The sequence below is a fragment of the Parabacteroides provencensis genome, from assembly GCF_900232875.1.
GTDB classification, from domain to species: Bacteria; Bacteroidota; Bacteroidia; order Bacteroidales; family Tannerellaceae; genus Parabacteroides; species Parabacteroides chinchillae.
Window position 1 is genome coordinate 403,700 of sequence record NZ_LT960489.1, and the last position, 348,801, is coordinate 752,500.

At 39.4% G+C, this 348,801-nt stretch carries 257 protein-coding genes, 4 tRNA genes, 4 pseudogenes and 2 riboswitches (1 of these 267 running past the window's edge); of the genes and pseudogenes, 106 read left to right on the plus strand and 159 right to left on the minus strand.

Annotated elements, in window-relative coordinates:
• Nucleotides 1–99: 99 nt before the first annotated feature.
• The 3 genes from CTY47_RS17345 to CTY47_RS08695 all read left to right on the plus strand — a co-directional run bounded on the left by CTY47_RS17345 (nt 100) and on the right by CTY47_RS08695 (nt 2,229).
• Complete coding sequence (locus tag CTY47_RS17345; RefSeq protein WP_233202132.1) at nt 100–423, plus strand: DNA-binding protein; 324 nt, start codon at nt 100–102, stop codon at nt 421–423.
• A gap of 228 nt (nt 424–651) precedes the next feature.
• The gene (locus CTY47_RS08690) at nt 652–1,281 is read left to right on the plus strand and encodes a BfmA/BtgA family mobilization protein (protein ID WP_099464377.1); all 630 of its coding nucleotides are present in this window, start codon (nt 652–654) and stop codon (nt 1,279–1,281) included.
• A 3-nt stretch (nt 1,282–1,284) separates the two neighbouring features.
• Entirely contained in the window at nt 1,285–2,229 is a 945-nt protein-coding gene (locus CTY47_RS08695) for a DUF5712 family protein (protein WP_099464378.1), read from the plus strand.
• A gap of 155 nt (nt 2,230–2,384) precedes the next feature.
• Here CTY47_RS08695 and avs2 read toward each other — a convergent pair whose 3' ends face one another.
• Entirely contained in the window at nt 2,385–6,497 is a 4,113-nt protein-coding gene (gene avs2 / locus CTY47_RS08700) for an AVAST type 2 anti-phage system protein Avs2 (RefSeq protein WP_199163413.1), read from the minus strand.
• A gap of 145 nt (nt 6,498–6,642) precedes the next feature.
• Nucleotides 6,643–7,965: an ATP-binding protein gene (locus CTY47_RS08705; protein WP_099464379.1), complete on the minus strand. Its 1,323-nt coding sequence runs from the start codon at nt 7,963–7,965 to the stop codon at nt 6,643–6,645.
• A gap of 1,090 nt (nt 7,966–9,055) precedes the next feature.
• Here CTY47_RS08705 and CTY47_RS08710 point away from each other — a divergent pair.
• The 4 genes from CTY47_RS08710 to CTY47_RS08725 all read left to right on the plus strand — a co-directional run bounded on the left by CTY47_RS08710 (nt 9,056) and on the right by CTY47_RS08725 (nt 15,884).
• Nucleotides 9,056–10,432 carry an AlbA family DNA-binding domain-containing protein gene (locus tag CTY47_RS08710; protein WP_099464380.1) on the plus strand — a complete coding sequence of 459 codons (1,377 nt, stop codon included), beginning with the start codon at nt 9,056–9,058 and terminating at the stop codon, nt 10,430–10,432.
• A 55-nt stretch (nt 10,433–10,487) separates the two neighbouring features.
• A complete protein-coding gene (locus CTY47_RS08715; protein ID WP_099464381.1) occupies nt 10,488–11,969 on the plus strand; it encodes a DNA/RNA helicase domain-containing protein in 1,482 nt (493 codons plus the stop codon).
• Between the two features lie 467 nt (nt 11,970–12,436).
• On the plus strand, nt 12,437–14,920 hold the full coding sequence (locus tag CTY47_RS08720) for a TonB-dependent receptor (RefSeq protein WP_158228516.1): 2,484 nt from the start codon (nt 12,437–12,439) through the stop codon (nt 14,918–14,920).
• A gap of 103 nt (nt 14,921–15,023) precedes the next feature.
• A complete protein-coding gene (locus CTY47_RS08725) occupies nt 15,024–15,884 on the plus strand; it encodes an AraC family transcriptional regulator (protein WP_099464383.1) in 861 nt (286 codons plus the stop codon).
• A 314-nt stretch (nt 15,885–16,198) separates the two neighbouring features.
• On the opposite strand, the gene CTY47_RS17590 is transcribed toward CTY47_RS08725, so the two are convergent.
• The 6 genes and pseudogenes from CTY47_RS17590 to CTY47_RS08755 form a co-directional block, all read right to left on the minus strand.
• Nucleotides 16,199–18,877 (minus strand): DUF6383 domain-containing protein, encoded by a 2,679-nt coding sequence (locus tag CTY47_RS17590; RefSeq protein WP_099464384.1) that lies wholly within the window; start codon nt 18,875–18,877, stop codon nt 16,199–16,201.
• Between the two features lie 763 nt (nt 18,878–19,640).
• A complete protein-coding gene (locus CTY47_RS17595; protein WP_143813361.1) occupies nt 19,641–22,769 on the minus strand; it encodes a DUF6383 domain-containing protein in 3,129 nt (1,042 codons plus the stop codon).
• 562 nt (nt 22,770–23,331) lie between these two features.
• Nucleotides 23,332–25,689: a DUF3987 domain-containing protein gene (locus CTY47_RS08740; RefSeq protein ID WP_158228517.1), complete on the minus strand. Its 2,358-nt coding sequence runs from the start codon at nt 25,687–25,689 to the stop codon at nt 23,332–23,334.
• A gap of 260 nt (nt 25,690–25,949) precedes the next feature.
• Nucleotides 25,950–26,034 (minus strand): annotated as a pseudogene (locus CTY47_RS17670) (Rpn family recombination-promoting nuclease/putative transposase); the annotation flags it as partial.
• Between the two features lie 141 nt (nt 26,035–26,175).
• Entirely contained in the window at nt 26,176–27,021 is an 846-nt protein-coding gene (locus tag CTY47_RS08750; RefSeq protein WP_099464858.1) for an Rpn family recombination-promoting nuclease/putative transposase, read from the minus strand.
• 130 nt (nt 27,022–27,151) lie between these two features.
• Entirely contained in the window at nt 27,152–27,382 is a 231-nt protein-coding gene (locus CTY47_RS08755) for a DUF4248 domain-containing protein (RefSeq protein ID WP_099464859.1), read from the minus strand.
• A 296-nt stretch (nt 27,383–27,678) separates the two neighbouring features.
• On the opposite strand from CTY47_RS08755, the gene CTY47_RS08760 reads away from it, so the two are divergent.
• Entirely contained in the window at nt 27,679–28,110 is a 432-nt protein-coding gene (locus CTY47_RS08760) for an HU family DNA-binding protein (protein ID WP_099464387.1), read from the plus strand.
• Complete coding sequence (locus tag CTY47_RS08765; RefSeq protein WP_099464388.1) at nt 28,110–28,583, plus strand: glucosaminidase domain-containing protein; 474 nt, start codon at nt 28,110–28,112, stop codon at nt 28,581–28,583. The genes CTY47_RS08760 and CTY47_RS08765 overlap by 1 nt, the downstream gene beginning before the upstream one ends.
• Before the next feature lie 198 nt (nt 28,584–28,781).
• On the opposite strand, the gene secDF is transcribed toward CTY47_RS08765, so the two are convergent.
• Complete coding sequence (secDF, locus tag CTY47_RS08770; protein ID WP_099464389.1) at nt 28,782–31,778, minus strand: protein translocase subunit SecDF; 2,997 nt, start codon at nt 31,776–31,778, stop codon at nt 28,782–28,784.
• A 173-nt stretch (nt 31,779–31,951) separates the two neighbouring features.
• Here secDF and CTY47_RS08775 point away from each other — a divergent pair, with 173 nt between their 5' ends.
• Both CTY47_RS08775 and CTY47_RS08780 read left to right on the plus strand, forming a co-directional pair.
• Entirely contained in the window at nt 31,952–32,989 is a 1,038-nt protein-coding gene (locus tag CTY47_RS08775; RefSeq protein ID WP_099464390.1) for a DUF4468 domain-containing protein, read from the plus strand.
• 10 nt (nt 32,990–32,999) lie between these two features.
• Complete coding sequence (locus tag CTY47_RS08780; protein WP_099464860.1) at nt 33,000–33,548, plus strand: DUF4468 domain-containing protein; 549 nt, start codon at nt 33,000–33,002, stop codon at nt 33,546–33,548.
• A gap of 18 nt (nt 33,549–33,566) precedes the next feature.
• Here the strand turns inward: CTY47_RS08780 and CTY47_RS08785 are convergent, their stop codons facing one another.
• Genes CTY47_RS08785 through CTY47_RS08795 form a run of 3 tightly spaced genes read right to left on the minus strand, consistent with a single transcriptional unit; the run spans nt 33,567 to nt 36,260 of the window.
• Complete coding sequence (locus CTY47_RS08785) at nt 33,567–34,670, minus strand: endonuclease/exonuclease/phosphatase family protein (protein ID WP_099464861.1); 1,104 nt, start codon at nt 34,668–34,670, stop codon at nt 33,567–33,569.
• Nucleotides 34,671–34,678: 8 nt separating this feature from the next.
• Nucleotides 34,679–35,557: a rhomboid family intramembrane serine protease gene (locus tag CTY47_RS08790; protein WP_099464391.1), complete on the minus strand. Its 879-nt coding sequence runs from the start codon at nt 35,555–35,557 to the stop codon at nt 34,679–34,681.
• Nucleotides 35,538–36,260, minus strand: coding sequence for a rhomboid family intramembrane serine protease (locus CTY47_RS08795; RefSeq protein ID WP_099464392.1), 723 nt, complete (start codon nt 36,258–36,260; stop codon nt 35,538–35,540). Before CTY47_RS08795 ends, CTY47_RS08790 begins: the two co-directional genes overlap by 20 nt.
• Before the next feature lie 188 nt (nt 36,261–36,448).
• On the opposite strand from CTY47_RS08795, the gene CTY47_RS08800 reads away from it, so the two are divergent.
• From CTY47_RS08800 to CTY47_RS08810, 3 genes and pseudogenes are all read left to right on the plus strand, one after another.
• Nucleotides 36,449–36,721, plus strand: a complete 273-nt coding sequence (locus tag CTY47_RS08800; protein WP_099464393.1) for an HU family DNA-binding protein — start codon at nt 36,449–36,451, stop codon at nt 36,719–36,721.
• A gap of 110 nt (nt 36,722–36,831) precedes the next feature.
• Complete coding sequence (gene argS, locus CTY47_RS08805) at nt 36,832–38,814, plus strand: arginine--tRNA ligase (RefSeq protein ID WP_099464394.1); 1,983 nt, start codon at nt 36,832–36,834, stop codon at nt 38,812–38,814.
• Nucleotides 38,815–38,890: 76 nt separating this feature from the next.
• Nucleotides 38,891–39,157: pseudogene (locus tag CTY47_RS08810) on the plus strand (VIT1/CCC1 transporter family protein); the annotation flags it as partial.
• Between the two features lie 169 nt (nt 39,158–39,326).
• Here CTY47_RS08810 and topA read toward each other — a convergent pair.
• Complete coding sequence (gene topA / locus CTY47_RS08815) at nt 39,327–41,675, minus strand: type I DNA topoisomerase (protein ID WP_099464395.1); 2,349 nt, start codon at nt 41,673–41,675, stop codon at nt 39,327–39,329.
• A gap of 118 nt (nt 41,676–41,793) precedes the next feature.
• Between topA and CTY47_RS08820 the strand changes: the two genes are divergently transcribed.
• Nucleotides 41,794–42,057, plus strand: a complete 264-nt coding sequence (locus CTY47_RS08820; RefSeq protein ID WP_099464396.1) for a tetratricopeptide repeat protein — start codon at nt 41,794–41,796, stop codon at nt 42,055–42,057.
• A gap of 108 nt (nt 42,058–42,165) precedes the next feature.
• Here CTY47_RS08820 and CTY47_RS08825 read toward each other — a convergent pair whose 3' ends face one another.
• The 10 genes from CTY47_RS08825 to CTY47_RS08870 all read right to left on the minus strand — a co-directional run bounded on the left by CTY47_RS08825 (nt 42,166) and on the right by CTY47_RS08870 (nt 54,283).
• Nucleotides 42,166–43,332: a PP2C family protein-serine/threonine phosphatase gene (locus CTY47_RS08825; RefSeq protein WP_099464397.1), complete on the minus strand. Its 1,167-nt coding sequence runs from the start codon at nt 43,330–43,332 to the stop codon at nt 42,166–42,168.
• A gap of 8 nt (nt 43,333–43,340) precedes the next feature.
• The gene (locus CTY47_RS08830; protein ID WP_099464398.1) at nt 43,341–44,195 is read right to left on the minus strand and encodes a sensor histidine kinase; all 855 of its coding nucleotides are present in this window, start codon (nt 44,193–44,195) and stop codon (nt 43,341–43,343) included.
• Nucleotides 44,196–44,201: 6 nt separating this feature from the next.
• Nucleotides 44,202–45,356 (minus strand): sensor histidine kinase, encoded by a 1,155-nt coding sequence (locus CTY47_RS08835; protein ID WP_099464399.1) that lies wholly within the window; start codon nt 45,354–45,356, stop codon nt 44,202–44,204.
• 19 nt (nt 45,357–45,375) lie between these two features.
• A complete protein-coding gene (locus CTY47_RS08840; RefSeq protein ID WP_099464400.1) occupies nt 45,376–46,476 on the minus strand; it encodes a sensor histidine kinase in 1,101 nt (366 codons plus the stop codon).
• A gap of 18 nt (nt 46,477–46,494) precedes the next feature.
• Nucleotides 46,495–48,270 carry a TonB-dependent receptor gene (locus CTY47_RS08845; RefSeq protein WP_099464401.1) on the minus strand — a complete coding sequence of 592 codons (1,776 nt, stop codon included), beginning with the start codon at nt 48,268–48,270 and terminating at the stop codon, nt 46,495–46,497.
• Nucleotides 48,271–48,279: 9 nt separating this feature from the next.
• Entirely contained in the window at nt 48,280–51,276 is a 2,997-nt protein-coding gene (locus tag CTY47_RS08850) for a tetratricopeptide repeat protein (RefSeq protein ID WP_099464402.1), read from the minus strand.
• A gap of 88 nt (nt 51,277–51,364) precedes the next feature.
• Entirely contained in the window at nt 51,365–51,889 is a 525-nt protein-coding gene (locus CTY47_RS08855; protein WP_099464403.1) for an NUDIX domain-containing protein, read from the minus strand.
• A 96-nt stretch (nt 51,890–51,985) separates the two neighbouring features.
• Nucleotides 51,986–52,963 carry an ROK family protein gene (locus CTY47_RS08860; RefSeq protein WP_099464404.1) on the minus strand — a complete coding sequence of 326 codons (978 nt, stop codon included), beginning with the start codon at nt 52,961–52,963 and terminating at the stop codon, nt 51,986–51,988.
• A 199-nt stretch (nt 52,964–53,162) separates the two neighbouring features.
• Nucleotides 53,163–53,540 (minus strand): VOC family protein, encoded by a 378-nt coding sequence (locus CTY47_RS08865; protein ID WP_099464862.1) that lies wholly within the window; start codon nt 53,538–53,540, stop codon nt 53,163–53,165.
• A gap of 20 nt (nt 53,541–53,560) precedes the next feature.
• A complete protein-coding gene (locus CTY47_RS08870; protein ID WP_099464405.1) occupies nt 53,561–54,283 on the minus strand; it encodes an MBL fold metallo-hydrolase in 723 nt (240 codons plus the stop codon).
• A 348-nt stretch (nt 54,284–54,631) separates the two neighbouring features.
• Between CTY47_RS08870 and CTY47_RS08875 the strand changes: the two genes are divergently transcribed.
• The 5 genes from CTY47_RS08875 to CTY47_RS08895 are packed head-to-tail and all read left to right on the plus strand — an operon-like array spanning nt 54,632 to nt 60,369.
• On the plus strand, nt 54,632–55,315 hold the full coding sequence (locus CTY47_RS08875) for an ABC transporter ATP-binding protein (protein ID WP_099464863.1): 684 nt from the start codon (nt 54,632–54,634) through the stop codon (nt 55,313–55,315).
• A complete protein-coding gene (locus CTY47_RS08880; RefSeq protein WP_099464406.1) occupies nt 55,308–56,573 on the plus strand; it encodes an ABC transporter permease in 1,266 nt (421 codons plus the stop codon). Before CTY47_RS08875 ends, CTY47_RS08880 begins: the two co-directional genes overlap by 8 nt.
• Before the next feature lie 29 nt (nt 56,574–56,602).
• On the plus strand, nt 56,603–57,862 hold the full coding sequence (locus CTY47_RS08885) for an ABC transporter permease (RefSeq protein WP_099464407.1): 1,260 nt from the start codon (nt 56,603–56,605) through the stop codon (nt 57,860–57,862).
• 37 nt (nt 57,863–57,899) lie between these two features.
• Entirely contained in the window at nt 57,900–59,003 is a 1,104-nt protein-coding gene (locus CTY47_RS08890) for an efflux RND transporter periplasmic adaptor subunit (RefSeq protein WP_099464408.1), read from the plus strand.
• 13 nt (nt 59,004–59,016) lie between these two features.
• Nucleotides 59,017–60,369, plus strand: a complete 1,353-nt coding sequence (locus CTY47_RS08895; RefSeq protein WP_099464409.1) for a TolC family protein — start codon at nt 59,017–59,019, stop codon at nt 60,367–60,369.
• Between the two features lie 363 nt (nt 60,370–60,732).
• On the opposite strand, the gene CTY47_RS08900 is transcribed toward CTY47_RS08895, so the two are convergent.
• The 5 genes from CTY47_RS08900 to CTY47_RS08920 form a co-directional block, all read right to left on the minus strand.
• Nucleotides 60,733–61,764 (minus strand): SusE domain-containing protein, encoded by a 1,032-nt coding sequence (locus CTY47_RS08900; RefSeq protein ID WP_099464410.1) that lies wholly within the window; start codon nt 61,762–61,764, stop codon nt 60,733–60,735.
• 34 nt (nt 61,765–61,798) lie between these two features.
• Nucleotides 61,799–63,421, minus strand: coding sequence for a RagB/SusD family nutrient uptake outer membrane protein (locus CTY47_RS08905; RefSeq protein ID WP_099464411.1), 1,623 nt, complete (start codon nt 63,419–63,421; stop codon nt 61,799–61,801).
• 14 nt (nt 63,422–63,435) lie between these two features.
• On the minus strand, nt 63,436–66,462 hold the full coding sequence (locus tag CTY47_RS08910) for a SusC/RagA family TonB-linked outer membrane protein (RefSeq protein WP_233202133.1): 3,027 nt from the start codon (nt 66,460–66,462) through the stop codon (nt 63,436–63,438).
• A gap of 42 nt (nt 66,463–66,504) precedes the next feature.
• Nucleotides 66,505–68,679: a glycoside hydrolase family 97 protein gene (locus tag CTY47_RS08915; protein ID WP_099464413.1), complete on the minus strand. Its 2,175-nt coding sequence runs from the start codon at nt 68,677–68,679 to the stop codon at nt 66,505–66,507.
• A gap of 196 nt (nt 68,680–68,875) precedes the next feature.
• Entirely contained in the window at nt 68,876–70,726 is a 1,851-nt protein-coding gene (locus CTY47_RS08920; RefSeq protein WP_099464414.1) for a glycoside hydrolase family 13 protein, read from the minus strand.
• Between the two features lie 251 nt (nt 70,727–70,977).
• On the opposite strand from CTY47_RS08920, the gene CTY47_RS08925 reads away from it, so the two are divergent.
• Nucleotides 70,978–72,573 carry a DUF6377 domain-containing protein gene (locus CTY47_RS08925; protein ID WP_099464415.1) on the plus strand — a complete coding sequence of 532 codons (1,596 nt, stop codon included), beginning with the start codon at nt 70,978–70,980 and terminating at the stop codon, nt 72,571–72,573.
• Here the strand turns inward: CTY47_RS08925 and CTY47_RS08930 are convergent.
• The 18 genes from CTY47_RS08930 to CTY47_RS09015 all read right to left on the minus strand — a co-directional run bounded on the left by CTY47_RS08930 (nt 72,568) and on the right by CTY47_RS09015 (nt 90,299).
• Entirely contained in the window at nt 72,568–72,807 is a 240-nt protein-coding gene (locus CTY47_RS08930) for a hypothetical protein (protein WP_099464416.1), read from the minus strand. The two genes, CTY47_RS08925 and CTY47_RS08930, sit on opposite strands and share 6 nt — an antisense overlap.
• The gene (locus CTY47_RS08935) at nt 72,804–73,115 is read right to left on the minus strand and encodes a hypothetical protein (RefSeq protein ID WP_143813362.1); all 312 of its coding nucleotides are present in this window, start codon (nt 73,113–73,115) and stop codon (nt 72,804–72,806) included. Before CTY47_RS08935 ends, CTY47_RS08930 begins: the two co-directional genes overlap by 4 nt.
• A 161-nt stretch (nt 73,116–73,276) precedes the next feature.
• Nucleotides 73,277–74,392: a 6-bladed beta-propeller gene (locus CTY47_RS08940; protein WP_099464418.1), complete on the minus strand. Its 1,116-nt coding sequence runs from the start codon at nt 74,390–74,392 to the stop codon at nt 73,277–73,279.
• 168 nt (nt 74,393–74,560) lie between these two features.
• Nucleotides 74,561–76,486, minus strand: a complete 1,926-nt coding sequence (locus CTY47_RS08945) for a hypothetical protein (protein ID WP_143813363.1) — start codon at nt 76,484–76,486, stop codon at nt 74,561–74,563.
• A gap of 150 nt (nt 76,487–76,636) precedes the next feature.
• A complete protein-coding gene (locus CTY47_RS08950; protein ID WP_099464420.1) occupies nt 76,637–77,719 on the minus strand; it encodes a 6-bladed beta-propeller in 1,083 nt (360 codons plus the stop codon).
• Nucleotides 77,716–78,858, minus strand: a complete 1,143-nt coding sequence (locus CTY47_RS08955) for a 6-bladed beta-propeller (RefSeq protein ID WP_099464421.1) — start codon at nt 78,856–78,858, stop codon at nt 77,716–77,718. Before CTY47_RS08955 ends, CTY47_RS08950 begins: the two co-directional genes overlap by 4 nt.
• Nucleotides 78,855–79,976: a 6-bladed beta-propeller gene (locus tag CTY47_RS08960; RefSeq protein ID WP_199163414.1), complete on the minus strand. Its 1,122-nt coding sequence runs from the start codon at nt 79,974–79,976 to the stop codon at nt 78,855–78,857. The genes CTY47_RS08955 and CTY47_RS08960 overlap by 4 nt, the downstream gene beginning before the upstream one ends.
• Nucleotides 79,977–80,060: 84 nt before the next feature.
• On the minus strand, nt 80,061–81,065 hold the full coding sequence (locus tag CTY47_RS08965; RefSeq protein WP_099464422.1) for a hypothetical protein: 1,005 nt from the start codon (nt 81,063–81,065) through the stop codon (nt 80,061–80,063).
• A 169-nt stretch (nt 81,066–81,234) separates the two neighbouring features.
• Complete coding sequence (locus CTY47_RS08970; RefSeq protein WP_099464423.1) at nt 81,235–81,477, minus strand: NVEALA domain-containing protein; 243 nt, start codon at nt 81,475–81,477, stop codon at nt 81,235–81,237.
• A gap of 190 nt (nt 81,478–81,667) precedes the next feature.
• Complete coding sequence (locus CTY47_RS17535; RefSeq protein WP_099464424.1) at nt 81,668–81,931, minus strand: DUF1573 domain-containing protein; 264 nt, start codon at nt 81,929–81,931, stop codon at nt 81,668–81,670.
• 117 nt (nt 81,932–82,048) lie between these two features.
• Nucleotides 82,049–84,055, minus strand: coding sequence for a hypothetical protein (locus tag CTY47_RS08980; protein WP_099464425.1), 2,007 nt, complete (start codon nt 84,053–84,055; stop codon nt 82,049–82,051).
• Nucleotides 84,056–84,085: 30 nt separating this feature from the next.
• Nucleotides 84,086–85,096, minus strand: coding sequence for a BF3164 family lipoprotein (locus CTY47_RS08985; protein WP_099464426.1), 1,011 nt, complete (start codon nt 85,094–85,096; stop codon nt 84,086–84,088).
• A 12-nt stretch (nt 85,097–85,108) separates the two neighbouring features.
• Nucleotides 85,109–86,236, minus strand: coding sequence for a 6-bladed beta-propeller (locus tag CTY47_RS08990; RefSeq protein WP_099464427.1), 1,128 nt, complete (start codon nt 86,234–86,236; stop codon nt 85,109–85,111).
• Between the two features lie 623 nt (nt 86,237–86,859).
• Complete coding sequence (locus CTY47_RS08995; RefSeq protein WP_158228519.1) at nt 86,860–87,975, minus strand: 6-bladed beta-propeller; 1,116 nt, start codon at nt 87,973–87,975, stop codon at nt 86,860–86,862.
• A 245-nt stretch (nt 87,976–88,220) separates the two neighbouring features.
• Complete coding sequence (locus tag CTY47_RS09000) at nt 88,221–89,333, minus strand: 6-bladed beta-propeller (protein ID WP_099464429.1); 1,113 nt, start codon at nt 89,331–89,333, stop codon at nt 88,221–88,223.
• Nucleotides 89,334–89,416: 83 nt separating this feature from the next.
• On the minus strand, nt 89,417–89,659 hold the full coding sequence (locus tag CTY47_RS09005) for an NVEALA domain-containing protein (protein WP_099464430.1): 243 nt from the start codon (nt 89,657–89,659) through the stop codon (nt 89,417–89,419).
• A gap of 188 nt (nt 89,660–89,847) precedes the next feature.
• Nucleotides 89,848–90,006 carry a DUF1573 domain-containing protein gene (locus tag CTY47_RS17600; RefSeq protein ID WP_099464431.1) on the minus strand — a complete coding sequence of 53 codons (159 nt, stop codon included), beginning with the start codon at nt 90,004–90,006 and terminating at the stop codon, nt 89,848–89,850.
• 56 nt (nt 90,007–90,062) lie between these two features.
• Entirely contained in the window at nt 90,063–90,299 is a 237-nt protein-coding gene (locus CTY47_RS09015; RefSeq protein ID WP_099464432.1) for an NVEALA domain-containing protein, read from the minus strand.
• 182 nt (nt 90,300–90,481) lie between these two features.
• On the opposite strand from CTY47_RS09015, the gene CTY47_RS09020 reads away from it, so the two are divergent.
• Nucleotides 90,482–91,537: a winged helix-turn-helix domain-containing protein gene (locus CTY47_RS09020; protein WP_099464433.1), complete on the plus strand. Its 1,056-nt coding sequence runs from the start codon at nt 90,482–90,484 to the stop codon at nt 91,535–91,537.
• A gap of 37 nt (nt 91,538–91,574) precedes the next feature.
• Here CTY47_RS09020 and nagB read toward each other — a convergent pair whose 3' ends face one another.
• From nagB to CTY47_RS09050, 6 genes are all read right to left on the minus strand, one after another.
• The gene (nagB, locus tag CTY47_RS09025; protein ID WP_099464434.1) at nt 91,575–92,387 is read right to left on the minus strand and encodes a glucosamine-6-phosphate deaminase; all 813 of its coding nucleotides are present in this window, start codon (nt 92,385–92,387) and stop codon (nt 91,575–91,577) included.
• A gap of 22 nt (nt 92,388–92,409) precedes the next feature.
• Nucleotides 92,410–93,603: an FprA family A-type flavoprotein gene (locus tag CTY47_RS09030; RefSeq protein ID WP_099464435.1), complete on the minus strand. Its 1,194-nt coding sequence runs from the start codon at nt 93,601–93,603 to the stop codon at nt 92,410–92,412.
• A gap of 86 nt (nt 93,604–93,689) precedes the next feature.
• Nucleotides 93,690–94,514 (minus strand): prolipoprotein diacylglyceryl transferase, encoded by an 825-nt coding sequence (lgt, locus tag CTY47_RS09035; RefSeq protein ID WP_099464436.1) that lies wholly within the window; start codon nt 94,512–94,514, stop codon nt 93,690–93,692.
• A 2-nt stretch (nt 94,515–94,516) separates the two neighbouring features.
• On the minus strand, nt 94,517–95,413 hold the full coding sequence (locus tag CTY47_RS09040) for a diaminopimelate dehydrogenase (RefSeq protein ID WP_099464437.1): 897 nt from the start codon (nt 95,411–95,413) through the stop codon (nt 94,517–94,519).
• A gap of 201 nt (nt 95,414–95,614) precedes the next feature.
• Nucleotides 95,615–96,610 (minus strand): metallophosphoesterase family protein, encoded by a 996-nt coding sequence (locus CTY47_RS09045; protein ID WP_099464438.1) that lies wholly within the window; start codon nt 96,608–96,610, stop codon nt 95,615–95,617.
• Between the two features lie 32 nt (nt 96,611–96,642).
• Nucleotides 96,643–97,797 carry a Gfo/Idh/MocA family protein gene (locus CTY47_RS09050; protein ID WP_099464439.1) on the minus strand — a complete coding sequence of 385 codons (1,155 nt, stop codon included), beginning with the start codon at nt 97,795–97,797 and terminating at the stop codon, nt 96,643–96,645.
• 150 nt (nt 97,798–97,947) lie between these two features.
• Between CTY47_RS09050 and CTY47_RS09055 the strand changes: the two genes are divergently transcribed.
• The gene (locus CTY47_RS09055) at nt 97,948–98,874 is read left to right on the plus strand and encodes a hypothetical protein (protein WP_099464440.1); all 927 of its coding nucleotides are present in this window, start codon (nt 97,948–97,950) and stop codon (nt 98,872–98,874) included.
• A 68-nt stretch (nt 98,875–98,942) separates the two neighbouring features.
• On the opposite strand, the gene CTY47_RS09060 is transcribed toward CTY47_RS09055, so the two are convergent.
• From CTY47_RS09060 to recO, 5 genes are all read right to left on the minus strand, one after another.
• A complete protein-coding gene (locus CTY47_RS09060) occupies nt 98,943–101,390 on the minus strand; it encodes an ABC transporter permease (protein ID WP_099464441.1) in 2,448 nt (815 codons plus the stop codon).
• A gap of 273 nt (nt 101,391–101,663) precedes the next feature.
• Nucleotides 101,664–101,975, minus strand: a complete 312-nt coding sequence (locus tag CTY47_RS09065) for an STAS domain-containing protein (protein WP_233202134.1) — start codon at nt 101,973–101,975, stop codon at nt 101,664–101,666.
• A 3-nt stretch (nt 101,976–101,978) separates the two neighbouring features.
• On the minus strand, nt 101,979–102,395 hold the full coding sequence (locus CTY47_RS09070; RefSeq protein WP_099464442.1) for an ATP-binding protein: 417 nt from the start codon (nt 102,393–102,395) through the stop codon (nt 101,979–101,981).
• 99 nt (nt 102,396–102,494) lie between these two features.
• Nucleotides 102,495–102,566: transfer RNA gene (locus tag CTY47_RS09075), tRNA-Arg, on the minus strand.
• A 68-nt stretch (nt 102,567–102,634) separates the two neighbouring features.
• The gene (recO, locus tag CTY47_RS09080) at nt 102,635–103,360 is read right to left on the minus strand and encodes a DNA repair protein RecO (RefSeq protein ID WP_099464443.1); all 726 of its coding nucleotides are present in this window, start codon (nt 103,358–103,360) and stop codon (nt 102,635–102,637) included.
• A gap of 80 nt (nt 103,361–103,440) precedes the next feature.
• On the opposite strand from recO, the gene CTY47_RS09085 reads away from it, so the two are divergent.
• The 4 genes from CTY47_RS09085 to CTY47_RS09100 all read left to right on the plus strand — a co-directional run bounded on the left by CTY47_RS09085 (nt 103,441) and on the right by CTY47_RS09100 (nt 104,473).
• Nucleotides 103,441–103,830 carry a DUF2721 domain-containing protein gene (locus CTY47_RS09085; protein ID WP_099464444.1) on the plus strand — a complete coding sequence of 130 codons (390 nt, stop codon included), beginning with the start codon at nt 103,441–103,443 and terminating at the stop codon, nt 103,828–103,830.
• 132 nt (nt 103,831–103,962) lie between these two features.
• Nucleotides 103,963–104,034 (plus strand) — tRNA-Glu (locus tag CTY47_RS09090).
• 43 nt (nt 104,035–104,077) lie between these two features.
• The gene (gene rpsT / locus CTY47_RS09095; RefSeq protein WP_099464445.1) at nt 104,078–104,338 is read left to right on the plus strand and encodes a 30S ribosomal protein S20; all 261 of its coding nucleotides are present in this window, start codon (nt 104,078–104,080) and stop codon (nt 104,336–104,338) included.
• Nucleotides 104,339–104,401: 63 nt separating this feature from the next.
• Nucleotides 104,402–104,473: transfer RNA gene (locus tag CTY47_RS09100), tRNA-Glu, on the plus strand.
• Between the two features lie 68 nt (nt 104,474–104,541).
• Here the strand turns inward: CTY47_RS09100 and CTY47_RS09105 are convergent.
• Entirely contained in the window at nt 104,542–104,901 is a 360-nt protein-coding gene (locus tag CTY47_RS09105) for a hypothetical protein (RefSeq protein ID WP_099464446.1), read from the minus strand.
• A gap of 486 nt (nt 104,902–105,387) precedes the next feature.
• Between CTY47_RS09105 and gyrB the strand changes: the two genes are divergently transcribed.
• The 4 genes from gyrB (at nt 105,388) to CTY47_RS09125 (ending at nt 110,667) form a co-directional block, all read left to right on the plus strand.
• Nucleotides 105,388–107,343, plus strand: a complete 1,956-nt coding sequence (gyrB, locus tag CTY47_RS09110) for a DNA topoisomerase (ATP-hydrolyzing) subunit B (protein ID WP_099464447.1) — start codon at nt 105,388–105,390, stop codon at nt 107,341–107,343.
• A gap of 83 nt (nt 107,344–107,426) precedes the next feature.
• A complete protein-coding gene (locus tag CTY47_RS09115) occupies nt 107,427–109,199 on the plus strand; it encodes a gamma-glutamyl-gamma-aminobutyrate hydrolase family protein (protein ID WP_099464865.1) in 1,773 nt (590 codons plus the stop codon).
• 30 nt (nt 109,200–109,229) lie between these two features.
• Nucleotides 109,230–110,228, plus strand: a complete 999-nt coding sequence (locus tag CTY47_RS09120) for a M28 family peptidase (protein ID WP_099464448.1) — start codon at nt 109,230–109,232, stop codon at nt 110,226–110,228.
• A gap of 13 nt (nt 110,229–110,241) precedes the next feature.
• A complete protein-coding gene (locus tag CTY47_RS09125; protein WP_099464449.1) occupies nt 110,242–110,667 on the plus strand; it encodes a SufE family protein in 426 nt (141 codons plus the stop codon).
• A gap of 1 nt (nt 110,668) precedes the next feature.
• Here CTY47_RS09125 and CTY47_RS09130 read toward each other — a convergent pair whose 3' ends face one another.
• The 13 genes from CTY47_RS09130 to rimP all read right to left on the minus strand — a co-directional run bounded on the left by CTY47_RS09130 (nt 110,669) and on the right by rimP (nt 126,543).
• On the minus strand, nt 110,669–111,268 hold the full coding sequence (locus CTY47_RS09130) for a ribonuclease HII (RefSeq protein ID WP_099464450.1): 600 nt from the start codon (nt 111,266–111,268) through the stop codon (nt 110,669–110,671).
• A gap of 32 nt (nt 111,269–111,300) precedes the next feature.
• A complete protein-coding gene (locus tag CTY47_RS09135) occupies nt 111,301–112,752 on the minus strand; it encodes a PA14 domain-containing protein (protein ID WP_099464451.1) in 1,452 nt (483 codons plus the stop codon).
• A 38-nt stretch (nt 112,753–112,790) separates the two neighbouring features.
• Nucleotides 112,791–114,005: a cysteine desulfurase gene (locus CTY47_RS09140; protein ID WP_099464452.1), complete on the minus strand. Its 1,215-nt coding sequence runs from the start codon at nt 114,003–114,005 to the stop codon at nt 112,791–112,793.
• A 224-nt stretch (nt 114,006–114,229) separates the two neighbouring features.
• Nucleotides 114,230–115,831 (minus strand): YfcC family protein, encoded by a 1,602-nt coding sequence (locus tag CTY47_RS09145; RefSeq protein WP_099464453.1) that lies wholly within the window; start codon nt 115,829–115,831, stop codon nt 114,230–114,232.
• A 36-nt stretch (nt 115,832–115,867) separates the two neighbouring features.
• Complete coding sequence (locus tag CTY47_RS09150) at nt 115,868–117,289, minus strand: arylsulfatase (RefSeq protein WP_099464454.1); 1,422 nt, start codon at nt 117,287–117,289, stop codon at nt 115,868–115,870.
• A complete protein-coding gene (locus CTY47_RS09155) occupies nt 117,286–117,669 on the minus strand; it encodes a VOC family protein (RefSeq protein WP_099464455.1) in 384 nt (127 codons plus the stop codon). Before CTY47_RS09155 ends, CTY47_RS09150 begins: the two co-directional genes overlap by 4 nt.
• Nucleotides 117,670–117,761: 92 nt before the next feature.
• A complete protein-coding gene (gene sufD / locus CTY47_RS09160) occupies nt 117,762–119,114 on the minus strand; it encodes a Fe-S cluster assembly protein SufD (protein WP_099464456.1) in 1,353 nt (450 codons plus the stop codon).
• Entirely contained in the window at nt 119,107–119,862 is a 756-nt protein-coding gene (sufC, locus tag CTY47_RS09165; protein ID WP_099464457.1) for a Fe-S cluster assembly ATPase SufC, read from the minus strand. Before sufC ends, sufD begins: the two co-directional genes overlap by 8 nt.
• Nucleotides 119,863–119,877: 15 nt before the next feature.
• Nucleotides 119,878–121,323: a Fe-S cluster assembly protein SufB gene (gene sufB / locus CTY47_RS09170; protein ID WP_099464458.1), complete on the minus strand. Its 1,446-nt coding sequence runs from the start codon at nt 121,321–121,323 to the stop codon at nt 119,878–119,880.
• 2 nt (nt 121,324–121,325) lie between these two features.
• Nucleotides 121,326–121,841 (minus strand): CvpA family protein, encoded by a 516-nt coding sequence (locus tag CTY47_RS09175; protein WP_099464459.1) that lies wholly within the window; start codon nt 121,839–121,841, stop codon nt 121,326–121,328.
• 2 nt (nt 121,842–121,843) lie between these two features.
• Nucleotides 121,844–124,783 carry a translation initiation factor IF-2 gene (infB, locus tag CTY47_RS09180; protein WP_099464460.1) on the minus strand — a complete coding sequence of 980 codons (2,940 nt, stop codon included), beginning with the start codon at nt 124,781–124,783 and terminating at the stop codon, nt 121,844–121,846.
• A 20-nt stretch (nt 124,784–124,803) separates the two neighbouring features.
• Nucleotides 124,804–126,072 (minus strand): transcription termination factor NusA, encoded by a 1,269-nt coding sequence (gene nusA, locus CTY47_RS09185; protein ID WP_099464461.1) that lies wholly within the window; start codon nt 126,070–126,072, stop codon nt 124,804–124,806.
• A gap of 3 nt (nt 126,073–126,075) precedes the next feature.
• Nucleotides 126,076–126,543, minus strand: a complete 468-nt coding sequence (gene rimP / locus CTY47_RS09190) for a ribosome assembly cofactor RimP (protein WP_099464462.1) — start codon at nt 126,541–126,543, stop codon at nt 126,076–126,078.
• Nucleotides 126,544–126,689: 146 nt separating this feature from the next.
• A riboswitch (TPP riboswitch) is annotated at nt 126,690–126,801 on the plus strand.
• Nucleotides 126,802–126,847: 46 nt separating this feature from the next.
• On the opposite strand from rimP, the gene CTY47_RS09195 reads away from it, so the two are divergent.
• From CTY47_RS09195 to CTY47_RS09205, 3 genes are read left to right on the plus strand one after another with little or no spacing between them, the layout of a single operon-like run.
• A complete protein-coding gene (locus tag CTY47_RS09195) occupies nt 126,848–129,067 on the plus strand; it encodes a TonB-dependent receptor (protein ID WP_099464463.1) in 2,220 nt (739 codons plus the stop codon).
• Between the two features lie 8 nt (nt 129,068–129,075).
• Nucleotides 129,076–129,708, plus strand: coding sequence for a nicotinamide riboside transporter PnuC (gene pnuC, locus CTY47_RS09200; RefSeq protein ID WP_099464464.1), 633 nt, complete (start codon nt 129,076–129,078; stop codon nt 129,706–129,708).
• Nucleotides 129,692–130,327 carry a thiamine diphosphokinase gene (locus CTY47_RS09205; RefSeq protein ID WP_099464465.1) on the plus strand — a complete coding sequence of 212 codons (636 nt, stop codon included), beginning with the start codon at nt 129,692–129,694 and terminating at the stop codon, nt 130,325–130,327. Before pnuC ends, CTY47_RS09205 begins: the two co-directional genes overlap by 17 nt.
• A gap of 96 nt (nt 130,328–130,423) precedes the next feature.
• Here the strand turns inward: CTY47_RS09205 and CTY47_RS09210 are convergent, their stop codons facing one another.
• The 12 genes from CTY47_RS09210 to CTY47_RS09265 form a co-directional block, all read right to left on the minus strand.
• Nucleotides 130,424–130,768: a hypothetical protein gene (locus tag CTY47_RS09210; RefSeq protein ID WP_099464466.1), complete on the minus strand. Its 345-nt coding sequence runs from the start codon at nt 130,766–130,768 to the stop codon at nt 130,424–130,426.
• Between the two features lie 84 nt (nt 130,769–130,852).
• A complete protein-coding gene (locus CTY47_RS09215; RefSeq protein ID WP_099464467.1) occupies nt 130,853–132,325 on the minus strand; it encodes a DUF3868 domain-containing protein in 1,473 nt (490 codons plus the stop codon).
• A gap of 7 nt (nt 132,326–132,332) precedes the next feature.
• Entirely contained in the window at nt 132,333–132,890 is a 558-nt protein-coding gene (locus tag CTY47_RS09220) for a DUF3575 domain-containing protein (RefSeq protein WP_099464468.1), read from the minus strand.
• 85 nt (nt 132,891–132,975) lie between these two features.
• Complete coding sequence (locus tag CTY47_RS09225) at nt 132,976–135,609, minus strand: DUF4906 domain-containing protein (RefSeq protein ID WP_099464469.1); 2,634 nt, start codon at nt 135,607–135,609, stop codon at nt 132,976–132,978.
• Between the two features lie 38 nt (nt 135,610–135,647).
• Entirely contained in the window at nt 135,648–137,045 is a 1,398-nt protein-coding gene (locus CTY47_RS09230; protein ID WP_158228520.1) for a hypothetical protein, read from the minus strand.
• Between the two features lie 39 nt (nt 137,046–137,084).
• The gene (locus CTY47_RS09235) at nt 137,085–138,113 is read right to left on the minus strand and encodes a hypothetical protein (protein WP_143813365.1); all 1,029 of its coding nucleotides are present in this window, start codon (nt 138,111–138,113) and stop codon (nt 137,085–137,087) included.
• Between the two features lie 258 nt (nt 138,114–138,371).
• Nucleotides 138,372–139,634: a fimbrial protein gene (locus tag CTY47_RS09240; RefSeq protein WP_099464472.1), complete on the minus strand. Its 1,263-nt coding sequence runs from the start codon at nt 139,632–139,634 to the stop codon at nt 138,372–138,374.
• 46 nt (nt 139,635–139,680) lie between these two features.
• On the minus strand, nt 139,681–140,784 hold the full coding sequence (locus CTY47_RS09245; protein WP_099464473.1) for a fimbrial protein: 1,104 nt from the start codon (nt 140,782–140,784) through the stop codon (nt 139,681–139,683).
• A gap of 32 nt (nt 140,785–140,816) precedes the next feature.
• Nucleotides 140,817–141,779: a FimB/Mfa2 family fimbrial subunit gene (locus CTY47_RS09250; RefSeq protein WP_099464474.1), complete on the minus strand. Its 963-nt coding sequence runs from the start codon at nt 141,777–141,779 to the stop codon at nt 140,817–140,819.
• A gap of 34 nt (nt 141,780–141,813) precedes the next feature.
• Nucleotides 141,814–143,172, minus strand: a complete 1,359-nt coding sequence (locus tag CTY47_RS09255; protein ID WP_158228521.1) for a fimbrial protein — start codon at nt 143,170–143,172, stop codon at nt 141,814–141,816.
• Between the two features lie 231 nt (nt 143,173–143,403).
• Nucleotides 143,404–144,588 carry a fimbrial protein gene (locus CTY47_RS09260; RefSeq protein ID WP_099464476.1) on the minus strand — a complete coding sequence of 395 codons (1,185 nt, stop codon included), beginning with the start codon at nt 144,586–144,588 and terminating at the stop codon, nt 143,404–143,406.
• 351 nt (nt 144,589–144,939) lie between these two features.
• Nucleotides 144,940–146,682, minus strand: a complete 1,743-nt coding sequence (locus CTY47_RS09265) for a hybrid sensor histidine kinase/response regulator transcription factor (protein WP_394340714.1) — start codon at nt 146,680–146,682, stop codon at nt 144,940–144,942.
• Nucleotides 146,683–147,355: 673 nt separating this feature from the next.
• On the opposite strand from CTY47_RS09265, the gene CTY47_RS09270 reads away from it, so the two are divergent.
• Entirely contained in the window at nt 147,356–148,288 is a 933-nt protein-coding gene (locus CTY47_RS09270) for a FimB/Mfa2 family fimbrial subunit (RefSeq protein ID WP_099464478.1), read from the plus strand.
• Nucleotides 148,289–149,356: 1,068 nt separating this feature from the next.
• Here CTY47_RS09270 and CTY47_RS09275 read toward each other — a convergent pair.
• Nucleotides 149,357–149,430 (minus strand) — tRNA-Met (locus tag CTY47_RS09275).
• A gap of 189 nt (nt 149,431–149,619) precedes the next feature.
• Between CTY47_RS09275 and CTY47_RS09280 the strand changes: the two genes are divergently transcribed.
• The 4 genes from CTY47_RS09280 (at nt 149,620) to CTY47_RS09295 (ending at nt 154,502) form a co-directional block, all read left to right on the plus strand.
• On the plus strand, nt 149,620–150,003 hold the full coding sequence (locus tag CTY47_RS09280) for an START-like domain-containing protein (RefSeq protein WP_099464479.1): 384 nt from the start codon (nt 149,620–149,622) through the stop codon (nt 150,001–150,003).
• Between the two features lie 103 nt (nt 150,004–150,106).
• On the plus strand, nt 150,107–151,999 hold the full coding sequence (locus CTY47_RS09285) for an LptF/LptG family permease (protein ID WP_099464866.1): 1,893 nt from the start codon (nt 150,107–150,109) through the stop codon (nt 151,997–151,999).
• 11 nt (nt 152,000–152,010) lie between these two features.
• On the plus strand, nt 152,011–153,228 hold the full coding sequence (locus CTY47_RS09290) for a bifunctional 3,4-dihydroxy-2-butanone-4-phosphate synthase/GTP cyclohydrolase II (RefSeq protein WP_099464480.1): 1,218 nt from the start codon (nt 152,011–152,013) through the stop codon (nt 153,226–153,228).
• 80 nt (nt 153,229–153,308) lie between these two features.
• Complete coding sequence (locus tag CTY47_RS09295) at nt 153,309–154,502, plus strand: pyridoxal phosphate-dependent aminotransferase (RefSeq protein ID WP_099464481.1); 1,194 nt, start codon at nt 153,309–153,311, stop codon at nt 154,500–154,502.
• Nucleotides 154,503–154,586: 84 nt separating this feature from the next.
• Here CTY47_RS09295 and tsf read toward each other — a convergent pair whose 3' ends face one another.
• The 4 genes from tsf to rplM all read right to left on the minus strand — a co-directional run bounded on the left by tsf (nt 154,587) and on the right by rplM (nt 157,512).
• Nucleotides 154,587–155,576 carry a translation elongation factor Ts gene (gene tsf / locus CTY47_RS09300; protein ID WP_099464482.1) on the minus strand — a complete coding sequence of 330 codons (990 nt, stop codon included), beginning with the start codon at nt 155,574–155,576 and terminating at the stop codon, nt 154,587–154,589.
• Between the two features lie 111 nt (nt 155,577–155,687).
• Nucleotides 155,688–156,527 (minus strand): 30S ribosomal protein S2, encoded by an 840-nt coding sequence (rpsB, locus tag CTY47_RS09305; protein ID WP_099464483.1) that lies wholly within the window; start codon nt 156,525–156,527, stop codon nt 155,688–155,690.
• A 137-nt stretch (nt 156,528–156,664) separates the two neighbouring features.
• Nucleotides 156,665–157,051 (minus strand): 30S ribosomal protein S9, encoded by a 387-nt coding sequence (rpsI, locus tag CTY47_RS09310; RefSeq protein WP_099464484.1) that lies wholly within the window; start codon nt 157,049–157,051, stop codon nt 156,665–156,667.
• A 5-nt stretch (nt 157,052–157,056) separates the two neighbouring features.
• A complete protein-coding gene (gene rplM, locus CTY47_RS09315) occupies nt 157,057–157,512 on the minus strand; it encodes a 50S ribosomal protein L13 (RefSeq protein ID WP_099464485.1) in 456 nt (151 codons plus the stop codon).
• 560 nt (nt 157,513–158,072) lie between these two features.
• Here rplM and CTY47_RS09320 point away from each other — a divergent pair.
• Nucleotides 158,073–159,251: a 6-bladed beta-propeller gene (locus tag CTY47_RS09320; RefSeq protein WP_099464486.1), complete on the plus strand. Its 1,179-nt coding sequence runs from the start codon at nt 158,073–158,075 to the stop codon at nt 159,249–159,251.
• A gap of 406 nt (nt 159,252–159,657) precedes the next feature.
• The gene (locus CTY47_RS09325; protein ID WP_099464487.1) at nt 159,658–160,518 is read left to right on the plus strand and encodes an alpha/beta hydrolase; all 861 of its coding nucleotides are present in this window, start codon (nt 159,658–159,660) and stop codon (nt 160,516–160,518) included.
• Between the two features lie 3 nt (nt 160,519–160,521).
• Here CTY47_RS09325 and CTY47_RS09330 read toward each other — a convergent pair whose 3' ends face one another.
• Nucleotides 160,522–161,145 carry a porin family protein gene (locus CTY47_RS09330; protein WP_394340715.1) on the minus strand — a complete coding sequence of 208 codons (624 nt, stop codon included), beginning with the start codon at nt 161,143–161,145 and terminating at the stop codon, nt 160,522–160,524.
• A 152-nt stretch (nt 161,146–161,297) separates the two neighbouring features.
• On the opposite strand from CTY47_RS09330, the gene dnaE reads away from it, so the two are divergent.
• Complete coding sequence (dnaE, locus tag CTY47_RS09335; RefSeq protein WP_099464489.1) at nt 161,298–165,098, plus strand: DNA polymerase III subunit alpha; 3,801 nt, start codon at nt 161,298–161,300, stop codon at nt 165,096–165,098.
• Between the two features lie 91 nt (nt 165,099–165,189).
• The gene (gene trxA, locus CTY47_RS09340; RefSeq protein ID WP_099464490.1) at nt 165,190–165,504 is read left to right on the plus strand and encodes a thioredoxin; all 315 of its coding nucleotides are present in this window, start codon (nt 165,190–165,192) and stop codon (nt 165,502–165,504) included.
• A gap of 65 nt (nt 165,505–165,569) precedes the next feature.
• Here trxA and mnmD read toward each other — a convergent pair whose 3' ends face one another.
• Entirely contained in the window at nt 165,570–166,232 is a 663-nt protein-coding gene (mnmD, locus tag CTY47_RS09345) for a tRNA (5-methylaminomethyl-2-thiouridine)(34)-methyltransferase MnmD (RefSeq protein ID WP_099464491.1), read from the minus strand.
• A 164-nt stretch (nt 166,233–166,396) separates the two neighbouring features.
• Between mnmD and CTY47_RS09350 the strand changes: the two genes are divergently transcribed.
• Complete coding sequence (locus CTY47_RS09350; protein ID WP_099464492.1) at nt 166,397–169,054, plus strand: ATP-binding protein; 2,658 nt, start codon at nt 166,397–166,399, stop codon at nt 169,052–169,054.
• Nucleotides 169,055–169,197: 143 nt separating this feature from the next.
• Nucleotides 169,198–169,905 (plus strand): DUF4858 domain-containing protein, encoded by a 708-nt coding sequence (locus tag CTY47_RS09355; RefSeq protein ID WP_099464493.1) that lies wholly within the window; start codon nt 169,198–169,200, stop codon nt 169,903–169,905.
• A gap of 31 nt (nt 169,906–169,936) precedes the next feature.
• Here the strand turns inward: CTY47_RS09355 and CTY47_RS09360 are convergent, their stop codons facing one another.
• Nucleotides 169,937–170,644: a winged helix-turn-helix domain-containing protein gene (locus CTY47_RS09360; RefSeq protein WP_158228522.1), complete on the minus strand. Its 708-nt coding sequence runs from the start codon at nt 170,642–170,644 to the stop codon at nt 169,937–169,939.
• Between the two features lie 630 nt (nt 170,645–171,274).
• Between CTY47_RS09360 and CTY47_RS09365 the strand changes: the two genes are divergently transcribed.
• The 3 genes from CTY47_RS09365 to CTY47_RS16775 are packed head-to-tail and all read left to right on the plus strand — an operon-like array spanning nt 171,275 to nt 173,630.
• Nucleotides 171,275–172,285 carry a BF3164 family lipoprotein gene (locus tag CTY47_RS09365; protein WP_099464495.1) on the plus strand — a complete coding sequence of 337 codons (1,011 nt, stop codon included), beginning with the start codon at nt 171,275–171,277 and terminating at the stop codon, nt 172,283–172,285.
• Nucleotides 172,286–172,338: 53 nt separating this feature from the next.
• A complete protein-coding gene (locus tag CTY47_RS09370; protein WP_099464496.1) occupies nt 172,339–173,388 on the plus strand; it encodes a BF3164 family lipoprotein in 1,050 nt (349 codons plus the stop codon).
• 5 nt (nt 173,389–173,393) lie between these two features.
• Nucleotides 173,394–173,630 (plus strand): hypothetical protein, encoded by a 237-nt coding sequence (locus tag CTY47_RS16775; protein ID WP_143813367.1) that lies wholly within the window; start codon nt 173,394–173,396, stop codon nt 173,628–173,630.
• A gap of 146 nt (nt 173,631–173,776) precedes the next feature.
• Here CTY47_RS16775 and CTY47_RS09375 read toward each other — a convergent pair whose 3' ends face one another.
• Complete coding sequence (locus CTY47_RS09375; RefSeq protein ID WP_099464497.1) at nt 173,777–174,772, minus strand: winged helix-turn-helix domain-containing protein; 996 nt, start codon at nt 174,770–174,772, stop codon at nt 173,777–173,779.
• A gap of 228 nt (nt 174,773–175,000) precedes the next feature.
• Between CTY47_RS09375 and CTY47_RS09380 the strand changes: the two genes are divergently transcribed.
• From CTY47_RS09380 to CTY47_RS09500, 24 genes are all read left to right on the plus strand, one after another.
• Nucleotides 175,001–175,261, plus strand: coding sequence for an NVEALA domain-containing protein (locus CTY47_RS09380; protein WP_099464498.1), 261 nt, complete (start codon nt 175,001–175,003; stop codon nt 175,259–175,261).
• A 27-nt stretch (nt 175,262–175,288) separates the two neighbouring features.
• Complete coding sequence (locus tag CTY47_RS09385; RefSeq protein ID WP_099464499.1) at nt 175,289–176,158, plus strand: DUF1573 domain-containing protein; 870 nt, start codon at nt 175,289–175,291, stop codon at nt 176,156–176,158.
• A 191-nt stretch (nt 176,159–176,349) separates the two neighbouring features.
• Nucleotides 176,350–176,595 carry an NVEALA domain-containing protein gene (locus CTY47_RS09390; RefSeq protein ID WP_099464500.1) on the plus strand — a complete coding sequence of 82 codons (246 nt, stop codon included), beginning with the start codon at nt 176,350–176,352 and terminating at the stop codon, nt 176,593–176,595.
• A 76-nt stretch (nt 176,596–176,671) separates the two neighbouring features.
• Nucleotides 176,672–177,685, plus strand: a complete 1,014-nt coding sequence (locus CTY47_RS09395) for a BF3164 family lipoprotein (RefSeq protein WP_158228523.1) — start codon at nt 176,672–176,674, stop codon at nt 177,683–177,685.
• 2,460 nt (nt 177,686–180,145) lie between these two features.
• Entirely contained in the window at nt 180,146–181,249 is a 1,104-nt protein-coding gene (locus tag CTY47_RS09405) for a BF3164 family lipoprotein (protein ID WP_099464503.1), read from the plus strand.
• Between the two features lie 104 nt (nt 181,250–181,353).
• Nucleotides 181,354–182,277 carry a TolB-like 6-bladed beta-propeller domain-containing protein gene (locus CTY47_RS09410; RefSeq protein WP_099464504.1) on the plus strand — a complete coding sequence of 308 codons (924 nt, stop codon included), beginning with the start codon at nt 181,354–181,356 and terminating at the stop codon, nt 182,275–182,277.
• Nucleotides 182,222–182,605 (plus strand): BF3164 family lipoprotein, encoded by a 384-nt coding sequence (locus tag CTY47_RS09415; RefSeq protein WP_158228524.1) that lies wholly within the window; start codon nt 182,222–182,224, stop codon nt 182,603–182,605. The genes CTY47_RS09410 and CTY47_RS09415 overlap by 56 nt, the downstream gene beginning before the upstream one ends.
• 23 nt (nt 182,606–182,628) lie before the next feature.
• Nucleotides 182,629–183,798 (plus strand): DUF4221 family protein, encoded by a 1,170-nt coding sequence (locus CTY47_RS09420; protein ID WP_099464506.1) that lies wholly within the window; start codon nt 182,629–182,631, stop codon nt 183,796–183,798.
• A gap of 73 nt (nt 183,799–183,871) precedes the next feature.
• Nucleotides 183,872–185,869, plus strand: a complete 1,998-nt coding sequence (locus CTY47_RS09425) for a hypothetical protein (protein WP_099464507.1) — start codon at nt 183,872–183,874, stop codon at nt 185,867–185,869.
• A gap of 680 nt (nt 185,870–186,549) precedes the next feature.
• Nucleotides 186,550–186,798: an NVEALA domain-containing protein gene (locus CTY47_RS09430; protein WP_099464508.1), complete on the plus strand. Its 249-nt coding sequence runs from the start codon at nt 186,550–186,552 to the stop codon at nt 186,796–186,798.
• Nucleotides 186,799–186,904: 106 nt separating this feature from the next.
• Nucleotides 186,905–188,053, plus strand: coding sequence for a DUF4221 family protein (locus tag CTY47_RS09435; protein ID WP_099464509.1), 1,149 nt, complete (start codon nt 186,905–186,907; stop codon nt 188,051–188,053).
• 79 nt (nt 188,054–188,132) lie between these two features.
• On the plus strand, nt 188,133–189,158 hold the full coding sequence (locus tag CTY47_RS09440; protein WP_099464510.1) for a BF3164 family lipoprotein: 1,026 nt from the start codon (nt 188,133–188,135) through the stop codon (nt 189,156–189,158).
• A gap of 101 nt (nt 189,159–189,259) precedes the next feature.
• A complete protein-coding gene (locus CTY47_RS17100) occupies nt 189,260–190,285 on the plus strand; it encodes a 6-bladed beta-propeller (RefSeq protein WP_199163415.1) in 1,026 nt (341 codons plus the stop codon).
• A 43-nt stretch (nt 190,286–190,328) separates the two neighbouring features.
• The gene (locus CTY47_RS17105; RefSeq protein ID WP_233202137.1) at nt 190,329–190,745 is read left to right on the plus strand and encodes a DUF1573 domain-containing protein; all 417 of its coding nucleotides are present in this window, start codon (nt 190,329–190,331) and stop codon (nt 190,743–190,745) included.
• A gap of 217 nt (nt 190,746–190,962) precedes the next feature.
• Nucleotides 190,963–191,181: an NVEALA domain-containing protein gene (locus CTY47_RS09450; RefSeq protein WP_262497731.1), complete on the plus strand. Its 219-nt coding sequence runs from the start codon at nt 190,963–190,965 to the stop codon at nt 191,179–191,181.
• A gap of 72 nt (nt 191,182–191,253) precedes the next feature.
• Nucleotides 191,254–192,405: a DUF4221 family protein gene (locus CTY47_RS09455; protein WP_099464512.1), complete on the plus strand. Its 1,152-nt coding sequence runs from the start codon at nt 191,254–191,256 to the stop codon at nt 192,403–192,405.
• A 331-nt stretch (nt 192,406–192,736) separates the two neighbouring features.
• Nucleotides 192,737–193,936, plus strand: coding sequence for a 6-bladed beta-propeller (locus CTY47_RS09460; protein WP_099464513.1), 1,200 nt, complete (start codon nt 192,737–192,739; stop codon nt 193,934–193,936).
• Nucleotides 193,937–195,186: 1,250 nt separating this feature from the next.
• On the plus strand, nt 195,187–196,263 hold the full coding sequence (locus CTY47_RS09470; RefSeq protein WP_099464515.1) for an efflux RND transporter periplasmic adaptor subunit: 1,077 nt from the start codon (nt 195,187–195,189) through the stop codon (nt 196,261–196,263).
• Nucleotides 196,256–199,318: an efflux RND transporter permease subunit gene (locus tag CTY47_RS09475; protein WP_099464516.1), complete on the plus strand. Its 3,063-nt coding sequence runs from the start codon at nt 196,256–196,258 to the stop codon at nt 199,316–199,318. Before CTY47_RS09470 ends, CTY47_RS09475 begins: the two co-directional genes overlap by 8 nt.
• 38 nt (nt 199,319–199,356) lie before the next feature.
• On the plus strand, nt 199,357–200,838 hold the full coding sequence (locus CTY47_RS09480) for a TolC family protein (protein ID WP_099464517.1): 1,482 nt from the start codon (nt 199,357–199,359) through the stop codon (nt 200,836–200,838).
• Complete coding sequence (locus tag CTY47_RS09485) at nt 200,835–204,089, plus strand: efflux RND transporter permease subunit (protein WP_099464518.1); 3,255 nt, start codon at nt 200,835–200,837, stop codon at nt 204,087–204,089. Before CTY47_RS09480 ends, CTY47_RS09485 begins: the two co-directional genes overlap by 4 nt.
• 475 nt (nt 204,090–204,564) lie before the next feature.
• Nucleotides 204,565–207,783, plus strand: coding sequence for a carbamoyl-phosphate synthase (glutamine-hydrolyzing) large subunit (carB, locus tag CTY47_RS09490; RefSeq protein WP_099464519.1), 3,219 nt, complete (start codon nt 204,565–204,567; stop codon nt 207,781–207,783).
• Nucleotides 207,784–207,871: 88 nt separating this feature from the next.
• Entirely contained in the window at nt 207,872–209,932 is a 2,061-nt protein-coding gene (locus tag CTY47_RS09495; RefSeq protein WP_099464520.1) for a helix-turn-helix and ligand-binding sensor domain-containing protein, read from the plus strand.
• 213 nt (nt 209,933–210,145) lie between these two features.
• Complete coding sequence (locus CTY47_RS09500) at nt 210,146–211,522, plus strand: NAD(P)/FAD-dependent oxidoreductase (RefSeq protein WP_099464521.1); 1,377 nt, start codon at nt 210,146–210,148, stop codon at nt 211,520–211,522.
• 186 nt (nt 211,523–211,708) lie between these two features.
• Here the strand turns inward: CTY47_RS09500 and CTY47_RS09505 are convergent, their stop codons facing one another.
• Genes CTY47_RS09505 through CTY47_RS09520 form a run of 4 tightly spaced genes read right to left on the minus strand, consistent with a single transcriptional unit; the run spans nt 211,709 to nt 217,119 of the window.
• The gene (locus CTY47_RS09505) at nt 211,709–212,833 is read right to left on the minus strand and encodes an ABC transporter substrate-binding protein (protein ID WP_099464522.1); all 1,125 of its coding nucleotides are present in this window, start codon (nt 212,831–212,833) and stop codon (nt 211,709–211,711) included.
• 11 nt (nt 212,834–212,844) lie between these two features.
• Nucleotides 212,845–213,930 carry a DUF5074 domain-containing protein gene (locus tag CTY47_RS09510; RefSeq protein ID WP_099464523.1) on the minus strand — a complete coding sequence of 362 codons (1,086 nt, stop codon included), beginning with the start codon at nt 213,928–213,930 and terminating at the stop codon, nt 212,845–212,847.
• 24 nt (nt 213,931–213,954) lie between these two features.
• Nucleotides 213,955–215,088 carry a YncE family protein gene (locus tag CTY47_RS09515; protein WP_099464524.1) on the minus strand — a complete coding sequence of 378 codons (1,134 nt, stop codon included), beginning with the start codon at nt 215,086–215,088 and terminating at the stop codon, nt 213,955–213,957.
• Nucleotides 215,089–215,115: 27 nt separating this feature from the next.
• Nucleotides 215,116–217,119: a TonB-dependent receptor gene (locus tag CTY47_RS09520; protein WP_099464867.1), complete on the minus strand. Its 2,004-nt coding sequence runs from the start codon at nt 217,117–217,119 to the stop codon at nt 215,116–215,118.
• Nucleotides 217,120–217,155: 36 nt separating this feature from the next.
• Nucleotides 217,156–217,354: riboswitch (cobalamin riboswitch) on the minus strand.
• Between the two features lie 107 nt (nt 217,355–217,461).
• Here CTY47_RS09520 and CTY47_RS09525 point away from each other — a divergent pair.
• Nucleotides 217,462–218,265: a hypothetical protein gene (locus tag CTY47_RS09525; RefSeq protein ID WP_099464868.1), complete on the plus strand. Its 804-nt coding sequence runs from the start codon at nt 217,462–217,464 to the stop codon at nt 218,263–218,265.
• Nucleotides 218,266–218,270: 5 nt separating this feature from the next.
• Here CTY47_RS09525 and CTY47_RS09530 read toward each other — a convergent pair whose 3' ends face one another.
• From CTY47_RS09530 to CTY47_RS09560, 7 genes are all read right to left on the minus strand, one after another.
• On the minus strand, nt 218,271–219,332 hold the full coding sequence (locus tag CTY47_RS09530; protein WP_099464525.1) for a DUF4249 domain-containing protein: 1,062 nt from the start codon (nt 219,330–219,332) through the stop codon (nt 218,271–218,273).
• 2 nt (nt 219,333–219,334) lie between these two features.
• Nucleotides 219,335–222,031 carry a TonB-dependent receptor gene (locus CTY47_RS09535; RefSeq protein WP_099464526.1) on the minus strand — a complete coding sequence of 899 codons (2,697 nt, stop codon included), beginning with the start codon at nt 222,029–222,031 and terminating at the stop codon, nt 219,335–219,337.
• A gap of 12 nt (nt 222,032–222,043) precedes the next feature.
• Nucleotides 222,044–222,889: a FecR family protein gene (locus tag CTY47_RS09540; RefSeq protein ID WP_099464527.1), complete on the minus strand. Its 846-nt coding sequence runs from the start codon at nt 222,887–222,889 to the stop codon at nt 222,044–222,046.
• A gap of 30 nt (nt 222,890–222,919) precedes the next feature.
• Nucleotides 222,920–223,615 carry a porin family protein gene (locus CTY47_RS09545; protein ID WP_099464528.1) on the minus strand — a complete coding sequence of 232 codons (696 nt, stop codon included), beginning with the start codon at nt 223,613–223,615 and terminating at the stop codon, nt 222,920–222,922.
• A gap of 72 nt (nt 223,616–223,687) precedes the next feature.
• Nucleotides 223,688–224,206, minus strand: coding sequence for an RNA polymerase sigma-70 factor (locus CTY47_RS09550; RefSeq protein WP_099464529.1), 519 nt, complete (start codon nt 224,204–224,206; stop codon nt 223,688–223,690).
• Between the two features lie 11 nt (nt 224,207–224,217).
• Nucleotides 224,218–225,273 carry a tryptophan--tRNA ligase gene (gene trpS, locus CTY47_RS09555; RefSeq protein ID WP_099464530.1) on the minus strand — a complete coding sequence of 352 codons (1,056 nt, stop codon included), beginning with the start codon at nt 225,271–225,273 and terminating at the stop codon, nt 224,218–224,220.
• Between the two features lie 475 nt (nt 225,274–225,748).
• Nucleotides 225,749–226,837 (minus strand): winged helix-turn-helix domain-containing protein, encoded by a 1,089-nt coding sequence (locus CTY47_RS09560; protein ID WP_099464531.1) that lies wholly within the window; start codon nt 226,835–226,837, stop codon nt 225,749–225,751.
• A gap of 164 nt (nt 226,838–227,001) precedes the next feature.
• Between CTY47_RS09560 and CTY47_RS09565 the strand changes: the two genes are divergently transcribed.
• From CTY47_RS09565 to CTY47_RS09610, 10 genes are all read left to right on the plus strand, one after another.
• Complete coding sequence (locus CTY47_RS09565; RefSeq protein WP_099464532.1) at nt 227,002–227,241, plus strand: NVEALA domain-containing protein; 240 nt, start codon at nt 227,002–227,004, stop codon at nt 227,239–227,241.
• Nucleotides 227,238–228,287, plus strand: a complete 1,050-nt coding sequence (locus tag CTY47_RS09570; RefSeq protein ID WP_099464533.1) for a BF3164 family lipoprotein — start codon at nt 227,238–227,240, stop codon at nt 228,285–228,287. Before CTY47_RS09565 ends, CTY47_RS09570 begins: the two co-directional genes overlap by 4 nt.
• Entirely contained in the window at nt 228,284–229,165 is an 882-nt protein-coding gene (locus tag CTY47_RS09575) for a DUF1573 domain-containing protein (RefSeq protein WP_099464534.1), read from the plus strand. The genes CTY47_RS09570 and CTY47_RS09575 overlap by 4 nt, the downstream gene beginning before the upstream one ends.
• A gap of 46 nt (nt 229,166–229,211) precedes the next feature.
• Nucleotides 229,212–230,096, plus strand: coding sequence for a signal peptidase I (lepB, locus tag CTY47_RS09580; protein WP_099464535.1), 885 nt, complete (start codon nt 229,212–229,214; stop codon nt 230,094–230,096).
• Between the two features lie 29 nt (nt 230,097–230,125).
• Nucleotides 230,126–231,958 (plus strand): O-antigen ligase family protein, encoded by a 1,833-nt coding sequence (locus CTY47_RS09585; RefSeq protein WP_099464869.1) that lies wholly within the window; start codon nt 230,126–230,128, stop codon nt 231,956–231,958.
• Between the two features lie 98 nt (nt 231,959–232,056).
• Complete coding sequence (gene ahpC, locus CTY47_RS09590) at nt 232,057–232,623, plus strand: alkyl hydroperoxide reductase subunit C (protein WP_099464536.1); 567 nt, start codon at nt 232,057–232,059, stop codon at nt 232,621–232,623.
• Between the two features lie 68 nt (nt 232,624–232,691).
• Nucleotides 232,692–234,242 carry an alkyl hydroperoxide reductase subunit F gene (ahpF, locus tag CTY47_RS09595; RefSeq protein WP_099464537.1) on the plus strand — a complete coding sequence of 517 codons (1,551 nt, stop codon included), beginning with the start codon at nt 232,692–232,694 and terminating at the stop codon, nt 234,240–234,242.
• A 74-nt stretch (nt 234,243–234,316) separates the two neighbouring features.
• Nucleotides 234,317–234,667 (plus strand): hypothetical protein, encoded by a 351-nt coding sequence (locus tag CTY47_RS09600; protein WP_099464538.1) that lies wholly within the window; start codon nt 234,317–234,319, stop codon nt 234,665–234,667.
• 141 nt (nt 234,668–234,808) lie between these two features.
• The gene (locus CTY47_RS09605; RefSeq protein ID WP_099464539.1) at nt 234,809–237,118 is read left to right on the plus strand and encodes a TonB-dependent receptor; all 2,310 of its coding nucleotides are present in this window, start codon (nt 234,809–234,811) and stop codon (nt 237,116–237,118) included.
• Nucleotides 237,119–237,568: 450 nt separating this feature from the next.
• A complete protein-coding gene (locus CTY47_RS09610) occupies nt 237,569–239,827 on the plus strand; it encodes an Lcl domain-containing protein (RefSeq protein ID WP_099464540.1) in 2,259 nt (752 codons plus the stop codon).
• 206 nt (nt 239,828–240,033) lie between these two features.
• On the opposite strand, the gene CTY47_RS09615 is transcribed toward CTY47_RS09610, so the two are convergent.
• The 4 genes from CTY47_RS09615 to CTY47_RS09630 form a co-directional block, all read right to left on the minus strand.
• A complete protein-coding gene (locus CTY47_RS09615) occupies nt 240,034–240,525 on the minus strand; it encodes a GNAT family N-acetyltransferase (protein WP_099464541.1) in 492 nt (163 codons plus the stop codon).
• Between the two features lie 19 nt (nt 240,526–240,544).
• Nucleotides 240,545–241,045, minus strand: a complete 501-nt coding sequence (gene nrdG, locus CTY47_RS09620; RefSeq protein WP_099464542.1) for an anaerobic ribonucleoside-triphosphate reductase activating protein — start codon at nt 241,043–241,045, stop codon at nt 240,545–240,547.
• A 1-nt stretch (nt 241,046) separates the two neighbouring features.
• Nucleotides 241,047–243,254 (minus strand): anaerobic ribonucleoside triphosphate reductase, encoded by a 2,208-nt coding sequence (locus CTY47_RS09625; RefSeq protein WP_099464543.1) that lies wholly within the window; start codon nt 243,252–243,254, stop codon nt 241,047–241,049.
• A 193-nt stretch (nt 243,255–243,447) separates the two neighbouring features.
• Nucleotides 243,448–244,227 (minus strand): inositol monophosphatase family protein, encoded by a 780-nt coding sequence (locus CTY47_RS09630; RefSeq protein ID WP_099464544.1) that lies wholly within the window; start codon nt 244,225–244,227, stop codon nt 243,448–243,450.
• A 118-nt stretch (nt 244,228–244,345) separates the two neighbouring features.
• Here CTY47_RS09630 and CTY47_RS09635 point away from each other — a divergent pair, with 118 nt between their 5' ends.
• Together CTY47_RS09635 and tamL are read left to right on the plus strand one after the other, a co-directional pair.
• A complete protein-coding gene (locus CTY47_RS09635; RefSeq protein ID WP_099464545.1) occupies nt 244,346–248,965 on the plus strand; it encodes a translocation/assembly module TamB domain-containing protein in 4,620 nt (1,539 codons plus the stop codon).
• A 40-nt stretch (nt 248,966–249,005) separates the two neighbouring features.
• On the plus strand, nt 249,006–251,285 hold the full coding sequence (tamL, locus tag CTY47_RS09640) for a translocation and assembly module lipoprotein TamL (protein WP_233202138.1): 2,280 nt from the start codon (nt 249,006–249,008) through the stop codon (nt 251,283–251,285).
• A gap of 152 nt (nt 251,286–251,437) precedes the next feature.
• On the opposite strand, the gene rocF is transcribed toward tamL, so the two are convergent.
• The 17 genes from rocF to CTY47_RS09725 form a co-directional block, all read right to left on the minus strand.
• Nucleotides 251,438–252,334, minus strand: a complete 897-nt coding sequence (gene rocF, locus CTY47_RS09645; RefSeq protein WP_099464547.1) for an arginase — start codon at nt 252,332–252,334, stop codon at nt 251,438–251,440.
• Nucleotides 252,335–252,349: 15 nt separating this feature from the next.
• Complete coding sequence (gene rocD / locus CTY47_RS09650; RefSeq protein WP_099464548.1) at nt 252,350–253,561, minus strand: ornithine--oxo-acid transaminase; 1,212 nt, start codon at nt 253,559–253,561, stop codon at nt 252,350–252,352.
• A 194-nt stretch (nt 253,562–253,755) separates the two neighbouring features.
• Nucleotides 253,756–254,919, minus strand: a complete 1,164-nt coding sequence (locus CTY47_RS09655; protein WP_099464549.1) for a 1-acyl-sn-glycerol-3-phosphate acyltransferase — start codon at nt 254,917–254,919, stop codon at nt 253,756–253,758.
• Nucleotides 254,920–255,002: 83 nt separating this feature from the next.
• Nucleotides 255,003–255,995 carry a D-alanine--D-alanine ligase gene (locus CTY47_RS09660; protein WP_099464550.1) on the minus strand — a complete coding sequence of 331 codons (993 nt, stop codon included), beginning with the start codon at nt 255,993–255,995 and terminating at the stop codon, nt 255,003–255,005.
• Between the two features lie 2 nt (nt 255,996–255,997).
• On the minus strand, nt 255,998–257,089 hold the full coding sequence (locus tag CTY47_RS09665) for an RluA family pseudouridine synthase (protein WP_099464551.1): 1,092 nt from the start codon (nt 257,087–257,089) through the stop codon (nt 255,998–256,000).
• A gap of 8 nt (nt 257,090–257,097) precedes the next feature.
• Complete coding sequence (locus CTY47_RS09670; protein ID WP_099464552.1) at nt 257,098–257,727, minus strand: PASTA domain-containing protein; 630 nt, start codon at nt 257,725–257,727, stop codon at nt 257,098–257,100.
• A gap of 149 nt (nt 257,728–257,876) precedes the next feature.
• Complete coding sequence (rpmH, locus tag CTY47_RS09675; RefSeq protein WP_099464553.1) at nt 257,877–258,029, minus strand: 50S ribosomal protein L34; 153 nt, start codon at nt 258,027–258,029, stop codon at nt 257,877–257,879.
• A 103-nt stretch (nt 258,030–258,132) separates the two neighbouring features.
• The gene (locus CTY47_RS09680) at nt 258,133–259,380 is read right to left on the minus strand and encodes an MFS transporter (RefSeq protein WP_099464554.1); all 1,248 of its coding nucleotides are present in this window, start codon (nt 259,378–259,380) and stop codon (nt 258,133–258,135) included.
• 1 nt (nt 259,381) lies between these two features.
• The gene (locus tag CTY47_RS09685; protein ID WP_099464555.1) at nt 259,382–260,236 is read right to left on the minus strand and encodes an N-acetylglucosamine kinase; all 855 of its coding nucleotides are present in this window, start codon (nt 260,234–260,236) and stop codon (nt 259,382–259,384) included.
• 1 nt (nt 260,237) lies between these two features.
• A complete protein-coding gene (locus tag CTY47_RS09690; RefSeq protein ID WP_099464556.1) occupies nt 260,238–262,166 on the minus strand; it encodes a hypothetical protein in 1,929 nt (642 codons plus the stop codon).
• A gap of 11 nt (nt 262,167–262,177) precedes the next feature.
• Complete coding sequence (locus CTY47_RS09695; RefSeq protein ID WP_199163416.1) at nt 262,178–263,515, minus strand: DegT/DnrJ/EryC1/StrS family aminotransferase; 1,338 nt, start codon at nt 263,513–263,515, stop codon at nt 262,178–262,180.
• Between the two features lie 32 nt (nt 263,516–263,547).
• A complete protein-coding gene (locus CTY47_RS09700; protein ID WP_099464558.1) occupies nt 263,548–264,363 on the minus strand; it encodes an N-acetylmuramic acid 6-phosphate etherase in 816 nt (271 codons plus the stop codon).
• Between the two features lie 521 nt (nt 264,364–264,884).
• Nucleotides 264,885–266,645, minus strand: a complete 1,761-nt coding sequence (locus CTY47_RS09705) for a RagB/SusD family nutrient uptake outer membrane protein (protein WP_099464559.1) — start codon at nt 266,643–266,645, stop codon at nt 264,885–264,887.
• 12 nt (nt 266,646–266,657) lie between these two features.
• Nucleotides 266,658–269,993, minus strand: coding sequence for a TonB-dependent receptor (locus CTY47_RS09710; protein WP_199163417.1), 3,336 nt, complete (start codon nt 269,991–269,993; stop codon nt 266,658–266,660).
• A gap of 231 nt (nt 269,994–270,224) precedes the next feature.
• Entirely contained in the window at nt 270,225–271,238 is a 1,014-nt protein-coding gene (locus CTY47_RS09715; protein WP_233202139.1) for a FecR family protein, read from the minus strand.
• Nucleotides 271,239–271,311: 73 nt separating this feature from the next.
• Nucleotides 271,312–271,908 carry an RNA polymerase sigma-70 factor gene (locus CTY47_RS09720; RefSeq protein ID WP_099464560.1) on the minus strand — a complete coding sequence of 199 codons (597 nt, stop codon included), beginning with the start codon at nt 271,906–271,908 and terminating at the stop codon, nt 271,312–271,314.
• 24 nt (nt 271,909–271,932) lie between these two features.
• Nucleotides 271,933–272,892, minus strand: coding sequence for a tetratricopeptide repeat protein (locus CTY47_RS09725; protein ID WP_099464561.1), 960 nt, complete (start codon nt 272,890–272,892; stop codon nt 271,933–271,935).
• A 465-nt stretch (nt 272,893–273,357) separates the two neighbouring features.
• Here CTY47_RS09725 and CTY47_RS09730 point away from each other — a divergent pair, with 465 nt between their 5' ends.
• The 10 genes and pseudogenes from CTY47_RS09730 to CTY47_RS09775 all read left to right on the plus strand — a co-directional run bounded on the left by CTY47_RS09730 (nt 273,358) and on the right by CTY47_RS09775 (nt 285,836).
• Nucleotides 273,358–274,644: a serpin family protein gene (locus tag CTY47_RS09730; protein ID WP_099464562.1), complete on the plus strand. Its 1,287-nt coding sequence runs from the start codon at nt 273,358–273,360 to the stop codon at nt 274,642–274,644.
• Nucleotides 274,645–274,883: 239 nt separating this feature from the next.
• Complete coding sequence (locus CTY47_RS09735; protein ID WP_099464563.1) at nt 274,884–275,156, plus strand: OadG family protein; 273 nt, start codon at nt 274,884–274,886, stop codon at nt 275,154–275,156.
• A gap of 22 nt (nt 275,157–275,178) precedes the next feature.
• A complete protein-coding gene (locus CTY47_RS09740) occupies nt 275,179–277,068 on the plus strand; it encodes a biotin/lipoyl-containing protein (RefSeq protein ID WP_099464564.1) in 1,890 nt (629 codons plus the stop codon).
• Nucleotides 277,068–278,303 carry a sodium ion-translocating decarboxylase subunit beta gene (locus CTY47_RS09745; protein ID WP_099464565.1) on the plus strand — a complete coding sequence of 412 codons (1,236 nt, stop codon included), beginning with the start codon at nt 277,068–277,070 and terminating at the stop codon, nt 278,301–278,303. Before CTY47_RS09740 ends, CTY47_RS09745 begins: the two co-directional genes overlap by 1 nt.
• A gap of 203 nt (nt 278,304–278,506) precedes the next feature.
• A complete protein-coding gene (locus tag CTY47_RS09750) occupies nt 278,507–279,469 on the plus strand; it encodes a phosphatidylinositol-specific phospholipase C (protein ID WP_099464566.1) in 963 nt (320 codons plus the stop codon).
• 82 nt (nt 279,470–279,551) lie between these two features.
• The gene (locus CTY47_RS09755; RefSeq protein WP_099464567.1) at nt 279,552–280,727 is read left to right on the plus strand and encodes a BamA/TamA family outer membrane protein; all 1,176 of its coding nucleotides are present in this window, start codon (nt 279,552–279,554) and stop codon (nt 280,725–280,727) included.
• Complete coding sequence (locus tag CTY47_RS09760) at nt 280,714–282,414, plus strand: lipid A phosphoethanolamine transferase (RefSeq protein WP_099464568.1); 1,701 nt, start codon at nt 280,714–280,716, stop codon at nt 282,412–282,414. Before CTY47_RS09755 ends, CTY47_RS09760 begins: the two co-directional genes overlap by 14 nt.
• Nucleotides 282,415–282,521: 107 nt before the next feature.
• A pseudogene (locus tag CTY47_RS09765) lies at nt 282,522–283,738 on the plus strand (DUF349 domain-containing protein); the annotation flags it as partial.
• A 210-nt stretch (nt 283,739–283,948) separates the two neighbouring features.
• A pseudogene (locus CTY47_RS09770) lies at nt 283,949–284,557 on the plus strand (DUF349 domain-containing protein); the annotation flags it as partial.
• Between the two features lie 25 nt (nt 284,558–284,582).
• Entirely contained in the window at nt 284,583–285,836 is a 1,254-nt protein-coding gene (locus CTY47_RS09775) for a hypothetical protein (RefSeq protein ID WP_394340712.1), read from the plus strand.
• 3 nt (nt 285,837–285,839) lie between these two features.
• Here the strand turns inward: CTY47_RS09775 and CTY47_RS09780 are convergent, their stop codons facing one another.
• The 22 genes from CTY47_RS09780 to CTY47_RS09885 all read right to left on the minus strand — a co-directional run bounded on the left by CTY47_RS09780 (nt 285,840) and on the right by CTY47_RS09885 (nt 308,696).
• Entirely contained in the window at nt 285,840–286,346 is a 507-nt protein-coding gene (locus tag CTY47_RS09780; RefSeq protein ID WP_233202141.1) for a cupin domain-containing protein, read from the minus strand.
• A gap of 32 nt (nt 286,347–286,378) precedes the next feature.
• Complete coding sequence (locus tag CTY47_RS09785) at nt 286,379–287,083, minus strand: LytR/AlgR family response regulator transcription factor (protein ID WP_099464570.1); 705 nt, start codon at nt 287,081–287,083, stop codon at nt 286,379–286,381.
• Nucleotides 287,070–288,104 carry a sensor histidine kinase gene (locus CTY47_RS09790; RefSeq protein WP_099464571.1) on the minus strand — a complete coding sequence of 345 codons (1,035 nt, stop codon included), beginning with the start codon at nt 288,102–288,104 and terminating at the stop codon, nt 287,070–287,072. Before CTY47_RS09790 ends, CTY47_RS09785 begins: the two co-directional genes overlap by 14 nt.
• A gap of 13 nt (nt 288,105–288,117) precedes the next feature.
• On the minus strand, nt 288,118–290,310 hold the full coding sequence (locus CTY47_RS09795) for an outer membrane beta-barrel protein (RefSeq protein WP_099464572.1): 2,193 nt from the start codon (nt 290,308–290,310) through the stop codon (nt 288,118–288,120).
• Between the two features lie 103 nt (nt 290,311–290,413).
• Nucleotides 290,414–291,802 (minus strand): aldo/keto reductase, encoded by a 1,389-nt coding sequence (locus CTY47_RS09800; protein WP_099464873.1) that lies wholly within the window; start codon nt 291,800–291,802, stop codon nt 290,414–290,416.
• 22 nt (nt 291,803–291,824) lie between these two features.
• On the minus strand, nt 291,825–293,333 hold the full coding sequence (locus CTY47_RS09805; protein ID WP_099464573.1) for a 4Fe-4S binding protein: 1,509 nt from the start codon (nt 293,331–293,333) through the stop codon (nt 291,825–291,827).
• A gap of 231 nt (nt 293,334–293,564) precedes the next feature.
• Nucleotides 293,565–294,320 (minus strand): LytR/AlgR family response regulator transcription factor, encoded by a 756-nt coding sequence (locus tag CTY47_RS09810; RefSeq protein WP_099464574.1) that lies wholly within the window; start codon nt 294,318–294,320, stop codon nt 293,565–293,567.
• A gap of 23 nt (nt 294,321–294,343) precedes the next feature.
• Nucleotides 294,344–295,366 (minus strand): sensor histidine kinase, encoded by a 1,023-nt coding sequence (locus CTY47_RS09815; protein ID WP_099464874.1) that lies wholly within the window; start codon nt 295,364–295,366, stop codon nt 294,344–294,346.
• 178 nt (nt 295,367–295,544) lie between these two features.
• Nucleotides 295,545–296,141, minus strand: coding sequence for a GTP cyclohydrolase I FolE (folE, locus tag CTY47_RS09820; protein WP_099464575.1), 597 nt, complete (start codon nt 296,139–296,141; stop codon nt 295,545–295,547).
• Nucleotides 296,142–296,163: 22 nt separating this feature from the next.
• Nucleotides 296,164–296,664: a cell division protein gene (locus tag CTY47_RS09825; RefSeq protein WP_099464576.1), complete on the minus strand. Its 501-nt coding sequence runs from the start codon at nt 296,662–296,664 to the stop codon at nt 296,164–296,166.
• A gap of 58 nt (nt 296,665–296,722) precedes the next feature.
• Nucleotides 296,723–297,478 (minus strand): triose-phosphate isomerase, encoded by a 756-nt coding sequence (gene tpiA / locus CTY47_RS09830; RefSeq protein ID WP_099464577.1) that lies wholly within the window; start codon nt 297,476–297,478, stop codon nt 296,723–296,725.
• 32 nt (nt 297,479–297,510) lie between these two features.
• On the minus strand, nt 297,511–298,803 hold the full coding sequence (locus tag CTY47_RS09835; protein ID WP_099464578.1) for a BT_3928 family protein: 1,293 nt from the start codon (nt 298,801–298,803) through the stop codon (nt 297,511–297,513).
• Nucleotides 298,804–298,805: 2 nt separating this feature from the next.
• Nucleotides 298,806–299,351, minus strand: a complete 546-nt coding sequence (locus CTY47_RS09840; protein WP_099464579.1) for a DUF1599 domain-containing protein — start codon at nt 299,349–299,351, stop codon at nt 298,806–298,808.
• 92 nt (nt 299,352–299,443) lie between these two features.
• Nucleotides 299,444–300,679, minus strand: a complete 1,236-nt coding sequence (locus CTY47_RS09845; protein WP_099464580.1) for a peptidoglycan DD-metalloendopeptidase family protein — start codon at nt 300,677–300,679, stop codon at nt 299,444–299,446.
• Nucleotides 300,680–300,885: 206 nt separating this feature from the next.
• Nucleotides 300,886–302,982, minus strand: coding sequence for an ATP-dependent DNA helicase RecG (gene recG / locus CTY47_RS09850; protein WP_099464581.1), 2,097 nt, complete (start codon nt 302,980–302,982; stop codon nt 300,886–300,888).
• Between the two features lie 6 nt (nt 302,983–302,988).
• A complete protein-coding gene (locus CTY47_RS09855) occupies nt 302,989–303,696 on the minus strand; it encodes a 2-C-methyl-D-erythritol 4-phosphate cytidylyltransferase (RefSeq protein WP_099464582.1) in 708 nt (235 codons plus the stop codon).
• Entirely contained in the window at nt 303,693–303,893 is a 201-nt protein-coding gene (xseB, locus tag CTY47_RS09860; RefSeq protein WP_099464583.1) for an exodeoxyribonuclease VII small subunit, read from the minus strand. Before xseB ends, CTY47_RS09855 begins: the two co-directional genes overlap by 4 nt.
• 1 nt (nt 303,894) lies before the next feature.
• The gene (xseA, locus tag CTY47_RS09865; protein WP_099464584.1) at nt 303,895–305,235 is read right to left on the minus strand and encodes an exodeoxyribonuclease VII large subunit; all 1,341 of its coding nucleotides are present in this window, start codon (nt 305,233–305,235) and stop codon (nt 303,895–303,897) included.
• Complete coding sequence (locus tag CTY47_RS09870; protein WP_099464585.1) at nt 305,216–306,589, minus strand: S8 family peptidase; 1,374 nt, start codon at nt 306,587–306,589, stop codon at nt 305,216–305,218. Before CTY47_RS09870 ends, xseA begins: the two co-directional genes overlap by 20 nt.
• 154 nt (nt 306,590–306,743) lie before the next feature.
• The gene (locus CTY47_RS09875; protein WP_099464586.1) at nt 306,744–307,211 is read right to left on the minus strand and encodes an Lrp/AsnC family transcriptional regulator; all 468 of its coding nucleotides are present in this window, start codon (nt 307,209–307,211) and stop codon (nt 306,744–306,746) included.
• A 166-nt stretch (nt 307,212–307,377) separates the two neighbouring features.
• Nucleotides 307,378–308,091, minus strand: coding sequence for an FKBP-type peptidyl-prolyl cis-trans isomerase (locus CTY47_RS09880; RefSeq protein ID WP_099464875.1), 714 nt, complete (start codon nt 308,089–308,091; stop codon nt 307,378–307,380).
• 17 nt (nt 308,092–308,108) lie between these two features.
• Complete coding sequence (locus tag CTY47_RS09885; protein WP_099464587.1) at nt 308,109–308,696, minus strand: FKBP-type peptidyl-prolyl cis-trans isomerase; 588 nt, start codon at nt 308,694–308,696, stop codon at nt 308,109–308,111.
• 21 nt (nt 308,697–308,717) lie between these two features.
• Between CTY47_RS09885 and CTY47_RS16905 the strand changes: the two genes are divergently transcribed.
• A complete protein-coding gene (locus CTY47_RS16905) occupies nt 308,718–308,930 on the plus strand; it encodes a hypothetical protein (protein ID WP_099464588.1) in 213 nt (70 codons plus the stop codon).
• 8 nt (nt 308,931–308,938) lie between these two features.
• Here CTY47_RS16905 and CTY47_RS09895 read toward each other — a convergent pair whose 3' ends face one another.
• Nucleotides 308,939–311,329 (minus strand): ABC transporter permease, encoded by a 2,391-nt coding sequence (locus tag CTY47_RS09895; RefSeq protein WP_099464589.1) that lies wholly within the window; start codon nt 311,327–311,329, stop codon nt 308,939–308,941.
• 208 nt (nt 311,330–311,537) lie between these two features.
• Here CTY47_RS09895 and CTY47_RS09900 point away from each other — a divergent pair, with 208 nt between their 5' ends.
• Both CTY47_RS09900 and CTY47_RS09905 read left to right on the plus strand, forming a co-directional pair.
• Complete coding sequence (locus tag CTY47_RS09900; RefSeq protein WP_099464590.1) at nt 311,538–312,341, plus strand: response regulator; 804 nt, start codon at nt 311,538–311,540, stop codon at nt 312,339–312,341.
• Between the two features lie 348 nt (nt 312,342–312,689).
• Complete coding sequence (locus tag CTY47_RS09905) at nt 312,690–313,400, plus strand: sensor histidine kinase (RefSeq protein WP_233202142.1); 711 nt, start codon at nt 312,690–312,692, stop codon at nt 313,398–313,400.
• 151 nt (nt 313,401–313,551) lie between these two features.
• Here CTY47_RS09905 and CTY47_RS09910 read toward each other — a convergent pair whose 3' ends face one another.
• The gene (locus CTY47_RS09910; RefSeq protein WP_099464592.1) at nt 313,552–316,257 is read right to left on the minus strand and encodes a S9 family peptidase; all 2,706 of its coding nucleotides are present in this window, start codon (nt 316,255–316,257) and stop codon (nt 313,552–313,554) included.
• Nucleotides 316,258–316,516: 259 nt separating this feature from the next.
• Here CTY47_RS09910 and CTY47_RS09915 point away from each other — a divergent pair, with 259 nt between their 5' ends.
• Entirely contained in the window at nt 316,517–317,992 is a 1,476-nt protein-coding gene (locus CTY47_RS09915) for a glycoside hydrolase family 125 protein (RefSeq protein WP_099464593.1), read from the plus strand.
• 49 nt (nt 317,993–318,041) lie between these two features.
• Here the strand turns inward: CTY47_RS09915 and CTY47_RS09920 are convergent, their stop codons facing one another.
• Nucleotides 318,042–318,737 (minus strand): SIR2 family NAD-dependent protein deacylase, encoded by a 696-nt coding sequence (locus tag CTY47_RS09920; protein ID WP_099464594.1) that lies wholly within the window; start codon nt 318,735–318,737, stop codon nt 318,042–318,044.
• Nucleotides 318,738–318,835: 98 nt separating this feature from the next.
• Between CTY47_RS09920 and CTY47_RS09925 the strand changes: the two genes are divergently transcribed.
• The 3 genes from CTY47_RS09925 to CTY47_RS09935 all read left to right on the plus strand — a co-directional run bounded on the left by CTY47_RS09925 (nt 318,836) and on the right by CTY47_RS09935 (nt 324,769).
• Nucleotides 318,836–322,075 (plus strand): GH92 family glycosyl hydrolase, encoded by a 3,240-nt coding sequence (locus CTY47_RS09925; protein ID WP_099464595.1) that lies wholly within the window; start codon nt 318,836–318,838, stop codon nt 322,073–322,075.
• Nucleotides 322,076–322,155: 80 nt separating this feature from the next.
• The gene (nhaC, locus tag CTY47_RS09930) at nt 322,156–323,628 is read left to right on the plus strand and encodes a Na+/H+ antiporter NhaC (protein ID WP_099464596.1); all 1,473 of its coding nucleotides are present in this window, start codon (nt 322,156–322,158) and stop codon (nt 323,626–323,628) included.
• Nucleotides 323,597–324,769 carry a dicarboxylate/amino acid:cation symporter gene (locus CTY47_RS09935; RefSeq protein ID WP_099464597.1) on the plus strand — a complete coding sequence of 391 codons (1,173 nt, stop codon included), beginning with the start codon at nt 323,597–323,599 and terminating at the stop codon, nt 324,767–324,769. Before nhaC ends, CTY47_RS09935 begins: the two co-directional genes overlap by 32 nt.
• On the opposite strand, the gene CTY47_RS09940 is transcribed toward CTY47_RS09935, so the two are convergent.
• From CTY47_RS09940 to CTY47_RS09980, 9 genes are all read right to left on the minus strand, one after another.
• On the minus strand, nt 324,763–325,302 hold the full coding sequence (locus tag CTY47_RS09940; RefSeq protein ID WP_099464598.1) for a 3'-5' exonuclease: 540 nt from the start codon (nt 325,300–325,302) through the stop codon (nt 324,763–324,765). The two genes, CTY47_RS09935 and CTY47_RS09940, sit on opposite strands and share 7 nt — an antisense overlap.
• 200 nt (nt 325,303–325,502) lie before the next feature.
• The gene (locus tag CTY47_RS09945) at nt 325,503–328,022 is read right to left on the minus strand and encodes a glutaminase domain-containing protein (RefSeq protein ID WP_099464599.1); all 2,520 of its coding nucleotides are present in this window, start codon (nt 328,020–328,022) and stop codon (nt 325,503–325,505) included.
• Nucleotides 328,023–328,133: 111 nt separating this feature from the next.
• Nucleotides 328,134–331,367, minus strand: coding sequence for a S41 family peptidase (locus CTY47_RS09950; RefSeq protein WP_099464600.1), 3,234 nt, complete (start codon nt 331,365–331,367; stop codon nt 328,134–328,136).
• A 36-nt stretch (nt 331,368–331,403) separates the two neighbouring features.
• Nucleotides 331,404–332,948 carry a rhodanese-like domain-containing protein gene (locus CTY47_RS09955; RefSeq protein WP_099464601.1) on the minus strand — a complete coding sequence of 515 codons (1,545 nt, stop codon included), beginning with the start codon at nt 332,946–332,948 and terminating at the stop codon, nt 331,404–331,406.
• A gap of 153 nt (nt 332,949–333,101) precedes the next feature.
• A complete protein-coding gene (locus tag CTY47_RS09960; protein ID WP_099464602.1) occupies nt 333,102–335,564 on the minus strand; it encodes a zinc-dependent metalloprotease in 2,463 nt (820 codons plus the stop codon).
• A gap of 81 nt (nt 335,565–335,645) precedes the next feature.
• On the minus strand, nt 335,646–337,607 hold the full coding sequence (locus tag CTY47_RS09965; RefSeq protein WP_099464603.1) for an alpha/beta hydrolase family protein: 1,962 nt from the start codon (nt 337,605–337,607) through the stop codon (nt 335,646–335,648).
• A 20-nt stretch (nt 337,608–337,627) separates the two neighbouring features.
• Nucleotides 337,628–339,121 (minus strand): RagB/SusD family nutrient uptake outer membrane protein, encoded by a 1,494-nt coding sequence (locus CTY47_RS09970; RefSeq protein ID WP_158228525.1) that lies wholly within the window; start codon nt 339,119–339,121, stop codon nt 337,628–337,630.
• A gap of 30 nt (nt 339,122–339,151) precedes the next feature.
• Complete coding sequence (locus CTY47_RS09975; RefSeq protein ID WP_233202143.1) at nt 339,152–342,286, minus strand: SusC/RagA family TonB-linked outer membrane protein; 3,135 nt, start codon at nt 342,284–342,286, stop codon at nt 339,152–339,154.
• Between the two features lie 542 nt (nt 342,287–342,828).
• On the minus strand, nt 342,829–345,087 hold the full coding sequence (locus tag CTY47_RS09980) for a GH92 family glycosyl hydrolase (RefSeq protein WP_199163418.1): 2,259 nt from the start codon (nt 345,085–345,087) through the stop codon (nt 342,829–342,831).
• A 132-nt stretch (nt 345,088–345,219) separates the two neighbouring features.
• Between CTY47_RS09980 and CTY47_RS17625 the strand changes: the two genes are divergently transcribed.
• From CTY47_RS17625 to CTY47_RS09995, 4 genes are all read left to right on the plus strand, one after another.
• Nucleotides 345,220–345,339 (plus strand): hypothetical protein, encoded by a 120-nt coding sequence (locus CTY47_RS17625; RefSeq protein WP_233202144.1) that lies wholly within the window; start codon nt 345,220–345,222, stop codon nt 345,337–345,339.
• Nucleotides 345,340–345,401: 62 nt separating this feature from the next.
• Nucleotides 345,402–345,803 carry a hypothetical protein gene (locus CTY47_RS09985; protein WP_143813370.1) on the plus strand — a complete coding sequence of 134 codons (402 nt, stop codon included), beginning with the start codon at nt 345,402–345,404 and terminating at the stop codon, nt 345,801–345,803.
• Between the two features lie 5 nt (nt 345,804–345,808).
• Nucleotides 345,809–346,087, plus strand: coding sequence for a LysO family transporter (locus CTY47_RS09990; RefSeq protein WP_099464608.1), 279 nt, complete (start codon nt 345,809–345,811; stop codon nt 346,085–346,087).
• The gene (locus CTY47_RS09995) at nt 346,084–346,710 is read left to right on the plus strand and encodes a lysine exporter LysO family protein (RefSeq protein ID WP_099464609.1); all 627 of its coding nucleotides are present in this window, start codon (nt 346,084–346,086) and stop codon (nt 346,708–346,710) included. Before CTY47_RS09990 ends, CTY47_RS09995 begins: the two co-directional genes overlap by 4 nt.
• 70 nt (nt 346,711–346,780) lie before the next feature.
• Here CTY47_RS09995 and CTY47_RS10000 read toward each other — a convergent pair whose 3' ends face one another.
• A protein-coding gene (locus tag CTY47_RS10000; RefSeq protein ID WP_099464610.1) for a S41 family peptidase crosses the window boundary here: on the minus strand, nt 346,781–348,801 show its 3' portion. It continues 1,219 nt past the right edge of the window; the window shows 2,021 of its 3,240 coding nt (coding positions 1,220–3,240); its start codon lies beyond the right edge, outside the window — the gene reads right to left on this strand; it ends in the stop codon at nt 346,781–346,783.

A 348,801-nucleotide genomic window follows, 5' to 3' on the forward strand; every position in this document is an offset into this window, starting at 1 on the left:
GGTGTACCAGTCCCCCTATTTTATTACTTCGTTCTGCCGAATTTTGCTTCGTCAATGCATTGAAGACAAGTAGTATTAATCTGATAAACGAAGCAAATTATGTATATAGACAATGAAGATTTTGAAAAATGGATGGGTAGACTATCCAAGAAGTTGAACGATATAGGTCAAGACCTTAAATCGTTCATCAACACCAAAGAAGTATTTGACGAAGATGAGAAACTGCTCGATAACCAAGATTTAGCCTTTCTCCTAAAAGTGTCGTATCGTACACTCCAGCGGTATCGTGATAGTAAAAAACGACCTGGCTGTAGGAGAGCTCATAAACCCNTGATGAAAAAGATGAATGATTCTGCATTTTATGATTTAAGCAGAATAGAGCAAATGAAGGAGGCTTGCTTTTGGTTTACGCCTTCAAAGTAGCTCCGCATTTATCAGAAACAACTTCGCCTCCCGGCTCTGTTCGTTTCGCTAAATTGAGCAAGAGGGAACTGGACTTTGTCCTGTTCTTCCTCTTGCCCTGCGGGGCAAAGCCTTCGGCTTTAGAGGTTTAGTATAAACCACTATAATTAGTCCGACAATTAGCATTTTATATTTGTCGCTAATTATCAGCCATTTAATAGTATAAAATTCTATTAAAAAGTAATTATCATGAAGAATGAAGCCCAAAAGATTATATATACTACTGTTTCCATAGACAAGGAAACAGGGCGTTTAATAGAAAAGATATGTAAACGCTATTCGCTGAAAAAGAGTGAAGTTGTAAAACTGGCATTCGGGTACATGGACAAGGCACATATCAACCCTGCGGATGCTCCCGAATCGGTAAAATCAGAACTATCCAAGATTAACAAACGGCAGGATGATATTATCCGTTTCATTCGGCACTATGAAGAAGAAAAACTAAATCCGATGATACGAACAAGCCATTCAATAGCCGTTAAATTCGATACGGCTGTCGGAATCCTGACGGAAAAAGTAAATTTAGAAATAAACACCTCAAAAGAGAACCTTGTCAATGTATTGAAAAAGTTGGACGAACATTTCGGCAAAATAGCAGTAGTAATAAATAACCAGTCCACAAGCCTTGACAAACTATCCGCTACTATTGACAGCCATTCCAATATTATAAATAAGCAAATCCAAACACAGCAAAGGAACAATCAGAAGCTATTGAAGCTGATTTCCCTGTATTCGGAACTGGCAACCTGCGGAGTAATGGACGGCAAGCGAAAAGAGAACCTAAGAATCGAGATTAACGACCTGATAAACGAGAACTAACTCATGAATATAGATTTCCCGCCACCGTCCAAAGGCACATATAACAATGCAGGCAGTAGTAGAAAGCTATGCAACTATTTAGAACATGAAGATATGGAACGCATGGAGCAGGGAATCTATACCGAAGGCTTTTTCAATCTGACAGACGATAATATCTACAAATCACAGGTCGTAAAAGATATAGACGGAAATATCGGGCAACTTATGAAAACGGATGCCAAGTTTTATGCTATCCATGTCAGCCCGTCAGAAAAAGAACTTCGGGCAATGGGTAACACCGAACAGGAACAAGCCGAAGCCATGAAACGGTATATCCGTGAAGTGGTTATTCCCGAATATGCCAGGAACTTCAACAAAGACCTATCGGCAGAGGATATAAAGTTTTATGGCAAAATACATTTCAGTCGGGACAGGTCAAACAACGAACTGAATATGCACTGCCACTTGATTGTCAGTCGAAAAGACCAATCCAACAAAAAGAAGTTATCCCCGCTTACAAACCACAAGAACACTCAAAAAGGAACGGTTAAAGGTGGTTTTGACAGAAAGAACCTGTTCCAACAAGCAGAGCAGGGATTTGATAAACTATTCAGCTACCAACGCCAACTAACTGAAACCTTTGAATACTGCAACACGATGAAGAACGGCAGTATCTCCGAGCAACTCAATATGCAAGAACGACAGGTAGCCGATGAAAGAAAAAATGCAGATATGCAGACTGGCTTGTGTGCAGATAAGCAGGACGAACCGAATGAAAACAAGGTTGCATATAAACAAGACGACAACCTTTCAAACGATATTGAAAATAAGCAAAGTTTCAATCTCCCTGATTTGGGTTTATCATCTGCATTGGGTTTGCTTACTCCTGATACCAATAGCAAAGAGGAAGAACAAATTCCGATGAAAAAGAAAATAAAGAAGAAACCCAAACGAGGTTTCAGGCGGTAGTGCGGTTGTTCCCGAAGTTATTTCCCGCGCCTATGTCGGTTATTTCCCGCTCATGGCTTCCCTGCCGTTTGGAGAGGGGAAGCCCGCGAGAATAATCGACGGCACGAGAATAACTTCTACCGCTGTGAGGTTGTGAAACGGAGCAAGAGAGATCTTTACAATGATGTTTTTGTGTTAACTTCACCTTGAATTTCACTCTTATTTAAGTAGTATACACCAGAAACTTCTAGTCTACCAATAAATTCTCTACGATGATATCCTCCTATAATTTGTTTTTCACCTATTATAGTCCATATTATCTTCAAATTATTTTTTTCCAGATATTCTATAAATGGTTCTTTTTTTATGAGTAAATATGATTTTGAATTATTATAAACATTGGTCGCAAAACAAATAGTATTATCTGTTTCATCAGTATAATAACCTTCTCTTCTGCTGTACCTGAGGTTAATTCCTTCATAAATACTTTTGCATGGTTTGAGGTATCTAATAGCTCTATCTTTTGAGTAATCGAATTCTTCTTCCCATAAAAAACTTTCTGTTGTAACCATTACATCTGTAATATATTCTCCACTTTTTTTGTCATGAATCTCTCTCCAAAGAGTTCCTTCATAGTAATTTTCCAAAAAATATTTATATGCAGAAGACCAATAGTATTCTCGACTAAACACCTCATACCTATCTCTACTTTCAGGCATCCATCTTCCCATGAAGTCTTGTTTAACAGCCCACTTTATTAGTGATTCATAATCTTTATCTTTAACAAGATAACTTCTAATTTGAGTCCATAATTGCTTTCGTGGATAATCCCAATCTTCTTCTCCAATTTTTTTGGGTTCAACCCAATCTGGATGCGCTTCAAGAATCAGCCACTCCTCACCATTTTTATCTTTTACAACAATCTGTTCTGAGAAATCTGGTAAATCTTTACTATCATTAACCCAATCTTTATTTGAGACAGCCCAATCTAAAGTTTTCTCACTTTCCCACCAATAGCTTTCAGTTTGTTTTTCATCATCTCCTGTATTTTTTATTAGAATAGTCGGGTCAATATCTCTCACATAAGGATCCCAAGTTCCTTCGTATGAAATTTCCTCCTTGTCAGAGGAGTACCATCTATCATATTTTTTACAATTGTCAGAAACTCTTGCCAGCATCTCATAAAAAGCTAACCATTGATATTTCTTTCCAATACGTTCATTTGGGACAGAATCTCTCCCTCTTCCAGAACCAATACTTCTATCAAATTCACCATGCTTTTCGACATCGTATCCATATTTTTCAAAAATCCATTCAATAGCAATATTACTTAATAAATTGGTGTTGACATCAAAATCTCGTAATGCACTCTCAAATGTATACCTACCAAAATCACCATAACCAGCGGTTCCTCTTCCATACTCTGTGGTCATTGAAGACAGTATAGAATTTTGAGCCCAATAATATGGCTTAAATTTTTCTGATTTATAATCAAATTCATATTTTTCATCAATTTCTTCATTTGATATATTTTTGTACTGGAAATAAGATTTATAAGGAGGCTTAATTTTTGAGGTATCTATATTTAATTCATATCCTAAATATAAAGTATATTCAATAATTCCTCTCGCATAATCTCGCAATAATATGTGTGGATACACTTCTACCACATCAAAAATCACCTTATAAATATGAATGCTAAGTTCGGGTAAGAACTCTTTTTGTGTCGTCCGTAAAGCGCATCCATAAGCAACAGCAAACAATCTTTCATAAACATAAGGATCATTCACCGTTTCAAATAGTTTGAGAAGCTCAATCAAGACATTGATTCTATCTTGAAGTAAAGAAATTAATGCTTTGGTAGAACAATCACGTAAGCGCCTATTTGTTGAGGTGTGAAACCATGTTAAAGCAATACTTGATAATTTTATAGATTCATCCGAAATGTGTGATTTGTCATTTTCAGTCCATGCCCAATCAATCAATCTTTTAACAGAAGACTGGTTCGTATATTTATTTTTCAAATTTTGTGTCCAAATTTCATCCCTATCCGCTAAAGAAAATCTCATCAAATGTTCATGTAGACTATAGGCATTGAAGTAATGAACTGGATTAGAAGTTACGGATAATATTGTTTCCCAAAACAAGTTGTATGTGGCTTCATAAGCAAAAGCATATTCGTTTATATATTCTTTTGATTTTCCATTTATTGTGTCAGATCTTCTCCATAAAAGGCTCTCAACAAAAGATTCTACAATAGGGTAAGTATCTTTAAATTGGGGGATGTATTCATGTAATTCTTTACCCGTTTTTTCGGGAACTTGTATACTAAAAGCATCAACCAAACCTTTATTTAAATAAATGGAGTGTTCATCTTTTACATATGAAAATAATTCTCCCTTTTCTCCAAACTCAATGTCTAAATTGGGGAATTTTTCCAGTAAATATTGGGCGGTTAAATGATCTTCAAATCGTTCATATGCAAGATAAATACCTTCTTCATTTTCTCCATTGTTTTTCCAAAATAAATTCTTAGATAATACACCTTCAATTATTAAATCGTCAATAAATCCTCTATGACTGGTAAACTTTAACACTTCTGACTCTACTATTTCATAAGCAGTTTCGTATGGAATATATTTGGTTTGATACTCTGCTTTATATTTAATCAAACAATCAACAGCCTTCTTTACAAGATTAATTCCTTTTGAATAATTTAATTTATTGGGATTGGATAAGGTATTATTTACCCCATTAATGAAAAAACTTACTATTGATGAAATTCCTTGTATTCCATCAGGTATTCTTGTCAATCCTGATTTTTTAATGCCTTCACAAAATAGTTTCAAGAATAACGGATTCTGAAATTCCGGATGTAGTAACGGCACACTTGGTAGTTCTATCCCATAATTATCGAAAAATAATTTGCTTGCTTCATATTCTACATTTCTAAAGCCAAATAGAGTATATTCTGTTATATTTAGATTCTCCTTTGTTTCTGAAGGAAAAATCAAATCTTTATATGAAGATCGAATACTTAGAACCAGTCCTAACCACGCATATTTTCTTACTTCATTAATAAAACTATTTATGTAATTCGGCCAGAAATACTTCCCTTTTCCTTCATTTATTGCATCAATGAATATGATAATCCTTTTCCCAGAAGACTCTCCTCTTTGATTAAGTTTGATTAAAAAATCTTCCGTAGTCAAATCAATTTGGAGCCTGGCAAAAATCTGAGACCAAGGGTCTTCTTCTGTTGTAAATTGCTGACCTAAAAGAAAAATACTCTCGTATTCAAATCTAATTCTTTTTGAGATGACGTCACCTAACATATGTGATTTCCCTATTCCAGCTTCTCCATCTAAGATTAAGATTGGGCTATTTACAAGTTCAAAATCAGAACTATCAATAAAATTTCTAAATTCGTGTATTTCATCAATAAATTCCCATATATTTCTTAATTCATAACCATATTTATGGTAATGCCCATAGTCTTTAGTCTTTGATTGTATGCTACGTTCCTCTGATAAATAAAAATCATAAATAGAGTTAGCATTTTCATTTAATTCAGATGCGATTTCTTGAATAGTGTTCGTTTCTATACGAGAAGTTCCCTTAAAATCAGTTTCGTGAAACACTAAATATAGTTTATCTATATTATTTTTTATATTATCAACTTTATCTTTTATTTCATGATCATCCTTTAATATTTTCTTTCCTTTAGTGATAACGTTGTCTATTTTCTCAGTCACATCAATCTCGAATTTCTCTGTTCTGCCAAGAGCGTCGAATATTTTTGATTGTTCAAGTTCAAAATTCAATTTAGGAGTGTATCTATTGCCCAAATCTTGAATAGATTTCTCACATTGATTTTCAAACCAATCTTTATCAGGATTCCATGATAGCTGATGATTCAATTTTTCAATAATAGAATTTGTAATATCCTCTACAGAAGCATTCTCGCCTAGCTTTTTTACTTTTAATTCAAAAAGATAAATACAAGTAAATACGACAAGTAATAATATGACAAATAGAATACTCCACCAAGGAAGCTTAAGTTCAAAATAAAATTTAATACCCCATAGTATTGATTTTAACCAAGTAGTATCTGTTGTCTCATAAAGGTGCGTTGATAGTTTCAACGGGAAATCTATCGTTTTTGCTAATTCACATAATAGAAACAATCCTAATGGAGTTGCAATGCTCCAATAAGTTTTTCTAAGTCTAAATTTCAAAGCAATGGAAACCAACCATTCAATTATATTTTTTATTTTATTTTCGTTCATCTGATATACCACTATTAAAAATATTTCATTCGTTTTATTTGTTGAATTCTAGTTGGTGTTTTTTATGTTTATCATTTCAAAAAACATCTTTAATATGATACTGTTTGCGGATTATCATTTCTTTTCTCGCCTCTAAACTAAAACCTTACATATCTTCCAAGCCCAAACAAATCATATCAACCTGATATTTAGGCAACAGCTTGTTTTTAAGATGCTCCACCTTTGCTGCCAATAGTTCAGGCTTGAAATTCTTCTTTTGTCGCTTTACTTCTGCTGCTACCGCTTGGTTTTTCTCCAATTTCAGGGCAACAATATCTATCTCATTCTGATTACCTTTAGGTTCCCACCATGAGCCGATAGCACGGTATTGGAAACTTTCGGCAAGCTGCTGTTTGAAGTATCTTTCCAACATAATACCCGAATAAGTCGGATAGTCGGATTTAATGATAGCCTGTAAGCCGATAAAGTTCTTTATCTCTATCAGCGAGCGATGGCGGTCGAAATAGTTGAACCAAAAACGGATAAAATTATCCTGTATTTCGTACCGAACGGTTTGACTTCCTTCTTTTGCCAATATAGGGCGTTGGCGAATAATGATATTGTAGTCCTCTATCAATCGCTTGATTTGTCCACCAATGCTTTTATCTCCTAATGCAGCTTCTATTTCGGGTTGTGTATTGATACCTCCCGAGATGGCACTTAGGATAGAGAAGTAGGTCGCATAATTTTTTCCGAACTCTTCTATCAATAGGTTTTTCCCTTCATCGGTAAAGGGAGAGTTTTCCCGAACCATAAATGAAATCATTTCATCTATACTCAATGTGATGTTATCGCAAAATAACTCAACATACTTGGGAACTCCACCTGTAAAGGTATAGAGCGCAAGTAAGTCATCATTGGTGTAATTGGGGTTATAATCACGCATAATTTCTTTCAGCGTGTTTAAATCAAAAGCCGATAATTTGATGATATTGTCTGCTCTGCCGAATAGAGGCTCTTTATTGTTCTGGAATATTTTCTGCATCAGCGAATAAATAGAGCCGGATACTATCAGATTCATTTTGGATTTCTTCCGATAGGTGTCCCAGATATTCTGCATATCGCTATATACCGATTCATTGATGTTGTAAAACTCCTGAAATTCGTCAATGACAAGATTGAACGATTTCTGCGAAGCTAGCTCCATCAGATATTGGAACAATGACCGGAAGGTACGTATTTCCGCAGGAACAAATGTGTCGAGTGATTGACTTATAATCGGAATAAACTCAGAACAAAGCGTTGCTTCGCTTTTACGACCGACAAACAGATAGACAGTCGGTAAATTCTCGATCGACTTCATGATAAGGCTTGTTTTACCAATTCTTCTTCTTCCCGTTACTACAGTCAGACGGGAGTGGTCACTGAACGACAAGTTTTGTATCCGTTTCAGCTCTGCTAGTTCACTTATCCTGTTATAAAACTTCATGTTCTCTTTTTTGTTACACCCGTAACAGTTACGGCAGTTACAAAGGTAAATAAAAGTTTGGATATGCAATCATCTTTCTCAATTTTAAACCAATAAATACTTTTTTTGAACACTAATCTGTTATTACCGTGTAAGTCAGGGAGCAAGTGACCGCGCAAGTCAACCCAACAAGTTTAGTAGTGATGAAAAACATATATATGGTATAATTTTGTCTTATCTACATCCTTATATTCAGCGGATTATCTTCAAGCGAAAGGTGTAAATAATTTGCATTGATATACACATTGTGTCCTTTATTGCAAATTATTTATTAGTCACCAAACAAATGGGAGTAAGTTACCCAGCAAATGAATGAGAAAAAGCTGTTTTTGTCTTGTTGGCAAAACAGAAATGTCCTTAATTCATCTTAATACGTTGTTTTGTTTCATAATGCACTATTTATGCTGCATAATAGAAACAAAATAAAAAAGATGGAGAATTTGTAGATTCACTTGCAGAATAACTCAGTTCCGAAATGCGCATTTCGGAACTGACGATTTCGGAACAAAGGAAGGACAAGATAAAAATTTTAGTATGGATGATAAACTAAAAGCCGATATAAGCAAAATGGTTGATGATGTGATATTGTCATGTGTCCATTAGTTTATTGTGTTGTGTTCTTATTAGTTTATTATGCTGAATGTAATAATTTCATCTGTTAATCAGTCGATTACAATGCTCATTTAGAATAAAATCTTGAAAGAAATTTTCTTTATTATAGATATTTTTCCTACCTTTACAACAGAAATCATGCAAATAGCGAGCAGAACGATGAAAAATAATCGTGTGCTAAATCGTGTGGGATTCCAAATTTAAGAAAATATAAAAGGTTGGCTATCAATAGAGATACAGTAACAGTTCTCTTTCTGGTGGCACCACTTTTCAAGAAGGAAAAACGATGTAAATCCCTGAATTTCAAAAAAGTTCGGGGATTTTTCTTTTCCAAGAGTAGGCAAAATTAGTGGAATTGGAGCAAACTATACGTCCTTATTCAAGGGACTGTTTTAAAAAGCTCGAAATGCTTATTTTTGTACCACTATTACAAAAATTTATGCAGAATACAGAAGACATACTATCACTCATTGATAGCGGAGAAGGCTATAATGTAGAGTTCAAAGTTCGTGTTCCTTCAAAGGTTCGTGAACTAACAGAAGAAATTTGCGCTTTCGCCAATGCCGACGGAGGATATTTACTCATTGGTGTAGATGATAACGGTCAGATTATTGGCACAGGTTTGGAAAATGACAAACGTTCAGCCATTCAAGGCTCTATCAGTGAAATATCTCCGGCTCTCCATTGTGATATGTATGCGGTAAATATCGAGGATAAGACAGTTTGGGTAATTAATGTTCCGTCAGGTAAAGATAAACCTTATATATTTTCCGGTTCTATCTTTGTGCGTGAGGGAGCAAACTCACAGAAACTTCGTACTGTCGAAGAAATGCGTAGCTTCTTTCAGGAATGCAACAAAATATTTTTTGATGCCATTCCCTGTTCATGGTTCAATATCTACACTGATGCAGATGAACAAGCAATAAAAGATTTCCGTACAGAAGCAAGATTAAGCCCATCGACTGCCGACAAACAGATTTTTGAGAATTTGGAACTATTTACGGATAAAGGAATAGCCAAGAACGGTGCAGCCATGTTTTTTGGAAAACAACCTGAACGAAAATTTCCACACGCAGTAACAAGATGTGTCCTTTTCAAAGGAACAACCAAAGTATATATCATAGATGATAAAACCTTTGGCGGTCCATTATACCAACAATATTTGCAGGCTATGGCATGGCTGGAAAGTAAACTGCAAGTAGCTTATAAAATTGAGGGAGCAGGACCAAGAGAAGAAATTTGGGAAATTCCTCTTACTGTATTCAAAGAAGCTATTATTAACGCTCTCTCACATCGTGATTATTACGAACAGGGAGCAACCATTACAATAGAAATGTTTGATGACCGGGTAGAGGTTTCTAATCCCGGAGGGCTTTTGCCTATCGTAGCCAAAGATTTCGGGCACAAGAGCATGACACGCAATCCATTAATATTTGGTTTGTTTACCCGTATGCATTTAGTTGAAAGGGTTGCATCCGGTATTCCTCGTATGCAGGAAGCCATGAAAGAAGCCAATCTTCCTGAACCTGAATTTCATACGGACGGGATGTTTACGGTTATATTCAAAAGAGGTATCAGTATCAAGAATGATACTGTAAATGATACTGTAAATGATACTGTAAACTCAAAAGAACAAGAAGTACTAAATATCATCAAGCAATATCCGGGACTTAATTCGTCTAAGATTGCAGGATTAATAGGCAAAAGTGTTCCGACTGCTAAACGCTACTTAAATTCTTTGGTTAGATTAGATTTGATAGAGTTTAGAGGGGCACAGAAAAATGGAGGATATTATTGGAATAGCCAAAAGAGGTGAAACACCAAGTAAAAATTATCATCATATTTAAAATTAGTATTTACAAATTTGCCCTATGAAAAATGTCAATATTCTATCTATCATAGAAGCTTATCGAAAACTAAGTAATACACTATTCCAAAAACTTATGAATAGTTACGGAATAATCAGTGGAATAAAAGATTACGAGCTTAATGGTATAGAATCTTTTGTGAATGAATTATTAAAAATAAAAAATAACATCACCATTGTTAACAACTATTATTTAGGATATTCAATACCACAAATTGGAAAAGAATTTGATTTACTTAGATTTGGTGATAATTATATTATCAACATAGAAATAAAAACGGAGAGTTCAATAGACAAGATATTCAAACAACAGCAAAAGAATAGATACTACCTCGAGTTCTTGGATAAGGAAGTTTATATTTATACCTATATTTTAAATGAAAATAAGCTTTATAAACTCATAATAAAAGATAGCAATAATGAAATAAAAGAAGCGACTTTTGATGAGTTGTGCAACAAGCTGTTTCTTCAAAAAGTAGTAACATTCAACAATATTGATGATTTATTTAATCCATCCGACTATTTAGTTTCTCCTTTCAATTCTCCTGAAAAATTTATGGCAGAAGGATATTTTCTTACAGTTCAACAAGAACAAATATATAATGAAATCCGAACAAAGTTATCTGACGCAACAACAAAATTCATAGCTTTAACAGGTAGTGCAGGAACAGGCAAAACATTATTGACTTATCATATAGCTAAAGAAAGCATTCGGAAAGGCGAAAAAGTACTTATTTTACATTGTGCTCCACTAAATAGTGGTCACAAAATCTTAATGGAAGAATATGGTTGGAGCATACATATGCCTAAATATGCTCCGAATACGACAGATTTTGACTTAATTATAATTGACGAAGCCCAACGAATGTATCCATATCAATTTGATAAATATATAGAGGAAGTACGCACTTTCAATAAAAAATGCATATTCTCATACGATGAAAACCAATACTTGCGTGATAATGAGAAAAATTACCATACCAAAGAAAGGATTGAAAAAGAATTATCATGTACCCCCTATAAGCTAACAGATAAAATTAGAACAAATAAAGAAATTGCATATTTTATAAGACAACTTTTCAATCTCAAAAAGAATATATCCAACATAGACTATCCCAACATTGAACTTACATATTGCAAAAATTATTTTTCTGCAAAATCATTGCTGCAAGAATTATCGAAGAAAAACTGGAAAGTGCCTAATTACACACCGGGAACGCGCTCAACCTTCCATTATGAAGCATACTTATCCGGTGATACAGAAAGCGCACATTCTGTAGTTGGTCAAGAGTTCGACAACGTTGTGATAGTCATAGATGACTCTTTTAAATATAATTCTCAAGGAGATTTAATTGCTGATAATACTTATTATTCGCAAAGACAAATGTTATATCAAATAATCACTAGGACAAGAAAAAAACTGCATATTGTAATAATTGACAATGAAGTCATGTTAGATAGATGTATAGATATTCTAAATAAATAATTTCATCGACTTACTAACAAAAATCAAAATTAAAGAATTTAATATCAGAAAATGTACTATCTTCGCATTCAGAAATCGCACCCAAGATACAAAATTGTGTTGAACGGTACAAAGCAGTAAAAACCTTATTCAAGGGGCTTACATCGCAACAAAGACATAATTTACTGAAAGGTAGTGCCATGTCAACTCATTTTCGGTTGCTGGTAGCACCACTCTTAAAAGATTCAAAATCAAACAGATCCCTGAAAGTTAAACATTTCAGGGATTTTTGTTTTTTATTCCTGTTCTGTTTCTTGTAAAGATATAAATTCCACGTCTATAGCCGTTTTGTTTCTTGAGTTATTTTGCCGGCAAAACAACAATCCTTCTCTCTTGGAAAGCAGTGTAAAAGACAGACTTTAAATATCCTAGTTATGTACTACATTTTAATTACTATATTTATACTCAAAATCAGAATACACACAAAAATGATAATTGATAATTCAAAAAACAGAATACAAGGAACAATAAAGGCCTATAGTATCACAACCGTTTGGTTCGTTTGTTTTTTCATTGCATCAGCTGCAATCAATGCCCAGGAGGCGGCAAAAGGAAAGACGGGAATTGTGCGTGGTGTGGTTACTGCAACGGCAGCCAAAACGCCCGTAGCAGGTGCCGAAGTCATCATACTGGGTGATACGGTTATCCGCTATACTGCGGCAGACGGAAGCTTTGAGTTCAACAAAGTAGCCGCTGGTTACCGCACGCTGAACGTATCGGCAGATGAATACCTGAACTACGTCTCCGAATCTTTTGAGGTAATAGCCTCGATCCCTACTGTTATCAATGTGCAACTGGATGATTTACAACTATCGGCCGTCACGGTAACGGCTGCCGCGCCATTGCGTTCGACAGTAGAGTCGCCCGTATCCCTACGCCGTATCGAACGGGAAGAGATAGACCTCACACCCGGAGCCAACCGCGATATATCCAAAGTAATACAATCCACCCCCGGCGTAGTGGCCGTATCGCAAAACAACCGCAACGATGTGCTGGTACGAGGTGGAGGTGCGAATGAGAATAAATACTTTCTGGATGATATTGAAATTCCGGTACTAAACCACTTCTCCGTTCAAGGAGGTTCGGGCGGATACGCATCACTGGTCAACACAGACCTGCTTCGCTCGGTAAACTTTTACACAGGCGCATTCCCGGCTGCTTTATCCAACGGTTTAAGCTCAGTGATGGATATGAAAATGAAGAATGGCAATGACGATCGTTTTCATGGCAAAGTAATAGTAGGAGCTTCCGATGTAGGTGCAACCATCAACACGCCTCTGACAAAAGACGGCAAGACCACCTTTATCGGTTCCTATCGCCATAGTTACCTACAATTTTTGTTTGATATGCTGGGACTAACCTTTCTTCCTACCTACAACGACTATCAATTCAAGATCAGTTCGCGCCTGAGTGACGATGACGAAATATACGCTATCGGACTAGGTTCGTTCGACAACAACCGCCTCAACCTCGGCATAAAAGACCCCGAAGAATCGCGTCGCTACATATTAGGATACCTACCCAACAACGATCAGGTAAGCTACGTATTTGGTTTGGGTTACCGTCGCGGATTTAAAGGAGGTCAGTTTAAAACGACATTAAGCCGCGATTACCTCCGCAACGATCTGTTTAAATACACCGGCAATGACGAATCAAAAGATAAAACGCTGGACATCCGCAGTCGTGAGGGCAACTATCGTTTCCGTGCCCTTGTAGATCTCTGGAGCCTGGGAGGATTCCGTTTCAGTGCTGGTATAGGAGGCGGTTATGGCTCGTATGACAACAAAGCCATGCAACGCGTTTATACAGGCAACAACTATGCCGACCATTCCACACACGGCAAGGTAGACCTGTGGCGCTACGATGCCTTTGCCACGCTGAGCCGCTATTTTCTGGACGACCGCCTGTCGGTATTATTCGGACTGAGAATGGATGGTATGAATTATTCAGGCAAGACCAGTAATCCGCTCAAGCAACTATCGCCCCGTTTGAGTATGGCGTATAAGTTTACAGACAAATGGAGTGTGAACGCCACTGTAGCCCGTTATTATCAGGAACCCACATACACCACATTGGGTTATACGCCTGCCGATGGCTCCACTTTCAACCAGAAAGACGGTCTGACCTATCAGAATGTGAACCAGTATGTAGCAGGAGTTAAATTCTCGCCCAGTGCGGAATCGTCTGTTTCTGTAGAAGGCTTTTACAAGCAATACGGGCATCTGCCTGTATCGCTTAATGACTCGCTGCCGATCTCTACAGGAGACCTTACGGACTACATTGTAGGCAATGCGCCTGCATTATCCGTAGGCAAAGGGCGCGCGTATGGTATGGAACTTTCTTACCGCCACCTGAACTTCTTCAACACCGTTGTAAACCTTTCATACACCCTTCTACGTTCCGAAGTAAATAAGATGGACGCAGAGCTGCGCCCCATAAAGAATACCTATTGGGCATCCAGTTGGGATGTACGGCATATCCTGAATATCTCGGCCATCCACAAGTTCCCGCACAACTGGACGCTGGGAGCCAAATGGTATCTTACCGGAGGCATGCCTTACACACCTTACGACAAAGAACTGTCATCGCAAATTGATGCCTGGGACTCTCGCCGCCGTCCATACGCAAACAATGCCCTGTATAACACGGAACGCACGGCCGCCTATCATCAACTGGACGTACGTGTAGACAAAGTGTGGTACTTCAACAAATGGCGGCTCGGATTCTATGTAGACATACAGAACATATACAACTACAAATCGCGCGGACAAAACTATTTCTTCCCGCAATTCGATGCCAACAACCAGGGCATCCCCGATCCCAACCGTCCGGGATATTACCTGATGCAAGACCTGCCCAACGACCTGGGAGGAACCATACTTCCCTCCATCGGGATAACTCTGGAGATTTAACCGGAGAAAAGGAATAATCCCTTCCCCCTGCAAACTCCGCAATAATGGACAAGTCGCCTCAGCCCGGCAAATGTATCTTTGCCCTCGTGAAATACAAAACAGAATGAAGCAAGGAAAGAAAACAACCGTCGAGGAATATCACAAATGCGTAAATGCGGTGGTAGACTATATTAACGAGCACTTGGGAGAAGACATAGATCTGAAATCGCTGGCCGGCATCTCCCATTTCTCGCCATACTACTTCCACCGTATTATGAGCGCATTTCTGGGTGAACCTATCGGAACATTCATTGTCCGGACACGCACAGAGGCAGGCGCCCGTCTGCTGCGTTATTCAGACATGCCTGTTGCCGACATTGCCTACCACATAGGCTATGCCTCGCCATCATCGTTTTCCAAAGTATTCCGCCAGTTCTACGGTATTTCGCCAACAGAGTATCGTAACAATAAAAATTTTGTCATTATGAAACCAGCTATTATCCGCCCCGATCTGGAGCTAACAAAAGAGATTAAAGAATTGCCGGTACGCAACCTGCTATACATCCGCCTATTCGGTGATTACCGCCTGAACGATTACGGAGGAACCTGGATGCGTCTGATCGGCTTTGTCAACGAGCAAGCACTGCCTATGGGAGAAGCAGCCCCTCTCTGCATCTATCACGATGATCCGAAGGTTACACCGCCCAGCCGTCTCCGTACGGATGTTTGTATGATAATGCCAACGGTTTGCACACCTGTTGGCGATATAGGCTTCAAACAACTGCCGGCCGGCCGTTATGCCTCCTTTATTTACAAAGGGCCTTACGAACACCTGCAAGCTGTGTATGATACCATTTACGGTAAATACCTCCCCGAAATGGAATGCACGCTCCGGAATGAGGCCAGTGCCGAACGCTATCTGAACGATCCTTGCTCAACCGCTCCGGAAGATTTGCTGACCGAGATTTATATCCCTGTAGAGTAAGTATGTCTTTTCAAATAATGGTACGACAATAACGGTACGGCTTCAAAGCCTTAGCCCGTATAAAATAAAGCATCCTTATATATCATAAAAAGCCTCCCTGAATTGAACCAGGAAGGCTTTTAACTTTTTAACCGTCTTCACTCCTCACGGAACTACAAACAGTCAGAACTTTTAATTTTATTACTTTAGTACTAATATTACATTCACTTGTTCGCCTGTCTCAGGGTAATTGGAGATCAAGGGGCAATTTTTAATTGCCCCTACGCTTTCCGCGTGAATGATTAATTAGATTATTTGAATAATCCTTTGTATTCTTATTTAACAACTGCCTTAACAGCTGCTTCACCTTCTACAGCTACGATTACAACACCCTGAGGAGCAGCAATCACTTCACTGTCTGAAGTTGCAACGATTGTAGTCTTCTGACCCAATACGTTAGATACGACCACTTTCTTACCAGCAGCACCGTAAACAGTTACGTTACCTTCGCCAACTACTACACTGATAGTGTTATCAGCATCGATACCTTCATTTCCTGTTGGAGTTGAAGCTGTTTCGAATGTGATAGGCTGAGCAGCAACATCTGCATCTGAAGAGAAGATCACTGTTCCGTTTACTACAGACAGAGTCTTAGAAGGAACATTCATCGGAGTGATAACATAAGCGTCACCTACAACCTTGAACATCATAACTGATTTGTTGTTTGCGCTAGTTACCTGGATAGGTTCGTTAGCCTTTGTAGCAGCATACCAGATAGAATCTTTTACAACACGAGTAGCTACGAATGATGCGCTGTCGCCAGCAACTGCTAATCCCTGAGCAGCTCCACCAATTGTCAACGCATTACCAATAACAGTGTCATTGTCTACAGTTGCACCTTTATAGATATAATATCCATAGTTTGTATTGTCGCTACCTCTGTCTACATAAGCAGTATCGATATACAAAGCAAAGTCGTCAGCAGTCAAAGCAGCTTTCAATTCATCGTTTACACGCATGAACTTAGCAGCACCTTCCACATTAGTCAACATGTCATATCCCATACTGATATTATAATGACCACGAGCAACCTTTGCGTAAGTAGGAGCCTGGCCACCTTCGATAGCGAATACTGTTTGCTTAGCAGCAACCAGCTTGTCATAAGCTACGTCCAGAGTAGAAGCATTCATTACGATAGAGCTATCTGCCAACCAAGTAGTAGTATTTACAGGGTTGATGTTTGATTTTACAATCTGGTAGCCATTACCGTTGATATCAGCCACGAAGAAATAACGCTGTACGCTATCTGCATCTACAGCCATCTTAGTAACGCCTGTGTTTGTAGCAAAGAACTTAGAATCTGCTTTGTAAGGTCTTTCCATTGAATAAGAAACACGCATCAAAGTATCACCCAAAGTACGGGCACCATAAAGAACCGTATCAGCCAGGTTGTTATAACCATCTGAAGACAGACGCAATTGCAATGCATCTTCGAATGTAGATTTAGCACCGTTGATGATAGAATCCTGTACTGTAGACATATAAACATCGTCTGCAGCTTTAGAGATCAATCTGAATGCGATTGAGCCGTAACCCATTTCTTCTTTCGTATAGAACTTGTAACCAATGCTCTTGTCAGCCATGTCTACATCCAACTTAGTGAACAATACCGTATCACCTGTAGCCAATTTATAAACACCTGCAGCAGCATCTTTTACAGCATAAAGAACTTGTTTGTTCTGAAGTAGACTAGTAGCAACTGACGAACCCATAGTTTCGCCATTTGTCAAACCAGTAGCAGCAGTAACAGTTGTAGCTTCACGAGACTGGATAGAGTATGTACCGTCTTCATGATCTTTCACATACATCTGAGTATAAGCAGCATACGGAGTAGCAACAGGAGCATTGTAAACATATTGAGTTCCATCAAAAGTCAGATATTTGCCATCGTTAGCAGCATTTCCACCTGTACCTTTGAACATCAAAGAGTAAACGCCTGTACCGCCTGCCAATTTAACAGGATCACCTTTCTTGATAGTGATAAACGGAGCTATTACCTGAACAGAGTCTATAGTCAATACTTCTGTACTGTTAGCCAAAGTCTTGTAACCTAAAAGATATTTAGAATTTGCAGTAGCTTCAACAATACTATACTTGCCATTTATATCAAATGTAACAAGGCTGTCAGTCAACATAAAGATAGAGTCGTTGCCCAAGTTCATCCATACGTTGAATGATTGCAAACCTGCATTACCCATTTGCATATAACGAGCATCATTAGCAGCAACAACAGTATCCAACTGGAATTTAGGAGTTTTTACAGTACCTGAATAGCTAGCTGTATCAATTGTGATATACTGAGCTGGTTTCGTACCGGCAGCACTTGTTTCCTTACCTTTTTGTTGGAATTTGAATTTAGTAGTTCCCGGAACCAAAGTAGGGATCAGTTCGCTTTCAGTAAAGATGTTAGAAGCCTTACCTGCAAATTCGAACTGGAATGTTTCTGCATAGCCGGTCAATTCTGCAACTGTAGTCAGCTTAAGATTAAATGCAGTAGAATCTGTCAGCGGAGTAGCAGCATCTACAGAATTAGCCATAGCTCCGGCACCCTCTTTATAAGCAAGAATTTTGTTATCCGCCACTTTTGCATAAAGAGCTTTACCACTCTTAAACACAAATTCATTTACACCGGCAGCAATCTTTGCAGTAGCTGTTGCACTCTTCGCAAAAGAAAGCATTTGTCTTGTAGCCTTGTTTGTGAAAGTACATACTGTGTCGTTGCCTGTTTCAATTCTTACAATCTGCATGTCCCACAAAGCAGAGTCGGCCATTGCTTTTGTAGTCTCCAATTCCGTAATAGACTTCATTTTAACGGAGTCTACAGCAGGAACATCTTTAGACCATGACAAAGCACTGCCAGCACCATCTGTCAGCAAAACATACTTTGTCTGAGCTGTAGAGACCACTGTTAATGCTGCAAATGCAGCTAAAAGAGTAGAAAATCTCTTGTTCATACTTCTAAAATTTAATATTAATAATAGTGTTTGTTAAAAAATCTGTTTTTCAACCCGTTACGCTTCCAACAAGACATAAAAATGACTAGGGAAAACCAACGTTTATATTAGTCANAGAGTAGAAAATCTCTTGTTCATACTTCTAAAATTTAATATTAATAATAGTGTTTGTTAAAAAATCTGTTTTTCAACCCGTTACGCTTCCAACAAGACATAAAAATGACTAGGGAAAACCAACGTTTTCACTAGTCACTTTTTTGCCTTTTTTCAGGGCATTCGTCATCCGAATCCTTTGTTTTGTAACGGATAGCTTATAGTATTGATAAGAAAGAAGATAGCTAAGAAAAAAAAGACACAAAAAGGGTTGCACAAATAAAAGAAACATGTACCTTTGTGATGACTAATATAAACGTTCGTTTTCCCTAGTCATCGAAAATCCGCATATTTCAATAACTATCAGCTATTTAAACCGTTTTTTGATCCTCCTGTATTTTACTAATAAATATTAATGTACGCGTACATTAAATATTGTCATAAAATAAAAAGCCTCCCCGATCTGATTCGGAGAGGCTTTTGCCTTTTAGCTGTCTTCGTTCCTCACGGATATACAAACAGCCAGAACTTTTAATTTATTACTTTAGTATTAATATTTATCCGCTTGTTCGCCTGTCGCAGGCTAATTGGCTTATAAAGGAGTGGCTTTACAACCACTCCTTTTGCCTCACGGATAATTAATTAGATTATTTATCAATTATGCAATTGCTTACTTCACAACAGCTTTAACTGCTGCTTCACCTTCTACAGCTACGATTACAACGCCCTGAGGAGCAGCAATCACTTCGCTGTCTGAAGTTGCAACGATTGTAGTCTTCTGGCCTAATACGTTAGATACGATTACTTTCTTACCAGCAGCACCGTAAACTGTTACATTGCCTTCGCCGGCTACTACACTGATAGTGTTAGCTTCTGTTGATTCGTTGCCGGTTGGGGTATCTGCTGTAACAAGAGATGTAGACATCTTTGCATCGTTATCCAATACCAAGAAACCGTTTACATTTGAAACATAGCTATTGTTAGCAGTCTTCATGAAGTAAAAACCTTCATTATCACGGTCTGCTTCGAATATGAAACGGAAGTTTTCAATACCCGGTAACAATTTACCCTTAGTAGCATCTTTTGAAGTACCAGCAACAAGAGTTACTGTATCGATAGACATAGCACCAGCCTGAGCATCGAAGTTAGATACAAACATTGAGTCAACACCGTAACGTTCTGCTGTACGGAACATCAAACGAGGTTTACCTGTATATTCATAAACGTCTTTGTTATTTGCAACTGAGTCACCAGCAGCCCACAAATACATACGTTCGCCAGTTAAAGCCTTAGTTTCGGCATCATCCGATGCAATTGCTTTGCTGATATAGTAAGCAGCAGTTTCACCTGCTTTGTAGTTTACAGTATCCAGATAGAATGTAAAGTCGCCTTCTGCAAATTCTGCTTTCAGTTCATTACCTACCTGAGCTACAACAGCTACATTGTTCTTACCGATTGCCAACATGTCGTTGCCGCTCTTAATTACCTGATGGCCTTCAGCCTTGAAGTTTACAGCAGGAGCAGCCATTTCTTTAAATACAAACGGAGCAACTTTTGATGAAGAAGCCAATGCAATTGTATCCAATGCAGGAGCTACAGCCTGAGCATCCAATATAGCTACCTTATAGCCATAATCAGCATTAGTTGCCACATAATCAGCAGCTTTAGCAACACCGGCTTTTGTATCGTTCTTCATTGCTACGAAACCAGCAGTATCAACCAACTGATATTGATCCTTTGCGCAAGCCTTGATCAAGAATACAGCAGCACTGTCTGTAGCTTTATAATCGGCAGATGTTGCTTTCATTGTATACTGACCGTTTTCTACACGTACCAGATATTTTCCATCTTTATCTTTCATCTTATATGACTGACGATACAACTGAGGAACATCATCTGTCTTAGCAGCACCGTAGGCAGCAGCATTTACTTTTTCAAGATACATTGCGCTCTCATCGTCGGCAAGGATTACTTTGCCTTCCTTATTACCCTGAAGATACATATTACCAAGATATTCGTAAGCAGAAGTTACCTGGAACATGATGTTAGGCAGTTTTGCTGCTTCATAGAACAGATAACCGCTATAATCCTTATCACCTTTGAATGTTACTTTTGCATCCGTCAACTGGATTGTTCCGGCAGGGATTGTAAATGTATCGTCCTTACCTTCTACGGCACCTACGAATCCAGAGTGAATTTTATTACCTGTTGCACGGTTAATAATTTCATAAATACCTTCACCCAATTTCTTAACAACAAACTGAGCATTTACATCTGTTTCTTCAACAGCATCTGCAACAACTGCAGCAGCAGAACCAGTCAAAGCAGCAGCAGTAAACGGAGCTACAGCATACTTGTTTTTATTGTCGCCATCAAGATATTTCAGTGTATATACCTTCTTAACATCGATGTTTGCACCTACCGTAGAAGGAACATCACCCGCTTTATACGGCTGAATCAACGGATAGAAAGAAGTATTATTATTAGCCGTATCCATTACCAGATAAACAGAAGAACCTAATACTCTCAAAGCAGGAGCCGGAACAGTGAAATTTCCTTTCACCATCTTTGTTGCACCTTCTTGCATTGCAAAGTCGGCAACCAGGCTATCAGAGAATGCATTTGTCTGAGAATCAAACTTAGGCAAGTTGTATGGACGGATAGCAATAGAATCATTTGCAACGCTAACCTTTACAACGAACACAGCAGAACCGATAGGACGGTTTACTTTTCCACCAACTATTTGTTCGCCAGCCAACGGATTAACGCCAAATGTAGGAACCGTATCGGCCAAAGCCAATGTCCAAGCCGGCATTCTTACTGCTTCATCGCCAATTACCATGTTTGTGTCTGCCGGAGCAAAAGAGCCTTTCAGATAAGTAGTATCAACCACCAAAGCCTTTTTATCAGCAGCAGACCACAATACCAACAAAGAGTCTGCATCATTTACAGAAGGCACCAATTTGCCAAGACCTGAACCGGCAGCACCCCAAGACTTCTGACCTACAGCAGGAATAGAGTCTGCATTTGCAGTACTTTTTACGTTAGCCTGATAAGCTGTCCAAGTTTTTTCTGTCAGGATGTTCTTACCTTGATTTACATCCTGAGGAGCATCTTTCACTTCTGACTGGTTGAAATACATTTTACCACCAAATTTTTTCATGAAAGCATTAAAATCTTTTGCCGTCAATGTTAACGATTCTTGCGGGTGACGAACGACTAAAGAAGCTGTTACATTAGGAAGTGCAGATACGGATGTTCCTTTTACCGAATTAAGCACCAATTCATCTGATTCATAAGTCAAATAAAATACGGAGTCATTCTTAAATGCATAGAAACACTTACCATCGTAAGCCCATTCTTCGATACCAGAAGCTACAAATTTCACACCTTCTAATTTACCGGCATCTCCGGATTTAGAGTTTGTAACACTTGGAACGATCAGCTTCACACCTTGTGCATTTTTCAATGTATAAGAACGAGCCGTTCCCGATACTTTTACATTTACTGTCCACAACGTTGAGTCAACGCCAGCATAGCTAGTAGTGTCAATATCTGCTGTCAAATTAAAACTAGTAGCTCTGCTATTCAGCTTTTTAGAAGCTAAAGTCAAACCATCATTCGACTCTACAACGAAAGCATTTATGTATTCTTTGCCGCTAGAAGTAGGATCAGCCAACTGCACACGTGTGCCATCCTTCAAATCATTCAGACTTGAATAATACAAACTCTGCGCATTTGCTGATAGTCCACCGGCTACCAGAGCGGTAGCCAAAAGAGTAGAAAATCTTTTGTTCATACTTTTTTTCATTTAATATTAATAATAGTGTTTATAAAAATCTGTGATTCAACCATTTTAAATATCAATACCGTACAAAAATGACTAGTGAAAACGATCGTTTTCACTAGTCATTTTTTTGCCTGATTTCGGGGGTTTGTTTAAGAAAGGGATTGTTTTGTAACAGATAAGTTATAGTGTTGATAAGAAAGAAGATACAGAAGAAAAAAAATTAAGAAAAGGGTTGCACGATAAAAAGAAAGATGTACCTTTGCAATGACGAATGAAAACGATCGTTTTCCCTAGTCATTCCATTTCCAAGTTTACTTCCTGTTTTTTAGATACTTATATCAAATATCAATATACAATATATATGTACTTTGCAAGTACCCCTTAAAATTATGTACGCGCGTACATAGTATATATATAAATGATAAAAGGAAGCGGTTTATTGCATCTGTTTATACCCGAAACCGGTTGCCTACCCTGTTTGGTTTGGTTGCCTACCTGTTTCCGATAAAATGACTACCAAAATAACATCACATAAGCAGTCCGATAATAGGTCGTATAAAAGTTCACTTTGTCACCTTCTGTCACCTTCTTCGGGGCGTGTTCCAAATCGTGTAATTTCTTCGCCTTTTAAAGTCTTCTCGTAATGACCGTTTCTATCTGAGACAGTTAGACCTTTGCGAACAGATTTTTTAAGCAAACGGTCCACACTACTCTCGCTCACATTTAAGCTCTCCGCGAACACTATCATTTGTGCCCTTGTGAAGCATTTCGGCATGTCTGCAAACAGATTTAACTGTACATACGGAAAAGTATAAGTCACCTCTTTTTTGCGATGTTCGAGCGACGTTCCTACCATATAGGCATGACGAAGGCAGGTCTTGATTATACCAAATGCCGTTTCAAAATCTTCGTCCGCTACCGTCATGTTGCGAACCATCCAACCGGCTTCCGCTTTGCGCAGCGCAGTTAGTATCATACAGATACGGAACAGGGATATACGGTAACGCAATACCACGCTATTACGGTCTTCATTACCAAAAATCCAGTTCTGATGCACCTCACGCTCAAAGAAACGGTTGATACGCTGGCGCTGCATATCGGTAAAGCTCACAAACGTAGCCGATTGTTCCAGAAAACGGGCATAACGGCAAATGGCCTCCGAAGCAGCGGCTATACGCTGGTCTCGCTCATTGCGGTCATCATTGTCTGTAAGCGGCATATATTCACCATTGCTAACCAGGCGATAGATCAGGAAGCGGGAGAAGGTTCCGTTTTCGGTAGACGGAATGAAGGTTTTGAACATACGGGGAGTGCCACTCACAAATACGCTCAACTGCGGACGATTGGCACACATGTTGCCGTGCAAATGGGTATGAGAACCTAACGATTCATGATGATAGGCTTTATTGAACAGGTCTTCGTAACTACCAAAGTCTTGCTGCATTACTTCGTTAAGCGTGTCCAACTCGGTTTCAAACATAAAGCTGGCAATGTCTTCGTGCAACGACAGTTGCTCTATCATCTTCGACGCAGAGGTATAACCATAAAACCGCAGGAACTTCCGGCGTATCTCTTTCGGCTTTTCGGGAGCTGCTCCGGTACGTTTGGAACGGGGCAACCTGCAGTAATCGACATATGCTTCCAATTGTGCCTGATAAACCTCCAACTCTTTGGCATACTGCTTTTCTTTATATTCCCGCCAACCATCCAGGATATGCACCATAGACGCCACACGCCCTTTGCCGGAGGCCGATTCGCCTACTATAGAACAAAAAACAGGCGTGAAATAGATCATGCCATTCAGCCTGCCCGATACTCCCGGCATAGCCGAACTCAGAAGGGTCAGGATTGACAGCAAATCGAGGTCTTTATCTTCCTTTCTACAATCGTTTGGCATCAACTCCAAAAGTGTTCGCGGGAGGTGGTTATACACGTCATCGGGGAAGCTGCCAAGAAGCCCGTAACTATCATGTATATCAATATCTTCCGCCTCTTTTACGACCACTTTTACAGATTTGGAACACCCCCCGAAGAAGGTGACAGAAGGTGACAAAGTGGAGGCTCCTTTCTGCCGGTTTACGGCATGCTGCGAAGCGTCGGTTTTGTAGACATAATTCACCGCTTGCCGTATCTCCGGTTCCTCAAAGCCGGGTTGCGAATAACGCCGTACACACTCTGCCGCAGCTTCGCCCGAACCGAATCCCTTCCGGTTCAGGCTGACGGCCAGACGCAACATTGTAGCATGGCGGTTGCCTTTCGTCCAGTCCAGATCATGAATGGCATCCAGATAGCTGCCCACCGTAAACGGACGGGACAATCCGGCACCACCGGATGCCGCAGACGGACAGGACGGTTCGTCACTTGCCGGCAAGCAGACCCGGTAGGGCTGCACTGCGGCGTTAAAATAGGCCTCGGGATCATAGCTCAGGAGCATCAAGCGGCTGATGTCTTTGCACGCACGGTCGGTCTCCTCACCCAAAGCCCGGCTCACGGCATCGCAAACAGACTGGAGGTAGAAGGCGTGATTGTCCGGGCTGTCGTTATCGCAGCTCACCACCAGGTGCACTCCTTCTCCGCTCACACTCACATGGGCAAAGAGGACGTAGGGCAACTGCCTGCAACGGTCGATCAGCACGGCAGGCGACTGCTTTGCATGGTCGATGTCTACAAAGCACAATCCGGTGTAAGCGGTAGCCTTGTCGGACTTTCGCTCGCCATCAAAACGTGCACAGACGGTGATGGCCGGCAGGCTTCGCTTGAGGCGGTCGGCTTCATCCGTACGGCCTTCCTTGCGGAGCCTGCGGATCTCGAAGGTGTTCCGGCGCAAAGCTCCATTGGTTATCAACTCCCTTATCTGATCTAAGGTTACTAACTTTTCTGCTTGCTTGGCGTAAACATTGCAGAAAAACGAAAAGGATTTCTCTCCCATTTCCATTGTTTTAAAATTTATATTTTATTTCCCGCTTTCCTTCCAAAAGGAGAACGGAGACAACATGATTTCTTTTTCTAAGGAGGCGAGGCGGTAAGAGTGCTGCATGCTTACAGCTGTGAGGGCGTTTCGTTGTGCAAGGGCACAAAAAAGCCCCAATAGCTTTCGATATTGGGGGATGAAAAGAAAAAATAAGTTATGTATTTGCTATAAAGAGGCTATCTCCGACAAGTCCAGCTTGCTGACATCGGCAATGTCGAGCAGCTTGCCGAAGACGGCTTTCTGCGCATTGAAAGACATTCTGTCAAATGTGTCCATGTGTTTTAATATATAAATCCAACGTTCAAGTAGTTAGGAATAATATGCATTTCTACTTAACTACTAAGTCTCCGCAAGGTGGCTGATAACTACTTGACACCTTAACTCCTTTATCCTAAGCTCAATTGCCATCAACTGAAGCAGATGGTATTCCAATTAAACCTGATATTATAAAGTGTCAATCTCTTCCGGAGTAAGCCCTGTTACTTTGACAATATTTTCAATAGGTATTCCAAGGTCTTTCATGCCACGGGCAGCGGTGAGAAGTCCTTCGGCTCTGCCTTTTTCTTCACCTTCTTTGCGCCCTTGTCTTTTTGCGGAGTTTATGGTGCCGTAGTAGTCTCTGTATATTTTGAGCGCTTCGTCATACCGGGCACGCTCTTTCTCGTCCAGCTTGCTGACATCGGCAATGTCGAGCAGCTTGTCGAAGACGGCTTTCTGCGCATTGAAAGGCATTCTGTCAAATGTGTCCATGTGTTTTAATATATAAATCCAACGTTCAAAATCTGTTTTACATTCATCTTGCTCCAGGGTGAAGTAGGGCATTGACAGGTATATCTGTCTGAATTTCCTGTTTACCGCTTCACCTGTAGCGCGATCTGCCAATATTACATCTGTCCTGAACGAAACAAACGGCGGAATAATAAAGTTCAGGAAATAGATTCCGTACACCGGAAAGATCTCATATTCCCAATCTTTCCCTTTTATTCCTTGCCGGGTAACAGAGCGGCACAGGTAGTACAAACTTCTGTCCAGAAAGAAATCCTGGTATTGGTTCTGCATTTCGATTATGAAATAAGCCCCGTTTGTTTCCCTGCAGAGGATATCGAAGATTACCACTCTTCCGTTTGCCATTTCCGGCATATCTTCCTTATCCATAAAGGATATGTCGGCTATATGCCTTTCTCCGACCAATAAATCGTTCAGGAACGCGATAAGTACATCCTTACTGATCTCCCTTCCGAATATGTGCTTGAAGCCAATATCCGTAAACGGATTGATAAATTTCCCCATAGTTGTCTGGTTTTGATGGTTCTCGCTACCCAATAGCGGATAGTAAGGCAAAGATATCCTTTTTTTTCATCTCCCAATACATCAAAGAACTCTTTTTAAAACAGCCTACCTGTTTTCCCTTCGTCACTTGCTAAGGTTCTCCAAGGTGTTCTATCAGGCAAGCTACCTGTTTTGGCGTATACACTTTCTGGAAAGGAGCCCATCCGGCGGCCGTCAGTTTTTGTTTTAACCCCCTGCAGTCGCGAATCCAGCGTGATAATCCGCGATAGGCGGTTTCGGGACGGCGGTCAGGGAAATAAAGCATGGCGAACTCCGTAACGCCCCATGCGCGATGGAAATTCATTGGTTTACGTTCTTCCATAATTTCTTCGAGTTTAATGTTTAAATATGTATTAAAGATAATCAAAATAAAGCACATAAGCAATAGATAATCAATTTATTACACCTCAAAACAACAACAAAAAGAGGATAGGATTGGATATACGGATTATCTTTAGAAGAAACCCAAAACACAACGCAACTTATCGATTCGATAAAAGAACTGCCATAATACGATTGCATCCTGACATAGCATGTATGACAGAATGAGGGAGGGTGTATCTTTGTGATGTGCTTCAAGAGAAGGAGCACACGCACTAACCCTTAATACTTTTGTTTATGGCAATTAAATTCAAACTGGTACAGAGAAAGGATCTTACCAAAGGCACGGCGGATGACGCCAAACGTTTTTATGCTTCCGCTAATGTGACGGGTAAAATGGATTTTCAGGCAATCTGTGCACGTATTGCCGACCGTTCTACGGCCAGTGATGGCGATGTGGCACTTGTTTTGCGCGGATTGATCCACTGCATGAAAGAAGCTCTACTGCGAGGTGAGTCGGTACAACTAGGCGATCTGGGGCATTTTCAGGCTGTGATAGGCAGCAAGGGAAGCCTTACCGAAGAAGAGTTCAATGTATCGCTTATTAAGAAGCCACGCATCATTTTTCGTCCCGGTGCAGACCTGCGCGATGTAGTTAGGAAAATAAGTTTTGAACGTATCGTTCCGGATGTGATCACAAAGGAATGCGACAGACCCCACACCGTATAATGACCGCACTGCAGATTCATTTCGTAAAGACGCTTCTCCCTGCGGCAATTGCCGCAGGAGCAGCTTTCAACATGAACCCGAACATCTTGCTTACCCAAGCTGCTTTTGAGAGTGGCTGGGCAACGAGTAACCTCTCAAAGAAACACCGCAATTACTTCGGCCTCACTGCTTATGGGTGCAGCAATGCGTACTGGCATGGAAAGAAGGTAACTGTTGCCACCAAAAGTTATTCGCTGGACTTCCGTCATTATGACACAGCAGAAAACTCGTTTCTGGATTTTGCCCGTCTGATTCGCAACAACTACCGTCAGGCCTGGAGCCTAAGCAACGATCCGGAAGCATATGCCCGGGAGATCGCCTACAGCCGCTACATCAGCGAACAGAATGGCGACTGCCGTGAAACGTATCGCCGCAGCCTGGTGCAGATTGAACGGACGGTGAGGGCTATAATAGCTTTATCAACTGAAAACTAAATTCAATAACTCAACATTATGGAAAAGACCCGGAAAATTTTAGAGTTTGTAATAGCTGTCATCCAGTTCTTATTCAAGTTCAAAACGAAGGATAAAGACAAGCAGGGAAGCAAAAAAGAATAGCCTGCCGGAAATGATAAAAGGAGACAATCTTCAGATTGTCTCCTTTCACTTTATCTATTAGCCTTTTAAAAGCTTTTACTTCCCTGCAGCTTCTTTTGCTGCTTTCTTATTGATTTTCTTCTTCTGTAACTCGTATGCGATAGGGGTTGCAACGAACAGAGTAGAATATGTACCGACAACAATACCTAACAAGATAGCAAACGTAAAGCTACGAATTGTGCTACCACCCAGGATGAAGATACACAATACAACCACCAACGTTGTTAATGATGTATTGAATGTACGGGATAATGTAGAATTCAACGCATCGTTGATTACCTGATAACGGTCACGTTTCGGGTATAAACCGATTGTTTCACGGATACGGTCGAATACAACCACCGTATCATTGATAGAGTAACCGATAATGGTAAGGATAGCAGCAATAAACGTCTGGTCTACTTCCATTGAGAACGGTAACAGTTTCCATAACAATGTGTAGAATGAAATAATACACAATGTTGTTACGGCTACAGAAGCGAATGCTCCGACAGAGAATGATATGTCACGGAAACGAAGCAGGATATAAGCAGCCATACAGAACATAGCGAATACTACCGCCAGGATAGCACTGTTCTTAATGTCGTCTGCCATACTTGGACCTACTTTCTGTGAACTCTGAATATATGTAGAAGTAAACTGGTCCAAGGTTGTCCCTTCCGGTAGCAAAGGTTTAACACCTTCAAACAATTTGGATTCGATTTCCTGATCTACCGCAGGATTTGCATCCGCAATCTTATAGTTTGTAGAGATACGTACCTGGTTAGGTGTACCGATTGTGATAACACTTACCGCACCATCCAACTGGACATCCAACATATTGCGTACTTCATCGGTCTTAACATTCTGGTCGAAACGGACAACATAGTTGCGTCCCCCTGTAAAGTCGATACCGTTATTCAAACCGATTGTTGCCATTGAGATACCACCCAATACGATGATGACAAGCGGAATCAGGTAACCCACCTTACGTGCGGCAAGGAAGTTGATCTTCGGATTTGTCAACAGGTCTTTCGTGATAGAAGTAACAAATGTTACGTTCTTCAATTTATCTTTAGCCAACAGAGCTTCATATACAATACGTGTTAAGAATACTGCCGTAAGGAATGATGCAAACAGACCGATAATCATTGTGGTAGCAAAACCACGGATAGGACCGGTACCGAAGTAGAACAATACCACACCTGTGATGATTGATGTCAAGTTTGAGTCGAAGATGGCAGAAAATGCATTGCTATAACCATCGGCAATAGCTTTGCTTAACGATTTACCTGCACGAAGTTCTTCTTTTGTACGTTCATAAATCAACACGTTAGCATCTACTGCCATACCCAACGTAAGCACCATACCGGCAATACCCGGCAAAGTAAGGACAGCCTGGAATGAAGCAAGAATACCCATCGTAAAGAAGATATTCAATATCAAAGCACCGTCGGCAATCAGCCCCGGAATAATTCCGTAGAATGCACACATATAAATCATCAATAAAACAAGTGCCAATGCAAATGAAATAACACCTGAATTGATAGCTTCCTGACCAAGAGACGGACCAACAACATCTTCCTGTACGATCTGCACAGAAGCAGCCATCTTACCTGATTTTAACACGTTAGCTAAGTCCTTTGCTTCTTCCGGAGTAAAATTACCTGTAATTTGTGAACGTCCACCGGTAATTTCCACTTGTACATTCGGAGCTGAATAAACCATATCGTCAAGGACGATAGCAACGGCTTTGCCGATATTATCTTTTGTCAGACGCGCCCAAGCCTTTGCGCCTTCGGCATTCATAGTCATACTAACTAGCTGTTCGTTACGGCCTGCCTCCTGAGAGAAATCGGCATTAGCATCCGTTACAACATCGCCACCCAAAGCAGGAGAACCGTCACGGTTAGTCTGTTTGATAGCATACAAATAGAAATATTGTTCTTTTTCATCAATCGCCTTAACACCCCACTTCAAAGACAGGTTACGAGGTAACACATCTTTTACTTGTTTCATGTTCAGGTATTCGTTGATTTTGTCAATGTCTTTTACGTTAGCTATACCAACAATAGCGCTCGGAACAAGCTGTCCGTTATACTGGTTAACCTGCAAAAGGGCAAACAGCGGATGTTGTTTTGCGAACTCTTCCATATTGGCACTAGCTGCAGCGTCCGGTTTTTCCTGATGAATCTGAGCCAAAAGAGAATCGGCATCACTTGTTGCAGCGTCTTCGGTTGCAACGGTAGCCGTTTCGGCAACTACTGCAGTAGAATCGGATGTTTCGCTACTTAATACGGTAGCTAATATATTATCGGCAGCAATTAACTGCTGGTAGATTTCAGGCAACTGGTAAGTTTCCCAAAATTCCAGGTTTGCACTACCCTGAAGTAACTTACGTACACGTTCCGGTTCTTTAACACCCGGAAGTTCGACAAGGATACGTCCTGCCGTTTCAAGGCGCTGGATGTTTGGAGAAACCACACCGAATCGGTCTATACGGGTACGTAATACATTAAATGAGTTATCGATAGCACTCTGCAATTCATTTTTCAAAACAGCGATTACCTGAGCATCAGAACTCTGGGGTGTGATTTTATCTTTTAACTCGAAAGTACTGAAAATAGCAGACAGACGTGCACCGTTGTCCAACTTTTTATACTCTTCTGCGAATAAATCAATGAAGTCTTTCTGGCTGGTAGCCTGGTGAGCATATGCCAGATCCAACGCCTTATTGAAGTTTTCGTCCTGATTATTGTTTGAAAGCGACCGGATAACATCGGCAACATTCAACTCGAGAACGACGTTCATACCTCCCTTAAGGTCAAGACCTAAACTGATTTCCATTTCACGGCATTGCTTCAATGTATAGCCCAGCCATACCTTCTGAGTAGATAAAGAGTCCAGATAAGCAGTCTCTTTCGCAGGATCTCCACCTGCATACTCAGCGGCTTTATTGTTGTAATATCTTGTCACAAACGAGAATGACAAATAGAACAAGCAAACAAGCGTAAGTAACACCGCGAAGACCTTCACAAATCCTTTGTTTTGCATTTGAATCTTATGTTTATGTTATTACATTATTTATTTTTGTTTTTTCACAGGGTGCAAATATAGACTTTTTTTCTTTGATAAAGACCAATTAGATTAATTATTTGTCACTCTCATAGTTTATTTCGAACGCAAATGTATATCTTTGTCTGTAAAATATAAAGAAAATTAGGACCATGAAACGACTATTATTGTTATTATTATTTATTCCGGCTTTATTATCAGCCCAGAAAGATCAACAATATCTGGCTGGTGCAGTTCCCGAAATAGACGGCAAAGTAGTATTCACGAAAGAGTTTAACGCGCCTTCTCTGTCGCAAGACCAGATATATGACACATTGTTAAAATGGGCACAAGAATATTTTAACAATGAAAAAGAACGGGTTGTTTATACCAATAAAGAAAAGGGAGAAATAGCTGCAATAGGCAATAATTACATTATTTTCACAAGTACAGCCATTTCGCTAGACCGTGCACTTATGTCTTTCCAAATGACTATCGAATGCAAAGGACATAATTGTATCATGAAGATAACTGCCATCCGATATACCTACGACGTTTCTTATCAACGGGAACCTGAAAAATATACTGCAGAAGAAATAATTACGGACAAAAATGCAATCAGCAAGAAAGGTACGTTAGTACGGGGATTTGCCAAATTCCGCAAATCAACAATAGACTATGTAAACAAAACAATGGACAGTGCATTGGCTGCACTCAATCTTCAGACAAACCCGCAACAGATAGCATCTGCAGTTACAACGCCAGTAGCACCAACTGCGCCTACCGCCTCCGTAGTTCCTGCAACCCCTCTTAGTCCGGCTATGACTGCAGAGCCAGCAACTGCCAGCAAACCTATGGAAGGCTTTATCTCCGTAAAACCGGATCAAATACCAAGCACCATACTTCAGCTACTCCCAGACAGTAAAATAACTATCGTGCCGGAGAGTGCAACCGAATTGACCGAAACGAATGCCGCCTGGAAAGGAATCAGCACGATATTTGGCAGAAAGGTGGCATCTTTCTCCATTGACCCTAACAGCCATGTTTATAAAGCAATCGGCAACGAAGGGATCTACAAGATATCTTTCCTTAACAAAGATGATGCCAGCGGCAACGCATGGATGATAATAGAATGTAAAAAACAAGGAGAAACTCCGGATGGACAACGGGTTTCCATTTTAGGCGAGATTACAAATGTATGGATCAAATAAACGAGAAAAGATGAGAAAAGTATTATTATTTATATGTATGTTATTCCCTGTGTTATGTATGGCACAGGGACATAAAGGTTCTGTCAGCGATTGTGCGCCCATGAAAGATGGTAAAATTGTCTACAGCGACAAAGTAGACATGCAAGGAATGAGCAAGAACGATTTGTTTAATGCCATAAACAAATGGGCCAAAAAGAGCTATGGAAAAGATGTGTTTTTATCCAACGTATCTTCCAATAAAGGCAAAGGCTCTATATCCGTAAGTTCTAAAGTAGAACTACTTCTGAACGATAACGATAAAACGGTACTGAAATACAGAATGCACATTAATTGCGAAGAAGAGCAATACAAAATAGCGATATCTAACATCGTATATCAATATGATCCCAAGAACGAGAAAAAATACAAGACGTATGTAGCGGAAGATGTAATTGCGAACAATGGCAAAAGCAATAAAATTGCAATTATAAAAGACCCGTCATTATTCTGCAATGCGACATTCTTCTTTGTAGAGAACTTGTTCGGGGAAGTCTTTGATGCAGCAAAAGATGACGAATAAATAAATACGGTGTGGCTGTTATTTGTCAAGTTGCAGATAACACCACATCGGATAATGATCTGAATATTTCACTTTGTCAACCGTACAATTCATTGCCTTCATATTAGATGAATGAAGGATATTATCGATACGGAACCAGAAGAAATTTTGATTATAAGAAACACCTATGCCTCTTCCCGATTCAGAAAAAGCATCTACCAAAGGCCCTTGAACAGTACGGTGAGCGTATGAAATAGGCGTATCATTAAAGTCTCCACACACAACAATGTAATCATTCTTAGCCTTTTCTACTTCACTTGCCACTGTTTTAGCCTGCTTAGCCCGAATAATAAATGCAGGGCCTAACTTTTGCTGGATAGCACCACGCAATTCGTCAAAAGTATCAGAGCCTATATTCTTAATAAAAGCAGAGTAACGGGAACGATCTTCAGAGGTAAGCTTAAATGATTCCAGGTGATTATTTATCAATGTGATATTTTTATCTTTAACCTTGACCTGATGCACAGAGGAGCCGTTGAAATTACTATCATATTTAATCCGCCGTGATTCCGAAATGGGGTATTTGGAAAAAACAGCAATGCCGAACGTCATAAGCTTATTGCTACTCAAAGTAAAAACAGAACGGTACGGGTACATTTTTAATGCGCTGAAAATCTTATTACGAGTGAGATATTTCTCCGATTTATGCTCGGCATATTCCTGCAAACAGACAATATCGGCATCCGAATTGGCTATGTACTCGATTATCTGATTAGGGCTATATTTGGTATGTTTTTTATACCCAAACCCCATTACATTATAAGTCAACACCTTTAACACATTTTCCTGCGGAACAGGTTTCACCGGAGAGTGAAAAGGGAAATAATTTTTGACAGGAGTCCAACAAATAAGGAAAGATACCACACCTATCAATAAGAATTTCCATTCCCACAAGAATAACCAATATAATATAAAACAGATATTCAATGCACAGAGTACAGGAAATGCCAATCCCAAATAAGAAAACAATAAACTCTTCTCCGGAGAAAATCTATCCGAATAAGCCGCTAATATAAATAAAACAACCACTATGATATTAGCGATCACAAACAAAAATTGCAAAAACAATCGTAGCGTTTTCATCCGGTTCATTATTTCTTACTGGCATCAAAAAGCTTTCTCTTTTCGTCTGCAGAAAGGCTTTCATACCCTGAACGTTTCAGTTTATCCAGTATAGCATCTATATCAACTGACTCCTGGTGCTTACGGGCATTATATTCATAATCTGTCTCAGAACGTTTATAAGTCACATGCATTTTCGGTTTAGGTTTGCCAAGGTTAACAACCCAGTCTATTACACGATTCATAGGAGCCGTCAAATCTTTCCCCACACGAATACGGGAAGCAAACCAAATACCAAACAAAGCTCCGCCAATATGAGCTATATGCCCTCCTGCATTATCAGACGTAATAGCCATAAAGTCTATTACCAATGTAAATATAGCTAAATAGATAAGACGTACACGACCTATTAACAATAAATTTATCTCTAAATCTTTCCTGTAAAACGAAACGGCAAATACGATAGCCATAACCGATGCTGAAGCTCCCATCAGATAGCTGGTTGCAGCTACGGTTTGAAAATAAGGGAAAATATTATATGCTATCATAAAGAATATGGCTCCGGCTATACCTCCCAGGACATACAGCCCCCCCAATTGGCGTTCGCTAAAAAAATTCAGGAATAATCCCCCAAACCAATATAGCCAAAGCATATTAAACAAGATATGCAGGAAATCGAAATGGGTAAACATGTATGTGATGATTGTCCACGGTCTGTAGAGCAAAAGCTCCGGAGATGACGGCATCTGTAAATACTGCAGGAAAGAAGTATTTCCTATATTAAACAGCATGAACAACACACTGGCCAGCCGAATAACGACAAACAATCCTATATTTATATATATAAGTTTCGCCAGGATATTACCTGATTGAAACGTACGCTTCAAATTAGTAAAAATACCGTCCATTGTCTGCATCTTTCTTCTTCCAATACCGAACTAATATATATCCGAACAACATACCTCCCAAATGGGCAAAATGGGCAACCGTATCACCACCAAAGCTGGCAACGCCCAGGAATAATTCGGCTAAACCATAAAATACAACAAAGTATTTAGCCTTGATTGGTATCGGGATAAACATCAAATATAATGGCACATTCGGGAATAACATGGCAAATGCAAGCAAGATACCAAACACTGCACCGGAAGCACCAATCGTTACAAAGAAATTCAGGAATTCACTCTTCGGTATGATTTGTGCGCCACCTATATTTATCATATCCTGACTAGCAAACAGGACATCACGCAAATTATAGAACCATACAAGTTCCTGTATAAGGCCTGCACCAATTCCCGTAACTAAATAAAAGACAAGAAAGCGTTTCGGTCCCCAAACATTTTCCAATATACGCCCGAACATATACACAGCAAACATATTGAAAAAGACATGTGCAAACGAATGAGTATCGTGCATGAACATGTATGAAATAAACTGATAGGCTTTAAAGTCGGTTGCACCGGGAAAATGCAAGCCCAACAAATTAACTAAATCAATGCCAACCTTTGGCAAAACAAGACTTGCTACCCAGAAAAGGAGGTTAATTATTATAATATTTTTAGTTACTGTCGGGATGCTGTTGAAAAATCCCGTTCCGTTTTGATTCATCATAAAATGTGTCTATTTAAAGGCAAAGGTAAATATATTTTACTTACATTTCGATGTCTTTGCGACTAAAACATAGTAAATCAATAAAAAAAACATTATTTTTCTTTGTTGTATATTAAATTAGAATTACATTTGGCAGCAAGTTTGGACTATTAGGAAGATTTGTTTAATATATTAACTATCAAACCATCATGAACAAAACAGAATTTATTAATGCTGTATCAGAAAAGTCTGGTTTAAGCAAAGTGGATGCAAAAAAAGCTGTAGAAGCTTTTGTAGAAACAGTATCTGGCGAATTGAAAGCCGGAGGTAAAGTAGCCCTTCTGGGATTCGGTGCATTCTCTGTAGGTGAAAAAGCTGCACGTAAAGGCGTTAACCCAAAAACAAAACAGCCAATTGACATTCCGGCACGCAAAACTGTGAAATTCAAAGCAGGTGCCGAACTTTCAGAACTTATTAAATAAGAAAGAATAATCTCCTTTCTTATAGCAAAAAGCCGTACCCAATAGCAGGGACGGCTTTTTTTTATACCTTTGCAAACAAAAACAAATCCGAACATACGTAATATACGATTATGACTATCGAACAACAGATTACCGAGGCAGTTATAGCCGGCATTAAAGAGCTGTACGGTGTTGAAGTACCAACCAGCCAAGTGCAATTACAAAAGACAAAAAAAGAATTCAAAGGACATCTTACCTTAGTAGTATTTCCATTTCTACGCATGTCTAAAAAATCTCCTGAACAAACAGCGCAGGAAATAGGTGAATATCTGGTAAAGAATGAAAAGGCCATAGATGAATTTAATGTAATAAAAGGATTCCTTAATCTGACAATTGCCTGCTCATGCTGGATTGACCTGTTGAACACGATAAACGGACAACCTTCATACGGCATCGTTCCGGTTACAGAACAGTCTCCGTTGGTAATGATAGAATATTCTTCGCCAAACACAAACAAACCCCTTCACCTGGGACACGTTCGCAACAATCTGTTAGGTTTCAGCTTATCTGAAATTATGAAAGCAAACGGCAACAAGGTTGTAAAGACAAATATCGTAAACGACAGAGGTATCCATATCTGCAAATCAATGCTTGCCTGGCAAAAATGGGGCAATGGGGCAACACCCGAAAGCACCGGAAAGAAAGGAGACCACTTGATTGGCGATTTCTATGTATTATTTGCAAAAAAATGGAAACAACAAATACAAAAAAAAATCAACAATCTTAATAATTATATGCCTGGTGTTAAAACACTAGACATATATTCTCCTAGGACTATAAAAAACATATCCAACAAACTCTACTTCTTTTTTAGAAGTTATAACATTGAAGAAAATCCTAATTTCAAACAAGCAATAACAATTTTTCTTGATCAGAATTTAAACAGCAATCATCATCTTTTAAAAACAAATATTATTAACACATTATCTAAATGGTTCGATAAATCTCTATTGTCTCAAGCCCGTAAAATGCTCCGTAAATGGGAAGCAGGAGACAAAGAAGTTCGTAACTTGTGGAAAATGATGAACAACTGGGTCTATGCAGGCTTCGATGAAACATATAAAATGATGGGAGTGAGCTTCGACAAAATATACTACGAATCCCAAACCTACCTCGAAGGCAAAGGCAAAGTGATGGAAGGACTCGACAAAGGTATCTTCTATCGTCGTGAAGACGGATCTGTATGGGCCGATCTCACCAAAGACGGACTAGACGAAAAACTATTACTTCGTGCAGACGGAACATCCGTATATATGACTCAGGATATTGGTACTGCCAAACTACGCTTTGACGACTACCCTATCAACAAGATGATATATGTAGTAGGCAACGAACAAAATTATCACTTCCAGGTTCTTTCAATCTTATTGGATAAATTAGGATTTGAATTTGGAAAAGGCCTGGTTCATTTCTCTTATGGAATGGTAGAATTGCCGGAAGGCAAAATGAAAAGTCGTGAAGGTACCGTTGTTGATGCCGATGATCTGATGGAGGAAATGATAAATACAGCCCGCGAAATCTCAAAAGAACTAGGCAAGCTGGATGAGATGACGCCCGAAGAAGCTGAAAATATTGCCCGTATCGTAGGATTAGGTTCATTAAAATACTTCATTCTGAAAGTTGACCCTCGTAAAAACATGACCTTCAATCCGAAGGAATCCATTGACTTCAATGGTAACACAGGTCCTTTTATCCAATATACTTACGCACGTATACGTTCCGTACTTCGTAAGGCAACAGAACAAGGTATCGTATTGCCGGCTCAACTGCCTACCAACATTACGATCTCCGAAAAAGAAGAGAATCTGATCCAGATGATTGCAGACTTTGCAAACATCGTACAAGAAGCAGGAAAATTATATAGTCCGGCTTGTATTGCAAACTACACCTACGATTTAGTAAAAGAATACAACCAATTCTATCACGATTTCTCGATCCTTCGCGAAGAGAATGCGGAACTGAAAAACTTCCGCCTAATGCTTTCGGCCAATGTTGCAAAGATTGTAAAAGAAGGTATGTCATTACTAGGCATTGATGTTCCGGAAAGAATGTAATTTCCGGACTATGGAAATAGACACACATACCAAACAAACACTTCTGCGGCTTCAGAAAAATGAAGCCACAGAAAGTATTGTTTATACCGGAATTGCATATATCTTCACTGTCGCAGCATTAGTAGCGCCTTTCATTTTTATCAGCCATGTTATTATAGCTTTGGCTATTATGTTAGCCATTGCATTAACCATCATAGCATTGTTTAACTATTATTACTCGGTAGCCCGAAGTGAAAGTTTCCGCAAACGTTTTACCGAGATGGCCGTATTGAGTTTCAGTGTTGCCGCATTAAGCTTTCTGATAGGGTATGCACTTAAAGAGTTTACGGTTATAGACGCATAACAACGCGCCTATAACCCTATTTTAATTTACATACTATCTCCTAACGGTCTTACCAGCGACCAATGGGTCTGTATTATTTTCCATTAATCCGCTTTCCGCTCCAACACTATAAGCAACTCATCACCATATTTATGCTTATAGAAGTTGTATTGTGGTATGGTAAGCTTTTTCAAGACTTCTTCTTTGCCGTACGCCTTTTTGTTGCAGCAGGCTTTTCTGCAGCCTCCGCAATAATTTTCTGACATTCTTCCAAAGTCAGCTCTTCGGGATGTTCAACCGATTTAGGAATCCTGTAATTAGAGCCTTTATAAGCGATATAAGGACCATAACGGCCATTTAATATTTCCAGATCAGGTTCTTCATCAAATTTCTTCATGAAGCGTTGTTCATCCTTACTGCGTTTGGCTTCTATCAACTCAATCGATTCATCCATCGTAATCGTAAGAGGATTCAGGTTTTTAGGAATAGATACAAACTTACCTTTAAAACGGATAAAAGGTCCGAAACGTCCCACTGCCGCAACAACTTCTGCTCCTTCATATTCTCCTATCTTACGAGGAAGATCGAATAGTTTCAATGCTTCTTCCAAAGTTATAGTCTCGATAGATTGCCCTTTCATCAAAGTAGCAAATTGAGGCTTAGGGGCATTTTTATCATCCGTACGGGCCTGTCCGATCTGAACTACCGGACCATAACGGCCAATCTTTACAAAGACGGGCTTACCACTCTTCGGGTCAATACCCAACTCACGCTCTCCTACCTTATGTTCTGTTCTCACTGCCGAAGTAGATTCTACAATGGGGTGGAACATTTTATAGAATTTATCAATTGCTTTCGTCCAATCCAATTCACCGTCCGCAACAGCATCAAATTCCTTTTCAACGCTTGCCGTAAAGTTATAGTCGAGAACAGAAGGGAAATACTCCATCAGGAAATCATTCACCACCGCCCCTATATCCGTAGGCATCAGCTTGTTACGATCAGACCCTACCGTTTCAACCTTATCAACTTCTTTGATTTTATTATCGGACAGAGAGATGACACAGTAAGAACGTTGTGTACCTTCCTTATCACCTTTCACTACATATTCGCGATTCAGAATCGTCTGAATTGTAGGAGCATAAGTTGACGGACGGCCAATGCCCAATTCCTCCAAACGGCGAACCAGGCTTGCTTCCGTATAACGGGGAGGACGCTGGGTAAAGCGTTCCGTAGCAACCATATCTTTTAAGACCAATGACTCATGCAAAGAAACAGGAGGCAACAACCCGTTCTCTTGTTCTTTTTCGCCTTCGTCATCCGAACTCTCGCGGTACACTTGCAAGAAACCATCAAATGCAATTACTTCGCCTACTGCAACAAACTTTTCCTTCTTATCCCCTATTCCTATAGATATAGTGGTACGTTCCAATTCTGCATCGGCCATCTGGCAAGCAATAGTCCGTTTACGGATCAGTTCGTATAATTTCTTTTCCTGGGCTGTCCCGCTTATATCTTCATTACTGATATAAGTAGGCCGGATAGCTTCGTGAGCTTCCTGTGCACCTTTACTCTTTGTATGATATTGGCGGAACTTATAATATTTTTCGCCATACGTATCAAAAATAGCGTCCTTTGTAGTACCCAAAGCCAAGTCACTCAAATTCACGGAGTCTGTACGCATGTAAGTAATCAATCCCGATTCATACAAACGCTGTGCTATCATCATTGTCTGCGATACGGAGTATCCTAATTTACGAGCTGCTTCCTGTTGTAAAGTGGAAGTAGTAAACGGAGGCGCCGGCGATTTTTTTACCGGCTTGGTAGTTATATCATCTATACTGAAAGAAGTACTCTTACAAGATTCCAGAAAGGCTTTCACTTCTTCTCTGTCTTTCAGTCGTTTATTAAGTTCTGCTTTAAGGATAGTAGTCCCGTCAGGCAAGATAAAGTTTGCTATTACGCGAAAAGCCGCTTCGGAAACAAAGTCGTTAATCTCGCGTTCACGCTCTACAATCAAACGGACAGCCACAGACTGTACACGTCCGGCAGACAAAGCCGGTTTCACCTTTCTCCATAAAATCGGAGACAGTTCGAATCCTACAATACGGTCTAACACACGGCGTGCCTGTTGAGCATTTACCAAATCTATATTTATATCGCGTGGTGTTTCAATAGCATGCAGAATAGCATTTTTGGTAATTTCATGAAAAACGATACGTTTGGTATTTTGTGGCTTTAGTCCCAACACCTCATATAAATGCCATGATATAGCTTCCCCCTCGCGGTCTTCATCGGACGCCAGCCATACTTGTGACGCTGATTTAGCCTCTGTCTTCAATTCTGCTACCAGCTTTTTCTTATCAGCCGGAATAACATACTGAGGCGTGTAGTTATGTTCAATGTCAATACTAAATTCTTTTGTCTTCAAATCGCGGATATGGCCATAGCTAGACATGACCTTGTAATCCTTACCAAGGAACTTTTCAATGGTCTTTGCCTTAGCAGGTGACTCCACTATTACCAAATTTTTCTGCATAATATCTTCACTTCTTTTGGAAATCGAGTGCAAACATACATAAATAATTACAGTAAAAGTACATTACTAACAATTTTTCGTAGTTTTGCAAACCTAACTATCAAGACTTAAAAAGAAGATGAAAAAAATTAAAGAGCTTATATTCAATGGTGAAACAGATGATGCCCTTCGACTTTTGGATGAATTCATTGCAACAAACCCAATGTCTGACGAGGCCTATTATCTTCGGGGAAACGCCTATCGCAAAAATGGAAATTTCCAACAAGCACTCAACAACTATTTATCAGCAATGGAATTAAACCCGGACAGCCCCGCTCATCAAGCTCACGATATGCTGATAGAGATTCTGAACTTTTACAATAAGGATATGTATAACCATTAACCCCCTAAAATAATAAGTATTAGCCCGATCCAATTCGCCGGAAAACCGTTTCAATCCCCGGGTTTACCAGTGCCTTTGGTCTACGGCTGCCCTTGGAATGACAGGCAACTATTCACCTTTATACGTTAAAGCCAGCATGGTTATATCGTCACTCTGTAAAGCTCCATTCACAAATTCGCAAACAGACTTGTTCATAGTTTCGACCATCTCTTTAGCCGGCATATTTTTCATAGAACGACATACCTCAATCAAACGTTCGTTGCCATATTGGTTATAATCGGCATCCATAGCCTCGCTTATGCCATCCGTATACAAAAACAGGCTGTCGTTGGCTTTCAGGCGGATCGTCTTCTCCTGATAGGTTGCATTCTCCATTACCCCCAAAGCCAAACCTCCGGTCAGCGGCAACATCGAAACGTCTCCTTCATGTTGAATATATACCGGGCGGCTATGTCCTCCGTTGCAGAAAACAAGTTCGCCGGTATGAATATTAAGGATGGCATAAAATACGGTCACAAACATATTGTTGACACTTTCCCTGCAAAGCAATTCATTCGATTGCTGCAATACCGTTGCCGGGGATAACTGGCGCAAAGCCGTAGCCCGTAAAACCGTACGGCTGATAGCCATAAATATGGCAGCAGGAATGCCTTTATCGGAGACATCCGCTATGGAAAAGCCCAAATGATTGTCGTCTATCAGAAAGAAATCATAGAAATCCCCTCCTACGGCTTTCGCCGCATTCATCGTAGCATAAATATCAAACTGCGAATATTGTGGAAACGGAGGGAATTGTTTCGGTAAAATAGACTGCTGTATATCGCGCGCAACCGTCAGGTCATACTGTATAGCTTCCAGCTGATTATGCTCTTTCTGCGCCTCTTTTATAAAGGCAATTTGCTCTACGGCTTTCTCTATAGTACGTTCCAGGTCTTCCATATCGATAGGCTTCGTTGCAAAGTCAAACGCACCACGGTTCATTGCAGTACGGATATTTTCCATATCCCCGTAAGCTGAAACCATAATACATTTCAAAGCCGGATTGCGCATTTCGTTAATCTTGGTCAACAGGGTCAAACCATCCATTTCCGGCATATTAATGTCACTTAATATAATATCGAAATCCGGTTGGTCAAGCATCAACTTCAGTGCTTCCAATCCATTGTGGGCAAAAGCGAACTCATATTCGCCCTTCCGTATCTTACGCCGGAAATACTGGGTTAACAAAACCTCCAGGTCCAGTTCGTCGTCTACACTTAATATCTTAATTGCCATACCGCAGTTTATTTATTCGTTAATGGGATAAGGAAGACAAAACGGGAAAACTCGCCCTCTTTCGTTTCCAGTTGAATAGTTCCGTGATGTTTCTCTTCTATAATAGATTTGGTGATGGAAAGACCTAGCCCTGTCCCTTCACCGGCAGGTTTTGTTGTAAAAAAGGCTTCAAATACCGCATTGCGAATATTTTCGGGCACCCCTGTTCCATTATCTTCAATACTAAGGCGTACCTGATCTCCCACCTTCTTCAGGTCTATGGAAATAGTAGGTTGGTAATCCAACGAGGATATTTTAGACTTACTATATACAGCATAACAGGCGTTATTCATTATATTAAGAACGGCCCGGCTGAAATCCTGCGGGATAAGGTTCATCATCGGAATAGATTCATCATACGACTCACGTATCGTTATATTAAATCCTTTATAGTTGGCACGCATCGAATGGTAGGAAAGCCATACATACTCCTTCACCAATTGCTGGATATTGGTTGGCACATACTCATCTTCCTTCCCTCTTGAATAAAGCAATATGCCGCGTATAATACTCGTAGCGCGATTACCGTGCTCTTCTATCTTATGGAGGTTTTCATGCAGATCATTCAATATGTCCGTAAACTCTTCATGAATAGAAGTCAACTTCCCCCATATTTCGGGCGAAAGAATCTCTTTTTCTTCTTCCAGTATGTCTTCCAGGTCATCTACAAGCTTGCCGGACAGTTTACTGAAATTAATAACAAAATTAAGCGGATTCTGTATTTCATGGGCAATACCAGCGCTTAACATGCCTAAAGAAGATAGCTTCTCAAGGTTCTTTATCTGCAATCGCAGATGTTCTATTTCCTTACTCTGATCTTCCATATACTATTATTCGTCTTCGTCGTTATCATGTGTGGCCGGACGAGGCTGATAAACCGGAATTGTTATCAAAAACTCAGTGTAATCGCCCTGCTCGCTTTTTACTTCTACCGTTCCTTTATGGTTCAGCACCACTTCTCGGCATATATAAAGTCCTATGCCAGCAGCCTCACTGGTAGGTTTGGTGGTAAAAAACGGCGAATAAATCCGTTCTTTTATATTATCTGCAATACCAATACCATTGTCACGTATGGTTATCTGCAATTTGTCTCCGTCGACCTTTAGTTTCAGAAGTATTTCCGGATTAAAAGCCACCTTTTCAGTTTTCTTTAACACGGCATATAAAGCATTCTGGAGTAAACCGAACAGCACATTGCTCATTTGCTCCATATTAACCTCCATCATCAAAGACAAATTCAAACCGTCGAAAATAATATTGATTTTCTTTTCTTCTATTTCTTTTTCATATGCTTTCTTCAGTTTATCCAGGGTAATACGGCATAAGTTGTTTATATCCGTTTGTGTTGTATTGCCACGGCGGTCTTTCAACAACTCTTCCATTGCCTTTACAATGCGTACAGTATTAAAGCCATGTTCCGATATTTTACCCAGATTGCCTTCCATCATATCCAGCAAATCCAAAGAGTCGTTATACGTATCTTTAGAAAGCCGTTCTTTCTCTTTTTCCAGGTTTTCCCTCAAATCCTTTATTAATGTAGAGGACAGGCTGGAGAAATTATTGATATAATTCAATGGATTCAGAATACGGTCTACCAATCCTTTTGTAAGCTGCCCCACAGTAGCCATCCGCTCCTGCTGCACCAGTTCATCCTGGGCCTCAGCCAAAGCAGATAAGGCAGCCGCCAGCTTCTGGGATTCTTCCTGAACAGCATCACGTTCCGAGCGTATTTCCTGGGTACGTACCTCCACCTCTTTCGCCAACTGTTCTTTCTGCTTTAACTTCTTACGATAGTTCGATTTATATATCTGTATGATAACAAGCGCAATGGCAATAGCTGGCATGATGCCATGCCCTACCTCAAAAACACCGGCCGTCTCTGCAATCAGAATAGCAGCAAATACAACCAGTCCTGCAGTAGTCAAACGTTCCGACCGTTTGATCTTGCCTTGAAGTACCTTTATTTCATCATTTAAGCTTCCCATACCATGCTCCCTCCTTTTTTTACTGATAAATAGGCATTGTGATGGTTACTTCCGTGAAACGATCTTTTTCTGAAGCAATTTCAATCTTACCTTTATGGTTCGATACAACTTCACGGGCGAGATATAACCCCGTCCCGGCAGCTTCCGCCGTTGTTTTCGTTGTAAAAAACGGAGAAAAGACTTTTGGTTTGATATTGTCTTCTATGCCTACTCCATTATCACGTATAATTATTTGCAGATTATCGGCCTTAATACCCATAAATAACGAAACAGCCGGTATATATTCGGACGAACCGGATTTCTTCATTACAGCATACATACTATTATTCAGAATATGCTGTAAAGATTTTCCTATCTGGTCTATATTCAATTCCATAGTCAGCGGGGCAGACAGTTCCGAAAAGTGAATAAGAATCTGGTTACGTTCTATTTCTTCTTTATAGTTTCGTTTTAATATATCCAGGTTAACTTTACAAAGTTCATTCACATCCACAGTCTTACGATTGCCTGAGCGATCTTTCAAAAGCTCTTCCATAGCCTTTACTATCCGTACAGTATTAGCTCCGTGTTTGTAAATTTTATCCAGGTTGCTACCTAATAAGACAAGTAGTTCAGCCGAATCATTAAAGTTGTCATGGTTACCATTCTTCAGGTCATTTTCCATATTGGCCTTAATATCCTTTGCCAGATTTACGGAAAGGCTGGCAAAGTTATTAATATAGTTCAACGGATTCAGAATACGGTCTACCAGCCCTTGTGTCAATTGTCCGATAGAAGCCATCCGCTCTTTTTGCAATAACTCGTCCTGTGCATCCGCTAAGGCTGTTAATGCTTGCGACAATTTCTGGGATTCTGCCTGTATCGTATCCCGCTGGGAACGGAGTTCATTTGTCCGGGCTTCCACAATATTGGAAAGAAATTCTTTTTTCCTCAAACTAACTCCCGTAAAATATTTATAAATATAAAGCGCTATAACAGCTCCTATCCAATAATAGGCAAGATCATACTTCTCCTTAAACACCAAAACAGCAACTCCTGCCAATCCGATCATAGAAAGGATCTCGAGAGCCCGTGTGCGTAACCGAAGATTTTCTATCTGTTTTATATTTATATCACCCATCCTGTTTTATCCCGTTTACTAGAAATTAATATTTACGCCAGCCATAGCGCTAAAGCTTTGCAACGGATAGCCGTAAAGTACCTCATATTTCTGGAATAAAACGTTATTCAACTTAACATACACACCAAAAGTATCATTAAAATTATATGTTCCCGTCAAATTAAGCTCATTAATATTATCCATCTTTACAGACTTGTATCCAAAAAGCTCTACATAACGTCCGGTAGCTAAATAATAGTCTAAGGCAATAGTCAACGGTTTGAACGGATGAATCGATACACCCGCATTAATCTCCATCTCCGGTTTACCCCATGCATGTTCCAAATCTCCCGAAGCTCCATCCCAACTGCTGCCGTATTTGGCTTTCCAGTTATTATAAACGCCTTTCAATGAAACATCCAGCCATTGATAGTTATATTTCAGGTTTGCTCCTGCAAAGAAATGTTTTGTGTCTATACCGCCCATCGGCTTCGTATAGTTGCCGAACTCACCCTCACGGTAAAGACGGGAAGGCAGGAATAACACATCATCGCTTGTAATTTTATATCCGGCAAACACATCAAACCAAAATCCATTGGCAACACCACTCTTGATACCTAACGTTGCATCCAGCCAGTTACGGGATGGAGTAATCTCTTCCGTAGGATCCATATAACGGTTAATCAACGACATATCATACATACTGTTAGAGTATAGCTTTCCGCCGGCTATGGCATATAATACGGTCTTATCCGCCACCTCCATATCAAAAGCGACGTCCGGGCTAACCATCATTTTACTGTCGCCACCGGTAACAAACATGACATTCACTCCCAATTTCAGGTTCCAATTGTCTCCTTCCACCTTATAGTAAGGAGAGACACGTCCTTCCGCATGATTTTCGAAGAATAAATATTCCTGTGTGCCATTCGTGGGCAGGCTGTAATTAAAGTATTCAAAATTACCGCCTAATCCGATCTTCTGATTACCTCCAAAACCGGCATTCAGATCAAATTTCACGTCAAACGTATTCTCTGTCGGACCTTTCTGGTCTTTGCTCAGTGCATATTTATGAGAAAAATTGGTATAACCCAGATCAAGCAGATAACCAAAAGGAGCATTTTCCTTCGATTCCACACCTGCATTAAACTGAATGGTCTGGTTTACCTGGTTGGTAGTACGATCGGGTTCATATCTTTCTATCGGCGCAATCGATTGAACCGGATTAACCATTGGCAATCCGTAGTAGTTGAATGCCGAATAACCATACTTCGCACCTAACAGCAAAGACAGTTTTTCAAAATTATGCCTGAAGTCGATGCCTGCCAGGTTATCATTCAATTTGGCTTTTACTTTCTCATCTTCCTGAATATACTTTACTTTTCCGTTTGTCGAACGATGTGAGTACCAAACGTTCAGTTTGTCTTTATCCGTACTCAATATATGATAGCCTATATCTCCATTCAGATTCAAATACGTACCGGCGCCAAAATTAAAATAGCCGCGACGTTTGTTGTAAGCCATTTGCGTCATAATATTACCCGAAGGCAACAGGCCTATTTCTTTAGCCGGATCGGCCGGAACCGTAAAGGTTGCATAATCGATAGGTATTTTACGGACAACAGGCTCTTTTACAACAGGCAATGTGTTTACCTTATTCGCATCCTGTACAGAAGGGTCGTATTCACGTTCCAATGTCATTTCACGGTTCAGATTTTTATCCTTATCCGTTTTATTCTCTTGTGCGCCGACTGTGGTTACAGTACCCATCATAGCAAGCACACACAACGTTTTTACACTATATATCGTCTTCATCGTAATCTTTTATTTCTTTAATTTACCCAATCTGTCTTCAATCATACCGGCAATATCGTCGTTACCTTTATAGTTGTTTTGCAAACTAGTCAGATACTGGCGTGCCTGTACATCGTCTCCTTGACGGATATAAATATCAGCCCACAAGATAAAGCCGCGTGCCAACCAATATTGATGCGGTGTCCCGTTCTTAGCAAAATCTTCAAGAACCTTTTCCGCATTCTTATCATCGTTGGTATCATAATATAATTGAGCCAACAAATATTTAGCTTCCGCACCATGAACAGTACGTGTATCTTTACTAATCTCTTTCAGGTCGGCAAGCGCCTTATTGTCCTGCTTCAAAGAAATGTATGCTTTAGCACGGGCATAACGGGCTTCTGCGCTCACTTCCGGCGAAAGCTTGGTTTCTTTCAATAATTCTTCTGCAGCCAAAAGAACTTCTTTCGGTTGGCCGGTAAACTGGGCGGAGCGCATAACTCCAAGTTTTGCAGCCTGTTTATTTTCCGGATTTTCAGCTATGATCTGCAAACGTTTGAAAGTTTCCAGGGCAGCCGGATAATCTTTACTCAGATATTCTATCTCAGCCTTACGGGCAACCGATTCTTCCATAAACTTCGTATCGCCACTCTCAACAACCAGGCCAAACAAGTGTTTTGCTTCGTCATATTCTTTCTTTGCAAATGCGATACTTGCCAGGTAGAAGTTTGCGTTTGAACTGAATGCGCCTTGCGGGAATGTTTGCAAATAGTTAGTAAGGCTTCTGCGTGCGCCTTCGTTATCACCACGCATAAACAACTTTTCTGCAGCCAGATAAGTCAATGAATCCTGCTCGCTTACTTCAAAACGGACATTGCCTCCCAAAGAATTGGCATAATTGGCAAACGAATTAATGTCGTTTAATTCAATATATACGGATTTCAAATCTTGCAAAGCAACTTTTGCTTCATCACTTCCGGGATAGTTACTTATAACCATCTTATAAGCCTGGGCCGCTTTCTCGGGTTGATTGTCATTAAAATAAATCAAACCTAACTGTACGCCTGCTTTGCGCGACAAGCTGCTCTGCGGAAACTTTTGAATCAAAGACTCGAACGTCTGTGCAGCTGCCTTATTGTTATCCAGCAATACATACGAACGTCCTTTTTCAAACAAAGCATCATCTATATATTGTGATTCCGGAAATTCACGTATCAAACGATCCAGAATACTAATCTTTCCCTGATAATCCTTCTGCAAACCCAATACGAAAGCCTTCTGATACATTGAATAATCTCCGGCAGAAGGTTCCAACTGGGCCGCACGGGAATAATTGTCCTCGGCTAATGCAAATTGACGGTTATGGAATAAACAGTCTCCAATACGGTTATACGCATCAGCCAGTGAAGCCGTATTATTACTGTTTTCCATATCTACATACTGGCGGAAACGACTCAATGCATTATCATATTCTTTTAATTTAAAATAGCTATATCCCAGGTTATAATAAGCCAAAGCATACATATCCGTATTACGTTGGCCATTATTCAAATATGTCCTGTAATCAGATATGGCTTTTTCATATTCACCCTGGCGGTAATAGCATTCGCCACGCCAGAAATAAGCATCATTGCGAGCTTCCATATTATAAGCTCCCAATGCTATGGCACGGCTGAACAGATCTATTGCCTCATCCAATTTCACGTTGGCGAAAGCCTGCGTTCCCAACTGGAACAGAATATCCTGTTTTGCCTCTAATATTTTAGTACTCGGATGTTTGATTTTATTAATCGAAGTAAGAGCCGCCTGGTAATTCTTAGTAGTAAGATAGACTTCTACCAGATAGTCGTTCACTTTATCAGCATATCTTGAATTCGGAAAATCGTTCAGAAAATCTTCAAAAATCGTAACCGATTCCCCAAAACCGGTAAAGGCTGTTTCATGGATCAGCAGTGCATAATTATACATGGCAGTTTCCTTAATCTGCTGATCATAAGAAGATGTGGCAGCTGCCTCAAACGCCATACGGGCATTGTTCTTATCATTCAGTTTCAAATAAGACTGACCCAAATAAAGATAAGCATTCTGAGTCAGTGCATCATTTTCGCCAACCGTACGTCCCAAAGCATTAACTGCACTACTATAGTTGCCTTTATCATAATAACATACTCCCAGGATATATAAGTCTCCGCGCAAAGGCGCATCGGTTGATGAAACATATTTACTCAACATAGCGATGGATTTGCTTTGGTCTCCCATATGGTAATAAGAGTTACCAAGCATGCGATATACCTCCGCATTATTCTTACTATCCGGATAAGAAGAGAGAAGTTGCTCCCCTTCTTTTACAACTCTTTCATATTTGCTCTGGATAAAATATATCTGTGTGATATAATACAACGATTGCTCACGATAGGCAGGAATTTCCTTCAATCGTGAAAATTCGGCAAGCGCGGTATTGTATTTAGCCGTTGCATAATCGATATAAGCCATATAATACGCAGCTGCTTCGCGATACTTGGTCCCAACTTGTTCGATACGGGCAAAATAACCTCGCGCCTTTGCCATATCGCCCATTTGCAACAAGGAATAAGCTAAACGAAAACTATAAGTTTCCTGTTGTTCAGGGTTTAATACGTCTATATTGGATTCGCCAAACCAAAAAATGGCTTTCTGATACTCTCCGCGTCCGAAATGAACGGAAGCAATCAGATAATTGATTTCATCACTGTGACGAGACGAAGGATAGGTCTCAAGATAGTCTTTTAATAATTCGTCGGCATTTGGCCTGCCCTGTTCATAAGCGGCATATACTAACATATAATCGGCTTCCTGAATCAAATCGGCATCCGTCGAATGCTGTTTATAAGCCTCCAGCTTGTCAATACAGCCAGAATAGTTTTTTAAACTAAACAATTCTTTGCCTTCTACGAATAAACGGTCGGGCGCTTCGAACTGATACGACCGTTGCCCGTTTGCCACGTGACTTCCCAGTACCAGACATAGCGGAATAAGTATTCTCTTCATCACTCATTTGCTTTTAAGGACAGATACTTATAGTACCTGTTTGTTCTAAATTGCAAATATAGAGAATAAGCTGCAAATAAGAAGCAAGTTATTTACAAAAATGAATATAACGATCCACACCTTTTTTTATAGAACACAGTCCAAAATCGTCCGGATTTAACTTCTCCGGGGAAAGTATAATAATCTCGGCAGCATCGTCTTCGGCAGAGGCCAATTCAAAATTATCGACATGACATTCAAAAAACATATCCACCGTATGCACATCGAAGCCACAATACGGATAAATATTCGGCAATGAAAACAAATACTTGCAATTGGTTATGGTCAATCCGGTTTCTTCTTTTACCTCGCGACAAGCAGCATCTTCGGCCGTTTCATGTAAGTCAACAAAACCTCCGGGCAAATCGAGTGTTCCTTTTGCAGGTTCTTTAGCGCGCCGTACTAATAACAACTCACCTTTTTTGTTACGGATAAAACAGGCAACAGCAGCAGACGGATTGAAATAATAAACAAAACCACAGGCCGTACATTTTTTCGCTTTTTCATTATGCTGCAGAAATGTTTTTGCTCCGCAAACCGGACAATAAGCAAATTTATCTAACGGATGTTTCATACTAAACGGATGATAAATAACAAGCCGCACCCCTATATAAATACAAGGTGCGGCTTGCTTTGTAATATCTGCGCAGTTCGCAGATATAAATTATTATTATAATGAAGGATCCTGAGTTTTTACTTCCCAACCCAAAGCGCTGGCACCTAATACAGCAGCATCGCTTTCTTTCAACTGTGAGAATAATATTTTAGTCTTGCCTTCAAATACTTTCAGCATATTTGCTTCCATAGCATGTTTGATTGGTTCCATAATCAGATCACCGGCTTTTGTAAGACCACCAAACAGGATAATTGCTTCCGGACTAGAGAATGCAACAAAATTAGCAAATGCTTCGCCTAACATAGCGCCTGTTGTTTCGAAGATTTCAAGTGCCAGTTTGTCATTCTTCATTGCTGCATCATACACGTCTTTTGAAGTAATATCAGAAGGGTCGAGTTCACGTAATAAACTTTCATCCTTGCGGATTTCCAGATATTCGCGTGCCGTACGGGCAACACCTGTTGCTGATGTATAAGCTTCAAGGCATCCCTGACGACCACAACCGCACTGACGACCATTACGACGTACAATGACATGGCCTAATTCACCGGCAAAACCATCATGACCATATACCAGATTTCCGTTAACAACAATACCGCTACCTACACCTGTACCTAATGTAATCACGATAAAATCTTTCATACCACGGGCTGCACCATAGGTCATTTCTCCGATAGCAGCAGCATTAGCATCGTTTGTTAAAGCAACAGGTATACCGCCAACTTGTTCGCTGATTAACTGAGCCAAAGGAATTTTGCCTTTCCAGGGAAGGTTCGGGGCAAACTCTATACAGCCATTAAAATAGTTACCATTAGGAGCACCTACACCAATACCTTTAATCTTTTCAGGACCGCCGGCTTGTTCTATAACCTGCATAAGTCCCTGGCCTAAAGCTGCTACATAATCTTCAATATCAGCATATTTGCCAGTCTTTATTGAACTACTGTACAAAACTGTACCTCTCGCATCTACTACACCGAAAACTGTATTGGTACCACCTATATCAATACCTACTACATAAGGCTTCTCCATGATTTTATATTTACGATTAATAATGATTTCTTTTTTTATTGGAAGCAAATATAAGAGGATTATGATAAGCAGCAATACGTTTTTCAAAAAAATTTACTCCAAATGTCATATTTGTCGTGTTTTATAGCAAACTTATGCTAAGTAACATTGTTATATTATAATGGACAAATCTGTCATTTTTCTTCTGTGCGTGTGTTTATTATTTCAACGGAAGAATTTCAATCCAATAGTCGTCCGGGTCACAAATAAAATACAGTCCCATACTCGTATTTTCATAACATACGCAATCCATTTCTTTATGATATTTACGAACTTCATCGTAATTTCCGGCCACGCGGAAACATAAATGACTTTCATTATCTCCCAATTCATAAGGATCCGTACGGTCACGCAACCATGTCAATTCAAGCAAAAAACCTGTTTGCCCGTCGGTCATATAGACCAATACAAAAGAACCGTCTTCTGCCTCTTTGCGATGATGTTCTTTCAAACCCAATGCTTTATTATAAAATGAAATACTTCTGTCCAAATCCAGGACATTGATATTAAAATGGTCAAATCTACCTTTTATTTCCATAATATCCATATTTTAAATAACTAAAAATCGGTTCCTTCTCCACAAACGGATAACAGCACATAACGAACACCTTTCGATTCGGCATAGGGAGCAAAAACTTCCACTTCGGCCGGGCGTTCCCAAAAATGCATCGGTACAAATACATCCGTTTGTATACGGTCGATGAATTGCTGGGCTCCCCGCATAAAATCGGTACCTAAACGTGGATCAACCGGAAACATAACCAGATCCATCTTATCCGTATCTTTTGCGATAATATCCAGTTCCTGCAAATAATGTTTTTCGGCTTCCTCCGCCTCAACCGGCGTCGATTCATCTTTCCAATGCCAGTTATTCAAATCGCCGGCATGAAAGATTATCCGCTCTTGCGCCTTAATCAAAAATGAAACACCAACATCTGTAGACCCAAAAGCTTTAATTGTCAAATTATCATCCTGATAGACTTCTCCCTTTTGGATATAGAAAGCATCATCCGCTTTCGCTCTCCTGCGTTTTAAAATATCTTTGGAAAAGATATATTGAATATCCTTTTTCTGTTCCTTCCACTTCAGAACCTCCGGATTAAAGTGATCTGGATGGAAATGAGAAGACAGCACATACAATTTTCCCGGACGATGCAACAAATAGTCATGAACATAGCCTTCATCAAAATCATTTGATGTGTCACGGTAATAATCTATTACAATAGTAAATCCTTCTGCTAAAATAGCAAAGCCGCTATGATAAATATAAACGAGTCTCATTTCTTTTCGATCTTTTTCTATAGAAAACAGAACTACTTGTTTAGTTGTTGTTGCTTATCGCTACAAACTTAACCAAAATAACAATTATATCCATAAACAACTTTTCCAATTCATCGGGATGTTTTTATAAAATGATCGGGATGAAATAAAAAAAACATCCCGATGAGGTATTTATGTTTCTGTAGCAAAGCAAAAGGCTTTGTTAATATTGTATAATTATTAGTACCTTGCGATACAAGGTATTTTAAGGATTTCTATATTTGCTCACATAAATAAAATATTCACCTGAATATGTAACGTTTTCAGTCAACTGTACGTCTAATAAGAAATAACTATATAACAAATATGATGATCCAACTGAAAGGAATTAACAAAACGTATTTCAACGGAGCACCGTTGCACGTTTTGAAAGGAATTGACCTAGATATAGAAAAAGGAGAAATGGTGTCTATCATGGGAGCTTCCGGATCAGGCAAATCTACCCTGCTAAATATTCTTGGGATATTAGATACGTACGATAGCGGTACATATACCCTGAACGGTCAGTTAATCCAAAATCTAAGCGAGACACGCGCAGCCGAACTCCGCAACCAGATGATAGGATTCATCTTTCAGTCGTTTAACCTTATATCTTTCAAAAATGCTATGGAAAACGTAGCATTGCCCCTATATTACCAAGGCATAAACAGAAAGAAAAGGAATGCAATGGCCATGGAGTATCTGGACATGGTAGGTTTGAAAGACTGGGCCGAACACATGCCTAATGAAATGTCGGGAGGGCAAAAACAACGTGTAGCCATTGCCCGTGCTCTTATTGCCAAACCTCAGGTAATATTGGCCGACGAACCCACCGGAGCACTTGACAGTAAAACAACTGTAGAAGTTATGGAACTACTTCGCCAGGTTAATCTTTCGGGTATGACCATGATCATTGTCACCCATGAACAATCCGTAGCTGACGCTACAAACAAAATAATCCGCGTAAAAGACGGTTTAATAGAAACAATAGAAAAAGGTAAAGCCCATGTTTGATTTCGACAATTTCAGGGAAATATTCGGAACTATCCAAAAGAATAAGCTGCGTACCTTCCTGACAGGATTTTCCGTCGCCTGGGGTATTTTTATGCTTATCATCTTGCTGGGTGCCGGAAACGGGCTTCGGAACGGTATCTTGCATAACTTCCGGAATATGTCTACCAACAGAGTTTCGGTATGGCCAGGCTACACCACTATGCCCTATAAAGGCATGCCAACAAACCGGAGTATCAAATTCAAAGACGAAGACTTGATACAAATAAGGTATGATCATCCGGAAATAGACCTTGTCAGCGCTGTTGTTTACCATACAGACACCTTGTCGGTAGGCGAAGAATATGGGACATACTCCACGCGTGCTGTCTTCCCGGCGCATTCCATCATCGACAACATACAAATGCTGGCCGGCAACGGGCGTTTTATCAACGACATAGATATTAAGCAGAAACGGAAAGTGATCGTAATCAGTCCTCGTATGAAAGAAGTCCTGTTTAAATCGGAAAATCCGCTGGGCAAACATATCAATGCCGGAAAGATTGTCTACCAGGTGGTAGGCGTTTATAAAGATGAAAATAACAGCAACGATTCGCCAGCTTATATCCCATTTTCCACCGGACAAACGTTATACAATTCCGGTTATGGAATCGGACAAATTTCTTTCTCTTTGAAAGGATTGAAAACAAAAGAGGAAAACGAGGCTTTCGAAACCCGTTTCCGTGAAAGCATGGGCAAGCGCCACCATTTTGACCCGAACGACAAAGGTTCGCTCTACATGTGGAATACAGCAGAAGAATTTCTGATGCTAAACGGTATGATGAACGGTATAACTCTTTTCCTATGGATTATAGGTATCGGAACATTAACTGCCGGTATCGTAGGCGTAAGCAACATTATGCTGATTACCGTACGTGAAAGGACAAAAGAGTTCGGCATACGTAAAGCTATCGGAGCTACACCGTTTTCTATATTGAAGCTTATCATCGTAGAGTCCATTCTGATCACAGCCCTATTCGGCTATATCGGCATGGTTCTTGGCATCGGTGTCACCGAAGGCATTAATTACGCAATGGAAGCAATGAATATAGGAGGATCCAGTTCGGGAGACGACATGAGTATATTCCGCAACCCTACCGTTAGCCTGAGTATCGCTTGCGCAGCAACCGGATTGCTTGTGCTGGCGGGTGTACTGGCCGGATATTTCCCCGCGCGCAAAGCAGTTAAAATAACGGCTATCGAAGCCATGAGAACAGAATAAAGTAATTCATCATTCAATACGAAAGAATCATGTTTGATATAGAACGCTGGCAAGAGATATGGATCACCATCACCCGCAACAAAACAAGAAGTTTGCTTACCTGCTTCGGCGTCTTCTGGGGAATCCTGATGCTTGTATTACTATTAGGTTCAGGTAAAGGAATGCAGAATGGCATATTTAAAAACGTAAATGGTTTCGCTACCAATTCTTGTTTTTTTTACACAGACCGTACAGCCGAACCTTACAAAGGATACCGTAAAGGACGTAACTGGAGTATGCGCAACCGCGACCTCGAAGCCATCAAGCAAAAGGTACAAGGCATCAAATATATTTCCCCTATGCACTGGGGGCCTCAGGGAAACAATAATGTAGTGAAAGGCCAGAAAGCAGGAAGTTACAACGTACGCGGCGTATATCCGGATTACTTTAATATCGAAACACAGCATATTTATTACGGACGTTTACTCAATGAAATAGACCTTCAGGAAAAACGCAAAGTCTGCCTGATAGGTACCCGCGTTTACGAAGTATTATTCAAGCCAGGCGAAGACCCGACCGGACAATATATCCGTGTAAACGGAATTTATTACCAGGTAGTAGGCGTGATAAAAGCCAAGCCACGTGCCAATATCGGAGGCCGCACAGAAGAAAGTGTTATGCTTCCTTTCAGCACCTTGCAGCAAGTAACGAACAACGGAGACAAGTTCTGGTTTCTGTGTATCACCGGCGAAGACGGCTATTCATGCGACAAGATCATGAATGACGTAAAAACACTGCTAAAGGCTCAAAACGAAATCTCTCCTACCGACCCGCAAGCCGTTGGTAGTTTCAGTATAGCCAAACAGGCGGAAACATTCAATATGTTGTTTCTGGGTATAGACATCCTTGTATGGCTGGTTGGTATGGGAACCCTGCTTGCCGGTATCATCGGAGTAAGCAACATCATGATGGTAACGGTAAAAGAGCGGACAAAAGAAATCGGCGTGAGGCGTGCACTTGGAGCCAAACCAGCCAATATTATCACACAAGTAATGAGTGAAAGTCTTGTACTGACAGCTTTAGCAGGATTAATCGGGCTGGCACTGGGCGTGTTCCTGCTGGATGTGGTAAACCGGGTATTGGAATCGGGAGGCAGCAATAGCGATACATTCTTTACAAACCCGGAGATCAACATCAATACAGCAATAGCAGCAACAATTATCCTTTTATTCAGCGGATTGCTGGCAGGACTGATTCCTGCATGGCGTGCAATGCAGATCAAAGCGATAGATGCTATACGGGAAGAATAAACTGAAAATAAATAAAACAATAAAATAAAGAAATCACATGAAAAAGATTGTCAGAATCGTAGTCCTCGTACTGATTGGAATAGCTGTTATCGGTACATTCTATTTCTTATGGCAGAAATCGCGGCCGGTTATCACCAAGTACGAAATAGTAACTCCCCAAAGAGATACAGTTGAGACAAAAACCGTAGCCACCGGCAAGGTCGAACCACGTGACGAAGTCCTTATCAAGCCCCAGATGTCAGGTATCATTTCCGAAGTATTAAAGGAAGCCGGACAGATGGTAAAAGAAGGTGAGATTATTGCCAAGATCAAGGTTATCCCAGAAATGGTTCAGCTGAACAGTGCCGAATCACGCGTACGGGTTGCAAAGATCAGCATGGAGCAGATTAACGAAACTTACAAACGCGATAAACAACTATTTGACCAGGGGGTCATTTCCAAAGAAGATTACCAGACCTCTCTTGCCAACTACAAGAAAGCGGAAGAAGAAGTGGATAATGCGCAGGATGCCCTGGACATTATCCGCGAAGGTATTTCAAAGAAATTCGCCGCTTCCAGCACAACACAGGTACGATCCACTATCACGGGTATGATACTGGATGTTCCTATCAAGGTGGGAAACTCCGTTATCCAGTCCAACACCTTTAACGATGGTACCACCATCGCATCTGTAGCCAACATGAATGATATGATCTTCAAAGGCAAGGTGGACGAAACTGAAGTAGGACGTATTCACGAGGGCATGCATATCAAACTGACGGTCGGAGCATTGGAAAGCCGCAAGTTCGACGCCCTGTTGGAATATGTGTCGCCTAAAGGAGTAGAAGAAAACGGAGCCATCATGTTCGAAATTAAAGCTGCGGCCGAAATCCCCGAAGACGCATTTATACGTGCAGGCTACAGTGCCAATGCCGAGATCGTATTGAAGCGTGCCGAAAACGTTGTCACCGTACCGGAAAGTACCGTACAATTCAGAGGAGATTCTGCTTTCGTTCAAATCGTAAAGCAGGAACAGCCGGAACAAATATTTAAAGAACAACCTGTCAAAGTAGGTCTTTCCGACGGTATCAAAATCGAGATTAAGGAGGGGCTGACTGAAAAGGATAAAATACGCGGTGCTGCTATAGAAGATAAAAAATAAAACAGCTAAAGACATGAAACAAATAATACCCCTGGTTGCCGCATTATTCCTTTCTTCGGGAATACAAGCGCAAGAAACTAAAAAGCAATGGACACTGGAAGAATGCATCCGGTATGCCATAGAGCACAATATCGACCTGAAACAAAAGGAAGAAGAACAGAAAGCCCGGAAGGTAGACCTGAACACCAGTAAATTCAGCTGGCTCCCGGCAGTAAACGCCAATATGGGACAAAGTTTCCAGTTTGGCCGTTCGAGTACAAAATCAGGATTGATCGTAGACCAGAGTGCAGCCAATTCTTCTGTTGGGATCAACCTGGATATGCCGATCTTCGACGGATTGAAAATACCCAATGACATAGCAGCCCGCAAGCTGGATCTGAAAGCTGCCATAGAAGACCTCAACAAAGCCAAAGAGGACATCTCCATACAGGTGGCATCATATTACGTGCAAGTGCTCTATAATAAAGAACTGCTCAACATAGCCCTGCTGCAGGTCGACCTGGACAAAGAACAGATCAATAAAACAGAAGCCATGGTGAATGCCGGGAAGGTACCCCTTTCGCAGTTATACGACATCAAAGCACAGCTTGCAAAAGATGAAGTAACGCTAACCGAAGCACGCAACAACGTAGCCCTGGCACTGCTCGATCTGGCACAAAGCCTGGAACTGGAGCGTGAAAATAAAAGTTTCGACATCACCAATCCGTTAGTAGACGATGTGATCGAAGCAAACATGTCAAGCATTGTTCCACCGGAACAAATATTTGCCAACGCCGTTACCTTCAAGCCCCAGATCAAGCAACAGGAATTTTTACTGGAAAGCCAGAAAAAGATGCTCAACGTAGCCCGTGCGGGTTATTATCCGAAATTAAACTTTGGAGCCAGCTACAGCAATGGTTACTATCATACCAAAAGCGGAGGGGAAGAACAGATCGTCAATCCTTCTTTTGGCGATCAGATGAAGCAAAACGGACAGAAAGTAGTAGGCTTTACATTAAGTATTCCGCTATTCAACCGTTTTCAGGTGCGCAACAATGTGCGCTCGGCACGTATCAATATCCGCAACCGCGAGTTAATGATGGAAAGCACCAAGAAGGTACTTTATAAAGAGATACAAAAGGCTTTCTATGACGCCACTGCCGCTCAGGAGAAATACCGTTCGTCGGACAAGTCGGTCCTGGCAACCCAGGAAGCTTTCAAATATGCCTCAGAGCGCTACAATGCCGGAAAAAGTACCGTATTCGAATTCAACGAAGCAAAAACAAAGTATGCCCAAAGCCTTGCCGAACAGGCGCAGGCTAAGTACGACTTTATTTTCCGCACAAAAATTCTCGACTTCTACAACGGTACTCCAATTACGCTTTAGTAAATATACATCGCAAGAAAAAAGAAGGGACTGCCCGGCAAATGGCCGGGCAGTCCCTTCTTTTGTATCCCCTCCAAGGCTTGTCGGATGAGTTACCTCCACAAGCGGAAGGCCTTCTTCTTGCTCTGTCGAGTATAATACGCTCGTATTATACTCGACAGAGCAATACGACGACAATAATACGAACGTATTATACTCGGCAGAGCAGTACGACGATAACAATACGAGCGTATTATACTCGGCAAAGCAGTACGACGATAATAAAACGCGCGTTTTAGCCTCGTCGTATCAATGCAACGGTGTTAAAAACGCGCGTTCCTTACTTCCTGCTTTTGGCACACACCCTGCGGGGTGGCCTGTGGGTTATTTTGCTATCAACCGGGCACTATAAACAGGCTTGCTAAAGTCCAGCACAATAGTGTACGAACCGGCCGTCACGGTGATATTATCTCCACCTGCCACCAGATTATCGAACGAACCTCCGAAATTGTCAGCCCAGTCATCGTTTGCACGGAATTTGAGCGTACCGTCCTTCAGTTTGATGTCCAACTTCAAGGTCATGTCGCCCGGATCATAAATAAGCTTCGTGTCGCTATCCCAACCTGTAGGAGTAGCATCGCCTATTACACCCCAGGCCATCGGTCTGAGAGAATACGTCAAGTCGTTGGTATTTACTTTAGCAAGATAATAAGCGGCCGGGACAGTGATATTGCCACCGGTTTCCGAAATCTGTCCGGCTGCTGCTCCAGCACCATAATTGGTACCGTCCCAGTTAGGCTGGCTGGTGAATTTAAACTCACCGTCCAGATATACATATCCGGAATAAATGCCATCGCTGTTCAAAGAGTACAAAGGAGCGGCCGCTTCAGGTTTCCATCCCTGGTGGTTGCCCGGAGTATAAAGCATTGGATATACTTTTTCCCCGGAATAAGGCGTAACAGTCAGCTGTACCACATTGGACAGACCCGATTCGTAATTAGACAATCCGGACAATGTTCCGATTGAAGAAACAACGCGGATTTCTACAAAGGCCGGTTCTCCGGCCGGCTGGTCGCGATTCAGCAGTTGCTTGTTGATATCGCTTGTTTTGATAGCCATACTTGTCTCATTGGTCGTACCCAACGAAACCATCTTTTCAAAATTATTGCCGGCCATATCCATCTGTACGTCGTAAGTGATAGCTACCTGAGCGCCAAAATCGGCTTTGTTCCAGGTTAACGTCGTCATCGTTTCATCCGCGTTTTCAAGTGCCAACACAAACTCGCTGGGCGAAGGAGCTACCAAAGTAGCCGGTGTCGTAGCTCCAATTACCGGATCTGTCGTATCTGAACAGGCAGTGAAAGCCAAGCTCCATATACTAAGAAACGCTATTAGTGATATCTGAATCTTTTTCATTATAATCTGTATTTAAAGATTGAAAAACTGTGAATTAATAACCGTCATTTTGTTTCAGATTTGTGTTAGAACCGATGTCGTCAGACGGAAGCGGGAATACTTTGTACATATCTTTCACGCTGGTTCCCTGAGCAACGCCTCCCTTCCAAGGCCATAAATAGTCGCTTCCCGTAAATTTGCCATAGCGTATCAAGTCGGTACGGCGATGAGCTTCATAGAAAAATTCACGTCCTTTTTCGTCTAACAAGAAGTCTAATGTCAATTGGGATTGTGTAATAGGAGCAACCGATTTGTCTTTGTAAGCCCGCTCACGGATGGCATTCACATATTTCAAGGCTGTAGCTTTGTCTCCTCCCGTACCGCCACGCAATACGGCTTCGGCGTAGTTCAGATAAATTTCGCCCAGACGGAACATCGGGAAGTCTACCCATGCCTCTTTACTTGGAGGCAGAGAACCGTCTTTATTGACGTTGTAGAATTTTACAGTTGGTATGCCATTGTCTTTAAATGAGAACGGATCTACAATTTCGTTGCTGCTTGTCAGTTCAGGATGCAGCAACGCTTTACGTGAATCCTGGTCCGAAGCATTCTCTTTCTCAAAAGTTGCCAACAAAGAAGATTTGGCACGAACACCCTGCCAGGCGTCTTTTGCATGAATTTCGTCCATCAGTTCTTTTGGTTCGAGGCCACACAAAAGGAAGGTCATTCCACCCCAAGTCATCGTCTGGTCTCCCTCATAACGAAGCGGGAAAATCATTTCGGCAGAATGATCGTTGTCAGCCTTGAATATTTCCAGATAATCTGAGCCTAATGCATAACCGGCATTGATAACTTTGTTGCAATACTCGATACACTCCGTATACTTAGGCTGTCCGATATACACTTCGGCATTCAGATAAAGGCGTGAAAGAAGCGACCAGGCTGCCGCTTTATTGGCTTCGCCGTAAGTGGCGCTAAAACCAACCGTAGGTTCGGATAGTCTTTCCTGGCATTCTTTCAATTCCTTTTCGATATAATTAAAAAGATCGGCCGCCATAATTTGTTCGGGCAAGACATTGCCGATTTTGCCTTCTTCCGTCACAAACGGAACATTGCGATAAAAATCCAAAGTATAGGCATACGCTAAAGCCCGGAGAAAACGGGCTTGAGCACGATAACTCAATATTGAGTTAATTGTCTGATCGCTACAGCCGCGTCCTCTAAGTTTATCTTCCGTCGTTTCACGTAAAAAAGCATTGGCGACATTGATCTGATAGTACAAACGGTAATAAGAACCTTTGATCCATGGATTGGAAGCCCCCCACGTCACATTATTGAAATCAGGAATGCCGGGATCGTTCCATGCACAATGGGCTTCATCCGTTGTCAGCTCCTGCATATTCCAAGTACAACGAAGGAATGAAGCCTGGCTTCCGCCATCGATACCGGCAACGTCCTGATCAGCATCGCCCCCGGAATTACCGCCAATCACGAAACCGGCATAAATTTTAGCCAATGAACCGGTATAAGGTGCCAGGTCGCTGCCAAAGGTCGTTTCCGACACCAATTCATCCTTTGACAAAGGTATTGTATCCAAATCGTTTATACAGGAATTTGTGCTCAGTGTCAAGCCCAATACCATTACGGGAAGAATATGTTTATATGTTAATGTTTTCATAGATGTCCTATATTTTAAAAGTTAACGTTTAAACCAATCATATATACGCGGGGTCTTGGATAGATGTTATTATCCATACCTGTATTATCCTCAGTAGTGCTTGTCTTGCCGATTTCAGGGTCCAGACCGTCATACTTGGTGATCACGAACGGGTTCTGAACTGTTAAATAAACACGGGCTGTCTGGCCTGCTTTAAAGATTTTATCGAACGTATATCCCAATGTTATATTATCCATCCTGAGGAAGGAGGCATTCTGTACATAATAACTTGACAAAGGCTGTGAAATCTGGAAGTTTGTCTTGTCGGCACCTTTGATACGGTTCTTCAGGAAGCCGGTCTGATCGTACATCTGCGATCCGCCCCAAGCTTCACGGTTGGACTGGATATTGTTATAAACATAATTGCCGAAACTGGCACGTAAGCCAAAACCTAAATCCCATTTCTTATAAGAGAGTTGTGAAGTCAAACCCAGAAATACATCGGGAGCAGCTTTTCTGAAACAGATCAAGTCTTTCTCATCGATCTTATTGTCATTGTTCTGATCCACATAAGCACCTTCGATCGGATTGCCTTCCGCATTGTAAACCTGTTCGTATACGTAGAAGGAGTTGAACGGACGACCTACCTGATGAATCATCGCCGTATAACCGGTTGCACCGTCAATGCCCGAATGTTTAACGCCGACATAGTTCGGATCGTCGTTAATAGTCAGTTTCGTGATCTTGTTTTTGTTATAAGACAGGTTGAATCCCAAATCCCAGCTCCAGTCCTTCGTTACGATCGGATGTGTGTTCAAGGTAATTTCAAAACCTTTATTTTCCAATTCACCTACGTTAGTCAGTAATTCGTTGCTAAAGTTAGCTCCTGCAGGAACGGCTACTTTATTCAGCAAATCTTTGGTCTTACGGAAATAAGTATCAAAACTACCCGTGACACGACCATTCAGGAAGCCAAAGTCAAGACCAGCATTCCAGGTTGTTGTTTCTTCCCATCTCAAGTCTGCATCATAGGCTTGCGGAGCAAGCAAATTTACTTTTGTATCGCCAAAGAAGTAGTTGGCACCGGCTTTGCTATATTGGTATCTGGCCATGTAAGGATAATCGCCGTTACCCAGGTTTTGCTGTCCGGTAATACCCCAACCTAAACGAAGCTTCAAGTCAGAAAGTACAGAAACATTTTTCAGGAAAGTTTCATCCTTCATTTTCCAGGCTAAAGCAGCAGAAGGGAAAACACCCCAACGATTATCCTGGCTGAAACGAGAAGAACCATCATCACGCAGCGTGAATGTCAACAAGTAACGACCTAGCAATGTATAATTCAATCGTCCGAAGAAGGATACCAGATAGCTTTCTGTTTCGTAGCTTTTACTGTCTTTATAATCCGTCTTCCCCTCTTTTTCAGCCATTGCGGCAGAATAAGGATAAGCATTTTCAGTCTTCGAATAAAAATGCTGCCAGGAGTAACCGGCCATTACATCTATATTGTTAATGCCGAATTCTTTTGCATAATTCAAATAGAAATCCAACAGGTGCGTACGTTTCAACTGATAATAATGTTCATTTTCACCCCAGCCTGCTTTATAGTTGCCCGTGTTATAGCTGATAGAAGAGTTATCGAGGATTACCTTATTGCCATCACTCTTAGATACATCATAAGCTACGTTCAAATTGGCTCTTAAGTCAGGGAGGAAGTGGAAGCGGTAATCTATCTGTGCATTACCAATGCTTCTGTATACGTCCGATTCATCAAATTTTTCTTCCAACTGCGATAATGGGTTGGGAATGGCAATACCGATCGGAGTGGTAGACATTGACCCGTCGGGATTCTCTATTTCCGAATAATCCATGTAGTATCCATTGCCAAATGGAAGATTAGAAGTTGCATAAACCGGTTTCGTCGGGTTAAACTGAGTGGCAGAACCGATAGCTCCTGTATCTGCAAAGCGATTTTTATTATAGATACCTTTTACATTTAACTGAATATTCAACTTCTTATCGAAGAAGTTCGGATTCAGGTTAATGGCACCTGTTGTACGTTGCATGTTAGAAGTCTTCAAAATACCATTATCTGTAGTATACGAAACCGACACACGGTAAGGCATGTGAGGAACAGCTCCTGATACGCTAATGTTATGGTCTGTACTAAGGCTTGTATGGAATATTTCATCCTGCCAATCCGTATTGTACTCACCCAAGGCAGCAGCCTGAGGGCTTGAAGTTCCGTATTTACTGATCACAAAATCACGGAATTCGTCGGCACCCATCACATTCACTTTCCCGGCACGGGTATTGACAGAAAATGTCCCGTTATAGCCTACTTTTATTTTACCTTCTTTTCCGGTCTTTGTAGTAATCAAAATAACACCGTTAGAAGCACGAGAGCCATAAATAGCCGTTGCAGAAGCGTCTTTTAAGATCGTAAATGTAGCTATATCGCTTGGGTGAACCGTTAACAACGGGTTAGACATGCCGTCAATACCCGTATTATCCACTGGCACCCCATCAATTACGATCAACGGATCATTGCTGGCAGACATGGAAGAACCGCCACGAATACGAATCGTTGCTCCTGCACCCGGAGCACCGCCTGTGCTGACAACACTAACACCAGCAGCTTTACCGGTTAACATGTCTGTTGCCGAAGAAGCAGCACCCTTTACCATTTTATCAGCATCAAGAGCGATTACCGAACCCGTAACGTCATTCTTCTTTACTTGTCCGTAGCCAATAACAACTACATCCTGAAGTACTTGTGTATCATCTTTTAACGTGATGATCATCGAAGCCGTTGCCGGTAATTCCTGTTGTTGATAACCAATGAAAGAGATGACAAGGATATCGCCTTTCTTTGCGTTTAGCTGAAAGTTACCATCTATGTCGGTTGTGGTTCCGTTGGTCGTACCTTTCACTACAATGTTGGCACCAGTAACCGGTTCGCCGGTTGCGTCTTTCACAATCCCTTTAATAAATGTTTGCTGGGCAAACATGCTTACGGAAAAGAGCAGACTCATGATTAGCATGAATAGAATTTTACTTTTCATGTTTATGAATTTAAAGTTAAACATATTATTTCAGATCTCCGATTATAATTTTTTCAGTCCTTTTGTTTCAGCTTTACTTTTAGCTTCTTTAATACTGATGGCAAAACCACCTCCGCTGGCAGCACGTAAAGAGAGTTTACTATTATCTGTCAGTACGCCTTTCGTGATAGTATAAGCCTGCGGATTGTTTTTCCAGTCTGCATTTTTTGCATCGGCATAAACAGTTGCAACATACTGTTTGCCCGGGTCCAGAAAATCAAAAGAGAGTTTAGATGTATGTCCGTTTTCCCCTGCGGTACATCCCACATACCAGTCGTTTGTATTTTTTGCTTTACGGGCAATGGTAATATAATCACCCGGTTCGGCTTCCAGATATTTCGTCTCATCCCAATCAATAGCAACATCTTTAATAAACTGGAAGGCATCCATAAAGCGTTCATAGTTTTCAGGGATATCAGCAGCCATCTGTAAAGGGCTATACATTGTTACATAAAGCGCCAACTGACGAACTAATGTAGAACGTACCTGTGAATTATTGTCTGGGTTCATCTTATTACAATGTGTTTCAAAGATACCGGGAGTATAGTCCATCGGCCCTCCGATCAAGCGGGTAAATGGCAAAATCGTCGTATGATTTACATTGTTTCCGCCAAACGATTCGTATTCCGTTCCACGAGCCGACTCATTACCGATCAAGTTGGGATAAGTACGGCAGAGCCCTGTCGGCCGGGTTGCTTCATGTGCGTTGACCATTATTTTATAATCGGCAGCTTTCTTCACTGCATACAAGTAATGGTTGTTCATCCATTGTCCGTAATGATGTTCGCCACGTGGGATGATATTTCCTACATAACCACTTTTTACGGAATTATACCCGTTATCTACCATAAATTGATAAGCCTTATCCATGTGGCGTTCGTAATTACGAACAGAAGCGGAAGTCTCGTGGTGCATCATCATCTTAACACCTTTGGAAGCCGCATAGCGATGTATTTCCTTTACATCAAAATCAGGATAAGGGGTTACGAAATCAAAAACATAATCTTTACTTTTAGCGAACCAATCTTCCCAACCTTCATTCCAACCTTCAACCAATACAGCATCGAATCCATTAGCTGCTGCAAAATCTATATACCGTTTTACGTTGGCAGTGTTAGCAGAATGCTTACCATTCGGTTTTGTTTTGGAATAATCTGTTTGCCCCAATTTGACACTGGAAAGTTCGTCTGTGTAAGCCCAGGTTCCTTTGCCTGTAATCATATCCCACCAGACGCCAATGTATTTCACAGGCCTGATCCAAGACACATCCGTAAGCTTGCAAGGTTCATTCAAGTTTAGCGTGATACGAGAAGCCAAAATAGTACGAGCATCATTACTTACTATAATTGTACGCCAGGGGGAAGTACACGGAGTTTGCAGGTATCCCTTGTTACCCTGTGCGTCCGGTGTCAAATGAGATTCAAATATCAGGTCCTTGTCGTCCAGTGTCAAATTCATACACGAATAATCAACCAAAGCTGCTTCATGCAAATTGATATAAAGTCCATCGCTGGTTTTCAACATAAGAGCCGTTTGCACACTAGCTGGCCAAATAGGAGTCTGCGAAGTATTAAAAGTAACAGCTTTTTGCATCAATCCAGGTATTTCAGACAAAAGGGATGTAGTATAATCATATTCCTGTGTATCATAATCACCCGGAATCCAAAACACTGTATGGTCACCTGCCATAGCAAACTGTGTATGTTCTTCCTTAACTACAAAGTAATTAAGATTTTTTTGCAGAGGAAACTCATAGCGGAATCCCAAACCATCATTGAATAAACGGAAACGGACAATCATGTACCGATCATTTGCTGGTTGATCCAGTGTAATCGCCATCTCATTATAATGGTTGCGGATTTCTTTTTCTTCCCCCCAGACTGGTTTCCATGTTTCATCGAAAGTGGAGTTTTGGACGTCCTTTATTTCAAAAGCATTCATCATATTAGTTTTGGCAACAGACTTATCACCATCCTGTTCCGTCAGTTCCAGCCCTAATTTACTTTGTTTGATAACTGGCTTTTGTTTGTAAACCAATTCATAGACCGGACAACCTTCTTTATTCAATTGGAAAGTCATTTCCAAATTACCATCCGGCGAAATTAATTTCTGTTGTGCACCTGCAATAAACGAAATACACAAGAACACAGAAAGAGAAAGATTCTTTTTTATTTTCATAATTTTTTATTGTATTAAACTAATTAGCCAACAACTACTAATCTTTTTTCTCTCTAATTTTATAAATGTAATTGCTTAATTATTTATTACTAGAGACAAGAATAAAAATATAAATGGGCCATCATCACATCTTGCTATTTAACAATCAATTATATCAAATCAGGATTTCAATAAATATAAGTTCCTATGAAATAATTTAGAACTCCAAAACCAATACGCCCCGGTTTTCCATATCTAATTCTTCTCCTAATTCCACTTTTCTTCCGCTAATAATATCGGTTGCAGATGTCTTTGGCAATATTTCACGATAAGGAGCAAGGTCAATGGTCTGCTTACGGTCGTTACCATTCAGAAATACAACCACCGATTTATCTCCAAATTTCCGTTCGTAAGCATATATACCTTTATTAGGAGCTATGTGCTTTAGAGAACCTTTAGTAATTGCTTCATTGCCTTTTCTCCATTGCAACAGTTTTTGCATATAAGCAAATGCAGTATTTTGAAGTTGGGTACGGCTTGCCGCATCAAAGTAGTTCTTCAAAGCATCTTGCCAACCACCAGGATAATCACAGCGCAATAATCCATCTCCATTTGCTTTATCTGCTGCCATCAAAATCTCTGTTCCATAATAGATTTGAGGAATGCCCCTTGTTGTCAGCAAGAAAGTAAGAGCCTGCCTGTACCGGTTAAGATTTCTAGTATCGTCTTCTTTCCGATAGAAACGAGAGGTATCGTGGTTATCCAGAAAGATCAGCAAATCCATCGGACTCGCATAGACAATATCCTGCGAAAGATATTCATACAGAAGAAACAGCCCACCGTTCCAATCGGTAGTCTCTTCATCAAAAGCCCTGTTCATCAGCGTCATCAAAGGAAAATCCATCACAGTGCGAAGCATTGAATTACGCGGAGCCGCCAGTTTGCTGTTTTTTTGCCAATAAGAAACTAGAACGTTACTGCCAAGCCACGTTTCACCTACAATATTAAAATCGGGATATTCAAGGGTTACAGCTTCACACCAGCGAGACATCATATCAAAATCGGCATACGGATGCGTATCCTGGCGAATACCATTGATTCCTGCATATTCGATCCACCAGATACTACTTTGGATCAGATAAGTTGCAACATGGCGGTTACGCTGGTTCAAGTCTGGCATCACTTCCGTAAACCAACCGTCTATAGCCAGCTTTTTACTATAGTCGGATGCATACGGGTCAGACTGTGTTATTGTTTGAAACGAGGTTTGCGTATATTGTCCTTTATAGTTAAACCAGTCTTCTGACGGCATATCTTTAAATAGGTAATTCTCACTGCCACAATGGTTAAAAATCATATCCATAACCACTTTCAATCCTTTAGCATGAGCTTTTTCCACCAATATACGAAACTCATCATTACTTCCTAAGCGACGGTCTACCTGATAATAATCGGTAATGGCATATCCGTGATATGAACCTTCTTTCATATCATTTTCTTGTATCGGATTGAGCCAAATTGCTGTAACACCCAAATTAGAAATATAGTCAAGATGCTTTTCGATACCATTCAGATCACCACCATGACGGGCAAATGGATTTTTACGGTCTACTGCCGACTCTAACATTCCCGGTACAATATCATTAGAAGGATTACCATTGGCAAAACGATCCGGCATAATCAGATAAAGCACATCACTGCTATTAAAGCCTTTTATTTCTGCAGCTTTTGTTTTACGTTGCCTGATTTCATAAGGAACAACAATTTGTTTTTTACCCTGTTTCAGCATAATATCAAAAGTTTGCGGAATCGCATCCGCCAAATCCATATAGAGAAGTAGATAATTAGGATTTTTCTGTTTAACAACTTCTTTCAGTATAATATCTTTTGAAGAAATACAGACATCGGCAGATGCTATATTATCTCCATACAATAATACTTGCAGCTCTGGATTTTTCATCCCAGCCCACCAACAGGCTGGAGCTACTTTTTTAACAACTGTAGCAGATAGCGCCTGAAACAGTCCCATAAATAGTAAAGTAAAAATAAGTCTGGACGTCTTTTTCATGTGTATATAGATTAAAATATTTAACAAAGAACTTATTTTGACAAAAATAGAAGGTTGACATGCACTTTTGGGGAATTAAAAAATATATATAAATCAAAATAGCATTTATACATCTGGAATTCAATATAAAACAGTCAACAAGACCAATAAAAAATATAAACACAAATGAAAAAAAATATGTATAAAATATTTCATTTTAATTACATAAACCTATATATTTGTATAGTAGTGTTATTATAAACAAACGCCGTATGAAAAACTCAATCTGTTACCTTATTTTTCTGTTCTGCTCATTTCCAATTTCAGTTTTTTCCATAGTGGATGAAAACGAACCGATTTTAAGATGTATGGACAGCGTTATTATCCATAAATCATCCTATCATATTCAAAAAGAAAAAGAGATTCAGGATTTAAAGGAACGTCTTTTCCGTTCTTCCGATAACATGGAAAAATATAATCTATACGGTACTTTATTCAATGCATACTTACATTATCAGGCAGACTCAGCTTTATGTTACGTAGAAAAAAAAGCAAATATATTGCCTTTTTTAAACCATCCTGAATTGGAAAATGAAATCATCATTAACAAAGCAGAAGTTATGGGAGTTATGGGAATGTACAACGAAGCTTTTGCACAATTAAACCAGATAAAACCATTACAGCTAGATACCACTCAGTTGATTTATTATTATCATACATCAAGAGCTTGTTACGGTTGGATGGCAGATTATACAACCAGTCAGCAAGAGAAAATAAAGTATTTACAAAAAACCGATTTATACCGGGATTCCATTATAGCCACAGTCAAGCCCGGTGTAGACAGGGATATTGTAAGAGCGGAGAAAATGATTATAAACGGAAATCCTGATTCCGCCATTATCGTATTGGAACGTGCATTGCATACAGCTTCCGACAATCGCCAAAAAGGATTTATATATTATACGCTGGCCGAAGCCTTTGAAGTAAAAAAAGATACGAAAAAAACAATTCAGTTTCTTGCACAAACAGCCATAATAGATTTACAGTCGTCCGTCAAAGAATATGCATCTTTGCAGAAACTGGCATTACAAGTATATGAACAAAATAATACCAGTCGCGCATACAAATACCTCACTTGTTCAATGGAAGATGCCGTAACATGCAACGCACGTTTAAGATTCATTGAAGTCACTAAATTTTTCCCTATTATTGACAAAGCCTACAAATTACAAGAAGAAAAAAAACGTGCCATATCACGTGCATTACTCATTTCTGTGAGTCTGTTATCACTTTTCCTGATTGCCGCCATTTTTTATCTATACCGTTGGATGAAAAAGCTGTCGGCCATGCGTCGGGACCTAAGTATTGCCAACAAACAAATGCGAACCGTTAATAAAGAATTAGAACAAACCGGAAAAATCAAAGAAATGTACATCGCCCGATATTTAGACCGTTGCGTTATTTATTTAGATAAGTTGGAATCTTACCGCCGTTCCCTAGCCAAACTGGCAATGGCATCAAAAATAGAAGACTTGTTTAAAGCCATCAAATCAGAACAGTTCCTACGGGATGAACGAAAGGCTTTTTATATGGAGTTTGACAAGTCGTTTCTTGAATTATTCCCTCATTTCATATCGGCTTTTAATCAACTGCTGGAAAAAGACGCACATATATACCCTAAGTCAGGAGAATTGCTCACAACCGAACTTCGCATTTTTGCATTAATCCGCCTTGGTATAACCGATAGTAATCAAATCGCTCACTTTCTTGGTTACTCACTCGCCACCATCTATAATTACCGTAGTAAATTGCGTAACAAAGCTCTGAATAACAAAGAAACATTCGAACGTGATGTAATGAGATTATAAAAATTCAGGAAATAAACTATTATCATATATCTGTAAAATACCATCATTAAAAAAGTCCAAACAGGCTATGTAATCTCCAACTACAGCTATATCATAAAAAACATTTAAATTTTCTTTTGAAGATAATATTACAGCACCTTTTAACTTCCCCTGAGGCTGATACAAAATATATTGATCTCGCATTTGAGTACAGCCAATACAAATCAGAATAAATAGAAACACAATATTTTTCATTTAAAATAGACATAATTAAAATATTTGTCTGCATTACAAAAACGATCTCTAATTGATAAAGCTCCGAGAAAAATACCAAATATTCTTATATGATGTGTGGAAGTTGTATCCGAGTCAATTTCCCAACGTATATTAGGAACACCTTTGTCACCATTATACATTTCTATCATGGCATAAGCATCATCAAGAAGCTTACCTTCAACATATTCTTTCATGTATATAGTATATCTTGAATTATCTCTTGTTATTTGATTTATTATCTTTGTTTTGGGAATATTAGGCCTGGGATCAGTCGTAGCTTCTCCCATTCTTCCAGTTTTCAATTTATAAAGAGAACTCTGGGAAAAGAGACTTTGAGTAACTATCATAATCAACGTAGAAATATACAAAAGTTTTATTAAATTGCAGAATTAAACAAAAAAAACAAATCCTCATTCTTATCTCATGTATATTAGAATACATATATTAGTTAGATAAATTTCATTTTTCTCACACATAAGACAAATTCTCCATCTTTTAAATGGGCAATTATATCATCAGACAATTCAGCATAATCTTGATATTCCTGATAAAAATCAGGATTAATATATGAAATTAAAGCAGAATCACTAAATCCGGTCAATGCGCTTTTGTCGAAATCTTCATTTTTGGCACCTAAATATACTTTATGAAACTGATTATCTATAATAAAAGCACGGCTTTCCCTATGATACCAGAGAGTACCTAATACAAATTTATCCGTAACTACGGCAAATTCTTTTAAAAGAATGCAACCGTCAAACTCTCGAAGGTTTCGTTCTATATCTTTCTTTATTTCATTCGATACATTTTCATCACCAAAATCCAGCAGGACATCACTTTCCAATTCTCCATCTCTTTTTGAGAAAATATATATATGATTATCTATCGGTCTGTTATAAACAATACTGTTCTGTAACTCTACAAATTGATATCCTGATATCCAATAATTATGGTCTATATATTCATCATATTTCAAATACGATTTAATAACATTTAAATCTTTATCCGTGATGACAACTCGATCACCTTTACATTTCCCATTGTTCCATGATGACAATCCAAACATATAATTACCATTATCAAGCATTTGCATGATGTCAACTTCAAAAGGGAGTTTTACAGACTTTACAAACTGAAATTTATTATCATATACAAATAATTTATCCAACCTTCCATCTACGGTGTATATATTTCCTATCGAATCAACATCAAAACAAGAAATGTCTAAATACTCATTAGGCCCTTGTCCGAACTTTCCAACTTTTCCTAATGCATTTCCATTAATATCATATACTAATAATGACTTTATACCTTCATCCAATATGTATATATTATTATTTGACAGCTTGATCTGATCAATCTTCCCAAATACTACCCGTGAATCACTTTTTAATTTGATAAAATAAGGTTTATCAAAAAAAGCATCTTCAATATGCGTATCTTTTACTCTCTCTAATTCTTGGAAATTTATAACCTTAGAAGAATGAGCAGTATTCTCTCCACCATGGTAACCACACCGCAAACACAAAAAAATAGCACAACCAATTATAACAGTGTTTTTCATAATAGAATCATAGTTTTGTTTTCATACCTGAATAATGCTGCTCAATATAAGAATTATTATGACATTATTACTCTTACAGTTTCGAAATATTCGTATTATTTTAACTATTATAAATACACACACAAAAGAGACTCCTTTTTAAGAGCTATAAACATTCTATATTTTTACTTAAAGATAGAACTTTTGTTCCCCATCTTTATAAATAAACAAGTTTTCCTCTTGTCCCCGCGTTAAATCCCTTAACCAAAGAACAGCGTTTTGAGGAACATTATACAACAAATAATTCGTTTCCGCTATTTGTTTTCCCAATGAAGTCCAACCTTTATCGCCATTAAAGAAAAATAATTCATATTCATCTCCTATGCGGATAAAATTATCATCATTCCGTGGGATAAACATGAGCTTTTTCACTGTCACTTCTTTCGAAAAATCAAGATGAAGAGAAGCCCCTTTTCCTTCAGCCGTGTAATATGACAATGGATCATCATCTTTTATATTCTGAACTGTAGGCGAAACATGTTTGTCCATAATTATATATGGTAACTTTTGTTCTCTTTTTTCATCTGCATAAAATTCAAGTTCTGCAAGTTCTAATTGTTTGTCTGATGAAGTTGAACAACGAGCGTAACGGAATGTACGTGACGGGATAATTGGAACAGTATTGTAATTTGTACGGATTGTATCAATAATTTTATGAAGCCGATAGACAGGTTTAAAGAAAGGATTATCAGCGTATTCAATGGAAATGTTTAAAGCATTATCCAAATGTGCGGTTATGCGTGTTGCTAATGGTGTTTTGCGGATTAGCTTAGCCTTTTCTTTATTTTTTGTGTCAGGATGATAGAAATATGTTTTTTCTCCATCAAAAAAGAAAGGATAACCTACTGTTTTAATATCTCCATTAGCATAAGACGCAGGAAAATACAACAAATTAGTTCCCAGATTTTTAAACAAAGCTTTTCCTTTTTGAACCGGAGAGACCGTTTGTGGAACCCAACCTTTACGCCCAAAAGCACATAAATAAAGATTTTGTTCGCCTTCCATATGAGGAATTTCTATTGACAGCGTATTTTCTCCATAATATTCAGCCGTTACATCCTTAATCAAATTATTCTCTATAATCTTATGTAGTCCTCGGAATCCGATTCCTTTTGCAGAACTAGCAGATTGTTCTGCATAACATTGCCTGTATATTTTCCGCTTAGGGCGAATATCATCATCATTTCTTCCTCGTTTTATGCCTTTAATATCAAAATCGGTTGTAACTAATTGGCCGGTCGTATCCTTAACAGACACCCAATAATGAGTAAAAGATAAATTATAATAGAAATAAAGCATGTCCAGATTTGCAGGTATTCCCAATGAGCGTAAAACATAGATCGCAAAATCGACAGCTTCCTTACAACCACCAATCTGCTCTTTCAATACAAAAGAAGCCCTGTAGCGGGGCAACTCAAAAGGCATTAGGAAATTGTTGGGCAACTCTTTATGACCGATATAGAGTGCCAATCTGTTACAAGCCTCTATCACATCAGTACCCTGATATAGGGAATCTAATACGGGAGAATAACGATCATAACATTCTTTCTTCCACGATTCCAATGGTTCATGCTCTATACGGTAAGGCAAAATCATTCGACAAAAATCATCGAATGAGTAATATTTAGCCCAAGGACGTTCCTGCCAGACTTTGAAAGAAAAGTCTATGTTTTCAATCAGATAGTCTGCTTTAATAACCTGGCAATCGTATACTTTGCGCGCTTTTGACAATTTATTCTGTATCTCTACTATGCGATAGGCATCACCTTGGTCCAGCTTGTTTTCTCTAACTGTTTTTATTTTCAACTGTTCCAACTCATCAGCATGCAGAATCTCCAGGCTATAGTGCTGCGGCATGTTTTCGATAAGGAAACGGGCAGCTTTCAACTTTAAAGTATCATCTTTATAGTGTGTCAACACCTTTTCTAACTCTATGTGATTATCACCTGCAAACTTCAACGCTGCTACCAAACGCTTGTCTTCTTCAGAAGAACAAGACAACAAACCCGCAATAATGATAAAAATGAAGTATCTGTATATATTACTAATTTGCATACTTTTCGAACCTTTCTTAATTATAATCACAGGTTAAAGATAAACAAAAATCGTTATTCCAAGAGTGCGCCCATGTCGAGAATAATCTTATGTTCAATATCCAAAGTTTGTATATATTATCTAGAATATATTTTTCTGGAAGATATAATTCTAATTAAAGAATTCAAGGATATAAGGATTGTCTTCTGTTTGAGAATCAATCTTACTTCCTAACCTATTTATGAAACCTGTTGTATTATCTGAGATCTGATCAGGAGTTATATATAATAAAATGCTATCATCACTATCACCTGTTGTTATTGTTGAGAGAACAGAACCATAAGAAAATACGGTTGAAACAATTTGATCCTTAGTTACCTTTGTTATGTAATTTTCTCCATTCTGGGATGTTTGTATCCAGACTGCATCATTTAAGCACAGGATGTTATTAATATAAGAACCTTTGTTTGCTTCCATAATAAAATCTATTCCAAATCTGTTAAACAGATCCAATAATTGCTTCTCCGAAAGATAGGACTTTTCTTCTGTCAGGATGCACTTCCGGAAAGTCTCCGTTTGAGGATTAAATAGAACAAATGAGTTAGAAATACCTAGCTGAAAAAGATATTTATTCTTGTAAGCAACAAACTGAACGGGGCGAAACATGATAAATGGAATTTCTTTTTTGAGGTATTCCGAAATTATATTGCCATCCTTATCTGTCAGAGTAAGAATATTTTCATTTTGTCCGGTAATCAAAAGAATGTGAGAGCTCTCAAGCCTTCTGAACTTGTGAATGATAAACGGATAAGCTATTTTATATTTGAATGTAAAGTCAGAAGCATCATATACTTTCAGGCTTGTATTATCGGAAACCCAAACTTCCATTTGTCCATCTATCTCATAAACATCAAAATCTTCTATATGATGATATTCTTCCGGGCCTTGCCCCATTTTATTTAATGAAGAAACAAATTTTCCTTGCTCATTAAAATGAAATATCGACTGACCATTGGAGGACAATATATAATAGTGTCGATTCATTTTTTTTATTTTGTCTATTTGTCCAATGAGGCAATCAGCTTTTGTTTCCAACGGTGTGACGGAATACTTCTCGGTGAACAGTGTTTCCCATTCAGGATGCATCTCTTTAGCCGTTGTAAACTGCCCTAACAAGACGCTCTGTTGTTGTTTATTGTTATCACATGAAATAAGCAAAAACGAAACGAACGCTAATAAGATAATTGTTTTCATAAGCTGTTTTTTATTTTAATTGAGAGCATTATCCAATTGCTTTTATTTTCGGACAAGAAGGGCAATAGCCTTTTGATATTCGGATACGTGCACTTGTTTTTTTGATAGTGCTTTACCAGGTCTTTTTCTTTAATAATAAAATACAGGCATTGTCCATCTGATCCAATAAACGGATTATAAGTTGTTGGCCGATAACCGTCAAACAAGCTATTGAACAACTGCATCGTATTGTTTGCTAATTTTATAGTACAAAAATCATCTTGTTTCCCGGCAAGTTTAAAAAACAGTCTGCCGGATGCTTGATAGAAGCAATATTGACTGTATATGTACTTACGCTTTGTTATAATATCGGACATATCCTTATCCGAAAAACCGCCATCAGGATACATATCCCTTGTTAGAAAATCTCCATGAAAATTAAGATAATAATATGGTTTTACCTCTTCCTTTTTAGCGTTGTATAAATAGATCGTGTCTGTACAATCCGGGAAAATAAACAGATTACTGTTATTTACATCGGGAGCAAACATATTCTGTGGAAAAAAAGGCCGTTTCTTCTTATTGATACTCTTTAGAAACACATTATGTATTGACTTAAAATCAGTCAAAGCAAGATGATGATTTTCTATATTGTTAGGGCCTCCTCCATCATAAACCAGAAAATTCTGACTACCGACAGCCGCTAAATCAACAATCGGGAAAGGCAAACTAAATCTGCTGATCAATGTACCATCCAGCTTGAACTTATTCAGTATTTTTAATCGACTGACAACCCATAGCTGTTGTTGGCTTGGAACTATCACCAAAGAGCTCACTAAAAGTGTATCCGAAAATGTAATCTCTTTTACAAACTCTCCTGTATTTTTATAAATAACGACTTTATTTCCAGCTATGGTCCTAACCATTAAGTAAAGGTAATCGTTGTATCGAGCCATTTTGATACAACTATCAAAAGAAGACCTATTTCCCGATTTTAAACAGATACAGGAAATATCGTCAACCAGACTATTAAAATCTGACACTTTAGCATCTTTTATATCAATCCTGATTATATCTTCTTTATTCAAACAAGACGAACTTCCTTTTGAATACAGAGGAGGACATATTACAAGTAAAATGATTAGTATAGCTGTTTTCATAATCGATGAATTGAGGATGTATAGTATTTTTTATCTTTAGATACTACATCTACTTGAGGTCTTTCATACGTAGAATATAATAGGCTCTCCCTTTTTAAATTAAGGATTTCTAGATAGGCAAATTGTATTTCATCGTTCAGGCTCATTATAATCCGGTTATTTTGAGAATCATAGCAAAACTCAACAATTTTATATCCAACGTCCAACGTCTGTATATAATTGCCTTCCAAATCAAAAACAAGAAATTGAGTAGGATAATTACCCTGAATATATTTCTCTCCGAGATAGGATGCAATGATCTTATCTTTGCAAAATCTGACATCTCCAAAATAGTCTGTTTGATTTGATGTAGTACTGTCCCAATCGGGGCCGTAGATATTATACTTCAAGTTTCCGTCAAGATCGCAAACCGTTATTAAATCATGGTATAAATAGCATTCAACATACAAATCGTGCTCAACGGAAACATCCAAATAAACCCGTTTACGCTCTATATCCGGATGCATATATTTCATTGGTGTTATCTCGCCTGTGTTCATGTTCCACTTCGCAACAAATTGTTTATATCCGGAATTTCCCGTAGGTTCCATAATAGCACCTATGCACTTCGTATCATCAATATATCTGTATTCGGTAGAAAACAATCGCTCTTTTATTTCCGTTTTCACTTCTGGCATATAGCTTGACGGATTAGCCAAGACGCTATCTAAATTATAGCCAAACACTTTTTGCTTCCCATGGTCTGTGATATAAAATGTCCGGTGAGCCTCGTCCGTCTCCAGACATACCATATTGGTTATTTCGCCGAGGCCTTGTCCTCGATTGGCTGTACCTGCAACATATTGGAAATTGTGTTTATCGATTATATGTACAATATTATCAAACGCCTTATAGTCACTAATAATCAGATAGTCATTGAGAATATTGAGCTGAGAAATGCCTCCGATCAGGACATCCTTAATTACTATCTCTTTTACTTTCTGCCGGACAGCAATGACATTGTCACGCTTGCCCTGATATTTTTCTGTTACACAGCCTTGCTTGCAACCGGAACAAAGTGACAGAAGCATAGAGTAACTTACCTGAAAAAGTAAAATAAAGTTATCGCGTTTTCTCATTTAGACTAGATTTAATACTGCAATGTATGAATTATTATTACATAACCTTCCCTTTTATCTTCTTTAAATTCATATTCAGCGCAATTATAACTCACAGGTTATAAGTACAAAATCAGGATTAAGGCCAATCGCATAGAGTTGGTTGTTTTGAGGAGAGGCTGCCAAACGCAGAATGGGCATACCCAGATCCAGAATTTTAACCAAATTGAGGTCGTAGTCATATAAGAATACGGTATGGGGAAGCTTTGTAAAATCGCGCCCTACGGTCTGCTCATCCGTTTGATCCACCTTTCTATCCCGTTCCAATGTTACAATGTAATCGGAAGTCAAAGCCAAATCGCCGGCTCCCCTCTCCTTCTTATTATAAGATAGTTTCCCCTGCGACACTGAACATTCATCGGTAGACAACAACTCTTTATATAAATCAAAACTGTTCTTCTTTTTCTGATATACTGCGACATAAGGGAACATAAATGTTGTATATACCAAGCATTCCCTTTTAGGGTGATACATAACTTGGCCTTGAAAACAAGCATAAGAATCATCTACCTCTTCCGGGAAAGGGAGCTTCCCGAAAGCGTCGTTTTGTCCTTTAGATACAAAAGTAAAAGGTTGCTTTTGTGCCGGATTAAAATAAATGGACTGTTGTTCATTCAGCGGAATGATGCTTGTGATATTTTTTAAAGATTGCGTTGTGGCCTTTAATATACCCGGTTTGTTTTGCACAACGCTATCAAGAGAGAAAACAATTTGTTTATCCGCATTTAGATCATATACGTAAAGACAGTTATCCGGATAACTCATTAGTTGAGGTGTAGAAAACTCGTACGGGCCTCCCCCTACAGAAACAAATTGTTTAATATCATCCCCATTAACCGGATCCAATACGTGTACTACGTTCTCTGCATTAAACGGGTCTGTCCATAAGATAAAGTTTTCAGTTCGTATCAACTGCCCGGGCATTGCAGATTCAAGATCCCGGCTTACAATATCTACTGCTATTGTGCTTCGTTCTATCTCTGTTGTTTTATTTTTTGAACATGCGGTTAAAAGTATAAACACAAGAAGCAAGGCTTTATATATTTTCATTTTGTTTTTAGTTTTAATAGAGTGATTTGAAATAGCTTTTCAGAACCACCCTTTTTATTAATTTACATCATTACAGAACAATTCGCTCTCTTCGTAAATATATATAACTAACACATTGATATTTGCTAGATTTTAAATTAACCTTCACATCACTTCGCTGATTTACATATTATTGACGAATTGCATATGAATGGTTTTGACCATCTTTACCATAACAAGATGCAGAATACCAAACAGCAATACAACCTGTTGTTGCTGTAAAATCACCACTATTCTCTCCTGAAGCTAATGCTTCCACATTCTCTAAAGCGATATCACATAATGTTACATTACTCTTACTTGCATTTATATTCCAAGCTGCACATACGCCTACAATCGCAACAATTGCAATTCCTACTATTTTCTTTTTCATTTTGATATTTTATTAAGTTGATTTATGTTTTAATTACTATACTTCATCTGCTTTCCTTCGATAAGTATTACCATATCTCTCCAATTCTTCTTACTTTTGCATTATCACCTCCTTTCTATTTTAGGTGGAGACAATCGGGGAAGTTTGCTTTAGCGTTCACAAATCTGCAGGCATTCTTCCCTTTTTCTCATTATAGAGCTTGTCCCCTTATTTTTAATCGTATAGGTTGTTCCGTATTACATTTTATCATAATTGTTTCATCAAACATGCCGGATTCCTTTGGGGTCATCTCAACTGTAAGATGGAGTGACTCTCCTGGTTTAGCCGGATGCTTATCGAATGTTAAATGGCATATCAGCAAGTAAACTTGTTCCTTAAATAACCAATAAACTATCTCTTGAATTTTACTCGTAATCCAAACTAAAATAGTCAATCCTTTCAACTTTAAATCCATAACAATCCAAAGAACCGGTTCCTAAACAATATGCAGTACCTTCTCCTGCAATAGTGCTATGATAAATGAGTTGTTATCCTGGTTATCAAGGCGTCTTTCGGATCAACTTAACTGTTTCTACATCCATCTTATTATTCCGTTTTCATACATAAATATGCGTTCCATGTTCTTTTGGAGTTGAAAGGAGTCATTCTCTATTCTGTACAGAGTTCCCATTGGAACATCTTTAAAAATAAGAATATCGTTATTCCCTTTTTGCTCATTAAAAGGGAGCCAGCCAATATCCCAGTAGTATAGTTTGTATTTGCAATCCGGACGCATCCGGCTGACGGTATAAGGCATATAATCAATACCGGTGATATAGTTTTCCGGCATATTAAACCGAATTCTTTTTGTACCTTTCTTTTTACAGATAGCCTTTAGACCGGTGGCTGATCGATTATCTGTTAACATAGATATGGATTCCTGTTTGTTTATAGGTATTACTTCTGTTTCTAATGTAACATTCATAATCCGTCTAGTTTCACTATTGTTGTCTTTAGTGAAGAATGCAATTTCACATAAAGATAGTGTATCGGAGGGCATTTCAATTTCTATGGATTTATATTTGTGCGGACTGTCTACTTCGATATGGTTTTCCCACATATCAGTTAAATCGCCCATAATGCCTAGTGTATCGATCTGATTCCCACCTTTACGGATACCGGTAATTACGGAACCTATAAGCGGGTGTAATGCCTTAACTTTATCCTCTGTTTCCCAGAAACACCCGATAGACCTGGTGTATATATCCCCTTTTTGCCCGGATGGATGTAGGTATGTAATTTCTCCTTGATCTGAAAGATAAAAAGGATTACAGATGGGTTTTATATGTCCGTGTTTGTAAAGTCCGGCAATATAAACAATATCTTTTCCCATGCCTTTAAATGAGACTTGCTTGTCATTAATCTTCCCCCATTGAACCGGAATCCAATCTCTATAACCATACACACAAATGTAGGCATACTGTTCTTCCGGATCAACGGAAGGGGGAAGGGGTATGGTAATGTTTGCCGTATCAAAATATTGATAAGATACATCCATTAGTCTGGGATTCCGGAATAAAGCCGGTATTTCTTTTCTTTTTACTTGTTTGTCAAACAGAGGGCCTTGCCTGTTCACAGAGAAGGTCTGTCTGTATACTTTGGGCAGTCTGAATTTCCCCCATGCTTTATCGTATGCTTTATTGTTGAAGATTACTTTATAATTCCATTTATCATCATTCCAGAAAGGTTCAAATGGATAGGCTTCATTATTCACAATAAGCGTATTCCATGTATGCGGATTATTGCGGTTCCCTCTGGCCGGAACGAAATCTGTACAAACTGCCATCCCCATAGATGCCAGTAATAAGGAGTTATGCCAGCTTTTGTCGCTGCATTGTCCGTATTTTATTTTTTCCAAAGTCTTTACACTATGGATAGGAATACTGGCTCCGTGATAATAATTGAAAAAAATATCTTTATATAAGTATAATAAAGAATCGGTTGCTTCAATGAAAGTTCTGCTACTGTCTTGAAATAGGCTTCCATATTTTTTATAATATTTTTCTCTGGAATCATCCAGAATTATTCCATTCTTGAAACGATAGGGTAAAATGAAATTACAGAACGTTTCAAAAGGAAGATTCTTGGTATAAGCATTTTTCTGCCATGCCTCAAAGGCTAGATCTATTTGTCTGATTAGCCAGTCTGCTTTGATTGTTTCTATATCCTTCTCTATTTTAGATGAGAGAAAATAACGTGACCTGTTTTCATCTGTCAGACTGTCAATTTCCAATTCCCATTCTTTTGGCCTTTCCCAATTATATTTTTGGGAAATAGCCTCATGACGGTTGTACAAATCACCCAGTTTTTCATCTTCGTTCTGACTAACAGAGTAATATTGTGGCATATTTTCGATTAAGAAAATAGCTGCTTTTTGTTTTAAAGGTTTTTTTTGATAATGCGATATGACTTTTTCAAGCTCTATCCGATTGGTTGATGATAAGGATAGGGCTTCTTCCAGCTGTTTATTTCTATTGAAATGGCAAGAACAAAATAGAATAGAACTTAACAAATAAACTGAAACATTGAATAGGTACATATATGTCTATTTTGATTTAAAAAGTTATACTTATTTTAAAGCATATCTTAAAATATCTTGTCCTCCTGCCGGATTAGAAGATATAGCATAAAGATAACGATTGTTTTTATCTACTGCCAAACATCGTAGATTACGATCAACTTGCCAGGTTTTTACATGTTTGCCATTCCATTTAAAGACAAGAATTTTTGATGAAGCTGTAAAATCAGTCGAGCCATCATATAGACAGTATACATATTTAGATGTAGAATAAATAGATGTAAAACATTTTACACTATTTATTACGTCTATTTTGTTTTCAGACTGAAAAGGGATAAATGTCTGTTCCCCAAATTTGTAATTGGTTTTAATATTACCTTGCAGATCATAGAATGTGACATAATTTGTAAAACGAAAGGCTGAGACAATAGATTTTGAAGTTTCGTTTACGCATAAATTATTTATCAGGGCCATAGAAACTTTTGGCATATCTTTTATTATAGCAGGAGGAGTATCCACCCAATAATATCCAGAATCTGAATTATAGAAATAAAAGCAGAATTTTTTATAATCTGTTATAGGTACAGCAAAAATCTCTTTCGAAGTAATATTATAATCCACACTTTTGCGAAGCCTTCTATCCAAGATTATACTATTAATATTTATTCCAGTATTAGACAGTGTGATATCTTTTAAATAAATACCATTATCTACTACACTGAGTTGATTGCCTACATTTTTACTACGATAATCTGATTGCACAAATTGGGGTGATATTAATCGATTATTATCTCCATTCCTTAAACAAAATATATCTGCAGGTTGAGAATCTTTCAGTGTATGGACTTGCATCACTGAATCACTTTTACTATCTAGTACTACTATAAAAGAATCGGTTATTTGAATATCATATAAATAACTGTTACAATCTTTGGTAAACAGCACACTACTATTGCCTAGTAACTTCACATTTGTATTAATGACTAAATTACCGGGTAGCTGGTTACATGCAGAGATAAAAAATATACATACTGTCTCTATTAATAAATAAATGTGTTTCATAAAACAATGATGTTATTTCGGTTTAAATAAACATAATACGGGATTATCTTCTTCTGATATTTTGTCTGCAATTTGGTTTAGATCTTCACGGAAAGTTGGTTTAGATTTCAGGTCTTTTGCAGATAAACACATTACAAAATAATCATCATAAGTTCCTATTATATAAAAACCTCCTATTATACCAAATTTTTTTGAAAAATCTTTCATATGAAATGTATTTGTTTCTTTTGTCTTTTTATTATAAAAACCAATAGTACTATTTTGTATCCTTACAAAATAACTAATTGCCAAATAATTATTGTTTTCATGCATAATAAAAGAATTAACATAATCTGACTTTAGTAACATATCAGGTCCTACTGCGCCTCTTTTTTGTATAACATCAGATATATATTCTTCCGGAGGCATTTCTTGTTTTCCAAAAGAAATAGTATAAACAGGCTTTATATCTGTTGATGTAACGCTATATACAGTAGGCCTATATGGAAAGCTAACATAGGTTTTATGATCATATTGGTATAAAGTATGTACTCCCATACAGTAAGGTGAATTCTTTGGAATATTCCCTAGATAGGAAATATCTTCCAGATCTGTGTTTGTAATGTATATAGGATATATTTTTCTTCGTCCGGCATCAAATCCTACTAAATCATACCAAAGTATATTTCCGTCTTCCAGCCAAATACAATCGTAAAAATTGAAAAGGCTTTGTTGTGATACGTATTGGTAATCATTGAGCCGATAATGAGTCAGCCTGTTTAACCTGATATCTGCAATGGACAAGAGGTTGTTCTTTTCATCAATATGAATTTTAAGAGGCATTAAATACCCTCCAGGGCCATCTCCTAAATGACCTATTTGTGTAATATATTTACCTTGATTATCGAATTCAAAAACTCTACCATTTTGGTCTCCATCTGTTATAAAAATATGATTGTTATAAAATTGTATGTTTACTATACTTCCCAATAAACAATCATCTGTTGTTTCCAATGGAATAAATTTGCATTCTAAACTATCTACATTCCAATGAGATTCCTTTGTTTTATCAAATGTAATGACAGTTAATGAGTTCCCTATTTCTTGTTGCTGCGAACATGAAATAAAAAAGGTAGATAGTATAATTAGTATTTTGTGCATAAATTAAATAATTATTTCCAGAGGGGCCGAAAGCTGATTTATGACACAAATGTTACAATGGACTAGTTCCGTCATTCTAGTATTTAAGCCACGTAAGCCAATTTTGTGTATAGCTGCGGTTAGTTCCATAATGGCACGTTATGTTATATCTTTTCGGGCACCCTCATTTTTGATTAACAAGTTATTATACCGATTCCCGAACAAGAATAACCTCCTTCAGGCTTAGGGACTCTAATCGCATAATCTTGAATACCATTATCTACTACACTGAGTTAATTATCTACATTTTTACTACGATAATCTGATTGCACAAATTGGGGCGATATTAATCGATTATTATCTCCATTCCTTAAACAAAATATATCTGCAGGTTGAGAATCTTTCAGTGTATGGACTTGCATCACTGAATCACTTTTACTATCTAGTACCACGATATAAGAATCAGTTATTTGAATGTCATATAAATAACTGTTACAATCTTTGGTAAACAGCACTCTACTATTGCCTAGTAACCTCACATTTGTATTAATGGCTAAATTACCGGATGGATGGTTACATGCAGAGATAAAGGATATACATACTGTCCCTATTAATAAATAAATGTGTTTCATAAAACAATGATGCTATTTCGGTTTAAATAAACATAATATGGGATTATCTTCTTCATTTACATTTTTAGCTATTTCCTGTAAGTCTTGTTGCCAGATTGAGTATTTTTTTACTATTTCAGGGCTGACATCTGCAATGAAATAGTTTTGATATGTACCTCTTATAAGCCCAAATCCGTTTAATCCTGATAATTTCATAAATTCATCCCATTTGTATTTGCAACTTTTTCGCGAATGCTTGTTATAAAAACCAATATAAGGATTCATTCCTTTTACAAGAAAACAAGCACTGATGTAGTCGTCTGTTTCTTTTATATTACATGTTGAAATATAATCTGTTGGTAATATTGCATTTGCATAATTTTTAGAGGCATTTCCTTTCAGCCATGTTAGAGTGGCAAATTTATGAGTTCCAAAATCCAGCTTAAAATGCCTTTCTGCACTCTCAGAAGTTATATGATAGACACCCCCCATAAAAGGTAGGTTTAGAAATAATTCTTTATTAAATTCATAGAAAATATTTCCGGAAGAGATATTTCCTTCTATAGCAAAATCTGCAGGAACTAAGTATTTTTTTTCATTTAATAAACTGTCTGTTATTTTTATATAGAAAGTATTTCTTTGGTCTGTATCGTAACCTGAACTTTTTACCCAAGCAATATTTCCATTAGCCAGTAATGCACATTCTTCAAAATGATCAGATTTTTTCGTTAGAATAAGACTAAAATCATTTAATTTGTAATATAATAATTTTGCTCCTCCACGATCTGCAAGAGTTATTGTCTGAGTTTTTTGGTCTATCCAGAATGAACATATTTGATTGTATTCGTCGGGACCTCCTCCTAAAGTTCCTATTTGTGTAATAAATTTACCCGTAATATCAAATACCATTACTTTAGATAACTTATTGTCTAAAATGAATATTTTGCCATTATGTATTTGTATATTTCTTATTCCGGATAACAAACAATTCTCAGTTGTTTCTAAGGGTATAAATTTATATTCAATATTGTTTTTCATAATAAGATCATTATTATTTCTTATATGAATAATATCATTTTCAGCACCTTGAAACCCTGGCTTTGTGCAAGCAGAAAAGGCAATAAATAGTATGATAATTAATTTAGTCATAAATACTTTGTTTTTTATAAAGGGTGAACAAGTATTCATTCACCCCTTTTAGTAATAAAAGACGGAAAATTGTTATTATATGAATAATTCAAACTACTAATATATTTTTTCTAACATATACTATTGCCTAGTAACTTCACATTTGTATTAATGACTAAATTACCGGGTAGCTGGTCACATGCAGAGATAAAAAATATACATACTGTCCCTATTAATAAATAAATGTGTTTCATAAAACAATGATGTTATTTCGGTTTAAATAAACATAATACGGGATTATCTTCTTCATTTATATTTTTAGCTATCTCTTGTAAGTCTTGTCGTGAAATGGAATTTCGTTTTAATGCTCCTGCACTAATATCTGTTATAAAGTAGTCATTATATACGCTTTTTATGTGCCCTATTCCAACCAGGCCTGTCAGTTTAATAAAATCAGTACCGCTATATTTGCAACTAGATTGTGTATTTTTATTATAAAAACAAATGTACCCGTTTGCTCCTTTAGCATAAAAACAAGCACTAATGTAGTTTTTCGTCTCTTTTATATTACAAGCAGAAATATAGTTAGAAGTCATTATTGCACTTGCATAATTTTTGCTTGCTTCTTTTTTAAGCCAATCTAAAGGTGCAAATTTATGATTACCCAGATTTATCGTAAAGTGCTCTTCTGCCTTTTGAGAAGTAATATGATAAACAGTAGACTTAAATGGTATGTTTAAAAATATCTCTCCGCCATTTTGATAAAAAAAACTTCCTGCTGCTACTCCATATTGTATAGAAAAATCAACCGGGAGTAAATATTGTATATGGTTTAGTTTGTTGTCTGTTATTTTTATGTAATATGATATTCTTTTTTCTGTTTCAAATCCATTTCCAAGATACCATGCAATATCCCCATTGGAAAACCATGCACACTCTTGAAAATACTCTGTTTTTTGTGTTGAAATCAACTTGTAATCATTTAATTGATAATGTAGTAATTTACACGAAACAGCATCAGCTAAAGTTATTACATGCGCAATCGAATCAAGATGGAATGTACAGACATTTAAGTATTCATTTGGACCTTCGCCCAAAGAGCCAATCTGAGCAATAAATTTGCCAGAGGTATTAAACACAAGTACTCTAGACAATTTACCATCAAGTATAAATAATTTATTATCATATATTTTTACATCTCGTATACTTGACAAAAGAGACTCTGTTGTTGTCTCAAGAGGTATAAATTGGTAGTCTAAAATGTTTTTGATAGAAAAATTGTTATTGTCATTAATGACAATCGTGTTAGTTTGTATCGTTTTTTGTTCAGAGCATGCAAAAAAAGATATTACTATCAATATAATTGAATATTTGAGCATAACTTAGATATTTGATTTTTAGAGAGAATGCTAAATAAACATTCTCTCTTTATTACTTAATTTATTTATGCTTTAGACTGATTCTAGCATACACTAGTTCCTCCAGCAGTACATGTTTTTTGTAAGTGTGTATTTCCAAAGCCCCCTTCCCAACTCATATAAATATACCATGTTCCAGGAATATCATATTCTCCACTTGCTAACGCTTCCACGTTATCTAAAGTTAAATCAGATAATGTGATTTCATTTTTATTTTCATTCACATTCCATGCTGCTGCTATCGCAATCATTGCAACTATAGCGATTCCGAATAATTTCTTTTTCATGATATTTTTTTGTTTATAAGTTTATTAATCTACTAATTTTTTAGTCTACTGTTCTCTGATAAAAAAATTTGCAATTCTTAAATTCTTCTTACTTTTGTGCCATCACCTCCTTTCTATTTTAGGTGGAGACAATCGGGGAAGTTTGCTTTAGCGTTCACAAATCTGCGGGCATTCTTCCCTTTTTTTCATTATAGAGTTTGTCCCCTTATTTTCAACTGTATCGGTTGCTCCGTATTACATTTTATCATAATGGTTTCGTCGAACATGCCGGATTCTTTGGGAGTCATCTCAGCTGTTACATTTGAAACCTCCTCAGATTGAACCGAATGTTTATCGAATGTTATAATGGCACATCAGCAAGTAAACTTATTCCTAAAATAACCAATAAACTATCTTTTGAATTTTACTCGTAATCCAAACTAAAATAGTCAATCCTTTCAACTTTAAATCCATAACAATCCAAAGAACCGGTTCCTAAACAATATGCAGTACCTCCGCCTTCTCCTGCTGCCAGCGCTTCTACATTATTTACAGTAATATCTTTAATTACTCTATACTTTTGAATAAAAATATAGGAGATTAAAATAAAACCAATAATACTCACAGTTAACAATGTGTGTTTTACAATATTCGTTCTCATATCAAAATTAGATTTAGTGTATAAATAAACAAACTCCCTTTTATAATAGCAAAAAATATCAAAAACATATAAATGACAAATACCAAAAACCTTTTTAACAATATGTCATTTTCTTGTCATTATATTTGTATCTCTTTGATTAAAAATTATTTATATTTACATTATAATTAATTTATATTTCTATGAAAATTCCAAACAAGACTAACATTCAATATATTGCAACCATTATTTGTATAAGTTTAATTGGTGGATTTTTAACTTGCATGAATTACTCTATAGACAAAAAGCACATTCTAAGCGGTACAAACCGATTATTCAATAAAGCAATTCACTTAGACAAAGATATAAGAGAAAATGAAACACCTTTTTTTGGGATTTCCATTCCTATTGCTAAAGACTCCACTCCTTCAGGTTTGACACAGAAGGTTTGGAATAAACATGCATCACATGTCATTACGCGCACAAATGACAATACTATTCTAACCCAAAAGACAGAAGATTCAGGATCGATAACAAAAAATGAAAAAAAATATCTTTGTGAACAAATGTACTTAGTTAAGAAAAACCCTATTGATCCTGCCCGTTTAGACAGTATTTTTGCAGAAGAACTACATCAAAATCATATTTTAGCTCAAACAGCAGTCATTTATGAATGCGATAGCATTAAGCATTATAGCAATGCAGACTCTTCATTCTATGCTTCTGCTTACAAACTGGACGATATTGTACTTGAACTGGATCATAAAATTAGACTTCAAGGTTATATAAAGCTACCATTCACATACATAATACAACAATCCCGTTCGCTTTATTTCCTGACAATTTTGATATGGTTATTATTAACAGGTGGAGCTACCTGGTTATTACTAAAAAAGAAAAAAGAAGAAGTTCCGGCTATTATTATTCCGAAAGGCTATATTGCAATTTCGGAGAAACTACTTTTCAACGAAAAAGAAGGTATTTTAAAATACCTGGATAGAAAAGATGTTGTATTATCCGGCTATAAGCTAAAACTATTCATTTCTTTACTAAACGAAAACGGACATTTTATTCCTATAGAAACTATAAAAGATATAGTCTGGGAGGACGGAATGTCTACCAGGGTCGCACTTATTCAAACTGTTAAACGCTTGCGGGAAGACCTGAGGTTCATACCTGACCTAAAGATAGAAAACAGTAGGGAGAAAGGCTATCGGCTACAAATTAAAAATAAAACAAAAAAGGATGCCCGTAAATGAGCATCCTTCCATATCCAACTAATTTATTAGCAACTAATTATTTCAATAAAGAGCAAGGACAAAGGTTGTCTTTTTCAATGTCTTTGAAATAGTTATAAGTACCTACTTTTATTTCGGCACAAGCAGCTTCGTCGGCTACAATAATGCCTTTAGGATGTAATTGTAAAGCTGTGATTGTCCACATCTGGTTTACAGAGCCTTCAACAGCTTGCTGCAAAGCGCGGGCTTTGTTGTGCCCGTTTACCATGATAAGCACTTCCTTTGCATCCAGCACTGTGCCTACGCCTACTGTTACAGAAGTCTTCGGAACCTTATTCACGTCGTTGTCGAAGAAACGGGAATTGGCAATAATCGTATCGGTTGTCAACGATTTGACACGTGTACGTGAAGCCAGGGAAGAACCCGGTTCGTTAAATGCGATATGTCCGTCCGGTCCGATACCGCCCAAGAATAAATCTATACCGCCAACAGCTTTCATCTTGGCTTCATAAGCTTCACATTCGGCTTCCAGATCGGCTGCATTACCATTCAGAATATTTACATTTTCAGGTTTGATGTCAATATGGCTGAAGAAGTTATTCCACATAAAAGAATGATAGCTTTCAGGGTGGTCTTTAGGCAAACCTACATATTCATCCATATTGAAAGTGATTACATTCTGAAATGAAATAACACCTTGTTTGTTCAATTCGATCAGGTTCTTATACATACCCAGCGGAGAAGATCCGGTAGGTAGGCCAAGTACAAATGGTTTTTCAACTGTAGGATTTGCTTTCTTAATCTTTGCAGCAACATAATTAGCAGCCCACTTTGAGAGTTGCTCGTAATTAGGTTCGATAATCAGTCTCATAACGATGTATTTAAATCGGTTATTAAATAGTTTTCAGTTTAGATGCCATTGCTTCGCCTAAAGCAATGCAGCCGTTGTATTTATCGGCACTCAAAGCCTGTTTCTGCTCAACCGGAGCAGCTACTGTCTCCCATTTCATTTTTTCACCAAATGCAGTCAGTTTCTTCACCGCTGCACCCGCCCAGGTAAATGAGCCGAAATAAGCATAATAACGGTTCTTTACCTCACGCGCTTCTATCTTACTCAAGATCGATTCCACCTCAGGAAACAACTGGTTACAGTAAGTAGGACTTCCTATAATGACTCCTTTATACTTAAAGATATCTTTCAAAATATATGAAGCCGGACTCTTGCTAACATTGTGCATTACTATATTACGAATTCCATTAGCCGCCAGCGAAGATGCTATTGCCTCAGCCATCTGTTCAGTATTACCATACATGCTGCCGTAAACAATAACTACACCTTCTTCTCCTTCATAACGGCTCATACGGTCGTAAATATCGATTGCTTTCGCAATGTGTTCACGCCATACCGGACCATGAGTCGAGCAAATAGTTTTAATTTCCAAAGCCGAGAGCTTCTGTAAAGCTTTTTGTACCGGACTACCATATTTACCCACAATATTAGAATAATAGCGGATCATCTCGTCCCAGTAGTGCTCTACATTCATTTCAGAATCAATTACGCCACCATCCAAAGTACCATATGTACCGAATGCGTCGGCAGAAAACAGAATCTTGTCCGTAGCATCATAAGTAACCATCACTTCAGGCCAGTGTACCATCGGAGCCATATAGAATGTCAGCTTATGGTGTCCCAGACTCAACGTATCGCCCTCTTTTACTTCGTGTAATCCTTCATTGATGCCATGGTAACCGTCAAGCATACCAAAAGTTTTACTGTTTCCTATGATCTTTACATTCGGATATTGCTGGCGTAACAGGCGGATACTTCCGGCATGATCGGGTTCCATGTGATCTACAATCAGGTAGTCCAGTTCGCGTCCGTTTAAAGCATCAGCTATTTTTTTCAGAAAAATGTCGGAATAACATACATCTACCGTATCAATCAATACAGTCTTTTCGTCCACTATCAGATAGGAGTTATAAGAAACACCGTACGGTAAAGGCCACATATTCTCAAAGAGAGCCTTCTGACGGTCATTTACTCCAACATAATAAACTTTATCAGCTATTTCTTTTAACTTATACATCTTTTATCAGTTGACAAATTACAGTTGACAAGTGACAGATACGACAAGCGGTATTTTGCTGTCGATTGTGAATTATCAATTGTCAGTTAGTTTTGTTTATTCTTAGTAAGCGCCCTCCATACGAAGTAGCAACCGGCCAATACAAACGGAATACTGAGCAATTGCCCCATATTCAGAATCATACCGGCTTCAAAATCTTCCTGGTTATTTTTCAGGAATTCTATAAAAAAACGTGAACCAAACACACATATCATGAAAACGCCAAAGATAAGCCCTTCTTTCTTCCAAGCCTCTTTCTTAAAGTACAACCACATACAAATGCCAAAAGTAAGTAAATAACAAATAGCTTCATATAGTTGTGTAGGATGGCTCGGGACACTGAAGACCGGCTCGGCTCCCATTCTCCATGCATGCAGGTTTTCTATAAAACGGAATCCCCACGACGCATCCGTAGGATGTCCGTACACCTCGTGGTTCATCAGGTTTCCCAGACGTATCATAGCAGCAACCAAACCGGTGGGAACAACCAATTTATCGAACGTCCACAACATGCTTTTATGTGTCACACGTTTTGAATAAAAATAGATAGCAATAACTATACCCAACGTACCGCCATGACTTGCCAGACCGCCTTCCCAGACTTTTAATATTTCAATCGGATTGGCCAGATAATAACCCGGAGCATAAAATAAACAATGTCCTAAACGGGCACCGATCACTGTTCCCAATACAGTATAAATAAGCAACGAATCGATCCATGCAGGAGGCAACTTTTCATCCTTCCACATCCGGTTCACAATCGTATAACCTATCCAGAAACCAATAGCAAACGCAAGTCCGTACCAGCGTATTTCACGGGATCCAATAGAAAAAATGGCGGGATCAGCCGTCCAGGTAATAAAATCCAGCATAATTAAACGAGTCTTTTTATTAAGTCTTCTCTTTCGCCGTATAACATATCAATTACCGGCAATTCTATCATGGTATAAGCACCCGGCTTCTGTTTGAAGCTTGCACGAGCTACAGACACAAGGATTTGTGCTGTCAGTGCAGGATTATTAATTTTCATATCAAATTCGATCAACTGGTTCTGTGTCTTTCCGGAAACACCTTTACGAACCAGATTGACTCCGTGCCCCATATCCAGTAAATTGTCTACAGACTCTACCTGCATAACATGTGTTTCGTCATGGGCAAAATATTCGTCTGATTTAATGGCGGCAGCTACCTGCTTGAAATCATAACCGTCTTTTACCTCTATATATACCATACGGCGATGAACACCAGTGCCCAAAGGTATAGTCATACTCAAAGCAGCTTTTACGCCATCAATTGCTTTTACAGCCACCGTATGTCCCATACTCATACCAGGGCCGAAATTGGTGTAAGTAATTCCTTTCGGAACCATAGCTTCCAACAGCGCACGAACCACTGAATCACTTCCCGGATCCCAGCCGGCTGAAATGACAGCTACCGTATTATGTGCCTTTGCCACTGCATCCAATGAACGGCGCAGGTCTGCAATCCCACCATGAATATCATAGCTATCCACCGTATTAATTCCAAGCGACAAAATTTCTTTGGCAAACTCTTCCACCTTACGTGTAGGAGTAGCTAATACGGCTACATCCACCTTATCTAACTTCGTAATGCTATCTACAACGGCATAAGCCTTCAATTCGTCAGGTATATCTTCGGGGTTACGACGTACAACACCTGCCACTTCAAAATCGGAAGCAGCTTCCAGGGCCTCTAATACATACTTTCCTATGTTGCCATATCCTACAATGGCGGCTCTAATCTTCTTCATACTTTGTTTTTACTTTTCAATCAGCTGCAAAGTTAATCATTATTAAGCACTAAAAGTAAGGCAAGATGTTGTTTTTGTTTAAAAAGGGAAGAGACAACAATCCAACCATTAAAAAAAAGATCCCGATCATTTTACAAAACCATCGGGATGATTTGAAAAAATGATCGGGATCTTTTCAAAAAGGGTTAAATATATATCCGCTTATTTTCTTACAAAGTCATTTGGAAAAGTTGTCTCCTGCTCTACTCCTGCTTTAGTACGAATCCATGAACGGAAGGAACGTTCGCCTTCTTTCATTTCAATAACACGGGCACCATTCGGCACATGGTTGTATTCTGTATTACCTCCTGTGAAACGTCCGTAAGCCAACAAAATCCCTTTCCAGTAAACAGCATAATCATCATCATGATCATGGCCTACAAATACACCCATGACATCCTTACTTTGTTTCATAGCCGTAAAAAGACCTGAGTTCAACGGAGAACAGCAAACTACTTCCTTGCGAATGCCATACATACAAGAAGCCATGTCCGAAGCAGCCTGGGCATATTCGGGCAATGCTATATGGAAGAACGCCAAAGCAGGAAGAACCTCACCTCCATTGTTTTTTGTAAAACCCGCACTGCGGTTCAGATACCAGTTTATCTGATCAAATTTGATATAATCATATCCATCTACACCTTCCAGACCACTATAAGCATTAGAGTCAAAGCAATACAGAACTGCAGCCGTTTTATTTCCATCCGAAGATTTAACCGGCAAAGCACAGTTTCCTGTGCCGGATATTTCGGGAACCTCATCTACAGTGATATTATAAGGCATATCCGCAACAGCAGCAAACAATTGATCATTCGTCATCCCCTGTTCATGATCATGATTACCAAAAGTAATAGCAAAAGGTATTTTACGGTCGGACACGGTCTTCAGCACATTCCGCAAATTCTGATCAGCAGGTTTGCTGTAAATTATATCACCGGTAAAAACTACCAGATCCGGTTTTTCGACATCCAACACTTGGTTCATACGTTCAAACGCAATGTCGGAACGTTGATCCTGCCACACAACGTGCAAATCAGTAAATTGTACGATTTTAAACGTTTTATCTTTGTTGAATTTCAGTTCCGGCTTCTGGGCATATCCCAGAGAACAAACGCCCAGGCACAATAAGCCTAATGCAACAATTTTCTTTAAATCCATTTCCTACGTATTTTATATAAGTTTGTAATATGTTACTCTATCATTTTCACCCATTTCTCCCCACTCGAACCTGCAGCAACCATTGTCTCAATAAATTGCATGCCGCGTACGCCTTCCTCCACTGAAGGGAAATCCGAATATTCCAACTTTGGGACTTCTCCTTTTTGTAAAGATCGCAATGCCAAAGAAAAATTCCGGTATATATTGGCAAAAGCTTCCAAATAACCTTCGGGATGCCCGCCTGGAACCCGTGAATTATGAGCGGCAATAGCCGACATATACAAGTTTGATGTACGGACCATCTCTGCCGGACGACCGGGATAACGAAGAATCATAGTATTCGGTTCTTCCTGACGCCATTCCAAACCGCCTTTTTCACCATATATCCGTATTGTCAAATCGTTTTCTACTCCTGCCGCAATCTGGGTGGCTGTTAACACGCCGGCAGCTCCGCCTTCATAATGAATAAAGGCGGCACCGTCATCATCAAGACGGCGGCCAGGCACAAACGTATTCAATTCCGCACATATTTCAATTGCTTTCAATCCGGTTATATATTCCGCCAGGTTAAAAGCATGTGTACCGATATCACCCATACAACCGGCTTTTCCGGAACGCTTCGGATCTACACGCCAAGAGGCCTGCTTATTGCTTCCGGCACAATCATCATAAAGCCACCCCTGTATGTAAGAGACATAAATACGGCGAATTTTACCTAAATCGCCCCGCCGTACCCGCAACCGGGCTTCTTTAACCATCGGATAGCCGGTATAAGTATGGGTCAGGGCAAACAACAGGCCTGTATCTTTAACCTTTTGTTGCAACGATTTAGCTTCTTCCAAAGTAAAAGTCACCGGTTTGTCCAACACCACATGGAAACCATGTTCCAATGCCAACATTGCCGGTTCAAAATGAAGATGATTAGGTGTAACAACCGATATAAAATCCATACGTTCACCCACAGGAAGAGAGGCTTCCTTTTCTATCATCTCTTTATATGTATTGTAAATACGATTTTCTGGCAAGAACAAAGAAATACCTGTACGTCTGGAGTTTTCGGGATCGGAACTAAAACATCCGCAGACCAATTCTATCTGTCCGTCCAGGTTAGCCGCCATGCGATGAACAGCTCCAATAAAAGAGCCTTCGCCCCCACCTATCATTCCCATCCTAAGTTTGCGATTCATGGTATTAACACTTTACATTACGATTAATTTCACGAGGTAAGCAAAACTAGATAAAAACAAAAGACCACTCTAATTTTCCGGCTTAATATTTTTTAAATACAGAAATAAATGCTTCTTTTGTAAGCATATTTATATTAATCATTCCAAACTATGAAAAAGAGAACGTTACTGGCTTTGGCCGGTATTTTTTATCTGGCTGGTTGCCAAACTTTGGATTCCGATGCCATTAAGACAGGTGAAAAACAATATCCAATCAGGTTTTCACTCCAGCTAAAAGAAGAAATCGTATCATTTCCATCCGTACGAAGCATTCCGGACTTGTCAATTCCTGATCCAATTAAAACAAATAAATCTCCGGAAGCGGGCGACAATCTTTTCAGCAAAATCGAATATATCGTATATGACAATTCCGAAAATCCTGAAAAATTTATCCGGCATAAACAGTTCACTTCGGCAGATGACGACTTTACCATTATTTATGATTCCCTTCCTGCAGGAAATTATAAAATAGCATTTCTCGCCCACTCTTCCGAAGTTGTTGAACTTTCCGGGAACATGTTTAAATCAGATCAAGTTTCAGATGCATTTCATGTTTGCGAAATAATATCTGTAGGAACTAACGATATCAATAAGAGCATAGAGTTAAAGCGTGTTGTCAGCCGGATAGAATTTGTATCGGAAGAAATGGTTCCTGCAACACTAAAAAGTTTCGACATCGAAGTCAAACCTTATTTTAACCAGATTAATATTTTCACAGGAGAAGGTGCTACACAAACAAATACATATACTTTCCCTCACCTGTTTACAGATGAAGAAAAAGGTACGAATAATTTTACACATAACTTCTATACATTCATACCTTCCGGCAACCAAACAATATCCGCAACCTTAATTGCGACAGGCAATGATGAATCGCAGCATAAAAGGGAAGTCGGCAACATCACTCCTGTAATCAATAAAATCATTCGATATAAAGGAAAACTTTACTCACCGAAGAGTCCGGACGAAACATTCAGTTTAAGCGTTATAAATAATGGGGCATGGGATCAACCGGACAATGATATTCCTTTAGAATAAACAAAAAGTCAATAAAACCCTACCCAAGCCTGCGATTTTAACGCATCCCTGGGTAGGTTTGCATTCGATTAATGCCCCAGTTTAGAAGCCGGATTTGCTGTTGCAGCACGATAACTCTGGAATGTAACCGTTAATGATGTAAGCAAAGCGATTATTAATAATGCTGCGATAAATACCCATAAATAAATAGGTGTCTTATAGGCAAAACTTTGCAACCATATATTTACCCCATAATAAGCAACAGGAATTGAAATAACGAAACAAACGAGTGTAACCCGAAGAAAAGAAGAGTTTAACATCCAAAGAATCTGTCGAACTGTAGATCCAAATATCTTACGTACAGCAATTTCTTTTTCCCGGCCTTGCAATTCAAAAATAACCAATCCGAATACTCCGACCAAAGATAAAAACACTGCCAAAAGACATAGGATGGTAACCAATGCTCCTTGTTTTTGACTTTTATGGTAAAGCTCATCCAATACCGAATCAAAAAAATGAATATCGACCGGATATCCAGGCATTAACTCTTCCGTCACTTTGTGGATATGTTCGATCGCCGCCCGCGGATCTCCTCCGGCAATTTTCACATACGAATATCTTTCCGGTACCGTATGGCGATAATGATTCTTAGCCGATACCCAAAGCCCCAGCGGACGCAATTGCCTATACAAAGATTCATAGTGAACATCTTCAAAAATACCTACGATCTGCACCGGTATGTTATTATCAGAAATGTTTGTACCTACTATATCCGAAAGATCATTTATTCTTCCAGAAGTAAAACGGGAAGCTATATCCTTTGCCGCACTTTCACTTAAGATACAGACAGGTTGACTATTACCCGGAGCTTCATCCGACGGACGGAAATATCGGCCGGCAATCATTTTAATATCCATTAATTCAGGGAAGCGAGAAGAAACACCAAACCAACTCATATAAGAATGTTGCCCCTCATAGCTATATCCTATAAAGGAACGGGACTCGTCCGAAACAAATTTAAACTCACTAAAGGCCACATCTCTGATATCCGGGCTCTCCAGAAGGCGGGCTTTGAACAGTTCACTTTTATTCAATGCCGCTCCCATACTTAATCTTACTTCCATGATATGGTCCTTATTAAATCCCAAATCAACATTTCCTATATATTTGTTTTGCAAAAAGACGAACAACGAACCGACAACCAATGTGATTGAAATAACAAACTGAAATCCGATCAGCAATTTCCGGGTATTCTTCGCCCTATCACTTAGTGCGAAAGTTTTATTCAGAGCCATCACCGGAGGGAAGGAGGTTATATAAAAAGCGGGATATATTCCGGCAAACATACCACATCCTATCACAATTAATGACGTCATCGCTAAAATCCTCCAGTTGGAGAATAAATCTAACCGATGCCCCAACATATCTGCAATCCATTGAACATCGCTTAAAAGAAAAACAAAAAACAGAGCTATAAAAAATGCAAGTACGGTGATTATTAAAGATTCCAGAACAAGATATCTCCGAAGCGTAGCATCCGAACTACCCAATACTTTTTGAATAGTAATCGACTTAGTACGTATCGGCGCCAATGCAATAGAAAGGTTTATATAATTAACCATCGCAATACCGATAATCAGGACGGCTACAAAAAATAACATATTCGTCCTTAACTTATTGCCGACAGGAGCCGCATCTGCGCGTACCTGCTGGCCAAAATAAAGTTCAGTCAAAGGTCTGAGACGAATATCTTCAATCGCGAAATTTTTAAGAAACTCCTTGTTATTGGTCATATATTGATCAATGGTTGCAGGAACTGCTTCAGGAGATGACATCAACAGGTAACAATAGTATGGACCTGTATTCCAATCATGCATCATTTCTTTTTCCATGATTGGAATATACAACGCATTTTTCAAACGGGTATTTTCCGGAAAATCACGATAAACCCCGCCGACTATATATGCCGGTTCAAAATGGAGTCCATATATGTCTGTACCTTCAGCACTTTCAAATTCCGAAAAATAAACAGGTTTACCAACCGGATTACCTTCACCGAAAAATTTCCGGGCCATGCTTTCCGATATCAATACACCATCCGGATGGTTCAGGCAATCCGCACTACCGGCAACCATCTCAAAACCAAAAACTTTTGTATATCCGATAGTTATTCGTTCCACTTGTTCCATATAGCTCTTACCATCAACTTTTTTGCTGGTAGAAACACCTAAACGGACAGAGGAATAAACCAGATTATTTGTAATAGCAGCTGCTTCTATACCGGGTGAAGCCGCAATAAAACGTTCAAGCTGTGGGCGCGAGAAGTTAGCTTCCCATATCCCATCATTACGCATATTCTCTAGTTGAAATATTCTCTCTCTATCGGGTATAGATACATCAAAATTATATTCATAACTTACATGTATCCAAATCAGAATAAATAATACAAAAGCAAAACTCAACCCCAAAAGGTTAGTGGCTGTAGCCAACTTATAACGCGTTAGAACGTAAAGCAAATTTCTGAATGTACTTTGCATATTTAATTAATTTGGTTTTACCTGTAATAGCTACGACTTTATTCATAACTAATCAAAAAGTATGCCAAAACACAAATATAATTAATTATCAACACATTAACTTCATTTACAACATTCAAAGGTGTCTAATTATTTGATAGTTGTGTAAAGAAATTAGACACTTCAGATATTAAACAAACTTGCCCAAGATTACGCTAAACTTGGGCAAGATTTTGCTGATTACATTAGGAGGCGATTTTAAATCCAGCCCCTTTTCTTATATAATCTTTTTTATTATTCAATTAAAAACAAAGCGGAAAAGCCTGTAACATCAAACACCTCTCTGACATCATCATTCAAACCGCACAAACGCAATATTCCGCTTCGATGGGAAACTTTTTTCTGTAACAAAAGAAACACTCTCAATCCGGAACTACTTATATATTTAAGATCAGAACAATCCACTTTTACTTTCAAAGCCGTTCCGGTAAGAACAGGTTCTATTGTTTTTTCAAAATCAGCACTGCTATTCGTATCCAATCTACCGGAAACAATTACTACAACTTCCGGCCCTTCCGTAACTGTTACTTTCATATTACCATTCATATATTATGCTTTTATTTTTTTCTTCATAATCAAAACATTCTGTTTCTTTTCTCTCCTATAACTCACCTCATCCATTATCTGCTTAATTAAAAAGATCCCTAATCCGCCAATAGGACGTTCATCTGCAGACAAAGTAATATCAGGATTTTCGCGTTTGGTAGGATCAAAAGCTATACCCGAATCTATTAACATCAGGGTCAGCCAGCCTTTGTCATACGACACTACAATATTTATAGAACAACCTTTTTCGCCCGGTTTATATGCATAAAAAATAATATTGGATACTGCTTCTTCCAGAACCAGATTTAGTTTCATCCGGAATGCAGACGGCAGATGAAACTCTTCATCCACGACCTCCAGAAAATCATTTATCCGGTCTAATTCCTTAATATCATTTTCAATACACAATGTCTTTTGCATATATTCCCGAGTTTGGGGCTAAAGGTATCAAAAAAATAATTCCTTCCGAAAGAAATTTTATTTTCTCTCGAAAGGAATTATGATTTCTAGAGGATGTAGTAGTCTCGCCGGGAATCGAACCCGGATCTAAAGTTTAGGAAACTTCTATTCTATCCATTGAACTACAAGACCATTCCTTATTGGTGCGGCAAAAGTATAATCTTTTCCGCAAACTGGCAAGTATTCAAAGAGCAAACTACCTAATCAAACAGACTTTGCAACACCGAAAAAGATTTTATCTCCGGGAACTCCGGCAGATGCAACCGGTAATATTCTAATATACGCTCAATAATACGTACACGATCTTTACGGGAGAAGGTGAATAAGGACATATTTTCAAAGCTGATTTTCAACAAACGGGCAAATATCAGGCTCTCTTCCCGGTTCAAATAATGACGGTGCATTGGTATTGAATCTATAAAAACACCATTCAACATATCGAAATAATATCCCTGATTATGGGAATCCGCATTCGGATAAATACCTAAATAATATAACAGGCGAAGCAAAAAAACAAGATGGAAATTGGCAACTCCTTCTTCTGAGTACTCCAACATTTGAATGGATTCATAAAGAAATCCAAACAGGCGGGCATCGGGTTCCGTATCTTTCACTACCCGGAAAAGAACCTCCGATAAGAAAAGAGCCAGCACATTTTTCACGGGATTGCAGAAAAGCGCTGTAAGCGGATAACATATTTTTGTTTCTTTAATCCGATGCAAATCCCGCTTATTAAGATGCTCCACCTCCATTTCCAAGACGGACAAAGGCATAAACAGTGCTTTGGAAACCGTGCTTTTCTTTCCCCGGTTACGCGCAACCAGATAAGAAGCCCGTCCAAAAGCCTCCGTATACATATATATAATAGAATACTTATCGTTATACGGAATAGAATGCAAAACAATTCCCCGTGTCTTACTCAGCATAAATTTATATCTTTGTAGAGCAAAGATACAAAACAACAAACTATTATGCGTATCATCAGTTACATAAAAAAGAACAGATTATGTTAGATCTTACCACTCCATCATTATTGTTTTCGGCCATATCGCTCATATTGCTGGCGTACACAAACCGGTTTCTGTCGTATGCAAGTGTAGTACGCAACCTGAAAGAAAAGCATCAACAGACACACGATCCGAAAGATTTTGCCCAGATAGCTAATTTGAGGAAAAGGCTTTATCTTACACGTTCCATGCAGATACTGGGTATTCTTAGTTTACTCTTTTGCGTCATCGCTATGTTCTTTATCTATATTTCATGGCAAATAATTGCAGCATGGATATTTGGTGTTGCACTCCTGTTATTAGCAGCGTCATTATGCGTATGCATCTGGGAAATAAACATTTCCGTAAAAGCGCTGGAAATACATTTAGAGGATTTAGGTTCTAAATAGAAGTTAAAACAAATGCTTCTATTAAAATTTCCTTTGAAATGTTTTGGTAGTTTGACGAGATGATCTATCTTTGCACTCGCAATCGGGAAATCAACATTCTCAGAGTGCTAAAAGTGAGAGCTTTGACAGTTTGGCCCGTTCGTCTATCGGTTAGGACGCAAGATTTTCATTCTTGAAAGGGGGGTTCGATTCCCCCACGGGCTACAATAAACAAGATTAAAGAATAAATAGAGAGGATATCTAAGAAATGGCAAATCACAAGTCATCAATCAAAAGAATCAGACAAACAAATGCAAAACGTTTGCATAACAGATACTATGCAAAAACTGCAAGAAATGCAATGAGAGTTTTGCGTGCTACCGAAGACAAGAATGAAGCTCAGGCTCTGTTCCCGAAGGTATGCTCAATGTTGGATAAACTTGCCAAGAAAAACATTATTCATAAGAATAAGGCAGGTAATCTGAAGTCAAAGTTGGCTAAGCATGTCAACAAACTTGCACAAGCATAAGGTAAATACTTTATATAAAGTGTGAAGCCGGACTCTATTAAGCCCGGCTTTTTTAAACCTGACGGCCCGTTCGTCTATCGGTTAGGACGCAAGATTTTCATTCTTGAAAGGGGGGTTCGATTCCCCCACGGGCTACCCGATAAAGAGGACAAAGTTTAAATTTTGTCCTCTTTACGCATTTATAGTTACTGTAATTATTGTCGTTATTTTTTCATCCCGAACTTCCTAAAAAAACGACGGCACATACCAAGGAGAATTTCCCCAAATCCCAGCTTGCCATCTTCGGCATAAGTAATCAAATGTTCCTGTTCCATCCGGCAAAGACTATGAAGCATACCGGTACAAAATAAAATATAAACATGAGTACTGGTTACCAAGACCAAACGGATATTCCGAAGCGGAAGTGGAGATATCTTACTCCACGGTAAAATCAGATGCTTTTCGGACAGTTCAAATCCCATACTTTTTTTCAGTGGAGAAAGAAGCCCTATAACTTCATCGGCATACATTTTACGCGTATGCTTTGCGACCTCACGGATCACGGCGTTCATAAACTCATCCATACATACTTAAGTTTTGGCATGTCCCGTTACCAAACAGAATGGGGCACGAAACATACTCATCCTCGAAGCGAAGGTACTGGAAACCCGACCACTAAGAATATTGTATGCCCGCACCCCAACTTATTGTAGCAAAATGTACATAAGCGTGGCACGAACATTTAATATCAGTGATCAAAAATTTCCAGTTTTTCGCTTCTGATAATTAAATGTTCAAAAAAAATGCTGCCGGATGTCTTTCTCCTGACAACAACAGCAAAGATACTATATTTAATAAATAAAGAACACCAGCCTAACAGAAAGTTTACCCCGTTGCCTACCCTTTTTGATTTAGTTGCCTATCCTTTTCAATCGGGTTGCCTACCCAAAATACCCCCGAAAGGGTTTTCAGTATTTTCACACGCCGAAAGGACTACCATGTCAATTATTTTCACTATATTTGTTAGCTTTTTATAGGCAGATAATTACTGATTAAAACAATATAAACTCATGAGTGAAGAAATTAAGAATACTGCTAACGAATACTCGGCAGACAGTATTCAGGTGCTTGAAGGGTTAGAAGCCGTACGCAAAAGACCGTCTATGTACATTGGTGACACCAGCGAAAAAGGGTTGCACCATTTGGTATACGAAGTTGTAGACAACTCGATAGACGAAGCTCTTGCCGGATATTGCTCTAATATTGACGTAATAATCAACGAAGATAATTCAATCAGCGTTACCGACGACGGCCGCGGTATTCCTGTAGATTTTCATGAGAAAGAAGGAAAATCAGCTTTGGAAGTAGTATTAACCGTATTACATGCCGGAGGTAAATTTGACAAAGGTTCTTACAAAGTTTCCGGTGGTCTGCATGGGGTGGGTGTGTCCTGCGTGAACGCTCTTTCCACTTATCTGAAAGCAGAAGTCCGCAAAAACGGAAAATTATACATGCAAGAGTTTTCTTGCGGTAAACCCTTACATGATATAGAAATAGCAGGCGATACGGATGGAGTGGGAACAACCATTTCTTTCAAACCGGACGGAAGCATTTTCAGTGTCACCGAATATAAGTACGATATTCTGGCAACACGTTTACGCGAACTTGCTTTCCTGAATGCCGGTATTACGCTGCATCTGACGGATAAACGCGTAAAGAAAGAAGACGGGACTTATAAATCCGAAACTTTCCATTCGGAAGAAGGCTTGAAAGAATTTGTCCGTTACATAGACCGCTCCAAAGAAAAGTTGATCCAGGATGTTATTCATATCGTGACTGAAAAACAGGGTATACCCGTAGAAGTGGCCATGACTTACAATACGTCCTACAACGAAAGCGTATTTTCTTACGTTAACGACATTAACACGATAGAAGGAGGTACTCACCTGGCTGGTTTCCGCCGCGGTTTGACCCGTACGCTAAAGAAATACGCAGAAGATTCAAAATTGCTGGAAAAGGCAAAAGTTGAAATCCAGGGAGACGATTTCCGCGAAGGTCTTACCGCTGTCATTTCTATCAAAGTAGCAGAACCCCAGTTTGAAGGACAGACAAAAACAAAGCTGGGCAACAGCGAAGTAACCGGAGCCGTAGACCAGGCCATCGGTGAAGCACTGGGATATTATCTGGAAGAACATCCGAAGGAAGCCAAAATAATTGTAGACAAAGTAATTTTGGCAGCACAGGCTCGTCAGGCTGCACGTAAAGCCCGCGAACTGGTACAACGTAAATCTCCAATGACAGGTGGAGGTCTTCCGGGCAAACTGGCTGACTGCTCATCTAAAATTGCTGCTGACTGTGAGTTATTCCTTGTCGAAGGAGATTCTGCTGGTGGTACGGCCAAGCAGGGACGCGACCGTAACTTCCAGGCTATTCTCCCGCTTCGTGGTAAGATTCTGAATGTCGAAAAGGCAATGGACCATAAAATATTTGAAAGTGAAGAAATCCAGAATATTTTCCGTGCCATGGGAGTTACCATCGGAACAGAAGATGACCCGAAAGCTCTAAATATGGATAAGATACGTTACCACAAGGTAATTATCATGACCGATGCCGATGTGGACGGAAGCCACATTGCAACATTGATCCTGACCTTCTTCTTCCGCCGTATGCGTGCTCTGATAGAGAACGGATATGTTTATCTGGCTACTCCCCCGCTCTACTTATGTAAGAAGGGTAAAGTGGAAGAATATTGCTGGACGGAACAACAACGACAAGCTTTCATCGACAGATACGGTAATGGTAATGAAAATCAGATCCACACCCAACGTTATAAAGGTTTGGGAGAAATGAACGACCACCAGTTATGGGATACGACAATGAATCCGGATAACCGTACTCTGAAGCAGATCACTATCGATAATGCCGCCGAAGCAGACCAGATATTCTCCATGCTTATGGGTGAAGACGTTGGCCCGCGCCGCGAATTTATTGAAGACAATGCAACATACGCTAAAATTGACGCCTAAACAGTTGATAATTGACAGTTGGCAGGTGCGCAAGTGGTACTTTAACTGTCAATTGTCAATTGTCAACTTAAAAAGATATGAATATGAAGATCCGTCGTCCGAATTTAGAAACCTTATATAAGGAAGTTGATCAGTTTATACCATTAAAAAGAAGCCTTCAACCTCCACGCATAGGAATTTCGGCTAATCGGAAAGACGGACTTTCCTGTATAGCCGAAACATACGTACAATCCGTACTGGCAGCCGGAGGAGCTCCGGTTCTTATTCCGGTCATTACGGATCTGGCAGCACTAACAGCTATCATTTCCAACCTGGACGGGCTATTAATGAGCGGAGGCGGAGACATCAACCCGCTTTATTTGCTTGAAGAACCAATACCCCAGTTACAGGATGTGGACACATACAGGGACGAATTCGACTTAATCCTGCTCCGCCTTGCAATCAACCGCCAATTGCCTATTATGGGCATATGCCGCGGGCATCAACTTATCAATGTAGCATTCGGAGGCAGTATTTACCAGGATATTCATTCGCAAAGCGACCATAAATTATTAAAACACAGCCAGAGTCTGGCACGTGAATTTGCTTCGCATACCGTCAGTCTGGACGAAAGCGAAAGCAAACTCGGCAAGATATTAAAGGAAGACCCGATACTCGTAAACTCTTTCCATCACCAAGCAATAAAGGAAGTTGCTCCTGAGTTTATCGCTACGGCAACGGCTCCCGACGGAATCAACGAAGCAATAGAACATCCGGAAAAAACAATTTTCAGTGTACAATGGCATCCTGAAACCATGGCACCAAATGGTGACGAACAGATGCTGAAGCTATTCAGATATCATGTTGATACAGCCCGTACATTTGCCCGGGCGAAAGAGATTCACAACCGTAACGTCACTATAGACTCGCACACAGACACGCCGATGATATTTCCGGGCGAATTCAATATCGGCATGAAAGAAGGCGGAAAGGTGAATCTTCCTTTTATGGAGGAAGGGTTGATCGATGCGACCTTTATGGTTGCCTATATTCCACAAGGATCAAGAGACGATATTTCTTCACAGAAAGCCACCGACTTGGCAATAAACCGTCTCCTTGAAATCCGCCGCCAGCACATGTTGAACCGTACACGTATGTGCATTGCCCATTCTCCGCAGGAAGTACATGTACTGAAAGCCGCCGGCAAGAAGTCCATTTTACTAGGTGTGGAAAACGGATATGCCATAGGTAAGGACATTGCGAACGTTGCACGCTTCAAAGAACTGGGTGTAGCTTATATTACCCTTTGCCATAACGGTGATAATGATATTTGCGATTCTGCCCGGGGAAATGGAGAATGGAACGGCCTCAGCCCCTTCGGAAAAGAAGTAATACATGAAATGAACCGGCTTGGTATCATGATAGACGTTTCGCATGCTGCCGAAAGCACATTCTATGATGCGCTGGAAACCAGCCGTTATCCGATTATCGCTTCCCACTCTTCTGCCCGTGCCCTTTGCGATCATCCGCGTAATCTGACGGATGACCAGTTGAAAGCACTGGCCGAACGCCAGGGAGTGGTACAACTCTGCCTTTACAAAGGTTTTATCAATAAAGATTCAGAAAAGGCTTCACTCAGTGATGCCATCCGCCATATCAACCATATCGTAAATCTGATTGGAATAAACCACATAGGCATTGGTTCCGACTTTGACGGCGACGGCGAGCTAATCGGTTGCCGTGCAACCAACGAGTTGATAAACATCACAGTTCGTCTGCTGGAAGAAGGATATACTGAAAATGAAATAGCTAAAATATGGGGCGGCAACCTGCTGCGTGTAATGAACAAAGTACAATACGGCCCCGATCACGAATAAAAATAATTAACAGGTTATAATCCCAAACTTATGATAAAAGTGGTTTCTATTTTACTAAGTATCATATTGTTTTCATGCGGCCAGAAAGGGACCGGCGAAACAACGGCTCCGGTTGCCGAATTGAAGAAAGCCCCGACAACTATCACTCCTTCCTTCGATGCAGACAGTGCATACGCCTATGTTGAAAAGCAAGTGTCGTTCGGCTACCGTATTCCGAACACGTCGGCTCATAAAGCTTGTGGCAATTATCTGGCCTCCGAACTAAAACGCTTCGGGGCACAAGTATACGAACAGGAAGCAACACTGACGGCATACGACGGAACTCCATTGGAATCGCGTAACATAATCGGTTCCTTCAATCCCGATAAAGAGAAACGCATCCTGCTTTTCGCCCATTGGGACACACGTCCTTACTCGGATCACGATCCCAACCCAGCCAATTACCGGAAACCGCTGGATGGTGCCGACGATGGTGCAAGCGGAGTAGGTGCCCTGTTAGAAATAGCCCGTCAGATGGGAATAAAGACTCCCGACGTGGGAGTAGATATCATCTTCTTTGATGCGGAAGATTACGGAGTACCCGAATTTGCGAAAGAGAAATATGGAGACAGTAGCGATACCTGGTGCCTGGGCAGCCGTTTCTGGGGAAAAAACCCGCATAAACCGGGCTACAAGGCAGAGTTCGGCATCCTGCTCGACATGGTAGGAGCCAAAGATGCCGTATTCTATAAAGAATATATCTCCATGCGCCATGCAGCACGTTATGTGGACGAAGTATGGGAAGTTGCCCGTAAGCTGGGATATGGCAAGTATTTTATCAATGCAAACGGCGGAGGTGTAACAGACGACCATGAAGCTGTTATTGAAGAAACCGGTATTCCCTGCCTGGACATTATCAATTATGATCCGGAATCGGTCAAAGGCTTCCGCGACCATTGGCATACACAGAACGATAACATGGGCAATATAGACAAAAACGTACTGAAAGCCGTAGGCCAAACAGTACTTGAAGTAGTATATAACAGATAAAAGATAGAAGACAATGACAATAAACGAACTTCAGGACAACGTTATAGAGGAGTTCTCCGCTTTTGATGACTGGATGGACAAGTATGCGTTGTTGATAGACCTGGGCAACTCCCTTCCTCCGCTGGAAGACAAGTACAAAACAGAATCGAACCTTATTGAAGGCTGCCAGAGCCGTGTTTGGCTGCAAGCCGATTATGTGGATGGAAAGCTCGTTTTCCAGGGCGAAAGCGATGCTGTTATTGTAAAAGGAATCGTTTCCCTCCTGATCAACATACTATCGGATCACACACCGCAGGAAATACTGGATGCCGATCTGTATTTTATTGAGAAAATAGGCCTGAAAGAACACCTATCGCCTACCCGCTCCAACGGCCTGGTTTCCATGGTGAAGCAGATGCGCATGTACGCACTGGCTTTCCGTACGAAAGAAATGGAATAAATCAGAACTGCAGTTCAAGTTGTTCGGGCAATAAGGTAAAGGTCTTACGATGGTAGGGGGTAATACCCAACCGGCGAATCGCTTCACGGTGTGTACGTGTAGGATAGCCTTTATTCTCTGTCCAGAGGTAACCCGGATATTCTTCAGCCAAGCCATTCATATAATCATCACGATATGTCTTAGCAAGAATAGAGGCGGCGGCAATCGAAAGATATTTGCCGTCGCCTTTTATAACTGTCGTATGCCGGATATCCGGATATGGGTTGAAGCGGTTGCCGTCTATCAAAAGGTGTTCGGGTTTTACCTTTAACTGCCCTATGGCACGGTGCATCGCCAGAAAAGAGGCGTTCAGTATATTGATACGGTCTATTTCTTCCGGCGAAACAATACCCACCGCCCAAGCCAATGCCTCCTGCTCGATAACAGGACGCAGAGCATAACGCTTCTTTTCGCTAAGCTGTTTACTGTCGTTCATATCTTCATTCTGAAAATCGGGTGGCAAAATAACAGCAGCGGCAAATACCGCACCTGCCAGACAACCACGTCCTGCTTCATCACAGCCGGCCTCTATCCGGCCGGCTTCCATATAGGGTAATAACATACTAACCTGTCTCTTTTCTTTTTGTCCGTTATTTATTCGGGAAGATACAACATATCATCCGGCAACACAGATTCTTTTATCTTACGGCTGGAAACGCCTACTTCCAACATCTCTCCCATATAATCTTCAAAATACAGAACACGCAATTCGTGGAAACCGGCTTTAAGGGCTACCATTCCCTTCCTCTGCCTGTCATTGTGTCCGCCATCGTTATCCACTACCATATGTCCGTCAATAAACAATTTGGAACCGTCGTCGGAGAAGGTGTAGAAGCGGTAAACGCCATCTTCAGGGATATTGACCAACGTACGGAAATCGTAAGCAAAATGATCTTTGGCAGGAGCTTCTTTGATAGAGAAATTCTTCATCGTTCCCTCTTTCAGCTTAGTGCCGGCGGCTATCTGATCGGTCTGTTTAAACTTACCTTCGTAATAAGTATAAGCAACGCCATGCTGTTTAGGTTTTACATTCTTAGCCGGAAGGTAAGTCATCGTTTCCTCGTCTTTTGAATTAAGGCCGGAAGGATAATAGTAAACATATTCGCGGCCGGCGGGGGTAGTGATCCATGTGTCGAATCCGCGCTGTCCTTCGCTTAACTCAATACCCCGTCCGCCTCTTACCAGGTCGCCATAGGCATCGGCACCTGTTACGCGACCGTATGCCAAAGCTATATCAAAGTTCAAGCCGATAAAATCGTTGTCGTGGTCGTGTCCGGCAAAGACACCCATAACATCACCCATTTCGATAAAAGAAGCAAACATGCCCGTGTTAATGTCCGGCGAAGCAACGGCGCCTTCGTTCATAACACCCAGTTTCGTATCGGAACGGCCTACTTTATAATATTCGGGAAGCGGAATGTGGAAGAAAGCCAAGGCAGGGTAAGGTTTTCCCCCGTTAGCCTGCGTATATTTTGTACTCTGGTCGCGGTACCAGGCAATCTGATCGAAATGAATCCAGTCATAATGGCCATACTCTTTCAATGTAGGATAGTCGTTGGAGTCGATGCAATATAGCAGTGTCGCTATTTTTTGTTTATCCTTCGAGCCATAAACAGGCAAGATATAATTTCCGCATCCGCGGATATTTTCCGGTCCTTTCGCGCCAACGAAATAGGGCGACCGGAGCAGCATATCATATATTTCTCCTTTTGCCACAACTTCAGCGTCATGATTCCCCATAAGAACGGCATAAGGTATTTTAGCTCCGTCAAATATATTGATTATAGCTTTCCAACCTTCAACACCCGGAGCCGATGTTACCACATCACCCGTAAGGATTGCCACATCCGGTTGCTCCGCCTTTATCACGGACTGGATAGTTTCTGCCGTTTTTGCAGAATTGGGAGATTTATTGTCCCAATGTATATCCGTAAACTGAACGATTTTAAACTTACCGTTCTTAAAAGACAACTGCCCGTTATAGGCCGACAGGGACAGCGGAAGACAAAGCAGGCAGACAACTGCCAGTAATAAGATTTTTTTCATGGCATTTAATTTTATACATTATAGTAAAATTCAATACATCAGAACATTTTCCGTACCCGCTCTACTCCAGCAACAAAGGCGTCGATTTCTTCCTTTGTGTTATAAAAGGAAAATGAAGCACGAACCGTACCTTCGATACCTAACACCTGCATAAGAGGCTGCGCACAATGATGGCCGGTGCGGACGGCGATCCCCAGGCGATCCAGCAACATTCCCATATCGTAATGGTGGATATTACCTACAAGGAAAGAAATAACAGCCCCTTTATCGACCGCTTGTCCAAAGATGCGCATGCCTTCGATCGCATTCAGTTTGTCAGTTGCATAAGTCAGCAGTTCATGCTCGTAAGCAGCAATATTATCCATCCCCAGGCGGGTAACATAATGCAGAGCTTCGGCCAGGGCTGTGCTACCGATATAATCGGGTGTTCCGGCTTCAAACTTAAACGGAAGTTCATTAAACGTTGTTTTCTCAAAAGAAACGGCAGCGATCATCTCTCCCCCACCCTGATAAGGAGGTAGTTTTTCGAGCCATTCTTCTTTACCGTACAGGACGCCTATTCCGGTAGGCCCATACACCTTATGTCCGGAAAAGACATAAAATTCGGCATCCAACGCCTGTACATCCACAGCCATGTGCGGAACGGACTGTGCACCATCCACTAAAACAGGAACACCGTTGCGATGAGCCTCTTCTATCATTTCGGCTACCGGATTTATCGTACCCAGCACATTCGAAACATGAGTTACCGACACGAGGCGGGTACGGTCGGAAAAAAGCTTACGATACTCATCCAGCTTCAATTCTCCTTTCTCGTTCATCGGAATCACTTTCAACGTGATGCCTTTCTTTGCTGCTTGTATCTGCCAGGGCACAATGTTGGAATGATGCTCCATGACAGAGACGATCACCTCATCGCCGGCCGACATACATTCGTCTGTGAAGCTTGAAGCAACCAGATTGATGGCTTCTGTTGTGCCGCGGGTGAAGATTATTTCGTTGGTAGAACGAGCATTCAGGAAATGTTGTACCGTGCGACGGGCGTCTTCGTGTGCTTCCGTAGCTGCCTGGCTCAGAAAGTGGACTCCACGGTGGATATTGGCATTTACGTTATAGTAACCGTTTTCAATCTTCTCTACAACACAACGCGGTTTTTGTGTAGTTGCCGCATTATCGAAGTAAATAAGGGGTTTATCATACACCGGATGCCCCAGGATTGGAAAATCGGACCGGATTGCATTAATGTCTAACATAACAATTTTTTATTTAGTCGTATAACACGTACCAAAGATACGATGTTTATTTTAACAACGATGATTTATTTATTCATACCTAGGCAACCACATCAAAATTAACTACTATAAAGGCCATTTTATATTCCACATTACCACCTTCCGTTGATCCCTGCATTCGATCTTATTTGAATAGGCAACTATTTTCCGAAAGGTAAGCAACCAAATACTTTTTTACTAACTCATCAGAAGCCGTCCAGCGGAACCAACACCGTAGGGATAAGCAACAACATACCCACGACAATAAAGAGCAACAGAATGCGGAAGAACCACTTCACCCACACTTCATAAGGAATGCGGGCCATCCCCAGTGCCCCCATCAACACGCCAGAGGTGGGTGTAATCATATTCGTGAAGCCGTCGCCAAACTGGAAGGCCAGTACGGTTGCCTGGCGCGATATGCCGATCACGTCGGAGAAGGGCGCCATAATAGGCATCGTGAGTGCTGCCTTGGCCGAACCGGAAGGGATGATAATATTGATAGCCGTCTGGATCAGGTACATCACGCCCAGCGAAGTAATACACCCCGCTTCTCCCATCAAGGCTGCAAGGCCATGCAGAATAGGGTCAATGATCCGCCCCTCCTGCAAAATCTGGATAATACCACCGGCAAAGCCGACCACCAAAGCGGCCGACAACATATCTTTGGCTCCCGTAAGGAACTGGCCAATCAATGTATCTGCATTCTCATTATTGGCAAAACCGGAAAGAACCCCCATCGCCAGAAAGATGGCGGATATTTCCACCAGATACCATCCGTACCCCATCACGCCGGTTACCAGAAACACAATGGTAAATCCCAGCAGGTTCAAGATAAAAAGCTGGTTGCTTTTGCGCAAGGCTACAAAGCCGGAAAAGGCAAACAGAGCGGAAAACACAGGTACCGCCGGAAAAGAGAGGCTTCCCTCTCCCACAGTAAACGTTGTCTGCGGGTAGTTTGCGGAAAAGGCTATCAAGGCAATCATGATAAGGGCATATACAATCCAGGCAGAACGTGTGGTGGGTACCTCCAACGTCTCCCCGGATGCCTCTTCCCCCCGTTCACGCCAATAGGCATCGGCTCCATACATAAGGGAACGCTCCGGATGTTTGTATATCCGGTGGGCATACCGAAGTACAACCACAATCAATATAGTTGTCAATATAACCCAGCAAAACAGACGGTAGCCGAAGCCCGAGAACAACGGCAAATCCGACAAACCCTGTGCAATACCGATAGTAAACGGGTTAAGCACAGCCCCCGAAAAGCCCACATGTGCCGCCACATACACCATACAAAGTCCCGTTATGGAATCATATCCCATCGAAATGGCAAGTGGCACAATAATAATGACAAAAGCCAGCGTCTCTTCGCTCATGCCAAAGATCGCCCCGAAGGCGCTGAACAAAATGATAATGAAAGCTACCACCACATTATTCACCCCCAGCCGACGGAACAGGCCGAAACGTTCAATCCGCCGCGAGTTGCGGAGAAAGGAGAGAATACCGGCATCTATCGCCCGGCTGCTGTTCATAATCTGGAATGCCCCACCTATAATTAACAGGAAGGCGATAATACCCGACTGCTTCTCGAATCCCTCCATCAATGCACCGAACACCTGCCAACTCTGCGGGGAGGCTTCGACGGCATGGAAAGAATGATCGACAATCACCGTACGTTCGGAACCGTTCACCTCCACCGTCTCCCGGGCATATTCTCCGGCAGGAATCACCCACGACAAGACGGCGCAAATAAGTATGACTACGGAAATAATAGTATAGGTATGGGGAATTTTATTCAGTTGCATGTATATTATATCTGTTATCGTTCGTATCGCGTTTATTTACTTGGCTCCTTCCCTGCCGAAATTAAAGTAAGGAGATTCCGTACGGGCACCGTCCATCAGGGCGGCAAGTTCTTCTACTTTGTCCGGAAACTGTGAGGCAAGATTATGGTCTTCATGAATATCTTTGCTTAAGTCATAAAGTTCCAGGATTGTTTCACCTACAACCGGCTGGCGTATCAGTTTCCAGTTGCCGGCACGAAGGGCTTCGCGCCCGTTAAGTTCATGAAACTCCCAATATAGGTAATCGTGCTGTTTCTGTTCTCCCTTTCCAAACAAGGTGGGCAAAAAGGAGATTCCATCGCCTGGCTGGAGAAGGGTTGTACCGACCAGCTCCGCCAGAGTAGGCATTACATCCCAGAATGCACAAACCTGATCTGTTTTCTTACCCGATTTAATCTTACCGGGACACCAGGCCACCATAGGCACACGGATACCGCCTTCGTATACATCACGCTTAATTCCTCTTAAAGGGCCATAACTACGGAAGAAGTCCGGGTCGGCACCTCCTTCATGATGAGGGCCGTTATCGCTGGTAAAGATCACCAGCGTATTTTTATCGAGTCCCTGCGCTTTCAGTTCAGCCAGTACCTCGCCCACGTACATATCGAGCCGTGACACCATAGCTGCAAAAGAAGCTTTGGGTTGTTCCGAAGTATTATAACCTCCCATCACTTTATCAAACTTGCCGATATAGGGTGTTTCATCGAATTTATTTTCATACATCCTGTAAATGAAATCATGCGGCAAGTTGAGTTCGGCATGCGGCAAAGTGTAAGTAAGCATGGCAAAGAAAGGCCTGTCCCTATTGTCGCGGATAAACCGGAGGGCCTGCCGGTGAATAAGGTCTTGCGAATAGGTTACACATGCATTGTCATTATTCTCCGGCAAAAGCACCTTATCTTCATTATGCCACAAATGATCCGGATAAAAAGTATGAGACTGGCGCTGGCAGTTATAACCGTAAAACTCGTCGAATCCCATCTTATTCGGCACAGAAACAGAGCCGGGATTACCCAATCCCCATTTACCGAAAATACCGGTTACATACCCGGCCGATTTCATCATCGTTCCCAGTGTATAAGTATCGGCCTCCATTGGCTGCTGTCCTTCCGGTTTAATCTCCCGGTTACCGCGCACCTGCGAATGTCCGGTATGCAATCCTGTCATTAGTGAACAACGCGAAGGTGCGCTCACGGTACAACCGGCATAGTGTTGGGTAAACAAAAGACCTTCTTTCGCCATCCGGTCAATATTAGGCGTTTTAATAATTCGCTGGCCATAACAGCCCACATCGCCATACCCTAAATCATCGGCCAGAATATAGATTACATTCAGGGGAACTTCGGGTTTTCCTTTACAACCGGCCAGTCCTGCCAACAGGACGGAACTGATTATACATGCTTTTGCCTGTGTTTTCATCTCGTTACAATTTCAACACGGTTTCCATCCGGATCCAATATCACACCTTCATAATATCCGTCTCCGCTTACGCGGGTTTCGCCGGCAATAACACAACCATCCTCCCTGAACCGTTCCATCATACAGTCTACCTGATCGCGCGTATCTGCATGGAAAGCTAAGTGAGCCAAACCGATATGTTCGGGCAGATAAAATTCCGTAATATCATTCCGCTGCATAATCTCCAGAGAGGGTCCACTCTCGAAAGAGACAAAATAGGAGGAAAAACCTTTCTTGGGATTCACATATTTTTCATTGCTTTTCCCATCAAAATACTGTACATAGAAATCGCGGAGGCGTTCCGGATCATTTGTCCAGAGAGCAATGTGAGTGAGTTGCATAGTAATCAGATTTTAATGATTCACAAAGGTAAACAAAAAACCCGGATAACATATAACGACTGTTATCCGGGTTTTCGGTATTGTTTATCTTATTATTTGCAAATACGGCAACTGGCACATTTAGTCAGTTCCCCTCTGAAACGTTTCTCTACCAACTTATGCAAACGGTCTTTCAATGCATCCAGGCGTACGTGGTCTATCACGTCTGCCGTGAAAGCAACGCTCAACAGCATACGTGCTTCATCACGTGGAATACCGCGGCTTTGCATATAAAAGAGAGCATTCTCATCCAATTGTCCTGTCGTCATACCGTGCGAGCACTTTACATCGTCAGCATAGATTTCCAACTGGGGTTTACTGTACATACGCGCTTCGCGGGTGGCACACAGATTCCGGTTGGTTTGGTAAGCTTCCGTCTTCTGGGCACCCTCTTTTACAAAAATACGTCCGCTGAAAACACCTACGGCACGATCGTTCAACACATTCTTGAATAGTTCGTTGCTGGTGCAATGAGGAACGGCATGCGTTATGTGGCTATAGGTATCCACTTGTTGCTGCTTATCCAAGATAGACATACCGCACAAGTTAGTCTCGGCATTCTCTCCGTTCAATTCGACATAGTAATTATTACGGGTAAGGCCGTTATTCAAAGTAATGCCGTTTACCAGCACATTTGAGGAGGCCTCCTGTTTTACATGAAGTGAAGAGAAGCGGGTAGTAGACTCGCTACTTTCTTCCAGATCGTAATAATCAAAATAAGCACCTTCGCCTGCGAATATCTCAATCACCTGGGTAGACAGGAATTTGACATCATCAATACTATGATCACAAACCAGCAACTTTGCCTCGGAATGAGGTTCCATAATCACCAGAATACGGCGATTGGCCATCGTGTCCACGTCGCTGCGAAATATATTAACCAACTGGATAGGGCGTTCTACCACCACATTCTTTGGTACATACAAAACAAAGCCGTCCTGAGCCAGCATTGTGTTCAAAGCTATAATGCCATCTTTACTGCTCGAGGCAGCCTTACCATAGTAACGGGCTGCTATTTCCGGATGTTGTTCGGTAAAAGTTTTCAATCCTCCGACATATACCCCTTCCGGCAAATTTGCTTTGGGCAATTCTTTATCATAAAAAGAATCATTTACAACAAAATAAAGGGAGGTACTCATATTCGGTACGTCACAGCGAAATACATCATACGGGGTTACAGGAATATCCAAACGGTTGATATTGATCCCGTAATCCGGAGTAAACGCCAGAGCTACATCCGTATATTTATAATCTTCGCCCTTTACAGAAGGAAAGCCCAGCCTTTCAAAATCGGCTAATGCCTGTGCACGCGGAGCGTTCATCACCTCCGAGGCATGACGGCATACAAGGTCTTCACATTGTGCAAAAAGCTCGATATACTGCTGTTCTGCTTTCATATTATTCATCCCCCATCTCTTTCTTGATCCAGTCGTAACCTTTTTCTTCAAGTTCGAGAGCCAGTTCGGGACCGGCTGTCTTCACAATACGTCCTTTGTAAAGAACGTGTACCACATCCGGCTTAATATAATCCAGCAAACGCTGATAGTGAGTAATTACAATTGCTGCATTTTCAGGAGTTCTCAGCTTGTTTACTCCATTAGCCACAATACGCAGGGCATCAATATCCAAACCGGAATCGGTTTCATCCAGAATTGCCAGTTTAGGTTCGAGCATTGCCATCTGGAATATTTCATTACGTTTCTTTTCACCACCAGAGAAACCTTCATTCACACTACGGTTTGCCAGCTTATTATCCAGTTCGACAATTGCACGCTTTTCACGCATCAACTTCAGGAAATCGGTAGCCGATACAGGAGGTTGGCCATTATACTTACGATGTTCGTTCAAAGCAGCACGCATAAAGTTCACCATACTTACACCCGGGATTTCCACCGGGTATTGAAAGCTCAGGAAGATACCTTCCCTACTGCGGTCTTCGGGCGAAAGCTCCAACAAATCCTTGCCATTGAAAGTGACTTCCCCTTCGGTCACTTCAAAAGCAGGATTCCCCACCAATACACTGCTTAACGTACTTTTGCCGGAACCGTTCGGTCCCATGATTGCATGTATTTCACCGACCTTAACCGACAAGTCTATACCTTTCAATATCTCTTTGCCATTTACATTGGCATGTAAGTTCTTTATCTCTAACATACGTTTATATTTTTATCATCCTACACTACCTTCCAACGATATAGTCAGCAATTTCTGTGCTTCGACAGCAAATTCCATCGGAAGTTTGTTCATAACCTCACGGGCATACCCGTTTACAATCAACCCAACTGCCTCTTCAACCGAAATGCCGCGTTGCTGACAATAGAACAACTGCTCTTCACTAATCTTGCTGGTAGTTGCTTCATGCTCTACCACAGCTGTCTCATTCTGAATATCGGCATACGGAAAAGTATGGGCACCACAAGTAGAACTCAGCAATAAACTATCACACTGGCTATGGTTGCGTGCACCCTCCGCACGGGGTGAAACCTTAACCAACCCACGATAGCTGTTCTGACTATGACCGGCAGAAATACCTTTAGAAACAATCGTACTACGTGTATTCTTTCCCAAATGGATCATCTTCGTACCTGTATCGGCCTGCTGATAATTATTTGTGACAGCCACTGAATAAAATTCGCCAACCGAATTATTTCCTGCTAAAATACAACTGGGATATTTCCAGGTAATAGCAGATCCGGTTTCTACCTGTGTCCAGGATATTTTACTACCCTCACCTTTACATAAACCACGTTTGGTAACGAAATTATAGATACCGCCTTTTCCTTCTTTATCGCCTGGATACCAGTTCTGTACCGTAGAATATTTCACCTCCGCATGTTCTTTTGCTACAATTTCAACAATTGCCGCATGCAACTGATTTTCGTCACGCATCGGAGCCGTACATCCTTCCAGATAACTTACATAAGCCTCATCATCGGCAACAATCAATGTACGTTCAAACTGTCCGGTATTAGCTGCGTTGATACGGAAATAAGTACTTAGTTCCATCGGACAACGGACACCTTTCGGTATATATACAAACGAACCGTCCGAGAAAACGGCAGAGTTCAAAGCAGCAAAGAAATTATCACGATAACCAACCACACTTCCCAAATATTCCTGTACCAGGTCGGGATGATGTTGAACAGCTTCGCTAAAAGAACAGAATATAACCCCCTTCTCCGCCAAGTTTTCTTTAAAGGTAGTTTTAACAGATACACTGTCCATGACGGCATCTACAGCCATGCCGCTTAAATGCTTCTGTTCTTCCAACGGAATACCTAATTTATCGAATGTTTTCAACAATTCCGGATCAACTTCATCCAGGCTCTTCGGGCCTTCTTTCTTTTTTGGAGCTGCATAATAAATAATGTCTTGGTAATCTATTGCCGGAATCGTAAGGTGAGGCCATTTAGGCATTTCCAGTGTAAGCCAGTGACGGTATGCCTTCAGGCGGAACTCGAGCAACCACTCGGGCTCATTCTTTTTAGCAGAAATAATACGTACCGTCTCTTCATCCAGCCCCCGGTGAATCGTTTCCGTATCAATCTCGGTAACAAAACCGTATTTATAGTCGCCACTTGTTACCTCATTAATTATATCATTTGATTCTTGCATATTTATATATTTGATTTTATACCATTTACTCCTTCTTTAAAAAACAAATTATCAAAGTAAATGGTTGGAATAATCTTTATCACGATATGATAAAACCGGGATTCTACCTTTGCCTGTCTCGGTATAAGGACCGAACCTTTGTCTACTTCTTCCAGGCCGTTCAGTATTAAACTTACAAATCCCATCATAAAACATAGCCCCAACACTCCACCGGCCAGATGGTTCAATACCCCCAACGGAGTAACGCCTACTATACGGCTTACTACTTCCCCGGCCAATAACACAACTCCTACTATCAACAAGAATCCTGCCACATAGCTGAGAATTGTTACACCTTCCGCCGGGAACCAATCCAAAGCAATGATATATCCTTTTAGCCAAGAAGCTACCCGGGTACAAAAAAAGATTGCAACAAAAAGGGCTATAAGCGAAACAACCTGTTTGATGACTCCATCAAACAGGCCCTTTACAAATCCTATTCCTGCCAGACATAGTAATGTAATGTCCAACCAGTTCATAGCTATAACGTCTTTTTTACTTCTGTTTCTTCGTATGACTCGATGATGTCACCCACCTGAATGTCGTTGAAATTAGTAATATTCAAACCACAATCCAAGCCGGAAACCACCTCTTTCACATCATCTTTGAAACGTTTCAAAGATCCCAGTTCTCCGGAATAGATTACGATACCGTCACGAATCAAACGAATCTTATTCGTGCGCTTGATCTTACCTTCCCGAACCATACATCCAGCAACCGTACCAACCTTAGTAATCTTGAATACCTGCTGAACTTCCACGTTGGCCGTAATCTCTTCCTTAATTTCAGGAGAAAGCATACCTTCCATTGCACTCTTCACTTCTTCTATTGCATCGTAGATAATTGAGTACAGACGGATTTCAACGCCATCTTTTTCCGCATTACGGCGAGCCTGTACAGACGGACGCACTTGGAACCCGATAATAATAGCATTTGACGCAGCTGCCAGTACTACATCCGATTCAGATATCTGACCAACAGCCTTATGAATTACATTCACCTGGATTTCTTCGGTTGACAAACGTATCAGTGAATCTGACAAAGCTTCTACAGAACCATCCACATCACCTTTAACAATCACATTCAGTTCCTGGAAGTTTCCAACAGCTATACGGCGGCCTATATCATCCAGTGTCAGCATCTTCTGAGTACGAATACCTAATTCACGCTGCAACTGTTCACGACGCGTTGCGATCTCACGTGCTTCCTGTTCCGTTTCCAATACATTAAATGTATCACCGGCCTGAGGCGCACCGTTCAAACCTAAAATCATAACCGGTTCTGACGGACCTGCTTTTTCAACGCGCTGGTTACGCTCGTTAAACATTGCTTTGATACGTCCGTGATGGGTACCGGCCAATACAATGTCACCCATCTTTAATGTACCGTTTTCTACCAACACTGTCGATACATAACCACGTCCTTTATCCAGCGATGATTCAATAATTGAACCGACAGCACGTTTCTTCGGATTGGCTTTCAAATCTAACAAGTCGGCTTCCAACAATACCTTTTCAAGCAATTCTTCGATACCAACACCTTTTTTGGCTGAGATTTCCTGGCTCTGGTATTTACCACCCCAGTCTTCCACCAGATAATTCATATTTGCCAGCTCTTCCTTGATTTTCTCAGGATTTGCATGTGGCTTATCGATCTTATTAATTGCAAATACGATAGGGACACCTGCGGCCGATGCGTGGTTAATCGCTTCAATGGTCTGTGGCATCACGTTATCATCGGCAGCAACAATAATAATTGCAATATCCGTCACCTTCGCACCACGGGCACGCATGGCTGTAAATGCCTCGTGACCCGGAGTATCCAGGAATGTAATACGTCGGCCACTTGCCAACTTCACATTATAAGCACCGATATGCTGCGTGATACCTCCAGCTTCACCGGCAATCACATTCGCGCTACGGATATTATCCAGCAAAGATGTTTTACCGTGGTCTACGTGTCCCATCACTGTTACGATAGGCGGACGCGAAACCCAGTCATCTTCATTATCTTCATCTGCGTCTGCCTTAATGGCTTCTACTACTTCAGCACTCACATATTCAGTTTTGAAACCAAATTCTTCTGCTACGATATTGATTGTTTCGGCATCCAAACGCTGGTTTATAGAAACCATCATACCGATGCTCATACAAGTACCGATAACTTGTGTCACCGGAACATCCATCATATTAGCCAAATCATTAGCCGTAACGAACTCTGTCAGTTTCAATATTTTGCTTTCACGTTCTTCCTGTTCCTGCAATTCGTGTTCACGTTTTTGAACAGCATCACGTTTATCACGGCGATATTTAGCACCCTTATTGTTCTTATTACCCTTATTCGTCAGACGTGCCAATGTTTCTTTAATTTGTTTCTGAACATCCTCTTCGCTAACTTCGGCCTTTACAGGTTTCTTCAGACGAGGCTTACGTTCATCACGCTGAGCACGGGTAAAGTTTGTCCCCGGAGTGTTGTTTACATCCACCCGATCTTTTTTGATGCGTTTACGTTTTTTCTTCGCATCATTTTCCTCACCGGCTTTCACCGGCGTACCTGGCTTAGGAGCGGCATTTGCATCCTTTGGACCTTTAAACGGGCCATTCGGATTATTCGGTTTATTTCCGGCAAATTTTTGCTTCTCATCCCGCTCTTTTCTCTTTTCCTCTTTCGTCTTCTTTTTAGGACGGGTTGATTGATTCAGAGCATTCAGGTCTATCTTTCCGGTAACTTTAATTTTCGATTCAAACTTCGGAGTATTGAGTCGGAAAACAGCCTCGTCAGAGTCATTACTAGAGGCAGTAGTGTCGTCTTTTATTTCGACTTCTTTACCAGAGTTTACTTTTTCAGCACCAACTACAACCTCGGGCTGCTTCTTTTCGGCTTTTTCTTCTTTCACAACTATAACTTTTTCTTCTTTTTTCTCCTCAGCTTTAAATTCCTGTACAACAGCTGGTTTTTCTACCGGCTTCTTTTCCACAACAGGAACAGGTTTAGCAACCGGAACATCCTGTAAAGGCTTTGTATGCTCTTTTACAGCAACCGGTTCTTCTTTTTTCACTACAGGTTCTTCTTTTACCGTAGGCTTTTCCTGTGTTTTTTTATGGGAGTTATCCAGATCTATCCGTCCTTTAGTCACAAACTTAGGTTTCAAATCTTCCGGAATTTCCGTTTTAATTTCTGAAGGCCTCTCTTCTTTCACAGAAGGAGTCTCTTTTTGGACGCGTTCTGCCGCAAAACGATTATAATAATCTTTCTCCGGCATATCTTTTCCAAACTCTTTTACGAGCAAAGCATACTGTTCATCACTGATTCTCGTATTGGGATTATCCTCAACCGAGAACCCTTTTCGGTGCAGGAATTCAACAACCGTGTTGATTCCCACGTTTAATTTTCTCTGTACTTGAATTAATTTTATAGGCATATCTAACTTTGTCGTAATACTTATTCGTTGTCTCCATCATCCTCAAATTCGGCAGATAAAATAGCAAGTACCTCGTCGACTGTCTGTTCTTCAAGGTCAGCACGTTCCACAATCTCGTCGCGATTCATAGCAAGAACACCTTTTGCCGTATAGCAACCTATGTTCTTAAGCGCATCGATTACCCAGCTGTCTATTTCATCTGCAAATTCATCCAGATAAATATCTTCTTCATCAGCACCTTCTATATCCCGGAATACATCAATTGTATATTCGGTCAACATACAAGCGAGTTTAATATTCAAACCGCCTTTACCGATAGCTAATGAAACTTCTTCGGGACGAAGATAAACCTCTGCCTTACGTTCTTCTTCGTTCACACGTATAGATGAAATCTTTGCCGGGCTTAATGCTCGTTGTATGAACAACGACACATTGGATGTATAATTAATTACATCGATATTCTCGTTTCTTAACTCACGGACAATCCCGTGAATACGAGAACCTTTCATTCCAACACAAGCGCCCACCGGGTCAATACGGTCATCATATGATTCCACTGCAACTTTGGCTCTTTCACCCGGGATACGGGCAATAGCCTTAATGGTAATCAGACCATCATTAATTTCCGGCACTTCCAATTCAAAAAGACGCTGCAGGAACACTTTGTCTGTACGCGAAAGTATAATTTTCGGATTATTATTATAATTATCCACTCGTTGTACAATAGCACGAACGGTTTCTCCTTTACGATAAAAATCGGTAGGAATCTGTTCCGATTTCGGGAGCAGCAACTCATTTCCCTCATCATCCAGCAACAGTATCTCTTTTTTCCATACCTGATATACATCAGCCGCAATAATAGATCCGATTCTGTCTTTATATTTCGCGTATAAACTATCTTTTTGCAATTCAAGTATTTTAGAAGCCAAAGTCTGACGCAGGTTCAGGATAGCACGACGGCCAAAATCTGCAAAATGTACTTCATCCGTTACTTCTTCACCCACTTCACAGTCGGCATCAATCTTACGGGCCTCGGTCAAAGTAAGTTGCAGGTTAGAGTCTTCCAATTCATCATCTGCTACCACCGTACGGTTTCTCCAAATTTCAAAGTCTCCTTTTTCGGGGTTGATAATTACATCATAATTTTCATCAGTGCCAAACATCTTAGCTATAACGTTTCGGAAAGAGTCTTCCAATACGCTAATCATTGTCTCCTTATCTATATTTTTCAACTCCTTGAACTCCGCAAGGGTGTCAATCATACTGATTGTTTCCTCTTTTCTGGCCATAATTTACTTGAATCTTATTAAGTATTTTGTATATTTTATTTCATCAAATGTATACGACTGATCTTCCTGCACAGTTACTTTTCGCTTTGCACCTTCCGGTTTGATCTGCTTTTCAACGGTAACAACCACACCGGTTTCATCCGCCGATTTCAGCACACCAGCCAACTTGACTCCGTTTTTAAGCAACATTTCCACTTCATTGCCAATATTCTTAACATATTGGCGAAGAACCTTAAATGCAGAGGTGATACCCGCCGATCCAACTTCCAGTTCATAGTCTTCCACATCCCGGTCCAGATGTTCTTCCAGATAACGGCTCAATTCTGCACAGTCGTCAATACAAACACCCTCATCATTATCAATCTCGACAATAATAAGATTTCCCGGTTTAATAACTATATCCACTAAAAAATTGTCTGAAGAGGCTAATTTTTCCTCGACCAACTGGCTTACTACACTTTTTTCAATCATATACAAACAGTTGAGAACAAAAGGAGGGGACTACCCGCCCCCTCCTCATCTTCGCTTAATCGCTTGCAAATATACAAATTGTCAACGACTTTACAAAGAAATATGTATTTTTTGTGCAAATACTCTTTTTCATTATCTTTGCCGCCGAATACAAGGGGGTGCTTGTACCGATTCGTTCTGATAAGGTTGCAGGCTGAGATTATACCCATAGAACCTGATACGGGTAATGCCGGCGCAGGGAAATTGAATCAATACTCACTCCTCCACTATTCAACCATTTCGTTTTAAATAAAAAGGCAAAAGGATGAAAAGTGTTTTAATCGTAATGGCCGCTTCACTGGTCATTTCTAATGTACAGGGCAAATCCCATGAAACGGTAGACTCCCTGAAAATCGCCAAAGACATATCATTGGACGAAGTTGTGATCACCGCCACTAAAGCTGTAAAAGGAACCCCCGTTGCTTACACGGATATTTCCGGAAAAGAGCTTAACAGTAAAAACGACGGACAAGGTATTCCGTATCTTATTTCCCAATCCCCGTCTGTTATTATGACTTCCGATGCTGGAACAGGCATTGGTTACTCCGGTTTCCGTATCCGGGGAACAGATGCAAACCGTATCAACATTACAGTAAACGGGGTTCCCATGAATGATCCCGAATCGCACACCTTGTTCTGGGCAAACATGGCAGACATCGCTTCTTCCGTAGAAAGTATTCAAATCCAACGCGGAGCAGGTACATCTACAAACGGTGCTGCTTCTTTTGGTGCTACGGTTGCCATGCAGACGCAAAAGCCGGCCTTACAACCATATGCTGAATATTCTATTTCAGCCGGTTCTTTCGGTACTGTAAAAAATACGGTAAAAGGCGGAACCGGGCTATTATACGACCATTTTGCTTTTGATGCCCGATATTCAAATATCCGTAGCGACGGCTACATAGACCGCGCTTTCGCCCGGATGAGTTCTTATTATGTATCGGCAGCTTTTTATGCTTCCAATACATTAATCAAATTTCAGACCTTCGGCAACAGCGAAAAAACATACCAGGCATGGAACGGTGTACCGGCAGACAAGTTGAAAACAGACCGGACTTATAATTCATGCGGCGCATACGAAGAAGACGGCGTAACCAAATTCTACGATAACCAAACAGACAATTATTGGCAGCACAATTATCAACTAATGGCAAGCCAACGTCTTAACGATTTCTGGAATATGGCACTCACTCTCCATTACACAGATGGTAGCGGCTATTACGAAGATTATAAAGCCGGAGCCAAATATGAAAAATACAAACTTCCCAATTATATTGACCCGTCTGGTAAAGAGGTTAAGAAAACTGACCTTGTCCGCCGCAAATGGTTAGATAACGATTTCTACGGTGCTGTATACAGTGCTAATTATCGCAGCGAAAGCATGCAAATAACGTTGGGTGCTGCCGCCAATAAATATGCCGGAAATCATTTTGGCCGTGTTATATGGGCAAAACAAGTTAACAGCCTTCCAAAACCGGATTACGAATACTATCGCAACACCGGAGATAAAACAGATTACAATGCATACGCAAAAGTAAATTATCTCTTCACTGACTATTTCAACGGATATGCAGACCTGCAATACCGAGGCATAGATTATACAATTAAAGGGAACGACGATAAAGCCGGAGACAATCTTTATGTCAATCGTCATTGGAACTTTTTCAACCCCAAAGTCGGATTAAATTTCAACAAAGGATTCCATAATGCATTTGCCTCTTTCTCTGTTGCCCATCGCGAACCCAACCGCGACAACTTCACCGAAGCAGGTATTAATGAACGCCCTGTTCCCGAAAGGTTGTTCGACTACGAAGCCGGATACAGCTTCACACATCCACGATTCTACCTGGGTGCCAATTTCTATTTTATGGATTACAACAACCAGCTTATTCTGACCGGAAAAATCAGCGAAATAGGAGAAGCTCTCACATCCAATATAAAAGAAAGCTACCGTATGGGAATTGAACTGACGGCCGGCATAACCATCACCAAATGGTTATTATGGAATGGAAACGTTACCTGGAGCCGGAATAAGATAAAAAACTTCATCGAAACGGTAAGTAATCTGGACAACAACTGGGATCCTGTACCCGGGCAAGAAGAAGTTCAATTTCAATTTGGTTCTACAGATATTGCTTTTTCTCCAAATGTAATAGCAAACAGTATGTTCGATTTTAACTGGAAAAACTTTTCTGCCGGTTTTAATTCGCAATATGTAAGCCGCCAGTATTTGGATAATACATCCAGCAAATCCCGCTCCATCGATCCTTATTTTATCAACAGTTTACGTGTTGGTTACATCATAAAACCCAAGTTCTTAAAAGAAATCGGGGTGGATGTAACCGTCAATAATCTATTTAATACCGAATACGAAACAAACGGAAACGTTTATTCGTCTATCGTAGATGGCAAACGCATCGATTCCGCCGCTTATTTCACACAAGCCGGTATCAATGCCATGGCACGTCTTACTTTAAAATTCTAATTAATAATATGCCAACTATCATTTGCCAACTATCATCTGTCAACTTTTTAGAGTATTTCGGCGTTATCACCGGTTTGCTTTATCTTATTCTTGAGATAAAACAACACCGGGCCATGTGGGTGGTAGGATTTCTCACGTCGCTGGTTTATGTGTTTGTATTTTTCTTCTCAAAAATATATGCTGATATGGGACTTAACATGTATTATGTCGGCATCAGTATTTACGGCTTCTGGCAATGGACCCGGAAGAAAAACAAATTTCTTCCGGAAGAAAATAAAAATTCTTCCGAAAGAATAATATACCGTCATCTGACACCTAAGCTTGCTGTGGGAGTCGGTATCGCTCTATTAGTCATTTTTGTTATGATCTGGTACATATTGAATAATTTTACAGATTCTCCGATCCCGATAGGTGATGCCTTCACCACTGCAGTCGGTATCGTAGCTACCTGGATGTTGGCACGAAGCATTATTGAACATTGGATATTCTGGATCGTGGTAAATTTCATTTCCGTTTATCTTTTTTATATACGCGGATTATATCCCACAATGTTTCTCTATATTTGTTACGCCTTGCTGGCCATTGCCGGATGGCATATGTGGAAAAAGAAAGGAATAAAAACAGATGACAGTACCTTATGATTGCATAATTGTAGCAAACGGTAGTTTTCCAACGACAGCCCGTCCTTTGGAATTATTACACCAGACTCCGATCATTATTGCCTGCGATGGTGCTGTACAGGCACTTTATAACAGAGGCCTGACTCCCACAGCCATTATAGGGGATATGGATAGTATTCCTCTTTCTCTGAGAGAACTATATGCCGACCGCATCCATATTGTAGAAAACCAGGAAATAAACGATCTTACCAAATCTGTTTTCTATGCACATGAAGCCGGATATAAACATATACTGATTTTGGGAGCTACCGGTTTACGTGAAGATCATACACTCGGTAATATTTCTCTATTACTGGAACACGCTCCATTATTCGACAGGATAGAAATGCTTTCCGATTACGGCCTATTTACTCCTTTAACGAAAACAGCAACTTTAACAAGCCGGCCCGGACAACAAATATCAATCTTCTCAATGTACCCTTGCGGAGAAATAAGTACGGAAGGATTACGCTGGCCTATCCATAACCGTAAACTTACCGCCTGGTGGCAAGGAACACTAAACGAAGCTTTAAGTGATACATTCACCATCACTTTGACAGAAACAGCACGCATAATTGTTTTTTGCGCATCCGGGGAATAAAAAAAGCTCCGAAAGCGTCTTCAACAGATCAACTTCCGGAGCAAATACACCCTCAATTTTACAACTTAGTATATAAGATTCTCACGAACCCTTATCTCATGCAGGTAATCTTACCAACTGAGATTCCTTCCATTCGGGAAATCCCTCGATTACTTTATTCATCCGGAACAACAACCGGTCGTCTGCAACCAGCTTCAAAACAGTATTAGGCGATAAAGGCAAATACATATTATCCGCCGGCAACATAGCCTTTAATAATACGACATCGTATCCGTCACGAACGACTTCCCTTTTTAGCTTAACCGGCACATCCAATGATGCCAAGTAATAAGCAGAACGTTCATAAGCACACCATTCATTGTCCTCAAGATACAAATAAACCCCATCGGAATTATCAATTTCAGATGTCAGAACCCGCTCTACTGTAGTCGAGCTTTCCATATCCCACAATTTTTTACATGCATATTAGTACTACAAATATATTTTCTTTGTCTGCCAGTTAAAGTAGGTAATTACATCAATTTTCTAGTTAAAACTATCAAATAGTGCATTATCATCCCGTTTTTTCTGCAATTCTATCAAATTAGCATCCGCTTCTTTCACACCGGCGGCTTTTGCCTGCTTCAGCAGGATTTCGGCCTCATCCAAATTACCTTGCATCAGGTTCAAAACACCACGTGAATGAATGGCTTCCGGCGAATTAGCGGCTTTTTTCAAATAGCCTTGTGCAGCATCGAAATCACCTTTTGTCAAAGCAATATTTGCAGCATTCAGATTGGCTACCGGATCATTCGGATAAATACGTACAGCTATATCAAATACTTCATTATACTCTTTACTACCGATTTCATAGCTATTAGCCACTGCAAACATTTCACTCAGGCTTAATTGCTTCGGATTCGTTTTAATCACTTCACGTCCTTCTTCCACAGTAAAGAAACGAACCGTATAATCCACTTTATAATCCGAGCGACGAAGTGAAGGATAAATATTCTGCAAGACATAGCGATAAGGAACGCCACCATCAAGTGCCATCAATTGCGCATCTTTCTTATCAGGATCGATATTGCTTTCGATAATAGCCAGCACTTTATCCCGTGAAGGAACAGACTGATCCGCCAGTACCTTTTCACGGAAACCATCCCAATCCTCAGAACCATTTTCAGTCAGGATTATCCCTTTTTGGAAATCATGCTTTTTATGGACATATTCGGCCAAAGCTTTTACACGATTTTCGGCCAATACCGTATTCGATTTATAAGAACCTTCCGGTGAAGCATATCCTTTAAGGACAATATCTCTCAATTTTACATTTTTATCGTTCACAATCACACCGATTGAATTATCGATTTTAGACAATTCTGTAGCATTATTACGAAAGTCCGGCAGAATCTGGTATTTGTTTACAACAAACTCCAGATAAGCGGTACCCACTTCTGCCCGATGTTTTTCGGTTTCTGCCACCGGCGAAATATAAACCAAAGTGGTAGCTACCTGATAACGCTCATCAGGACGCATACGAATTTTATCGGCAACCAACAACGGAGTACCCGGTGTTTCTTTACCACAACCACACAAATCCTGGTCCAAAACCAGTTTGGCATTTTTCATCCAGGGTTCAAAGGGTATATCCAATTTATAATTAACCTGCTGCATTCCATCAGAAACCTTCAACACCGTATAACGAGGTTCATCTTGTAAATTATGCAAAGCAATTTCACGGTTATATACCTTCTGGCGGTTTTTGCCATTAATCAAAACAGAAGGTAAACCATTCTTTTGCGTAGAACTTTCAAGAACAGGAGTTAATGTCAGCGAATTCCTAGACTTTACCACATCTGCAGGAATCATAATAACCGCATCGATATAAAGCCGTCCACCTTTTTCCACCAAATCGTTACAAACAACCTTCACCGGCGAACCGATCGTCTGAGCCACAGCCAGCGGTGAACCCACAGCCAGCAAGATTGCCAGCATACATATATTTATCTTTTTCATCGCTTCGTTATTTAATAAAGTAAATAATAGAAACAGCCGCTTTTGTCACACCAAAATAATCACGTGTTTCAGCAGGCAACTTATTTCCGCAGGTAGCACAAGGATATTCATTATCTTTCATGTGCGCCCAACCAAGACCCAAAGCAGCTTCAATGCTCCATCTATTACTCAAAACCCATTGGTAACCATAAGTCAAACCTGCACCATACAAATATCCCTGATAACGGCGGTTTTTCAGACGATCACCAAAAAGGCTAAATCCACCCACATTATAATCGGCATAATGTGCATGTAGGCCAAAGAAATGACCATTGAATTTCTCACATAACCAATAACGTGCTTCTGGTTGCACCATCCAATGCTTCCACCGGGCCTGGTCACCCATCATCCAGCCATTATAGTTGCCGGATATGTCAAGAGACCATTTTTTACCCAGCCCTATTTCCGCTCCCAAATTTATAGTAGCCGTAGCGTCATAGAGCAAGTTCGATTTCACCGCAAACTTCTGTCCGTATGCGCTCGACATACCAACTAGAAGGAGAAAGAGGAAAAGGACTTTTTTCATATATTTTTTTTATATTTACCAGATTAAAACCAAAACTACAACAAGGTTGTTTAACGTCATATAAAAATAGAGGGTTTATTCCCTGTTACTTATCACACACGCAACGATAACTGCTCTTAATAGGAGTCCCCTTTGTTACATTGCCATACAAACCGTTCCCTTCAATTTGAAACCAATATATCTGTGCTGTGTTCCATTTATATTTAGTACAAGAAGCAAATTGATTATTCGTTCTATCCCAGTTATTAACTATATCAGGGATATAGGCACTTATTAAAGTTGTTTCACGTTGATTGGGAAGACGCCAACTTAATCGAGGATTACATTCACTCGTTTGTCGTCCACTTACAGCAAAGCCATTCTTAGCTATTTCGTTTTCTTCATCAACATGAGTGTGAGTTCCCAAAGATTGTTTCTCGCTAATTGCTTGGCGAAGTGCCGCTTTATTTAGCAAAGAAATATCAAATGTTCCTCCCTCAGTAGCAGAACCGATAAACTTAACATAATCCTGATAACCGGTTACTCCCTTATTTCCGATATTGCGTACACAACGATACATCCACTTACCTTCAACACCGTTTTCTTCATTATGTCTTAAATTTCCCAAAGATGACCCCTCTTCAGCCCAGATGATACGAGGACGTAGCGCTCCTTGTTGAGTATTACTCACATAATGGTAAATCTCAGCCGAAGATGATAGTGTATACAAGCATACTTCCGGATTTAATGCAGGTGCTCCAATCCACATACCGACATATTGGTTGATTGCCGGCAAATACCAACGAATCTCGTCATTCTGAATCTTTCCGTCGCCATTCAAGTCACGATTCCTGTTCATACATTCCGCATAAGCATATGCATATGTCTTTTGATTCGAATTATTATAAAAATCCACATAAGTATCCCACGATGGGCCCTGGTTCTCAATATCACCGAGAGTAATATCCAGAACTTCATCAATCATATTTTTTCTTCCATCAGTGTCACTGGATTTCCCGCCTTTATTATCATTTAAAGAATATTCCATTGCTCCATGTTCCATACTCCATTCCACACCCCAACCATTAACATTTTGCCGGGTCAATTCATCCAGATCATAAATAGTCTGAATTGAATGTTGGCGTATCAAATAAATGGAAGATATGATCTCGCTGTCGCTTGCTCCGGAAACTGGAATTTGTTTATAATTAATCTGCACGCTACGGTCTTTTGCATTAATGAACGTAGAAAGACTCTTGCCAGGATAATAATATTCATCAATATAGCAAGTATAATAAACATAACCATCCAAAAAATCAGTCTCCTTCAAATTATACAATTCTTCCTGGAAGGCTGATACCGGCTTTGCTTTGTCAGGATGATAAGGAGCAAAATTCCGGCTCGGATTGCCATCTGTATTTATTGAAGTATTTCTTGTAAAAGTAATCCAATCTAAATCGTCAGTATTGTAATTATAACTATTTACAGGTGTCGAAGCCTTTATCTGGAAGTTTGCTTTAAATCCGTCTAAATTCTGCACATCCGCTTTTATACCGTTAATCAGTTCCTTACTAAATTTCAGTTTGACTACGCCATAATGGGCATCTAACACAACAGTTGGGTTGTCCGGCAAAGTAATCTGTCCATCTGCACGATAGACATGATCATTCTTTGTTACCTCCACAATAATATCATCAACACCATTAATTTTCAGATTATAACTATATTTAGAATTTCTGTCTATGGAAAAGTCATTATTTCCATTAACCAAGCCTAAATGCACATAATACTGAACAGTCGCATTTACTTCCCTCTCTTCACCGGTATTATTTCCATTCTGGTCTTTATATGTTTTTCCTTTGTATGTTCCTTTCAAAACCAAATAAGTTGAATTGGCCGGAGCTTTTTTAAAGTTTTCAACTTCATTTTCTGCATACTCCCGCATATCAACCGAGGATATGTCAGCTTCAGCAACTTTTCTGTTTTCAAACATTATAAAAGAAAACGAATTGTCAGCCGATGTCAATTCTTTCGAAAAAGCGGTCTGTTCTCCCGTCTTAAAATAAGATGATATATAATCATCATTCTCTCTTTCTATCAAAGCCGATTCATTAGGCAATTTCTTAACCTCCCACGATTCTGGAATAAACTCGCCTTTTGTACATGTCCAGTTTACAAGCACTGTAGAAGCTATTCTCTTTAACCCAATTCCTTCTGTAAAAGTATTATTGCCGGCTTTTATAGTACATGATCCGTCAGTGCCATAGAATCCACTCATCAAAATTTTACCATCCAAAAATGTGAATTGCTTATTTTGCAATCTTATTTGCAAATTTTTCAAACCATCCAGGTTTATCACATCTTTTAATGTCTGCTCCAGTTCTCCATAATTAGAACTATTGTAATTGGCAACAGCATAAATCAAACGTTCTCCCGAAGTTGTACTCAATAAAACATTTCCACTGGAACCCTTTTCACCTGAAAAGAATTGAGTTTTTCCTATTTTATCCTTTGTAGTCTTATCAAAGACAAGAATTGCCAACCCTTCGACCATAGCAGTACCAACGTCTGTCGCCCTAGTTTCCAACTCCGGTGCATCTGCAGATTTAAAAGCAAGCATTACGGTTGCAGGTAATCCCTCCTCCACTTTATCCTCCGGATTTACTATCGATTCATCCGAACAAGCAGCGAAAAAGAAAAGCGCTACCACAAATTGAAGTATGTATTTATATTGTTTCATTGCACTACTGTTTTTATTGATGCTTTTTTAATAACGATTTAATTAAAACCAATTTCCGGTATTTTGTCATAGTCTGTAACAGAAATGACCTTCCAGCTTACTGTCACTTCGGCTTTTTCATTAATCTTCAACATTCCTGTAGCATTGTAAATATGTCCAGGCAAGAGGCCTTCTCTATGCGTAACTTTAACGTTAAATTGATGACTGCCGAGAAACTCTGAAGAAGGAGTCCCTTCTACGGTTTCCCCCCATCCTTCACTACTAAAAGGATCATTTATAGCAGGAAAAAACGTATCTCCATTCCCCCAACCGCTATCAGGCCCTTTTTTTTCGTATCCCCAAGCTCCATGCAATTTCCCTGATCTCTTCTGCACAGTTGTCGTTGTCATCCGGGAGAGTTCTCCATCTATATTAATTAGAACAGGATCGTTATTATTTTTTTGATAAGTATAAAAAACGAAATCCAATATTCCATCCTTAAATAAAGGATTGAGTATCCCGGTTGGGCCGCTCCCTGATTTATCCAGTGTACTTTCTAATGCTATCCGACTAACAGTAACAGGATTTCCCTTCCAGGACATCCATTCTTTTTTAGAAGTAAGAGTCGAATCACAAGAAAGTACAACCCACTTTTGGCCAGGAGCAGGAGACACCTCTTTTCCATTATGTATCATGCGTAATTGAGAATGAAAATCACAATCATTCGGGTTCTCTTTTTTTATTTTTTCAGCAAATTTCTTCCCATCTGATGTTTGCAAATAATTATCTATATTCCCAGAACTTTCAGTTTTGATATTATCAAATAACTTCTTAAGTTCAAGTATATCACCGTCATCGCTGCTAAGTTCTGCTCCATAAACTGGCTCAAAAGGCTTCCCATCCATCGTCAACACCACATGAATTTTGGCCGCCAATTGGGTAAGAGGTATATCAACGCTATGATTTGTGCTTACTGTAAATGTTTGATTAGAAAGCTCCCCCACCTTGACCAGGTTCGTGGAATCCGCAATAAAAGCATCAGCGGATCCATACGAAACTATTTGCGTCTTCAGTGCCGACAAATCCATCTTTTCATAGTCCTTACTTCCATTTGCCACCGCAAATATTGTTAGTTGCTTATTTAATGGAACCTGTATATTATTTACAGTATATTTACTTTTATCTGCAGCAGCTTGCAAGTCATTTCCTGAATATAGTCCGGAAGAAATACAGGCGCCTTCTTCATAGAAACCAATAAACAAATTATTTATCGTCTTTTCACCCTCTGTAGGAAGAATCTGATCTCCGTCATTACGGGTAGAAAGTCCTTCCAGAGAGAAAGTAAAAGAGGAAGAGGCGGTCTGGAAGTTATGTGGATTGTCTTCTTTCTCGCAAGCTGTGAAACCTATGCCCGTGAGTAGCATGGCCATCATAAACAAAAAATTACTTGTTCTCATATCATATCGCATTTTACCCTCTGGTTATTAGTTATATATCTATTTTGTAGTCGATTCAATTTCACCAAGATCTATATTTCGTTCTATCCAAGGCAATACGGAACAAGAGACAAAAAGTTCTACATCATCTTGTTTTACCGTAACTTTCACTCTCAGTTGATACTTCTTACCAGCTTCAACCCCATAAGGTTCATTTATTCCATTTTTCTTAATCTTAAATACCGAAGTCTTTTTTTCTTTACTATCCACCTGATAGGTTACCTCCAAAGCAGTTGCATTTAAATATGTTTCATTATTTGCAAATGCAAGAAATGCTTTACCGGGAGATACCGTCTCTCCACTTCCGATAGCAAGTTGTGCACTATTCATCGAAGACAATTCATAATTCAAGCCTATGTATTTAGCCACACCTTCCAAAAGACCATTCTTGTTCGCATTTACCAGTCTGCAACTTTCCAACGTAATATTTTTCACACGCGTCTTAAATTCGTCAGAAACACCTTCTGCATAAACAGTTTCAAAAGAACAGAATTCCACACAGGAAGTAACCTGATCTACTCTAACAGTCACCTTTTCCGTAGGATAGTCACCTTCATACTTGCCCGGCGTATCGGGCACACCCTCAATTGTAAAATCAAATGCTGTCGGTTCTTTATTTATCTTAATCATTCCATCCAGATCGTCTTTACCTAATTCTACCTTTTTCAAATCAGCCCAAGTAGATTGTTTTTTCAAATTTGCAATCGTAGCCTCAGATGCATTTGCTACGGCAACTACTTTCAAGCCAGTCTTTACTTTGGTTAAGATTTTACCGTCTTTATCAGCATATCCAATAATTTTATCGTCGCCATCCAACAAAAAACAGACTGCGGATTTAATATCGGTCTCACTCAGACCTGCCCGTGTCTGTATCCCGTCGATGTTAAAAGAGACATAAGCCATCTTTTCACCTTGTACCAGTTCAAGATTTTGGCCTTTTCCCATATCATTCAGTATATCATCTTCTGAAGAACAAGAGACAAATACGAATATGAGACAAATGATTGATATTATATTTTTCAGTTTCATAACCCTATTATTTATATGCATTTCGTTTTCTTTTCTGTCACAAAAGTAGAGCTATTATATAGGCATGGCTATAGGCGAAACTTTCAAGATTAATAGGTAAAAATAGCATACCGGCAGATTGATAGGCACACCCTTTAGATACGATAGAAACACCGTTTTTAAGATTAGGTACGGCCTATATATAAAACAAATCATCCCGATGTTTTTTCAAAAACATCGGGATGATTTTATAAAATGATCGGGGAGAAATTTTTATTATCAATTTGCATCATTCTCTGCCTGATCTACAGTTTGCCATGGATTGGCAACAACCGTTGCACTTACATAAGCATTCATTTCTATATTATCCTCATCTCTGGAACCTTCACCTGTAATAATAACTTCTATCCGATACACATGATTAGGCTTTACTTTTATTGGCTCATCATTGTCTTTCAGGAGAACGCGGAAATGTCTTTCTTCTTCTATTCCTGCATTTTTAAAAAATCCGGAGATAACCAATGCTGTTTCATATACATTTACATTATCTCCTTTCCCGGGATTAGCAAACGTATATTTGAAAAATTTGCCCATAGCAGAATTATCTGTCCAATCACCAACCAGTCCTTTTGTATAACCGGTAGTATATTTTTTATACAAAGCAGGAACCACTTCAGAGCCGGGATGTATCCAACCGGCCCGGTCTCCAGGTTTAAGTTTGTCAAACATGGCAGATTCATATCCTTTATAATAAACATAGCTTGGATTGTTTATAGAATTTATAGACGAAACGCTACGGGCATTTGCCAACCACAGTCCTGTTAATTTAAACTCCGCATTCTTATATGTTTCTTCTTGAAAACTTACGGTTATTTTATCTACCTGAATACGGGCAACTAAACGATTTAAAGCTATTGTTCCTGCAGCCTGTTGAGTTGCTTCCGTATAAATAAAAGCGGAAGTAGACGATTTAATCCAGTTTTCGTTTTTAGTAGTCTGAGTCGTTCCGTTCTCTGTCTTTTTCACCGTAGGACGCACGCCTGTGAATTGGATTGTATCGCTTGCCATAGGCAAAACATCTCCTACTTGGTACTGGTCGCAACTTTTTGTAACAACAACCGTATTAAAGTCGTCCATACTATAGATAGAAGCAACATTATCTGTGGCATTCGCAACCAATACAGCATAGAATTTATCATTTGTAGCACCGCCTTTTTCATCTACCGGGGTAACTTTTATAAGTATATCTTTTATCTCGGATATACCATTCTGGTTCGTCTCATCCTGATAAGCTACACGTTTTCTGGTAGCAGCGTCAAATATAAGGGCTGTCAGACGAGTTATTTTCGTTTCATTGTTCAAATTTTGTTCACCCTTGCCATCCGTTATGGATCTTGTCTGGGTATTCGATTTTGCAACAAACGATATATATGCATCCACCGGTTCCTTCGGTATATTATTATCAATAATATCGTCTTCGTTAGAGCAAGCGCCAAAAGCAATTAATGCCATAAGCGAGAAAAATAAATATCGTAGTTTCATAAATTATTGATTAAAATGTTTGTATTCTTTTTTACCCTATATTGAATTATTCATAAGAAGCCTCCTGGCGAATATTCCCCCAATTTGCAATAGATACGACACAGTCGAGCGTGATATCCACCGGAGTTGAAGGTATTGGAGGTGCAGGATATTGATCGCCGTCAAAACTATTTTTACCAAATGTAATGCCTATCTGGTAAACATAATTTCTCTTTATATAATTATGATTATATCCTCTATCCTTACCATTCTCATTAATTGTAACGAAAAATTGTTTTCTTTCAGACAGATAATCGCCCGAGGCCTGCAAAGTTGCATCTATCACCAGCCGGGTAGCATTTTCGCTTGCTCCGTTTTCCATTATATAAGCATAATAAGAAGTATCGGTTATAGGTGTTTCTGCATTTACGATCCTATTTAAAGTATTCCGGGCAACTTCATCCGAGAAATAACCGGGAATCTCAACTACTCCCCAATCGACAGCACTGAAATAACGGGAAGCCGTTTTTACTTTTGACAACCAAATATTATTCACCCTAACCGTACGCCCGGACAGTATCGAACCTGAGAAATTAGTACGGATATTCACCACATCTATACGGGCAGCAACACGCGTCAACAGGATCGGATCATTCAAGCCGCCGACATTAGTTTGCGAAGTACCATACCCAATATAATTATCATCCGTATCCGATAGTATAACAGAAATCAGCTGACTGCTCATTGTCAGGTTACTCTGCAATTGTGATGACAATTCTACTATTTTGTTTTCAAATGCAGTATAGTTATTTACATCCTCAAAAGAACCTTGAGGAACATTTGCAACAATGGCAATCTGTACATTACCGGTCTGCATCTCAACATCAGTGATTTCAGCAGTTCCATCGGCCCCTACTGTAGACTGCCACTTAGAGCCTAACACTTGAGTACCATTTTCATTAAATATGATAGCAGTCAAATTATTAATTGCAGCTTCACCCGGCAGTTCATTCTTATCAGCAGCCCGCGTAGCTAAACCTCCTATCGCTTCTACTTTGACAGATACATGCCCTATTTTTCCTGTTTGAGGTGCTTCCGTTTCATCGTTTTTAGAACAAGAGGCGAAAGCCAGCAAAACAGAGAATATCAGTATTATATTTTTCAATTTCATATCGTAATAATTTTCGAATTCGTTTGACAAGATCAGAGTTCATGTTCTTCCTTCACCACACCCCAGGGACGTACACTAACTTTAACACCAGAAATCAATCCATCTTCACCAAACTGAATCAGTACATATTTCAGTTGCCCGGGTTCAACGGTAATCGGGTCATCTATCTGATCAGACTCTTTACGTCCAAGCAACTGTTTGTTAAGATTCAATGCCACATCCATTTTTTCACCGGGACAAAGACGATGGTTTTTAGGCGTGTACCATTCTTTACCAATTGTACTCGTACCCCAATCCCCTGCAGGATTATAATAAACACTATCACCAATAGTCTCCCCTTTATAATTATACGAATCCAGGGTACGATTCAAATAGAAATTACACATCGGATCATCTGCTTTCAAAGTACGGGCATTAATAGCATATTGCAAACCTTCTGTCTCAATATGAATCTCTCCCGTACGCGGCCGGATCACAATTGTATCATTTACAGTAATGCCGTCCCCTGCCGAAGCACGAATCACTTCCAGTGAACCAAAATAAAGGTCGTCTGCCGAAGTTGCCATATCGGTTTTGGATGCATCTTCAGGATCTGCCGTACGGTTTATTGTCACTTTCAGATCAACGGCAGTCTTTAAACTTTTCGTAACAGTTGTCTTATCGGCATCATCTATATTACCCCAGGCAACAACCGTCAATTTTGCATCGGCAGAATAACCATCCAGTACAATCTCCCGGCGTCCGGCAATAAAATCCTGGTCAAGTGCGCGCGTTTCCAAATAATTGCCTTTTTCATCGAAAATGAACAGAGAAGCATTAGGCACATCTCCCGGAACAGCCTCTGTAATGTCATCCCCTTCCGCATTGACAACCTTCAATGTCAATTTATAGCCCGGACACGGATCAAGATCATCATGAATACTACAACCAGCCAGTAATATTGATGTACAAAATGCAAAAAGCAACCGCCTGTCTACAACTGAAATATATTTCATAATAATTTATTTTTCCTTCTATATTTATATGACTTTAGTCTACCTCCGTACCACTCATATCTACAATTTTCCAATTGCTGACCTTAACGGCAACACTTGCATAAGCATCTTGCAGCAAATCGAATGGCTTATCCGGGCCTGGCCCCCTGATTATCATATTGATTGTATAAAACTTATTTCGTTTTATATATGAATGTACTATATCCGAGAAGTTTTCAACTTTACCCGTTTTATTCACAATCAAAGTATAATAGTAGTCATTTGAGACCTGCAAACCTGTCTTTTTATCTTTATAAGAAAGCCTGGCCTTCACAACCATAAGTGTAGGCATTTCTTCATCTTGATTTTCATAAACATAAAACATACGGCCAAGCGGAAATCCTCCACCCACAGAAATATGACCGCCATCTTTTTTGCTTGGGTCCAGAACTTCATTGATTGGCAAAAACGCAAAATATCTATTTTGGAAACAAGGATCTACATTCGGTAAAAAATCTTTATATGTCTGATTGCTATTTGTAAAATCATACCATAGCAGACTTTCATTTACACTATTCGCAAACTTCTTCATATTTCCGGTTTCATCTTTTACAGCCAAACTACCACACCAAAACTGCAAAGGGATTTGATTTTTGTCTGTTTCTGTTTCAATTTCCAAAGCTCCGCACGCATTTTCAGCTTCCATATAAGACGAATTCTTCACGTTCGCCAGAAAAAGGGACAAGGGTGTTAACGTTGCATTTTCACTATATTCATCTTTAGGATCAAACTGGAGATTATACAATTGTACACGGGCTAATACGCGGTATAAAGGAATACCCGCATTTTTATTATCACTGTCAACCCCTATTTTATTTTCGATATCAGCAAGAAGGGTAGTGCTAATAACACCACTCGTCATTACAATATTTCCATTCAGCTCCCGGTCCAGATGAAGAGTATCACCCATAAAAGCATCCAACGTTTTCAGACCTTCAAATTTTAATGCCGGCACATTAGCAAATACTAACAATTTCACTTTACCGGATTTCACAGGAATCTGTTCTACACTTGTTACTCCTCCTCTTTCAGAAGTCGCAACCAAAGAATGCTTCAAAACAATCAGTTCACCGGAAACCATATCCGGATAAGCTCCGTCATTAAACACAGCAACTGTCAATGAATTTATATATCCATCTGTGTTTTTCACATCAACTATATCTCCCAGATTTACCCCGGGATCAACATCTGCCCGAGTTTGAGAAGCTCTTGTCCGAGCAGATTCGTCCTTCACGGCTATCGATAATGTCGCATCCGGAATATGTTTAACTTCTTCCTGTATTTTATCATCATCCGAACAAGAGGAAAACAGTCCGCAGATTGATAAGAATAATAGAAAAATATTCAGTTTCATATGATAAATTTTATACATGTTATCTACTTCATTTTTACGATACAAAAATAGGATGCCGGCAAGACTCTGCTGATAGGTGGCTCTCTCTATATTAATAGGTAAATCCATCAACTTTTTCCGATTGATAGGATTGCCCGCATAATGCAATGTTTGCAATGCTTTACCACAAAAAAAGATCCCCCGGAAATTTTTTACTATCCGGGGGATCTCTCACTATATTAATATACTACCTTATTCAAATTCGGCAGTTTGTTCGATTATTCCATAAGGAGCTACTTTTACGAAGCAATCAAGTGTAGCTGCTACCGGATCCGGGTCAGGAGTGTTGCTACCTGTACCTGATAATGTCAAATCGATCTGATAACGCATATTGCGATCAATTTTACCAGTTCCTTTGCTTGAATCAGACCCCACAGAAAATGTACCCGTTTCATTCACAATAATCGTATAGCATCTGTTAGGCAAAGTCTTCTCAGCACCATTTGCAGTTGCATACTTAACAGTACCTTTAACAACCAACCAAGTCTTATTATTTGTATTCTGATTTGCATATACATAGAATGAATCTGCCGCAGCAAAAACGGAGCCTTGAGACTGCAGCATGTCTGTAATTACATTATTTGAAGTATAAGATTGAGCATAATAAGCCAACGGATCCGCATCCCCTTTAGAACCCGAATAGAAGCCGGTTGATGTATAATAGGTAGAATTTTTAGCGTCCGCTCCTGCACCAATCAATAAAGTTTGTTTCGGAGCATTTTTCAAATAAACACTATCCAATGTAAATGTAGCATTTTTATATGCAACAGGATCTTTCATTTTTAATGAAATTGTATTTACTACCACCTTCGCTACATTACGATACAAAGTAATATCAACGGAACCTACTTTATTATAACCTCCAATTGAGCTTGCCGCATACAAGTTTGGACCTGCAATTAAAGAGCCGGTTGTTATAACTTCGCTACTCATAGTCAAACCTGCACCGGTCGCAACTTCAACAACATCACTACCGTCTACAAGGTTCTGAGTTACCGTCTGAAACTCTCCGATTGTTGATTTTCCTTTGAAATCAGCAGCTCGTTTGTTTGCAATAGCCAACACTTTATAGGTATTACCGGAAATCAAACTATTAACAGTAGGAGTACGTCTGATTGCACCGTTACTGGCTGTTGTATCCTTAACAGCAACAAGACTTCCGTCTGTATTAAAAACGGCAACAACTAACGAGTTGATTTGATCTTCTGTACTGGTCTCGGCAATAGCTCTTGTTTGGACACTCGAACTAATTCCAATTACCAAAGAAGCATTCCCTTTATCCGGAGTCGGATTTACACCAATAACATCATCTTCCTTAGAACAAGAAGCGAGAACACATGCAATGACAGATGCATAAAGCAAATTTCTCATTTTCATAATTTTAATTATTAATTTTGTGAATATTATTTTTATTTTCCTTTACCATATTATTACGTACAATAATAACTGCAGCTTTTAGAACCTTAGCAGAACTTTGTATACCCTATACCGGTTCGTTGTTTAAGTTTTACGATGCAAATGTATATTCCCCTCAAAAAACAACAGATAGAAAAATGTATCAATTAATATCGGTAAAAAAGTCAACCCGTTTTTTATCAGCGCTTTGATAGAAACACACTGTAAAAAGAGAGAAAATACAAGATTTATTTACAGGGCAGGCTAAAAATAAAAAACCTCTCCAATTTAAATTGGAGAGGTTTTTAAAATATGATTTTATTTGATACCGATTTATACAGGCACACCATACTGGGAAGGGGTTACACCGTATTGTTCCGTAAAACGCTTACGGAAAGTAGCCGTATCATTAAATCCAACCATCTCTGCCACCTCTTGCACAGAATATTGTTGGGTAAGAAGAAGTTCTGCCGCTTTTTTAAGACGGACAATCCGGGTTAACTCTAAAATACTACAATCCGAATATTGTTTTATTTTACGGTATAATGTTGGCAGGCTCATATTCAATGAGTCTGCCAACACCTTTGCCTCAAAGGTGGAATCATCCAAGTGTTGTTCTATATTTTTCATTACTGCATCCATAAACGGGTTGGAATTCTTACTATTTGAAGAAGATATATCAACGGTATCCTCTTCGCCGGAATTAACTCCTGCCGAATCGGCAAAATATTGCCAAAGTTCTTCACGGCGTTTCAATAATCCGTTTATTTTGGTACGAAGTATTTCTATATCAAAAGGCTTTGTAATATAATCGTCTGCCCCCGCTTCTATACCAACAACAATATCTTCACTTTCCACTTTAGCCGTCAGCATAACAACAGGTATCTGAGCAGTACGGCTATCACTCTTAAGTTCGCGGCAAGTTTTTATACCATCTTTTACAGGCATCATTACATCACAAAGAATCAAATCCGGTAATTCCCTGAAAGCCACTTCAAGGCCTTCTTCTCCATTCCGGGCTTCCAGTATCTGATATTCTTTATTAAATATGTGTTTAAGAAACCAACGTATCTGATCGCTATCATCAATAATCAGCAATTTCTTTCCCGTCGTAATTTTCTTTTGCGGAATAATCCGGATCAGATTTGCAATCTCTTCTTTCTGATCTTCATTCAATTTAACCAAATCAGCCTCCGGTTCAACAAATTCCACCCGTCTTTCGAGCAAATGTTGTTTCCCTAATGGTATATATAATGTATAAGAGGTTCCATTATTATTAAGTTCGCGTTTATAAATCCCCCCTATATCATTCACCATATCAATAATCTGTTTCAAACCACGACGAGCAGTTTCGTTTTCATCCAAACCTTCATCTTGAACAGATAAAGCACAATAAGCTTTCTTATCCTTACGAACAACTGAAATATCCAGGATAACTTTCCCGTAGCTAAAGGTATTTTTAAATGCATTTGTCAACAAAGTACGCAACGCATATTCAAACTTACGGCGGTCTAGCCAAAGCCACAGCATATCTGTTTGGGTATTGACTCTGAAATCTATATTATTCATAGCAACCCAATCCACAAACAAATCACAAATCTGACGAGACATATCGACCATATCATATCGGGCAATACGCAAATAATTAGCTACATCATTATTAAAACGCGTTCCTACTAACTGATCCGCCAAATCTTGCAGAGCCAGCGTATTACGATAAGCAGAAAGTAGTTGAGTAGACATTTCTTCTCCCGGATTTTTATTTTGGACAATTAAGGCCAGAGAGCCTAATACCAAAGATAGCGGAGTTCGCATCTCATGAACCGTTTCGACGAAGAAGGTATCTTGTATATTTTCGGCATCTTTTACAAGTTGGTTTGCTATTTCTTCTTTTTCGGTAACTTCACGCAACATGGCATCATTCTCTTTTATCTTGGTAACAAGCAATTGTTCCAACTCACGCTTATTACCCGACAAAGTAGAAATGGAAATTTCCTGTTGTTTCAGCTTTTCCTGCAATTCATTATTGATCGTTTTCAAACTCGCATTATCGCCCTCTTGTTCTGCAACTTTCATTTTCAATTTTTCATAATCAGACTGCATCTGCATAAAAATACTGACAGATGATTTTTGCCTGAATACATATATAAACAGGGTTAATGAAAATAAAGCCAACAAAATAATTAGAGTAACTTCCATAAGAGTTAAATTTGGTTGTAATTACAGTTTGCAATATCTCAAAATAACGCTCTTATTTTTAAGATAGTATATATACAAAGGTCTAAATAAAAATTCATATCAGAAAGGAAATTAAAAGAAAGTTTTGCTATCAAATAATCTTTGTTTAATAACAAAAATATTCGACTGCAAATGATTGGATCACCACCTAACACTATAGGTACAAAATAAAATAAACACACATGATTTTGACACAAATACCACCTATAAAAAAATATAGCGCCTTCATCTCACATGGCACAAATGCACCTATAAAGATATTTTTATCACTTGTTTTGAAACTATTACAATACATAAAACAACTCCAAACGATTCATTTAACATATTTTACACCACGTTTTTTTAAATATCCCCAGTTTATATTTGGATGGATAGAAATAGTATCTACATTTGCAACGTAACGAGGCAAGAAAACCGGATGAGGGTCCGGAATTCAAAGGAAGACAAAAAGAATGAGGGTTCTTCTTCCTTATACAAGTTAAAATATTAATGCATATAAAATTCAAAAGTTATGAAAAAAAACGGTATTTCTGCGAGCACTTTTTTTGCAATTACGTTATCATTTGTTATGATATTTTCATTCAATGCATGTTCTTCTGACAGTGAAGATACTATAAGCAGTGGTATAAATGATACAAAATCAGAACCTACATCCAATCCATATTCATTAGTAATTAAAACTTTAGCAAAAGGTCAAGATATTACAACAAAAGGCGCCGTTAAAAATGCGACCTTGTTTGTGTTTAATGAGAACAATGAATTTGTAAAACAGATCAACCTTGACAAATCAATTCTTTTACAACGCAAAGCAGTTTCTATAGATTGTCCGGATTCCGACCGGATCACCGTCATTGCGTGGGGTGGTTTATCTGAAGGTGAAAATGTAGCCTTCCTGAATTCTGCAAATATTATTTCCGATTTAAAAATACAATTACAACAGAACAATAGTGTTGTAACATCTGCTCCCGGTGATTTATTCTATGGACAAATTACATTAAATCGTCCTGTAACCAAATCTTCTGACATTCAAACATTAAACATAGAGCGCAAAGTATCTTCTTTAGCAATCAATACAAAAGGAGTCAATAAAAAATATGGAACGACTGAAGGTTCTTATTATTACAAAGTAAAAAAATCCAAAAGTTCATTTAATTACAAGGGAGAATTAACAGGTAATGAAGTTGAATATATTATTCCGGCCTATTTTAACGACAACAACGAGCTTGTTACAGAAACAACCCCAATTTTGCCTGCCTATAATATCGTAATAGAGCTTTATAGAGACAATGAAATGATTTTTTCGAGTAAAAATGCAAAAAATGGCGAGATATCGTCAGCAAACGCAGGAGAACAGGTAAATGTAAATTTTAACTTCACACTCAATAATTGTTCAATTAAAGTAACTCCTTGGAACACAACCATTCAAAATGTTACAGTAGGTTAAAAAACAAGCCCTCAATTTTTCATATGCATATTGGCGCACATTCGGATTATTCAGAATGTGCACTCTTTTTTTTCAAATATCCAAATCTCGGTGATAGGAATACATATGTTTTTGATACTTCCGCATATACAAATATTTGCTATATAAAAAGACACATACATATACACTGATTGCAAATGTATCACATTGATACGAATACATGCCAATATATATTTCCACCCTATAACAGGTAATACTATCAATGAGTGCAAAAATATCACCTGTGATTATTTTACACATATAAATAACACAGAATAAAACACTGATAATACATTTGCATAGCAATATAATATGTTTAACATTTATTAATTTACACAATATACTTCATATAAAAAACTCCATTTATATTTGTAATGTCTACGAGGGACTCTGAGTTTTAATAAGGGCTTATAACTCAATATGGATTTTTCTCGCAGAGTATAGGGTTTATTTTAAGCATATAAATAAAGGAATAGGAAAGGGTAAAATTTTCACAAATTGTTTTTATCATAAAACATGCCTAATCCTCATTTGAGTTTATCAATAATTAATGTGCTTTGAGAAAAGAAATTATCTGCTGTAAGATAAGAATATTCATATAATTTTTATTTTACGGAAGTTTTAATGTAGAACAAGTTTGCAAAGTAATTACAGACAACTTTACCAGACGTCTTTAATTTACTAAACAAATATTGACCCTCAATTTTTTATATGCATATTGGCGCACATTCGGATTGTTCCGCGTGTGCGCTCTTTTTTTTGCATTCGACACAAACACCTCGTTCTTATGATACAAATACACCTTCCGGGGAATTATCCGATAAACTATTTTTGCAAACAGAAGACACAATACAATTTGTAAAATTTTACCCTATACTCTGTTTGTATAAATCCCTTAATTTGTACAAGCAAACCTAATTAATATAACCGTGAGGTTACATAATTATAAACCCCAGATTGCTAAACAATCTGGGGTTAACTTTTTACGATAGAATCTTAGTTATACCAAAAGAAAAAGGCCTCTGAATATTTCAAAAGCCTTTTTATTTGTAGCGAGACCCGGGATTGAACCGGGGACCTCATGATTATGAATCATGCGCTCTAACCAGCTGAGCTATCTCGCCATCTTTTCTTTGATTGACGCTGCAAAAGTAGAAGTTATTTTTATATTATGCAACATTTAAGCGAAAAAAATCAGCAATTTTCAAGCATTCCAAACTAAATTATTAACTGTGAGAAGTTTTTTTTCAAACAAACTATTGTCTGTTTTCAAATCTTTTGTGTATCTTAGTGCGCAATAAACAGTGTTACCGATGAAAAAAGAAAAATTTCATATCGAATACGTTTTTGAAAAAGTCTCCAGAAGAAGTTTGTGGAATCACCTCACTACCCCACCCGGATTGTCTGCATGGTTTGCAGACAATGTAATCGTAAATGATAATATATATACCTTTATTTGGAACAAAGATCAGGAAAAAGCAAAAGTGTTATCTATGAAAGCAGAAGCCAGCATCCGCTATCGCTGGATGGAAGAAGAAGACGAAAACGCCTATTTCGAATTCATTATACATACAGTGGAACTCACCGGTGCCACTTCTTTAGAAATTACTGATTTTGCAGAACCTCATGAAAAAGCAGATTCTATTGAATTATGGGACTCGCAAGTAGAAGAATTGAAGAGAACCCTAGGGATTTAGGGTAGTTTTAGAGAAATAGTAAGGTTCATATCGTTTTTTACGCTACTTTTGTCACTCCAATGGAATAAAGGCAATGTTGAAAATAAAACGATTATATACATTTATGCTACAGACTTTCCTGCCGCTGTTTTTAATGACATTCGGCATCTGTCTGTTCATTGTATTGATGCAGTTTCTTTGGAGGTATATAGATGACATGGTTGGAAAAGGGTTAGGAATTCCCGTACTAGCGGAAATGTTTCTATATGCAGCCTTGTTTTTAGTACCTATGGCACTTCCACTTGCCATACTTCTCGCTTCACTGATGACTTTCGGAAATTTAGGAGAGCGGTTGGAATTGCTAGCTATGAAATCTGCAGGCGTATCACTTATACGCATCATGAAACCGCTTATAATAACAATCAGTTTTGTCTGCGTAGGTGCTTTTTACTTTCAGAATAACATCATGCCTATCGCACAGGTCAAGCTCTATACATTATTATATTCCATGAGACAAAAATCTCCCGAGCTGGATATACCGGAAGGTGTATTCTATAAAGAAATCACCGGATTTAATGTATATGTACGCCACAAAGACAATTCATCAGGATTATTAAAAGACATGATGATATACGACTATTCGGAAGGGTTTAATAATGCCCGTATTATTGTTGCCGACTCAGGCCGTCTGAAAACATCAACCAACAAACTATACCTCATATTATCATTATTCAATGGCGAATCTTTTGAAAATTTGAAAAGCCAAGGCACTAACTTGCAAAACAAATCGGCCGTTCCTTATCGTAGAGAAAGCTTTAAAACCAAAGATATTCTGATTGAATTTGATGCTAACTTTACCCGTACTGATGAATCATTCATGCAGAACCAATACATGGGCAAAAAATTGGATGATTTACAAACGTCCATCGACTCTATGACTATGCGATTGGACAGTATAAAGAAAATAAATGCCAAATCTATTGTCGAAAGTTCTTACAAAAAGTCCTTAAAATCAAACAAAACTAGGAAAGAAAGCAACGAAACAACAATAGAAAAAAAAGAGGAACCTATTATTGTTATGAACTTTGACAGTCTTTATCTGGCACAAACACCAGGTAGTAAATCGGGACTGCTAACAAGAGCCAAAGCTACTGTTGAAAGCACAAAAAGCGAAAATTATTTTAAAGCTATGATAATAGGCGACGAAGCTTATAAACTCCGACGTCATATAATAGAATGGCACAAAAAATTCACTCTATCTTTTGCCTGCCTGGTATTTTTCTTTATTGGAGCTCCTTTAGGAGCTATCATCCGTAAAGGAGGATTAGGTATGCCTGTTATCATTTCCGTAATTTTGTTCATTTTCTATTATATTATTGATAACATTGGATTTAAGATGGCCCGTGACGGTGTGTGGACTGCACTAGAAGGTATGTGGCTAAGTTCTGCCGTACTTGCCCCACTAGGTATTTTCCTCACCTATAAAGCCGTAAATGATTCTGTAATATTAAATGCAGACACTTACTTAAACGCAATCAAAAATCTGATAGGCAAACGTTCTGGACGCAAAGTTGAAAAGAAAGAAGTTATTATATACAACCCGGATTATCAGAATCTTATTCCACGTATAGAAAAGCTGGCGGAAGACAGCAAAGTTTACATAGCCACCCATAAACGATGGTTAAACTACATCAAATTCTGGAAGCAAGGAGGCAAAGATCATACAGCCCGGAAATTAGCCGAAGAGATGGAAGCTATAGTCGAAGAACTAAGTAATTCCGATCAAAATCTAATTCTAAACAAACTAATGGATTATCCCATAATAGGAAGTTATGCTAAGTTAAACGATAAAATGACAGGCAAAGTAGGATTGGCCATTGGTCTTTTCATACCAATAGGCCTACCTGTATATTTATTAGCAACATATCAACGCAAATTACTGTGCCATGATATACAGGTGATACAAAAGACAAGCCTTGATTTATTACCTATGATTAATAATTATTGCAAAGATTAAAAACAAACGATATGAGTGAAATCAAATTAAACACTATTGAAGAAGCAATAGAGGATTTTCGCGAAGGGAAATTCTTAATAGTAGTAGATGACGAAGATCGTGAAAATGAAGGTGACTTTATTGTAGCAGCAGAAAAAATAACTCCTGAAAAAGTGAATTTTATGCTCACAAACGGTCGTGGCGTATTATGTGCTCCAATTACGGAAGAACGATGTGAAGAACTAGAACTTGAAATGCAAGTTGCCAACAATACCTCTTTATTGGAGACACCATTTACTGTTACAGTGGACAAATTAGGAGGAAACTGCACAACAGGGGTTTCAATGTACGACCGGGCTGAAACAATACTAGCATTGGCAAACCCGGACACAAAACCTTCCGATTTAGGACGTCCGGGGCACATTAATCCGTTACGTGCCCGTTCCAGAGGTGTATTACGTCGTTCAGGACATACTGAAGCCGCTGTCGATCTGGCTCGTTTGGCCGGATTATATCCGGCCGGTGCGCTAATAGAGATAATTAATGAAGACGGTACTATGGCACGCCTTCCCGAACTTATGGAAGTTTCCAAAAAATTCGGCATCAAAATTATTTGCATCAAAGATTTGATTGCTTACCGCCTTCAAACCGAATCGATTGTCGAAAAAGGAGTAGAAGTGGATATGCCTACGCAATACGGACATTTCCGCCTGATCCCTTTCCGCCAGAAAAGTAACGGATTAGAACATATCGCTCTAATAAAAGGAGATATTAAAAAAGACGAACCATTATTAGTTCGTGTACATTCTTCTTGTGCAACGGGGGATATTTTCGGTTCTATGAGGTGCGAATGCGGAGAGCAATTGCATAAAGCTATGCGCATGATTGAAAAAGCAGAGAAGGGTGTCATTGTATACTTAAACCAAGAAGGGCGCGGAATCGGTTTAATGGATAAAATGAAAGCCTACAAATTACAAGAAAACGGGCTGGACACTGTTGACGCCAACTTACACCTCGGACATAAAGCCGACGAACGTGATTATGGAGTTGGAGCTCAAATACTACGCCATATAGGTGTACATAAAATGCGCTTAATGACTAATAATCCGGTAAAACGCGTAGGCTTGGAAGCATATGGTCTGGAAGTGGTGGAAAATGTCCCTATAGAGGTTTCGCCAAACCCATATAATGAATTTTACATGAAGACTAAAAAAGAACGTATGGGACACGTGCTGCACAACATCAAATAATTAACAAAATGTTGTAACAATCCCAATTATTGACTAATTTTGTTGCATCAATATAAAACAACCTATACAAAAGCAATGTCATGACACAAGTTTCAGACCGTTTAGCAAGTCTTTCGCCTTCCGCAACATTGGCGATGTCTCAAAAGAGCAATGAACTTAAAGCTCAAGGTATCGACGTTATTAACTTAAGTGTGGGAGAGCCAGACTTTAATACTCCCGATTACATCAAGGAAGCAGCCAAACAAGCGATTGACGATAACTTTTCACGTTATTCTCCTGTACCGGGTTACCCTGCATTACGAAATGCAATTGTTGCCAAGCTGAAAAAAGAGAACGATCTGGAATATACAGCCAATCAAATCTCTTGTGCGAATGGTGCTAAACAATCCGTTTGCAACACAATCATGGTATTGGTTAATCCGGGCGACGAAGTTATCATCCCTGCTCCTTTCTGGGTTAGTTATCCAGAAATGGTAAAATTAGCAGAAGGGAAGCCTGTAATCGTTACAGCGGGCATCGAGCAAGATTTCAAAATTACTCCAGCACAGCTAGAAGCAGCAATTACTCCAAAAACAAAAGCATTAATTCTATGCTCTCCATCTAATCCGACTGGTTCCGTATATAGTGCAGAAGAATTGTCAGGCTTAGCTAACGTATTAAAGAAATATCCGAATATCATCGTAATAGCTGATGAAATTTACGAACATATCAATTATATAGGTAAACACAATAGCATTGCTTCTGTAGAAGGAATGAAAGATCGCACAGTGATCGTAAATGGTGTTTCCAAAGCATACGCAATGACTGGATGGCGTATCGGCTTCATTGCCGGTCCGGAATGGATCGTTAAAGCAGTTAATAAACTACAAGGGCAATACACTTCCGGTCCTTGTTCCGTATCTCAGAAAGCAGCAGAAGCAGCTTATACCGGTACACAAAAACCCGTTGAAGAAATGCGTAAAGCATTCGAACGTCGTCGTGACCTGATCGTTAAGCAGGCCAAAGAAGTTCCAGGTTTTGAAGTAAACAATCCGGAAGGAGCTTTCTACCTGTTCCCTAAATGCAGCTATTATTTTGGAAAGACAGATGGCACTCATACAATCAATGATTCTGATGATTTAGCTATGTATCTTTTGGAAGTAGCTCACGTAGCTTGTGTTGGTGGTACATCCTTCGGAGCACCTGAATGTATTCGCATGAGTTATGCAACCAGTGATGAAAATATCACGGAAGCAATCAAGCGTATCAAAAAGGCTTTAGCCGCCTTAAAATAAGAGAAATTAAGTTCTTAATGAGAAAAGGGAGACTCCGAAATTAATCAGAGTCTCCCTTTTTATTTCATTCTTTGCTAACGCAAATTATTCGGCACGCAAAGTGAAGCGTTTAAATGACAAGATCTGCAATTCAGGATCGATTTCCTTCATAGTTTCCTTCACAGTCTTCTTACCATCCATAATATCTTCCTGGTTTAATAAGCAAACTTCCTTCAAGAACTTGCTCAGACGACCATTAGCGATATTCTGAATCATTTGCTCCGGTAAATTAGCAGCCTTTTCAGCAGAAACTGTAGCGATAATTTCCTTTGCCTTAGCAACGTCTTCAGCAGTAATCCACCCCTTAGCCATATTGCTTTCCATGTGGTCCTCGCTATCTACGTGTGAAGGATTAATACCTGCTTTCTTCAAAGCAGCTTCTACAGCCTTTTGCACCTGTTCAGCCTTTGTCTTTTCAATTGCCACCTGTATTTCAGCTTCTTTTACTGATTCAGGAACGCCAGCTTCATCAATAGCAATAGGGTTCATGGCTGCAATCTGCATAGCGACGTTGTGAGCAGCTTCTTCTGATTCTTTGTTAAAAGCAACGATCGTACAAAGCTGGTTCTTGCCCATATGATTGTATACAGTAGTGTAAGCACCTTCAACTACACTATAACCATCCAATTCCATTTTCTCGCCAGTGATACCGCTACGGTCAGTGATAGCTTCCTGGATAGTACCCTTACCCATAGGCAAAGCCTTTACTTCATCCAAAGTCTGACATTTATTAGCCACAGCAGCATCCAGGATAGCCTGAGTCAGCGCTACGAAATCTTCATTCTTAGCCACAAAGTCTGTTTCGCACTTCAAAGCAATGATAGCAGCAAATCCACCGTCTTTTTTTGCCAACACGCAACCTTCAGCAGCTTCGCGGTCAGAACGTTTAGCAGCAATCGCCTGTCCTTTTTTACGGATAATTTCCATTGCCTTTTCGATGTCGCCATCAGATTCAGTCAATGCCTTTTTGCAATCCATCATACCAGCCCCGCTCATTTTGCGCAGCTTGGTAATATCAGCCATAGTTACAGCCATAATCTTTTTATCTTTTTTTTAATTAGTAGTTAATAAAAAAACGGTGTGCCAACCAGCAGCATAACTAAATGTTAACCGCAAAGTAGACACACCGTAATATTTAAGAATGAATTATTCTTCTATATCTTTAGCGTACTTATCGGCAACCTTAGCGTTTAACGCATCGTCGTCTTCTTTCTTCGTACGTTCTTTCTTTACTGCAGCTTTTGCTTTACGTTCTTTTTTAGAATCTTCACCAGCAGCTTCAGTATCGATCTTTTCAGCCTTACGTTCTTGCAAACCTTCATTCATTGCTTCGCAGATAGCACCTAAAATAACTTCTACAGATTTTGTAGCGTCATCATTAGCTGGAATTACGAAATCAATGTTATTCGGATCCGAGTTTGTATCAACCATACCGAATACAGGTATACCTAAACGATTAGCTTCACGAACTGCAATATGTTCTTTCATCACGTCTACAACAAACAAAGCTGACGGAAGACGGGTAAGGTCTACGATAGAACCCAATGTCTTTTCCAACTTAGCACGTTGACGAGTAATCTGAAGTTTTTCTCTCTTTGACAGATTATCAAATGTACCATCCTTTGTCATCTTATCGATAGTAGCCATCTTCTTGATAGCTTTACGGATAGTCGGGAAGTTTGTCAACATACCACCCGGCCAGCGTTCGATAACATAAGGCATACCTATAGAAGCAGCCTTATCAGCGACAACTTGTTTAGCTTGTTTTTTAGTAGCAACGAAAAGCACTTTCTTACCTTGTTTAGCCAAGTTTTTCATTACTTCTGCTGCTTCATCTACTTTAGCAACTGTTTTATATAAATCAATGATATGAATACCATTACGCTCCATGAAAATATAAGGAGCCATTGCGGGGTTCCACTTTCTTTTTAAGTGTCCGAAGTGAACTCCGGCTTCTAATAACTGATCAAAATTAACTCTTGACATTGTTTTCTTTTTAAAATCGTTTACATTCTTTGTTTAACTCAATCATCAGGTAGTCCTCCGGCACATCTGCATGCAAAAGAAATCCCGATAATTTAGATACTAAACGCTTAGTCGTTGTAAGAAACTCACAAATAACATTAACGTTTGCTGAACTGGAATCTCTTACGAGCTTTCGGTTGTCCCGGTTTCTTACGTTCAACAGAACGCGGGTCACGAGTAACAAAGCCTTCTGCTCTTAAAGCAGATTTGTCTTCAGGATTAATCTTTACTAATGCACGGGCAATTGCCAAACGAGCAGCTTCAGACTGACCTTTGAAACCTCCGCCATCAAGATTGATCTTAATATCATATTGTTCTGCAACGTTCAATTTTGACAACGGTTGCTTTACAATGAACTGAAGGATTGTAGAAGGAAAGTAATTAGCCAGATCACGCTTGTTGATAGTAATCTTTCCCGTACCTTCGCTTACGAATACGCGAGCAACTGCTGCTTTACGTCTTCCTATTGCATTTACTACTTCCATAGTTATTATTTATATGAGTTTATATCGATTGACTTAGGTTGCTGAGCTTCGTGTACGTGCTCTGTTCCTGTATATACATACAGATTCTTCAGTAACTTAGCACCCAGACGATTCTTAGGCAACATACCTTTAACTACTTTACGGTACAGACGGTCTGCGCCTTTATCCAAAAGGTCAGCCGGAGTAAACTCGATCTGTCCGCCGGGATATCCGGTATATCTCACATAAACACGATCGTTCCATTTATTCCCTGTCAGAACGATTTTCTCTGCATTGATGATAATTACGTTATCACCACAATCAACGTGCGGAGTAAAATTTGGTTTGTACTTACCGCGCAAAAGCTTTGCTACTTTTGCACAAAGGCGACCCAATGTCTGGCCTGTTGCATCTACAACAACCCATTCTTTGTTTACAGTTGCTTTGTTTGCAGAAATGGTCTTAAAACTTAAAGTATCCACTGCTTAAAAATAATTTAATTAATAACTCAAAAACGCCTCAGCAACATTGCCACTACGGACACATGAAGTAACAATGTGCTAAGAACTAAACTCTTAGTACAATTTGATAATAATCGGCTTGCAAAGGTACGGCTTTTCTTCTAAATACAAAACTTTTCCACATCTTTTATTATCTATGTGACTGAAAGTTGGAACAATATTTATTGATTACACCTATTTTGTAGCTAAATCTATCCGAAACAAAACGAACGGTATTGGTAAAATACTCTATATTTATTTTCAACAAATTAAAATGATTCATTTATTCTTACTATTTTTGTAACAATATTGAACTACAGTGACAAATCTTGGTTATGATTTTTTCAAAAATATAATTCACCCGAATGATATACCTTTTGGAATATATATAATATTATTCCAATAGTCTGAACAAGGATGAATGGCTCGCAAGTCAGATCAATTATTTTCCTTTTTCATTACATGACCTTCATTTACCTTCATTCTTATATATTATCGGTAAAATAATAGCCTCATTCTATACATTACTTAATAAAATACTTATGAAAACAAGACATTTCAGCTTACTAATATCCTTTTTTTTATTGGGAAGCCAAGTAGTAAATTCCCAATCAAAGGTGAGCAACTTGCTTGTATTTGATTTTTCAAAAGATTACCCTCAAAAAAAGATGCGACTGGAGGATATGGCAGATATTGAGTATGTACCATTGGAAACTACCGATGATATTTTATTGGGTGGAATGGCAACTCTTTCTGCCGTTACCGATAAATACATTCTCATACATGAACCTCAATTAGGTGATATTTTTGTTTTCAACCGTAATACAGGAAAACTATATTCTCATTTTAACCACAAAGGACAAAGTGCTCAGGAATATCTATGGATTAACAATACAATTTTAGATGATAAAAAGGATGAAATCTATGTGTGCTCCCAATTTATCCAGATTTATTCACTAAAAGGTAATTATAAGCGAACGTTGAAAATAAAAGGATTTGGAAATAACATACAAATTCTAAACTATGATGACACATCTTTGCTTATCTATGACGAAGTAATTATAGAGCCCGGACATGAGAACAAGACTAAAAAAGCCCCTTACCGGCTCATGTCCAAAAAGGACGGCAGTTTGATTTCCATATTGAGCTTAGAGTTCTCGAAAAGATATTCAAATAAAATCGTCAAACATGAGGGTAATATGTGGAGACCCATTACATTTATTTATCCCCAAAACATGCATTATGGTTCAGATATAATAATTGCAGATATATCATCCGACACACTGTATCAATTATCTCCAAACAAGGGACTAATTCCTCTATTAACCCGTACCCCATCAATCCATACCCATGAACCCAGAAATATATGGACTCCTTTTTTAACAACCGACAAATTTATGTTGATAGGTACGTTTCTATTAGATTTTAACTCAACAGGAGGAAAGATTCCTACATTCATATACGACTTTAAAACCGGAGAAATAAACAAAGCATCTATTTGGGATACAGAATATGAAACGAAATCTTGGAGACAAGGAAGATGGGGTGGGCCAAATGGAACACCAGCCATTGCAAAAAATATGGCTGCCGAACTGATTCAGGCATCATCCGTTATAGATGCTTACAAAGGTAAACGATTGAAAGGTAATGGCGAGAAAGTTGCAAAGAAACTTCTGGAAGATGATAATCCGGTAGTCAGGATTCTTAAATTCAAGCAATAAAAAACAGGCATAATGAAAACAATTGGCTTAATTGACGAAAAAGTAATAAAAAACAATTTGATTAATCTCAAAAATATAGTTTTCGAGGTTACTGAAAAGTGTAATCTGAAATGCAAATATTGTGGCTTGTCTGAACGATTATACAAAAAATACGATGTAAAAAATTAGATCATAAATATGTCGCAGACCGATCCCTTAGTCGTGCCGCCAGTTCATTTTGTTTTCAATGTGTATCTAATTACGAAATCGTTTTGGATCGGCCAAACCTTTGTCATGTAAAAGATTAAAAAATTTCACCGGCACAAAAAATAAAACAGAGTAGATATAATAGGCTCAAATCTGATTTTTATCATTATTTTTGCAGTATCCATACAGTAAGTCGTATTTACTTAAATCTATACAATATATGAAAAGCAAACTGATACTTGCCATCATTTTTTGTTTCTGTTTCTCCCTTACCGGATATTGTCAGAGCAGCACATTCGAATCGTTGAAATTTCAAAGCAAAAAACTGGGGAAAGAGGTCTCCTACTCTATCTATCTTCCTTCCGATTATAAAACATCTGAGCGCAATTATCCCGTGCTTTATTTATTACACGGATACACAGACGATGAAACAATGTGGCTACAGTCAGGTGAAGTAAAAGCAATTGCAGACCAGGCAATTGCTACAAGAAATGCTACCCAAATGATTATTGTTATGCCTAATGCATGGGATACTTTTTACATTAATCAACACGACGGCAAATTTCCATACGAAGATATGTTTTTTGAAGAATTGATCCCTTATATAGAAAAAACCTACCGCGCCCGTCCTCAGAAAGATTATCGTGCCATTGCAGGATTATCAATGGGAGGCTACGGTTCATTACTCTATTCGTTACATCATCCGGAGTACTTCTCAGCTTGTGCACCACTCAGTGCAGCCATCTTTGACGATAATGTAATGAAACAAAGACAAGAATATTCGCACAAGGAACTATTCTCCCGTCTATATGGTCCCGGGTTGGATTATTGGCACAAGAACAGTGTTCTGGAAATTTTATCTGGACTAAACAAAGATAATTTACCTCAGGTACGCTATTATATCGATTGTGGCGATGACGATTATTTATTGGAAGGCAACTACCTGACCCATAAAATAATGCAAGAAAAAGGGATAAGGCATGAATTTAGAGTACGTGACGGAGGACATAGCTGGACTTATTGGAGAACAGCTTTGCCTGAAGTATTAAAGTTTGTAAGCCAATCTTTTACAAGAAGCTGAGGGCTAACGAAAAAAGTAGCCTAAAGAAAAGGTGACATTATTCTGATAAACAGATGTTTCACCTTCATTTTTGGCAGCCCGTCTATCCAATGTCCCGCAAAAAGCGGCAATAGAGAAGAAAAAATTACTATACTCTACCCCCAAACCGAGGTTAACACCTAAATCAAACGATTTCAAATCTTTATCTTTGGTTTGTCCAAACAAAATATCCGTGTCCGTTTCCTTATTTTTCATTTTGCCAAATAAGGAATAATCAAATGCAGGACCGGCAAAAATACTGAACCGTACATCCGTAAAAAGGAATGTATATGCCAAATTTACAGGAACTACAATGGAGTAATAAGAACATTTATTCAAATATCCCATACCCTCCATTTGGGGGGCCGAATAATAGGATCCGCCCTGATTAACAAAAGATAGCTCCGGACGAAGCGAAAATCTTTTATACAAAGGTATATCAGCCAATCCCGCCACACTAAAGCCAAAACGGGCTCCCGAATTAAATTCGCCATCCACTTTCTGGATCAAAGACGAATAAGCTCCACCAAAACGTACACCATAAGTAACTTTGGCTGCTACCGGCATAACTAATACCGCCATAAGCAATACCAGTCCTATTTTATGTATAAATACCTTCATAATTGAGTTCTTTAGCTAAGGCAAATATACATATTTCCACAGGGAGCAATATGTTTTAATCATATTTTAATATTAGAAGATGAGATTTTTGCTTTTTTCGCGTACCTTTACTAGCCAAATTTGATAGCTACACAAACAAAATGGAACCATTCATACATCTACACGTACATACCCAGTATTCTTTACTTGACGGACAAGCATCCATTGACGCATTAATTAATAAAGCATACAATGATGGTATGCGGGCAATAGCCGTGACGGACCACGGCGTGATGTTTGGTATAAAAGAATTCTTCAATAAAGTAAATAAAAAGAACAGTAAACCGCAAGGGATAATCAAGGATTGCGAAAAAGAACTAAAGAAACTCCAGGAGAAAGAAGAACTTAACGAAGATGATAAGCAAAAAGTAACGGAGCTGCAGAAACAAATAGCCGATGCAAAAGCTTCAATTTTCAAACCTATCATCGGATGCGAGTGTTATTGCGCACGTAACGGCCGTAAAATTAAAAACGAGAAAGAAGACCGCAGTGGCTGGCATCTTATTGTACTTGCCAAGAACCTGAATGGTTACAAGAATCTTATAAAAATGGTTTCTCTATCGTGGACTGACGGTTTTTACGGACGTCCGCGTATAGACAAAGAGTTGCTGGAAAAATACCACGAAGATTTAATAATATGTTCTGCCTGTTTAGGAGGGGAAATTCCCCAACACATCATGCACGACAGGACAGATAAGGCTGAAGAGTCCATTTTATGGTTCAAAAATCTGTTTGGCGATGATTATTATCTCGAAATGCAAAGACACGAGACACATAATCCGAATGCAGACTGCACAACTTTTCCCAAGCAACAGGAGGTAAATAAAGTTCTAATTGAATTAGCCCATAAACACAACATAAAGCTTATTGCCACCAACGACGTTCATTTTGTAAATGAAGATGATGCTGAGGCCCACGATCGGCTGATCTGTTTAAGTACCGGCAAAGATTTGGACGATCCTAACCGTATGCGATACACAAAGCAGGAATGGATGAAAACGACTGCCGAAATGAATGCTATCTTTGCCGATATTCCGGAAGCTTTAAGCAATACGCTCGAAATTGCAGACAAAGTGGAATTCTATTCTATAGACAGCGGTCCTATCATGCCAACCTTTGCCATACCCGAAGATTTCGGAACAGAAGAATCATACAAGCAAAAATACACCGAAAAAGATTTATTCGATGAGTTTACACAGGACGAAAACGGCCAGGTTGTATTGAGTGAAGAAGATGCAAAGTCCAAAATAAAAAAATTAGGAGGATACGAAAAACTATATCGTATCAAACTGGAGGCAGACTACTTACAGAAGCTGGCATATGAAGGAGCCCGTACCTGTTACGGTGAAAACTTATCGGATGAAGTAAAAGAACGTTTGAATTTTGAGTTGCATATCATGAAAACGATGGGCTTCCCCGGTTACTTCCTGATCGTGCAAGACTTCATCAAAGCAGCGCGCGAGGAATTAGGTGTTTCGGTTGGCCCGGGACGTGGTTCCGCAGCAGGTTCTGCCGTAGCATACTGTCTTGGAATTACAAAGATCGACCCTATCAAATACGACTTACTGTTTGAGCGCTTCTTAAATCCCGACCGTATCTCTCTACCTGATATTGATACGGATTTCGATGATGACGGACGTGGTGAAGTACTACGCTGGGTTACCGATAAATATGGAGCTAACAGGGTAGCCCACATTATCACTTATGGCACAATGGCAACCAAATCTGCAATTAAAGACGTTGCACGCGTACAGAAACTTCCGCTATCCGAATCTAACCGCCTGGCCAAACTCGTACCGGATAAAATACCGGATATGAAGAAGTTCAACCTGAAAGATGCCATTGAATACGTTGCCGAATTAAAAGATGCAGCAACAGGCAATGACCCATTGGCCCGGGATACTTTGAAATACGCCCAAATGTTGGAAGGCAACGTTCGTAACACCGGTGTACACGCTTGCGGTGTAATCATAGGGCGTTATGATATTTCGGATGTCGTACCGGTTAGTACTGCCAAAGATAAAGACACCGGCGAAGAAATGCTCGTTACCCAATACGAAGGTTCGGTTATTGAAGAGACCGGACTTATCAAAATGGACTTCTTGGGTTTAAAAACCCTTTCAATCATAAAAGAAGCCATTGAAAACATTGAACTGACAACCGGCCATGTTTTAGATATAGACCACGTAAGCCTGGAAGACCCGAAGACATTCGAACTCTATTGTTGTGGAAAAACAACTGGAACATTCCAGTTTGAATCGGCAGGTATGCAAAAATATTTAAAAGAGCTTCAACCGTCCAAGTTCGAAGACCTTATTGCCATGAATGCCCTGTACCGTCCGGGACCTATGGATTATATTCCTTCTTTCATAGCACGTAAACATGGAAAGGAAGAAATCAAATACGATATTCCGGTCATGGAACGTTATCTGGAAGATACTTATGGCATTACCGTGTACCAGGAACAGGTCATGCTCCTATCCCGCTTGCTGGCAAACTTCACCCGTGGAGAAAGTGACGCCTTACGTAAAGCAATGGGTAAGAAGTTGATTGAAAAGATGAATCATCTGAAATCAAAATTCCTGAGTGGCGGCAAAGCGAATGGGTACAAAGAAGAAACACTAAACAAAATATGGGCCGACTGGGAAAAATTTGCTTCTTATGCATTCAATAAGAGTCATGCTACATGCTATTCGTGGGTAGCTTACCAGACAGCCTACCTGAAGGCAAACTATCCTTCGGAATATATGGCTGCCGTACTAAGCCGAAGTTTATCCAACATTGTGGATATCACTAAATTCATGGACGAATGCAAAGCCATGGGCATCCAGGTTTTAGGACCCGACGTAAACGAATCTATATTGAAATTCAGTGTCGATAAAAACAAAAATATCCGTTTTGGTCTTGGAGCTGTAAAAGGGGTTGGCGAAGCTGCCGTACAGAATATTATAGAAGAGCGGAAAAAGAATGGTCCGTTCAAAAATATCTTTGATTTTGTGGAACGTGTAAATCTAACGGCATGTAACAAGAAGAATATCGAATCTATGGCATTGGCTGGAGCATTCGACAACTTTGGCATTCAACGCGAACAATTCTTTGCAGAAAGCATCAAGGGAGAAGTCTTTCTAGAAACATTGGTACGTTATGGGAACAAATTTCAGACAGACAAAAACACAGCATCCAATTCATTATTCGGAGACGATAACTTTGTAGCTATCGCCAAACCCGAAGTTCCTCAATGTGAACGATGGAGCGACCTCGAAAAATTGAATAAAGAGAAGGAATTAGTTGGTATTTACCTATCTGCACACCCGCTGGATGAATATCGTATCATATTAACATATGTATGCAATACCGGTATGGCCGAAATAAACGACCGGGAAAACCTGAAAGGGCGGGAACTATTATTAGGAGGTATCGTTACTGGATTCCGCGAAGGTACCACTAAAATGGGTAAACCGTACGGTATACTTAAAATAGAAGATTTTACCGGAAGTGGCGAAATTGCGCTATTCGGCAACGATTATATAGAATATAGCAAATACGGAAAAATGGGAATGTATCTACTTATTACAGCACGCGTAGAGCCGCGGCGCTGGAAAGAAGATGAACTTGACTTCCGTATCGGCTCTATTCGTTTACTACAAGATGAAAAAGATAAATTAATCGAAAAAATAAATATCACCGTCCCTATCCATGATTTGGATGAACCGACCATCAATGAATTATCGGTTCTGATAAAGAACAATCCGGGTCATAGTCTGTTATTTTTTAAAGTAGTGGATGGCGAACACAATATTTCCCTAAATCTATTCTCTCAGAATGTACGATTAAACGTAACACGCGAGTTAGTAGACTTTCTGCAGGAGAACGAAAATATTGATTTCAAAATTAATGGTTGATATTGTTTGGTGAAGAAAGAATTCGTACTTTTGACTCGCTATTTGATAAATAATTAATCAGTTAACAAAAGAAACATAAAACAAATATAGTATGGCTTTACAAGTTACAGATGAAAATTTCAAAGAGTTGATAGACTCAGGAAAACCTATGGTCCTTGATTTTTGGGCAGAGTGGTGTGGTCCTTGCCGTATGGTAGCTCCTATCATTGATGAGCTGGCAACAGAATATGAAGGACGTGTAACAATTGGAAAAATGGATGTAGACAACAATAACGAAGTCGTTGGCGAATATGGCATCCGGAATATCCCCACTGTATTATTTTTCAAAGACGGAAATGTTGTCGATAAAATTGTAGGTGCAACTACAAAAGACAAATTCATAGCAAAAATAGAATCTCTTCTTTAAAAGAAAACAGAATAAAGAATCAGGCTGCCAAAAATTCTAAAAACGAATTTTAGCAGCCTGATTCTTTATATCTTCTTACCGTACAACATATGACGTTTTCCCGGAGGTCCCGAAAGACGGCTCATAGCATAACCCGCTTTCTGCATCATACGGCGCACCTCTCCTTTAGCACAATACGTTACGATTATACCACCCGGTGCAGTGTAAGAATATAAACGGTCAAAAATAGCTTGTGTCCACATCTCCGGCTGTTTATCCGGTGCAAAAGCATCAAAATAAATTAAATCGATATCCACAGGTAAGTCACAGACATTACTGTCTCCTTCTATTTTACACAAAGTAAAATTATCAGAAATTTTTTCTGGCGTATTCCATTTGGCAAAATGCAGTTTTTCAAATAAATCTTTTCTGTCCGGCCAAATAATCTTGCCATAGTTTAAAGAACTTATCACTTCCATATTTAACGGATATAATTCTATGGAGTGGTATTCAACCTTAAGCCTGGAATTTTCTTCAACATCCCGCAAAGTAAGAAACGCATTTAGCCCGGTACCAAAACCGATTTCCAATATTCTAACAAACTCTTTTTGTATGGAATGTAGCCCAGCTTCAATAAAAACATGTATCGCTTCCTGAATTGCACCGTTTACCGAATGGTAGTGTTCGTCCATAGATGGGATAAACAAAGTGTGACTCCCATCTGCAGTAAGTTGCAATATTTTTTCCATCATATATCTTTTCTTTTCGCAAAAGAACTAAAAATATAAGCATCCTACAAGCGCAACCCACAATTTATCAATTGAATAATCTTTGATTTTTCCTTGTTTTTTATAACAACACAACCAAATAATATATAAATTTGTGGCATAATAATAATCTGGCTCAACTAAACATGGGTTTAAGGCGGTATACACAAATTGCAATGCTTATATTCTGCTGCTTCTTTATCAAGATACAGAGCTATGCAACCGAAATGCACCCCATTTTAATAATCAGTTCCTATAATCCGGATACAAGAAATACAACACAAAACATTTCCGAATTCATGGAAGAGTACAAACAACTTGGAGGTACTTCACCTGTTATTATAGAAAATCTGAATTTTAAAAGTCTTCCCGAATCTCCCCAATGGAAAGACAGAATAAACAAATTACTGAATAAATATCAAGGAGATCAGAAGCCACAAGTTATAATTATTTTAGGCCAGGAAGGATGGTCCGCCTATATTTCACAAGATAGCCTGATCACCAAAGATATTCCGGTATTATGCGGAATGGTAAGTCGTAATGCGATCTTACTTCCTGATTCATCTGTAAACTTATCAGAATGGAATCCCGAAAGTATCGACATACAAGATTATATTGATAAGGGAATAAACGTTTCCGGTTTCGTCTACTATTATGATGTTCAGAAAAATATTAAGCTAATCCAAAAATTATACCCGGAAACCCAGCATATCGCATTAGTTACAGATAATAGTTATGGGGGATTGGCCTTACAATCTTTTGTAAAGAAAGAGATGAAAAGCTTCCCAGAATTAGATTTAATACCCCTTGACGGCAGAAAAAATAATTTATACACTATCATTGAACAAATAAAATGCCTGCCGGAAAAAACAGTTATTTTATTAGGTACATGGCGTGTCGATGTAAATGACGGATATTACGTCGGCAATGCAACTTATACAATGATGTCCGCAAGCCCTAATCTGCCGGCATTCACAATCACATCAATAGGCTTAGGTCATTGGGCAATAGGAGGTTATATTCCTCAATACCGGGGTATAGGGAAAGATTTAGCCAAACAAGCAGTAGCTATATTAAAAAAAGAAATAAACCAAAAGGAAATCCGTGCAGAAGTAATCCCCAATTATTATACTTTTGATGTTCTAAAACTAAAAGCTCTTAATATAAACAGGAGCTTGTTACCTAAAAATTCCATATTAATCAATGAAGACGAAAATATATTAGTAAAATATAAATATGAAATATTATTGCTCGTCATCAGCATGCTATTCATATTTCTTATCACAATCCTTTATTTCTTTTTACGCACTAAACGCCTTAAAGACAAACTGCTTGACTTACAAAAAGACAATATTATCATCCTTAATAATATGCAAGTATCCATCCGGTTTATTAATCCGGATTACACTATTAAATGGGAAAACCAAGTACAGTATAGTTGTCAGCCACAATATGGTCCGGATAATTGTTTTCTCAAGAAAAATGGGAAAAGCCCTTTTTGCGATGATTGTTGCGTAGTTCAAGCAATGACATCTAAAGTACCAGTCGAGACTATAAAAGAATGCAAACCCGGTAAATATATCCATACTCTGGCAAATCCGGTAATGGACGAAGAAAACAATATCATTGGCGTAGTACTCAAAAAAGAGGACGTCACTAAGCAAAAAGAAGCTGAAAACGAATTACGTTTGGCCAAGGAAAAAGCAGAGCAGTCCGACCGTCTTAAATCGGCCTTCCTTGCAAATATGAGCCATGAAATCAGGACTCCTTTAAACGCAATCGTAGGTTTCTCCGGTTTGTTAATGAATGCGGAAAATCCGGAAGAGAAAGAAGAATATCTCAACATTATCAACGGTAATAACGATTTGCTTTTACAACTAATCAATGACATCCTGGATTTGGCTAAAATTGAAGCAGGCACATTAGAATTTGTTGATTCTGAAGTAGACGTAAACCAATTATTTTCAGATATAGAACAAACTTCGCGCCTGAAAGCATCTGAAGATGTTCAAGTCTCTTTTGTCGAAAAAATCCCTCACGCCACAATCATTACAGACCGTAACCGGCTGTCTCAGGTTATAACGAACTTTATAAACAATGCAATTAAGTTCACCACCGAAGGAAGTATACAATTCGGATACCACAGGCAAGACAATACTATTTATTTCTATGTTACAGATACAGGATGTGGTATTGCAGAAAATGAAGTAAACAGTGTATTCAACCGTTTTGTAAAACTAAACAGTTTTGCTCAGGGAACAGGTTTAGGGCTTTCTATCTGCCAAATGATCATAAAAAAATTGGGAGGAGATATCGGTGCAAAATCCCAATTAGGGAAAGGTTCTACTTTCTGGTTTACTCTTCCGGAAAGTTCTTTAAAGATAGATAAGCAGGAAATACCTGCATCGAAAACAAATGCCGCACCAATGACCAAACCTTCTCAAAAAATGACTTTACTAGTAGCAGAAGACAACGAAAGCAATTTTACACTGTTCAATGTCATGCTAAAAGAATACAACATCCTGCATGCATGGAATGGACAGGAAGCCATAGAGTTATATCATAAACATCATCCGGACATGATTCTGATGGATTTAAAAATGCCGGTTATGAATGGCTACGAAGCAACAACGGAAATCCGAAAAAAAGATTCCCATATACCCATTATTGCCATTACCGCTTTCGCATTTGCAGAAGATGAAGAAAGAGTAAAAAAGAGCGGCTTTAATGCATACCTGGCAAAGCCTGTTAAACCCGTAGAGCTAAAAAGAATAATAAACACAACCTTTAGCAATATTAATTAACATGAATAAACCGGCGTTATATTAACGCTGTACAAAAAGGATTAATATTACAAATCAATACTATATATTTAAGGAATTTATATTGTTACCGTCTCTTTACTTATCTATCTTTGACCTTGAATAATAAAATAGATTGATTTGGTGTGGATGAACATCGTACATATACAATTAACAAACCACTTTTGGTAGTTGCTATCTTATGTATATACAGTATAGAATATGCGCATGCCCAATGGACTAAAAAAGATTCTGCCCGTCTACAAAATATTTTATCTGGAAAAGAGACTTTACAACTGGATCCCGAGATTCAAAAAGCCATTGAGAACGGAACATTCCTCAATTTCGATAAACCAGCCGACCAAATGCGTATGTCTACCACTCCCCTGACCATTATAAAAGACTTTTCGGAATATCTGGAAATAGACGATACAATAAAACATAAACGTATAGCCCTGAAAGATTTACCCCCTGCTGTGTTTATGCGCTACGGATTAGATAAACCACTGCCCAAACAAGGCATGATGGTGAACTCCAGAATTATAGAACTCGATCCGGACATAGTACCTCTCGGAAAAGAAAAGAATACGGGTGTAGGTAGAGGCATGGACTTCAATGCACTACTATCTAATCTGTTCAGTAAAAACTACCGCCAGTTGGAACATAATAAAAAGCATGCCACTTCATGGAAATCTTACAATAATATCCCAACAATCGAAGTATACAACAAGCAACGGAAGTTCCGAACCGAACATCCTGAAGCCGTCTTACCATTAGTTAAATCAACTGATCCGACCAAAATAAGACCATTGATTAAAGATTCACTGGCAACAGACACGATCCGAAAAAAATAATACAGATAGATTTGTAACCAAAATTTTATCTTTAAACCGGTTCGATAAGTAAACGATAACCATTACCACGCAAATTTTCAACTTTTAAAAATGGAATTTCTTTCAAATCCATTCTTAACCGTTTAACTGTTTGCATAAGGGCGTCTTTAGTAGAAAGTCCATCAGGCCATACAGCGCTCTGCAAAATATCGGAGGCAACATATTGTCCGTTATTTTCCAACAATAAATTAAATAACTCCAGCTTATAATTAGTTAGCGTTATCTCCTGATCTGCATAAACAAGAACACCATTTTCTTTATCATACAACACATCACTCCTCAATAGTATACCGTCCCTCTGTACTTTTGGGGCAAGCAAAACTGCTATCTTTTTATTTCCTCTCAAAAACAGAATTCCCCCTACTACACTCAATACTAAAATCAAAAGAACGAGTGTATAAACGGGCAAAGATTGGGCAATAATATATGATGCTGGCAATTTTGCATATACCTGCAAAACAATATCCCGCTGAAATCCAATTACCACTTCTTTCAATTTCCAGGCAGATTTATAAAAGGAGGTATCAACAGTACTACAATATTTTTCTCCTTTTGCCTCATAAACAATAGCTATTTTTGCAGGAATATTATTTTGAGATAATTCATTACAGAAAAGACTATCCAAAGAACAAACACGAATAGGATTTCTATCTAAAAGATATAATTGAGACAACACATATTTTTTCTCTTCCGAATTCATTTTCTCTATTTCGTCCGGTTTCTTTATATAAATTGTAGAATCTTCGGATTGAATCGTAATAAAACCTGATTTTTCATTGTCCGGAAACAAAGTGAAAAAGTAAAAAAAAGGAGTTTCCAACTCCCGCGCATCTTTATCAGAGCGAAGACATTCATTAAACAACCTTTCTATCTGCATCCGGATTTCTTTTTCCGAATGAATAAAGTTTCTATATACCACCCAGGCACATAGAAGACAAACAACCATGCAAATAGCAAGAAGTATAATTTTTCTCAACACTGATTTCATATAAATAGGCCTATACATGGGGCAAATATAAATGCATTTCTAAGAATAAAAAAACCTATCTCATCTAATAACCACAGATATTCCATAGCTGACAGGCATTTGTCAGACAAAATATTTGTCTCTTAACCATAAAATCCGGTACTTCGAAACAAATCTAATACTATCTCATACAAGGTTGATTTTTATTGGTGGGGGAAGCTTTTCCCCCTCCAATAATTTGAGACCCCACCCTCCTTTAGCTTAACGCCCCACGCCTAAACAAAAAGCAGAAAAAGACACGATGCCGATAAGCATACCGGCCTTAATAAGTGTCTATATTATATAACCTCAAAATAAAGAGATATGAAAGACTCCTTAGTATATATCATTTGCGGACTATGCATACTAACATCATGCAGTCAACCTAAAAAGAATTATTCAATCTCAATGGACGCCCAATCTTTGGGAAAAAGCACAATTATTCTTACGAAAGGAGGCGGTAATTATTTGTACGACTTACAAATAACAGACTCATATTTGGTTATATTAGACAACAAAAGCGACACTGTAATGCAAGCTTATACTTTAAACAATATCTTGCAAACAAAAATATTTTGTCTTCGAACGGGAGAAAACAACCGGTTATTAGCCCCTCAATTCGTTCGATCCGACTATCGGAGCCTAAATAAAGCAAACCAAATTAGTATTGTAGACAACAACATTTACCTGAAACAAATCACCTTAACAGCAAAAGGCATAAATCTAAGAACTAGACTCTTAGATAAAGGATTAGTAAACAGCAAAGACTACAATATTACCACCAAAGAAATCTATGCAGTCCCCATCAGCGGTCATCAAAAATACAGCTACTTTTTTTATAATATAGATTCAGGCTATTATTGGGTGAACCCCTCTCCTATAATATCAGAAGTTTTGCCACATGTACCCATTGCCTTCAGCAGTAATTTATGCGTAAATGAACAAAAAAGATCAATTGTAACGGCCTTTCGGTTTACCAATTATGTCTCGTTCTATGATTTAGAAGGAAATATACAATCCACCTGTCATTTTGGAGAAAATCAGACAATAACTCCGCTCTGTATGGGAGAAAAACTGGATATTGAGAACAGCACAAAATGTTTTACTTCCATCTATTGCACCCCTAAATACGTATATTGTTTGTATGATGGCACAACAGACTTCACGGCCCAGAGCAGAATACTGGTTTTTAACTGGAATGGGAAACATGTTAAGACCTGGCTGGCTGATCGTAACCTACGGCGTATAGCTATAGATAAAAACAATAAAACATTGTATGGCATCTCAGCTAATCCGATTGCAGGGCAGGATGTGGTAAAGTATTTGTTGAAATAATCATTTACAGATTAGCAAAGAATATATTATTAAACAATTAACTATACAATCTAATGAAAACCAGATTTATTATAATATTGTTTCCCATTCTGTTTTTATGCATATCTTGCAATCCAGATAGGAATAATCCGGCCAGAACTGATTTTGCAAATCTTTTTCCTGAAAAAACAGAATCAAAATGCCATATTCTTCATGTCGATTTTTTTCTGGGAAAGCCCTATCAAATAGATATCTTAAACAATCAGCTTATCATCATAGATATTGTTGACAAGAAATTAATGACCCTATATAATATTGACACGAAGAAAAATATACAATTATTTCAAAATGGAAATGGCCCAACAGACTTAGTTCCCCCTCTATATATCTCTCGAGTCACAAAAGAAGGTATTATTGGAATATTTCAAAGAGCAACTCAAACTTACTCAGAATACAAATTATCAAATTTACTCCAAGGAAACATTGAACCGATTAAAGCTATTACATTTAAAGAAAATGTAGATCAATTAGTTCCTATCAACGACAATTATTACATAGGTTGTGGTGTTCTAGAAAATGGCTCTGCGTGTATGTTTGACAAAACCGGAAAATCAGTTAAAACATATACTAACACTTATCCTGATTTTATAAATAACATAAAAAATCCATCCGACAGATATATAAATGGGCAACAACTTATTAGCTTTAATAACAAGGCAAATACTTTATTATTTGCTTCTATCTTTAATGGTTATATCAATATATTCAATCTCGAAAAAAACAATCTCAACAACAGTGTCGAATATGCACCCACAATATCCCCTCTCGAAAAAAACATTTTAAACAATAAAGAATATAAACCTTCAGGAGAGGATATTATATATTTTGATAATATATATTCTACCCAAAACAATTTTTATCTTTTATATAATGGCAATGCATTAAATAATCAGTCAACAACTGAAAGTAATATCTTTCAATTTAATTCAGAAGGCAAACCTATAAGAAGTATCAATTTAGACAAAAAGATTCTTGACTTTTGTGTAGACGAAAAAAATCAAAAAATATACGGAATTTCATTATCCGATGAATTAGACTATGTTATTATCGAAATTAAAATTTAACAATCATGAAATCAAAACATTATAGTCTATTCTTACTTAGTTTATTTCTACTATGTTCTTGTCAGAACAACAAACAACTGGAAGAAGCCCTATCCTTATCATCAACCAATCGGATAGAGCTTGAAAAAGTCATCTGGCATAACTCCTTATTACTGGCATCTATAGGGATGACAGTTTGTACAGATTTCGTTCCGGCCAGAGGGAACCGCCATAACCCGCATACATGGAATGCGCTTATTTAAAATAAGATTGGATAATAAGCATTTTACCTTTCTGGTTCATCCCGATGATTTTTTAATTTCATCGGGATCATTTTATAAAATCATCGGGATGACTTTAATATGTCTTTTAGTTAATAAAAAGATGTAGCTCCTTTTGCAAAAAGAATCTATTTATCATCGTCAATTTTTAAGCAGAACCCCACCCCTCGTAAATTTTCTATATGCAGGACAGGGATTCCTTTTAAAGAATCGCGTAATCTTTTGATTGCCTGACTTCGACAGGACTCCGAATAATCAATTGTCCCCCATAAATGTTCGCGAATATCATCATTGCTCACAAAATAATCTTTATGAGACAAAAATAATTTAAGTAAGGAAATAGATTGGTCAGTTAATGATATGATCGATTCGCCATATCTCAGAACACGCAGTTCGGCATTTAATATCAGGTCATCCGTTATTTGGATTTCAACATCTTCCTTCTCCAACAATTCATCTCCACTTATAGTTACGACTTGTTTAGTGTTCTTATATAAAAATGAAACAGCCAAGACAACGAGTACTACACAAAGAATAGTCCATCCGGCAAAAAGGCCGATAGAACTCCTTATAACACTAAAAAATGTAACATCCGCAAAAGCCTGTAAAACAATCTCTTTTTCTATTCCTGTCACCACAGGAGGTAATAAGTATGTTTTTTTATAGAAAAAAGTATCATTATTACTTTTATAGACCTCTCCCGATACTTTATCTGTATAACAAACAGCCGTCTTAACGAGTAGATTCTGTTCCCTTAACCCTACCTGGTATATACTATCCAACGCATTAGCATTGACTGGATTTTTATATCTAAGGGTAGTTTGCAAAATACTTTTATACTTTTCATCTTCAGATATTGTTTTTTCAAAAGCAGGAATCGTTTTAGCTCCTTCTTTATTTCTAACAACAATCGAATCATCCGTTTTTTTGGCAGACACATGATGGTAAATAGGCAAATCCAATTTTTTCCAACGTATTGTAAGATCATTAGAAACAGCATTATGAAAACAATCATTGATTTCTGAAATTACATATTCTCTTTGGTAAGAATATAACCATATTCCGGTTGCTAAAGCAAAACAACAAGTAAATCCAAGTATCACTATCTTCATTATTTTCTTCATGGTATGTAATAATTCATTAGCGTTTTCAATACAAAAATACAATTTATTAATCAATATCCTATAATTCCAGTTGATAAGCCCAATTTTAGCCCTAAAAGCAGAACCTTTTATAATTCAAGATATTATACATATAACTTTTCTGTCATTAAACAAATGTAAGTAATTTGTAAGTCTATTTATTTTAAATTATAGCAACTATTGACATTCTTTGTATCAAAAATTATTTTTATGAAAAAAAGCAGATTAAAGTTATTATTCATCCTGACAATAAGTGTAAGCCTGTCCGGATATCTTTTCTTCACCAATACAAATAAAAAAGAAGAAATAAAAATCAGTGAGTTCAAAAAGTTAGTATTAGCCAATATCGAAGCACTTGCGCATTCAGAGAGTGGCGGAGGAAGTACTGTCTGTATAGGAAATGGCTCTATCGATTGTTTTGGAGACAAGGTAGAATTTATGTACTCTGGATTCAGTTTAGATGGTTTTTAAATAAAAACGAATTGAATAGATTGGTTCATGAAACACTTGAATATAATACTATTAGTTATTGTCTTATTCTTTTCTGTCTCATGCAAAGACAAAACAAAGAAGAAAATAACCCAATTAGTGGAACATTGGCAAGGGAAAGAAATTATATTTCCTTCTGATATGATTTTTACTCGTTACTTGACAGACACTGTTGACTATCAAATTCCACAAAGCGACTATAAAGTCCTTATTTATGTGGACACTATCGGATGCGCCAGCTGTAAACTACAATTGCCCAAGTGGAAGGAACTGATAGCTCAGGTTGATTCGTTAACAGACAAGCAAATACCTTTTCTTTTTTTCCTTCATCCAAAAGATTTGAAAGAAATACGGTATATCTTAAAAAGAGACGGATTTAATTTTCCGGTTTGCATTGATAAGGAAGATAAGCTTAATAAGCAAAACAATTTTCCTTCTGATATTACCTTTCAAACTTTTTTATTGGATAAGAATAATAAAGTTGTCGTAATAGGAAATCCTATTCATAATTTGGCTGTTAAAGATTTATATTTAAAACAACTCACACAAGGAAGAGAAGCAACAAATCAACCAATCATTACAACAGCAAAGGTTAGTCCTGCAGAAGTAAACATGGGAAAGGTTAAGGTGAAACAGGCAAAAAAGACAGATTTCATCATACAAAATACGGGAGATGCCCCTCTTATTATTTTAGAAACAAGTACAACTTGCGGATGTGCAGTGGCTACTTTTGACAAACATCCAGCCAAGCCCGGTGAATCGCTCCACGTAACCGTTGAGATGACACCAAAAGAATCCGGTATGTTCGACGAGACCATAATGGTAAAATGTAATACGGAGCAATCAATAACATTAAAAATACGGGGACAAGCAATATAATAAAAAGCAGGGAAGGAAACCTCTCAGACATTAGAACTCTTCCGGTAACCTTCCCTCTTGTCTCCACCTTTAATGAAAGGAGGTGATGGAGCAAAAGTAAGAAGAATTAAAGAATAAAGGAATTTCTTATTGAAGAAGAGTAAATAAGAAACTTAAAAAACAGAAAAATATAAATCAAAAATTAATATATCATGAAGAAAAAATTATTCGGTATAATGATGGTTGCTATGGTTGCAGTTGCTGCAGCATGGAATATTAATGAAAATAACAATGAAGTTAGTTTAAGTGACTTGGCTCTAGAGAATGTGGAAGCATTGGCTAGTGGAGAAGACATAACCCAATGTATCATAGCATATTGCTATTGGAGCAGATATGATAATTGTGATTATTCATGTGACGGCGTATCATATAGTAGTAGTAATATGCGTAACAAATAAACAACAATAGTATTGGCTAAGTAGCTATAAGCAAGATTATATGACACTTAGCCAATTTTACAACATATTAAATCTAATGAAAAAATTATTTACATTCTTCACTTTAATATCTTTTTTCACAAGTTGTTTTAATGTCAGAAAAGATTATACATTGTTAGAAATAAAAGAGCCAATATCCATAAATGGAAATTTCGAAGAAATTGAAATTGGCATTCCCAGCCAAATTGAGTGGATCAATTCCAATTTATATCTTTTTAGGGTTAATGGATGTGCCGCAAAAATATTTGACGAAAATAACAAAATAAATATTGCTGATTTTGGAAAAATGGGACCAGGGCCAGATGAATTTATATCTCCATTTTATGCAGGATATAACAAAAATAATAATAGGATATATATAAATGACATCTCACTTAAGACATTTCGAGAATATGAAATAATTAAAAAAGAAGATACTTTATTATTTAAAAAACACATCACAAAAAATATAAAATGTGACGGAATTGTTTTTCGGGCTGCAGTTCGTTTGAAAAACGGATATACTGTAGCACAGGTAATTTCGGGAACTAACAAAATGTTCATTTTATTTGATTCTGACATGAAAATCCATCATACATTTGAAAGCAATCCAGTAGGAGAGGATGCAACCGTTTTACATCCTTTTTCTGGGTATTTAACATCAAATGAAAATCAATTCACCTTTGCTGCAATGTATTATGGATATATTGTTAGTTATAATATATCAGATAATGGAGATGTAACTAAATTATGGGAACACTATTTGTCGTGTCCATATTATGAAACGAATAGAGGCCGAGTAAAATGGGATAGAGAGAGAAATAAAATGGGCTTTTTTGACGTTAAAATGAATGATAAACATATTTACGCTCTTTATAGTGGAAAGAAAGACATAGATGATATCAGTAGAGTTCCCAGTAATCTCTTAATTTTTGATTTGAACGGTAAATTAGAAAACAATTACTTATTAGACAAACAATCCGGACGATTAACAATAGCACACGACAGTATAGTTTATACAATTTATACAGAGCCAGATGTTGGAATTGCAAAATATAAACTCTGGAACTAAACATTAATATCAGGCCTGGCAATTACATTCAGTACTATTGAGTAATTTATTCAGAAATCAGGTTTGAACAATACAGAACGATTACAGGACACAGTTAGGATATGGGCGCAAAAAGATTTCAATATTATAAAAAATAGTCACATGAAAAATATAATCTGTATCTTACTTTTATTTGGAAGTGTATCTTGCACGACGAAGTCTGATAAACAGATGTCTTTGTCTTTAAAAATTGCGGATACAAACCATACAGAATTAGAAAAAGTTTTGGTACATTACAAAAATGTTCCTCAAAAATTTGCAGCAGCCAAATTTTTGATAGAGAACATGCCTGGACATGCAGGATATGATTCGATATTTATAAAAAAATGGCAACCAATTTATGATCAACTAATCACTATTTCAGAAAAGTATAATTGGAAAAGGTCTGTTTTATGGGCAAGAGAAACCAGAGCCTTTGGGGAAAACATACGAACAACTATTTCGCCTCTTTCCATGCAACAAGACATTTCTACAATCAAAGCTGATTGGCTTATTAAAGAAATAGACCTTGCATTCAATGCCTGGCNTTTATGGGCAAGAGAAACCAGAGCCTTTGGGGAAAACATACGAACAACTATTTCGCCTCTTTCCATGCAACAAGACATTTCTACAATCAAAGCTGATTGGCTTATTAAAGAAATAGACCTTGCATTCAATGCCTGGCAAGAAAATAAATACACAAAAGACATCTCTTTTGAAGACTTTTGTTCAACTATTCTTCCTTACAGATTTCAGAATGGAGTATGTTTAGATGATGCCCGGCAAATATTTTACAAACGACATCAAGGATATTTTAATGATTCAACCAAGACTATTCAAGAGATGGTAGATTCATTAAGTTATCAATATAGCTTTCTTCAATATAATTATAATGCTGCCGCCTCTGTGCCGATCTACAGTGCAGCCACATTTGAATATATAAAAAGAGGGTTGTGCGAACAGATGACATGGTATAATTGTCTGCTTTTTTCTGCTTTAGGGGTGGCTGTAGCCATAGACTTTGTACCCGAATGGGGAAACAGAAATGAAGCGCACAGCTGGAACACGATTATAATAAATGGAGAGAGCCACCCTTTTGAACCATTTTATGATAATGACAGATGGAAATATAAAAGAATTTACAATAACGAATGTTTTGATCTGGTATGGGGAAAATTCAGGTTACCTAAAGTTTATCGTCATACATACGAGTTTTATATAGAAGGACCTATAGCGGATCAGAAAATATCCTCGTATGATATACCTGCTTTATTTAAGAATCCACGGATCAAAGATGTTTCTTCTCAATATTTTAAAACAGCAGATGTATCGCTGGAAATCACAGAAGATATTCCGGATAAAACCAACTACTGTTATTTGTGTGTTTATAGCTTTGAAGGATGGATTCCTGTACAATGGGGTAAAATTGGAAGAAATAAACAGGTTACATTTAAAGACATGGGGCATGATATTGCTTACCTTCCGGCATTTTATAAAAATGGAACGATCATTCCCGCAGCACCATTATTTATTTTAAAACAGGATGGTTCTGTCGAGAAACTGGAATGTGCTAACACAAAAACAGATATAACGATCCGTACCCCCAAACCTTATTTATATAAAAATCTGATCGCAGATAATAAAAAGCCATTAATTGGAGGGCTATTTATAGGAAGCAATGATCCGGGAAGCGCAGAAAGCCAATATGAAAGTTTATTTACATTGACGGACAGCATGGATATGTGGACAAATGATATAAAAATATCATGCAAAGAACCTTACAGATATATACGGTTTCTCCCTCCGTCAGATACAATTTCGTTATGTGAAGTTGTATTCAAAGAGAGACAGAATGGCCAGCTGATTGAGATTCCGAATGTGAAGGTTTCTGCCAATGTGAAAGGATTTAAGGATGATGAAACACTGGACATGCTAACAGATCATTTGTCTGCAACCGGATTTAAAGGCGTTTTCCGTAAAAGAGAAGAAAGACAACAAGGGATTTTATTCGATTTGGGTAAACCATGTAAACTAGAACAAATATCTTATATCCCGTATAAAAAGAGTGAAGTAGCCGATTCATTGGATTTTGAACTTTACTATTGGGACAATGAATGGAAAAGTGCAGGAGCAATTAAAGGAAATAATAACTTTATAACCTTTAAACAAATTCCTCAAAATACAATCTATAAAGTTATTGCTCCCAAAATACAAGAACGGATTTTCACATATAGCAATGGTATAATAAACTGGTTTTAAAATAAACATTCTATATCTCACATCATTATAATAAGATGTCAGCTAATTGTCAGTTTATTTATTTGAACTACATTAAAATATTTTCCGTTCTTTGTTTATAGTACTTTTGGAGATAGGTAAGACAGAAAAAAGAAGGATATTTTCCAACTATAATCTGATACAAATCTATTAATAATATCAGTCATGAAGAACAATAATATATTTATAGCTGTCGCGATTCTGTCATTATACGCATGTCATTCAGAAGTGTCAATGCATAACGATTTAGTTGACATCACATCTGCTGAATGTTTTGAAGATAGATCGTTTAAACATACTATTCATTTAAATTCTTTTACATTTAACGACTCAGTAATACATCATCCGATAAGACTTGCCTTACAAGACTCTATATTATTCTCTCTTGATGCAGGTTATGGTACAGACACATTGGTTCGCTGTTTTTCCATTTTTAACAAACGCTATCTAGGCTCTATTTTTCTAAAAGGAAATGGTCCAACAGAACTATTATCTGCGTCCTGTATCAATTTATCCTCTGATTCTTCCAGCTTCTGGACTTTTGATATAACAAAACAAGCTTGGTTTGGGCGAAAATTCACAACATTAAATGACTATTTGTCACTTAAAAAAGAAGATTACACTATCATAAATCTACGAAACTCTTCTTTATTAGGCTTAGATAACCCTACTTGGATTAAGAATGGTTTTGTTGCTAATAGTCTTTTTAAATATAAAGAAAGATTCTTTATATTCTCTTCTGAGAATATGTTAAAACAGTCTATTACAAATCCTAATTTGCATTTTAAGAACATTTATAATGAAAACATTTTAGCTGATATTTTTTCTACGAAATTAAGCATAACTCCAGACCACTCAAAAATTGTATTGGCTGGACGATATATGGACTTAATAGAAATATATAATATAGACGGTGATTTGCTGAAAATATTAAAAGGTCCAGAAAAAGAGTTTAATTTCAAATTCGACATAGAACGTTCAATAAAACAATCCGTTTTAGTTAAGTCACCTGAAACCAAAAGAGCATATTTATCTATAAAGACTACTTCTGACAAAATTTATGCCTTATATTCTGGTAAAAATAAAAAAGACAAAGAACATTATTCTTATTCTAAAATTTTATATGTATTTTCATTAGATGGGAGTTTATTATTGAAGTATTTACTTGATACTCCTATTATTGATTTTGTAATAGATGAAAAAAGAAACAAAATATATGCAACATCTATTAATGCGGAAATTATATGCTTTGATTTAAATAAATCATAAACATTCATTGATGCAAAAATCTATATCTTGCACGATCTCCTTTATCCCTTTGCAATAATCAAATATTGTTATATCAATTTAGTCAATAAAGAACAAAAATATTTATGAAAAACTTAACCTACTTATTAATTGCTTTAATTAATTGGAGTTGTATACAGAACTCCAATACTGAAAAATACCAGACTAATCGGGATAATATAAACAATGTTCATGACAAAATAAAAGAGATAAAAATAGAAGATGTTCTAATTAGCAGGAGCTGTAAATTACAAGAGGTTGGAGATTATTTAATTATAGGAGATTACAAATCTCCTGATAAACTAATTCATATCTTTACCAAAAATGATTTCAGATATATAACAAGCACTGCTTATTTAGGTCAAGGGCCTGGAGAAATTGCAAATATGGGATATATAGGAAGTGATGAAACAGATCATTTTTTTGTATCGGATCATGGCAAACAGAAAATATTCAGCTATGATTTAGATAGTATTCTTATGCATCCCTCTTATGAACCTAAGGTAAAAATGAAGATAAATAAAAAACTGTTTCCTGATTCTTATAAATATATAAATGATACTCTTTGCATTGGCAGAATAATAGAACCTACCGGCTCCTATGGTTATAAACAATCCATTGCCAAGTGGAATATGGAAACCGGAGAAATAGTTCCAATGAAGCATGAACATCCTGACATAGAAAAGAAGCGTACTGTGTTTGCTGTTTCTACTAAGGATAACATTTACGTTGAATGTTACCATTATCATGATTTGATTACGATCTGCGCTCTTGATGGGACTCTATTATACAATATATATGGCCCAAAGTGGAATAGCGAGACCTCAAACAAAGTTTTTTATTATGGAAATGTTGCTATTTGTAGTAATCATATCTTTATTTCCTATTCAGGAGAAACAACTTTTATAAAAAGCCAAGACGGTGCAGTTAAGTCTAATCTACAAACAAACAGATTTGATAGAACAATACGATCTTGGTGGAAACTTAATAAAAAGAATGCATGGACCTGATTATTTTTTTTCCGAAATTAAAGAAAACAGTAAAAATGAACATATCCACATTAGTTCAATACCGGGACAATCAAGAGATGCCTTTTTCTGTCCGGTTGTTACGAATGATAAGATATATGTTTTATATTCAGGAGCCTATTTTAGCCCAAAGCAACCTTCTTATTTAATGAAACACTTATTTGTTTTTAACAATGAAGGAAAGCCCATTGGACGATATTTACTTGATGAACCTATATTCAGTTTTGCAGTTGATGAAAGCACTAATAGTTTGTATGGAATCAGTGATAATCCCGAATTTCATGTTGTCCAATTTTGCGGATTGGAATAACTATTTAAATCAAACGATCATTTATGTATAAATATATCTTAATAGCATTGTGCATAATTTGTTTCTATTCTTGTGTAAAACAGAAAAAACAAGATAAGGATCAATATATACTATCTAGTATTGATAAAAAAATAGAAATATCAATTGACTCAGATACTAAAATATACTCTCGGGCAATGCATCATTATACAGACACAAATGATATAGAATATATTTCTATAGAAAACTCGGAAAGTATTAACGATTATAATATCATAAATTTTTATCGACTAGACTCATGTTGTTTATCTCATAAAGTCAAAATTGCAAAAGAAGGGGTTGATGGCATCAGCAAATTTAGAGGACATGGGGTTATAGATTTAAACAACATTTTTTTATCTGCTGCAGGCAGTCCTGTCTTATATTTGATAGATAGAAATGGTCATATTCAGAAAAAATACGATTATACGGTTACAGAAGAGAAATACACATGTACCCCAACAGACTTTAACACTCTTGTTTACAAACCATTAACAATCGTTGACGGTAAAATATATTGTATGCAATTACCTATGCCACCCAATGCCAGTGAAGAAGTATTAAGAAAAACACCTTTATCTATTACAATAGACACGAATACGAATGAGGTTCATCGTCTCCCTCTTGCATATCCTATATTATGGCAAAAAGAGACGAGAATGGGATTAAACCCTCATTGCAGTCGGATTTACAATGGAAAGCAATTTATTTATGCATTTCGAATAAATGAGAATATCATAGTGACTCAAGATCATATTCATAGCACCTCTTATCCGATAAAAAGCAGATATATACAAACATTGGTTAATGAGGGATTCCCAAGAGATTTATCATTTGAAGACTTTTGTAAAAAATCTGACGAGCAAGCTGTATACGGAAATATCGTATATGATCAATACAGAAATGTATATTATCGATTTGCTTATCCAGAATGCACAACTCAAAAAAACACACCTTTTGAATACATATTTTGTAGAAAAGAATTTTCCATTATTATTATTGATTCAAATTTTAATATAATAGGAGAAACTCTATTTCCTGCGGGGCAATATGCACCCGGATTATTTTTTGTAAATAAAGATGGGCTTTATCTATCAGAGAATAACATAGATAATGAAAATATGGACGAAAATAAACTCGTATTTAGATGTTTGAAATTAATCAAAAATAATTGATGATGGATTATAAAGCAAAAGATACCCATCAAAAAAAATTTAATCTATATAATGTTTACTATATAAAATCTAGATGAAGAAACTATTTACTTATATTATTACTTTATTATTAATATCTTGTACATCAGTGGAGGAAAAAGAATTGTTTAAAGTACTGGACTTTGCGGGTGCAAACAGAGATGAACTAGAGAAGGTACTGGAACATTACAAAAAAGACTCCTTGAAGTTAAAAGCAACCTGTTTTCTGATCAAAAATATGCCCGGACATGCAGGATATGATTCAGTATCTATAAACAATTGGCAACCTATTTATGATCAACTAACTGTTATATCAGAAAAGTATAATTGGGAAAGATCAGGTTTATGGGCAAGAGAAACCAGAGCCTTTGGGGAAAACATACGAACAACTATTTCGCCTCTTTCCATGCAACAAGACATTTCTACAATCAAAGCTGATTGGCTTATTAAAGAAATAGACCTTGCATTCAATGCCTGGCAAGAAAATAAATACACAAAAGACATCTCTTTTGAAGACTTTTGTTCAACTATTCTTCCTTACAGATTTCAGAATGGAGTATGTTTAGATGATGCCCGGCAAATATTTTACAAACGACATCAAGGATATTTTAATGATTCAACCAAGACTATTCAAGAGATGGTAGATTCATTAAGTTATCAATATAGCTTTCTTCAATATAATTATAATGCTGCCGCCTCTGTGCCGATCTACAGTGCAGCCACATTTGAATATATAAAAAGAGGGTTGTGCGAACAGATGACATGGTATAATTGTCTGCTTTTTTCTGCTTTAGGGGTGGCTGTAGCCATAGACTTTGTACCCGAATGGGGAAACAGAAATGAAGCGCACAGCTGGAACACGATTATAATAAATGGAGAGAGCCACCCTTTTGAACCATTTTATGATAATGACAGATGGAAATATAAAAGAATTTACAATAACGAATGTTTTGATCTGGTATGGGGAAAATTCAGGTTACCTAAAGTTTATCGTCATACATACGAGTTTTATATAGAAGGACCTATAGCGGATCAGAAAATATCCTCGTATGATATACCTGCTTTATTTAAGAATCCACGGATCAAAGATGTTTCTTCTCAATATTTTAAAACAGCAGATGTATCGCTGGAAATCACAGAAGATATTCCGGATAAAACCAACTACTGTTATTTGTGTGTTTATAGCTTTGAAGGATGGATTCCTGTACAATGGGGTAAAATTGGAAGAAATAAACAGGTTACATTTAAAGACATGGGGCATGATATTGCTTACCTTCCGGCATTTTATAAAAATGGAACGATCATTCCCGCAGCACCATTATTTATTTTAAAACAGGATGGTTCTGTCGAGAAACTGGAATGTGCTAACACAAAAACAGATATAACGATCCGTACCCCCAAACCTTATTTATATAAAAATCTGATCGCAGATAATAAAAAGCCATTAATTGGAGGGCTATTTATAGGAAGCAATGATCCGGGAAGCGCAGAAAGCCAATATGAAAGTTTATTTACATTGACGGACAGCATGGATATGTGGACAAATGATATAAAAATATCATGCAAAGAACCTTACAGATATATACGGTTTCTCCCTCCGTCAGATACAATTTCGTTATGTGAAGTTGTATTCAAAGAGAGACAGAATGGCCAGCTGATTGAGATTCCGAATGTGAAGGTTTCTGCCAATGTGAAAGGATTTAAGGATGATGAAACACTGGACATGCTAACAGATCATTTGTCTGCAACCGGATTTAAAGGCGTTTTCCGTAAAAGAGAAGAAAGACAACAAGGGATTTTATTCGATTTGGGTAAACCATGTAAACTAGAACAAATATCTTATATCCCGTATAAAAAGAGTGAAGTAGCCGATTCATTGGATTTTGAACTTTACTATTGGGACAATGAATGGAAAAGTGCAGGAGCAATTAAAGGAAATAATAACTTTATAACCTTTAAACAAATTCCTCAAAATACAATCTATAAAGTTATTGCTCCCAAAATACAAGAACGGATTTTCACATATAGCAATGGTATAATAAACTGGTTTTAAAATAAACATTCTATATCTCACATCATTATAATAAGATGTCAGCTAATTGTCAGTTTATTTATTTGAACTACATTAAAATATTTTCCGTTCTTTGTTTATAGTACCTTTGGAGATAGGTAAGACAGAAAAAAGAAGGATATTTTCCAACTATAATCTGAATGTAAATTAAGGGTACAGCTAACTTTTTTATTGGATTAAAAACAATAGAGTTACCGTAATAGGAAATCCTATTTATAATTCGGCTGTTAAAGATTTATATTTAAAACAACTCACACGAGAAAAAGAAGCAACAAATCGACCGATCATTACAACTGCAAAGGTTAGCCCTGCAGATATAAGCTTAGGAAATGTTAAGGTGAAACAGGCAAAAAACAGATTTCATCATACAAAATACGGGGAATGTTCGACGAGACCATAATGGTAAAATGTAATACAAAGCAATCAATAACATTAAAAATACGAGGACAAGCGATATAATAAAAAGCAGGGAAAGAAACCTCTCAGACATTAGAACTCTTCAGGCAACCTTCCCCCCTTGTCTCCACCTGAAAAGAAAGGAAGGGATGGAGCAAAAGTAAGAAGAATTAAAGAAGAATTAAAGAACAATGAAATTTCTTATTGAAGAATAGTAAATAAGAAACTTAAAAAACAGAAAAATATAAATCAAAAATTAATATATCATGAAGAAAAAATTATTCGGTATAATCATGGTCGCTATGGTTGCAGTTGCTGCAGCATGGAATATTAATAAAAATAACAATGAAGTTAGTTTAAGTGACTTGGCTCTAGAGAATGTGGAAGCACTAGCCGGTGGGGAACAAGGAGGAGGAATACAATATTATGAACATCACTGTGGATCTCGAGTTGGTACACAATGTATAACTTCAGTAACCGGTCCTTTATGTGGTGGACCAAGAAGTTGTCCTTAATTATTTAGGCATTTTTCATTAGTCATGAATAAGTAGCAAACTATAACCCCGATAATTCAAAAACTATTTAAGACTAGAATTAAGTATTCACAAAAACCGGATTAGCATGAAACTGATATCAATATTTGGAGCATTTTTAGTTCTATTTACATCTTGTCAACAAAAGAGTAAAGATCTATCAAAGGTTTTGTATAATCAAACCAAAGAGTTAGACAAAATAAGTATCAATATTTCTATTGATGACCAATCACTTACATCATACAGTTTTATTTCTACTTATCCTAAAGAGGATAATAAAGAATATTTATACGCCTATAATAGGTTAACACATTCCATAGACAAGTTTAACATCGATAATAAAACAGTTTCTCATATCTCTTTAGCAACAGAAGGAAAAGACGGTGTTCTAAAAAATATATCCGGATTATGTGTTTCCAATCCTGACAGTATTTGGATTTACAGCCAAGAAAATTTATACCTAATTAATTCGATTGGAAAAGTCACAAATAGTTTTAAACTACCAATCCCTGAAGGTGGGTTCATCATGATAGATAAAAATTTTTCAAGATCTACCAGTACTTTTTATTATCACCCGGCAAGAAATTCAATATTCTACTTGGCTGTAACACCTAATAAAGATCGTACCAAATACAATATATGCGAATATTCAATTTTGACTGATAATTTAAAATCATTTGAAATCGAAGGAAATAGCATCGAAAATAAAGCAGGAACAAATTTTGGATGGAAGCAAATGCCTAATGTTACATTTACAGATAAATATATTATTTACAACTATCCAATCAGTTCAAATATATATTATATAGATATAAAAACCGGTAAAAAAAATACAGTTGATGGACAAAGTAAATACACAAAAAATTTAGTTTCAGAATTAACTATGCCTTATGATTTTCAGAAAGCAGATAAACATCTGCTAGAGAACGTTCATTTTTTTGAAGTTATATACTCTCCAAAAGAGAATGTGTATTATAGATTGCATTTAGATAAAATTGCCTCTTATTCTAAGAATAAAGAGTTTAATGAACAATATGAAAGTAAAAATATTTATTTGACTATTTTAGATTCAAATTTTCACATAATAAATGAGCAACAATTAAGCCCTAAAACTTATAACTATTTTAATGGTTGGGGAATTACAAAAAAAGGTCTCTTGATTTTTATAGAAAATATTTTAGACACCTCAAAAAATCCAGATATACTCCAGATGGATATTTTTTGTACAAATCCATGAGAACCACATATAACGATTAAAGAAGTGTAATTGTTTAAATTGCACTTCTTCTACTCCAATTATCTAAAATAAAATATATATGCGTTATTGTATATTGTTAGTATTCTTGTTATCGTTTTTTTCTTGTAAACATAAAAACTCAGAAAAAAACACACAAATTTCCTCTTGGGAAGCGTCCGATTCTCTAGACGTGGAAATAGGCACCCCTGTGCTGATGCAATTATGTGGTAATTTACTATTTGTTGACAGATCTTTTTCTGCTCCTTACATGCTTGATGCTATTGACGTATGTAAAAATAAACTTTTATATTCTTTTGCAAAAAAGGGACAAGGGCCTAATGAGTTCATACAAATAACTAGTATTGATATCTTTCAATCAAATAATAATTGGTATATTCAGCTTTTTGATAATATACAACGTAAAATATCAGTATACTCTATTGATAGCTTAAATCATAGTTCAGGAGAATGTCTTCCTATTATAGAAAAAAAATTAGACGAAAATACACGCTATTTAGAAATATATAGAATAAATGACTCCAGTTATATTGCTACAGGTAGAACAAAGCAGAAGTTTACATTTATGGATGAAAAATTGGATAAAGTAATCTCATGTGGAAATTATTTACAAGAGAATAATACAAATGTTGATTCAATGACCCGTTCTAAGGCCAACCATGGGCGATTATATTTATCTCCAGACAGAACTCAATTAGCAAGTGTCGTTTTTATAGCTGGAGTAATAGAATTATATAATATAAATGATGATACGATACAAAAAAAATGGGATTACTCTTTACATGACCTTAAATATAATTATCAAGAAAAAAGTATACACCCTTTAAACCCAATGGGATATTTAGCGGCCGGGTTTGCAAACAACGATTTAATCGGCTTATATTCCGGAGAAGAAAAAAAAGGAGGAACTAGTTATGGTAATGAATTTCATATATTTGATCATAATGGGAATTTAAAACAAAAATATTTGCTATCATCTAAGCTATTGAATTTTTGTATCGACAAAAACACAAATTCAATATATGCGATATCTTATAAAGAAGACCCTATGATTTTGGTTTACAAGATTGATGATCAGTTAAAATAAATACTAACAGATAAAAAAATAAAAATTTAGTGATTCAAATCCACTCAACATAGAGTTAGGATATATTATTATTTTGTATAATACTAAAATGCATTTTTGAGATGAAATTACATAACTTATTAATTATACTATTAGCTTATTTGTGTTGGAATTGTACAAATAATTCAAATACAGAAAAACATCAAAACAGTCGTAATAATATTGTTGATGTTCAAGATAAGATTGTAAAGATAGAAATGGAGGAAAACCCTGTTTCTAGTTTTGCGATACCATATATTATGGATAATTTTTTAATAATAAGCGACTACAAATCACCGGATAAACTAATACATATTTTTGATAAGAATTCTTTCAAATATATTACAAGCACCGGGGATAGAGGAGAAGGGCCACAAGAAATTGCAAATCTGGGGCGTATCGGAATTAATGAAGCTGATCGCATTTTTTATGTAACAGATCATGGGAAACTTAAAATATTTAGTTTTAATTTGGACAGTGTTCTCATGAACCCATCATATATCCCAAATCAAAAATTTAAATTAGATGGTATGATGTGCCCTGATAATTACGACTATATAAATGATAGTTTATCAATAGGATTATTTACAAAAATATTGGATAACTCGGATTATACGCCTATAGTTGCCAAGTGGAATATGAAAACGGGGGAAGTAAAACCTATGAAATATTTAAAACATCCGGAAATAGAAAGGAAACGAGTCAGTTCTGCCATATCCATTGAAAACAACTTATATGTTGAGTGTTATTGGTATCATGATTTAATGACGATTGGTTATCTTAATGGTGATTTTAAATGCAATATATATGGCGCAAAGTGGAATACGAAAAATTCCAGTGAGAACAGGCATTATAGAGATGTTGTCTTTTGCAAAGACTATATTGTAGCTAGCTATCTGGGAGAGAAAAGAATAATAGATGGTAAAGGAGGAGGGATAACAGTTATGAATCCTACTAAATTTTTGATTTTTGATAAAAACGGCGACTATATACAAACTTTAGAAGTAGGACATCCTATTCTCACCTTTTGCTACGATAAGGAAAACAATAGAATCATAATGAATCTTGATGACGAAATGCAGGTGTCTTACTTAGATTTAAATCTTTAAGCAAAACAATTTTCCTTCTGATATTACCTTTCAAACTTTTTTATTGGATAAGAATAATAAAGTTGTCGTAATAGGAAATCCTATTCATAATTTGGCTGTAAAAGAGTTATATCTGAAACAGATTACAGGAGCAGAACCACCTTCTGCCAAACAGATCCGGACAACAGCCGAAGTAGATCAGACGGAAATTAACTTCGGCACATTCGATAAGTCCGAAACGAAAAAGGCTGTGTTTACCTTAAGGAACACAGGCAATAGCCCGTTAGTGATTCTTGATGCAAGTACTACTTGTGGATGTGCTGCGCCTTCATTTGATAAATCACCTGCTAAACCGGGCGACTCATTGCGCCTGACAGTAGAAATGACGCCCAAAGAAAGCGGCATCTTTAGTGAAACGATTACTATAAAATGTAATACAGAACAATCTATCGTATTAAAAGTAATGGGACAAGTCCGGTAACGGAAAGAAGGGGAGTATTGCTTTTCAGCTTACGAAACTTCATAAGCAAGTTCACACAGAGTCTTTCGTTAAAAGAAAGGAGGTCATGAAGAGGTAAAATAAGAAAAAAAGCAATCGGACGAATGTCTAATTTGTTTCTGCGGAAGAAAAGTAAACAGAATAACGTATTTAAAACAAAAATAACTAACACATAAAAAATATAATATCATGCGAAAAAATACTTGGTATAGCTATTATGGTAGCCATAGCTGTAACAACTAGTTGGAATATCAGCCAAAGTAAAAACAATGCAAAATTATTAGACTTGGCGCTAGAAAATGTGGAAGCGTTGGCAAATTGTGAAGCTGGTTATGGAGGGACTTGTTGGTTAAGTTATCTTTATCCTAATCCCTGTTGTAATGGAGGTGAGCTGGGTTGTTCTCCATGTGGCCATTAAATATAAAAAATTTTATCATATCAAGGAACTTTGTTGAAAAATGGGTTCTTGATATTTAAATAGGAAATAATTATGATACGTATATATATATGTCTACTGTTTTTTGTTTTTACTTTATCTGCGTGTAAACGGGAAAGTGAAACAAACTATGTTTTAAAACAATCCAATAAAGAGTTAAAGTTTAAGCTTGATAATAATGTTAAATCATCCATCCAAGTTTTATTTTTGTATAAGGATAAAAACGGCAAAGAATATTTAACATTTCAAAATCAGGATTTGAACGAAATTTATTTTTATAATATCGAAACATGTGCTTTCGATTTTAAAATAACCCCTCCGGTTGAAGGGAATAATGGCGTTGGTTTATTTTATGGATATTATATACACAATTTGGATAGTATATTTTTAACAACGAATGGAATACAAGAAATATCTCTGATAAATAAAGAAGGAGAAATTGTTGATAAGTTTGAGTATTTTAAAACAGATGATGACGTAGCCTTAAATCCATTTTCCTCTATTTCATTTGTTTTTCAACCTATTATTGCAGAAAATAACAAACTTTATATATTATCAAAATGCAATAGGTGGAATAAAATAAATCCAGTATCAGCAACTCTTAATCTTCTTAATAAACAGATTGATAACTTGAAATTTGAATATCCCAAATTTCCTGATGCAGACAACAAAGCAAAAGCTTTTGGTATAGAAGCTTATTTTAGTAGAATTCTAAATAACCAATCTCTTATATACTCTTTTTTTTATGATGAAAATATTTATATTTCATCTTTGGCAAAAGAACAAATACGAAAAATCAAAATAAAAAGTAAATATATAGATAAAATACCGTTACCAAATGATTATAATAGCGGAACAAATCTAAATACAGCATTAAGATTATGGTGTGAATCACCCAATTATGGTAATTTATATTATGACAAATATCGAAAGGTTTATTATCGAATCGCTTATCCTCAGACGGAAATAGAAAAAAATGAAAACTCTATGGATATTTGGCTATATGGTCGTAAAGTGTTTTCAATAATAATTATTGATGAGGACTTTAACATAATCGGTGAAACTCTATTGCCTGAGTATAGCTTTAATTCAACATTACTATTTATTCGAGAAGATGGATTGTATATATCAAACAATCATCCTATAAATCAAGGATATAATGATGATATTCTTAGCTTTGTAAGATTTGATTTGTTGAAAAAGTAAAAATATAAGATAAAGCAATCTATGAAATTAACAATAGTGAGACGAGTCCGGTAACGGAAAGAAGGGGCGCATTGCTTTTACAGCTTACGAAACTTCACAAACAAGCTCCCTTGACGTCCCCTTTTAAAAAGAAAGGAGAATACACTGGATGTTCAGGTGGTGAAGGATTCTGTAAAGGTTAAAAGTGCTAGCTATTAGCCTCATTTAGATTAGAATTAAGCAAGGCAAGAAGAGTTCAATGAAATTATCTTTGGCATATTTAAGTCTTGCTTAATGTACGTTTTTATAAAATCTATTTCTCCCCATTTTTAAACATTAAATTATATTAGTTATGAACGCTTATCGTCAGCAGTATTTACTTTTTTGTATACTTATCTTTTGTTTTGTGCAATGTACAAAACAAAAAACAGATACATGTCAAAATGTACAAACATTGGCAATTAACCCGAAACAGATAAATCCAATTAAGTTTTCAAACTTGTTTTCCGCACAAGAAGTTATCAAAGTAAGCAATGACAGCATAAATGTATTAAGCAAGCCGTCAAAGTTATTGACAGCAGATAATCATTTTTATTTCTGTTCAAACAACATATTGTTCGTCTATGATCAGGAAGGTAACTGTATTTTGAATATTAATAAAAAAGGAAATGGGCCAGGCGAATATATTACAATATCCGACTTCTCAATAGATAGCGATAAAAAATTATTGGAAATAAATGACGGGGAAGGAGGAAAAATTGTCAGATATGATATGAATGGAAATTATGTAGGTGAAATAAAATATAAATTATTCTCCAGCAATTTCGTGAACTATAGGAATGATCTTTATATGTATTCCGGGCGTACTAAAAATGCAGAAAAAGATTATTCTATTCATATACTAAATAGCGAAACCGGGGATTCTAAAAAAAAGATTGTGGAAGTTCCTGCTGAAGAAAAGTATTTGAACTTCATTGAATACACAAACTTCGCCATATGGGATGATACGCTGTCATATTCCAGTTCAATCTCAGATACGATTTATTATATAAAAGATCGTGAATTATATCCTCGGCTAACTATTGATTTTGGAAAATCAGCGTTGCCCTCAAATGCATATCATGAATTCACCAATTTATCCGATTTTGTAAACTATATAAACAGCAATAAATATGCAGCAAGAATTGATGGATATGCAGAGAATTCTTCTTTTTTATTTTTTATTTATACTTATGAAAACCTGAGACCCTTTGTTTTATTTGACAAAAAAAGAAACAAGCTGTATCATTTCTCAAATTTTGAAAATGATCTTCTTTTTCCTACTGTAAATCAACGAACAGCATACGATATTCTTCCTGTTTTTATGGATGATAATTATTGTTATTGGATGATTGAAGCATATCAATTTTTAGAGCTTTTTAATGATATTAAATCCAAGATGCCTCAATCTGAATACGATGAATTTATTCGTAAGAATCAAAAGTTAAATCTAATATATCAAAATCTTCAACCGGAAGATAATCCTCTAATCCTTAAATATAAATTCAAATGAAATGGTGTTTTTATATTGTTGTCGTGCTTTTATTCACTGTTAGTGTCTGGATGTTCTTTTTCATCAAAAAACAGAGTATTACCATTAACAAGATTGGAGTAAAATCTGAAATATTGCAACAAGGTAATTTACAATTACAAGAAATGATGAATTTGAGAACAGAATTTGAAAATTCTATTTTCCCACAAAAAAACGTGTTGTTAACTAATAATATGGTCGATTATTACACAATCGATCACTTTATCAACAAACCTTATTTATATAAAAATCTGATCGCAGATAATAAAAAGCCATTAATTGGAGGGCTATTTATAGGAAGCAATGATCCGGGAAGCGCAGAAAGCCAATATGAAAGTTTATTTACAATGACGGGCAGCATGGATATGTGGACAAATGATATAAAAGTGTCATGCAAAGAGCCTTACAGATATATACGGTTTCTCCCTCCGTCAGATACGATTTCGTTATGTGAAGTTGTATTCAAAGAGAGACAAAATGGCCGGCTGATTGAGATTCCGAATGTGAAGGTTTCTGCCAATGTGAAAGGATTTAAGGATGATGAAACACTGGACATGCTAACAGATCATTTGTCTGCAACCGGATTTAAAGGCGTTTTCCGTACAAGAGAAGAAAGACAACNGCTGATTGAGATTCCGAATGTGAAGGTTTCTGCCAATGTGAAAGGATTTAAGGATGATGAAACACTGGACATGCTAACAGATCATTTGTCTGCAACCGGATTTAAAGGCGTTTTCCGTAAAAGAGAAGAAAGACAACAAGGGATTTTATTCGATTTGGGTAAACCATGTAAACTAGAACAAATATCTTATATCCCGTATAAAAAGAGTGAAGTAGCCGATTCATTGGATTTTGAACTTTACTATTGGGACAATGAATGGAAAAGTGCAGGAGCAATTAAAGGAAATAATAACTTTATAACCTTTAAACAAATCCCTCAAAATACAATCTATAAAGTTATTGCTCCCAAAATACAAGAACGGATTTTCACATATAGCAATGGTATAATAAACTGGTTTTAAAGGATAAAACAAACTTTTACTTCATGTCAGTTTTTTGTCAGCATAAAAACTTGTTGAAAAAACAGAAATAAACTTCTTTTATACACTGATGAATGAATGTGTATATGAGAAATAGTTTATTTCCAGACACAGTTAATTATGAATAAATTATGAATATTTCGTATGTACATATTGCCATTTTATTATATTTGTGATATTAAATTTAATACTATGAAGAGCTACAATGTATTTATCATACTATTAATTGCAGGGTTAATTGGATGTTCCGGTGATAAAAAGGCAACAGAGCCCGGTGAAGAATCTGTTGAAACAGTTTTGCCCGACGAAACAAATGAAGTTACTGTTATGGCTCTAAAGACGACAGACTTCAACCACGAATTAATAAGTAACGGTAAACTATCTGCACGTATGTACGCCGATTTAAAATTTGAATCGACCGAACCTATAGCCACCATCTATGTGAAAAACGGAGACAGGGTCACAAAAGGACAAAAACTGGCAGAACTGTCAAAGTTCCGTTTAGCAAATAAACTATCTCAGGCAAAGGATGCCCTGGAACGTGCAAAATTGGAACTACAGGATGTATTGATAGGCCAAGGCTATAAGCTGGAGGACTCGGCCAGGATTCCTGCTGCAACAATGCAATTGGTAAAAACAAAAAGTGGCTATGACCAATCATTTATACAATATAAGCTTGCCGAATTTGAAGAACGTAATGCTACCCTGACAGCTCCTTTTGACGGAATCGTTGCTAACCTGTTCGCCAAGCCATTCAATACGGCATCCACATCAGATGTGTTCTGTACAATTATTAATCCCAATAGCCTGGAAGCTTCTTTCACTGTTTTAGAAAGCGAACTACCATTAATTAAAGCAGGAGACCGGGTAGAAGTCACTCCATTTGCTTCACCTGAGAATAAAACGGAAGGCCGCATTTCCGAAATAAACCCGCTGGTTGATGAAAACGGAATGGTAAAAGTGAAAGCTGCCGTTACCGACAAAGGCAAATTGTTTGAAGGAATGAATGTCCGCGTCAGTGTCCACCGCTCGTTAAGTAAGCAACTCGTTATACCGAAGGAAGCACTTGTTCTACGCTCCGGCAAGCAAGTAGTATTTACATTGGTAAACAACAAAGCCTATTGGAACTATGTACAAACCGGACTGGAAAATGCCGAAAACTATACAATAGCAGAAGGCCTGAAAGAAGGAGATATAATAATAACAAGCGGTAATATTAACCTGGCACATGAGGCGCCAGTAACAGTAATCGAAAGTACCAATGATTAAGTTCCTGCTACAACGTCCCATAGCCGTATTAATGGCTTTTACGGCATTCTTTATCATCGGGTTGGTAACCTATTTTACCATTCCTATCTCTTTGTTGCCGGATATTGCCATACCAGAAATTACCGTTCAGGTTGCAGGGCAAAACACATCTGCCCGGGAATTGGAAAACACGGTAGTAAAACCGATCCGGCAACAACTCATGCAAGTTGCCGGATTAAAAGATGTCCATAGTGAGACAAGAGATGGTGCAAGTATTATCCGTCTCAATTTCGAATTCGGGACAAATACTGATCTTGCTTTTATTGAAGTAAACGAAAAGATAGATGCAGCTATGAATTATCTCCCCAAAGAGATAGAGCGTCCCCGCGTCATCAAAGCCAGTGCTACCGACATTCCCGTCTTTTACCTCAACCTCACGCTGAAGACAAATGAAAACGAAAAATCAGGAATAGACGAATCTGCTTTCCTTGATTTATGCCAATTTGCAGAAACAGTTATCAAAAGACGCATTGAACAATTACCGGAAGTAGCCATGGTAGATATAACCGGAATACAGAAACGGCAGTTGCAGATTGTTCCGGATATGAAGCTGATGAAGATAGCAGATATTACATTGGACGAACTTGAATCTGCATTAAACTCAAACAATATAGAACCGGGCAGTATGGTTGTTCGGGACGGTTATTATGAATACAACATTAAATTTTCAACTCTGTTGCGTACCCCCGAAGATGTGCAAAACATTTATATCCGGAAAAACGAGCGCATTTTCCAGTTAAAAGATTTAGCAAATATTGCCATTGTTCCCGAAAAAGAAACAGGTTTGTCACTGGCCGGCAACAAACGTGCGGTCACACTCGCCGTTATCAAACAGTCTGACGAAAATATGGATAATATGAAGGAGGCATTAAAAGAGGTTACCGATTATTTTGCTTCCGTTTATCCGGATATCGAATTCAGTATTACCCGTAATCAAACGGAGTTATTGGATTATACCATTTCAAACTTAAAACAAAACTTGTCACTCGGTTTCATTTTCATTTGCATAGTTGCCATTCTGTTTTTAGGAGACGTAAAAAGCCCGGCCGTAATTGGGCTAAGTATGATAGTCAGTCTAACTATTAGTTTTCTGTTTTTCTATTTATGTAATATGTCCCTCAATATTATATCCTTGTCCGGATTAATACTGGCATTGGGTATGATGATAGACAGTTCGATCGTTGTTACCGAAAATATCACGCAATATAGGGCGAAAGGCGACTCTTTGGAAGAAGCTTGTATAAAAGGGACTACGGAAGTCATCACCCCCATGCTAAGTTCCACATTCACTACTATAGCGGTATTTCTCCCATTAGTATTTATGAGTGGTATTGCCGGAGCCATCTTTTACGACCAGGCTTTTGCCGTAACCGTGGGCCTGATGGTTTCCTATTTTACAGGAATCATGTTGCTTCCTGTTCTTTACAAACTGGTATACAGCATTCCTGAAATAAAGCATTCTTTTATCAACCTTAAAATTAATAACCTGGTTAAAGAGCACACATTAGACCGCTTCTACGATGGAGGAGTTGATTTTATTTTCGATCATAAACGCTCTTCTCTTATTTTCGTTATTATTACTGTGCCTTTGTGTGTAGTTTTATTTTACGTTATACCCAAAAGCCGCATGCCGGAAATAGATCAGAATGAATTGATCGTCCATTTAGAATGGAATGAAAACATACATATCGACGAAAACAGGAAGCGGGTAAGTTCCATATTCGCACAAGCTGATAAACTCGGGGCAGAACATACGGCCTATATCGGCCAACAACAATTTCTGTTAAACAGAGACCGGGAATTATCCGTATCAGAGGCTGAACTATACTTAAAGACATTCAGCACGAAAGATATTGCACCTTTGCAATCTGATATCCAGCAGTGGATAAAGCAATCATACCCAAATGCAGTAGTTTCGTTTGCACCGCCTGAAACTGTTTTTGAAAAGTTGTTTGTTACAGGTGAAGCTGATATTGTAACGGAATTATACACGCGCAATAAGACAGAAGCTCCGGTAGCCTCAACCCTGTTTAATTTAGAGAAAGCACTTACAGCCAAAACAGGAATACCTCCTGTTGGCATCGCATTCGATGATCAGCTGAATATATCCATAGACCGTCAGAAACTCTTATTGTATAATGTAGATTACAATGAAGTTTATAAGATACTGAAAACTGCATTCAAAGAAAATGAAGTAACAACTCTTCGTTCTTACCAACAATATCTGCCAATCACATTAGCAGGGAACGAGCAGAGCATAAATCAAGTATTAAGCAACACGCTTATCCGGACAAGTCCGGCAAAAAGTGGAGAAGAACCGCAATACATTCCTCTGCAGTCATTGGTTCATATTACACAAGGAGAAGACCTGAAAACAATTACAGCCGGAAAAAACGGCGAATATATTCCTTTCAGTTTTTACAATGTAGATGATGCGGAGCATTTAATGGGAAAGGTAAAAGAAACTGTCCAAAACTGGGATGTGGATTTTTCGGGAAGCTTTTTCTCAAACAAACAGATGTTGAACGAATTGGTGATCATCCTGTTTATCTCTCTTTTACTAATGTATTTCATTCTGGCAGCCCAGTTCGAGAGTTTCCTCCAGCCCCTTATTGTACTATTGGAAATACCTATTGACGTGGCAGCAGCACTGTTAGTACTTTGGTTATGCGGGCATAGTCTGAACCTGATGAGTGCCATTGGTATTGTGGTAACCTGTGGTATCGTAATAAATGATTCTATCCTGAAACTAGACGCAATCAACGAATTGCGTAAAGAAGGCCGGCCGTTAATGGAATCTATACACGAAGCCGGCAGACGACGCCTTCGTCCGATTATCATGACATCTCTCACTACAATATTCGGCATGGTACCTCTTTTATTTTCATTCGATATGGGTAGCGAGTTACAAAAACCTCTGTCAATTGCCATGATTTCGGCTATGTTATTAGGTACAGCAGTCAGCCTTTTTGTAATTCCGTTAATATATTGGTATATCTACCGGAAACATGCGTGAGATAAGACATTAGAGTATGAATTTATAGATATCAAAATATGAGATTCTTAAATATAATATTAGCTTTTTTGTTAGTCACTTTTGGAAAAACAACAGCTCAACAGCTCATTCTGTCTTTAGATAGGACGATTAGTATGGCAGCCGACAGCTCCCTGGAAGCTTTCCGTACCAAGAATATGTATCTTGCCGGATACTGGCAGTTCAGGACTTATAAAGCAGATCGCTTGCCCAGCCTAACCTTAAATCTGACCCCGGCACAATATTACCGGGACATTACCAAAAGATACGATTCCGAAAATGATATTGATGTATACCGTAAACAACAATCATTTTATTCAGGTGGGAACCTGGAAGTCAAGCAAAACTTCGATTTGCTGGGAGGTAATTTCTTCTTGAGTTCAGACCTCGGCTACATACGGAACTTCGGAGACAACGCATATAGTCAATTTACCACCATACCTATTCAAATAGGATATACCCAAAGCCTGATCGGATATAATCCATTTCGTTGGGAACGAAAAATCGAACCGCTGAAATACGAAAAAGTAAAAAAAGAATTTCTTTATAACCGGGAGGCTATCAGCGAACAAGCCACCTCCTACTTTTTCATTTTAGCAATGGCGCAAGCTGAATATGACCTGGCAAAAGATAATGTGGCATCTACCGATACTCTTTATCAAACCGGATTGCAGCGTCATAAGATAGCTTCCATAAGCCAAGCAGATCTGCTCACCCTCAAATTGGATGCCGTAAATGCCCGCAATGCCTTTCAAAACGCGGACATTGCACTAAAGCGTGCCATGTTCAGCCTGGCTTCTTTCCTAAACCTGGACAAAAACACGGAAATACGGTTGCGTCTGCCGGGACATCCCGCCGACTTAAATGTTTCTGCCGATGAAGCATTAGTAATGGCACGGGAAAATAACCCAAAGTTCCTGGAACTTCGCCAAAGCATACTGGAAGCTGAACAACAAGTCGATAAAACAAAAAAAGAAACATTATTCAATGCATCTCTCAGAGCCAGTATCGGTTTTAACCAAGTAGCAAACAATTTTAAAGACGCTTACCGCGACCCGTTACAACAAGACATGGTTTCCGTCTCTTTATCTATTCCTTTGGTTGACTGGGGGGTAAGAAAAGGGAAACATAATATTGCAAAGAACAACCTGAATGTCACCGAGATTTCAGCCAGACAACAGGAACAGAGTGTCGAAGAAGACGTTATTATGACAGTTGGAGATTTCAACATTCAACAAAATCTGATCGCGAGTGCCGAAGAGGCATTAGATCTGGCAATTATGGCTTATTCGGAGACTAAACAGCGTTTTATGATCGGAAAAGCGGATATTAACAGTCTGACTCTTTCCCTGAACAGGCAACAAGAAGCACAGCGAAACTATATATCTGCTTTGCAAAATTACTGGTTGAGTTATTTCAAAATACGTAAGCTTACATTACATGATTTTGAAACAGGAGTCAGCCTCAGCAATGAATTCGATTACAGCCATTATATGAAATGAGTGCATCGCCCAAAATATCCTCTTTTACTATCATCGTCGCCTTTCTTTGTGTGGCGGTGGCAGGGCTTGCTTTCATTCCATTGTTACCTATAAAGTTATCGCCTTCGCGCACTTTACCAAGATTAAGCATCAGCTATAATATGCCCGACAATTCGGCACGCGTAATCGAAATGGAGGTAACATCAAGGTTGGAGTCTATGTTAGCCCGTATAAAAGGGATAAAAGAGATATCCTCCACCTCCGGAAATGGCTGGGGATACATCACACTAGAGTTGGATAAACATACAAATATAGATGCCGCCCGCTTCGAGGCATCTACTATCATCCGGCAAACCTGGCCTGGTTTACCGGATGGATTGAGTTATCCGATTCTGAAAATGAGCCGGCCGGACGATAAAGAGTCTGCTCCTTTCATGAGCTATACGCTAAATGCGGCGGCTACCCCTATTTTTATTCAGCGTTTCGCAGAAGACCAGATAAAACCCCGTTTGTCAGGAATACAGGGAATATACAGAATAGATGTCAGCGGGGCTACCCCCATGGAATGGAAGCTGGAATATGACAGCCGCCAATTAACATTATTAGGCATCTCTATAGACGACCTGCAAACTGCTATTTACCAATACTATAAAAAAGAGTTCCTGGGTATTGCCAACGTTCAGGCACAAACAGGTTCGTCCATACAATCAAACCAGTGGATTCGTTTGGCACTTATTCCCGAAAACGGACAAGAGGGATTTAACCCTGCCCTGATTTCTGTAAAAAGTAAAGAAGGGAAATTAATTCGTTTAGACCAACTGGTAAAAGTAACGCGTCAGGAAGAAACACCGCAAAGTTATTATCGTATCAACGGACTAAACTCTATCTACCTATCCATAAAAGCAGACGAAACGGCAAACCAGCTCCAACTGGCTAAAAAAGTAAAAGAGGAGATGGAACATATACGCACGCTGTTACCGGCCGGATATAAAATACATACCAGCTACGATGCGACAGAGTTCATACAACAGGAATTAGATAAAATATACCTACGTACCGGACTTACCATACTGATTTTATTAACATTCGTTTTACTGATTACAAAAAGCATCCGCTATCTGTTTCTTATTATCATCAGCATAAGTGTAAACCTTAGTATTGCTGTTATTCTCTATTATTTATTAGGGTTAGAAATGCAGTTATACTCACTGGCCGGCGTAACAATTTCTCTCAATTTGATCATGGACAATACCATAGTTATGACGGAGCATATTCGTAACCGCCATAACAGGCATGCCTTTTTATCTATTCTGGCTGCCACGCTAACAACAATGGGGGCACTGGTTATTATCTTTTTTCTGGATGAGAAAATACGTCTTAACCTGCAAGATTTTGCTGCTGTAGTTATTATTAACCTGGGCGTTTCTTTATTTATAGCCTTATTCTTTGTCCCTTCTTTAATAGAGAAAATGGGGCTGGAAGAAAAACACAAGAAAAACCCTGCCGGAAAATACCGCCGTATTCACCTTCCTAAATTTCCAAGGCTAAAGAGATGGATAAAAAGATTTCCTGTTTATTTCTCCAGATATTATTGGGCACAGATTCGTTTCCTGTGTAACTGGAAAAAACTGGCATGTATTGTTTTACTTCTGATATTCGGCCTGCCAATCTTTTTATTACCGGACAAAATAGAAATGGATGATAAAAAACAATATTCATCCCTGGATTCATTGTTCATAGAAAAATATAATACCATTGTATCGACCGACACTTATAAGGAAAGTATAAAACCTATTATGGACAAAGCCCTGGGAGGTACATTGAGATTATTCGTACAGAAAGTATACGAAGGCAGCTATTTCACCAGAAATGACGAGACCGTTTTATATGTAGGAGCATCTTTACCTAACGGCACGACATTGGGACAAACCAATCATCTCATCAGCCGGATGGAATCTTATTTAAGTAGTTTTAAAGAAATACGGCAGTTCCAAACTAATATTTATAATGCGCGACAGGCAGGTATCAGTATATATTTCACCCGCGAAAGCGAACGAAGCGGTTTTCCATATGTACTAAAAAGCCGTATCATAAGTAAGGCACTCGAACTGGGAGGCGGCAGTTGGAATGTCTGGGGATTGCAAGACCAGGGGTTTAGCAATGATGTCCGTGAAAACGCCGGTTCATTCCGTATAGAAATGTATGGGTATAACTATGACGACCTGTACGAATGGGCTGAAAAATTAAAAGAAAAACTCCTTACTTACCGCCGGATCAAGGAAGTACTTATCAATTCCGAATACTCATGGTGGAAAGACGATTATCAGGAATTCTATTTTAAATTAAACAAAGCCCGCATGTCGCAGGAAGGTATTCTTCCTATCGATTTGTTTGCGTCGCTCCGTCCGGTATTCGGAAAAGATATATATAGCGGAAATATTATAGTTGACAATGAAACGGAAAAATTAAAACTATTCTCCCGGCAATCGAACGAATATGATATATGGAATATGCAATACATACCCCAGTATGTAAATGGGAAACCCTATAAACTATCGGAACTTGCCAGTGTAGAAAAGGGACAAATGCCTCAGAAAGTAGCCAAAGTAAACCAGCAATACCGTCTTTGCCTGCAATACGAGTATATTGGCGCATCAAATCAGGGAACCAAAATACAGGAACGCGTTTTGAAAGAATTCAATAAAATACTACCTATGGGATATACTGCGAAAGCAGAAAACAATTACTGGTACTGGGATAAAAAGGATAACAAACAGTATCTTTTACTTTTGCTCATTATCGCTATTATATTCTTCACAACCAGCATTTTATTCAACTCCCTAAAACAACCGCTGGCTGTAATATTCGTTATACCCATATCCTATATAGGCGTATTCCTTACATTCTATTGGTTCAAACTGAACTTCGACCAGGGAGGATTCGCTTCTTTCGTCCTTTTATGCGGTATTACCGTAAATGCCAGTATATATATATTGAACGAATACAACCAACTAAGAACCAAGAATCCTTTATTACCTCCTTACCGGGCATATCTGAAAGCGTGGAATGCAAAAATAACTCCAATCTTCCTCACTGTCATTTCTACCATTTTAGGATTCATTCCATTTATGTTAGGGACAGACAAAGAGGCATTCTGGTTCCCATTGGCTGCCGGAACTATAGGAGGACTTACGATGTCTGTTATCGGGATATTTTTCTACCTGCCTCTATTCACATTAAAAAAAGAATCCTCCCTCGATAACAAGCCGTAAGGTAACGGCACAAATGATTTGCAAGTTTTAAAACGATATGTATGTTTTTGAAAAATCATCAGTATCATTTTTTTAAATCATAACTATGATTTCATAATAGCATCCGGACAGATTTAGTTGCCTACCCTATCCTATTTAGATGCCGGACGAATTTAATTTTGTTGCCGAAGCAAATATAGACGGTTTAGCTTCACTAAAGAATAATTTCCCCCTCCAATATTTGTATGTATTAAAACAAACCCATATCTTTGCCGAAATTTTGAAGAAAAGGTTTCTATGACAATAAAGACATATAAGGATGATCCAAAGTTTTTTTCCGCATATATGACGGACGACGAAGCCTATTTCTTTATTTTACAGGATTATAATTTGGTTATATAAAATGCGTTGGTTATTTTTACTAACGCATTTTTTTTGTGCCCAATACAGAGAAAACATCTATAAAATCATTTAATAATAAAACAACCCAATTACTATGTCGAAAAGTGGAATCAAAAAGGTGATTGTTCTGGGCTCGGGTGCCCTGAAAATCGGACAGGCCGGCGAGTTTGACTACTCCGGTTCACAAGCTCTAAAGGCGCTGAAGGAAGAAGGAATCAGCACTGTATTGCTTAATCCGAACATTGCTACTATTCAAACATCGGAAGGTGTTGCCGATAAGGTATATTTCCTGCCTATCACACCATACTTTGTTGAAGAAGTTATCAAAAAAGAACAACCTGACGGAATCCTGCTGGCTTTTGGAGGCCAGACTGCCCTAAACTGCGGAACTCAACTGTATACAAGCGGTACACTTGCCAAATACGGAGTTAAAGTACTGGGTACTTCTGTTGAAGCAATCATGTATACCGAAGACCGTGACCTGTTTGTGAAAAAATTGAACGAGATAGAAGTAAAAACCCCTATCAGCCAAGCAGTAGAAAGTCTTGAAGATGCAGTTAAAGCAGCTTACAAAATAGGCTTCCCCGTTATGATCCGTTCGGCATACGCTCTAGGCGGTATGGGTAGCGGTATCTGTAAAGATGAAGCCGAATTACGCATACTGGCCGAAAGCGCATTCGCATACTCTTCCCAAATATTGGTAGAAGAATCGTTAAAGGGTTGGAAAGAAATCGAATTTGAAGTAATCCGAGACAAGAACGACCATTGCTTCACCGTAGTAAGCATGGAAAACGTCGACCCACTGGGTGTACATACCGGTGAAAGTATCGTTGTTGCCCCTACTTGTTCATTGACGGAAAAAGAGTTGGATTTATTAAAAGAACTTTCAACAAAAACAATCCGTCACCTGGGTATTGTGGGCGAATGCAATATACAATACGCATTCAATTCCGACACATGCGATTACCGCGTTATTGAAGTAAATGCCCGTTTAAGCCGTTCTTCAGCATTAGCATCTAAAGCCAGCGGATATCCTTTAGCTTTCGTTGCCGCAAAACTTGCTTTAGGCTACAGCCTGGATGAAATTGGAGAAATGGGTACTCCCAACTCAGCATACAAAGCTCCGGAAGTAGATTATATGATCGTTAAAATTCCGCGCTGGGATTTGACAAAGTTTGTTGGTGTAAGCCGCCTGATCGGTTCCAGTATGAAATCAGTGGGCGAGATCATGTCTATTGGTAAGAGTTTTGAAGAAATTATACAGAAAGGCCTTCGTATGATCGGACAAGGTATGCATGGTTTCGTTGGAAACAATGATGTTACGTTCGACAATCTGGATGATGAACTGGCCAACCCGACCGACTTACGTATCTTCGCTGTGGCAAAAGCCCTGGAAGAAGGTTACACGGTAGACCGCATTCACCAACTATCCAAAATCACTCCCTGGTTCCTCGAAAAACTAAAAAATATAGTAGACTATACGAAAGTATTGTCTTCTTACAATAAAATTGAAGATATCCCCGAAGATGTATTGCGTGAAGCAAAACGTTTAGGATTCTCAGATTTCCAGATTGCCCGTTATGTAGAAAACCCGGAAGGCAATATGGAGAAAGAAAATATCCGTGTACGCAACCTGCGTAAACAAATGGGTATTCTGCCTAGTGTAAAACGGATCAATACAGTAGCATCCGAACATCCCGAGCTGACAAACTATTTGTACATGACTTATGATGGCAGCCAGCACGACATAAATTATTATCCGAATGATAAGAGTGTCATTATCCTGGGATCGGGAGCTTATCGCATCGGTTCTTCTGTAGAATTCGACTGGTGCTCGGTAAATGCAACGCAAACTGCACGCAAACTGGGCTACAAATCGATTATGATCAACTATAATCCGGAAACCGTTTCTACCGACTACGATATGTGCGACCGCTTATACTTTGATGAACTTTCATTCGAACGCGTATTAGACGTAATCGACCTGGAACTTCCGAAAGGCGTAATCGTATCAGTAGGAGGACAAATACCAAATAACCTGGCTATGAAATTATATCGCCAGAATGTACCGGTATTAGGAACGTCTCCATTATCTATCGACCGTGCAGAAAACCGTCACAAATTCTCTGCTATGTTGGACTCACTGGGTATCGACCAGCCACGTTGGGCAGAACTTACCAGCATGGAAGAAATTGACGCATTCATCGAAAAGGTAGGTTTCCCAATCCTGATCCGTCCGTCATATGTACTGTCTGGTGCAGCAATGAACGTATGCCACAGCAAAGAACAGATGATCGAATTCCTGGATTTGGCAGCAAAAGTGTCAAAAGAATATCCGGTAGTTGTTTCCGAATTCCTTCAGGGAGCAAAAGAAATCGAATTTGACGCCGTAGCAATGAACGGTGAAGTTGTTGAATATGCAATTTCAGAACATATTGAATTTGCGGGTGTACACTCAGGTGATGCAACATTGGTATTCCCTGCACAGAAAATATACTTCGAAACTGCACGCCGCATTAAAAAGGTAAGTAAAATGATCGCAAAGGAGTTAAATATCAGCGGTCCTTTCAATATCCAATATCTGGCTAAGAATAACGACGTAAAAGTAATCGAATGTAACTTGCGTGCATCACGCAGCTTCCCATTCGTATCAAAAGTGCTGAAACGCAACTTTATTGAAACAGCTACCCGCATCATGTTGGACGTTCCTTATACAAAACCCGACAAGAGTGCATTCGACATCGACTGGATTGGTGTTAAAGCATCTCAGTTCTCATTTGCACGTCTGCACAAAGCAGATCCGGTACTGGGTGTCGATATGAGTTCTACCGGCGAAGTAGGTTGTATTGGAGACGACTTTGATGAAGCCCTGTTATCAGCCATGGTTGCAGTAGGAAATAATATTCCAAAGAAAAACATCCTGGTTTCTTCCGGTGCTGCCAAGAGTAAAGTAGATTTACTGGAACCCTGCCGTATGTTAGCCAACAAAGGCTATACGATCTACGGTACACACGGAACTGCTAAATTCTTAAATGATAACGGAATTAAGGCAACAGCCGTATGTTGGCCAGACGAACAAGGAGATTTGAACATCATGGAAATGTTCAGCAAACATGCTTTCGAATTGGTAGTCAACATCCCGAAAGACCATAGTAAGCGGGAATTAACCAATGGATATAAGATTCGCCGTGCAGCAATCGACCACAATATACCATTGATTACAAATGCCCGTTTAGCCAGTGCATTTATCAGCGCATTCTGTAATTTGAACACAGAAGATATACAGATTAAGAGCTGGCAGGAATATAAGTAAAAAATATTTTACTATATTTGTAACCGTAAAATTTTAGTAGAGACAAGGCAACTCCTTGTCTCTACTGTTTTCTAATATTAAAAAGACCATGTTCAAACTACCGTTAATATTATTCTTCACAATATTGACAGCTTCTATTATGCAGGCTGTTCCGGTAGTTCCCCCCTCCTTTCTTATCCAAAATTATGGTGTAGACGACTATAAAGCCAGTTGCCAGAATTGGGCACTCTCTGTTTCACACAACGGTATATTGTATGTTGCCAATAACTCAGGACTACTCTCTTTTGACGGAAATACATGGCGGCTCTATCCATTACCAGACAACGATATCATAAACGGAGTTACTTATTTTGATAATAAGATATACACAAAAACAGAAGATAATGTATACGGATACTGGACATCAGACAACATGGGCCAATTACACTATCATACAATAGATAAATTACCGGATGGCGTAGGTTTCGGCAGCCATGTAGAACCTTATTTACTGCCCGAAGAGGTAAAACAAGCACAACCTACAGCCTATGCTACAATCCGCGACCTTCACTTCACAGGGACAGAAACAAGCGGCCTGTATATTACCAATAAGGAAGGAGATATTTTACTGCATTTGCATCATAACAATCGGCTACAGGATAATTTGGTACGTGCAATATGCGTACAGGATGAAAAGTTAGTCTGGGTAGCATTCGACAATGGCTTATCACAAATAGCACTTGATCCTCCCATCACATTATTGGCAGAACGAAGCAATATCGGTAAATTAAAAAAAGGATACCTGAATGGAGACGAGCTATACATACAGACCAATATCGGATATTATAAACGAAGAATGCAACCCGGAGAGAAATTCCTGCCAATTCCGGAAAAAGAAGCCCAATCCTTTCTCCCAGATAACAATGCCAACCCTAAATTAAAAATTGATGGACTATTTAAGGACACAGATGCCTTAGGTGTATTCAGCAAAGCACAATATATATATCCCGCTCCGGAAAATTTATATTGGCTGACTTACAAAAATGAAGCCGGATTATTCCATCTCGAAAACGAAAAAGGCAGTATGAAATGCCGGATTTTGTTCGACAACTATAATATGAATCTGGTAACACGCGGAGATGCTATATTTCCGCTATCCAGTAGTCTTTACTTGGTATCAGCCATGCAGGGTATTCTTTTGGTAGACACTCGCCAATTAATAGAATCCAATCTGGGTATTGCTTCTTTAAGATTTGCTGAAATAGACTATATATACAATGAAACGCTACAAAAGCTACCATTGGATACCAAAACCATATCATTACCTCATAACTTCAAAGAAATGAATGTATATGCAGGAACATCCATTTTCACATCAAACCACCAGATAAGCTATAAGATAGAAGGAGTTTCTTCTGATTGGTCGGATTGGCAGAAAGACGGAAAAATTTCTTTTCTTCAATTGCCAGAAGGTACTTATGAGCTTAAAGTAAGAAAGTATGTTATAAAAGGCCCCTATCCCGAAATATCTCTGATTATTGAAGTACGTCCGCCATGGTATAATAGTATATGGGCTTACATAGGCTACCTATTTGTAATTTGGCTTATAGTACAAGGCGGACTACATTATTACCTGAAAAGTTTAAGAAAAGAAGAACAAAATAAACTGGAAGCCGATAAACTTGCAGAGCAACATAAAATTCATCAACTTAAAAGTGAAATGCTGGAAGCGGAGCTACAAAATAAAAATAATGAACTGACTTTACAAACTTCCGCTTTAGTGAAAAAGAACGAAGCTATGCAAGCTTTATTGAAAGAATTAGACCACCAAAAAGAAGCACTGGCAGATCGTTATCCGAACAAGATGTACAACAGGTTGCGTACGCTAATAGAAGAGACACTTAATGACCAGGATTGTTGGATTCTTTTTGAAAACTATTTTAATAGTGCACACCGCAATTTCATGGACAAGCTGCGCGAACAATACTCGGATATTACTGCCGGTGATTTAAGAATATGTTGTTTTCTGCGAATGAATCTTTCTACCAAGGAAATAGCATCTCTTTTAAATATATCTGTCAGAGCCGTAGAAATACGCAGATACCGTTTAAGAAAACGTTTAGGTTTGGATTCCGATACAAATTTAGCAGATTTCCTGATGCGTTTCTAATCTATTATTTATCAGAAACAACAAGTTTATAAATATGTATACTTCAACCATTTAAACATCACATTAAAAGTACTTGTGAAAGTATTGTAGTATCTTTAATTTATACTCAAATCACTTGCGCAAGCAGTGTTGTAGCCTTTTTTATTGTCACTTTATTTTAATATTGTTTCTTTGTTCAAAATTATTAATTTTATTTCTTAGATTCTTATATTCATGATGAAACACGAACTGGAGAAACAATTAGAGGAATTGGAGAAAAAGGGCATAGATCGTCGTAACTTCTTCAAATTATTGGCGGCAGCCGGAATTCTTACCACTTTTGGAACAGAAAAAGCTAAAGCTTTTTCAAGTAATGCTAAAGGCAAAATAGTAATAATAGGCGGAGGCGCTGCCGGTATCAGTATGGCAGCACGTTTGTTAAGTTGGCTGGACGAACCGGATATCACTTTAATCGATCCGAGCGATCGTCAATTCTATCAACCGGGATTCACCTTAATCGCTTCCGGAGTATATCAACCGGATGAGGTTTGGAAAAACCAGGAAGATTGCATGCCTAAAGGTGTAAAATGGATCAAAGATTCTGTCGCAGGCGTAGACCCCGTATGGAATCAGATAACAACGGTTAATAACGGAAAAATCCCTTATGACTTTTTAGTCCTCACTCCGGGTTTACAAATAAACTGGGAGAAAGTAGAAGGTATCACTCACGACACATTAGGCGTAGGCAATGCAAACAGCATATATGATTTTGAGGGTGCTCAGAAAACATGGAAAGCGTTACAGGAATTTGCCAAGACCGGCGGACGCGGACTTTATACAGACACATATACAAAGCATAAATGTGGAGGAGCGCCTAAAAAGATATGTTTGTTGACTGATGATTATACACGAAAACAAAATACGCGTGATAAGGTAAAATTAGACTATTTTACGGCATCACACGAATTATATGATATACCCTATTTCACCAAACGCCTGTTGGAGATATACGACGAACGTAATATTCCTATCAATCTGAATGTACGGCTTAAAGGAGTTGACACAGCTACTAAGCAGGCACATTTTGAAAAGATTGAAAAGAAAGGAGATGAGAAAATCGTTACTCCTTTCGTCAAAGATTATGATTTCTTACATTTCACCCCTCCAATGTCAGCCCCAGACTTCGTCCGCGAATCGGGACTGGGTTGGACTGAAGGGAAACTGGCAGCAGAAGCATGGGTTATGGTAGATAAAAACACATTGGTTCACCAAAAATATTCCAACATTGTTTCATTAGGAGATGTGGCAGGTATCCCAACCAGTAAAACATCAGCAGCCGTACGTAAACAAGTACCTATCGCTGCAAAGAATCTGATTTCACTAATGGAAGGAAAAGAACCGGCAGAAAAATATAATGGCTATGCAGCCTGCCCGATCGTAACAGACTACGGACACGTATTGCTTTGTGAGTTCGATTACGACAAAAATCCGGATATCTCATTCCCTTTCACCATGATAGATACGTCAAAAGAACAATGGCTGGCATGGTTATTGAAAGTATACATTTTAAAGCCTATGTATTTCTATGGAATGCTCAACGGATATGCTTAACAGACCCTAAACAACTCCCTCTAATAAAATGCCAAACTACAAAACCCCGGTTTCTTTGAAAGAAACCGGGTTTTTATTTTATAAAGGTAAATCAACCTATTAAAAAGAGCTATCCTTTTAATGTAAAAGTCCCGTCTTTTAAATGCAAAAGACATATCTTTTTAAATCATTTATATCAAAAGCCATTTAAGAACCGCCTAGTTTTTTGTAATAACGGGGCGTATAATCCGGTAATAACTCAGGATGGAATATCCAAACCAGATCTTTCAACAGATAATCCGGGTGCATAGGAAATTCTTCATAATAAGGAACAGAGCCGGTATTACAAGCATAAATATTTTTCTTCTTAAATGCATCAAAATTCTCATATGGCGTATACTCGGCACGCAAACCGGCATAGGTCAGATCATCCGGTTGGTTATACTTAATCAGCCAGATATCGGCATGAATAGCTTTATCCAGAACCGTTTCAAAAGCAAGAGGCGTACTTCCTGCACCGGGAAGGTCTGTAAACATATAATCGGCACCTGCATCTTTAAAAAAGTGAGCCATATAACTAGCCCCTCCGGGGATATGCCAGGTCGATCCAAACCGTTTTTCAGAAAATACGGTAGGACGGTGCTGTACTCCTTCTGCCAATTTACTAAGGGTAAGGTAATTTGACTCCGTTGCACGGAAAAGTGAATCTGCCAGTTCTTCACGTCCCAACAAAAGGCCGTATAAATGTAACCATTCAGCCCTTCCAAGCGGGGTAGATTCCATATAATCGGCACATTCAATAATAGGTATTCCCAACTTTTCGGCAGGGCCATATCCCGAATTGCGAAATGGAGAGGCAAGAATCACTTCCGAACCTACATCTACCATCTTTTCTATATTAGGAGCTGTTGCTTCACCCAAGTCGGCAATCACTCCCTTATCCAATCGTTCGCGGATTACAGGAGTATCCATATAGCGGGATTCGCAAGCCCCTACAATATTTTCGGCAGCATCGAGCAATTCTACGATAGAACTGTGTACCGAATTATATACCACGATATTTTTTAAAGGAATACGCACAATCGTACCTTTAGGCATTCCTCCCGGAATATCCTTGTTCCTATCCACCAACAGATAGCGTTGTAAAATACGTGTTGTGTCCCATGGATCACGCAATTCGGTAACAATATAATCGTCATAGCGTTCTATTGTATATCCCTGTGAATACTGAATCTTATCAACAGAGACAAGAGTATTATCCGTTTGCTTTTTGGGCTGCGTGCACGACACGGCAGCCCAAAGAACAAACAGTAAAGAGATGATTTGCTTCATAAAGCTTTAATTTATTTCCCATCCATAAAAACAAAATCAGAAGGATAAGGAGCTGTTTCAAACTTTGTTTTCAGTTTACCTTCAGCAGTAAACACATAAACATCCCCATTGTTAGTCTTATTGCTTTTGGCAACATAAATATCTCCTCTTAACGGGTCTATACCGATTCCATTAGGAGAGTCTATAACAGTTCCATCCGTAATGAAATTTTCACTAAGTAATTTCTCATTCTTCAAATCATATTTGTAAAATTTCACGGCCCCTGCATAATAGTCATTAAACATGATATAAGCAATATCATCATAAACAGTCATTTTATAAGCTTTAACACCTTCAACCGTTGTTACAGCATCAGTCTTGGCATCTATCCGTTGCAAAATATATGACTTATCATCACTATAATCGCTCATGCATATAACATAAACGTCTCCGTCCGAATCTGAATAAATATAATTCGGATTTAAAGACACTGTCAATGTTTTCTCCTTTTTAAAAGTATTAATATCCACCACAGAAACACTTGTACTCTGACTCGGCCAGTTCATTCCATCCGTATCCGCTGTATAGATGCGTCCATTAGCAATTGTTATACCATCCGGATTAGGACCAACTTCCACATAACCCTCTACAGACATGGACGCTGTATCTATTTTTGCAACATAACCATCGTAGGTTGTCAGATAAACCTTATTTCCATAAGCAGCAAACATACGTGGTGCACGTTCATTTCCTTGTTCATCAACCAGTTTTAATTGTTTTAAACTTTGCGCATCAGCTGCATTCAATATTTCGACGGTTTTAGAACCATATACAGAAACATATAATTTTGAACCGTACTTGATCATATTCTGTCCCATATCACCCAGATTACGGCCATTTTGATCTCTAAAAATATTGTTTATAACCTTTCCTTCTGCATCAACATAAGTAATTGCAGCATTATTATTTCCGTAATTACCTCCATCTAAAACATAAAAAGCAGTTGTTTTAGATGGATCTATTCCCGGAGTCGGATCGTCATCATTGTTACATGCCATAAAAGAAACGGCCATCATTGCACACAGTGCGGATAATAATAAAAACTTGTTCTTGTTCATTGTGTTCTATTTTATTTTATTTTCTTATTCTTTTTCAGACGCTTGTTCTTTATACACAAAAAGGACTCCCTGAGGATAAAGACCATCCGTATCAAACTTATTAATCAATTTTCCTTCACGAGAGAAGATGTACATGTCTCCGTTAACATTTTTTCCACCAACAGACACATATACGTTACCTGTCAACGGGTCTACATCAATCTCCTGCGGATCGCCATTGATTTTTGTTTCATCCGTTACAAACTTTTCCGAAATCATTTTCTCCGCTTTCGCATCATAAGTAAAGAAATCATAAGTTGTAGCACCGTATTGTTTATAGACACCATAAATCGTATCATTACAAATTGAGACAACAGAAGCCGTACGAATTTCCTTTACCTCGGAAGAACCTTTCTTGAAGTATTGCAATGTATTAGGAATCAAGGTTGCCGGATCTTTTGAATAATTACCCATAGAAACCACATAGGCATCCCCTTCACTATCGGTAATTACACGAGTAGGATTGATAATAACTTCTACATTACGTTTTACTTCAAAAGTGTTCAGGTCTACCACAGAAACTGTTTTATCGTAGTTCGGACTATTTAGACCTCCCGAATTAGCAGTGTACAGCACATCTCCTTTAGCCGATAATTTATCAGGATTCATCCCGACTTTCACCTGTTTGTCTATTTCAAGTGTAGTTGTATCGATACGGGCAACATATCCGTTATACAATGTTGCATATACATAATCGCCTGAAGCTGTCATAGCACGTGGCTTTGCTCCGTTTCCTCCGGCATCTTTCGGTTCGATTGACTTTAATGACTTTAGAGTTGCAGCATCCACAACCTCTATAATCATAGAGTTATAAACCGGAATATAAATCTTTGTTCCATATTGGAAAAATTCCTGGGCAGAATCACCGAGCTTACGACCGTTAACTGTTTCAAAAACATGTCCGGTTATTTTTTTATTCGTTAAGTCATAATAAGATATGCAGCTGTTATTAGATTTTGATTTTCCGCGGTTAATTATATAAAAACCAGCTGTATATTCAGAAGTTTCCGGTGTCGGACTCGGGGTTGGTATCGGATCATCATCATTATCACAAGCAACAAACGACGTCGACATCAAAGCACATAGTGCCGAAATAAAAAACAAATTCTTTCTCTTCATTATATTATATGTATTTTTGAATGGATATTACAAAATAAACGAAACCGTTGCCCTATACGAACGTCCCGGCATCGGATAATACTGGATTACGTCATAATTGATATTACCCAGATTAATTATTTCACCCTGCAGACGTAATTTACATTTATCAAACTTAAATTCACGATTTACAGAGATACCTTGTTCAACGTACCCTTTGATCAGGTTATCAGAGATATTCTGAGGTAATGCATAACGGTCTCCCACAGCAGTCAGGCTATAAGAAAAATTCACCCACGGATTCTCTACGGACAAAGACAAGGAAGCACTGTGTTTCGGAGTATAAGGAATCTGGTCACGATAGTTTTTAGCATCCTCGTCCGTTATATCAATTGCCCGCTGCCACGTATAGGCTCCTTGCAATACGACATCTATTTTATTGCAAACCGGAATTTCCGTAGACACATTCACATCAATTCCGGCTATCGAAACCTCACCCATATTCATCATCTTCCAAATAAACATAGTGGGCAAAGCTACAATCTTATCCCTCACACGGTTATAATAACCATCAGCCGATACACTTAAATAACGGACATATGAAGCAGGCTGTCCACTCCAGGTAAGCCCCAGATTATATTGTGTTGCACGTTCAGGTTTCAATCCCGTATTTCCGATACGTAAATAATACATATCATTAAATGTAGGGACCCGGAATATATCTTTATAAGAAGCCCTGACACGCAAATTCTGATCTGCCAGAATACGCCATGAAGCACTAACCGCAGGGGACAACCGCTTACGATCGGCCGGCGTATCGCCTGACTTAACTTTTTCTGTTATAAACGTTCCCAACAAACTTGCAGTAGCAGTGAATCTTGAGTTCTTATATTGTCCTGCCAATACAGTAAGCAAAGTGTACCGCATAGGGAAGGGACATTCCGGCAATGTATTATCCAACGTGTTCACAAAAAAATCTTGCGTAAGAGAAAAAGATACATACTTCAATGGGGTATACAAAGCAGAAGCGGAACCATAATATTCGTTTTGCGTATACCGGTCATCTTGTTTGCCTCCTTCATACTTATTATCCACGTCCAGATGACGCGTCCACGCATAATTATATTTTAACTGGGCTTGCAGAGCAAAACGTTCATTGAATCTGTTTTCATAATGGGCTTGTGCAAAACCGTTTTTATCCCATAAACGTTCGCCGGCATAGTCATTATACAATATAACAGATCCGGGCAATCCTCTCTCCGAATCGAAATAATACCCTTTTAAACGTAAACTTCCGCCTTTACCAAAATCGCCATATACATTCAATTCTGTACGCCACGTTTCGATATCGCTGTTATAACGTTTTTTCTTTTCTTCCAGTTTTCCGTTCACCAACGTAAAAGGATAGTTTCCGTCGGCCCGCTGCCAATCCCCATAAAGAGATGCCGCCCATCGGTTTCCCAACTTCTGTTCATAACGGAGAGAAGGATTTACCATACCAAAAGAACCGGCTTTCACTTGTGCACGCAGATGGAGAGGAGATAAAGAGAATACAGGTTTAGTTGTCTTTATACTTAATGCGCCAGCCGAAGCATACATACGTGCCGTCTGAAAAATATCATCAGCCTGGCCTATAGACAAAGATACCATTTCTACATTATCCAGTGAAAAACGGCTTATATCCACCTGCCCGCTCTGTGCATCCGTAACAGTAACGCCGTCATAACTTACCGCTGTATGTTTAGCACCTAAACTACGGACAGATACCGTTTTCAAACCGCCTATTCCTCCATAATCCTGCACAGTTACACCGGAAAAACGTTTCACCGCTTCCGACAAATCCTGTACACCCAGCCTTTCAATACCGGCTCTATCCATCAACTGAACCGGTGTTGCTTCACGTGTAACGGAGGGACGAGCCTTTTCCACTACTTCCACACCCGAAAGCCGATGATAAGACACAGTATCTATTCCCTGGGCATAAGATACCACAGCGAAAAACACCCATGCACCTATCAGGTACAACATTTTCTTAACAAACATATCCAGCATAATAACTTGGTTTACCAATTCCTTTACCCGAGGAACCGCATAACAAGAATAATGGCAGGTTTTCTGGCTTGTTCTCCTTTGTCGGCCGCCTTCCCAACAGATCGTTAGTGGCAATCAGAAAGGCCGAGGTTTACAGAACTTACAGCTACGGGTACAGCTCCGGTTTTACACCGGATTCCCTTTTACTAACCGTCCGAGAATACGAAACGATTACACCATAATTCGGTTACAAAGATATATGTTTATTTTATTATAACAATGTTATTATTATTCTTTTAAAAACAATCATAGTATTCTATTTATAAAATACGTATCTTGCAAACGGCAAAAGAAGGAGGTTATATGAAACGGGGACATTTACTTATCATATTAATGCTGATTGCATTAAGCATGCAAGTATGGGCACAAAAAGGATTTACCATTATACAAAACAATGAAGGTAAAATAATCGCGATTCCCAAATTTGAAAATTATGAATTCAATATTCCCAAATTCGCTTATAAATCTTATACACCGGCATCTACCCGCGAAATAGAAAACAGACTGCGGGACTTCATCCCCGAGACTCCGCTCACACTGGACGAGCGTCCTATGGATATGCAGATATTATCCGCTGCTTACCGTCCTTTCTTTAATGTATTCACACCTATGTTAAGGGATGTTTCCCCTATGGCACTGGATTTTGACGAAACAACGTTCAAACCAATAAACGACAATGTAGATTTTATGATAACAGGCCGCCAGTTTACCTGGCCGGGAATGGGAGGCATTACAGAAATTGCCCCTCAGATTGCATGGCATAAAGATAGATGGACTGTCAGCGGCGGAGCATTTGCCGGACGTTTTTTCACGCCGCTTAACCCCAGTCCGGGTTTTATGGGAGGAGTAAACACACAGGTAAGTTACGAAGCAACAAACTGGCTCCGGTTAAAAGCATGGGGACAATACACAATGTATGATAATGACAACAAAAAGAATTCATTCATGATATATAGCCCGTACATGAATCATTCTGCCGTAGGAGGAGCTATGGAATTTAAAATTACCAACAATTTCGGTATAGGAGCCGGTATGCAATATGAATACAATCCTATGCGGCGAAAAATGGAAAGACAGGTACTTGTTTATCCTATATTCGGTAAATAACAATACTACCAGCTTCCATACTTATTCCATGGATCCCATTCCGGAGGGACATTACCGTCAGGCATTGTAAATGAATATGTATCTTGCTGATAACCTGTAAGTACACCAAAACCATTATATACATTTGTATATGTTTCGGACGAACTCGCTATATCTCCCCAATTAATATTGCCAATCCAAATGCCAAAACCGCCTACCATCCTGAAATATTGATAATATGATTCAGAAATAGTCTGTAAATGCACTTTATAAGTAACACGCGTCGAAAGCGTATCGCTTTTATATGAATTCTCAACCGGCGCAACAGACAACCTTACGTTATACGGAACCTGTTTTTTTAGCAAATCATCCGTATAAATGCCATAACTTTGATACTGGGAAACCGACGACATATCTGTCATCTGGAATACTGGATCTTCATAGTTAACCATCAGGAAAGAGCCATACGGCAAATAGCCGTTTATTAAAAAATAACCGTTTAATCCATATCGAGAAACCGAAATCTTTTCCTCGCCCTTTTCATACTCTACTACACGCTCAACAAGCATCCTGTAATAATGCCGCTCAGATTGTTCCTTTTTCATCCTTACCATAAAACGTAAGCTTTCTATATTATAAAAAGGAGATGTCAGAGAGGTAGACTGGAAACGAACCGTATCTACCGACATAATAGGAGTATAAGGCGGAATCGTTACACCGGATGTGGCCGTTTCATATCCCGGGGCTTGTACTTTCAGAGAGAGCTGGTCGCCTGCACGTACATAACATCCGGCCAACTGATACTGTCCTTTGGCAGTCAATGTATCGGTAGGGTCGTCAATGCACTGCATAATCCCTTTATAATTGTTATTCACATACACATGCACGGTTGCATCCGGTAAATAAATATCAGGAACACTATCCAGCAAAAACCAGGTTTTAGAAATAAAAGCGCTCACCGGTTGATCCGGCGAAACGGAAGCATTCAACACAATTTTTGCCGGTACGGGAGGATAATCAAGTTCTACTTCCCGAATACAAGAAATAAAAGCCAACAGCACGAACCAACTACAAAAAAATAACTTCATTTCTAAAATTTATAGGTATAGGAAATGGATGGCATACAAAGGAAAAGGATCGATTGCTGCAAAACAGCTTTCGGCTCATCTTGTGCGCCTTGTCTCCACACCGCTTTCACAGTGAACGGATTTGGTTGCAAATAAACATTATATACACTCAAATTCCAAATCCCCATCCTTCCATTCTTCTTATAACGATAAAAATTAGCACCTAAATCGAGTCTGTGATATGGGGAAAGTTGATAATTGTTCAATGCGCTGGCACCTTGACCGGGCACTTGTGAAATATCACCCGGAATAAAACCATTATTTATTTGCCCGCCGGCTCCCGAATACAAATATTCAGGTATCGTTATATGATTGCCGGAAGCAAAGACCCATGTGCCGGTTAATTCCACTTTCCGGGAAAGACGGCGCGATAAAACGACATTTACTTTATGACGATTATCATAACGATAAGGATAATGCTCGCCACGATTTACCGAACCGTCCGGAAACCAGCGATCCGACCACGACAAAGTATATCCTATCCATCCGGAAGTCTTGCCTATCTTCTTTTGTACCATAAACTCCAATCCGTAAGAACGTCCTTTACCGATACCTACGCGATCTTCCCAGCCGGTAAAGGTATTTTCGGCCAAAGCATGATCTTTATATTCTATCAGATTATTCATTCGCTTATAGTATCCTTCTAAACTAAAGTCATACGATTTATTCAAATTATAACATAAGCTGGCAGACAATTGATGTGCTCCCATCGGAGGAATGCTACTTGTTACCGGTACCCATATATCTGTCGGTTGGCTGATATATGTATCCGATAGTAAATGAACATACTGGTTCATCTTACTATAAGACAGCTTTGCCGACCAGTTCCGTCCTAATACATAACGGGCAGACAAACGCGGCTGCAGGGAATGATATGTTTCTTTCTGAACCATAAATATCGTATATCGCAATCCGGCATTCACCCGTAAACGGTTCGTCAGGCGCATTTCATCTTCGGCATAAAAAGAAACTTCATGTCCGGGAATCCAGGTTTTAATGGTTAACCCGCCTACAGGCATTTGAGAGCTACTTTCCTTTTGCCAGTTTGTTATCGTAGCAAAGTTATTTTCGGGGTGAAAACTATGATACTGATAATCCGATCCGATACGAAGGCGGTGGTTAACAACCGGGCGATAATCAAAAGAAGTACGCAAACTAACATCTTCTATCTCCGACCTATAGCCGCTTTCAAACACAGACAGAAACTTTTGTCCCGGTTCGGTCGGACTATCCGGAGCCTGTCCCTCATAAATAGTAGTACTGATGGACTCTTTCCATATATGGGAGCGGAAGCGGCTATAACCGGCCATTACGTTGGCAAACAATTTATTATTAATCACATAATTCCAACCGGCCGAACCGATCAGATTTCCCCAACGCCAATGAAAGTCATCCTTATCTTCCTCATGCCTGGATTTTTCTCCGTTTCGGAAAGCATCCTGTCCCATATAGAAGCTCAGATAAAGACGGCTCCGATCCGAAAAGGAATGATTCACTTTCGCATTAATATCAAAAAAGTGAAAACCATACGATTGCTTTGTGTTGCTATCTTTGTTGGTAAAAGCTAGAATCGGTGTTGTAAGCAAATCAATCCAGGTACGTCGTACCGATACATTGAATGATGTACGGTCCTTCCAGATCGGTCCTTCCAGATTAGCCCGCGCCGACAGCAAACCGATCGATATATTTCCATGATAATGCTGCCGGTCGCCATCATTTGTACGAACGTCTACAACCGACGAAAGCCTTCCACCATATTCCGCCGGAAAGCTTTCTTTATAAAAGATCGAATTCTTCACTGCATCCGGATTGAATGCGGAGAAGAATCCCAATAAATGATTAATTTGGTAAACCGGATTTCCATCCAGCAAATATAAATTCTGGTCGGCCCCTCCCCCCCGGACAAACAGTCCGGTACTGGCTTCATCTCCTACCGCAACTCCAGGCAATTGTTGTAAAGTTTTTATCAAATCATTTTCTCCCAGCAAAGTTGGCATTGATTTGACTCGCTGCGCAGGCACATCAAAAACACCACTTCTACTGTTCAACACTTCCGAGTCAGGATTCAATCCCCTTACTACAACCTCTTTCAAATTACCGATTGAAGATAAAGACAAATCAACCAACGTATCTTTTGTAAGAATAAAATGTATCTCTCTGGGCTTATAACCTACATAAGAAGTTGAGAGCAGAACCTCGCCGGGCGGAAGCGTTATACTATAAAAACCATAATTATTGGAAACCGAACCTTTACCTGATATTTTTTCTATTATAGTAGCATTCAAAAGGCTCTCATACGAAGCAGAATCCCTAACAAAGCCACTGATAGTAAACAACTGGGGTTTTCGCTTTAATATTATGTACTGCCCGGTTACCCGGTAAATAACAGGAAGAGCCGAAAACAGCCGCTTTAAACAATAGTTTAACGATTCGTCGCGTACAACCAAGGAAACATCCGGCAGGTCTTTTATCAGGGAAGATTCATACGAAAAAAACATTCCGGTTTGTTTTTCCAGTTCCGACAGTATATCCGGCAAAGGAACCCGTTTCATACTTACCGTAACTACCGGTGTAGATTCGGGTAACTGGGCTTCAATCTGTCCTGACAGGCAAGGTAACATCAGCAAACCCAATAGCCATATAAATAATTTGTATGACATAGGTTTTTATTTCTACTCACCCGCTTCCGGCACCAACCGTATATCCAATGTTTGATTTATCACCATCAGTACTTCATCCAGCGGCATATTATTAAATGATGCAGTTAGTTTAGCATCCGGTTTTGTTATCTTATTCGTAATTTTTACCTGATAATAATTACCCAGATCCTCTATTACTTTATTTATCGGCGCATCAGTAAAACGCAATAAACCGGTTTTCCAAGACAGGTAGTTAGCATCTTCCTCTGTCAGTACAGTTATTCCTTTTTTCTCCATAGAGTAACTGGCCGACATTCCGGCCGTTAATATGACTTGTTCTTTTTCCTTTCCGGCAGTAAAGCTTACTTTACCGGTCTCCACATTCACCTCTACGGAATTTCGTGGAGTTTCAACCTGGAAACTCGTACCCAAAACCCGTATTTCAGCTAAATCAGCTTCTACAAAGAAAGGGCGCGTTTCATTCCGCTTCACCTGAAAAAATGCTTTTCCTTTCATCTCCACAACGCGCCGGTCTTTCCCGTAGTTTTTCACATCATAACGAATCCATGAATCACCTGCCAAAGAAATCAGTGTACTGTCCGGCAGGTAGATATCTTTCTTTTGTCCGGCAACAGTGGAAATAGCTACCCAATCAGGCCGACTCTGTTCCCATACATAAAACGTTCCGATTCCGATAAGCAAAAGTACAACTGCAGCTGCTTGTACCAGATAACGCATAAGAGGGATTCTGCGGCTTACTTTACGACCTGAAGCAAAATTTTCCCAGGCTTTATCCGCATCCAAAGATCCTTCTTTGTAATGTTTGGCTACAAAGCGAATATGTTGTTCTAATTTGTCATCGTACTCGTTATTCATCATTTTAGTATTATCACCGGACTATGTCCGTAATTATTTTCCTAATTTAAATTTATAGCCTATAGAAAGACTGATCGTATGAAATTTCAAATCGGCCTTTCCATATTCAAACTCCTTTCCAAGAGAAGCATCATAGCCAATATTCGCAACCAGTTGCTTTACCTCTATTCCAGCTTGAAAAGAAAGTCCCCAGTCAAAAGCATTATAGCCCTGGACTTTTATTGTATTTTCACTGCCTCCCCAAGAGCCATAGCCACCCTCACCATAGCTTTTATAGCCTGTATAATATGTTGACATCCTATCTGATAAAGAAGCCGCAATATATGGTCCTGCCGCTAAATGCAAACGCACATCATCCGAAAGACGGAACGAGAAGTCAGCCAATAACGGTACTTGCAGGAAATTCCGCTTCACCTTCATATTTACTACCCCTGCGTCAGGTTCATTCGGGTCGCCCGCTTCCGGAGTTTTAAAATAGCTTTCACTATATCCGCGTTGCGTAAAATATAAACCGGATTTGAGTGCAAACCACCCGGGTTTAAATGTATATTCAACGCCCACTCCGCCTTTAAACCGAGGGCTCCAGTCATAATTGCCTCCAAAATATACAAACTTATCACCTCCCCGTTTAATGGCAGTCATCCCCAATTCAGGCGTCAGCGACCATTGTTGTGCATTTACAGAAACCACACACATTATCAACATCACAAATAATACCAACTTCTTCATACTCTCTTCTTTTAGTGATTAAACTTTGAATATCCTTTCATCACTAAGACAAGGAAAGTAAAAAAACCCCTACTACGCCAACCCAAAAATAAAACAATAAATACGCACAACCGTTTCCCGCAAAGCTTTAAGCGCTTTTCCCATCTGGTTTTCAACCGTCTTTACAGACAAATTTAATTCATCTGCAATTTCCTGGTATTTCAAACCATCACGTTTAGAAAGCAAAAATATTTTCTTCCGTTCGGGTGGCAGTTTATCAATGGCTTGCCAAAGACGTGCATCTCTTTCGGAACAACGAATCTGTTCTTCTTCCGAAGTATCTTCCATATCCGGCAGTACATCTGTAGCCTGAGCCATTGGCGATTGAGAGATAAAAGAAAGAGAACGATTGCGTACAGCCTGATATAAATAGGCTTTCAGGTTACCAATAAGCAGACCTTCGCTATTTTTATCCCACACATCAGCAAAAGCCTGCTGAACAATATCTTCGGCATCATCTAACCGGTCTATATACCGAAGCGCGAACAAACACAAGGGCTTATACAAGCTCTTGAAATTCCGTTCAAATTCTTCAGTAGTAAATGCTGCCATGCAAAAGGCTATTAATCTGCGCGGAAACCTATAATTTCACGAACTTCGCGTAAAGTCTTCGCTGCATTCTCGCTTGCTCTCTCCGCACCCATACGGGCTACTTTATTCAAGTAGTCATCGTTTGCAGCAATATCAAGGATACGTTCGCGAATCGGAGCACAGAAACTGTTTATATCTTCCGCCAGTTGTTTCTTCATATCGCCATAACGGATTTCGCAATTATTATATTTCTCATTAAAATAATCGTATGTATCCTTGGTAGATACAATCTCCATCATAGTGAAAAGATTGGCTATCGGTTCCGGCTTTATACTATTCGGCTCCGTTGGTCCCGCATCGCTAACGGCTTTCATTACTTTCTTCTTAATCGTTTTTTCGTCGTCAACCAGATAGATAGCATTGCCTTCACTTTTACCCATCTTTCCGGATCCATCCAGTCCTGGCACTTTTATAGCCTTTGCAGACATGTGGAAAGAAGCCGGTTCCGGGAAAAAGTCCACATTATAAGTAGAGTTGAAACGGCGGGCAAAACGACGAGCCATTTCCATATTCTGCTCTTGATCTTTACCAACAGGCACTTTTAATGCCTTATGTATAATAATATCGGCAGCCATCAATGTAGGATAAGTCAATAAACCGGCACTTACACTATGCTTGTTGCCTTCGTTGAATATCTCTTTTTCCACATCACTATCGTCATTACTGTCGCGGTTAATATGAAGTTGTTGACGGGCTTTATCTTTGAAAGAGGCCGTGCGCATCAATTCTCCGATACCGGCATTCATATTCAAATAAAGATACAGTTCTGCAACTTCACGCACGTCGCTTTGCATATAGATAGTTGCCTTTTCCGGATCTATGCCGCAAGCCAGATATTCGGATAATATAGTTTTTACACTCTTGCGTAAATTTTCAGGATGCGGATGTGTGGTCAACGAATGCCAGTCAGCAATAAAGAAATAGCAATTATACTCATTCTGCATCTGCAGAAAGCTCTTTACTGCTCCGAAGTAGTTACCTAAATGCAGGTTACCGGTTGGCCGTATGCCACTTACAACTGTTTCCATTTTCGTTCTGTTTTATAATTCAATGATCGCAAAGATAATAAACATTATATAGATTAAAGGTCTATAGTTCTTATTTCTACGAGAGCCTAAAGTTATACAGTCCGCAAACAAGACAAATAAAACAATTAAAAATCAAATGATTAAACATAAACAGAGAGTCATTATGTAAACCAACAGAAAAATAACTTTTTCTTTTAAAATATTTTTATTATACTTACATCGTTTTATCAAAACACATAAACAAAGAGAAAAGCTATCCTTTATTTGTGAGCTATTTATATTATAAGCCCATTGCCGATTTAAATTTATATTTTATAATGGAAGATAGCAAAATTAGGCATAGCAATAAAAAGGCATCTTAAATTCATCCTGATGATTTTGTAAAATGATCCCGATGAAATTATAAAATCATCGGGATAAACCGGAAAGATAAAAAAATCAATAAAAACAACATTCTAACAAATAAAGCATCATTTTATAAGTTTCCTTCATCAATATCGAAGTCCACTGTTTCATCAATGATTAAGCGATATCCTTTTCCTCGAACATTTTCTACTTTCAAAACCGGAATTTTAGCGATAGATTCACGAAGTCTTTTAACGGATTGTGTCAATCTATTGGTAGGATCGGCCAACTTCCCCCACAATGCTTCAACTATATCTTCATAACTCTTATAATAATCAGGGCTGTAGAAAAGTAGTTTTAACAAAAGCACCGATTGATCCGTCATATCATACCTCATACCGGCAAAAGAAATCGCACAATGGTCTGTTTCTAAAATAACATCCTGAGTTATACGAATCATACTTGCCGAAAGTTCTGAAACATCCTTAGGGTTATCCGCACTCTCGGATACCTTATCTTCGTGTGAGTTGGTCTCCAAATTAAATACCCTATTCTTATAGTAGTACATTGTCCCAAATAAAGCCAGCATTACTGCAACCCATACACATAGCAAAATAAAAAACGGACTTTTGTGTTTTGTAAAAATGCAATAAGGATGAATTTTAATAAAAGCTTGGACAAGAATTTCCTTTTGTACGCCCAATTCTATTTTGCCTGTAGAATAGGCATGAACTGAAACAGATTCAAAATTATTACTGACATGTTCTATATTCCGAACTTTATCTACATACAAAACACCCGTTTCTGCTAATATATCGTTCTTTTTTAACTCTTCATGAAAGAGACTATCTAAGGAATTTACTTTTATTGGACTTTTAATAAATAAAAGAGATTGAAATATCATTTCTTGCTTATTTTCAATAGATAAATTACGAATATCATTTGTGGACTGTTCGTTGCCTGATTTATTTTCATTTTTGACAACAATACTATCAGTACTGCCTATTGGATCAAATGTATATGAGTAAAATACATGTGCCTCTTTTAACCGTTTATTCATATCCAAAGATAATGACCGATAAAACACACTTATCGCTTCTTTTTGAACCTCATCATATGTCTTTCTATAAATAACATTAAACTCAATAATAAAAGAAACACAAACTAATAACACAACCAGTGAAACAATCAACGTATTTGGAATTGTTTTCTTTCCCATCTATATTTTATTTTTACCACAAAGATATAAATTGTTGTAACAAAGAAAAATAAGAAATTAACAAACCATACTAATAAACTAAATGTCATTAAAATGTCATTATTTTTAGCGACTTTTTTACTCATTATAAAATATATTTGTGACATAAATCAATCTTTTTTAAAATGAAAAAACATAAGACTCTCAAAATTCTATTAATTGTTAGCGTTATTGCTGCAGGCTGCTTTTTTATTCCTAAAAAAAATGACATCCATAATCTAGCGTTCAATAATATTGAAGCATTAGCTGGAGGAGAAGGATCATCAACCGGATGTATGGGAACCGGTTCTATAGAATGTTATGGTCATTACGTAGAAATAAAAATCAGTGGTGTAAGACTGGTTCCTAAAGGGGAAGAAGAATGAAAAAGTTCCTATACATATTATTAATTGTATGTGGGCTTACATCCTGTAATAAAAAGAAAATAACCAATCCACGTTATACTAGTTTTCCCGATGAAAAGGCATTAAGAGCGCAGGTTATTTCTTTAGATACTGCCTTGTTCCGTTATCCTTTCCGGATAACGGTCAAGGACAGTATCGCTTTAGTATTAGACTTACATAATGCTGATCATTTCTTCCATGCCTTTTCTTATCCGGACTGGAAACATATCGTTTCTTTCGGAAAAAGAGGTGAAGGCCCCGAAGAAATGCAATCCGGAGAAAAAGTCCAATTCAACTCGCCTGATTCCGTATGGATATTAGATGCCAATAAAATGGAAATTACGCGTTGGAGCATCTCTCGTGCAAACCACTCCGCTAAAAGGGCAGAAGCTATCAAGTTAGACAAGGCACTGGTAAGGACACTTGATTTTTGTAAAACAAATTCAGGTTTCCTGACAACAAACTATCTTGGCGAATTTCGCTATAACGAAGTATCGAATGAAGGTAAACTAACAAAATCGGATGGCTATATACCAACAGAAACTGACTACGAAGAAATATCGTTACCGGCTCTGGCTCAGGCATGGCGTACCTTTATAGGCTATAACCCCAATAACGGGATATTGGCTATGGTTACCCAGCTTGGCGAAGTCTTGGAAATCTATGATCTAAAAAACAAAACTCACTCTGTGTTTTACGGGCCGCAAGGCGAGCCTCGATTCAGAATTGTAGAAGGAGATTACGTTCCGACCGGTATTATGGGATTCAGCGACATAAAAGTTACCGACAAGTACATTTATGCCGTATTCCACAATCGTTCTTTCAAAGAGATAGGTGAAGCCTATAAACGAGGTGAGAACCCCGAAAGTGGCGGTCGTTATATTTATGTATTCAATTTGAAAGGTGAGCCTGTCAAAAAGTATACATTAGACCATGCTATTTACGGTATTGACGTGAATGAACAAACCGGAACAATTTTCGCTACGGATGTAAATCATGATGAACCTCTTTTAGAGTTCAGGATATGAAAGGAGTAAGAAATACAACTGCCGGTGTTTTCTTGTTCCTTTCATTTCTCATGCTAATTGCATGTAACGGGAACAAAAAAGAAAAAATTGCCAAACTGGTACAAGAGTGGCAAGGAAAGGAAATTGTGTTTCCTCCCAACCCGGTCTTTACTACATTAAGTTCAGACACTATAGATTTTCATGTTCCCGAATCAAAATACAAAGTTGTGGTATATGTAGATTCTTTCGGATGCATTAGTTGTAAACTGCAATTAGAGAAATGGAAAGGATTTATAGCTTATACCGACTCGCTGACAAACGGGCAAGTGCCCTTTCTTTTCTTTTTCCATCCAAAAAATGAGAAAGAATTAAAATACATATTCAGACGAGATAAATTCGACTATCCGGTTTGCATTGATCTGGACGACCAGTTGAACAGATTAAACCAATTCCCCACAGAAATGAATTTCCAGACTTTTTTGTTAGACAAAAACAATAAAGTGCTGGTTATCGGCAATCCGGTACACAATCTGGCTATAAAAGATTTATATATTAACCAGTTAACTGAAACATCCCTCCCTGACGCCAAAAGTAAAATGACAACCGTAGAAACCAATGTTCCGGAAATAGACTTAGGTACATTCAAAAACTCCGAAACACGGGAAGCTACTTTTATTCTAAAAAACACAGGAAATTACCCGCTTGTAATAATAGATGCAAGTACGACTTGTGGCTGTGCAAGCGTCTCATTTGATAAAAATCCGGCACAAACTAATGAGACACTCCAACTCCATGTAGCAATGACACCTAAAGAAGCAGGCAGTTTTAACGAAACAATTACGGTAAAGTGTAACACGGGAAACTTTGTCAAATTACAAATCAAAGGTAAAGCCTTATAAAAAACCATTTACTCTTAAATGAGACGCCATTTAAAATGGCGATTATATGAAGACATTGAAAGAACATATTACCCGGGCGGTAAATGGCACAGTAAATATCCTATGGATAGGATGTATAATGATTGTCATTGCATTCGTTTTGCAAGTATTCGTTTTCAGTTCATTCAGAATCCCCAGCGATTCGATGAGCCCGGAATTGATAGAGGGGGATAATGTAGTAGTATGTAAACTCACTATCGGACCGCGTTTATTCAATATATTTGCTTCATTACGTGGAGAAAAAACTCCGGTATACCGTTTACCCGGATTTAAGGAAATAGAAAGGAACGATGTCCTCGTTTTCCACCATCTCCATCCTAATACCTGGGATAAATTAGAAATGCACATGATGAAATATTACATCAAACGGTGTATCGGTTTGCCGGGTGATACATTACTTATACAAAATGGGTTCTATAAAATAAAAGGAACAGACATCCAAATAGGAAACCGGGAAGCCCAAACACATCTTTCTTTGCGCAACAAGCAAACTTTTGAAGAGAGTGTTTATATTACTTATCCGTACGACTCCATCATGCAATGGAATATCAAAGATTTCGGGCCTTTATATATTCCGAAAGCGAACGATAAAATCAGTATGGACAGAACCAGCTACCACTTATATTGGAAATTAATAGAATGGGAACAGCAAAAAAAACTAATATATAAAGACTCGTTAGTGTATCTCGGCAATCAACCAATATCAGAATACCAATTCCAAAAGAATTATTATTTCATGGGAGGAGACAAGGCGGATAACTCGCAAGATTCAAGATATTGGGGACTTTTGCCCGAAGATTATATTGTCGGAAAGGCATGGCTTATATGGAAATCATCGGATCCTTATACCGAAACATATCACTGGAAACGTTTTTTTAAAACCATCGACTGACAATTATGCAAATTAAATCATCCTCTATTATGAATGCTTTACTATCATATTTATGTCTTCTTTTCCTCTCTATCAGTGGAATGTTATTATTATGTACCGTATTTGCGGCAAACGCAGACCTGGTAAACGGAATGGTGGCAGGAAAAACCTGCTGGTTTCATATTATGATGTTAGCTTTTGCAGCCAGCACCTTATTTATGGAAATGGTCATTAAGAAAACCAACAATATTAAGTTCATGGCGGCAGACGGATTAATACTGTTATACGCCGCCATCATCCTGATGACCTACAATTGGACACTAAACCCCGAACCGGAAAAATTATTATTCGGCGGACAACTGATTATGCTTTGGTTCATGATACGGCTGGCAATCAAGAACTATCCATCGTTGCTAATGTTCTTCATTTCCATCATTATATGCACCGGCATACTCGAAGCAAGATGGGGGATGATGCAATTGTACGGGCTCAAGATTTCCAACCATCCGCTTTTCAACCTTACCGGCTCTTTTTTCAATCCCGGGCCATTCAGCGGATATATCGCAGCAATCCTTCCTGTAAGTTTCGGAGTTATGCTACGATTCAGCAACTGTAGGAAATCGGATCTATCCAATCCAAGAACAACTCTTTACTATCTGGCATGGATATCCATTATCTCAATTATACTGATTCTTCCGGCAGGTATGAGCCGGTCGGCATGGATAGCTGCCACCGTATCCTGCATTTGGGTATATGTTACATACCGGATCGGCTGGAAAGGCATGTATACTTTTTGGGAAAAACATCGTAAAAGATGTATCGGTTTTCTGGTGCTGGGCATAGCAGCACTGTGCGTAGGGCTTGTTGCCATCTATACAATAAAGAAAGATTCGGCTAACGGTAGGTTATTAATGTGGAGTATTACGGCAAAAGCAATAGAAAAGCATCCGTTAAAAGGTATTGGCCTAGGGGGCTTTCCTGCTGTTTATGCGCAAACACAGGCGGAGTATTTCGCCTCAGGAAAAGCCTCGGAAACAGAAAAGTTTGTAGCCGGTTGTCCGGAATATGCATTTAATGAATTTCTACAGATAGGATTGGAACAAGGTCTTTTTGGGCTTATCATTTTTCTTGTTTGGGTTGGTTTCGTTTTGTTTTACGGAATAAAAAGTAAACGGTACGGTACAACCGGAGGAATAATTGCACTCATGATCTTTGCTTTTTCTTCTTATCCGTTCCAATTGCCTTCATTCTGGATTCTGCTCATTTTCTATTCGGTCATTTGTGTATCTACCAATAAAATAAAAGGAAAAAGCCTGGCCGGAAATCAAAGAAGGTTTCCGTATATCGGATTTATAACGGCACTTAGTTGCGGGCTGCTGTTTATAGAACAAAAAGATATGCAAAATGTCTATACACAATGGTCGAGAGCCAAAGCATTATACAGTAACAAAGGCTACTGGGGAGCTCTAGACAGTTACATGATGCTATATCCCCAACTACGCCATAAGCATGAATTTCTGTTTGAATATTCCCAATGCCTGAGCAAAACCGGAAAATACGAGCAGGCAAATGCATTGCTACAACGAGCCATACAACTCAGTTCCGACCCTATGCTCTATTATATGATGGCAAAGAACGAGCAATCATTAAGAAAATACGACCAGGCTGAAAAACACTTACTCTATGCCATTAATATTTTACCCGAACGGATTTACCCCTATTATCTGCTTGTCAAGTTATACGCGGAACCGGATTTCTATCAACCGGAGAAATTGAAAAACGCGGCTTACGTCGTAATGAACAAGCAACCGAAGGTAGAAAGTACGGCTATAAAAGAAATGCGAAAAGAAGTCCGGAAACAGGTTTCATCTATGAGCCAATAAAATCTTTCAATCGAAAACCTTGCTGTATCGGGAATTGTTATTATATTTTTGTGACATCAAACAAAATCAAATAATAATAATTTTATAAGGTATTAATCATGGAAACAATTATTAATTCACAAATTCCCGAGTTCAGTGTCCAGGCATTCCATAATGGTAATTTCAAAACTGTAACTAACGAAGATTTAAAAGGCAAATGGGCTATCTTCTTCTTTTATCCGGCAGACTTTACGTTTGTATGTCCGACCGAATTGGTAGATATGGCTGAAAAATACGATCAGTTCCAGGCTATGGGCGTAGAAATATACTCAGTAAGTACAGATTCACACTTCGTACATAAAGCATGGCACGACGCTTCCGAATCTATCCGTAAGATCAAATATCCGATGCTGGCAGACCCGACAGGTTTTCTTAGCCGCGCATTCGGTGTAATGATTGAAGAAGAAGGTATGGCATACCGAGGTACATTCCTTGTAAATCCGGAAGGTAAGATCAAAGTTGCCGAGATTCATGACAATGGCATCGGACGCGATGCATCTGAACTGATGCGCAAAGTAGAAGCAGCTCAATTCGTGGCTTCACATCCGAACGAAGTTTGTCCGGCAAAATGGAAAAAAGGTGAAGCAACACTGAAACCAAGTATTGATCTGGTCGGTAAGATCTAAATAAAACCAGACAGAGGCCGGCAAGATAAATTGCCGGCCTTTTTATTCACTTCTCATACATTACATATATGTTAGAATCAGCGTTAAAAGAACAATTAAAAGGTATTTTTGCCAATCTGGATGCAAATTATACCTTCGACATACAGGTAGCTCCCGGACATGAGAGCCGCCAAGAGTTATTGGAACTACTGAACGACGTAGCCGACTGCTCCGATAAGATAAAGGTAGAGGTTAAAGACAGCGAAGGACTTAAATTCACACTACTGAAGAACGGACAAAAAACCGGAATCAACTTCCGTGCAGTTCCTAACGGACACGAATTTACATCTTTGCTACTTGCCGTACTGAATGCTGACGGAAAAGGAAAAAATTTCCCGGACGAAGCCGTATGCAACCGCGTGAAAGCATTAAACGGCCCTATAAATATCACGACCTATGTCTCGTTGACCTGCACTAATTGTCCGGATGTCGTACAAGCATTAAATGCCATGACAACCCTGAACAACCAAATAACCAATACGACAGTAGACGGAGCCATCAACCAGGAAGAAGTAGAGTCGCTGAAGATACAGGCAGTTCCTTCGGTATATGCCGACGGTAAACTTATCCATGTAGGCCGGGGAGAGTTTGGCGAACTATTAAGCAAGCTGGAAGAAAAATACGGTGTTAACGAAAATGCCGTGGAGAAAACAGTCAAGACATACGATGTTATCGTACTGGGTGGCGGCCCTGCAGGTTCGTCCGCTGCAATCTATTCGGCCCGTAAAGGTTTGCAAGTAGCTGTTGTAGCCGAAAAAATAGGCGGGCAGGTAAAAGAAACTGTAGGAATAGAGAACCTGATCTCTATACCGGAAACTACCGGAAGCGAACTGGCCGATAATTTGAAAACGCACATGAACCGTTATCCTATCGACTTGCTGGAACACCGTAAGGTTGAAAAAGTTGAAGTCGCAGGGAAGGACAAAATAATCACCACCTCTACCGGCGAGACTTTTGTTGCTCCGGCCTTAATCATCGCAACCGGCGCAAGCTGGCGGAAACTGAACATACAAGGCGAAGCAGAACACATAGGAAGAGGCGTTGCTTTCTGTCCGCATTGCGACGGGCCGTTCTATAAAGGCAAACATGTGGCCGTTGTAGGTGGTGGAAATTCAGGCATTGAAGCGGCTATCGACCTGGCTGGTATCTGTTCAAAAGTAACCGTACTTGAGTTTATGGATGAATTGAAAGCCGATCAGGTTCTGCAGGAAAAGGCGAAAAGCCTGCCCAACGTAGAAATATTCACCAGCTCGCAAACAACAGAAGTAATTGGTAACGGAGAAAAAGTGACCGGCATTCGCGTAAAAGACCGTAAGACGGAAGAAGAACGTATTATTAATCTGGATGGAATTTTCGTACAGATCGGATTGGCAGCCAACAGCGGAATTTTCCGCGAACTGGTAGAGACAAACCGTCCCGGCGAAATTGTAATAGACACACATTGCCGTACAAACGTACCGGGTATCTACGCAGCAGGCGACGTCTCGACCGTACCTTTCAAACAGATCATCATCTCGATGGGCGAAGGAGCAAAAGCAGCCCTTTCAGCCTTTGAAGACCGGATGCGCGGAGTAATCTGAACTACCTACAAATAGGTAATTTTTAAACCCTGTTTCCATTTCTCCGGTTATATTAATATATTTGTGCCGGAGAGATGGATAAATACAGAAAATATCTGAAAATATTACTACCCTCGTTATTTATTGCCTACCTGGGTTGTTTGATAGCGTTGACTCACGTTCATATTATCAACGGAGTAACGATTGTCCATTCGCATCCTTATCAGAAAACAGACGATGGTCGTCCCGACCATTCCCACAACTACGCAGAATTTCAATTACTCCACCAGCTATCTACCTTACAGATAACAGGTGCTTTGTTTGCAGCTATCTTATTAGCTGCCCTTTACTCCCATATCCGGACATTGTCACATTCTCCGGTATATCCGGATTATCTGATCCCTTTCAATGGGAAATGTTCGCTACGTGCCCCTCCTCTATCCTGATTTATACGTATTACTATTTCTTATTTTTATGCCTTCCGGATGATTCTTTTATCACGGACAAGTTCTGTTTTATTAATTATCAACACGGAATAGAAGGCATACATTCCACATTTACATTACTATAAATCAGCATTAAAAGATATGAACAAGACTATTACAATCATAGTATGCCTTTTCTGTGTCTTATCGGCAGTATGGGCAACGGGCGAAGAACGCCTGAACGAATCGGATGCAAACGTATTCGGACACGTATTGGATAAACAAAGCGGAGAACACCTGCCCTTTATCAACGTTATAATAAAGGGTACGACAATAGGCACCACAACGGATAACTCCGGCCATTACTTCCTGAAGAACTTACCGGAAGGCAAATTCACCATAGAGTATAAAACACTGGGATATAAACCGGTGACACGGGAAGTAACCTTAAAAAAGGGAAAGACCCTGGAAATAAACGTAGAACTGGAAGAAGACCAGATTGCCCTTGAAGGAGTCGTTGTATCTGCAAACCGGAGCGAAACGACAAGACGGCTGGCGCCCTCGCTGGTTAACGTGATCGACTCAAAAGTATTCGCCACGACCAATTCCGTAAACCTGGCACAAGGGCTCAACTTCCAACCCGGCGTACGTGTAGAAAACAATTGCCAGAACTGCGGATTCCAGCAAGTTCGTATCAACGGACTGGACGGGCCTTACACACAAATACTGATAGACTCGCGCCCCATTTTCAGTGCCCTTTCGGGAGTTTACGGACTGGAACAGATTCCGGCCAATATGATCGAACGGGTAGAAGTAATGCGCGGAGGCGGATCAGCCCTGTTCGGCTCTTCAGCCATTGCGGGAACAATCAACATTATTACAAAAGAGCCTTTAAGAAATTCAGGTGAGTTGGCACATACGTTCACTTCCATTGGAGGCAGTTCGTCGTTCGACAATAATACCACCCTGAACGCTTCGCTGGTAACCGAAAACGGCAAAGCCGGCATATATATCTTCGGACAGAACCGGCACCGCAACGGATTTGATTATGACGGCGACGGATTTACAGAATTGCCTAAGCTAAAGAACCAGATGGTAGGTTTCCGTTCCTATATCAAAACGGGCACATACAGCAAACTGACCTTTGAGTATCATCACATGAACGAGTTCCGCAGGGGAGGCAATAACCTGGATCGCCCGCCCCACGAAGCGGATATTGCCGAACAACTGGAGCACTCGATAGATGGAGGCGGATTAAAGTTTGACCTTTTCTCAAAAGACTACAAACACAAACTAAGCGTTTTCACCTCGGCACAGAATACAGACCGCAACAGCTATTACGGTACGAACAAAGACCCGGATGCATACGGCAAAACCACCGATCTAACCTGGATAGCCGGAACGCAATACAATTACAGTTTCGACAAACTCCTGTTTATGCCTTCCGACCTGACAGCCGGGCTGGAATACAGTTTTGATCATCTGAAAGACGAAATGCTGGGATACAATCGCTATACCAACCAGAAAGTGCATATCGAAAGTGCCTTCCTGCAAAACGAGTGGAAAAACAAGCAGTGGAGTTTCCTTATCGGCGGAAGGCTGGATAAACATAATATGATAGACCATGCCGTATTCAGCCCGCGGGCCAACATACGTTTCAACCCGACAGAAGACATAAACATCCGCCTTAGCTATGCAAGCGGCTTCCGTGCCCCGCAGGCATTCGACGAAGACATGCATATATCAGCCGTAGGCGGCGAAGTGGCTTTGATACAACGTGCAAAGGATTTAACGGAAGAAAAGTCGCAAAGCCTGAGCAGCTCGGTAGACTTTTACCACCGTTTTAAAAACGGAATACAGGTAAACTTCCTGGTAGAGGGTTTCTACACCAACCTGAGTGACGTATTCGTATTGGAAGACATAGGCAAAGACGAACAGGGCAACCTGATAAAAGAACGCAGAAACGGTTCCGGCGCAAAAGTCATGGGGCTTACGCTGGAAGGAAAATCCGTATTAACCTCGTGGCTATCCATCCAGGCCGGGGTAACACTGCAACGAAGCCGTTACAAAGAACCGGAAAAATGGAGTAACGATGAAAGCGTACCGGCGGTAGAAAGAATGTTTCGTACGCCAAACACATACGGCTACTTCACATCTTCCGTCACTCCGTTCAAGCGCTTCACCGCCTCACTCTCCGGAACCTATACCGGAAGCATGCTGGTACAGCATCTGGCAGGATATATCCTGATGGATAAAGCGGTGGAAACCCCGGATTTCTTCGATATGAATGTTAAGCTGGCCTACGAATTTCCTATTTACAAAGAGATGAAGCTGGAATTTAATGCCGGCGTTCAAAACATCTTCAATGCCTATCAATCGGATTTCGACCAGGGTAAAAACCGCGATTCGGCCTACATATATGGGCCCGGAAGCCCAAGGGGTTATTTTGCGGGGGCAAAGATCAGTTTCTAATAGCGGAAAAAGATAAAAATCCCTATCTTTGCCCCCGCAACATTTCATAAACAAGATGAAATACATTCCTTGTATAAGACATATATCTGTGGAACATGTATGTTCCACAGTCCTTCTTCATGAAGAAGGTAATTTTGCAAAAAAAACGTAACCTTTCCTCCTCCTTTTTCCCGGTAAAACTCAATCAAAACATAGCAGGCTGCCCTTGCAGCCTGCCGAAAACGTGTGTCCGTACCGCACGGAAAACCTCCGTATACCTACAAAAGTATTACCGACGCACCGGCGAAGCCTCCGTACCCCTACAAAACCATTACAGACGCGCCGGCAGCCATTCTGTACCCCTACAAAACCGTTGCCGGAGCTCCGGTGATACCTCCGTAGGCCTACGGAGGCTCTACAGAACGGATTTCTCAATTTTCAACCTAATATTAACTCTCTAAATTCAAAGTTATGGAACAAACAAAAGCGATCAAAACCCGCTACCTCGCGGCCGGTTTCCTGATAATCCTGGCAATGCTGCCTGCATTGACCGCCTGCAACGACGACGACGGACTAGAAAAAGACAAAACCGCAGGACATACCCTGACACTTACGCTCAAAACCGACGTAGAAGCCATACCGGAGACGAGAGCGCTAATTCGCGAAGCAGCCCCGGGAAGCGAAGCCGCGCAAGCAGGCTTCAGCTACGAACTGGTATCGAGTGATACAGACAGTTGTTCTGCGGATATGCCTTCCACCAAAGCGCCAACAACGTTGAAGAACGTCTACGCCCTCCTTTTTAAGAGCGACGGAACGTTCAACGGCAGAGCCAACATCGGAACCATGACGGCAAACACAAACAAAGTAGTAACCTTTACAAACGTAGCTGATCCGGCAGCAACAAGTTGCCGGCTAGTGGTTGTAGCAAACGATAATGCGGCAACAAACAACTACGCCAGCACGGGAGGCACAGGAAGCTTTGCAAACTTCACAGGAAACTATGCAAACTTTCAAGCGCTGGTGATGACGAACAATATAGCCGCAGACGCAGACGTACCCTACGCCGGAACGGCAACGGTGAATCTATTTGCCGGTGGAGTAAACGCAACAACATCCGTACAGCTCTACCGCACGCTGGCGAAAGTGACCCTAAGCAATACTTTCAGCATAACGGGAGGCCCGGCGCGCAAATCCATTACTTTATGCAACGCCGGAACACCCTACTTTGCAACGCGGGGCAACGACAACTACAACGGGACAGGAAATACGCAAACCGCATCCTTTGTTGCAACGACACCAGGAAGCAATGCCAATAGCAATGTCTGGTATGTAGGAGAAAACATCCGCCCGGCAGGAAGCAATATCTCCTCACAGGCAGACAGAAACAGCAGCAAAGCCCCGGCCAATGCAAGCTACATCAGGATTACATCGGCTGCAAAATCAATAGTGAACACAGCCCCTGCCATTGGAGAAGAATATATAAAGAACGGAACGGAAACATTCAACTATGACATTTATTTAGGGAAAAGCAGCAACCTGACAGACTTCTCACTACGCCGCCATACCAACTACACCATAACATCCACGGTAAGCGGAACGCTGGCCGCACAAAAATATCTGGCAGCAAACGATGGGAGGGTGACAATGGATGTATCCAAACAAGCCGTTGGATTATGCATCGGCCTGTTTGGAGGGGCTAGCGGCTACACGACAGGCACAGGTGCTGCAAATACTATAACCGGGAGCTACACAAAGATGTTGCTGCTCTCAGCTTATTCAACCGATAAAAGCGGAATAAAATGGTCGGACGATGAAACCACCCGATACCAAACAGAAAGCCGGAAATACTGGGACCACACCTATACATCAGCCAACATAGAGAAAGGATCCGGATACGCTTACGACTATTGCAACAGCCTGAATGTAAACGGAGAGACAGGATGGTATCTGCCAACCCAAGCGCAGCTGATGGCTATATGGGCTATGAAGCAAGGGATAGATGGCAGCGGGAAGTTTAAAGAATATACAACGGACTTTTACCACTGGGCATCCACGGAGGGACATTCGCAAAGCAGCTATATGACAAACCTCACTACCGGCGAAACGGCCTACTTCAGCGACGGCAAGGCGGGTCGTTTCTATGTGCGTTGCGTAAAGGATGCCGGACAGCCATTAACGGTAGCACCCATGGCTACCACCATTAACGGCTATCCGGTGATAGACCTGTCGGCACTGAATCCGCTGGGCTGTTTGCTACCCCTTTCGGAAGCAAACAGCCGGCGCGAAGCCATGCATGCATGCACTCCTAGCAATACGGAACTCCTCTCTGTTGGATATGATGTCTCCAGTCATACCGGTACATGGAATGCAAAGATGTCCACCCGCTATCAGGTGATGAGGAACAACCTGACTAATAGTAGCGGAGGAACTGCTATGACTTGGGCAGATGCATGGAATGCCTGCAAAGCCTACTCGGGAGAAGGAGGAGCAGCCGGACAATGGCGCCTGCCTACACAACGGGAATTACAGATGATTTGGGTGCTACACCCGCAACTGATAGGCAAAGGAGGCTTCACTGCCCTCAGTAGCAGCACCTACACCTGGACAGCCACTGAGGGCAGTGATAGCAAAGCCGGTAACGCCTGGCCTGTATATTTCTACAATGGCTCCACGAACCGCACCATCCCCAAGACGAGTAACTGCCTCGTTCGCTGCGTGCGGGATATCTGATTGGCAGATAGAATATGGCTTTAGCCCAACCCCAGAAAGAAATTTGGCTAAAGCCAACAGAGAATGTACATCCCTTAATCCGTCCACTAAAGTAGACGGCAACTGAACTTAGGCTAAAGCCTATAAAGAGAACATCCTTTAGGCCGTCCGCTAAAGCGGACGGTAACTAAACTTAGGCAATAGCCGTTTCCTTTCGGAGCAGGGTATCAAGCATGAAATATCAGCTGCCAATCTCCCACATCCTGCCATTGGCCGAACTTAAAGCCTACTTCTTTATAATGGCTCACCTTCCGGAAACCAAATGCTTCGTGTATCTTCACGCTCGATTCGTTCGGTAAAGTGATACATGCCATAACAGTATGGATTTCGTCCGGATCGACATTGTCCAGCACATGACGAAGCAATGCTTTTCCTATTCCCTGCCGTCTGTAGTCCTTATCTATATAAACAGATAACTCGGCACTCTTGCTATAGGCCTTACGGGCTTTCCACTGGTTCAGATAACAATATCCGACAACTTTCCCGTCAGCCTCATACACAAAATAAGGATATCTCTTCGTGACGATGCCTTCAATACGTTTCTCCATTTCCGCAACATCTACAGGCTCTGTCTCAAAAGTAATGGCCGTATTCAGGATATAATAATTATATATCCTGCTGATCTGTGGTGCATCAATGGCACAAACTTTCCGTATCATACTATCTTATCGGGTATATTTACAAAAAAGGATTGTATTCAAAAGGAACTACTTTGTTACGTTTTAACGATGCTTTGACATCGATAAGCCGCTGGTTGGCACTGCCCCGAAACAGCAGGTTCTCGTCACGCAAGGCCTGCTGGTATTTTCCGTCTACCAGAACGTCGATGTAATTCAACATCGCTGCCTGCCGGGGATTGTTCAATATATTCTCAAACTTATATCCGGTATAACACCAGATATTCTTACCGCTCCGGGTCTTTATGGCACGTGCCAGTTCGGTGAATCCTTCGGGCTGAAACATCGGGTCGCCGCCGCTAAACGTAACATTGGCAAAATCATCGGACATAACTTTGTCCAGCAACTCATCCGTAGACATGGCACGCCCTCTGTTTATGTCCCACGATTCAGGATTATGGCAACCCGGGCAGGCATTCGGACAGCCGGCGGCATATATTGCCGTACGAAACCCCGGACCGTCTACAGTAGTGTCTTCTATAACGTCAATGATGGACAACATATCAATTATGTATTACTCTATCGTTTAACTCGGCCAGCTTTGCACTATTCCAACGGTCGGTTGTACCAACCAGGTAACCGGTAATGCGTTGCAGTTTATCAAGATGTTTACTGCCGCACTTCGGGCATGCTTCCAGATCGGGAGCAGCATCTTCGTAACCACATTCCAGACAACGGTTGCGGTTGTGGTTTACCGAACCATATCCGATATTATATTTATCCATCATATCTACCACCTGCATGATTACTTCGGGGTTGTGGGTTGCATCGCCATCCATTTCAACGTAGAAGATATGACCTCCGCGCGTCAGATCGTGATAAGGAGCTTCGATTTCGGCCTTATGGCGGGCACTGCATTTATAATATACTGGGATATGATTTGAATTAGTATAATAGTCGCGGTCCGTGATGCCCGGCAACAGGCCGAATTGCTTCCGGTCTTTACGAGTAAAACGGCCGGACAAACCTTCTGCCGGAGGAGCCAGCACACTATAATTATGTTGATACTGTTCGGAGAAATCGTTCACCCGGTCGCGCATATACGTTACGATTTTCAGTCCTAATTCCTGTGAAGCCTCATCTTCACCATGATGTTTGCCGGTCAATGCCACCAGGCATTCTGCCAGGCCGATAAAACCGATACCCAGTGTTCCCTGGTTGATCACGGAAGCAATCGTATCATGCGGCCCGAGCTTTTCGCTACCCAACCAAAGGGATGACATAAGCAACGGGAACTGTTTTGCATAAGCCGTCTTCTGAAACTCCATACGTTCGTGCAACTGGCGGGCTGTTACTTCCAGCATATTGTCGAGTCTGGCAAAGAAACAGGCAATCCGTTCCTCCTTGTTTTCAATAGGCATACATTCTATTGCCAGACGGACGATGTTTATAGTAGAGAATGAAATATTGCCACGCCCGATCGAAGTCTTCGGCCCGAAGCGGTTTTCAAACACGCGCGTGCGGCATCCCATCGTTGCCACTTCGTGCACATAGCGCTGCGGATCATCTTCCCTCCATTCTTCACTCCGGTTAAAGGTCGCATCCAGATTCAGAAAGTTCGGAAAGAAACGGCGTGCCGTTACCTTGCAAGCCAATTGGAAAAGGTCATAATTACGGTCTTCCGGCAAATAGCTGACTCCACGTTTCTTTTTCCATATCTGAATCGGGAAGATGGCCGTCTCTCCATTCCCTACTCCGCGGTATGTGCTTCTAAGTATTTCACGGATGATACAACGTCCTTCGGCTGAAGTATCCGTACCATAATTAATGGAACTGAATACTACCTGGTTTCCACCGCGGGAGTGGATGGTGTTCATATTATGGATAAAAGCCTCCATGGATTGGTGCACACGGCTGACCGTTTTATTTATGGCATGCTGCACTATCCGCTCTTCTCCTTCCAGGCCGTCTAAAGAACGATTGATATAATCATCCAGACTCTTTTTATATAAATGAGAATAGTCTTCCCCGTTTAAATCTTCCAGGTTCTTTATTTCTTCAATAAAACTATTACGTACATAGGGAGCCAGATAGAAGTCGAAGGCAGGAATAGCTTGCCCCCCGTGCATTTCATTCTGGGCAGTTTCCAAGGAAATGCAACCTAAGATACTGGCAGTCTCGATACGTTTTGCCGGACGGGATTCGCCGTGCCCGGCAGAAAAGCCATACTTTAAAATACGGTCTAACGGATGCTGTACGCAGGTTAAACTCTTTGTAGGATAATAGTCTTTATCATGAATATGAAGATAGTTATTTGCAACAGCATCTTTAACATCTTCGCTCAATAAATAGTCATCAACAAAGGGTTTGGTTGTTTCACTGGAAAATTTCATCATCATGCCGGCAGGAGTATCGGCATTCATATTGGCATTTTCGCGGGTTATGTCGTTGGATTTAATATTAATAATTTCCAGAAACATATCTCTCGTTTTAGCCTTTCGGGCTACACTGCGTTGATTACGGTACGCAATATATTTCTGCGCCACATCTTTACGGCTACTATTCATCAGTTCCAACTCAACAGCATCCTGAATAGCCTCCACTGTCATTTGCGAATTCCCTTTAAAAGAGATATGGTCTGTAATCTGCCGTATCAATTGCATATCTTCCCCCATATCGGTATGCAACATGGCTTTTCGTATGGCTGTGGCTATCTTCTCTTCATTAAAGCCAACAATACGTCCGTCTCTTTTGACAACTGTCTGAATCATGTCGAATAGTATTTATCTTATTGTATTATTTCCCAACAAAGGTATACACATATAACACATGTTATCCAAAAAGGAAAACTTTTGACGAGTTAAAATAAATTAATCATCAAACAAACAGTATATTACAAAATATTTCGGAAAACTTCTTACACAATCCAACAAAAACTGTTGACAAATTAGAAAAACAATCCTATCACAAAAGAGCTAATATTGTATCATGAAGACTTCCGTTGCTCGCTACTACCTGCTCTCCGGAAAACCAGTTATTTCCATTATTAAAGTCCGTTACTTTTCCTCCCGCCCTTTGAACAATAAGGCCTCCGGCTGCCACATCCCATGATCCCAGATATGCTTCGATACGTGCATCAAACCGGCCGGCTGCTACATAACACAATTCGGCTGCGGCAGAACCCAACAAACGCGTTCCTCCGGCAAAACCATACAAATTCTTAATCAGACGATAAGCCACCGGACGGTAAGCATCCGAATTATAAGGAAATCCTAAAGCAATAAAAGCATCCGTTAAGGCCGAAACCTTCGAAACATGTATTTCTTTACCGTTTAAATATGCCGCACTATCGGCTGTAGCGTAAAAACATTCATCCCGGTGTACTTCATACACAACACCCAACAAAACGCCAGTTTTATCGCATAGTGCAATACTAACACAATAGGGAGCCATATCATGAATATAATTAGATGTCCCATCCAAAGGATCAATTACCCAATAATAGCCGCTATCATTCATACTGCCTGTTCCTTCTTCGGCAAGAAAACCGGCTTCGGGTAATAATGCAGATAATTTATCGACAAGCATCCGCTCCGACTGCTTGTCTACGTATGAGACGTAATTATGTGCACTTTTTTCTTCCACCTTATCAAAATCAAAGGTTTCGCGTTCTTTTTTAAGAAAAGAGCCCATCTCACGTGCTATAACCTGCACTTTCTGACAAAGAGATTCCATATCTGCCATAATTCTACGATTTATTTATGTCAAAAGTACATTCTTTATTTGTACTTTTGTTAATAAATCATCAAACAAAACTCATTGTTTAAACGTTATGAATATAACAATATACCCGGAATTATAAATGAGGAGATGGATTAAACGGATAGGAGTTATATGTCTGATACCCGTAGCACTGGTTCTGCTACTTTCAATACTATTATACATACCTCCTTTTCAGGATTTTGCAATAAAACAGGCAACGAAATACGCCAGCAATGCCACCGGCATGCGGATTGGGATAGAAAAGATACGCCTTTCATTCCCCCTCAACCTTACGGTACATGGTGTAGAGGTTATTGCTGTGCCTAACGATACGCTTCTTACACTAAAAAGCCTGATGGTCAGTATCCATCCGTTGCCTTTATTGAAAAAAGAAGTACTTGTAGAAGCTATCGACCTACGAGGCGTAACAGCCAATACAGGAACATTTATTCCGGGAGTAGAAATAAAAGGTGCGCTAGGCAAACTTTACGTACGTGCCGACCGGATAAATCTATCCGATGAAAAAGCCCGCTTAAACGCAATTAAGCTATCTGATACATCTATAACCGTCTTATTAAATGACTCTACATCAGAAAAAGATTCTGCTTCCGCTCCGGTAAACTGGATATTTAATATTGACAAAGTAGAATTGAGTAAAGTGACTTTCGGTCTGCAGGTGATGAGCGATTCGCTGCGTCTGGCAACATATATAGACAATGCAAATCTGACAGACGGCATTGTTGATTTAGGCACTACGCGATATAGTGCCAAACGCTTCGGCATATCCGGCTCACGCTTGAACTACGATAATGGCTACGATACTCCATCCGAAGGACTGGATCCTTCACACATTGAGCTAGTAAACATGAATCTGGCAGTCGATTCCATACTCTATCAAGATAAAAACATGAACGCTCTTTTCAAAGAGTTGACAATGGAAGAACGTTCAGGGATTGCCATTACGGAATTAGCCGGCAAAATCCAAAGTGACAGCGTGGCTATACATGTGCCCGAGCTAGCATTGAAAACAGCCTATTCTGAAATAAAACTGCAAGCATACATACCGTGGAGTACTCTTAGCAATACGCCCGAAGGAAAGATGAAAGTAGATTTCTCGACCCGCCTTGGAAAAGAGGATTTATTGATTGCCGCAGGACAATTACCGGACGACTTCAAGAAGACTTTCCCAAACAAACCTTTAACTCTGACAGCCAGAGCAGAAGGCAATCTTGCCTCGTTACATCTCCGCGACTTATTCGGAGAACTGCAAGGAGCCTTCAGCATACAGGCAGCCGGAGATATGGAATCTGTTACAGACAACATACGGCGTTCCGGACAAATCAAGTTATTAGCCCAAACCGGTAATCTGGATTTTATTCTCGACCTTTTGCCAAAAGCGCAACGCGAACAATTTAATATACCAAAAGATATCAAATTAAATGGTATTGCCACTCTGGGAAACGGAGAATACCGCACCCGTATGCTACTAACCGAAGGAGCAGGCAAGGTAGACTTAAATGCCAGTTATCATCCAACCCGGCAAACATACGCAGCAGATCTGAATGTAGACAGCTTAGAACCCATTCATTTTATGCCCAAAGATTCTTTACTCTGGCTGACAGCTTCTATCCAGGCTGAAGGAAAAGGGACAGACCCGTTTTTGTCGTCTACCTGGAGTAAGTTGAATGGCAAAATCACGGATATAAAATACGGAACATCCTCTATATCAGATGTCACATTAAAAGGAGATTTAGAAAAGAATCTGCTGAAGTTTGACCTGATCAGCAAATATCCGCTAGCCCAAATGGACGTTTCGCTAAATGCTTCACTCCATAAAAATGAGGTGAAGGCTATGCTGATAGCCGACGTAGGAAATCTGGACTTATACGGCCTTCATCTTATACAAAAGCCGCTCGCAACCTCCTTCCAACTTTTTGTAGAAGGAAAAAGCGACCTGGACGAAAATAACAATCTGGATGTTTCATTAGGAAACTGGGAGCTTATTAACCCTGACGGGAAATACAGGCCCAAAATGCTGACCTTAAAAGCACGTAGCGATAAAGACACGACACAAGTTTCATTCCACGCAGGAGATTTAGGGATTATCTTAACCGGAGATGCCTGTATACACACAATAAAAGATAAACTGATAAAAGTGTCCGACGATCTTTCTATCCAGTTAAAACGAGATTCCTCAATAAACTTGGCATTACTACGCCCATTGCTTCCCGAAATGCACCTCGAAATTAAAGCAGGGCAAGATAATCCGATATATAATTACCTGCAAGCTTATTATATGCAATTCAAATCGCTTGCCATAAATGCCTATACCTCTCCAGAGAGCGGATTCCGGATGGACGCCGGCTTATATGGGTTAATGCGCGACACAACCCTGATAGATACCGTAAAGGCCACTATCCGCCAGGATTCGTTAGAACTTATTTATCATGCTGAAGTAATAAAGAATAAATACCGTAAACAAGAACCTTTCTCGGCTGGCATAGAAGGAAAAGTAAGGTACAAATATGCCGATGCACAACTGTTTTATAAAGACGGGAAAGGTAATTTAGGTTTGTTACTAGGACTCGAAGCACATAAAATACCGCAAGGATTAAGACTCCACATGTTCCCGGAAGACCCGATTATCGCTTTCCGGCCTTTCAAGCTGAATAAAGATAATTTTATAGAAATAAAAAGTAAAAAAGATATAAGTGCTAATCTTCGTTTATCGGGGGATGACAATGCTGCTCTCTGGATTCACTCAAAAGCAGAGAATCAAGGAATGGAAGAAGTTCATGCGGAGTTAAACCAGATAAACCTGGACGTAATATCAAGTGGATTCAGTACTTATCTTCCACCGATGAAAGGTATCTTAAATGCCGATTTTCAATACGCACCTTCGGATAGTGCCTTTATGGTAATTGCCGACGTCAATGTAGATGATTTATACTATGAGAACGACCGGGTAGGAGAAATCATGTTTAATGCCGTTTATATGCCAATGGCAGGTGGAAACCATCAGGTGGATATGCACTTCTTCCGGGACCGGGAAGAAGTTACCTCTGCGACAGCATTCTACCGGGTAGGAAAGCCGGATGCTGTAGAAGGAAACATTGACATTATGCACCTTCCGCTCGAGATGGTTAATCCGTTCATTCCTGATGATATGGCCAAACTTAGAGGTGCTTTAAACGGTAATATGAAGATAACAGGTTCAAGTGAAAAGCCAGTTATCGGAGGTTATCTGCAGTTGGACACAGCTTCCGTATTTGTAGGAACAGTAGGAAGTTCTTACCGTTTTGACGAAGAGAAAATTGAAGTAAAAAACAACCTGATTACATTCAATAAATATAATATATATGCCGCCGGGAAGAACCCGTTCATAATTGACGGAACCATCGACTTCCATCAAATAGACCACATGATGGCCGATTTGAAACTACACGCCGACAACATGCAATTACTGAACGTAAAACGCAATGACCAGAGTATGGTGTACGGGAAATTGTTTGTCAATCTGAATTCTACGGTCAAAGGTCCTTTAAATGCTTTAATGATGCGGGGAGACATACAATTATTAGGTAATACAAACGTGACTTATGTATTGCAGGATTCTCCGTTAACTGCACAAGACCGTATGTCGGACATGGTTACATTTGTATCCTTTGCCGATACGATCCGCAGCCGCATGCCAAAGAAACCTCCATTGCCGCTGGGAGGAATGGATATGCTAATGACAGTACGTATCGATCCGGCGGTACGGCTGAATGTAGATCTCACCCCCGATCAATCCAACCATGTATATCTGGAAGGAGGCGGTGACTTATCATTCCAATATACCTCGCAAGGGGATATGGTATTAAATGGCCGGTATACTCTTTCGGGCGGTACGGTAAAATATTCACTTCCCATAATCCCGCTAAAAGAGTTCAATATACAGTCGGGTAGTTACGTCCAATGGACGGGAAATATCATGAATCCGACATTGAACCTTACTGCTACCGAACGTATTCGTACCTCGGTAAACCTTGACGGGCAGTCGCCACGTATTGTGAATTTTGATGTTGGTATCATGCTCACACAGCAATTAGAAAACCTGGGTATGCAATTCGTAATCTCGGCTCCTGAAGACATGGCCGTACAAGAACAACTCACCCGCATGGGACCAGAAGAACAACAGAAACAAGCCGTTAGCATGATAATCACAGGTATGTACATGGCCAGCAACGGAAGCGGGAAAACAAACATGAATATGGGCTCTGCATTGAACAGCTTCCTGCAAAGCGAGATTAATAACATTGCAGGAAGTGCTTTGAAGTCTATAGATATAACGTTCGGCATGGAGAGTTATGACGAAAACGGAGACGAAGGAGGTGGCAAACGCACGGATTATTCATTCAGTTTTGCCAAACGTTTCTATAACGACCGCATACGCGTTGTACTGGGAGGACGCATTTCCACAGGAGGCGATGTCAACAACGGACAAGCCCAACCGTTCATTGATAACATTTCCGTAGAATACCGGCTCGACACAAGCGGTTCACGGTACATAAAGCTATTCTATGACAAAAACTATGAAAGCCTTCTTGAAGGCGAAATAACAGAAACCGGTGCAGGTATCGTTCTACGAAAAAAGATGATGCACCTACGCGAATTATTCAACTTCAAGAAGAAAAAAGTAAAACCGGTTAGTGAAGAAATAAAAAATGCGAACGAATAACAAGTATAAACCGATAGCGAATAGAATTCTTTTCATTTTAATGATAACTTTTCTATTTACAGCCTGTTCCACGACGAAGAATCTTCCGGAGGGACAAGTGCTATATACCGGTATCAAGAAGATAGAGGTAACAGCAGAAGATAAAACCCGGGCAGGGCAAGATGCGCTGGAAGAAGTGGAAGGAGCCCTTGCCTACCCTCCAAACAATGCATTATTAGGCAGTTCGTCCATACGTGTACCGTTACCTTTCGGACTATGGATATACAATGCCTTTGTAAACAAAAAAGGAAAAGTAGGGAAATGGATATTCAAGAAACTGGCTGCAAAACCTGTATTCATAAGCACTGTTAACCCCGAAGTACGTACCAAGGTTGCACAGAATCTGTTGAATGAATACGGCTATTTCAACGGGGCAACGTCTTATGAATTAGAACCAAACCCCAAGAATCCCCGAAAAGCTAAAATACGATATAACATCGAGATGAACAATCCTTACACGATCGATAGCATTCGGTTTGCACGTATACGGCACCGGGCTTACTTGCTGATCCAGGAACATATCGGAAAAAGCCTGCTAAAAAACGGGAACAATTTTAATGTTGTACAATTACAGGCTGAACGTCAACGTATTTCTTCCATGCTACGCAATAATGGTTATTATTATTTCCGGCCGGACTTTATCAGCTATCAGGCAGACACGACAATAAATCCCGGCAAAGTGGCATTGCGCATTGTCCCGAAAGAAAACCTCCCGTCCACAGTGCTCCGTCCCTGGAAGTTAGGCGATATCTCTGTGTGGCTCAACGGATATAACAACGAAGCGCCTACAGATTCGATCATGTACAAAGACCTTAAAATCCATTATCAGGGAAAGCTGCGCGTACGCCCGTCCGTACTTTATAACCGTTTGTATTTTAAGACCGGTGATCTTTATTCGCAACAAGAACAGGAAAGGACTCATACAGCCCTTTCCCGCCTGGGCATTTTCAGATATGCGGAAATGCAATACTCACCCAAAGATACTACACGTAGACAAGATACCTTAAACCTCCGTATCAATACAGTCTACGATCTTCCTTTAGACGGAGAACTGGAGTTGAATATTACTGCTAAGAGCAATGACCAGATTGGACCGGGCGCTATTTTCAGTGTAACTAAAAAGAATGTATTCGGAGGAGGCGAAACGTTCGGCGTAAAACTGCGCGGATCATATGAATGGCAAACCGGAAACAGAATAGAAGGTTCTTCATCCACCATCAACAGTTATGAACTGGCATTAACAACAACACTCACTTTTCCACGTGTGTTATTTCCCACTTTCGGGAAACTCGACACCAAATATCCGTCCAGCACATCTTTCCGGCTATACATCGACCAGATGAACCGGGCACGTTTCTTTAAACTATTGGCTTTCGGGGGAGATGCCTCTTATGAGTTCCAACCTACAACAACAAGCCATCATACCATAACACCCTTCAAGCTTACATTTAATTTACTACAACACAAGACACATGAATTTGACAGCATAACAACAGCCAACCCAGCATTGTATAAGAGTTTACAAGATCAATTCATCCCATCCATGGGGTACACCTATACATACGACGATTCGCCTATTGCTACAAAAAGAAACCATCTATGGTGGCAGGCATCTGTTACCCAGGCCGGACTTATTCTGGACGGAATCTATGCCCTCGCCGGCAAAAAGTTTAACGAAAAAGACAAGAAACTGTTAGGGAATCCTTTTGCCCAATTTATCAAAGGAACGGCAGAGATACGTTACAACTACCTGTTAGGTAAAAAGCAGCATCTCGTAGGCCGCTTAATGGTAGGGGCTGCTTATAGCTACGGAAACGCAGTCACAACTCCTTACAACGAGCAGTTTTATATTGGAGGTGCTAACAGTATTCGTGCTTTCACGATCAGAAGCATAGGTCCCGGACGTTTTCGGCCCGACCCGGACAACAAGTATGCATATATCGATCAGACAGGTGATTTAAAATTTGAGGCCAACCTTGAATACCGTTTCCCTATATTGGGTGATTTACATGGTGCCACATTTCTGGACAGCGGTAATATCTGGTTAATCCGAAATGACCCGAACCGTCCGGGAGGTCAGTTAAAATGGGGTAGTTTCTTAAAAGATTTAGCTCTGGGAACAGGTGTAGGATTACGCTACGTATTACCTTTTATCGTTATTCGCCTGGATATGGGTATAGGCTTGCATGTTCCTTATGAAACAGACAGGAAAGGTTATTATAATATCCCGAAATTCAAAGACGGATTAGGATTACACCTGGCAATAGGTTATCCGTTTTAATAATAGCACAAAGTTATCTGAACAATGCTAATAGTATATATCAGGACGAAAATAAGGTAGGCATCTGAAACAAATCCGATAAGCATCCGGGGCAAAAAGGATAGGCATGCTATTTGCCGCCGGTTGGCAGAAAACAGCATGCCCCTTCTAATCTACAATCTGGATGTAATATAATCAATAATTTGCAGACACAGAGAAGATGTTTGCTCATTGACGTCCAAATCCGGATTCAACTCTACCAAATCCAACGACTTCACCAGATTGGTGGACAACATCTGATCTACAAAACTTTTAAATTCATCGGGCATTAACCCTTCGCTAACGCGGGTGCCTGTTCCGGGAGCAAAGCGAGGATCTATGCTGTCTACATCAATACTAAAATGGATATTACGTATCTTACGTTCTTTCAATTTGCGTTTTATGTCTTCTGCAACGAAGCCGACCCCTTTTAAGCGGATAGTCTCCATTGTGTACACACTCAGCTGTTCTCGACGAATCAAGTCAGACTCTCCTTCGTCAAGACTCCGCGTACCAACCAAAAACACATTTTGAGGATTGACCTTATTTCCCGGCGAATAAATATTAACCAGTTCCTCGCTTCCCATACCCATCAAAGCACTTAAAGGCATGCCGTGTATATTACCGCTCGGAGAAGTTTCACTTGTATTAATATCGCCATGCGCATCCAACCATATAATACCGAAATCATCAAAACATTTACCCACCCCGGAAGCACTGCCCAGTCCTAAGGAATGGTCTCCGCCTATCACCAACGGAAAAGCACTCCCCCGTAAGGTATCATATACCAGCTCCGCCAGGTTATTATTAACCTCCACAATCGCATCCAGATATTTCAGACCCTTTCCGCGCGTAAACTTATCCGCCTCACTTACCGGCGGTACGTAAAGATTTCCCAAATCAAAAGCCCGGTGTCCGTTATTTCGTATTATTTGCATCAGGCCCCGTTCCCGCAAATGATTCGGAGCTCTCTCCACTCCCACTCTATCACAACCCAGATTTAAAGGGACGCCTATTACATTTATCTTCATATATTTAATTCTTAATTATGTAAACAAAGCAAATGTTTCGCGTATAATATCCACAGCTTCTGTCATCTGCTTTTTAGTAATAACAAGCGGCGGAGTAAAACGGATAATATGGTCATGTGTAGGTTTAGCAATCAATCCGTTTTCTTTCAATGCCAGGCATATATCCCATGCAACCTTTCCTCCATGAGGTTCGGTTACAACAGCATTAAGTAATCCTTTGCCCCGCACATTCTTTATCATAGGATTATTTATTTTCTTAATTTCCGAACGGAAAAGTTCTCCCATCGCGTACGCTTTCTCCGAAAGATGCTCATCTCTTACTACCTCCAAAGCTGCGACACCAACACTGGCGGCCAACGGATTCCCGCCGTATGTGGAACCATGTTCACCCGGAGCAATTGTCAGCATAATTTCGTCATTCGACAAAACAGCAGATACAGGTGTTACGCCTCCGGACAGAGCTTTACCCAAGATCAGAATATCCGGATGAACATTTTCATAATCACAAGCCAGCAGTTTGCCTGTACGCCCAATGCCGGTCTGTATTTCATCTGCAATAAAAAGGACATTGCGGGCATGGCAAAGATCATAGCATGCACGTAAATAACCCTCATCAGGCACCACTACCCCAGCCTCTCCCTGGATAGGTTCAACCAAGAAACCAACAACATCCGGATCATCCAGTGCTTCTTTCAATGCTTCTACGTCATTATATTGTATTTTGATAAATCCGGGGGTATAAGGTCCAAAATCCAAATACGAACTCGGGTCCGTACTCATCGATACAATTGTGATCGTACGTCCATGGAAGTTCTCACTGCATACAACAATCTTAGCACATTCCGGGGCAACTCCTTTTACACGATACCCCCAACGGCGAGCCAGTTTAAGAGCAGTTTCCACAGCCTCTGCACCGGTATTCATCGGTAATAATTTGTCGTAGCCGAAATAGTTGCAGACAAACTCCATATACTCACCCAACACATCCGAGTAGAAAGCCCGGGAAACGAGTGTCAGTTTATCGGATTGCTCTTTCAGCGCTCTGATAATTTTAGGATGGCAATGCCCCTGACTCAGGGCGGAATAACCAGACAGGAAGTCAAAATAACGCTTACCTTCGACATCCCAAACAAATACGCCTTCTCCTTTTTGAAGCACTACAGGCAGCGGGTGATAATTATGTGCTCCGTACTTCCCTTCTCGGGTCATGTAATCTTCCGGTTTCATACTGTTATAGATTTAATTGTTTAGCATACTGTCAACAATACTGGCAGCCTTTGCTTCAAAGATAACAAATCCGCCAACAATATGTCAGCAAAGAATACATGTTAAGAAACACACCGGTCTTGTAAAACAACAACGGTTGTTATCTTTTGGGATAGCAACCGTTGTTGTTTTACAGTATTTATATACTCTATTATTTATTCTTTATTAGCCCAATGGTTTTTTAATGGGTTTGAATACATTTCCAGTATTTTGGTACGAAGGAATGCTTCGTCTTTATTAGGCAATACAATTTTGTCCAACTGTCCCTGCAAGTAGTTTTCAAAATGTTTCTTGTCCTTCAGGCCATAGTTCTCACTAAACCGCTTGGTTCCTGTAAGCATGTCGTAAGCCACATAGTTACAAGGATAGAAACGGTAATGCTTGTAAATTTCCTTATCAATGACAGAAGCAACGGCTGCGATCAATTCGTTCTTTTCCATTGCAGGATCCAGTTCGGATAAAGAATCATTAATAGGATTTCCAATGGTAAAATGCACACGCCCTTTATTGTTTAATATGCCTGTTTCCATGCTCAGAAGATCATCCCGCTGGCATTTCACAAAATCAGGGTCATCCCGCTTCTGTTGGAATTCTTTTGCTTTCAAATAATCACAGGGGTCATATTCATAAGAAATGGCAACCGGCACAACATTCAATTCCATCAGGTTACTCAGAATATCTTTCTTCCCGCTCATATTAAGCATTTTCAATACACTTCCCTGTGTACGGTCGTCCGAATCCTTAGCCCGGCCTTCACGCTGTGCAATCCAAACAGATTCTTTCGTATCGGTAATGGTGTGGCGGATGTAAGCCGAAAGGGTACCACTCACCTCAAGCATCTGGCGTACCGATACGCCACGCTTCACAATAAAGCTATTGTTCAGACGCACCAATGTCTTGATCCAGGGACGAATTAACAAGTTATCGCCTATGGCAACCTGTGTCATTCCATATCCGACGTCATACAACATCACATTAAGGAAAGAAGCGTCCAGTACAATATCTCTATGATTAGACATAAAAGTGCAAGCAGGTTTACCTTCTGGCAAACGACTACGGCCGGAAATTGAAAGGGAGAACGTTGTATGCTTGGCTACTATCATTACCGCATCACGGGAAAGAGTGGATTTAAACTCCTCTTTCGTTTTGCATGAACGCATGGCAGCAACAAACTGATCCCATGTCAAATCGGACTTTATATACTGATAAGCCCTTTCAAAATCTTTATTTGCAACCAGTTCTTCTATTGCGTCCTTCACCTCATCATTATTCAGCGGACGGATGTCGTCGAAATTAGGGGAAACTGTTTCTGTATCCATATCTTTATAATTGATAATTGGGAATTGACAATTGGGAATTGAATGGACTTCTCACCTATCAATTCTCAATCTTCAATTTTCAATTAATTAAATTCGTTTTCTATAATATCAGTCATAACATCTTTTATATCTAATCCGGCGGCACGTACTTGCTGAGGGATAAAGCTGGTAACCGTCATTCCCGGCGTAGTATTTACTTCCAGCAGTATCGGTTCTTCATCAGCCGGAATAATATAATCTACACGTATCAGTCCTTTGGCGCCCAATATATCATATATCCTAGATGTTTCACGTTGTATTTTCTCCGTTAACCCGAGAGAAATACGAGCCGGTGTAATTTCTTGCACTTGCCCGTTATACTTTGCATTATAATCAAAAAACTCATTTGATGTTACTACTTCAGTGACCGGAAAAACAACCTCTTTTCTCAAATCACCATAACCACCGACTTTATAACATCCGCAAGTGACTTCCGTCCCTGCAATAAAACTTTCCAACAGAACTTCATTTCCCTCTTTAAAAGCTTTCTCTATAGCAGGTTGCAATGCTGATGCCTCTTTTACCTTTGTGACACCAAAACTACTGCCGCCATCATTAGGCTTTACAAAAACAGGAAGTCCCAATTCGGCTATCGCTTCTTCATCCGAAACAGATTGTCCCTTAAACAAGCGAATAGAACCGGCAATCTTCACGCCAAAGTTATGCAAATAATTCTTACAAGCATACTTATTAAATGTTATTGCACTAACTAACATTCCACATGAAGAATAAGGCATTCCTATCATATCGAAATACCCTTGCAAACGTCCATCTTCCCCCGGTGTCCCATGAATCGTTATATAAGCGAAATCAAAATGTTTTACATTCCCATTTTCATGAAAACTAAAATCATTCTTGTCTATCGGCACATATTCTCCATCAGGAAGTTGTACTGTCCATTCCCCTTTTTTAACGATGGCAATATATAAATTATATTTGTCTTTGTCAATAAAAGAGTAAATTCCTTCCGCACTTTTTAATGAAACAACAATTTCGGAAGAATCTCCTCCGGCAATAATAGCAATGTTCCTTTTCATTTCTATAACTCTTTAGTATTTGCATATACACGCCATCTTTCTATCAATTGCTCCATATCGGAAGGTATTTCAGAATCAAAAAACATTTCCTCTCCGGTTGTAGGATGAATAAAACCCAGCGTCTTGGCATGTAATGCTTGCCGCGGGCAGATAGCGAAACAATTTTGCACAAACTGTTTATATTTAGTAAAAGTTGTTCCTTTCAATATTTCATGACCACCATAACGTTCATCATTAAACAAGGTATGTCCAATATATTTCATATGTACACGTATTTGATGCGTACGTCCGGTTTCAAGCCGGCATTCAACTAACGTGACATATCCCAAACGCTCCAATACTGTGTAATGAGTAACTGCATGTTTTCCCTGTTCTCCTTCGGGGAAAACAGCCATTTGCATACGGTCGCGTAAATCACGACCGATATTTCCTTCGATACGTCCTTCGTCATCCTGTACAATTCCCCACACCAAAGCATTGTACTTACGTTTAGTCGTTTTATTAAAGAACTGCATACTCAGATTCGCTTTCGCTTCAGGCTTTTTGGCAACTACCAATAGTCCTGATGTATCTTTATCTATACGGTGTACTAATCCTAAGCGAGGATCGGAAGGATCATAATAAGGATCATCTTTCAGATAATAGGCCAGTGCATTCACTAATGTACCTGTATAGTTACCATGCCCGGGATGCACAACCAAACCTGCCGGTTTATTTACAACCAGCAGATCATCATCTTCATAAACTATATTTAATGGAATATTTTCAGGTATAATTTCCAGTTCACGGCGAGGACGCGCCATTACAAGAGAAACTACATCCAGGGGTTTCACCCGGTAGTTGCTCTTTACCGGTTTTCCGTTTACCAGAATACAGCCGGCTTCAGCAGCCAATTGTATGCGATTGCGAGTAGCGCTAAACATGCGATCAACCAAAAATTTGTCCACACGCAATAAAGATTGCCCTTTATCTGCTACAAAACGGAAATGCTCATAAAGACCAGGGACTATTTCAGCCGGGGTTTCTTCACTGTCTTCAGGCAGCAACAGATCGTCCACCTGTTCGTCATCCATATCCTCCAAAAACTCGTCCATATTTTTACTTAAAACCAGTTTTCTTCTTCACTATTCAAATCTTCCACAGGGATTTCATCCAAACCTAACGAATCGGCTGGAATAACTTCCGCATCTCCGCTGCTAACTTCCAATAATAATTTTGCAGCCAGCGGAATTTGTTCTCCTTTATGCAGACTACGGTCATTCATCGATACACCCAACGCCAAATCTTTAAAGTCCCCTGGGACATATTTTATTTCTATATTATTGAATCCACGCGCTTTAAGTAAAGCATAAGCCTGACGGAAAGATAAATCTTCTATTTCGGGAACCATTCCCATTTGTGAAGACAAGGCATTGATTGTTACAAATACAATACGGCCTTCCTTTACTTTCGAACCAACAGAAGGGACTAATTCGACAATCGTTCCTGGAGCTACGTCTTTGGAAAACACCGAATCTATTACGCTATACCGCAAACCATTATTTTCAAGAAAAGAAACAGCCTCTTCCATTTTCAACCCTTTTACATCCGGCACTACCACAGCTTCATTATGACGGGTATAGCCATCCAGCCATACTAATACACCATAAATCACTACGCAAGTAATTACTACCATCAGCAGTAAATTTACGATAATCGGATTCTTTATTAGCTTAACCAAAAAGTTATTCATTTCAGTTTCGTATTTATAGGCGGGTCAAAAGTATGAAAAAAACCTCATATAGACATAATTCCGTCGGATACATTACTACAAAAACAAAGAAAGTAAAGGCTTTTTAGCAAAACCTCTACTTTCCTTATAAATCTTACGAACCGGATTTCTTATCCGTTGTATTCGTCTGAAACTGTTAATTTAGCTCTTCCTTTTGAACGACGGGAAGCTAATACTCTGCGGCCATTAGCAGTAGCCATTCTTGAACGGAAGCCATGCTTGTTCTTTCTTTTTCTGTTGGAAGGTTGGAATGTTCTTTTCATTTCTCTATATTATTATTTATTATTTCATACCAATTCGGGCTGCAAAGATATAGGCTTTTTTTTAATAAACAAACAGTTGACATCTTTTTCTTTCTTCCGCGCTTCATCTTCCAATCCTATGTCCGCTTAAAGCATAAAATAAAATATACAAATAACACGGAACAAAAATAATATATGCTTCCTGATAATCGCAAGGGGTAACCTGCCCTACTCTTTTCACTATATCCAAAATAAAACCAAACAAAACAGGAATAACAGCTCCTCCCACCATTACCACAACCAACAAAGAAGATGCAGGTTTCGTAAACTTCCCTAAATTATTGATCGTCAGCGCCCACAGACAGCCCCACATGATAGAATGTGCAAAACCAAGACCTGCTACACAATAAATAGCCCGTGCCGCCGGTAAAAAAACGACTAAAAGCGACATAACCAAAGCCAACAAAGCAAATAATGCCAAAGCTCTATCCTGTCGCATCACCTGCAAAACAAATATACTAACAACATATCCTGTAATCATACCTATCGGGCCTATTGCCGAGTAACGTGCTGGATCGTCTACTCCTATCACATTTGCAAAATCAATAACTGATGCCATCGGAAGTGTTTCTACTCCAACATATAAAAACAGAGCGACTGCACCCAGCAACAGATGCGGGAACTCCCAGATACTTGTTTTTGCATTTGCCTTAGCTATTGCCTCCTTATTATTTACATCCTCTATTTGTTCATCAGTTTCTCCTTCTGCTTTTACTTCCGGCAACGGAAGAAAATATATGCATACAGCCAACAAGGTAATAACACCTCCTGCTATTCCAAAGGGGATATTAGCATTAGCAATTACAGGATTCTTTATGTCAATAAATAAACTCAAGAAGATAGGACCTAAAAACCAGGCAGATTGATTCATAATGCCCATCATACACATCCGTTGAGCCGCTTTTTCCAAAGGGCCACATATTGTTACATAAGGATTTATTCCTGTCTGTAAAAGAGTATTTCCTATCCCTCCTATAAAAGACGCTACCAAAAACATGTAAAACCCAGCTATAGAAGTACTCATCCGGGCGGATAAAATAAACAAAAACATCCCCGCGCTCATTATGCAAAGTGCAACTAACAATGATTTTTTATATCCAATCCTTTTAATCACCCATCCAGCAGGAATGCCAAACACAAGAAATGCTGAAAAGGTTGAAGCCAATACCAAATATGACATTCCTTTACTCAACGAAAATGTACCCTCCAAAATAGGTACCATGATGCCATTGATACCAACTCCAAAGCCTATGATAAAAAACACAAAAGCTATAATAATTAATGGAAACAGATATTGTTGTGTTTGTTTCATATTAAATAGAATTAGGATTATTACTATGATACTCTACCAGCCCTTCCATGGGCTCTCTAATAATACGGCCCAATTTCATATTATATTCTTTTACTATTTCACATAAGATATCCTGGAATACCCACCCGATAGATCCTATACAATTAAAGGTAAGAGATTCATATCCGGGATATTTACAAACTATATTTTTAAAAAAATCACGGAACGCTTCCGCTACCAATTTTACGGCATATTCATTTTCTTTACATTGCATCGTTAGGAAACGTGTAAAATTTGCACAGTACCGGTTAGGCATCTTATCCATATATATACGATGCACCAGCTCTTCTCCCGATAACTGATATTGATTTTGAAAGAACCGTCTTATTTCTACAGGCATATCTTCTCTTATATAATCACGTATTATACATTTGCCTATATAGCCTCCACTACCTTCGTCACCCAAAAGAAACCCCAGCGAATCGATATTGTGAGTTACGTTTACTCCATCATACAGGCAAGAATTGGTTCCGGTTCCCAAGATTGCAGCAAAACCGGGTTTGTTTCCTAAAAGAGCTCTGGCAGATCCCAACAGATCCATTGCTACAAACAACCGAGCTTTTGGGAAAACAGGCTGCAGACCTCGGCGTATAATTAAAAACTCTTCCTCATAACAACCTGCGCCATAAAAATGCACTTCTCTCACTTCATCCCATGAAAAACAGGGAGGTAGCGCCCCTCGCAATGAGCGGGTGATATAATCCTCGCCAACATAACAAGGATTATATCCTTCAGTGGAAAATTCAACGATTTTTTTTCCGGAATCTACCAAACACCAGCTTGTTTTCGTTGATCCGCTATCCGCAATTAATATCATATCAATAATTATTTTCTTTTATTTTGTTTATGATAAACGGAAATGTTTCCTTCGAGAAACAGGTAGGCTGCGCATACCAGAAAAAAGATTCGTATCCTTCATAGTCTTTTGCCCGGATATGCGGTGGTGTAGCCAAATAGCTGGAAACATCATTTGAATATGCCACCACAGATACCTTCTGTTCCGGCCAGATAGCACGTATAGCTAATCCATATTCCGTAGTAACTTCTCTGGATAATGCCACTAATTTCCAATCACCCACATTCAGTGTTTGGTAGTAAACCGGCATTTCCGGCAACTTTCCGTTTTCTTCCAGAGAAGCCAACTGTATATTTGCCCAATTCACATCCCGTTCTGCTGCTATATCATTCTCAATTTTCAGACTTCGCTCTCTAAATTGTAAAATCTGTTCCTTTGTCCAAGGAGCAACAACCGGCGGTATAATCGTATCAAAACTATAAGATACAGCTCCTTTTATTGGTTTTAAATCAGCCTTCATTATAGTTGCAACAGCACCTGCCAGTTTTCGAGCCGTTGTCCGAAACGGATCAACCGGATTGACGTCTCCCGCAAAAGCTTGTAGAAAAATACTATTCCGTATATCCCCATCCTGTTCCAGTAATTCCTTTGTATAACCCGGATAATTTGCATTCAGGGTATACCTACCCACCTCCGGATCAGGAAAAACAGGATGGCAGCCGGCCATAAATAAGACTGTCTTTTTCTTATCTTTATCGGCTACAGAAACAATAACATCTACCACATTATCATAAATAACATCTTCTCCGGTCAAGCTTCTGTTTCTTCCGATACTACATGTGTCTCTGCCAAAATAAAGTGAAGAAGGTTCCATATTATCAAGCGACTCTTCGATAGCTTGTACAATTCCTTTATACACTACATTCAGTAAATAAAGACTATCAGGGTATTGATTCGGCTTTTGCCATGTAGCCCAACTTTGAGTAACAGGGGCGTAATGGGTGTGTGAAGCATTGATCAATATGGCATTCTCATCGACTCCTCTTTTTCTTCTTATTTCAGCTTTAATGTCATCTGTCAATGATTTATTAAGGCCACAAACATCGACACCTACAATCACAACGGTTTTACCATCTTTTCTTATGCTCATGGCTTTCGCCTTTATATCACCTACGGAAGAATGTTTATTGCTATACAAAAAACCATCATCAGATACGACATATAAATGACCATCCAGACAATTAAGGTGTGCCACATCAATAGTAAATGTTTCATTATTTTTGTAGCCTATCCGTTGCCAACGTTCATCCGCCTTATCCAGCGATCGTTGGTATAAAATAGTATCTTTTGTCAAAACATACAGTCGCTTGTTATCGGATGCTATTTCTGCAATTTCCGGAGCAAAACCTATATCATTCCATTCAATAACAGTTCCATTCAGAACACCTTTGTATAAATGATCCTGCAAGTCTACTGCATACAGATTACCATTAGAAGAAGTTATACCTTTCACCTGTGGTACAAACCGTACGTCTTCCCATACAGCAATACCACTCTCCAATAATGTTCGTACCAAACGATTGTTCATTGTTACGCCATACAAGTATCCGTCACAAAACGAAATTTGTTTTACTGAGGGGGCTTTGCCAATTTCCCGAGCAGGCAGCAATTGCTTTTTGTCTCCATAATACAACCTCTTTTCTCTGTCAAGAATCACAACCGAATCTTTACAAGCTGTAACCGACAAAAGTTTATTCTCCCCTAAACAATCCCAAGTAAGAGAAAAGCGACCTTCCCAAGGACTTGCATAGCCCCCCAACGTCACAGAAACAGTTTCATCTGTCGGCTCCAAACTTACAGAAGATGTACCAACTTCATATCCGGAACTACAAGCTCCCGCAAATAGCACCACCATTAACAGGATGCCTATATTATTAATAATCGACCTCATGCCCCTCCTTTTTATTTATTCAATTGCTTTGCATATTTCTGTATTTTACGGATAGCTTCTACGATCTGGTCCATATCCTCCCTAGAACCCAAAAGCATGTATTGAAGAAGCCATACACCTTGTTCAGCCAATTTGTCATTTTGTGGACATTCATTGCGCTCCAGCCATTCTTTCATAGCTTTTTCACCGTATATCTTCAAATAATGTTTATTTGCAGCCAACTTCTGTACATATTCACTCTTGTTCATCGAACCATAGCCAGCGGAACAAGGAACTCCTTCTTCAGAAAGTGCTTCCAGAAATTTCTCACGGCTCATACCTGCAAAATGAGACGGATCATATCGGAACATATACAAATGATAAGCTCCCATAGTTACACCGTCATACAACTTTGCAGGAGTAATTCCCGGTATTTCACTTAACGCTTTATTCAAATAGGACGCATTCTTATCCCGTATCCTCGCTTGTTCTTCCAAACGACTCATTTGGGCAAGCAATAAGCCCGATTGGAATTCCGTCAATCGCATATTAACACCACGGGTACCTTCACCACCAACAGCAAAAGAAGTACGGGCTCCTCCTTGACCTTGATTATGAAAAGCATAGCAACGTTGTATAAATTCTTCATTATTAGATGTAATGGCTCCTCCCTCCGCACAATTCAGATTCTTTGAAGATTGAAAACTAAAGGCTCCTCCTAAACCATAAGAACCAACTTTTTTACCTCTCCATTCTGCCAAATGAGCCTGGCAAGCATCTTCAATTATCGTAATATTATGCTTTTTGCCAATATTCAATATAGTATCCAAGTCTGCAGGAAGGCCACCAATATGTACAGGCATAATCACTTTAGTCTGAGAAGTAATAGCAGGTTCTATTTTGCGTGCGTCAATCTGGAATGTTTCAATATCAGAATCAACAAATACAGGCAATGCATAGTTAAGAGTTACAACATTATAAGTCGCAACAAAAGTATAAACCGGAATAATCACTTCATCGCCCGGACCCAGATTTAGTGCCCCAAGCATTGAATATAAAGCAGCCGTACCGCTAGATACACCTAACGAATGTTTTACACCCAGCATTCTCGCATACTCTGTTTCAAAAGTGGCAGTTGTATTCCCATCAAGACGTCCCCATTTTCCGGTTTTCAGTGTATTTATCAATGCCAATTCTTCAGATCGGCCATAAATCGGCCAACTTTGAAATCCTTTCGGATGCGCTTTAGCTCCTCCCAGCCTGGCAGGTTTAACATCCGATTTCAAAGAACCGGCAATTGAAAATGACGGAGCAAACAATAAACTTCCTCCTAAGAGGCTTGTAGTCTCTAAAAATCTTCTTCTGTTCATTTTATTTTCCATGGCATGTATATTTAAATGTTTTATTTAATAGTTTTCAGGTAATCAAGCGCTTTGCGTACATTCTGATATTTAAGGATCAATTGTTTGGCTTCTTCATAATCAGTTAATCCCGCTTCTTCCATCAGCATCCGGACAGAACGGTCCACAACTTTATTATTAATAAGCCGGACATTTACCATTTTATTATCCTCCACTTTCCCTAACCGGATTAAGACTGATGTACTTATCATATCAAATATCATTTTTTGAGCCGTCCCACACTTCATACGTGTACTACCAGTCACAAACTCCGGTCCTAAAATCAATTCAATCGGATAATCACAATTAGCAGCAATTGGCGAATCAAGGTTGTTTACCAAACATCCGCAAGGAATACCCAGTTCCCTGCATCTTTTCATTCCTGCCAAAACGTATGGTGTTGTTCCACTGGCAGAGATACCCAACACAAAATCACTCCCGGAGACTTCAAATAAATCCAACTGCCGCACGGCGTCTTCTTCGCTATCCTCCATTGCTTCCAGCACTTCCAGCAATCGTTCTTCACCTCCGGCCAGCAAACAGTTAAATATTCCATGTTCAATTCCATAAGTATTAGGCAATTCTACTTTATCCAAAACAGACAACCGGCCTCCGCTTCCGGCTCCCAGATAGAACATCCTTCCTCCCTCTCTTAATTTAAGCTCAATCATCTCCACAACTTTTGCAATCTGAGGCAATACCCTTTGAATAGCAACCGCCACTTTCTGATCTTCTTTATTTATATTACTAACCAACTCCATCACCGACATTTTTTCCAGATGATTATATAAAGACGGCAACTCTGTAATCTTTTCCATTTTATTTCAGTATTAATTTATTCGTAACATATAATTATTTATCCAGTAATTTTCCCGAAACTTGCAGGGCATAATTTTCGACAGCCATAATAACCAGGCACAATCTCATTCTTCATCATGAATGACAAAAATTATCAATAATAGAATGGAGATAGAAAATGTATGTCCGACTGGAGCTTAAAACAGAAAGGCCGTAAATTTTTAATGTTCAGTTTTTCAATTGTCCAAATCCAGATATAGTAATGGCTTGCCACTCAATATGTATATATTTGCAGTCCCTTATTAAGCTATTAATATCAGGTATTGATTTATCTGAAAACCAGGAATGTTGGCCCATACCCCAGTCATATGCAATCTAATTATTTCTGTTTTTTACCCATAAGCAAATGAGATTTTAGTTTAACAATTGTATTCTTTCTCTTTCTATAAATATGACAACTCAGAAAAGAAATCAGGTGAAAAAACTTGTTTTTTTTCACCCGATTTACATTTAATATTAATCAATAATTTTCATTATCCTGTTATTCAATCTGAGTTAATGGCGGTACATTATTGTCAGCTCCGTCATATCCTATATTCTGGTTAATAACTCCTTGTGTATTGGCCGTAATTACACTTTGAGGTATAGGCCAAAGCACGTGATGAGGATCCATTACCACATAATTTGCCAACACATTAAGTTCCGTTTGATAATACGTATTATACTTCATTACCCTATCATAAAACCAGCTCTTTTTACTAAAATCCTGCAATGTATACCCGTTCATACCTGCTTTTGCCATCATATAAGATACGCGTACCAATTCGGAATGCCTAGGTTCTTCTGCGAATAACTCACGAGCACGTTCATCAAATATAAAATCAATCGTTACTTCACCTGCAGTGACAGGTTTAGCCTTTGCCCTAAGTCTGACTTTATTTATATCATCAGCGGCAGCTCCCATATTTCCTTGCCAATAGTATGCCTCAGCCCTCAGCAAGAATGTTTCAGCCAGTCGGAAAATATACCAATCACCGTTACTTCCCATAGGATTTATTGCCGGGTCGGGAGCCGGAACATACGTTATATAATGTGGAAAAGCAAATGTATAATAAAATGTATCTGCTAATGCCGCAAAATATTCGGGGTTTACCGGTTTCCCATAATCTACCGATTTTGGGTTATTATATTTCAACTCATGCATATCCACCCAATTTTCATCAGCCCGGCGCATATCGGATGTGTTTTCCCAGGTATCTCCCTTATAAGACCAGATATCAAACCTGTAATAGGGTGTATTTACCAGATTCGGATTTGCTTCTCCATATAAAGCCTTATATTCGCCTCCATAAACCATACCCTGCTTTCCTTCACTATCTAATACAGCCGGATACCACCAGCCACAATTGTAGTTTCGCATGGTACGAAGTCCGGCAGTTTTAGCCTCGGCCGGGGCCTCAAAACGGTCGATACAAGCCAGGATAGTTTCAGTATTTTCACTCAAATTAAAATTTTCAGGACGATGCAAATCCCACATTAAGTTATATTCCGGCATATCCAGGTCTTTTCCAAACCGATGCTCCATTAATGCATACGAATAGTCATTAATGACATGATCGGCAGCTTCTATGGCTTTATCATACTTCATATTTGCCAGATAAACCTTTGTCAGAAGGTGGTACCCGGCTCCTGCAGAAACACCACCTGCCGGCGTAGATTCCGGTGTTGGAAGATATTTAACTGCAAATTCCAGATCTTGTTCCAACTTTTCCAGGATTGTCCATCTGCTATATGTTGCAAAATCCAGTTTCGGCCCGAACAATTCTTCCAAAATCAAAGGTACATCTCCATAGTTGTTCACCAACCGATAATACCAATAAGCCCTATGCCACAAAGCTTCAGCAACTAATGCATTTTTTTCGTTTTCGTCTTTCCACTCGATATTATCAATACGGGATATTAAGACATTTGAATTTTTAATAAATTCATATGCACGGGTAAACATTGTCAGGAAAGGATAATAAGTAGAACTGCTAGGTGTCAATTTCCTAAAATCCAATTGAACCAATGGAACACCTAAATCGGACGCAGCCATCTCAGAACAAATAAAATGTCTCTCTCCTGTGTTATCAGCCCTCAAATCCTTACGCATGGTCAGGATCAAAGATTCAAAACCGCCCTTGTCTGTATATACATTTTCAGGTGTGTAGAAAGAATGCGGCTTAGGGTCCAACCATTCGTCCGAACAAGATGTGTGGAAAAAAGCAGCAAAAAATGATAAAAATATAATTATACGTTTCATATTACTCTGTTTTTAAAGTGAAACATTCACGCCAAAAGTATAAGTCCGGGGAAGAGGAGTATTCAATGATTCAGGATCCCATCCCATCCAGTCTGTAAAGCAATAAAGATTACGGATAGAAAATGAGAAACGTGCACTATTTACAAACAGCTTTTTCGCAATCGCTTCCGGTAAATTATAGCCGACCGAAACATCTTGTATCCTCAAAAACGATGCAGGTTTATAAACCTGGAAATCTCCCCCGTATGAACTTGTACTCATCCTGAGTCCACCCCATTCCTGATTACGATTTTCCGGTGTCCAATATGGAAAATCAAATTCATTAATACGATTATACTCATAACCATCTCTACGTTCGGCCAAAGATGCACGGGCTATATGGCCTAAATCCGCACGAAGAAAAATTGAAGCCGTAAAATGTTTCAGAAACGTGAAATCGTTACCAAATCCCAAGCGAAAACGTGGACTGGTGTACCCGATAAACTGTTTATCCATCTTATCTTCGTATTTTCCGTTATCATCCAGATCTTCACTCTTAAAATCGCCCGGTGCCAAATTATACTCTTTAGCAGCCTCAGCCTCTTCCATCTGCCATACACCTACGATATTATATCCCCATACCCGGTCGATAGACTGTCCTGGAAACAATCCATTTGTATAATCAGGTAATTCGCCATTGTGTTTTTTCCCCATCAATATATACTCGCCATAATCGCCAAATAACTTTTTAATTTTATTTCGATTTAAAGAAAAAACCAAGTTACTATTCCAACTAAAGTCCGGATTGTCTATATTCTGTGTATTTACAGTTAATTCAAAACCTTTGTTACCCAACTCACCTAAATTTGTAGTAATATTGGAGAAACCTGTCAATTCCGGAAGCTTACGGTCCATTAACAAATCGGTTGTTGTCATTGAGTAAAAATCCGCAACTACTGAAATTTTATCATTCAACAAAGACATATCTATTCCAAAATTGAAAGATTCCGTACGTTCCCATTTCAAATTCGAATTTGCCAGGGAGGTATTGTATACATTTGAAACAGCATTTTTCCCATCATAATACAAGCTGGAAGTTACTGTAGCCAGTGCAGAATATTGTCCGATGGATCTATTTCCGTTTACTCCCCACGAAGCCCTTAGCTTCATTGCATTTACATATGGGACTTTAAAAAACTTTTCGTCAGATACTCTCCATGCCAAAGCAACTGCAGGGAAAACAGCATACGGATTTTTTTGTCCGAATGCAGAATATCCGTCCTTTCTAACAGAAGCTGTCAACAAGTATTTCCCCATCAAAGTATAGTTTAGTCTGGCCATTGCAGCATTTCCCGTCAATTCCGTATCATTATTTTTCACTGAAACTTTTTGTGCCTGTTGCAAAGCGCTCCATCCAAGATTAGCATTCGGGGCAAAAGTTTCTCCGGTCATATCCGACCCCCAATCCCTGAACCGCTCAGCACTATATAATAATGTCAAATCAAAATTGTGATCACCAAACTGTTTATTCCAACGAATGATATTATCTAACATCCATTCAAATTGGGAATACTCTGAACGAGTACCGTATCCTTTAGAATAAGCTATTGATCCGACATAAGTTTCGGGACCCCAGAAATTATAATCTTTCGAAAATTCATAACGAGGCTGAAAATTCATTTCATATTTGAAGCCAAAAGGAAGGTTTATTTTCGCAAACAAAGACGAGAACAATGCGTTTGCCTTTTTATTCCGTTCTTGCTCTTTACTTAAGAATGGATTTTGTACGCCCTGATAGCCAGACGGATACCACACCAGCGATTCATCTTCTTTATAAATAGAGCAGAATGGGCTAACTCTGGCTGTATATGATACTGAAAGAGGGCTCTCATCTCTACTTGTAAATTGTGTATTTAAACCGACCGTCAGCCATGATGCAATTTTAAAATCCACATTCAGGCGAGTTCTCAAAGCCGAAAAACCTCCATCCCGAAGAATCGTTTCGTTATCATCATATCCCAAAGACCAGTAATAGTTTGTATTGTCCGTCCCTCCCGAAATACTTACATCATAACTTTGCCTCAACCCATTCCGAAATGCCATATCTGCCAAATCGATTGTATTCCCAGCCATAAAATTCTCATGCTCAGTGGGAAATAGATTCAGACGTGAACCCCATTCCGATTTATTGTCTGCACTCGGATTAGCACTTGCATTTCTCCATTCATCCAGTGATGTATCAGCAGGTAATTCATCCGGGTTATAATAGAAATACGGATATTTATTCGGGAACCAGGCAGTCATAGCATCTCTTCTATATTGCAGGAATCCTTCGGCATCATACCCTTTGAACTTCCGGTTTGAAGGTTGCGCCACGCCTATCTGGGCAGAAAAATTAATCATAGGTTTACCCTTTACACCTTTTTTTGTAGTGATAATCAATACTCCTGCAGCTGCTCTCGACCCATACACAGCAGCAGAGCTTGCATCTTTCAAAATATCAACAGCCTCTATATCGTTCGGGTTTATATCGCTTAGATTACCATTATATATAACACCATCCAAAACTATTAAAGGAGAAGTAGATGCTTTCAATGAAGTAGGACCTCGAACCTGCAATTTTGAAGCCCCATCACTGGCTGCACCCGATTGCTGTGCATAAAAACCGGCAACTGTTCCCAACAGCATATCAGATACCTGGGTTTTAGCCTGATCTTTATATTTTTCAGCATTTAACCTCACAACAGATCCTGTCAGATCTTTTTTTCTTACACTTCCATAACCAATAACCACTACTTCATCTAATTGTCCGACATCTTCCGACAAAGAAATATTGAATGTATTTTTGAGACCGACAGTTACTTCTTTGGGCAAGAAGCCAATATAAGTAACAACTAGAATAGCATCCGGGCTGATTTCAAGAGAAAAATTCCCATTCTCGTCAGTTATCGTTCCGTTCTGAGTCCCTTTTTCAACTACATTTGCCCCTATAACGGGTTCATTCAGATGATCTTTAACAATGCCGGTTACATTTTTCTTTTGCATTATCACCGGACTACCGGAACTTTCCTGTTTTGGTATAATCACAATATGGTTACCAACCAGTTTATAAGTTGCATTTTCACTTTGTAATAATTGTTCCAATATGCTGCCCACTGATTTCTCTTTGACTTTAACTGATACAATTTTATCTAAATTAATATCCTTTAAATCATACCAAAAAGAATAGTTGGTTTGTTCTTGTATACCCTTGAATACTTCGTTTATACTGACATTTTCCATATCTAATGTCACACGAGCCTCCTGAGAATACGAGGTTGCCGAAATAGAAAATACCGCTACAAAAAGAAGTAATATGGATATTTTCATAACATTTATACTTTTTTTATTGCATAAGATCTCGTATAACAGATCCCTGCTGCATAATTTTTGATACATTTGCAGTTAATTATTAAGCTGTTAATAATCGGTTTTCTGATTGTTGACAAATCTGAATTGAGGAATGTTGGCCCATTCCTCAATTTCTTCAAACATTAATTAGTTAACTTATATTTTCACTCATAGGCATTAGATTTTTTTAGGTTCGACAAGATTAACAAATTAATAGATATCTATTCTGTCATTAGTGGTTTTGTACTTAAACTTACCGCTGGACGACATAATTTCAAGTATTTCTTCTATTGATTTATTATTGCGGAAATCGCCTCCAAAACGCTTCTTTTTCAAGTTCTCGTCATGAATAACAATTTTCACATTAAAATTACGCTCTAATATTTTTGTAATTTCTTCAAAAGTTTCTCCATTAAACACCAAACGCCCGTTTATCCAACTCAACGCATTGGCAACCATCTGATGATCTATAATAATCTGTCCGGACATCCTATTATAAACTCCTGTCTCCATCGGCTTCAATATAATCGGTTTTACACTTCCGTCCTTAGACAGAGATACAGAACCGTTAAGTAAAGAGACTTTCACATCCTCATTCTCCGGATAAGCATTTACATTAAATACCGTACCCAATACAACAACATCCACTTCTTTGGTTTTCACCACAAAAGGCAGTTTTTCGTTTCGTTCAACTTCCAAATAAGCTTCCCCCGAAAGCAATAATTGCCTGTTATCTTTTCCAAAACCATTATTATAGCGAACCGTACTACCGGAATTAAGCCATACCACAGTGCCATCAGCCAGTTTCAATTTTGTCTTTGAGCCGTTTGGACTTGTTATCTCTGACAAAACCAAACCTTCGTCCCTACTACTTTGTATGTTAAAATATAAAATCGTATAGTAAGACAAAAGAATAAACGGAATCAATACAGCAGCTACTGCAACTGCTTTACGCCATAATGGCATACTATGTTTTGTTTTTTGTCCATTTGCAGAATGAATTCTTCTCTCAAAAAGAATAAATGCTTTTTCATAGTCAAACGGAAACTGGTCATCTGCCACCGAAGATGCATTCCATATATCTTTCATACTTTCATAATATAACCGGTGTTTCTCCGATTCATCCAGCCATTTATTCAGCACAGCTCTATTATCATCTGTTATATCATTTGAAAAACAGTCGATTAACAAGTCATCCCAGTATTCTTTATCCCGAATTTGCATATATATAGTATGTCTATATAGATATGACAAACGAGAAAACAAATCAGGTGATAAAAAATGAATTATTTTTTATTTAAAACGGGAAAAATATAAACAGAAAAGTAAACAAATAATCTTTTAGGTCTTTTCTCAGTTTACTAAGCACCAAACGAATGTGATATTTCACAATATCGACAGTAAGTCCTTTTTGCCGGGCTATTTCTTCATACTTCATTTTATCATTACGGCTCATCCAAAAAATTTCCCTGGACAATTCAGACAAAGAAGAGATAGACTTCTCAATTTGCTCTTCTAATTCCTTTTCAAGCAATGAGCACAGCGGATGTCCATCCTGATTGTAATAAGTTTGTTGCTCACTTGTCAGTTTACCAGACAATGTTTGAAGCAAATCATTATGCCGTGAGCAATGAGCAAGATAGTTTATACAGGTATTCTTCACAGCTTTCATCAAATAAGCCCGCAAAGATTGATTGATAGTCAAAGTACCGCGGCCTTCCCATAGATTAAAAATGACATCACTGACCAGTGATTCAGCAATAAAACTATTATTTACATAACTATATGCAAAAGCACAAAGAACCTTATAATGAAGTCTGTAAAGTTCTTTGTATGCAGTCTCTTCTCCTTTACGCAACCCTTCTACCAGTTCATATTGCTGTATATCCTTCATCTACATATCAGGCATATCTATTCGTCAAAAAGGCATATATGATTTATTCTCAAAATTCGTGTGTTGTCCGTCCATTTTCTTTGCCTCCTCGCCCTCGGGATTCAATTCAATAGACTTTTTCAAGTCTTCAAAAGCCCCCTCTTTGTCGCCTTTCATATTTTTTGCCCGTCCACGTTCGGCATAAGCCTTTCCAAACGCAGGATTCATATCGATAGCATCATCGAAAAAAGAAATAGCCTCATCTAATTTATCCTGAACGATTAACAGCTTACCAATTAAAAGGCTTGCATCTTCATTAAAGGGATTCAGCTCAAGAACTTTTTCAAAATCGGCCATCGCCCCCGTTGTATTCCCCTGTGCTTCATAAATACGGCCTCTCAACAAAAAGGCTGATTCTTCTTCCGGAACAGATTCGATCACTTTTTCAACATCAGCTAAAGCTTCCTGTAGCTGCGACATAGACAATAGAACTTCTGCACGGAGCAAATATGCCTCGAAGAAATCATCTTTCAAAGCAATCGTTTTTGTAAGGTCGGCAACGGCTCCCAGTAGATCTCCGGTCGTCTTTTTAGCTTTTGCCATCAAATAATGGGGCACATGGTTTGTTGCGTCTAACTCTATTACATGTTGGCAAACCGAAATCGCTTCGGCATCTTTATCCAACAAAAACAAAATATTAACCCGTGTAAGCAGCGTATTAATATGGTCGGGTTCCAGTTCAACCATACGGTCTAATACAGCCAAAGCCTTTTCCTGCTCGTTGGCTACAATATATGCACTGACAAGGTATGTCATAGTTTCAAAATCTTTCTGTATATTCAATGCTTCCGTAAAACATTTAACAGCATAAGCAACCCGCCCCATTTTTTGGGCACGCACACCATCGTACTTTAATATATCAAAATTCTTTTGGTTGTTTTTTACTTTTTCTTCTTCCGGATTTTCCGCTTTGGCAGAAGAAAACAATGATTTAAGAAATCCCATACTTTCCCGATATTAGTTTCGCAAATGTAAACAAATTACTCATACCACCACAAACGATTCATAAAAAAGGATCATCCCGATCATTTTTCCAAATCACCCTGATGATTTTCAAAAAACATCCCGATGATTTTATCAATACATTCCGTTCTGACCGGAGACAAGATATTTTGCGAAAAAACGAGATTCAATTACGATACATTAACATTGTCTGAAAAATAATAAGAATCAAAGCAGTTAATTAAATAGCACTCTTCTTGCTTTTTATTGTTTAGTCCCCAACGGCCTATAGTCAGACTTTATATCTATATTTGTTTACACAAAAAACTATTTTTTAAACAAAGTACATACAGACTCATATTATATATTTTTGCAACGTCTCACACTTCAACTACAGAAGTCTTCTGAAAGATTGATACAGGATCAGTTTCAAGTTCATAAACTAATCAACATTAAACATCAACAATTATGAAAAACTTGTATTATACATTCATATTAGCCGGTTGCATGCTAATAGCCTGCGACAAAGAGAACAACAGTATAGATCAACCCGTTCTGCCGCCGGCTCCGGCACCCGAAGTGCCGTCTATAGAAACATATCCACGGATAAAGATAGAACTAAACGAAAGCGAACAACAAATAGTAAATACGACAAACTCATTTGCTTTCAGCCTCTACAAACAACTACAAAATGCTCCAAGAAAGAAAAACGAGAATCTTCTATTATCACCCTTTAGCCTAAACATTGCACTAGCCATGCTTGCCAACGGGACGCAAGGAGATGCACTGAAAGAAATAACAGATGCAACGGGGCTGAAAGGCTTCTCCATAAGTGAACTAAACGGTTACTATCAGAAAATGACGGAAGGACTGAAGAAAGCAGACGGAGGTGTTGTTTTCACCTCTGCCAACTCTATGTGGAGCAACAAAAACATTATACTGAAGGAAGATTATGTTACCACCAATAAAGCCGTATACAATGCCGAATGCTTCGTGGTAGACTTTGCAAATCCATCCACAGTGAACGATATTAATAAATGGTGTGCAGATAACACGAACGGGAAAATTGACAAGATACTGGAATCGACAAGCGCAAATGATTTATTATATCTGATAAATGCCATCTATTTTAGTGCGAAATGGACAAACGAATTCCAACCGAAAAACACCAAAGAAGGTGAATTTACACAAAAAGACGGTTCTGTGGCAACAGCTAATTTTATGCCACAAAAGGGTGAACGTCCTTATTTTAGAAACGACCTGTTTGCCTCCACCAAACTTGAATACGGCAACGGAGCATTCTATATGCAACTCATTCTGCCGAATGAAAATTACACTACAGAGCAAGTGATAGACCAACTGAAAGAACCCGGATACTTGGCAGAATGCAACAACAAATTTTCCACCTACATAGTGGATTTATCACTACCTCGTTTCAAAGTAACCGGAAAAGAAGATTTAATAACAGCTTTACAAGCTACAGGAATAAAGAAGATATTTACTGGCGAAAATGATTTTCCATTAATAACAGATGCAGAAATAAATATCTCCAAAATAAAACAACACACCTACCTGACTGTAGATGAAGAAGGATCGGAGGCAGCCGCTATTACCTATGCAACAATGAGCGGAAGTGCTGGCCCTGCACCTGTACCCCCATCTGCAGACTTTATTGCAAATCGTCCGTTCCTGTTTATGATATGCGAAAGCTCTACCAACACGATTTTGTTTATGGGGGAAGTAAATTCGATATAATACATATACGTTACTCTACGATTCTAAGACAGCCCGTTTTGTTTTAATTTGAAACAAAACGGGCTGTCTGCACTTAGAAATACAAACATAAAGATAACCAGCTATTCCGTTTTTCAATTTTTTAAATAATTTATCTTACAAAGTATAAGAGTATTTATTTATTTTTGCACTAGTTTTCAATTTGTATTCAGACGGATATACCTCTGTAAATACCTTAAAATAAATACCATTTAAAAAACATGGAAAACTTAGAGACAGGACTACTATTGATGGTAGTCGGAATGACTACTGTATTTGCCATCCTACTAATTGTTATTAACTTGGGGAAAGGGTTGATAGTATTGGTGAACAAGTATGCACCCGAAGAAGCATCTATCCAAAAACAGACTCCCGCAACCCGCATATCCCCCCAGGCCGGATCAGCATCAAATCAGGAAACAGCTGCAATTGTTTCTGCCATAAGTGTTGTAACAGGAGGGAAAGGTAAAGTTGTTAAAATAGAAAAAGTATAACATTGTTACATTATATAATATCATGAAAAGAGAAATTAAATTCAGTCTGGTTTTCCGCGACATGTGGCAATCAGCTGGAAAATATGTTCCCAGAGTTGATCAATTAGTCAGAGTAGCACCTGCTATTATAGAAATGGGCTGTTTTGCCCGTGTAGAAACCAATGGGGGAGGTTTTGAACAAGTCAATCTGCTTTTTGGAGAAAACCCCAATAAATCTGTTCGCGAATGGACAAAACCGTTCCATGAAGCCGGCATCCAGACTCACATGTTAGACCGGGCGTTAAACGGACTGCGCATGAGCCCGGTTCCAGACGATGTACGGCAATTATTTTATAAAGTAAAAAAAGCACAAGGCACCGATATAGCCCGTACTTTTTGCGGTTTGAACGATGTGCGCAATATCGCACCTTCAATCAAATATGCCAAAGCAGCAGGTATGATCTCACAATGTTCGTTATGTATCACCCATTCACCTATACATACTGTAGAGTATTACACCAATATGGCGCTGGAACTGATCGAGCTAGGTGCAGACGAAATCTGTATCAAAGACATGGCCGGCATCGGACGTCCGTATTCATTGGGACAAATCGTAGGTAACATTAAAGCTAAGCATCCCGAAATTCCTATTCAATATCACAGCCATGCCGGCCCCGGTTTCAATGTAGCTTCTATTCTGGAAGTATGTAATGCCGGTTGCGATTATATAGACGTGGGTATGGAACCGCTTTCATGGGGTACAGGCCACGCCGACCTGCTTACCGTACAGGCAATGCTGAAAGATGCCGGCTACAAAGTACCGGAAATCAATATGGAAGCCTACATGAAAGTACGCAGCATGGTACAGGAATTTATGGACGATTTCCTCGGCTTATACATCAGTCCTAAAAACCGTCTGATGAATTCGCTACTGATCGGCCCCGGACTGCCGGGAGGTATGATGGGTAGCCTTATGGCAGACCTGGAAAAGAATCTGGAATCAATCAATAAAGGACGCACCAAGAATAATAAGCCTCTTATGACGCAAGATCAGCTTCTGATCAAATTATTCGACGAAGTTGCTTTTGTATGGCCGCGTGTGGGTTATCCTCCATTGGTTACTCCGTTCAGTCAATATGTAAAGAATCTGGCTTTGATGAACGTCATGCAGATGGAAAAAGGCAAAGAACGCTGGAGCATGATTGCCGACGACATCTGGGATATGCTTTTAGGCAAAGCCGGACGCCTGCCGGGCAAACTAGCCCCCGAACTTGTAGAGAAAGCCAAAGCAGAAGGACGAGAGTTCTTTGAAGGCAATCCGCAAGACAATTATCCGGACGCTCTGGATAAATACCGCAAGTTGATGAATGAAAAACAATGGGAATGCGGTCAGGACGATGAAGAGTTATTTGAATACGCCATGCATCCGGCTCAATACGAAGCCTACCGTTCAGGTAAAGCCAAAGTGGAATTTTTGGCCGACGTAGCACATCGCAAAGCGGAAAAAGAGGAAGCCAAAAAGCCGGCAACCCATGACGCACCTGCAACAATAGCTATGCCAACAACACCTCAGGTGATGAATGTAGATGTGAACGGACAAGCCTATCGCGTAACGGTTGCCTTCGGTGATACGACCAACGCTGCTGCACCGGCAGCTTCTCAGCCAGCCTCCGCACCTGCCGCTCCGGCAACAGCAGGAAACGGAAAGGAAGTCCTTTCTCCGCTGGAAGGCAAATTCTTCCTTGTAAAGAATGCCTCAGAAGCTGCGGTTAAGGTAGGAGATACCGTAAAAGAAGGCGACGTGTTGTGTTACGTAGAAGCCATGAAAACATACAATGCTGTCCGTGCAGAATTTGGCGGAACGGTAACAGCCATCTGCCTGTCACCGGGCGATGCAGTTTCAGAAGATGACATATTAATGACAATCCGGTAATGAACGAAATATTTCAAAATCTGTACAATATGACTGCGTTCAGCAACATTGTTGCTGAACCGCAGTTTCTTATCATGTATGCCATTGCTTTCATTCTGCTATATCTCGGAATAAAGAAGCAATACGAACCATTGCTGCTCGTACCTATTGCATTCGGCGTGTTGCTGGCCAACTTTCCGGGTGGAGACATGGGTGTTATTCAAGCCGACGAAAACGGAATGATCAATGTACATGGCGTAATGAAAAACATCTGGCAAATGCCTTTGCACGATATTGCACACGAACTGGGATTAATGAACTTTATCTACTACATGTTGATAAAGACCGGTTTTTTGCCACCTATCATCTTCATGGGTGTAGGTGCACTGACCGATTTCGGTCCCATGCTCCGCAATTTGCGTCTTTCCATCTTCGGAGCGGCAGCGCAATTAGGTATCTTCACAGTCCTACTTGTTGCCATCCTGATGGGATTCACTCCCAAAGAAGCAGCCTCTTTAGGTATCATCGGAGGAGCCGATGGCCCTACAGCGATCTTTACCACCATCAAGTTGGCTCCTCACCTGCTCGGCCCTATCGCCATTGCGGCCTATTCGTACATGGCTCTGGTTCCGGTTATCATACCATTAGTGGTTAAATTACTTTGTTCAAAAAAGGAACTTTCCATCAATATGAAAGAACAGGAGAAGAAATTCCCTTCATCCGTAGAAATCAAAAACCTGCGTGTATTGAAAATTATTTTCCCAATCGTTGTAACAACGGTTGTAGCCCTGTTCGTACCCAGTGCCGTTCCATTGATCGGTATGCTGATGTTCGGTAATCTGGTAAAGGAAATAGGAACAAACACATTCCGTCTGTTCGATGCGGCATCAAACAGCATTATGAATGCTGCAACCATCTTCCTCGGATTATCGGTAGGTGCTACCATGACAGCAGAAGCATTCCTTAATTTCACTACGATAGGTATCATTATCGGTGGTTTTTTGGCATTCGCTTTATCTATCAGCGGAGGTATTTTCTTTGTTAAGATCTTCAACCTGTTCACTCAGAAAAAGATCAATCCGCTGATCGGAGCAACCGGACTGAGCGCCGTACCGATGGCCTCCCGGGTAGCCAACGAGATCGCTTTGAAATATGATCCGAAGAACCATGTATTACAATACTGCATGGCCAGTAACATATCGGGCGTAATTGGTTCGGCCGTTGCAGCCGGTGTATTGATTTCTTTCCTGGGATAATAGCTGCACAAAAGCGAATGCAGATGGCACAGACAAGCGCAGATTCACGTAGATTTTTTAAGACATAATATTATCTGCGCTTGTCTGTGTCGTCTGCGTTCCATAAATACAGATTCCGGAACTGTTCAAAACATATGCCCGCACCGAAATTTCCAATTATTTACGTATATTTAGCGTCCACAAACGATCAAAAAGAATCATAAATGAGAATTTTATACGGAATCATTATTAGCCTGCTCTGTGCATTCACGGCCTATTCCCAAGATGTAAAGCAAACATCCCTGGAGACAAAAGACTTTCAGAACTGGATGTCGAAACTTGCGGATAACACCCGCCTATGCCTGATTTCCATACCGGGAAGTCACGACAGCGGAGCCTGTCGCAATGGCGGCATTTTACTTCAAACACAAGATATAGACATTGCCTCTCAATTAGCAGAAGGAATACGTTGCTTTGATATCCGGTTGCAGGCTATGGAAGACGGTAAACTAGGCGTTTATCACGGACCTGCATTTCAGGATATTTATTGGGAAGAAAACGTTCTGGCAGACTTTATCCGTTTTCTACAAAAGAACCCTTCCGAAACTTTGATCGTATCGCTTAAAAAAGAAAATGGGAAAATATCCGATTATACCCGGTCTTTATCTTCCACTTTAGAAAAACCGGAATATCAATCTTATTTCATTCAGGATTTTCGTCCGGACATTACGTTGGGAGAATGTCGTGGTAAAATTTTATTTATGCATCGCGACCATGCCATGAAGAACTATCCCGGAGTTGAATGCCTGGGATCGGTATGGGGAGACAACGCCACATTCAACATGCCTATGCGAGATAACGACGGGACAGAAGGACGTGCTATTGTAGAAGACGAATACCTTTATCCGTCAGATGAAAAAGCCAGCTATAAAACGCAAGTATGTATAGACAATATCAATAAAAGAGCATCCGAACCTGCCAACTCTGACCTTTGGGCTATTACTTTTGTAAGTGCAACTGCTGTTCCGGTCTCTGGCCCGATACATTTTGCCGAAAAAGTAAATGAACCTGTAGCCAAACATATCCGGAGGTTAGGGAAAAGCAGTTGTGGCATCGTTTTAATAGATTTTGCAGGTTCTGCAAAAGGGAAAATGGTCACGAAAGCACTTATTCAAAGCAATATGTAAATAAATGTACGAATATTGATTATATAAGAACAATTCAGCTTCACTATTTTTTATTAAATCGCAGATGTTTAAAAAATAGGAGATGAAGCAACAATTATCGATATTTTTTATTGGTGTTATATTATTTTCATGTGTCCTGTCCGGCTTTGCCAGAAACGGCTTAAAGGCAGACGACAATCATTATGCGCAGAAAGATTCAGCTGAACGCCGTTCTCTTATCAAAAAAGTATTAGATTATTTCGAAGATTCCAATAAAAACACAAAAAACAAACCGTTTGACTTCAGTATCATAGGCGGTCCCCATTATTCAAGTGATACCAAAGTAGGCATCGGGCTTGTCGCCGCAGGACTTTACCGTATGGACAGGAGAGATACTCTTCTTCCCCCCTCCAATGTCTCATTATACGGCGATGTTTCGACCGTAGGTTTCTTTCTTTTAGGAATACGGGGAAATAATTTATTCCCGCAAAATAAATACAGGTTAAACTATAACCTTTACTTTTATTCTTTCCCCAGCAAATTCTGGGGTATTGGATATGACAACGGTAATAACAACGACAACGAGAGTAAATACAAACGTTTTCAAGCACAGGTAAAAACAGATTTCTTATTCCGTCTTGCAACAAATTTATACCTTGGTCCAAGCATAAGTTTTGATTATGTACATGGTATGGATTTCAGAAAACCGGAATTATTGGAAGGAATGGCAATGACGACTTCCAATCTTACGGGAGGTATCATATTGTCTTATGACTCGAGAGATATGCTTACGAATGCAACAAGAGGATATTATCTAAAAGCAGAACAAAAATTCAGTCCCGCTTTTTTAGGAAACAAATATGCATTCAGTGCCACAGATATCCGCACCAGCATCTACCATACAGTATGGAAAGGAGGCATTTTAGCCGGAGAATTCCACTCTTTATTTAATTATGGGAATCCGCCTTGGGGATTAATGGCTATATTAGGCAGTTCGTATGCCATGCGGGGTTATTACGAAGGTCGTTATCGTGACAAAAATATAATGGAGATACAAGTTGAATTACGCCAGCATATATGGAGAAGAAACGGAGTTGTCGTATGGGTTGGTGCCGGCAATATATTCCATCAATTTGACGAATTACAATTTAAACATACTTTGCCGAATTATGGTTTTGGTTATAGATGGGAGTTTAAAAGAGGTGTAAACGTACGGCTGGATTTAGGATTTGGAAAAAATCAAACCGGATTTATATTTAATATCAATGAAGCATTTTAAGAATATATACCATGCTGTTTTTGATCAGCAAGTTCTATTTTTCTTTTTTTTATTTGTACTGATAGTACCCAATATATTCTTTCTGTTTACAGAAAAAATGTCTTTCCTTGCTAATTTATGCAATATATTGGTACCGCTATCTTTCTATTGGTTCCTGATGTCTTTATCCGCCAAACCGGGGAAAGTGCTTTGGATATTATTTCCTTTTATATTCTTCGGGGCATTTCAATTAGTACTTTTGTATTTATTCGGCGAATCGATTATAGCCGTAGATATGTTCCTGAATCTGGCAACAACAAACTCCAGTGAAGCTATGGAATTATTAGACAATTTAACTCCTGCCATCATTGGTGTCTGCTTCCTGTACTTACCGGCATTGGCTTTAGGGATTGCATCTATCTATCGGAAAGAAAAACTAACCGATAATTTTCTCCGCAAAGAAAAAACGGTTTCTTCTATTATTCTATCCATAGGTGTTTTATTTACGCTTTTTACTTACCAGGTAGAACCCGGATATAAGATACAAACAGACATGTTCCCCTTAAATGTTTGCTATAATGTCGGCTTAGCTATTCAACGCCAACATAAACTCGAACTATACAAAACAACTTCTTCCGGCTTCACTTTTCAGGCAAAACCATCCCATGCCCAGGAAGAAAAAGAAATTTATGTTCTCGTCATAGGAGAGACATCAAGAGCCTTGAATTGGGGACTATATGGCTATGAACGCAATACAACTCCCCAACTTGCCCGGATAAACGGTCTGACAATTTTCAAAGATGCGCTGACACAATCAAACACCACCCATAAAAGTGTTCCCATATTGTTGTCGGCCGTATCTGCAGATAATTACGATTGCATATATAAACAAAAGGGTATCATCACTGCTTTCAAAGAAGCAGGTTTCCATACTGCCTTTTTTTCAAACCAAAGACCGAATCATTCATTTATTGACTTTTTCGGTGAAGAAGCCGACATATACGACTTCATTAAAGAAGACAGTCTGGATTCCAAATTCAATCCATCGGATGATGTGTTACTAGATATGGTTGAAAAAGAAATCCGGAAAAACTACAATAAACAATTCATTGTATTGCATACATATGGATCACATTTCAATTACCAGGAGCGTTATCCTGCTACTAAAGCGGCTTTTTTACCAGACCAGGTGGAAGGAGCAGAAGTCAAATACCGTACAAATCTCATAAATGCATACGACAATACGATTTGCTACACCGACGACTTTCTGTCCCGGCTCATAACAATACTGGATAACACACAGGATTCGGCTGCAATGCTTTACACTTCCGATCACGGAGAAGACATTTTCGACGACAACCGGAATCTATTTCTCCATGCATCTCCCGTACCCAGTTATTATCAATTGCATGTACCTTATCTGATATGGATGTCCCAGCCTTATCTGGAAAATCATATTTCCTTATATAATACGGCAAAAGAAAACAGTTCAAAAGCCATATCCAGTAACTCGGTTTTTCATACTATGCTAGATATCGGAGGAATAGATACGCCTTATAAAAATGACTCGTTATCAGTAGTTAGCAAAGATTTTAAAGAGCAAAAACGATTATACCTGAACGATCACAACCTTCCTATTTTACTGAAAGATATAAAGTTAAAAGAGACCGATTTTAATATGTTTCGTAAAATGGGGATTAAATATTAACTTTTGCATGTAAATAATTGCTTGTAAATGCTGTTATCACAAAATATTTAGCTTAATTTGTGACTTGATATAGGAAAAATATCCTTTTCTTAAATAAGTGATTGTATATGAAGGACACCGTTGAGACTAATCTGCCTGTAGAAGAAACCGGCAAATTGGAAGAAGCTAAAGCTCCGGTTATCGGATCGGAAGAAACTCCGAATAATGTTGAAAACACAGTTTCGGAAGAAGAAGTTACTGCTGTCAGCAAGTTAACCAAAGAAGAAATTGTCAATAAACTAACAGAGTTAGTTGAAAAATCGGCAGAAACTTCCCGTAGCGAAGTAGAATCTTTGAAACAGACATATTATAAGATTCGCCGCAGCGAGGTGGACGAACTAAAGAAAGCTTTCCTTGAAAATGGGGGAGAAGAAAAGGATTTTGTAGCTCCTGAAGATGAAACAGAAAATCAAATCAAGAATTTACTAGCTACATATAAAGAAAAAAGGGCAGCTGTTCTTGCAGAAGAAGAACGTATAAAAGCAGAGAACTACACGCTTAAACTTCAACTAATTGATCAACTAAAAGCGTTAAGCGAAAGTCAGGAAGACTTCAATAAACTATATAACGACTTCAAGGATATTCAACAGAAATGGAAAGATATCAAAGCCGTTCCACAAGAGCATGTAAACGACTTGTGGAAAGAATATACAACTTACAGCGAAAAGTTCTACGATATTATAAAAATCAATAACCAGTTCCGTGACTACGACTTCAAAAAGAATCTTGAATTAAAGACAGCTCTTTGTGAGACAGTAGAAAAACTGGAAAATGAGCAGGATGTTATTTCAGCTTTCCACCAATTACAGAAACTGCACCAGCAATGGCGCGAAATTGGTCCGGTAGCGAAAGAGTTGCGCGAAGATTTATGGACCCGTTTTAAAAATGCATCTACAGTTATCAACAAACGCCACCAGGAACATTTTGAGAAGCTGAAAGCAAAAGAACAGGAAAATCTGGAAGCTAAAACTGCAATCTGTGAAGAAATTGAAGCAATAGATTTCAGCACTTTGAAATCATTCAAAGACTGGGAGGAAAAAAACAAAGAAGTCATCGCCTTACAGGAAAAGTGGAAAACCATCGGTTTTGCACCAAAGAAATTCAATGTAAAGATTTTTGAACGTTTCCGCGCCGCTTGTGACATTTACTTTAATAAAAAGAGTGAATTTTATAAGGCCATCAAAGAGGAGATGGAAAAGAATCTCGAACTCAAAAAGGCATTATGTGAGAAGGTTGAAGCCTTAAAAGACAGCACAGATTGGAACGTTGCCACAGAGAAAAGCTGTCTGGTCGTGTGGTTGTTGTTCTCCCTCTTTTCTCTCTCCCTCTCTCTTTCTTTTCCTCGCTCTCTTCCTTTTCTTTCTTCTTTTTTCTTTGTGTTTCCTCTCCCCTCTTCTTTTCTCTTCTCTCTTCTTTTCCTCTCTGCCTTTTTCCTCTCTTCTTCCCTCTCCTTTTTTTTTTCTTTTCCCTTCCTCTCTCCCTCCTCCCCTTTTGNAAAACCATCGGTTCTGTAGCCCGCAAACATTCAGATCCTATCTGGAAACGTTTTATTTCTGCTTGTGACTATTTCTTTGAACAAAAAAATAAAAATGTAGTCTCACAAAAGAGCATCGAACAAAATAACCTGTCTGCAAAAAAAGCATTAATTGAAAAAATTAACAGCCTAAATGAAACAGACCCTGAGGAGGCTTTGGCAACATTGAAAGGTCTTATGTCTGAGTGGAGTTCCATAGGTTTCGTCCCATTCAAAGAAAAAGATAAAATATACAAAGAATATCACGAAGCTATAGACAAACAGTTTGACCGTCTGAAAGTAGACAAGAACGACCGTAAGATGCAAAATTTCCGCAGCAATCTGAATGATATGGCCAGCGGCGAACACAGCAAAGGCAAACTTTACGGAGAACGTGAAAAGCTAATGCGCATGTACGAACGCATGAAAAATGAACTGCAGACTTACGAAAACAACATCGGCTTCCTTAGTGTTTCATCAAAAGGTGGTGGCGGCCTGTTGAAAGAGATGGAACGTAAGATCGAAAAGCTGAAGGAGGATATGGAGCTTACAATCAAAAAGATTGAAGCAATTGATGAAAATCTTGAATAAACCAAATTCGAAAACATAATAATTAATGAAGCCGTCCTCTCAACAAGACGGCTTCGTTATTTTATCTGCTATGACCAGAAAAATTCATTACTTTAATCCGGGCCATGAAACAGCCATACTTTTAGGAACAGAAAACTATACTCCGCCAGCCAATGTACAAAGAATGACAAAAGAGCTGGCTTTCTTGCCCGCATGGTATGCAAATCCGGAGGATTATGTACTAATAGATGAAATAAATTCTCTTCACTTTCTATCTTTACAACCCGAAGTATTTCATCCGTTTGCCACTCCTGTAATGCCCAAAGAAATAAACAAATTTATTTCTTCTTCCGAAAAAACAGAAGCGGCTCCCTGGGGATTATCACCTCATAGCATCCAATTATTTGAAAAACTAAAAAAGAAATTTGCACTAAACATAGCTGTCCCAAGCTGGAAAGAAGAATACAAACGCTTGGCCGGACGGCAAACGGCAGCCGAATGTCTGGAGATGTTACGTAATTTATTACCAGACATTTCAATTCCTTCTACCCCGGCATTTTGCACCCAAATTGATGAAATAAAAAAACACCTTACATTACACCATGCGCCCTTTATTCTGAAAACCCCATACTCTTCTTCCGGAAGAGGATTGCATTGGATAAACAGGCCTGAACTGACCGACAAAGACAAAGCCTGGATAAACGGGGCTTTCAACAAACAAGGAACCATCAGTATAGAATACGGCCTGGATAAAGTACAAGATTTTGCTATGGAATTTTATTCCGATGGAAAAGGAACGGTAGAATACAAGGGTCTGTCTGTTTTCAACACAGAAGAGAAAGGTTCTTATTCCGGTAACATTTTACAGAATCAGGAAGACATGAGAGCCCTGCTTTGTCGTTATTCGGACAAAGACAAGTTTCAACAAATTCAGAATGCTGTTTGTCTGGCATTACAAAAAATATATGGCAATATATACACGGGGTATTTAGGTGTTGATATGCTGGTATATAGAGAAAAGAACGGAAACTATTCCATTCATCCCTGTATTGAAATCAATATGCGGTACACAATGGGAATGGTAGCCATTCGTTTATTTGAAAAGTATATAGACCTCAAAAAGAAAGGTAATTTCTGTATTACCTACAGCCATCAGACCGGTGAAGCATACGAAAACCATCATTTTATGGAAAAAGCTTATCCATTAAAACTGGAAAACGGTAAGATTACAGAAGGTTATCTCTCCCTTTGTCCGGTTACAAAGGAAGCCCGTTACAGAGCTTATATATTAATGACATAATATCTATCGCCGGCATAATTGCTCTATTATTTCTGTATCCTGTGGATATACAGCCTGCAATTCTTTCTTCTTCGCCAATTCAAAGTCTGCATATTCAAAACCGGGGGCCACAGCGCAACTTACCAAACTAAAGCCATAAGGCTCTTTCAAACGAGCGGCAAACCATACTCCAGGCTCAATAGTTATCTGTAATTCCCCGTCTTCCCTATCTGATAACTCGCGGACAACCAAACAACCTTGCTCAAACGAATAAATGAATAAAGGCTCTCCTTTATGGAAAAACCAGCTCTCGGGCGATTTAATACGGTGAAAAGCAGAAAAATCCTGACCTTCCAGCAAATAATAAATTGTGGTAAGAACCCTTTTATCAGAAGGATACCCTTCAAGCGGTTTCCAACGTTCAGGACGATATACCTCCTTACAATAACCTCCTTCCGGATGCGGAGTCATACCTAAACGTCCGATCCAATATTCGGCCAGCGTCTCATTTTCCATCATACCCATATTCATACCACAAACTATTTATCAGATTAATACAGTTCCTATAAAATATCCGTCAGAATTTGTTTAAACACCACCTCCCTGAAATTGCGAGCTACCGGTATTTTATGTATTCCAATAAGCAACTGGTTCCCTTCCAGACCTTCTACCATCAACTTATTAACTATATAAGAACGGTGCGTTTGTAAAAACTGGGCTCCTGGTAATGATTTCATGATTTTTTTCATGGAAGAGTGCACAGTAAACTTGCCGGAAGGTAAATAGATAACAATATAATTCTCCATTCCTTCAATAAAAAGGATGTCCTTCAAAAACACCTTGATCATCTGCTTGTCACTCTTTACAAACAAGTATTTATCAAGATTGTTAGTTGTATTCATCTCTTTTTGCAATATGTTGTAGACCTTGTTAACTGCTTTCAGAAACCGGTCGAACGAGATTGGCTTTAACAAATAATCTGTCACATCCAACTCATACCCCCGTAAAGCATATTGTTCGTAAGCAGATGTAATAATTACCTTCGGAGGATTTGCCAGTGTTGCCAAAAGATCCAGTCCGGAAAGGTAAGGCATCTCTATATCCAGCAAAAGCAAATCCGGCTGTTCCGTTTTCAATAACTTATCCAATTGAATAGCATCTTCGCATACACCGGTAAGTGTAAGAAAATCTACTTTCTCCACGTAAGAAACCAATCCTTTACGGGCCATTGGTTCATCATCGGTAATTACACACTTAACAGGTTGCATCTTCTAACACAATAAACAATTTTACAACAAAAATATTATCTTCTTTACTAATTTCCAATGTATGTTTGCCAGGATATAACAGGGCAAGCCGCCTCCGCAGATTATCTAAACCGATACCGGCACGTTTACGAGTTTGGATAACAGAAGGCGGTATAGAGTTTGTTACACTAAAAAAGAGTCCGTTCTTTTCTTTTCGTGCAGTAATATCTATTTTATAATCGCCTCCTACATATTTAAAAGCGTTCTCCAACAACGGTAATAATAGTAGAGGAGAGACTCTATACTTCTGCAAAGACGGATCAAAAAATGTATTCAGTTCCAGCCTCTCGTTTGCACGGAGCTTCTGTAAGGCAATATAGGTATTCAAATAATCAAACTCTTGCTCCAATAACACTTTGTTATCTTCCGAATACAATTGATAACGCAGCAACTCCGACAACATTTCTATAGTACGCCGCGGCTCCTTATTCTTTTCATCTATCTGGAAATAAATTGTATTTAAGATATTAAACAGGAAATGAGGATGATATTGAGATTTCAAGAATTTCAGTTCCATCTCCAATTGATCCGTTCTTATCTTTTCCAGTTGCAAAGTTTGCCGATGATAATCCGTTTCCAACTGATTCGTACGAAGAATGATATAATAAATCAAAAAAAGTGGTATGTAAATCACATTGGCTACTACATAATCAGTAATAATATTTCCCATATATAAAACACCTAGCCGGTCACCAACAAACATTATCAAATTCATGACAACCAACAGGTTCAGTATTATCAGCATACATTCCGGAACAACAGATATTTTCAATTTCGGCCTTATCCGGGAAAGAAAATACCGGCTGGCAAAATCAAAAGCGTAGCACATTACAATCGTAGTACACAAAGCAAATAGATGGTACTTCATAGGACCACTGCTCCACGGTATTTCATATCGCAACAAATCTGTGGTAAACCGAATACAGTTAAACATCACGACTCCAAGAAACAAAGGGGACAGAGCACGAAACAAAAACTTCATATATATTATTTTATTACAAATTTATCCTTTTACTTTCATCTATACTATTTTTTGAGCGACTCTCTTTTGCATTATATCCACTATTAAAACGGTAAGAAAATGAGATGCCGATAAGAGACTGGCCCTCGTGTTCTTTTACAGAGGCTTTCTGATCGGGTGTAACCACATCCATATTTCGATTGTACGTATTAAAAATATCTCTCGCATATAATTGTATGCTCCCTTTACCTTTCAGTATTTGCTTTTTGATACCCGCATCCATCTGCCAGACAGGAGCCATTAAAGCCTGCCCCGCAGCTATCTTGCTTCTATAAGAGACATTCAACTCGGCCGACCACCCTTTTCCAAAAGAAAACAGATTATTGAATCCTCCCACAAAAGCCAATCGTTTGCTTACTTGTTCTTCTCCGTCTGCCAACCACCGAAAATGATTATAAATAGCAGATGCATTTACATTTATATCCCAGAAAGATGTAAACGGCAAATTAGAGGTACTGATACGCGGCCCCAAACTAAAAGCCGAAGAATAATTGGCCGGCGAAACCAGTATCCGGTTATCGTCCATCAACGAAAAGCTCTTTACTATTACATCATGAATGTGCGTAAAGAAAAAGCTTGCCTTAAACAACGTCTTATGAATATACGCAAACTCCAGATTATTGGATAGCTGGGGCTTTAACATAGTATTCCCTTGTTCATAAGTATAGTCGTCGAAGATGTAAATAAAAGGATTCAAGTCGCCGTAGTCAGGACGTACAATCCGCCGGCCATAAAATAAAGACAGACTACTTTCCCTAATGCTGAACAGCACTAACAGCGTAGGGAATACGTTTGTATAATGTTGTGTGAAAGAAGAGTCTCTTTGAAGAGAGTTTCCCGATTGTTTTCCGGTAACCCGCGTGTTTTCTACCCGTAAACCGGCTTCTATATGTATCGGCTTGAAATCTGCTTTCAGCTGCAAATAGCCCGCATTAATGTTTTCTTCATACACAAAACAATTACTGATAGAAGCATTATAAATATACTCTCCATTTAGTACATCTGCATAATTTGCGCTATTATCCAGTTTTACAAATGATGTCTTTGCACCTGCATCCAACGACCATTTATCACCATGAGATAAAGCCAGGTTCACTTGTCCTGTATACAGGTTTAATATCCCATTCATATGTCCTTGCAAAGAATCTCTTTTTTGTCGATCAAAAGTTGCATCATAAAATACGTCGTGCTGGAACTGATTATCATTATATTTAAAACGGAGGTAGTCAAAAGATGCATCCAACCTTTTTCCTTCCGAATCGAATTTATGAGTAAAATTTACTCCGGCCGTCAGATTCGTAGTTTTCTTCCGGCTGTCATTCCACGTATACCGGGTTGAATCCGATTGCTCCCTTAAAGTTTTAAAATAGGAATCCATTGTCCCAACCCGGTGTTTATCATAATGATTACCATCAAAAGTGAAACCTAATGTGCTACGATTTGTCAAATAATAATCAAGGCCAAAGCGATAATAGTGCATCTTGTTAAGATCGCGCCGATAAGAATCCTGATGCAGATTTAATCCGGTATCTTCACTTGTGCGTGGATCAACAAATACACGGTCAATATTCAGTTCATCATATTCTTGCCCCTGGTAGTAAGAATAAGTTGCAAACATATTAAACTTTTCATTCCGGTAATTCAGTGACGCACTACCATATCCGGTAGAGTAACGCCCTTGAGTAAAGTTTCCGTTAAGCGCGATATTCGCTCCCCGGAGTTTGATCTTACGCGTGTGAATATCGATAACTCCCGAGTTTCCGCTGGCATCATAGCGTGAGGAAGGATGCGTAATAATATCTATCTTTTCTGCTGTTGTAGCGGGCGTGGATTTCAATAGGTTTATCAGTTCCTGTCCGCTCAGATAGGTAGATTTGCCGTCCATCAAAACATTGACTCCGGACTGTCCGTTCAACATGATTGTCCCGTCATTATTCACAATCACACCAGGTAATCCGCGAAGGGCATCATACAGGCTACCCTGGTTACGAGCTACAGAAGCATCTAGCCGGAAAGTTGTTTTATCAGGCTGTATTTGTACTGACGGAAGTTTAGCTATTACAACTACTTCCTCAATCTTTTGGTCTGCAATTGTATCGGTTTGTGCCCACAACGAGCTTACCGAAAGATATATTATACTTAATAATAAAAGATAAACTTTACACATAGCACCTCTATTTTTGATTTTAATTCAAAAGTAGAGGTGCCACTTTCATTCTTCAAATAAATATGACGAATGGAATGGTTTTGTTGACTAACGGTTAAATCATCTACCCGGGAAGTGTCTCCTGTTTCAATTGTTCAACAAATTTATCTATCCGCTGCATTTCTTTAGGAATATTAATACCTTGCGGACAATGCTCGTTACACTGGTTGCACCCGGTACAGTGGTCTGCCTGGCGAAGTTTAGGTACACTACGATCATAACCAACCAAAAAGGCACGGCGAGCTTCCTTGTAGTTTGCATCTCCTTTACTTTGTGATACGTTACCTTCATTCACACATTTATTATAATGCAAAAGGACTGCCGGAATATCAATTGCATAAGGACAAGGCATGCAATATTTACAATCATTACACGGAATTGTAGGATATGCAATTATCAATTCTGCTGTTTCCTCCAGAAAATCTTTATCGTCATCAACCAGAGGTACAAGTGGAGCATATGTACGGATATTATCCTGTAAATGTTCCATATAAGTCATGCCACTTAACACCGTAAGAACATTCTCCGGCGAACCGGCAAAACGAAAAGCCCATGAAGCAACACTATCGTCAGGACGACGTTGCTTTAGCCGTGTTACAATATGATCCGGTAAGTTGGAAAGCCTGCCCCCCAATAGTGGTTCCATAATAACAGCAGGGATTCCGCGTTTTTCAAGTTCTCCATATAAATATTCGGCATTGACATTTTGGGCAGTAGCATGCTTCCAATCGACATAATTCAATTGTATCTGCACAAAGTCCCATTTAACCGAATCATGCATGGCCAGCACCTGATCAAAAACGGCCACATCCCCGTGGAACGACCATCCGAGACGACGGATACGACCTGCTTCACGTTCTGCAATCAAAAAATCTAATATTCCATTGTCAATATAACGCCTGTTAAAAACCTCCATTCCACCACCACCAATAGCATGAAGCAGATAATAGTCAAAATAATCGGTTTGCAAATCTTCAAATGATTTCCAGTACATTGCTATAGAGTTCTCTCTTGATGAATTGGCAAAGTTGGATAATTTGGTAGCAATAAACAACTTCTCACGTGGATGCCGTTTCAGAGCAATACCCGTAGCCTTTTCCGACCAACCTTGTACATACACAGGAGATGTATCAAAATAATTCACACCATGTGCAATTGCATAATCCACCAATTCATTTACCGCATCCTGATCAATCAGATCACCATTGCCATCAGGAGAGGGTATTGTCGGCCAACGCATACATCCATACCCTAATAAAGAAACTTTATCTTCATTACCTGGCAGAACACGGTATGTCATCCGGTCTGTAGGAACAACAAGAGAAGCATTTCCTACAGAACTTTTCTCCGGTTTAGAAGTACAACCATAAAGTGTAGCCGTTGTAGTAGCTGCAGTAAGTCCTACAATATTTAAAAATTCGCGACGATTTATGTTCTTATCTTGTTCTTTCATGTTGTTAGTCTTTATAAATAAATTATATAATCCGGTGAACCAAATGCCCCTCCACATAAATAGCAGAATATGGACGAGAAGGGCAAAGATTTTCGCAAGCGCCACAACCTATGCAACGCTCTGTATTAATAACCGGAATCTTATGTGAAGTTTTATCATCCTGATTAATTGCAATCATTTGGATTGCTTCTGTTGGACAATGACGTGCACAATTTCCACACTCTACCCCGTCTGTATTTACCACACAATATTCCTTTAACCATACAGCATGTCCAATCTGGATCGCTGATTTATCAGCTTTTGTTATCGGGCGTATGGCTCCAGCCGGACAAACTTCTGAACATTTGACACACTCAGGCCGGCAATAGCCGCGTTCATAAGACATTTCCGGCTGCATCAGAGTCATCAAGCTATCTGAAGGGCTCAATACTTGATTCGGACAAACCGTAACACAAAGCTGGCATGCCACACAGTGCTGCGTCATATTACGAACGCTTAACGCCCCCGGAGGCGCAAGTGGTGTTTGACGCAGAGGAGCTTTCCGTTCTTTAATCGGCGCAAGTCCTCCATCCTTCTTCATCTCTACATTTTTTATCTTTTTCTCTTGTGCTTTCAAGGTACCCGCCATTGCCGTCAAGATTGTTGCAGATAAAGCTCTTCGGCGAGACAAGTTTATCGTCTGTTCCAACTTTTCGTCACTCTTCTTCCTCACCATCCATACAGGCTTGTAAGTTATCGCTTCGCGCTGGCAATTATCTACACAATTCATACAAACCACACAACGGCTATTGTCTATTTTATGTTCTCTCGGATTGATACATGCCGCTTTACAGCGACGCGCACAAAGCCCACAATTATTACATTTATCCGTATCTATTGTAAAACGAAACAATGAGAAACGAGAAACAAAACCAAGTAGTGTCCCAACTGGGCATATAGTATTACAATACGTACGACCATTACGAAATGCCAATACGGCAAGAATTAAAAATGTTACCAGAGCAATTACTAACGTCGACAAACTCTTCATCCAAACCTCTGTTTCATAAAATGCATAACTGTTTGCACGTTCCGCTAAATAAGCCAGCATATTATTGCCCCATAGCCAAAGCGGATTAAACAAATTATTAACAATCCGCCCGTAAGAACTATAAGGAGCCAATAATGCTACCGCCGAATTAAACCCCATTACCATTGCAAGGATAAACACCGCTAATACACCGTAACGCAACCATGACATCTCAGGCGAATATGAATACGGCAATTTCTTTCCTGCCTTTCCTATACGGGCTAATATATCCGAGAATACACCCAGAGGACAAATAACAGAACAGTAAATACGTCCAAACATGAATGTAAGAGCTAGCAGAAACAAAACAATTCCAACATTGAGAGCCAATAAAGCCGGAAGAAACTGTATCTTAGTCATCCAGCCAAACCATGCATGTATTGTTCCTGTAAAATCAAGAAACAGAAGAGTAATAATTGATATGAATGCAACAGCCAATATCAATCTGATTTTTCGTAGCATACTGTAAATATTATTTATTATTAATACAAAGATGACAGAACAAAATTAACAAAAAAAGAGCTTTTTCATTAAAACGAAAAATAAAGAATTTATCACGAAAAAGGAGACATCCTTCATCGGGCATCTCCTCTCTCTTGTGTGGTTTTTACATTTTAAAGTCACAAAACAATTGCTAATCTACATTTTTATAATCTTAATTTTGGATAACTCAAAACAACCTAAAAAGAGTTATTATACATTATTCACCATCCAGGATTTAAACTCGGAAGCTTTATTTTTACTTATATAGATACGCTCCGGAGCTTCTACATCCAATGTCACAAGAAGGCGGCTATCAAACCATATCGTTATATTCGTGACGCTATCCCTGTTAAGAATATATTGTTTATTTGCCCGGATAAAAGTTGCCGGACTCAATATTGGCATTATTTGCTCCAATGTCTTGGAGTATGGATATTTGCTTCCGTCTCTTAAATATATATACGTGCTTTTATCTGACGTATAGAAAAAAGAAACTTCATCCAGATTAACCGGCAGTAACCTGTCTTTATATGGTACTAACAGTTTATCCTTATATTTACGTGCAGGAGCAAGCTGCGCCAATCTAGACAAATATTGGATGACATCAAGATGTGTCAATTTACTATATTTTTCCAAAGCATGCTTCACGTCTCCAACCTTCACAGGCTTCAGCAAATAATCTATACTATTCACCTTAAATGCTTCTATTGCATATCTGTCATAGGCTGTTGTAAAAACGACAGGGACTTCCAATTTTATTTTATCAAAAATAGTAAACGCTGAACCATCGGATAAATGAATATCCATAAATATTAAGTCTGGTAACAGATTAGACTGCAACCAGCAAACTGTTTGAGTAACACTCTCTGTATTGCCTGTTATTTCAATATCCGGTGCAACTTCCGAAAGAATACCTATTAAATTTTCGTAGGCCGCAGTTTCGTCTTCAACAATCAACACTCTCATATTCGCTGTTTTTAAAAGGCATATTATTTTAAAGGAAGATAAACACGAAACGTTTTCTCATCACACTCTACCCGTATTTGTTTGTTCATTAATAAACTAAAACGGTTCTCCAGATTTTTAAGTCCTGTACCATTCGTATCTGATTGAGAGAGCTTGGGATAAACAGGATTTGACACTACCAGCTCATCATAATCATTCAGATAAATTGAGATCAACATTTTATGTTCGCTATCTATCATATTATGTACAACTATATTGTCTACCAGTGGAAGCAGTGAAAGAACAGGCAACATCAACATATCTTTTTTTTCTTGATTCACATTTATTGAAAAAGCAAGTTTATTCGCAAAACGAACCTCCATTACATATTGAAAAGATTGTATAAACTCCAACTCTTCCCTCAATATTACCAGACCTTTCCGGTCACTTTGGAGCAGATAGCGAAAAATATCAGACAATTGATGGACATACATCAGTGTGTGGCCATCGTTCTTTTTCCGAATTAACGACTGTATTCCATTCAATGAATTGAAAAAGAAGTGCGGATTAATCTGGTTCGCCAACGCATTACAACGGCTTTGCAGGTTTTCAAAACGAAGACGTTCAATCTCTTGCTCTTTTTCTCGCTGGCGAGAATACATCATTGATATATAACCGATAAAAGTACATAAAGTACATAAGGTAAAGAACTGGGAAATCAACGTGCTACCTCTAAAATCCGTAAAGAAACCGAAAGTAGATATCCAAAATGAAACCGAAGCAAAAACCAGATATGCTACGAGAGAATAGATAAAATTACGGATGAACCTTTCTTTAAACTGGGCAGAAGGTATTTTCCTCAAATTATAACGTATCAACCAATATATTAATCCCCAGAAGAAGAATATACGATAAATAAAATAGAGAAAAAAGACCATATAGCCAGACTCATTCAGCAGATCCAGCTGCCACGGAAGACAAGATATGTTTGGATATATAATGAATACTGTGCTAACTAAGCTAGCCCATGGAAGATTCCGGGTGATATATGCATCAAATGAGTCCATAACCATCTATTTTCTTACTTACAAAGAAAAACAAAATAATTTCTACTTACCTGCTTTAAATAAGCAAAACGAAAAAAGAAGGTATAATAACGAAAAGAAAATAATATTGCACGCATAAAAAAGCCCCGTGTACAAATATACGGAGCTATGCACTTAAAAATTAGAACTTATGACAATTTTAGCGGTTATGCTTAATAAGGTTCATAAATTCCTCACGGGTTTTAGCTTGTTGAAAAAAACCGGTGAAGTCGGAAGTCGTAGTCAAAGAGTTCTGTTTTTCTACACCACGCATCTGCATACACATGTGCTGTGCTTCAATAACAACCATTACCCCTAAAGGATCGAGTGTTTTCTGAATACAATCTTTAATCTGCATCGTAAGGCGTTCCTGTATTTGTAGACGACGGGCAAAAATATCTACTACACGAGGTATCTTGCTCAGGCCTGTAATATACTTTTTAGGAATATAAGCAATATGTGCTTTTCCAAAAAACGGAAGCATGTGATGTTCACAAAGAGAAAAGAAATCAATATCCTTAACAATAACCATTTGTTTATAGTCCTCTTCCTGAAACATTGCCGAACGAAGTACAGCTTCGGGATCCTCACTATAACCTTTAGTTAAAAACTGCATTGCTTTTGCTACGCGGAAAGGAGTTTTCAACAAGCCCTCACGCTTAGGGTCTTCTCCCAATAAACTAAGGATTGCGTTATAATGAACAGCTAATTCTCCCTGGACACGGGATTTTTCTTCTTCACTCTGTTTTAAATCCATCTCTTTTGTGTTATGCTTCGTATTAGTTCAACGGAATCTTAATTTCTTCTTTTACTATATACATCTCTTTTCCATATGAAGGAAATGCATCCATTAAAAGGCGCATCATGTGATAAGCTTCTTCATGTGAACGAAAATCCCCGACGCGCAATTTCCAGAAAGGAGCATTATAAGTAACATAAGTAGGTACATCCGGAAACATTTCCTTAATTTCTTTCTCTTTACGGAATGCTTCATCTTTAGACTTTCTCTGGTTGTTACCGGAAAATACTTGTGTACGGAAACCTTGTATCTTCAGATAAGTTTCATTGTCTGTCTTCTCCACATTTGCTCCATGCATACGTGCACCAATCATGTTACGGATAGCGGAGGACTGATTTACTATTACCTGCCCTTTCCCATATCCGGATAATTGCAAATCATCGAATATAGTTGTAGCAGGCCCGTCTAATGTCTGAGCAGAGATGCTTACTACACAAAACAGAAAAAATAAAAACGATATAATACAAGGAAATTTCTTCATCTGGACAAATGATATAGGGGCAACCTTCACCAGGCTGCCCTTATTTTATTTTGCTTAATTAAAATGCTTCGATAATAGGCATGAATTTATCAACAGCCAAAGAAGCGCCACCAATCAAACCGCCATCTACATTCGGTTTAGAGAACAATTCTTTTGCATTGCCTGCATTGCAACTACCACCATAAAGGATAGTGCAGTTGTCTGCAACTTCTTTACCATATTTAGCAGCCAACGTTGCACGGATATGGGCATGAATTTCTTCTGCCTGGTCAGACGTAGCAGTCTTACCTGTACCAATAGCCCAAACCGGTTCGTAAGCCAAAACAATCTTGCTGAAGTCTTCAGCAGACAGATCAAACAAAGAACCTTTAATCTGAGCGTCTACCACTTCAAAATGTTTACCAGCTTCTCTTTCTTCCAATACTTCACCGATACAAAAAATAGGAGTCAGGCCGTTAGCCAAAGCCAGATTTACTTTTGTCTTCAGGATTTCCGGAGTTTCGTGATAATAAGCACGTCTTTCAGAGTGGCCTAAAATAACATATTTTGCACCTGTAGAAGCCACCATAGCAGCAGAAACTTCGCCGGTATAAGCACCCGCAACTTGGTCTGCGCAGTTTTCAGCTGCAACACCAATCTTATTTGTATCAATAACAGCTGCAACACTTGCCAAGTGAGTAAACGGAGTTCCGATAATTACATCGCAATTCGGAGTTTTGCCCTTCAATGCTTCGTTCAAACCTTTAGCCAATGCCAAACCTTCAGGAAGAGTAGTATTCATCTTCCAGTTTCCTGCAACAATATTCTTTCTCATAATTCTTATTATTTAATATATAATACAATAACTTATTTCTTTTCTGCCTCGTTTTTACCAGTTTTTTTCTTTCGGCGATTTCTCCCGAAATCATACATCCAAACGAGCAACAAAGGTACGGTAAAAGTTAATAGGTTGGTTAATAACAGACCATCTTCTTTAGCCACAGGCTCTTTTCCCAGCAGATAACCATCTATAACTTTTTTCAGATCTTCTTCTTGCGGAATATCGTTATAATGCCATTTTGCCAATACTGTACCTCCCTTTAAAAGCACTAAACCAGGATTAGAACGGATAATTGTTTTCAGCAATACTTCATCTGCCATGAGGAAAGGATATTCAGCTCCAGTATTATCACTCCATTCAGCTATAGCTGCCGGTGCAGAACCTGTCACACAGTAAAACGGAATATTGTTTTCCAAAGCATAATCGTAAAGATTATTTATTTCATCAATCCGTTCATCGCTCGCATGTTCCAGTTTAGGAGCTACCAACAGCAGCACTCCATCCTGATTATCCAATATTAGGTTTGTAACATCTTCGTCTTTGTCATTATAAATATTGAACGCTGCAACCGGAGGTATATATCCTTGCTTTATCAATTCTGTTTTTGAATCGACAAAAGTCCAGGTACTGTCATCTGCAGGAACATCATTTAATGAAAATTCCTGTTTTACACCATCTTTCTCATAAATGAATGAATAGCGATATTCGTCCTCCGGCGCACCTTCCGGTATAGACATCAAAGCCGGAATATTAGCTCCTACCTTATATGGACGAAAGTCCAAGATCGGAAGATGATTATAGTTATAATAGGCAAAACATACATTAAAAGCATAAGCATACAAAGCTATAAACCAATATACTTTGTATGTATAACATTGCAATAATTTCTGATTATAAATAAATACAATTATCGCAGCAGCCAGAAGAACAATATTTTTGTAAAATGTCTGCCAGTTAGTTATAACCAACGCATCACCAAAACATCCGCAATCGGAAACCGGATTATAAAGTGCCAAATACAACGTCAACGGCGTCATAAACAGCATAAATACAAGCGTAAGGAAAGATGCATATCTGCGATATACCCCCAGCAAAACACATACTCCCAAAGTAAACTCTGCAGCAGACAGATTAAAGGAGATTAATACGGAAAAAGATTGTAACTTGTCAAGCCCGAAAGAAGCAAGATATTCACCAATCTTGATAGCTCCTCCCATCGGGTCTACTGCCTTTACTGTTCCGGAAAAAACAAATACAAGTCCTATCAGTAAACGACAACTCTCTGCAATGATTTTCAGTACTGCCTCTTTTCCTTTCATTGTTATTCCTCGCCGAATTCCAATTTAATCAAGCCAAACAAAGCATAATTCACCATATCCATATAATTGGCATCAACACCTTCAGACACTAATGTCTTGCCATCATGACTCTCTATCTGCTTTGTTCTGTAAATCTTCATAAGAATCAAATCTGTATAGGAACTGATACGCATACTACGCCATGCTTCATCATAATCATGATTTTTGGCATACATTAATTCTTTGGTTGCTGTGATGTATTTATCATATAACGCCAATGCCTCATCATTAGTTATATCCGTCGTATCAGAAAACCCCAGTCCCAACTGGATTAATCCAATTACACCGTAATTGACGATAGCTATAAACTCAGGACGAATACCTTCGTCAATCATGCTCACCCCTTTGGTTTCAAGACTTCGAATACGGTTTGCTTTAATAAATATCTGATCGGTAACCGACTGAGGGCGCATAATACGCCATGACGGACCATAGTCTTTCAACTTTTTCTCAAATAATTCCCGACATAGGAATATAACTTTATCGAACTGTTCCTTCGTTTCTGGCATAACCTATATAAATTATACGACAAAGATAGGGATAAAAAAGGCACGGGAATCAACTCGTGCCTTTTTTCATTATAAACCTGTTTAAATTTCTATTATGAACAACGGATAGAACGCCCCAGTCTCAAAACAGTAGTTTTAGAAATACCATTCAACTGACATAATTTGGAAACCGTTGTTCCGTATTTAGTTGCAATTGCACCCAATGTATCTCCCGATTTAATACGATGATAAACCGGAGTCTGACCCGGCTTACTATTTGAAGTATTATCCTGAAGTGAGGCTACAGCAGCTGTAGTTGCCTCGACCTTTGTCTTTGATGCCTTTTGCACAGATGAGGCTCCCTGTTTGGAGCGAGTCTTTGACACACTTCTCTGGGCGTTTGCACTACAACGAATTGACTGGCCTAAACGAAGTATCGATGTGCTTTTCAACCCATTCAAACGACAAAGTTCATTAACTGTTGTTCCGTATAAACGGGCTATTTTACCTAATGTATCACCTGATTTCACGCGGTGATAAACCAATTGATTATCGGATGAAGTATAAATATTACTCTTACGTCCGTTTATTTTCACATTATGAAATACATAAGTATCCTGGTGAGGAACTCCATTTTCGAAATCTATAATTTCTGAAGGATTTATTGCCTGTCCCAGGAAACGGGTTTCAAAGTGAAGATGAGAGCCTGTAGAACGTCCGGTATTACCTCCTAAAGCAATCGGATCTCCCGCACGTACTATATTGTTTATATTAACTAATATCTTAGAAAGATGACCATAAATTGTCTCCAAACCATTCGGATGACGAATTACCACGTAATTGCCATATCCACGGCGTTCAAAATTACAAATACGGATTTTACCATCAAAAGCTGCGCGAATCGTATCTCCAATCTGCACCTTCAAATCAATTCCTTTATGCATACGCCGACGACGCGGGCCATATTTAGAGGTGATACGAGTCATCGAATCAATCGGCATTGTAAAAGAAGCACAATTTATCGCACATGAATCAGGAAATTCCACTTTGCCTTCACGAAAAGGGTTTACCCAACGGGTATCCCAGTTAGAGCCATATAATTCGTCTGCAGGAAATAACAATTCTTCCTCTTCTAATTCGGCTTGCTCACTCAATTCGGCCAATGCTTTAAGAGTAATATCTTTTTTAAAGCCGACACGGTCTGCCATTAGTTCGGAAACACGTTCATCCATTAATTTAGTATGTGAAGTTATCTTCGGGGATGTTCCTTTTTTATCTGTATTCTGGGCACTCCCTGCCGACACAAATACAACGGAACAACATATTATAAGTAATGCTTTTATACTCATTTTATTAATTTATTCTTCTTAGATCATGAAAAACAAAGACTTTCAGCCCATCAGCCCAAAAGTCAGTTTGCCAAAGTTCGTGAAATTAAGTAAACCCTCAAAAAGAATTATAGAAAAATTTCCACAATGAGAGTAAACAAAAATAAACCAAACACAAAAACCATATGATATACAAGCAATTACATTATAATATGTTTTACAACACATTAGCTTATCATTCCCCAGTTCACCTTTCTGGAAAATAACGTTTTTAACCGTTCGTTCAATATCCTATGAGTATCGGACAGCAACTCTGGGTCTTCGTTCAAAATATCTTGTGCCACTTCACGTGCAAACTGAAGAATTTGACCATCGGCAGCCAAATCGGCAATTTTAAGATAAATGCCTTCTCCGCTCTGGCGGGTTCCTTCCAAATCACCATGTCCGCGAAGTCGCAAATCGGCTTCGGCTATTTCAAATCCATTATTACTATTTACCATAATCTCCAAACGTTTGCGGGTCTCATTACTCAACTTATAAGAAGAGACTAAAATACAATACGACTGGTCTGCTCCACGTCCTACCCGTCCACGCAACTGATGCAGTTGGGACAGGCCAAAGCGTTCAGCGCTTTCTATTACCATAACCGAAGCATTCGGTACATTTACTCCTACTTCAATAACTGTTGTTGCCATCAGGATATGGGCTTCGCCGGATATAAATTTCTGCATTTCACGTTCTTTATCCGCAGCCTTCATACGTCCGTGCACCATACAAACTTTATACTCGGAAAACACCTCCTTAAACAGTTTAAAACCGTCTTCCAGATTTTTATAATCCAGCTTTTCATTTCCTTCAATTAACGGATATACTACATAAACCTGGCGTCCCAAATTGATTTCTTTCCGTAAGAAGTCATACAATTGAGCCTTCTTATTATCGTAACGGTGAACTGTCTGTATCGGTTTTCGTCCCGGAGGCAGTTCATCTATTACCGACACATCCAAATCGCCATACAACGTCATGGCCAACGTACGCGGAATAGGCGTAGCCGTCATAACCAAGACATGCGGCACTATTGCATTCTTTGTCCATAAGCGTGAACGCTGTTCCACTCCGAAACGATGTTGTTCATCTATAATAGCCAGTCCTAAAGAAGAAAAAACAACAGTTTCTTCTATCAACGCATGAGTACCAACAACTATCTGGATTTCACCATTAGCAATAGCAGGCAATATCTTATTTCTTTCTCTTTTCGGAGTAGAACCGGTTAGCAAAGCAACCTTAATATCCATATCTTTCAGAAACCCCATCACCGTTGCATAATGCTGTGTCGCAAGAATTTCGGTAGGAGCCATCATACATGCCTGGCAATGATTGTCCACAGCCAGCAACATAGCAAGCAAACCAACCAATGTTTTTCCACTACCCACATCACCTTGGAGCAAACGATTCATCTGCCGTCCGCTACCCATATCCGAACGGATTTCACGCACCACACGTTTCTGAGCCCCTGTCAACTCAAAAGGGAGATACTCTTTGTAAAAGGTATTGAAGAAGTGCCCTACCGTAGGAAAAACAATTCCTTTAAGTTTAAGTTTTCTCACGTTTGCCGTACGAAGGATATTCAATTGAATAAAAAACAGTTCGTCGAACTTCAAACGCAACTGTGCATTTTTAAGTTTCTCCGCCGATTCGGGAAAGTGAATATTACGCATTGCTTCGGTAAGTGAAACCATACGGATACGCTGTAACACATCGAGCGAAAGCGTTTCCGGAACTTCCCAATTCAGCCAGCTTAATAAAGTATACTGCAAATTTTGTATCGACCGGGAATTCAGAAAAGATTTCTTCATCTTTTCCGTTGTATTATAAAAAGGCGTCAAACCGCCTGAAACCTGATCTGCCTGATCTACCGGGTCAATATCGGGATGCGGGATGCTATAAATATGTCCAAATTCAGCAGGCCTGCCAAACACGATATAATCCAATCCCGGCTTGATTTTATCGGTCACATAATTCAACCCTTTAAACCAGACAAGATCAATCGTACCTGTACCATCCGTAAATTTACCCACCAAACGTTTACTTCGTCCCTCTCCAAAAGTATCAAAATAAAGGATGCGCCCTTTTAGTTGAATGTAAGGCATATTCCCATTGATCTCGGCTATTTTGTAAAAGCGGCTGCGGTCTATGTATTTGTAAGGAAAATAAAACAACAAGTCTTCATAAGAAGAAATATCAGCTTCCTTCTGCAAAATTTCCGCCTTTTTAGGTCCTACACCCTGCAGATACGTTATAGACCGTTTATCAAGATCAAGCATTTCACTTTATAAATTACACCTGTCTGCAAAAATAGCATTTGCAACCAACAGATCAAAAGGTGTCGTTATCTTTATATTCTCACGGTTACCTTCCACTGTATGCACAACTTCCCCTATCGCTTCAACAACCGAAGCATCATCTGTAAACAAAGGTGAATACGGCTGTTTATAAGCCTTCAATAATAAACAGGAAGAAAATACCTGAGGCGTTTGTACGGCAATATATCGACTACGGTCTACCGGATGGCTGCCTTCGCCATCCAATTCACGTAAAGATTCAATCATCGGCATTACCGGGATAGCATTACCGCATTGTTGCGCTTTTTCAAAGCAAGCCGTTATCACTTCTTTGGAAACAAACGGACGTACTCCATCGTGCACACCAACGAAAACATTTTCGTTCCTCCCGAAAGAAACTCCAAACCGTTCCGAAAGAAATTCCAAACCGTTCCGAACGGAATGAAAACGAGTCTCTCCTCCGTTAACAACCTCATGGGGCACACCACATCCTATTTCTTTACACAACATCTTCCAATAAGACTGATGTTCTTCCGGTAAAACCAATATAAGGCGGGCAGCCTCATCCCATTGGTGAAAAGTCTCCAACGTATGCATCAATACAGGTTTTCCGTTCATTGGTATGAATTGTTTGGGTAAATCGCCTCCCATACGAAGCCCTTTACCTCCGGCAACTATCAATACAAACTTCTTCATACATCCAATTCTTCCAGTATTTTTTTCACTTCCCCGTCTGCTTTATATAATTTTTCCTTACAAAGTTTGATCAGGCGGGTTGCCTCTTTCACTTTCTCCGAAAGAATGTCAACATCCAAATCGCCATTTTCAATATCAGCTACAATCTCACGAAGTTTCTCTACTGCTTCGTTATATGTTTCTTTCTTCTCTGCCATATCATTTTATTTTATTTACCGTACTATATACACTACCATCGGCAAACCGGGTTATCAATTCGTCACCAGGTTGCAAGTCTGCAGCGTGCTTTATAATTTTTCCGTTCTTCAAAGATAAGCTATATCCACGTTTCAAAATATATTCCGGCGAAGCCATTTTTATAAATTGTTCTGTAAGCTGTATAAAACGTTCGCCTTCTTTCAATTTAAAAACCGCCAAGTTTCCCAATCGTAGCCGGGCAGCATTCAGCAAAGAATTGCGTAACTTTAAAAGAGAAGATGCTGCAGTTGGCAATTTGCTTCCTAATGCCTGCAATGTAGCCCGGTTTCGTTCGATCTTATTTACCGCTATTGCAGGCAACCGGTTTCCTACCAATTGGAGATAGTTCTTTCGTTTTTGAAGAACATCAACAGCTGATGCACAAATATCTTGCTGCAAAGCATTTAATTCGTCTGCAGCTGCGTCCATTCGTCCAATAAGAAACTCAGCCACAGCCGTAGGTGTTTTCATTCGGGTATGAGCTACCATATCAACAATCGTATCATCCCGCTCATGGCCAATTCCTGTAATAACAGGCAACGGGAACTGGGCACAATTAGCAGCCAGCAAATAAGAATCGAAACTATTCAAATCCGACGTTGCACCACCACCCCGGATGATAACCACGACATCAAAACTATCTGCATAATGATAAATCTTATCCAATGCTGAAATGACGGAAGCCTCCGTTTTTTCACCTTGCATCAAAGCCGGGAAAAGTTTCACATAAAAAGGATAGCCTGCTTTGTTCAAAGATAACTGATTCAGAAAATCTTCATATCCGGCGGCCGTAGCAGAGGTAACCACCGCAATTCGTTGTGGCAATGCAGGAAAAGGAAGTTCTTTATTTAATGTCAATACTCCTTCTTCCTGTAACTGACGAATTATCTCCATCCGCTTACGCACCATATCACCCAAAGTGTAAGCGGGATCAATATCTATAACAGTCAGGCTAAAACCATACAATTCATGAAACTCAACAATAACTTTTACCAGTACCTTTATTCCGGAAGCAAACAACTGCCCGGTTTCCATTTCAAAATAAGGTTTCACCATACGGAACGTTTTCGCCCATATCGTTCCTCTGGCACGAGCTACAATTTGTCCTGTTATTGTATTTTTTTCGATAAATTCCAAATAACAATGTCCGGAAGACATATTTGTACGCACATCACTCATTTCGGCACGTACCCAATAAGTATCGGAAAAAGATTCATAGACCGTTTTCTTTACCCGGGTTGTTAATTCCAAGAGTGAAAACGCTTCTTTTTCAATCTCTATGCTATTCTGTTCTTGCGACATATTTATTCTTGTTTTTATACGCTTTGAACACATCCGGAATACCATATCCCAACTCCGCATCCGGCTGGTTGTATTGGCTGGATGATCGTTGCAATAACTCTATCATTTCCTTATTGCTCAATTCCGGGAATGCCTGCCATAAACAAACTCCCAAGCCGGCAAGGATAGGAGTTGAAAAAGATGTCCCGTTTGCGTAATGTATATTACCCGAAGAATCTATTACACAACAACCACTACCCAAAGCAACAACATCGGGTTTTACCCTGTAATCCGCCGTAAGCCCAACGGAACTAAACACACTCTTTTTCTTCTTCTCAGTTATTGCTCCTACGGTTACGACATCAGAAGCATCCGAAGGGAAAGTTATTTTCTCCCAATAACCATTTCCTTCGTTGCCGGCGCTGCAAAACACCAAAATTCCTTTTTCAGAAGCCTTATGCGCAGCACGGCTGATAAGTGCAGTCTTTCCATCCAAAGCCGACTGACTGTAAATCAACTCGCCCGCATCATACGTAAAATACCCTAAAGAAGAAGTAATAACATCAACCCCAACGCTATCGGCAAACTCAACAGAAGCAGCCCAATAATCTTCTTCTATCGGATATTCAGACCGGCTATCTTCACTTTTTATCAGCCAATAAGATGCTTCGGGAGCTGTACCCACCATTAAACCCGGGACATTTGAAGCCAAACAAGACAATACCTTAGTCCCATGGTCGTCATCACCAAAAACACTTTCTCCGGGAAAAACAAAATTCTGTGTACCCAGTAGCTTCAATGAGCTAAATATACTTATACGGTCTACATTCATGAATCCGGCATCAATCACGGCTATTTGCATACCTTCACCCTTATATCCGGCATTATGTAATTTTACACCGTTCAACATTTTAATCTGTTCTTCTGCATAACCATAAAACGTTTTTAAAGGTTCGTCCGAAGGTACAAATAAAGACGTATCATCACGAGCTACGACCTTTGTTTCCCGATCTCCTTTCCAGACCCATTTCACAGAATCCACAAAAGAAAGTCGTTTTAACTGTTCGGAAGCCAGGCTATCAGCACATGCCACAACTACTGTCGAAAACCATTTGCTCTGTACGATTGGTTTTCCTCCACAATCAGTCAATGAATCCAAATAGGCACGGGCAATAGGCAAATCAGAAACTGAGATTTGTTTTCCTTGTTTTGCCCGGCGTTCTATTGCACGTTCGGAGAGATAGGCTTCCGGTTTATCAACCGTATAACCGGAATTCCCTTTATCTTTCAGATAGACACGAAAACAGTAACTTTCACCGGCGCAAAGCCATAAAGACAGGCAACTAAACAATAATACTGCTATATATTTATTCATATGATATTTATCTACACAATACACACGGGTTACAAAGGTACGAATAATGCATAAAATATACTATAACACACAAACATACTAAAACAAACAACCCTTCATGGTTCTTGCCAGACAAGCCATGAAGGGTTGATTTATTTCAGTATATATCTATTATTTACTCGCTGATATTGCAGATCGGTATTTCCCGTTTTACACTCTGACGCAAAGATATTAATGTTTCAGTTGCCGTAACTCCCGGAATTTCCTGAATTTTAGAATTCAAAAGCTCCATCAGATGCTCGTTGTCACGCGCATACAATTTAATAAGCATTGTATACGGTCCCGTAGTAAAATGACATTCTACTACTTCCGGAATTTTCTCAAACTCCGGAACTACATCTTTATACATAGATCCGCGTTCCAGCTTAACACCAATATAAGTACAGGTATTATAACCCAAAATTTTCGGATTGATATGATATCCCGACCCAACGATCACATTCATATCAATCATGCGCTGTACCCGTTGATGAATGGCTGCACGTGAGACACCACATTCTTCGGCAACATCCTTAAAAGGAATCCTGGCATTTTTTGAAATAATGTTCAATATCTGCCGATCCAGTTTGTCAATCTTCTCCATTTTTCAATTTGCTTTATAATGCACTATAGTTTAATGTATCAAAAGTATATAATTAATTTGAATCAAATGTCATTCTGAAAGAAAAAAGTGCTAAATAAATAATAAAGGCGGGCAAATAATGCTTTTTAGCATATTTTGCCCGCCCGTTAACTAAACAAAGGAAATATTATTTCTTGTCGTCGTCTTTTACAATTTCCAGCAATTCCACTTCAAACTTCAATGTACTATTCGGTTTGATATCCTGGCCTGCGCCGCGTTCGCCATAAGCTAATTCTGCAGGAATCCAGAAAATGTATTTAGATCCTACTGGCATCAACTTAAGGCCTTCTGTCCAACCTTTGATAACATTACCTACACCAATTGTCAATGGTTCGCCGCGATCAAGTGAGCTGTCAAATTTTGTACCGTCCAACAAAGTACCGGTATAATGAACTTTTACTTTATCATCATCAGTAGGTTTTGCACCTGTACCTTCTTTTTCCACTTTATATTGAAGACCGCTCGGAGTTGTAATAACACCGTCTTTTGTCTTATTTTCAGCAAGGAATTTATCACCTTCTTCTTTTGTTTTACTTGCTTCACGAGCTTGAGCTTCTACAAAATAAGTCTGCAAATAATTCTGTGCTTCCTGCATAGACATCTTTGTAGAATCACCTTTAATAGCCTGAACAAAACCTGCAATCAATGCATCGATGTTAGCTTCGCCACCAGGCAAAGTTTTCAGGTTTTCCTTATAGTTCAAACCGGTGCTTACACCGATTGCATAACTTGCACTGTCAGCGGCAGTTTTTAAATTTGCCGTAGGATGCGAATTGCAAGAAGAGGCAGAGATACCTAATGCCACAATAGCTGTAGTAGCTAATACACCAAACTTTTTCATTTTCTTTTTGTATTTAATCATTTTACTATATCCAATAATTCAACATCAAACACGAGCGTACTGTTCGGTTCGATTGCTTCTCCGGCACCATGTTCGCCATAAGCCAAGTCGGAAGGGATAAACAATCTCCATTTAGAACCGACTTCCATTAACTGTAATGCCTCAACCCATCCCGGAATAACTTGCGATACACCAAACACTGCGGGTTCGCCTCTTTGCACAGAACTATCAAAAACAGTCCCATTTATCAAAGTTCCGTGATAATGACATTTTACTTTATCTGATGCTGTAGGCTTTGCACCGGTTCCTTTCTTCAGTACCTCATATTGCAGTCCGCTAGGCAATACATTTACGCCTGCTTTATGCTTATTGATATTCAAAAATTCTTCTCCTGCTTTTTTATTAATCTCCAACTTTTCCTGTTGAAGTTTTACAAAATAATCATTGATTATCTGTTTTGCCTCATCATAGCTTATAACAGGTTTGGTTTCAGACAATACGTCTTTCAGTCCTTGCATGAAATCTTCAACCTGAAGATTATTGATTCCAGAGTTCTGGAAATTATTGCCGATACTTAAACCAAGGGCATAACTTACTTTATCCATTTTTTTCTTGTTCAACTAATTATGAGATACAAAAGTAATGCTTTTAACCGGACAATCACCAAAAGGAAATACTTTTTTATTACTTTTGCATCAATTATGAATGAACGGCAAACCGAATTAACAAGATTTTCATTGCTCTTTGATCAATTTAAGGAGCCTTTTATTTTGTTTGCCAATTCATGCGCACGTGATATGGCTGCTACAGAAGGAACAGTATTGATCCCGATGATATAAAAATATCACTATTCACTCCTCAAAGTATTCACAGGATTGTAAGTTGCTACAATATAACCATGCCAACTTACCGTAAACAGCGTAAGAAGCAAAACTGCAACACCCGCTATCAGCGTATCTGTAAAACAAACATTGACTCGATAGACAAAACTACTCAGCCAATTGTCTAACATAATCCATACAATTGGCACGGCAATAATATAAGCAACTAATATTTGCTCGACAAATGGCTTGTTCAACCCATAAATAATCTGCCATATCTTTGCTCCGTTTATTTTACGGATTCCTATTTCTTTCGCACGTTGTTCGGTTGCATATAAAACGATGCCGAAAAGCCCGGACAAAGTGAGTAGTATACTGATTAAAGAATACATCACCAGCAGATGCGACAATTCGATTGTTTTATTGCTTTTCTCCAAATACACATCATACAAGTCCCGATAAGTGAAGTAAAGCTCAGGCGCCATTTTCTCCCATGTTGCCTTTATCTTCTCCAACATCTCCTGCCGGTTATTTTCATTAAGACGTACTTGTATCAGACTATATGGGCCGGAAGAAAATATATAGGTAATCCCGGGATTCACCTCCGACTGCATTCCATTCGTATATAAATCTTCTATTACACCAGCGATAACAGCAGGCGGTTCACCCACCTTCTCCATCTGTCCGAAATAAGTATCATAAAGGCGTACTTCTTTGCCTACCGGGTTCTCGCCCTTCGGAACAAAAAGGCATTGATATTGCCGGTTTATATAAACCGGTATCGCATATTGTTTCATAGCCTGCGACACATCCAATCCTTGCAGGATATTCAAATCCATCACCTTTAAATAATTACTATCCCCACCAAACTGTACCATCGAATGATACTCTTCCGTACCGTCATCTCTCTTTACTACCATTTGGCGCATCGCCAATGCCCAAACAGAGCTTTTAGATAATGACACTTCTCCTATTCCGGGATAACGTTGTATTTCCTTTGCCAGAGATTCTATAATCCGAGACGAACCGGTCTCTTGCCACGATCCTATTTCCACCAGATTCCGGTAACGTTCTCCATTGCTTTTTGTTAGATCCAGCTGGCGGTAAATCGTTTGAGTTGCAAACAACAGACCGATGGATATAGCAAATTGGGCTACCGACAAAACCGCCACCACACGCCTTTTCCTACTTCCCATGAACTGCATTCGATAATCCAGATGAGACATCCGTGTTACTTGCCGGCTCAAATAAATAGCCGGCAGGACAGAGAGTAGCAAAATAAAGCCTCCAATCACCGGAAACACTTGTTCACTGAACAGAAACGATAATGACAACCTCCCGGAAATCATTTTATTAAACAAAGGCAATAAGTCAATAGTAAAAAGCAGGGATAAAAGAAAAGCAACCAATACCGTCAACAATGTATCGACAAACAATTGACAATAAATATTTCTATTACTCGCTCCCATCAACCGCTGTGTATAAATCATTCGCACCTGCTGCAATATTCGCGAAAAACTGAGATTTACATAATTAAAGCAGGCTATCAGTAAAATCAACAAAGCCGAAACCAGCCCTACATATAGCAGCATCCGGTTTGTACGATTCACAAAAGCAATAACGCTGAACTCCTGAAAATAACTATCTTCTAAGGAATAGAAATAATAACGTCCGTCTTGTGCTCCTAAAGTAGATACATTATCTTTCTTTATTTTCCGGGCAAACGCATCCTTATCAAAGGACGAATCAACCCGCAACAAAGTAACTCCTCCCGTAAAGTCTTTCTTTGTACGCATCAACGCATCAAACTTCAAATACGACTGAGGATAATCTTTCAATACAGCAGCTACTTCAAAGGTCGTAGTTTCAGCTTCATTCTCATCCCGGAAGAAATGGTCAAGAGACCAGGCTACAGTGAGCATCTGACCGACAGGATTATTCCGTCCAAAAAGACGGCTAGCATACGATTCGCTCAAAGCAATCTTGTTTGGTACGGATAAAGCCTCATCCAAATCACCATATAACGTTTCGTAAGGAAAGAAATGAGCGAAAGTGGAGTCGGCAGTAACGAGCAGCATTGGATCATACCGATTTTCACCCACCTCAACATAACGCATAGTAGTCCAACCCAACTGAAGATAATCCTTCACCTCCGGATAGTTTTCTTTCAGGTAACCCGGCACATCACGATAGACATAAACCACTTGCTCTCCCGACACCATAGGCGAGTCTTGTGTCATAAAAACAATATTATCCCGCTCAGGATTCTTAGCTTCCATACCCAATTCATAAATAGCATATGCTATCAGAACATTCGTACAAGTAATGCCGACTGCCAAACTCAGTATGGAAATAATAGCAAACACTTTATTACGCCACCAGCTACGAAGTATCAGTTTTAAAGTAATAGATTGCATAATAATATTCTTTATTCAAACTTATAATCCAAAACTAAGCGTAGCCAGGATAAAAGGCAATGAAGATCGGAATAAAACGACAATTCCTCCACTAAATCGTCCAAATATTAGACAATCCGCATAACAAAATAATTTATACTTTTCATTTACCTATTTTCTATAAGCAGATAAAAATTACATTTGTAACGACTTACAATTTAATACGGTTATGAGAGATGGAAAAATAGTAATTGTTGACGACAATGAAGTGGTATTAAAAACACTCCGTATAATTCTATCCCGCGAATTCAGAACTATCCAATGCATTTCCGCACCACCTTTACTCTCTGCATTATTACGGGAAAATGATGTAGATGTCGTCTTATTGGATATGAATTTCGGAATAGGGAAGCATACAGGAAAAGAAGGTTTATTTTGGCTGGAAAATATTCTCGAACGGGAAAAACCACCAGCAGTTGTACTGATTACAGCTTATGGAGACATTGGCTTAGCCGTTTCTTCCCTAAAAAAAGGAGCAACCGATTTTATTGTCAAACCATGGAATAACGATAAGTTGGTAGAAACCATCATAGCAGCATGGAAAAAACATCGAAAAAGTACATCTAAAGAGTCGGTTTCCGAAGAAGAAGAAATAATAACTCTGCTATTAAACTATTTCCTAAAAAAACAAGCAACTGCTTATGGCAAACCTTTACCTTCTTTAGATGATGAAGCTCGTAATAAATTGATAAATATACTTAAGCAAAACAACATTCAACAATTGGAACAATGCATCGAACGAGCTATATTATTTGCCAATTCTGACACATTGACCACACAAGATATTTATCCGGAAAATACTCCGGCAGACAACAAGCAAACTTCTCAAAGCTCCCTAACATTAGAAGAAATGGAAAAACAATTCATCAAAGAAATTCTACAGGAGAAGAAAGGGAATCTGACATTATGCTCTCAACAACTAAACATTAGCAGACAGACTTTATACAACAAAATAAAAAAATATAATTTATAAATTGTTTTATTATGAGCTATCTCTTTATAATTTGTACATTCGCGCTCCCAAATAAGAAAGGACAATACAATGCGTAGCCACAGACTATATCTAAAATTGGCAGGCAGCATTTTTCTAATTGTATTGTTGGCATACTGCAGCGCATTGTTGTTAATAACCGGATACAGTTATACATTATCTTTTATCAGTCTTTTATTTATCCTGTTGATAACCCTGTTAATAAACCGGTGGATAAACAAAGCAAATCATCAAATCGAAAGTTTCTTCAATACATTAAAGAACCACGACTACTCATTACACTTTCAAGAGAAGCAAAAGGACCTATTTCTATCTGGTTTATATAAAGAAATGAATAACATAATCACTATAATCGGAGATATCCGACAAACAACAGAAGAGAAACAACTATATTATGAAAGTATTTTACGTGTATTAACACATGAGATAAGAAATTCAATAACTCCTATTTCATCCCTCTCGGCAGATTTACTAAAATATTATGACTCTTATGAACCGGCTGAATTAAAAAACGGATTGGAGGTTATTAACAATCAAGCACAAGACATATCTGCATTCTTAGATTCGTACTATCAGCTAACTCATCTGCCTCAACCGGAAAAGAAACAAATAAATATTCAAATCTTATTGAAAAAGCTGGAAAGATTATTCCACGCAGAGCCTGATAATGAAAAAATACAATATATCTGTGATAAGCCTGTATTTTTGCAAATTGATTCCCACTTAATTACTTTGGCATTAATTAATTTAATAAGAAACGCATTGCAAGCAATATCCAACAGAGAAAATGGATTTATATCAGTAGAAGTAAAAGAGACAAAAAAACATATTCATATAATAATTGCAGATAACGGACCAGGTATTCCACAAGAACTCCTATCAGCAATCTTCACTCCGTTCTTCTCGACAAAACCGAAAGGAAGTGGCATTGGATTAAGCATTTCACAACGCATTATGCAATTGCACAATGGGCTACTGACAGTAAATTCACTACCAAATATCCGCACCACCTTTACTTTACAATTCCAATCTGAAGCATAAAAAGGATGTATCTCTAACAAGCTGAACATAAGCAGTTAATAATCCTATCCAGGTTTCATATTATCAAACAAAAAAGGTTCATCCAACAACAAATCATACATCTGTCGGATGAACCTGAAATCTTACATTCCAAAAGGGCAACCCCTAAAAGCTAATATCCTAATTCAAAAGGCTGCTCCGTTGCCTGTACACCTTCCGACATCCATTTAGGCATCGGGCTCTTCTTCAAATAATGATCGAAGAACTGGAACATGCGCTTCTGAAAGTCTACACGATCTGCCATTGGTTCCGGCCAATGAGGACTTCCCGGATAGTTAAGCAGCCAGGCCGGTTTATGTAAACGTTTCAAAGCAATAAAATATTCTATTCCCTGATACCAGGGCACATGTCCATCTGCATCATTATGCATGATAAGGATTGGCGTTTGCACCTTATCCATATGGAAAAGGGGTGAATTTTCAAGGTATTGCAATGGTGCACTCCAGGGAGTTCCACCAATACGGCTCTGCGTATGCTCATACTGGAATGAGCGGTTCAAACCTGATCCCCAACGAATACCGCCATACGCGCTAAACATATTTACGACAGGTGCTCCAGACTCGATAGCCGCAAACAGATTGGTGCGTGTTGCCAGATAAGCCACCTGATAACCGCCCCAGCTATGGCCTTGTGCAGCAATCGCTTTTTCATCAATATAGCCTTTAGCAATCATCATGGTTACACCCGGCATAACACAATTATAACAACTCTGTCCGGGGTAGCCGTCTACATAACGTACATCCGGATTAAAAATAATATATTCATGACTGTTGTATAAATGATAATCCACAGTAGAGCGTCCGGGTTCAGGCATGTGGTAGCTATAATATGTGTCGGCGTTCCGTTCGTAGAAATTGACAATCATCGGATATTTCTTCTTCGGATCAAAATTGGCAGGCTTATACACCACGCCCTCCAACGGACGGCCATCCAAAGAAATCCAGGAAACCATTTCTGTTGTTCCCCAAATGAAACCTTCCTGCTGCCGGCTACCATGAGTCAGCTGGACAGATTGTTTAAAACTCATATCTGAAAGACGAATATCCGGATATTGTTCAAATGTCTCAGATGTATAAATAACTGCATCCGTATTCTTAGCCTTTAAAGGAACACTCAGCATGAAGTTGCCTGCAAGCAATGTTTTAGGTGCTCCCGGAGAAGACAACTTTGCCTGATAATAACCATACCCTTTCGTTGTCCGGTTGAAGCCCCTTAATAATTGGGTTTGGCTCGGATCAATAGCACGTGCTTCCTTATCCAAGCATATCAAATTATAAGATATATCTTTCTTTTTTCCGTCCACTGTAAGGTTCACAGGCGCAGCCTCTCCTATCGGATCAAAACGCCAAAGGTCATAACGGTCATACACCAGTAAATATTTATCGTCCATTGTCCATCCTGCCGAGCCATAGGAACCGGGATAATCAGGGACATCATTTTCTTCGTCCCAAGCAGGGAACGTTTGCGGAGTAGAAAGACGATACTTCGTGCCGCTTGCCAAAGCAATAGTATACCAACTGCTATCCGTTTCAGCATACCAATAAGCATATTTGCCTGCCGGAGAAATATCCAAATCACCGTAATCGGCCGTTAGCAACGGTTTTCTCTCTCCATTATCCAACGACACGGTATAATAATCACTGCGAGTACGTCCTTCCCACATAGAAGAAAGAGAATAAGGACGCGAAGTAGAGAGCAAAGCAACAGATGAATTACCTTCATTACCTAACTTAATATCAGGCAATTCCTTATCGGCCAGTTGAAACAGAGAGCCATCACTTAAATTATAGACTGCACGATAACTTCGTTTCAGTTCCTTTTCCTTATTATAATTTTGTACAGTATACTGAACTGGTTCATTCCAGCTCCACACCTGTACTTCCGGACGATTGGCGGCCAGAATAGTCGTATCTTTTTGCTTCGGCTCAGGTGAAGTACCAAAGAAAAGACGGGCGGCATTCTTTGAGAACTGCAACTCTCCATTTTCATTCACTACCCAGCCGGTTGGGAAAGCTTTATTGCCCCGTCCGGCAAGTAATTTAGCCGGCACATTATTCTCGGACAACCATAAATCGAGTGCTTTATATACCGAATCTTTATCAGTACAATAAAGAAAAGCTATACGGTTACCTTGTTCATCGAAAGTTGTCTGTTTAAACACACCTTTTCCCTCCTTGATCAAGACAGGTGTTCCCTTATCCGGATTCAATGTAAATAAACCAGGCTGCAACTCTTTATCTTCAATAGAAATGTAGAAAAGCATAGCACTTTTTTTCGCAAACTTATATTCTGTTACAGACGGGAATTGAAATGTTTTGCTTCCATCCAGGGAACGGATATACAACGTAGAATCTTTCCGGCCACGTTGATAAGCTATCCAATCGGCAGATTCCGCTAATTTGTAGTTTTTCAGAGAGTCAATCGTCTCCTGTTTCCCGGATAAATGATAAATAATCAATTTATCCATAGGCATATCATCTTCCTTCGTCTTTTTCAACTTTAAAGAGTCTGTTTCCTTCACCGTTGGTTTACTTACAGCAAGTAAGTAACGGGAAGAAGAAGAAAAAACAGCTTTATCAGCCGGGCAAAAAGAAGCTACCTCTTTTCCTTTTGCATCATATAACTTAACGGTAGCATCCCCAACCCAAGGCTCCATTTGACAAGTTACCCATTTACCATCATCGGAAATACTTTTAGAAGAAATACGGTTCCATTCAACCAGATTTTCGAAAGTCATGGCTTTGCCTGCCTCTTGTGCAACAGCAGGATAAGTAATACCCAAACAGGCAAGCCACAGCAGTTTTTTCAGATATTTCATATACGCGGCATTTATATTATTAATGTAAATGCAATATTACGCGTTTTTCTCTTATTTAGCTAATTCTTTCCCTAGCATTTGGTTTGCTTCATTACTCTACAAAACTGAAGCAAGGGATGGATAGTACAAAAAAATAGCTCTTATTCTGCCACTCCTTAGTTTTATGTTGTACTTTTACGCGGGCTAACCACCCTGCATGATCGAACTTTATTCGGTAATTGGAAACATTAAATAATTACTTATTAAACACATTACAAAAATGACAACTCGCAGAAACTTCCTTAGAAACGGCGGCCTTGCACTGGCCGGCCTAATGGTTGGAGAGAAATCGATTGCCAGCATGGCCGAAGCAGCAGGCAAGTACGACAGCATGCCCGGCACAGCAGCCGCTTTGCAGTATGTTTGCCAGCGTCCGGCACCGGAGAAACGCCAATTCACCTCCGAAGCAGTAGAAAAAGCTATCAAGACGACAAAAGCCAAACTGAAAGACGAAAAACTGGCCTGGATGTTCGAGAACTGTTTCCCCAACACACTTGACACCACTTGCGAACACAAGATGATTAACGGCAAGCCGGACACCTTCGTCCTTACCGGAGACATCCACGCTATGTGGTTGCGCGATTCGTCGGCACAGGTATTCCCACATATCCAGTTTGCCAACGAAGATCCGAAGGTGAAAACCATGCTTGCCGGTGTTATCAACCGCCAGACTTGGTGCATACTGAAAGACCCCTACGCCAACGGCTTCAACGAAGGCCCGACAGGCAGCGAATGGGAAAGCGACAACACCGAAATGAAGAAAGAGCTTCACGAACGCAAATGGGAAATTGATTCGCTTTGCTATCCCATCCGTCTGGCTTATCATTACTGGAAGAAAACGGGCGACACCTCACCCTTCGACGCCGATTGGGAAAAGGCCATGCAATCCGTATACAAAACATTCATCGAACAACAACGCAAAGACAGTCTGGGTCCGTACAAGTTCACACGCGTAACAGACCGTCAGGGAGACACCCTGCTTAACGACGGCTGGGGAAGCCCCGTTCGTCCGGTGGGACTGATCGTTTCTTCTTTCCGCCCTTCAGACGATGCCACTCTGTTTGGTTTCCTTATCCCGTCCAACCTGTTTGCCATCACTTCACTTCGCCAGTTGGCCGAGATGATGCGCACAATAAAAGGCAACAACGCATTTGCCACCCAGTGCGAAGCCCTTGCCAAAGAAGTAGACGCTGCCGTAAAAGAATACGGTATCATCAACCATCCGAAGTTCGGTAAAATATATGCATTTGAAGTAGACGGCTTCTACAACCATGTATTTATGGACGACGCAAACGTGCCTAGCCTGCTGGCTCTGCCTTATCTAGGTTGTGTAGACGCAAACGACCCCATCTACCAGAACACCCGCAAGTTCGTATTGAGCGAATACAACCCGTATTTCTTTAAAGGCACGGCCGGCGAAGGAATAGGTGGCCCGCACATCGGATTCGGTTACATCTGGCCGATGAGTATCATTATGCGTTGCAACACAACAAAAGACGCCGAAGAAATACGCAAGTGCGTTAAGATGCTTCGCGACACCGATGCCAATACAGGCTTTATGCACGAATCATTCTATAAAGACGATCCAAGCAAATTCACCCGCTCATGGTTTGCGTGGGTAAACACCCTGTTTGGCGAAATGATTTACCGCCTCGTAAACGAAGGCAAAGTAGATATCCTGAATAATCTGGGATAAAACGGTGGCACTCCATTATAGCGGGCTCATGGCCCGCTATTTCATAAACCTACCTGCCTGCCAACAGAATCTCTTTCAGCTTCATTACCCCCTCCGAAGCTCCTGTCTGGATATGCTGTATGTCGTTACGATATGTATTCACATCTTTCGGATCAACCAGGAAGATAGGCTGACCTTTGCGCACGTAGTTCAATAAGCCTGCAGCCGGATATACGTTTAAAGATGTACCGATAACGACCACTATATCCGAAGCCTCAACCTCCCGGATAGCCGGTTCGATCATCGGGACAGCTTCACCAAACCAAACAACAAAAGGACGTAGCTGGCGGCCATTCTTATCTTTATCTCCCACGTGCAAATCGGGATTGTCCGGCGAAATATCATAAGTAGTGCCCATGTCGCCCACCGGACACGATTTCATCAGCTCGCCATGCAGATGAATTACAGAAGAGCTTCCGGCACGCTCGTGCAGGTTGTCTATATTCTGGGTGATGATGCACACATCAAAATCCTTTTCCAGTTCAGCCAGGCCGATATGTCCTGCATTCGGTTTGGTATTCAGTAGTTCCCTGCGCCGCTGGTTATAGAAATCGAGGACTAAGCCCGGATTTGCCGCAAATCCTTCGGGAGTTGCGACGTCTTCCACACGATATTTTTCCCATAGCCCGTCCGAATCGCGAAAGGTAGAGATTCCACTTTCGGCACTCATACCGGCGCCTGTCAATACAACTAACTTCTTTTTCATATCCTGATTATTTTGACTACCAACAAATATAGGCATAAGTTTTGGGCGAAACCAAAGAGATTTGTATTAACTTTATTCCCTCAACACACTATACGGTTATGAAAAAGAACATATTCTCCCTGTCACTGCTTGTCTTTATACTAGTTCAATTGCACGTACACAGTCAAAACGCATCTCTCGTGAATCCGTTTATCGGAACAGCCCGGAGCCACGCCCTTTCGCTGTGGGGAAACTACGGAGGAACTTACCCCGGAGCCGTTGCCCCCTGGGGACGCGTGCAACTTACGCCTGAGACCAGCATCCGTCCCTCGGAAAGAGGATATTATTATAGTGACGACAAAATACGTTCCTTCTCGTGCGTAACCCATCGGAGCGGTTACCCGAACGGTTCGGCCGGAAGGGTCCATCTCTTATTCATACCGGATCATATTTCGGAACTATCCCAGGAATACGACGGACATGCTTTCTGCCATACACAAGAACAAGCCACACCGGGATATTACAGCGTACATTTCCAAACCGGAGATCAGGTAGAAACTACAGCTATGGAACGCACCGGAATGTTCCGCTACCACTCGGACAAAGAACAGACAACACTGGTTATCTGTAATGCAGGAAACTTATCTGTCGGTAATCAAAACACGATAAATGCGGATTTCTTTCATACCGTATTCCGGTTCAACCATCCCTGGAAAGAATGTACATTGCGTAACGACACAGCCTACCTGTATTTCGATAAAGCGCAGACAAAAGACGGGCTACAGATAAAACTCGGCACCTCCATCCGTAACTTTGAAGGCAGTCTCAAAAACATGGATGCCGAAATACCCGGCTGGGATTTTGAAGCCGTACGGCAGTCTGCCTACAACCTGTGGGATGAAGAACTAAGCTGCGTCCGGATCGAATCGGATGACAAGGATAACAAAGAAAAGTTTTACACAGCACTTTATCATTCCTTCCTGATGCCCTGGATCGTCTCGGATGTACAAACACAAACAGGCAACACATACGCTGAGTTCTCAGCCTGGGACACATTCCGCTCCCTGCATCCCCTCCTCTCCTTGTTGAAACCGGACCGTCAGAAAGACATGATACGGTCTGCCATGAACGAATACCGTGCCAAAGGCTTTCTTCCAAAAGGCCCCATGACCGGCATGCACATGATACCGGTTCTTGTAGATGCCTACGTAAAAGAGGCGGTAGACGAAAATGCGGAAGAATTATACCAGGCCATGCTATCCTGCTACGGCGAAAGAGATCTACAGAACTCTCTGAGCGAATACCTGCAGAAGGGCTATATCGGAGCTTCCAAAGAAAAATCGGTCAGTATCACAGCAGAATTTGCCTACGACGACTGGGCTTTAGGCCACTTTGCCCGATTAACAGGACGGAAAGCAGATGCGGAGAAGCTGATACGCCGTTCGTTTAATTACCGGAATCTGTTTGACGGGCAAACATTGTTCATGTTGCCAAAGGATGAAAACGGTTTTGTCCGTAATTCCGGAGAACTGGGATATCAGGAAAGCAACCGGTGGACAGCCTCCTGTTTCGTCCCGCATAATATACAAGATTTAATCAACTTATCCGGCGGCACCAATGATTTTGTAAACCATTTACAGAAAGGGTATAGCGAAGGTAAAATCATACACGATAACGAACCCGTTTTCCATTATCCATACCTCCTCTGCTGGGCGGGCAGGCCGGATATTACGCACCGGATAGTAAACAGAATCCTTAATGAAGATTACTCCTCGCGTCCGGGCGGCATTCCGGGAAATGACGACTTAGGGTCTACCTCCAGCTGGTTCGTATTCAGCGCCCTCGGACTATTTCCTGCCTGTCCGGGGACTGGCGAATATATACTGACACCTCCGTTATTCGACCACATAGAAATCCGTCTGCACAATGGCAAGACCCTCACAATCGACACCGAAGACGAGCCACAACAAGCTGCAACCTCCTACCCTACCATACTATTCAATGGAAAAATGCACAATAGTATGTACATCGATCACCATGCTATTGCAAACGGAGGAAGGTTTGCATTTGACTACGGCAGCCCTATAACCGATTTTTCTTCTTACAAAAGGCCATTCTCCGAAACAAAGGAGAAGCCGGATTTTAAGATAACGGCCACTATTCCGGTTCAAAGTACAATGTCTCCCAACCAGTCCAATCATATTGTCTTCCACGTCACCAACAAAGGCGTTCAAGGTTCCTTCGCAGCCTGTTTGTATGATGACACAGCACAGATAGCCACCAAGCGGGTAATGGTACAACAAGGGCATACCCTCGCAGATACACTCTCATTCACACTCTATAAAGAAGGAAAACACAAGATTAACCTGGGAGACTACACCTATACCATAGTGGTAAAGGATTCGGCAGAGCGTACACAACCTTTTATCTGCACCCGGATCATTGGCTCTCCCTTGCTACCCGTAAACGAGAAGGTGAGCTGGCAAATAGTTTGCAAGAACATATCCGGCAAACCGCATAAAAGAGAAGTTCCTGTCTTAGTAAACGGAAAGGCAGTTGCCACCCTAAAAGTTTCCCTGGCACCGGGAGAGCAACAGACAATAAGCATGCCATATACCGCCTGCCGCGAAGGCTTTCTGGACGTAAATGTCTTAGGTTGCCATAAACGGGTAAAAGCCTATTCACAAAATACGTCAGCCTGTTTGCTGCATCTCGATTACAACCACAAAGACGACCTGTTTGTATATGACCAGTCCGGCTTTGGCAACCATGGTGAATTGCACGGTAGCCTTCAGTGGGGCAAACAAGGCGGACAAGGAACCATACAAACCGGAGAACAAGCCTATGTCGTATTCCCACTCTCCGAGAGCCTGCAATCTGTCTACAATAATCAACTGACAATAGCCACTTGGATCTATCCGCAAGAGCCACCCAGGGGTGATGCCGATTTCTTTACAAAAGGAGATTACAGCCTGTTCAAGATGGAGGGTGCCCGCCGGCTGGCATTCTTCGCCGGAGGCTGGGGACGGGGCGAGTGCCAGGTCAATGTACCGGAAGACTGGTACACCCGTTGGCATCATATCGCAGGAGTATGTACCGGTTCCAGCATTAAACTATACATAGACGGGCAATTGATACAGGAAATACAGGTCGAGGGAGAGCTGGCGGAGACAGAATTACCTTGGAATCTGGGACGTAATGCCGAGATGCCTTACAGTCGCTTCTCCCACATGAAATTCGGTTCAAGCCGGATATACGGAGCTGCTCTGTCGGATGAAGAGGTAGCCGGCCTATACGAGGCAGGCTATAATGTGTTTGTGGGATCAAGAAACGCAGATAACGCAGACGGGTACAGATGAACGCAGATATATTTTTTAAGAGAGACATCTTTTCGCTATATTTGCAACCTATATCATAACAGCGTATAAGACAGAAATAAATGGAAAATCGTCCGCAAAGACTACCGGCACCCTTGCTATCCATCGTCCCGATCATTGTACTGATTGTCCTCCTTTTCTTTACAATCCGTACATTCGGAAGTGATGCATTAAATGGCGGCAGCCAGATTGTATTACTCACAACAACGGCGATATGTTCCCTCCTGGCTATCGTAGTCTGCAAAACGAAATGGAAAGACATCGAACAAGCTATCTGCAATAACATATTAGGTGTGTCGGTTGCACTCATTATCCTGCTATTGATAGGGGCTTTATCGGGCAGCTGGATGATAAGCGGGGTTGTACCCACACTGATTTATTACGGAATGCAGATACTGCATCCCAGTTTCTTTCTGGCATCTTGTTGCATTATCTGTTCTATCGTATCGGTTATGACAGGCAGTTCGTGGACAACTATCGCAACCATTGGTATTGCACTGATGGGCATTGGGGAAGCACAAGGTTTTTCTACCGGATGGATTGCCGGGGCTATCATATCGGGAGCTTATTTCGGTGACAAGATCTCCCCCCTTTCCGACACGACAGTTCTGGCTTCATCCGTAACGCACACCCCGTTATTCACGCACATTCGTTATATGATGTTCACAACGGTACCCTCCATGCTGATTACCTTAACCATCTTTACAATTGCGGGATTTACACAGGATAACGCAGGCAACGAACAAATAGCCGCCTTCTCGGAATCACTAAAAAGCACCTTCAACATTTCACTCTGGCTGCTCATTGTACCTGTAATAACCGGTATTCTGATTGCCCGCAAAGTACCGTCGTTAATTACTTTATTCGTATCATCGGCATTGGCTGGTGTATTCGCTCTTTTTTTTCAGCCCCATCTGCTACAAGAGATTTCAGGGCTTCCGGCAGAAGGAGTACAAGCTTCTTTCAAAGGTTTATTCATGACATTTTACGGAAGCACCCAGATAGAGACACACAACGAGGCACTGAACAACCTGGTAGCTACCCGGGGAATGGCAGGTATGATGAACACGATCTGGCTTATTATCTGTGCCATGTGTTTCGGCGGTGCCATGACAGCCAGCGGAATGCTGGAAAGTATAACTTCCGTATTCCTGCGCTTTATGAAACGCAGGGTGGGCATGGTAGCTTCTACCGTGATGTCCGGTTTATTTCTGAATATATGTACGGCAGACCAATACATATCCATTATCCTGACAGGTAATATGTTTAAAGATATATACAAACGAAAAGGCTATGAAAGCCGTCTGCTTAGCCGCACGACAGAAGACTCGGTAACGGTCACTTCCGTACTGATTCCCTGGAACACATGCGGCATGACGCAAGCTACCATTCTGGGAGTGGCCACGCTTACCTACCTGCCTTACTGTTTTTTCAACCTGATCAGTCCGTTGATGAGTATAACCGTTGCCGCCATAGGCTTCAAAATAAAACAAGTACGCAACCATGAAGAAGATAAAAATCACACTGCTGACTAAAGTCATTATTGCCATAGCCGCCGGCGTATTGTTCGGACAATTCCTGCCGTCGGGTATAGCACGAATCTTTGTCACCTTTAATTCTCTGTTCGGGAACTTCCTTTCCTTCTCCATTCCGCTCATTATTGTGGGGCTGGTAACACCGGCTATCGGAGAACTGGGCAAAGGAGCCGGCAAACTTCTGGCAATAACAGCATTGATAGCTTACGGATCAACCATCTTTTCCGGTTTCTTCACCTATTTCAGCGGTTCGGCAATCTTCCCCCACATCCTGCCTGCCAATACGGAACTGACCGCTATGGAAAACCCTGAGAGCTTCATGCTCAAACCTTATTTCGCAGTAGCCATGCCTCCGTTAATGGACGTAATGACAGCCTTATTGCTTTCGTTCACCGTAGGGCTTGGAATCTCCAACATAAAAGGAACCACCCTACGGGATACGTTCGTTGACTTCAAAGAAGTTATCACGATGCTGATAGAGGCTGTCATTATCCCTTTGCTGCCTTTGCATATCTTCGGCATTTTCCTGAATATGACGGTAAGCGGACAGGTAATGAGCGTAATTGCAATGTTCCTGAAAGTAATTGTCGTAATCTTCGTACTGCATGTGCTTTTACTGCTGATCCAATTTACAATAGCCGGCAGCGTCAGCCGTAAAAACCCGCTACGTTTATTAAAGAATATGCTGCTTGCATATGCTACAGCTTTGGGTACACAGTCTTCGGCGGCAACAATCCCTGTTACATTAGCCCAGGTTGTTAAAAACGGGGTACGCGAAAACATCGCCATCTTTGTAGTTCCTTTATGTGCCACGATCCATCTGGCCGGCAGTACAATGAAGATAACGGCATGTGCCATGGCTATCATGATTATGGCAGGAGAGCCTGTTACTTTTGCCCAGTTCGGCGGCTTCATCATGATGTTAGGTATCACAATGGTAGCAGCGCCGGGAGTTCCCGGCGGAGCCATCATGGCTGCACTGGGATTACTTCAAAGCATGTTAGGATTTAATGAGACATTGCAGGCACTAATGATAGCGCTATATATAGCAATGGATAGCTTTGGTACGGCATGCAACGTTACGGGCGACGGTTCCATAGCCGTCATCATAGATAAAATTGCAGGTAAACAAGCTCAATAGATAATCCGTACCAGCTCTTGCAAAGATTCCACCCCGCGCTCACGCATCATTGTATTGGCTATATGGGCACATGCATAAGCATCGGCCATAGCATGATGGTGATAGGTAAGATCATATCCGCAATGGGCGGCTACGGTTTGCAGTTGATGATTGCAAAGGTATGGATATAGTTTCCGCGATAAACGGCACGTGCAGTAAAAGTCATAGTGCGGATAAGCCAGACCATAAACCTGATGAACAGCTTTCAGGCAACCTTCATCGAAAGGACTGTTATGCGCCACTAAAGGTATATCCTGAATCCTAGGAGCAATCCTGGCCCATACTTCTTCAAAGTCAGGAGCATCATTCGTATCCTCAGCAGTAATGCCATGAATAGCTGTTGTCCAAGGGGAATAATAATTAGGGACAGGACGTATCAAGGTATAAATACTATCTACAACCGTATCGCCTTCTACAAAGGCAATACCTACACTGCACACACTGCTTCTCTTGCCGTTGGCAGTTTCAAAGTCTATAGCAGCAAAACGTTCCATCTCATTTTAGTTTGATGCAAAGGTATGAAATAATTCACAGTCTCCTTTCGCTTGCCTCACTCCGTACGATATTCGCTAATCTCCCTAGGTAGGGAGAAAGTATCACCCTAAGTAGGGAGAAGTTATCCCCCTAGGTAGGGAGAAAGATGCTCCCTACCTAGGGGTGAGCAGGGATAGCGAACGCAACGAGGGGCGATGCGTTACCGCTTGGCTTTGTCGTGTAGCAGGCGCATGAAGTAGCCTCCCACTACGGAGCGCGCCTGGAAGCCGCGCTGGGAGCCGTTGCTCGTAAAGTGCCAGTCGCTCAGCGGAACGCGTGAAGTTGTTTCGTTAGCATACAACCATATCGGTTCCACAAGAGCGGTAAAGTCGGCCGGCGTATCGGTCAAGCAAGCACTCCACATAATCCAGTCGGACTTGGTATAATCTGCCCGGTTATCCAGCGGCAAGCCATACTTGTTCTGGTGAGTCTTATAGTAAGCCATCTCGGTAGCAGCCACTTCGGCCGGGAAGATATTGAAGCCCAGCAAGCGATCCCATATCATATTATATTTCTGGCTCCAGGTTCCGGGCTTGTCGAAAGTAAGGCGGTAGTGGTCGCCATCGGCAGCCATTGCAACCCATTTCGCAGCCATTTCACGGGCAGCTTCGGTATAGCGGGCAGCTACATCGTCTTTACCCTGCATGGCAGCCAATTTTCCGTAACTGGCAATACCCATGATCGCCTTGATCGAAAGATTGGTGTTGTGAGCAAAGTGCCCGGCAAAGTCGTCGGTACAAAGCTGATTAGCAGGATCGAGCCCCTCTTTCAGCAGATAGTCGGTCCATACAGTCAGCACATCCCAATGTTTGGCCGCATAATCGGCATTTCCTTCCATCTGGGCGATAGCTGCCATAAGGATAAGCATATTGCCGCTTTCTTCCACCGGCATGTCTCCACCATAGGTCTGGCCGTTAGCCAAGGGATAGGTACCCACATCATGGGCAGCGAACGGCTTCGTCCATTTTCCGCTTTCGCTGTAATAAAGGATAGGATTCATCATGCCCTTTAACAGTTCCGGGTTATAAAGCAGGAACATAGGGGCGGACGGATAGGTAATATCCACCGTACCGATCGAACCGTTACTGAAGTTTTCTTTAGAGAAAAACAAAAGATTACCCTCTTCGTCCTGCACCAGTTTATGAGCGGCAATGACCTGGCGGTATGCAAGGGCACAAAGCTCGGCGTATTTCTGTCCGCCGGCAGCAGCGGCATCCTGCATCATCTTTCCGTCGAATTCGTTGCAGCGCTTCATTACGTCTGCATAGTTCTTAGCACCATCAGCAAAGGCTTTGAAAATGTCCACCTGTCCGTCATGTTTCCAGTAGGCCATGCGGTTATCTCCGAAGTATTGGATAGAGTATATATCGTCATAACCTATCATGACATGCCCACTGGCTGTATTGGATGAGACTTTGCCCAAGTTATCGGCATACGCAAGCACAGTCATTTGTTTTTGCATATCGGGAGATACATCCTCTGTCCTGCCTGAAAGTTTGCCGTTTGCCATGAATGCACCTTTAGAGGCATAATACTCATCAATAGACATGGTTACACGCGGAGACTGTTCGGCTGCCAGATAGAGATACCCCCAGTCGATACGCACATCGTCGCCCGATTTGCCAAGAAGAGGCTGTTCTTCGGTTCCGGTCTTCAGGAAAGTCATGCCATCCTTTTCTATCCTCTCGAAAGAAACGGGCTGATCCAGGCTGTTCGTTGCCAATTGCGGGGTAGCTTCCAGATATACCTGAACATCATGTTCCTGTCCATCCAAAGAACGAACCTGATACGTAATGTAGTTAAATGGAGAAGTCATCAAGTCCAGGTCATCCATTAAGAATGGAGCTGTGAAGATAACATCCAGCTGCACACCTCCGCATTCAAAAGTATAGAATGTCTGGGTAGGCATTACACAAACAGAAGTCTGTTTTGCACGTTCATCAAACGTATTGTCACGTTTCTCTTTTTTCACAATACCCAGATCCACATACGAACCACCACCGTTGTTATGGCAATGGGCAGCAATCACATTGCCGGTAGGCTTCAGGGCCTTCACTACTTCGGCCGGGATCTCTTTCAGCAGATTATAGTCCAGGCCATTGCCGGTAACGGCAACCAAAGTACCATTTACATAGACCTCAATATTGTCGTCGTGAGAGTATTGCAGATATAATGATTCTCCGCTTACATCTCCGGGAAGATCAAATGTGCGGCGTACCCAAATGTCGTCTGTAGTCCAGGGGGTAGACAGGTCAGGATTCCCTTCGGAACCGAATCCGGCTTTACCTGTTTTCCAGCCTTTGGCCTCATAAGCCACAGCCATCCAATCACCTGCGGGCTGCTTTTCAGTATAAAGACCTTCCCATACACCACCGGCAGCAGTCGGTATAACAGGGCTTACCGGGAAATCTTCCATTCCCATAAAACGATAAGATTTACCATCTACACGAATGCCTCCTAAAAGAGGGAAATTTTTACCTGTCCAGTGGCGGGTATTCTCCTCATTCAGGTTGTCGGAGAAAGACCATACGCTTGTGTATGGATCAATTGTAACCAAAGGTACAGCCGGAGCGCGGAGAGCATTCTCCGCGGCCGGCGTATAAGTTTCGGTTACTTCAGGCGCAGTACACGCACTGAGTAGAATAGCGCTAACGGCTAAAGAATAGATTTTACTTTTCATTAAAAACACGTATTAAGTTAGATTTGAGAACGCGCAAAGATAATATAAATTACCGGATGCGGCTAGCATTTGCAATATAGCCTACATCCGGTAAAACTATGAAATAGCAACTTATTTACTAAAATCTCTTGGTGCCGGAACAGGAGCCAACGGTTTACGGTTTTGCAACTGCAACATTATTTCCTCAATAGCCCGATCAAGTTGCTGATCTTCACCGTTCCATTCCTTTACAGGATCATTATCGATCAGGATATCAGGATCGACACCATGGTTTTCGATAATCCACTGACCCGTTTTAGGATCATAGCTAGTAAAGAACGGCACACGGATATCAGTTCCGTCCATATAAGGCAATGACCTGCTAATACCAACAATACCTCCCCATGTGCGCGTGCCTATCAGCTTTCCTAATCCAAGAGCCCGGAAACCCCACGGGAACAAGTCTCCATCCGAAGCCGAATATTTATTTATAAGACAAACTTTCGGACCTACCTGTACTGCATCCGGAACAGTTCCGATATGTGTTGATCCACGACGCATCGTTAAACGATACGGTTCGCGCGACAAACGCTCCAAAATCATCGGAGAGACATTACCGCCCCCATTAGCACGGTCATCGATAATCAATCCTTCTTTATCTAATTGAGGATAGAAATAACGGGCAAACTCATTCAGACCTTCCGGCCCCATATCAGGAATGTATATATAACCGATTTTTCCATTCGAAGCCTGATCTACTTTTTTGATATTATTCTGTACCCAATCATAATGATAAAGCGAATATTCTTCTTCCAACGGACTGATCACAATTTTGCGCGCACCATCTAATTGTGGTTTTGTATTGAGCGACAACTCTGTCGGCACATTTGCCTTACCTATTAATAAAGAATACATATCTTTTACCGTATTAGTGGGCACACCATCAATCGCTACAATAAATTCGCCTGCTTTCGCTTCAATACCCGGTTCGGTTAGCGGAGAACGTAATTTACTGCTCCAGGAAGCTCCCGGCAATATCTTCTCAAGGCGGAAAAAGCCACTCTTGTCACGCGACACCTCAGCTCCCAGCAATCCCATCGGAACGCGTTCCGGACGATCGGTATCACCCGGGTTCACATAAGAGTGACCACAATTTAGCTCGCCTATCATCTCTCCGATAATATAGTTCAGATCCAGACGTGTCTTGGCATAAGGTACTAACACTGCATATTTATCTTTTATAGCTTTCCAATCCACCCCGTGCATATTTGCAAGATAGAAGCCATCACGATATGCCCGCCATGCCTCATCAAATATCTGTGCCCATTCTTTCGGATAATCCACATTAACCTTCATATTGGAAAGATCTACAGCTTTACTTAAATCCGCTTTTCCCGAAGGAATATCCGTCACATAAAGACTATTATTTTTAAAGAGAAGAGCCTTCTTGCTGCCCGGCGTTACAGACATAACAGCACCATCTGCCACCACTTCTTCTTTTTGGTTCTCAAGATCGAAGACTTTTGTTCCTCCTTTGGTATAATAATAAACTTTCTTTCCGTCAGAATAAAAATTACCATAATAAGAACCATCCGTCGGTATTCGTACAATACGGTCTCCAATACCCTCAATATCTATCTTGACAGCCGCAGAAGCCGATTCTTTCTTTGCGCCTGTTTTATCTCCCTTCACTGAAGAATCATTATTGCCGTTAACCGTTACTTTCGCATCTTTCTCCATAAAAGGAGAAGACAGGTCTTTTGAAAGTAAAGCCAGATAAATCCCCTCGGTATTATTATATACATGGTTCCATTCTTTTGAACCGTAAGTCGGATTAAAATCACGTTCGGATGCAAATACCAGATATTTCCCATCCGTACTGAACACAGGAGAAGAAGATGAATACCATTTATCAGTTACGGCATATTCCTTTTTGTTGGCCAAATCGTAAACGTAAACGATATCAAATTCATTATCCGCCATACGAGTATAAGTCAGCCAATTGTTATCCGGTGAAAAAGTATATTCATCTATTTCACTCATCGGATCCTGCAATAAAGTCTCAACTTGTTTAGTAGCCACATCCAACAGGTTCAGGCGATTTTTACGGTCGGAATAAACAATTTTTTTTGAATCGGGACTCCATTCGAATGAACGGATATATGTATCATTATTCCTTGTAAGTTGTACCGGATCGCCACCTTCGGCATTTTGCAAATAAAGTTCGGTCTCACCCGTTACATCAGAAATATAAACTATATATCTACCGTCGGGCGACCATTGTGCATCACGGTCATGGGCTCCCGGCGTACGGGTTATATTCTTCGTCACTCCCTTATTCGCAGGAAGGTTGAATACTTCTCCACGTGCGGTAACAACTACACGCTCTCCATCAGGAGAAAGACTGGCTGCTGTTATAAAATTCGCTCCATTCTTAATGCTCTGACGGGCATAAATATTATCAGAAGAAAGAGAAATATTTATTTTTTCAGGACGGCGGCTGTCGGCATCCATCTTATAAATGTAACCTCCATTTTCAAAAACGATGGTATTTCCGAACGCACTGGGGAACTTCACATCATAATCCGTAAAATCCGTCACTTTAGATATTTTCTTTGTTTTCGTATTATAAGCAAAAATATTCATCGTACGATCGCGGTCGGACAAGAAGAAAATGACATCGCCTATCCACATCGGAAATATATCCTGCGCCGGATTATCGGTAATATTCACTACCGTTTTTTGCTGAGGATCGTAAACCCAGATATCATCCGCCATACCTCCCTTATAATATTTCCAGGTACGGAATTCACGCATCACCCGGTTATATGCCAACTGTTTGCCATCAGGAGAGTAACTGCAAAAACCGCCTTCCGGCAATGGAATTACTTCAGACAAACCTCCATCTTTATCAACCGTATAAAGTTTACCTGCAAAACCATCACTTATACGGTTACGGTACACTATTTGCTGTCCGTCCGGCGTCCAGCCCATTACAATATTGTTCGGGCCCATACGATCCCCTAAGTCATCACGTTGATTCGTGGCGGTATATGTCACACGAAGCGGTTCACCGCCACTGGCAGACATCGTGTAAACTTCCGTATTTCCATCATATTGTCCGGTAAAAGCAATTGTTTTGCCATCCGGTGAAAAACGGGGAAACATTTCGTACCCCACATGCGAAGTCAGGCGTTGTGCTTCACCACCCGTTGCAGGCACTTTGTATAAGTCGCCGGCATACGAAAAAACAATTTCATTGCCGTTTGTAGCCGGGAAACGCAAAAGCCGCGCTTCATCAGCAGCCATAATTAAAGAAGGAAGCCCAGCTAAAAAGCAAAGGGTGAGAAGAATTTTTTTATCCATAATCGAATCATTTAGTATAAAAACAAAGATAAAGAATTATTTATTCCATCCTTCATATCCCCCTTTCAAATTATAAAGAGTATATCCTTTATTTATCAGCTGATAAGCAGCCTGTTTACTACGAATACCTGTTTTACAATAAACTGCAACAGGCCTGGATTTATCAAGTAAAGAATCTGCTTTCTGATGAAATCCGTCTACCCATACATCTATATTGACAGCTTCACCAATATGACCTGCAGCATATTCTTCCAGATGGCGCACATCGACAAGTTGAATAGAAGAATCCTTCTGTAATAGTTCATTAAATGTTTCAGGGTCATAAGTCTGGAAGGTTGGAACCTCAGGGAAAATCTCGGCTAAACGGTCATATAAATTCTCTGCGCGTGCATCTCCATCAATAGCAATTATTTTCCCGTCCTTTCCTATTAAATAAACAGAAGGCCAATAATTTACCTTATATAATTGTTGTATAGCCTGTCCGCAATCACGATCAGCTACCTGAGGCCAATTAATCGGATAAGTTTTCATAAAATCTTCAATCTCTTCACTCGTGTTATCGGCAATTCCGACAATTTCCAATCCTTTTTCTTTATAATTATGGTAAATAAGAGGCAACCAATCTTTTATCTCTTCACGACAAGGGGAACAACTGGCAGACCAAAAATCCAGCAAAACATATTTACCCTTAAAATCGTCAGGAAAGTTAATCTTCTTTCCTTCTATCGTAGTAGCCGTAAAAGCATAGGGTCTGAAATCTTTCTGCAAAGCTGCTTGATTTTCTGCGTCCGGGTATTCCACAAGCTTGATAAATTTACCATCAACACCTACGCTATCTATAGTATAATAAGTATCTGCTAATTTTACAAACTGTTTCACCTTGCACTTCAATGTAGTCAGGGAATCAGAAAAACAGATTTCTGCAGAAAGATTACTGTAATCACCACAATTGGAATAAACAGAACAGGTATATTCCTTATTTTTTACCTTAAAGTCTGCTTTTGCCACATCAACAAATTTAAGGAACATCATTTGTGAAGTTGGCAGCGGAATTACATAAGTTGTATCAGTTACCACTATCCCATTACAATAACGATCAAAAGTGACCTCGGTAACGGCTTTCGGATCATTCAGGAATTGCGGTTTCTCATTTACAAAATCACAATCTCCATTTGAATCAATCATAAAACATGTATCACCATTAGCAGCCACCCCCGTAATCATAGGTATAAAAGCACGGACAGGATTTACACTATAAGCGGCAGTATCCATTCCCCATGCTTTAAAATAATACATACAATCTTCTTCTGAGATTTTCCCTTCGCGGAAAGACTGATATAGTGCCTGAGGAAAATCCGGGATGTTGTAATAACATTTAATTCCTTTCCAATCTGCCGGTAAATTTTTCAATTCCGGATATATGGCACTGACCGGTCTGCCGTCTTTCTGGCTCATGGCTCCGGACATATGGTGGAAATCTGAAATATCAATACTTTTTGACAATGATAATTCTATTGTTTCCGGTTTAGGAGTGCAAGAAATAAGCATCAATAATATTCCGCACGTAATAAGCTGCTTCATTACAGTAAAATTTAATAACGACAAAGATAAGCATTTGGAGTTCGTGATATAAGCAGTCGCAGGAATATTTTAAATCGTCCCGATCTTTAAAAAAAATCATCGGGATGAAATTAAAAAATCATCCCGATGATTTAAAATATACTATTAAGAAAATTATTTGTTCGGATTCAAAGCTTGGTCAATACGTGTCTTCAGATTTTTAAGATGACGGCTGGTAGCCGGATCATTAGCCATTCCGCTTGACTTACCGATCTGAATGGAAACCTTTTCCAGACAATCACGCATCAACATCGGAACATCGGTATTTACATATTCCTTATTGTTCATATTTGCCATTAAACCGTTTACAAACGTATTCTGTATATAGCGGCGATAAGCGTTGATCGGCTGACGGTTATTCAGTTCTTTAAAAAGAACCGTACGCAAATCCGTAATATATTCGTCAGGGGTATAACTATCCGGAAAGCAGTTATTAAAGTCGGCCATACGAATAAATGTTGCCGGATCCAATAATGGGCAGGCAGAAGGGTTAAATACATAGTCAATCAAACTGTTCAATTCCTGTTCGGGAGATTGATAGATACGTAGCATATACGGTTCGTCAATAATCCAACCCGGTTTCGTAAAGAATTGTTTGTCAAAGAATGCCAACGCCTCTTTCTGTGTCTCTTTAGCTACCGGCTGATATACTTTTCCTGCTTCTTCTACACTCTTATAGTTACGGTTAACACCTCCGATATTTGTTGCCACATGCCCCAGATAACGTTTATATTGGCTGATCAGTTCCTTATGCATCCGATGAAGATTTGTATTCAGGTCTCCTTCTTCGTATGTCCATTCGGGAAGAGCTTTTACTATACGTTGCAGGTTTTTAATTCCATATTCGCTCGCTTTCATAGAATTATCGCCCAAATCCTCACGTTGGCTACGCGGATCAATACGAATTTCTTCACTACCAAACCACAAGCGCGGATTATCGGCAAGTGTTTTAACAGTCAGTTTATTCAATATCAAACGTTCCTCTTCATCATCCTTAGCTTCAAAGACAGGCATATATCCCCACTTAATAGCCCATTTATCATAAATATTAATACGTGGATATAATCCTGCTGGCCCTATATTATCCTCTGGTTGAGCCACGTAATTAAAACGGGCATAGTCCATAATAGATGCCGTATGTCCATTTGCTTCCACCCAAGCTTTGTCACGCAGTTTCTCTACCGGCGTAAGACTGCTTGCTCCCATATTATGGCGTAAACCTAATGTATGGCCTACTTCATGTGAAGAAACAAAACGAATCAGATCACCCATTAATTCTTCATCAAACTGCATTTTATTAGCACGCTTGTCACTACATCCGGCCTGTATCATATACCAGTCGTGTACCAGCTTCATGACATTATGATACCAGCCGATATGGCTTTCTATAATTTCTCCACTACGCGGATCATGCACCTGAGGACCATATGCATTCGGTATAGGTGATGCCAAATAACGGATTACTGAAAAACGGGCGTCTTCCATACTCATTGTAGTATCATTTTCCGGCCATTCTTTGCCAAAGATAGCATTCTTAAATCCCGCTTCTTCGAAAGCTTTTTGCCAGTCATTTACACCATCGATCAAATACTTACGCCATTGTTTCGGTGTAGCCGGATCAATATAAAAGACAATAGGTTTCTGAGGCTCCACCAATTCGCCCCGTTTCATCTTTTCCACATCTTCCGGTTTCGGTTCCAAACGCCAACGGCAAATAAACTTCTTTTCTTTTACTGCCTGTTGATCATCTGCAAAATAAGAATAGTTGTCTGTGAAATACCCGACACGAAGATCAAACAGACGCTTCTGCATTGGTTTTTCAGGAAGAAGTACAAAAGAAGTATTCAATTGCATAGTAACTGCTCCTGTCATCTTAGCTGCCGGATAGACGACTTCCCTGCGACCTGTTTTCCCATCGGCAGGAGCAGAAGAAGCAAAGGTCTTTACCATCCGCACTTCCGTATTGATAGGATATGATTTTATATTCTGTATGTATGACTTATCGCCTTGTATGGAACCCAGGTTATATTCTTTTTTCGTACGGGCAGGTAATGATACAGCCTGATTGTCTCCAGCAAAGAAATCGGTTACCTTGATAACGGAACTTCCATTATTCAGGGCTTCAATTGAAAAAATACCGATAATCGGATTTTCAGAACTGACAGCCACAGCTTTACTAATATCGCTGTTTTCTTCGGCGGTAGCATCTAATACCAAAGAACGAAGTAACAATTTATTATTCGGTGCTTTTTCCCAATAAACTGTTTGTTCATTTGCCATCTCACCGCCATACAGACCTCCATCTACCGGAGTAGTTGTATAACGCGTAACAGCCAATATTACATGGGATAAAATGCTGTCAGGTATTTCAAAATACCAATCCGCCCCTACCTTATGAGTAGTAAAAAGGCCTTGCATCGTTTTTGCATCCGCCGTAATCACTGAACTATACGGCTTAATACCGTTTTTACTTGTCTGTTCTACAGGCTTTACGCCTTTGTCTTTTTTGTCTTTCGACTGTACCGGTAAAGCTACGGAAAAAGCCAACAAACCGGATAGCAATAGTATTTTATTCATGGCTATTTAATTTGCAGTAAATGTAATAAAAAGGCTGGCCGATGAACCAGCCAGCCTTCGCATATTTTTAAAATAGACCGATTATTTATTCTCTATTTCATCAAGAAAACGGAAACATTCGTAATAGAACTTACGATTATTGTCTACTCCCTTTATTCCGTGTCCTAAACCTTCAAATTCGACATAACGGTGAGGCAATCCCAGCTGGATCAGTTTACGATCCATCAGACGTGAACCTTCTATATCCACACGATTATCGTGGTTACCATGCAACAGAAGTAGAGGGCCGGTCAATTTCTCTGCATGATAAAGAGACGAGCGATCAATCAACTTTGCTTTATCGGCAACCGGATCTCCTGCTTCAAGAAAGGTCCAGTCCGGAATATTAGAGTGTGTATGTTGATAAATAATATCACAGAATCCGGCAGTTTCGATACCGAAACCAAATTTAAAGTGTGCTTTATTTCCGTTTACTTCACCGGGGAATGTAACCAGACGCATTGTTGCATAACCTCCATGGCTCATTCCAAATACGCCTACACGCTCGGCAGGAACATTCAGTTTATCAGAAATATATTTTGCACAATAAATGATATCAATAATTTCATTTCCTCCCAGATCTTTATCGTTCATAGCAGCAAAATCACGGCCAAAACCTGCACTTCCCCGTGGAGAAGGACTTAAAACAGTAATACCTGCTGCATTATAAACCTGATATTCCGTATTATAACGATTCTCTCCGCCATAGAAAGATTCAATCATTATTATTTCCTTGCCTGCAGGCAGCGGATTCTTCGGTTTATACAAATAAGCATGCAACATACGTTGTTTACCTGTAGCAGCATCAACGTCAAATGTAGGGATTGACAAACGCTCTACGTCAGAATGTACTAATTTAGCTTTCAAATCTTCCGGCAAATCAAAAGAAACAACAAGTTTCATATTCTTTTTACCTACCTCGGCTTTTACAATCTGGAAGACCACCGATGCCGAATTAGCCAGCATACTTACTTCATTACCTTTTACAGCACCAATAGACAAAGACAAATCGGAGGATTGTTTATAAAGCATTTTGCCGGTCTTAATATCCATCAGCATCAATGAAGATTCGATCGGATTACTTTGCAAAACAAACAAATACTTCTCATTCTTTATAGTTACAAAACGCGCATCTTCAATATCCGTTGTAAAATTAGTAACCTTTGACGAACTCATATTTTTACGGTCAAAACGATAAAGATTTTTATATCCGTCCTGATCAGAAAAATAAAAACATTCATCCGGCGAAATCCACTCCTGCATTACCGATGTTCCGGCATAACTAGCCATTTTGGTAGGGTCTGTCAACACTGTCATCTGTTTTGTATCAGTGTCAACATAAATCACGTTAGCGTACTGACGATCTGCATCTTTCAAAGCAAGAATCATAAGTCCTTTGCCTTCAGGTTGCCAACTTACATCTCCCCATGTATAACGGAAATCCGGCTTATCCTGGCAAACCAATTCATCCTTTCCAGTCTTCAAATCCAGAATGCGAAGTTCATCCAAACGCTTTTCGTTCTGAGCCAGACGGGCTACATAAGCAATTTTTGTTTTCTGCGGATTGAAGTCCCATGCATAAATATAAGGAACATCCGTCAGCTTTTCAGGATTCGGTGAAAGAAGGTTACTACGATAGATATTAATAATCTCCTCGTTATTCTCATCACCAATCCAATACACACAGCCATCCTTATCATTATACTGGGGCCCCCAGCAATTTCGCTTAGAAAAGTCCAGATCTACAACATCTGTTGCTTTAGACAAATCCTGTCCTTTCGCAAGATCAAGCCATTGCAGCTTGTTTGCATTCGAAGTCTTGAAGAAGAACAATTTTGTTCCATCCTCACTCAATGAAAACTGTGAATACGGAAAGTCTTCAAAGAAAGGAGCAATATTCACATCACGATCTTGAAACTTCAATGTCAAGTTGGATGATGATTGCTGTGCTGTGGTGGCCATCACGGCCACCACCAGCATTAATGTTGCAAATAGTTTATTCATAAAAAGCAAGAGATCTATGGTTAATTTCTCCAATATTCATTCTGATCTGCATCAGTAAGTTGTTTATTATAGAACAATTCAGTGTTTGGTATAGGCAACATGAAACGAGAGCTATTAGCCGGAAGTTCCTTTACACCAGCCCATTGATCAAGACCTACACGTTTCAACGGTTTCTGCAAACGTTTCATATCATTCAATGCAAAACCTTCTCCGTATAATTCCTTACGTCTTTCATACCAGATATTATCAACTGTAGCATCGGTAGTTTTTGCACCGCGGGCAACCTGCAATGTATTCAAAACATCTTTAGCTACAGAAGCATTTCCCATCTGAAGTTCTGCTTCTGCCTTAATCAGATAGCCTTCTGCAATACGGCAGAAAGGATATTCGGCATCACCAATACGTGTACGATGTCCAAACTTGCTTACAAAATAACCGTCATCCTCATATACATAACCTGGGAACAATTTACGGCAATCCGTATCATCAAACATATTCCGGAAAGAAGCAGCTGCACGAACTGTACTATATCCTTTCAACATATCAGCTGAAGCTTTCTTCTCAACATCTTCCGGAGCAATCTTAGCACCATATTCATATCCTTCAAAGTAAGAACAATACCAATAGAAAGACGGGATAGAGGCATACAGGTTACAAGTATTAGGTGTGAAGTTGAAGAACCATAACCATTCTTTGTTATGATCCTTAAATCCAGCCTTATAATCTGCCTGAGACATCAAATTGGAACCATCATAGCTTCCGGTAGCCAATGTTGCATACTTTTCTGCATTTTTATAATCTGCCATATTCAAATAAGTGCGGGCAAGCAACATAGCTGCTCCTTTCTTATTCATAAACTGGGCATCAGAGCCTGTACTATGTTCATACAAGTAAGTCAAATCGGATACAATCTGATCATAAGCTTCACGTACAGAAGAGCGTCCAACATTTTCACTTTCGTCGCTGGAACCCGGTTTCAGGCGCAATAAGATACCTTTAGAATCCGGTTGATCGGTATATGCACGGGCAAACAACTGGGTAAGCAACAAAAAGTTATACCCTCTTAATCCATATGCTTGCGCAATCATGTCTTCTTTTTCACCACCCTCAGGCAACATAGTCTCTTTGCTTGCAATGATTGTATTTGCCTGGTCAATTGATTTATAAGCATATCTCCATATATATGCACAATAGCCAGTCCACCATGGATCGTCAACAGGAGTTTGTGCATACTGATAAGAGAAAATCAACCAGTTATAAGTAGGAAAACCATATGCACCACTGGTCATTGTAAGGTCTTCACCCATAAGATCCGAAGTCATCATTGCCAACGTATGATAACGATATTCCCCTAAATGAGAGTAAGCTCCCATCAAGGCTGTTTTAGCTGCTGCCACATCCGTATAAATCTGATCGTCGGATACGGAAGTAGAAGGAATCTGGTCGAGCACATCGCTTGAACAGGAAAAAAAGAACGGTAATGCTAGACTTAGCAATAAATATTTTGTTTTCATATTCATCTCTATTTATAAAAGTTCATTTGATTAGAAGTTCAGGTTGAATCCCATTGTAAATGTACGAGGCACAGGGATCGTAGTCAAGTCATTATAACCACCAACACCAAAGATGTCAATATCGTCATATCCTTTCCAGTCATCTTTAAACCATGTAAACAGGTTATCTGCACTTACAAATACTTTAGCACCCTTCACCACGTTGGAGAAAGCACCCAGACGTGAAGGCAAATTGTATGTCAATGTAATATTCTTCAATTTAATATTCGTTGCATCATACAAATAACGGGTAGATACACCGTTAGAAGTATTTGTATTATTATTTGAATACTTCGGAACATTTGTATTTGTATTCGTAGGAGTCCATGCATTCAATTCGTCCTTATGCATCTGTGCACCAGCCTGGTTACCATCATGCATAACCTGAGAATACAAACCGTCATATACCAAACCACCCCAGCTATAAGCAAACAGGATAGACAGGTCAAAACCTTTATAAGAAAGACTTGTACTTAAACCACCATAGAGGTCTGGAGTAGCACGTCCTTGTTTTTCATAAGTTGCCTGGCTGTAAACATTTGTAGTCGTACGATTTCCGTTAGCATCGACCTTAATCCATAAAGGATCGCCATTCTTAGGATCTACGCCCGCCCATGTAGGCATATAGAATTCATATTGACTACTCCCCTTTGACCAAATCTTTTTCGTAGAAGAAATTATCTGGTCGTCACCTACTATATCCTTAATTTCGTCACGAATTGCAGATAAGTTAAAGTCTACATTCCATTTTACAGGAGTATCACGAAGAATATAGGCGCCAAAAGTAAACTCAACACCATAGTTGGCAACTTTGGCCATATTCATCATAATAGATTCAAAACCATTAGAAGCGGCAAGCGGATAGTTGTACAATAAGTCTTTTGAGTTTTTATGGAAATATTCCAAAGATCCATAAAAACGATTCAGGAAGCGGTAGTCTACGCCGATATTAAACATTGCCTGTTTTTCCCAACGCAAATATGGATTAGCAAGCTGTGTATGACCTGTACCGGAAGCTGTACCATAAATATAGTCAGCACCAGTGTCCCAGAGGCCTAATGACTGGTAACGATCAAGTCCCTGATTATTACCGGAAGTACCGTAGCTCAAGCGAAGTTTCAACTGATCTATCCAAGTCAGGTTCTTCATAAAGTTTTCCTGTTCCATACGCCAGGAAGCACCTGCGCTCCAAAAAGTACCCCATTTATTATCTTTCCCGAATACGGAAGAACCGTCACTACGTAAACTTACTGAGAAATTATAACGATCATTATATGTATATTCCACACGACCCAAATAAGAGATCAAAGCCTCTTTCGTTGTCTTAGATTGTGGAGCCAATGCAGATGCACCTGAACCAAGTTCGTGCATTCCGTTCAGCGGGAATGAAGTAGCACCAGCTTCTGTTCTTTCATATTCACTCTGCCAATACTCAAAACCAAGCATAGCACTCAAGTTATGTTTATCTGCAATACGAGTGTTATAATTCAACGTATTAGTAGACGTATACATCAAATCCGTTGTATTATAACGGTCTGAACGTCCACCATAAGCAGGTCCGTTACCGTGATCTTTATTCCAATATTTTAATTCCGAATAGTGGATATAATCCGGAGAAAATACAGTCTTGAAATTTAAGCCTTTATACAATTGGAAATCCAGAAAAGCAGATGCAAGAAAGCGATAATTCTTACTTTGATTGATATCCATCTTCGGAATAGCAATAGGGTTAAAATCCAAAGAAGTAGGGTTCTTAAAATTAAACTGTTTGTTACCGTTTGAATCAAGAATCGGATTGCCATTGCTGTCTGTCAAATAAACAGGAACGCCATTGGGGAACAATAAAGCATTGTACAATGGACTAGCTCCGGCTCCACCACCTACTTCCATATTCTGGATAGCATGAGAAAAAGTTACGTTCATACCAGCTTTTAACCAAGGTGTTACTTCTGTAGTTACATTACCTTTTCCTGAATAACGTTTGTACATTGCAGACGGAGTTACACCATCCTGATCATGGTAACCTGTTGAAAAGAAATAGCTGGTCTTTTCGTTACCGCCTGTTACATTAATATTATAGTCCTGGGTAAATGCAGTTTTAAATATCTCGTCCTGCCAATCTGTATCAACAATAATGCGTGCTCCATTAACTAAATTACCATTAGCATCATAAGGTTGATCCATATTATATGGGTTAAAAGTAATTGCGCCCTGTGTTAATGTATTTGCTGCAGCTGCAGCTTCTGCAGGAGTAGCTCCGGCAGCCAGTTTTTGTTCGTAATATGAACGGAACTTTGTATCATAGAATTGAGACGAACTCATCATATCATAAGCCTTCGGAACAGAGGAAAAACCGAATTGGGCATTGAAAGACACTGTTGCCTTACCCGATTTACCATTTTTGGTAGTAATTAAAACAACACCATTAGCTGCACGTGATCCATACAGTGAAGCAGCTGCCGCATCCTTTAAAACTGTTATAGTTTCAATATCCTGAGGATTCAGAGTTGCAAGAATACTGGATGTATTGTCGTTGTCATCCGCCAACTTACTATACTTTGTATTTGCAGAGATGGGCACACCATCAACAACATACAAAGGCTCGTTTGAAGCATTCAAAGAACCGGATCCGCGAATACGGAAAGAAGATGTAGATCCCGGTTGTCCTGATGAAGACATAACCTGCAAACCTGCAACCTGTCCTTGCAACGATTTATCAAATGAAGCGCTGGGAGTTTGAATTTTACTATTATCCACACTAGCAGCAGAACCTGTAAACACGGACTTTTTAGCTGTGCCATAAGCAACCACCACTACTTCATCCAATGCTTCGGAACTACTTTTCAAAACAACTCTCATATTAGGTTGTGCAGGAACTTCCTGTGTTTCCATACCTACATAAGATATAACCAATATTTTGGAATCAGAAGGTACCGACAATTCAAATTTACCATCAAAATCAGTAATTGTACCTTGTGATGTTCCTTTTACCAAAACAGATGCGCCAATAATAGGCATCCCATCATCACCAGAAATAACAACGCCTTTTACAGAACTTGTCTGTGCTATTGATATGCTTATTCCCAAGCATAAAAACAGCATTAACCACGTTAGCTTACTTTTCATAATCATATCTATTAACTGTTAGTAGTATTCGCAATACTCAATTTTTAATAGCTTTAACCATTCTCTAAAAAATAAGTTCTAATCGAACTTAAATAACATTATATGGTTTTCACTCATTTTCCCACTGCAAAGGAATAAAAAAAGATGCAATCAAGAAACATTTTAATACTTTTATTTGATAAAAATCTTTGATTTATAAATTTCACAAGCATAAAAGCTTCTTTTTTTAACAAAAAGACCAGAAAAAGACAAAGTGCGACTTAGTTCGATTAGAACTAAGTCGTACCTTGTTTCACTACAAATACCAAAATATTTCTCAAAACACAAAAACAAATATTGTTAATTTTCACATTTATCCATACGATATTCTATTCTTTCCGACAAAAGTTACCCTACAATGTCTTACCACGAATTTATAACCATATCCATTAGTATAAGATTTATATATCAAACCATTTTCCAATAACACAAGAGAGGCGGCAGGCTGGTAAACATTATTACCAGCCTGCCGCCTCTCTTGCGTTATAATAGATATTATCTAACTAATGTGTAGCACTCATTGTAAATTCTAATTTACCGCCTTTTACAATATCTTTATGCGAGATGAAAGGACTATCAAGAACTTTACCATTCAGCTTTACCTCCTTTACATATTTGTTAGCCGGATTATTATCCTTTACTACTATCTCAAACTCGCCACCTTTCACATGAATTATTGCATGATCCACCATTGGACGTCCCAAAGTATATTCAGGAATACCAGGACATACCTGATAAAAGCCAAGAGCGCTCATAATATACCAGGCCGACATTTGTCCGCAATCTTCATTTCCGATAATACCTCCAGGTTCATTTGTATAGAATTCCCGCATAATATAATCTAAATATTCCTGTCCCTTCCATGGAGAATCGGTCCAGTTATATAAATAAGCCATATGATGGCTCGGCTCATTTCCATGCGCATATTGTCCGATCAGGCCTGTAATATCAGCCGAAGCTTCTTCTCCTTCTATTTCAGATGAAGTCGTGAACAAAGTATCCAAACGCATTTCAAGTTCTTTCTTACCACCGATAGCGTTAATAAAGTTATCCATATCATGTGGAGCAAAGAAACTCCATTGGAATGCGTTACCTTCCGTATAATCGCTTTTCATGTGAGAAGAATAACGAGGGTTAAACGGTGTACGGAATGAACCGTCACCCATTACTCCACGCATTAGCTTTGTTTCCGGATCCAAATACTTTTTATAATACTCAGCTTTCTTGGCATATTCATTGGCAATTTCCATATTGCCGGCCTTCCTGGCAATTTGCGAAACACACCAATCGTAATAAGCCATTTCTAATGCCCAGGAAACAGATTCCGGAACAGAATCGGCAGGAACAAATCCATATTTCTCTTTATAATACGGATGCATAGTGATCAGGTCAAGCTCCCGGGTGCCTTTAAACTTTTCAGCCAGATCCGGACGATAAACAGAAGAACGTGTTGCTGCTTCCGACCATAAGCTCATATCCCCTTCAGCAAGGTCTTTCGATATAAGATCGGCAAGCACGGACATAGCCGGATAGCCAACCATACATCCTGTATAACTTGAAGCCAATGGCCATTTAGGCAAAATACCGCCTTCTTTGTATCCCTGAATCAAAACATTTCCCCAATTGGATGCTAATTCCGGTTTTATTATAGTCATCAATGGATGCAATGCACGGAAAGTATCCCATAAAGAAAAAACTGAGTAATTAACATAACCCGGTTTTGCTGTATGTATTTGTTTATCCATACCCAAATAACGTCCATCTACATCTTGATACACATAAGGAGATATCATTGTATGATAAAGTGCCGTATAGAAATTAACCAATACTTTGGGATCTGCACTTTCAATTTGAATCAGATTAAGAGCTTTATTCCATATCCGGGCAGATTCTTCACGCGTCTTCTCAAAATCCCATCCGGGTAATTCGGCACTCATATTCTTTGCTGCCCCTTTTGTATCTACGGTAGAGATACCCACCTTTACATACAGCGGTTGATTATTCTCGGGAAACTTATAATGAAACTTCAAGTCTTTATCCGTATTTACAGATATAAAGAGTGAATCGCTACGTAATTTCCCATCCATATACTGATAAACGGTTTCTATCGGTTCGGAGAATGTAATGCGATAGGAAACAGAATGAAAATGCGCCCATCCTTGTGTTTTCACAGTACCCTCCACTGTAGAATCATTGACAAACAGATATTGGTTACCAATCACTTTATGCCCCCAGTTAGGTTGAAGTATATGCCCCAGGTCTAACATTACCCTACGTTCTTTCGGATTATCATACGTATATTTATGAAAACCCACCCGATCCGTAGTTGTGAGCTCCACATTGATTCCAAAATTATCCAGCCGAACTGCGTAATAGCCCGGAGTTGCTTTTTCGGTATCTTTCTTAAAAGTGGCTACCAGTTTAATAGAATCTTCTCCCGAATAAGGAAGTAAAGCAACATCGCCAAGATCTCCGATACCCGTACCTGAGAGATGCGTATGACTGAATCCATAAATACGATCATCGTCATAATGATAACCGCTACTGGCTTCCCATCCTAAAAGATGAGTATCCGGACTGAGTTGCACCAGTGCATTCGGACGTGTTGCACCGGGAAATGTATGCCCATGAAATCCGGTTCCGATAAAAGGATCGGCATACTGTAAATAATCGTTTTGAGAATATGTTGTAGTTGCCTGCTTACACCCGGTTAGCATTAAAGCAAATACAGCAGTTGAAAATAATAAGGTTGTTCTTTTCACTGTTTGATATTATTTAATTGAATCTTTATTAAACTTCTGAATATTTAAGCATTAATCACTCTACAAATATAGTGAAAAAGGACAATACTACCCTGTTGCTCCATTTTCTTCCGAAAAAATAATCTGTACCGCATGGCTTTCCGTATTACGGGAAACAAGGAACAAACAGAGCAGATCGTACAAGACGCTATGCTAAAAGTATGGAGCCAAAGGTCGACATGGATGATCTTCCGGCATATTGCCTTATGGTGACACGAAATATTGCACTGAAATTAATTATCTTTGGTGCACTAATTTAATTCGGATAAATAATTATGAAAACGAATGTAATAAGAATCATGTGCACTTTGACATGTATATTCATGTGTATGGCTATTTCAGCTCAAGGAGACGCAAAGAAATTAATAGGTAATTGGTCTTTTTCTGCACCACAGGCACCTAACGGGTATCAGGATGGCGATTGTCATTTTAAAGAAAAAAGCGGAAAATTGACGGCTATAGCAAAAGTCCGGGGGTCAGAACTTGCTATCAATGAAATAATAAAAGACAGCAATGCTGAAACGTATAAATGTAATTTTTATCTGGATGGAGCTTATATCGAGCTCATCTTTAAAATGACAAAAGACGATCAACTGGAAGGAACTGTCAATACCCAGGGAATGAATATTCCTGTTCGTTTCAACAAAAAAGTTTCAAAGGTTCAAATTAAGGAATAAGCAGGATGTTTACAGTAATCGGAATTATGTTCGGAGGAATTGCCGTTGGTTTTTTATTACGGAAGATTGAATTTCTACAAAAAATAGGAAAACCTATCTCTTACACTATTTTACTTTTACTATTTCTTTTAGGAGTATCTGTGGGAGCTAACGATGCAATCGTCAGCAACCTGAGTACGCTTGGAGGACAAGCATTATTAATTGCATTAGCTACAACGACGGGAAGTGTATTAGCAGCCTGGCTCGTTTATCGTTTCTTTTTTAAAGAAAGGAGCAATGCATGAAGGGCAGTTTAATTGTTGTAGGTTTTTTTGCTCTTGGCTGCCTGATAGGATGGGGTAAGCTTGTGCCCGATAGCCTTATCAGTGGCAATCTTACGATGTACGTCCTTTATCTTCTGATGTTCCAGGTAGGGATCAGCATTGGGTGTGATAAGAAACTAAAAGATATTCTATGCAGCATACGTCCTAAGCTTTTACTTGTTCCATTAGCTACTATTATAGGGACTTTAATTTTTTCGGCACTTGTCAGCTTATTACTCACGCAGTGGAGCGTATTCGACTGCCTGGCCATAGGCAGCGGCTTTGCTTATTACTCTCTTTCATCTATTTTAATCACGCAATTGAAAGAACCTACCCTCGGAGTTCAACTGGCAACCGAATTAGGAACAATTGCTCTAATGGCAAATATCATACGGGAAATCTTTGCCTTACTAGGAGCTCCCCTGTTTGTAAAATACTTTGGCCGACTAGCACCGATATGTGCAGGAGGAGCAACAACAATGGATACAACTTTGCCCATTATCACCCGTTATTCCGGCAAAGACCTGGTATTTGTATCTATTTTCCACGGAATATTGGTAGACTTCACTGTCCCTTTTTTCGTTTCGTTTTTCTGTTCCTTATAACTAGACACAGATATAAAATAGGGAAGAGCCGCAGAATAATTCTGCGGCTCTTCCCTATTTTACTATTTTACTACTTTCCTATTGTTTTCAACATTTCCTGTACGGCAGCTTTTAGTTGCATATCTTCGCCTTTCATTTGCGATTCAGGTGTATTATAAACTTCAATGTCCGGTTGTAATTCATGGTTTTCCATATAATTGCCTTGTAAATCCTGTACTCCTACCTGGGGAATACCGAATACAATAGAAGGGTCTATCTGTTGTTCCCACCAAACAGCCGTCATCGTTCCCGGCACTGGTGTACCAATTAGTTTGCCAATGCCCAGATGTTTATATACCCATGGGAATCCATGTGCATTGGAATAGTTATCTTCGCAAACCAAAACACAAGAAGGTTTCAGCCATTTGTTGTATGGATCACTTCCTATATATTGGCCACGTGGCATAAAACGTTGATATTCTTTTCCGCTCAACAAGGTTGCCAAATCATCATGCAACCAGCCTCCGCCATTATGACGTGTATCTACAATCAAAGCTTCTTTATTACGGCAACGGCCTAACACTTCCGAATATACCTCACGAAAGCTTTCGCTATTCATACCCTTTACATGTACATAGCCAATCTTGCCTCCTGAAAGTTCGTCAACCATCTTCCGGCGTTGTTCAACCCAACGTTTATACAACAGATCAGACAAATTACCATAAGAAACAGGCTTAATTTGTTCATCGAAACGAACTTTTGTCGAAGGGTTATATACCGACAGAAGAATCTTCTTTCCTTCTTTACCTTTTAAAAGCGGATAATAATCTTCTCCGGCTTTAATTGTAACCCCATCTATTTTCTCAATAATACAACCGGTAGTGATTTTACTATCGGCAAGTGTAAGAGGGCCTTTTGCAATTATTTCTTCTATTTTCAGACCATCACCGGAATAGTTGTTATCAAAGAAAGCTCCTAGGCTAGCTGTAGACGGAGCAATAGGTGCAGGACGATAACGCGCTCCGGTATGAGAACCGTTCAATTCACCTAACATCTCGGATAACATTTCCTGAAAATCGAAATTGTTATTAACATGAGGCAAAAACTTTTCATAAGCAATCTCGTATCCTTTCCAGTCAATTCCGTGTATCTTCGGATCATAGAATTTATCAGAAACCTGACGCCAGATATGATGGAAAATATATTCGCGTTCCTTAGCCGGACGATAAGCAAACTCGGCTTTAAAAGCTATAGGTTCCACTTTACTGTCTTTAATATCTACCTTTTTTAATTGGCCTTTAGAAACGAGGAACAGATTCTCGCCTTTCTTATCCGTAAACATACTGCCGGCTCCAACATCTTTAATCAGCAATTTAGTCGTATTCTCTTTGAAATCGCGCATCCACAGATCATAACCTTTCTCAAAAGCAGCACAGTAATATAGCTTGTCACCTTTTGGAGTAAGCACAGCATCCCCTAAGTTTGAAGAATTTATAGTCAGACGAATAACACGGTCTTTACGATTTTCCAGGTCAAACTTCAAAGGTTCTACCGGTTTTGCTTTTTCATCTCCTTTTTTCTTATCTTCTTTTTTATCTTTAGCATTTTTGGAACTATCCTTACTGTCAGTCTTTTCATCTTCCAAAAGGGCTAGTTCTTCTTTTGATTGACGGAACTTATCATATGCTTCTCCATCAAAAAACATAATATATACGTCATCTTCCGAACCCCAACTACCATGACTGCGATAACCAGCACGGTCGCTTTGCCATATCATTGCTTTTCCATCAAGTACCCATTTGGCATTGGCATCATTATAACCGCTCTCAGTAAGATTTGTAACCTCTCCGCTACCATCAGCTTTTACTAATGCAATATCCGAATTGTTCCATCCTCCTATACTTATATATTTAACAATGAACCAACGGCTGTCTGGCGACCATTGGTATTGCTGGTCACCATCTGCATACGAATAATTGAACTTTCCATCCAATACTGTACGCACTTGTTTAGTATTCAAATTAATTACACGCAACGTTGTACGATTTTCAAGAAAAGAAACTTCTTTTCCATCAGGTGAGTACATAGGTTGAAACGATGTCTCATTAGTCA

Bases quoted from the DNA above. Each gene is read 5' to 3' on its own strand.
- CTY47_RS08690 (WP_099464377.1), top strand. From the start codon at position 652: ATGAAGAATGAAGCCCAAAAGATTATATATACTACTGTTTCCATAGAC.
- CTY47_RS08695 (WP_099464378.1), top strand. From the start codon at position 1,285: ATGAATATAGATTTCCCGCCACCGTCCAAAGGCACATATAACAATGCA.
- avs2 (WP_199163413.1), bottom strand. From the start codon at position 6,497: ATGAACGAAAATAAAATAAAAAATATAATTGAATGGTTGGTTTCCATT.
- CTY47_RS08705 (WP_099464379.1), bottom strand. From the start codon at position 7,965: ATGAAGTTTTATAACAGGATAAGTGAACTAGCAGAGCTGAAACGGATA.
- CTY47_RS08710 (WP_099464380.1), top strand. From the start codon at position 9,056: ATGCAGAATACAGAAGACATACTATCACTCATTGATAGCGGAGAAGGC.
- CTY47_RS08715 (WP_099464381.1), top strand. From the start codon at position 10,488: ATGAAAAATGTCAATATTCTATCTATCATAGAAGCTTATCGAAAACTA.
- CTY47_RS08720 (WP_158228516.1), top strand. From the start codon at position 12,437: ATGATAATTGATAATTCAAAAAACAGAATACAAGGAACAATAAAGGCC.
- CTY47_RS08725 (WP_099464383.1), top strand. From the start codon at position 15,024: ATGAAGCAAGGAAAGAAAACAACCGTCGAGGAATATCACAAATGCGTA.
- CTY47_RS17590 (WP_099464384.1), bottom strand. From the start codon at position 18,877: ATGAACAAGAGATTTTCTACTCTTTTAGCTGCATTTGCAGCATTAACA.
- CTY47_RS17595 (WP_143813361.1), bottom strand. From the start codon at position 22,769: ATGAACAAAAGATTTTCTACTCTTTTGGCTACCGCTCTGGTAGCCGGT.
- CTY47_RS08740 (WP_158228517.1), bottom strand. From the start codon at position 25,689: ATGGGAGAGAAATCCTTTTCGTTTTTCTGCAATGTTTACGCCAAGCAA.
- CTY47_RS08750 (WP_099464858.1), bottom strand. From the start codon at position 27,021: ATGGGGAAATTTATCAATCCGTTTACGGATATTGGCTTCAAGCACATA.
- CTY47_RS08755 (WP_099464859.1), bottom strand. From the start codon at position 27,382: ATGGAAGAACGTAAACCAATGAATTTCCATCGCGCATGGGGCGTTACG.
- CTY47_RS08760 (WP_099464387.1), top strand. From the start codon at position 27,679: ATGGCAATTAAATTCAAACTGGTACAGAGAAAGGATCTTACCAAAGGC.
- CTY47_RS08765 (WP_099464388.1), top strand. From the start codon at position 28,110: ATGACCGCACTGCAGATTCATTTCGTAAAGACGCTTCTCCCTGCGGCA.
- secDF (WP_099464389.1), bottom strand. From the start codon at position 31,778: ATGCAAAACAAAGGATTTGTGAAGGTCTTCGCGGTGTTACTTACGCTT.
- CTY47_RS08775 (WP_099464390.1), top strand. From the start codon at position 31,952: ATGAAACGACTATTATTGTTATTATTATTTATTCCGGCTTTATTATCA.
- CTY47_RS08780 (WP_099464860.1), top strand. From the start codon at position 33,000: ATGAGAAAAGTATTATTATTTATATGTATGTTATTCCCTGTGTTATGT.
- CTY47_RS08785 (WP_099464861.1), bottom strand. From the start codon at position 34,670: ATGAAAACGCTACGATTGTTTTTGCAATTTTTGTTTGTGATCGCTAAT.
- CTY47_RS08790 (WP_099464391.1), bottom strand. From the start codon at position 35,557: ATGGACGGTATTTTTACTAATTTGAAGCGTACGTTTCAATCAGGTAAT.
- CTY47_RS08795 (WP_099464392.1), bottom strand. From the start codon at position 36,260: ATGATGAATCAAAACGGAACGGGATTTTTCAACAGCATCCCGACAGTA.
- CTY47_RS08800 (WP_099464393.1), top strand. From the start codon at position 36,449: ATGAACAAAACAGAATTTATTAATGCTGTATCAGAAAAGTCTGGTTTA.
- argS (WP_099464394.1), top strand. From the start codon at position 36,832: ATGACTATCGAACAACAGATTACCGAGGCAGTTATAGCCGGCATTAAA.
- topA (WP_099464395.1), bottom strand. From the start codon at position 41,675: ATGCAGAAAAATTTGGTAATAGTGGAGTCACCTGCTAAGGCAAAGACC.
- CTY47_RS08820 (WP_099464396.1), top strand. From the start codon at position 41,794: ATGAAAAAAATTAAAGAGCTTATATTCAATGGTGAAACAGATGATGCC.
- CTY47_RS08825 (WP_099464397.1), bottom strand. From the start codon at position 43,332: ATGGCAATTAAGATATTAAGTGTAGACGACGAACTGGACCTGGAGGTT.
- CTY47_RS08830 (WP_099464398.1), bottom strand. From the start codon at position 44,195: ATGGAAGATCAGAGTAAGGAAATAGAACATCTGCGATTGCAGATAAAG.
- CTY47_RS08835 (WP_099464399.1), bottom strand. From the start codon at position 45,356: ATGGGAAGCTTAAATGATGAAATAAAGGTACTTCAAGGCAAGATCAAA.
- CTY47_RS08840 (WP_099464400.1), bottom strand. From the start codon at position 46,476: ATGGGTGATATAAATATAAAACAGATAGAAAATCTTCGGTTACGCACA.
- CTY47_RS08845 (WP_099464401.1), bottom strand. From the start codon at position 48,270: ATGAAGACGATATATAGTGTAAAAACGTTGTGTGTGCTTGCTATGATG.
- CTY47_RS08850 (WP_099464402.1), bottom strand. From the start codon at position 51,276: ATGAAGAGAATACTTATTCCGCTATGTCTGGTACTGGGAAGTCACGTG.
- CTY47_RS08855 (WP_099464403.1), bottom strand. From the start codon at position 51,889: ATGAAACATCCGTTAGATAAATTTGCTTATTGTCCGGTTTGCGGAGCA.
- CTY47_RS08860 (WP_099464404.1), bottom strand. From the start codon at position 52,963: ATGGAGAAGCCTTATGTAGTAGGTATTGATATAGGTGGTACCAATACA.
- CTY47_RS08865 (WP_099464862.1), bottom strand. From the start codon at position 53,540: ATGGAAATAAAAGGTAGATTTGACCATTTTAATATCAATGTCCTGGAT.
- CTY47_RS08870 (WP_099464405.1), bottom strand. From the start codon at position 54,283: ATGAGACTCGTTTATATTTATCATAGCGGCTTTGCTATTTTAGCAGAA.
- CTY47_RS08875 (WP_099464863.1), top strand. From the start codon at position 54,632: ATGATCCAACTGAAAGGAATTAACAAAACGTATTTCAACGGAGCACCG.
- CTY47_RS08880 (WP_099464406.1), top strand. From the start codon at position 55,308: ATGTTTGATTTCGACAATTTCAGGGAAATATTCGGAACTATCCAAAAG.
- CTY47_RS08885 (WP_099464407.1), top strand. From the start codon at position 56,603: ATGTTTGATATAGAACGCTGGCAAGAGATATGGATCACCATCACCCGC.
- CTY47_RS08890 (WP_099464408.1), top strand. From the start codon at position 57,900: ATGAAAAAGATTGTCAGAATCGTAGTCCTCGTACTGATTGGAATAGCT.
- CTY47_RS08895 (WP_099464409.1), top strand. From the start codon at position 59,017: ATGAAACAAATAATACCCCTGGTTGCCGCATTATTCCTTTCTTCGGGA.
- CTY47_RS08900 (WP_099464410.1), bottom strand. From the start codon at position 61,764: ATGAAAAAGATTCAGATATCACTAATAGCGTTTCTTAGTATATGGAGC.
- CTY47_RS08905 (WP_099464411.1), bottom strand. From the start codon at position 63,421: ATGAAAACATTAACATATAAACATATTCTTCCCGTAATGGTATTGGGC.
- CTY47_RS08910 (WP_233202133.1), bottom strand. From the start codon at position 66,462: ATGAAAAGTAAAATTCTATTCATGCTAATCATGAGTCTGCTCTTTTCC.
- CTY47_RS08915 (WP_099464413.1), bottom strand. From the start codon at position 68,679: ATGAAAATAAAAAAGAATCTTTCTCTTTCTGTGTTCTTGTGTATTTCG.
- CTY47_RS08920 (WP_099464414.1), bottom strand. From the start codon at position 70,726: ATGAAAAAGACGTCCAGACTTATTTTTACTTTACTATTTATGGGACTG.
- CTY47_RS08925 (WP_099464415.1), top strand. From the start codon at position 70,978: ATGAAAAACTCAATCTGTTACCTTATTTTTCTGTTCTGCTCATTTCCA.
- CTY47_RS08930 (WP_099464416.1), bottom strand. From the start codon at position 72,807: ATGAAAAATATTGTGTTTCTATTTATTCTGATTTGTATTGGCTGTACT.
- CTY47_RS08935 (WP_143813362.1), bottom strand. From the start codon at position 73,115: ATGGGAGAAGCTACGACTGATCCCAGGCCTAATATTCCCAAAACAAAG.
- CTY47_RS08940 (WP_099464418.1), bottom strand. From the start codon at position 74,392: ATGAAAAACACTGTTATAATTGGTTGTGCTATTTTTTTGTGTTTGCGG.
- CTY47_RS08945 (WP_143813363.1), bottom strand. From the start codon at position 76,486: ATGCAAATTAGTAATATATACAGATACTTCATTTTTATCATTATTGCG.
- CTY47_RS08950 (WP_099464420.1), bottom strand. From the start codon at position 77,719: ATGAAAACAATTATCTTATTAGCGTTCGTTTCGTTTTTGCTTATTTCA.
- CTY47_RS08955 (WP_099464421.1), bottom strand. From the start codon at position 78,858: ATGAAAACAGCTATACTAATCATTTTACTTGTAATATGTCCTCCTCTG.
- CTY47_RS08960 (WP_199163414.1), bottom strand. From the start codon at position 79,976: ATGAGAAAACGCGATAACTTTATTTTACTTTTTCAGGTAAGTTACTCT.
- CTY47_RS08965 (WP_099464422.1), bottom strand. From the start codon at position 81,065: ATGAAAATATATAAAGCCTTGCTTCTTGTGTTTATACTTTTAACCGCA.
- CTY47_RS08970 (WP_099464423.1), bottom strand. From the start codon at position 81,477: ATGAAAAAGAAAATAGTAGGAATTGCAATTGTTGCGATTGTAGGCGTA.
- CTY47_RS17535 (WP_099464424.1), bottom strand. From the start codon at position 81,931: ATGGATTTAAAGTTGAAAGGATTGACTATTTTAGTTTGGATTACGAGT.
- CTY47_RS08980 (WP_099464425.1), bottom strand. From the start codon at position 84,055: ATGTACCTATTCAATGTTTCAGTTTATTTGTTAAGTTCTATTCTATTT.
- CTY47_RS08985 (WP_099464426.1), bottom strand. From the start codon at position 85,096: ATGAAACACATTTATTTATTAATAGAGACAGTATGTATATTTTTTATC.
- CTY47_RS08990 (WP_099464427.1), bottom strand. From the start codon at position 86,236: ATGCACAAAATACTAATTATACTATCTACCTTTTTTATTTCATGTTCG.
- CTY47_RS08995 (WP_158228519.1), bottom strand. From the start codon at position 87,975: ATGACTAAATTAATTATCATACTATTTATTGCCTTTTCTGCTTGCACA.
- CTY47_RS09000 (WP_099464429.1), bottom strand. From the start codon at position 89,333: ATGCTCAAATATTCAATTATATTGATAGTAATATCTTTTTTTGCATGC.
- CTY47_RS09005 (WP_099464430.1), bottom strand. From the start codon at position 89,659: ATGAAAAAGAAATTATTCGGAATCGCTATAGTTGCAATGATTGCGATA.
- CTY47_RS09015 (WP_099464432.1), bottom strand. From the start codon at position 90,299: ATGAGAACGAATATTGTAAAACACACATTGTTAACTGTGAGTATTATT.
- CTY47_RS09020 (WP_099464433.1), top strand. From the start codon at position 90,482: ATGAAAATTCCAAACAAGACTAACATTCAATATATTGCAACCATTATT.
- nagB (WP_099464434.1), bottom strand. From the start codon at position 92,387: ATGAGACTGATTATCGAACCTAATTACGAGCAACTCTCAAAGTGGGCT.
- CTY47_RS09030 (WP_099464435.1), bottom strand. From the start codon at position 93,603: ATGTATAAGTTAAAAGAAATAGCTGATAAAGTTTATTATGTTGGAGTA.
- lgt (WP_099464436.1), bottom strand. From the start codon at position 94,514: ATGCTGGATTTTATTACCTGGACGGCTGATCCCGCCATTTTTTCTATT.
- CTY47_RS09040 (WP_099464437.1), bottom strand. From the start codon at position 95,413: ATGAAGAAGATTAGAGCCGCCATTGTAGGATATGGCAACATAGGAAAG.
- CTY47_RS09045 (WP_099464438.1), bottom strand. From the start codon at position 96,610: ATGGATTTAAAGAAAATTGTTGCATTAGGCTTATTGTGCCTGGGCGTT.
- CTY47_RS09050 (WP_099464439.1), bottom strand. From the start codon at position 97,797: ATGAATCGCAAACTTAGGATGGGAATGATAGGTGGGGGCGAAGGCTCT.
- CTY47_RS09055 (WP_099464440.1), top strand. From the start codon at position 97,948: ATGAAAAAGAGAACGTTACTGGCTTTGGCCGGTATTTTTTATCTGGCT.
- CTY47_RS09060 (WP_099464441.1), bottom strand. From the start codon at position 101,390: ATGCAAAGTACATTCAGAAATTTGCTTTACGTTCTAACGCGTTATAAG.
- CTY47_RS09065 (WP_233202134.1), bottom strand. From the start codon at position 101,975: ATGAATGGTAATATGAAAGTAACAGTTACGGAAGGGCCGGAAGTTGTA.
- CTY47_RS09070 (WP_099464442.1), bottom strand. From the start codon at position 102,395: ATGCAAAAGACATTGTGTATTGAAAATGATATTAAGGAATTAGACCGG.
- recO (WP_099464443.1), bottom strand. From the start codon at position 103,360: ATGCTGAGTAAGACACGGGGAATTGTTTTGCATTCTATTCCGTATAAC.
- CTY47_RS09085 (WP_099464444.1), top strand. From the start codon at position 103,441: ATGTTAGATCTTACCACTCCATCATTATTGTTTTCGGCCATATCGCTC.
- rpsT (WP_099464445.1), top strand. From the start codon at position 104,078: ATGGCAAATCACAAGTCATCAATCAAAAGAATCAGACAAACAAATGCA.
- CTY47_RS09105 (WP_099464446.1), bottom strand. From the start codon at position 104,901: ATGGATGAGTTTATGAACGCCGTGATCCGTGAGGTCGCAAAGCATACG.
- gyrB (WP_099464447.1), top strand. From the start codon at position 105,388: ATGAGTGAAGAAATTAAGAATACTGCTAACGAATACTCGGCAGACAGT.
- CTY47_RS09115 (WP_099464865.1), top strand. From the start codon at position 107,427: ATGAAGATCCGTCGTCCGAATTTAGAAACCTTATATAAGGAAGTTGAT.
- CTY47_RS09120 (WP_099464448.1), top strand. From the start codon at position 109,230: ATGATAAAAGTGGTTTCTATTTTACTAAGTATCATATTGTTTTCATGC.
- CTY47_RS09125 (WP_099464449.1), top strand. From the start codon at position 110,242: ATGACAATAAACGAACTTCAGGACAACGTTATAGAGGAGTTCTCCGCT.
- CTY47_RS09130 (WP_099464450.1), bottom strand. From the start codon at position 111,268: ATGTTATTACCCTATATGGAAGCCGGCCGGATAGAGGCCGGCTGTGAT.
- CTY47_RS09135 (WP_099464451.1), bottom strand. From the start codon at position 112,752: ATGAAAAAAATCTTATTACTGGCAGTTGTCTGCCTGCTTTGTCTTCCG.
- CTY47_RS09140 (WP_099464452.1), bottom strand. From the start codon at position 114,005: ATGTTAGACATTAATGCAATCCGGTCCGATTTTCCAATCCTGGGGCAT.
- CTY47_RS09145 (WP_099464453.1), bottom strand. From the start codon at position 115,831: ATGCAACTGAATAAAATTCCCCATACCTATACTATTATTTCCGTAGTC.
- CTY47_RS09150 (WP_099464454.1), bottom strand. From the start codon at position 117,289: ATGAAAACACAGGCAAAAGCATGTATAATCAGTTCCGTCCTGTTGGCA.
- CTY47_RS09155 (WP_099464455.1), bottom strand. From the start codon at position 117,669: ATGCAACTCACTCACATTGCTCTCTGGACAAATGATCCGGAACGCCTC.
- sufD (WP_099464456.1), bottom strand. From the start codon at position 119,114: ATGAATAATATGAAAGCAGAACAGCAGTATATCGAGCTTTTTGCACAA.
- sufC (WP_099464457.1), bottom strand. From the start codon at position 119,862: ATGTTAGAGATAAAGAACTTACATGCCAATGTAAATGGCAAAGAGATA.
- sufB (WP_099464458.1), bottom strand. From the start codon at position 121,323: ATGCAAGAATCAAATGATATAATTAATGAGGTAACAAGTGGCGACTAT.
- CTY47_RS09175 (WP_099464459.1), bottom strand. From the start codon at position 121,841: ATGAACTGGTTGGACATTACATTACTATGTCTGGCAGGAATAGGATTT.
- infB (WP_099464460.1), bottom strand. From the start codon at position 124,783: ATGCCTATAAAATTAATTCAAGTACAGAGAAAATTAAACGTGGGAATC.
- nusA (WP_099464461.1), bottom strand. From the start codon at position 126,072: ATGGCCAGAAAAGAGGAAACAATCAGTATGATTGACACCCTTGCGGAG.
- rimP (WP_099464462.1), bottom strand. From the start codon at position 126,543: ATGATTGAAAAAAGTGTAGTAAGCCAGTTGGTCGAGGAAAAATTAGCC.
- CTY47_RS09195 (WP_099464463.1), top strand. From the start codon at position 126,848: ATGAAAAGTGTTTTAATCGTAATGGCCGCTTCACTGGTCATTTCTAAT.
- pnuC (WP_099464464.1), top strand. From the start codon at position 129,076: ATGCCAACTATCATTTGCCAACTATCATCTGTCAACTTTTTAGAGTAT.
- CTY47_RS09205 (WP_099464465.1), top strand. From the start codon at position 129,692: ATGACAGTACCTTATGATTGCATAATTGTAGCAAACGGTAGTTTTCCA.
- CTY47_RS09210 (WP_099464466.1), bottom strand. From the start codon at position 130,768: ATGGAAAGCTCGACTACAGTAGAGCGGGTTCTGACATCTGAAATTGAT.
- CTY47_RS09215 (WP_099464467.1), bottom strand. From the start codon at position 132,325: ATGAAAAAGATAAATATATGTATGCTGGCAATCTTGCTGGCTGTGGGT.
- CTY47_RS09220 (WP_099464468.1), bottom strand. From the start codon at position 132,890: ATGAAAAAAGTCCTTTTCCTCTTTCTCCTTCTAGTTGGTATGTCGAGC.
- CTY47_RS09225 (WP_099464469.1), bottom strand. From the start codon at position 135,609: ATGAAACAATATAAATACATACTTCAATTTGTGGTAGCGCTTTTCTTT.
- CTY47_RS09230 (WP_158228520.1), bottom strand. From the start codon at position 137,045: ATGAGAACAAGTAATTTTTTGTTTATGATGGCCATGCTACTCACGGGC.
- CTY47_RS09235 (WP_143813365.1), bottom strand. From the start codon at position 138,113: ATGAAACTGAAAAATATAATATCAATCATTTGTCTCATATTCGTATTT.
- CTY47_RS09240 (WP_099464472.1), bottom strand. From the start codon at position 139,634: ATGAAACTACGATATTTATTTTTCTCGCTTATGGCATTAATTGCTTTT.
- CTY47_RS09245 (WP_099464473.1), bottom strand. From the start codon at position 140,784: ATGAAATTGAAAAATATAATACTGATATTCTCTGTTTTGCTGGCTTTC.
- CTY47_RS09250 (WP_099464474.1), bottom strand. From the start codon at position 141,779: ATGAAATATATTTCAGTTGTAGACAGGCGGTTGCTTTTTGCATTTTGT.
- CTY47_RS09255 (WP_158228521.1), bottom strand. From the start codon at position 143,172: ATGAAACTGAATATTTTTCTATTATTCTTATCAATCTGCGGACTGTTT.
- CTY47_RS09260 (WP_099464476.1), bottom strand. From the start codon at position 144,588: ATGAAAATGAGAAATTTGCTTTATGCATCTGTCATTGCATGTGTTCTC.
- CTY47_RS09265 (WP_394340714.1), bottom strand. From the start codon at position 146,682: ATGAAAGTTGCAGAACAAGAGGGCGATAATGCGAGTTTGAAAACGATC.
- CTY47_RS09270 (WP_099464478.1), top strand. From the start codon at position 147,356: ATGAAAAAAAACGGTATTTCTGCGAGCACTTTTTTTGCAATTACGTTA.
- CTY47_RS09280 (WP_099464479.1), top strand. From the start codon at position 149,620: ATGAAAAAAGAAAAATTTCATATCGAATACGTTTTTGAAAAAGTCTCC.
- CTY47_RS09285 (WP_099464866.1), top strand. From the start codon at position 150,107: ATGCTACAGACTTTCCTGCCGCTGTTTTTAATGACATTCGGCATCTGT.
- CTY47_RS09290 (WP_099464480.1), top strand. From the start codon at position 152,011: ATGAGTGAAATCAAATTAAACACTATTGAAGAAGCAATAGAGGATTTT.
- CTY47_RS09295 (WP_099464481.1), top strand. From the start codon at position 153,309: ATGACACAAGTTTCAGACCGTTTAGCAAGTCTTTCGCCTTCCGCAACA.
- tsf (WP_099464482.1), bottom strand. From the start codon at position 155,576: ATGGCTGTAACTATGGCTGATATTACCAAGCTGCGCAAAATGAGCGGG.
- rpsB (WP_099464483.1), bottom strand. From the start codon at position 156,527: ATGTCAAGAGTTAATTTTGATCAGTTATTAGAAGCCGGAGTTCACTTC.
- rpsI (WP_099464484.1), bottom strand. From the start codon at position 157,051: ATGGAAGTAGTAAATGCAATAGGAAGACGTAAAGCAGCAGTTGCTCGC.
- CTY47_RS09320 (WP_099464486.1), top strand. From the start codon at position 158,073: ATGAAAACAAGACATTTCAGCTTACTAATATCCTTTTTTTTATTGGGA.
- CTY47_RS09325 (WP_099464487.1), top strand. From the start codon at position 159,658: ATGAAAAGCAAACTGATACTTGCCATCATTTTTTGTTTCTGTTTCTCC.
- dnaE (WP_099464489.1), top strand. From the start codon at position 161,298: ATGGAACCATTCATACATCTACACGTACATACCCAGTATTCTTTACTT.
- trxA (WP_099464490.1), top strand. From the start codon at position 165,190: ATGGCTTTACAAGTTACAGATGAAAATTTCAAAGAGTTGATAGACTCA.
- mnmD (WP_099464491.1), bottom strand. From the start codon at position 166,232: ATGGAAAAAATATTGCAACTTACTGCAGATGGGAGTCACACTTTGTTT.
- CTY47_RS09350 (WP_099464492.1), top strand. From the start codon at position 166,397: ATGGGTTTAAGGCGGTATACACAAATTGCAATGCTTATATTCTGCTGC.
- CTY47_RS09360 (WP_158228522.1), bottom strand. From the start codon at position 170,644: ATGAATTCGGAAGAGAAAAAATATGTGTTGTCTCAATTATATCTTTTA.
- CTY47_RS09365 (WP_099464495.1), top strand. From the start codon at position 171,275: ATGAAAGACTCCTTAGTATATATCATTTGCGGACTATGCATACTAACA.
- CTY47_RS09370 (WP_099464496.1), top strand. From the start codon at position 172,339: ATGAAAACCAGATTTATTATAATATTGTTTCCCATTCTGTTTTTATGC.
- CTY47_RS16775 (WP_143813367.1), top strand. From the start codon at position 173,394: ATGAAATCAAAACATTATAGTCTATTCTTACTTAGTTTATTTCTACTA.
- CTY47_RS09375 (WP_099464497.1), bottom strand. From the start codon at position 174,772: ATGAAGAAAATAATGAAGATAGTGATACTTGGATTTACTTGTTGTTTT.
- CTY47_RS09380 (WP_099464498.1), top strand. From the start codon at position 175,001: ATGAAAAAAAGCAGATTAAAGTTATTATTCATCCTGACAATAAGTGTA.
- CTY47_RS09385 (WP_099464499.1), top strand. From the start codon at position 175,289: ATGAAACACTTGAATATAATACTATTAGTTATTGTCTTATTCTTTTCT.
- CTY47_RS09390 (WP_099464500.1), top strand. From the start codon at position 176,350: ATGAAGAAAAAATTATTCGGTATAATGATGGTTGCTATGGTTGCAGTT.
- CTY47_RS09395 (WP_158228523.1), top strand. From the start codon at position 176,672: ATGAAAAAATTATTTACATTCTTCACTTTAATATCTTTTTTCACAAGT.
- CTY47_RS09405 (WP_099464503.1), top strand. From the start codon at position 180,146: ATGAAGAACAATAATATATTTATAGCTGTCGCGATTCTGTCATTATAC.
- CTY47_RS09410 (WP_099464504.1), top strand. From the start codon at position 181,354: ATGAAAAACTTAACCTACTTATTAATTGCTTTAATTAATTGGAGTTGT.
- CTY47_RS09420 (WP_099464506.1), top strand. From the start codon at position 182,629: ATGTATAAATATATCTTAATAGCATTGTGCATAATTTGTTTCTATTCT.
- CTY47_RS09425 (WP_099464507.1), top strand. From the start codon at position 183,872: ATGAAGAAACTATTTACTTATATTATTACTTTATTATTAATATCTTGT.
- CTY47_RS09430 (WP_099464508.1), top strand. From the start codon at position 186,550: ATGAAGAAAAAATTATTCGGTATAATCATGGTCGCTATGGTTGCAGTT.
- CTY47_RS09435 (WP_099464509.1), top strand. From the start codon at position 186,905: ATGAAACTGATATCAATATTTGGAGCATTTTTAGTTCTATTTACATCT.
- CTY47_RS09440 (WP_099464510.1), top strand. From the start codon at position 188,133: ATGCGTTATTGTATATTGTTAGTATTCTTGTTATCGTTTTTTTCTTGT.
- CTY47_RS17100 (WP_199163415.1), top strand. From the start codon at position 189,260: ATGAAATTACATAACTTATTAATTATACTATTAGCTTATTTGTGTTGG.
- CTY47_RS09455 (WP_099464512.1), top strand. From the start codon at position 191,254: ATGATACGTATATATATATGTCTACTGTTTTTTGTTTTTACTTTATCT.
- CTY47_RS09460 (WP_099464513.1), top strand. From the start codon at position 192,737: ATGAACGCTTATCGTCAGCAGTATTTACTTTTTTGTATACTTATCTTT.
- CTY47_RS09470 (WP_099464515.1), top strand. From the start codon at position 195,187: ATGAAGAGCTACAATGTATTTATCATACTATTAATTGCAGGGTTAATT.
- CTY47_RS09475 (WP_099464516.1), top strand. From the start codon at position 196,256: ATGATTAAGTTCCTGCTACAACGTCCCATAGCCGTATTAATGGCTTTT.
- CTY47_RS09480 (WP_099464517.1), top strand. From the start codon at position 199,357: ATGAGATTCTTAAATATAATATTAGCTTTTTTGTTAGTCACTTTTGGA.
- CTY47_RS09485 (WP_099464518.1), top strand. From the start codon at position 200,835: ATGAGTGCATCGCCCAAAATATCCTCTTTTACTATCATCGTCGCCTTT.
- carB (WP_099464519.1), top strand. From the start codon at position 204,565: ATGTCGAAAAGTGGAATCAAAAAGGTGATTGTTCTGGGCTCGGGTGCC.
- CTY47_RS09495 (WP_099464520.1), top strand. From the start codon at position 207,872: ATGTTCAAACTACCGTTAATATTATTCTTCACAATATTGACAGCTTCT.
- CTY47_RS09500 (WP_099464521.1), top strand. From the start codon at position 210,146: ATGATGAAACACGAACTGGAGAAACAATTAGAGGAATTGGAGAAAAAG.
- CTY47_RS09505 (WP_099464522.1), bottom strand. From the start codon at position 212,833: ATGAAGCAAATCATCTCTTTACTGTTTGTTCTTTGGGCTGCCGTGTCG.
- CTY47_RS09510 (WP_099464523.1), bottom strand. From the start codon at position 213,930: ATGAACAAGAACAAGTTTTTATTATTATCCGCACTGTGTGCAATGATG.
- CTY47_RS09515 (WP_099464524.1), bottom strand. From the start codon at position 215,088: ATGAAGAGAAAGAATTTGTTTTTTATTTCGGCACTATGTGCTTTGATG.
- CTY47_RS09520 (WP_099464867.1), bottom strand. From the start codon at position 217,119: ATGCTGGATATGTTTGTTAAGAAAATGTTGTACCTGATAGGTGCATGG.
- CTY47_RS09525 (WP_099464868.1), top strand. From the start codon at position 217,462: ATGAAACGGGGACATTTACTTATCATATTAATGCTGATTGCATTAAGC.
- CTY47_RS09530 (WP_099464525.1), bottom strand. From the start codon at position 219,332: ATGAAGTTATTTTTTTGTAGTTGGTTCGTGCTGTTGGCTTTTATTTCT.
- CTY47_RS09535 (WP_099464526.1), bottom strand. From the start codon at position 222,031: ATGTCATACAAATTATTTATATGGCTATTGGGTTTGCTGATGTTACCT.
- CTY47_RS09540 (WP_099464527.1), bottom strand. From the start codon at position 222,889: ATGATGAATAACGAGTACGATGACAAATTAGAACAACATATTCGCTTT.
- CTY47_RS09545 (WP_099464528.1), bottom strand. From the start codon at position 223,615: ATGAAGAAGTTGGTATTATTTGTGATGTTGATAATGTGTGTGGTTTCT.
- CTY47_RS09550 (WP_099464529.1), bottom strand. From the start codon at position 224,206: ATGGCAGCATTTACTACTGAAGAATTTGAACGGAATTTCAAGAGCTTG.
- trpS (WP_099464530.1), bottom strand. From the start codon at position 225,273: ATGGAAACAGTTGTAAGTGGCATACGGCCAACCGGTAACCTGCATTTA.
- CTY47_RS09560 (WP_099464531.1), bottom strand. From the start codon at position 226,837: ATGGGAAAGAAAACAATTCCAAATACGTTGATTGTTTCACTGGTTGTG.
- CTY47_RS09565 (WP_099464532.1), top strand. From the start codon at position 227,002: ATGAAAAAACATAAGACTCTCAAAATTCTATTAATTGTTAGCGTTATT.
- CTY47_RS09570 (WP_099464533.1), top strand. From the start codon at position 227,238: ATGAAAAAGTTCCTATACATATTATTAATTGTATGTGGGCTTACATCC.
- CTY47_RS09575 (WP_099464534.1), top strand. From the start codon at position 228,284: ATGAAAGGAGTAAGAAATACAACTGCCGGTGTTTTCTTGTTCCTTTCA.
- lepB (WP_099464535.1), top strand. From the start codon at position 229,212: ATGAAGACATTGAAAGAACATATTACCCGGGCGGTAAATGGCACAGTA.
- CTY47_RS09585 (WP_099464869.1), top strand. From the start codon at position 230,126: ATGAATGCTTTACTATCATATTTATGTCTTCTTTTCCTCTCTATCAGT.
- ahpC (WP_099464536.1), top strand. From the start codon at position 232,057: ATGGAAACAATTATTAATTCACAAATTCCCGAGTTCAGTGTCCAGGCA.
- ahpF (WP_099464537.1), top strand. From the start codon at position 232,692: ATGTTAGAATCAGCGTTAAAAGAACAATTAAAAGGTATTTTTGCCAAT.
- CTY47_RS09600 (WP_099464538.1), top strand. From the start codon at position 234,317: ATGGATAAATACAGAAAATATCTGAAAATATTACTACCCTCGTTATTT.
- CTY47_RS09605 (WP_099464539.1), top strand. From the start codon at position 234,809: ATGAACAAGACTATTACAATCATAGTATGCCTTTTCTGTGTCTTATCG.
- CTY47_RS09610 (WP_099464540.1), top strand. From the start codon at position 237,569: ATGGAACAAACAAAAGCGATCAAAACCCGCTACCTCGCGGCCGGTTTC.
- CTY47_RS09615 (WP_099464541.1), bottom strand. From the start codon at position 240,525: ATGATACGGAAAGTTTGTGCCATTGATGCACCACAGATCAGCAGGATA.
- nrdG (WP_099464542.1), bottom strand. From the start codon at position 241,045: ATGTTGTCCATCATTGACGTTATAGAAGACACTACTGTAGACGGTCCG.
- CTY47_RS09625 (WP_099464543.1), bottom strand. From the start codon at position 243,254: ATGATTCAGACAGTTGTCAAAAGAGACGGACGTATTGTTGGCTTTAAT.
- CTY47_RS09630 (WP_099464544.1), bottom strand. From the start codon at position 244,227: ATGGCAGATATGGAATCTCTTTGTCAGAAAGTGCAGGTTATAGCACGT.
- CTY47_RS09635 (WP_099464545.1), top strand. From the start codon at position 244,346: ATGAGGAGATGGATTAAACGGATAGGAGTTATATGTCTGATACCCGTA.
- tamL (WP_233202138.1), top strand. From the start codon at position 249,006: ATGATAACTTTTCTATTTACAGCCTGTTCCACGACGAAGAATCTTCCG.
- rocF (WP_099464547.1), bottom strand. From the start codon at position 252,334: ATGAAGATAAATGTAATAGGCGTCCCTTTAAATCTGGGTTGTGATAGA.
- rocD (WP_099464548.1), bottom strand. From the start codon at position 253,561: ATGAAACCGGAAGATTACATGACCCGAGAAGGGAAGTACGGAGCACAT.
- CTY47_RS09655 (WP_099464549.1), bottom strand. From the start codon at position 254,919: ATGGATACAGAAACAGTTTCCCCTAATTTCGACGACATCCGTCCGCTG.
- CTY47_RS09660 (WP_099464550.1), bottom strand. From the start codon at position 255,995: ATGAAAAGGAACATTGCTATTATTGCCGGAGGAGATTCTTCCGAAATT.
- CTY47_RS09665 (WP_099464551.1), bottom strand. From the start codon at position 257,089: ATGGACGAGTTTTTGGAGGATATGGATGACGAACAGGTGGACGATCTG.
- CTY47_RS09670 (WP_099464552.1), bottom strand. From the start codon at position 257,727: ATGAATAACTTTTTGGTTAAGCTAATAAAGAATCCGATTATCGTAAAT.
- rpmH (WP_099464553.1), bottom strand. From the start codon at position 258,029: ATGAAAAGAACATTCCAACCTTCCAACAGAAAAAGAAAGAACAAGCAT.
- CTY47_RS09680 (WP_099464554.1), bottom strand. From the start codon at position 259,380: ATGAAACAAACACAACAATATCTGTTTCCATTAATTATTATAGCTTTT.
- CTY47_RS09685 (WP_099464555.1), bottom strand. From the start codon at position 260,236: ATGATATTAATTGCGGATAGCGGATCAACGAAAACAAGCTGGTGTTTG.
- CTY47_RS09690 (WP_099464556.1), bottom strand. From the start codon at position 262,166: ATGAGGTCGATTATTAATAATATAGGCATCCTGTTAATGGTGGTGCTA.
- CTY47_RS09695 (WP_199163416.1), bottom strand. From the start codon at position 263,515: ATGAACAGAAGAAGATTTTTAGAGACTACAAGCCTCTTAGGAGGAAGT.
- CTY47_RS09700 (WP_099464558.1), bottom strand. From the start codon at position 264,363: ATGGAAAAGATTACAGAGTTGCCGTCTTTATATAATCATCTGGAAAAA.
- CTY47_RS09705 (WP_099464559.1), bottom strand. From the start codon at position 266,645: ATGAAACGTATAATTATATTTTTATCATTTTTTGCTGCTTTTTTCCAC.
- CTY47_RS09710 (WP_199163417.1), bottom strand. From the start codon at position 269,993: ATGAAAATATCCATATTACTTCTTTTTGTAGCGGTATTTTCTATTTCG.
- CTY47_RS09715 (WP_233202139.1), bottom strand. From the start codon at position 271,238: ATGCAAATTCGGGATAAAGAATACTGGGATGACTTGTTAATCGACTGT.
- CTY47_RS09720 (WP_099464560.1), bottom strand. From the start codon at position 271,908: ATGAAGGATATACAGCAATATGAACTGGTAGAAGGGTTGCGTAAAGGA.
- CTY47_RS09725 (WP_099464561.1), bottom strand. From the start codon at position 272,892: ATGGGATTTCTTAAATCATTGTTTTCTTCTGCCAAAGCGGAAAATCCG.
- CTY47_RS09730 (WP_099464562.1), top strand. From the start codon at position 273,358: ATGAAAAACTTGTATTATACATTCATATTAGCCGGTTGCATGCTAATA.
- CTY47_RS09735 (WP_099464563.1), top strand. From the start codon at position 274,884: ATGGAAAACTTAGAGACAGGACTACTATTGATGGTAGTCGGAATGACT.
- CTY47_RS09740 (WP_099464564.1), top strand. From the start codon at position 275,179: ATGAAAAGAGAAATTAAATTCAGTCTGGTTTTCCGCGACATGTGGCAA.
- CTY47_RS09745 (WP_099464565.1), top strand. From the start codon at position 277,068: ATGAACGAAATATTTCAAAATCTGTACAATATGACTGCGTTCAGCAAC.
- CTY47_RS09750 (WP_099464566.1), top strand. From the start codon at position 278,507: ATGAGAATTTTATACGGAATCATTATTAGCCTGCTCTGTGCATTCACG.
- CTY47_RS09755 (WP_099464567.1), top strand. From the start codon at position 279,552: ATGAAGCAACAATTATCGATATTTTTTATTGGTGTTATATTATTTTCA.
- CTY47_RS09760 (WP_099464568.1), top strand. From the start codon at position 280,714: ATGAAGCATTTTAAGAATATATACCATGCTGTTTTTGATCAGCAAGTT.
- CTY47_RS09775 (WP_394340712.1), top strand. From the start codon at position 284,583: ATGAAGCCGTCCTCTCAACAAGACGGCTTCGTTATTTTATCTGCTATG.
- CTY47_RS09780 (WP_233202141.1), bottom strand. From the start codon at position 286,346: ATGAATATGGGTATGATGGAAAATGAGACGCTGGCCGAATATTGGATC.
- CTY47_RS09785 (WP_099464570.1), bottom strand. From the start codon at position 287,083: ATGCAACCTGTTAAGTGTGTAATTACCGATGATGAACCAATGGCCCGT.
- CTY47_RS09790 (WP_099464571.1), bottom strand. From the start codon at position 288,104: ATGAAGTTTTTGTTTCGTGCTCTGTCCCCTTTGTTTCTTGGAGTCGTG.
- CTY47_RS09795 (WP_099464572.1), bottom strand. From the start codon at position 290,310: ATGTGTAAAGTTTATCTTTTATTATTAAGTATAATATATCTTTCGGTA.
- CTY47_RS09800 (WP_099464873.1), bottom strand. From the start codon at position 291,802: ATGAAAGAACAAGATAAGAACATAAATCGTCGCGAATTTTTAAATATT.
- CTY47_RS09805 (WP_099464573.1), bottom strand. From the start codon at position 293,333: ATGCTACGAAAAATCAGATTGATATTGGCTGTTGCATTCATATCAATT.
- CTY47_RS09810 (WP_099464574.1), bottom strand. From the start codon at position 294,320: ATGAGAGTGTTGATTGTTGAAGACGAAACTGCGGCCTACGAAAATTTA.
- CTY47_RS09815 (WP_099464874.1), bottom strand. From the start codon at position 295,366: ATGGACTCATTTGATGCATATATCACCCGGAATCTTCCATGGGCTAGC.
- folE (WP_099464575.1), bottom strand. From the start codon at position 296,141: ATGGATTTAAAACAGAGTGAAGAAGAAAAATCCCGTGTCCAGGGAGAA.
- CTY47_RS09825 (WP_099464576.1), bottom strand. From the start codon at position 296,664: ATGAAGAAATTTCCTTGTATTATATCGTTTTTATTTTTTCTGTTTTGT.
- tpiA (WP_099464577.1), bottom strand. From the start codon at position 297,478: ATGAGAAAGAATATTGTTGCAGGAAACTGGAAGATGAATACTACTCTT.
- CTY47_RS09835 (WP_099464578.1), bottom strand. From the start codon at position 298,803: ATGAAAGGAAAAGAGGCAGTACTGAAAATCATTGCAGAGAGTTGTCGT.
- CTY47_RS09840 (WP_099464579.1), bottom strand. From the start codon at position 299,351: ATGCCAGAAACGAAGGAACAGTTCGATAAAGTTATATTCCTATGTCGG.
- CTY47_RS09845 (WP_099464580.1), bottom strand. From the start codon at position 300,679: ATGAGTATAAAAGCATTACTTATAATATGTTGTTCCGTTGTATTTGTG.
- recG (WP_099464581.1), bottom strand. From the start codon at position 302,982: ATGCTTGATCTTGATAAACGGTCTATAACGTATCTGCAGGGTGTAGGA.
- CTY47_RS09855 (WP_099464582.1), bottom strand. From the start codon at position 303,696: ATGAAGAAGTTTGTATTGATAGTTGCCGGAGGTAAAGGGCTTCGTATG.
- xseB (WP_099464583.1), bottom strand. From the start codon at position 303,893: ATGGCAGAGAAGAAAGAAACATATAACGAAGCAGTAGAGAAACTTCGT.
- xseA (WP_099464584.1), bottom strand. From the start codon at position 305,235: ATGTCGCAAGAACAGAATAGCATAGAGATTGAAAAAGAAGCGTTTTCA.
- CTY47_RS09870 (WP_099464585.1), bottom strand. From the start codon at position 306,589: ATGAATAAATATATAGCAGTATTATTGTTTAGTTGCCTGTCTTTATGG.
- CTY47_RS09875 (WP_099464586.1), bottom strand. From the start codon at position 307,211: ATGGAGAAGATTGACAAACTGGATCGGCAGATATTGAACATTATTTCA.
- CTY47_RS09880 (WP_099464875.1), bottom strand. From the start codon at position 308,091: ATGAAAAAGTTTGGTGTATTAGCTACTACAGCTATTGTGGCATTAGGT.
- CTY47_RS09885 (WP_099464587.1), bottom strand. From the start codon at position 308,696: ATGGATAAAGTAAGTTATGCCCTTGGTTTAAGTATCGGCAATAATTTC.
- CTY47_RS16905 (WP_099464588.1), top strand. From the start codon at position 308,718: ATGAGATACAAAAGTAATGCTTTTAACCGGACAATCACCAAAAGGAAA.
- CTY47_RS09895 (WP_099464589.1), bottom strand. From the start codon at position 311,329: ATGCAATCTATTACTTTAAAACTGATACTTCGTAGCTGGTGGCGTAAT.
- CTY47_RS09900 (WP_099464590.1), top strand. From the start codon at position 311,538: ATGAGAGATGGAAAAATAGTAATTGTTGACGACAATGAAGTGGTATTA.
- CTY47_RS09905 (WP_233202142.1), top strand. From the start codon at position 312,690: ATGAATAACATAATCACTATAATCGGAGATATCCGACAAACAACAGAA.
- CTY47_RS09910 (WP_099464592.1), bottom strand. From the start codon at position 316,257: ATGAAATATCTGAAAAAACTGCTGTGGCTTGCCTGTTTGGGTATTACT.
- CTY47_RS09915 (WP_099464593.1), top strand. From the start codon at position 316,517: ATGACAACTCGCAGAAACTTCCTTAGAAACGGCGGCCTTGCACTGGCC.
- CTY47_RS09920 (WP_099464594.1), bottom strand. From the start codon at position 318,737: ATGAAAAAGAAGTTAGTTGTATTGACAGGCGCCGGTATGAGTGCCGAA.
- CTY47_RS09925 (WP_099464595.1), top strand. From the start codon at position 318,836: ATGAAAAAGAACATATTCTCCCTGTCACTGCTTGTCTTTATACTAGTT.
- nhaC (WP_099464596.1), top strand. From the start codon at position 322,156: ATGGAAAATCGTCCGCAAAGACTACCGGCACCCTTGCTATCCATCGTC.
- CTY47_RS09935 (WP_099464597.1), top strand. From the start codon at position 323,597: ATGAAGAAGATAAAAATCACACTGCTGACTAAAGTCATTATTGCCATA.
- CTY47_RS09940 (WP_099464598.1), bottom strand. From the start codon at position 325,302: ATGGAACGTTTTGCTGCTATAGACTTTGAAACTGCCAACGGCAAGAGA.
- CTY47_RS09945 (WP_099464599.1), bottom strand. From the start codon at position 328,022: ATGAAAAGTAAAATCTATTCTTTAGCCGTTAGCGCTATTCTACTCAGT.
- CTY47_RS09950 (WP_099464600.1), bottom strand. From the start codon at position 331,367: ATGGATAAAAAAATTCTTCTCACCCTTTGCTTTTTAGCTGGGCTTCCT.
- CTY47_RS09955 (WP_099464601.1), bottom strand. From the start codon at position 332,948: ATGAAGCAGCTTATTACGTGCGGAATATTATTGATGCTTATTTCTTGC.
- CTY47_RS09960 (WP_099464602.1), bottom strand. From the start codon at position 335,564: ATGAATAAAATACTATTGCTATCCGGTTTGTTGGCTTTTTCCGTAGCT.
- CTY47_RS09965 (WP_099464603.1), bottom strand. From the start codon at position 337,607: ATGAATAAACTATTTGCAACATTAATGCTGGTGGTGGCCGTGATGGCC.
- CTY47_RS09970 (WP_158228525.1), bottom strand. From the start codon at position 339,121: ATGAAAACAAAATATTTATTGCTAAGTCTAGCATTACCGTTCTTTTTT.
- CTY47_RS09975 (WP_233202143.1), bottom strand. From the start codon at position 342,286: ATGAAAAGTAAGCTAACGTGGTTAATGCTGTTTTTATGCTTGGGAATA.
- CTY47_RS17625 (WP_233202144.1), top strand. From the start codon at position 345,220: ATGGCTTTCCGTATTACGGGAAACAAGGAACAAACAGAGCAGATCGTA.
- CTY47_RS09985 (WP_143813370.1), top strand. From the start codon at position 345,402: ATGAAAACGAATGTAATAAGAATCATGTGCACTTTGACATGTATATTC.
- CTY47_RS09990 (WP_099464608.1), top strand. From the start codon at position 345,809: ATGTTTACAGTAATCGGAATTATGTTCGGAGGAATTGCCGTTGGTTTT.
- CTY47_RS09995 (WP_099464609.1), top strand. From the start codon at position 346,084: ATGAAGGGCAGTTTAATTGTTGTAGGTTTTTTTGCTCTTGGCTGCCTG.